Annotated in this window: 419 protein-coding genes, 15 tRNA genes, 2 other RNA genes, 4 pseudogenes and 1 other annotated feature (2 of these 441 only partly in view); of the genes and pseudogenes, 220 read left to right on the plus strand and 220 right to left on the minus strand. The window is 58.6% G+C overall.

The features are described from left to right. A protein-coding gene (bioB, locus tag SP68_RS17870) for a biotin synthase BioB (RefSeq protein WP_016160524.1) crosses the window boundary here: on the minus strand, positions 1 to 524 show its 5' portion. Its footprint begins 517 nt before the window's first position; only the first 524 of its 1041 coding nucleotides appear in the window; the start codon lies at positions 522 to 524; its stop codon lies off the left edge, out of view. Between the two features lie 85 nt (positions 525 to 609). Here bioB and bioA point away from each other — a divergent pair, with 85 nt between their 5' ends. Together bioA and SP68_RS17880 are read left to right on the plus strand one after the other, a co-directional pair. Continuing rightward, complete coding sequence (gene bioA / locus SP68_RS17875) at positions 610 to 1899, plus strand: adenosylmethionine--8-amino-7-oxononanoate transaminase (RefSeq protein WP_040976043.1); 1290 nt, start codon at positions 610 to 612, stop codon at positions 1897 to 1899. Positions 1900 to 1969: 70 nt separating this feature from the next. Continuing rightward, positions 1970 to 2446 carry a kinase inhibitor gene (locus SP68_RS17880; protein WP_040973969.1) on the plus strand — a complete coding sequence of 159 codons (477 nt, stop codon included), beginning with the start codon at positions 1970 to 1972 and terminating at the stop codon, positions 2444 to 2446. Positions 2447 to 2959: 513 nt separating this feature from the next. Here SP68_RS17880 and SP68_RS17885 read toward each other — a convergent pair. The 6 genes from SP68_RS17885 to hutI all read right to left on the minus strand — a co-directional run bounded on the left by SP68_RS17885 (position 2960) and on the right by hutI (position 10854). Further along, the gene (locus tag SP68_RS17885; RefSeq protein ID WP_022065242.1) at positions 2960 to 4342 is read right to left on the minus strand and encodes an amino acid permease; all 1383 of its coding nucleotides are present in this window, start codon (positions 4340 to 4342) and stop codon (positions 2960 to 2962) included. Positions 4343 to 4440: 98 nt separating this feature from the next. Beyond that, on the minus strand, positions 4441 to 5967 hold the full coding sequence (gene hutH / locus SP68_RS17890) for a histidine ammonia-lyase (RefSeq protein WP_008805730.1): 1527 nt from the start codon (positions 5965 to 5967) through the stop codon (positions 4441 to 4443). Beyond that, positions 5964 to 7652: a urocanate hydratase gene (gene hutU, locus SP68_RS28950; protein ID WP_016160521.1), complete on the minus strand. Its 1689-nt coding sequence runs from the start codon at positions 7650 to 7652 to the stop codon at positions 5964 to 5966. Before hutU ends, hutH begins: the two co-directional genes overlap by 4 nt. A gap of 142 nt (positions 7653 to 7794) precedes the next feature. Next, complete coding sequence (locus tag SP68_RS17900; protein WP_008805728.1) at positions 7795 to 8520, minus strand: histidine utilization repressor; 726 nt, start codon at positions 8518 to 8520, stop codon at positions 7795 to 7797. A 61-nt stretch (positions 8521 to 8581) separates the two neighbouring features. Then, positions 8582 to 9538 (minus strand): formimidoylglutamase, encoded by a 957-nt coding sequence (gene hutG, locus SP68_RS17905; protein ID WP_040973968.1) that lies wholly within the window; start codon positions 9536 to 9538, stop codon positions 8582 to 8584. Beyond that, positions 9535 to 10854 carry an imidazolonepropionase gene (hutI, locus tag SP68_RS17910; protein WP_162499991.1) on the minus strand — a complete coding sequence of 440 codons (1320 nt, stop codon included), beginning with the start codon at positions 10852 to 10854 and terminating at the stop codon, positions 9535 to 9537. Before hutI ends, hutG begins: the two co-directional genes overlap by 4 nt. A 154-nt stretch (positions 10855 to 11008) precedes the next feature. Between hutI and SP68_RS17915 the strand changes: the two genes are divergently transcribed. Then, the gene (locus SP68_RS17915; RefSeq protein WP_008805725.1) at positions 11009 to 12292 is read left to right on the plus strand and encodes a putative acyl-CoA thioester hydrolase; all 1284 of its coding nucleotides are present in this window, start codon (positions 11009 to 11011) and stop codon (positions 12290 to 12292) included. A gap of 273 nt (positions 12293 to 12565) precedes the next feature. On the opposite strand, the gene SP68_RS17920 is transcribed toward SP68_RS17915, so the two are convergent. Beyond that, the gene (locus SP68_RS17920; protein ID WP_008805724.1) at positions 12566 to 15253 is read right to left on the minus strand and encodes a cation-transporting P-type ATPase; all 2688 of its coding nucleotides are present in this window, start codon (positions 15251 to 15253) and stop codon (positions 12566 to 12568) included. A gap of 51 nt (positions 15254 to 15304) precedes the next feature. Beyond that, positions 15305 to 15736 (minus strand): universal stress protein, encoded by a 432-nt coding sequence (locus tag SP68_RS17925; protein ID WP_008805723.1) that lies wholly within the window; start codon positions 15734 to 15736, stop codon positions 15305 to 15307. Between the two features lie 533 nt (positions 15737 to 16269). Between SP68_RS17925 and SP68_RS17930 the strand changes: the two genes are divergently transcribed. The 3 genes from SP68_RS17930 to SP68_RS17940 are packed head-to-tail and all read left to right on the plus strand — an operon-like array spanning position 16270 to position 21383. Beyond that, positions 16270 to 17355: an efflux RND transporter periplasmic adaptor subunit gene (locus SP68_RS17930; RefSeq protein ID WP_012542406.1), complete on the plus strand. Its 1086-nt coding sequence runs from the start codon at positions 16270 to 16272 to the stop codon at positions 17353 to 17355. Next, positions 17356 to 20421 (plus strand): efflux RND transporter permease subunit, encoded by a 3066-nt coding sequence (locus tag SP68_RS17935; RefSeq protein WP_012542407.1) that lies wholly within the window; start codon positions 17356 to 17358, stop codon positions 20419 to 20421. 38 nt (positions 20422 to 20459) lie between these two features. Continuing rightward, complete coding sequence (locus SP68_RS17940; protein WP_162493330.1) at positions 20460 to 21383, plus strand: acyltransferase; 924 nt, start codon at positions 20460 to 20462, stop codon at positions 21381 to 21383. 16 nt (positions 21384 to 21399) lie between these two features. Here SP68_RS17940 and SP68_RS17945 read toward each other — a convergent pair whose 3' ends face one another. After that, a complete protein-coding gene (locus SP68_RS17945) occupies positions 21400 to 21906 on the minus strand; it encodes a hypothetical protein (RefSeq protein WP_040973966.1) in 507 nt (168 codons plus the stop codon). 734 nt (positions 21907 to 22640) lie between these two features. Between SP68_RS17945 and SP68_RS17955 the strand changes: the two genes are divergently transcribed. Both SP68_RS17955 and SP68_RS17960 read left to right on the plus strand, forming a co-directional pair. Then, positions 22641 to 22856: a biofilm development regulator YmgB/AriR family protein gene (locus SP68_RS17955; protein WP_012968674.1), complete on the plus strand. Its 216-nt coding sequence runs from the start codon at positions 22641 to 22643 to the stop codon at positions 22854 to 22856. Between the two features lie 82 nt (positions 22857 to 22938). Then, the gene (locus tag SP68_RS17960; protein ID WP_008805716.1) at positions 22939 to 23493 is read left to right on the plus strand and encodes a helix-turn-helix transcriptional regulator; all 555 of its coding nucleotides are present in this window, start codon (positions 22939 to 22941) and stop codon (positions 23491 to 23493) included. A 37-nt stretch (positions 23494 to 23530) separates the two neighbouring features. Here the strand turns inward: SP68_RS17960 and SP68_RS17965 are convergent, their stop codons facing one another. Next, positions 23531 to 24265 (minus strand): MerR family transcriptional regulator, encoded by a 735-nt coding sequence (locus SP68_RS17965; RefSeq protein ID WP_008805715.1) that lies wholly within the window; start codon positions 24263 to 24265, stop codon positions 23531 to 23533. A 154-nt stretch (positions 24266 to 24419) separates the two neighbouring features. Then, complete coding sequence (locus tag SP68_RS17970) at positions 24420 to 25631, minus strand: diguanylate phosphodiesterase (protein ID WP_040973964.1); 1212 nt, start codon at positions 25629 to 25631, stop codon at positions 24420 to 24422. A 329-nt stretch (positions 25632 to 25960) separates the two neighbouring features. Here SP68_RS17970 and ycgZ point away from each other — a divergent pair, with 329 nt between their 5' ends. The 3 genes from ycgZ (at position 25961) to SP68_RS17985 (ending at position 26955) form a co-directional block, all read left to right on the plus strand. After that, positions 25961 to 26206: a regulatory protein YcgZ gene (gene ycgZ / locus SP68_RS17975; RefSeq protein WP_012542413.1), complete on the plus strand. Its 246-nt coding sequence runs from the start codon at positions 25961 to 25963 to the stop codon at positions 26204 to 26206. A 125-nt stretch (positions 26207 to 26331) separates the two neighbouring features. After that, positions 26332 to 26637 carry a hypothetical protein gene (locus SP68_RS28735; RefSeq protein WP_008805712.1) on the plus strand — a complete coding sequence of 102 codons (306 nt, stop codon included), beginning with the start codon at positions 26332 to 26334 and terminating at the stop codon, positions 26635 to 26637. Positions 26638 to 26688: 51 nt separating this feature from the next. After that, entirely contained in the window at positions 26689 to 26955 is a 267-nt protein-coding gene (locus tag SP68_RS17985; RefSeq protein ID WP_012542414.1) for a biofilm development regulator YmgB/AriR family protein, read from the plus strand. Positions 26956 to 27062: 107 nt separating this feature from the next. Here SP68_RS17985 and pgl read toward each other — a convergent pair whose 3' ends face one another. After that, a complete protein-coding gene (gene pgl, locus SP68_RS17990) occupies positions 27063 to 28058 on the minus strand; it encodes a 6-phosphogluconolactonase (RefSeq protein ID WP_016160516.1) in 996 nt (331 codons plus the stop codon). A gap of 228 nt (positions 28059 to 28286) precedes the next feature. Here pgl and SP68_RS17995 point away from each other — a divergent pair, with 228 nt between their 5' ends. After that, positions 28287 to 29105 (plus strand): pyridoxal phosphatase, encoded by an 819-nt coding sequence (locus tag SP68_RS17995; protein ID WP_008805709.1) that lies wholly within the window; start codon positions 28287 to 28289, stop codon positions 29103 to 29105. Here SP68_RS17995 and modC read toward each other — a convergent pair whose 3' ends face one another. From modC to SP68_RS18015, 4 genes are all read right to left on the minus strand, one after another. Then, positions 29106 to 30164, minus strand: a complete 1059-nt coding sequence (gene modC / locus SP68_RS18000; protein ID WP_016160515.1) for a molybdenum ABC transporter ATP-binding protein ModC — start codon at positions 30162 to 30164, stop codon at positions 29106 to 29108. Between the two features lie 2 nt (positions 30165 to 30166). After that, positions 30167 to 30856: a molybdate ABC transporter permease subunit gene (gene modB / locus SP68_RS18005; RefSeq protein WP_008805707.1), complete on the minus strand. Its 690-nt coding sequence runs from the start codon at positions 30854 to 30856 to the stop codon at positions 30167 to 30169. Further along, on the minus strand, positions 30856 to 31629 hold the full coding sequence (gene modA / locus SP68_RS18010) for a molybdate ABC transporter substrate-binding protein (protein WP_012542417.1): 774 nt from the start codon (positions 31627 to 31629) through the stop codon (positions 30856 to 30858). Before modA ends, modB begins: the two co-directional genes overlap by 1 nt. Before the next feature lie 142 nt (positions 31630 to 31771). Then, positions 31772 to 31921, minus strand: a complete 150-nt coding sequence (locus SP68_RS18015; RefSeq protein ID WP_040973961.1) for an AcrZ family multidrug efflux pump-associated protein — start codon at positions 31919 to 31921, stop codon at positions 31772 to 31774. Between the two features lie 153 nt (positions 31922 to 32074). Between SP68_RS18015 and modE the strand changes: the two genes are divergently transcribed. The 7 genes from modE (at position 32075) to gpmA (ending at position 39916) form a co-directional block, all read left to right on the plus strand. Then, positions 32075 to 32863 carry a molybdenum-dependent transcriptional regulator gene (gene modE / locus SP68_RS18020; protein WP_008805705.1) on the plus strand — a complete coding sequence of 263 codons (789 nt, stop codon included), beginning with the start codon at positions 32075 to 32077 and terminating at the stop codon, positions 32861 to 32863. Between the two features lie 67 nt (positions 32864 to 32930). Continuing rightward, a complete protein-coding gene (gene modF / locus SP68_RS28740) occupies positions 32931 to 34403 on the plus strand; it encodes a molybdate ABC transporter ATP-binding protein ModF (protein WP_012542418.1) in 1473 nt (490 codons plus the stop codon). Positions 34404 to 34612: 209 nt separating this feature from the next. Continuing rightward, positions 34613 to 35629, plus strand: a complete 1017-nt coding sequence (gene galE / locus SP68_RS18030) for a UDP-glucose 4-epimerase GalE (RefSeq protein ID WP_012542419.1) — start codon at positions 34613 to 34615, stop codon at positions 35627 to 35629. A gap of 9 nt (positions 35630 to 35638) precedes the next feature. Continuing rightward, positions 35639 to 36685 (plus strand): galactose-1-phosphate uridylyltransferase, encoded by a 1047-nt coding sequence (galT, locus tag SP68_RS18035; protein WP_023322244.1) that lies wholly within the window; start codon positions 35639 to 35641, stop codon positions 36683 to 36685. A gap of 2 nt (positions 36686 to 36687) precedes the next feature. Further along, positions 36688 to 37836, plus strand: coding sequence for a galactokinase (gene galK, locus SP68_RS18040; protein ID WP_012968679.1), 1149 nt, complete (start codon positions 36688 to 36690; stop codon positions 37834 to 37836). Then, positions 37830 to 38873 carry a galactose-1-epimerase gene (gene galM / locus SP68_RS18045; RefSeq protein WP_040973959.1) on the plus strand — a complete coding sequence of 348 codons (1044 nt, stop codon included), beginning with the start codon at positions 37830 to 37832 and terminating at the stop codon, positions 38871 to 38873. Before galK ends, galM begins: the two co-directional genes overlap by 7 nt. Before the next feature lie 290 nt (positions 38874 to 39163). Further along, complete coding sequence (gpmA, locus tag SP68_RS18050; protein ID WP_002895089.1) at positions 39164 to 39916, plus strand: 2,3-diphosphoglycerate-dependent phosphoglycerate mutase; 753 nt, start codon at positions 39164 to 39166, stop codon at positions 39914 to 39916. 73 nt (positions 39917 to 39989) lie between these two features. Here gpmA and aroG read toward each other — a convergent pair whose 3' ends face one another. After that, entirely contained in the window at positions 39990 to 41042 is a 1053-nt protein-coding gene (aroG, locus tag SP68_RS18055; RefSeq protein WP_040973951.1) for a 3-deoxy-7-phosphoheptulonate synthase AroG, read from the minus strand. A 314-nt stretch (positions 41043 to 41356) separates the two neighbouring features. On the opposite strand from aroG, the gene SP68_RS18060 reads away from it, so the two are divergent. Both SP68_RS18060 and zitB read left to right on the plus strand, forming a co-directional pair. Continuing rightward, a complete protein-coding gene (locus tag SP68_RS18060) occupies positions 41357 to 41734 on the plus strand; it encodes a YbgS-like family protein (protein ID WP_012542423.1) in 378 nt (125 codons plus the stop codon). A gap of 118 nt (positions 41735 to 41852) precedes the next feature. Beyond that, positions 41853 to 42797 (plus strand): CDF family zinc transporter ZitB, encoded by a 945-nt coding sequence (gene zitB / locus SP68_RS18065; protein WP_008805697.1) that lies wholly within the window; start codon positions 41853 to 41855, stop codon positions 42795 to 42797. Here zitB and pnuC read toward each other — a convergent pair. Together pnuC and nadA are read right to left on the minus strand one after the other, a co-directional pair. Continuing rightward, complete coding sequence (gene pnuC, locus SP68_RS18070; RefSeq protein WP_008805696.1) at positions 42794 to 43513, minus strand: nicotinamide riboside transporter PnuC; 720 nt, start codon at positions 43511 to 43513, stop codon at positions 42794 to 42796. The genes zitB and pnuC overlap by 4 nt on opposite strands. 35 nt (positions 43514 to 43548) lie before the next feature. Further along, positions 43549 to 44592, minus strand: coding sequence for a quinolinate synthase NadA (gene nadA, locus SP68_RS18075; protein WP_040976041.1), 1044 nt, complete (start codon positions 44590 to 44592; stop codon positions 43549 to 43551). Between the two features lie 69 nt (positions 44593 to 44661). Between nadA and SP68_RS28515 the strand changes: the two are divergent. Beyond that, positions 44662 to 44810: pseudogene (locus SP68_RS28515) on the plus strand (hypothetical protein). Between the two features lie 76 nt (positions 44811 to 44886). Here the strand turns inward: SP68_RS28515 and SP68_RS18080 are convergent. The 27 genes from SP68_RS18080 to sdhC form a co-directional block, all read right to left on the minus strand. After that, a non-coding RNA gene (locus SP68_RS18080) (RtT sRNA) lies at positions 44887 to 45024 on the minus strand. A 95-nt stretch (positions 45025 to 45119) separates the two neighbouring features. Then, a tRNA-Lys gene (locus tag SP68_RS18085) sits at positions 45120 to 45195 on the minus strand. 33 nt (positions 45196 to 45228) lie between these two features. Continuing rightward, a tRNA-Lys gene (locus SP68_RS18090) sits at positions 45229 to 45304 on the minus strand. Positions 45305 to 45450: 146 nt separating this feature from the next. Further along, positions 45451 to 45526 (minus strand) — tRNA-Lys (locus tag SP68_RS18100). A 3-nt stretch (positions 45527 to 45529) separates the two neighbouring features. Continuing rightward, positions 45530 to 45605, minus strand: a tRNA-Val gene (locus SP68_RS18105). A gap of 151 nt (positions 45606 to 45756) precedes the next feature. Beyond that, a tRNA-Lys gene (locus tag SP68_RS18110) sits at positions 45757 to 45832 on the minus strand. Positions 45833 to 45834: 2 nt separating this feature from the next. Beyond that, positions 45835 to 45910: transfer RNA gene (locus SP68_RS18115), tRNA-Val, on the minus strand. A 125-nt stretch (positions 45911 to 46035) separates the two neighbouring features. Then, positions 46036 to 46111 (minus strand) — tRNA-Lys (locus SP68_RS18125). Positions 46112 to 46272: 161 nt separating this feature from the next. Then, positions 46273 to 47070 (minus strand): cell division protein CpoB, encoded by a 798-nt coding sequence (cpoB, locus tag SP68_RS18130; RefSeq protein ID WP_022064879.1) that lies wholly within the window; start codon positions 47068 to 47070, stop codon positions 46273 to 46275. 9 nt (positions 47071 to 47079) lie between these two features. Further along, complete coding sequence (pal, locus tag SP68_RS18135; RefSeq protein WP_002895068.1) at positions 47080 to 47604, minus strand: peptidoglycan-associated lipoprotein Pal; 525 nt, start codon at positions 47602 to 47604, stop codon at positions 47080 to 47082. Between the two features lie 34 nt (positions 47605 to 47638). Next, positions 47639 to 48931: a Tol-Pal system beta propeller repeat protein TolB gene (gene tolB, locus SP68_RS18140; RefSeq protein WP_008805693.1), complete on the minus strand. Its 1293-nt coding sequence runs from the start codon at positions 48929 to 48931 to the stop codon at positions 47639 to 47641. Between the two features lie 129 nt (positions 48932 to 49060). Continuing rightward, the gene (gene tolA / locus SP68_RS18145) at positions 49061 to 50398 is read right to left on the minus strand and encodes a cell envelope integrity protein TolA (RefSeq protein ID WP_023322242.1); all 1338 of its coding nucleotides are present in this window, start codon (positions 50396 to 50398) and stop codon (positions 49061 to 49063) included. 99 nt (positions 50399 to 50497) lie between these two features. Beyond that, positions 50498 to 50926, minus strand: a complete 429-nt coding sequence (gene tolR / locus SP68_RS18150; protein ID WP_002895061.1) for a colicin uptake protein TolR — start codon at positions 50924 to 50926, stop codon at positions 50498 to 50500. 3 nt (positions 50927 to 50929) lie between these two features. Beyond that, positions 50930 to 51622 (minus strand): Tol-Pal system protein TolQ, encoded by a 693-nt coding sequence (tolQ, locus tag SP68_RS18155; protein WP_004152221.1) that lies wholly within the window; start codon positions 51620 to 51622, stop codon positions 50930 to 50932. After that, complete coding sequence (gene ybgC, locus SP68_RS18160; protein ID WP_002895056.1) at positions 51619 to 52023, minus strand: tol-pal system-associated acyl-CoA thioesterase; 405 nt, start codon at positions 52021 to 52023, stop codon at positions 51619 to 51621. The genes tolQ and ybgC overlap by 4 nt, the downstream gene beginning before the upstream one ends. A gap of 149 nt (positions 52024 to 52172) precedes the next feature. Continuing rightward, on the minus strand, positions 52173 to 52457 hold the full coding sequence (gene ybgE / locus SP68_RS18165; protein ID WP_008805691.1) for a cyd operon protein YbgE: 285 nt from the start codon (positions 52455 to 52457) through the stop codon (positions 52173 to 52175). Between the two features lie 130 nt (positions 52458 to 52587). Then, positions 52588 to 52701: a cytochrome bd-I oxidase subunit CydX gene (cydX, locus tag SP68_RS18170; RefSeq protein WP_004100325.1), complete on the minus strand. Its 114-nt coding sequence runs from the start codon at positions 52699 to 52701 to the stop codon at positions 52588 to 52590. Between the two features lie 15 nt (positions 52702 to 52716). Further along, positions 52717 to 53856 carry a cytochrome d ubiquinol oxidase subunit II gene (gene cydB, locus SP68_RS18175; protein WP_008805690.1) on the minus strand — a complete coding sequence of 380 codons (1140 nt, stop codon included), beginning with the start codon at positions 53854 to 53856 and terminating at the stop codon, positions 52717 to 52719. A gap of 15 nt (positions 53857 to 53871) precedes the next feature. Beyond that, entirely contained in the window at positions 53872 to 55440 is a 1569-nt protein-coding gene (cydA, locus tag SP68_RS18180) for a cytochrome ubiquinol oxidase subunit I (RefSeq protein WP_012542427.1), read from the minus strand. An 827-nt stretch (positions 55441 to 56267) separates the two neighbouring features. After that, positions 56268 to 57137 carry a succinate--CoA ligase subunit alpha gene (gene sucD, locus SP68_RS18185; protein WP_004885990.1) on the minus strand — a complete coding sequence of 290 codons (870 nt, stop codon included), beginning with the start codon at positions 57135 to 57137 and terminating at the stop codon, positions 56268 to 56270. Then, positions 57137 to 58303: an ADP-forming succinate--CoA ligase subunit beta gene (gene sucC / locus SP68_RS18190; RefSeq protein WP_002895039.1), complete on the minus strand. Its 1167-nt coding sequence runs from the start codon at positions 58301 to 58303 to the stop codon at positions 57137 to 57139. The genes sucD and sucC overlap by 1 nt, the downstream gene beginning before the upstream one ends. A 145-nt stretch (positions 58304 to 58448) precedes the next feature. After that, on the minus strand, positions 58449 to 59675 hold the full coding sequence (odhB, locus tag SP68_RS18195) for a 2-oxoglutarate dehydrogenase complex dihydrolipoyllysine-residue succinyltransferase (protein WP_012542428.1): 1227 nt from the start codon (positions 59673 to 59675) through the stop codon (positions 58449 to 58451). A gap of 14 nt (positions 59676 to 59689) precedes the next feature. Continuing rightward, positions 59690 to 62497: a 2-oxoglutarate dehydrogenase E1 component gene (gene sucA, locus SP68_RS18200; RefSeq protein WP_008805687.1), complete on the minus strand. Its 2808-nt coding sequence runs from the start codon at positions 62495 to 62497 to the stop codon at positions 59690 to 59692. A gap of 383 nt (positions 62498 to 62880) precedes the next feature. Further along, entirely contained in the window at positions 62881 to 63597 is a 717-nt protein-coding gene (gene sdhB / locus SP68_RS18205; protein ID WP_008805686.1) for a succinate dehydrogenase iron-sulfur subunit SdhB, read from the minus strand. Between the two features lie 15 nt (positions 63598 to 63612). Continuing rightward, entirely contained in the window at positions 63613 to 65379 is a 1767-nt protein-coding gene (gene sdhA, locus SP68_RS18210; protein WP_008805685.1) for a succinate dehydrogenase flavoprotein subunit, read from the minus strand. After that, positions 65379 to 65726: a succinate dehydrogenase membrane anchor subunit gene (sdhD, locus tag SP68_RS18215; protein WP_002894949.1), complete on the minus strand. Its 348-nt coding sequence runs from the start codon at positions 65724 to 65726 to the stop codon at positions 65379 to 65381. The genes sdhA and sdhD overlap by 1 nt, the downstream gene beginning before the upstream one ends. Then, positions 65720 to 66124 (minus strand): succinate dehydrogenase cytochrome b556 subunit, encoded by a 405-nt coding sequence (gene sdhC, locus SP68_RS18220; protein WP_004142216.1) that lies wholly within the window; start codon positions 66122 to 66124, stop codon positions 65720 to 65722. Before sdhC ends, sdhD begins: the two co-directional genes overlap by 7 nt. Before the next feature lie 324 nt (positions 66125 to 66448). On the opposite strand from sdhC, the gene SP68_RS29120 reads away from it, so the two are divergent. Beyond that, complete coding sequence (locus SP68_RS29120) at positions 66449 to 66580, plus strand: hypothetical protein (RefSeq protein ID WP_418268517.1); 132 nt, start codon at positions 66449 to 66451, stop codon at positions 66578 to 66580. A 184-nt stretch (positions 66581 to 66764) separates the two neighbouring features. After that, positions 66765 to 68048, plus strand: a complete 1284-nt coding sequence (gltA, locus tag SP68_RS18225) for a citrate synthase (protein ID WP_008805683.1) — start codon at positions 66765 to 66767, stop codon at positions 68046 to 68048. 66 nt (positions 68049 to 68114) lie between these two features. Here the strand turns inward: gltA and nei are convergent, their stop codons facing one another. Genes nei through SP68_RS18255 form a run of 6 tightly spaced genes read right to left on the minus strand, consistent with a single transcriptional unit; the run spans position 68115 to position 72678 of the window. Then, the gene (nei, locus tag SP68_RS18230; protein ID WP_008805682.1) at positions 68115 to 68906 is read right to left on the minus strand and encodes an endonuclease VIII; all 792 of its coding nucleotides are present in this window, start codon (positions 68904 to 68906) and stop codon (positions 68115 to 68117) included. A 15-nt stretch (positions 68907 to 68921) separates the two neighbouring features. Further along, positions 68922 to 69566 (minus strand): pyroglutamyl-peptidase I, encoded by a 645-nt coding sequence (gene pcp / locus SP68_RS18235; RefSeq protein WP_012542429.1) that lies wholly within the window; start codon positions 69564 to 69566, stop codon positions 68922 to 68924. Between the two features lie 29 nt (positions 69567 to 69595). After that, the gene (gene pxpA / locus SP68_RS18240) at positions 69596 to 70348 is read right to left on the minus strand and encodes a 5-oxoprolinase subunit PxpA (RefSeq protein WP_012542430.1); all 753 of its coding nucleotides are present in this window, start codon (positions 70346 to 70348) and stop codon (positions 69596 to 69598) included. Continuing rightward, positions 70338 to 71270: a 5-oxoprolinase subunit PxpC gene (pxpC, locus tag SP68_RS18245; protein ID WP_012542431.1), complete on the minus strand. Its 933-nt coding sequence runs from the start codon at positions 71268 to 71270 to the stop codon at positions 70338 to 70340. Before pxpC ends, pxpA begins: the two co-directional genes overlap by 11 nt. Beyond that, positions 71264 to 71920, minus strand: coding sequence for a 5-oxoprolinase subunit PxpB (pxpB, locus tag SP68_RS18250; RefSeq protein WP_040973936.1), 657 nt, complete (start codon positions 71918 to 71920; stop codon positions 71264 to 71266). The genes pxpC and pxpB overlap by 7 nt, the downstream gene beginning before the upstream one ends. Positions 71921 to 71934: 14 nt before the next feature. Then, entirely contained in the window at positions 71935 to 72678 is a 744-nt protein-coding gene (locus SP68_RS18255) for a type 2 GTP cyclohydrolase I (RefSeq protein WP_008805677.1), read from the minus strand. A gap of 268 nt (positions 72679 to 72946) precedes the next feature. On the opposite strand from SP68_RS18255, the gene SP68_RS18260 reads away from it, so the two are divergent. Beyond that, positions 72947 to 74425, plus strand: a complete 1479-nt coding sequence (locus tag SP68_RS18260) for an MFS transporter (RefSeq protein ID WP_022065683.1) — start codon at positions 72947 to 72949, stop codon at positions 74423 to 74425. Here SP68_RS18260 and phrB read toward each other — a convergent pair. Beyond that, positions 74397 to 75839 (minus strand): deoxyribodipyrimidine photo-lyase, encoded by a 1443-nt coding sequence (phrB, locus tag SP68_RS18265; RefSeq protein ID WP_040973934.1) that lies wholly within the window; start codon positions 75837 to 75839, stop codon positions 74397 to 74399. The genes SP68_RS18260 and phrB overlap by 29 nt on opposite strands. Positions 75840 to 76024: 185 nt before the next feature. Continuing rightward, a complete protein-coding gene (locus SP68_RS18270; protein ID WP_004142243.1) occupies positions 76025 to 76234 on the minus strand; it encodes a DUF2517 family protein in 210 nt (69 codons plus the stop codon). Between the two features lie 307 nt (positions 76235 to 76541). On the opposite strand from SP68_RS18270, the gene kdpF reads away from it, so the two are divergent. Genes kdpF through kdpE form a run of 6 tightly spaced genes read left to right on the plus strand, consistent with a single transcriptional unit; the run spans position 76542 to position 84327 of the window. Continuing rightward, the gene (gene kdpF / locus SP68_RS27635) at positions 76542 to 76631 is read left to right on the plus strand and encodes a K(+)-transporting ATPase subunit F (RefSeq protein WP_020323459.1); all 90 of its coding nucleotides are present in this window, start codon (positions 76542 to 76544) and stop codon (positions 76629 to 76631) included. Continuing rightward, a complete protein-coding gene (gene kdpA / locus SP68_RS18275) occupies positions 76631 to 78310 on the plus strand; it encodes a potassium-transporting ATPase subunit KdpA (protein ID WP_008805673.1) in 1680 nt (559 codons plus the stop codon). The genes kdpF and kdpA overlap by 1 nt, the downstream gene beginning before the upstream one ends. A gap of 20 nt (positions 78311 to 78330) precedes the next feature. After that, positions 78331 to 80379 (plus strand): potassium-transporting ATPase subunit KdpB, encoded by a 2049-nt coding sequence (kdpB, locus tag SP68_RS18280; protein WP_008805672.1) that lies wholly within the window; start codon positions 78331 to 78333, stop codon positions 80377 to 80379. Between the two features lie 10 nt (positions 80380 to 80389). Continuing rightward, positions 80390 to 80965: a potassium-transporting ATPase subunit KdpC gene (gene kdpC / locus SP68_RS18285; protein ID WP_022065686.1), complete on the plus strand. Its 576-nt coding sequence runs from the start codon at positions 80390 to 80392 to the stop codon at positions 80963 to 80965. Beyond that, complete coding sequence (gene kdpD, locus SP68_RS18290) at positions 80966 to 83653, plus strand: two-component system sensor histidine kinase KdpD (RefSeq protein WP_022065687.1); 2688 nt, start codon at positions 80966 to 80968, stop codon at positions 83651 to 83653. Continuing rightward, positions 83650 to 84327, plus strand: coding sequence for a two-component system response regulator KdpE (gene kdpE / locus SP68_RS18295; protein ID WP_002894776.1), 678 nt, complete (start codon positions 83650 to 83652; stop codon positions 84325 to 84327). The genes kdpD and kdpE overlap by 4 nt, the downstream gene beginning before the upstream one ends. Here kdpE and SP68_RS18300 read toward each other — a convergent pair. From SP68_RS18300 to seqA, 3 genes are read right to left on the minus strand one after another with little or no spacing between them, the layout of a single operon-like run. Continuing rightward, positions 84309 to 84746 carry a hypothetical protein gene (locus SP68_RS18300; protein WP_022065689.1) on the minus strand — a complete coding sequence of 146 codons (438 nt, stop codon included), beginning with the start codon at positions 84744 to 84746 and terminating at the stop codon, positions 84309 to 84311. The genes kdpE and SP68_RS18300 overlap by 19 nt on opposite strands. A 54-nt stretch (positions 84747 to 84800) precedes the next feature. Beyond that, positions 84801 to 86441 (minus strand): phosphoglucomutase (alpha-D-glucose-1,6-bisphosphate-dependent), encoded by a 1641-nt coding sequence (gene pgm / locus SP68_RS18305; protein WP_002894773.1) that lies wholly within the window; start codon positions 86439 to 86441, stop codon positions 84801 to 84803. A 32-nt stretch (positions 86442 to 86473) separates the two neighbouring features. Further along, on the minus strand, positions 86474 to 87022 hold the full coding sequence (seqA, locus tag SP68_RS18310; protein WP_012542439.1) for a replication initiation negative regulator SeqA: 549 nt from the start codon (positions 87020 to 87022) through the stop codon (positions 86474 to 86476). A 183-nt stretch (positions 87023 to 87205) separates the two neighbouring features. Here seqA and ybfF point away from each other — a divergent pair, with 183 nt between their 5' ends. The 8 genes from ybfF to tcuC all read left to right on the plus strand — a co-directional run bounded on the left by ybfF (position 87206) and on the right by tcuC (position 94864). Next, complete coding sequence (gene ybfF / locus SP68_RS18315; protein WP_012542440.1) at positions 87206 to 87979, plus strand: esterase; 774 nt, start codon at positions 87206 to 87208, stop codon at positions 87977 to 87979. Positions 87980 to 88112: 133 nt separating this feature from the next. Beyond that, positions 88113 to 88406, plus strand: a complete 294-nt coding sequence (ybfE, locus tag SP68_RS18320; protein ID WP_012542441.1) for a LexA regulated protein — start codon at positions 88113 to 88115, stop codon at positions 88404 to 88406. Between the two features lie 151 nt (positions 88407 to 88557). Then, on the plus strand, positions 88558 to 89088 hold the full coding sequence (gene fldA, locus SP68_RS18325; RefSeq protein WP_002894765.1) for a flavodoxin FldA: 531 nt from the start codon (positions 88558 to 88560) through the stop codon (positions 89086 to 89088). Positions 89089 to 89379: 291 nt separating this feature from the next. Further along, the gene (gene fur / locus SP68_RS18330; RefSeq protein ID WP_002894761.1) at positions 89380 to 89832 is read left to right on the plus strand and encodes a ferric iron uptake transcriptional regulator; all 453 of its coding nucleotides are present in this window, start codon (positions 89380 to 89382) and stop codon (positions 89830 to 89832) included. 127 nt (positions 89833 to 89959) lie between these two features. After that, entirely contained in the window at positions 89960 to 90886 is a 927-nt protein-coding gene (tcuR, locus tag SP68_RS18335; RefSeq protein ID WP_008805663.1) for a tricarballylate utilization LysR family transcriptional regulator TcuR, read from the plus strand. 97 nt (positions 90887 to 90983) lie between these two features. Next, complete coding sequence (tcuA, locus tag SP68_RS18340; RefSeq protein WP_040973928.1) at positions 90984 to 92387, plus strand: FAD-dependent tricarballylate dehydrogenase TcuA; 1404 nt, start codon at positions 90984 to 90986, stop codon at positions 92385 to 92387. Next, a complete protein-coding gene (tcuB, locus tag SP68_RS18345) occupies positions 92374 to 93513 on the plus strand; it encodes a tricarballylate utilization 4Fe-4S protein TcuB (protein ID WP_022065691.1) in 1140 nt (379 codons plus the stop codon). The genes tcuA and tcuB overlap by 14 nt, the downstream gene beginning before the upstream one ends. 55 nt (positions 93514 to 93568) lie before the next feature. Next, complete coding sequence (gene tcuC / locus SP68_RS18350) at positions 93569 to 94864, plus strand: MFS transporter (RefSeq protein WP_012968692.1); 1296 nt, start codon at positions 93569 to 93571, stop codon at positions 94862 to 94864. 51 nt (positions 94865 to 94915) lie between these two features. Here tcuC and SP68_RS18355 read toward each other — a convergent pair whose 3' ends face one another. From SP68_RS18355 to nagE, 4 genes are all read right to left on the minus strand, one after another. Continuing rightward, complete coding sequence (locus SP68_RS18355; RefSeq protein WP_022065692.1) at positions 94916 to 95248, minus strand: ChiQ/YbfN family lipoprotein; 333 nt, start codon at positions 95246 to 95248, stop codon at positions 94916 to 94918. Positions 95249 to 95295: 47 nt separating this feature from the next. Continuing rightward, a complete protein-coding gene (chiP, locus tag SP68_RS18360) occupies positions 95296 to 96699 on the minus strand; it encodes a chitoporin ChiP (RefSeq protein WP_040973927.1) in 1404 nt (467 codons plus the stop codon). 436 nt (positions 96700 to 97135) lie between these two features. Beyond that, positions 97136 to 98803, minus strand: a complete 1668-nt coding sequence (glnS, locus tag SP68_RS18365) for a glutamine--tRNA ligase (protein ID WP_012542445.1) — start codon at positions 98801 to 98803, stop codon at positions 97136 to 97138. A gap of 178 nt (positions 98804 to 98981) precedes the next feature. Then, positions 98982 to 100937 carry a PTS N-acetyl glucosamine transporter subunit IIABC gene (gene nagE, locus SP68_RS18370; RefSeq protein ID WP_004147599.1) on the minus strand — a complete coding sequence of 652 codons (1956 nt, stop codon included), beginning with the start codon at positions 100935 to 100937 and terminating at the stop codon, positions 98982 to 98984. 315 nt (positions 100938 to 101252) lie between these two features. On the opposite strand from nagE, the gene nagB reads away from it, so the two are divergent. The 12 genes from nagB (at position 101253) to SP68_RS18430 (ending at position 108355) form a co-directional block, all read left to right on the plus strand. Continuing rightward, complete coding sequence (nagB, locus tag SP68_RS18375) at positions 101253 to 102053, plus strand: glucosamine-6-phosphate deaminase (RefSeq protein WP_040973922.1); 801 nt, start codon at positions 101253 to 101255, stop codon at positions 102051 to 102053. 113 nt (positions 102054 to 102166) lie between these two features. Beyond that, on the plus strand, positions 102167 to 103315 hold the full coding sequence (nagA, locus tag SP68_RS18380) for an N-acetylglucosamine-6-phosphate deacetylase (protein WP_012542447.1): 1149 nt from the start codon (positions 102167 to 102169) through the stop codon (positions 103313 to 103315). A gap of 8 nt (positions 103316 to 103323) precedes the next feature. Next, positions 103324 to 104544, plus strand: coding sequence for a DNA-binding transcriptional regulator NagC (gene nagC / locus SP68_RS18385; protein ID WP_040973920.1), 1221 nt, complete (start codon positions 103324 to 103326; stop codon positions 104542 to 104544). Positions 104545 to 104672: 128 nt separating this feature from the next. Continuing rightward, the gene (locus tag SP68_RS18390; protein ID WP_040973918.1) at positions 104673 to 105425 is read left to right on the plus strand and encodes an HAD-IIA family hydrolase; all 753 of its coding nucleotides are present in this window, start codon (positions 104673 to 104675) and stop codon (positions 105423 to 105425) included. Between the two features lie 278 nt (positions 105426 to 105703). Next, the gene (gene asnB, locus SP68_RS18395) at positions 105704 to 107368 is read left to right on the plus strand and encodes an asparagine synthase B (protein WP_008805652.1); all 1665 of its coding nucleotides are present in this window, start codon (positions 105704 to 105706) and stop codon (positions 107366 to 107368) included. Between the two features lie 237 nt (positions 107369 to 107605). Further along, positions 107606 to 107682 (plus strand) — tRNA-Met (locus tag SP68_RS18400). Between the two features lie 8 nt (positions 107683 to 107690). Continuing rightward, positions 107691 to 107775 (plus strand) — tRNA-Leu (locus SP68_RS18405). A 23-nt stretch (positions 107776 to 107798) separates the two neighbouring features. Beyond that, a tRNA-Gln gene (locus tag SP68_RS18410) sits at positions 107799 to 107873 on the plus strand. Between the two features lie 36 nt (positions 107874 to 107909). After that, positions 107910 to 107984 (plus strand) — tRNA-Gln (locus SP68_RS18415). Positions 107985 to 108007: 23 nt separating this feature from the next. Beyond that, positions 108008 to 108084: transfer RNA gene (locus tag SP68_RS18420), tRNA-Met, on the plus strand. Between the two features lie 46 nt (positions 108085 to 108130). Then, positions 108131 to 108205, plus strand: a tRNA-Gln gene (locus SP68_RS18425). Between the two features lie 75 nt (positions 108206 to 108280). Next, positions 108281 to 108355, plus strand: a tRNA-Gln gene (locus SP68_RS18430). Between the two features lie 119 nt (positions 108356 to 108474). On the opposite strand, the gene ubiF is transcribed toward SP68_RS18430, so the two are convergent. Next, the gene (ubiF, locus tag SP68_RS18435) at positions 108475 to 109650 is read right to left on the minus strand and encodes a 3-demethoxyubiquinol 3-hydroxylase (RefSeq protein WP_032739319.1); all 1176 of its coding nucleotides are present in this window, start codon (positions 109648 to 109650) and stop codon (positions 108475 to 108477) included. Between the two features lie 179 nt (positions 109651 to 109829). Between ubiF and miaB the strand changes: the two genes are divergently transcribed. From miaB to SP68_RS18490, 11 genes are all read left to right on the plus strand, one after another. Continuing rightward, entirely contained in the window at positions 109830 to 111254 is a 1425-nt protein-coding gene (gene miaB / locus SP68_RS18440; protein WP_016160495.1) for a tRNA (N6-isopentenyl adenosine(37)-C2)-methylthiotransferase MiaB, read from the plus strand. A 153-nt stretch (positions 111255 to 111407) separates the two neighbouring features. Then, positions 111408 to 112454, plus strand: a complete 1047-nt coding sequence (locus SP68_RS18445; protein ID WP_008805649.1) for a PhoH family protein — start codon at positions 111408 to 111410, stop codon at positions 112452 to 112454. Beyond that, positions 112451 to 112924 carry an rRNA maturation RNase YbeY gene (gene ybeY / locus SP68_RS18450; protein WP_002894722.1) on the plus strand — a complete coding sequence of 158 codons (474 nt, stop codon included), beginning with the start codon at positions 112451 to 112453 and terminating at the stop codon, positions 112922 to 112924. Before SP68_RS18445 ends, ybeY begins: the two co-directional genes overlap by 4 nt. Positions 112925 to 113071: 147 nt before the next feature. Beyond that, positions 113072 to 113950, plus strand: a complete 879-nt coding sequence (gene corC, locus SP68_RS18455; protein ID WP_004197606.1) for a CNNM family magnesium/cobalt transport protein CorC — start codon at positions 113072 to 113074, stop codon at positions 113948 to 113950. A 128-nt stretch (positions 113951 to 114078) separates the two neighbouring features. Beyond that, a complete protein-coding gene (lnt, locus tag SP68_RS18460) occupies positions 114079 to 115617 on the plus strand; it encodes an apolipoprotein N-acyltransferase (protein ID WP_040973908.1) in 1539 nt (512 codons plus the stop codon). Between the two features lie 355 nt (positions 115618 to 115972). Then, positions 115973 to 116884, plus strand: a complete 912-nt coding sequence (locus SP68_RS18465) for an amino acid ABC transporter substrate-binding protein (protein WP_012542450.1) — start codon at positions 115973 to 115975, stop codon at positions 116882 to 116884. A gap of 164 nt (positions 116885 to 117048) precedes the next feature. Further along, entirely contained in the window at positions 117049 to 117789 is a 741-nt protein-coding gene (locus SP68_RS18470) for an amino acid ABC transporter permease (protein WP_002894709.1), read from the plus strand. Then, on the plus strand, positions 117789 to 118463 hold the full coding sequence (gltK, locus tag SP68_RS18475) for a glutamate/aspartate ABC transporter permease GltK (protein WP_012542451.1): 675 nt from the start codon (positions 117789 to 117791) through the stop codon (positions 118461 to 118463). Before SP68_RS18470 ends, gltK begins: the two co-directional genes overlap by 1 nt. Then, a complete protein-coding gene (locus SP68_RS18480) occupies positions 118463 to 119188 on the plus strand; it encodes an amino acid ABC transporter ATP-binding protein (RefSeq protein ID WP_008805645.1) in 726 nt (241 codons plus the stop codon). The genes gltK and SP68_RS18480 overlap by 1 nt, the downstream gene beginning before the upstream one ends. Positions 119189 to 119560: 372 nt before the next feature. After that, positions 119561 to 121231 carry a ShlB/FhaC/HecB family hemolysin secretion/activation protein gene (locus SP68_RS18485; protein ID WP_040973904.1) on the plus strand — a complete coding sequence of 557 codons (1671 nt, stop codon included), beginning with the start codon at positions 119561 to 119563 and terminating at the stop codon, positions 121229 to 121231. Between the two features lie 64 nt (positions 121232 to 121295). Then, positions 121296 to 123089 carry a filamentous hemagglutinin N-terminal domain-containing protein gene (locus SP68_RS18490; RefSeq protein ID WP_040973902.1) on the plus strand — a complete coding sequence of 598 codons (1794 nt, stop codon included), beginning with the start codon at positions 121296 to 121298 and terminating at the stop codon, positions 123087 to 123089. A 45-nt stretch (positions 123090 to 123134) separates the two neighbouring features. On the opposite strand, the gene SP68_RS18495 is transcribed toward SP68_RS18490, so the two are convergent. Then, on the minus strand, positions 123135 to 123617 hold the full coding sequence (locus tag SP68_RS18495) for a zinc ribbon-containing protein (RefSeq protein ID WP_032691348.1): 483 nt from the start codon (positions 123615 to 123617) through the stop codon (positions 123135 to 123137). A gap of 226 nt (positions 123618 to 123843) precedes the next feature. Here SP68_RS18495 and leuS point away from each other — a divergent pair, with 226 nt between their 5' ends. The 15 genes from leuS (at position 123844) to lipA (ending at position 139327) form a co-directional block, all read left to right on the plus strand. Then, positions 123844 to 126426, plus strand: a complete 2583-nt coding sequence (leuS, locus tag SP68_RS18500) for a leucine--tRNA ligase (protein ID WP_012542455.1) — start codon at positions 123844 to 123846, stop codon at positions 126424 to 126426. Positions 126427 to 126440: 14 nt separating this feature from the next. After that, the gene (gene lptE / locus SP68_RS18505; protein ID WP_008805640.1) at positions 126441 to 127031 is read left to right on the plus strand and encodes an LPS assembly lipoprotein LptE; all 591 of its coding nucleotides are present in this window, start codon (positions 126441 to 126443) and stop codon (positions 127029 to 127031) included. Then, complete coding sequence (holA, locus tag SP68_RS18510; protein ID WP_032691138.1) at positions 127031 to 128062, plus strand: DNA polymerase III subunit delta; 1032 nt, start codon at positions 127031 to 127033, stop codon at positions 128060 to 128062. Before lptE ends, holA begins: the two co-directional genes overlap by 1 nt. Continuing rightward, a complete protein-coding gene (gene nadD, locus SP68_RS18515) occupies positions 128055 to 128705 on the plus strand; it encodes a nicotinate-nucleotide adenylyltransferase (protein ID WP_008805638.1) in 651 nt (216 codons plus the stop codon). Before holA ends, nadD begins: the two co-directional genes overlap by 8 nt. Positions 128706 to 128777: 72 nt before the next feature. Continuing rightward, positions 128778 to 129407 (plus strand): adenosylcobalamin/alpha-ribazole phosphatase, encoded by a 630-nt coding sequence (locus SP68_RS18520; RefSeq protein ID WP_022065701.1) that lies wholly within the window; start codon positions 128778 to 128780, stop codon positions 129405 to 129407. A gap of 222 nt (positions 129408 to 129629) precedes the next feature. Continuing rightward, positions 129630 to 129947 (plus strand): ribosome silencing factor, encoded by a 318-nt coding sequence (rsfS, locus tag SP68_RS18525; protein ID WP_002894623.1) that lies wholly within the window; start codon positions 129630 to 129632, stop codon positions 129945 to 129947. A 3-nt stretch (positions 129948 to 129950) separates the two neighbouring features. Then, the gene (gene rlmH, locus SP68_RS18530; RefSeq protein WP_002894620.1) at positions 129951 to 130418 is read left to right on the plus strand and encodes a 23S rRNA (pseudouridine(1915)-N(3))-methyltransferase RlmH; all 468 of its coding nucleotides are present in this window, start codon (positions 129951 to 129953) and stop codon (positions 130416 to 130418) included. A gap of 27 nt (positions 130419 to 130445) precedes the next feature. Further along, on the plus strand, positions 130446 to 132347 hold the full coding sequence (mrdA, locus tag SP68_RS18535) for a peptidoglycan DD-transpeptidase MrdA (protein WP_008805636.1): 1902 nt from the start codon (positions 130446 to 130448) through the stop codon (positions 132345 to 132347). Continuing rightward, positions 132347 to 133459: a peptidoglycan glycosyltransferase MrdB gene (mrdB, locus tag SP68_RS18540; protein ID WP_008805635.1), complete on the plus strand. Its 1113-nt coding sequence runs from the start codon at positions 132347 to 132349 to the stop codon at positions 133457 to 133459. The genes mrdA and mrdB overlap by 1 nt, the downstream gene beginning before the upstream one ends. Before the next feature lie 11 nt (positions 133460 to 133470). Next, positions 133471 to 134628 carry an endolytic peptidoglycan transglycosylase RlpA gene (rlpA, locus tag SP68_RS18545; RefSeq protein WP_040973894.1) on the plus strand — a complete coding sequence of 386 codons (1158 nt, stop codon included), beginning with the start codon at positions 133471 to 133473 and terminating at the stop codon, positions 134626 to 134628. 139 nt (positions 134629 to 134767) lie between these two features. After that, positions 134768 to 135967, plus strand: coding sequence for a D-alanyl-D-alanine carboxypeptidase DacA (dacA, locus tag SP68_RS18550; protein WP_008805633.1), 1200 nt, complete (start codon positions 134768 to 134770; stop codon positions 135965 to 135967). Between the two features lie 112 nt (positions 135968 to 136079). Beyond that, a complete protein-coding gene (gene ybeD / locus SP68_RS18555; RefSeq protein ID WP_002894474.1) occupies positions 136080 to 136343 on the plus strand; it encodes a DUF493 family protein YbeD in 264 nt (87 codons plus the stop codon). 104 nt (positions 136344 to 136447) lie between these two features. Beyond that, positions 136448 to 137092 carry a lipoyl(octanoyl) transferase LipB gene (gene lipB / locus SP68_RS18560; RefSeq protein WP_012542459.1) on the plus strand — a complete coding sequence of 215 codons (645 nt, stop codon included), beginning with the start codon at positions 136448 to 136450 and terminating at the stop codon, positions 137090 to 137092. 192 nt (positions 137093 to 137284) lie between these two features. After that, positions 137285 to 138181, plus strand: coding sequence for a YbeF family transcriptional regulator (locus SP68_RS18565; protein ID WP_008805631.1), 897 nt, complete (start codon positions 137285 to 137287; stop codon positions 138179 to 138181). A 180-nt stretch (positions 138182 to 138361) separates the two neighbouring features. Continuing rightward, a complete protein-coding gene (gene lipA, locus SP68_RS18570) occupies positions 138362 to 139327 on the plus strand; it encodes a lipoyl synthase (RefSeq protein ID WP_002894467.1) in 966 nt (321 codons plus the stop codon). A gap of 200 nt (positions 139328 to 139527) precedes the next feature. On the opposite strand, the gene tatE is transcribed toward lipA, so the two are convergent. Together tatE and SP68_RS18580 are read right to left on the minus strand one after the other, a co-directional pair. Continuing rightward, the gene (gene tatE, locus SP68_RS18575; protein ID WP_008805630.1) at positions 139528 to 139734 is read right to left on the minus strand and encodes a twin-arginine translocase subunit TatE; all 207 of its coding nucleotides are present in this window, start codon (positions 139732 to 139734) and stop codon (positions 139528 to 139530) included. A 244-nt stretch (positions 139735 to 139978) separates the two neighbouring features. After that, entirely contained in the window at positions 139979 to 140767 is a 789-nt protein-coding gene (locus SP68_RS18580) for a deaminated glutathione amidase (RefSeq protein WP_022065703.1), read from the minus strand. Positions 140768 to 140856: 89 nt separating this feature from the next. Between SP68_RS18580 and crcB the strand changes: the two genes are divergently transcribed. Continuing rightward, positions 140857 to 141240 carry a fluoride efflux transporter CrcB gene (gene crcB, locus SP68_RS18585; protein ID WP_008805628.1) on the plus strand — a complete coding sequence of 128 codons (384 nt, stop codon included), beginning with the start codon at positions 140857 to 140859 and terminating at the stop codon, positions 141238 to 141240. A gap of 66 nt (positions 141241 to 141306) precedes the next feature. Here the strand turns inward: crcB and cspE are convergent, their stop codons facing one another. Both cspE and pagP read right to left on the minus strand, forming a co-directional pair. Further along, positions 141307 to 141516 carry a transcription antiterminator/RNA stability regulator CspE gene (cspE, locus tag SP68_RS18590; protein ID WP_012542460.1) on the minus strand — a complete coding sequence of 70 codons (210 nt, stop codon included), beginning with the start codon at positions 141514 to 141516 and terminating at the stop codon, positions 141307 to 141309. 194 nt (positions 141517 to 141710) lie between these two features. Continuing rightward, positions 141711 to 142235, minus strand: a complete 525-nt coding sequence (pagP, locus tag SP68_RS18595; protein ID WP_306034378.1) for a lipid IV(A) palmitoyltransferase PagP — start codon at positions 142233 to 142235, stop codon at positions 141711 to 141713. 332 nt (positions 142236 to 142567) lie between these two features. Between pagP and dcuC the strand changes: the two genes are divergently transcribed. From dcuC to uspG, 4 genes are all read left to right on the plus strand, one after another. Next, on the plus strand, positions 142568 to 143941 hold the full coding sequence (dcuC, locus tag SP68_RS18600) for an anaerobic C4-dicarboxylate transporter DcuC (protein WP_040973889.1): 1374 nt from the start codon (positions 142568 to 142570) through the stop codon (positions 143939 to 143941). A 92-nt stretch (positions 143942 to 144033) separates the two neighbouring features. Beyond that, a complete protein-coding gene (gene rna / locus SP68_RS18605) occupies positions 144034 to 144831 on the plus strand; it encodes a ribonuclease I (protein WP_008805624.1) in 798 nt (265 codons plus the stop codon). Positions 144832 to 145009: 178 nt separating this feature from the next. After that, positions 145010 to 145420 carry a nucleoside diphosphate kinase regulator gene (gene rnk / locus SP68_RS18610; protein WP_008805623.1) on the plus strand — a complete coding sequence of 137 codons (411 nt, stop codon included), beginning with the start codon at positions 145010 to 145012 and terminating at the stop codon, positions 145418 to 145420. Positions 145421 to 145608: 188 nt separating this feature from the next. After that, positions 145609 to 146037: a universal stress protein UspG gene (uspG, locus tag SP68_RS18615; protein WP_002894401.1), complete on the plus strand. Its 429-nt coding sequence runs from the start codon at positions 145609 to 145611 to the stop codon at positions 146035 to 146037. A gap of 72 nt (positions 146038 to 146109) precedes the next feature. On the opposite strand, the gene ahpF is transcribed toward uspG, so the two are convergent. Both ahpF and ahpC read right to left on the minus strand, forming a co-directional pair. Then, positions 146110 to 147675, minus strand: a complete 1566-nt coding sequence (gene ahpF / locus SP68_RS18620; protein WP_008805622.1) for an alkyl hydroperoxide reductase subunit F — start codon at positions 147673 to 147675, stop codon at positions 146110 to 146112. A 188-nt stretch (positions 147676 to 147863) separates the two neighbouring features. Next, positions 147864 to 148427, minus strand: a complete 564-nt coding sequence (ahpC, locus tag SP68_RS18625) for an alkyl hydroperoxide reductase subunit C (RefSeq protein ID WP_002894394.1) — start codon at positions 148425 to 148427, stop codon at positions 147864 to 147866. A 411-nt stretch (positions 148428 to 148838) separates the two neighbouring features. On the opposite strand from ahpC, the gene dsbG reads away from it, so the two are divergent. The 4 genes from dsbG (at position 148839) to SP68_RS18645 (ending at position 152647) form a co-directional block, all read left to right on the plus strand. Further along, on the plus strand, positions 148839 to 149588 hold the full coding sequence (gene dsbG / locus SP68_RS18630) for a thiol:disulfide interchange protein DsbG (protein ID WP_008805621.1): 750 nt from the start codon (positions 148839 to 148841) through the stop codon (positions 149586 to 149588). Positions 149589 to 149768: 180 nt separating this feature from the next. After that, on the plus strand, positions 149769 to 150701 hold the full coding sequence (gene citR / locus SP68_RS18635; RefSeq protein WP_008805620.1) for a DNA-binding transcriptional repressor CitR: 933 nt from the start codon (positions 149769 to 149771) through the stop codon (positions 150699 to 150701). Between the two features lie 111 nt (positions 150702 to 150812). Beyond that, a complete protein-coding gene (locus SP68_RS18640) occupies positions 150813 to 152036 on the plus strand; it encodes a phosphoadenosine phosphosulfate reductase (protein ID WP_040973872.1) in 1224 nt (407 codons plus the stop codon). Continuing rightward, on the plus strand, positions 152021 to 152647 hold the full coding sequence (locus SP68_RS18645) for an IbrB-like domain-containing protein (protein WP_012542464.1): 627 nt from the start codon (positions 152021 to 152023) through the stop codon (positions 152645 to 152647). Before SP68_RS18640 ends, SP68_RS18645 begins: the two co-directional genes overlap by 16 nt. Here SP68_RS18645 and SP68_RS18650 read toward each other — a convergent pair whose 3' ends face one another. Then, positions 152648 to 153793, minus strand: a complete 1146-nt coding sequence (locus SP68_RS18650; RefSeq protein WP_162499994.1) for a pyridoxal phosphate-dependent aminotransferase — start codon at positions 153791 to 153793, stop codon at positions 152648 to 152650. Positions 153794 to 153933: 140 nt separating this feature from the next. On the opposite strand from SP68_RS18650, the gene mtnC reads away from it, so the two are divergent. Next, positions 153934 to 154623, plus strand: a complete 690-nt coding sequence (gene mtnC / locus SP68_RS18655) for an acireductone synthase (RefSeq protein ID WP_008805616.1) — start codon at positions 153934 to 153936, stop codon at positions 154621 to 154623. Beyond that, a complete protein-coding gene (locus SP68_RS18660; RefSeq protein WP_008805615.1) occupies positions 154620 to 155162 on the plus strand; it encodes a 1,2-dihydroxy-3-keto-5-methylthiopentene dioxygenase in 543 nt (180 codons plus the stop codon). Before mtnC ends, SP68_RS18660 begins: the two co-directional genes overlap by 4 nt. 107 nt (positions 155163 to 155269) lie before the next feature. On the opposite strand, the gene SP68_RS18665 is transcribed toward SP68_RS18660, so the two are convergent. Continuing rightward, the gene (locus SP68_RS18665; protein WP_040973870.1) at positions 155270 to 157579 is read right to left on the minus strand and encodes a molybdopterin-dependent oxidoreductase; all 2310 of its coding nucleotides are present in this window, start codon (positions 157577 to 157579) and stop codon (positions 155270 to 155272) included. 411 nt (positions 157580 to 157990) lie between these two features. On the opposite strand from SP68_RS18665, the gene SP68_RS18670 reads away from it, so the two are divergent. The 5 genes from SP68_RS18670 to SP68_RS18690 are packed head-to-tail and all read left to right on the plus strand — an operon-like array spanning position 157991 to position 163458. Next, positions 157991 to 158971 (plus strand): sugar ABC transporter substrate-binding protein, encoded by a 981-nt coding sequence (locus tag SP68_RS18670; protein ID WP_008805613.1) that lies wholly within the window; start codon positions 157991 to 157993, stop codon positions 158969 to 158971. Between the two features lie 44 nt (positions 158972 to 159015). After that, positions 159016 to 160518 (plus strand): sugar ABC transporter ATP-binding protein, encoded by a 1503-nt coding sequence (locus tag SP68_RS18675; RefSeq protein ID WP_072123428.1) that lies wholly within the window; start codon positions 159016 to 159018, stop codon positions 160516 to 160518. Next, entirely contained in the window at positions 160515 to 161504 is a 990-nt protein-coding gene (locus SP68_RS18680) for an ABC transporter permease (RefSeq protein ID WP_008805611.1), read from the plus strand. The genes SP68_RS18675 and SP68_RS18680 overlap by 4 nt, the downstream gene beginning before the upstream one ends. Beyond that, positions 161501 to 162505 (plus strand): ABC transporter permease, encoded by a 1005-nt coding sequence (locus SP68_RS18685; protein WP_022065711.1) that lies wholly within the window; start codon positions 161501 to 161503, stop codon positions 162503 to 162505. The genes SP68_RS18680 and SP68_RS18685 overlap by 4 nt, the downstream gene beginning before the upstream one ends. An 11-nt stretch (positions 162506 to 162516) precedes the next feature. Next, positions 162517 to 163458, plus strand: a complete 942-nt coding sequence (locus SP68_RS18690; protein WP_008805609.1) for a carbohydrate kinase family protein — start codon at positions 162517 to 162519, stop codon at positions 163456 to 163458. Between the two features lie 35 nt (positions 163459 to 163493). On the opposite strand, the gene SP68_RS18695 is transcribed toward SP68_RS18690, so the two are convergent. From SP68_RS18695 to SP68_RS18705, 3 genes are read right to left on the minus strand one after another with little or no spacing between them, the layout of a single operon-like run. After that, positions 163494 to 164522: a 2-hydroxyacid dehydrogenase gene (locus tag SP68_RS18695; RefSeq protein WP_002894255.1), complete on the minus strand. Its 1029-nt coding sequence runs from the start codon at positions 164520 to 164522 to the stop codon at positions 163494 to 163496. Further along, positions 164519 to 166015 (minus strand): FGGY-family carbohydrate kinase, encoded by a 1497-nt coding sequence (locus SP68_RS18700; protein WP_038422257.1) that lies wholly within the window; start codon positions 166013 to 166015, stop codon positions 164519 to 164521. The genes SP68_RS18695 and SP68_RS18700 overlap by 4 nt, the downstream gene beginning before the upstream one ends. A gap of 12 nt (positions 166016 to 166027) precedes the next feature. Next, the gene (locus SP68_RS18705; protein WP_008805607.1) at positions 166028 to 166636 is read right to left on the minus strand and encodes a methylthioribulose 1-phosphate dehydratase; all 609 of its coding nucleotides are present in this window, start codon (positions 166634 to 166636) and stop codon (positions 166028 to 166030) included. Positions 166637 to 167087: 451 nt separating this feature from the next. Between SP68_RS18705 and codB the strand changes: the two genes are divergently transcribed. The 7 genes and pseudogenes from codB (at position 167088) to SP68_RS18740 (ending at position 175608) form a co-directional block, all read left to right on the plus strand. Then, positions 167088 to 168350 (plus strand): cytosine permease, encoded by a 1263-nt coding sequence (codB, locus tag SP68_RS18710; protein WP_022065136.1) that lies wholly within the window; start codon positions 167088 to 167090, stop codon positions 168348 to 168350. Further along, a complete protein-coding gene (locus SP68_RS18715) occupies positions 168347 to 169582 on the plus strand; it encodes a PucR family transcriptional regulator (protein WP_012542475.1) in 1236 nt (411 codons plus the stop codon). Before codB ends, SP68_RS18715 begins: the two co-directional genes overlap by 4 nt. Next, complete coding sequence (gene codA, locus SP68_RS18720; protein WP_040973866.1) at positions 169579 to 170817, plus strand: cytosine deaminase; 1239 nt, start codon at positions 169579 to 169581, stop codon at positions 170815 to 170817. Before SP68_RS18715 ends, codA begins: the two co-directional genes overlap by 4 nt. A gap of 145 nt (positions 170818 to 170962) precedes the next feature. Continuing rightward, complete coding sequence (locus SP68_RS18725) at positions 170963 to 171913, plus strand: LacI family DNA-binding transcriptional regulator (protein ID WP_162499995.1); 951 nt, start codon at positions 170963 to 170965, stop codon at positions 171911 to 171913. A gap of 121 nt (positions 171914 to 172034) precedes the next feature. Continuing rightward, the gene (locus tag SP68_RS18730) at positions 172035 to 172844 is read left to right on the plus strand and encodes an inositol monophosphatase family protein (protein ID WP_040973864.1); all 810 of its coding nucleotides are present in this window, start codon (positions 172035 to 172037) and stop codon (positions 172842 to 172844) included. A gap of 110 nt (positions 172845 to 172954) precedes the next feature. After that, positions 172955 to 174313 carry an MFS transporter gene (locus SP68_RS18735; protein ID WP_040973862.1) on the plus strand — a complete coding sequence of 453 codons (1359 nt, stop codon included), beginning with the start codon at positions 172955 to 172957 and terminating at the stop codon, positions 174311 to 174313. Between the two features lie 26 nt (positions 174314 to 174339). Continuing rightward, positions 174340 to 175608: pseudogene (locus tag SP68_RS18740) on the plus strand (histidine phosphatase family protein). Between the two features lie 60 nt (positions 175609 to 175668). On the opposite strand, the gene mtnA reads toward SP68_RS18740, so the two are convergent. Further along, entirely contained in the window at positions 175669 to 176697 is a 1029-nt protein-coding gene (mtnA, locus tag SP68_RS18745) for an S-methyl-5-thioribose-1-phosphate isomerase (protein ID WP_023322216.1), read from the minus strand. 101 nt (positions 176698 to 176798) lie between these two features. On the opposite strand from mtnA, the gene mtnK reads away from it, so the two are divergent. Then, the gene (gene mtnK / locus SP68_RS18750) at positions 176799 to 177998 is read left to right on the plus strand and encodes an S-methyl-5-thioribose kinase (RefSeq protein WP_016160472.1); all 1200 of its coding nucleotides are present in this window, start codon (positions 176799 to 176801) and stop codon (positions 177996 to 177998) included. Between the two features lie 297 nt (positions 177999 to 178295). Here mtnK and SP68_RS18755 read toward each other — a convergent pair whose 3' ends face one another. The 4 genes from SP68_RS18755 to SP68_RS18770 all read right to left on the minus strand — a co-directional run bounded on the left by SP68_RS18755 (position 178296) and on the right by SP68_RS18770 (position 183222). Then, the gene (locus tag SP68_RS18755) at positions 178296 to 179537 is read right to left on the minus strand and encodes an LVIVD repeat-containing protein (protein WP_022065143.1); all 1242 of its coding nucleotides are present in this window, start codon (positions 179535 to 179537) and stop codon (positions 178296 to 178298) included. 102 nt (positions 179538 to 179639) lie between these two features. Then, entirely contained in the window at positions 179640 to 180704 is a 1065-nt protein-coding gene (locus tag SP68_RS18760; protein WP_008805596.1) for a sugar ABC transporter substrate-binding protein, read from the minus strand. Positions 180705 to 180724: 20 nt separating this feature from the next. Beyond that, positions 180725 to 181723, minus strand: coding sequence for an ABC transporter permease (locus SP68_RS18765; protein ID WP_040973859.1), 999 nt, complete (start codon positions 181721 to 181723; stop codon positions 180725 to 180727). Continuing rightward, the gene (locus tag SP68_RS18770) at positions 181720 to 183222 is read right to left on the minus strand and encodes a sugar ABC transporter ATP-binding protein (protein ID WP_008805595.1); all 1503 of its coding nucleotides are present in this window, start codon (positions 183220 to 183222) and stop codon (positions 181720 to 181722) included. Before SP68_RS18770 ends, SP68_RS18765 begins: the two co-directional genes overlap by 4 nt. A gap of 163 nt (positions 183223 to 183385) precedes the next feature. Between SP68_RS18770 and SP68_RS18775 the strand changes: the two genes are divergently transcribed. The 4 genes from SP68_RS18775 (at position 183386) to SP68_RS18790 (ending at position 186140) form a co-directional block, all read left to right on the plus strand. Beyond that, positions 183386 to 184474, plus strand: a complete 1089-nt coding sequence (locus tag SP68_RS18775; protein WP_023339772.1) for an oxidoreductase — start codon at positions 183386 to 183388, stop codon at positions 184472 to 184474. Positions 184475 to 184531: 57 nt separating this feature from the next. Then, on the plus strand, positions 184532 to 185275 hold the full coding sequence (locus SP68_RS18780; protein WP_012068432.1) for an SDR family NAD(P)-dependent oxidoreductase: 744 nt from the start codon (positions 184532 to 184534) through the stop codon (positions 185273 to 185275). Between the two features lie 183 nt (positions 185276 to 185458). Beyond that, entirely contained in the window at positions 185459 to 185761 is a 303-nt protein-coding gene (locus tag SP68_RS18785) for a type II toxin-antitoxin system RelE family toxin (RefSeq protein ID WP_012068431.1), read from the plus strand. After that, on the plus strand, positions 185736 to 186140 hold the full coding sequence (locus SP68_RS18790) for a helix-turn-helix domain-containing protein (protein WP_008805591.1): 405 nt from the start codon (positions 185736 to 185738) through the stop codon (positions 186138 to 186140). Before SP68_RS18785 ends, SP68_RS18790 begins: the two co-directional genes overlap by 26 nt. On the opposite strand, the gene SP68_RS18795 is transcribed toward SP68_RS18790, so the two are convergent. The 7 genes from SP68_RS18795 to entC all read right to left on the minus strand — a co-directional run bounded on the left by SP68_RS18795 (position 186137) and on the right by entC (position 194261). Then, entirely contained in the window at positions 186137 to 186334 is a 198-nt protein-coding gene (locus tag SP68_RS18795) for a YbdD/YjiX family protein (RefSeq protein ID WP_002893903.1), read from the minus strand. The two genes, SP68_RS18790 and SP68_RS18795, sit on opposite strands and share 4 nt — an antisense overlap. A gap of 92 nt (positions 186335 to 186426) precedes the next feature. Further along, on the minus strand, positions 186427 to 188532 hold the full coding sequence (gene cstA / locus SP68_RS18800) for a pyruvate/proton symporter CstA (protein ID WP_008805590.1): 2106 nt from the start codon (positions 188530 to 188532) through the stop codon (positions 186427 to 186429). Positions 188533 to 189434: 902 nt separating this feature from the next. Beyond that, a complete protein-coding gene (gene entH / locus SP68_RS18805) occupies positions 189435 to 189848 on the minus strand; it encodes a proofreading thioesterase EntH (RefSeq protein WP_008805589.1) in 414 nt (137 codons plus the stop codon). After that, the gene (gene entA / locus SP68_RS18810; RefSeq protein WP_038422253.1) at positions 189849 to 190604 is read right to left on the minus strand and encodes a 2,3-dihydro-2,3-dihydroxybenzoate dehydrogenase EntA; all 756 of its coding nucleotides are present in this window, start codon (positions 190602 to 190604) and stop codon (positions 189849 to 189851) included. Continuing rightward, the gene (gene entB, locus SP68_RS18815) at positions 190604 to 191455 is read right to left on the minus strand and encodes an enterobactin biosynthesis bifunctional isochorismatase/aryl carrier protein EntB (RefSeq protein WP_032732676.1); all 852 of its coding nucleotides are present in this window, start codon (positions 191453 to 191455) and stop codon (positions 190604 to 190606) included. Before entB ends, entA begins: the two co-directional genes overlap by 1 nt. A 13-nt stretch (positions 191456 to 191468) precedes the next feature. Then, positions 191469 to 193076, minus strand: coding sequence for a (2,3-dihydroxybenzoyl)adenylate synthase EntE (gene entE / locus SP68_RS18820; RefSeq protein ID WP_032729602.1), 1608 nt, complete (start codon positions 193074 to 193076; stop codon positions 191469 to 191471). Positions 193077 to 193085: 9 nt separating this feature from the next. Beyond that, the gene (gene entC, locus SP68_RS18825; protein ID WP_040973843.1) at positions 193086 to 194261 is read right to left on the minus strand and encodes an isochorismate synthase EntC; all 1176 of its coding nucleotides are present in this window, start codon (positions 194259 to 194261) and stop codon (positions 193086 to 193088) included. Positions 194262 to 194448: 187 nt separating this feature from the next. Here entC and fepB point away from each other — a divergent pair, with 187 nt between their 5' ends. Beyond that, positions 194449 to 195408, plus strand: coding sequence for a Fe2+-enterobactin ABC transporter substrate-binding protein (fepB, locus tag SP68_RS18830; protein WP_040973841.1), 960 nt, complete (start codon positions 194449 to 194451; stop codon positions 195406 to 195408). Between the two features lie 355 nt (positions 195409 to 195763). On the opposite strand, the gene entS is transcribed toward fepB, so the two are convergent. After that, positions 195764 to 197005 carry an enterobactin transporter EntS gene (gene entS / locus SP68_RS18835; protein WP_008805583.1) on the minus strand — a complete coding sequence of 414 codons (1242 nt, stop codon included), beginning with the start codon at positions 197003 to 197005 and terminating at the stop codon, positions 195764 to 195766. 112 nt (positions 197006 to 197117) lie between these two features. Here entS and fepD point away from each other — a divergent pair, with 112 nt between their 5' ends. The 3 genes from fepD to fepC are packed head-to-tail and all read left to right on the plus strand — an operon-like array spanning position 197118 to position 199905. Beyond that, entirely contained in the window at positions 197118 to 198125 is a 1008-nt protein-coding gene (gene fepD, locus SP68_RS18840; RefSeq protein WP_008805582.1) for a Fe(3+)-siderophore ABC transporter permease, read from the plus strand. Next, positions 198122 to 199114 carry an iron-enterobactin ABC transporter permease gene (gene fepG / locus SP68_RS18845; protein ID WP_040973839.1) on the plus strand — a complete coding sequence of 331 codons (993 nt, stop codon included), beginning with the start codon at positions 198122 to 198124 and terminating at the stop codon, positions 199112 to 199114. The genes fepD and fepG overlap by 4 nt, the downstream gene beginning before the upstream one ends. Then, a complete protein-coding gene (fepC, locus tag SP68_RS18850) occupies positions 199111 to 199905 on the plus strand; it encodes an iron-enterobactin ABC transporter ATP-binding protein (RefSeq protein WP_012542491.1) in 795 nt (264 codons plus the stop codon). The genes fepG and fepC overlap by 4 nt, the downstream gene beginning before the upstream one ends. Before the next feature lie 64 nt (positions 199906 to 199969). Here the strand turns inward: fepC and entF are convergent, their stop codons facing one another. The 3 genes from entF to fes are packed head-to-tail and all read right to left on the minus strand — an operon-like array spanning position 199970 to position 205301. After that, positions 199970 to 203851, minus strand: coding sequence for an enterobactin non-ribosomal peptide synthetase EntF (gene entF / locus SP68_RS18855; protein WP_040973837.1), 3882 nt, complete (start codon positions 203849 to 203851; stop codon positions 199970 to 199972). A 10-nt stretch (positions 203852 to 203861) separates the two neighbouring features. Then, on the minus strand, positions 203862 to 204065 hold the full coding sequence (locus tag SP68_RS18860; protein WP_004178967.1) for an MbtH family protein: 204 nt from the start codon (positions 204063 to 204065) through the stop codon (positions 203862 to 203864). A gap of 27 nt (positions 204066 to 204092) precedes the next feature. Next, complete coding sequence (gene fes / locus SP68_RS18865; protein ID WP_040973835.1) at positions 204093 to 205301, minus strand: enterochelin esterase; 1209 nt, start codon at positions 205299 to 205301, stop codon at positions 204093 to 204095. Between the two features lie 259 nt (positions 205302 to 205560). Between fes and fepA the strand changes: the two genes are divergently transcribed. Further along, complete coding sequence (gene fepA / locus SP68_RS18870; protein WP_022065110.1) at positions 205561 to 207789, plus strand: siderophore enterobactin receptor FepA; 2229 nt, start codon at positions 205561 to 205563, stop codon at positions 207787 to 207789. A 66-nt stretch (positions 207790 to 207855) separates the two neighbouring features. Further along, the gene (entD, locus tag SP68_RS18875) at positions 207856 to 208485 is read left to right on the plus strand and encodes an enterobactin synthase subunit EntD (RefSeq protein WP_040973832.1); all 630 of its coding nucleotides are present in this window, start codon (positions 207856 to 207858) and stop codon (positions 208483 to 208485) included. 34 nt (positions 208486 to 208519) lie between these two features. Here the strand turns inward: entD and SP68_RS18880 are convergent, their stop codons facing one another. Both SP68_RS18880 and SP68_RS18885 read right to left on the minus strand, forming a co-directional pair. Then, a complete protein-coding gene (locus tag SP68_RS18880) occupies positions 208520 to 209455 on the minus strand; it encodes a transketolase family protein (RefSeq protein ID WP_012968733.1) in 936 nt (311 codons plus the stop codon). Next, a complete protein-coding gene (locus tag SP68_RS18885; protein WP_008805574.1) occupies positions 209448 to 210278 on the minus strand; it encodes a transketolase in 831 nt (276 codons plus the stop codon). The genes SP68_RS18880 and SP68_RS18885 overlap by 8 nt, the downstream gene beginning before the upstream one ends. A gap of 374 nt (positions 210279 to 210652) precedes the next feature. Between SP68_RS18885 and SP68_RS18890 the strand changes: the two genes are divergently transcribed. The 8 genes from SP68_RS18890 (at position 210653) to SP68_RS18925 (ending at position 219708) form a co-directional block, all read left to right on the plus strand. After that, positions 210653 to 211603, plus strand: coding sequence for a sugar-binding transcriptional regulator (locus tag SP68_RS18890; protein WP_002893602.1), 951 nt, complete (start codon positions 210653 to 210655; stop codon positions 211601 to 211603). Between the two features lie 349 nt (positions 211604 to 211952). Beyond that, a complete protein-coding gene (locus SP68_RS18895; protein WP_040973828.1) occupies positions 211953 to 213473 on the plus strand; it encodes an FGGY family carbohydrate kinase in 1521 nt (506 codons plus the stop codon). Positions 213474 to 213632: 159 nt separating this feature from the next. Then, positions 213633 to 214568: a D-ribose ABC transporter substrate-binding protein gene (locus SP68_RS18900; RefSeq protein ID WP_004176926.1), complete on the plus strand. Its 936-nt coding sequence runs from the start codon at positions 213633 to 213635 to the stop codon at positions 214566 to 214568. 43 nt (positions 214569 to 214611) lie between these two features. After that, a complete protein-coding gene (locus SP68_RS18905) occupies positions 214612 to 215232 on the plus strand; it encodes a DUF2291 family protein (protein ID WP_004176927.1) in 621 nt (206 codons plus the stop codon). Position 215233: 1 nt separating this feature from the next. Beyond that, the gene (locus tag SP68_RS18910) at positions 215234 to 216778 is read left to right on the plus strand and encodes a sugar ABC transporter ATP-binding protein (protein WP_002893593.1); all 1545 of its coding nucleotides are present in this window, start codon (positions 215234 to 215236) and stop codon (positions 216776 to 216778) included. Positions 216779 to 216795: 17 nt separating this feature from the next. Continuing rightward, on the plus strand, positions 216796 to 217863 hold the full coding sequence (locus SP68_RS18915) for an ABC transporter permease (protein WP_002893591.1): 1068 nt from the start codon (positions 216796 to 216798) through the stop codon (positions 217861 to 217863). Between the two features lie 60 nt (positions 217864 to 217923). Further along, positions 217924 to 218721, plus strand: a complete 798-nt coding sequence (locus SP68_RS18920; protein ID WP_002893589.1) for an SDR family oxidoreductase — start codon at positions 217924 to 217926, stop codon at positions 218719 to 218721. Between the two features lie 201 nt (positions 218722 to 218922). Continuing rightward, a complete protein-coding gene (locus SP68_RS18925) occupies positions 218923 to 219708 on the plus strand; it encodes an SDR family oxidoreductase (protein ID WP_023297198.1) in 786 nt (261 codons plus the stop codon). Between the two features lie 52 nt (positions 219709 to 219760). Here SP68_RS18925 and SP68_RS18930 read toward each other — a convergent pair whose 3' ends face one another. Beyond that, positions 219761 to 220366: a glutathione S-transferase gene (locus SP68_RS18930; RefSeq protein WP_023287352.1), complete on the minus strand. Its 606-nt coding sequence runs from the start codon at positions 220364 to 220366 to the stop codon at positions 219761 to 219763. A gap of 253 nt (positions 220367 to 220619) precedes the next feature. Between SP68_RS18930 and SP68_RS18935 the strand changes: the two genes are divergently transcribed. Beyond that, positions 220620 to 221513 (plus strand): LysR substrate-binding domain-containing protein, encoded by an 894-nt coding sequence (locus tag SP68_RS18935; RefSeq protein WP_023322206.1) that lies wholly within the window; start codon positions 220620 to 220622, stop codon positions 221511 to 221513. Here SP68_RS18935 and SP68_RS18940 read toward each other — a convergent pair. Then, positions 221510 to 222766 carry a mechanosensitive ion channel family protein gene (locus SP68_RS18940; RefSeq protein ID WP_040973819.1) on the minus strand — a complete coding sequence of 419 codons (1257 nt, stop codon included), beginning with the start codon at positions 222764 to 222766 and terminating at the stop codon, positions 221510 to 221512. The genes SP68_RS18935 and SP68_RS18940 overlap by 4 nt on opposite strands. A 224-nt stretch (positions 222767 to 222990) precedes the next feature. On the opposite strand from SP68_RS18940, the gene ivy reads away from it, so the two are divergent. Continuing rightward, complete coding sequence (gene ivy / locus SP68_RS18945; RefSeq protein ID WP_023322205.1) at positions 222991 to 223437, plus strand: Ivy family C-type lysozyme inhibitor; 447 nt, start codon at positions 222991 to 222993, stop codon at positions 223435 to 223437. 46 nt (positions 223438 to 223483) lie between these two features. Here the strand turns inward: ivy and betT are convergent, their stop codons facing one another. Beyond that, the gene (betT, locus tag SP68_RS18950; RefSeq protein ID WP_040973817.1) at positions 223484 to 225517 is read right to left on the minus strand and encodes a choline BCCT transporter BetT; all 2034 of its coding nucleotides are present in this window, start codon (positions 225515 to 225517) and stop codon (positions 223484 to 223486) included. 128 nt (positions 225518 to 225645) lie between these two features. Between betT and betI the strand changes: the two genes are divergently transcribed. From betI to betA, 3 genes are read left to right on the plus strand one after another with little or no spacing between them, the layout of a single operon-like run. Then, a complete protein-coding gene (gene betI, locus SP68_RS18955; protein ID WP_004151671.1) occupies positions 225646 to 226233 on the plus strand; it encodes a transcriptional regulator BetI in 588 nt (195 codons plus the stop codon). Between the two features lie 13 nt (positions 226234 to 226246). Next, positions 226247 to 227719: a betaine-aldehyde dehydrogenase gene (betB, locus tag SP68_RS18960; protein WP_022064796.1), complete on the plus strand. Its 1473-nt coding sequence runs from the start codon at positions 226247 to 226249 to the stop codon at positions 227717 to 227719. Between the two features lie 13 nt (positions 227720 to 227732). After that, a complete protein-coding gene (betA, locus tag SP68_RS18965) occupies positions 227733 to 229397 on the plus strand; it encodes a choline dehydrogenase (RefSeq protein ID WP_022064795.1) in 1665 nt (554 codons plus the stop codon). A 63-nt stretch (positions 229398 to 229460) separates the two neighbouring features. Here the strand turns inward: betA and SP68_RS18970 are convergent, their stop codons facing one another. After that, positions 229461 to 229817 carry a hypothetical protein gene (locus SP68_RS18970; protein WP_040976038.1) on the minus strand — a complete coding sequence of 119 codons (357 nt, stop codon included), beginning with the start codon at positions 229815 to 229817 and terminating at the stop codon, positions 229461 to 229463. Between the two features lie 201 nt (positions 229818 to 230018). Here SP68_RS18970 and SP68_RS18975 point away from each other — a divergent pair, with 201 nt between their 5' ends. After that, entirely contained in the window at positions 230019 to 230687 is a 669-nt protein-coding gene (locus SP68_RS18975; protein ID WP_022064794.1) for a helix-turn-helix transcriptional regulator, read from the plus strand. Further along, positions 230677 to 231477 (plus strand): PhzF family phenazine biosynthesis protein, encoded by an 801-nt coding sequence (locus tag SP68_RS18980; RefSeq protein ID WP_022064793.1) that lies wholly within the window; start codon positions 230677 to 230679, stop codon positions 231475 to 231477. The genes SP68_RS18975 and SP68_RS18980 overlap by 11 nt, the downstream gene beginning before the upstream one ends. Before the next feature lie 144 nt (positions 231478 to 231621). On the opposite strand, the gene SP68_RS27925 is transcribed toward SP68_RS18980, so the two are convergent. After that, entirely contained in the window at positions 231622 to 231990 is a 369-nt protein-coding gene (locus tag SP68_RS27925) for a hypothetical protein (RefSeq protein ID WP_123837055.1), read from the minus strand. A gap of 100 nt (positions 231991 to 232090) precedes the next feature. Between SP68_RS27925 and SP68_RS18985 the strand changes: the two genes are divergently transcribed. After that, the gene (locus SP68_RS18985) at positions 232091 to 232309 is read left to right on the plus strand and encodes a YgdI/YgdR family lipoprotein (RefSeq protein ID WP_022064792.1); all 219 of its coding nucleotides are present in this window, start codon (positions 232091 to 232093) and stop codon (positions 232307 to 232309) included. 53 nt (positions 232310 to 232362) lie between these two features. On the opposite strand, the gene SP68_RS18990 is transcribed toward SP68_RS18985, so the two are convergent. Beyond that, positions 232363 to 233058 (minus strand): GNAT family N-acetyltransferase, encoded by a 696-nt coding sequence (locus SP68_RS18990; RefSeq protein ID WP_023339762.1) that lies wholly within the window; start codon positions 233056 to 233058, stop codon positions 232363 to 232365. 205 nt (positions 233059 to 233263) lie between these two features. Here SP68_RS18990 and SP68_RS18995 point away from each other — a divergent pair, with 205 nt between their 5' ends. From SP68_RS18995 to SP68_RS19015, 5 genes are all read left to right on the plus strand, one after another. Continuing rightward, entirely contained in the window at positions 233264 to 234832 is a 1569-nt protein-coding gene (locus SP68_RS18995) for an ABC transporter substrate-binding protein (RefSeq protein WP_008805560.1), read from the plus strand. Between the two features lie 120 nt (positions 234833 to 234952). Further along, a complete protein-coding gene (locus SP68_RS19000; RefSeq protein WP_008805559.1) occupies positions 234953 to 235975 on the plus strand; it encodes an ABC transporter permease in 1023 nt (340 codons plus the stop codon). Beyond that, entirely contained in the window at positions 235975 to 236808 is an 834-nt protein-coding gene (locus SP68_RS19005) for an ABC transporter permease (protein WP_008805558.1), read from the plus strand. The genes SP68_RS19000 and SP68_RS19005 overlap by 1 nt, the downstream gene beginning before the upstream one ends. Continuing rightward, positions 236801 to 237637 (plus strand): ABC transporter ATP-binding protein, encoded by an 837-nt coding sequence (locus SP68_RS19010; protein WP_023297191.1) that lies wholly within the window; start codon positions 236801 to 236803, stop codon positions 237635 to 237637. The genes SP68_RS19005 and SP68_RS19010 overlap by 8 nt, the downstream gene beginning before the upstream one ends. After that, the gene (locus SP68_RS19015; protein ID WP_008805556.1) at positions 237624 to 238328 is read left to right on the plus strand and encodes an ABC transporter ATP-binding protein; all 705 of its coding nucleotides are present in this window, start codon (positions 237624 to 237626) and stop codon (positions 238326 to 238328) included. The genes SP68_RS19010 and SP68_RS19015 overlap by 14 nt, the downstream gene beginning before the upstream one ends. 609 nt (positions 238329 to 238937) lie before the next feature. On the opposite strand, the gene SP68_RS19020 is transcribed toward SP68_RS19015, so the two are convergent. Then, a complete protein-coding gene (locus tag SP68_RS19020; protein WP_023297189.1) occupies positions 238938 to 240275 on the minus strand; it encodes an aspartate aminotransferase family protein in 1338 nt (445 codons plus the stop codon). A gap of 180 nt (positions 240276 to 240455) precedes the next feature. Here SP68_RS19020 and SP68_RS19025 point away from each other — a divergent pair, with 180 nt between their 5' ends. After that, positions 240456 to 241220: an SDR family NAD(P)-dependent oxidoreductase gene (locus SP68_RS19025; RefSeq protein ID WP_008805554.1), complete on the plus strand. Its 765-nt coding sequence runs from the start codon at positions 240456 to 240458 to the stop codon at positions 241218 to 241220. 53 nt (positions 241221 to 241273) lie between these two features. Here the strand turns inward: SP68_RS19025 and SP68_RS19030 are convergent, their stop codons facing one another. Genes SP68_RS19030 through SP68_RS19045 form a run of 4 tightly spaced genes read right to left on the minus strand, consistent with a single transcriptional unit; the run spans position 241274 to position 244248 of the window. After that, on the minus strand, positions 241274 to 242035 hold the full coding sequence (locus SP68_RS19030) for an amino acid ABC transporter ATP-binding protein (protein WP_008805553.1): 762 nt from the start codon (positions 242033 to 242035) through the stop codon (positions 241274 to 241276). After that, complete coding sequence (locus tag SP68_RS19035; protein ID WP_040973808.1) at positions 242028 to 242693, minus strand: amino acid ABC transporter permease; 666 nt, start codon at positions 242691 to 242693, stop codon at positions 242028 to 242030. The genes SP68_RS19030 and SP68_RS19035 overlap by 8 nt, the downstream gene beginning before the upstream one ends. A 14-nt stretch (positions 242694 to 242707) precedes the next feature. After that, the gene (locus SP68_RS19040) at positions 242708 to 243349 is read right to left on the minus strand and encodes an amino acid ABC transporter permease (protein WP_004142522.1); all 642 of its coding nucleotides are present in this window, start codon (positions 243347 to 243349) and stop codon (positions 242708 to 242710) included. A 47-nt stretch (positions 243350 to 243396) separates the two neighbouring features. Further along, on the minus strand, positions 243397 to 244248 hold the full coding sequence (locus SP68_RS19045; protein ID WP_002893184.1) for a transporter substrate-binding domain-containing protein: 852 nt from the start codon (positions 244246 to 244248) through the stop codon (positions 243397 to 243399). 241 nt (positions 244249 to 244489) lie between these two features. On the opposite strand from SP68_RS19045, the gene pdxR (SP68_RS19050) reads away from it, so the two are divergent. Beyond that, entirely contained in the window at positions 244490 to 245953 is a 1464-nt protein-coding gene (pdxR, locus tag SP68_RS19050) for a MocR-like pyridoxine biosynthesis transcription factor PdxR (protein ID WP_004176948.1), read from the plus strand. Here the strand turns inward: pdxR (SP68_RS19050) and SP68_RS19055 are convergent. Beyond that, entirely contained in the window at positions 245950 to 247284 is a 1335-nt protein-coding gene (locus SP68_RS19055) for an aminotransferase-like domain-containing protein (protein WP_040973796.1), read from the minus strand. The genes pdxR (SP68_RS19050) and SP68_RS19055 overlap by 4 nt on opposite strands. A 123-nt stretch (positions 247285 to 247407) precedes the next feature. Here SP68_RS19055 and SP68_RS19060 point away from each other — a divergent pair, with 123 nt between their 5' ends. Further along, a complete protein-coding gene (locus SP68_RS19060; RefSeq protein ID WP_038422793.1) occupies positions 247408 to 248316 on the plus strand; it encodes a DMT family transporter in 909 nt (302 codons plus the stop codon). A gap of 103 nt (positions 248317 to 248419) precedes the next feature. On the opposite strand, the gene SP68_RS19065 is transcribed toward SP68_RS19060, so the two are convergent. The 6 genes from SP68_RS19065 to SP68_RS19090 form a co-directional block, all read right to left on the minus strand. Continuing rightward, positions 248420 to 249688, minus strand: coding sequence for a Zn-dependent hydrolase (locus SP68_RS19065; RefSeq protein WP_032753837.1), 1269 nt, complete (start codon positions 249686 to 249688; stop codon positions 248420 to 248422). A 97-nt stretch (positions 249689 to 249785) separates the two neighbouring features. Further along, positions 249786 to 250796 carry an ABC transporter ATP-binding protein gene (locus SP68_RS19070; RefSeq protein WP_021441382.1) on the minus strand — a complete coding sequence of 337 codons (1011 nt, stop codon included), beginning with the start codon at positions 250794 to 250796 and terminating at the stop codon, positions 249786 to 249788. After that, a complete protein-coding gene (locus SP68_RS19075) occupies positions 250786 to 251823 on the minus strand; it encodes an ABC transporter ATP-binding protein (RefSeq protein WP_008805547.1) in 1038 nt (345 codons plus the stop codon). Before SP68_RS19075 ends, SP68_RS19070 begins: the two co-directional genes overlap by 11 nt. Positions 251824 to 251826: 3 nt before the next feature. Further along, positions 251827 to 252720, minus strand: a complete 894-nt coding sequence (locus SP68_RS19080; protein ID WP_008805546.1) for an ABC transporter permease — start codon at positions 252718 to 252720, stop codon at positions 251827 to 251829. 2 nt (positions 252721 to 252722) lie between these two features. Continuing rightward, on the minus strand, positions 252723 to 253676 hold the full coding sequence (locus SP68_RS19085; RefSeq protein ID WP_012968749.1) for an ABC transporter permease: 954 nt from the start codon (positions 253674 to 253676) through the stop codon (positions 252723 to 252725). Positions 253677 to 253694: 18 nt separating this feature from the next. Continuing rightward, a complete protein-coding gene (locus SP68_RS19090; RefSeq protein ID WP_023297185.1) occupies positions 253695 to 255362 on the minus strand; it encodes an ABC transporter substrate-binding protein in 1668 nt (555 codons plus the stop codon). 326 nt (positions 255363 to 255688) lie between these two features. Between SP68_RS19090 and SP68_RS19095 the strand changes: the two genes are divergently transcribed. Further along, positions 255689 to 256804 (plus strand): YbdK family carboxylate-amine ligase, encoded by a 1116-nt coding sequence (locus tag SP68_RS19095; protein WP_040973789.1) that lies wholly within the window; start codon positions 255689 to 255691, stop codon positions 256802 to 256804. Positions 256805 to 256851: 47 nt separating this feature from the next. After that, a complete protein-coding gene (locus SP68_RS19100) occupies positions 256852 to 257571 on the plus strand; it encodes a phosphodiester glycosidase family protein (RefSeq protein WP_040973787.1) in 720 nt (239 codons plus the stop codon). Between the two features lie 874 nt (positions 257572 to 258445). Here the strand turns inward: SP68_RS19100 and SP68_RS19105 are convergent. The 3 genes from SP68_RS19105 to SP68_RS19115 are packed head-to-tail and all read right to left on the minus strand — an operon-like array spanning position 258446 to position 265408. After that, positions 258446 to 261538 carry an efflux RND transporter permease subunit gene (locus SP68_RS19105; RefSeq protein ID WP_038422231.1) on the minus strand — a complete coding sequence of 1031 codons (3093 nt, stop codon included), beginning with the start codon at positions 261536 to 261538 and terminating at the stop codon, positions 258446 to 258448. Between the two features lie 13 nt (positions 261539 to 261551). Beyond that, on the minus strand, positions 261552 to 262631 hold the full coding sequence (locus SP68_RS19110; protein WP_023297184.1) for an efflux RND transporter periplasmic adaptor subunit: 1080 nt from the start codon (positions 262629 to 262631) through the stop codon (positions 261552 to 261554). 53 nt (positions 262632 to 262684) lie between these two features. Continuing rightward, positions 262685 to 265408 (minus strand): cation-transporting P-type ATPase, encoded by a 2724-nt coding sequence (locus SP68_RS19115; RefSeq protein WP_040973783.1) that lies wholly within the window; start codon positions 265406 to 265408, stop codon positions 262685 to 262687. Positions 265409 to 265909: 501 nt separating this feature from the next. Here SP68_RS19115 and SP68_RS19120 point away from each other — a divergent pair. Beyond that, complete coding sequence (locus tag SP68_RS19120) at positions 265910 to 266158, plus strand: DUF1158 domain-containing protein (protein WP_008805539.1); 249 nt, start codon at positions 265910 to 265912, stop codon at positions 266156 to 266158. Between the two features lie 16 nt (positions 266159 to 266174). Here SP68_RS19120 and SP68_RS19125 read toward each other — a convergent pair whose 3' ends face one another. Both SP68_RS19125 and SP68_RS19130 read right to left on the minus strand, forming a co-directional pair. Next, positions 266175 to 266516: a RamA family antibiotic efflux transcriptional regulator gene (locus SP68_RS19125; protein WP_002893035.1), complete on the minus strand. Its 342-nt coding sequence runs from the start codon at positions 266514 to 266516 to the stop codon at positions 266175 to 266177. A 30-nt stretch (positions 266517 to 266546) separates the two neighbouring features. After that, positions 266547 to 267662, minus strand: coding sequence for an MBL fold metallo-hydrolase (locus tag SP68_RS19130; protein WP_162499993.1), 1116 nt, complete (start codon positions 267660 to 267662; stop codon positions 266547 to 266549). A 179-nt stretch (positions 267663 to 267841) separates the two neighbouring features. Here SP68_RS19130 and SP68_RS19135 point away from each other — a divergent pair, with 179 nt between their 5' ends. From SP68_RS19135 to nfsB, 3 genes are all read left to right on the plus strand, one after another. Further along, positions 267842 to 268423, plus strand: coding sequence for a TetR/AcrR family transcriptional regulator (locus SP68_RS19135; RefSeq protein ID WP_012968754.1), 582 nt, complete (start codon positions 267842 to 267844; stop codon positions 268421 to 268423). Continuing rightward, positions 268423 to 268791 (plus strand): MmcQ/YjbR family DNA-binding protein, encoded by a 369-nt coding sequence (locus tag SP68_RS19140; RefSeq protein WP_008805536.1) that lies wholly within the window; start codon positions 268423 to 268425, stop codon positions 268789 to 268791. Before SP68_RS19135 ends, SP68_RS19140 begins: the two co-directional genes overlap by 1 nt. A 119-nt stretch (positions 268792 to 268910) precedes the next feature. Further along, positions 268911 to 269564, plus strand: a complete 654-nt coding sequence (gene nfsB, locus SP68_RS19145) for an oxygen-insensitive NAD(P)H nitroreductase (protein WP_032729541.1) — start codon at positions 268911 to 268913, stop codon at positions 269562 to 269564. Positions 269565 to 270271: 707 nt separating this feature from the next. Here the strand turns inward: nfsB and SP68_RS19150 are convergent. From SP68_RS19150 to SP68_RS19170, 4 genes are all read right to left on the minus strand, one after another. After that, positions 270272 to 270559 (minus strand): helix-turn-helix domain-containing protein, encoded by a 288-nt coding sequence (locus tag SP68_RS19150; RefSeq protein ID WP_012542525.1) that lies wholly within the window; start codon positions 270557 to 270559, stop codon positions 270272 to 270274. Continuing rightward, complete coding sequence (locus tag SP68_RS19155) at positions 270552 to 270869, minus strand: type II toxin-antitoxin system RelE/ParE family toxin (RefSeq protein ID WP_012542526.1); 318 nt, start codon at positions 270867 to 270869, stop codon at positions 270552 to 270554. The genes SP68_RS19150 and SP68_RS19155 overlap by 8 nt, the downstream gene beginning before the upstream one ends. Positions 270870 to 271053: 184 nt before the next feature. Further along, positions 271054 to 272097 carry a DUF2157 domain-containing protein gene (locus SP68_RS19160; RefSeq protein WP_016160437.1) on the minus strand — a complete coding sequence of 348 codons (1044 nt, stop codon included), beginning with the start codon at positions 272095 to 272097 and terminating at the stop codon, positions 271054 to 271056. Positions 272098 to 272626: 529 nt separating this feature from the next. Further along, complete coding sequence (locus tag SP68_RS19170; protein WP_008805530.1) at positions 272627 to 273493, minus strand: helix-turn-helix transcriptional regulator; 867 nt, start codon at positions 273491 to 273493, stop codon at positions 272627 to 272629. A gap of 108 nt (positions 273494 to 273601) precedes the next feature. Here SP68_RS19170 and SP68_RS19175 point away from each other — a divergent pair, with 108 nt between their 5' ends. Further along, a complete protein-coding gene (locus SP68_RS19175) occupies positions 273602 to 275029 on the plus strand; it encodes an MFS transporter (RefSeq protein ID WP_040973773.1) in 1428 nt (475 codons plus the stop codon). Positions 275030 to 275099: 70 nt separating this feature from the next. Continuing rightward, a complete protein-coding gene (locus SP68_RS19180; protein ID WP_004202471.1) occupies positions 275100 to 276344 on the plus strand; it encodes a mechanosensitive ion channel family protein in 1245 nt (414 codons plus the stop codon). 2 nt (positions 276345 to 276346) lie between these two features. Here SP68_RS19180 and SP68_RS19185 read toward each other — a convergent pair whose 3' ends face one another. Then, a complete protein-coding gene (locus SP68_RS19185) occupies positions 276347 to 277327 on the minus strand; it encodes a LacI family DNA-binding transcriptional regulator (RefSeq protein WP_040973771.1) in 981 nt (326 codons plus the stop codon). A gap of 233 nt (positions 277328 to 277560) precedes the next feature. Here SP68_RS19185 and SP68_RS19190 point away from each other — a divergent pair, with 233 nt between their 5' ends. Continuing rightward, the gene (locus tag SP68_RS19190; RefSeq protein WP_004183289.1) at positions 277561 to 277977 is read left to right on the plus strand and encodes an Exc2 family lipoprotein; all 417 of its coding nucleotides are present in this window, start codon (positions 277561 to 277563) and stop codon (positions 277975 to 277977) included. A gap of 19 nt (positions 277978 to 277996) precedes the next feature. On the opposite strand, the gene SP68_RS19195 is transcribed toward SP68_RS19190, so the two are convergent. The 7 genes from SP68_RS19195 to SP68_RS19225 form a co-directional block, all read right to left on the minus strand. Further along, positions 277997 to 279148, minus strand: coding sequence for a Gfo/Idh/MocA family protein (locus tag SP68_RS19195; RefSeq protein WP_012542529.1), 1152 nt, complete (start codon positions 279146 to 279148; stop codon positions 277997 to 277999). Position 279149: 1 nt separating this feature from the next. After that, complete coding sequence (locus SP68_RS19200) at positions 279150 to 280172, minus strand: sugar phosphate isomerase/epimerase family protein (protein ID WP_032729529.1); 1023 nt, start codon at positions 280170 to 280172, stop codon at positions 279150 to 279152. Positions 280173 to 280188: 16 nt separating this feature from the next. Beyond that, the gene (locus SP68_RS19205; protein WP_162499996.1) at positions 280189 to 281394 is read right to left on the minus strand and encodes an MFS transporter; all 1206 of its coding nucleotides are present in this window, start codon (positions 281392 to 281394) and stop codon (positions 280189 to 280191) included. 187 nt (positions 281395 to 281581) lie between these two features. After that, positions 281582 to 282958, minus strand: a complete 1377-nt coding sequence (gene pheP, locus SP68_RS19210) for a phenylalanine transporter (RefSeq protein ID WP_012968762.1) — start codon at positions 282956 to 282958, stop codon at positions 281582 to 281584. Positions 282959 to 283064: 106 nt separating this feature from the next. After that, positions 283065 to 285263: a TonB-dependent receptor gene (locus SP68_RS19215; protein ID WP_022065421.1), complete on the minus strand. Its 2199-nt coding sequence runs from the start codon at positions 285261 to 285263 to the stop codon at positions 283065 to 283067. A gap of 59 nt (positions 285264 to 285322) precedes the next feature. After that, positions 285323 to 286405 carry a YncE family protein gene (locus SP68_RS19220; RefSeq protein WP_022065420.1) on the minus strand — a complete coding sequence of 361 codons (1083 nt, stop codon included), beginning with the start codon at positions 286403 to 286405 and terminating at the stop codon, positions 285323 to 285325. 397 nt (positions 286406 to 286802) lie between these two features. Further along, the gene (locus SP68_RS19225; RefSeq protein WP_040973768.1) at positions 286803 to 288287 is read right to left on the minus strand and encodes an aldehyde dehydrogenase family protein; all 1485 of its coding nucleotides are present in this window, start codon (positions 288285 to 288287) and stop codon (positions 286803 to 286805) included. A gap of 159 nt (positions 288288 to 288446) precedes the next feature. Here SP68_RS19225 and SP68_RS19230 point away from each other — a divergent pair, with 159 nt between their 5' ends. The 4 genes from SP68_RS19230 to SP68_RS19245 all read left to right on the plus strand — a co-directional run bounded on the left by SP68_RS19230 (position 288447) and on the right by SP68_RS19245 (position 292586). Further along, positions 288447 to 289748, plus strand: coding sequence for an NAD(P)/FAD-dependent oxidoreductase (locus SP68_RS19230; protein ID WP_012542535.1), 1302 nt, complete (start codon positions 288447 to 288449; stop codon positions 289746 to 289748). Positions 289749 to 289761: 13 nt separating this feature from the next. Further along, positions 289762 to 290127 (plus strand): cupin domain-containing protein, encoded by a 366-nt coding sequence (locus SP68_RS19235; protein WP_002892824.1) that lies wholly within the window; start codon positions 289762 to 289764, stop codon positions 290125 to 290127. A 439-nt stretch (positions 290128 to 290566) separates the two neighbouring features. After that, complete coding sequence (locus tag SP68_RS19240) at positions 290567 to 292066, plus strand: APC family permease (protein ID WP_040973764.1); 1500 nt, start codon at positions 290567 to 290569, stop codon at positions 292064 to 292066. Beyond that, a complete protein-coding gene (locus tag SP68_RS19245; RefSeq protein ID WP_038422217.1) occupies positions 292044 to 292586 on the plus strand; it encodes a DUF3156 family protein in 543 nt (180 codons plus the stop codon). The genes SP68_RS19240 and SP68_RS19245 overlap by 23 nt, the downstream gene beginning before the upstream one ends. A 16-nt stretch (positions 292587 to 292602) precedes the next feature. Here the strand turns inward: SP68_RS19245 and SP68_RS19250 are convergent, their stop codons facing one another. The 5 genes from SP68_RS19250 to SP68_RS19270 form a co-directional block, all read right to left on the minus strand. Continuing rightward, positions 292603 to 292965 carry a helix-turn-helix domain-containing protein gene (locus SP68_RS19250; protein WP_023297173.1) on the minus strand — a complete coding sequence of 121 codons (363 nt, stop codon included), beginning with the start codon at positions 292963 to 292965 and terminating at the stop codon, positions 292603 to 292605. Continuing rightward, positions 292966 to 293268 carry a type II toxin-antitoxin system HigB family toxin gene (locus SP68_RS19255; RefSeq protein WP_004178884.1) on the minus strand — a complete coding sequence of 101 codons (303 nt, stop codon included), beginning with the start codon at positions 293266 to 293268 and terminating at the stop codon, positions 292966 to 292968. It abuts the gene before it with no gap. A gap of 83 nt (positions 293269 to 293351) precedes the next feature. Then, the gene (locus SP68_RS19260) at positions 293352 to 294467 is read right to left on the minus strand and encodes a class II histone deacetylase (RefSeq protein ID WP_040973762.1); all 1116 of its coding nucleotides are present in this window, start codon (positions 294465 to 294467) and stop codon (positions 293352 to 293354) included. 16 nt (positions 294468 to 294483) lie between these two features. After that, entirely contained in the window at positions 294484 to 295656 is a 1173-nt protein-coding gene (locus tag SP68_RS19265) for an MFS transporter (protein WP_012542539.1), read from the minus strand. A 117-nt stretch (positions 295657 to 295773) separates the two neighbouring features. Continuing rightward, entirely contained in the window at positions 295774 to 296457 is a 684-nt protein-coding gene (locus tag SP68_RS19270) for a response regulator transcription factor (RefSeq protein ID WP_012968769.1), read from the minus strand. A gap of 509 nt (positions 296458 to 296966) precedes the next feature. Here SP68_RS19270 and SP68_RS19275 point away from each other — a divergent pair. Both SP68_RS19275 and SP68_RS19280 read left to right on the plus strand, forming a co-directional pair. After that, on the plus strand, positions 296967 to 297743 hold the full coding sequence (locus SP68_RS19275; protein ID WP_040973761.1) for an SDR family NAD(P)-dependent oxidoreductase: 777 nt from the start codon (positions 296967 to 296969) through the stop codon (positions 297741 to 297743). Between the two features lie 25 nt (positions 297744 to 297768). Further along, the gene (locus SP68_RS19280; protein WP_023322181.1) at positions 297769 to 298560 is read left to right on the plus strand and encodes a MoaF C-terminal domain-containing protein; all 792 of its coding nucleotides are present in this window, start codon (positions 297769 to 297771) and stop codon (positions 298558 to 298560) included. A gap of 653 nt (positions 298561 to 299213) precedes the next feature. Here SP68_RS19280 and SP68_RS19285 read toward each other — a convergent pair. The 3 genes from SP68_RS19285 to SP68_RS19295 form a co-directional block, all read right to left on the minus strand. Beyond that, positions 299214 to 300167 carry an aldo/keto reductase gene (locus SP68_RS19285; RefSeq protein ID WP_012968772.1) on the minus strand — a complete coding sequence of 318 codons (954 nt, stop codon included), beginning with the start codon at positions 300165 to 300167 and terminating at the stop codon, positions 299214 to 299216. A 127-nt stretch (positions 300168 to 300294) separates the two neighbouring features. Continuing rightward, positions 300295 to 301071, minus strand: a complete 777-nt coding sequence (locus SP68_RS19290) for an ABC transporter substrate-binding protein (RefSeq protein ID WP_002892707.1) — start codon at positions 301069 to 301071, stop codon at positions 300295 to 300297. Between the two features lie 19 nt (positions 301072 to 301090). Then, positions 301091 to 302269, minus strand: coding sequence for a M20 aminoacylase family protein (locus SP68_RS19295; protein WP_012542544.1), 1179 nt, complete (start codon positions 302267 to 302269; stop codon positions 301091 to 301093). A 540-nt stretch (positions 302270 to 302809) separates the two neighbouring features. Here SP68_RS19295 and SP68_RS28960 point away from each other — a divergent pair. Next, complete coding sequence (locus SP68_RS28960) at positions 302810 to 303091, plus strand: lipid-binding SYLF domain-containing protein (protein ID WP_228961033.1); 282 nt, start codon at positions 302810 to 302812, stop codon at positions 303089 to 303091. A gap of 64 nt (positions 303092 to 303155) precedes the next feature. Here the strand turns inward: SP68_RS28960 and SP68_RS19305 are convergent, their stop codons facing one another. Together SP68_RS19305 and SP68_RS19310 are read right to left on the minus strand one after the other, a co-directional pair. Beyond that, a complete protein-coding gene (locus SP68_RS19305) occupies positions 303156 to 303611 on the minus strand; it encodes an RcnB family protein (protein WP_012542546.1) in 456 nt (151 codons plus the stop codon). 168 nt (positions 303612 to 303779) lie between these two features. Continuing rightward, a complete protein-coding gene (locus tag SP68_RS19310) occupies positions 303780 to 304169 on the minus strand; it encodes a hypothetical protein (protein WP_002892699.1) in 390 nt (129 codons plus the stop codon). 271 nt (positions 304170 to 304440) lie between these two features. Between SP68_RS19310 and SP68_RS19315 the strand changes: the two genes are divergently transcribed. From SP68_RS19315 to SP68_RS19325, 3 genes are read left to right on the plus strand one after another with little or no spacing between them, the layout of a single operon-like run. Continuing rightward, positions 304441 to 305559, plus strand: coding sequence for an ABC transporter substrate-binding protein (locus SP68_RS19315; RefSeq protein WP_032732646.1), 1119 nt, complete (start codon positions 304441 to 304443; stop codon positions 305557 to 305559). Between the two features lie 60 nt (positions 305560 to 305619). Continuing rightward, positions 305620 to 306648: a FecCD family ABC transporter permease gene (locus SP68_RS19320; protein ID WP_162494475.1), complete on the plus strand. Its 1029-nt coding sequence runs from the start codon at positions 305620 to 305622 to the stop codon at positions 306646 to 306648. Next, the gene (locus SP68_RS19325) at positions 306645 to 307442 is read left to right on the plus strand and encodes an ABC transporter ATP-binding protein (RefSeq protein ID WP_032732645.1); all 798 of its coding nucleotides are present in this window, start codon (positions 306645 to 306647) and stop codon (positions 307440 to 307442) included. Before SP68_RS19320 ends, SP68_RS19325 begins: the two co-directional genes overlap by 4 nt. Before the next feature lie 41 nt (positions 307443 to 307483). Here SP68_RS19325 and SP68_RS19330 read toward each other — a convergent pair whose 3' ends face one another. From SP68_RS19330 to SP68_RS19340, 3 genes are all read right to left on the minus strand, one after another. Beyond that, positions 307484 to 308626, minus strand: a complete 1143-nt coding sequence (locus SP68_RS19330; protein ID WP_040973751.1) for an HlyD family secretion protein — start codon at positions 308624 to 308626, stop codon at positions 307484 to 307486. Further along, positions 308626 to 308970 carry a DUF3302 domain-containing protein gene (locus SP68_RS19335; RefSeq protein WP_008805501.1) on the minus strand — a complete coding sequence of 115 codons (345 nt, stop codon included), beginning with the start codon at positions 308968 to 308970 and terminating at the stop codon, positions 308626 to 308628. Before SP68_RS19335 ends, SP68_RS19330 begins: the two co-directional genes overlap by 1 nt. A 134-nt stretch (positions 308971 to 309104) precedes the next feature. Then, complete coding sequence (locus SP68_RS19340) at positions 309105 to 309746, minus strand: helix-turn-helix domain-containing protein (protein WP_072125424.1); 642 nt, start codon at positions 309744 to 309746, stop codon at positions 309105 to 309107. Positions 309747 to 309984: 238 nt separating this feature from the next. On the opposite strand from SP68_RS19340, the gene SP68_RS19345 reads away from it, so the two are divergent. From SP68_RS19345 to SP68_RS19365, 5 genes are all read left to right on the plus strand, one after another. Further along, on the plus strand, positions 309985 to 310908 hold the full coding sequence (locus tag SP68_RS19345; RefSeq protein ID WP_038422210.1) for an aminoimidazole riboside kinase: 924 nt from the start codon (positions 309985 to 309987) through the stop codon (positions 310906 to 310908). Between the two features lie 166 nt (positions 310909 to 311074). Further along, on the plus strand, positions 311075 to 312592 hold the full coding sequence (locus SP68_RS19350) for a carbohydrate porin (RefSeq protein ID WP_008805498.1): 1518 nt from the start codon (positions 311075 to 311077) through the stop codon (positions 312590 to 312592). 104 nt (positions 312593 to 312696) lie between these two features. Then, complete coding sequence (locus SP68_RS19355) at positions 312697 to 314067, plus strand: sucrose-specific PTS transporter subunit IIBC (protein WP_008805497.1); 1371 nt, start codon at positions 312697 to 312699, stop codon at positions 314065 to 314067. Beyond that, entirely contained in the window at positions 314067 to 315467 is a 1401-nt protein-coding gene (locus tag SP68_RS19360; protein ID WP_040973749.1) for a sucrose-6-phosphate hydrolase, read from the plus strand. Before SP68_RS19355 ends, SP68_RS19360 begins: the two co-directional genes overlap by 1 nt. A 23-nt stretch (positions 315468 to 315490) precedes the next feature. After that, on the plus strand, positions 315491 to 316501 hold the full coding sequence (locus SP68_RS19365) for a LacI family DNA-binding transcriptional regulator (RefSeq protein ID WP_162494424.1): 1011 nt from the start codon (positions 315491 to 315493) through the stop codon (positions 316499 to 316501). Positions 316502 to 316548: 47 nt separating this feature from the next. On the opposite strand, the pseudogene SP68_RS19370 reads toward SP68_RS19365, so the two are convergent. The 5 genes and pseudogenes from SP68_RS19370 to SP68_RS19390 form a co-directional block, all read right to left on the minus strand. Continuing rightward, a pseudogene (locus tag SP68_RS19370) lies at positions 316549 to 317158 on the minus strand (hypothetical protein). Positions 317159 to 317342: 184 nt separating this feature from the next. Further along, on the minus strand, positions 317343 to 318365 hold the full coding sequence (locus SP68_RS19375) for an ABC transporter permease (RefSeq protein WP_004152946.1): 1023 nt from the start codon (positions 318363 to 318365) through the stop codon (positions 317343 to 317345). A gap of 19 nt (positions 318366 to 318384) precedes the next feature. Further along, the gene (locus SP68_RS19380) at positions 318385 to 319869 is read right to left on the minus strand and encodes a sugar ABC transporter ATP-binding protein (RefSeq protein ID WP_004202401.1); all 1485 of its coding nucleotides are present in this window, start codon (positions 319867 to 319869) and stop codon (positions 318385 to 318387) included. Between the two features lie 32 nt (positions 319870 to 319901). Further along, entirely contained in the window at positions 319902 to 320825 is a 924-nt protein-coding gene (locus SP68_RS19385; RefSeq protein WP_040973744.1) for a sugar ABC transporter substrate-binding protein, read from the minus strand. 430 nt (positions 320826 to 321255) lie between these two features. After that, positions 321256 to 322275 carry a LacI family DNA-binding transcriptional regulator gene (locus tag SP68_RS19390; RefSeq protein WP_032701031.1) on the minus strand — a complete coding sequence of 340 codons (1020 nt, stop codon included), beginning with the start codon at positions 322273 to 322275 and terminating at the stop codon, positions 321256 to 321258. A 101-nt stretch (positions 322276 to 322376) separates the two neighbouring features. Here SP68_RS19390 and SP68_RS19395 point away from each other — a divergent pair, with 101 nt between their 5' ends. Further along, positions 322377 to 323384: a Gfo/Idh/MocA family oxidoreductase gene (locus tag SP68_RS19395; RefSeq protein WP_040973741.1), complete on the plus strand. Its 1008-nt coding sequence runs from the start codon at positions 322377 to 322379 to the stop codon at positions 323382 to 323384. A 243-nt stretch (positions 323385 to 323627) separates the two neighbouring features. Here SP68_RS19395 and SP68_RS19400 read toward each other — a convergent pair whose 3' ends face one another. From SP68_RS19400 to iolE, 3 genes are read right to left on the minus strand one after another with little or no spacing between them, the layout of a single operon-like run. After that, the gene (locus SP68_RS19400) at positions 323628 to 324659 is read right to left on the minus strand and encodes a Gfo/Idh/MocA family protein (RefSeq protein WP_040973739.1); all 1032 of its coding nucleotides are present in this window, start codon (positions 324657 to 324659) and stop codon (positions 323628 to 323630) included. Positions 324660 to 324668: 9 nt separating this feature from the next. After that, the gene (locus SP68_RS19405) at positions 324669 to 325841 is read right to left on the minus strand and encodes a Gfo/Idh/MocA family protein (protein ID WP_038422205.1); all 1173 of its coding nucleotides are present in this window, start codon (positions 325839 to 325841) and stop codon (positions 324669 to 324671) included. Continuing rightward, positions 325838 to 326758 carry a myo-inosose-2 dehydratase gene (gene iolE, locus SP68_RS19410; protein WP_008805488.1) on the minus strand — a complete coding sequence of 307 codons (921 nt, stop codon included), beginning with the start codon at positions 326756 to 326758 and terminating at the stop codon, positions 325838 to 325840. The genes SP68_RS19405 and iolE overlap by 4 nt, the downstream gene beginning before the upstream one ends. 572 nt (positions 326759 to 327330) lie before the next feature. Between iolE and SP68_RS19415 the strand changes: the two genes are divergently transcribed. Further along, the gene (locus SP68_RS19415; RefSeq protein WP_040973737.1) at positions 327331 to 327756 is read left to right on the plus strand and encodes a hypothetical protein; all 426 of its coding nucleotides are present in this window, start codon (positions 327331 to 327333) and stop codon (positions 327754 to 327756) included. 44 nt (positions 327757 to 327800) lie between these two features. Here SP68_RS19415 and SP68_RS19420 read toward each other — a convergent pair whose 3' ends face one another. The 8 genes from SP68_RS19420 to SP68_RS19455 all read right to left on the minus strand — a co-directional run bounded on the left by SP68_RS19420 (position 327801) and on the right by SP68_RS19455 (position 338872). Further along, entirely contained in the window at positions 327801 to 328232 is a 432-nt protein-coding gene (locus SP68_RS19420; RefSeq protein ID WP_012968783.1) for a cell envelope integrity TolA C-terminal domain-containing protein, read from the minus strand. Positions 328233 to 328389: 157 nt separating this feature from the next. Further along, on the minus strand, positions 328390 to 329907 hold the full coding sequence (gene lysS, locus SP68_RS19425; protein ID WP_004202393.1) for a lysine--tRNA ligase: 1518 nt from the start codon (positions 329905 to 329907) through the stop codon (positions 328390 to 328392). A gap of 331 nt (positions 329908 to 330238) precedes the next feature. Next, entirely contained in the window at positions 330239 to 331714 is a 1476-nt protein-coding gene (gene dtpD / locus SP68_RS19430) for a dipeptide permease DtpD (RefSeq protein ID WP_040973735.1), read from the minus strand. 60 nt (positions 331715 to 331774) lie between these two features. Then, positions 331775 to 333922, minus strand: a complete 2148-nt coding sequence (cadA, locus tag SP68_RS19435; protein WP_022064710.1) for a lysine decarboxylase CadA — start codon at positions 333920 to 333922, stop codon at positions 331775 to 331777. Positions 333923 to 334004: 82 nt separating this feature from the next. After that, complete coding sequence (gene cadB / locus SP68_RS19440; RefSeq protein ID WP_040973733.1) at positions 334005 to 335339, minus strand: cadaverine/lysine antiporter; 1335 nt, start codon at positions 335337 to 335339, stop codon at positions 334005 to 334007. A gap of 365 nt (positions 335340 to 335704) precedes the next feature. Continuing rightward, positions 335705 to 337285, minus strand: a complete 1581-nt coding sequence (gene cadC / locus SP68_RS19445; protein WP_008805483.1) for a lysine decarboxylation/transport transcriptional activator CadC — start codon at positions 337283 to 337285, stop codon at positions 335705 to 335707. A gap of 293 nt (positions 337286 to 337578) precedes the next feature. Further along, positions 337579 to 337851 carry a YdgH/BhsA/McbA family protein gene (locus SP68_RS19450; protein ID WP_002892402.1) on the minus strand — a complete coding sequence of 91 codons (273 nt, stop codon included), beginning with the start codon at positions 337849 to 337851 and terminating at the stop codon, positions 337579 to 337581. A 100-nt stretch (positions 337852 to 337951) separates the two neighbouring features. After that, positions 337952 to 338872, minus strand: coding sequence for a Kdo(2)-lipid IV(A) acyltransferase (locus SP68_RS19455; RefSeq protein ID WP_008805482.1), 921 nt, complete (start codon positions 338870 to 338872; stop codon positions 337952 to 337954). Positions 338873 to 339382: 510 nt separating this feature from the next. Between SP68_RS19455 and SP68_RS19460 the strand changes: the two genes are divergently transcribed. Continuing rightward, complete coding sequence (locus SP68_RS19460; protein ID WP_012542565.1) at positions 339383 to 340249, plus strand: GNAT family N-acetyltransferase; 867 nt, start codon at positions 339383 to 339385, stop codon at positions 340247 to 340249. Between the two features lie 22 nt (positions 340250 to 340271). Here SP68_RS19460 and SP68_RS19465 read toward each other — a convergent pair whose 3' ends face one another. Genes SP68_RS19465 through SP68_RS19480 form a run of 4 tightly spaced genes read right to left on the minus strand, consistent with a single transcriptional unit; the run spans position 340272 to position 345059 of the window. Then, positions 340272 to 341297, minus strand: coding sequence for a fimbrial protein (locus tag SP68_RS19465; RefSeq protein ID WP_040973729.1), 1026 nt, complete (start codon positions 341295 to 341297; stop codon positions 340272 to 340274). A gap of 1 nt (position 341298) precedes the next feature. Next, entirely contained in the window at positions 341299 to 343734 is a 2436-nt protein-coding gene (locus SP68_RS19470) for a fimbria/pilus outer membrane usher protein (protein ID WP_040973727.1), read from the minus strand. 10 nt (positions 343735 to 343744) lie between these two features. Next, a complete protein-coding gene (locus tag SP68_RS19475) occupies positions 343745 to 344440 on the minus strand; it encodes a fimbrial biogenesis chaperone (RefSeq protein WP_040973725.1) in 696 nt (231 codons plus the stop codon). A 58-nt stretch (positions 344441 to 344498) separates the two neighbouring features. Further along, a complete protein-coding gene (locus tag SP68_RS19480; protein WP_012542568.1) occupies positions 344499 to 345059 on the minus strand; it encodes a fimbrial protein in 561 nt (186 codons plus the stop codon). Between the two features lie 471 nt (positions 345060 to 345530). Here SP68_RS19480 and SP68_RS19485 point away from each other — a divergent pair, with 471 nt between their 5' ends. Both SP68_RS19485 and SP68_RS19490 read left to right on the plus strand, forming a co-directional pair. After that, positions 345531 to 346193, plus strand: a complete 663-nt coding sequence (locus SP68_RS19485) for a hypothetical protein (protein ID WP_016160415.1) — start codon at positions 345531 to 345533, stop codon at positions 346191 to 346193. Next, positions 346171 to 346476: a hypothetical protein gene (locus SP68_RS19490; RefSeq protein WP_016160414.1), complete on the plus strand. Its 306-nt coding sequence runs from the start codon at positions 346171 to 346173 to the stop codon at positions 346474 to 346476. The genes SP68_RS19485 and SP68_RS19490 overlap by 23 nt, the downstream gene beginning before the upstream one ends. Positions 346477 to 346527: 51 nt before the next feature. Here the strand turns inward: SP68_RS19490 and SP68_RS19495 are convergent, their stop codons facing one another. After that, complete coding sequence (locus SP68_RS19495) at positions 346528 to 347832, minus strand: citrate synthase (RefSeq protein ID WP_012542569.1); 1305 nt, start codon at positions 347830 to 347832, stop codon at positions 346528 to 346530. Positions 347833 to 347877: 45 nt separating this feature from the next. Further along, positions 347878 to 348018: a hypothetical protein gene (locus SP68_RS28545; protein ID WP_020804400.1), complete on the minus strand. Its 141-nt coding sequence runs from the start codon at positions 348016 to 348018 to the stop codon at positions 347878 to 347880. A 324-nt stretch (positions 348019 to 348342) separates the two neighbouring features. Between SP68_RS28545 and SP68_RS19500 the strand changes: the two genes are divergently transcribed. After that, positions 348343 to 348513 (plus strand): hypothetical protein, encoded by a 171-nt coding sequence (locus SP68_RS19500; protein WP_002892370.1) that lies wholly within the window; start codon positions 348343 to 348345, stop codon positions 348511 to 348513. A 78-nt stretch (positions 348514 to 348591) separates the two neighbouring features. Here the strand turns inward: SP68_RS19500 and uraH are convergent, their stop codons facing one another. Beyond that, complete coding sequence (gene uraH, locus SP68_RS19505; RefSeq protein ID WP_032734904.1) at positions 348592 to 348993, minus strand: hydroxyisourate hydrolase; 402 nt, start codon at positions 348991 to 348993, stop codon at positions 348592 to 348594. A gap of 371 nt (positions 348994 to 349364) precedes the next feature. Between uraH and SP68_RS19510 the strand changes: the two genes are divergently transcribed. Continuing rightward, positions 349365 to 349904 carry a hypothetical protein gene (locus SP68_RS19510; protein ID WP_023322164.1) on the plus strand — a complete coding sequence of 180 codons (540 nt, stop codon included), beginning with the start codon at positions 349365 to 349367 and terminating at the stop codon, positions 349902 to 349904. A gap of 284 nt (positions 349905 to 350188) precedes the next feature. Here the strand turns inward: SP68_RS19510 and SP68_RS19515 are convergent, their stop codons facing one another. The 4 genes from SP68_RS19515 to SP68_RS19525 form a co-directional block, all read right to left on the minus strand. Further along, positions 350189 to 350755, minus strand: coding sequence for a hypothetical protein (locus SP68_RS19515; RefSeq protein WP_040973720.1), 567 nt, complete (start codon positions 350753 to 350755; stop codon positions 350189 to 350191). Between the two features lie 26 nt (positions 350756 to 350781). Further along, positions 350782 to 351027, minus strand: coding sequence for a hypothetical protein (locus SP68_RS27935; protein WP_100040860.1), 246 nt, complete (start codon positions 351025 to 351027; stop codon positions 350782 to 350784). Continuing rightward, positions 351017 to 352129: a ShlB/FhaC/HecB family hemolysin secretion/activation protein gene (locus SP68_RS19520; protein WP_040973718.1), complete on the minus strand. Its 1113-nt coding sequence runs from the start codon at positions 352127 to 352129 to the stop codon at positions 351017 to 351019. Before SP68_RS19520 ends, SP68_RS27935 begins: the two co-directional genes overlap by 11 nt. Before the next feature lie 286 nt (positions 352130 to 352415). Continuing rightward, positions 352416 to 352492, minus strand: a tRNA-Arg gene (locus SP68_RS19525). A 339-nt stretch (positions 352493 to 352831) separates the two neighbouring features. Here SP68_RS19525 and folD point away from each other — a divergent pair. Together folD and ybcJ are read left to right on the plus strand one after the other, a co-directional pair. Further along, a complete protein-coding gene (gene folD, locus SP68_RS19530) occupies positions 352832 to 353698 on the plus strand; it encodes a bifunctional methylenetetrahydrofolate dehydrogenase/methenyltetrahydrofolate cyclohydrolase FolD (protein WP_004143017.1) in 867 nt (288 codons plus the stop codon). A gap of 1 nt (position 353699) precedes the next feature. Continuing rightward, complete coding sequence (gene ybcJ / locus SP68_RS19535) at positions 353700 to 353912, plus strand: ribosome-associated protein YbcJ (RefSeq protein ID WP_004143016.1); 213 nt, start codon at positions 353700 to 353702, stop codon at positions 353910 to 353912. A 45-nt stretch (positions 353913 to 353957) separates the two neighbouring features. Here ybcJ and cysS read toward each other — a convergent pair whose 3' ends face one another. Beyond that, positions 353958 to 355343: a cysteine--tRNA ligase gene (cysS, locus tag SP68_RS19540; protein WP_004143010.1), complete on the minus strand. Its 1386-nt coding sequence runs from the start codon at positions 355341 to 355343 to the stop codon at positions 353958 to 353960. Positions 355344 to 355518: 175 nt separating this feature from the next. Here cysS and ppiB point away from each other — a divergent pair, with 175 nt between their 5' ends. From ppiB to mnmH, 6 genes are all read left to right on the plus strand, one after another. Then, entirely contained in the window at positions 355519 to 356013 is a 495-nt protein-coding gene (ppiB, locus tag SP68_RS19545; protein WP_008805471.1) for a peptidylprolyl isomerase B, read from the plus strand. A 3-nt stretch (positions 356014 to 356016) separates the two neighbouring features. After that, positions 356017 to 356739 carry a UDP-2,3-diacylglucosamine diphosphatase gene (gene lpxH, locus SP68_RS19550; protein ID WP_040973708.1) on the plus strand — a complete coding sequence of 241 codons (723 nt, stop codon included), beginning with the start codon at positions 356017 to 356019 and terminating at the stop codon, positions 356737 to 356739. A gap of 107 nt (positions 356740 to 356846) precedes the next feature. Beyond that, entirely contained in the window at positions 356847 to 357185 is a 339-nt protein-coding gene (locus SP68_RS19555) for a hypothetical protein (protein ID WP_040973706.1), read from the plus strand. Positions 357186 to 357281: 96 nt separating this feature from the next. After that, entirely contained in the window at positions 357282 to 357791 is a 510-nt protein-coding gene (purE, locus tag SP68_RS19560) for a 5-(carboxyamino)imidazole ribonucleotide mutase (protein ID WP_004151322.1), read from the plus strand. Further along, the gene (gene purK / locus SP68_RS19565) at positions 357788 to 358855 is read left to right on the plus strand and encodes a 5-(carboxyamino)imidazole ribonucleotide synthase (protein WP_032729471.1); all 1068 of its coding nucleotides are present in this window, start codon (positions 357788 to 357790) and stop codon (positions 358853 to 358855) included. The genes purE and purK overlap by 4 nt, the downstream gene beginning before the upstream one ends. Positions 358856 to 358966: 111 nt before the next feature. Beyond that, positions 358967 to 360043, plus strand: a complete 1077-nt coding sequence (gene mnmH, locus SP68_RS19570) for a tRNA 2-selenouridine(34) synthase MnmH (protein ID WP_040973705.1) — start codon at positions 358967 to 358969, stop codon at positions 360041 to 360043. A gap of 106 nt (positions 360044 to 360149) precedes the next feature. On the opposite strand, the gene SP68_RS19575 is transcribed toward mnmH, so the two are convergent. Further along, the gene (locus SP68_RS19575) at positions 360150 to 361295 is read right to left on the minus strand and encodes a porin (RefSeq protein WP_016160408.1); all 1146 of its coding nucleotides are present in this window, start codon (positions 361293 to 361295) and stop codon (positions 360150 to 360152) included. A gap of 91 nt (positions 361296 to 361386) precedes the next feature. On the opposite strand from SP68_RS19575, the gene SP68_RS28550 reads away from it, so the two are divergent. Then, positions 361387 to 361515 (plus strand): hypothetical protein, encoded by a 129-nt coding sequence (locus SP68_RS28550; protein ID WP_046620513.1) that lies wholly within the window; start codon positions 361387 to 361389, stop codon positions 361513 to 361515. Here the strand turns inward: SP68_RS28550 and ybbP are convergent. After that, complete coding sequence (gene ybbP / locus SP68_RS19580) at positions 361477 to 363891, minus strand: putative ABC transporter permease subunit YbbP (protein WP_016160407.1); 2415 nt, start codon at positions 363889 to 363891, stop codon at positions 361477 to 361479. The genes SP68_RS28550 and ybbP overlap by 39 nt on opposite strands. Next, positions 363888 to 364574, minus strand: a complete 687-nt coding sequence (gene ybbA, locus SP68_RS19585; RefSeq protein WP_008805463.1) for a putative ABC transporter ATP-binding protein YbbA — start codon at positions 364572 to 364574, stop codon at positions 363888 to 363890. The genes ybbP and ybbA overlap by 4 nt, the downstream gene beginning before the upstream one ends. Here ybbA and tesA point away from each other — a divergent pair. From tesA to SP68_RS19600, 3 genes are read left to right on the plus strand one after another with little or no spacing between them, the layout of a single operon-like run. After that, positions 364545 to 365168 carry a multifunctional acyl-CoA thioesterase I/protease I/lysophospholipase L1 gene (gene tesA / locus SP68_RS19590; RefSeq protein ID WP_012542655.1) on the plus strand — a complete coding sequence of 208 codons (624 nt, stop codon included), beginning with the start codon at positions 364545 to 364547 and terminating at the stop codon, positions 365166 to 365168. The genes ybbA and tesA overlap by 30 nt on opposite strands. Further along, complete coding sequence (locus SP68_RS19595; protein WP_162500001.1) at positions 365158 to 365967, plus strand: SDR family oxidoreductase; 810 nt, start codon at positions 365158 to 365160, stop codon at positions 365965 to 365967. The genes tesA and SP68_RS19595 overlap by 11 nt, the downstream gene beginning before the upstream one ends. 58 nt (positions 365968 to 366025) lie before the next feature. Further along, entirely contained in the window at positions 366026 to 366880 is an 855-nt protein-coding gene (locus SP68_RS19600) for a co-chaperone YbbN (RefSeq protein ID WP_008805461.1), read from the plus strand. 96 nt (positions 366881 to 366976) lie between these two features. Here SP68_RS19600 and fetB read toward each other — a convergent pair whose 3' ends face one another. Both fetB and fetA read right to left on the minus strand, forming a co-directional pair. Further along, complete coding sequence (fetB, locus tag SP68_RS19605) at positions 366977 to 367759, minus strand: iron efflux ABC transporter permease subunit FetB (protein WP_008805460.1); 783 nt, start codon at positions 367757 to 367759, stop codon at positions 366977 to 366979. Then, a complete protein-coding gene (gene fetA / locus SP68_RS19610; protein ID WP_022065246.1) occupies positions 367746 to 368423 on the minus strand; it encodes an iron efflux ABC transporter ATP-binding subunit FetA in 678 nt (225 codons plus the stop codon). Before fetA ends, fetB begins: the two co-directional genes overlap by 14 nt. Before the next feature lie 140 nt (positions 368424 to 368563). Here fetA and SP68_RS19615 point away from each other — a divergent pair, with 140 nt between their 5' ends. Together SP68_RS19615 and SP68_RS19620 are read left to right on the plus strand one after the other, a co-directional pair. Further along, positions 368564 to 369481, plus strand: coding sequence for an SPFH domain-containing protein (locus SP68_RS19615; protein WP_002892258.1), 918 nt, complete (start codon positions 368564 to 368566; stop codon positions 369479 to 369481). Further along, positions 369478 to 369936, plus strand: coding sequence for an NfeD family protein (locus SP68_RS19620; RefSeq protein WP_022065245.1), 459 nt, complete (start codon positions 369478 to 369480; stop codon positions 369934 to 369936). The genes SP68_RS19615 and SP68_RS19620 overlap by 4 nt, the downstream gene beginning before the upstream one ends. Here SP68_RS19620 and cueR read toward each other — a convergent pair. Further along, on the minus strand, positions 369933 to 370343 hold the full coding sequence (cueR, locus tag SP68_RS19625; RefSeq protein ID WP_002892208.1) for a Cu(I)-responsive transcriptional regulator: 411 nt from the start codon (positions 370341 to 370343) through the stop codon (positions 369933 to 369935). The genes SP68_RS19620 and cueR overlap by 4 nt on opposite strands. 106 nt (positions 370344 to 370449) lie before the next feature. Here cueR and copA point away from each other — a divergent pair, with 106 nt between their 5' ends. From copA to ybaK, 3 genes are all read left to right on the plus strand, one after another. Further along, positions 370450 to 372951, plus strand: a complete 2502-nt coding sequence (copA, locus tag SP68_RS19630; RefSeq protein ID WP_022065244.1) for a copper-exporting P-type ATPase CopA — start codon at positions 370450 to 370452, stop codon at positions 372949 to 372951. A 131-nt stretch (positions 372952 to 373082) separates the two neighbouring features. Next, on the plus strand, positions 373083 to 373877 hold the full coding sequence (locus SP68_RS19635; protein ID WP_012542659.1) for a TraB/GumN family protein: 795 nt from the start codon (positions 373083 to 373085) through the stop codon (positions 373875 to 373877). Between the two features lie 201 nt (positions 373878 to 374078). Continuing rightward, on the plus strand, positions 374079 to 374558 hold the full coding sequence (gene ybaK / locus SP68_RS19640; RefSeq protein ID WP_004204728.1) for a Cys-tRNA(Pro)/Cys-tRNA(Cys) deacylase YbaK: 480 nt from the start codon (positions 374079 to 374081) through the stop codon (positions 374556 to 374558). A 105-nt stretch (positions 374559 to 374663) separates the two neighbouring features. Here the strand turns inward: ybaK and ushA are convergent, their stop codons facing one another. Beyond that, positions 374664 to 376316 (minus strand): bifunctional UDP-sugar hydrolase/5'-nucleotidase UshA, encoded by a 1653-nt coding sequence (gene ushA / locus SP68_RS19645; RefSeq protein ID WP_012542660.1) that lies wholly within the window; start codon positions 376314 to 376316, stop codon positions 374664 to 374666. 269 nt (positions 376317 to 376585) lie between these two features. Between ushA and SP68_RS19650 the strand changes: the two genes are divergently transcribed. Next, positions 376586 to 377806 (plus strand): MFS transporter, encoded by a 1221-nt coding sequence (locus SP68_RS19650; RefSeq protein ID WP_008805454.1) that lies wholly within the window; start codon positions 376586 to 376588, stop codon positions 377804 to 377806. Between the two features lie 225 nt (positions 377807 to 378031). Beyond that, positions 378032 to 379708: a YbaL family putative K(+) efflux transporter gene (gene ybaL / locus SP68_RS19655; protein ID WP_008805453.1), complete on the plus strand. Its 1677-nt coding sequence runs from the start codon at positions 378032 to 378034 to the stop codon at positions 379706 to 379708. A gap of 35 nt (positions 379709 to 379743) precedes the next feature. On the opposite strand, the gene SP68_RS19660 is transcribed toward ybaL, so the two are convergent. From SP68_RS19660 to SP68_RS19700, 9 genes are all read right to left on the minus strand, one after another. After that, positions 379744 to 381048 carry an inosine/guanosine kinase gene (locus SP68_RS19660; protein WP_040973700.1) on the minus strand — a complete coding sequence of 435 codons (1305 nt, stop codon included), beginning with the start codon at positions 381046 to 381048 and terminating at the stop codon, positions 379744 to 379746. A gap of 63 nt (positions 381049 to 381111) precedes the next feature. Beyond that, entirely contained in the window at positions 381112 to 382074 is a 963-nt protein-coding gene (hemH, locus tag SP68_RS19665; protein WP_008805451.1) for a ferrochelatase, read from the minus strand. A 128-nt stretch (positions 382075 to 382202) separates the two neighbouring features. Then, on the minus strand, positions 382203 to 382847 hold the full coding sequence (adk, locus tag SP68_RS19670) for an adenylate kinase (protein ID WP_002892184.1): 645 nt from the start codon (positions 382845 to 382847) through the stop codon (positions 382203 to 382205). 222 nt (positions 382848 to 383069) lie between these two features. After that, complete coding sequence (gene htpG / locus SP68_RS19675) at positions 383070 to 384944, minus strand: molecular chaperone HtpG (RefSeq protein WP_012542661.1); 1875 nt, start codon at positions 384942 to 384944, stop codon at positions 383070 to 383072. Positions 384945 to 385056: 112 nt separating this feature from the next. After that, positions 385057 to 385662, minus strand: a complete 606-nt coding sequence (gene recR / locus SP68_RS19680) for a recombination mediator RecR (protein ID WP_008805449.1) — start codon at positions 385660 to 385662, stop codon at positions 385057 to 385059. Then, a complete protein-coding gene (locus SP68_RS19685) occupies positions 385662 to 385994 on the minus strand; it encodes a YbaB/EbfC family nucleoid-associated protein (RefSeq protein WP_008805448.1) in 333 nt (110 codons plus the stop codon). The genes recR and SP68_RS19685 overlap by 1 nt, the downstream gene beginning before the upstream one ends. Before the next feature lie 57 nt (positions 385995 to 386051). Continuing rightward, positions 386052 to 387959 carry a DNA polymerase III subunit gamma/tau gene (dnaX, locus tag SP68_RS19690; RefSeq protein ID WP_012968809.1) on the minus strand — a complete coding sequence of 636 codons (1908 nt, stop codon included), beginning with the start codon at positions 387957 to 387959 and terminating at the stop codon, positions 386052 to 386054. Then, positions 386655 to 386719: a sequence feature (DnaX frameshifting element), on the minus strand. (Overlaps the previous gene by 65 nt.) Positions 387960 to 388051: 92 nt before the next feature. Further along, positions 388052 to 388603 (minus strand): adenine phosphoribosyltransferase, encoded by a 552-nt coding sequence (gene apt / locus SP68_RS19695; protein ID WP_012542663.1) that lies wholly within the window; start codon positions 388601 to 388603, stop codon positions 388052 to 388054. A 150-nt stretch (positions 388604 to 388753) separates the two neighbouring features. Next, entirely contained in the window at positions 388754 to 389131 is a 378-nt protein-coding gene (locus tag SP68_RS19700; RefSeq protein ID WP_008805444.1) for a DUF454 family protein, read from the minus strand. Between the two features lie 69 nt (positions 389132 to 389200). Between SP68_RS19700 and priC the strand changes: the two genes are divergently transcribed. The 3 genes from priC to SP68_RS19715 all read left to right on the plus strand — a co-directional run bounded on the left by priC (position 389201) and on the right by SP68_RS19715 (position 390881). Continuing rightward, positions 389201 to 389728: a primosomal replication protein N'' gene (gene priC / locus SP68_RS19705; RefSeq protein ID WP_016160398.1), complete on the plus strand. Its 528-nt coding sequence runs from the start codon at positions 389201 to 389203 to the stop codon at positions 389726 to 389728. Positions 389729 to 389740: 12 nt separating this feature from the next. Further along, a complete protein-coding gene (gene rsmS / locus SP68_RS19710; RefSeq protein ID WP_008805442.1) occupies positions 389741 to 389914 on the plus strand; it encodes a pleiotropic regulatory protein RsmS in 174 nt (57 codons plus the stop codon). Positions 389915 to 389981: 67 nt separating this feature from the next. After that, positions 389982 to 390881 (plus strand): Rpn family recombination-promoting nuclease/putative transposase, encoded by a 900-nt coding sequence (locus SP68_RS19715; protein WP_016160397.1) that lies wholly within the window; start codon positions 389982 to 389984, stop codon positions 390879 to 390881. A gap of 35 nt (positions 390882 to 390916) precedes the next feature. On the opposite strand, the gene mscK is transcribed toward SP68_RS19715, so the two are convergent. Both mscK and acrR read right to left on the minus strand, forming a co-directional pair. Further along, on the minus strand, positions 390917 to 394264 hold the full coding sequence (gene mscK, locus SP68_RS19720) for a mechanosensitive channel MscK (protein ID WP_022064847.1): 3348 nt from the start codon (positions 394262 to 394264) through the stop codon (positions 390917 to 390919). 129 nt (positions 394265 to 394393) lie between these two features. Then, a complete protein-coding gene (gene acrR, locus SP68_RS19725; RefSeq protein WP_008805439.1) occupies positions 394394 to 395044 on the minus strand; it encodes a multidrug efflux transporter transcriptional repressor AcrR in 651 nt (216 codons plus the stop codon). 142 nt (positions 395045 to 395186) lie between these two features. On the opposite strand from acrR, the gene acrA reads away from it, so the two are divergent. From acrA to maa, 5 genes are all read left to right on the plus strand, one after another. Then, positions 395187 to 396380 (plus strand): multidrug efflux RND transporter periplasmic adaptor subunit AcrA, encoded by a 1194-nt coding sequence (gene acrA / locus SP68_RS19730; RefSeq protein ID WP_040973691.1) that lies wholly within the window; start codon positions 395187 to 395189, stop codon positions 396378 to 396380. A 22-nt stretch (positions 396381 to 396402) separates the two neighbouring features. Then, complete coding sequence (gene acrB / locus SP68_RS19735) at positions 396403 to 399549, plus strand: multidrug efflux RND transporter permease subunit AcrB (protein ID WP_008805437.1); 3147 nt, start codon at positions 396403 to 396405, stop codon at positions 399547 to 399549. A 482-nt stretch (positions 399550 to 400031) separates the two neighbouring features. Beyond that, positions 400032 to 400406, plus strand: coding sequence for an Hha toxicity modulator TomB (gene tomB, locus SP68_RS19740; RefSeq protein WP_008805436.1), 375 nt, complete (start codon positions 400032 to 400034; stop codon positions 400404 to 400406). 26 nt (positions 400407 to 400432) lie between these two features. Beyond that, the gene (locus SP68_RS19745) at positions 400433 to 400651 is read left to right on the plus strand and encodes an HHA domain-containing protein (protein WP_002892050.1); all 219 of its coding nucleotides are present in this window, start codon (positions 400433 to 400435) and stop codon (positions 400649 to 400651) included. A gap of 158 nt (positions 400652 to 400809) precedes the next feature. Continuing rightward, positions 400810 to 401376: a maltose O-acetyltransferase gene (gene maa, locus SP68_RS19750; protein WP_022066286.1), complete on the plus strand. Its 567-nt coding sequence runs from the start codon at positions 400810 to 400812 to the stop codon at positions 401374 to 401376. Here the strand turns inward: maa and SP68_RS28560 are convergent. Beyond that, positions 401348 to 401485: pseudogene (locus SP68_RS28560) on the minus strand (hypothetical protein); the annotation flags it as partial. The gene maa and the pseudogene SP68_RS28560 sit on opposite strands and share 29 nt — an antisense overlap. 27 nt (positions 401486 to 401512) lie before the next feature. Between SP68_RS28560 and SP68_RS19755 the strand changes: the two are divergent. Then, positions 401513 to 401983, plus strand: a complete 471-nt coding sequence (locus tag SP68_RS19755) for a YlaC family protein (RefSeq protein ID WP_008805434.1) — start codon at positions 401513 to 401515, stop codon at positions 401981 to 401983. On the opposite strand, the gene pdxR (SP68_RS19760) is transcribed toward SP68_RS19755, so the two are convergent. Next, entirely contained in the window at positions 401952 to 403409 is a 1458-nt protein-coding gene (gene pdxR, locus SP68_RS19760) for a MocR-like pyridoxine biosynthesis transcription factor PdxR (protein ID WP_022066287.1), read from the minus strand. The two genes, SP68_RS19755 and pdxR (SP68_RS19760), sit on opposite strands and share 32 nt — an antisense overlap. 100 nt (positions 403410 to 403509) lie before the next feature. On the opposite strand from pdxR (SP68_RS19760), the gene SP68_RS19765 reads away from it, so the two are divergent. Continuing rightward, on the plus strand, positions 403510 to 404208 hold the full coding sequence (locus SP68_RS19765; protein ID WP_022066288.1) for a GNAT family N-acetyltransferase: 699 nt from the start codon (positions 403510 to 403512) through the stop codon (positions 404206 to 404208). On the opposite strand, the gene ykgO is transcribed toward SP68_RS19765, so the two are convergent. From ykgO to SP68_RS19780, 3 genes are all read right to left on the minus strand, one after another. Next, the gene (gene ykgO, locus SP68_RS19770) at positions 404205 to 404345 is read right to left on the minus strand and encodes a type B 50S ribosomal protein L36 (RefSeq protein WP_002892018.1); all 141 of its coding nucleotides are present in this window, start codon (positions 404343 to 404345) and stop codon (positions 404205 to 404207) included. The two genes, SP68_RS19765 and ykgO, sit on opposite strands and share 4 nt — an antisense overlap. Further along, positions 404345 to 404608, minus strand: coding sequence for a type B 50S ribosomal protein L31 (locus SP68_RS19775; protein ID WP_008805431.1), 264 nt, complete (start codon positions 404606 to 404608; stop codon positions 404345 to 404347). Before SP68_RS19775 ends, ykgO begins: the two co-directional genes overlap by 1 nt. 116 nt (positions 404609 to 404724) lie before the next feature. After that, the gene (locus SP68_RS19780) at positions 404725 to 405795 is read right to left on the minus strand and encodes a LacI family DNA-binding transcriptional regulator (protein ID WP_008805430.1); all 1071 of its coding nucleotides are present in this window, start codon (positions 405793 to 405795) and stop codon (positions 404725 to 404727) included. Positions 405796 to 406065: 270 nt separating this feature from the next. On the opposite strand from SP68_RS19780, the gene SP68_RS19785 reads away from it, so the two are divergent. After that, positions 406066 to 407337 (plus strand): maltoporin, encoded by a 1272-nt coding sequence (locus SP68_RS19785; RefSeq protein WP_008805429.1) that lies wholly within the window; start codon positions 406066 to 406068, stop codon positions 407335 to 407337. 136 nt (positions 407338 to 407473) lie between these two features. On the opposite strand, the gene SP68_RS19790 is transcribed toward SP68_RS19785, so the two are convergent. The 6 genes from SP68_RS19790 to SP68_RS19815 form a co-directional block, all read right to left on the minus strand. Next, positions 407474 to 407788 (minus strand): PTS sugar transporter subunit IIB, encoded by a 315-nt coding sequence (locus tag SP68_RS19790; RefSeq protein ID WP_008805428.1) that lies wholly within the window; start codon positions 407786 to 407788, stop codon positions 407474 to 407476. Positions 407789 to 407852: 64 nt separating this feature from the next. Beyond that, a complete protein-coding gene (locus SP68_RS19795; protein ID WP_016160390.1) occupies positions 407853 to 409910 on the minus strand; it encodes a beta-galactosidase in 2058 nt (685 codons plus the stop codon). A gap of 30 nt (positions 409911 to 409940) precedes the next feature. Continuing rightward, entirely contained in the window at positions 409941 to 411143 is a 1203-nt protein-coding gene (locus SP68_RS19800) for a glycoside hydrolase family 53 protein (protein ID WP_040973674.1), read from the minus strand. 4 nt (positions 411144 to 411147) lie between these two features. Continuing rightward, the gene (locus SP68_RS19805; RefSeq protein ID WP_004204761.1) at positions 411148 to 411999 is read right to left on the minus strand and encodes a sugar ABC transporter permease; all 852 of its coding nucleotides are present in this window, start codon (positions 411997 to 411999) and stop codon (positions 411148 to 411150) included. A gap of 10 nt (positions 412000 to 412009) precedes the next feature. Then, entirely contained in the window at positions 412010 to 413317 is a 1308-nt protein-coding gene (locus SP68_RS19810) for a carbohydrate ABC transporter permease (protein WP_008805425.1), read from the minus strand. 62 nt (positions 413318 to 413379) lie between these two features. Continuing rightward, on the minus strand, positions 413380 to 414612 hold the full coding sequence (locus SP68_RS19815) for a maltodextrin ABC transporter substrate-binding protein (protein WP_032734889.1): 1233 nt from the start codon (positions 414610 to 414612) through the stop codon (positions 413380 to 413382). Positions 414613 to 414968: 356 nt separating this feature from the next. Between SP68_RS19815 and SP68_RS19820 the strand changes: the two genes are divergently transcribed. Then, entirely contained in the window at positions 414969 to 416078 is a 1110-nt protein-coding gene (locus SP68_RS19820) for an ABC transporter ATP-binding protein (protein ID WP_008805423.1), read from the plus strand. Between the two features lie 233 nt (positions 416079 to 416311). After that, complete coding sequence (locus SP68_RS19825) at positions 416312 to 417871, plus strand: EAL domain-containing protein (RefSeq protein ID WP_008805422.1); 1560 nt, start codon at positions 416312 to 416314, stop codon at positions 417869 to 417871. 62 nt (positions 417872 to 417933) lie between these two features. On the opposite strand, the gene SP68_RS19830 is transcribed toward SP68_RS19825, so the two are convergent. After that, complete coding sequence (locus SP68_RS19830; RefSeq protein WP_012542675.1) at positions 417934 to 418206, minus strand: metal/formaldehyde-sensitive transcriptional repressor; 273 nt, start codon at positions 418204 to 418206, stop codon at positions 417934 to 417936. 164 nt (positions 418207 to 418370) lie between these two features. Here SP68_RS19830 and SP68_RS19835 point away from each other — a divergent pair, with 164 nt between their 5' ends. Next, positions 418371 to 419198, plus strand: coding sequence for a nickel/cobalt efflux protein RcnA (locus SP68_RS19835; protein ID WP_040973673.1), 828 nt, complete (start codon positions 418371 to 418373; stop codon positions 419196 to 419198). 44 nt (positions 419199 to 419242) lie between these two features. Here the strand turns inward: SP68_RS19835 and yczE are convergent, their stop codons facing one another. Further along, positions 419243 to 419857 (minus strand): membrane protein YczE, encoded by a 615-nt coding sequence (gene yczE, locus SP68_RS19840; RefSeq protein WP_008805419.1) that lies wholly within the window; start codon positions 419855 to 419857, stop codon positions 419243 to 419245. A gap of 88 nt (positions 419858 to 419945) precedes the next feature. On the opposite strand from yczE, the gene yczR reads away from it, so the two are divergent. After that, a complete protein-coding gene (yczR, locus tag SP68_RS19845; protein WP_040973672.1) occupies positions 419946 to 421373 on the plus strand; it encodes a MocR-like transcription factor YczR in 1428 nt (475 codons plus the stop codon). A 134-nt stretch (positions 421374 to 421507) separates the two neighbouring features. Here yczR and SP68_RS19850 read toward each other — a convergent pair whose 3' ends face one another. The 3 genes from SP68_RS19850 to ffs form a co-directional block, all read right to left on the minus strand. Continuing rightward, positions 421508 to 421723 carry a hypothetical protein gene (locus SP68_RS19850; RefSeq protein WP_004142688.1) on the minus strand — a complete coding sequence of 72 codons (216 nt, stop codon included), beginning with the start codon at positions 421721 to 421723 and terminating at the stop codon, positions 421508 to 421510. Then, positions 421720 to 421977, minus strand: a complete 258-nt coding sequence (locus tag SP68_RS19855) for a hypothetical protein (RefSeq protein WP_002891977.1) — start codon at positions 421975 to 421977, stop codon at positions 421720 to 421722. Before SP68_RS19855 ends, SP68_RS19850 begins: the two co-directional genes overlap by 4 nt. A gap of 309 nt (positions 421978 to 422286) precedes the next feature. Then, positions 422287 to 422383, minus strand: an RNA gene (gene ffs / locus SP68_RS19860) — signal recognition particle sRNA small type. Between the two features lie 241 nt (positions 422384 to 422624). On the opposite strand from ffs, the gene SP68_RS19865 reads away from it, so the two are divergent. Both SP68_RS19865 and SP68_RS19870 read left to right on the plus strand, forming a co-directional pair. Further along, positions 422625 to 423032 (plus strand): hypothetical protein, encoded by a 408-nt coding sequence (locus SP68_RS19865; protein WP_008805417.1) that lies wholly within the window; start codon positions 422625 to 422627, stop codon positions 423030 to 423032. 68 nt (positions 423033 to 423100) lie between these two features. Then, a complete protein-coding gene (locus tag SP68_RS19870; RefSeq protein ID WP_008805416.1) occupies positions 423101 to 423412 on the plus strand; it encodes an MGMT family protein in 312 nt (103 codons plus the stop codon). A gap of 37 nt (positions 423413 to 423449) precedes the next feature. Here the strand turns inward: SP68_RS19870 and SP68_RS19875 are convergent, their stop codons facing one another. Beyond that, entirely contained in the window at positions 423450 to 423941 is a 492-nt protein-coding gene (locus SP68_RS19875) for a YbaY family lipoprotein (RefSeq protein WP_008805415.1), read from the minus strand. Between the two features lie 221 nt (positions 423942 to 424162). Here SP68_RS19875 and tesB point away from each other — a divergent pair, with 221 nt between their 5' ends. Beyond that, positions 424163 to 425026 (plus strand): acyl-CoA thioesterase II, encoded by an 864-nt coding sequence (gene tesB / locus SP68_RS19880; RefSeq protein WP_008805414.1) that lies wholly within the window; start codon positions 424163 to 424165, stop codon positions 425024 to 425026. Positions 425027 to 425077: 51 nt separating this feature from the next. On the opposite strand, the gene amtB is transcribed toward tesB, so the two are convergent. The 5 genes from amtB to SP68_RS19905 form a co-directional block, all read right to left on the minus strand. Next, positions 425078 to 426364, minus strand: a complete 1287-nt coding sequence (gene amtB / locus SP68_RS19885; protein ID WP_012542680.1) for an ammonium transporter AmtB — start codon at positions 426362 to 426364, stop codon at positions 425078 to 425080. 33 nt (positions 426365 to 426397) lie between these two features. After that, the gene (gene glnK / locus SP68_RS19890; protein ID WP_002891893.1) at positions 426398 to 426736 is read right to left on the minus strand and encodes a P-II family nitrogen regulator; all 339 of its coding nucleotides are present in this window, start codon (positions 426734 to 426736) and stop codon (positions 426398 to 426400) included. 243 nt (positions 426737 to 426979) lie between these two features. Further along, entirely contained in the window at positions 426980 to 428758 is a 1779-nt protein-coding gene (locus SP68_RS19895; protein WP_008805412.1) for a SmdB family multidrug efflux ABC transporter permease/ATP-binding protein, read from the minus strand. Then, the gene (locus tag SP68_RS19900; RefSeq protein ID WP_008805411.1) at positions 428751 to 430523 is read right to left on the minus strand and encodes a SmdA family multidrug ABC transporter permease/ATP-binding protein; all 1773 of its coding nucleotides are present in this window, start codon (positions 430521 to 430523) and stop codon (positions 428751 to 428753) included. Before SP68_RS19900 ends, SP68_RS19895 begins: the two co-directional genes overlap by 8 nt. 42 nt (positions 430524 to 430565) lie before the next feature. Continuing rightward, the gene (locus SP68_RS19905; RefSeq protein WP_008805409.1) at positions 430566 to 431024 is read right to left on the minus strand and encodes an Lrp/AsnC family transcriptional regulator; all 459 of its coding nucleotides are present in this window, start codon (positions 431022 to 431024) and stop codon (positions 430566 to 430568) included. Positions 431025 to 431139: 115 nt separating this feature from the next. Between SP68_RS19905 and SP68_RS19910 the strand changes: the two genes are divergently transcribed. After that, the gene (locus tag SP68_RS19910) at positions 431140 to 432192 is read left to right on the plus strand and encodes a PLP-dependent cysteine synthase family protein (RefSeq protein WP_032729445.1); all 1053 of its coding nucleotides are present in this window, start codon (positions 431140 to 431142) and stop codon (positions 432190 to 432192) included. A gap of 44 nt (positions 432193 to 432236) precedes the next feature. Here SP68_RS19910 and cof read toward each other — a convergent pair whose 3' ends face one another. Further along, a complete protein-coding gene (gene cof / locus SP68_RS19915; RefSeq protein WP_012968825.1) occupies positions 432237 to 433055 on the minus strand; it encodes an HMP-PP phosphatase in 819 nt (272 codons plus the stop codon). A 127-nt stretch (positions 433056 to 433182) separates the two neighbouring features. Between cof and SP68_RS19920 the strand changes: the two genes are divergently transcribed. Then, positions 433183 to 434883: an SgrR family transcriptional regulator gene (locus tag SP68_RS19920; protein WP_008805407.1), complete on the plus strand. Its 1701-nt coding sequence runs from the start codon at positions 433183 to 433185 to the stop codon at positions 434881 to 434883. Positions 434884 to 434949: 66 nt separating this feature from the next. Next, positions 434950 to 435651, plus strand: coding sequence for a 7-cyano-7-deazaguanine synthase QueC (gene queC, locus SP68_RS19925; RefSeq protein WP_008805406.1), 702 nt, complete (start codon positions 434950 to 434952; stop codon positions 435649 to 435651). A 111-nt stretch (positions 435652 to 435762) separates the two neighbouring features. Here queC and SP68_RS19930 read toward each other — a convergent pair whose 3' ends face one another. The 9 genes from SP68_RS19930 to bolA form a co-directional block, all read right to left on the minus strand. Continuing rightward, the gene (locus SP68_RS19930) at positions 435763 to 436164 is read right to left on the minus strand and encodes a YbgC/FadM family acyl-CoA thioesterase (protein ID WP_008805405.1); all 402 of its coding nucleotides are present in this window, start codon (positions 436162 to 436164) and stop codon (positions 435763 to 435765) included. 111 nt (positions 436165 to 436275) lie between these two features. Next, the gene (locus SP68_RS19935; protein WP_016160379.1) at positions 436276 to 436644 is read right to left on the minus strand and encodes a helix-hairpin-helix domain-containing protein; all 369 of its coding nucleotides are present in this window, start codon (positions 436642 to 436644) and stop codon (positions 436276 to 436278) included. 148 nt (positions 436645 to 436792) lie between these two features. Further along, a complete protein-coding gene (gene ppiD / locus SP68_RS19940; protein WP_016160378.1) occupies positions 436793 to 438667 on the minus strand; it encodes a peptidylprolyl isomerase in 1875 nt (624 codons plus the stop codon). A 214-nt stretch (positions 438668 to 438881) separates the two neighbouring features. Beyond that, a complete protein-coding gene (gene hupB / locus SP68_RS19945) occupies positions 438882 to 439154 on the minus strand; it encodes a nucleoid-associated protein HU-beta (RefSeq protein WP_002444653.1) in 273 nt (90 codons plus the stop codon). 209 nt (positions 439155 to 439363) lie between these two features. Next, a complete protein-coding gene (gene lon / locus SP68_RS19950; protein WP_004151336.1) occupies positions 439364 to 441718 on the minus strand; it encodes an endopeptidase La in 2355 nt (784 codons plus the stop codon). 183 nt (positions 441719 to 441901) lie between these two features. Further along, positions 441902 to 443176 carry an ATP-dependent protease ATP-binding subunit ClpX gene (gene clpX / locus SP68_RS19955; RefSeq protein WP_008805402.1) on the minus strand — a complete coding sequence of 425 codons (1275 nt, stop codon included), beginning with the start codon at positions 443174 to 443176 and terminating at the stop codon, positions 441902 to 441904. A 250-nt stretch (positions 443177 to 443426) separates the two neighbouring features. Continuing rightward, the gene (gene clpP, locus SP68_RS19960) at positions 443427 to 444050 is read right to left on the minus strand and encodes an ATP-dependent Clp endopeptidase proteolytic subunit ClpP (protein ID WP_002891804.1); all 624 of its coding nucleotides are present in this window, start codon (positions 444048 to 444050) and stop codon (positions 443427 to 443429) included. Positions 444051 to 444360: 310 nt separating this feature from the next. Next, positions 444361 to 445659 carry a trigger factor gene (gene tig, locus SP68_RS19965; protein ID WP_008805401.1) on the minus strand — a complete coding sequence of 433 codons (1299 nt, stop codon included), beginning with the start codon at positions 445657 to 445659 and terminating at the stop codon, positions 444361 to 444363. A 345-nt stretch (positions 445660 to 446004) separates the two neighbouring features. Beyond that, positions 446005 to 446322 carry a transcriptional regulator BolA gene (bolA, locus tag SP68_RS19970; RefSeq protein WP_002891649.1) on the minus strand — a complete coding sequence of 106 codons (318 nt, stop codon included), beginning with the start codon at positions 446320 to 446322 and terminating at the stop codon, positions 446005 to 446007. Between the two features lie 302 nt (positions 446323 to 446624). On the opposite strand from bolA, the gene SP68_RS19975 reads away from it, so the two are divergent. The 8 genes from SP68_RS19975 to SP68_RS20010 all read left to right on the plus strand — a co-directional run bounded on the left by SP68_RS19975 (position 446625) and on the right by SP68_RS20010 (position 454569). Continuing rightward, the gene (locus SP68_RS19975) at positions 446625 to 447203 is read left to right on the plus strand and encodes a lipoprotein (RefSeq protein ID WP_004204800.1); all 579 of its coding nucleotides are present in this window, start codon (positions 446625 to 446627) and stop codon (positions 447201 to 447203) included. A gap of 43 nt (positions 447204 to 447246) precedes the next feature. Beyond that, complete coding sequence (gene ampG, locus SP68_RS19980) at positions 447247 to 448722, plus strand: muropeptide MFS transporter AmpG (protein WP_012542689.1); 1476 nt, start codon at positions 447247 to 447249, stop codon at positions 448720 to 448722. A gap of 479 nt (positions 448723 to 449201) precedes the next feature. Continuing rightward, positions 449202 to 450146, plus strand: a complete 945-nt coding sequence (cyoA, locus tag SP68_RS19985; RefSeq protein WP_008805398.1) for a cytochrome o ubiquinol oxidase subunit II — start codon at positions 449202 to 449204, stop codon at positions 450144 to 450146. 19 nt (positions 450147 to 450165) lie between these two features. Then, positions 450166 to 452157: a cytochrome o ubiquinol oxidase subunit I gene (gene cyoB, locus SP68_RS19990; RefSeq protein ID WP_012542690.1), complete on the plus strand. Its 1992-nt coding sequence runs from the start codon at positions 450166 to 450168 to the stop codon at positions 452155 to 452157. Continuing rightward, the gene (locus SP68_RS19995) at positions 452147 to 452758 is read left to right on the plus strand and encodes a cytochrome o ubiquinol oxidase subunit III (RefSeq protein ID WP_002891635.1); all 612 of its coding nucleotides are present in this window, start codon (positions 452147 to 452149) and stop codon (positions 452756 to 452758) included. The genes cyoB and SP68_RS19995 overlap by 11 nt, the downstream gene beginning before the upstream one ends. Beyond that, the gene (locus SP68_RS20000) at positions 452758 to 453087 is read left to right on the plus strand and encodes a cytochrome o ubiquinol oxidase subunit IV (protein WP_002891634.1); all 330 of its coding nucleotides are present in this window, start codon (positions 452758 to 452760) and stop codon (positions 453085 to 453087) included. The genes SP68_RS19995 and SP68_RS20000 overlap by 1 nt, the downstream gene beginning before the upstream one ends. 11 nt (positions 453088 to 453098) lie before the next feature. Continuing rightward, positions 453099 to 453986, plus strand: a complete 888-nt coding sequence (gene cyoE / locus SP68_RS20005) for a heme o synthase (protein ID WP_002891629.1) — start codon at positions 453099 to 453101, stop codon at positions 453984 to 453986. A gap of 250 nt (positions 453987 to 454236) precedes the next feature. Beyond that, positions 454237 to 454569, plus strand: coding sequence for a hypothetical protein (locus SP68_RS20010; protein WP_004177255.1), 333 nt, complete (start codon positions 454237 to 454239; stop codon positions 454567 to 454569). Positions 454570 to 454605: 36 nt separating this feature from the next. Here the strand turns inward: SP68_RS20010 and SP68_RS20015 are convergent, their stop codons facing one another. Beyond that, a complete protein-coding gene (locus tag SP68_RS20015) occupies positions 454606 to 455364 on the minus strand; it encodes an IclR family transcriptional regulator domain-containing protein (protein WP_004177256.1) in 759 nt (252 codons plus the stop codon). Between the two features lie 152 nt (positions 455365 to 455516). Between SP68_RS20015 and SP68_RS20020 the strand changes: the two genes are divergently transcribed. The 6 genes in view from SP68_RS20020 to SP68_RS20045 are tightly spaced (at most 59 nt apart) and all read left to right on the plus strand, a layout consistent with a single transcriptional unit that may run on beyond the window. Further along, positions 455517 to 456338, plus strand: a complete 822-nt coding sequence (locus SP68_RS20020; RefSeq protein WP_012542692.1) for a shikimate dehydrogenase family protein — start codon at positions 455517 to 455519, stop codon at positions 456336 to 456338. After that, on the plus strand, positions 456335 to 458011 hold the full coding sequence (locus tag SP68_RS20025) for an FAD-dependent oxidoreductase (protein WP_022066296.1): 1677 nt from the start codon (positions 456335 to 456337) through the stop codon (positions 458009 to 458011). The genes SP68_RS20020 and SP68_RS20025 overlap by 4 nt, the downstream gene beginning before the upstream one ends. A gap of 13 nt (positions 458012 to 458024) precedes the next feature. Beyond that, positions 458025 to 458345, plus strand: coding sequence for an NIPSNAP family protein (locus tag SP68_RS20030; RefSeq protein ID WP_004204812.1), 321 nt, complete (start codon positions 458025 to 458027; stop codon positions 458343 to 458345). Between the two features lie 10 nt (positions 458346 to 458355). Continuing rightward, positions 458356 to 460047 carry an FAD-dependent oxidoreductase gene (locus SP68_RS20035; protein ID WP_040973595.1) on the plus strand — a complete coding sequence of 564 codons (1692 nt, stop codon included), beginning with the start codon at positions 458356 to 458358 and terminating at the stop codon, positions 460045 to 460047. Positions 460048 to 460106: 59 nt separating this feature from the next. Beyond that, positions 460107 to 460925, plus strand: coding sequence for a sugar phosphate isomerase/epimerase family protein (locus tag SP68_RS20040; RefSeq protein WP_008805390.1), 819 nt, complete (start codon positions 460107 to 460109; stop codon positions 460923 to 460925). A 10-nt stretch (positions 460926 to 460935) separates the two neighbouring features. After that, a protein-coding gene (locus SP68_RS20045) for an MFS transporter (protein ID WP_012968830.1) crosses the window boundary here: on the plus strand, positions 460936 to 461373 show its beginning. The gene runs 927 nt beyond the window's last position; 438 of the gene's 1365 nt are visible here — the first part of the coding sequence; its start codon is at positions 460936 to 460938; its stop codon lies off the right edge, out of view.

The raw sequence follows: 461373 nt of genomic DNA on the forward strand, positions 1-461373 counted from the left end.
TCCAGACGCTCCTGATAGGTACGGGTGGTGATGATGTTGCCGTAAAATTCCGGCGAGGTGTCGAGGTTATGGTTGTAGTAATCAAGCCCCGCGCCGGCCAGGCGCTGCGCCTGGCTGGCGGTCAGGGTACCGAGCGTCATACAGGACTCCAGCCCCAGCGCCTTGACGCCTTTCACCATCTGCTCCAGATAGGGCATATCGCGGTCATTGGGGTTCTTCCACGCCGCGCCCATGCAGAAGCGGGTGGAGCCGGCGTTTTTCGCCTGACGTGCCGACTCCAGCACCTGCTCGACCTCCATCAGGCGCTCGGATTCAAGACCGGTTTTGTAGCGTGCGCTTTGCGGGCAATATTTACAGTCTTCCGGACAAGCGCCGGTTTTAATCGACAGCAACGTACTGACCTGCACCTGACGCGGGTCAAAATGCTGGCGGTGGATTTGCTGCGCTTCGAATAACAGATCGATGAGTGATTTATTAAATAACTCAGTAACTTGCGACATTGTCCAGCGTGCGTGGTGAGCCATTAGCCTCTCCAAAAGGTTTTGTTAATTTGCGGTTCGGTTTATACTCGTAAACCTAAATGTTTTCAAAATGGTTTACAAGTCGCTTATGACACTGGACGATCTCGCCTTCGATCGGCGCCACATCTGGCACCCCTACACCTCTATGACTTCCCCCCTGCCGGTCTACCCGGTGGTTTCCGCCCACGGGTGCGAGCTGTCCCTCGCCGGCGGCGAACAGCTGATTGACGGCATGTCCTCCTGGTGGGCGGCGATCCACGGCTACAATCACCCGCGCCTCAATGCGGCGATGAAAGCGCAGATCGATCAGATGTCGCACGTGATGTTCGGCGGGATCACCCATCCGTCGGCGGTGGCGCTGTGCCGCCAACTGGTGGCGATGACCCCGGAATCGCTGGAGTGCGTTTTCCTCGCCGATTCCGGTTCGGTGGCGGTAGAGGTGGCGATGAAAATGGCGCTGCAGTACTGGCAGGCCAAAGGCCAGCCGCGTCGTCGTTTCCTGACCTTCCGCAACGGCTATCATGGCGACACGTTCGGCGCGATGTCGGTCTGCGATCCGCAGAATTCAATGCACAGCCTGTGGCAGGGCTACCTGCCGGATAACCTGTTTGCTCCCGCGCCGCAAAGCCGCTTCGACGGCGAGTGGGATGAGCTGGATATGGTGCCGTTTGCCCGCCTGATGGCCGCGCATCGCCACGACATCGCCGCGGTGATCCTCGAACCGATCGTCCAGGGCGCCGGCGGAATGCGGATGTACCATCCGGAGTGGCTGAGGCGGGTGCGTAAAATGTGCGACCGGGAAGGGATTTTGCTGATCGCCGATGAGATTGCCACCGGCTTTGGCCGTACCGGCAAACTGTTCGCCTGCGAGCATGCCGGTATCTCCGCCGATATTCTTTGTCTGGGTAAGGCGCTGACCGGCGGTACCATGACCCTTTCCGCCGCCATCACCACCCGAACGGTAGCTGAAACCATCAGCAATGGCGAAGCCGGCTGCTTTATGCACGGCCCCACCTTTATGGGCAATCCGCTGGCCTGCGCGGTGGCAAGCGAAAGCCTGCGCCTGCTGGAGAGCGGCGAGTGGCAACAGCAGGTGGCGGCGATTGAAGCCCAACTACAGGCCGAGCTGGCTTCGGCGCGGGGATCTGCGCTGGTCGCCGATGTGCGCGTGCTGGGCGCGATTGGCGTGGTTGAAACCCGGCGTCCGGTAAATATGGCCGCCCTGCAGCGTTTTTTCGTCGAACAAGGGGTGTGGATCCGCCCGTTTGGCCGCCTGATTTATCTGATGCCCCCGTACATCATCACGCCCAAACAGCTGACCCGCCTGACCCGTGCGGTCAACCTGGCCGTGCAGGACGAAACATTTTTTAGCGAATAAACAGCGGATTTGCGCCGCCGGGAAGGCTACACTTCTTTGTTAATCTGCACATTATCAATGAGGATGAAGCATGAAATTGATCAGTCACGATCTCCAGGACGGCGGCAAGCTGCCTAATCGTCACGTCTTCAACGGCATGGGCTATGATGGCGACAATATTTCGCCGCACCTGATGTGGGATGATGTGCCCGCGGGCACCAAAAGCTTTGTCGTCACCTGCTACGACCCGGATGCACCGACCGGCTCCGGCTGGTGGCACTGGGTGGTAGTCAACCTGCCTGCCGATACTCGGGTGCTACCGCAGGGTGCCTCTTCCGGTCAGGCGGAGCTACCGGAAGAGGCCGTTCAGACCCGCACCGATTTTGGTAAGGCAGGCTACGGCGGCGCGGCACCGCCGAAGGGTGAAACCCACCGCTACATTTTTACCGTCCACGCCCTGGATATCGATAAGATTGATGTCGATGCCGAGGCCAGCGGCGCGATGGTCGGCTTTAACGTCCATTTCCATTCCCTCGCCAGCGCTTCCATCACCGCCCTGTTCAGTTAATTATCCCCCCGGATAGCGGCTTGCGCCTTATCCGGGCAACCCACGGTGCCGGTATATTGTCGGGTGGCGCTGCGCTTACCCGACCTGGGATTCGTGCGGCCTGCCTTTAATTTATTCACCATGCTTGCTGAAACTGCCGATGCTGGCGGCCTCAACATCGCTGAGACGTTCCCGGAAGGCAGGGGCAGCCCGCATGGATGCGGGCTGAGGGCCGTGTTTTGCAAGGACGCTGCCTCGGCCCGACCCGAAGCCTGCAGGGATAAGTCGAAGGCACCACGAAGTGGCGATGTTGCTGGCCGGAGCCCGGGGGTACAGGGGGCGGCGGCGACTGGCCGCCCCCTGTGCGCTCCCTGCGCCATGAGGGACATAACGCAGAAGAAATATTGGGAGCGCAATGTGTCGGAATTAACACAAAGCACATGTTTTCCCCGACCAAAACCGTTGCAAACCGATAACAGTATCTACGGTCCAAACGTAGCCCCGGTAAGCGCAGCGCCACCGGGGAGATTGACCTTACTGTTCCGTGGCCACCTGCAGCGCGGTTTTACGCACCCGCGCGTACCACACCACCGTCAGCAGCCCCAACCAGACCAACCCGGCTAACAGCGCCACGCGCGTCTCTTCCACCATTCCCAGCACGGCGATCACCAGCCCCATAAACAGCAGCGTCAACAGCGGACCAACCGGCCAGAAGGGGATCGGGAATTCGATCTTACTGCGCTCTTCGGCCGACAAACCGCGGCGCATCGAGAAATGAGAGAGCAGGATCATCAGCCACACCCAGACGGTGGCGAACGCCGCCAGCGAGGCAATCAGCACAAAGACTTGCTCCGGCATCAGATAGTTAAGCACCACCGCCACCAGCAGCGCCACGCCCATCACCACCACCGTCATCCAGGGTACGCCGTTGCTGGCAATCCGCTGGAAGCACTTCGGCGCAAGCCCCTCTTTCGACATGCCGTACATCATGCGCCCGGCGCCAAAAATATCGCTGTTAATCGCCGAGATACTGGCGCTAATCACGATGATATTCAGCACGGTCGCCGCCGCCGGGATCCCGAGGCCATCGAAGATCAGCACAAACGGACTGCCCTGCTCGCCAAAACTATTCCACGGGAAGATCGCCATCAGCACCGCCAGGGTGCAGACGTAAAACAGAATAATACGCAGCGGAATGGTGTTGATGGCCTGCGGGATGACCTTCTTCGGGTTCTGCGCTTCCGCCGCCGTGACGCCGATAATTTCCACGCCGCCGAAAGCGAACATCACGATGCCAAGCGAGGCGATGATCCCCTGCCAGCCATGTGGCGCAAAGCCGCCGTGGCTCCACAAATTTTCCAGCCCGGTAGCCGGGAAACTATGGCCAAAGCCAAAGAAGATGATCCCCGCGCCCGCCGCCATCATGGCGATAATCGCCACCACTTTAATCAGCGACAGCCAGAACTCCATCTCGCCAAACACCCGCACGTTGCACAGGTTCATCGCGCCAATAAAGAAGATGATGCTGAGGATCCAGATCCAGCGCGGCACATCGGGATACCACAGTCCCATATAGATACCGAACGCGGTGACGTCGGCCAGCGCCACGATCACCATTTCAAAGGTGTAGGTCCAGCCGGTAATAAATCCGGCCAGCGGCCCGAGATACTGGCGAGCATAGCTGCCAAAGGAGCCGGAAACCGGATTGCGCACCGCCATTTCACCCAGCGCGCGCATCACCATAAAGACCGCCGCGCCGCCAATCAGGTAGGCCAGCAGCACCGCCGGACCCGCCGCCTTAATGGCGGAGGCCGAACCATAGAATAGCCCGGTGCCGATAGCGGAACCGAGCGCAATAAAACGAATGTGTCGGGCATTCAGCCCGCGCAGCAGATGCGGTTTGTGTTGTTGTTGCATATACAGGTGTCCTGATTTTTTTATATGACGACAAATATGCGATGTAGGTCGGCCGGGGGAATGACTTCCCCCGACGCGGGTACAGAGAACAACGGTGATTAATGCAGTACGGCAGGCAGCAGACGCGTCAGGTGACGTGCAGCCAAAAGTGCAATGGCATTTTCAATATCAGGGGCGAAGAAGCGATCCTGCGTATAGTGCGGCACGCGTTCGCGCAGCAGATGACGCGCCTCTTCCAGCAGCGGACTGGTAGTCAGCCCTTCGCGCATATCCAGGCCCTGCGCCGCCGCCAGCCACTCAACGGCCAGCACCCCGCGGGTGTTTTCCGCCATCGCCCACAGGCGACGACCGGCAGCCGGCGCCATCGAGACGTGGTCTTCCTGGTTGGCGGACGTCGGCAGGCTGTCAACGCTATGCGGGTGTGACAGCGCTTTGTTTTCACTGGCCAAAGCCGCCGCTGTGACCTGGGCAATCATAAACCCGGAGTTGACGCCGCCATTTTTCACGAGGAACGGCGGCAGCTGCGACATATGGCTGTCCATCATCAGCGCGATACGACGCTCGGAGAGCGAGCCGATTTCGGCGATCGCCAGCGCGATATTATCCGCCGCCATCGCCACCGGTTCGGCGTGGAAGTTACCGCCGGAGATGACGTCATTTTCGGCGGCAAAGACCAGCGGGTTATCGGAGACCGCATTCGCTTCGGCTAACAGTACTTCCGCCGCCTGGCGGATCTGCGTCAGGCAGGCGCCCATCACTTGCGGCTGGCAGCGCAGTGAGTACGGATCCTGAACCTTGGTGCAATTATGATGCGACCGCGAGATCGCGCTGTCATCGGTCAACAGGTGGCGATACAGTGCCGCCGCATCAATCTGCCCGCGCTGGCCGCGCACCTCGTGAATACGCGCATCGAACGGACGACGCGAACCCAGCGCCGCTTCGGTGGTTAACGCCCCGCAGACGACCGCGGAGGCGAACAGATCTTCGGCTTCGAACAGACCGCGCAGCGCAAAAGCCGTCGAGGCCTGGGTGCCGTTCAGCAGCGCCAATCCCTCTTTCGCCGCCAGGGTAATCGGTTCCAGCCCCGCCTGACGCAGCGCGTCGGTGGCCGGCAGCCATTCGCCGCCGCGTACCCGCGCTTTGCCTTCGCCCAGCAGGGTCAGCGACATATGCGCCAGCGGTGCGAGGTCACCGGAGGCGCCGACGGAACCTTTCGCCGGGATCCACGGCGTCACGCCGGCATTCACCAGGCCAATCAGCGCCTGGATCACGCTCAGGCGGATCCCGGAGAAACCGCGAGACAGGCTGTTAATCTTCAGCACCATAATCAGGCGCGCCAGGTCGTCGTCCAGCGGCTCGCCAACGCCCGCCGCATGGGACAGCACCAGCGAACGCTGCAGGTTCTCCAGATCGTCCGTCGAGATACGGGTTTGCGCCAGCAGGCCAAAACCGGTGTTGATACCGTAGGCGGTACGCCCTTCGGCAAGGATGGCGTTGACGCAGGCCACGCTCTCATCAATGGCGGCAAACGCGCTGCTGTCGAGGGTAATGTTCAGCGGGTGGCTGTAAACCTCGCGGAGCTGCGACAGGCTCAGTTTCCCCGGAATGAGCGTTAACGATTTCATTTAGCGTTCCCCTGCGTTGCTGCCACCATCGGAAGATTCAGACCCTGTTCTGCTGCGCATTCAATAGCAATATCGTAACCCGCATCGGCATGACGCATCACGCCGGTCGCCGGGTCGTTGCGCAGGACGCGAGCGATACGCGCCGCCGCTTCATCGGTACCGTCACAGACGATAACCATCCCGGAGTGCTGCGAGAAGCCCATACCTACGCCGCCGCCGTGGTGCAGCGACACCCAGGTCGCGCCGCTGGCGGTGTTAAGCAAGGCGTTCAGCAGCGGCCAGTCGGATACCGCATCTGAGCCGTCGCGCATGGCTTCGGTTTCGCGGTTCGGGCTGGCGACGGAGCCGGAATCAAGGTGATCGCGGCCAATCACGATCGGCGCGGAGACTTCGCCGCTGCGCACCATTTCGTTAAACGCCAGACCGAGCTTCTGACGCCACTCCAGACCTACCCAGCAGATACGCGCCGGCAGTCCCTGGAAGCTGATGCGCTCGCGCGCCATATCCAGCCAGTGGTGCAGGTGCTGATCATCTTTAATGATCTCTTTCACTTTCGCGTCGGTTTTGTAGATATCCTGCGGATCGCCGGACAGCGCTACCCAACGGAACGGGCCGATACCCCGGCAGAACAGCGGGCGGATATACGCCGGCACGAAGCCCGGGAAATCGAAGGCATTGCTGACGCCCACTTCCTGCGCCATCTGACGGATGTTGTTGCCGTAGTCGAAGGTCGGCACCCCCATCTCGTGGAAGGCCAGCATCGCCTGCACGTGGTCGGCCATTGAGCGTTTCGCCGCCAGAATGGTGCCCTGCGGATCGGATTCGGCTTTCTGCTGATACTCCTCCCAGCTCCAGCCTTTCGGCAGATAGCCATGCAGCGGGTCGTGGGCGCTGGTCTGATCGGTAACCATATCCGGGCGCACGCCGCGTTTCACCAGCTCTGGCACGATATCCGCAGCGTTGCCGCACAGCGCGATGGAGATGGCGCGGCCTTCGGCGGTGTATTTTTTGATGCGCGCCAGGGCGTCATCCAGAGAAGTGGCCTGTTCATCCACGTAGCGGGTACGCAGACGGAAATCGATGCGGCTCTGCTGACATTCGATGTTCAGCGAGCAGGCGCCTGCCAGCGTCGCGGCCAGCGGCTGCGCGCCACCCATGCCGCCCAGACCGGCGGTTAATACCCAACGGCCTTTCAGGCTGCCCTGATAGTGCTGGCGACCGGCTTCGACGAAGGTTTCGTAGGTGCCCTGCACGATGCCCTGGCTACCGATGTAGATCCAGCTGCCGGCGGTCATCTGGCCGTACATCGCCAGCCCTTTGGCATCCAGTTCGTTGAAGTGTTCCCAGGTGGCCCAGTGCGGAACCAGGTTGGAGTTAGCGATCAGCACGCGCGGCGAGTTTTCATGCGTTTTAAAGACGCCGACCGGTTTGCCGGACTGCACCAGCAGAGTCTCGTCGCTTTCCAGGTTTTTCAGCGCCTTCACGATAGCGTCATAGCATTCCCAGTTGCGCGCAGCGCGACCAATACCGCCATAGACCACCAGCTCATGCGGGTTTTCAGCGACATCGGGATCGAGGTTGTTCATTAACATACGCAGCGGCGCTTCGGTCAACCAGCTCCTGGCGGTCAGCGTCGTGCCTCTCGGGGCACGGACGTCCAGCTGGCGATATTTGCTTTGCGACATCGGGGTTTCTCCTGACAATTAACGTTGTGTACGTAGATACATATACTTGTCTATACAACTCTGCGCAAGCCAGGATTTAACAGAAATGATACAATTTTGTTATATTGCGTCAGCAATCACGTTTTGCTGACGCCAGGGAAAATTACGAGCTGAAATGGCCCTGCAGACGGTAGCGCGCGCCGGGGAACAGCAGGCGAGCGTGTGAGACGATATGCGTCTTCGACCAGGTGCGACGGCGAATGAGCAGGCAGGGATCGTGCGGCAGAATGCGCAGCAACGCGCACTCCTCTGACGTCGCCTGCACCGCCTCGACAATATGTTCGCCTTCGGTTAATGGCGCGATCAGCGACAGATAATCATGCGGCGTGGTAGTGGTGTAATCCTGTAACAAGTAATCCGGCACCACCGCAGCATTCACGCAGCGATCTTCGATTTGTACCGGAACCTCGTTTTCGAAATGCACCATCCGTGAATGAAAGATACGCGTGCCTTCGGCGACGGTGAGCGCCTCCGCCTGAATGAGATCGGCTTCGGTCTCCTCCAGCAGCAGCACTTCACAGCGGTGCTGATGGCGACGAGAGACAATTTCATCGGCAATGCTGCGCACTTCAAACAGCGCCGACTGCCCTTTCGGCTCGGCGACGAAGGTCCCGACCCCCTGCAGCCTGACCAGCAGGCCTTCATCCGTCAGCTCGCGCAGCGCGCGGTTGATGGTCATCCGGCTGAAGCCGAACTGGGCAACCAGTTCAGCCTCCGAGGGAATTCGGTCGTGCGGACGCCACTCGCCGCGGTAGATTTTTTCGCTAATCGCCTGCTTCACCTTTTCATAGAAAGGCGCGGGCGCGGAACGAGGTTGTTGTGCAAACATGGCCTGGCTTTCCTTATGCATAATAAGCGGAGCGGCGAAGCGAAAATAATAGCGCGGATCGCTAGCGCCACCAATGGGCGATTTGCCATGCCAGACGGGCCGCCGCGCGGGCGCCCTGTCCATCGATGTCAAATTGCGGATTAAACTCGACCAAATCCACCGCCTGCAGCTTTCCGCTGCGGCACAACGGCTCAACGATGCGCAGCAGGATTGCCAGCGGCACGCCCAGCGCCGCCGGCGCGGAAACCGCCGGCATTTCGCGCGCCGGCAGCACGTCGAGATCGATGGTCAGATACAGACGATCGTACTGCGCGATATTGCGCTCCAGCTCCGGCAACACGTGAGTGTCGAAGGCCGCCAGCACCGCCAGATCCTCAACGACAGCCACCTGGCGGCGCGCTGCTTCATCCCATAGCGCCTGGGTGTTCGCCGCCCGGCTGACGCCGATGCAGGTATAGTGAAAACCGCGCTGCTGGGCGTCACACTCCAGCGCCAGCTGGCGGAACGGCGTCCCGGAGCTGGCGCATTCGGCAAAGCGTAAATCCAGATGCGCATCGAGATTAATAATGCCCACTTTTTCGCTCGGGAAGGCATCCAGAACCCCAGCGCCATGGCCGAAGGCCGTCTCATGACCGCCGCCCAGGACCAGCGTGCGTTTGCCGGCACGCTGGCAGGCGGCCACCGCCTCGCGCAGCGCCTGATGCGCGGCTTCTAACTGTTCGCCGTCGACGCTGATGGTGCCCATATCCACGCAGCGGTCGTGGCCCTGATGGCTGGCCATATTGGCCAGCGCCCGGCGCAGCGCTTCCGGACCATGCCCGGCGCCGGTACGCCCTTTGTTACGCCGGACGCCTTCGTCACAGGCGAAGCCGAGCAGCGCGATATCACCGGGCATCTCCTGCGGCGCGAAGCGTTCCGCGCGGGCGATAGTCTGGAACAGGCGCAGCGCATTGGGCGCTTCCGCGCTATCATCGCGTCCCTGCCAGAGACTGGCGGGCGTAGCTTGCCACAGCATCATTGCCGTTCTCCTCGTACCACGCGTCCCCAGAGCGGCGCGCGCCCCGGCTCATACACCATCTCGACCGGATGCTCGGCATCCCAGATGGCAAAGTTAGCCACAAAGCCCGCCGCCAACTGACCGTGGCTGTCCTGCCGCCCCAGCGCCCGCGCGGCATGGCGCGTTACCCCGGCCCAGGCCTCTTCCGGCGTTAAACCAAACTTGACGCAGGCCATGTTCATCGCCAGATGCAGGCTGGCGAAGGGGCTGGTGCCGGGGTTGAAATCGGTCGCCACCGCCATCGGCACCTGGTATTTGCGCAGCAGTTCCACCGGCGGTTTGCGGGTTTCATTAAGGAAGTAGAACGCGCCGGGGAGCAGAGCTGCCACGGTGCCGCTTTCGCGCATCGCCGCCACGCCCTCTTCCGTCAGATACTCGATATGGTCGGCGGACAGTCCGTGATAGCGGCTCACCAGCTGCGCACCGCCCAGCGACGAGAGCTGCTCAACGTGGCCTTTTACCGGAATGCCCAGCGCCTGCGCCGCCTGAAATACGCGCTCGGTTTGCTGCGGGCTGAAGCCAACGTTTTCACAGAAGACGTCAACGCTTTCAAACAGTCCCTCCTGCCACAGCGTCGGCAGTATGGTCTCGCAGACCAGCGAGATATAGCCATCGGCGTCGCCATGATATTCCGGCGGCGTGGCGTGGGCGGAGAGCAACGTCGCCGACAGTTCCACGCCATTGTCGTCGGCCAGCTGGCGGGCGACCCGCAGCATTTTGCGTTCGTTTTGCAGATCGAGACCGTAGCCTGATTTAATCTCCAGGGTGGTCACCCCTTCACGCAGCAGGCGCGCCAGACGCGTCTGCGCCAGCGCCAGTAGTTCAGCTTCGCTGCTGTCGCGCGTGGCGCGCACGGTGGAATTAATCCCACCGCCGTTAGCGCTGATGGTTTGATAGGAGACGCCGTTCAGCCGCTGCTCCCACTCCTGCGCCCGGCTGCCGCCAAAGATCAGGTGGGTATGGCAGTCGATTAAACCCGGCGTAACCAGCCGGCCTTCGAGATCGATACTGCGCCCGCCGGGAGCGTCAGCGTCGGCGACAATTGCCTCAATGCGGCCATTGCGCACCAGCAGCGCATGGCGCTCCAGCAGACCGTAGGGTTGAGAGTAATCAGGGTTCAGGGTGGCGAGACGCGCGTTTCGCCAGATAACGCGTTCAGAGGTGGCTTGAGTCATAGCGCTTAACTTGTCATGGGTTGTATAGACATTTATTTTCATAACGCCGATAAAGTCAACAATAGCGCGGGGAAATGTTATTTTTTTGTGACTAAAGACCATCCAGCAGGACTGCACGTTGCGTAAAGACGGTAAGTTTTTCCGCCCATGTCTTCCCGTTTCGTTCAAGTTAGTATAAAACAGCAGGTTTTAAAGGACTTATACCCTGGCGTCTCAGCCGGGGTATTTCACTACGCTTAATTTTGCCCGGAGCAACATGAACACATATTCCGTTTCCCGTCTGGCGCTGGCGCTGGCCTTCGGCGTGACGCTGTCCGCCTGTAGCTCGACGCCTGCCGATCAACAGCCCTCTACGCAGACTGCACCGGGCACCACCGCGCGTCCCATTCTGAACGCCGATGAAGCGAAAAACTTTACCCCGGCGGCCTATTTCCAGTCGCTGACTCCCAATGCCGCGGCCTGGACGCCATCTGCCATCAGCCTGCCGGCGCAGCCTGACTTTATCGTTGGCCCGGCGGGAACCCAGGGCGTGACCCATACCACCGTCCAGGCGGCGGTCGATGCGGCGATTGCCCGTCATTCAAATCGCCGTCTGTTTATTGCCATCATGCCTGGCGAGTACCCGGGAACGGTTTACGTACCGGCGGCGCCTGGCGCCCTGACCCTGTATGGTACCGGCGATAAACCGATTGACGTGAAAATCAGCGAAGCCATTGATTCTGAAATGGATCGCAACACCTGGCGCCGTCTGGTCAATCCGGGCGGTAAATATATGCCGGGCAAACCGGCATGGTATATGTTCGATAGCTGCCAGAATAAATCCGCGGCCACCGTCGGCGTGATGTGCTCTGCGGTCTTCTGGTCGCAGAATAACGGCCTGCAGCTGCAGAACCTGACCATCGCCAACAACCTTGGCGACAGCGTCGACGCCGGTACTCACCAGGCCGTCGCCCTGCGCACCGATGGCGATCAGGTGCAGATCAACAAGGTCAATATTCTTGGCCGTCAGAACACCTTCTTTGTGACCAACAGCGGCGTGCAGAACCGTCTGCAGGATAACCGCCAGACCCGCACCCTGGTGACCAACAGCTACATTGAAGGCGATGTGGATATCGTGTCCGGTCGCGGCGCGGTGGTATTTGATAACACCGATTTCCGCGTGGTGAACTCGCGTACCCAGAAAGAAGCCTATGTTTTCGCGCCGGCTACCCTGAAGAGCGTGACCTACGGCTTCCTGGCGACCAACAGCCGCTTTACCGCGTCCGGCGATAACGTCGCGCAGCTGGGCCGCGCGCTGGACGTTGACGGCAACAGCAATGGCCAGGTCGTGATCCGCGACAGCGTCATCAATGAAGGCTTTAACATCGCCCAGCCGTGGGCGGCAGCGGTCGGTTCAAACCGTGCCTTTAGCGGTAACGTTGGCGCAGTAGATGCCAAAGGCAATCTGCAGCGCAACCTCAACGACAATAGCGTCAATCGCATGTGGGAATATAACAACCGCGGCGTGGGAAGCACTGTGGTCGCCGAGCCGAAACAGTAACGCGCAACAAGCGTGAACCATAATAAAAGAGAGGGCGATGCCCTCTCTCAGACTGCTGACAACGTGCAATCTTCAGGGATTGCCCGGCGGCGCTGCGCTTGCGCGGGCCTACTGCTAACTGCATAACAGTTTGATATTGAAGTCTTTCGTAGGCCGGGTAAGGCGAATGCCGCCACCCGGCAGAAATGCGAGCACAATGACGAAACGGGTTTGTCGTCAGCCAGAGAGGGGGCGATGCCCCCTCTTCTCTTTTGCGTACTGCACGTCACGCCGTCAGGCGGTTCGCCATTTGCGGGTCAGCGGTTTTTCCAGTTCAACGATCAGGAACATCGCGAAGCCGATGATGAAGGTGATCACCCAGTAGCGGAACGGCAGCCCGGTGGTACCGAACAGCATCTGCATAAACGGCGCATAGATAATCAGCAGCTGCAGCACCAGCAGCACGCCGCTGACAATCCAGATCCCTTTGTTAGCCAGCAGACTTTTCGTCAACGAGAAACCATCCGACACGCGGCAGTTCAGCATATAGAACCATTGGGCGGTGACCAGGGTCTGCAACAGCACGGTACGGATAAACTCCGGCGAATAGCCGCGCGGCTGCAGCCAGGCTTCGAGAATAAATGCGCTGACCGCAATCATCGACCCCACAAACGCCACGCGCCAGATGGCAAAGCCGTCCATGACGTGAATTTTCGGATCACGCGGCGGCCGCCGCATAATATTTTTCTCACCGGCTTCAAACGCCAGACCAAACGACAGCGTGGCGGAAGTGGCCATGTTCATCCACAGGATCAGCACCGGCGTCAGCGGCAGTACGTTGCCCGCCAGCAGCGCGATCACGATCAGTAACCCCTGCGCAAGGTTGGTCGGCATGACGAAGAGAATGGTTTTCTTCAGGTTGTCATACACCCGACGCCCCTCGCGGACCGCGCTGGCGATGGTGGCGAAGTTATCATCGGTCAGCACCATATCGGCGGCTTCCTTGGTCACCTCGGTCCCCTTGATCCCCATCGCCACGCCGACGTCAGCCTGCTTCAGCGCCGGAGCATCGTTCACCCCGTCGCCGGTCATCCCGACAATCTCTTTCTTGCTCTGCAGGGCCTGCACCAGGCGGAACTTATCTTCCGGGCTGGTTCGGGCAAAGATATCATACTGCTGCGCGGCCACGCTCAGCTGCGCGTCGTCCATCACCTCCAGTTCGCGCCCGGTAATGGCATTCCCCGCATTGCCAATCCCCAGCATCTTGCCGATACTCATCGCCGTTTGCGGGTGGTCGCCGGTGATCATCTTCACGCGGATCCCGGCCTGCAGGCAGTCGGCAATCGCCGTGATGGCCTCCGGACGCGGCGGATCCATCATCCCGGCAACCCCTAACAAAATCACCCCCTGCTGCAGATCCTGATGGGTTAGTTCCGTCTGGCCTGCGGAAGCCGGCTTCCAGGCCGCGGCCACCATCCGTAGCCCTTCCCGGGCGTACTCTTCAATTTTGCCTTCCCAGTACGGTAGATCCAGCGGCTGCAATCCGCTGTCGCTCTGTTGATATTGACACAAGCGGAACAGGACATCCGGCGCGCCAGTGACCAGCACCACCTCCTCTTCACCCAGCCGGTAGAGGGTCGACATGTATTTATATTGCGAATCAAAAGGAATTTTACTGCGCAGCTCGCTGGTCAGCGGCGGCAGAGTAACCTTCGCCGCCAGTACCTTCAGCGCCCCCTCGGTCGGGCCACCGGTGATTTTCCACAACCCGCTCTCATCTTTAATAAGCTGACTGTCGTTACACAGATCGATGGTACGCAGATAGCGTTCGAACAGCGTGCCAGGCGCGACCGCGACCGGCGTCGGGTCATCAATGGCGTGGATCTTACCGACCGGCTCATAGCTATCCCCTTCCACCCGATAGACGCTGTCCGCGGTGATCACCGCCTTCACCGTCATTTCGTTCATGGTGAGGGTCCCGGTTTTATCCGAACAGATAACCGTCATCGCGCCGAGGGTTTCCACCGTCGGCAGCTTGCGGATAATCGCTTTCTGGCGCGCCATCGCCTGCACACCGAGCGACAGAATAATCGAGATAATCGCCGGCAAGCCTTCCGGGACTGACGCCACCGCGAGACTAATCAGCGACAGCATCAGTTCGGAGACCGGCATATCGCGGAACAGCAGGCTAAAGACGAACAGCGCCGCCATCATCACCAGAATGAGGATAAAGATGGCTTTGCCCAGCTTGTCCATTTGCACCAGCAGCGGCGTACGGTGTTTTTCAATGCCCGCCATCATCTGGTTGATGTGACCCAGCTCGGTATCGCCGCCGGTCGCCACCACGATCCCTTTGCCCGCCCCTGAGCTGACGGTGGTACCGGAAAACAACAGGTTGCTGCGATCGCCGAGCGGTAAATCGCCGCTCAGCGGCTCGGTGGTTTTTTCCACCACCGTTGACTCCCCGGTGAGGATGGCCTCTTCCACCCGCAGGTTGTGCGCCTCAATCACCCGTAAATCAGCGGGGATACGGTCGCCGGCGCGGATCACCACGATATCGCCGGGTACCAGCGAGGTGGTGGGGATGGTTTCATGGTTACCCTGGCGGATCACTACCGCTTCGCTGGACAGCATATTGCGGATACTCTGCAGCGATTTCTCCGCATTACTTTCCTGGATGAAGCCAATCAGCGCATTGACGACCGCCACCGCGAGGATCACCGCCATGTCGATCCAATGGCCCATCACCGCCTTCAGCAGCGCCGCCGCCAGCAGCACGTAGATTAGTACATCGTTAAAATGCACGATAAAACGCAGCCAGGCTGGCTTACCCGGCTTCTGCGGCAGGGCGTTTTCGCCATACTGCTGCAGGCGTGTGGCCGCTTCTGTCCCGCTAATGCCCTCCGGCGTACTTTGCACGCTGGCGAGCGTCTCCTCGACGGAACGCTGATAGAAGGGCGCCCCCGGTTTATCTGTATTCATACTCTCTCCCTCGATTTCTGAAGCGGAAGTCAGGACGACATCCCGCCGTCATCAGCGCACAACGAAAACCGGTACATGGGCGTAGCGCACGATGTTTGCCGCTTCAGAGCCCAGAAGATGGGTCTGGATCCCCGGATTGCGCGAACCGACAATCACCACGTCCGCTTTCAGCTCATCGGCCAGGTCAATCACTTGATCGCGAATATTGCCACTGCGCACATAAAGATGGCTGGTCTCTTCCGCCAGAGAATTTTTCTTTACCAGATCGCTGAGTTTTTCCTTAGCGGTAGAAATCAAATGCTCTTCCATCTTTCGCGCATCAGAGATAAATCCACGCGTTAATACCGGTGAAAATGCCGGAATAACATGCACAAGATGAATTTGCCCGGCAGAGTGCTGGGCGAGGAATTTCGCATGAGAGAGGGCTTTGTCGGCCAGGCCTGCATCAAACACGTCAACGGGAACAACGATATTTTTATACATGAGATAATCCTTTTATTACCAATACAATGCGTAGTGATGAATAGCCCCATACTTGGGGAGGAAGCAAATCTCAACAACAGAAGCGGCAAGCGGAATCGATGTTATTAAACGTAGCACAGGAAAATTAACATTAGAAAATGAGCCATTAATAGACTGAAAAATATTATAAAAGCCCGCGAAAGCCCGCAGATCTCCTGCCCTTAACCCCTTGACGCCAACAGCGACGCGGTATTCTCTTTTTTAACACTTCATGTTTTCTCCGACTATGCTGATTACAAGCAGGAGTGCCGCACCGAATGTCCGACGGTCACACATTGTGCCGGGCGAAATGACATTCGCGGTTCGGGTGGGAGTTAAGGGAGAAAATCATGTTTGGTTATAGCCTGTTACGTCTGGGATTGTTTGTCGCGCTGGCCATTGTCGCCTGTACACTGGTAGGACTATTCACCTATCTGGTTGTCGGCGCCCTCGCAGAATAAGCGTGCGCCGCCTAATAAAAACGTAAAATAAATCATGAGTCTGAGGGGAATACTGTGAACCGTTATTTTTCTCTCATCCCGGTTGTTATTTTATTAACAACCGCTTGCGATCAGAAAGCGCCGTCCGTCGAAGCCGCTCCCCGGATGGTCAAGGTGGCGCAAGTCACCGCCGTGGGTAACACCCAGCAGCGGACGTTTCCAGCCCGCATCGAGTCTGGCGACTCCACCGAGCTGTCGTTTAAACGGGGTGGTCAGGTGGAGTCACTGGATATTCGCCAGGGTGCAACCCTAACTCAGGGACAAACGCTGGCGCGTCTGAATGCCCGCGAAGCCCAGCAGCGGGTCAATGAGCGACAAACGGCGGCGACCCTCGCCCAGCGTCAGTTTGATCGTTTCCAGACCCTGGCAGGACGTCAGGCGATTTCCCAGGCGGAGATGGACGTGCAGCGCGCCAATCGCGATGCCGCCAACGCGGCCTTGAAAATTGCCCGTGAAGAGCTGGCGCAAATGAGTCTCACCGCCCCCTTCGGCGGGATTGCCGCCGGCGTGCATATCCGTAATCATCAGGTGGTCGCCGCTGGCCAGCCGGTGATTACCCTGACGCGTACCGACCTGCTCGATGTGGTCTTCAGCATTCCGGAAAATCTGTTCACCTCGCTCGATATCCGCAATACCGCCTACCGCCCCGTCGTCAGGATCAATACTCTGCCGGGCCGCGAGTTTACCGCGGAATACAAAGAGCATACCGGCAGCAGCGACAACAGCACCCTCACCTGGCAGATCATTTTAACCATGCCGCGACCAGATGATTTTCCCACCGTCGGCGGGGTTAGCGGCACCGTGACGGTCAATCTCGGCAATTTGCCGGCCAGCGCCGGACGGGAAACCCTCGTAGTGCCCGTGGAAGCAGTGTTTAACCCCGATAACCGACCGAAGAATGAACCGGTCGTCTGGGTGGTAAAAGGCGAAAACGCCCATCTGTATCTTGAGGAGCGCAGAGTCACGGTCGGGGAAGTGACCTCGCAGGGAGTGATGATCACCGAAGGGCTCCGTGCGGGCGAACAGGTGGTTGCAGCGGGGGTAAGCGAACTCCACGACCGGCAGCCGGTGCGGATCTGGACGCGTGAACGAGGATTATAAATGGACATTTCCCGTCAGTTTATTAACAACCCGACCCGCGTCTGGTTAGCCATTTTGCTGTTGGGGGTGGGTGGCCTGTTCGCCCTGCTCAATATTGGCCGCCTGGAAGATCCCGCCTTCACCATCAAAACGGCGGTGATCGTCACCCACTACCCTGGCGCGTCCGCTCAGCAGGTGGAGGAGGAGGTGACCCTGCCGCTGGAAAACGCGATTCAGCAGCTTCCCTCGCTGGATAACGTCAGCTCCATCTCCTCGAATGGCTTATCGCAAATTACAGTGAATATTGCTTCGCAGTACCATTCCAGCGAACTGCCGCAAATCTGGGATGAGCTGCGTCGCCGCGTCGGTGACGCCAGCCGGCTTTTTCCCCCGGGGGTAGTCCCCTCCTTCGTCAATGATGACTTTGGCGATGTGTTTGGCTTTTTCTTCGCCATTTCGGGCGACAGTTTTACCAATCCTGAGCTGGTGCGCTATGCCGAGCAGTTGCGCCGTGAGCTGGTGCTGGTGCCGGGCGTCGGCAAAGTCGCCATTGGCGGCGCGATTCCACAGCAGATCAATGTTGATATCTCGCTGGCGAAAATGGCGGCGCGCGGTATTACGCTTAACCAGCTTGCCGCTATCCTGACCCGGCTCAACGTGGTATCCAGCGCCGGGGAGATCCGCGCCGGCAGCGAATCGATCCGCCTTCACCCCACCGGGGAGTTTCAGAATATCGATGAACTGGGGGATCTTCTGGTCAGCCCTCATGGCGCCAGCGCCACCACCCGACTGCGGGATATTGCCACGTTGTCGCGCGGGCTGACCGACTCTCCCTCCAGTATCTATCATGCCAACGGCCGCCAGGCAGTGACCATGGGGGTCTCCTTTATCCCCGGGGTCAATGTCATTGACGTGGGGCATGCCCTCGAAGCCCGACTTCAGCAGATGGCCGCCGATAAACCAGCGGGTATCGACATCGCCATTTTTTACGATCAGGCGGCAGAGGTCGCCCACTCGGTCAATGGTTTTATTACCAACTTCCTGATGGCCCTGGCGATCGTCGTCGGCGTGCTGCTGGTGTTCATGGGGGTGCGCAGCGGGATCATTATTGCTTTGTCGCTGGCGCTCAACGTCCTCGGCACTCTGCTTATCATGTATATCTGGGGGATCGAGTTACAGCGAATCTCCCTCGGGGCGCTGATCATCGCCCTGAGTATGTTGGTGGACAATGCCATTGTCATTGTCGAAGGGGTGCTGATCGCCCGCCAGCAAGGATCTCCGCTGCTGGGCGCGATTAACTATGTGATCCGCCGCTCCGCCCTGCCGCTGCTCGGCGCCACCGTTATTGCCATCCTCGCCTTCGCGCCAATTGGCCTCTCACAAGACTCCACCGGGGAGTATTGCAAATCCCTGTTCCAGGTGCTGCTGATCTCCCTGATGCTCAGCTGGTTTTCCGCCCTGACCATCACGCCGGTACTCATCAAGTGGTGGTTGTTTAAAAACGCCCCGTCGGCCGAGGCGCCGAAAGAAAAAGCCGATCCCTACCGCGGCCGCTTCTATCGTGGCTATCAGCAGACGCTGCGAATACTGCTGCAGCAAAAGACCCTGACGCTGGTGCTGATGGGCGCGCTGTTAGCCGGGGCGATCTGGGGCTTCACCTTCGTCCGGCAGAATTTCTTTCCGTCATCGAATACGCCCATTTTCTTTGTCGACCTGTGGTTGCCCTACGGTACCGATATTAACGCCACCGAGCAGATGACCCGCGATATTGAGCGGTCGATCGCCAGCCAGCCGGGGGTGGCTACCACCGTCTCCACCATTGGCCAGGGCAGTATGCGATTTATTCTCACCTACAGCGGGCAGCGCCAGTACAGCAACTACGCGCAGATTATGGTGCGGATGGACGACCAGCGCAGTATCGCCCCCGTCACCCGCCACGTCGAGGCCTGGATTGCCAGAAACTACCCGCAGGTGAACGCCAGCACCAAACGCATTATGTTCGGCCCGTCCGGCGATAGCGCGATTGAAGTGCGCATTAAGGGCCCTGATCCGGATACTCTGCGCGCGCTGGCCAGTCAGGTGGGCGACATTCTCGCCGCGGATCCGGCGACCGACAGCGTACGTAACGACTGGCAGAACCGCAGCAAGGTGATCCGCCCGCAATACTCTCTGGCGTTGGGACGTGAGCTGGGGGTGGATAAACAGGATATTGATAGCGCGCTGGAGATGAATTTCTCCGGCAGTCGCGCCGGGTTATATCGCGAGGGCGCCGACCTGCTGCCGGTTATCGTCCGTCCGCCGGAAGCAGAGCGACAGGATGCCAATCACCTGAATAACGTGCTGGTCTGGAGCCAGAGCCGGCAGCAGTATATTCCGTTGAGTAACGTCATCCATGGCTTCTCGCTGGAGTGGGAAGATCCATTGATTCTCCGTCGCGATCGCACCCGCGTGCTTACCGTTCAGACCGACCCCAGCCCGCAAAGTGGCCAAACGTCGGGCGATATCCTTGCCAGAGTGAAACCGCGCATTGACGCGCTGACGCTGCCGCATGGCTACCGCATCGAATGGGGCGGCGATGCGGAAAACTCCAGTGAAGCGCAGCAAGGGCTGTTCACGACCCTACCGCTTGGCTATCTGGTGATGTTTATCATTACGGTGCTGATGTTCAGTTCGCTGAAAAACGCCGTTGCCATCTGGCTGACCGTCCCGCTGGCGCTGATCGGCGTCACGCCCGGTTTTTTGCTGACCGGCATCCCTTTCGGCTTTATGGCCTTAATCGGCCTGCTTAGCCTCAGCGGTATGCTGATCCGCAACGGCATTGTGCTGGTGGAAGAGATAGAGCAACAAAAACAGGAGAAAGATCAAAGACAAGCAATCATTGATGCGGCAACCTCTCGTCTGCGGCCGATCCTGCTGACCGCCTTTACTACTGTGCTTGGCCTTGCCCCGCTGCTGCGCGATGTCTTTTTCCAGAGTATGGCGGTGGTGATCATGTTCGGCCTCGCCTTTGCCACCGTACTGACGCTACTGGTTCTGCCGGTAATTTACGCTTGCTTCCACCATAAGGATATGACGCCTCAACGATGAACAGTACCGGTCTCAGCATTATCAAGACATTAGGCTGTATGACAGCAGTGACCTTTTTCACTATCTATAACACCTGGGATCACTATGATTATGACTATCACTGGATCCTCGGGCTGCTGACCTTTATCTCGACCATCGCGACGCCGTTGTTTTTTGTGGTGGCTGGTTATCTTGATGCACAGACGCGTCACGATGCCAACTGGCAAATCGGCAAAATTAAAAGCGTGGTCATCGTCTTTCTGTTCTGGGTAACGGTCTATTATGTCTGGGAGCCTTATCAGCGCGGCTACCTGATCCAGCCCTGGTTTATTTTCGCCCTGATCGTGATCTATACCTTCCATCCCTTTATCGCCTGGCTCAGCCAGCGGCGGGGCCTGTTTTTCACCGTGGTTCTGACGCTGCTGTGCTGCGCTTATGGTTACGACCTGCTCTCGGTGCTCTACCCGGACAAACATCTCTTCAGCCTGCCGCCGCAGTATCGTCTGTGGACATGGCTACTTTTTTATTTAACCGGGCAGTTGTTTAACGATCCGCGAGTCACGGAGTGGATACGCGACCCGCGGGTGATTAAAGCCTCCATTATCGCCCTGCCCTTTGTCTATTTATTTACCTGGTTTTATGAACGCCATTTTTTCTTCGCGCTGTTTAAAGCCGATCGCAATGCGTTCATTCTGACGGGATCGCAAATTTATATTCTGATCGTCCTGCTGGTGATCGCCGCTAACGCCGTGCAGTTTAAAAAGAACCGCGAACTGAAGGAGGCGGTGCTGGCGACGGTTAGCAAAGCGATGACCGGGGTCTATATTCTGCACTACTCCGTTTTCCACCTGCTGGTGATGCTGATCCCTATTCACTCGTTAGCCACCAAGCTGGGCGTGATTGCGCTAACGTTTATCCTGTCGGTGCTCATTTCTCTCGCTGTGCTCTCCAGCACGCTGCTCAAGAAGGTGATAACCCTGTGACAAACGACGCGGCAACTTAGCGGAAACTCCACTGGATGCTAATCACAAACACGCTGGGAATAATGATGCCGCTCTCAAGGGCGAAATAGTCGGTAAAGTTGTACTGAATGGCATGGTAGATATAGGGGGAAAAGCCGATCCCGGTGGCGTCCTTAAAATCTTTGTAGGAGCCATGATCGCCGCAATGCTCAAAGGCGTCGAAGAAGAATTCGCCGGTGTAGCCGTAGACCCCTTTAAAGGTCCATCCACTGCCGTTGTGGTACCAGTCTCTTCTCATCCCCAGCGCCAGGCAACGATCGTCGAAACTATTGTTCATCGTGCCAATCAGCAGACTATATTTCGAATCTTCCGAGAATTTCCGCTCTACCGAGAAAAAGTGGTTTTCAAAATTCTCAGTATATTGTCCGTGGTTATTGGTCAGATGGTAAACATAGGAACCAGTATTTACCGAATAGAGATTAATTTCTTTCGCCTGCGCGAAAGCGGCTAACCCGGCCAGGAGCATCACGCTTTTACCACGCATCATCCCTCCTCAGTCCTCTATGCCTGTCCATGAACAGAATGCTTTTGCCGTATTTACCGGTCGTTATGCTGGTGCGACACCCGACAGGAAAATGGGGGAAGATAACCGTGCCGAAATGAAAATGGAGTTCCAGAAAAGCGTAGCACACGCCTAATCCGCCAACAAACCGACCATGGCGATAGCGGAGTGGTTGATATTTCTCTCTTTACTATATTGTGCAAAAAACAGACAAAACCTCACCTGTTTTCCGCTATGCTCAGGGTCCGACGCGGAAGTTAGCCACCTGTCGACGACAGAGTTGCTGTGTACCCCTTCCTGCGTCGGCGCTCTTTCTGCTCAAGTGACGTAAACCGACAGAGCCCGTATTCCGATCGGGTCTGCGTCATTATCCCCTGTCTGATTGCCCTGTATCCGCATCCTGCACAGAACCGCTTTTTTGTACAAGTTAATAAAATTAAAAACACCTTTAAAATCAACAAATAAAATTAAAACGAAAAAATAAACCGTCTCGCTGTACATATCGTTATGAAAAAAGTTGTACATCCTAAAATCACCGACTATAGTTTTTGAGTGTTAACTGCTTGTTGCGCAACAAAGCGGGAACGCTAAACGGTTGCGTGGCGAGTCTGGCGGTGGTTCCTGGTTTTGCATTTCCTGTTAGTGACTTTTCGCGTACCACCGGTACGCTGCGACTTTTATGGTCAGTTTGCTTTATACGTGGGAGAGTTCGAGCTATGCATATTAAAAATACCATTCCAGCAGAATTTGTCTTCAATTCAGCCCTGATGAAGAATATTGAAAACACGCTCATGAAGCAGCACAGCACGATCAATAATGAGCGGATGATTACGGAAATCCAGCACCGCCTGCAAACGGAAAGTAATGAAATACTTTCCGACCTCTATCTGCAGGCGTTGGATATGCTGTACAGCAAAAAACATCATCATTAAGTGATCCCACCGCGCCGACAGCAGGGACAGCCCTGCTGTGCCGGCACGCCTGGGTTTTTATCTGCTAACTGGGGCTCAAAAAATGTCACACCATAATACTTGCTATCGTTCTGAGCATTACGATCTGTGGTTTGATAATCGTTTTCTTCTCTACGGGATGTCGCTGATCCTGAATACCTTGCCGGCATCTTATTTTCGTAAAAAACATGTTTTTTTTACCAGCGACAATTATTTCGCGGTGCTTGAGCATAACTATAATCGGCGGGATACGTTATTTATTCTGTTAACTGAGGGAAACGATCTTAATTTTCTCAGTGAACTGCCTATGTTGCGCTTACCGGCAAATTCGACGCCGGAAGAATTAAAAATCTTCCTGCATCAGCCCACCCGCTATTACAAAACGCACCCGGCGCCGGGCGCCTCGGTGCAGTTTACCGAACGGGAAAAGAAAGTTATTCAGCTTATCAGCAATGGCGAAGCGGTTGCCAGCATTGGTCGTTCGCTAAATCTGCACATCAAAACCATTTATCAGATCCGGCTGAATCTGATTAAAAAGCTCGGCTGTAGCGGTAGGACCGATTTTTTTAATATCAGTCGTAGTGAAACCTTTAAATCCTGGAGTCAGATTCACCTGTAGTCAGGTGCAATAGCCCCGGCCTGTCCCCCAGACGGGGCTATTGCGTACCGTGAAAATGAATGCTGAAGCCCTGCTCCTGCCAGTGGCTGAGCAGTTCCTCCTGCAGTGGCGTGGCGGCGCGTCCGGTCCAGACAAAGATATGCTGCCCGGGGAAGAGCTCGGGCCGCGGCGACTCCAGCGGTTCAGCGAGAACGTTGACATGCCAACCGCGCTGCGAAAGACGCCATGCCTCCAGCCACAGACGAGTCCGGTCTTCATTGCTCCAGCCCACCAGCAGTGTCTCTTTACCATTTTTTTTACGCGCTTCGGCGAGAAACAGCGCCACGCAGTCAATGAGCAAGCCATCCAGCAGGCTGCTAATCACCAACGAGGTATTCTGATCGAGCTTGAGACGCTGTCGTACCGGCACTAACAGACTATCGATAAGGGTATCAACGGGGTGTTGATGGCTCAGCGCCATTAATTTGGCGCGGATTCTGGCGGGCTGCATATAACGCAGAATGGACATCATCTCTTCCTGAAGATGCGCGGATTCGTCGCGCGCCGCCGGCAGATTATCCTCCAGCAGCGCTTTGACTTTCCCTACGGATACACCGCGCTCTATCCAGCGCTTGATCTCTTCTATGCGCAGGATATCTTCTTCATCAAACTGTCGATGCCCGCCTTCGCTGCGCTGCGGTTTCAGTAGACCGTAACGCCGCTGCCAGGCGCGCAATGTAACCGGATTGATTCCGCAACGTTCGGCGACTTCACCGATACTGTAAAACGCCATAGCAGCCTCACATCAACCTGATACTTTTTACCTAAACTAACGAATTCAGGCATCCTGTACAACTCTATTTTCTTGTACAGATAAAGATATCAGGTTGTGGCTCACAGCGCGCGGGGAAAAAGATGAAAAAATAGTAAGCTGATTTCGCGGTGGATCATTTCTTCTCCGGCCAGGCAACGGCGGGCAGGCCCCCCAGGCGGGCACCCGCGAATAAATTGCCCTGAAACTGCGAAATCCCGGCTGATTCAAGCCACATCCACTCTTCAGCACGCTCAACGCCGACGGCTGAGACCGCAATCTCCAGAGAAGTACAGCATTTGATAATCGCCTGTACAATCGACTGGCGCGGCCCGTCCTGGTGGATATTGCGGATCAGCTCATGGTCGATTTTAATTCTGTCGGGTTGGTATTGCGCCAGCAGCGACAGCCCGGCAAACCCGGCGCCGAAGTGATCGATGGCAAGATTAATCCCCGCGCCCTTCAGTTTGCGCACCGCCTCGGTAAAATCGGCCATCCGCGAAATCACTTCCCGCTCAGTGAACTCGACAATAATCTGCTCCGGGATCAGGTCATTGCGACTAATTTCGTCGAGCAGGAAAGCCACCGCATTCGGCGCTTTGACCAGGGTCATCGGCAGCAAATTAATGCTTAACGCCTTATTACGTAAACCTAATTTACCCGCCAGAGACAGCGCGACGCGCTTACTGTGCAGGTCGGCGAGATAAATATCATCCCCTGCCAGCCCGGCAAAATAGGCGCCAGGAGACTGACCGTCCGGTGTACGCAGCAGCGCTTCCCACGAGATAATTTCGCAGGCGAAAGGATCGACGATCGGCTGAAAGGCAAAAGACCAGCTTTCCGTATTATCGCTAATGGGGGTGTCCGGATAAAAAGTGTCCTTATCGGGAATAAAAACCCAACTGTCCGCCGAAGGGATCTCAAAATAGTTCGCTTTTTCCGTGGATTCGACAAAAGTACGGAAAAATTGCAGCGCCCGGTCGTCATAGGTGAGCTGATATTTTGTCGTGCCCCGGTCCATCACTGTCTGTAGTACTTCCTCACGATCATGTTCCCGTAAATCAAACAGTTCCATACCGACCTTACCAAATCGACGGGACGGTGCATAATCGCAAAACAACTCCACCAGATTATAATGACGAGGATCGAGGACAATTGTTTGATAAATATCCCTTACCTTTTCTTCCGGTCCTTCAATAAGTTGAAAAAAATGCGTCCCGTTAAACAGTAATATACCGGTGACATCCGCCTGCCCATTTCTCTCGTTTGCCCTGGCAACCATGGCCTCGATCGATTTGAATGAGACATTGTCGCAAATATGGCTGCGATAAATGATGGTGGTAAGCATAGTGATTCCAGATGGGAGGGATAAGCATTCACAGTAGCAGTTATCAGGCTAATCGTCTTGCAAAACTACGTTTTATCTTAACAAAAAAGATACACTAAAAATCCACTCTTTGTGCAAGGTTTTTCTTTTTTTTCTTTTCTTGTACAACATGCAACGCTACCCCCTACCTTTACAAGCCAGGATCTCCGCAAACAAAAACAAATATTACATTAAAAATCATCATGATAGCAACGATCGCTGCAATATTACGCAACTTTCTATGTACAACTTATTAATTATTGTATAAGTTTATTTGCAGTTAACAGATGAATGAAATGAAAGGAGCACATATGCAGCAGAATGGTTACATTCCAGATACAGCGAACGCAATTGCCCAGTATTTCAACAAAGCATCGTTACCTTCCCAGCAGGAAACGCTGGGTCAGATCGTGATGGATATTCTCAACGAAGGGCGCCATCTCAACCGCAAGGCCCTGTGCACCAAACTGTTGAGCCGCCTTGACAGCGCCCGTGCGCCTGAGGAAGAGAGCCACTATCAAACCTTAATTGGTTTGTTGTTTGCCGGTCAGGAATAACGTCATCGATCGTCGCCTGTTGCAACCGCAGTAGCAGATGAGGGGCGATCGCTTCCATAAACCTGCTGCTGACCTGAATGCCCGTTATCAGATTCAGGAAGAGTGTGGCATGCAGAGAGACGGTTATGAATAGCAGTGATACTGAGGAAATAACCGATGAGATCATCGGCGAGGCGGTGCTCGCGCTTCTGAAAACGAATCGCCCGATTACCACCCCGACCCTGCTGGTTCGGCTTCGGTTGATGCAGGCCACAGAGTCAGATCGCCAGCGAAGGAAAATCATCGCTGCCGTTATTGAAGAAATTTGCGCGAAGCTCGCCCTCCAGCGGAAGCACGCGCCTTTGCAGGTTAAGAAAATCAATGGCCGTTGGGAAAGCAGAGGAACGCTGGCGCAGAGCAGCATGGCGCCGGAAGCTAAAAAAATCCACTGATTGTCCCAACCATGGTGAATAAAACAGAGTGAGAATGTGATGAGACAGACTATGCATCAGCAACCCGATATTTACGCAGGACTGCAGGACACCGCGCTCTCAGATTATTTCCGTACCGCCGGTGATAAACTGGTTGATGAGTCCGCCGTCATGTCGCTCGCCATCAACAGTATTCTTCAGTCCGAGGGGCACCTGAACAATAAGGCCATTATATTATGGCTGATTCAGGCGCTGGAAAGCACCGATGACGTGGTCACTGCTGACGTGATCCGTAAAACGCTGGAGATTGTCGTCGGCTACACCATGGACGATATCTAAAGCAGTCACGCTTCAGGCCCGCCAGGGCAACAGCTTCTCTACAGAGCCTGTCCGCTCTGATCAAAAAACCTCGCTGACGCGAGGTTTTTCTTTTACCGCCTGACCCTTCAGTGGGCGTTGACCACCACCCACATCGGCCCCTGCCCAACCGCATAGCGGCCTTTCTCATGCAGCAGCCCCTGCTCACCCTCAATTTCATACACTGCGATATGGTGCGATTTCTGCCCTGCGGCAATCAGATACTTACCGCTGTGATCGAGGTTAAAGCCGCGTGGCTGAGTTTCCGTCGGCTGATAGCCTTCCACTGCCAGCACGCTGCCATCTTCCGAGACGCTGAACACCGTAATGATGCTGGCGGTACGATCGCAGGCGTACAGATGACGACCGTCAGGGGTGATGTGAATATCCGCCGCCCAGCGCACGCCGGTGAAATCCTGCGGCATCATATCCAGGGTTTGTACACATTCGATGTTGCCATTCGGGTCTTTCAGCTCCCAGACGTCAACGGAGCTGTTGAGTTCATTGACGCAATAACCATACTGCTGGTTCGGATGGAACACCATGTGGCGCGGACCGGCGCCCTCGACGGTGGTCACTTCCGCCGGCTCCTGAGCGGAGAGAAAACCATCCTCGCTAAGGGTAAACAGGCAAATACGATCCTGCTTCAGCGCCGGCACCCACAGGGTGCGGTTGTCCGGGGAGATATTGGCCGAGTGGCAACCTTCCAGCCCTTCCACCACGGTGACGGTTTCGCCCGGCAGGCCGTCCTGCAGCGGGGTCACGCTAACGCAGCCCTGATTGTAGGAAGCGCTGAAGACAAAGCGGCCATGATGATCGGTAGAAATGTGGGTCGGGCTGCCTGGCAGCGCCGCTTCCCCCGCGAAGGTCAACGCCCCGTTATCCGGCGTGATGCGATACGCTAACACGCGAAACTCCGGACGAACGCCAACGTACAGATACTCCTTGTTGGGACTGACCACCATCGGCTGTACCTGTCCCGGGGCATCAACCACCTGCACCAGCGTCAGTTTGCCGTCCGCTTCAAGACTCCAGACGTGGATTTGTTGGCTTTCCGGGCTGGCGGTATAAACGGTTTGTTTCATGACTACTCCTTCCCTCACTGCACGTGGAATTTTCATTTTCAGGATAACAGCACCCTGAAAATTATAAGACATCCGCCCATGATACTCGCAAAGTCCGCTGAATTTCCGACGGACGGCGGCACAAAGGGCATACAGGCATTCACGGCAGATGTGGAAAAATTGGTCCTGACGCCACGGCGGTGTACCATCATGGCCAGGTCACTTTTCAACATCAACCGGAAATAACACATGACAACACGCGTGATTGCCCTGGATTTAGACGGCACCCTGCTCACCAGCAAAAAAACCATCCTGCCTGCTTCGCTGGAGGCACTGGCCCGCGCCAGAGAGGCGGGCTACCAGGTTATCGTCGTTACCGGACGTCATCACGTCGCTATCCATCCTTTTTATCAGGCACTGGCTCTCGATACACCTGCAATTTGTTGTAATGGCACTTATTTGTATGATTATCACGCAAAAGAGGTTTTGGCAGCCGATCCTATGCCGGTAGCGCAAGCGGTAAGCCTGACGGCCATGCTCGCCGAACAGCAGATCCATGGCCTGGCGTATGTGGATGATGCGATGCTTTATGAACAGCCCACCGGGCATGTGATCCGCACCCGCAACTGGGCGCAGGCGCTGCCGGAGGATCAGCGCCCGGTCTTCCGCCAGGTCGATTCGCTGGCGCAGGCGGTCCGCGAGGTCAACGCGGTATGGAAATTTGCCCTCACCGATGAAGACATTCCCCGCCTGCAGCGCTTTGCCCGCGAGGTCGGCGAGACGCTGGGCCTGGAATGCGAATGGTCGTGGCACGATCAGGTGGATATCGCGCGCGCCGGCAACAGCAAAGGCAAACGCCTGGCGCAATGGGTGGCCAGCCAGGGGCTGTCGATGCAGGATGTGGTGGCCTTCGGCGATAACTACAACGATCTTAGCATGCTGGAAGCGGCGGGCACTGGGGTGGCGATGGGCAATGCGGTGGACGAGGTGAAAGCCCGCGCCAGGGTGGTCATCGGCGACAATGAGTCCACCAGCATCGCCGAGTTTATCTACCGCCAGCTGCTGTAATCAGGCGGCGATCGACACGCTTTTGATCTGAGCAAACACCTGCTGACCTGGCGCTATCGCCAGGTCGTCCCGCGCCCATGGGCTAATCCTGGCCCATAGCAGACGGCCACTCACTCTGAGCTGCACTTCAATCTGTCCGTTGACCTCCAGACACTGAGCCACCTCGGCGCGCAAGATATTGCGGATGCTGGTCCCGGACGGCTGGGCCAGTGTCAGCGAAACGTCCGACGCCTGAATGCGGATCCGTGCGGTGTCGCCTGCGGGACGTTCGAGCCGGTTGACCCACAGCAGCTGGTCGCCCAGCGTCAGAGCCGTCATCGCGTACTGCGGATGCTGCGCGGCGACGGTGGCGCTGAGGATCGTACTCTGCTGTTCCGCCGGCAGCCAGGGGTGCATCACGCTGCTGCTCCAGACCTCCTCCAGCGGACCAAAAGCCTTCACCTTACCGGCCTCCAGCACCAGCACGCGATCGGCCAGATGCTGGATCTCATCCAGTGAGTGGCTGACGTAGAGCATCGGAATATGGATCTCCTGCGCCAGCCGCTGCAGGTAGGGCAACAGTTCGCGTTTGCGCGGAATATCCAGCGAGGCCAGCGGCTCATCCAGCAGCAGTAGCTCCGGTGCGGTCAGCAGGGCGCGGCCGATGGCCACTCGCTGCTTTTCGCCGCCGGATAACCGGCCCGGCAGGCGATCCAGCAAGGGCGCGATCCCCAGCAATTCCACCAGCTTATCGAACTGGCTGACCATGGATTTCGCCATCCCGTAGCGCAGATTACCGCGCACTTTATAGTGGGGAAACAGGCGCGCGTCCTGAAACACATAGCCGATACGGCGCTGCTCCGGCGCCAGACAGATACGCTGGGCGGTGTCGTTCAGCACCCGGCCGTTGAGCACGATGCGCCCCGTCTGCGGCCGGGTCAGGCCGCTAATGGCGTTAATCAACGAGGTTTTGCCAGCGCCGGAGACGCCAAAGATGGCGGTGATCCCGCTGGCGGGCAGGGTTTCACGGATCTGCAGGCAGTGACTGCCGAGGATCTGGGTAAAGTCCAGCTCCAGCATCATTATCCTCCCATGCGCTGGCGGCTCACGCGGGCCAGCCATTCCGAAATCAGCAGCGAAACCAGCGCCAGTCCGATGGCGATGAGGCAGAGGCGAGCCGCCGCCCCCTCCCCGCCCGGGGTCTGGATCAAGGTGTACATCGCCGAAGGCAGGGTGCGCGTTTCGCCGGGAATATTGGAGACGAACGTGATGGTCGCGCCAAACTCCCCTAACGAGCGGGCGAAGGCCAGCACCGTGCCGACAATAATCCCCGGCAGAGTCAGCGGTAGCGTAATAGTCATAAACACTCGCCAGCGGCTGGCCCCGAGGGTTCTCGCCGCTTGCTCCAGTTTGACATCCACCCCTTCCAGCGCCAGGCGAATGGCGCGCACCATCAGCGGGAAAGACATCACCGCCGCCGCCAGCACCGCCCCGCGCCAACTGAAGGCAAAGCTGATGCCGAACCAGTCATACAGCCAACTGCCAATAAACCCACGCCGCCCCATGGCCACCAGCAGCAGATACCCCACCACCACCGGCGGCAGCACCAGCGGTAAATGGAGAATACTGTCGAGCAGCGCCTTGCCGGGAAAGGTGCGCCGAACCAGCAGCCAGGAAAAAAAGATGCCAAAGGGCAGGCTCAAGGCCACCGCAAGGGAGGAGACTTTCAGGCTCAGCAGCACAGCCTGCCATTCGGGTTCGCTCAGAAACATCAGCGGGTGGTAAATCCGTAACGTTTAAAAATCGCGGACGCTTCCGGCCCTTTCAGGTAGTCATAGAAAGCGCTCACGGCCGCATTGCGGTGACCATCGACAATCGCCAGCGGGTACTCGACTTTCTGATGCGAGGCCTCCGGGAAGGTGCCGACCACTTTAACCCCTTTGCTGGCCACGGCATCGGAGCCATAGACAATCCCCAGCGGCGCTTCGTTGCGCTCCACCAGGGCCAGCGCGCCGCGCACGTCTTCCGCCGGGGCAAGTTTCGGCGACAACGTCTCCCAGGCGCCGAGTTTCTGCAGCGCCTCTTTGGCGTAGATGCCTGCCGGAACGTGCTGCGGATCGCCCACCGCCAGACGGCCTCCTTTCAGCAGGCTGGTCCAGTCGGTTTTCTCATCAATGGTAATCGCCCCCTGCGCGCTGGCTTTCGGCGCGACCACCACCAGGCTGTTGCCAAGCAGGGTGGCTCGGGTTGCCGGGTCGATGGCCTTTTTGTCTGCGGCGTAATCCATCCATTTCTGATCGGCGGAGATAAACAGATCGGCTGGTGCGCCCGCTTCAATTTGCCGCGCCAGCGTCGACGACGAGGCAAACGACGACACGACATCGACGTTTTTCTCTTTCTTATACGCCTGGGCAATATCCTGCATCGCGTTGGTTAACGATGCGGCGGCGAAAACGGTCACTTTCCCCTCTGCCGCCAGCGCCTGACCCGCGACGCACAGCGTGAGTGATACCCCGATAACCCCGCGTAACCAAGAACCTGCCATCTGAATCTCCTGTCAATGCGTTATGTATTCGACAATATAACGATATGCAGAGCATTTTTATAGTGACACAGGACAATAAAACGAAGGGAAATGATACAGGAGGGAAATAGCACAGCGCCCGGTTAAACCGGGCGCCGGGAAATCAATGATTTTGCTGGCTGCGATCTTTGTGGCCTACGCCGGAGAAGAGGTTGAACACTTCGCCAAGAACGTAAATCAGTCCCAGGATGACCGCCATCACCACCGGTACCATGATGACCGCAAAAACCAGACTTTTCAAAAGCTCTAACATGGTTCACTCCAGATAGTATGATTTGCTGATTGTAACGGTTTCAGCCGAAAAAACACGCCCCATTTGTGCGGTGGGTAATGACAAAACCGCGCACAGAGGTTTTGCAAGCGGGTGACTATCGGTCACAATACCCTTTTTTGTCAGGAAACGATTATGCAGGCCGAAATTCTTCTTACCCTTAAGCTACAGCAGCGCCTGTTTGCCGATCCCCGGCGGATCGCCCTGCTCAAACAAATTGACCAGACCGGTTCGATAAGCCAGGGGGCCAAGCACGCGGGTATCAGCTACAAAAGCGCGTGGGATGCCATCAACGAGATGAACCAGCTCAGCGAACAACCGCTGGTGGATCGCGCCACCGGCGGTAAAGGCGGCGGCGGCGCAGTGCTGACCCGCTATGGGCAGCGGCTGATCCAACTGTACGATCTGCTGGCGCAGATCCAGCAGAAAGCGTTTGATGTGCTCAGCGATGACGATGCCCTGCCGCTGGACAGCCTGCTGGCGGCCATCTCACGCTTTTCCCTGCAGACCAGCGCCCGCAACCAGTGGTTCGGCACCATTACCGGCCGCGATCGCCAGCAGGTGCAGCAGCACGTCGAGGTACTGCTGGCCGACGGGCAGACGCGCCTGACCGTCGCCATCACCGCACAAAGCGCTGAGAAACTGGGGCTCGATGAGGGCCAGGAGGTGCTGGTCCTGCTGAAGGCGCCCTGGGTCGGCATCACCCTCGACCCCGCCGTGGCCCGCCAGGCCGATAACCAGTTGTCGGGTCGTATCAGCCATATCGAATGCGGGTCCGGGCAGTGCGAAGTACTGATGACGCTGGCCGACGGTCAGACCCTGTGCGCCACTCTGCCACAGGCGCAGACGTCTGGCCTGGCGGAAGGGACGGAGGCGATAGCTTACTTCAATGCCGATCGCATCATTCTCGCGACGTTATGCTGACCCCATTGACATTACGCGCCCGAAGTCGTATCCCTGATGCACATCGCTGCAAAAAATGGGATACATCATGTCATCATTGCAAATTTCGCAAGGCACGTTTCGCCTGAGCGATACAAAAACCTTAAAAATAGACCAGCTGAACCTGAGAGCGGGTCAAAGCTGGGCGTTTGTCGGTAGCAACGGCAGCGGCAAATCCGCCCTCGCGCGGGCTCTGGCTGGCGACCTGACCCTGCTCAGCGGCCAGCACGAAAGCCACTTCTCCCGCGTAACCCGCCTCTCCTTCGAGCAGTTGCAGAAGCTGGTCAGCGACGAGTGGCAGCGCAATAACACCGACCTGCTCAGCCCCGGCGAAGAAGACACCGGCCGCACCACCGCAGAGATTATCCAGGATGAGGTAAAAGATCCTGCCCGCTGCGCGCGCCTGGCCGAACAGTTTGGCATCAGCGCCCTGCTGGACCGCCGGTTTAAGTACCTGTCGACCGGGGAAACGCGTAAGACCCTGCTGTGTCAGGCCCTGATGACCGATCCGCAACTGCTGATCCTCGACGAACCTTTCGACGGCCTCGACGTCAACTCCCGCCAGCAGCTGGCTGCCCTGCTGGCCGACCTGCACCGCGCCGGCATCACCCTGGTGCTGGTCCTCAACCGCTTCGATGAGATCCCGGAGTTTGTACAATTCGCCGGCGTGCTGGCTGACTGCACCCTCAGCGAGACCGGCGAGAAGTCTTCCCTGCTGCAGCAGGCGCTGGTCGCCCAGCTGGCGCACAGTGAAAAACTGGACGGCATCACCCTGCCGGAGCCGGATGTTCCACCAGCCCGTCATGCGCTGGCAGACTCGGCGCCGCGTATCGTGCTCAATGACGGTGTGGTCTCCTACAACGATCGCCCGGTCATCAATCACCTCTCATGGACCGTGAACCCGGGCGAACACTGGCAGATCGTAGGCCCCAACGGCGCCGGTAAATCCACGCTGCTGAGCCTTATCACCGGCGATCATCCGCAGGGTTACAGCAACGATCTGACGCTCTTTGGCCGCCGTCGCGGCAGCGGTGAGACCATCTGGGATATTAAAAAGCATATCGGCTACGTCAGTAGCAGCCTGCATCTGGACTACCGGGTCAGCACCAACGTCCGCAACGTCATCCTGTCGGGCTATTTTGACTCTATCGGCATTTATCAGGCGGTCTCGGACAAGCAACACAAGCTGGTGCAACAGTGGCTGGATATTCTCGGCATTGATAAACGCACTGCCGACGCGCCGTTTCATAGCCTGTCGTGGGGCCAGCAGCGGCTGGCGCTTATCGTTCGCGCGCTGGTGAAGCATCCGACCCTGCTGATCCTCGATGAACCGCTGCAGGGGCTGGATCCCCTCAATCGCCAGCTGGTGCGTCGCTTTGTCGACGTGTTGATTGGCGAAGGAGCCACACAGCTGCTGTTTGTCTCGCACCATGCGGAAGATGCCCCGGACTGTATTACCCATCGCCTGGCGTTCGTTCCCAGTGGAGACGGTTACACTTATCAGCTCGGTCCTGTGGCCTGATGCCCCCTGCCGGGGGTCGAAAGATCCCTGGTATTTTTCAGAAAAATAGCGGCAAAACCACCTAACCATCTGTATTAAAGATAAAAAATTTTAATTTATGTCGTTTCACCATCAAGTGTAAACGATTCCACTAACTTGCCCTGTGTCACACTTTTCACTTCTTTGATATGCTATCTTCCTCATACACGATAAGCCGAATGGAGCGAATCATGAAAGTTCTGGTTACAGGTGGTAGCGGTTACATTGGAAGTCATACCTGCGTTCAACTGCTGCAGCAGGGACATGAGGTGGTGATCCTCGACAATCTCTGCAACAGCAAGCGCAGCGTACTGCCGGTGATTGAGCGTCTCGGCGGCAAAGAAGCCACCTTTATTGAAGGCGATATTCGTAACGAAGCGCTGATGACGGAGATCCTCCACGATCACGCCATTGAGGCGGTGATCCACTTCGCCGGGCTGAAAGCCGTCGGGGAGTCCGTCGCCAAGCCGCTGGAATATTACGACAATAACGTCACCGGCACACTGAAATTAGTTTCTGCCATGCGCGCCGCGGGCGTGAAGAACTTCATCTTTAGCTCCTCAGCTACCGTCTACGGCGACCAGCCGAAAATCCCATATGTCGAAAGCTTCCCGACCGGCACCCCGCAAAGCCCTTACGGCAAAAGCAAGCTGATGGTGGAGCAGATCCTGACCGACCTGCAGAAAGCCCAGCCGGAGTGGAGCATTGCCCTGCTGCGCTACTTCAACCCGGTCGGTGCCCACCCGTCGGGCGACATGGGGGAAGACCCGCAGGGGATCCCAAACAACCTGATGCCGTACATCGCCCAGGTCGCCGTTGGTCGTCGCGACTCGCTGGCCGTCTTTGGTAACGACTACCCGACCGAGGATGGCACCGGCGTACGCGATTATATCCACGTGATGGACCTCGCCGATGGCCACGTCGCGGCCATGGAAAAGCTGGCTGACAAAGCCGGGGTCCATATCTACAACCTTGGCGCCGGCGTCGGCAGCAGCGTGCTCGACGTGGTCAATGCTTTCAGCAAGGCCTGCGGCAAACCCATTAACTACCATTTCGCGCCGCGCCGCGATGGCGACCTCCCGGCCTACTGGGCGGATGCCGCCAAGGCCGACCGCGAGCTGAACTGGCGCGTGACGCGCAACCTGGACGAAATGGCGCAGGACACCTGGCACTGGCAGTCCCGCCATCCGCAGGGTTATCCAGACTAAGGAACCTTCATGAGCGTATTTAACCCCGTTGACCATCCACATCGTCGTTATAACCCGTTAACCGGGCAGTGGATTCTGGTTTCTCCGCATCGCGCCAAGCGCCCCTGGCAGGGGGCGCAGGAAACGCCGGCAAAACAGACCTTGCCAGCCCACGATCCGGACTGTTTCCTGTGCCCAGGTAATACCCGGGTCACCGGCGACACCAACCCGAATTACACCGGTACCTATGTGTTTACCAACGACTTTGCGGCCCTGATGACCGACACTCCGGACGCACCGGAGAGTGACGATCCGCTGATGCGCTGTCAGAGCGCGCGCGGCACCAGTCGGGTGATCTGCTTCTCGCCAGACCACAGCAAAACGCTGCCGGAACTGAGCCCTGAAGCGCTGGAAGGCGTGGTTAAAGCGTGGCAGGAACAGACCGCGGACCTCGGGAAAAGCTACCCGTGGGTCCAGGTCTTTGAAAACAAAGGGGCAGCGATGGGCTGCTCCAACCCTCACCCGCATGGTCAGGTGTGGGCCAATAGCTTCCTGCCCAATGAAGCGGAACGGGAAGACCGTCTGCAGAAAGAGTATTACGCCGAACAGGGTCAGCCGATGCTGCTGGACTATGTTCAGCGCGAACTGGCCGACGGCAGCCGCACGGTGGTGGACACCGAGCACTGGCTGGCGGTCGTGCCCTACTGGGCCGCCTGGCCATTCGAAACGCTGCTGTTGCCGAAAGCGCACGTGCAGCGTATTACCGATCTCACCGACGCCCAGCGCAGCGATCTGGCGCTGGCGTTGAAAAAGCTGACCAGCCGTTACGACAACCTGTTCCAGTGCTCATTCCCCTACTCCATGGGCTGGCACGGCGCGCCGTTTAACGACGAAGACCATCACCACTGGCAGCTGCATGCCCACTTTTATCCGCCGCTGCTGCGCTCCGCGACGGTCCGCAAGTTTATGGTTGGCTATGAAATGCTGGCCGAAACCCAGCGCGATCTGACCGCCGAGCAAGCTGCCGAACGACTGCGTGCCGTCAGCGACGTCCATTTTCGTGAATCCGGAGTGTAATGATGAGTCTGAAAGAGAAAACCCAAACCCTGTTTGCTGACGCCTTCGGTTATCCGGCCAGCCATGTCATTCAGGCGCCAGGCCGCGTCAACCTGATCGGCGAGCATACCGATTACAACGACGGTTTTGTGCTGCCCTGCGCCATCGACTACCAGACGGTGATCAGCTGTGCGCCGCGCGACGATCGTACGGTGCGGGTGATTGCCGCCGATTACGACAATCAGACCGATGAGTTCTCTCTCGACGCGCCGATTATCAGCCACGATACCCAGCAGTGGTCGAACTATGTCCGCGGCGTGGTAAAGCATCTGCAGCAGCGGAACAACCACTTTGGCGGCGCGGATCTGGTGATCAGCGGCAATGTACCGCAGGGTGCGGGGTTAAGCTCCTCAGCCTCGCTGGAAGTCGCCGTCGGCACCGTGTTCCAGCAGCTCTATCATCTGCCGCTGGATGGCGCGCAAATCGCCCTCAACGGCCAGGAGGCGGAAAACCAGTTTGTCGGCTGCAACTGCGGCATCATGGATCAGCTGATTTCGGCGCTGGGCAAAAAAGACCACGCGCTGCTGATCGACTGCCGTTCGCTGGGCACCAAAGCCGTCTCGATGCCGAAAGGCGTGGCGGTGGTGATCATCAACAGCAACTTTAAGCGCACCCTCGTCGGCAGCGAGTACAACACCCGTCGTGAACAGTGCGAAACCGGCGCGCGCTTCTTCCAGCAGCCCGCCCTGCGCGATGTTACCCTCGAGCAATTTAACGCCGTCGCCCATGAGCTGGATCCGGTCGTCGCGAAGCGCGTACGCCATGTGCTGACTGAGAATGCCCGCACCGTGGAAGCCGCCAGCGCCCTCGAAAAAGGCGACCTGAAGCGGATGGGTGAGCTGATGGCCGAATCCCATGCCTCGATGCGCGATGATTTCGAGATCACCGTCCCGCAGATCGACACTCTGGTGGAGATCGTTAAGGCCACGATCGGTGATAAAGGCGGCGTACGCATGACCGGCGGCGGCTTTGGCGGCTGCGTGGTAGCGCTGGTCCCGGAAGATCTGGTCGATACCGTTCAGCAGGCCGTTGCTAAAACGTATGAAGCGAAAACCGGTATTAAAGAGACATTCTATGTCTGCAAACCGTCACAGGGGGCAGGCCAATGGTAACGCAAACCACCGCGCTGGCGCCGGACGGCCAGCCCTGGCAGCAGGTGACCCTGCGCAATAAGGCGGGGATGACCGTTACCGTGGCGGATTGGGGCGCGACGCTGCTCAGCGCCGAGGTGCCGCTGGCTGATGGCAGCCTGCGTCATCCGCTGCTGGGCTGTGCGAAGCTGGAGGACTATGCCCGCCAGGCCGCGTTTCTTGGCGCCTCGGTAGGCCGCTACGCCAACCGTATCGGCAATAGCCGCTTCCCGCTTGACGGCCAGCTCGTCAACGTCACGCCGTCAAACGACGCGGGCCACCAGCTCCACGGCGGCCCGGAAGGGTTTGATAAGCGCCGCTGGCGCATTGTCCGCGCCGACGAGCAGGAAGTGCTGTTCGCTCTGACCTCGCCCGATGGCGATCAAGGCTTCCCCGGCACTCTGCAGGCCACCGCGCACTATCGTCTGACCGACGATAACCGCATCGCGATTACCTATCGCGCCACCGTGGACCAACCCTGCCCGGTGAACATGACCAATCACGTCTATTTCAACCTCGACGGTGACCAGGGCGACGTGCGCCAGCACCAGTTGCAGATCCTCGCCCAGAGGTATCTGCCGGTGGAAAGCGACGGTATCCCGGGTGGTGAACTCAAAGATGTTGCTAACACCAGCTTTGATTTCCGCCAGCCGAAAACCATCGCCGCCGACTTCCTCGCCGACGCCGATCAGCAAAAGGTGAAGGGATACGATCATGCCTTCCTGCTGGATGCCAAAGGCGACGCCAGCCAGCCTGCGGCGCAGGTCTGGTCGCAGGACGGCAAGCTGCAGATGACGGTCTATACCTCCGCTCCGGCGCTGCAGTTTTACTCCGGCAACTATCTCGGCGGCACCCCGTCGCAGACGACGGAGCCCTACGCCGACTGGCAGGGGCTGGCGCTGGAGAGCGAATTCCTGCCGGATTCGCCGAATCATCCGGAATGGCCGCAGCCGGACTGTGTGTTACGTCCGGGCCAGGAGTACGTCAGCCTGACGGAATATCAGTTTATCGCCTGTTAATCGCCAGCGCCCTCCGCCGGGGGCGCTGTTTTTCGTCCCCGCCCTCCTCTCTGCCGCCTCTTTTTTCAGCAACCTGCTCTATTTTCCGTCACCAAAGGACAAAAAAATAACCTGTGTTTTACAAGCACCTTACACTGAGCCACTATTTTCGCTATGGTTAGGGATAAGCATTGCCGTGAGCCAAATCACGGCAATATAATGAGAATAGTTATCAATCAATAACACATACACCAACATATTCAGCGCACCGTTCGCGGCGCGAGGGATGGCGTGTAGAGAGGAGTAAGAGAATGGCTGTAACTAAGCTGGTACTGGTTCGTCATGGCGAAAGCCAGTGGAACAACGAAAACCGCTTCACCGGTTGGTACGACGTTGATCTGTCCGAGAAAGGCGTTAGCGAAGCGAAAGCGGCAGGTAAACTGCTGAAGGCTGAAGGCTTCAGCTTTGATTTTGCTTATACCTCCGTGCTGAAACGTGCCATCCACACCCTGTGGAACGTGCTGGACGAACTGGATCAGGCCTGGCTGCCGGTTGAGAAATCCTGGAAGCTGAACGAGCGTCATTACGGCGCGCTGCAGGGCCTGAACAAAGCGGAAACCGCTGAGAAATACGGTGACGAGCAGGTTAAACAGTGGCGTCGCGGCTTCGCTGTCACTCCGCCGGAGCTGACCAAAGACGACGAGCGCTACCCGGGCCACGATCCGCGCTATGCAAAACTGACCGACGCCGAACTGCCGACCACTGAAAGCCTGGCGCTGACCATCGACCGCGTCGTGCCTTACTGGAACGAAACCATTCTGCCGCGCCTGAAAAGCGGTGAGCGCGTGATCATCGCCGCTCACGGTAACTCCCTGCGCGCGCTGGTGAAATACCTCGACAACATGGGCGAAGACGAGATCCTCGAACTGAACATCCCGACCGGCGTACCGCTGGTGTATGAGTTCGATGAAAACTTCAAGCCGATCAAACATTACTATCTGGGCAATGCGGAAGAGATCGCGGCGAAAGCGGCTGCCGTCGCCAACCAGGGTAAAGCGAAGTAATTCCTCCCGGTAAAAACAAAAAAGCGTGGAAATCTCCACGCTTTTTTTATTGCCTTCGCCAGCGCAGATTCGCTTAGCCGCGGCGGGTTTTCACCGCTTCCGCCAGCTGACGCAGGATCGTTTCGGTATCCTCCCAGCCGATGCAGGCGTCGGTGACGCTCTTGCCGTAGGTCAGCTGTTCACCGCTCTCGAGGCTCTGGTTGCCTTCCACCAGATGGCTTTCAATCATCACGCCCATGATCGCCCGCTCACCGCCGGCAATCTGCTGGCATACGTCCGCGCCCACTTCCATCTGCTTCTTGAACTGCTTGCTGGAGTTGGCATGGCTGAAGTCGATCATCACCTGAGCCGGCAGGCCCGCTTTCGCCAGGCCGATCTTCACATCCGCCACGTGCTTCGCGCTGTAGTTCGGCTCTTTGCCGCCGCGCAGAATAATATGGCAGTCGCCGTTACCGCTGGTATTCACGATAGCGGAGTGGCCCCACTTAGTGACCGACAGGAAACAGTGCGGTGCGCCAGCGGCGTTAATCGCGTCGATAGCCACCTTGATGGTGCCATCGGTACCATTCTTAAAGCCCACCGGGCAGGAGAGTCCGGAGGCAAGTTCACGGTGAACCTGGGATTCGGTGGTACGCGCCCCAATGGCGCCCCAGCTCATCAGATCGGCGACATACTGCGGGGTGATCATATCGAGGAATTCCCCCGCCGCCGGCAGGCCGCTGTCGTTAATGTCCAGCAGCAGTTTGCGCGCGATGCGCAACCCGTCGTTGATGCGGAAGCTGTTATCCATATGGGGATCGTTGATAAGCCCTTTCCAGCCGACGGTGGTGCGCGGTTTTTCAAAATAGACCCGCATGACGATCTCGAGCTCGCCCTTCAATGCCTCGCGCAGGGGCAGCAGACGGGAAGCGTACTCTTTCGCCGCTGCCGGATCGTGAATCGAACAGGGCCCAATCACTACCAGCAGACGATCATCGTCGCCCTTGAGGATCTGATGGATCGCTTTGCGAGCATGCGCAACGGTATTTGCAGCATTTTCGGTAGCAGGGAATTTTTCCAGGAGCGCAACGGGAGGTAATAATTCGTTGATCTCTTTAATGCGTAAATCGTCGTTCTGATAATTCATCTTCTTTCCAGCGTTGCCATACTTATTCAATGAAATGCAATCCCTCCAATCTATCTCTTCGCCGAAAAAGTGTAAACGTGATTTTACAGTAGTGATGGAATAATCCTGGAAATAGGCAAAAATACGCCATAAAGTAGCGAAACCAGGCTCATGCACTACAATAATTAACTGTTAAAGCTAATTAAGTCTTACGTTTCAGGATTATATAGTGACACTGCGATCGTCTGCGGAGTCTTTAACCATAGCGAGTCAGATCCCTGGCACACTCACCGCGGGAAGCGCATTTCCCCTTCCCGGTTTAACAGGAGTATCCGATGAATATGAAAAAACTGACGACCCTTTTACTCACCGCCACCTTAGGTCTTGCCAGCGGCGCGGCCCTGGCGGCAGACACCGGCGCCCAGTCCAATAATGGCCAGGCCAACTCTTCCGCGGATGCCGGTCAGGTGGCGCCGGATGCCCGTGAGAACGTGGCGCCAAACAATGTGGACAATAACCAGATTAATTCTGGCTCTGGCGGCACCATGCTCCATCCTGATGGCTCGACGATGAGCCAGGACAATATGTCGAGCGATGAAGTGCATAAAAACTCGATGTGTAAAGACGGCCGCTGTCCGGACACCGGTAAGAAACTGGACAATGGCGGCAGCATGAACCACGATAACAGCAAAACCGACGGTACCACCCAGTAAGTGATACGCTGGGAACAAACGAAGAAAAGGCGAGCCAGGCTCGCCTTTTCTTCGTTTGTTATCGCTCTCTGTTTATGATGTCATAGCGTAATAATGATAACTATCAAGGGACGACACGATGGCCCACCCGCATTCGCACTCCCCTGCCCAGGCTCCGGACAGCAGTAACGCTCGCCGGCTGCGATGGGCGTTTATCGTCACCGCCGGTTTTATGTTGATTGAAGCCGTCGGCGGCGCGATCTCCGGCTCACTGGCCCTGCTGGCAGATGCCGGCCATATGCTCACCGACTCTGCCGCCCTGCTGTTTGCGCTGCTGGCGGTTCGCTTCGCCAGTCGCCCACCGAATACCCGCCATACCTTTGGCTGGTTGCGTTTGACCACCCTCGCGGCGTTTCTCAATGCCATTGCCCTGGTGGTGATTACCATTTTGATTGTCTGGGAGGCGATTCAGCGCTTCCAGCATCCGCAGCCGGTGGCCGGCGTGACGATGATGGTGATTGCGGTCGCCGGCCTGCTGGCTAACGTGCTGGCCTTCTGGATCCTGCATCGGGGGAGTGAAGAGCAGAATCTCAACGTGCGCGCTGCGGCGCTACACGTGCTGGGCGACCTGCTGGGCTCGGTCGGCGCAATCGTGGCGGCCGTGGTGATCCTCACCACAGGCTGGACGCCTGTCGACCCGATTCTTTCCGTGCTGGTTTCCTGCCTGGTATTACGTAGCGCCTGGCGATTACTGAAGGAGAGTCTGAATGAACTGCTGGAAGGCGCGCCGCGTTCGCTGGATGTGGCGGCCCTGCAGCGGGATATCCGTCGCTCTATCCCGGAGGTACGCGATGTTCACCACGTCCACGTCTGGCTGGTGGGGGAAAAACCGGTGATGACGCTCCATGTTCAGGTGGTCCCGCCGCACGATCATGATGCGTTACTCAACCGTATCCTGCATTTCCTGGAACATAAATATGAAATTGAGCATGCCACGGTGCAGATGGAGTACCAGCCCTGCAGCGGCCCGGAGTGCCATCTCAACACGATGCACGCCGGGCACGATCATCACCACCACCATTAGCCAGAAAACGCGTGAGAACCTCGCTCACGCGCGCTGTTTATCCACATCCGGCTGCCGTTCAGCGCAATGAACGTCAGCAAGAGGTATTCCAGCGACATGGCATAGACGCCCTGGCGGGCAAAAATCACCACGCTTATCACGTTGACAATCACCCACAGCAGCCAGTTTTCAACATACTTGCGGGTCATTAAGATCATCGCCACCACCGACAGCACCGTCATGCAGGAGTCCCAGAACGGGAAGGCATCCGGCTGCAGCACCGGCATGGAGACCTGCAGACCCAGCGCTTGCATCAGGCTGACCGCGATCCGCGTAAGGAAAGCAAAAAACGGGTTGATAAACAGGGTCAGCAAGCCGATCGCCACCACGCAGGCCGCCAGCCAGCCCAGCGCTTTGCTGCGCGGCAGCCAGCGGATCTGCAGCTCAGCCTCATGGTTGCTGCTTTGTCGCGACCAGGCATACCAGCCGTAAACGTTAGCGGCAAAGAAGAACAGCTGCAGCAGCAGGCTGGCATACAGCTGGATCTGAAAGAAGATGATGGCGAACAGCGTGACGTTGACCAGCCCGAAAGCATAGTTACTGATCTTCTCCAGGCTCGCCAGCCAGATGCACAGCAGCCCGGCGATGGTCCCCACGGCCTCTATCCAGGAGAGATCATACCCCCCGGCGCCGATGGGTATATGTACTAAGATATTCTGCGTGCTAAAAAAATCCATTTCATCCCCTCAGCGTCTTGCGACGCGACAATACGTTATCCCCGTAGTGTAGCCGCAAAATCCAGCATCCGGTTAAGCGGAATCAATGCCCCGGTGCGCAGCGCTTCGTCGACGTGGATTTCGTGTTCAGCGCCGCCCTGTTCGAGTCCCTCGGCAATGGCTTTCAGGCCGTTCATCGCCATCCACGGGCAGTGCGCGCAGCTGCGGCAGGTCGCCCCTTCGCCGGCAGTGGGCGCTTCCAGCAGCATTTTCTCCGGTACCGCCTGCTGCATTTTATAGAAGATACCGCGATCGGTGGCCACGATCAGCTGGCGCTGGGGCAAGCTTTTCGCCGCCGCAATCAGCTGGCTGGTGGATCCCACGGCATCCGCCATCTCGACGATCGCCTGCGGCGATTCAGGATGGACCAGTACAGCAGCTTCAGGATAGAGGGCCTTCATACGCGTCAGTGCCTGGGTTTTAAACTCATCGTGCACGATGCACGCCCCCTGCCAGCACAGCACGTCTGCGCCGGTCTGACGCTGGACATAGCGGCCAAGGTGGCGGTCCGGCGCCCAGAGGATCTTTTGACCCAGGCTGTCCAGATGATCAATGAGTTCCACGGCGATACTGGAGGTAACCACCCAGTCAGCGCGGGCCTTCACCGCGGCGGACGTATTGGCATAAACCACCACGGTGCGATCGGGATGGGCATCGCAGAAGGCGTTGAATTCCTCAATCGGACAGCCCAGATCCAGCGAACACTCCGCGTTCAGGGTCGGCATCAGAATGGTCTTTTCCGGGCTGAGGATTTTGGCGGTTTCCCCCATAAAACGCACCCCGGCGACCAGCAGCGTGGAGGCCGAATGACGGGCGCCAAAACGCGCCATCTCCAGCGAGTCGGCGATACAGCCGCCGGTTTCTTCCGCCAGTTGTTGAATTTCAGGATCGGTGTAGTAATGCGCCACCATCACGGCGTCGCGCTCGCGCAACAGGCGCTTGATTTTTTCGCGATAAAACTGCTTTTCGTCGACGGTCAGCGGTTGTGGTTTCGCTGGAAAAGGATAAATCGCCGTTTCAGGATCAAACATTACGCTCATCATGCAATCTCGTTTTACTGGCTTAACTCTAAGACCGTCACTATGGCCTGTCTGCGCCTTAACACGGTCATGGTGTTTTATATGCTAAACAAGATAGCGGATTACGAGCAAAAAGTCGTGATGAATTTTGTACATCAGCCCGTATGCCGCGGACGATGCTACACATCTGCCCAAACGACCGGTTCGTACCCTGTGTAGCCACGGTAAGCGCAGCGTGACCGTGGAGTCATGCTGAAGTCGAATTTTGGAGTATGGCGGATAGCAAAAAGGCGCCTTTAGGGCGCCTTTTTACATTGGTGGGTCGTGCAGGATGACTCGGCTTCGCCTCGCCCTTCGGGCCGTCGCCGCAAGCGGCTCCGTTGTCTCACTGCGTTCGACCCGAACCTGCGGCAGAGAAACTCGTCTCATCCTGAGACTCGCCCTGCGGGCCAACGCTGCCGCGTTGTTCAAAATTGTTCCCGACAATTTTGTCGAATCGTTGAGTTCTGCGCATAGCAAAAAGGCGCCTTTAGGGCGCCTTTTTACATTGGTGGGTCGTGCAGGATTCGAACCTGCGACCAATTGATTAAAAGTCAACTGCTCTACCAACTGAGCTAACGACCCCTTGCGGGATTTTGCTACTGTAATCATTCAGGATGGTGGGTCGTGCAGGATTCGAACCTGCGACCAATTGATTAAAAGTCAACTGCTCTACCAACTGAGCTAACGACCCGCTCTGGTACTACCTGAATAATTTCACTCGACACCAATATTGAAATTGGTGGGTCGTGCAGGATGACTCGGCTTCGCCTCGCCCTTCGGGCCATTGCTGACGCAACGTTATCCTTCACGTTCAACATTTGAGTTAAATGCTGAAATTGGTGGGTCGTGCAGGATTCGAACCTGCGACCAATTGATTAAAAGTCAACTGCTCTACCAACTGAGCTAACGACCCGAGTGGTGGGTGATGACGGGATCGAACCGCCGACCCCCTCCTTGTAAGGGAGGTGCTCTCCCAGCTGAGCTAATCACCCGAAACTGCGCTGGATACTACCGATACTGCGTCCACCGGTCCCATCATTAAAATGGTGGGTCGTGCAGGATGACTCGCTTCGCTCGCCCTGAGGCGCCGTTGCTGACGCAACGTTATCCTTCACGTTTAACACCGACGTTCGATGTTAAAGATGGTGGGTCGTGCAGGATTCGAACCTGCGACCAATTGATTAAAAGTCAACTGCTCTACCAACTGAGCTAACGACCCGGTGGTGGGTGATGACGGGATCGAACCGCCGACCCCCTCCTTGTAAGGGAGGTGCTCTCCCAGCTGAGCTAATCACCCGATACTGCGCTGGATACTGCTAAGTGGTGGGTCGTGCAGGATGACTCGGCTTCGCCTCGCCCTATGGGCCGTTGCTGTCGCAACGTTATCCTTCACGTTTTACTATCGCGTTCCACCAGAACGATTGGTGGGTCGTGCAGGATTCGAACCTGCGACCAATTGATTAAAAGTCAACTGCTCTACCAACTGAGCTAACGACCCACTCTGGCATCGCTTTGGGCTTGTTTGATATCCCTTGGCAACGGCGGCATATATTACTGATTTCAGAATTCAGCGCAACTAAAATTTCGATAAAGATCACTTAACTGCTGGTGATTCAGGCGACAAGACCAGAAATAACGCGATTTCTGGTCATGCCGTAATCAACCAAGAGCATTAAGACGTTTTTGCGCTTGTTTCGCACCGTCGGTGCCGGGGAATTTACTGATCACCTGCTGGTAAACCGCTTTCGCTTTCGCGGTATCACCCTTGTCCTGCATGATCACGCCGACCTTAAACATGGCGTCAGGCGCTTTTGGCGATTTCGGGTAGTTCTTCACCACCGAGGCGAAGTAAAACGCCGCATCGTCTTTTTTCCCCTTATTGTAATTCAACTGTCCGAGCCAATAGTTGGCGTTCGGCTGATAAGTTGAATCCGGGTACTTTTTAACGAAGTTCTGAAACGCCACCATTGCGTCATCCTGGCGTGAAGCATCCTTCACCAGGGCAATGGCCGCATTGTAATCGGTGTTCGCATCGCCGGTCATCGCCGGGGCGCCTGACGAGGCCGCTGGCGCTGCGCTGGTAGCAGCCGCGCTCTGATCGCCGGAAGACGATGGAGCCTGCGTACCTGATGCTGCCGCTGCGCCGCCGCTGCTCAGACTATCTATCTGCAGCAGAATCTGCTTCTGGCGCTCAACGATCTGATTCAGCTGATATTGGTTCTCCTGGATCTGGCCACGGAGAGAATCAATGTCAGTCTGGTTATCAGAGAGTTGTTGCTGGAGTTGGGTTAAAAGCTGGCTGTGAGCATTGGAAATACGCTCGAGTTGAGTGACGCGGTCTTCGACCGAGCCTGAGCCGACACTACTGATTGGCGCCTGAGCAAAAGCGGCCCAGGGGGCCGCTATGCCAACCAGTAACGACAGACTCAATAAATGATGTCTGAAGTTACTGCTCATGCAATTCTCTTAGTAAACCAGTACGGCGCGACGGTTTTTGGCATATGCCGCTTCGTCATGACCCAGTACTGCTGGTTTTTCTTTACCGTAAGAAACGATGGAGATCTGATCGGCAGAAACACCTTTGCCCTGCAGATACATCTTAACGGCGTTAGCACGACGCTCACCCAGAGCGATGTTGTATTCCGGCGTACCGCGCTCATCCGCGTGACCTTCTACAGTCACTTTGTAGGACGGGTTGCTGCGCAGGAAGTTCGCATGCGCGTCCAGCATGGCAGCGAAGTCAGAACGGATATCGTACTTGTCCAGATCGAAGTAAACGATGTTGTTCTGTTGCAGCTGCTGCATCTGCAGACGAGCTTGCTCTTCAGAAGACATGTTGCCGCCGTTACCGTTAGCGTCCATACCAGTGCCGGCACCCAGCATGCCTTCACCGCTCTGGTCGTTGCTGGCGTTCTTGTTAGAAGAACATGCCGCGATTGCCATAACCGGCAGAGCGATCATCAGCCCTTTCAGCACTTTGTTCAGTTGCATTTCTTTGATTCCTTTAATAATCAATTATTTATTATCACAGATACGGCGACCAGGCAGGCGATTTTACCTGTCCATCAGTTGCCGGAAGACGCGCTTTGAAACGCCCATCTGTAGAAACCAGATTCAGCACGGATCCCATCCCCTGAGAAGAGCTGTAGATTACCATAGTGCCGTTAGGTGCCAGACTTGGCGTTTCGTCTAAAAACGTTGATGACAGAACCTGTACACCACCCGCTTCCAGATCTTGTTTGGCAATGTGCTGCTGACCGCCGGCCGAGCTGACCATTACCATGGTTTTACCATCCGCGCTCACGTCGGCGTCCTGGTTCTGTGAACCTTCCCAGGTGATACGCTGCGGCGTGCCGCCATTGATGTTGACTTTATACACCTGCGGACGACCGGCCTGGTCAGAGGTGAAGGCCAGGTTCTGGCTGTCCGGGAACCAGCTTGGTTCGGTGTTGTTGCTGCGACCGTTAGTCACCTGACGAATCTGACCGGAGCCCAGATCCATCACGTACAGGTTCAGGCTACCGGTTTTCGACAGCGCGAAGGCCAACTTAGAGCCATCCGGAGAGAACGCCGGCGCGCCGTTGTGCTGCGGGAAGGAGGCGATCTGACGCACAGCGCCGTTCGCCAGGGTCTGAACCACCAGCGCAGAACGACCACTTTCAAAGGTCACGTAAGCCAGTTTAGAACCGTCCGGAGACCAGGCCGGGGACATCAGCGGCTGGGAGGAACGGTGAACAAGGAACTGGTTGTAACCATCGTAGTCGGACACGCGCAGTTCGTAAGGGAACTGGCCGCCGTTTTTCTGCACCACGTAGGCGATACGGGTACGGAAGGCGCCCTTGATGCCGGTCAGCTTCTCAAATACCGCGTCGCTGGCAGCGTGCGCTGCGTAGCGCAGGTACTGTTTAGTGACTTTAAAAGAGCCTTGCGCCAGCGTTGTACCCGGCGCACCGCCGGTATCCACCAGCTGATATGCTACCTGATAAGAACCATCCGGGTTTGACGTGACCTGACCGACGACCACGGCGTCGATACCCAGCGCAGACCAGGCAGCAGGCTGCACTTCCTGGGCACTGGTCGGCTGCTGCGGCAGACGCGAGCGATCCAGCGGGTTGAATTTACCACTGTTGCGCAGGTCAGCTGCCACGATACCACCAACATCTTCAGGCGCAGCGCCCTGGCCGGCCCACTGGAACGGTACCACGCCGATAGGGCGTGCCGAGTCCACCCCCTGGGTGATCTCGATACGTACTTCTGCGTGCAGCACCGCCGCCCACAGCATTAAAAAACCAAATGCTACTCGTAATGCCTGCTTCATCATATCTCCCTTATCCGGGCGGAAAGCCCACGATAATTTAGCAGAATGTTAACAAACTCAAATATACAAAACTACCAAAACCCTGTGACTACCATAGATTGTTTTTCCCCGTTTGCACGGGGAAAAATATCACTGAGGTTTGAAGTCCAGTGGCGCATTTTTGAAGACTTCATATACTGCCTGGCTAGGTGGTTTCGGGAACTTAGCCTGCCGGGCTGCGGCAAGAGCGGCCTGGCACAGAGCAGGATCACCACCTTCGGACTGTATATTTAACAACAGGCCGTCAGGAGCAAGTTTGATACGCAAGGTACATGTTTTGCCTGCATAGGACGATGCGTCATAAAACTTACTTTCAATCGCCGACTTTATCTGCCCGGCATAGTTATTGATATCAGCCCCCGAGGCACTGTTTTTAGTATTACCACTCCCGGCAGCAGAGGCATTGTTTCCTTTGGCTCCTCCGCCTGTTTTAGGCGCATTCTTACCCGAACTCAGATCGCCAAGCAGGTCGTCAACGCCGTCCGCTTCTTTCGCGGCAGCCGCTTTCTTCGCTGCCGCCGCTTTTGCTGCTGCCGCTTTGGCCGCTTTATCGGCCGCTGCCTTCTCTGCCGCAGCCGCTTTGGCTGCCGCCGCTTTTTCAGCTGCGGCGGCTTTTTCGGCGGCGGCCTTCTCTGCGGCCGCTTTTTGGGCGGCAGCTTTCTCAGCGGCTTTTTCGGCGGCTTTTTCTGCTGCCGCTTTTTCAGCCGCAGCTTGCTTAGCCGCTTCCTGCTGGGCCTTCTTCTCTGCTTCCTGCTGCGCTTTTTTCGCCGCTGCCGCTTCCGCTTTCTTCTGCGCTTCTGCTGCGGCTTTCGCCGCTTCGGCTTCCGCCTGTTTCTTCGCATCGGCTGCCGCTTTCGCGGCGGCGGCATCGGCCTGTTTCTTCGCGTCAGCGGCGGCTTTAGCCGCTGCCAGCTCAGCCGCTTTTGCCTGGGCATCCGCCTTCGCTTTTGCGTCGGCAGCCGCTTTGGCAGCCGCTTCCTGCGCTTCTTTAGCCTGCGCATCCGCTTTGGCTTTCGCCGCCGCGGCAGCCTTGGCAGCCGCTTCCTCAGCCTGCTTCTGCTGTTCCTTCGCTTCTTTCGCCGCTTCCTGCGCCTGCAGCCGTTCCTGTTCGAGCTGTTTCAGCCGTTCCTGTTCCGCTGCCTGTTTCTCACGTAACTCTTCCGCCTGCTGCTGCGCCTGTTTTTCACGCTGCTCAGCGGCGCGACGTGCGCTGGCCTGCTGCTGTTGCTGACGGTTATAGTTATTTACCACCGCCCCCGGATCGACCATGACGGCATCAATGGACGATCCCCCGCCGCCGCCGGCAGAGGCATCCAGATGCTCGTCAAACGAACTCCAGATCAGCAGCGCGATCAGAATGATGTGCAGCGCGACTGAAATGATGATCGCTCGTTTAAGCTTGTCGTTTTGTTCGGTTGCCTTTGACACTATCGGTTCCCAAAAACTGTTCGCCTGTACCCGCGATGCACGCCGACGGCGAGCGATACCCACCATCGGACGCCACGCGGACGCACATACCTGAAGCGATTAAATAGGTTTGGTCATCAAGCCGACCGATTTAACCCCTGCACTATGCAACAGGTTCAGCGCTTTAATAATTTCATCGTAAGGGACGTCTTTCGCACCGCCGATCAGGAATACCGTTTTCTCATTGGCTTCAAGACGACGCTTCGCTTCGGCAATCACCTGCTCCGGCGGCAGCTGGGACAGCGTCTCCTGCCCCACTTTCACGCTGTACTGCCCTACCCCGGAGACTTCCACAATCACCGGCGGATCGTCATTGCTTTTCACCGCTTGCGATTCCGTGGCGTCCGGCAGATCGACTTCCACGCTCTGCGTAATGATGGGCGCCGTTGCCATAAAGATCAGCAGCAGTACCAGCAGGACATCCAGCAGCGGAACGATGTTGATCTCGGACTTCAGTTCGCGACGTCCGCGTCCACGTGCTCTGGCCATGGCTTACCCCTTATTGCTTTCGCTGGTGGTAAAGGCCTGACGGTGCAGAATAGCGGTGAACTCTTCCATAAAGTTGTCGTAGTTCAGTTCAAGCTTGTTCACGCGCTGGTTCAGGCGGTTGTACGCCATGACCGCCGGGATCGCGGCGAACAGACCGATCGCGGTGGCGATCAGCGCTTCGGCGATACCTGGCGCCACCATCTGCAGGGTGGCCTGCTTCACCGCGCCAAGGGCGATAAAGGCATGCATAATCCCCCAGACAGTACCGAACAGACCGATATACGGGCTGATGGAGCCTACGGTGCCGAGGAACGGGATATGGGTTTCCAGCGTTTCCAGCTCGCGGTTCATCGAAATACGCATCGCGCGCGATGCCCCTTCGACAATCGCTTCCGGCGCATGGCTGTTGGCCCGATGCAGGCGCGCAAATTCTTTGAAACCGCTGTAGAAGATTTGTTCCGAACCGGTCAGGTTATCGCGACGCCCCTGGCTCTCCTGGTACAAACGGGACAGCTCGATCCCGGACCAGAATTTGTCCTCGAACGCTTCAGCTTCACGCGCGGCCGAGTTAAGGATACGCGTTCTCTGAATAATGATAGCCCAGGAAGCGATAGAAAAACCAATCAAAATCAACATGATAAGTTTAACCAGAAGGCTCGCCTTCAGGAACAAATCAAGGATATTCATGTCAGTCACTGCTTAAACTCCGCGACAATAGACTTGGGAAGCGCACGTGGCTTCATTAAGAGTGGATCAACGCACACAATGAGAACCTCAGCTTCGTTTAACACTGTATTCTCGGCGTTGACGATTCGCTGCGTGAAAACCAAAGAGGTGCCGCGCATCGAGGTAATTTCCGTCTGGACTTCGAGCATGTCGTCGAGTCTGGCGGGGGCAAAATACTCCAGCGTCATTTTGCGAACCACGAAGGCAACGCGTTCAGCCAACAGCACCTGTTGACTAAAGTGATGGTGGCGCAGCATCTCTGTGCGTGCTCTTTCATAAAAAGCGACGTAACTGGCGTGGTAAACCACACCACCGGCGTCGGTATCTTCGTAGTAGACCCGAACCGGCCATCGAAACAGCGTTGTATTCACTTTACATCCCGGTAATGCAAAAAAAGGTTAGAGCTTTCAAACTTCGCTACTATACGCGCGGGAAAGGTGGTTTGGAATGGGGGAAAGTAAACGGGGCGTAAATTTTTATGGGCTTATGCAAGCCCATACCATTAACAGAGATCTCTTATTCAAAAGAAGAAAAAGAAGAGACCCAAAGCGAGCACGATATCAGCGATAAGCGGACAAAAAATCCCCTGCCAGTGAACGGCACGCGGACGGAAGCCCACGCCGTGAATAACGCCGCTGCAAACCGCCCACATCAGCAAGAAACCATGCCAGATTTCCAGCTCGCTGGTCTTCGCCGCAAAGCGCGACGGATCCCAGAAGATGCAGCCTGCCAGCAGCAGCGCCATCAATAAGGAAAGCGCCCTTAACGGGCGCTTGTCCATTATCGCATACATATACTTTATCATTCACGTCGCCTCTTTGTTGGCTACGTCTGCTTACCCCAGTCACTTACTGGTGTAAGCTCCTGGGGATTCACAGACTTGCCGCCTCGATGCAATCCGAATGATTTCGTATATCGCATCACGATAATACTCATCAGTGTTCTTCTTTACCTGCTTTGGTGGCTTCCACGTGCTCAAGCGCCAGCGCGGTAATCACCCCAAAGGCACAGGCAAGAAGCGTTCCCAAAATCCATGCGAAGTACCACATATATAGCTCCTTACCTTAGTACAGCGAGTGGGTGTTCTTTTCGATGTCTTCGCGCGTAATGCGGCCGAACATCTTCCAGTAACACCAGCTGGTGTAGGCCAGAATGATCGGCACGAAGACAATCGCCACGTAGGTCATCAGGTTCAGCGTCCGCTGACTGGAGGTCGCGTCCCACATCGTCAGGCTGGCGTTCAGCATGGTGCTGGACGGCATGATGAACGGGAACATCGCAATACCGGCGGTCAGAATGATGCAGGCCAGGGTCAGCGAGGAGAACAGGAATGCCCACGCGCCTTTATCCGCTTTAGTCGAGACGACGGTCAGCAGCGGCAGCACCACGCCCAGGGCAGGAACGGCCCACAGCGCTGGCATGTTATTAAAGTTCACCATCCATGCACCGGCCTCACGCACGACTTCTTTAGTCAGCGGGTTAGACGGGCCGCTATGATCCATTACTGATTTCACCACATAGCCGTCGATGCCGTAGTAGACCCACACGCCCGCCAGCGCGAAGCAGACCAGCGTCACCAGCGCCGCCACCGTGGAAACGGTGCGGGTACGCAGGTGCAGTTCGCCTACGGTACGCATCTGCAGGTAGGTGGCACCCTGAGTCAGGATCATCGCCACGCTGACGATACCGGCCAGCAGACCAAACGGGTTCAGCAGCTGGAAGAAGTTTCCGGTATAGAACAGACGCAGGTATTCATCGACGTGGAACGGCACGCCCTGCAACAGGTTGCCGAAGGCCACACCAATCACCAGCGGCGGTACGAAGCTACCGATGAAGATGCCCCAGTCCCACATGTTGCGCCAGCGGGTGTCCTCGATCTTGGAACGGTAGTCAAAACCGACCGGACGGAAGAACAGCGAAGCCAGCACCAGAATCATCGCCACATAGAAGCCAGAGAACGCTGCGGCGTAAACCATCGGCCAGGCCGCGAACAGCGCGCCGCCGGCGGTGATCAGCCACACCTGGTTACCGTCCCAGTGCGGAGCGATGGCGTTGATCATAATCCGACGCTCGGTGTCGTTACGGCCGAGGAAACGGGTGAGCATGCCCACCCCCATGTCGAACCCGTCGGCGACAGCGAAGCCAATCAGCAGAATGCCAATCAGCAGCCACCAGATAAAACGCAATACTTCATAATCGATCATTTGACGACTCCTGTCTTAGCGTGCCGACTGAATAGCCGCAGAGGACTGTTCAAAGTGATAGCGGCCGGTTTTCAGGCTGCTAGGTCCTTTGCGGGCAAACTTGAACATCAGGAACAGTTCAGCCACCAGGAACAGCGTGTACAGACCGCAGATCAGCAACATTGAGAAGATCAGATCGCCTGCGGTCAACGACGAGTTGGCCACCGCGGTCGGCAGGACCTCACCAATCGCCCACGGCTGACGGCCATACTCGGCAACAAACCAGCCTGACTCCACGGCAATCCACGGCAGCGGCAGGCCAAAGAACGCGGCGCGCAGCAGCCATTTTTTCTCGCCAATGCGGTTACGAATCACGCTCCAGAAGGAGGCGCCGATAATCAACAGCATCAGGATGCCGCACGCCACCATGATACGGAAGGCGAAGTACAGCGGGGCGACGCTTGGAATAGAGTCTTTGGTCGCTTTGGCGATCTGCTCTTCCGTGGCGTCAGCGACGTTCGGGGTATAGCGCTTCAGCAACAGGCCATAGCCGAGGTCTTTCTTCACGCTATTGAACTGGTCACGCACGGCCTGGTCGGTCGAACCGGCGCGCAGCTGCTCCAGTAGCGCGTACGCTTTCATCCCGTTACGGATACGCTCTTCGTGCTGAACCATCAGATCTTTCAGGCCGATAACCGGCTTATCCACCGAGCGGGTGGCGATGATGCCCAGCGCGTAAGGGATCTGGATCGCGAAGTGGTTGGTCTGCGCATTCTGATCGGGAATACCAAACAGAGTAAAGGCAGCCGGCGCCGGCTGGGTTTCCCACTCAGCTTCGATAGCCGCCAGTTTGGTTTTCTGCACGTCACCCATTTCGTAACCGGATTCGTCACCCAGCACAATAACGGAGAGGATCGCCGCCATACCGAAGCTGGCTGCGATGGCAAAGGAGCGCTTAGCAAAGGCAAAGTCGCGGCCTTTCAGCATATACCAGGAGCTGATAGCCAGGATGAACATCGCGCCAGTCACATAGCCGGAGGCCACGGTGTGGACGAATTTAACCTGAGCAACCGGGTTCAGGACTAGTTCGGAGAAGCTGACCATCTCCATACGCATGGTTTCGAAGTTGAAGTCCGATGCGATAGGGTTCTGCATCCAGCCGTTGGCGACGAGGATCCACAGCGCGGAGAGGTTGGAGCCCAGCGCAACCAGCCAGGTGACCGCCATGTGCTGAACTTTACCCAGACGATCCCAACCGAAGAAGAACAGACCTACAAAGGTGGATTCGAGGAAGAAGGCCATCAGACCTTCAATGGCCAGCGGCGCACCGAAGATATCGCCCACGTAGTGTGAGTAATACGACCAGTTAGTCCCGAACTGGAACTCCATGGTCAGACCGGTCGCCACACCCAGCGCGAAGTTGATACCAAACAACTTGCCCCAGAATTTGGTCATATCTTTATAAATCTGTTTGCCGGAAAGGACGTAAACCGTTTCCATGATGGCCAGCAGGAACGCCATACCGAGCGTTAGCGGCACAAAAAGGAAGTGGTACATCGCGGTCAAGGCAAACTGTAAGCGCGACAGTTCGACTATATCTAACATCATGACTCCTTGCTCATCGCATGAAGACTCCGAAAATGAACCGAGAAGCTCTGGCTCATACGCATGCCCCAATACAAAAGTTATTTGTTGGCCCGTCCGCAGCGCGTTTCACCTGAAAGTGAAGCCACGCCACGACAAGGTTACAAATACGTTAACGAAAACCCAATTGATTCCCCAATATATTACGCCGCAATAACCTTACAATAAATATGTTTTTATTGTTCCAGTTTTACATTTTTCGACGGTGATCAATATATAGCGAAGATAGCCTGTTTAGGCCAATTTGACTTGCGACAATTTAACGTTTTTTGAAGAATTTTTCCAAGCATTAAGCATTGATATAAATCAATTTTTACTCTACGTGTTAATTATGTAGCTCAATAAAGAATATTGGTGAACTTAATGTTAATGTTGTGTTTAAAGTATGGCTTGCTTGGTTACTGAAAAGAGAGATATGAGAATCATAGGTAATATTATTTAACGCCGCGGGGAAAAATGAAAAAAAATGCGCCGATCCTAATAATGCTAGACTGCTCACAGTATTTTTCCTGTTTTCTTATGCCCTTCTCTTCTGTTTTTTCACTATCTAAAACCCTTGCCTGTCGCGAATTGCGGAAATATTTCCTTCAGCAACCACGCTGCCGGGATTATATTCATGAAATAATTCATAAAATCAATATGATAGATAAGGTTTTTCACGGAGCAGGCATTCCGCCGGTTCAGCGGATGTTCTGGCGAGATGGATAACGCCCATAAAAAAGGCCACCTGACGGTGGCCAACCATGTCGAAATCGGACAGATTTCTGCTTCGGAGAAGCAGAGAGGGTTTACTTGATGATAGCTTTCAGCGCTTCGCCGATATCGGCCAGGCTGCGAACGGTTTTCACACCAGCGGCTTCCAGGGCGGCGAATTTCTCATCAGCAGTACCTTTACCGCCAGCGATGATGGCGCCCGCGTGGCCCATACGCTTGCCTTTCGGCGCGGTCACGCCCGCGATGTAGCCGACAACCGGCTTGGTCACGTGCTCTTTGATGTAGGCTGCCGCTTCTTCTTCCGCGCTGCCGCCGATCTCACCGATCATCACGATCGCTTCGGTCTGCGGATCTTCCTGGAACAGCTTCAGGATATCGATGAAGTTGGAGCCCGGGATCGGGTCGCCGCCGATACCGACGCAGGTAGACTGGCCGAAGCCGTAGTCGGTGGTCTGCTTAACCGCTTCATAGGTCAGGGTACCGGAACGGGAAACGATGCCCACTTTACCCGGCTTGTGAATGTGACCCGGCATGATGCCGATTTTGCACTCGCCCGGGGTGATAACGCCTGGGCAGTTCGGGCCAATCATGCGTACGCCCGCTTCGTCCAGCTTCACTTTCACAGTCAGCATATCCAGCGTCGGGATACCTTCGGTGATGGTGATAATCAGCTTAATGCCCGCGTCGATTGCTTCCAGAATGGAGTCTTTGCAGAACGGCGCCGGAACGTAGATAACGGTCGCGGTCGCGCCGGTCGCTTCAACGGCTTCGCGCACGGTGTTGAACACCGGCAGACCCAGATGGGTGGTGCCGCCTTTGCCTGGCGTCACGCCGCCAACCATTTGCGTACCGTAAGCGATCGCTTGTTCAGAGTGGAAGGTCCCCTGGCTACCGGTGAAGCCCTGGCAGATAACCTTGGTATCTTTATTAATTAAAACTGACATTATTTCCCCTCCACTGCGGCAACAACCTGCTGTGCTGCGTCCGTCAGACTTTTCGCTGCAATAATATTCAGGCCGCTGTCAGCCAGTTTTTTCGCGCCCAGTTCGGCGTTGTTACCTTCCAGACGAACCACGACCGGAACGTTAACCCCAACTTCCGCTACCGCACCGATGATGCCGTCAGCGATCAGGTCGCAACGCACGATGCCGCCGAAGATGTTAACCAGCACTGCTTTCACATTGTCATCAGAAAGGATGATTTTGAACGCTTCGGTCACGCGCTCTTTAGTCGCGCCGCCGCCAACGTCGAGGAAGTTAGCCGGTTCGCCGCCGTGCAGCTTAACGATGTCCATGGTACCCATCGCCAGGCCTGCGCCGTTAACCATGCAGCCGATGTTGCCGTCGAGCGCCACGTAGTTCAGTTCCCACTGCGCCGCCTGAGCTTCGCGCGGATCTTCCTGAGACTGGTCGCGCATTTCGCGCAGATCCGGCTGACGGAACAGCGCGTTGCCGTCAGCGCCCAGTTTGCCGTCGAGGCAGATCAGGTCGCCCTGCTTAGTGATAACCAGCGGGTTGATTTCGATAAGCGCCAGATCGCGCTCCAGGAAGATGGTCGCCAGACCCATGAAGATCTTGGTGAACTGCTGAACCTGTTTACCTTCCAGACCCAGTTTAAACGCCAGTTCGCGACCCTGGTAAGGCATCGGGCCCGCCAGCGGATCGATGGCGATCTTGTGGATCAGGTGCGGGGTTTCTTCCGCGACTTTTTCGATTTCCACGCCGCCTTCGGTAGACGCCATGAACACCACGCGACGAGAGCTACGGTCAACAACCGCGCCCAGATACAGCTCTTTATCGATATCGGTCGCCGCTTCCACCAGAATCTGGTTGACCGGCTGGCCGTTAGCATCGGTTTGGTAAGTCACCAGGCGTTTGCCCAGCCAATGCTCAGCAAAAGCGCGGATCTCTTCTTTGCTCTTAACTACTTTCACACCGCCCGCTTTACCGCGGCCACCAGCGTGAACCTGACATTTCACTACCCACGGACCCGCGCCGATTTTTGAAGCGGCTTCTTCTGCTTCACGCGGAGTAGTACAGGCATAACCCACCGGCGCCGGTAAGCCATAGCGGGCAAAAAGTTGTTTTGCCTGATATTCATGTAAGTTCATGTGTTCAGTCCATCCTTCAGGGTGTAATTATCTTTAAACCTGTAGGCCTGATAAGACGCGCTAGCGTCGCCATCAGGCATCTCATCAACGCCGGATGGCGGCATAAATGCCTTATCCGGCCTACGGTAAGTCATACTCTTACTGACTACACGTCCAGCAGCAGACGAGTCGGATCTTCCAGCAGCTCTTTAATCGCCACCAGGAAGCCAACCGATTCACGCCCATCGATCAGACGGTGGTCATAGGAGAGCGCCAGGTACATCATCGGCAGGATCTCTACCTTGCCATTCACCGCCATCGGACGGTCTTTAATGGCATGCATACCCAGGATGGCGCTCTGCGGTGGGTTGATGATCGGCGTGGACATCAGGGAACCGAAGACGCCGCCGTTGGTAATGGTGAAGTTACCGCCGGTCAGGTCATCTACGGTCAGCTTGCCGTCACGGCCTTTCACCGCCAGCTCTTTGATATTCTTTTCGATGTCCGCCATGCCCAGCAGGTCAACGTCACGCAGAACCGGGGTTACCAGGCCGCGCGGAGTGGACACTGCCATGCTGACGTCAAAGTAGTTGTGGTAAACCACGTCGTCGCCATCGATGGAAGCGTTCACTTCCGGATAGCGTTTCAGCGCTTCAACCACCGCTTTCACGTAGAAGGACATGAAGCCCAGACGGATACCGTGACGTTTTTCGAAGGCATCGCCGTACTGCTTACGCAGATCCATAATCGGCTTCATGTTGACTTCGTTAAAGGTCGTCAGCATGGCGGTGGAATTTTTCGCTTCCAGCAGACGCTCGGCCACGCGTTTACGCAGACGGGTCATCGGGACGCGTTTTTCTGAACGGTGACCCAGCTGCGGCGCTGGTGTCGCTGCCGCGGTAGCCGCTGGCGCTTTGGCTTCAGCCGCCGCCGGGGCTTTCGCCAGATGTTTCTCGACGTCTTCACGAGTCAGACGGCCACCCACGCCGGTACCTTTGATGGCAGCGGCGTCGAGGTTGTGCTCCGCCAGCAGACGACGGATCGCCGGGCTGAGCGCATCGTTGTTCTGCTCTTCCAGAGAAGCCTGCTGGCGCTGCGCCGGGGTGGACGCTTTCGCATCCGCTTTTTCGCTGGTTTCTTTACCTGCGCTGTTGCCTTCACGCAGGCGGCCAAGGATCTGGCGAGACAGGACGGTAGCGCCCTCGTCTTCCAGCACTGCATCCAGAATGCCGTCCGCTGATGCCGGTACTTCCAGTACCACTTTGTCAGTTTCGATTTCGACCAGAACTTCGTCACGGACGACCGCGTCGCCCGGTTTTTTATGCCAGGTGGCGACGGTTGCGTCAGCTACGGACTCAGGCAGGTCGGGAACCAGAATATCTACGCTACTCATTGTGTATCCTTTAATTAATCGACGTTCAGCGCGTCATTGACCAGATCTTGTTGCTGTTTCTGGTGAACGGACATGTACCCTACCGCCGGAGAGGCGGAGGCCGGGCGGCCTGCATAACGCAGAGAGGCCCCAAATGGAACTACTTCACGAAGGTGGTGCTGGCTGCAGTACCATGCGCCCTGGTTGAGCGGCTCTTCCTGGCACCAGACAAAATCATGTACGTGCGAGTAAGCTTTCAGCGCTTCCTGCACCGCCTGATGCGGGAACGGGTAGAGCTGTTCGATACGCACAATGGCGACATCTTTTTGCTCGTTTTTGCGGCGCTGTTCCAGCAGGTCGTAGTAAACCTTACCAGAGCACAGTACGACGCGTTTCACGGCTTGCGGATCAAGTTCGTCGATTTCGCCGATGGCCGGCATAAAGGTGCCGTTCGCCAGTTCGTCCATGCTGGAGACCGCCAGCGGGTGGCGCAGCAGAGACTTCGGCGACATCACCACCAGCGGACGGCGCATACCGCGCAGCGCCTGACGACGCAGCATATGGTAAACCTGTGCCGGGGTGGACGGTACGCAAACCTGCATGTTCTGCTCAGCGCACAGCTGCAGATAGCGTTCCAGACGCGCGGAGGAGTGCTCCGGGCCCTGCCCTTCGTAGCCGTGCGGCAGCAACATCACCAGACCGCACATCCGGCCCCATTTCTGTTCGCCAGAGGAGATGAACTGATCAATCACCACCTGCGCGCCGTTGGCGAAGTCGCCGAACTGCGCTTCCCAGATGGTCAGCGTACGCGGCTCTGCGGTGGCGTAACCGTATTCGAACGCCAGCACGGCTTCTTCAGACAGCACCGAGTCCCAGACGCGGAACTGGCCCTGGCCGTTGTGCACATGCTGCAGCGGGGTATAGGTAGAACCGTTGCTCTGGTTATGGATAACCGCGTGACGGTGGAAGAAGGTGCCGCGACCGGAGTCTTCACCGGACAGGCGCACCGGAATGCCTTCGTCAACCAGGGTGGCATAAGCCAGGTTTTCAGCGCCGCCCCAATCGAACAGCTTCTCGCCAGCGGCCATCAGTTGGCGATCGCCGTAGATTTTCGCTACACGGGACTGCATTTCGATACCTTCCGGCACCGTACTGATGCGTTTAGCCAGCTCTTGCAGACGTTTCGGATCCACTTTATCCGGATAGCTCTCGTCCCACTCGTGGTTGAGGTAGGGAGACCAGGTAAAGGAGTGCATATTCATCGGACGCCACTCCTCTACCACGCATTCGCCGGCATCCAGCGCATCGCGGTAAAGGTTAACCTGCTCAGTCGCGTCTTCCAGCGTCGCAACTTTCTCCTGCTCCAGCTTGTCAGCATAGATTTTGCGCGGGGTCGGATGCTTTTTGATTTTCTGGTACATCAGCGGCTGGGTTGCGCTCGGCTCGTCGGCTTCGTTATGGCCGTGACGGCGGTAGCACACCAGGTCGATAAAGACATCGCGTTTGAAGGTATTACGGAAATCCAGCGCCAGACGGGTAACGAAAGCAACGGCTTCCGGGTCATCCGCGTTAACGTGGAAAATCGGCGCCTGAACCATCTTACCGATATCGGTACAGTATGGCGTAGAACGCGCATCCAGCGGGTTGGAGGTGGTAAAGCCAACCTGGTTGTTGATAACGATACGCACGGTACCGCCGACTTCGTAACCGCGGGCTTTCGACATGTTCAGGGTTTCCTGAACCACGCCCTGGCCGGTAACGGCGGCGTCGCCGTGGATGGTAATAGGCAGAACTTTGTTGCTGCTTGGCTCGTCCAGACGATCCAGACGGGCGCGTACGGAACCGATAACCACCGGGCTGACGATCTCCAGGTGCGACGGGTTAAACGCCAGCGCCAGGTGGACCAGACCGCCTTCGGTTTCCATATCGGAAGAGAAGCCCATGTGGTACTTCACGTCGCCGGTGCCGAGGTGTTCTTTATGTTTGCCCGCGAACTCGTCGAACAGGTCCTGCGGTTTTTTACCCAGCACGTTGACCAGCACGTTCAGACGGCCACGGTGCGCCATGCCCAGCACCACTTCGCGGGTGCCGCTTTTGCCTGCATGGCGGATCATCTCTTTGAGCATCGGGATCAGGGCATCACCCCCTTCCAGCGAGAAGCGTTTCGCCCCCGGGAATTTGGCGCCGAGGTAGCGTTCCAGCCCTTCTGCAGCGGTCAGTTCACTGAGGAAGCGCTTTTTCTCTGCCGCGGTGAAGCTCGCTTTACCGGCTACCGATTCAATACGCTGCTGGATCCAGCGTTTTTCCTCAGTAGAGGTGATATGCATGTATTCCGCGCCGATGGAGCCGCAGTAGGTTTGCTTGAGGGCGGCAATCAGGTCGCCCAGCTTCATCGTGTCTTTACCGATGGCGAATGAACCTACGTTATAGCTATCCTGGAAATCGGCCTCGGTCAGATCGTGGTAGGCCGGATCAAGATCCGCCACTCTCTCTTGCTTCCACAGTCCCAGCGGATCGAGATTCGCATGCTGGTGGCCACGGAAACGGTATGCGTTGATGAGCTGCAGGACTTTAACCTGCTTCACATTGGTGTCAGGGTCGGAAATCGAAGAAGTGTAACGTGAGGCATCCTTCGCCAGTCGACGGAAATAATCACGTGTTTTGGAATGGAATTGATCCGGTTTAACTCCGGTGCCAGGTAACTGCTGGAACATCGAACGCCAGTTGGCGTCAACAGAGTCAGGATCGGTTAAGAAGTCTTCATAGAGCTGTTCTATCCAGCTCTGGTTCGAACCAGAGAGGAAAGAAGAGTCCAGCCAGGCTTTCATTGCGCCGTTCTGCATCGTGATCCCTTAAGCACTTTTATGCTTATTTCGCCGTAGAAACTACCACGCACACCGAGTGCACGTGCCGGGGTTCACTTGTTGCGGACGAGTTGTGTTTTCTATCCGCTAAGGAACCTTTAAAAACTGCCATTAATCTTCAGCGTTCAGGCTGCGGTTGCGTTGGCTGCCTTCGCTTACCCCGGTCACATAGTTCACTATGCTCCCGGGGATGCGCTCAGTTGCCGCCTTACCTCGCACTGAACGCCTCGATTACTGGTACATCTTGTGGCGGTTTTTAAAGATTTCCTGCTATCTGTCCCCCGGCAGCGCTAACGCTTGCCGGGGCTACTGCTTTGGTAGCCCGGATAAGCGCAAGCGCCATCCGGGACAGACCGTGTTGCTTACGCGCTGCGCTGCAGCAGCATCGACTTAATATGGCCGATGGCGCGCGTCGGGTTAAGCCCTTTAGGACACACACTGACGCAGTTCATAATGCTGTGACAGCGGAATACGCTGAAAGCATCGCTCAGGCCTTCCAGGCGCTCGCTGGTTTCGGTATCGCGACTGTCGATCAGGAAGCGATACGCGGCCAGCAGGCCAGCCGGGCCGATGAACTTGTCCGGGTTCCACCAGAACGACGGGCACGAGGTTGAACAACATGCGCACAGAATACACTCGTACAGACCATCGAGTTTCTCACGCTGCTCAGGCATCTGCAGATGCTCGCGAGCCGGAGGATTTTGCCCATTATTCAACAAGTAAGGCTTAATCTTCTCATATTGTGCATAGAATTGCCCCATGTCCACCACCAAATCACGGATAACCGGTAATCCTGGCAGCGGACGGATAACAATCTTCTTGCCCGGCTGATTCAGCGCGGAGATTGGCGTGATGCACGCCAGACCGTTTTTCCCGTTCATGTTCAGACCATCGGAACCGCAAACCCCTTCACGGCAGGAGCGGCGGAACGACAGCGACGGATCTTTTTCTTTCAGCTGGATCAGCGCATCCAGCAGCATCATGTCACGACCTTCTTCCGCTTCGAGGGTGTAATCCTGCATATGCGGAGCGTCGTCAACATCCGGGTTATAGCGATAAATTGAAAACTCGAGTTTCATTTTCCTGTCTCCGCATTAGTAAGTACGAATCTTCGGCGGGAATGCCGGACGCAGTTTCGGTTCCATGTTGACGCTACGACGCGTCATGGATTCCGACTCTGGCAGATACAGGGAATGGCACAGCCAGTTTTCATCATCACGATCCGGGAAGTCGAAGCGGCTATGGGCGCCACGGCTTTCAGTACGGAAGTTAGCGGACACGGCGGTCGCAAACGCGGTCTCCATCAGGTTGTCCAACTCCAGGCACTCGACGCGCTGGGTGTTGAACTCGCTGGAAGTATCGTCGAGACGCGCGTTTTTCAGGCGCTCGCGGATCACTTTCAGTTGCTCCAGACCTTTGTGCATCGCATCGCCTTCGCGGAACACCGAGAAGTTGTGCTGCATACATTCCTGCAGTGCTTTGCGGATTTCCACCGGGTCTTCGCCGGAGCGGGTATTGTTCCAGCGATTGAGGCGGTCCAGCGAGCCTTCGACATCCGATTCGCTGGCGTCGCGCAGCGTGCCCTGCTCGGCGATGGACTCCTGCAGATGCAGGCCCGCCGCGCGGCCGAAGACCACCAGGTCGAGCAGCGAGTTGCCGCCCAGACGGTTGGCGCCGTGGACCGATACGCAGGCAATTTCGCCTACCGCGAACAGGCCCGGGATCACCACGTCTTCGCCCTTCTCATTCACGGTCAGCGCCTGACCGGTGACTTTGGTCGGGATACCGCCCATCATGTAGTGGCAGGTTGGGATAACCGGGATTGGCTCTTTCACCGGATCGACGTGAGCAAAGGTACGGGACAGCTCAAGGATACCTGGCAGACGAGATTCCAGAACCTCTTTACCCAGGTGATCCAGTTTCAGTTTCGCATGCGGGCCCCACGGACCATCGCAGCCGCGGCCTTCGCGAATTTCGATCATGATGGAACGCGCCACCACGTCACGACCCGCCAGGTCTTTGGCGTTCGGGGCATAACGCTCCATAAAGCGCTCGCCGTGTTTGTTCAGCAGGTAACCGCCTTCGCCGCGGCAACCTTCGGTGACCAGCACCCCTGCCCCGGCGATGCCGGTCGGGTGGAACTGCCACATTTCCATATCCTGCACCGGAACGCCGGCGCGGATGGCCATCCCGACGCCGTCACCGGTGTTGATGTGGGCGTTGGTGGTGGACTGATAAATACGGCCTGCGCCGCCGGTCGCCAGCACGGTGGCGCGGGCTTTAAAGTAGACCACTTCGCCGGTCTCGATGCACAGGGCGGTACAACCGACCACCGCGCCGTCCTGGTTTTTCACCAGATCGAGGGCATACCATTCGGAGAAGATAGTGGTGTGGTTTTTCAGGTTCTGTTGATACAGGGTGTGCAACAGCGCGTGGCCGGTACGGTCAGCCGCCGCTGCGGTGCGTGCCGCTTGCTCGCCGCCGAAGTTTTTCGACTGGCCGCCGAACGGGCGCTGATAAATACGGCCGTCGTCAAGACGGGAGAACGGCAGGCCCATATGTTCCAGCTCAAGAATCGCTTCCGGGCCGGTCTTACACATATATTCGATGGCGTCCTGGTCGCCAATATAGTCCGACCCTTTTACGGTGTCGTACATATGCCATTCCCAGTTATCTTCATGGGAGTTACCGAGCGCGACGGTGATACCACCCTGCGCGGATACGGTATGGGAACGGGTAGGGAACACTTTGGAGAGCAGTGCACAGGTCTGTCCGCTCTGGGAAATTTGCAGCGCCGCGCGCATACCTGCGCCGCCGGCACCGATAACAACAGCATCAAACTCTCTGACTGGCAATTTCATTACACACCCCACACCACAACAAATCCATAAAGAACGTAAGCCACCAGCGCCACAACGATAGCCAGTTGCAGAACCAGGCGCAGAGCCAGTGGTTTAACGTAGTCCGTTAACACCTGCCACATCCCGATCCAGGCATGGATGAGAATGGAGACGAGAGCCAGCAGAGTGAAGACTTTAGTGAAGCCGGAGGCAAAGAATCCGGTCCACACTTCCCATGAGATTTCACCGGTGGTGGCGAAGAAGCCAACCATGTAGATGATGTAGAGGGTCAGAACGATGGCGGTAGCACGGACCAGAATAAAGTCATGTACGCCGTTGCGTCCCAGTGCTGAGGCGTTGCTTACCATACGAGGACTCCTGCGAGAAGTGAAAGCACGACAGTAATAACAAAAGAGATTTTGGCGGAACGTTTCCCTGCTTCGAGGGTTTCGTCCAGGTAGCCAAAGTCCATCATCAGATGGCGGATACCGACAACGACATGATAGGCCAGTGCGGTGAGAATGCCCCACATGATGAACTTCACAAAGAAGCTATCCATGATCGAGGCCGCCGTCAGAAAACCTTCAGGGGAGGAAAGGCTGGTGCCCAGCAACCAAAGCAGAATTCCGACCGCCACGAAGGTGATGACACCGGAAACGCGATGGAGAATGGACGCTATCGCCGTGATTGGGAACCGTATCGTTTGTAGATCCAGATTGACAGGTCTTTGTTTTTTCACATTTCTTACCATGAATAACGCCCACATGCTGTTCTTATTGTTTCCTTCCTCCGGTCTGCTTGCGGGTCAGACAGCGTCCTTTCTATAACCAGAAGTCATGTTAAAACGTCTTTTCAGGCATTAAAACATCACTAAACAACGCTGGGTGGCTCGGGATTGCAGGGTGTTCCGGAGACCTGGCCGCAGTATAGGCCGTTCACAAAATCATTACAATTAACCTACATATAGTTTGTTGGGTTTTCTCCGGAACAGTGATCAAGGTCACGATAACAACATTTTTTTAATTTTTAATCACCTGATTTGACAAATATTAAACATTCTTGTTACAACCATTACCAGTTAAATGCAATAATGCTCAAAAGTTATGGGGTCACTCTTTCACCTGAGAATAAGTTATGTAACAGTGTGTCAGTATTGACCGATGTAATCAGGACAGTTATTAGTGGTATACAGGTTTTAATATTCGGACTGCTAAAACGCTGATTTGCTGTTGTTTCACCGCAGCCCTGAAGGACGTACCATCAAGCGCCGTTGCTCTGTACCCTGCCCTTTTCGCTGACGCAGAGCTGTGTGCAACATAACAAACTGGTAACGTATGCAGGCGCGGGCCGAAAGCAAATCCACCACCCGGCAGTCTTAAGCAATAAAGGCGCTAAGGAGACCATAAATGTCTGATGCTAAAGCAAAAATCACCCTGGGTGGTGACACTGCTATTGAACTGGATGTGCTAAAAGGCACGCTCGGTCAGGATGTTATTGATATTCGTAGTCTTGGTTCAAAAGGCGTATTTACTTTTGACCCAGGTTTCACATCCACCGCTTCTTGTGAATCTAAAATTACGTTTATCGATGGTGACGAGGGGATCCTGCTGCACCGCGGCTTCCCGATCGACCAGTTAGCGACCGAATCTAACTATCTCGAAGTATGTTATATTCTGCTGTACGGTGAAAAACCGACTCAGGCCGAATATGACGAATTCAAAACCACCGTCACCCGCCACACCATGATTCATGAGCAGATCACGCGTCTGTTCCATGCATTCCGTCGCGATTCCCACCCGATGGCCGTGATGTGCGGGATCACCGGCGCCCTGGCGGCGTTCTATCATGACTCCCTCGACGTGAATAACCCACGTCACCGCGAGATTGCTGCCTACCGTCTGCTGTCCAAAATGCCAACCATGGCAGCCATGTGTTACAAGTATTCTATCGGCCAGCCGTTTGTTTATCCGCGCAACGACCTCTCCTACGCCGGCAACTTCCTGCGCATGATGTTCGCGACACCGTGCGAAGAGTATGAAGTCAATCCGGTGCTTGAACGCGCGATGGATCGTATTCTGATCCTGCACGCCGATCACGAGCAGAACGCGTCGACCTCGACGGTACGTACCGCCGGCTCCTCCGGCGCTAACCCGTTCGCCTGTATCGCTGCTGGCATCGCCTCCCTGTGGGGACCGGCGCACGGCGGCGCCAACGAAGCGGCGCTGAAGATGCTGGAAGAGATCAGCTCCGTTGAGCACATTCCGGAATTTGTTCGTCGTGCGAAAGACAAGAATGACTCTTTCCGCCTGATGGGCTTCGGCCATCGTGTTTACAAAAACTACGACCCGCGCGCCACCGTGATGCGTGAAACCTGCCATGAAGTGCTGAAAGAGCTGGGCACCAAAGACGATCTGCTGCAGGTAGCCATGGAGCTGGAGCATATCGCGCTGAACGACCCGTACTTCATCGAGAAGAAACTCTACCCGAACGTCGACTTCTACTCCGGTATCATCCTGAAAGCGATGGGTATTCCGTCCTCCATGTTTACCGTTATCTTCGCCATGGCGCGTACCGTGGGCTGGATTGCGCACTGGAACGAAATGCACAGCGATGGCATGAAGATCGCCCGTCCGCGTCAGCTGTACACTGGCTACACCAAACGCGATTACCAGTCCGACATTAAGCGCTAATCTTGCCGTCCGGATGAAAAAAAACGCGCCACCTGGCGCGTTTTTTTATCTGCCTGACTGCCGGGCTTAATGCTGGCATCCGGGACACCAGTAAAACGGCCGCGAGGAGAGTGTCGTCTTCTCAATCACGCCCCCACAGCGCTCGCACCTTTCCCCGTCGCGATGGAAGACCTTAAAGCGAAACAGCGCGCCGTGATGCTTGTTGTCATCGGCCTGGCCGCGGGTGTGATACGACAACCGCGGAATAGCCAGCAGCGCGTGCGCCAGCGCATCCAGCTGACTATCGCTCAGTTCAGCGGCTTTACGCTTTCCGCTTAATCCCACCTGCCAGAGGATCTCCACCCGCAGATAGTTACCGAGCCCGGCCAGAAAAGCCTGATCCAGCAGCAGGCCGGAAAACTGACGATGGCGGAATTTGGCCGACAGCAGCCGCGCTTTCACCTCCTCCACGGTTAACGTCATATCCAGCACATCTGGCCCCACGCGCAGTAAAAACGGGTGATGGGCAACCTGCTCCGCCGTGAGCATCTCGATGTCCGAGGCGCTGTAAAGCAGAATCGCCTTGCGGGCGGTCTGCAGCCTGACGCGCAGCACCCGGTTAGAGGCGGGCTGTTCCCCGGCATCGACCACGCGCCAGACACCGTACAGCTGATTATGGCTGTACAGGGTCAGCCCGCCGGAGAAGTGTGTTAACAGGGCCTTGCCGCGGGTGGCGATATGGGTCACCCGCTGGCCAATCAACAGGCTTTGATAGGGTTGCAACTGCGGAAAGGCGAACCAGGCATCGGTTAAGGGTTCGCCTTTGATTGCCGCCTCCAGTTTATCCGCCGCGCGGCGGATCTCCGGACCTTCCGGCATACTGTCATCCTTCTGTTAATGGGTGGCGCCGCCGCCCAGTTTACTATCCACCGACTGGCGCAGCGCCACGGCAATGGCCGTTTCCAGCGCTTCCCGCACGGTGGCGGTCGCCATACTCGGCTCGCCGGGATGGGCCGCCGCCTGCGCCGGTAGCCATGGAATATGGATAAAGCCGCCCCTGACGCCAGCCTGCTCCTGCAGCTTATGTAGCAAACCATACATCACGTGATTGCAGACGAAGGTGCCGGCGGTTTGGGAGACCGAAGCCGGGATCCCGCGATCGCGCAACGCGCTGACGATCGCTTTGATCGGTAAGGTACTGAACCACGCCGCCGGCCCCCCGTCGACGATCGGCGTGTCGACAGGCTGCTGGCCTTTGTTATCGGGAATGCGCGCATCATCGACGTTGATAGCCACACGTTCAACGCTGATATCGACGCGACCGCCGGCCTGCCCCACGGCAATGACCAGCCTCGGCTGCAGGTCTTCTATCGCCGCGTAAAGCACCGACAGCGCCTCGCCAAACACACAGGGGAGCTGGCGGGCGATCACCGGCTGCCCGGCAATCATCGTCCCGTCCAGCTGCTTCACCACTTCCCATGAAGGGTTAACCGTTTCGCCATCAAAGGGTTCAAAACCGGTGAGCAATACTCCCGCCATCATCCTCTCCTTCGCGGTCATTCAGGTTGTCACGCTTCAGCGTCCAGTTGCGCGCTGACCAGAATATGGCGCCCGGCAAAGGCCGCCCGCAGACGGCGGGCAAAATCCAGCGCGTGCGGGCCATCGCCGTGCAGACACACCGTCTGCGCCACCACGTTCGCCCACTCACCGCTGATGCTGCGCACCCGGTGGTGCTGCACCATCTCGAGGGTTTGCGCCAGAGCCTGCTCTTCGCTGTCGATCAGCGCGCCGGGCTGGCTGCGCGGCACCAGGCTACCGTCGGCCAGGTAGCCGCGGTCGGCAAACACCTCCTGGCGCGTCGTCAGACCATAGTGCTGCCCGGCGCGGATCAGTTCGCTGCCCGCCAGCCCCACCAGCACCAGCTTCGGGTTAACATCACGGATAGCGCGGGCGATCGCGTCCGCCAGCGGCGGCGACTTGGCCGCCTGGTTATAAAGCATGCCGTGCGGCTTCACATGCTGTAGCTCGCCGCCCTGCGCCTGAACGATCGCCGCCAGGGCGCCAATCTGATACAGCATCTGGGCATAGACCGTTTCCGGCGGCAGATCCATCGCCGTACGGCCAAAATTTTCCCGGTCGGGATATCCCGGATGGGCGCCCACCGCCACGCCGTACTTCAGCGCCTCGCGTACGCTCTGCACCATCAGTCCGGCGTCGCCGGCATGAAAGCCGCAGGCGATATTCGCCGACGAGACCAGCTGGAGCAGCGCGCTATCGTTCGCGCCCCCTTCCCCGAGATCGGCATTGAGATCAATCATCATCGTGGAGTCTCCAGGCCAGTTGTTCAAGATAACGCTGGCGATCGGCCCGTGCTTTTAAGGCCTCCTCCAGCGAGCAGGCGACAAAGTGGATCGGCTGCCCCAGCGGGATCTGCGCCAGCTGGTACATATCAGCCTCAATAATGCAGGCGATGCGCGGATAGCCGCCGGTGGTTTGCGCATCGTTCATCAGGACGATGGGCTGGCCGTTATGCGGCACCTGCACTACGCCCGGCAGCAGACCGTGCGACAGCATCTCGCGATCGGTGATCCGTTTCAACGGCTGCCCCTGCAGGCGGTAGCCCATGCGATTGCTCTGCGGACTGAGCTGCCAGGGGGAGCGCCAGAACGACGCCTGCGAGGCCGCATCAAACTCATGATACTCCGGGCCCGGCAGCGCGCGAATGCGGTTGCCCAGCGGCAGCTGCTTGACACCGCGCGAGGTGGTAAAGCGCCGAGCGGCTTTCCCGAGCTTCAGCTGATCGCCATCCTGCAGGCGGCGTCCTTCCAGACCGCCAATCCCCGCCTTAAGATCCGTGCTGCGCGAGCCAAGTACCACCGGGACCGCGACCCCGCCCGCCACCGCCAGATAGCTACGAATGCCATGCTGCGGCGTTTTCAGCACCAACCGTTGCCCGGCCCGGTAGGCGGTGCGCCAGCCCACCCAGACCGCTTTGCCGTCCAGCGTCGCTTCGCAGGCGGCGCCGGTCAGCGCGAACCAGCCGCTGCGGGCAAATTCGATCTCCACCTGACCGAGGGTAATCTCCAGCCCGGCGGCGTTCGCCTCGTTGCCAACCAGCAGATTGGCAATCACCAGCGAGGGATAATCCAGAGCGCCGCAGCGGCTGATGCCAGACTGGCGCAGGCCTTCTCGTCCACCGTCCTGTACCGAGGTGTACAGACCGGCGCGGATCAGGGTTAACATACCCCCTCCTTTTGCGGCACAAAGCGAATTTTATCGCCCACGCGCAACAGCGCAGGCTCCTTACGCGCCGGGTCAAACAGCGTCAACCCGGTCCGCCCCAGCAGCTGCCAACCGCCAGGCGTCGCCAGCGGATAGATGCCGGTTTGCGCGCCGCCAATGCCCACCGATCCGGCCGGGACCCGCACGCGCGGTTCGGCGCGACGCGGGGTCGCCAGCGCCGGCGGCAGCCCGCCCAGGTAGGGGAATCCCGGCTGAAAACCAATAAACCAGACCAGGTATTCCACCGAGGCATGCAGCTCCACAACCTGTTTTTCACTCAGGCCGCTGTGTTGCGCCACCACCCCGAGATCCGGCCCGGCCTCGCCGCCGTACACGACCGGGATGGTTAATGACCTCGACTCCGGCTCCAGCGCAAGACTCTCCTCCCACCAGCGCTGCAGACGGTCTATCGCCTCCCACGCCATCTCCTGCGGGCGGCGGAGCACCACGGTGATATTGTTCATGCCGGGAATGGCGTCAACCACCTCTTCATGGTGAGACAGACGCTGGGCCAATCCCCAGATCCGTTGCTGGCTCTCGAGCGTGACCGGCGGCTCCAGCTCCAGCACGACGGCCGTTTCTCCTAACAGATAACAACGCGCTCGCTGCACTTTTCTCTCTCCCGTCAGGCAGGGTTAGGAATATCAATAAAGGTGACATCCAGGTCGGTCGTTTCCGTCAGCCATTCACTGAGGGCGCGAATGCCGCCCCGCTCGGTGGCGTGGTGGCCGGCGGCATAAAAATGCAGCCCCTGTTCGCGGGCAGAGTGAATAGTTTGTTCCGACACCTCGCCGGTAATAAACGCATCCACCCCAAAGCGCGCCGCGGCGTCGATAAAGCTCTGGCCGCCGCCGGTACACCAGGCGACGCGGCTGACGGTGTCCGGCCCGGTATCGCCACACCATAACGGCTTGCGCCCCAGCCGCGCTTCGATCCACGAGGCCAGTTCGAGGCCGGAAACCGGCATCGACAGTTCGCCCCACGGCACCAGCGGTTCGATTTCACCCAGCACGTTAATCCCCAGCAGATGCGCCAGTTGCGCGTTGTTGCCCAGCTCCGGGTGGGCATCCAGCGGCAGGTGCCAGCCGTAGAGATTGATATCGTTGGCCAGCAGAGTCTTCAGGCGGCGGCGCTTCATGCCGCGGATCACTGGCGACTCGTTTTTCCAGAAATAGCCATGATGGACGATCACCGCATCCGCCTGCAGCCGAACGGCTTCATCCAGCAGCGCCTGGCTGGCCGTCACCCCGGTGACGATCGTTTGCACCGTATCACGTCCTTCCACCTGCAGACCGTTAGGGGCGAAATCACTGATGGCCGCACTATTGAGCTTGTCGTTTATCAGTTGTTCCAGTTCGCTATTTTTCATCGCCACTCCAGCAGATAATCAGGGTATACAAAGGCATAACATAACCAGATCCATTCGGGCCGTCGATAGTCCACAACCGGCACCGACCATGACTTTTTTGTTAATCCCGCATTTTGTCTACCCACCCCATCGCGCATTCGTGTATATTTATGCATTAATAAAGCATATTAAATAAACAGAAAGCCCCTCAAGCCATGAATATGACTAATAAAGCGCTATTCATGCAGAACGATCGACTTTCGCTTTACGCCAGGAAACCACACTTCTCATGAAGACAACATCATCGCAACCGCGGGCGATTTACTACGTCGTGGCGCTGCAAATCTGGGAATATTTTAGCTTCTACGGCATGCGCGCCCTGCTGATCCTCTATCTCACCAATCAGCTCAAATATGACGATAACCACGCCTATGCCCTGTTCAGCGCCTACTGTTCGCTGGTCTATGTCACGCCGATCCTCGGCGGCTATCTGGCCGATAAGCTGTTAGGCAACCGGATGGCGGTCATGCTCGGCGCGCTGCTGATGGCCATTGGCCATCTGGTGCTCGGAGCCAGCGAAACCGCCCCAGTCTTCCTCTACCTGTCGCTGGCGATCATCGTCTGCGGCTACGGGTTGTTTAAATCCAACGTCAGCTGTCTGCTGGGCGAACTCTACGAACCTGCCGATCCGCGTCGCGACGGCGGCTTCTCGCTGATGTATGCCGCGGGCAATATCGGCTCGATTATCGCGCCGATCGCCTGCGGCTACGTACAGGAGGAGTATAGCTGGGCGATGGGCTTTGCCCTGGCGGCCATCGGCATGGTGGCGGGACTGGTGATTTTTCTCTGCGGCAACCGTCACTTCCAGCATACTGCCGGCGTCAACCGCCAGGCGCTGTGCGCGCGCCGCTTCCTGCTGCCGAACTGGGGCTGGCTGCTGGTGCTGCTGATTACCGCCCCGCTGCTGATCGCCGTGCTGTTCTGGCAGGAGTGGTCGGTGTATGCCCTGATCGTGGCCACCGTTATCGGCCTGGCGGTGCTGGCGCGGATCTATCTGCGCGCTGAAACCGATAAACAGCGTAAGGATCTGCGCCTGATCGTCGTCCTCACCGCGTTTAGCCTGCTGTTCTGGGCCTTCGCCCAGCAGGGCGGGAGCTCCATCAGCCTGTATATTGACCGCTTCGTTAATCGCCATATCATGAGCTACGAAGTCCCTACCGCCATGTTCCAGTCGGTCAACGCCTTCGCGGTGATGCTCTGCGGGATGGTGCTGGCGTGGCTGGTGAAAGAGAGCGTCGGTGGCAATCGCACCGTGCGCATCTGGGGGAAATTTGCCCTCGGTCTGGGCCTGATGAGCGCCGGGTTCTGCATCCTGACCCTCAGCGCACGCTGGTCCGCGGCCTATGGCCAGTCGTCCATGCCGCTGATGGTGCTGGGGCTGGCGGTGATGGGTTTTGCCGAACTGTTTATCGACCCGGTCGCCATGTCGCAAATCACCCGCATTGAGATCCCGGGGGTCACCGGTGTGCTGACCGGTATCTATATGCTGCTCTCCGGGGCCATCGCCAACTATCTGGCCGGCGTCATCGCCGACCAGACCTCGCAGGCGTCCTTCGACGCCGCCGGGGCAGTGAACTACTCCATTGACGCCTACATCAAGGTCTTCAGCCAGATCACCTGGGGCGCGCTGGCCTGTGTCGGCGTGGTGCTGGTCATCTGGCTGTATCACTCGCTGAAGGTCAGGACCGGCCGTCTGGCGGTGGAGTAATTCCTTTTCTGGCGGCCTCCCAGGCCGCCAGCGTCTCCTGCCGCGCCTGTTTGTGATCGACTATCGGGCGCGGATAATCCAGTTTGATCCCCTGTTTATCCGCCCACGCCCACGGCTGATGCAGCGCCTTCTCCGGCACCTTTGCCAGCTCAGGCAGCCAGCGACGCATAAACACCCCCTGCTTATCAAACTTCTCGCCCTGGGTGGTGGGGTTAAATATGCGGAAATAGGGCGCGGCGTCGGTGCCTGTCGAGGCCGCCCACTGCCAGCCGCCGTTGTTCGCCGCCAGGTCGCCATCAATCAGTTGACTCATGAAGTAGCGCTCCCCTGCCCGCCAGTCGAGGCGCAGATCTTTCGTCAGGAAGCTGGCGACAATCATGCGCAACCGGTTATGCATCCAGCCGGTGGCGTTAAGCTGGCGCATCGCGGCATCGACTATCGGAAAGCCGGTCTCCCCGCGCTGCCAGGCCTGCAGGGCGGCGTCATCTTCACGCCAGGCGACCTTATCAGTCCATGCGATAAACGGGCGTCCTTTACAGAGTTTCGGATAGTAGACCATCAGATGGCGGTAAAACTCGCGCCAGATCAGCTCATTAAGCCAGGTGGCACCTGCCCCACCGTCCAGCGCGGCGGGGTGTTCCGTCAGCAGACGATGCAGGCACTGGCGCGGTGACAGCACCCCGGTGGCCAGGCAGGGCGACAGGCGACTGGTCCCTTCCACGGCGGGGAAGTCACGCTGCCCCGCATACTCCGCCGCCGGTTGCTGACAAAACGCGCGCAGCCGCGCCAGCGCCGTTTTTTCATCCGCGGCAAACAGCAGCCCATCGAACGGCGTTTGCGGGTAGTTGAGCTCAGGCAGCGGCGGCGCCTGGCGGGCAGGCGCCTGGCGCGGCTTCGGCGCCGCCACGCACGCCGGGATCCCGTCCCGCAGACGGCGAATAAACGCATTCTTAAACGGCGTGAAAACTTTATACATTTCGCCGCTGCCGGTCATGACGCTGCCGGGCGGCAACAGGACGCTGTCGTCAAAGCCCTGGCAAATGACATCGCGCAAGGTGTTCTCAACGGCGGCATCGCGCTGACGTTCATTGAATTCGTACTGATAGTTGTAGAACAGGTGACTGACCTGGTGCTGCTGGCAGAAATGGGCCAGCCGTTCGACGCTGGCGGTAAAATCATCCGCCTCTTCGACCCACAGCGGTATGCCCCGTTCCGCCAGCGCGGTGTGCAGACTGTGCAAATGGCTGACGATAAACGCGGCCTGCCGCGGCGCCAGGTGATGCTCACGCCACTGCCCCGGGGTGGCGATATACAGCGCCAGCACCTGCGCCTGCGGATCCCGGCAGGCGGCGGCCAGCGCCAGGTTATCGTGAATGCGTAAATCCGTGCGTAACCAGACCAGATGGGTGGCCATATCACTCCTCAATTATCCGTCAGCAAAACTCATCTCATGATATAAGCCGGAAAAAATAGCGCGCTCCGGCAAAATAAGCACCTGCCAATTCCACTGCGGCGCATGAAAACGAGTGTAGACAAGCGACGAAAAAAAACCGCCGGGGGCAACCGGCGGTTTGCTTGTCTTCGTCGCAGCAGGACGGATTAATAGAAATCGTGAGCGGCTTTTTCCGCCTGCGCCATCCACACCGGCTGCTCGCTGGTTTTCGACCACACCCGGTGCAGCCAGCTGTAATAGCGGGCGCGATCTTTCCAGAACAGCATCACCGGCAGCGCCGCGACGCCAGCCACGACGGCGAAAGCACGACGCAGTAAAATAATATGAGCAGGATAAGCTTTGTACAACGCCATCATTTCTCTCCCCTTTGTCAGGCCGGCAAGCAGCGCCGGTAAAATTAATCATGTTTGTCTGAGCAAAATAATACCGCTCTGGTTGTAATTTTACTACTCATCCGACCACTAAAAAGCACGTATTTATACTTAATTTACATTCACCACGTAAATTAGTTACAAAAAAGTTAAATTAATACTAACCATCAGTTAAATTGTGCCTTTGCCATTTTTATACTTTTTTTACACCGCGCCCGCCGATTTTTGCAAAATCTTTGCGCCGTAATTCCTATTCTCCTGGTAAATCAAAAAAGACACCCGGAGGTGGATTGTGACTGCAGGCGTACTCACTGGCGTTGGGCTGGTGTTCCTGTTACTGGCTTATCTGGTTTATGCCTTGATACACGCGGAGGCATTCTGATGGCTGCCCAGGGATTTTTATTATTAGCCAGCTACCTGCTGGTGCTGCTGGTGCTGGCGCGCCCGCTGGGGACGTGTCTGGCGAGGATGGTGAACGATATCCCGCTTCCCGGCCTGGCCGGCGTCGAGCGCGTCCTGTGGCGCGTGGCCGGGATCCGCGCCGAGGAGATGGGCTGGCTGCAGTATTTGCTGGCGATCCTGCTGTTTAACGCCCTCGGCGGCCTGGCCCTGTTTGCCCTGCTGATGCTCCAGGGCGTGTTGCCGTTTAACCCGCAGCATCTGCCGGGATTGTCATGGGATCTGGCGCTCAACACGGCGGTCAGCTTTGTCAGCAATACCAACTGGCAGGCTTACGCCGGCGAAAGCACCATGAGCTATCTCAGCCAGATGGTCGGCCTGACGGTGCAGAATTTCCTCTCTGCCGCCACCGGGATCGCCGTGGTATTCGCCCTGACCCGCGCCTTCGCCCGGCAGAAAATGTCCGCCCTTGGCAATGCCTGGGTCGACCTGACGCGCATTACCCTGTGGCTGCTGCTGCCGCTCTCCCTGCTGGTGGCCCTGTTCTTTATTCAGCAGGGTGTGCCGCAGAATCTGCTGGCCTACCAGCCCTTTACCACCCTCGAAGGGGCGCACCAGCTGTTGCCGATGGGGCCTGTCGCCTCGCAGGAAGCGATTAAGCTGCTGGGCACCAACGGCGGCGGTTTCTTTAACGCCAACTCCGCTCACCCGTTTGAAAACCCGACCGCGCTGACCAATCTCGTGCAGATGCTGGCAATCTTCCTGATCCCGGCAGCACTGTGCTTCGCCTTCGGCGAGGTAGTGAGCGATCGCCGCCAGGGGCGCGCCATCCTGTGGGCAATGACGCTGATCTTTATCCTCTGCGTCGCCGTGGTGATGTGGGCGGAAACTCGCGGCAACCCCCACCTGCTGACGCTGGGCGCTGACAGTAGCCTGAATATGGAAGGTAAAGAGAGTCGCTTCGGTATTCTCGCCAGCAGTCTGTTCGCAGTGATCACCACTGCCGCCTCCTGCGGCGCGGTCAATGCCATGCATGACTCCTTCACCGCGCTGGGCGGCATGGTGCCGATGTGGCTGATGCAGATTGGCGAAGTGGTGTTCGGCGGCGTCGGTTCGGGCCTGTACGGCATGCTGCTGTTCGTCATGCTGGCGGTGTTTATCGCCGGGCTGATGGTCGGCCGCACTCCGGAGTATCTCGGGAAGAAAATCGATGTCCGGGAAATGAAAATGATCGCCCTCGCCATTCTGGTCACCCCGACGCTGGTGCTGCTTGGCACGGCGCTGGCGATGATGACCGACGCCGGCCGCGCCGGGATGTTCAACCCTGGACCGCACGGCTTTAGCGAAGTGCTGTACGCCGTCACCTCGGCGGCCAATAACAACGGCAGCGCCTTCGCTGGCCTGGGTGCGGCGACGCCGTTCTGGAACCTGCTGCTGGCGTTCTGCATGCTGGTCGGCCGCTTCGCCGTCATCATTCCGGTGATGGCCATCGCCGGCTCGCTGGTGGCGAAGAAAATTCAACCGGCCAGCCCCGGTACCCTCGCCACCCACGACGCCCTGTTTATCGGTTTGCTGATCGGCACCGTGCTGCTGGTGGGCGCCCTGACCTTTATTCCTGCGCTGGCGCTTGGCCCGCTGGCTGAACACTTTTCCTTACTTTGAGCGATGCGGAGCACCCTGTTATGAGTCGCAAACAATTAGCCCTGCTGGAGCCGACGCTGGTGCGCCAGGCGCTGCTGGATGCCGTGAAAAAACTCAGCCCGATGGTGCAATGGCGCAATCCGGTGATGTTTATCGTCTGGGTGGGCAGTCTGTTAACTACCCTGCTGGCGATCGCCATGGCTGGCGGCGCCCTGACCGGTAGCGCCACCTTTACCGCCGCCGTCAGCATCTGGCTGTGGTTTACCGTGCTGTTCGCTAACTTTGCCGAAGCGATGGCGGAAGGCCGCAGCAAAGCCCAGGCCAACAGCCTGAAAGGGGTGAAAAAAACGGCCTTCGCCCGCAAACTGCGCGCCCCGCAGCATGACGCGACGGTCGACCACGTGCCAGCGGAAGACCTGCGCAAAGGCGACGTGGTGCTGGTGGAAGCCGGGGATATTATCCCCTGCGATGGCGAAGTCATCGAAGGCGGCGCCTCGGTGGACGAAAGCGCCATTACCGGCGAGTCTGCCCCGGTGATCCGTGAATCCGGTGGCGATTTTGCCTCGGTGACCGGCGGGACACGCATTCTCTCCGACTGGCTGGTGATCCGCTGCAGCGTGAACCCGGGAGAAACCTTCCTCGACCGGATGATCGCCATGGTGGAAGGCGCCCAGCGCCGTAAAACGCCGAACGAGATCGCCCTGACGATCCTGCTGATCGCCCTGACGCTGGTGTTCCTGCTGGCCACCGCCACCATCTGGCCGTTTTCGGCGTGGAGCGGCAATGCGGTCAGCGTTACCGTGCTGGTCGCCCTGCTGGTGTGTCTGATCCCGACCACCATCGGCGGGCTGCTGTCGGCCATCGGCGTCGCCGGGATGAGTCGTATGCTCGGCGCCAACGTCATCGCCACCAGTGGCCGCGCGGTGGAGGCCGCTGGCGACGTCGATGTCCTGCTGCTGGATAAAACCGGGACCATTACCCTCGGCAACCGTCAGGCTTCCGCCTTCCTGCCGGCGCGCGGCGTGGAAGAGCGAACCCTCGCCGACGCCGCCCAGCTCTCCTCGCTGGCGGATGAAACCCCTGAGGGGCGCAGCATCGTGGTGCTGGCGAAACAGCGCTTTAACCTGCGCGAACGCGATCTGCAGTCGCTGCACGCCACCTTTGTCCCCTTTACCGCGCAAACGCGGATGAGCGGCATCAATATCGATCAACGCATGATCCGCAAAGGGTCGGTGGACGCCATTCGCCGCCACGTGGAGGCCAACGGCGGCCACTTCCCTGCCGATGTCGATAAGCAGGTGGAAGAGGTCGCCCGCCAGGGAGCCACGCCGCTGGTGGTCGCCGAAGGGGAAAAGGTGCTGGGGATTATTTCGCTCAAAGATATCGTTAAAGGCGGTATCAAGGAACGTTTCGCCCAGCTGCGCAAAATGGGCATTAAAACGGTGATGATCACCGGCGATAACCGCCTGACCGCCGCGGCGATCGCCGCCGAGGCCGGGGTCGATGATTTCCTCGCCGAAGCGACGCCGGAAGCCAAGCTGGCGTTGATCCGCCAGTATCAGTCGGAAGGTCGGCTGGTGGCGATGACCGGCGACGGCACCAACGACGCGCCCGCGCTGGCTCAGGCCGACGTGGCGGTGGCCATGAACTCCGGCACCCAGGCGGCGAAGGAAGCGGGCAACATGGTCGACCTGGATTCCAACCCCACCAAGCTGATTGAGGTGGTCCATATCGGTAAACAGATGTTAATGACGCGCGGCTCGCTGACTACCTTCAGTATTGCCAACGACGTGGCGAAATATTTCGCCATTATTCCGGCGGCATTTGCCGCGGTCTATCCCCAGCTGGCCATGCTGAACGTAATGGGCCTGCATTCGCCGTCATCAGCGATCCTTAGCGCCGTTATCTTTAACGCGCTGATCATCGTCTTCCTGATCCCGCTGGCCCTGAAAGGCGTGAGCTATCGCCCACTCTCCGCCTCGGCGATGCTGCGCCGCAACCTGTGGATCTACGGCCTCGGCGGTCTGCTGGTGCCCTTTATCGGTATTAAAGCCATCGACCTGCTGCTGACCCTGAGCGGTCTGGTGTGAGGAAAAAACTATGTCATTGATTCGTCCAGCACTTGTGCTATTTATTCTGTTAACGCTGCTCACCGGCGGCGTCTATCCTCTGCTGACCACCAGCCTGGGACAATGGTGGTTTCACTCACAGGCCAACGGCTCGCTGATCCGCCTGAACGGTGAGGTGCGCGGCTCCGGACTGATTGGCCAGAACTTTACTGCCGCAGGCTATTTCCAGGGCCGCCCGTCGGCCACCGCTGAGACGGCGGATAATCCCATGGCGTCAGGCGGCAGCAACCTTGCCGCCAGCAACCCGGCGCTGGATAAAGCGGTGAGCGAGCGCGTACAGGCCCTGCGCGCCGCGAACCCGGACGCCGACCCGCGGGTACCGGTCGAGCTGGTCACCACCTCGGCGAGCGGTCTCGATAACAACCTGACCCCGGCCGCCGCGCTGTGGCAGGTCCCCCGGGTGGCTAAAGCGCGCCAGCTGAGCGTTGAGCAGGTAACCCAGCTGGTGAACCAGGCCACACAAACCCCGCTGCTGAGCTTCCTTGGTCAGCCGGTGGTCAATATACTGCAACTCAATATGGCGCTGGATGCCCTGAAGGATAAGTAAATGAGTGACGAGCCGCTGCGCCCGGACCCTGACCGCCTGCTGCAGCACACCGCCGCCCCGCATCGCGGCAAACTGAAAGTGTTCTTCGGCGCCTGCGCCGGGGTGGGGAAAACCTGGGCGATGCTGGCGGAAGCGCAGCGGCTGCGCGCCCAGGGGCTGGATATTCTGATTGGCGTGGCGGAGACCCACGGCCGAAAAGAGACCGCTGCGATGCTGGAGGGCCTGAGCACCCTGCCGCCGCGGCGGCTCGCTCATCGCGGGCGGTACGTGTATGAGTTCGATCTCGACGCCGCCCTCGCCCGCCGTCCGGCGCTGATTCTGGTGGATGAGCTGGCGCACAGCAATGCGCCCGGCTCCCGCCATCCGAAGCGCTGGCAGGATGTGGATGAACTGCTGGAGGCCGGGATTGATGTCTTTACCACCGTCAACGTCCAGCATCTGGAAAGCCTGAACGACGTCGTCAGCGGGATCACCGGCGTGCAGGTGCGGGAGACCGTTCCCGACCCCTTCTTTGACGCCGCGGACGACGTGGTGCTGGTGGACCTCCCCCCTGACGATCTGCGCCAGCGGCTCAATGAGGGCAAAGTCTATATCGGCGGCCAGGCCGAGCGCGCCATCGAAAACTTTTTCCGCAAGGGCAATCTGATTGCGCTGCGCGAGCTGGCTCTGCGCCGCACCGCCGACCGCGTCGATGAGCAGATGCGTGCCTGGCGCGACCGCCAGGGCCAGGAGAAAGTCTGGCACACCCGCGATGCGATCCTGCTCTGTATCGGGCACAACACCGGCAGCGAAAAGCTGGTACGCGCCGCCGCCCGGCTCGCCGCCCGCCTGGGCAGCGTCTGGCATGCGGTGTATGTCGAGACCCCTTCCCTGCACCGCCTGCCGGAAGCCCGGCGGCGGGCTATTCTCGCCGCGCTGCGTCTGGCCCAGGAGCTGGGCGCCGAAACCGCGACCCTCTCCGACCCGTCGGAAGAGAAAGCGGTCCTTCATTACGCCCGCGAGCATAACCTCGGCAAAATCGTCATCGGCCGCCAGCGCAAACGCCGCTGGTGGGATCGCAGCGGCTTCGCCGACCGTCTGGCTCGCCATGCGCCGGACCTCGATCTGGTGGTGATCGCCCTCGATGAAAAACCGTCCCCTCTCCCTGCCCGGGCCAACGACAGCCGTACGGCGCTGGAAAAGTGGCGCCTGCAGCTGCAGGGCTGCGCGGTGGCGGTGGCGCTATGCGCCATCATTACCCTGGTGGCCATGCAGTGGTTGATGGCCTTCGAAGCCGCCAACCTGGTGATGCTCTATCTGCTGGGGGTGGTGATCATCGCCCTGGTCTATGGCCGCTGGCCGTCGGTGCTGGCGACGGTGATCAACGTTATCAGCTTCGATCTGTTTTTTGTCGCCCCGCGCGGGACGCTGGCGGTGTCAGATGTCCAGTATCTGCTCACCTTCGGCGTGATGCTCACTGTGGGCCTGCTTATCGGTAACCTCACCGCTGGCGTACGCTACCAGGCGCGGGTGGCGCGCTACCGTGAACGCCGTACCCGCCACCTGTATGAGATGTCTAAAGCACTGGCGGTAGGTCGTAGCCAGCAGGATATCGCCACCACCAGCGAGCGCTTCATCGCCTCCACCTTTCAGGCCCGCAGCCAGTTGCTGCTGCCGGACGCCCAGGGAAAACTGCTGCCCTTAACCCACCAGCCAGGGCTGACCCCATGGGATGACGCCATCGCCCGCTGGAGCTTTGATAAGGGGCAGCCTGCCGGCGCCGGCACCGATACCCTGCCCGGCGTGCCGTACCAAATTTTACCGCTGAAGAGCGCCGCCCGCACCTGGGGGCTATTGGTGGTGGAGCCGGAGAATCTGCGCCAGCTGATGATCCCGGAGCAGCAGCGGTTGCTGGAGACCTTTACCCTGCTGGTGGCCAGCGCCCTGGAGCGCCTCACCCTGACCGCCAGCGAAGAGCAGGCCCGGCTGACCAGCGAGCGGGAAAGCCTGCGTAACTCGCTGCTCGCCGCCCTGTCGCACGATCTGCGTACTCCGCTGACCGTGCTGTTTGGCCAGGCGGAAATTCTGACCCTCGATCTGGCCAGCGAAGGTTCAAAGCATGCTCCGCAGGCCAATGAAATTCGCCAGCATGTGCTCAACACCACCCGTCTGGTGAACAATCTGCTGGATATGGCGCGGATCCAGTCCGGCGGCTTTAATCTGCATAAGGAGTGGCTGACGCTGGAGGAAGTGGTCGGCAGCGCGCTGCGCATGCTCGAACCGAGCCTCGGCGGCCAGCACATTCAGTTGGATCTCCCCGATCCCCTCCAGCTGGTGCATGTCGACGGGCCGCTGTTCGAGCGGGTGCTGATCAACCTGCTGGAAAATGCCCATAAGTATGCCGGCGCCCGGGCGAACATCGGCATCCGCGCCGAAGCGGACGCCCGGCAGCTGTCGCTGGAGGTATGGGATAACGGTCCGGGGATCCCGGCAGGCCAGGAACAGACTATCTTTGATAAATTCGCCCGCGGCAACAAAGAGTCGGCGATCCCTGGCGTCGGGCTGGGCCTTGCCATCTGTCAGGCCATCGTCGACGTTCACGGCGGGACCATCTCCGCCAGCAACCGGCCCGAGGGCGGTGCCTCATTCCGTGTTACACTGCCGGGAGAAACGCCCCCTGAACTGGAAGAGCTACCTGAGGAATTGTGATTAACGTTCTGATTATCGAAGACGAACACGCTATCCGACGCTTTCTGCGCACCGCGCTGGAAGCCGACGGCATGCGCGTATTTGAAGCGGAAACCCTGCAGCGTGGGCTGATTGAAGCCGCTACCCGTAAGCCCGACCTCGCGATCCTCGATCTGGGCCTGCCGGATGGTGACGGCATTGATTTTATTCGCGACCTGCGTCAGTGGAGCCAGATGCCGATTATCGTCCTGTCAGCGCGTAGCGAAGAGCATGACAAAATTGCCGCCCTGGATGCCGGCGCCGATGACTACTTAAGTAAACCCTTTGGCATCGGCGAGCTACAGGCCCGCCTGCGCGTCGCGCTGCGTCGCCACGGCGCGGCGCAGGCCGATGAGCCGGTGGTGCGCTTCGCTGACCTTGAGGTCAATATCCCCGCCCGCCGCATCCTGCGCGGCAGCGAAGAGATCCACCTGACGCCTATCGAGTTTCGCCTGCTGGCGGCGCTGTTGAATAATCCCGGCAAAGTGCTTACCCAGCGCCAGTTGCTGAATCAGGTGTGGGGGCCTAACGCCGTAGAGCACAGCCACTATCTGCGGATCTACATGGGTCATCTGCGACAAAAGCTGGAGGCCGATCCGGCACGGCCGCAGCATTTGCTGACTGAAACCGGCATTGGCTATCGCTTTATGCCCTGAGCCCCGCCTCTGCAGTACCAGAGGCTGGCGATTTTCAGCCCTTCAGAGAGCAGCAGAAAACCGGCCAGGATCGCTACATGCCTGATGCCGGCAGCCTGAATCAGCCACAGACCCAGCGACAGCGAAGGCTGCATAAACACCAGTCTGAGCGGCGCCTGCCCCCAGGCCAGCCACAGCGCATAGCGGCTCTGACGGAAAAAGAGGATCATCGATAGCGGGATGCTGATAATCAGCAGAACATTCAGCGGATACAGCCAGACCGCCCCAGAGCCGTAAGTATGCAGCAGCTGGAGATAAGCCAGCAGGTCGTCGTAAAAAGGGAGGCGGCGGTGGGCAATATTCCACCATAAGAATTGCAGCACGAAAAAGAGATCCATCCACGCCCAGAATAAAAACAGGGACTTCCGTTGTATTTTCATCGCTATCCTTGCGAAAAAAATCAGGCCCACAAGGGGCCTGATGTTTGGCTGCGGTTACGCGTTCTTCAGCACTTCGCTGACAATCTCTACCGCTTCTTTTTCAATCAGCTTGCGATGCTCTTCGCCGAGGAAGCTTTCGCAGTAGATCTTGTAGGCGTCTTCGGTGCCTGACGGACGCGCCGCGAACCAGCCGTTGTCGGTCATCACCTTCAGGCCGCCAATCGCCGCCCCGTTGCCCGGCGCCGCGGTCAGACGAGCAGTGATCGGATCGCCCGCCAGGGTGTCAGCGCTGACCATTTCCGGAGAGAGCTTGGACAGCGCCGCTTTCTGCGCGGAAGTTGCGGAAGCCTGCAGGCGGTTGTAGCTCGGCGCACCGAAGCGTTCAGCCAGTTCGTTATAATGCTCCTGCGGGTTTTTCCCGGTCACTGCGGTGATTTCCGCCGCCAGCAGGCACATGATGATGCCGTCTTTATCGGTGGACCATGGCGTGCCGTCAAAGCGCAGGAAGGAGGCCCCGGCGCTCTCTTCGCCGCCGAAGCCGAAGCTGCCGTCGAACAGGCCGTCTACAAACCATTTAAAGCCCACCGGCACTTCCACCAGCTTGCGGCCCAGATCGTTCACCACCCGGTCAATCATCGCGGAGGAGACCAGCGTTTTACCCACCGCCACCTCTTTGCCCCACTGCGGACGATGCTGGAACAGGTAGTTGATCGCTACCGCCAGGTAGTGGTTCGGGTTCATCAACCCGGCTGGGGTGACAATCCCGTGGCGGTCGTAATCCGGATCGTTAGCAAACGCCAGATCGAACTTATCGCGCAGCGCCAGCAGGCCCGCCATCGCACACTCTGAGGAGCAGTCCATACGGATGGCGCCGTCTTTATCGAGGTGCATAAAGCGGAAGGTCTGGTCAACCTGATCGTTCACAATGGTCAGATTGAGCTTGTAGTGTTCGCCAATGCGTTTCCAGTATTCGATACCGGACCCGCCCAGCGGATCGACGCCCAGCGTCAGGCCCGCTTTCTGGATCGCCGCCATGTCGACGATGTCCGCCAGCCCTTCAATGAACGGCTGCACCAGATCCTGTTCTTTAACGTGACCAGAAGCCAGCGCCGCGTCCAGAGAAATGCGTTTCACGCCCTGCAGGCCGGCGGCCAGCAGTTCGTTGGCGCGGTTTTCCACCACTTTGGTGACGTTGGTATCAGCCGGGCCGCCGTTTGGCGGGTTGTACTTGATACCACCATCTTCCGGCGGGTTGTGTGACGGGGTGATCACAATGCCGTCTGCCAGCGGACCGCCTTTTTTGTTATGCACCAGAATCGCATTGGAGACCGCCGGCGTCGGAGTGAAGCCGTTGTTTTCCTGCACGATCACGTCAACGCCGTTGGCGGTTAACACTTCCAGCACCGAAATAAACGCCGGCTCGGAAAGGGCGTGGGTATCTTTGCCGACATAGCACGGACCGGTGATCCCGTTCTTCGCACGATCTTCCGCAATGGCCTGGGCGATGGCCAGGATATGCGGTTCGTTGAAGTTGTGGCGCGCCGCGCTACCGCGATGGCCAGAGGTGCCGAATTTTACCGCATGCTCCGCATTACCGACTTCAGGCTTCAGCACGTAGTACTGAGCAGTCAGTTGGGCGACGTTAATCAAATCACTCTGTTGCGCAGGCTGCCCCGCACGTTTATCGATTGCCATTGCCTGATCCTTCTGGTGCAAATGTTAAAAAGCTAGATCGTGCCGCAAACCTTTTCAATCAGCTCCGCAGGGAACTGCATCGACTGCATGATGTGCTCAATCATGCTGCATTTACGGCCGGTATTGGTATTAGTGATAACCCACCACGGTGTACCAGGAACCTGTTTTGGTTTGGTCTGATTACCGCTTTTCAGCAGCGTACGCGCATCTTCTGCAAAGTAGACGCGCGTGCGGCCATGCAGAGACTCGGTCGCCTCGGCAAATGCTTTATTGTCCAGAGAATAGAGGGTCGTCAACACCAGCATGAAACGGTTCACCGCACGCTTCTGCTCGGCGTATTCATCAGATAACAACAGCTCGCGCATGGCGCGGACTTTATCTTTCGCCGGGTTAGCGGGTTTCACCTCCACGGCAGGCGCTGGCGCCAGTGCCGGCGCGGCTTTGCTGACCGGTGTAGCCGGTTGGGAAACGGCGGAAAATTTCAGCATGCGCCGTAAAATGTCGGATGCGCTCTCGCCGATATGCAGAGTGTGGCTGGCAATATAGCGATAGAGTTCATCATCAACTTCAATTGTTTTCATCTTAATCCAGTGCGATATCTTTTCTGAATACAAATCGTTGGGATTATAAGTACAAATCCCAACCGCGGATAGCGTCAAACCAGGATGGCGGTAAAACTCAGAAAACTTCTGGGTCTTGCAGCCGGATGGCAGAATGTCCAACATAATACCCTAACCCGACGGAGCGAAAAAAAGAACTTTGCCATGAAATTAAATAGCCGAGCGCAATCTGCACAGAATCCGCACAACCACTCCCCGATCGTGCTGGTCCACGGTCTGTTTGGCAGCCTGGACAACCTGGGCATCCTCGCCCGCGACCTGATCGCCGACCACGATATTGTGCAGGTCGATATGCGCAACCACGGTTTGTCGCCGCGATCGCCAGAGATGACCTACCCCGCCATGGCGCAGGATCTGCTTGATACGCTCGACGCGCACCAGATCGAGCGCGCCACCTTTATCGGCCATTCGATGGGCGGGAAAGCGGTGATGGCGTTGACCGCCCTGGCGCCGGAACGCATCAGCGGACTGGTGGCGATCGATATCGCGCCGGTGGATTATCATGTGCGCCGCCATGATGAGATCTTCGCCGCTATCCGCGCCGTCAGCGAATCCTCCGCCAGCAGCCGCCAGCAGGCGGCGCAGGTGATGCGTGAGCATCTGCGGGAAGAGGGCGTGATTCAGTTCCTGCTGAAATCTTTTGTCGACGGCGAATGGCGCTTTAACGTGCCGGTGCTGTGGGACCAGTACCCGCATATCGTCGGCTGGGAAACCATTCCGGCCTGGCCGCACCCGACGCAGTTTATTCCCGGCGGCAACTCGCCCTATGTGACCGACGCCTACCGCGACGCGCTGCTGGCGCAGTTCCCGCAGGCCCGGGCGCACGTCATCGCTGGCGCCGGACACTGGGTGCATGCCGAGAAACCCGAGGCGGTGTTACGCGCCATCCGCCGCTATCTGACGAGCATCGCCGCCTGATTGGCTAAAATATGCCCGACCGCGCCGCAGAATGCCCGCGGTCGTTGGCGCAGCCGTTCGCCTGATGTATGATGGCGCGCTATCTGCGCCGGCTAGAGCCCGGCAGCTTGTTTCCCCGAAGTCACTCAGAATCATGGCAAAAGAACAAACGGACCGTACGACATTAGATTTGTTCGCAAACGAGCGTCGCCCGGGAAGACCGAAAACCAATCCGCTGTCGCGCGATGAACAACTGCGCATCAACAAACGTAACCAGCTGAAACGCGATAAGGTTCGCGGGCTGAAGCGCGTCGAGTTAAAACTCAACGCCGACGCGGTCGATGCGCTCAATGAACTGGCGGAAGCGCGTAATATGAGCCGTAGCGATCTCATTGAAGAGATGCTGATGACCCAATTGCGCGCCCTGCACAGCCAGGGAAAAGTCTAACTTTCCGCGAAAAATCCGCATTCGTGTAGCAGAGTGTGCAGTCGGGCGTGATTGCTGTTTCCGCGCCCTTGCCTGTTCTGCTATGATTGCCGTTATCTATGGGCATCGCGTCCCTACCACATCATTTAAGTTTCAAGAGGTTATTTTACTCATGGCAATCATCGGCATCTTTTTTGGCAGCGACACCGGCAACACCGAAAATATTGCAAAAATGATTCAAAAGCAGCTTGGTAAAGATGTTGCTGATGTTCACGACATTGCCAAAAGCAGCAAAGAAGACCTGGAAGCCCACGACATTCTGCTGCTCGGTATCCCGACCTGGTACTACGGCGAAGCGCAGTGTGACTGGGACGACTTCTTCCCGACGCTGGAAGAGATCGACTTCAATGGTAAACTGGTGGCGCTGTTCGGCTGTGGCGACCAGGAAGACTACGCAGAATACTTCTGTGACGCGCTGGGCACCATCCGCGACATCATTGAGCCGCGCGGCGCGACCATCGTCGGTCACTGGCCGACAGCCGGGTATCATTTTGAGGCCTCCAAAGGCCTGGCGGATGACGACCACTTCGTCGGCCTCGCCATTGATGAAGACCGCCAGCCGGAGCTGACCAACGAGCGCGTTGAGAAATGGGTGAAGCAGGTTGCCGAAGAGCTGCACCTCGAAGAAATCAAAAACGCCTGATGATTAAGCGGCGCAATCATTGAGTTGCGTCGCATTAATAGACAAAAGCAATCAAACTAATAGCTACAAGTTTTTAACTTTTAATCACATATCTGTACAATGTCCACTGATTCTACGAGGCACGTGACGCAGTTTGTAGCTGGTGCCTCGTTTTTGACAGCAAACCAGGCCTGATGCTTGCAGTTTTCATTTACCAGTGGCAGTTCTATAATGAGACGCATTACGTCGGGTTAATTTCTGTATGACTTCCGTTGAAGGAAGTAGATCGTTTAGCAACAGGACAGATTCCGCATGACTGACAACAATACCGCATTAAAGAAGGCTGGCCTGAAAGTCACACTTCCTCGACTGAAAATCCTTGAAGTGCTGCAGGAACCGGATAACCATCATGTCAGTGCGGAAGACTTATATAAACGCCTGATCGACATGGGCGAAGAGATCGGTCTGGCGACCGTTTACCGCGTACTCAACCAGTTTGATGATGCCGGTATCGTGACTCGTCATAATTTTGAAGGCGGTAAATCCGTTTTCGAACTGACCCAGCAGCATCACCACGATCACCTGATTTGCCTCGACTGCGGCAAAGTGATCGAATTCAGCGATGACTCGATCGAATTACGCCAGCGTGAAATTGCCTCCCGCCACGGCATCCGCCTGACCAACCACAGTCTGTATCTGTACGGTCATTGTGCGGAAGGTGATTGCCGCGAGGACGAACACGCCCACGACGCGGTGGAAAAATAATTCCCCGCTTCGCTGAGACTGAAAAGCCAACCTGCCGGTTGGCTTTTTTATGGGCGCCTCTGCTGCCCTTACCGCTCTCGTCCCACAGGTGACCTTCCCGCGTCCTCGTTTTGTCCGGAGAGTTGATATGGAACTTCGCCAGCTACGCTATTTTGTGCGCATTGTTGAAACCGGCAGCATGGGGCGCGCCGCGCTTGATCTTAATATCGGCGTCTCGGCGCTCAGCCAGCAGATCGCACGCCTGGAAAACGAACTGGCCATTCGCCTGCTGCAGCGGACCTCCCGCGGGGTCACGCCCACCAGCGCGGGTCTCGCTTTCTACTCGCAGGCACAGCTGGCGCTGCGCCATGCCGATGATGCCATCCTCGCCGCCCGCGAGGCGCGCCTGTCAGGCCACGTTAGCGTCGGCATGGCCCCCAGCACCGCCTCCGTTCTCGGCGTCCCGTTCATCAATGCGATGCGCGAAAGCTATCCCGACGTGCGCCTGCATTTGGTGGAAAGCCTCTCCGGTAATCTGGAGCGGATGATCAACACCCGCCAGCTCGATTTAGCTATCGTTTTCCAGCAGGAAAAGATCCTGCGCTGGAGCGCCAGACCGGTGCTGGAAGAACGCCTGTTCCTGATTGGCACCCATGCGCTGTTGGCCCCCCTGCAGGAGGACCACATCTCCCCTGACCAGCTCACCTCCCTGCCGTTGATTATGCCAAGCCAGGGCCATGGCCTGCGCGGCAGGCTGGAGGCAGTTTGCCAGCAGCATCATCTCAGCGTTGAGGTGGTGGCGGACATTGACGGTCTGGCCCTGCTGATGCAGGCCGTGCGCAGCGGACTGGGGGCCACCCTGCAGCCCGGGGCCGCCATCTCCCACCTCGACCATCAGGCGCTGAGGGTGATCGACGTCGTCAACCCGATACTCAGTCGCCCCAACTTTCTGGTCAGTCTGTCTGATGATGAACTCACTCCGGCAGGCCTTGCGGCTCGAGTGATACTCAGCAAAGTCATGCGCCAGCTGGTGGAGTCTGACCGCTGGCCGGGTGCTACCCTTTACGCTCACTAAACCCCTCTTTAGCATTACACCATAGCGCCTCACCGCTGTTACCACCTACATTCCCATTACAAATTTAACAATTAATTAAATTGTAAGGGAGCCGATAATGGTGGATGTACTGGTGATTGGCGGCGGCAATGCCGCGCTATGCGCCGCCTTAACCGCCCGGGAAGCTGGCGCCTCGGTGCTGCTGCTGGAGGCGGCGCCGCGGGAGTGGCGCGGCGGCAACTCGCAGCACACGCGTAACCTGCGCTGTATGCACGATGCGCCGCAGGACGTGCTGGTCGACAGCTACCCGGAAGAAGAGTACTGGCAGGATCTGCTGCGCGTCACCGAGGGGAATACCAACGAAGCGCTGGCCCGAATGGTGATCCGCACCTCGTCACAATGCCGGGACTGGATGCGCCAGCACGGCGTGAACTTTCAGCCACCGCTCTCCGGCGCCCTGCACGTGGCCCGCACCAACGCCTTTTTTATGGGCGGCGGCAAAGCGCTGGTCAATGCCTATTACCGCAGCGCGGAGCAAATGGGGGTGCAGATCCGCTACAACACACCGGTGCAGGCTCTCGAGCTGCGCAACGGCGAATTTGTCGCCGCGCTGGCGGGCGAGGAACGGATTGTTGCAAAAAGCTGCGTCCTCGCCGCCGGCGGATTTGAATCCAACCGCGAATGGCTGCGCGAGGCCTGGGGGCAAAATGACAGCGGTGAATGGCCCGCCGATAACTTTCTCATCCGCGGCACCCGCTTCAACCAGGGAGTGCTGCTCAAGTTTATGATCGACGCCGGGGCCGATATTATCGGCGATCCCTCGCAGTCCCACTGCGTCGCCATTGACGCCCGGGCGCCGCTCTACGATGGCGGGATCTGTACCCGCGTCGACTGCGTGTCGCTGGGGGTAGTGGTCAACCGCGATGCCGACCGTTTTTACGATGAAGGAGAAGATTTCTGGCCCAAACGCTATGCCATCTGGGGCCGGCTGGTCGCCCACCAGCCCGGGCAAATCGGCTACTCGATCATCGACAGCAAAGCCATCGGCCACTTTATGCCGCCCGTCTTTCCCGGCGCTCAGGCCAACACCCTTCCCGAGCTGGCCCGCCAGCTCGGCCTGGACAGCGAACGCTTTACGCAAACCATCGCCGACTATAATGCCGCCTGCGCGCCAGGCCAGTTCGATCATACCCGCCTGGATAACTGCGCCACCGCCGGCCTGACGCCGCCAAAGACCCACTGGGCGCGGCCTATCGATACGCCGCCTTACTACGGCTATGCCTTACGTCCGGGGATCACCTTCACCTACCTCGGGCTCTACGTCGACGACACCGCCGCCGTCCACTTCGCCGGCAAACCCAGCCGTAATCTGTTTGTCGCCGGGGAAATGATGGCCGGCAACGTGCTGGGCAAAGGCTATACCGCCGGCGTCGGGATGTCGATCGGCACCACCTTCGGCCGCATTGCCGGCCAGCAAGCCGCCCGGGCGGCACAGCAGGAGAAACACCATGAAGTCGCTTGAGAAGCTGATCATTGAGGCGCAGATCATCACCGAGCCGGAGGCGGAAGTGGAAAGGGTGATGCAGGTATGTAACGCCTGCCGCTACTGCGAAGGGTTTTGCGCCGTATTCCCGGCGATGACCCAGCGCCTGGCCTTTGGCAAAGCAGATATTAACTATCTGGCTAACCTGTGTCATAACTGCGGCGCCTGCCTGCACGCCTGTCAGTACGCGCCGCCGCACGAATTCGCGATTAACGTGCCGAAGGCGATGGCCGAAGTTCGGCTGGAAACTTATCAGCATTACGCCCAGCCCGCCGCCTTTGGCAGCCTGTACCGCCGGGCTGGTGTGACCACCGTACTGGCGCTGGTCGGCGGACTGATTTTCTTTCTGCTGCTGGCGATGGGGCTCAAAGGCTCGCTGCTTCATCCGCCGCTGGCGGGCGATTTCTATCAGATATTCCCGCATAACCTGCTGGCGTGGATGTTTGGCTCGGTCTTCGTGCTGGCCTTTGGCTTGCTGATGACCGGGGTGATCCGCTTCTGGCGCGAGATCTCCCCGGGCCAGCCGCACGCGGTTGATATCGCCAAGGCCTCACAGGATGCGTTGACGCTGAAATATCTCGATGGCGGGCATGGCAAAGGCTGCAACGAAGCCGATGACGCCTTCACCCTGCTGCGCCGCCGTTTCCACCACTTCACCTTCTACGGCTTTATGCTCTGCTTCGCCGCCACCGTGGTGGCCACGGGCTATCACTATTTCGCCGACCGGGAAGCTCCCTACCCGTTCTTCAGCGTCCCGGTGCTGCTGGGGACCCTTGGCGGCATCGGCCTGCTGGTGGGGCCAGCTGGCCTGCTGTGGCTAAACCTGCGCCGGTCGCCGTTGCACGGCGATGCACGACAAAAACCGATGGACCGCGGCTTTATCCTGCTACTGCTGCTGACCAGCTTCACCGGCCTGGCGCTGCTGGCGGGACGGGATACCTCATGGATGGGTATTTTGCTCGCTGTTCACCTCGGGGTGGTAATGGCCCTGTTCTTAACCCTTCCCTACGGAAAATTTGCCCACGGATTTTATCGCTGTGCGGCGCTACTCAAGTGGGCAATTGAGAAGCGGCGCGGAAAACAGGCGGCAGTCGCAGGCGACTAACCCGCTCCCTCTTACCTCTATAAAAACAAGATAAAGACAATGGAGAGCACACCCTATGACGCAACAATCCACGCGCGCCGGCACCGTCGGCGCTATCCTCCGCGTGACCAGCGGTAATTTTCTCGAACAGTTCGACTTTTTCCTGTTTGGCTTTTATGCGACCTATATCGCCCGCACCTTCTTTCCGGCGGAGAGCGAGTTCGCAGCGCTGATGCTGACCTTTGCGGTGTTTGGTTCGGGCTTCCTGATGCGCCCCATCGGCGCGGTGGTCCTCGGCGCCTATATCGACAGAATCGGGCGCCGCAAAGGGCTGATGGTCACCCTGGCGATCATGGGCTGCGGGACGCTACTCATCGCCCTGGTACCTGGCTATCAGACCATCGGCGTGCTGGCGCCGATCCTCGTGTTAGTGGGCCGCTTGCTGCAGGGGTTTTCCGCGGGCGTCGAGCTTGGCGGGGTGTCGGTCTATCTGTCGGAAATCGCCACGCCGGGCAATAAAGGCTTCTATACCAGCTGGCAGTCCGCCAGCCAGCAGGTGGCTATCGTCATGGCGGCGTTGATTGGCTATGCGCTGAACGCCACGCTTGAGCATGAGGAGATCGCCGACTGGGGCTGGCGCATCCCTTTCTTCATTGGCTGCCTGATTATTCCGCTGATTTTCGTGCTGCGCCGCTCGCTGCAGGAGACTGAGGAGTTCCTGCAGCGTAAACATCGCCCGGATACTAAAGAGATCCTGACCACTATCGCCAGGAACTGGCGCATTATTACCGCCGGGACGTTGCTGGTGGCGATGACCACCACCACCTTTTATTTTATCACCGTCTATACGCCGACCTACGGCAGAGCGGTGCTGCACCTCAGCGCTCGCGACAGCCTGCTGGTGACCATGCTGGTGGGCATCTCCAACTTTATCTGGTTACCGATTGGCGGGGCGATCTCTGATCGGATCGGTCGTCGTCCGGTGCTGATGGGCATTACCCTGCTGGCGCTGCTCACCACCTGGCCGGTGATGCACTGGCTCACCGCCGCGCCCGATTTCACCCGTATGACACTGGTCCTGCTGTGGTTCTCGTTCTTCTTTGGCATGTATAACGGCGCGATGGTGGCGGCGCTCACCGAAGTGATGCCGGTGTACGTCCGCACTGTGGGATTCTCTCTGGCCTTTAGTCTCGCTACTGCCATTTTCGGCGGCCTGACGCCGGCTATCTCTACCGCCCTGGTCGAGCTCACCGGCGATAAAAGCGCGCCGGGCTGGTGGCTAATGTGCGCCGCGCTGTGCGGGTTCATTGCCACCGCGCTGCTGTTCGTGCGGCTGAGCCGAGGCTATCAGCCGGCGGAGAGTCAGCGCTAAAAAAACAAACGGGCGGAGGTATGCTCCGCCCGTTTGCCGCTAACGTCTGATTTAATGGGTCGTATTATTGCTGCGGATCTCCTTCCAGATCTGGTCGCAGCGCGCTTTCACCGCCTGATCGTTGCCGGTGCGGGTGGCCTGAATACACTGTTGGTAATCCAGGACGCGAACGCTCTCCTGATTGGCAAATTGCTGGTGCCGTTTATCCTCTTTCAGTACATTCAGTACGCTCTGACAGGCTTCAATCTTGTCCGGATTCCCCTCCGCCGTATTAATACAGGCGCTATAGGCATCTTTCAGTTTGGTGTCTTCTTTCGGTGCCGGCGACGTGGCGCAGGCCACCAGACCCGAGGCCATCATGGCAATAAGCAGCATTTTTTTCATTGTCGTTCTCCCAGAGGTGCGGCAGGCTCACGCCCGCCGCGCAGGCATCAGAAAATAGTGAACGGGGCGATAACCATGAACTTCACGTCGCGCTCATCCTGGAAGATGTTGCCGTAGCCGCCGCTCCAGCTCGGAATATCGGAATGGTTGTCGTACTGGGTAAAGTGCAGTTTGAACAGGGTGCCCTTCGCCCGACCTTCCTGCACGGTATACAACGCATCCAGGCTGTAAGCCGATTCTTTCAGGCGATAGTCAGGGTCATAGTACGCATCCGGAGAGGACATTCTTCCCGGCTTCGCATCCCAGGCGTAGACATAAGACGCGCCAAACGCCCAGCCAGGCATATCCCAGTTTTTCATGTCATACATCGCGCCGAAGAAGACCGCTTTTTCGCCGTTGGCGTTAAAGTCGGAGCGGTTATCCCACCAGATATCGAGACGACCGTTGGAAGAGGCATAGGTCGGCGTCATACGCTGCAGGAAGTAGCCCTGCTGGCCATCGGCCTTCACCCAGGTGCCTTCCAGACGCAGGTCCAGCACATCCGCCACTTTATAGCCGAAGGTTAACGCCTGCAGCCATGCGGTGCCGTCATAGATGTCATTGACCCCGCCGTTGCTGACCTTATCGCGGGTGCCGTAGAACTGGTAGCTGGTGCTCAGCGGCGCGCCGGCGACGTCAAACTTGTAGCTGGCTTTAGCAAAGTACTGATCGATATAGCCCTGAGCCTGACCAAATGCCGCCTCCAGCACCAGGTCGTTTTTGAAATCATATTTGGCGCCGACGGAGTGGAGATAATCAACTTTGGTTTTCTTGTCGTTCTGATAGAAATCGTCCATCTCGATATGCCATGGCGCTTTATACTCGTTCGTCCACATATAGGAGAAACTTAACGCGCCCGCCGTGCCATAGTCGAAGTTAGCCCCGGCCTCCGCCCCCTGATAGGTACCTGGCATAAAGCTCCAGTGCGGGGCCAGCAGAGTCTGGCCGGTTGGCTGGATATAGCCCGCACGTGCCCACGCCGGACCGTATTTGAATTTCGCGGCGGCTTTATACAGGCTGATACCGCTCTTATCGCCGGAGTAGTCTTCGTCATAGGCTTTGTTGCGCGATGAGAAGGCAATTTCGTTCGGGTGGCCGCTATCGCCGTTCTCGGCCATTTCAATCGCGGTAAATGCAGCAATATCAAGGCCAAACAGATCGGCAGCATAGCCGGACTGGAAGTCCAGGTTAGCGTTCCAGGTGGAGTGGGAAAGGTTGGTTTTATATTTGTCGCCGTCGGTGACATCTTTACGGTCACGCTCACGCTGCCAGTAATAGATACCGCCGGTTAAGGTTGAATCATCGATAAAGCCTGCTGCGCTGGCCTGCGGAACCACAACCCAGCCCGACATCGCGGTGACGGCGGCAATAGCCAGCGCCAGCGTACTACGTTTGCCACTAAACGTACGCATGTGCATATCCTCTTTGACGTTTTAAAAGGCGAAGACCAACGGTCATTCGCTAAAAAAATAAATAAAACTGCAAAATGTGGGGCGGTGAAAAAGGCCGCGAAACCACTGTAGATAGACTATTTTTCGTGACGCGAATTATCAATGTTTTTCGTGAGGCAAAGCTTAAGATTATGACAAAGCGCACATAATTTATGTCTTTTTGTTACAGTCTTATCCCTGATAATTTTGTCATGGAAGTCATTGCAAAATCAGGGAAAAATAGAAGAACTGAAAGCGATTACATTGGTTTTTTGTATATGACAGGAAACATCAGAAGCGCTATTTATTAACGCGCAGTAACAGGATTAATTCGCATCGCGAAAATGAAAAGTTTAATTGGCTGATTCTGAAACAAAAAAAAGCGCCGCAAGGTGCGACGCTTTTACGAGAGGGAAATTTATTCGCCGACTTTCGCCCAGGTATCACGCAGCCCGACAGTGCGGTTGAACACCAGACTGGAGGCGTTTGCATAGCGACTGTCGAGGCAGAAGTAACCTTCACGCTCAAACTGGTAAGCTTTGCCTGCTTCGGCCTGCGCCAGGCTCGGCTCCGCATATCCCTGCTTAATCACCAGCGAATCCGGGTTGATTACCGCGAGGAAATCTTCCTCCGCCCCCGGGTTTGGTACGCTGAACAGGCGATCGTAGAGACGGATCTCCACCGGCAGCGCATGCGCCGCACTCACCCAGTGGATCACGCCTTTGACCTTGCGACCGTCGGCCGGATCTTTACTCAGGGTATCGGCATCGTAGGTGCAGAAAATAGTGGTGATATTGCCTTCGGCATCTTTCTCCACGCGTTCCGCTTTGATCACGTAGGCATTGCGCAGACGCACTTCTTTACCCAGCACCAGACGCTTGTACTGTTTGTTGGCTTCTTCACGGAAGTCAGCGCGATCGATCCAGATTTCGGCGCTGAACGGCACTTCACGACTGCCCATTTCCGGCTTGTTCGGATGGTTCGGCATCGCCACCATTTCGCTTTCGCCCTGCGGATAGTTCTCGATAACCAGTTTCACCGGATCGATCACCGCCATCGCGCGCGGGGCGTTTTCGTTGAGATCTTCACGAATGCAGGACTCCAGCGATGCCATCTCGATGGTGTTGTCCTGCTTGGTCACGCCGATGCGCTTGCAGAACTCGCGGATGGATTCAGCGGTGTAGCCACGGCGACGCAGACCAGAGATGGTCGGCATACGCGGGTCATCCCAGCCTTCCACGTGCTTCTCGGTCACCAGCTGGTTCAGCTTACGCTTGGACATCACGGTGTATTCGAGATTCAGGCGCGAGAATTCATACTGACGCGGGTGAACCGGAATGCTGATGTTGTCGAGCACCCAGTCGTACAGGCGGCGGTTGTCCTGGAACTCCAGGGTACACAGCGAGTGGGTGATGCCTTCCAGCGCATCGCTGATGCAGTGGGTGAAGTCATACATCGGGTAGATGCACCACTTGTTGCCGGTCTGATGATGCTCAGCGAACTTAATGCGGTACAGCACCGGATCGCGCATCACGATGAACGGCGATGCCATATCGATCTTCGCGCGCAGGCAGGCTTTACCCTCTTCGAAGCCGCCGCTGCGCATTTTTTCAAACAGCGCCAGGTTTTCTTCCACGCTGCGGTCGCGATACGGGCTGTTTTTACCCGGCGCTTTCAGGGTGCCGCGGTATTCGCGAATTTCATCTGGAGAGAGTTCATCAACATAGGCCAGACCTTTGTTGATCAGCTCAACCGCATACTGATGCAGCTGATCAAAGTAATCAGACGAGTAGCAAACGTCCCCGGACCAGTGGAAACCTAACCACTGCACGTCGTTTTTAATCGACTCCACGTATTCGATATCTTCTTTCACCGGGTTGGTGTCATCGAAACGCAGGTTGCATTGACCCTGATAATCCTGCGCGATGCCGAAGTTCAGGCAGATGGATTTCGCATGGCCAATGTGCAGATAACCGTTCGGCTCCGGCGGGAAGCGTGTGTGAACGGTGGTATGTTTACCGGTAGCCAGATCTTCATCAATGATCTGACGGATAAAGTTAGTCGGGCGGGCTTCTGCCTCACTCATCACGGGTTCCTCAAAGCGTAAACAACGTATAACGGCACATGATCTTACAAGCAGGACGTAGTGACAACTATTAGTTACGTAAAATAGGTATCAGAAGAGGATTATGGGGCCGATTGCTGGAAAAAAAAGCGGCGAAGGTTTCCCTTCGCCGCTGAGGCATAAACTCGACTCAGGAGCCTTACTTGCCTTTAATCTCATACAGCGGCGTCTGGCCGGCAACGACCTTACCGCTCGCCAGTATCACCAGCGCGCTGTAGTCATCGCTATTGCTGCAGACGACCGGGCTAATCATTGAGCGCGCGTTGGCGTTGAGGAAGTCCAGATCCATTTCCAGGATCGGCTCACCGGCCTTCACGTCCGTGCCCTCTTCAACCAAACGTTTGAAGCCCTTGCCTTCCAGCGCCACGGTGTCGATCCCCATGTGGACGACGATTTCCGCGCCGTTGTTGGTTTCGAGGCAGAACGCGTGGTTAGTGTTGAAAATTTTCACCACAGTACCCGCCGCTGGCGCGACAACGATGTTGCTGGTCGGTTTCACCGCGATACCGTCGCCGACGGCTTTGCTGGCGAAGGCTTCGTCCGGCACCTGTTCGAGCGCCACCACGTCACCGGTAATCGGCGAAACCAGCGACTCAACGGTCTTCGCATTCGCTACCGCCTGCGGTTTAGCCGCTGGCGCTGCGGTGGCGACATTGCCAGCCGGTGCGGCTGCCGCTGCCGCTACCGGGCCGCGGGTAACCACTTTTTTCATCTCATCGCCGATAGATTCTGCTTTCGCACCGACGATAACCTGGATGGTTTGCTTATTCAGTTTCACCACCCCGGACGCGCCGAGACGTTTACAGGCCGCGTCGTTCACTTTCGCCGAATCGCCCACGGTCAGACGCAGACGGGTGATACAGGCGTCAATGGCTTTCAGGTTGTCGGTTCCGCCCACCGCGGCGATATAGCTGGTCGCCAGCTGGGTCAGGCCCTCTTCAGTGTTGCTGTTGGCTTCTTCCGTTACCACGTCAGCGGCTTTGTCTTCACGACCCGGCGTTTTCAGGTTGAACATGCGGATCACCGCGCTGAACAGCAGGAAGTAGACGAAGAAGAACACCACGCCCATCACCAGCAGCATCCAGACGTTTTTGCTGGCCGCAGGCAGGCTGTACATCAGCACATAGTCAATTGCACCTGCGGAGAAGGAGAAGCCCGCGTGGATCCCCAGCGCTGTTGCGATGAACAGGCTGATACCGGTCAGCACCGCGTGCAGGAGGTACAGCAGCGGAGCCAGGAACATGAACAGGAATTCCAGCGGCTCGGTTACCCCGGTCAGGAACGCGGTGATGGCTACGGACAGCAGCATACCGCCGACCATCGGACGACGCGCTTTCGGCGCCGCCAGATACATCGCCAGCGCCGCACCCGGCAGACCAAACATCATGATCGGGAAGAAGCCGGACATGAACATCCCCGCGGTGCCGTCGCCGGCGTAGAAGCGGTTGATGTCGCCGTGGAACACAGCGCCAGCGGCGTTAGTGAACTCACCAATCTGGAACCAGGCGATGGTGTTCAGCACCTGATGCAGACCGGTTGGGATCAGCAGACGGTTGATGAAACCAAAGATACCGGAACCGAGCGCCCCTGCGGAGACGATCCATTCGCCACCAGAGTGGATAGCGTGTTGCACCGGCGGCCAGACGTAGCCGAAGATCGCGGCGAGGATCAGACAGAAGAAGCCGGTGGCGATCGGCACGAAGCGTTTGCCGCCGAAGAAACTCAGGAAGTCCGGCAGCTTGATGCCGGCCCAGCGGTTGTACACCGCCCCTGCCACCAGACCGGTAATGATACCGGCCAGCACGCCCATGTTAATTTCCGGGTTGATGGTGACCATCGCTTTGGTCATCACGAAATACCCTACTGCGCCGGCCAGCGCCGCAGAACCCGCGTTATCCTTGGACCAGCTTGATGCCACACCAATTGCGAAGATCAGCGCCAGATTATCGAAGATCGCCCCACCCGCTTGCGCGATGAAGGGTACATTCAACAGGTCTGGTTGCCCGAAACGCAGCAGCAATGCCGCGACCGGCAGCACTGCGATAGGGAGCTGCAACGCCCTACCCAGTCGCTGAAAGAAACCTAAAATATTCATCTTATTCCCCCTATGAGACCCCGATGAGGCTCATTTTCAAAGCCACTTTTTTATTGTGTAACAAGGTCGGTTTTATCACTTACCGGCAAAGTGTGTGAAAAATTAATTCGTATCGCAAATTAAACGGGTATTTTTTGTGATAATTATCACCAAATATCGTATTCCCCCCTCCCTTTCACTGGCTAACATCGAAAACTTATTTTATCATTCAAAAAATCAACACGGATTGACCCCGGTCGGCGCAGTTGCTGCAATACTCTCCTCAGAGTGCTGGCGCCAATCCGCCAGAATCTACTTTAACTATAGAGGTGAAGAATGAGACTGATCCCCCTGGTAACCGCTGAGCAGGTCGGTAAATGGGCTGCCCGCCACATCGTTAACCGTATTAATGCATTCAAACCGACCGCGGACCGCCCGTTCGTGCTGGGTCTGCCTACCGGTGGCACTCCGCTGACCGCCTACAAAGCGCTGGTTGAAATGCATAAAGCAGGCCAGGTTAGCTTCAAACACGTCGTCACCTTTAATATGGATGAATATGTCGGCCTGCCAAAAGAGCATCCGGAAAGCTATCATAGCTTCATGCACCGTAATTTCTTTGACCACGTTGATATTCCGGCAGAAAATATCAACCTGCTGAATGGTAACGCGCCGGACATCGATGCGGAATGCCGTCGCTATGAAGGAAAAATTCGTTCCTACGGTAAAATCCACCTGTTCATGGGCGGCGTAGGCAACGATGGTCACATCGCGTTCAACGAACCGGCCTCTTCTCTGGCGTCCCGTACCCGTATTAAGACCCTGACCCATGACACCCGTGTGGCGAACTCCCGCTTCTTCGATGGTGATGTGGATCTGGTGCCGAAATACGCGTTGACCGTGGGCGTAGGCACCCTGCTGGATGCAGAAGAAGTGATGATTCTGGTGCTGGGTCATCAGAAAGCGCTGGCGCTGCAGGCGGCGGTAGAAGGTAACGTCAACCATATGTGGACCATTACCTGCCTGCAGCTGCATCCGAAGGCGGTGATTGTCTGCGACGAGCCGTCCACCATGGAGCTGAAAGTGAAAACCCTGAAATATTTCAACGAATTAGAAGCTGAAAATATTAAAGGTCTGTAATGTAGTCGTGTCCCGCCACTTGCGCGGGACCCTCTTTTTCTTTGTATGCATCATCATGCCGGCGGCAAATGAACGATCGCTGACCTGATGGGGCGTATATACCGGGGGTCGTAATGTATGCATTAACCCAGGGCCGGGTTTATACCGGTCATGAAATTCTCGATGACCATGCGGTTGTTATCGCCGATGGCCTAATCGAACGTCTCTGTCCGCTGGCGGATTTGCCGTCTGACATGGAGCAGCGCTCGGTCAACGGCGCAATAATTGCCCCCGGTTTTATCGACGTTCAGCTCAATGGCTGCGGCGGCGTGCAGTTTAACGACAGCCCAGAAGCGGTCACCGTTGAAACGCTGGAGATCATGCAGAAGGCGAACGAACGTTCAGGCTGCACCAGCTTCCTGCCGACGCTGATTACCTCCAGTGACGATCTGATGAAGCAAGGTATCCGCGTCATGCGCGAATACCTGCAAAAACACCCGAATCAGGCGCTGGGTCTGCATCTTGAAGGACCGTGGCTGAATATCGTCAAGAAAGGCACCCACAACCCGGACTACGTGCGTAAACCGGACGCCGCGCTGGTCGATTTCCTCTGCGATAACGCCGATGTGATCACCAAGGTGACCCTCGCCCCTGAGCGCGTTGAGCCGGAAGTGATCCGCAAGCTGGTTGCCGCCGGGATCGTCGTCTCCGCCGGCCACTCCAACGCCACGCTGAAAGAGGCGAAAGTCGGCTTCCGCGCCGGCATTACCTTCGCCACTCACCTGTATAACGCGATGCCGTATATTACCGGACGCGAACCGGGTCTGGCCGGGGCGATTTTTGACGAGCCGGATGTCTACTGCGGTATTATTGTCGACGGGATGCATGTCGATTATGCCAACGTACGTAACGCCAAGCGCCTGAAAGGCGACAAACTGTGCCTGGTCACCGACGCCACCGCGCCGGCGGGGGCGAATATTGACCAGTTCATTTTTGCCGGGAAAACAATATACTACCGCAATGGACTGTGCGTAGATGAAAACGGCACGCTCAGCGGCTCCTCCCTGACCATGATTGAAGGGGTGCGTAATCTGGTGGAGCATTGCGGCGTGGCACTGGACGAAGTATTGCGGATGGCGACGCTCTATCCCGCGCGCGCTATCGGTGTGGACAAGCAGCTCGGCAGCATTGCGCCGGGCATGGTCGCTAACCTGACCGCCTTTACACGCGATTATAAAATCACCAAGACCATCGTTAATGGTAACGAGGTCGTCACTGAGTAAGTAAAAGTATGACAGCAGGCGGACAAGCTCAAATTGGTAACGTTGACCTCGTAAAACAACTGAACAGCGCGGCCGTGTACCGCCTGATTGACCTGCATGGGCCTATCTCGCGCATTCAGATAGCCGAACAAAGCCAGCTTGCCCCTGCCAGCGTGACCAAAATCACGCGTCAGCTTATTGAGCGCGGCCTGATCAAAGAAGTCGATCAGCAGGCCTCCACCGGAGGCCGCCGCGCTATCTCTATCATCGCTGAAACCCGCAACTTCAACGCCATCGGCGTGCGGCTTGGCCGCTATGACGCCACTCTGACCCTGTATGATTTAAGCAGCAAGACCATGGAAGAGGAACATTTTCCCCTGCCCGAGCGCACCCAGGAAACGCTGGAACACGCCCTGCTGAATATCATCGCCACCTTTATCGAAAACTGTCAGCGCAAAATTCGCGAGCTGATCGCCATCTCGGTGATCCTGCCAGGCCTCGTCGACCCGGAAAGCGGCGTGATCCGCTATATGCCGCATATTGCGGTGGAAAACTGGGGCCTGGTCGGGGCGCTGGAAAAACGCTTCAACGTCACCTGCTATGTCGGGCACGACATCCGCAGCCTGGCGCTGGCCGAGCACTATTTCGGTGCAAGTCAGGACTGCGAAGACTCCATCCTGGTGCGCGTGCACCGGGGTACCGGCGCGGGCATCATCTCTAACGGGCGCATTTTTATTGGCCGGAACGGCAACGTCGGCGAAATTGGCCACATTCAGGTCGATCCGCTGGGCGAGCGCTGCCACTGCGGCAACTTCGGCTGTCTGGAGACCGTCGCGGCCAATGCCGCCATCGAACAGCGGGTTCGCCACCTGCTTGAGCAGGGCTACCAGAGCCGTCTGACGCCGGATGACTGCACGATCAAAACTATCTGCAAAGCGGCCAACAAGGGCGATGCCCTGGCCTGCGAGGTGATTGAGTACGTGGGGCGTCACCTCGGAAAAACGATCGCCATCGCGATTAACCTGTTCAACCCACAAAAAATCGTTGTCGCCGGCGAAATTGTGGAAGCTGAAAAGGTCCTTCTTCCGGCCATCGAAGGCTGCATTAACGCCCAGGCGCTGAAAGCGTTTCGCAAGAACCTGCCGGTGGTGCGTTCTACCCTCGACCATCGCTCAGCGATTGGCGCCTTCGCGCTGGTCAAACGCGCTATGCTCAATGGCACGCTGCTGCAGCGCTTGCTTGAGAGCTAATCGCCTCTTTATTGATAGCGCGAAACGATCCGCATCACCCTGTCGCTGGTGGATATGGTCCACCAGCGATGTGAAACCTCATCGATGACGAGTATAGTTTCGTCTTTGTTAATGATTCTGGACCCACCATGACCATTCAAAACATAATTTGTGATATTGACGGCGTGCTGATGCACGATAACGTCGCCGTTCCCGGCGCTGCCGAGTTTATCAAACGCATCCTCGATAAAGGCATGCCGCTGGTAATGCTGACCAACTACCCGTCGCAAACCGGCCAGGATTTGGCCAACCGTTTCGCCACCGCCGGCATCGACGTGCCGGATACCGCGTTTTACACCTCGGCGATGGCCACCGCCGATTTCCTGCGCCGCCAGGAAGGCAAGAAAGCCTATGTGGTGGGTGAAGGGGCGCTGATCCACGAACTGTACAAAGCCGGCTTTACCATCACCGATGTGAACCCGGATTTTGTCATCGTCGGGGAAACCCGTTCATTCAACTGGGAGATGATGCATAAGGCCGCCTTCTTCATTGCCAACGGCGCCCGCTTCATTGCTACCAACCCGGATACGCACGGTCGCGGCTTCTACCCGGCCTGTGGCGCGCTGTGCGCCGGGATCGAGAAGATCTCCGGCCGTAAGCCGTTTTACGTCGGTAAACCCAGCCCGTGGATCATCCGTTCAGCGCTGAACAAAATGCAGGCTCACTCCGAGCAGACAGTGATCGTCGGCGATAACCTGCGCACTGACATTCTGGCCGGCTTCCAGGCGGGGCTGGAGACTATTCTGGTGCTCTCCGGCGTCTCCACCCTCGATGACATCGACAGCATGCCGTTTCGCCCGTCATGGATTTACCCTTCCGTCGCGGAAATCGATATTTTCTGATGCCAACCACGTCGCAGGACGTGGTTTTTCATTTATAGCGCCTGCCAAAAGTCATCCATCTAATAAAAACGGCCTATAAATGCGTATTCCTCAATAAAGTCGCTCAAAAGATACTCTTTTTTTACTGTTCAATAATCACAGTTGCGTTTTTTCTTTTTCAGGCCGCAAAACCCTTGCGCCAGCGCCCCCTTTACGGCATTTTCTTAAGCACGCACTCAGGCTTCGCCACGAGACGAAGCCAGCACAACATCAAACACGACAGGGTAATGGAGAAGGCTATGTGTTCTATTTTTGGCGTACTGGATATTAAAACTGACGCAGGCGAGCTGCGTAAAAAGGCGCTGGAGCTTTCCCGCCTGATGCGCCATCGCGGTCCGGACTGGTCTGGCGTGTATGCCAGCGACAAAGCGATTCTGGCGCACGAGCGCCTGTCTATTGTCGACGTCAACGCCGGTGCCCAGCCGCTGTACAACGCCGAAAAAACCCATGCGCTGGCCGTTAACGGCGAGATCTACAACCATCAGGCGCTGCGCGCGGAGTATGGCGATCGCTATCAGTTCCAGACCGGCTCTGACTGCGAAGTGATCCTCGCGCTGTATCAGGAAAAAGGCCCTGAGTTCCTCGACGACCTGCAGGGGATGTTCGCCTTCGCCCTGTACGACAGCGAGAAAGACGCGTACTTAATTGGTCGCGACCATATCGGTATTATTCCGCTGTATATGGGCCATGACGAACACGGCAACTTCTATGTCGCCTCCGAAATGAAAGCGCTGGTGCCGGTATGCCGCACCATTAAAGAGTTCCCGGCGGGCAGCTACCTGTGGAGCAAAGACGGCGAAATTCGCCAGTACTATCAGCGTGACTGGTTCGATTACGACGCGGTGAAAGACAACGTTACCGATAAGAACGAGCTGCGCCAGGCGCTGGAAGAGTCGGTGAAAAGCCACCTGATGTCCGACGTGCCTTACGGCGTGCTGCTCTCCGGCGGTCTTGATTCATCGGTCATCTCGGCTATCACCAAGAAATTCGCCGCCCGTCGCGTCGAAGATCAGGAGCGTAGCGAAGCCTGGTGGCCGCAGTTGCACTCTTTCGCGGTCGGTCTGGAAGGCTCTCCTGACCTGAAAGCGGCGCAGGAAGTGGCCAACCACCTCGGCACCGTACACCACGAAATTCACTTTACGGTCCAGGAAGGACTGGATGCGATCCGCGACGTTATCTATCACATCGAAACGTATGACGTGACCACCATTCGCGCCTCGACGCCGATGTACCTGATGTCGCGTAAAATTAAAGCCATGGGCATCAAAATGGTGCTTTCCGGCGAAGGTTCGGACGAAGTGTTCGGCGGCTACCTCTATTTCCATAAGGCGCCGAACGCCAAAGAACTGCACGAAGAGACGGTGCGCAAGCTGCAGGCGCTGCATATGTTTGACTGCGCCCGCGCCAACAAAGCGATGTCCGCCTGGGGCGTGGAAGCCCGCGTGCCGTTCCTCGACAAGAAGTTCCTCGACGTGGCGATGCGCATCAACCCGCAGGATAAGATGTGCGGCAACGGCAAAATGGAAAAACACGTGCTGCGTGAATGCTTTGAATCCTACCTGCCGGCCAGCGTTGCCTGGCGGCAGAAAGAGCAGTTCTCTGACGGCGTCGGCTACAGCTGGATCGATACGCTGAAAGAAGTGGCCGCGAAGCAGATCAGCGATCAGCAGCTGGAAACGGCGAGCTTCCGTTTCCCGTACAACACGCCGACCTCCAAAGAAGGCTATCTGTACCGCGAGATCTTCGAAGAGCTGTTCCCGCTGCCGAGCGCGGCGGAGTGTGTCCCTGGCGGTCCGTCGGTGGCCTGCTCTTCAGCGAAAGCCATTGAGTGGGATGAAGCGTTCAAGACCATGAACGATCCATCAGGCCGTGCGGTGGGCGTCCACCAGTCTGCCTACAAATAAGCCCTGACGGGCGGTGAAACGCGAAACGGACCCTCCGGGGTCCGTTTTCTTTTTGCAGGATTTATGCCGCTGAAAAACGATAAATAACCAATAATTGCCGAATATTGCAGCGAGCTGTTCGCAACCTAACCAAACAGTCACATTACAACGATTTTCCTTGAAAAAGAGGTTGACGCTCGCAGGCCCAATACGCATAATGCGCCCCGCAACGCCGATAAGGTTACGCGAAAAAAAGATGGCTACGTAGCTCAGCTGGTTAGAGCACATCACTCATAATGATGGGGTCACAGGTTCGAATCCCGTCGTAGCCACCATCTTTTTTGCGGGAGTGGCGAAATTGGTAGACGCACCAGATTTAGGTTCTGGCGCCGCAAGGTGTGCGAGTTCAAGTCTCGCCTCCCGCACCATTCACCAGTTAGCGTTGTACGGATGGGGTATCGCCAAGCGGTAAGGCACCGGTTTTTGATACCGGCATTCCCTGGTTCGAATCCAGGTACCCCAGCCATATTTCTTCGATATTTGCGGTTCACCGCGACGGTATTGGGGTATCGCCAAGCGGTAAGGCACCGGTTTTTGATACCGGCATTCCCTGGTTCGAATCCAGGTACCCCAGCCATCGAAGAAACAGTAAGACAATTTGGCTACGTAGCTCAGCTGGTTAGAGCACATCACTCATAATGATGGGGTCACAGGTTCGAATCCCGTCGTAGCCACCATATTCAGGACGTATCGATACGCATCGATAATTCCGAAACAATTTGTTGGGGTATCGCCAAGCGGTAAGGCACCGGATTCTGATTCCGGCATTCCGAGGTTCGAATCCTCGTACCCCAGCCAAATTAAAAAGTCGTTCAGCAGTGAACGCACTGTTGCCCTCAACCGGGGTAGTTACGGTAAAGCGCAACAGACAATTGGGGTATCGCCAAGCGGTAAGGCACCGGATTCTGATTCCGGCATTCCGAGGTTCGAATCCTCGTACCCCAGCCACTTAAATGCAAAAAAGCTCACTTCGGTGAGCTTTTTTGCTATTGGCGTCCTGACACGCTTACGCAGTACTGACTGCCGGGCAGGCGCTCTCCACTACGCCCCTGCCCGGGAAGCCGGTTTTACAAGCCTAAGGCATACTTCAGCGCCTGACGCTTCAACACCCCGGCGCGTTCAGCCGCCATCAGGCCAATATTACGCAGCATCCGCACCGGCGCCAGGTCATTGCTGAAACCGGCATAAAACAAATCCATCCCCGACTGCATGATAAAATTATCCGCTCGCCGCCGCGCCTGGTAGCGCTTCAGCACCAGCAGGCTGGCCCAGTCTTCGCCTCGACCGCGCGCTTCCGCCAGGATCTCCAGCAGGGCATCCACATCGCGGTAGCCAAGGTTAACCCCCTGCCCCGCCAGCGGATGAATGGTATGCGCCGCATCGCCCACCAGCGCCAGGCCGGGCTGGACATACTGCAGCGCATGACGCCGGGTGAGCGGAAAAGCGCCGGCCGCCTGCGGCGTCACACGACCCAGCCGCGCCGGAAAGTGACTGGCGATCTCCTGCTGGAGTTGCGCCATGGTCATGCCCTGCAGCTGACGGATCCGCGCAGGCGTGTCGTACCAGACCAGCGAGGCCCAGTGGTCGAACAGCGGCAGGAAGGCGCGCGGCCCGCTGGGGGTAAACTGCTGCCAGGTGCTGTCGCCGGGATCGTCGGCGCATTCGACGCTGATCAGCATACAAGACTGCTGATACTGCCAGGCGTGTACGCCGATGCCGGCCATCTCCCGCACCTGAGAATTGGCGCCGTCGGCGCCGATCACCAGCCGGGCGTGGATCGCCTCTCCCTCGCGTAAATGCAGCACGGTATGCGCCTCGCCGCGCTGCATCGCCTCCAGTTCGCTACCAACGCGCAGGGTGACCCCTTCATGCGCCGCCAGCGCTTGCCAGAGGCCCCATTGCAGGACCTTGTTCTCGACCATGTAGCCCAGCTCCGGCAGTTTGAGCTCAGCGGCGTCAAAGGCGACGTGCGCGCTCTCCCACTCCCAGGTCTCCAGACGACGATAAGCGTGGACGCGCATCGCCCGTACGGCATCCCAGACGCCGAGGCTCTTCAGCAGGCCGACCGAAGCTGCGCTGATAGCCGAGATCCGCACATCCGGGGCGGATGCCGGATCGAAAGCCGGAGGCGCCGTTTTCTCAAGCACCGTCACGGTAAATCCCTGTTGCGCCAGCCCCAACGCCAGGGCGCCGCCGACCATGCCGCCGCCCACGATGGCGACATCTGTTGCGTGAATTGTCATGGCTATTATCCTTAAAGCAGAATCCGTTAAGTTTACCGGATTTTTTGTTCCCTTGCGGTGATAACGCTCGCACTGGTCAGGGGGCGACCAAAGCATTACAATACGCGCCCTGGAAAGCGAAATTCACCCTGTATATATCCCCGCGTTTTGGATATCTATTACTGAGCATGAGCAAGTCAATGACAAAAAAACTCCATATTAAAACCTGGGGCTGTCAGATGAACGAGTATGATTCATCAAAGATGGCCGATCTGCTGGATGCGACACATGGGTATCAACTGACCGAAGTGGCGGAAGAAGCAGATGTGCTGTTGCTCAATACCTGCTCAATTCGTGAGAAGGCCCAGGAAAAAGTTTTCCATCAGCTCGGACGCTGGAAGCTGCTGAAAGAGAAAAACCCGGACCTGATTATTGGCGTTGGCGGCTGCGTGGCCTCCCAGGAAGGCGACCATATTCGTCAGCGCGCACACTATGTCGATATTATTTTCGGGCCGCAAACCCTGCACCGCCTGCCGGAGATGATTAACGCCGTGCGCGGCAACCGCAGCCCGGTGGTGGATATCAGCTTCCCGGAAATTGAAAAATTCGATCGCCTGCCAGAGCCGCGCGCCGACGGCCCGACCGCCTTTGTTTCGATTATGGAAGGCTGCAACAAATACTGTACCTACTGCGTGGTGCCGTACACCCGCGGAGAAGAGGTCAGCCGTCCGTGCGACGATATCCTGTTTGAAATCGCCCAGCTGGCGGCGCAGGGCGTGCGTGAGGTTAATCTGCTGGGCCAGAACGTTAACGCCTGGCGCGGTGAGAATTACGACGGCACCACCGGCAGCTTTGCCGATCTGCTGCGTCTGGTCGCCGCCATCGACGGCATCGACCGTATTCGCTTCACCACCAGCCACCCGATCGAATTTACCGACGATATCATCGAGGTCTATCGCGATACGCCGGAACTGGTGAGCTTCCTGCACCTGCCGGTGCAGAGTGGTTCTGACCGGGTTCTGAATCTGATGGGACGCACCCATACCGCACTGGAGTACAAAGCGATTATTCGCAAGCTGCGTGAGGCGCGCCCGGATATTCAGATAAGCTCCGACTTTATTGTCGGCTTCCCCGGCGAAACTACAGACGATTTCGAAAAGACGATGAAGCTAATCGCCGACGTCAATTTCGATATGAGCTACAGCTTTATCTTCTCCGCTCGCCCGGGCACTCCAGCGGCCGATATGGTCGATGACGTGCCGGAGGAGGATAAAAAGCAACGTCTGTATATTCTGCAGGAGCGAATCAACCAGCAGGCGATGGCCTGGAGCCGTCGCATGCTCGGCACGGTACAGCGCATTCTGGTGGAAGGCACGTCGCGTAAGAACCTGATGGAGCTTTCCGGGCGCACCGAGAACAACCGCGTGGTCAACTTCGAAGGTACGCCGGATATGGTCGGTAAATTCGTCGATGTTGAAATCGTCGATGTTTACACCAACTCGCTGCGCGGCAAAATCGTGCGTACCGAAGCGGAGATGGGTCTGCGTATCGCTGAATCACCTGAATCAGTGATTGCCCGCACCCGTAAAGAGAACGATCTTGGCGTGGGTATCTATCAGCCGTGATCCCTTCAGGCCTGTCGGTTCCGGCAGGCCTTGTAATTCCTCTCTCCGTCCCTATATCTACAGCAATGCTTGCGCCATTTTCCTGTGACGTAAATAATTTCCTGATTAGCCGGCCACGCGCCGCGTCCGGCCACCTGCGTAAAGAGGAACAGTTTGAACATAGACACTCGTGAAATTACCCTGGAGCCAGCGGATAACGCACGCCTGTTAGCCTTGTGCGGCCCGTTTGACGACAACATCAAACAGCTGGAGCGTCGGTTAGGCATTGAGATCAACCGCCGTGACAATCACTTTAAACTGACCGGACGCGCTATTTGCGTACACGCCGCCGCCGATATTCTGCGCAGCCTGTATGTCGATACGGCGCCGATGCGCGGTCAGATTCAGGATATTGAGCCGGAGCAGATCCATCTGGCGATCAAAGAGGCGCGCGTGCTGGAGCAGAGCGCCGAGAGCGTGCCGGAGTACGGGAAAGCCGTCAATATCAAGACCAAGCGCGGGGTGATCAAACCGCGTACGCCGAACCAGGCGCAGTACATCGCCAATATCCTCGATCATGACATCACTTTCGGCGTGGGTCCGGCGGGGACGGGTAAAACCTATCTGGCGGTGGCGGCGGCGGTCGATGCGCTGGAGCGTCAGGAGATCCGCCGTATTCTGCTGACCCGTCCGGCCGTCGAGGCTGGCGAAAAGCTCGGCTTCCTGCCCGGCGATCTGAGCCAGAAAGTCGACCCATATCTGCGCCCACTGTATGACGCGCTGTTTGAGATGCTCGGCTTTGAGAAAGTGGAGAAGCTGATTGAGCGTAACGTCATCGAAGTGGCCCCGCTGGCCTATATGCGCGGACGAACGCTGAATGACGCCTTTATCATTCTTGATGAAAGCCAGAACACCACCATCGAACAGATGAAGATGTTCCTGACCCGCATCGGCTTTAACTCCAAGGCGGTGATCACCGGCGACATCACGCAGATTGACCTGCCGCGCAGCACCAAATCCGGTCTGCGCCACGCCATCGAAGTGCTGGCCGAAGTCGATGAGATCAGCTTTAACTTCTTCCATAGCGAAGACGTGGTGCGCCATCCGGTGGTTGCCCGTATCGTTAACGCCTATGAGGCGTGGGAAGCCGCAGACCAGAAACGTAAAGCAGAACTGGCCGCCGAGCGCAAACGCGAAGCCCAGGAACAGGAGCAAAAATGAGTCAGGTGATCCTCGATTTACAGCTGGCCTGCGAAGAGACCAGCGGCCTGCCGGACGAAGCCCTTTTTCAGCGCTGGGTCGATGCCGTCATTCCGCCATTTCAGGAGGAGTCAGAGTTAACGATTCGTCTGGTCGATGTTGCAGAAAGCCACGAGCTGAACCTGACCTACCGCGGCAAGGATAAGCCGACCAACGTCCTCTCCTTCCCGTTTGAAGCGCCGCCGGGGATTGAAATGCCGCTGCTCGGCGATCTGATCATCTGCCGTCAGGTGGTGGAGCAGGAAGCCAGCGAGCAAGGTAAGCCCCTGGAGGCGCACTGGGCGCATATGGTGGTGCACGGCAGCCTGCATCTGCTGGGCTACGATCATATCGAAGACGACGAAGCGGAAGAGATGGAAGGCCTTGAAACAGAGATAATGCTTGCTCTGGGCTATGAGGACCCGTACATTTCCGAGAAGATTGCTGAATAGCCCCCTGCCGGATGGCGGCGCTTGCGCCGCATCCGGCCGCTGTTCCTGCATTTTGCCAGCCTGAACGTCAGGCACCCCATGCCGTCCGGCGCTGAGTTTACGCGCGACGAGCGACAGTTAAATCAACATGAGAACCCAAACGACGCCATGAGCGACGACAATTCACACAGTAGTGACACAGTAAACAGCAAAAAGGGATTTTTCTCCCTGTTACTCAGCCAGCTTTTTCACGGGGAACCGAAAAACCGTGATGAACTGCTGGCGCTGATCCGTGATTCCGGGCAGAACGATCTTATCGATGAAGATACGCGTGACATGCTCGAAGGGGTAATGGATATCGCCGACCAGCGGGTCCGCGACATTATGATCCCCCGTTCACAAATGATAACCCTGAAACGCAACCAGACGCTGGACGAGTGCCTGGATGTCATTATCGAATCCGCTCACTCGCGCTTCCCGGTCATCAGTGAAGATAAAGATCACATCGAAGGGATTCTGATGGCCAAGGATCTGCTGCCGTTTATGCGCAGCGACGCCGAAGCCTTCAGCATGGAAAAAGTGTTACGGCCGGCGGTTGTCGTCCCGGAAAGCAAGCGGGTCGACCGCATGCTGAAAGAGTTTCGCTCACAGCGCTACCATATGGCGATCGTTATTGACGAATTCGGCGGCGTCTCCGGCCTGGTGACCATCGAGGATATCCTTGAGCTCATCGTCGGGGAAATTGAAGACGAATACGACGAAGAAGAAGATATCGATTTCCGCCAGCTGAGCCGCCACACCTGGACGGTGCGCGCTCTGGCCTCCATCGAAGACTTCAACGACGCCTTCGACACGCACTTCAGCGATGAAGAAGTGGATACCATTGGTGGGCTGGTGATGCAGGCCTTCGGCCATCTGCCGGCCCGCGGCGAATCTATCGACATTGATGGTTACCAATTCAAGGTGGCAATGGCAGATAGCCGTCGTATCATTCAGGTGCATGTAAAGCTGCCCGATGACGCTCCCCAGCCGAAGCTGGAAGAGTAATCCGCGGCGCTGAAGGTCACGGCCAGCCGGGAGACAGACCGTGGGCGATCCCCGGCTGTCCCCTCCCCCTGCTGGCAAACAGCATAGCCTGTGGCAACAGGCGTTAATTTACGGGACGATTAGCCTAAATGGTATTTGCCTCTCTTCTTGAACGCCAGCGCGTACGTCTGTTGCTGGCGCTATTGTTTGGAGCCAGCGGAACGCTGGCTTTTTCACCTTATGACTTCTGGCCGGCGGCTATCGTTTCGCTGGCCGGTCTGCAGGCATTGACCCTCAACCGACGCCCGCTGCAAAGCGCCGGGATCGGCTATTTCTGGGGGCTCGGGCTCTTTGGCACGGGTATCAACTGGGTCTATGTCAGCATCGCGCAGTTCGGCGGCATGCCTGGCCCGGTTAACGTCTTCCTCGTCGTTCTGCTGGCGGCCTATCTCTCGCTCTATACCGGCCTGTTTGCCGGCCTGCTCGCCCGGCTGTGGCCCAAAACCAGCTGGCTGCGGGTGGCTATCGCCGCTCCCGTCGTCTGGCAAATCACCGAGTTCCTGCGCGGCTGGGTGCTGACCGGCTTCCCATGGCTGCAGTTCGGCTACAGCCAGATTGACGGCCCGCTGAAAGGTCTCGCGCCGGTGATGGGCGTCGAGGCGATCAACTTCCTGCTGATGATGGTTAGCGGCCTGCTGGCCCTGGCCCTCGTCCAGCGTAACTGGAAGCCGCTGGCTATTGCCGCGCTGCTGTTCGCCCTGCCGTTCCCGCTGCGCTATATCCAGTGGTATCAGCTGCTGCCGGAGCGCGCGACCCAGGTCTCGCTGGTGCAAGGCGATATCCCACAGGCCATGAAGTGGGACGAGAAGCAGCTGGTCAACACCCTGAAAACCTACCTGGCGCTGACCCAGCCGCATATCGGCCACTCGCAGCTGATTATCTGGCCCGAGTCGGCGATCCCGGATCTGGAGATCAACCAGCAGCAGTTCCTCAGCATGATGGACGATCTGCTGCGCGCAAAAGACAGTTCGCTGATCACCGGCATTGTCGATGCGCGTCTCAATAAGCAGAACCGCTACGATACCTACAACACCATCATTACCCTCGGTAAAGATAACCCGTACCGCTACGACTCGACCAACCGTTACAACAAGAACCATCTGGTGCCGTTCGGTGAGTTTGTGCCGCTGGAATCGATTCTGCGTCCGCTGGCGCCGTTCTTTGACCTGCCGATGTCCTCCTTCAGCCGCGGCCCCTACGTGCAGCCGCAGCTGATGGCGCATAACCTGAAGCTGACCGCCGCCATCTGCTACGAGATCATCCTCGGGGAACAGGTACGCGATAACTTCCGGCCGGATACCGACTTCCTGCTGACCATCTCCAATGACGCCTGGTTCGGTAAGTCCATCGGTCCGTGGCAACACTTCCAGATGGCGCGGATGCGCGCCCTGGAGCTAGCCCGCCCACTCCTGCGCAGCACCAACAACGGCATTACTGCGGTGATCGGCCCGCGCGGCGAGATCCAGAAGATGATCCCGCAGTTTACCCGCGAGGTGTTGACCACCACCGTGACGCCCACCAGCGGCTTAACCCCTTACGCCCGCACCGGCAACTGGCCGCTATGGGCGCTGACGGCGCTGTTAGGCTTCGCTGCGCTACTGATGAGCCTGCGTCAGCGTCGCCGATAAGTTTCTCCGCCGGCGACGCCCGTCGCCGGCATTTTTTCTCCCCGCGCCAGCCATCCTGGCACAGTCATTGCTTTATTCTCCCTGGTAGCGCCATCGTCCGACCCAGTGCAACCGGGTTGCACCATAAACGTTCGGCGGTCGCGCTATTTTGGTGCAATGGAAGATCTTTGCCTCCCATTGGTGCGGTGCACTTCGCAAAAATAAACAATAAAACAGCAAAATCTTTACATTAAGCCAAACTAAATGCTAACAAACACATACAAATGCGGCACGTGGACGCGTGCCTCGAATAACAACACACACAATCACAATGGGTATCAATAGCGCCGCTGACGCTACGGATAAGGAGTTGGATATGCAATTACGTAAACTGGCCGCCGCAATGCTGGTCATGGGTGTGACCGCCGGTCTGGCACACGCAGAAGATGCCGCCCCGGCGGCAGGCCAGAGCACCCTGGATAAGATCGCCAAAAATGGGGTTATCGTTGTCGGCCATCGTGAATCTTCAGTCCCGTTCTCTTACTACGATAACCAGCAGAAGGTTGTGGGCTACTCTCAGGACTACTCCAACGCCATCGTTGATGCCATCAAGAAAAAGCTGAACAAGCCGGACCTGCAGGTCAAACTGATCCCTGTCACCTCGCAGAACCGTATCCCGCTGCTGCAGAATGGCACCTTTGATTTCGAGTGCGGCTCAACCACCAACAACCTTGAGCGCCAGAAACAGGCGGCCTTCTCCGATACCATCTTCGTGGTCGGCACCCGTCTGCTGGTGAAGAAAGGCGGTCCGATCAAAGATTTCCCGGACCTGAAGGATAAAGCGGTCGTTGTCACCTCCGGAACCACCTCAGAGATCCTGCTGCATAAGCTGAACGATGAGAAAAAAATGAATATGCGCATTATCAGCGCCAAAGATCATGGCGACTCTTTCCGCACCCTGGAAAGCGGACGCGCCGTGGCCTTTATGATGGATGACGCTCTGCTGGCCGGCGAACGCGCCAAGGCGAAGAAACCGGATAACTGGGAAATCGTCGGCACCGCACAGTCGAAAGAAGCCTATGGCTGCATGCTGCGTAAAGACGATCCGTCGTTCAAAGCGCTGGTCGATGAAACCGTTGCTCAGGCCCAGACCTCTGGCGAAGCGGCGAAATGGTTTGATAAATGGTTCAAAAATCCAATTCCGCCGAAAAACCTTAACCTGAACTTCGAACTGTCTGACGACATGAAAGCGCTGTTCAAATCACCTAATGACAAAGCACTGAACTAATTATAACAACCAGGGGCGGGATATCCTGCCCTCCCGATGATTGTCACAGCACGGACAGACTATACGGTGGCTGGTCGTTCCCCAGCCGCCGCGAATACCGAAACAAGCTGGACAACCGTCTTCGAGGGTAGCAATGGCTACCCTTTTTTTTCCAGGAGTCATGTATGTCAATAGACTGGAACTGGGGGATATTCCTGCAACAGGCCCCCTTCGGCAACACTACCTACCTGGGCTGGCTGTGGAGCGGTTTTCAGATAACCGTCGCCCTCTCCATCTCGGCCTGGATCATCGCTTTTCTCGTCGGCTCACTGTTCGGCATTTTACGCACGGTCCCCAATCGCTTCCTCTCGGGCATTGGCACCTGCTATGTCGAACTGTTTCGCAACGTGCCGCTGATCGTGCAGTTCTTTACCTGGTACCTGGTGGTGCCGGAATTCCTGCCGGAAAATATCGGCATGTGGTTTAAATCGGAGCTGGACCCAAACATTCAGTTCTTTGTCTCCTCCATGCTGTGCCTGGGGCTGTTTACCGCCGCCCGCGTCTGCGAGCAGGTACGCGCCGCCATTCAGTCGCTGCCGCGCGGGCAGAAGAACGCCGGTCTGGCGATGGGCCTGACCCTGCCGCAAACCTACCGCTACGTGCTGCTGCCGAACGCCTACCGCGTTATCGTGCCGCCGATGACCTCGGAAATGATGAACCTGGTGAAAAACTCGGCCATCGCCTCCACCATCGGTCTTGCCGATATGGCCGCGCAGGCGGGCAAACTGCTGGACTACTCCGCTCATGCCTGGGAGTCTTTTACGGCCATCACCCTGGCCTACGTCTTCATCAACGCGGTGATTATGCTGATTATGTATGTGGTCGAGCGTAAGGTTCGCCTGCCTGGCAATATGGGAGGCAAATAATGTACGATTTTGACTGGAGTTCGATCGTTCCGTCTATGCCCTATCTGCTGGCAGGGCTGGTGATCACCCTGAAGATTACGGTGATCGCCATCGTGGTCGGTATCGTCTGGGGCACCCTGCTGGCGGTGATGCGCCTGTCCAGCTTTCTGCCGCTGGCCTGGTTTGCTAAAACCTACGTTAACGTATTCCGTTCTATTCCGCTGGTGATGGTCCTGCTGTGGTTCTACCTGATTGTCCCGGGCTTCCTGCAGAACGTGCTGGGGCTGTCGCCGAAAACGGATATTCGCCTGATCTCGGCGATGGTGGCCTTTTCGATGTTCGAAGCCGCCTACTACTCAGAGATTATCCGCGCCGGCATTCAGAGCATCTCCCGCGGCCAGTCCGGCGCCGCGTTGGCGCTGGGGATGACCCACTGGCAGTCAATGCGGCTGGTGATCCTGCCGCAGGCCTTCCGCGCCATGGTACCGCTGCTGCTTACCCAGGGGATCGTTCTGTTCCAGGATACCTCGCTGGTGTATGTATTGAGCCTCGCCGACTTCTTCCGTACCGCCTCCACCATTGGCGAGCGTGACGGAACCCAGGTCGAAATGATCCTGTTCGCGGGCGGCGTCTATTTTGTGATTAGCCTCAGCGCCTCGCTGTTGGTCAGCTGGTTGAAGAAAAGGACTGTGTAATGATTACCCTGAAAAACGTTTCAAAATGGTATGGTCACTTTCAGGTGCTGACCGATTGCTCCACGGAAGTGAAAAAAGGCGAAGTCGTGGTGGTCTGCGGGCCATCAGGCTCCGGTAAATCCACGCTGATTAAAACCGTAAACGGCCTTGAGCCCGTGCAACAGGGGCAGATTATCGTCGACGGCACCGTGGTTAACGATAAAAAGACCAACCTGGCTAAACTGCGCTCGCACGTCGGAATGGTCTTTCAGCATTTTGAACTGTTTCCGCACCTGTCGATTATCGACAACCTGACGCTGGCGCAGGTCAAAGTGCTTAACCGCGATAAAGCATCAGCGCGCAAGAAAGGCCTCAAATTGCTGGAGCGCGTTGGCCTGGCGGCGCATGCGGAAAAATATCCGGCGCAGCTCTCCGGTGGTCAGCAGCAGCGCGTGGCCATTGCCCGTGCCCTGTGTATGGACCCGATCGCTATGCTGTTTGATGAGCCCACCTCAGCGCTTGACCCGGAGATGATTAACGAGGTGCTGGACGTCATGGTCGAACTGGCCAACGAGGGGATGACCATGATGGTCGTGACCCATGAAATGGGTTTTGCCCGCAAGGTGGCGAACCGGGTGATCTTTATGGATGAAGGGAAGATTGTCGAAGATGCCGATAAAGAAGCCTTCTTTGCCAATCCGCAATCCGATCGCGCCAAAGATTTCCTCGCCAAAATTCTGCATTAATCGTTATTCGCTGCGCATACCGCCCGGTATGCGCAGCTTATCTTTCCCGCCATATTATTCTTCTATATTATTTATGCGGCCGGTTATCGCTACTATCATTTACGTACCAAATAAACCTCAGTGATAAAAGCTGAACTTATTTATTAAATTGATCAATTCATAAAGAATTCACTAATGAATTCGTGGATCTGCTTCACTACCGCCGCTAGCATATAACGCCTCGTAACAGGTTCGTCGCACGATTATTTTATTAATTGAATATAATATTCTTGCCTGACCTCGCCTGCGCGAAATAAAGGCCATCAATATTCTCTGCCGCACGCAGAATAACGGATGCGCCACCGAACCAATGAAACAAATGGATATTGCTTCATGTTAATTCGATCTCGCACGCTCACCGGGCTACTGTTTATCACGCTGGCGGGCACCTCAGCCGCCGGAGCCGCGCAGTTGACCACCTCAGCTCACCAGACGGAGCAGGATAAAGCCCGCCAGGAGGCGCTGGCGCCGCAGCAACAGGACTTTCAGTCTTCACAACAGCGCGTGGCGCCGCAGGGTATCCCTTTCCCTGAGGAAACGCATTGTAAATTGATCAACCGGGTCGATATCGACTCCGATAACCAGGCGCTCACCCGGAAATTACTGGCGAAAACCGCGCAGCAGGCGCAGGGCCGCTGCCTCGGCAGCGAAGGTATTCGCCTGCTGGCCTATACCTTGCAAAACGAGCTGATTGCGCAAGGCTACATCACCTCCCTGATTGATGTGCCCTCCCAGTCGCTGGAGCAGGGCATGCTCAGGCTGACGCTGCACTATGGCAAAGTGGGCGCTATCGACTATGCCGACGGCTCAGACACCGCCCGCCTGTGGAATTCACTGCCAACCTCTTCCGGCACGATCCTGCGCTTAAGCGACCTCGAGCAGGGGATGGTCAATATGCAGCGTCTGCCCGGCGCTACGGCGCACATGAAACTGCTGCCAGGCCAGCACGAGGGAGAAAGCGATATCCAGATTGCCCGCAGCCTGGCGAAAAAATGGCAGCTTGGCGCCTGGCTTGACGACGCCGGCAGCAAAGCCAGCGGCCGCTACCAGGCCGGCGGCGCCCTCTATCTCTATGACCTGACCACCCTCAACGATATCCTGTACCTTTCCGGCGGGGGCGATATTGAATTCAATCAGCATAACGACGGCAACCACAACGGCAGCCTGTATTACTCCATCCCCTTCGGCTACTGGACACTCAGCGCCTACGGGGCATACAGCCAGTATCGCCAGCAGTTTAACGGCAACTGGTCGACGATGGATTATAAGAGTAAAAATCGCTACTACAGCGCCACGCTGAGTCGTCTGCTCTCCCACACCCGGCAGCAAAAAACCACCGCCGACCTGCGGATCGCCAAGAGTACCTCGCATTATTACTTTGGCGGCAGTGAGCTACAGGTGATGCGCAAGCAGACACCCGCCTGGGAGTTCACCCTCAACCACCAGCACTACTTTAACAAAAAGATTGTTGATGCCAGCATCGGCATCCAGCGCAGCCTGCCGTGGCTCAGCTCAACGCCAACTCCGGAGGAAAAGGCCGGGTTATACAGCCCGCTGTCGCGGATCGTGCATGGTAATCTGCAGGCGCTAATGAAATTTGACGCCACCGGCGACAAATTTACCTGGGCTCCCCGCTTGAGCGCCCAGTTCAGCCCGGACAAACTCGCTTCCGATAATAAATTCAATATTGGCAGTCGCTGGAGCGTGCGCGGTTTTGACGGTGAAAACAGCCTGTCCGGCAATCAGGGATGGTACTGGCGCAACGATTTTATCTGGGATCTCCCTACCTCTGAGCGGCAATTCTATCTGGGCGCGGATGTGGGTCGCCTTATTGGTGCCGATCTGTATCAAAAAGGCAAAGTCCTTTCCGGCGCCGTCAGCGGCCTGCGCGGCGAGCTATGGTCAACGCAATACGATCTGTTTATTAGCACCCCGCTCAGTAAACCGGATACGTTTCATAGCGACGCCCTGAATATGGGCTTTTCATTACAGTGGAGGTATTAATTCAATCATTATTGACCCTTTCAGCTACGTTGTTTATTAATCTTAATTTAAAGGAATAAATGAAATGTTTAAGTTTAAAGCTTCTTATGTCGCGCTGGCGGCAGTATTAACCTCGTCGGTGGTTTATGCCGACCCGACCAGCTATACGCATTCGTCCGGCGCCACGGTTATTGATATTGAAAAGCCGAACGCCGCCGGCGTCTCCCATAACCTGTACCGCGACTTCAACGTTGGCACCAATGGCACCATCCTCAATAACAGCGGCGATGATGTCAGCCACAGCACCTTTGGCAATATCGCCCGTAACAATAATCTGACCGCCGGCAGCGCCTCGGTGATTTTGAACGAGGTGACCTCCAAAAACGCCAGTAGCCTGAAGGGCTTTATCGAAGTTAACGGTCAGAAAGCGGACGTGGTGATCGCCAACCCGAACGGCATCACCTGCTCCGGCTGTAGCTTTGTCAATACCAACAAGGCCATCCTGACCACCGGTAAAGTCAACATGACCAGTGACGGCGCCATCGGCAGCTATACCGTAACGGGCGGCACCCTCACCATCGGCGAAAATGGCATGAACGCCGCTAACGGCTACGCGGTTCTGCTCGCCGACGCGATTAAGATTAACGGTAAAGTACAGGCCAATAATGCCCTGGTCAGCGCAGGTCGCTTCACCATGGATAACAGCTCTGGCGCGATAACCTCTGCAGGTAAACAAGCGACGCTTATCGAAATGACGGTCAACCCGCAGTACAGCATCGACGTCAGCAGCCTTGGCGGCATCACCGCCAACAGCATCAGCATGGTCGGCAACAACATCGGCTTTGGCGTACGTAACCAGGGCTCCATTGTCGCTAACAGCACGCTGCAGCTCACCAGCAACGGTAACCTGCTGAACAAAGGGACAATAACGGGCAAAGGTTTGCTGAGCCAGGTTTCCACCGCCACGGGGATCACCAATGACGGCAGCATCGCCGGCGCTTATTACTTAATGCTTTCCAGTGGGAGCTCTATCGTCAATACTGGATCGCTCACCGGCGGCCAGCTGATTGCCTCCGCCAACAGTAACATCACGAGCTTTAAATCCGGTTCGATCACCGGCACCAACGGTTTAACGCTGACCAGCGGCGGGAAAATCAGCAACGAGGAAAAATCCTCATTGCTGTCAAATAACCAGATTTCCATCACGGCGATGGGCGATTTCTTCAATGAAGGCAAAATCAGCGCCAAAAATACCAGCCTGACGTTTGTTGGCGACAGCTTTAAAAACACCGGCAACATTAACTCTACCGGCCAAACCACCATTCAGTCGCTTAAGCAGGATGGCAGCGCAAACAGCGGGGAAATCTATAACCTCGGTAATATCACAGGCGAAAATATCAACCTGCAGACCAACGGTACGCTGGCGCAAAGCACCAGCGGTCGCATGGAAGCCACCAATGCCATTACCGCCCACAGCTACTGGCTGAATCAAAATGGTTATATGAAGGCGGCCGATATCACCACCGATCATGGCGTGGTAAGCAACAATGGCACTATCAATGCAAAGAATATTTCAATCACGACCTACTCAGATATCACCAACGAAGGGCAGATCAGCAGCACCGGCGACCTGACCTTAAATACCAAAAATAAAGGCGCGATCTACAACTATTCCACCCTCAGCGCGGGCGGCAATATGACGTTAACCGCCACCAAAGTGGTCAATGGTGGTAAAAGTTGCGGCATACTGGGCCTGGCGAAATGCGGCGTCGGGACCTTAACCGCCGATAAACTGGTACTCAACTCATCGCAGAAATATGTTAGCGACATGGGTGGGAAACAGTATTTCAAGAGCACCGAAGTCAACACCGTGAAATAAGACAAACCACGATGCGCGAAGCCTCGCGCATCGTTTTCGCACCGCTTAGGGTTCGAAGGGCCGACGCTGGAACTGATCGTGGCCACACTTCGGACAGCGCGGCAGCACGTCCGGGGTATACACTGCCAGGTGATAGTGACACTTCTCGCAGACCAGATTGCCCAGGCCGACCACCTCACCGCTGTGGTACACGCCGTGGTGATTCAGATCCTGAAAGACTTCGCGCCACTCGAGCTGCGTTTTGTCGGTGATATCAGCCAGTTCCTGCCACAGGCTCTCTTTGATCACCCGCATAAACACGCTGTCGCTCTCGTCTTCATGACTCTCTTCGTAGCTGCGGGCAAACTCCTCGAGATCGCGTTTTACTGCCGCAATCACCGACTCGATCTCGCTCTGCGTGAGATCGCCGGCGCGGGCGATTTTTTCCCGCGCCTGTGTCACCAGCGCGTCGATATCGCGCTCTCCATGGCGGAGCCGTTCGCTGAGCGAGGAGACCAGTTCACGGTAATATTGAGCAACCTTGTTCATCATTTCGCCTCCGGTGTGGTTAACGTCTTCTGATAATAGACCTTATTCCTCTCCCGCTGTGTCTGACAAGCCACAGAGTCGCGAAATAATCAGCGCGGCTTTTGCCGATGTTAATGTGCGAAAGGCTGTTTTGACGGGGGCGTTTGGGCTATGCTATGCCGATCTGAAATAACACATCCATTGGCTACATTTTGTAGCTGTATTGAAAACAGGACCACTGGCTGCCATGCAAGAGCAATACCGCCCGGAAGAGATAGAATCGAAAGTCCAGCTTCACTGGGACGAAAATCGTACATTTGAAGTAACTGAAGACGAGAGCAAAGAGAAGTATTACTGCCTGTCGATGCTTCCTTATCCTTCTGGTCGACTACACATGGGTCACGTGCGTAACTACACCATCGGCGACGTGATTGCCCGCTACCAGCGTATGCTGGGCAAAAACGTCCTGCAGCCGATTGGCTGGGATGCGTTTGGTCTGCCGGCGGAAGGCGCGGCAGTGAAAAACAACACCGCGCCAGCACCGTGGACCTACGACAACATCGCCTACATGAAAAACCAGCTCAAAATGCTGGGTTTTGGCTATGACTGGAGCCGCGAGCTGGCGACCTGCACCCCGGAATACTACCGCTGGGAGCAGAAGTTCTTCACCGAGCTGTACAAAAAAGGGCTGGTATACAAGAAAACCTCCGCGGTGAACTGGTGCCCGAACGACCAGACCGTACTGGCCAACGAACAGGTTATCGACGGCTGCTGCTGGCGCTGCGATACCAAAGTCGAGCGTAAAGAGATCCCGCAGTGGTTTATTAAAATCACCGCCTACGCCGATGAACTGCTGAACGATCTGGATAAACTGGATCACTGGCCAGACACCGTAAAGACCATGCAGCGCAACTGGATCGGCCGTTCCGAAGGGGTGGAAATCTCCTTTGACGTCAACAACTACGCCGATAAGCTGACCGTCTACACCACCCGTCCGGACACCTTTATGGGCTGCACCTACCTGGCCGTCGCGGCGGGTCACCCGCTGGCGCAGCAGGCTGCAGCGAACAATCCGGCGCTGGCTGCCTTTATCGACGAATGCCGTAATACCAAAGTAGCCGAAGCCGACATGGCGACGATGGAGAAAAAAGGCGTCGATACCGGGTTTAAAGCCATTCACCCGCTGACCGGCGAAGAAATTCCTGTCTGGGCGGCAAACTTCGTGCTGATGGAATATGGCACCGGCGCGGTCATGGCCGTTCCGGGTCACGACCAGCGTGACTATGAGTTCGCCAGCAAGTACGGTCTGAACATCAAGCCGGTTATCCTCGCCGCTGACGGCAGCGAGCCGGATCTCTCCGCGCAGGCGCTGACCGAGAAAGGCGTCCTGTTTAACTCCGGCGAGTTCAGCGGCCTCGATTATGAAGCCGGCTTCAACGCCATTGCCGACAAACTGGCAGCCATGGGCGTAGGCGAGCGTAAAATTAACTACCGTCTGCGTGACTGGGGTGTGTCCCGTCAACGCTACTGGGGTGCGCCGATCCCGATGGTGACCCTGGAAGATGGCACCGTGCTGCCGACCCCGGAAGATCAACTGCCGGTGATCCTGCCGGAAGATGTGGTCATGGACGGCATCACCAGCCCGATCAAAGCCGATCCTGAATGGGCGAAAACCACCGTTAACGGTCAGCCGGCGCTGCGTGAAACCGACACCTTTGACACCTTTATGGAATCCTCCTGGTACTATGCGCGCTACACCTGCCCGCAGTATCAGGAAGGGATGCTGGATTCGAAAGCGGCCAACTACTGGCTGCCGGTAGATATCTACATCGGCGGTATCGAACACGCCATCATGCACCTGCTCTACTTCCGCTTCTTCCACAAGCTGATGCGCGACGCGGGCATGGTCAACTCCGATGAGCCGGCGAAGCAGCTGCTGTGCCAGGGCATGGTGCTGGCTGACGCCTTCTACTATGTAGGCGAAAACGGCGAACGTAACTGGGTTTCCCCGGTTGACGCCATCGTTGAGCGCGACGAAAAAGGCCGCATCGTGAAAGCGAAAGACGCGGCAGGCCATGAGCTGGTGTACACCGGCATGAGCAAGATGTCCAAGTCGAAAAACAACGGCATCGACCCGCAGGTGATGGTTGAGCGTTATGGCGCGGATACCGTGCGTCTGTTCATGATGTTTGCGTCCCCGGCGGATATGACCCTCGAGTGGCAGGAATCTGGCGTTGAAGGGGCTAACCGCTTCCTGAAACGCGTCTGGAAACTGGTCTACGAGCACACCACCAAAGGGGACGTTGCGGCACTGAACGTGGCGGCGTTGAGTGAAGATCAGAAAGCGCTGCGTCGCGATATTCACAAAACGATCGCCAAAGTGACCGATGACATCGGCCGTCGTCAGACCTTCAACACCGCCATCGCGGCGATCATGGAGCTGATGAACAAGCTGGCGAAAGCGCCGCAGGAAGACGAACAGGATCGTGCCCTGATGCAGGAAGCGCTGCTGGCGGTGGTGCGTATGCTGAACCCGTTCACCCCGCACGCCAGCTTCACACTGTGGCGCGAGCTGAACGGCGAAGGCGATATCGACAACGCGCCGTGGCCGGTGGCGGATGAAAGCGCGATGGTGGAAGACAGCACCCTCGTCGTCGTCCAGGTCAATGGCAAAGTTCGTGGTAAAATTACCGTTGCGGTAGATGCAACTGAAGAGCAGGTCCGCGAGCGTGCCGGCCAGGAGCATCTGGTCGCGAAATATCTCGACGGTAAAACCGTGCGTAAAGTGATTTACGTTCCGGGTAAACTGCTCAATCTGGTCGTTGGCTAAGCGCGGGAGGAAGCGTGCGATATCTGGTAACAATGTTGTTATCCCTGGCGGTGCTTGTCACCGCCGGCTGTGGCTGGCATCTGCGTAGCACTACGAAGGTGCCCACCACCATGAAAACCATGATTCTTCAGTCGAGCGATCCGAACGGACCGTTAAGTCGCGCGGTACGTAATCAGCTGCGTCTTAATGGCGTGGACCTGATCGACGCCAGCACGCTGCGTAAAGATGTTCCTTCTCTGCGCCTCGATGGTTCGTCGATTCAGAAAGATACCGCCTCGGTGTTCCAGGATGGTCGTACCGCGGAATATCAGATGGTCATGACCGTTCATGCCAGCGTCCTGATCCCGGGTCACGATATCTATCCGATTACCACCAAGGTCTATCGTTCGTTCTTCGATAACCCGCAGGCGGCGTTAGCGAAAGACGCCGAGCAGGATATGATTATCCAGGAAATGTACGACAAAGCGGCGGAACAGCTGATTCGTAAGCTGCCGAGCGTGCAGGTTGCAGATGTTGAAGCAACCCAGCAGGAAGAGAAACCGGTCGCCGGCAGCACGGCACCGGCTTCCTCGGGTAACCGCGTCTCCACCACTCTGGGTCAATGATGATTCGGTTGTACCCGGAACAACTCCGCGCGCAGCTCACTGAAGGGCTGCGCGCGGCCTATCTGCTGCTTGGCAACGATCCCCTGCTGTTGCAGGAAAGCCAGGACGCCATTCGCGAAGCCGCTGCCGCCCAGGGCTTTACCGAGCACCACACCTTCACCATCGATAACAGTACCGACTGGCAGGCGATTTTCGCGTTAAGCCAGGCGTTGAGTCTGTTCTCCAGCCGGCAAACGCTGCTGCTAATCCTGCCGGAAAACGGCCCTAACGCGGCGATCAACGAACAGCTGGCGACCCTGATCGGCCTGCTGCACGACGACCTGCTGCTGATAGTTCGCGGGAATAAGCTGACCAAAGCCCAGGAGAATGCCGCGTGGCTTACCGCCCTGGCGCAGCGGGCCGTCCAGGTCAGTTGCCAGACGCCGGAATACGCGCAGCTGCCGCGCTGGCTGGCCGCCCGGGCCAAACAGCATCAGCTGCAGCTCGACGACGCGGCCAGTCAGCTGCTGTGCTACTGTTACGAAGGTAATCTGCTGGCGCTGGCGCAGGCGCTGGAGCGTCTGGCGCTGCTCTGGCCGGACGGTAAGCTGACCCTGCCCCGGGTTGAGCAGGCGGTAAACGATGCCGCCCACTTTACCCCTTACCATTGGGTCGATGCGCTACTGGCAGGCAAAAGCAAGCGCGTGCTACATGTTCTGCAACAGCTCCGCCTTGAAGGCTGCGAGCCGGCGATCCTGCTGCGTACGCTACAGCGGGAGCTGCTGCTGCTGGTCACGCTCAAACGCCAGTCGACGCACACGCCGCTGCGCTCGCTGTTTGATAAACATCGGGTCTGGCAAAACCGCCGTCAGCTGCTCAGCGATGCCCTCGCCCGACTGAGCGGGGAACAGCTGCGCCAGGCGGTGACCCTCCTGACCCGCGCGGAACTGACCTTTAAACAGGATTACGGGCACGACGTCTGGCCCGAACTGGAAAGTCTTTCGTTGTTGCTCTGCCACAAAGCCCTGGCGGACGTTTTTATTGATGGTTGATATGACTCAGTTACAGGCAATCTATGGCGGCACCTTCGATCCGGTGCATTATGGTCACCTCAAGCCGGTCGAGATCCTGGCGAATCAGATTGGCCTGAGCAAGGTCATCATCATGCCTAACAACGTCCCGCCGCACCGTCCCCAGCCGGAAGCCACCAGCGCCCAGCGCGTGCATATGCTTAAGCTGGCGATTGCCGATAAACCGCTGTTCACGCTCGACGAACGCGAGTTGCAGCGTGACACCCCCTCCTGGACAGCAGACACGCTGCAGGCATGGCGCCAGGAGCAGGGGTCAGAAAAACCGCTGGCGTTTATCATCGGCCAGGATTCGTTGCTCACCTTCCCCACCTGGCACCGCTATGAAACCATCCTTGATAACGTTCATCTGATCGTCTGCCGCCGTCCGGGTTACCCGCTGACCATGGCGCACGACGCGGATCAGCAGTGGCTGGACCGTCACTTAACCCACGACGTAGAGCGCCTGCATAACCGCCCCGCCGGGGCCATCTACCTGGCGGAGACGCCGTGGTTCGATATCTCGGCGACGATTATCCGCCAGCGCCTCGAGCGCGGGGAATCCTGCGCCGAGATGCTGCCGGCCACCGTGCTGGACTACATCCGCGAGCAGGGACTCTATTGCTGACCCCGGACTGGGCCCGACGCTAAAAAAGCGCTATCGTAGCGCCACGTCTCCACCGCCTGTCTGAGCATCATCATGAAATTATGGTTAGTTCGCCACGGCGAAACCGAAGCCAACGTTGCCGGGTTATACAGCGGCCACGCCCCCACTCCTCTGACACCGTGCGGCGTCGCCCAGGCGCGAGCGCTCGGCGAACGGCTGCGGGCAGTACCTTTCGACAAAGTCATCTGTAGCGAGCTGGCGCGTACCGCGAGGACGGCCGATCTGCTGCTTGGCGATCGCCATATCCCGCGTGAGTGCCATGCCGCGCTCAATGAAATGTTTTTCGGCGACTGGGAGATGCGTCATCATCGCGACCTTCAGCGAGAGGATGCACAAAACTATGCCGCGTGGTGTGCTGACTGGCAGCACGCGGCCCCCACCAATGGCGAAAGCTTTCAGAATTTTGCCCGCCGCGTCAGCGAATTCACCACAACGCTGGCCGACTGCCGCCATCTTGACCACCTGCTTATTGTCGGCCATCAGGGCGTCCTGAGCCTGCTGACGGCCCTGCTGTTGCAGATGCCCGCGGCGGCGATGTGGCATTTCCCGATTGCCCATGGCGCCTGGAGCCTCCTCGATATGCGCGACGATTTCACCACCCTGCGCGTATTAAATAGCCAGGCCGTCTGGCAGCCGCAAGAAGAATTCCCGCCAGACCATTGACAGGCCACAGCAGGCTGCTATTCTCCGCTGCCGGGCAGCATCCGCCACAGCATGTTTGCAGAAATTGTTTTACAAAAATGGCGATGCAATCCGCGGCGAGGGATGGGATGATACCCCGCCACGAACGCCTGCCGACAGACATTTCACCCGACTTTTTCATCAGTTCAGGTATACTGTCAGGCTCTTTATCATTATCAATCTTCATGCACCCAGGGGGAACACTTGCAGGGTAAAGCACTCCAGGATTTTGTTATCGACAAAATTGATGACCTGAAAGGTCAGGACATCGTCGCCATTGATGTACATGGCAAATCCAGCATCACCGATTGCATGATTATCTGCACCGGCACCTCTACCCGTCACGTGATGTCCATCGCCGACCACGTGGTTCAGGAATCCCGCGCCGCCGGCATGCTGCCGCTGGGCGTTGAAGGGGAAGCCGCCGCCGACTGGATCGTCGTCGACCTCGGCGACGTGATGGTTCACGTCATGCAGGAAGAGAGCCGTCGTCTGTACGAGCTGGAAAAACTCTGGAGTTAATGCGTGAAGTTGCAGCTGGTGGCCGTTGGCACCAAAATGCCGGACTGGGTACAGACCGGCTTTAGCGAGTATCTGCGCCGTTTTCCCAAAGATATGCCGTTTGAACTGGTGGAGATCCCCGCCGGTAAACGCGGCAAGAACGCCGATATCAAGCGCATCCTCGAAAAAGAGGGCGAGATGATGTTGGCCGCTGCCGGTAAGAACCGTATCGTGACCCTGGATATTCCGGGAAAACCATGGGATACGCCGCAGCTGGCACGCGAACTGGAACGCTGGAAACAGGACGGGCGCGACGTCAGTTTGCTGGTAGGCGGCCCGGAAGGCCTCTCTCCAGCCTGTAAAGCAGCGGCGGAACAGAGTTGGTCGCTCTCCACCCTCACCTTACCTCACCCGCTGGTGCGCGTACTGGTGGCCGAGAGTCTGTATCGGGCGTGGAGCATTACCACCAACCACCCGTACCACCGTGAGTAATGATGATCAGGGTAGACTAAGCAGCGAATGAAATTACAGAATTCTTTCCGCGACTATACGGCTGAATCCTCGCTGTTCGTGCGCCGGGCGCTGGTCGCTTTTTTGGGGATTTTGCTGCTTACCGGCGTTCTGGTCGCCAACCTGTACAATGTGCAAATCGTTCGCTTCAATGATTATCAGACGCGTTCGAACGAAAACCGCATCAAGCTGGTACCGATCCCGCCGAGCCGCGGCATTATTTACGATCGCAACGGCACCCCGCTGGCGCTTAACCGCACCATTTATCAGCTGGAGATGATGCCGGAGAAAGTCGATAACGTGCAGCAGACGCTGGATGCGCTGCGTGACGTCGTCGATTTAACCGACGATGATATCGCCGGCTTCAAAAAGGAGCGCGCACGCTCCCATCGCTTTACCTCGATTCCGGTAAAGGTCAACCTCAGTGAAGTGCAGGTTGCCCGCTTTGCCGTCAACCAGTACCGCTTTCCCGGCGTGGAAGTCAAAGGCTACAAGCGTCGTTATTATCCCTATAACTCGGCGCTGACGCACGTCATTGGCTACGTCTCAAAAATTAACGATAAAGACGTCGACCGCCTCGACAAAGAAGGCAAGCTGGCTAACTACGCCTCGACCCACGACATCGGTAAGCTGGGTATTGAGCGTTATTATGAGGATGTCCTGCACGGTCAGACCGGCTACGAAGAGGTTGAAGTGAACAACCGCGGCCGCGTCATTCGACAACTGAAAGAGGTGCCGCCGCAGGCCGGACGCGATATCTACCTCACTCTCGATCTCAAGCTGCAGCAGTATATCGAAACCCTGCTGGCCGGTAGCCGTGCCGCCGTGGTGGTCACCGATCCGCGTACCGGCGCCGTTCTGGCGCTGGTATCTACGCCAAGCTATGACCCGAACCTGTTCGTCGACGGCATCTCCAGTAAAGATTACTCCGGCCTGCTCAACGATCCGAACACGCCGCTGGTCAACCGCGCGACGCAGGGGGTCTACCCGCCGGCGTCAACGGTAAAACCGTACGTCGCCGTCTCGGCGCTGAGCGCCGGGGTGATCACCCGCAATACCAGCCTGTTCGACCCAGGCTGGTGGCAGCTGCCTGGCTCCGATAAACGCTATCGTGACTGGAAAAAATGGGGCCACGGCCACCTGAACGTCACCAAAGCGCTGGAGGAGTCTGCGGATACCTATTTCTATCAGGTCGCCTATGACATGGGCATCGATCGCCTCTCTGAGTGGATGAGCAAGTTTGGCTACGGCCACTACACCGGTATCGACCTTTCTGAAGAGCGCTCGGGCAACATGCCAACCCGCGAATGGAAGCTCAAGCGCTTCAAGAAACCCTGGTACCAGGGGGACACCATTCCGGTGGGCATCGGTCAGGGGTACTGGACTGCCACCCCCATCCAGATGAACAAGGCGCTGATGATCCTGATTAACGACGGGGTGGTGAAAGTGCCGCACCTGCTGCAAAGCACCGTGGAAGACGGCAAGCCCGTTCCGTGGGTTCAGCCGCATGAGCCGCCGGTGGGCGACATCCATTCCGGCTACTGGGAAATCGCCAAAGACGGCATGTTCGGCGTGGCCAACCGCGGCAACGGCACCGCGCACAAATATTTCGCCAGCGCGCCGTATAAGATCGCGGCCAAGTCCGGTACCGCCCAGGTGTTCGGCCTGAAGGCCAACGAAACCTATAACGCGCACCGCATCTCTGAACGTCTGCGCGACCATAAACTGATGACGGCGTTTGCGCCTTATAACAACCCTCAGGTTGCCGTGGCGATGATCCTGGAAAACGGCGGCGCCGGCCCGGCGGTCGGCACCATTATGCGACAAATCCTTGATCACATTATGCTGGGCGATAACAACACCACGCTGCCAAGCGAAAACCCGGCGGTCACCGCAGGGGAGGATCAATAATGACGGATAATCCGAACAAAAAATCGCTGTGGGATAAAATCCATCTTGACCCCACCATGCTGCTGATCCTGCTGGCGCTACTGACCTACAGCGCGCTGGTTATCTGGAGCGCCAGCGGTCAGGACGTCGGCATGATGGAACGTAAAATCGGCCAGATCGCCATGGGCGTGGTGATCATGATCGTCATGGCGCAGATCCCACCGCGGGTCTATGAAGGCTGGGCGCCCTATCTTTATATTTTCTGTATTATTCTGCTGGTGGCCGTTGATGCTTTCGGCGCTATCTCCAAAGGGGCGCAGCGCTGGCTGGATCTCGGTATCGTCCGCTTTCAGCCGTCGGAGATAGCGAAAATCGCCGTGCCGCTGATGGTCGCGCGCTTTATTAACCGCGACGTCTGTCCGCCGTCGCTGAAGAACACCGCGATTGCGCTGGTGCTGATCTTCCTGCCGACCCTGCTGGTGGCAGCGCAGCCCGACCTCGGCACCTCGATTCTGATCGCCCTCTCCGGGCTGTTTGTGCTGTTCCTTTCCGGTCTAAGCTGGCGTCTTATCGGGATCGCCGTGGTGCTGGTCGCCGCCTTTATACCGATCCTGTGGTTCTTCCTGATGCATGACTATCAGCGCCAGCGCGTGATGATGCTCCTCGACCCGGAAACCGACCCGCTGGGCGCCGGCTATCACATTATTCAGTCTAAAATTGCCATTGGCTCCGGCGGTCTGCGCGGCAAAGGCTGGCTGCACGGCACGCAGTCGCAGCTGGAGTTCCTGCCGGAACGCCACACCGACTTTATCTTCGCCGTGCTGGCCGAAGAGCTGGGGCTGATTGGTGTGCTGATCCTGCTGGCGCTCTATATTCTGCTGATCATGCGCGGGCTGTGGATCGCCGCCCAGGCGCAAACCACCTTTGGCCGGGTCATGGCCGGTGGTTTAATGTTGATTTTATTCGTTTATGTCTTCGTAAATATTGGTATGGTGAGTGGTATTTTACCGGTGGTGGGCGTACCGTTGCCGCTGGTGAGCTACGGGGGCTCCGCCCTGATCGTATTGATGGCCGGGTTTGGTATCGTGATGTCGATCCATACCCACAGAAAAATGTTGTCGAAAAGCGTTTAAAGGGGTTTGCAATGCGTAAGCAATGGCTGGGGATCTGCATAGCAGCGGGGCTGCTGGCGGCATGTTCGAGTGATGACGTGCAACAAAAAACGGTCAGTACTCCACAGCCGGCCGTCTGTAATGGCCCGACGGTTGAGATCAGCGGCGCCGATCCGCAGTATGAAACGCCGAACGCCACGGCGAATCAGGATTATGAGCGCGACGGTAAAAGCTATAAAATCGTTCAGGATCCGGCCAACTTTACGCAGGCTGGTTTTGCGGCGATCTATGACGCGGAACCTAACAGTAACCTGACCGCCAGCGGCGAAACCTTCGATCCGACCCAGTTGACCGCGGCGCACCCCACGCTGCCAATCCCGAGCTATGCGCGGATCACCAACCTCGCTAACGGCCGCATGATCGTCGTGCGGATTAACGATCGCGGCCCGTATGGTAACGATCGCGTTATCTCGCTCTCCCGTGCGTCTGCTGACCGTCTGAACACCTCGAACAACACCAAGGTGCGTATCGACCCCATCATCGTTGCGCCTGACGGTTCGCTTTCCGGTCCGGGAATGGCCTGCACCACCGTCGCCAAACAGACGTACGCCCTGCCCGCCCGACCGAATCTGGACGGCGGTGACACCACAGGTATGAACCAGCCTGCGCCTGCCGACGTTCGCCCGATCAGCAACAGCACGCTGAAGCCGGAAGACAGCGTCGGCGCGCCGGTGAACAGCGGCGGTTTCCTCGGCGCCCCGACGCCGCTGAACAGCGGCGTGCTGGAGAGTAGCGAGCCGGCAGCCACGACCGCCGCCACTGCGGCCCCTGCTGCTGCCGTCGCGACGCAAACGGCTCCCGTCACCGCGCCAGGCTCCATCCAGGGTAGCGTAGCGGCGACAGCGGCCACTGCCGCGACCGCCAGCGCCGTTGCCGCCTCCTCTACCGCCACCTCCAGCGCCAGCGGTAATTTTGTCGTCCAGGTTGGCGCAGTGAGCGACCAGGCGCGGGCGCAGCAGTATCAGCAGCGCCTGAGCCAGCAGTTCTCGGTGCCAGGCCGGGTCACGCAAAACGGCGCGGTATGGCGTATTCAGCTGGGCCCGTTTGCTGATAAGGCGCAGGCCAGCGCCGTTCAGCAGCGCCTGCAAAGCGAAGCGCAGCTGCAGTCCTTTATTACTCGCGCCAACTAAACGCCGCGGGCAGCCCGTTCACCTTGCGCATGTAAAAGTCATTAACAAACTCATGCGCAATGTCGGATGCTGGCCCGCAGAGCATTTGCTATAGTAAGGCACTTTTTTTAACTCCATCACGGATGCCGTTGTTCTGACCATGAAGACCTCTTTCACCGCTCGTTTACTCATCACGGCGCTCTCCGTTGCAGCGCTCTCCTCCGCTGCCCGCGCCGATGACCTGAATATCAAAACGATGATCCCAGGCGCCCCGCAGATTGACGCCGAATCCTGGGTGCTTATTGATTACAACTCCGGCAAAGTGCTGGCGGAAAATAACGCCGACTCCCGTCGCGACCCGGCCAGTCTGACCAAAATGATGACCAGCTATGTCATCGGTCAGGCGATGAAAGCGGGTAAATTCAAAGAGTCCGATCTGGTCACTGTCGGCAACGATGCCTGGGCCACCGGCAACCCGGTTTTCAAAGGCTCTTCTCTGATGTTCCTCAAGCCGGGGATGCAGGTTCCGGTTTCGCAGCTGATCCGGGGTATCAACCTGCAGTCGGGTAACGATGCCTGCGTGGCCATGGCCGACTATGTTGCCGGTAGCCAGGACGCCTTCGTCAGCCTGATGAACAACTATGTTAACGCCCTGGGCCTGAAAAACACCCATTTCCAGACCGTTCACGGCCTCGATGCTGACGGACAGTACAGTTCCGCGCGCGACATGGCGCTGATTGGCCAGGCGCTGATCCGCGATGTGCCGAACGAGTACTCTATCTATCGTGAGAAAGAGTTCACTTTCAACGGCATCCGCCAGCTGAACCGTAACGGCCTGCTGTGGGATAACAGCCTGAACGTCGACGGCATCAAAACGGGTCATACCGACAAAGCGGGCTACAACCTCGTCGCCTCTGCCACCGAAGGCCAGATGCGTCTTATCTCGGCGGTGATGGGCGGACGTACTTTCAAAGGTCGTGAGTCGGAAAGCAAAAAACTGCTGACCTGGGGCTTCCGCTTCTTTGAAACCGTCAACCCGATCAAAGCCGGCAAAGAGTTTGCTTCCGAACCGGCCTGGTTCGGTGACAGCGATCGCGCCTCGCTGGGGGTGGATAAAGATGTCTACCTGACCATCCCGCGTGGCCGGATGAAAGATCTGAAAGCCAGCTATGTGCTGAATAACACTGAACTGCACGCCCCGCTGCAGAAAAACCAGGTGGTCGGCACCATCAACTTCCAGTTGGATGGTAAAACTATCGATCAGCGCCCGCTGGTGGTGCTGCAGGAAATCCCGGAAGGGAATTTCTTTGGCAAAATTATTGATTACATTAAGTTAATGTTCCACCACTGGTTTGGTTAAAAATCGAACACTTGAAAGTGTGATTTCCATCCCCATATACTATTTATCCAAGTAACCTGATAACTCCCGCCCTTGGTGGGAGTTATTATTTTGTCGTAACACCGGAGCTGACATGAAAACCAAACTTAACGAACTGCTGGAATTCCCTACCCCCTTTACTTACAAAGTAATGGGACAGGCGTTGCCGGAGCTGGTTGATCAGGTGGTGGAAGTGGTACAGCGCCATGCGCCTGGTGATTACTCGCCGTCAGTAAAACCGAGCAGCAAAGGTAACTACCACTCGGTCTCCATCACCATCAACGCCACCCACATTGAGCAGGTGGAAACGCTGTACGAAGAGTTAGGCAATATCGATATCGTACGGATGGTGCTGTAACCTTTTCCCCGACCCGGCCGCCGTGCCGGGTCCTTTCATCCCCTTCCGCCCTGCTGTGATATACTCCCCGCCCTGAGTCCTCTCTTCCCGGCGGAGATGTTGTTTTGCAGCACAATAAAATTCTTATCCGGCAGCTTGGCCTGCAACCATACGAACCCATCTCGCAGGCGATGCATGAATTCACCGACGCCCGCGATGAAGACACCCTCGACGAGATCTGGCTGGTGGAACATCACCCGGTCTTCACTCAGGGCCAGGCAGGCAAAGCGGAACACGTGCTGGTGCCCGGCGATATTCCGGTGATCCAGAGCGATCGCGGCGGCCAGGTGACCTATCACGGTCCAGGACAGCAGGTAATGTATGTTCTGTTGAACCTTAAACGCCGCAAGCTGGGTGTGCGCGAGCTGGTGACGCTGCTGGAGCAAACGGTCGTTAATACCCTGGCCGAGTATGGCATCGAATCGCATCCCCGCGCCGATGCCCCAGGGGTCTACGTCGGCGATCGCAAAATCTGCTCACTGGGACTGCGGATCCGCAAAGGGTGCTCTTTCCACGGTCTGGCGCTCAATATCGCGATGGATCTCGCGCCATTTCTGCGCATCAATCCCTGCGGCTATGCCGGCATGGAGATGACGCAAATGCGCCAGTGGCAGCCAGAGGTGACTCCAGAGACGGTCGCCCCGCGGCTGGTCGCCAATCTGCTGGCGCTGCTGAACCATCCCCCGCACGAATATCTCCCCCAGCAGTAAACGGTAGATCAGCGCCCCGCAGGCAGCGGGGCGCTAAATGATTAACACATTATTTTTGCAATCAATTGTCACGTACGGGAGGCGGTGGGCCGCTATACTTGCCCTATCATTCCCAACCGGACTCATCGCGTGCCAGAGAATACGTCTCCGTCAGAATCCCCTGAACGACAGGATGAACGTTATGACCGCCAGATGTTTCGCATCCTGCGCAATATTGACCTCAACCTGTTAACCATCTTCGAAGCCGTTTACGTCCATAAAGGCATCGTCAACGCCGCTAAGATACTGAATATCACGCCATCGGCTATTAGCCAGTCGATTAACAAACTGCGGGCGCTTTTTCCTGACCCGCTGTTTATCCGCAAGGGGCAAGGTGTGATGCCCACCGCGTATGCTACCCATCTTCATCAGTACATCAGCCGGGGTATGGAGGCTTTCCTCAGTGCGCTGGATATCGCTGGTAGCCCCCACCAGCAGCGGGTGATCACTATCGCCACCACGCCAGGCATGGGGGCGCTACTGATACCCATCGTGGCCAGTGCGCTAAAACCGGCCTTTCCGCAGATCCTGTTGCACAACATCGCCATCACCGACGCCGCGCGGCAGCTCGACCAGCGCCAGGTGGATCTGTTAATTGACACTCATCTGCACAGCGGCCAGGCGATAAGCCATCATGTGCTGTACCAGGATCGGGTACGGATGTACTGCCGTGCTGAGCACCCCGCGCTGCACGGCCCACAGGATGAAGCCCATCTCGCTCAGTATGAATTTGCGCTGCTGCTTCCGGAAGGCCAGCGCTACCCCACCCTTCACCGCCGCCTGCAGGAAGAGATGGGCGAACGACGCTGCGGATTCAGCACCTTTAACCTGCTGACCCAGGCAGCCATGATCGCCGAGAGCGACATGCTGGGGCTGACCACCGAGCGCCTGTTCGCCATGGTATCCCGGCTCTGGCCACTGCAAACCCTGGATTTTCACTCCCTGCAGGACGAAAAAATTAATGTTGCGCTGCACTACAATAAGCAAAGCGGGAAGGAGCCATTGCTGAAAGAAATTATCGAGACGGTAATCCAGGCGTTTAAGGCGTAGCGCACGGAAAGGAAAAGGATAAAACAACAACTATTTTACAATTTGCGAGGCAGGCAGGCTGCTTTCTGCCCCTTTTCAATGGTATACTGCCTGCTCTTGATTCAAAAATAGTTGATAATTGCAACATTTCATTGAATTAATTCGCTTTCCTTCGTGACTCGCAACTGGAACACGCACGCTATGAGTAAACCCATTGTGATGGAACGCGGTGTTAAGTACCGCGACGCCGATAAAATGGCCCTTATCCCGGTGAAAAACGTGGCAACTGAGCGTGAAGCTCTGCTCAGAAAACCGGAATGGATGAAAATCAAACTTCCGGCAGATTCGTCCCGTATCCAGGGTATCAAAGCAGCGATGCGTAAGAACGGCCTGCACTCCGTGTGTGAAGAAGCCTCCTGCCCGAACCTTGCAGAATGCTTCAACCACGGTACCGCGACCTTTATGATCCTTGGCGCGATCTGTACCCGTCGCTGCCCGTTCTGCGATGTCGCGCACGGGCGCCCGGTTGCACCAGATGCGAACGAACCACAGAAGCTGGCGCAAACCATCGCTGATATGGGTCTGCGCTACGTCGTGGTCACTTCAGTGGACCGTGACGACCTGCGTGATGGCGGCGCACAGCATTTTGCCGACTGCATCAGCGCCATTCGCGAGAAAAACCCGTCGATTAAGATCGAAACGCTGGTTCCGGATTTCCGCGGCCGCATGGATCGCGCGCTTGATATTCTGACGGTAACCCCGCCGGATGTCTTCAACCATAACCTCGAAAACGTACCTCGTCTCTATCGTCAGGTGCGTCCGGGCGCGGATTACAACTGGTCGCTGAAGCTGCTGGAGCGTTTTAAAGAAGCGCATCCGGAGATCCCGACGAAATCTGGCCTGATGGTCGGTCTGGGCGAAACCAACGACGAGATCATTGAAGTGATGCGCGACCTGCGTCGCCATGGCGTCACCATGCTGACGTTAGGCCAGTATCTGCAGCCGAGCCGTCACCACCTGCCAGTACAGCGCTACGTCAGCCCGGAAGAGTTCGAAGAGATGAAAGCGGAAGCGATGGCGATGGGCTTCACCCACGCCGCCTGCGGTCCCTTCGTTCGCTCTTCCTATCATGCCGACCTGCAGGCTAAAGGAATGGAAGTGAAGTAACTGCCGCTTCTGCCGCTGCGCGCCTTTTCGCCGCAGCGGCCCCTCTCCGCTTCCTCTGCTTCCTCTGCTTCGCGTTTTCGTAACAGTTCGTTGCATCTTTTCTGCGCGGCATCGCCAAAAACGACAAAGGCCGCAACGATATTCGTCGCGGCCTCTTCGCCGTTCCGCCAGCATCCCTCCGGGGGGACGCATCGGATCAATTACTCTTTATGAGAGATCTTCTGCGCCGGCGCTTCTTCTTCCACGGTGGCTTTCTTCGCGCTATCGTCATCCTCGTTCATGGCCTTTTTAAAGCCCTTGATAGCCGAACCCAGGTCGCCGCCCAGCGTACGTAATTTCTTGGTACCAAACACTAAGATAATCAGTGCTGCGACTACCAGCAGTTTGGTAATACTAATCTCACCCATAGCTAACCTTCTTCTCTATACAAGCTGCGAATACGCCATCATACACGCATTTATCCGTCATATTGTAATCCACCTGTGCGTGGGCTGCGTGATTCGGCCCAGAGCCTTCCCCCTGAAGGAGTTAGCGCAGGGGTGTCCGTCCTGACGTGCACAGCGAATTATTAGGATAAACAATACGGGTATTTGACGCGCGGACACAATAGCAATCTGTAACAAGGTGAATCAAGCCCTGTTTAAAAAAACATCACAATAATTGCGGTGGCGCAAATCGTCGGTTCTGCAGTACCGGCAAACGCTCGCGAACCCGCGCAAGGTGCTCTGCGGAGACATCGGCAAAGATCAGTTGCGGTTCGCTCCCGGCCCCCGCCAGCGTCGTTCCCAGCGGGTCAACAATGCGGCTCTGACCAATATTCCGCGTCCCGCATTCGCCTGCCGCCACGATATAGCAGGTCGTATCGAGCGCGCGCGCCGCCAACAGCGTCGCCCAGTGGTGCTCTTTCTGTGGCCCTCTCACCCATGCGGTGGGCAGTACCAGCAGCTCAGCTCCGTTCAGCGCCAGCGATAGGGCCAGTTCCGGGAAGCGAAGATCGTAGCAGGTCATCAGGCCAACGCGTAACCCCGCCACTTCAATTACCGGCGGGATCTGCTGGCCAGGATCCACCCGCCGCGACTCCTGCATTGCGAAGGCGTCGTATAAATGCAGTTTGTGATAATGGGCTATTACTTCGCCATCCCGCAAGACCACCAGCGTATTGGTCGCACGGCCTTCTGCCGACGGCACATGCAGCGTCAGGACGGTGGTCAAACGGTTACGCCCGCTCTCAGCCAGCAGCAACTGCAAAAACTCCCCATCCAGCGGCTGAGCCGATTTCACTGACATATCCGGGTCGTTGTCATCTCGCGCCAGTAACGCCTCTGGCAGCACCAGCAGCGCCGCCCCTTCACGCGCAGCCTGTTGCATCATCGCCACACAGGTCTGCGCATTCGTCCGCCATACTGGCGTGACGGCAAATTGTCCTGCCGCTACCCGCATGTTTTTCTCCGGTCAGGTTATGAATAGCCAATCGCGCCCGTCGCGCGCTACACTTGAGGTTCTCTTATATCAAATAGCAGGAAACAACCGTGTTTCAACTTCTTTGCGCCGTTTTTATTGGCGGTGGCACCGGCAGCGTATTGCGCTGGTGGCTCGGCATGAAGCTCAACCCTGTGCATCATGCTATCCCGATTGGGACATTGACGGCCAACCTGGTAGGCGCCTTTGTGATTGGTGCCGGGCTGGCGTGGTTTAACCGTCTGACGGATATTGACCCGATGTGGAAGCTCCTGATCACCACCGGGTTCTGCGGCGGGTTGACCACCTTCTCCACCTTCTCGGCGGAAGTGGTCTTTCTCCTGCAGCAGGGGCGGGTGAGCTGGGCACTCCTCAACGTGATGGTGAATTTGCTGGGTTCGTTTGCCATGACGGCCGTCGCCTTCTGGCTTTTCTCGCAGGCCGCCAGCCGTTAACGATCTGAAAAACAGGCAAAAAAAAACCCGCGTTAAGCGGGTTTTTATATTCTACTGACGTGTTGGTTAGATAGCCATTACGTTTGCAGCAGAAGGGCCTTTGGCACCGTTAGTGATTTCGAACTCTACACGCTGACCTTCAGCCAGAGTTTTGAAACCGTTGGACTGGATTGCAGAGAAGTGTACGAATACATCTTTGCTGCCATCTTCCGGAGTAATGAAACCGAATCCTTTGGACTCATTAAACCACTTAACGTTACCTTTAATCTTAGACATCAAAATTACCTTTATATGAAAAATCGACACTAATGCTGTGTCGAGTATCAGTACACCAATTGTGGTACCTTTTGTCCAGTGCAACTTTGCTAAAAAGTGATAAAAGTCGCTATCTTTTTTAGTGGGTAACGCTTTAGTCCTTGTTTTTCCACAAGACACACCGCTTATCTCATTTATTGCTAAGACTTAGCGAATTAAAACTGTATACGAGCCCAGGCGAAGTAAACGTTACCGTTATTGTAGGTGCCGGGAATATAGGTCATCTGGAAAGTCGCCGGACCGTAACCTATTGACGCCAATGGTAAGATCACCGGAATGGGGATGTAGTCCCAGTTATCGCGCGCCGTCACGCCAAGGGTATAGCCGAGTCCAAGGTGGAAGTTCTGGTCGGTCAGCGGGCGCCAGGTTTTCTCCCAGCCGTAGCCGCCGATAGGCTCCCATTTATTGAAAGAATCTTTAAACGCCATCAGGTACAGACCGTGCCAGTTTCCCTTCTCATCCCAGCGCGAGACGCCAAAACCCGCGCCCCAGGGGCGTTCGTTATACTTATCCGTCTTTTCCTTATCATAGGCAAACCGCGCGTGCCAGGTAATGGCTGGAACGTACAAGTCATAGTGCTCCGGCTCATTCCAGGTCTGCGCGACGTTATTACTTAAGGTCTGGTAACCTTCGCTGAGGGTCGATGAAAACGACGCGCTGGCGTTTACGGATACCAACAACCATCCAAAAAAACCAAGAGAAAACAGAGAAAAACGACGTAACATCAACACTTTTCCATTACCACTTTCATTTAAAAGCCGCCTAAAATAGCAAAGATAGTCTCAATACAGGTTGAACGAAATAAGGCAAACTCCTGATTTTTGCCCGGTGACCATCAGAACCTTTTAACTATCCATCTGGTGATTATATCCAGGCGAGACGGGTGACGCGTAGTTCTTATCGCTTTATTGATTTGCATCAGCGAGTTTTGTCCGTTTTTTCGGCACATTCGCACATTAAAATTTGGCATGACGCTTTTTATCTACATATTCTTTGGGCTTAGGGGTAATAAATGCTGACGTTTGTTGAGATCCTGATCGGGATTGTGGTCATTGTGGGCGTCGCCCGCTATATCATTAAGGGCTACTCGGCCACCGGGGTGCTGTTCGTCGGGGGCTTAATCTTATTGATCGTCAGCGCCCTGCTGGGGCATAAAGTCTTGCCGGGCAATACCGACAGCACCGGTTATTCTGCCACCGATATTATTGAATACATTAAGATTCTACTCATGAGCCGCGGTGGCGATCTGGGTATGATGATTATGATGCTGTGCGGCTTCGCCACCTACATGACCCATATTGGCGCCAATGATATGGTGGTGAAATTAGCATCAAAGCCGCTGCGCTATATTAATTCGCCCTATCTGCTGATGATTGCCGCCTACTTTGTCGCCTGCCTGATGTCGCTGGCGGTCTCCTCTGCGACCGGCCTTGGCGTGCTGCTGATGGCGACGCTGTTCCCGGTGATGGTGAACGTCGGTATCAGTCGCGGGGCAGCGGCAGCCATCTGCGCTTCACCGGCGGCCATTATCCTCTCGCCTACCTCTGGCGATGTTGTACTGGCGGCTAAAGCCGCAGAAATGCCGCTGATCGACTTCGCCTTCAAGACCACGCTGCCCATCTCCATCGCGGCCATTATCTGCATGGCGATCGCCCATTTCTTCTGGCAGCGTTACCTGGATAAAAAAGAGAACATTTCCCACGAAATGCTGGATGTCAACGACATCACCACCACCGCCCCGGCGCTGTACGCCATTCTGCCGTTTACCCCGATCATCGGCGTGCTGATCTTTGATGGTAAATGGGGACCGGAACTGCACATTATCACCATCCTCGTCGGCTGCATGCTGCTGGCGGCGATCCTTGAGTTCCTGCGCGGGTTTAACACCAAAAACGTCTTCAGCGGGCTGGAAGTCGCCTACCGCGGGATGGCTGACGCCTTCGCCGGCGTAGTGATGCTGCTGGTCGCCGCCGGCGTCTTCGCCCAGGGGCTAAGCACCATCGGCTTTATCAATGGGCTGATCTCCATCGCCACCTCCTTCGGCTCGGCCAGTATTATTCTGATGCTGGTGCTGGTGATCCTGACCATGCTGGCGGCAATGACCACCGGTTCCGGTAATGCCCCGTTCTACGCCTTCGTTGAGATGATCCCCAAGCTGGCGTACTCTTCCGGCATCAATCCGGCTTATCTGTCGATTCCGATGCTGCAGGCCTCTAACCTCGGCCGCACGATATCGCCGGTCTCCGGGGTGGTGGTCGCCGTTGCCGGGATGGCAAAAATTTCGCCGTTCGAAGTGGTCAAACGTACCTCCGTGCCGGTGATGGTTGGCCTGCTGGTGGTGATTATCGCCACTGAGATTCTGGTGCCCGGCAGCGCAGTCCACTAATGGTCTAACCACGCGAAAAGGCGCCAGCGGGCGCCTTTTTTATGCTTTAATAACTCCCCGTTATCTTTTGCCATCCACAATCAGGAATAAACATGTTCAGGAAGGATTTCGCCGCGCTTGCCCTTGTGCTCACCGCCACTCAGGCCGGCGCTGAACCGCTCACCGCGACGCGATACGCTGATTTTGACCGCTACGTTCTTGCCCTCTCCTGGCAAACCGGATTCTGTCAGAGCATGCTTGACCGCAACCGTAGCGAACCGGAAGAGTGTCGCCTGCAGCAGGACACGGCGAACAAAGCCGACTTTCTGACCGTGCACGGCCTGTGGCCCGGGCTGCCAAAGTCGATTGCCGCGCGCGGGGTGGATGAACGACGCTGGATGCGCTACGGCTGCGCCACGCGCCCGGTGCCCAACATGCCGGAAGTGAAAGCGAACCGCAAATGCCAGGCGGCGGAAACCGGGCTGTCGCTGGAGATGGCCAATAAGCTCAATAACGTGATGCCGGGTTCGGGCGGCACCTCCTGCCTGGAGCGCTACGAATACGCCAAACATGGCGTCTGCTTCGGCTTTGATCCCGATAGCTATTTTGGCACCATGGTGCGCCTGAATGGGGAAATTAAGCATAGCCCGGTAGGCGATTTCCTCGCGAAGCATTATGGTCAAACCGTCAGCCGCGCCGACTTCGATGCCGCGGTGGCCCGCGCCTGGGGTCCGCAAAGCGTGAAGGCGTTTAAATTAACCTGTAACGGTAATCCGGCCTATCTGACCGAGATGCAAATCTCCCTCAACGCCGCCACCATCAACGCCCCGCTGGCCACGTCCGCCTTTCTGCCGCAACCCCATCCGGGCAACTGTGGAACCCAGTTTATCCTGGACAAGGTCGGTCAGTAGCGCAAAGCGACGTGCTGAGCAGAAAACGCCGCCCGCCGGGGGGCGTTGCACGCTGAATGTGCGTTTCATCACTTCAAACTACCGGCAACTCTCAGTATGATGGTAGGACCTTAACCCTTGCCCTTTTCGGCGAGGGTTTTCTTTTACGGACAGGTTCCTGGATAACATGGAGTATGCAATGACCAGACCCGCAATCATCATTAACGAACTGGATGCCGAACGTATCGACAGGCTGCTGGAGCAGCCGGCTTTCGCCAACTTACCGGTTGCCGATGCCCTGAATGACGAGCTCGACCGCGCGCAAATGCTGGCGCCGGAAGCGATGCCGCATGACGTCGTCACCATGAACAGTAAGGTAAAATTCCGCGATTTAACCAGCGGCGAAGAGCGCGTGCGGACGCTGGTGTTTCCGTCTCAGGTGACTGACAGCGCCAGCCAGCTCTCCGTCCTCGCGCCGGTGGGCGCCGCGCTGCTGGGGCTGAAAGTCGGCAGCACCATTCACTGGGAGCTGCCGGGCGGTGCATCGACACACCTGGAAGTGCTGGAGCTCTTGTACCAGCCGGAAGCCGCTGGCGAATTCCACCGCTAATCCCTGCTGCCTGAGGCGTTTCGCGCTTTATTCAGAGGATGTCCATACATCCTCTTTCTGCTGTTTCTTCCCCCGCTAACCTTTTTTTACGCTTTGCACCTGCCTGACTGACAGTTTTGCGACCTGAATGACACTATATCCGCATATAATATGTTGATATAGACGCAAATGAACAAGGAGGATTGCATATGTATAAGACTATCATTATGCCCGTTGATGTCTTTGAGATGGCGCTGAGCGATAAAGCCGTCCGGCATGCGGAGTTTCTGGCCCAGCAGGACGGGGTGATCCATCTGCTCCACGTATTACCCGGCTCTGCGAGCTTCACCATGAGCCGCTTTACCGCCGATCTGCGGCGGTTTGAAGAACACCTACAGCATGAGGCGGAAACTCGTCTGCAGACGATGGTCAGCCATTTCAGCATTGACCCCTCACGTATCAAGCTGCATGTCCGTTTCGGCAGCGTGCGCGATATGGTCAACGAGCTGGCCAGCGAAATTAACGCCGATGTCGTGGTGATTGGCTCGCGCAACCCGTCCATCAGTACCCACCTGCTCGGATCCAATGCCTCAAGCGTGATCCGCCATGCCCATATCCCGGTGATGGTCGTCAGGTAAATATGACGAAATAGAAAAAAAGAGGCTACCCCAGGGTAGCCTCTTTGTTATGCAGGTTTATTGTCTGACTTGTTATGCGGTTTTCGTACGGATCAGGTAGTCGAAGGCGCTCAGCGACGCTTTTGCCCCTTCCCCTGCCGCGATAATAATCTGCTTGTACGGCACGGTGGTGCAGTCGCCAGCGGCGAATACGCCTTTGACATTGGTTTCGCACTTCGCATCGATGATGATCTCACCCATGCGGTTGCGCTCAACGGCGCCTTCCAGCCAGGTGGTGTTAGGCAGCAGGCCAATCTGGACGAAGATCCCCGCCAGCGCGACATGATGCTCATCACCGCTCACCCGGTCACGATATTGCAGGCCGGTGACTTTGCTGCCATCGCCTTTCACTTCCGTGGTCTGCGCATTAAGAATGATGTCGACATTCTTCAGGCTGCGGACTTTATCCTGCAACACCTGGTCGGCTTTCATCTCTGGAGCAAACTCCAGCAGGGTCACATGCTCTACGACGCCCGCCAGGTCGATAGCGGCTTCTACCCCGGAGTTCCCGCCGCCAATTACCGCTACGCGTTTGCCCTTAAACAGCGGACCGTCGCAGTGCGGGCAGTAGGTCACGCCTTTGGTGCGATACTGATCTTCGCCCGGTACGTTCATATTGCGCCATTTCGCCCCGGTGGCAATGATGACGCTACGCGCCTTCAGCACCGCGCCAGAGGCGGTTTCAATCTGATGCAGGCCGCCCTCTGTCGCCGCTGGCGTCAGTTTGGTCGCGCTCTGGGAGTCGATCACATCGACGTTATAGTCGCTGACGTGCGCTTTCAGCGCGCCGGCCAGTTTCTGGCCTTCGGTTTTCGGCACCGAAATATAGTTTTCGATATCCACGGTATCCAGCACCTGACCGCCGAAGCGCTCGCCCATCAGGCCGGTACGAATACCTTTACGCGCAGAGTAGACCGCCGCGGCCGCACCGGACGGGCCGGAGCCGACAATCAGCACATCGTAAGCGTCACGTTGGTTCAGCTCTTCCGCTGCGCGTTTTTCCGCACCGGTATCCACTTTGGCGACAATTTCCGTCAGCGTCATTCGCCCCTGACCAAACTCCTGACCATTCAGATACACCGCAGGAACGCCCATGACGTTGCGATCGGTAATTTCATTCTGGAAGGTCCCACCGTCAATCGCCGTGTGCTTGATGCGCGGGTTGAGCACCGACATCAGGTTCAGGGCCTGCACCACATCCGGGCAGTTATGACAGGAGAGTGAATAATAAGTCTCGAACTCGAAATCGCCATCAATATCGCGGATCTGCTCCAGCAGCGACTGGGCCTCTTTCGACGGATGACCGCCGGTCCACAGCAGCGCCAGCACCAGCGAGGTAAACTCGTGGCCCAGCGGAGAGCCTGCAAAGCGTGGGCCCTGGTCGGAACCTGGGTTAGTAATCAGGAATGATGGCTTACGTACCGCGAGCGTGTTGTCTTCTTTAAAGGTGACTTTGTCTGACAGTTCAGCGATTTCAGCCAACAGTTCCTTGATTTCTGCCGATTTAGCGCTGTCATCCAGCGTGGCAATCAGCTCAACAGGCTTGGTCAGCTTCTCAAGGTAGGCCTTGAGCTGGGTTTTCATGTTGGTGTCGAGCATTGTTATCTCCTGGGCTTAAAACATCATCATGCAAGCGGCCTCGTCCAGGCGGCCTGAATGCGCTTGCATCATGGTGTTGGAATAAAATGGGCGCGAAAGCGCCCATTGATTGCCGGGTGGCACGCCGTTTACCCGGCCTACAATCTTGTAGGCCCGTGCAAGCGTAGCGCCGCCGGGCACAAACAGACTTAAATCTTACCGACCAGGTCCAGAGACGGAGCCAGTGTCGCTTCGCCTTCTTTCCATTTAGCCGGGCAGACTTCGCCTGGGTGAGAAGCAACGTACTGCGCCGCTTTGATTTTACGCAGCAGGTCAGACGCATCACGGCCGATACCTTCAGCGGTAACTTCGATCGCCTGGATGATACCCTGCGGGTCAACCACGAAGGTGGCACGGTCAGCCAAACCTTCATCTTCACGCATGTTGTCGAAGTTACGGGTCAGGGCGCCAGTCGGGTCGCCGATCATCGCGTATTTGATTTTCGCGATGGTTTCAGAGCTGCTGTGCCACGCTTTGTGGGTGAAGTGGGTATCGGTAGACACAGAGTAAACGTCTACGCCCAGCTTCTGCAGTTCTTCGTAATGGTCAGCCACGTCGCCCAGTTCGGTCGGGCAGACGAAAGTGAAGTCAGCCGGATAGAAGAAGAAGACGCTCCAGCGGCCTTCGGTGTCTTTCTCGGTGACTTCGATGAATTCACCATTTTTGAATGCCTGGTTTTTGAACGGTTTGATTTTGGTGTTAATTAAGGACATCTATACTTCCTCCGTGTTTTCGTTGAGGTCTAAGTTAACGAATTTTTCCTGACCCGACCAATGCGTTTACATTATCGAATCAATAAGCGTTATCTAACAACCGGAACAAGACAACTCTGTGAACCTGTCGACGCGTTCAGCGCTGATCGCTGTTTTTCGCATCATTTGCCGCGACAAAAGTAAAAAGGCCACCCTTTCAGGCGGCCCCGTTACCTGAAATACCCGAAGGTAGGTTCAGCGCCAGTCAGACTGGCTATGTGTTGCGCTCTACATTACCTTAATGTAACAGCATCCAGGATTACATCACCCACGCCAGCAAAGGGCAATCCGTCATTCTGCTGATCTTGCCTATGACTGTGATAGGTTCGACAATCGTTTTGCCCTTTCCTGCTGATTTTACAAGGAATATTCATGTTAAAGCGTCTTCTCTTGCTCAGCCTTTTTCCGTTATGCAGCCAGGCGGAGGAGCTCCCCGCTCCGGTAAAAGCGATTGAAAAACAGGGCATTACTATTATAAAACCCTTTGAGGCGCCAGGGGGAATGAAAGGCTGGCTGGGCAAATACCAGGACATGGGGGTCGCCATCTACCTCACGCCGGACGGCAAACATGCCATTTCCGGTTATATGTATGACGAGAACGGCAACAACCTCAGCGAGCAGTTGTTTCAAAAAGAGCTCTACACGCCGGCAGGACAGGAGATGTGGAAGAAGATGGCCAGCGCCCACTGGCTGCAGGATGGCAATAAGGACGCCCCCATCGTGCTGTATGTCTTTGCCGATCCCTTCTGCCCCTACTGTAAACAGTTCTGGCAGCAGTCCCGCCCCTGGGTGGAAGCCGGTAAAGTGCAGATCCGCACCCTGCTGGTGGGGGTGATCAAGCCCGAAAGCCCGGCCACCGCCGCCGCGATTCTGGCCACCAAGGATCCGGCGAAGACCTGGCATGATTATGAGCAATCGAATGGAAAAATGGCCCTGACGATCCCGCAGGCTATTCCGCCGGAGAAAATGAAAGTGCTCAACGTTAATCAGCAACTGATGGACGAACTGGGGGCCAACGTCACGCCAGCCATTTACTATATGAATAAGGATAATATGCTGCAGCAGGTGGTCGGCCTGCCGGATAAAGAAAAACTGCAGATCATGATGGGCGAACAAGAATAATCCCATTGCATAATGGCGCCAGATAACAACGACCGCTGGCGCCCCTGTCGACGATAAGATATATTAAGCAGAACTTAACGTTATAGTCCGGTAATTAAATTCACACCGCAAATATTAAGCCAATCAACATTCTCACTAAGAATATTTCCACCCGCGCTGATAATACACAGGACTGCATTAATGGCAAATCTTTACGATCTGAAAAAGTTCGATTTGAATTTATTGGTTATTTTTGAATGTATCTATCAACATTTGAGCATTAGCAAAGCAGCCGCCATGTTATTTATCACCCCGTCAGCGGTGAGCCAGTCGTTGCAGCGTTTGCGCCAGCAGTTAAACGATCCGTTATTTGTTCGCGTTGGGAAAGGGATGACGCCCACCACCGCCTGTGTCAATCTTCATTATCATTTGCAACAAAATCTCGAACAGCTGGAAAAAACCATCAATCTCAATAATCGCTCCGAACTGCGTAAACGTATCGTGATATATGGCCCTCCGCTGTTCTGTTCAGTGAATAGCCATTTTATGATTAATGAGCTCTGTCATCAGGCCAATTTGCAGATTGAGCACCATAACCTGACCACCACGGAATCGGCTGAGGAGCTGCTGGCGTATCGCCAGGCGGACCTGGTGTTCACCCGAATGCCTATTACCAACCGCGCCACGATCTGTCAGCCCTATCAGACGGTGCAGACGCTGGCGGTTTGCCGGGCGGACCATCCGCGGCGAGATCAACTCACGTCGATTGAAGCGCTGGCGCAGGAATTTTTCACCCACTATATCACCAACGATCCTGTCATTCAGCGCGTCCAGCAAAGCAGCACGCCATGGTTAAATCCGGGTAATATTGCCTTTCGCAGCGACTCTTTTATGACCATTCTTAACATGATCAATAAAACCGACTTAATTGGCTTCATCCCCTCCTATTTATATGATTTTATTTCCCCGGCCATGCCACTTCACGCTCTCGATATAGAGGCACTTTTTCCAGAGATCACGATATACATTAACTACCATCAATCATCTACACAAAATCATTTTCTATCTGAATTAATCTCCATTCTAATGAATGACAGAGATATATCACGCCCACAACTTAATAATAGTGAGTAACTGCCCACCTGTTTTCACACTCTGTTTGAATGCAGATCGACCATTAATTTCGCAGCGCTCATCGTTTATACTGAACAAACGGGAAGCTCTACTATTAAAGGATTAATGGTCATGTCGTTTATTAAATATCCCTTACCGGAATCGGTGCTGCAGGCAACTGAGCAGCGCATCCAGTGGGTGCTGGATAATTTTTCACGCGTTTGCGTCTCTTTCTCGGGTGGAAAAGACTCCACCGTCATGCTGCATTTAACCGCCCAGGCGGCGCGGTTACAGGGTAAAAAAATCAGTGTGTTGTTTATTGACTGGGAAGCGCAGTTCTCCTGCACCATCGCCCACTGCGAAAAACTGCGTGCGCTGTATGCGGATGTTGTCGAAACCTTTTACTGGGTCGCCCTGCCGCTCACCACCCAAAACGCGCTGACGCAGTATAAACCGCAATGGCAATGCTGGGAGCCCGGGGCCGACTGGGTCCGTCAGCCGCCGCCCTGGGCGATTACCCACCCGGGCTATTTTTCATTTTATCAACCGGGGATGAGCTTTGAGTCCTTTGTCAGCCACTTCGCCGAGTGGTTTTCACAGCGGCGCCCCGCCGCCGTGCTGGTGGGCATTCGCGCCGACGAGTCACTGAATCGCTTTATGGCCATCTCTTCGCAGCGTAAACAACGCTTCGCCGATGATAAACCCTGGACCACCTCGGCGCCGGGCGGCCACGCCTGGTACATCTACCCGCTCTATGACTGGAAAACGGCCGACATCTGGACCTGGTTTGCCAAAAGCCGGCAGTCTTATAACCCTCTGTACGATCTGATGTATCAGGCCGGGGTGCCGCTGCGCTATATGCGCATCTGCGAACCGTTCGGTCCGGAGCAGCGCCAGGGGCTGTGGCTCTACCATGTGCTGGAGCCTGAGCGCTGGGCCGCAATGTGTCAGCGGGTGAGCGGCGCGCACAGCGGCGGGGTCTATGCCGGGCATGATAATCAATTTTACGGCCACCGAAAAATCGACAAGCCCGACCACCTGACATGGAAAAGCTATGCGCTGTTCCTGCTCGACAGCATGCCGGAAACCACTGCCGAGCACTACCGCAACAAAATCGCCGTCTACCTGCGTTGGTATCAGAAAAAAGGCATGGAAGATATTCCGGACACCCAGCCTGTGGACATTGGCACCAAAGATATCCCGTCCTGGCGGCGGGTCTGCAAAGTGCTGCTCAATAACGACTACTGGTGCCGTCAGCTTTCGTTTAGCCCGACCAAAAGCAGCCACTATCAGCGCTACCGTAAACGCATGGAAAAACATCGCCAACAATGGGGGATATTATGCAACAACAACTGACGCAGGCGCTGGACGCTTATCTGCAAACGCTGGATGACGAGGCGCGCATCGAGGCAATCAATGCGTTTCGTCAGGTGCTCCACCAGCGCAGTCCCTTCCGCTCCCAGCCCGTTGACTGCGTGCTGTGGGTAAAACAGGAGCAGGTCATCCCCAACGACTACAATCCGAATAACGTGGCGCCACCGGAAAAACGCCTGCTGCAAACGTCGCTGGAAGCCGACGGCTTTACCCAGCCGGTCGTCGTCATCCAGCAAAGCCCGCAGGCGTATACGATTGTCGACGGTTTTCACCGTCATGAGCTGGCCTGCAGCAAAGCGGTGCTGAAAAAAACGCTGAAAGGTTATCTGCCAGTGACCTGCCTGACGAGTGAAGCCGCCTCGCGTGACGGGCTGATGGCAGCGACCATACGCCATAACCGGGCGCGCGGGCGCCACCAAATCCACGCCATGTCAGAGATTGTCCGCGAACTGACCCAGCTTGGCTGGACACCACAGAAAATCGGCAAAGAGCTGGGGATGGATGCCGATGAGGTATTGCGCCTGAAGCAAATTAGCGGCCTCACGGAGATGTTCGCTGGCCGCCAGTTCTCCCAGGCGTGGACGATTAAGTGACTACAGCTGGCACAAACGCGTCGCCGCAGCCAACAGAGTCGCCGGCTGTTTGGCAAAGCATAAGCGGATCAGCTTGTGCGGGAACGGATCGGCGCAGAAGACGGAGAGCGGGATCGCCGCCACCCCGACTTCGGTCGTCAGCCAGCGGCAGAAGCTGACGTCGTCAAGATCGGAAATGGCGCTGTAGTCCGCCAGCAGGAAATAGGTCCCTTCACAGGGCAGAAGTTCCAGCCGGCTTGGGCGCAGCGCTTCAATAAACAGATCGCGGCGTTCCCGATAAAACGCCGGCAGCTCACGATAGTGCTCAGGCGCTTCGCGCAGCATGTCGGCGATCGCCAACTGCGCCGGAGTATTCACCGAGAAGGTCAGATACTGATGCACCTTGCGCAGTTCGGCGCTGATGGCCGCCGGGGCTACGCAGTAGCCGACCTTCCAGCCGGTCATATGAAACGTTTTGCCAAACGAGGAGACCGCCACCGCCCGCTCGCGAAGCTGGGGATGCGCCAGCACGCTGGCGTGGCCGCCCTCGGCAAAGCAGATGTGCTCATAGACCTCATCGCTGAGGACATAGATCTCGCGTTCGGCAATCGCCTGCCACAGGGCAGCGAAATCTTCGCGCTGCCAGACGGTGGCTGATGGATTGTGCGGGGTATTGAGGATCACCAGACGGGTTTTATCGCTCAGCGCCGCAGCAAACTGCTGCCAGTCGACGCGAAAATGCGGCGGCTGCAGCGCAATACGGCGTAATTCGCCGCCGGCCAGCGCCACCGCGGGGGCATAGCTGTCATAGCTGGGATCGAAACAGACCACCTCGTCGCCGCGGCGCACCAGAGCGGTGATCGCCGCGTACAGGGCCTCCGTCGCGCCGGCGGTGACCGTAATATCGCTATTGACGTCGGGCAGGTAACCATACAGCTCCGCTGTCTTCCCGGCGATCGCCTCGCGCAGCGCCGGCACGCCGGTCATCGGGGCGTACTGATTCGCCCCCTGCGCCACATGGTACGCCAGACGCTCCTGAAGATAGCGCGGGCCGTCGAAATCGGGAAAGCCCTGTGACAGGTTGATGGCCTGATGCTGCTGGGCCAGGGCACTCATCTGGGTAAAAATCGTGGTGCCGAGCGCAGGAAGTTTACTCTCTGGAATCAAAGGGTTATTGCTCATTCTTTTTATACCGATTGTAATGCTGTTGTTGAAGCCACTATAACACGATGTTAATATTTGGCAATCAAGACGCTTAGACGTCTAAATGCTAATGTTATTCCGCGCCACGCCACTCTGGAGAAACCATGATCCGCGCCATCGTGACCGACATAGAAGGCACCACCAGCGATATCCGCTTCGTGCATAACGTGCTGTTCCCCTACGCCCGCGAACGACTGGCCGGCTTTGTGACCGCTCAGCAGTACGCTGAGCCCGTCAAAACCATTCTCGACAACCTGCGCCGCGAGACAGACGCCCCGGCCGCCAGCACCGCCGACCTTATCACTACCCTCTTCGCCTTTATGGACGAAGACCGTAAATCCACGGCGCTAAAGGCGCTGCAGGGGATCATCTGGCGTGACGGCTATCTCAACGGCGACTTTACCGGCCATCTCTATCCGGACGTACTGCCGGCGCTGGAGAAATGGAAAGCGCAGGGCATTGATCTGTATGTATATTCCTCAGGCTCCGTCGCCGCGCAGAAATTGTTATTTGGCTACAGCGATGAAGGTGATATTACTCATCTGTTCACGGGCTATTTCGATACCCTGGTAGGCGCCAAACGCGAGGTGCAGTCCTACCGTAACATTGCTGAACACCTGGGCCATGCCCCTGGCACCATCCTGTTCCTGTCGGATATCCATCAGGAGCTCGACGCCGCCGAGGCTGCAGGTTTGCGAACGATCCAGCTGGTACGCGGCGACCGCGACCCGGCGAGCCACCATCCTCAGGTTCAGCGTTTTGACGACATTCATCCGGAGCAGATCCCAGCATGAGCGCATTAACTCTTTTTTCCGTGACCGATCCGCAAACACCGCTCTGGCACAGCACCGACGCCAAAGCGATTCAGGATCAACTGAACGCCAAAGGCGTCCGCTTCGAGCGCTGGCAGGCCGACCGCGACCTCGGCGCAAATCCCAGCCCGGAAACGGTCATTGCCGCCTATCAGCATGCGATTGATAAACTGGTCGCCGAAAAGGGCTACCAGAGCTGGGACGTCATCAGCCTGCGCGCCGATAACCCGCAAAAAGAGGCGCTGCGGGAAAAATTCCTCAACGAGCACACCCATGGCGAAGACGAGGTGCGGTTTTTTGTCGAGGGCGCCGGCCTGTTCTGCCTGCATATTGGCGACGAGGTGTTCCAGGTACTGTGCGAAAAGAACGATCTGATTTCGGTTCCCGCCCACACCCCGCACTGGTTTGATATGGGTTCAGAACCGAACTTCACCGCCATTCGCATTTTTGATAACCCGGAAGGCTGGATCGCCCAGTTTACCGGTGACGATATCGCCAGCGCCTACCCGCGGCTGGCGTAACGTCAAACTGTCGTCAGTCTTAAACCGCCAGGCGCGGGCTTTGCCGGAGGCGGCGCATACCGCGCCTCCTCCGGACTACCCGCCCCGCCGCCGGCGAGCGCCAACGCCTAAACCTCAATAAACCTCGGCGGATCAAAGGCGGTGATCGGCGGCAGTTCCTCACGCCACGGGGCGATCTCCACCCAACAGCTCTGGGCGCTACAGCCCTGCCCCAGGCGCGAACTGCCGCGATCCTCGGTTAACACGTTGGGATTACCGTGCTTATCGAGCGTTCCTTTTTCATTGGGATCCAGCGGGTCATACCAGGCGCCGGTGGACATCTGTACCACGCCGGGCAAAATCTGCTCGCTCAGGTGCACGCCCGCCAGAATCGCCCCGCGGTCGTTATAGACCTTCACCACGCTGCCTTCGCGGATGTCTCTTGCCTGCGCATCGCTCGGATGCATCCACAGCGGCTCGCGTCCCTGAATTTTCGTCGCCCGGCTGACGCTGCCGTGGTCGTACTGACTGTGCAGGCGGGCGCGCGGCTGACTGGAGAGCAGATGAAGCGGCCACCGCGCCGCCTCCTGTCGCTGCCGGGCGGCCTCTTCCTCATCCCACCATGGATGGCCCGGGCATTCACGATAGCCAAACCCGGCGACGGTAGCGGAAAAGAGTTCAATCTTGCCGGAGGGCGTGGAGAGCGGATAGCGCTGCGGATCGGCGCGAAAATCGGCGAGAAAGATCTGCGGCCGCTCCGGCGCACTGTACTCCAGTACCCCTTGCTGCCAGAAGTCCTCGAACGAGGGCAGCGCAATACCCTCCTCCTGCGCCCGCGGTCTTGACTCCTCATAGAGATGACGCAGCCACTGCCCGGCGTCCCGCCCCTCGCTGAACTGTTCTCCGAAGCCCAGCCGATCGGCCAGATCGTGGAAAATGGCGTAATCGTCACGCGCTTCGCCCACCGGCGGGATCTGCGCGCTCATGGCGATCATAAACCCGTCGTGACCGCCGCTGCCGATATCCTCTCGCTCCAGCGAGGTGGTGGCTGGCAGGACGATATCGGAGAATTTAGCCTGCGCGGTCCAGTACTGCTCATGCACCACCACCGTCTCCGGACGGCGCCAGGCCTCGCACAGTCGGTTGATATCCTGATGATGATGAAACGCATTGCCTCCCGCCCAGTAAACCAGACGGATGTCGGGATAGCGCAGCTGCTGACCGTCGAACTCATAGGCTTCTCCCGGGTGCAGCAGCATATCGGACAGCCGCGCCACCGGGATAACGCTATCCACCGCATTCTCCCCGGCGGGTAAGCGTGGGCCGGAAAACGCTTTTCGCACCGCGCCCGCCAGGTTAGTGCAGGCGTAGCCAAACCCGAGGCCGCCGCCCGGCGTGCCGATCTGTCCCAGCAGCGCGGTCAGGGCCACCGTCGCCCAGTAGGCTTGCTCTCCCTGACGGGCGCGCTGGATAGACCAGGAGATATTCACCATCGTCCGGTGGCGGGCCATCTCCCGCGCCAGGTCGGCGATGCGCTGGGCATCCAGGCCGGTAATCGCCGCCGCCCACGCCGGGGTTTTCGCTACGCCGTCGTGCTCGCCCAACAGATAAGCGCGATAGGGGGCAAACCCGACGGTATGGCTGGCAACAAACGCCTGGTCGTAGAGAGACTCAGCGATCAGTACATAGCTCAGCGCCAGCAGCAGTGCGGTATCGGTGCCCGGACGAATGGCCAGCCACTCGGCGTCGGGCACCGCGCTGAGGTCATTGCGTACCGGGCTGATATTGATAAATCGGGTGCCGTTGGCCTGCATCTTATCCAGCCAGTACGGCAGCATATGGTCATTGGCGCCGCCGCCGTTGACCTGGGCATTGCGCAGCGGCAGACCGCCAATCGCGACAAACAGCTGGCACTCCCGCGCCAGCTCGGAAAAATGGGTATGCTGACGGTGCAGCGGGCTCAACGGCCCGAGAATATGCGGCAGAATGCGCTCGCCCGCGGCGCTGCTATAGGTATTGGTGCTGGCGGTGTACCCGCCAAATCCCTTGAGAAACCGGTGCAGCTGGCTCTGCGCATGGTGAAAGCGTCCAGCGCTGGCCCAGCCGTAGGAGCCGCCGTAGATCGCCTCATTGCCGCAGCGCGCCTTGACCGAGCGCAGCTCGCGAGCCAGCAGGTCCAGCGCCACCTCCCAACTGACTTCGACAAAGGGCTCCTTGCCTCGCCCTTCTCGTGACGCTGGGCCCTGCTGAAGATAGCCGGCGCGCACCGCCGGACGGCGAATGCGCGTTTGGCTGGTCACCGCGTCGGGGAGCGACTGACCAATGCGTGACGGATTTTTATCCCAGGGCACCGGATTAACCGCCACGATATCGCCCTCGCGGCTCTCCACCTGCCACGTTCCCCAGTGCATCACCGTATAATTATGCTGTTTCTTCATAGCACTCGCGTTCTTCTCAGCCAAAAAACTCGTTAAAATAAATCGAGGAAATGACGGAAATATCCCCGTCCCAGCCAGACATTACGCTGCTAAAAAAAGTATTAGCCCGCGCAATCACCTGCATTTCCCTGCAAGGGCCTTATTTCTCCACGCCATCACAATAAACAGAAAGCCGTCTTTATCCGTTAAATAAACACGGAATAAGTCAAAAATAAAACCACAAAATAAAAAGGTATATTTTGCATCATGAAATATTTTCAGGTTCCCGATGGCAAAATAACATTTTTCTCTGGCGTTTCTGCGATATAACATTCCCGGCATAACTTAGACTTATTTTGTATTTGAGGTGGCGAGGTGCTTCTTGTCATGCTACCGGTCCGCAACCACCTTCATCACAGGATCATAATAACAATGTCGCAGAAGAGAAAATTATTGCCTGCCGCGCTGGGACTGCTTTCCCTTGCCTCGCTGAGCGTCACTGCCGCAGACGCCCTCTCCTTACAGGGAAAAACCATTGGCGTTGCCGTTGTCGGCACTCAGCATTTCTGGGATCGCGAGGCCTTTAAAGGTGCGACAGAGGAAGTGGAGAAACTGGGGGGCAAAGTCATTGGCGTCGATGGCGGCCGCGATAATCAGGTTCATGCCAATAATCACGATATTTTACTGTCACGCAAGGTGGACGCGGTAATTAGTATTCTCGGCGACAGCGCCGTCGAACCAAAATTTAAAGCATTGCGTGATGCTGGTATCCCGGTATTTACCGTGGATCACGTTTCTCAATATTCGGTCAACAATACCACCTCCGATAACTACACCTTAGGCTCGACCATCGGCCGCTACATGGCGGATGAATTAGGCGGCAAAGGCAACGTCGCCGTATTTAACGCGTTCTCCAGCGCGCTGCGTATTTGCGGAATTCGCTACGATCAGTGGAAATATGTCCTTAAGGATTATCCGGATATTCATATTATCCAGCCTGAGCTCGCGGAACAGTTCGCCAACTCGCCGGAAGACGCGCGGAAGAAAACCCTCGAATTACTCAGCCAGTATCCGAAAGGCAAACTGGACGCCATCCATGTCGCCTGCTGGGATCAACCGGCCATCGGTATCGTCCAGGCACTGGAAGAGACCGGCCGTGATAAGGATGTGAAAGTGACGGCCATCGACGCCGGTCCGGAGACGCTGGAGATCATGGCAGAGCCCGGCAGTCCGTTTGTGGCTAACGTCGCGCAGCAGCCGCATCTGATTGGCCAGACCTCCGCCGACAACGTGGCCCGCTACTTTGCCGGTCAGAAACTGCCGGTGCAAACCTTTATCCCGGTGATACCAGTGAAAGGTCCGCAGGAGGCGAAAGCGGTGTATAAACAGTTGGGATACGGCGAACTGCAGTGATAAATCAACACCCTGGCGGGGAGCGCCCCGCCGCGGGTCTGGTCATGGACCAGATCGGCAAACGTTTTGCCAGCGTTACGGCGCTTAATTCAGTCACCCTGCGCCTCAATCCGGGGGAAATTCATGGCCTGATTGGCGAGAACGGCGCCGGTAAATCGACGCTGATTAAAATCCTCGCCGGCGTCTATCAGGCTGACAGCGGCAGCGCGACCCTCGACGGTCACCCGCTGCCCCTCGGCAATCCGGCAGCCATTGAAGCCGCCGGCATTCGCGTCATTCACCAGGAGCTTAACCTGATCCCGCACTTTACCGTCGCGGAATCGGTTTTTCTCGGCCAGGAGTATCGCACCCGCTGGGGGGCGCTGGATCGCCGACGGATGAAGGCCGCCACGGCGCAATTTTTCCAGCAAAACTGGCAACTGGCGATCGACCCCGAACGGCTGGTGCGCGACCTGAGCCTGGCCGAGCGCAAGCTGGTGCAGATTGCCCGCGCGCTGATCGACGGCGCGGCGCGGCTGGTGGTGTTCGACGAGCCCACCGCCCCCCTGGAGGCGCAGGAGGCCAGTCTGGTCTCCTCCGCCATCCTTCGCCTGCGCGACCAGGGCATTGCCATTCTGTATATTTCCCACTACCTCAATGAGATAGCTACCCTCTGCGACCGCGGCACCGTGCTGCGTAACGGGGAAGTGGTCGGTTACCCGGACCGCGACCTGCTGCAGAATACCGAGGCGCTGATCGCCATGATGGTCGGCCGGGAAATCGACCAGCTGTATACCCCGCGCCATCACCCGGCGGCAGACAACGGGGCGGCCCCGCTGCTCTCGGTGCGCCAGTTGAGCGACGGGCGGCAGCTGCAGGATCTCTCTTTTGATATTCAGCCGGGCGAAATCGTCGGCGTCGCCGGCCTGCTGGGCGCCGGACGCGATGTGCTGGTCGACTTACTCTACGGCTTACGCCCGGCAGAACGCGGTACGATCCACCTCGACGGCCAGCCGCGGCGCATTCGTACGCCGAAGCAGGCGATCCGCGCCGGCATGGCGCTGGTGCCACGCGACCGCCGCCATCAGGGGCTGATCCTGCCCTTCACCACCGCCGACAATATTAATCTCGCCTCACTGCCGGAGACCGCTACCTTTGGCTGGGAGCGGCGGGGTATCGCCGAGCAGAAAGCGCGCGACTGGATAGAACAGCTGGCGATCCGCCCGGGACGCCCGGCGCTGCCGGTACGCTACATGAGCGGCGGCAACCAGCAAAAAGCGATCCTCGCCCGCTGGCTCGGCACCGATGCCCGGCTGTTTATTCTCGATGAACCCACCCTTGGGGTCGATATCGGCGCCCGTCGCGATATTTATCAACGGACGCGCCAGCTGGCCGATAAAGGACGGGCGGTGCTGGTCTCCTCCAGCGACGCCCCCGAACTGCTCGGACTATGCGACCGGATCCTGGTCCTCTGGCGCGGCACGCTGGCGGCCAATCTGCCCACCCGCGGGCTAACGCTGGACGCCCTGCTGGTGGCGATCAACGGCGGACAGGAGCCTTCACTATGAGTACCGCTATCCAGCGTCGCGGCCGTCCGGGCCTGGCGACGCTGATTGAAAAATTTCCCCTGATCCTGTTTCTGGCGCTGCTGGTATGGCTGAGCGTACAGTCTCCCTACTTTCTCAGCTGGCAAAATATCAGCCTGATGCTGGTCCAGAGCGTTCCGCTGGCGATCCTCTGTTTCGGCCTGGTCTGCGTTATCGCCGTGGGCGGGGATGACGTGGTCTCCGGCGGCATCGACCTCTCCCTGCCGGCGACGGCGGTGCTCGGCGTCGCGCTGCTCAGCCTCGGTCTGGCCGAATGGCACACGCCGTACCTCCTGCTGCTGGCGCTGCTGGCGGCGGTTTGCCTGCTCTGCGGGGCGATCAACGGCTTCCTGGTGCTGGCGGCCGGCCTGCCGCCGCTGCTGGCCACCCTCTCGACCTCCGTGGCGTTTACCGGCCTGACAGATCTGTTGACCGGCCAGCGGCGCATCGCGGTCAGCGATCCGCTGATGGTCGCCTTTCGCGATAACAGTGTGCTGGGCCTGCCCTGGCCGCTGATCTATCTGCTGGGGGTGTTTATCCTGTTCCAGTTCCTGCTCCACCACTCCCGCTTCGGCCAGCATGTGCAGGCGGTGGGCGGCAATCGCGATATGGCGCAGATGAGCGGCCTGAACGTGCGCCGCTTGACCCTGCTGGTCTGGCTGTTAGCGGGCATTGCCGCCGGGCTGGCTATTCTGCCGCTGCTCAGCCAGGGCTCCGGCAGTTCCAGCGGGACGGCCACGCCGCTGCTGCTGGAAACCGTGCTCGCGACCTTTATCGGCGCCGCCTTCTCGCGCCGTCGGGTGGTCACCATCTGGGGGGCGCTGCTGGGGGCGATCCTGGTTAACGCCCTCTCTAACGGGCTCGGCCTGCTGGGGGTCAATATCTTCTGGATGGGCGCCATTAAAGGCGGCCTGATCCTGGTGGTGCTGGCGGCATCGGCGGTCAGACACAAAGGAGGCGAGGCATGAGCCAAATCACCCTGAAAACCCCTGCCCCGGCAGAACCGACGGCCAGCAGCCCGCTGGCCTGGCTGTCGCGAGCCGGATTTGGCGTCATCACCCTGCTGGCCATCGCCCTGTTTGGCTGGGCGAATCCGGTATTTTTAACCGTGGATAACTGGGCCAACCTGCTGCAGGGCAGCGCGATCCTGCTGATTGTGGCGATGGCGATGACCTTGATTGTCAGCGCCGGGGCGATTGATCTGTCGGTGGGCGTTGCGCTCGATTTCGGCGCCGCCTTCGCCCTCGTCGCCCTGAAAACCTGGCATCTGCCGTGGCAGGCCGCGGTAGGCTGCGCCCTGCTTGGCGGCGTGCTGATTGGCCTGCTCAATGCCTTTCTGATCCTCATCTGCCGGATCCGCCCCTTCCTCGCCACGCTCGGCACCTGGTTTATCGCCAGCAGCGCCGAGCGCATCTATACCGACGGCGGCGGCGCGATAGCTTATCGGCGGATGGCGCCGGAATATCACGATCTGGCAGTGGGCAACCTTGGTGGGATCCCCACGCCGGTGGTGATTGTGCTGGCGCTGTGGCTGGTGGCATGGCTGGTCACCGAGCGCACGCTGTGGGGCAAATATGTCCGCGCCATCGGCCAGAACAGCGAAGCGGCGCGTATCGCCGGGATCCGCGATCGCCTGACCATGCTCGGCGTGCTGGTGGCCGCCTCGGCGCTCTGCGCCATCGGCGGGGTGATCCTCTCCGCCAACCTGCGGCAGTTTACTCCCCTGGCCGGGCAGTCTTACCTGATGGACGCCATTGCGGCGGTATTTATCGGCACCGCCTTTAACCGTCTGGGCCGGGTCAGCATCCTCGGCACCCTCGGCGGCGTGCTGTTCCTTGCCATTATTGATAATGGCCTGAACCTGATGGGGCTCAATTATCTGGTGAAGGACGCGCTGGTCGGCGTGATTCTGGTGGTGGCCCTCGCCCTTTCTTTCTGGCAGGCGCGCCTGCGCCAAACGCATCGCTAAACGGGAGAACGATGGCAACCTTTGACGCCGTGTTTGTCGGCCTGACTATTCTGGATATCGCCGGGCGCCCGGTGGTGGCGATACCGCCGCGCGGCGGCGTCGCCTTTATTGAGCAAATTCGCCTCAACCCCGCCGGCACCGCCGCCGGGGCCAATATTAACGCCGCGAAGCTGGGGATCCGCACCGCAGCGGTGGCCTGCCTGGGTGAAGATGAAAAGGCCGACTTTATCCTCGCCAGCTATGCCCGGCTGGGCATCGACTGCTCGCTTATCCAGCGCACCGCGCTGAAAGAGACCTCGGCGACGATCCTGCCGATTCGCCCCAACGGCGAGCGTCCGGCCCTGCATTGCCGGGGCGCATCCGACGCCCTGTTCGTCAGTGAAACGGAATTTGACGCCGTCCTCGACTGTCGTTTCCTGCATCACGGCGGGACCGGACTGCTGGCGGCAATGGACCAGGGACAGAGCGCGCGGCTGTTGCAGGCGGCTAAAGCGCGCGGAGTCACCACCAGCTTTGACCTTATCGCCCCGAATGAAGACACCCTCGAACTACTGCGGCCCCTGTTGCCGTCGGTGGATTATTTCATGCCTTCGCTGGAGGAAGCCGCCTTTCTCTCCGGCGAGACGCAGCCGGAGGCCATCGGCCGCTTCTTCCTGGCACTCGGTGTGGGCACCTGCATTCTGAAAGACGGCGAGAACGGTTCCTGGCTTATCCGTCGCGATGGCGCGCTGGAGCATATTGCGCCGTGGCCGGTCGAGGCAGTGGATACCACCGGCTGCGGCGACAGCTACTGCGGCGGGTTTATTGCCGCGCTGGCGCGCGGACTCAGCGTGAAAGCAGCGTGTGACGTCGCCTCGGCGGTGGCCGCGCTGGTGGCGACCGGGATGGGATCGGATGCCGGGGTAGTGGACTGGGAACAGACCCAGGCTTTTATGGCGGCCCATCGCCCCTGACGATGGACCCGCGCCGCCGCAGCGGCGCAAGCGGCTTAACGCCACTGGTACAGCAGCGGCTCCCCGGCGACATAGCGCTGAAGATCGGCGGCAATCATCGCCGTGTGTTTGGCGATACTCTCCCGGGTGGCTCCGGCGATATGCGGCGTGATAATCACGTTATCGAACTCGATAACAAAAGGATGATCTCGCCACAGCGGTTCGCGGTGATAGACATCCAGCGCCGCGCCGCCCAGCGGGCCGTGGCGCAGGGCATCAATTAGTGCCGCCTCGTCGACCACCGCCGCGCGAGAGGTATTGATCAGCAGCGCGCCGGGCTTCATGCTGTTTAACAGCGCCGCATTCACCAGCCCGTCACTGTGCGGCCCGCTGCTCAGGTGCAGGCTGACGATATCCGCCTCGCGGAACAGCGCCTCCAGGGTCGTTTTCTGTAGCCCTGGCTCATTGATATCCTCTGCGGCGACGAACGGATCCACCACCAACACCGCCATGCCGAACGCCCGGGCGATACGCGCCACCCGGCGGCCAATGTTGCCATACCCCACCAGCCCCAGCGTTTTATTGCGCAGTTCACTGCCTTTAAACACTTCATAGGGGCTTTCCGGGCTCACGTCCCAGACCACATCCCGCCGCAGACCCTGCTGGGTGGCGGCGGCGGCATTATCAGCCTGCGTGAATTCCCCCCGCTTCAGCGCCGCATGGGATTGCGGAATATGGCGCGCCAGGCTGAGCATCAGGCCAAGCGTCAGCTCCGCGGCGGCATCGGCATTGCGCCCCGGGGTGTAGAGCACCCGGATGCCGCGCGCCTGGGCGGCCTGGGTATCAATATTCACCGGATTCGCGCGAGTACAGGCGATCACCTGCAGGCGCGGACAGGCGGCCATTACCGCGTCTGTCACCTCATCATAGCTGGTCACCAGCACCTCGGCGTCATGGGCCAGCTCAATCAGCTGACCGGCGCTAAGTTTCGGTTTGCCCAGCGCCCATCCCTCCACCAGCAGCTCGCCCAGCTGGTGGAAGGCGCTAAGGTCGCCAGCATGCTCGGCGGTAAAAACGATTTTCATGGTTGTACGTCCTGAGAAAGAGGTTGAAGGGCGGCCTGTCTGGCCTGCCATACCGGCAGCATCTGCTCACGCAGCAGGCGGTAAACGGGATACAGCGCCGCGTAGCGGGCATGCGCCTGAGGGCGCGGCTGATAGCGGGTCTGCGCCAGCGGAGGCGTCTCGGCCAGCGCCGCGACGCTGCGGGCCGCCAGAATCGCCGCGCCGCGCGCGCTCAGTTCGTTAAAGGCGCTGGAGACCACCGTACGCCCGGTACAGTCGGCGATAATCTGCAGCCAGGTCGCAGAGGCTGCGCCGCCGCCGGTCAGATACAGCTCGCCGCCCTGCGGATAACCCTGTAGCGCATCGACAATGGCGAAGGCCAGGCCTTCAAACACCGCGCGCTGCAGTTCGGCGCGGGTGGTGTGCGGGCTAATGCCGAAAAAGCCGGCCCGCGCGTCCGGGCTGTAAAACGGCGCGCGTTCGCCATTGAGGTACGGCTGCCAGAAGACGCCGCCGCTGCCTGGCTCCACCTCCGCGATCGCCTGCTCCAGCCGATCCAGATCGGCGTCCAGCGAAATATGCTGCTGCAGCCAGTCAATGTTTGGCGTACCGGCCTGCATCGGAAACAGCGAGATCACCTGCCCGGCTTCGGTATGGGTGACAAAGCGCGTCGCCTCGTTCACCGTCTGCGGGCCGCGGCAGACGATCCCGGTGCAGCAGGTAGTGCCGAGGATCGTGTAGATATCCCCTTCGTTGACCGCGCCGCAGCCCAGCGCGGCGCTACAGACATCCAGCGCCCCGGCGGCCACCGGCGTCGCGGCGGGCAGCCCGGTCAGCGCCGCCACCGCATCGCTCAGCGTGCCAGCCGGAGCATCCGGGGCCAGCAGCGGGGGAAACAGCGGCAGCAGTTCGTTCAGCCCCATCTCATTCATCACCACCGAGGACCAGCTGCCGGTCTGCTGATTGAGTAACGAGCTGCTGGCGTCCGTCAACTCCAGCGCCGCCACGCCGGTCAGGCGAAAGCGGATCCAGTCCTTGGCGAAAAACAGATAGCGCGCGGCCGCCAGCCGCGCCGGCTGATACTGTTTCAGCCAGTACAGCTGCAGGCTGGTATTGCAGGGCTGCAGGTGGGTGCCGGTATCGGCGAAATAGCGGCGGTCGAAGCCGGGTCGGCGCAGCAGGTCGCTCATCAGCTCGTGGCTGCGGGTATCGCTCCACAGGATCCCCGGGCCCACCGGTTCGCCCTGCTCATCGCTGAGCCAGACCCCCTCCCCTTGCCCGGCGAGGCCGATGGCCCGCAGCCGCCCCGCCTGCAGCGCCGGGTGGCGGGCAATCTGGCGCAGAATAGCCAGCACCGAATGCCACAGTTGGGTCATATCCTGTTCCGCGTAGCCATTGGCCGACAGGCGGGGTGAGGTATTTTCCGCGGCGCTGGCGCAGGCGGTGAAATGCTGATCAAACAGCACCGCTTTCACCCGCGAGGTGCCGATATCGATCCCAAGATAAAAATCCATACCTGCTCCGGCTCAGGGCTCGTAGCGGCGGCGCATCAGCTCGCACTCGAACAGGAACTCCAGCCCCTCCAGTTGACGGCGGGCCTCCTGAATATCTTTCCCCCAGCAGGTCAGGCCGTGGCCGCGCAGCAGAAAGCCGTAGCGCAGCGGGCGCGTTTGCGCATAATCGGCAATCCGCGCCGCCAGGGCGTCAATATCCTGGTCATTATCAAAGATGGCGACCGGAACAGTATCGAGATGGCTGTGCTGCCCGCTAAGGGTTTTCTGCATTTCATACCCCTGCAGCGCCAGCGTGTCGCTTTTTTCGATGCGCGACAGCACGGTGGCGTTGACGGTATGCACATGCAGCACCACGTTGGCTTCCGGGAACAGGCGATACACCAGGGTGTGCAGGCCGGTCTCGGCCGACGGCTTCCGTCCGGAAGGCGCCTGGTTGGTGGCGATCTCAACCTGCAGAAAATCCTCGGTCGTCAGGCTGCCTTTGTCGCGGCCCGACTCGCTTAGCCAGCACCAGGTGTCATCCTGACGCACCGACATATTGCCGCCGGTCGCCGGCGCCCAGCCTTTCGCCCCGATCCAATGACAGGTGGTGACCAGTTGCGCGAGTCTTTCTTGCCACATAGCAGTTCCTTAGGTTAGCGATGATTAATTTAGCCGTCTAAATGGCTATTTATCCGATACTAACACCGCTAACCGGAGGGGACAATATTTCAGGAAACACACACAAGACAAATGGTTATATCATAAATGCATATTAAATAACCCTTATTCACAGTGATTTAACCAACCGTTTTCAGTACACCGCTATTCTCCACTACTCGCTGGCCAAAAACTGGCGGATCGCCCTGGCTGAAATTCTCCTCCTGCGCCAGGGATGCGCTCGCCGCCCTCCTCTGCCCTGGACTGGTGCAAAACATGGCAGGATGCCCACTAAAATGGCATCTCATCGTCTTTACCCCATCATTACTGTGCACTGTGCACATCCTGTGATATTCCCCGTGCCCGGTTTTTCCTGGCACATCTCTTGCTACTTCCGGCTATCACCGCCCATCTACCAGCCAGAGGTTCCAGGATGTCAAACAGCAATGATTTTCCCCTCGTCGAAGCGCCCGCCGCCGGACGCAAAGGCGTATTTTCCATCGCCATGGTGTTGTTCAGCTTTACCTTTTTCACCGGCACGATGTTTGCCGGCGGCAAACTCGGCGTCTCCTTTTCCATCGTCAATCTGCTGTGGATAGCCGTCATCGGCAACGCCTTGCTGGCCCTCTATGCCGCGTCGCTGGGCTGGATCGCCGCGCGCAGCGGCCTGAATACGGTGCTGATGGGCCGGTTCTGCTTCGGGGAGATCGGCAGCAAGCTGGCCGATTTTATTCTTGGTTTTGCCGAGCTGGGCTGGTACGCCTGGGGGACCGCCACGGTCGCTATCTCGCTGGTGAAGATCCTCGCCCTGCCCGAGGCGCTGACCCAGCCGCTGATGGTGCTGTTTGGCATTTTGTTCTGCGTCACCGCGCTGGTGGGCTACAAGGGACTGGACGCGCTGTCGCGCCTGTCGGTGCCATTGATGTTTGTACTGCTGATGGTCTCCATGTATCTGGCGCTGCACCACGCCGGCGGCTGGCAGGCGATGACCCGCATTGCGCCGAGCGACACCATGACCTGGTCGGCGGCCATCACCATGGTCTTCGGGACCTTCGCCAGCGGCGCCACCCAGGCGACGAACTGGACCCGGCTGGCTAACTCCAGCCGGACCGCCATTCTCGCCAGCATGGGCAGCTTCCTCATCGGCAACGGGCTGATGATCGTCGCCGGCGCCTGGTGCGCCATCGTTTATCAACAGGCCGATATTGTGGAAGTCCTGATCCTGCAGGGGCTGTCGGTCGCCGCGGTGATCATGCTGTGTCTCAACCTGCTGACCATCCAGGGGCCCACCATCTATAACGTCTCCGCCGCCGCCTGCCATCTGCTGCGCAGCGAACGTCGCCGGACGCTAACCCTCGCCGCCGCCGGGGTGGGCATTGTGCTCGCTATTGGCGGTATGTATGAAATGCTGATCCCCTTCCTTGTGCTGCTGGGCAGTATTATTCCGCCCATTGGCGGGGTGATCCTCGCCGACTACTGGTTCGCCCGCGGCGGGCGCTATCCCCTGCTGCAGAACGCCCGCCTGCCGCGTTTTAACTGGCTGGGACTCGGCGCCTACGCCGCCGGCGCGGTGGTGGCCTATCTGTCACCGTGGATCGCGCCGCTGGTGGGGATCACCGTCTCCGCGCTGGTCTATATCGTCCTGAGCCTGCTAAGCAAACGCCAGCCTGCCGCCGTCGCGGAGCAGGAGCCATGAGCCTGACGGTCAGCGAACTGCTGGCCCTTGAGGGACTCTCCGCCCTGCGTCTGCGGGCGGGAAAGCAAGGGCTGCAGCGGGCCGTACGCTGGTACTACGTGGCGGAAAATGAACATATCGCCGAGTGGATCATGGGCGGCGAGCTGGTCTTTATTACCGGCATCAACCATCCCCGTGATGAAGCCAACCTGATCCAGTTGCTGATGGAGGGAAAACAGCGCGGCATCGCCGGGATGGTGATCCTCACCGGCGAGGCCTATATCCACGCCATTCCCGCCACGCTGATCGCCCTTGCCGACGAGCTGGGCATTCCGCTGATTGAGCAGCCCTACCTGCTGAAGATGGTAATTGTCACCGAGCGCATCGGCACCGCGCTGGTCCGCAGTGAAAACGCCCTGCAGTCACAGCGCGACATTCTGATGCAGCTGGTCACCGGCGACTATCCGGATCTGCAGATGCTCCATCAGCGCGCCCTCCATCAGCAGCTCGATTTTACCCGTCCGCTGCGGCTGGCGGCGCTGCGTCTGGAGGGGCTGTCCCGCCTGTTTCGCCAGTTCCCGCCCGAGCAGGCCGAAGCCTGGCTGCTGCAGGCCCACCGCAGCGTGCGTCAGCAGCTGCAGCAGCAGCTCAACCAGCAGGGCAACCCCTTCCCGCTGCTGGAGCGCAGCAATATGTTTCTTTTCCTGCTGCCGGATGAGGAGGGGGAAGGCTTTCAGCAGAAAAAATGGCTGCAGCAGTGGCTGCAGGCGCTGGCGGACGGAGAGGAGGGTTTGTCGCTGCTCTGCGGCCTCTCCGCACCGGTCAGGCAGCTGCAGGGTTATCCGCGGGCGCTGTCGCAGGCGCGCCAGGCGCTGGATCTGTGCGATACCCTGCGGCCGACCCAGCGTATCAGCGACTATCAGCAGTTGGGGTTTATCAAATTGCTGTCCGCGGTCAGCGACCCGGCGCTGCTCAACGATTTTATGCACGACACCCTGGGCTGCCTGATCGAACCGGGCCGCAAAGCGCCATGGCTGCTGCTGGAGACCCTCGAGACGCTGCTACAGGAGAACGGCAACGTGGTGCGGGCCGCCGACCGGCTGGGCCTGCATCGCAACACATTGCATCAGCGCATCCAGCGTATTGAAAAACTGACCGGCTACCCGGTCAGCCACCCCCAGTTTCATCTCAACGCCTCGGTCGCGCTGGTGATCTGGCGTTTATCGCAAAACCATTTACAGGACCCACCATGAAAATTATTAACGCTCGCCTGCGCCGCCAGGAGGCGCTGTTTACCCTTGACCTGCAGGACGGGATGATTCACCGCATCTCCGCCCAGGCCGCGATGCAGAGTGCCGACGCCGGGGATATCGACGCCCAGGGCCGGCTGGCGATCCCGCCCTTCGTCGAGCCGCATATCCATCTTGACGCCACCCTCACCGCGGGCGAGCCGGAGTGGAACCGCAGCGGCACCCTGTTTGAAGGCATCACCCGCTGGAGCCAGCGCAAAGCGAGTATTACCCCGGAGGACACCCGCCAGCGGGCGCTGAAAACCATCGGCATGCTGCGCGACTTCGGCGTCCAGCACGTCCGGACCCATGTGGATGTCACCGATCCGTCGCTGGCGGCCCTGAAGGCGCTGCTGGCGGTGAAACAAGAGGCCGCCGATCTTATCGATCTGCAGATTGTCGCCTTCCCGCAGGAGGGAATCGAATCGTACCCCGACGGCCGCGGACTCATGACCCGCGCCATCGAGATGGGCGCCGACGTGGTGGGCGGCATTCCGCACTATGAGAACACCCGCGACAAAGGGGTCAGCTCGGTGATGTTTTTGATGGACCTCGCCCAGCGTTACGGCCGCCTGGTGGATGTCCACTGCGATGAAATCGACGATCCGCAATCGCGTTTCCTTGAAGTACTGGCGGAGGAGGCGCGGATGCGCGGCATGGGGGCGCAGGTCACCGCCAGCCACACCTGCGCGATGGGCTCTTATGATAACGCCTACTGCTCAAAGCTGTTTCGCCTGCTGAAAGCCTCGGGCATCAACTTCATCTCCTGCCCGACCGAAAGCATTCATCTGCAGGGCCGGTTTGACAGCTGGCCGAAACGGCGCGGCGTCACCCGGGTGGCGGAGCTGGATCGCGCCGGCATCAACGTCTGCTTTGCCCAGGACTCGATTCAGGATCCGTGGTACCCGCTGGGGAACGGCAATATCCTGCGCATTCTGGATGCCGGGCTGCACATCTGCCATATGCTCGGCTATGACGATCTGCAGCGCTGCCTCGACTTCGTCACCGACAACAGCGCCCGGGCGCTGTGTCTGGGCGATAACTACGGCCTCGCCGAAGGCCGCCCGGCGAACCTGCTGATCCTCGATGCGGAAAACGACTACGAGGCCGTCCGTCGTCAGGCACGGGTGCTGACCTCCATTCGCCACGGCAAGGTGATTTTGCAGCGTGAGGTGGAGCACATCCGCTACCCGGCATAAGGCGCAAGGCGCTGCGCGTCGGCGCCTTTCTGTGATACCTTTTCAGGCAGTGTGCGTGACCGACGCCCGCCCGGGCGTCGGCTTCCTGGAAAACAGACGGCGCGAAACGACGATGAGCGATAAAAAATGGATTAAGGCCGAGGACGTGGCCAGACTGGCCGGCGTCTCGCGCTCGGCGGTCTCCCGCACCTTCACCCCCGGCGCCTCGGTGTCGGAGAAGACCCGGCAGAAGGTGCTGAGCGCCGCGGAAGCCCTGGGCTATCAGGTGAATATCATCGCCCGGACGATGATCACTGGCAGCAGTAATTTTATCGGCATCGTCACCGCCGGTTTCGACAACCCGTTTCGCAGCAAACTGCTGGCGCCGCTGGTCCATCAGCTGGCGCTCAATGGCTTTATGCCGCTGCTGATGAACGCTGACGATCCGCAGCAGCTCGCCCCCTCGCTTAAACAACTGCTGAGCTATCACGTCGCCGGGGTGATCATCACCTCCGGCGCGCCGCCGCTGTCGCTGGCGGAAGAGTATCTGGCGCGCAAGATCCCCGTCACCCTGATCAACCGCCATGCGGACCTCGCCGGCTGCGATCGGGTGTGCAGCGATAATGCCCAGGGGGCGAAGCTGGTGGCGGATCTGTTTAGTCGTCGAGGCTGGCAGCAGGTTGGCTTTATTGGCGAAAATCGCGAGAACTTCAGCACCCGCCAGCGCTATGAGGCTTTCATCGCCCGGACGTCGGGTATGGCGGTGATCAGCCGCTTCTGCGACGGCGGCGGCTATCAGGCCGGCTACCAGGCCGCCAGAGAATTGGTTGCTGAAAACCCCGGAGTGCAGGCGCTGTTCTGCGCCACCGATATGCTGGCGCTGGGCGCCCTGGATGGCCTGCGGGACGCCCCCGCCCCGCTGCCGGCCATCGTCGGCTTTGACGATATCCCGCAGGCGGACTGGCAGCCCTATCAGCTCACCACCGTCCAGCAGAATACCGCCCTGCTGGCGCACCACGCGGTGGATCTGTTGATGACGCGGATCGCCCGCTTCAGCCTGCCCTCACGCCATCGCGAAGTGCCGGTGAAACTAATTATTCGTCATAGTGCGAAATGAAAAAATCATTTTATGCTGGAGCGATCACAGAATCTTCTGCGAAACCCGGCCACACTCATTCGGCCCTTCGGGGCTGTTTTTTTTACGCAAAATGCACACGTGTGCAAAATAGGGAGTCACTATGCAATCTCAGGAATCAGAAGCGCTACAGGCCCGCTACCGTCTGGCCTGCGAGCTGGCGAAAGCGGGGGCTGAGCTGGCGTTTGAATACTATCAACAGCGCGAGGCGCTGACCGTCGACCATAAAGGCAATGACCTGCAGGATGTGGTCAGCGTGGCCGACAAACGGGTGGAGGCCTTTGTGAAACAGCGCATTCAGAGCGCGTTTCCGCAAGATGGCTTTCTCGGCGAAGAGAGCGGCACCCGCCTGCCCGACGCGCGAGTGCTGTGGGTGGTCGACCCCATCGATGGCACCAGCTGTTTCCTCAACGGCCTGCACACCTGGTGCCTGTCGCTGGCGATCGTCGCCGACGGCGAACCGGTCATCGGCGTGGTCTACGACCCCAACCATCGCGAGCTGTTTCACGCCCTGCGGGGCCATGGCGCCTGGCTCAACGACGCCCCGATCCGTCCACACCCCGCGACGACGGTCAAAGAGGGCGTGATGGGCGTCGGCACCTCGCATCGCGTCACCCCGGCGGACTTTCTGCCGTTTCTGCAGGCGCTGCTCAGCGACGGCGGCATGTTTATCCGCAACGGTTCCGGGGCGTTGATGAGCGCCTGGGCGGCGGCGGGCCGGTTGATTGGCTACTACGAGCCGCACATGAACCCGTGGGACGCTCTGCCGGGGCTGGTGCTGATGCGCGAAGCGGGCGGCGCCAGCAACGATTTTCTGGCGCAGGAGGGGATCCAGCGCGGCAACCCGCTACTGCTGGCCAGCCAGACGCTCTACCCGCAGCTGAAAAAGATGATCCCACAACCCTTACATTAACCCTTACGGGTCAGGCTATTTCTGATTATGTACTCTACACAGTAACGATAACTTCATTCACGGACGAACCACATCAATCAGTCAGGCCTCCGACCTGCGGAGAACCACCTATGTCTGGAATTATCGCTTTTTTCCGGGCGTCGCCGCCGAAAGCGGGCGCCGCGTTTGATGAACACCGTTTTCGCCGGGTGCGCTGGCAAACCTTTATCGCCATGACCCTGGCCTACGTCACCTTTTACGTCTGCCGGTTATCCTTCACCGTCGCCAAAAGCGCGCTGGTGGATCTGGGGATCACCCCGACGGAGCTGGGCATGATCGGCTCAACCCTGTTCTTCAGCTACGCCATCGGCAAGCTGGTCAACGGCTTTATCGCCGATCACGCCAACGTGGTGCGCTATATGAGCCTCGGTTTATTGCTCAGCGCCGGGATGAACCTGATGATGGGGATGACCACCAACGCCCTGCTGCTGGCCATCTTCTGGGGGATCAACGGCTGGGCCCAGTCGATGGGCGTCGGCCCCTGCGCGGTCTCGCTGGCGCGCTGGTACGGCGTTAAGGAGCGCGGCACCTTCTATGGCATCTGGTCGACGGCGCATAATATCGGCGAGGCGGTGACCTATATGGTGATCGCCGCAGTGATCGCCGGATTTGGCTGGCAGATGGGCTACCTGTCCACCGCCGCGCTCGGCGCCGCCGGGGTGGTGCTGCTGGTGCTGTTCATGCACGATTCGCCGCAGAGCAGTGGCTTCCCGTCCATCAACGTCATCCGCGATGAACCGCAGGAGGAGGCCGAAGCCCGCGGCTCAGTGTTTAAAAACCAGCTGCTGGCGCTGCGCAACCCGGCGCTGTGGACCCTCGCCCTCGCCTCCGCCTTTATGTACATCGACCGCTACGCCGTCAACTCGTGGGGGATCTTCTTTCTCGAGCAGGATAAAGCTTATTCCACGCTGGAGGCGTCCGGGATTATCGGCGTCAACGCCATCGCCGGCATCGCCGGGACCATCATCGCCGGCATGCTCTCCGACCGCTTTTTCCCACGCAACCGCAGCGTGATGGCCGGGTTTATCAGCCTGTTGAACACCGCCGGCTTCGCCCTGATGCTCTGGTCGCCGCACAATTATTACACTGATATTCTGGCGATGATTATCTTCGGGGCCACCATTGGCGCCCTGACCTGCTTCCTCGGCGGGCTGATCGCCGTCGATATCTCCTCGCGCAAAGCCGCCGGGGCCGCGCTCGGCACCATCGGCATCGCCAGCTACGCCGGCGCCGGCCTGGGCGAGTTTCTCACCGGGATCATTATTGATAAAACGGCTATCCTTGAGAACGGCAAAACGCTGTATGATTTCAGCACGTTGGCGCTGTTCTGGGTGGGTACCGGTCTGGGTTCCGCGCTACTCTGTTTTACCACTGCCGCCATCGTCGCCCGGCGCCATGCCGTCGAACGGCAGACATCGTTCTCCTCATAACCGATTAACGAATTAAGGAAGAAGATATGATGCCTGCAAGACATCAGGGGCTGTTACGCCTGTTTATCGCCTGCGCGCTGCCGCTGCTGGCGCTGCAATCTGCTGCCGCCGCGGACTGGCAGCTGGAGAAAGTGGTCGAGCTCAGCCGCCACGGTATCCGCCCGCCGACGGCCGGCAACCGGGAAGCCATCGAGGCCGCCACCGGCCGACCGTGGACCGAGTGGACCACCCATGACGGCGAGCTCACCGGCCATGGCTATGCCGCCGTGGTTAACAAAGGACGTGAGGAAGGCCAGCACTATCGCCAGCTCGGCCTGCTGCAGGCGGGATGCCCGACGGCGGAGTCGATTTAAGTGCGCGCCAGCCCGCTGCAGCGGACGCGGGCGACCGCCCAGGCGCTGGTGGATGGCGCCTTCCCCGGCTGCGGCGTCGCTATCCATTATGTCAGCGGGGATGCCGATCCCCTGTTTCAGACCGACAAGTTCGCCGCCACGCAAACCGACCCCGCCCGCCAGCTGGCGGCGGTGAAAGAGAAGGCCGGGGATCTGGCGCAGCGTCGGCAGGCGCTGGCGCCGGCCATCCAGCTATTGCAACAGGCGGTTTGTCAGGCCGATAAACCCTGCCCGATCTTCGACACCCCCTGGCAGGTGGAGCAGAGCAAAAGCGGGAAAACCACTATTAGCGGACTGAGCGTGATGGCCAATATGGTGGAGACGCTGCGTCTCGGCTGGAGTGAAAACCTGCCTCTCAGCCAGCTGGCGTGGGGCAAGATCACCCAGGCCAGGCAGATCACCGCCCTGCTGCCGCTGTTAACGGAAAACTACGATCTCAGTAACGACGTGCTGTATACCGCGCAAAAACGCGGGTCGGTGCTGCTCAACGCCATGCTCGACGGCGTCAAACCGGAGGCGAATCCGAACGTACGCTGGCTGCTGCTGGTGGCCCATGACACCAATATCGCCATGGTGCGCACGCTGATGAACTTTAGCTGGCAGCTGCCGGGCTACAGCCGGGGAAATATCCCGCCGGGCAGTAGCCTGGTGCTGGAGCGCTGGCGCAACGCGAAGAGCGGGGAACGCTATCTGCGGGTCTATTTCCAGGCGCAAGGCCTCGACGACCTGCGTCGTCTGCAGACGCCGGACGCGCAGCACCCGATGCTGCGTCAGGAGTGGCGTCAGCCGGGCTGCCGTCAGACCGACGTCGGTACGCTGTGTCCCTTCCAGGCGGCTATTACCGCCCTCGGTCAGCGTATCGACCGGTCATCCGCCCCGGCGGTAGCCATGGTCCTGCCGTAGCAATGCAGCGCTTGCCCGGGCCCGGGAAAGCCATTTTTTCCAGGCCCGGCACGGTGTCGGCTATCCATTGTCCGGCGCAAACGCCCCGGCGGCGACCTGCGCCGGGGTGACCACCCCGCTGTCCAGCACCCAGCCGCTCACCAGCCCAGCAGGCGTGACGTCGAACGCCGGATTGTAAACGGCAGCCCCCGTCGGCGCCCACTGTACCGCGCCGAAGCTGCCCGCCACCCCGGTCACTTCCGCCGCCGCGCGCTGCTCAATGGGGATCGCCGCGCCGTTCGGGCAATGGCGGTCGAGGGTGGTCTGCGGGGCAGCGACGTAAAACGGGATCTGGTGATAATGGGCCAAAACCGCCAGGGAATAGGTGCCGATTTTATTCGCCACGTCGCCGTTGGCAGCGATACGGTCGGCGCCGACCCACACCGCATCCACCTGCCCCTGCGCCATCAGGCTGGCGGCCATTGAATCGGTGATCAACTGATACGGCACGCCCAGCTCGCCCAGCTCCCAGGCGGTTAAACGTCCGCCCTGCAGCAGCGGCCGGGTTTCATCGACCCACACGCTGGCCACCTTTCCCTGCCGGTGCGCCAGCGCGATAACCCCCAGGGCGGTCCCTACCCCGGCGGTCGCCAGGCCACCGGTGTTGCAGTGGGTCAGCAGTCGACTGCCGGGCTTCACCAGCGCACTGCCCGCCTCAGCGATGCGGTCGCACAGCTGTTTATCTTCTTCGACCAGACGCAAAGCTTCCGCTTCCAGCGCCTGCGGGTAATCTTCCCGGGCCAGCGCCTGCTTCATGCGATCCAGATTATTCATCAGGTTGACCGCCGTCGGCCGCGCCGCGCGCAGCGTCTCCAGCGCCTGCTGGAGTGCATCCCGGTTCAGGCCGCGCTGGGCCAGCAGAGCCAGCAGCAGGCTGGCGGACAGGCCAATCAGCGGCGCGCCGCGCACCCGCAGGGCATGAATATGGTCCACCAGCAGCGCAACGTTATCCGCCGCCAGCCAGCGTTTTTCCTGCGGCAAGGCCTGCTGGTCGAGAATAAAAAGCTGATTTTCACTCACCCGCAGGCTGGTGGTCTGTAATGTCTGCATGTCGTTAAATCCCTGTTGCGTTGTTGTATCACATTGTGTCAGGATGGAATCCAGAAGTATAGACGTCTGAACGGCTTAATCAGAATTCGAGGATCGAGGCAATGTCGCAATACCATACCTTCACCGCCCACGATGCCGTGGCTTACGCGCAGCAGTTCGCCGGCATCGACAACCCATCGGAGCTGGTCAGCGCGCAGGAAGTGGGCGATGGCAACCTCAATCTGGTGTTTAAAGTGTTCGATCGCCAGGGCGTCAGCCGGGCGATCGTCAAACAGGCCCTGCCCTACGTGCGCTGTGTCGGCGAATCCTGGCCCCTGACCCTCGACCGCGCCCGTCTGGAAGCGCAGACCCTGGTCGCCCACTATCAGCACAGTCCGCAGCACACGGTAAAAATCCATCACTTTGATCCCGAGCTGGCGGTGATGGTGATGGAAGATCTTTCCGACCACCGCATCTGGCGCGGGGAGCTTATCGCTAACGTCTACTACCCGCAGGCGGCCCGCCAGCTTGGCGACTATCTGGCGCAGGTGCTGTTCCACACCAGCGATTTCTATCTCCATCCCCACGAGAAAAAAGCGCAGGTGGCGCAGTTTAGTAACCCGGCGATGTGCGAGATCACCGAGGATCTGTTCTTTAACGACCCGTATCAGATCCACGAGCGTAATAACTACCCGGCGGAGCTGGAGGCCGATGTTGCCGTCCTGCGCGACGACGCCCAGCTAAAGCTGGCGGTGGCGGCGCTGAAGCATCGTTTCTTTGCCCATGCGGAAGCGCTGCTGCACGGCGATATCCACAGCGGGTCGATCTTCGTTGCCGAAGGCAGCCTGAAGGCCATCGACGCCGAGTTCGGCTATTTCGGCCCCATTGGCTTCGATATCGGCACCGCCATCGGCAACTTGCTGCTTAACTACTGCGGCCTGCCGGGCCAGCTCGGCATTCGCGACGCCGCCGCCGCACGCGAGCAGCGACTGAACGATATCCACCAGCTGTGGACCACCTTCGCCGAACGCTTCCAGGCGCTGGCGGCGGAGAAAACCCGCGACGCGGCGCTGGCTTACCCCGGCTACGCTTCCGCCTTTCTGAAGAAAGTCTGGGCCGACGCGGTTGGCTTCTGCGGCAGCGAACTGATCCGCCGCAGCGTCGGACTGTCGCACGTCGCGGATATCGACACTATCCAGGACGACGCCATGCGCCATGAATGCCTGCGCCACGCCATTACCCTCGGCAAAGCGCTGATTGTGCTGGCCGAGCGTATCGACAGCGTCGACGAGCTGCTGGCGCGGGTACGCCAGTACAGCTGAGTGAGGCCTGTTTTCCCTCACCCCGGCCCTCTCCCATAGGGAGAGGGAGCACACCCTAAAAAAGGCCATTGTCATTGCCTTTTTGCGTTTACCTTGCCCTCACCCCAACCCTCTCCCACAGGGAGAGGGAGCAAGCCCTAAAAAGTGCAATCATCAGGGATTGCCCGGCGGCGCTGTGCTTGCGCGGGCCTACAGATAACCGCATAACGGTTTGATCTTGCAGTCTTTTGTAGGCCGGGTAAGGCGAAAGCCGCCACCCGGCAGACATGCGAGCACCATTTTGCGTTTACCTTGTCCTCATCCCAGATACTCAATCACCGACAGCCCGCCGTTGTAATCGGTGCTGTAGATAATGCCCTGCGCATCGACAAACACATCGCAGGACTGGATCACCTGCGGGCGGCCGGGACGGGTATCCATCATCGTCTTCGGCGCCGCCGGCACCAGCGCCCCGGTCTCCAGCGGACGATACGGGTTGGAAATGTCGTAAGCCCGCACGCCGGCATTCTGATAAGTGGCAAAAATCAGCGTTGAGCTGACAAAGCTGCCGGGACGATTCTCATGCAGGTTGTGCGGACCGAAATGCGCCCCTTTCGCCACATAGTCGATTTCATCCGGCTGTGGGAAAGTCGAGATGCTCACCGGGTTCGCCGGCTCGCGGATATCAAACAGCCAGATCAGCTTCTCACCGTCCTCCTGATTGTCGAGCACCGCTTCATCCAGCACCACCAGCAGGTCACGATCCGGTAGCGGCAGCGCGGTATGCGTCCCGCCGCCGAACGGCGGGCTCCAGTTGCGATGGCTAATCAGCGTCGGCTGGGTACGGTCTTTGACATCCAGCAGCGTCAGGCCGCCGTCGCGCCAGCTGCCGTAGGCGGTATCCCCGGCAATAATGGCGTGATGCAGCGCATAGCGTTTGCCCTGCGGCCAGTCCGGTGTTTCACCGCCCGCCTGGTGCATCCCCGGCAGCCACCAGCGCCCGGCCACTTCGGGCTTACGCGGATCGGCCAGATCGATGGTCAGGAAGATGTAGTCAGTAAAACCGTCGATCAACGCGGACACATACGCCCAGCGGCCGCCGACGTACCAGATGCGGTGAATACCGATGCCGTTAAGCGACAGGAAACTGATTTCCCGCGGCTGCGCGGGAGTGGAAATATCAAAGATGCGCAGCCCGGCGCTCCAGCCCTTGTCCTGCACATCGCTGACCGTGTCGCCCACCGAGCGGGTGTAGTAGACCTTCTCATCAGCAAAACGGGCGTCGGCAAACAGATCCCGGGCGTTGATCACCAGCAGCAGATCGTCATGCGCCTGCAGATGCACGTTCCAGGTGCCCGGCGGCGCGGCAATATAGTTGACGGTGGTGGGCCGGGTCGGATCGCGAACATCGACCACGGAAAAGCCCTGCGACACCATATGGCCGATATAGGCGAATCCGCGGTGCACCATCAGCTGCACGCCGTCCGGACGACCGCCCTGATCGCTATGGCCAATCAGCCGCATATTGCGGCTGTATTCGGGGGAAGGTAATGCTGACATAGGGGATCCCTCTCGCCCGGTGGCATGGTTTTCCCCCTCTCCCTGCGGAAGAGGGCCGGGGTGAGGGCACCAGGCCGCCGCCCACCGCCACCCGGCTTGATTTTATTTGTTTTTCGCTTCCAGCGTCGCGAACCACGGCGCGATAAAGTCTTCGGTCTGGCCCCAGCCAGGGATAATTTTCCCCAGCGACGCCACGTTCACCGCCCCCGGCTGGGCCGCCAGCAGCGCCTGCGGGATCGCCGCCGCCTTGAAGTCGTAGGTGGCTGGCGTCGGCTCGCCGGCGATCTTATTGGCGATCAGCCGCACGTTGGTCGCGCCGATAAGCTTCGGATCCACCGCCACGCTCACCTTCCATGGGCTGCCGGCTTCGCGCATCAGCTGCAGATCCTGGTTGGAAATATCAATGCTGTAGAGTTTGATCTCGGTGCGGCCATTCTCTTTCAGCGCTTTATAGGCCCCCTGGCTAAAGGCATCCCAGGTGCCCCAGATCGCGTCGATTTTCCCTTTCGGATACTTGGCGAGGATCGCCCCCACCTTGTTAGCGGTGTCGCCCTGCACATCGGATGAAACGGCGCCGATCGACTCCAGCTCTTTAATCCCCGGATTTTGCTTCAACAGCGTCTGGTAAGCCGCCTGACGGCGCTCCATCGGCGGGAAGCCCGCCACCCACAGCTTGACGATGTTGGCCTTGCCATTGAAATCTTTCACCAGCTGGCCAAAAGAGAGCTCGGTCAGCGACGCGTCATCCTGCTGGCTGACCGTCACCCCGGGGATCTCACCGCTCACCGCGGTATCGAACACCGCCACTTTGATCCCGGCATCCACCGCCTTCTTCACCAGGGCGGTGGAATACGGGTCACGCCCCTGGGAGAGAATAATGCCATCGTATTTCTGGCTGATGGCCTGGTTGACGAAGTCCTGGAATTTGGCGTCATCGCCGTTGCTCAGGAAGGTGCTGATTTTGAAACCGAGCTTTTTGCCTTCCTGCAGCGCCCCGGAGACAAACTGGGTGGTGTTATCGTCAGACCCCAGGTTGCGGATCACCGCAATACGGATCGGGCCGCTGTGCTCGGCAATCGCCGCCGGCACCGGCGTCGGGGCAGTGGCCAGCGCCGCCGTCGACTGCAGCAGACCCAGCGTCATCAGAGAGAGTGCGATCTTTTTCATGCTGTTTACCCTGTAAAATGTTAAGTACGGCGCTGAAAATAGGTCAGTGCCAGCGCGCCAGCCAGGACCAACCCTTTAATAATGTCCATCGCGTAATACGGCACCGAGAGCATCACCAGCCCGTTGGAGAGCACGCCGAGGATCACCGCCCCCACCAGCGTCCCCAGGGCGTTCGGTTTACCGGAGCCCGCCAGCGAAAAGCCGATCCATGCCGCCGCCACCGCGTCCATCAGATAGCCGCCGCCGGCGTTGACCTGCGAGGATCCGATACGCGAGGCCAGCAGAATGCCGCCCAGCCCGGCCAGCAGCGAGGCAATCACGTATGCTGCGACTTTGTAACGAGTGATCCGCAGGCCGGAGAGCCGCGCGGCCTCCGGGTTGCCGCCGATGGCGTACATCCGCCGTCCGTGGGTGGTGAACGACAGCGCCAGCTGGGCGACCATCGTCACCACCAGCATGATGATGACGATGGTCGGCACCTGCCCCAGCGCGCCAAAGCCCGCCGGGATAATGCCTTCCGCCATCTCGCCGCTCGGCAGCACCATGTTTTCAGTAATCGAACCGCCGTAGCTGTAGGTCATCGCCACGCCCTGAATCACAAACAGGCTGGCCAGGGTGGCGAGCATGTCAGGAATGCGCAGCACCACGATCAGAAAGGCGTTAAACAGCCCCACCAAGGTGCAGAGCGCGAGGGTGATCAGAATCGCTTCGGTGGTCCCCAGGCCATGCCAGACAAACAGGGAAATCACCAGCGCGTTAGCCAGCGATGCCGTCGATCCCACCGACAGATCAAAGCCGCCAATGGTGAGAGAAATCGACACCCCGATGGCAATCACCGTGACAATCGCGATCGAGCGCAGAATGTTGATGATGTTGAACGGATCAAGGAAGTTGTCCGAGGCGAGGCCAAAGACCGCCACCAGCAGCACCACGGTCAGCAACATGCCCCACTTATAGAGAAAATCAAAAAATCGCTGACGGCCCGATACCGTCGCGTTTACTGCCAGGGCCTTGCTCACGCTGCCGCTCCTCCGGTTGAATAATAAAGCAACGTCTCTTCCCGGGCTTCCGCGCCGGGGATCTCCGCCACAATCCGTCCGTCCCATAGCACGCAGATGCGGTCGCATAAACCGACCAGCTCGGCGAATTCACCCGAGGCATAAATCACCCCTTTGCCTTCCCGCGCCAGACCATCGATCAGCATGAACAGATCGGTTTTCGCTTTCACATCGACCCCTTTGGTCGGTTCGTCAAAAATCAAAACATTGGCATGACTGCGCAGCCATTTGCCAATGGCCACCTTCTGCTGGTTGCCGCCGGAAAGACGGCGCAGCATCTGCCCCGGGCCAGTGGCGCGCACGCCGAGGCGGGCAATCACCTCCTCCGCCCAGCGCCAGGCCTGCCGATGGCCAAACAGGCTCCAGCGCGAAAAGCTGTTATCGGCGCTGACCGCCAGGTTCATCGCGATCGGCTCTTCGATGAAAATGCCCTCTTTGCGCCGCTCCTCCGGGACCAGCGCCAGGCCGCGCCCCACCGAGTCGGCTGGATCGCGCGGTCGCCACGGCTGGCCGTTCAGCTCGCCACGCTGCACCCGGCTTTTGCTGGCGCCGAACAGCGCTTTGCACAGCTCGGTTTTGCCCGCGCCGGCCAGCCCGGCGATACCCAGAATTTCCCCCTTCCGCAGGCGCAGCGAAATATCCTGCAGCAACGCCTCATCATGCAGACCGTCAATCTGCAGCAGCACCTCTTCGCCGTGCGGCGGGCGCGGCGGCGGGAAGATATCGCTCAGCTCGTGGCCCAGCATCTTTTCGACGATCTGTTCGCCGCTCAGCGGCGCCATCGGGCCGCTCTCAATTAGCCGCCCGTCGCGCAGCACCGTCAGGGTGTCGCAGATCGCCTTCAGTTCATGGATACGATGCGAAATAAACACCACCCCGATCCCCTGCTGCTGCAGACGGCGTACTACCGCAAACAGGCGCTCACTTTCATGCTGATCCAGCGGCGCGGTGGGCTCATCGAGGATCAAAAAGCGGCAATGGTGCGACAGAGCGCGAGCCAGCAGGATTTGCTGTTTTTCGGCGAGCGTGCAGCTGTCAATGGAGCGCCTGACGTCCAGCGCCACGTCCAGCTGCGCCAGCGCCTCGCGCGCCAGCTGCCGAACCCGCGACCAGCGAAACGCCATGCCCGGCTCTGCCAGCCTGTCCAGCATGATGTTTTCCGCAATGCTCAGGCCCGGTACCAGCGCCACATCCACCTCCTGCTGCACCAGGTGGATCCCCAACTGTTTAGCATCCCGCGGCGAACGAATGGTGACCGGCTGGTTGTTGATCGTCACCTCGCCTTCATAATGAGCGTGGGTGCCGCACAGCACCGCCATCAGCGTCGACTTACCCGCGCCGTTGGCCCCGGTCAGGGCATGCACCGACCCGCCATGAAGGGTAAAGTCCACCTTGTTCAGTGCCTGAAAGCCGGAGAAGGCCAGGCTAATGTTATGCATCTCAAGGCGGTTCGCGCTCATCACTGTTCCCGTGCGGTAATTAATCTTCTGATTTAACGAATTTTTCATAGCCGCCGCTGGCTGACAACTGCGTAAAAAGCATAAGATACAACGAAATAATATTAGCCATCTGGATGTCCAGACATAACATCAGTTTAGCCCAACACCTATAAGGACAGCTTCCATGAGCAACAGCGATATCCGCGTCGTACCCGGCCCGGCCAACTATTTCTCCCACCCTGGCAGCCTTGAGCGGCTGAGCGATTTTTTCAGCGCCGACCAGCTCTCGCGGGCGGTGTGGGTCTATGGCGAGCGCGCCCTGGCCGGCGCCGAACCTTTTCTGCCGGCGGCCTTCCACCTGCCGGATGCAAAAAAGATCCGCTTTACCGGCCACTGCAGCGAACGCGACGTGGCGGCGCTGGTGCAGGCCTCCGGTGACGATCGGGCGGTAGTGATTGGCGTCGGCGGCGGCGCGCTGCTCGACAGCGCGAAAGTGCTGGCCCGTCGCCTGGGGGTACCGCTGGTGGCCATCCCGACCATCGCCGCCACCTGCGCGGCGTGGACGCCGCTGTCGGTGTGGTACAGCGACGCCGGACAGGCCCTGAATTTTGAGATCTTCGATGACGCCAACTTCCTGGTGCTGGTCGAGCCGCGCATCATTCTCAACGCCCCGGCGGAGTACCTGCTGGCGGGCATTGGCGACACCTTAGCCAAATGGTATGAGGCAGTGGTGCTGGCGCCGCAACCGGAGGCGCTGCCGCTCACCGTGCGGCTGGGGATTAACGGCGCGCTGGCGATCCGCGACGTGCTGCTGGCCAGCAGCGAAACGGCGCTGGCGGACCAGCGCCGCGGCGATCTGACCCAGGCGTTTCGCGATGTGGTAGAGGCGATTATCGCCGGCGGCGGGATGGTTGGCGGGCTGGGGGAACGTTACACCCGGGTCGCCGCCGCCCATGCGGTGCACAACGGACTGACGGTGCTGCCGCAGACGGATAAATTCCTCCACGGTACCAAAGTCGCCTACGGCATTCTGGTACAGAGCGCCCTGCTTGCTCAGGACGATGTGCTGGCGCAGTTAGTGCAGGCGTATCAGCGCTTTAACCTGCCGACCACCCTGGCGGCACTGGAGGTCGATATCAATAACCGCACAGAGCTGGACCGGGTCATTGCCCATACCCTGCGCCCGGGCGAGTCGATTCACTATTTACCAGTGACGTTAACCCCTGAGGTTCTGCGCGCGGCGTTTGAGAAGGTGGAATACTTCAGCCGTTAATCGCCCCGACCGTCTATACCTAATGATGATGCTCACCACTCTCGCAACGAGGTCATCATGCAGATCGATTTAACAGGTAAAAAGGCGCTGGTTACCGGCGCCAGCCGTGGGTTGGGTCGCGCAATCGCGCTGTCGCTGGCACGCGCCGGTGCCGATGTGGTTATTACGTATGAAAAATCGGCCGATAAAGCCCAGGCGGTCGCCGATGAAATAAAGGCCCTGGGTCGGCACGGCGAGGCGGTGCAGGCCGACAGCGCCAGCGCGCAGGCTATTCAGGAGGCGGTAACCCATGCGGCCCGGTCCCTCGGCGGGCTGGACATTCTGGTCAACAACGCCGGGATCGCCCGCGGCGGTCCACTGGAATCCATGACGCTGGCGGACATTGACGCGCTTATCAACGTCAATATTCGTGGGGTGGTCATCGCCACCCAGGAAGCGCTGGTGCATATGGCCGATGGCGGACGGATCATCAACATCGGCAGCTGTCTGGCTAATCGCGTGGCCATGCCGGGCATCGCGGTTTACGCCATGACCAAGTCCGCCCTCAACGCCCTGACCCGTGGCCTGGCGCGTGATTTAGGCCCTCGCGGGATCACCGTTAACCTTGTCCATCCAGGGCCGACCAACAGCGATATGAACCCGGAAGACGGAGAACAGGCGGAAGCCCAGCGCCAGATGATTGCGGTCGGTCACTACGGCCAGCCGGAAGACATCGCCGCGGCGGTCACCTTCCTCGCCAGCCCGGCAGCCGGGCAGATCTCCGGTACGGGGCTGGACGTGGATGGCGGATTGAACGCCTGATCGCACATTTTCTGCAAGCCTCTGTCGCCCGACAGAGGCCTTCCCGCGCCGCCTCGACGGGTTGCGTTTTGCCTCTTACCTGCGTTTTTTCTCCGCTCTACAGTACCCCATAAGAAATTCGGAATTTATCTAATAGTCTTATTATTTCCTTATATTTTGTGTGGGCGTACAGTGGAGGTACGGATGAAGATTGTCTGGTCAAAAACGGCAGATAAGCCATTTTCTAAAATCGATAATCGGTATAAGAGCCGCATTAAATCCAGGCTGGAAAAGATGGATGATAAAGCTTCATCTATCTCGGATATCAAAAAATTGTCCTCTCCCGAAAACCACTACCGGCTGCGATTAGGTGATTACAGAGTCATCTACACCTTTGGGGATCCGCCGGGCGATACCTGCTACGTCGTGGCGGTTAAACGCCGAACCACCACCACCTACCTTCATGAGGAAGATACCGAATATGACTATTCAGTACATCAAGGATGAAGAAGGAAAAGACCAGTATGTCGTCATTCCTTACAGCGATTACTTTCGTATGCGCCTGGCTCTGCTGGAGTACGACGACGAGGATGAAAGCGACTGGGAAGATATTCCTTATGAATCAGACATCTATGATAATGTCATGCTACCAGGCGAAGTATGCGACGTGATGCATAAAGAAAACGTCAGTCTGCAGGCCGCGTGGCGCATCCTGCGCGGGCTATCCCAGCAGGAGGTCGCGGCTAAACTCGGCATCAGCCAGTCCGCCGTGTCGCAGCTGGAAGCGCTGGACTCCCGTCCGCAGAAGCGCACCCGCGAGAAGCTGGCGGCGATTTACGGCTGTACCCAGGAGCAGATCAGCCTCTATCTGCCGAAAGAGGGTTAACAGCACTTCGCCCCGCCCTTGCCGCCGTAGCGCGCGTCCTGGCGCTCGCGAAAGAATTCTTCATAGGTCATCGGCGTCTGATCCGGGTGGGTTATTCGCATGTGCTCGACGTAGTTATCGTAATCCGGCACGCCGATCATCATCTTCGCCGCCTGGCCTAAATATTTTCCCGCTTTGGAGAGGGTGTCGAACATAAGTCATTTCTCTTTTGTTTCCCTCTCCCAAAGGGAGAAGGAGGATCAGAAATGTAGGCCGGGTAAGGCGAAGCCGCCACCCGGCACACCGGTTAATGCGCGCGCTTCGCCTGCGCGGTTATAGTTTGCGCATCGGCGGGCATCGCCTGGTACGGCGTCTCTTTCGCCGTCGGTTTATCCTCTTTCAGCGCCGCCAGCGCGGTTTTAATCGAGAACAGCGCCAGCACCACCACCACAATCATAAAGAAGATGGTCAGCCCGGCATCGAGACGGTTGTTAAACACCAGCTGCGCCAGCTGTGATTCGGTATATTGCGGCGGAATGTTGCCGCTGTCGATCATCGCCTGGAATTTATTGGCGATGGCCAGGAAACCGACTTTGGTATCCGGGCTAAACGACTTCTGCCAGCCGGCGGTCAGGGTACAAATCAGCAGCCAGCTTGTCGGCAGCAGCGCCACCCACGCGTAGCGCTGGCGTTTCATCTTGAACAGGACCACCGCGCAGAGCATCAGCGCCATCCCCGCCAGCATCTGGTTGGCGATACCGAACAGCGGCCACAGGGTGTTAATCCCGCCCAGCGGATCCACTACCCCCTGATGCAGGAAGTAGCCCCACGCCAGGACGCACAGCGCGGTCGCCAGCAGGTTGGCCGGCAGCGAACTGGTTTTTTTCAGCCCCGGGCTAATCACACCCAGCAGATCCTGCAGCATGAATCGCGCCGCACGGGTGCCGGCATCAACCGCCGTCAGGATAAACAGCGCCTCAAACAGAATGGCGAAGTGGTACCAGAACGAGACATCCATCAGCCCGCCCAGCGAGCCGTGCAGGATGTAGGCCATCCCCACCGCCAGGGTTGGCGCGCCGCCGGCGCGGGAGATAATCGACTGTTCGCCGACCTCACTGGCGATTTGATGCAGCGTATCAGGCGTAATGCTAAAGCCCCAGCCGCTCACCACCTGCGCCGCCGAGGCGACCACATCGGTGGTTCCCGCCGGCGCCAGCACCGCCATCGGGCTGTTCATCGCGAAGTAGACGCCCGGGTCGATAATACAGGCCGCCACCAGCGCCATAATGGCGACGAAGGATTCCATCAACATGCCGCCGTAGCCGATAAAGCAGGCCTGCCCTTCGTTGGCCAACATTTTCGGCGTGGTGCCGGAGGAGATCAGCGCGTGGAAGCCGGAGACCGCGCCGCAGGCGATGGTGATAAACAGGAACGGGAACAGGTTGCCGCTCCACACCGGGCCGGTACCGTCGACGAACTTGGTCAGCGCCGGCATGGTCAGGGTCGGGCGCATAATCAGAATGCCAATCGCCAGCCCCACGATGGTGCCGATTTTCAGGAAGGTGGAGAGGTAGTCGCGCGGGGCCAGCAGCAGCCAGACCGGCAGTACCGCGGCGACAAAGCCGTAGCCCACCAGGATCCAGGTCAGCTGTACGCCGGTGTAATCAAACCACGGCGCCCAGGTCGGGCTTTCCGCCACCCAACCGCCGGAGATGATGGCGAACACCAGCATCACCAGGCCGATCACCGACACCTCGCCGATGCGCCCCGGGCGCAGGTAGCGAATATAGATACCCATAAAGATCGCCAGCGGGATGGTAAAGGCGACGGTGTATGTCCCCCACGGACTGTGGGTCAACGCTTTCACCACGATCATCGCCAGGACCGCGAGGATGATGACCATGATCATAAAGCAGGCCACCAGCGCCAGGACGCCAGCGGTTGGCCCCATCTCCTCTTTAACCAGTTCGCCAAGCGAGCGGCCATCGCGACGGGTCGAAACAAACAGCACCATAAAGTCCTGTACCGCCCCCGCCAGCACCACGCCGGCGAGGATCCAGATCATCCCCGGCAGGTAGCCCATCTGCGCGGCAAGCACCGGGCCCACCAGCGGCCCCGCGCCGGCAATGGCGGCAAAATGGTGACCGAACAGCACTTTTTTGTCGGTCGGAACATAATCGAGGCCGTCATTATGTCGTACCGCCGGCGTCATCCGCGTCGGGTCAACGCCGAGAACGGTTTTGGCGATATACAGACCGTAGAAACGATATGCGATCAGATAAACGCAGACCGCCGCGACGACAATCCACAGCGCATTTATCTGCTCACCCCGGTTTAAGGCGATATAGCCGAGGGCAAAGGCTCCGATCACGGAGAGCAGTGTCCAGATAAGGTATTTCCCTGAATTATTCATTGTTGTGGTCCACCGGTAGGGTAATCAGGATGTTACATTTTGTTTCTAGATCACAACGCAGAATTTAACAACATCGAAACAGCGCAGATGCCGTACACCCACAGAGATTTGTCTCACATTGCTAGCGAGATCACTTAAGGCAGGAAAATGAATGAAAGGATTACCGTGAACGGTGCCGTTTGTTTGTCGGGTGGCGGCTAACGCCTTACCCGACCTACAGATCCGTAGCCCGGCTAAGCGTAGCGCAAGCCGGGGAAATAGCAGCTTCCTGGTCCATAAACCGTAGCCCTGCTAAGCGCAGCGCGAGCAGGGAAATTCCCGGATGGCGGCGCGCTGCGCCTTATCCGGGCTACTCATTGCGCCGATACGTAGCCCGGCTAAGCGTAGCGCAAGCCGGGGAAATAGCAGCTTCCTGGTCCATAAACCGTAGCCCTGCTAAGCGCAGCGCGAGCAGGGAAATTCCCGGATGGCGGCGCGCTGCGCCTTATCCCGGCTACCCATTGCGCCGATACGTAGCCCGGCTAAGCGTCGCGCAAGCCGGGGAAACAGCGGCTTCCTGGTCCAGAAACCGTAGCCCTGCTAAGCGCAGCGCGAGCAGGGAAATTCCCGGATGGCGGCGCGCTGCGCCTTATCCGGGCTACCCATTGCGCCGATACGTAGCCCGGCTAAGCGTAGCGCAAGCCGGGGAAACAGCGGCTTCCTGGTCCAGAAACCGTAGCCCTGCTAAGCGCAGCGCGAGCAGGGAAATTCCCGGATGGCGGCGCGCTGCGCCTTATCCCGGCTACCCATTGCGCCGATACGTAGCCCGGCTAAGCGTAGCGCAAGCCGGGGAAATAGCAGCTTCCTGGTCCATAAACCGTAGCCCTGCTAAGCGTAGCGCAAGCCGGGGAAATAGCGGCTTCTTAGCCCAGCACCGCGGTGCCCAGACGACAGGTGCAGCAGCGCCGCCCCTTCTCGTCATACACCACTATCTCCCAGCTCTGGCTCTGGCGGCCAAGATGCAGCGGTCGGCATTCGCCGCGCACTTTCCCGCTGGAGACCGGACGATGGTGGGTAGCGTTAAGCTCGGTGCCCACCACGCACTGCCCTTCTTCGGTCATCAGCCAACCGGCCATCGAGCCCAGCGTCTCCGCCAGCGCCGCGGAGGCGCCGCCGTGCAGCAGACCAAACGGCTGATGGGTGCGCGCATCCACCGGCATCTCCGCCTCCAGCAGCCCCGCTTCCAGTCGGGTGTAGATGATGCCAAGATGCGCCACCATGGTGTTTTCGCTGCTGGCGTTCAGCGCCGCCAGCGTGAGCTCTCGCTTCCAGGCCATTTACGCCCCCAGCGTCGAGCCGCCATCGACCACAATATCCTGCAGCGTAATATGGCTGGCGTGAGAAGAGGCGAGGAACAGAATGGTATTGGCGATCTCCTGCGGGCGGGCGATTTTGCCCAGCGGGATGCCCAGCTTAAACTGCTCGCCGAAGCCGCGGATCCGCTGCTGCTCGGCATCGTCGCTGACCCACAGGGTGCGCTGCATATCGGTGTCGGTGGAGCCCGGCGACACGAGGTTGCAGCGCACGCCGCTGCCTGCCAGCTCAAGGCCAACGGTTAACGCCAGGCTTTTCAGCGCCGCTTTCGAGGCGCCATAGGCGCTCATGCCGATACGCGGCGTATGCGCGGCATCGGAGGCGACGGTGACGATCGCCCCGCCCCGCTGACGGCGGAACTGGGCCATCGTCTGCTGAAACAGATTAAACGCGCCGCCAACGTTGACCGCGAAGGTTTGCTGCCAGTCTTCCGCGCTCAGCTGGTCGGTGGCGCCCATGCGCAGGATCCCGGCGGCGTTCACCAGCACGTCCAGTCGTTCGATGTTGTTGAGCAGCCGCGCGCACACGTCGCGTACCTGGTCGGCATCGGCGACATCGAGCATTTCGGTGGCAAACGGATAACCTGCGCCGTCAAAGGCAAGGTCGAAACCGGTGACGTTAGCCCCGGCCTCGACGAAAGCCAGCGCGGTGGCATAGCCAATCCCTTTACCTGCGCCGGTCACCCACACGGTCTGACCGTTGAAATCCAGCGCCGCCATTATTTCACCTCACGGGAGAGCAGCGCCCACCAGGCGTCGATGGTCGGGTTCTTCGCCAGCATCACGAAGTCGATATCGCCGTGCACTTTGCGCCAGCGGGCGGCCAGGGCCATCATCCGCACCGAATCCAGACCGTAGTCGATCAGATTTTCATCATCCAGCGGTTCGTCGGATTCGTCGAGCAGCGGCAGGATCAGCGCGCGCAGCGCCGCTTTGGAGGCCGGCAGCGGCAGCAGCTCTTCGGTCATCACCACGCGGCCGGAGCGGCCGGCGACGTATTTCAGCGCCATCAGGTGCTCTTCACGGCTGAAGTCCGCCAGCGCGTCGGCGACAAAGAACGGTTTGATATCGCGCATGAAAGCATCGGTGGCGGTGGTCATGCAGCCGATATGAGCATAAACGCCAGTGATGATTAGCTGGTCGCGGCCGGTCTCTTTCAACATCTCCTCCAGCGACGAGCGATGAAACGCGCTGTAGCGCCATTTCACCAGCACCGTATCCTGCTCATCCGGCGCCAGCGCGGCAATCACCTGCTGCTGCTCCGGCGAGCGGGTCAGGCCCGGCCCCCACATATCATTCAGCAACGCGCGATCTTCATCACTCTGCTCTTTCGGCTGGGCGGTGTAGTACACCGGAATGCCGTTCTGTTTGCAGAAGTCGCGCAGGGCGGCGATATTGGCCACCACTTTCTCCATCATCGCGCTGTTTTCGCCCCAGAAGTTGAGGAAATACTCCTGCATATCGTGGATCAGCAGCGCGGCGCGCGACGGCTCAAAGGCCCAGTTGACTTTGTTCGCCGGGATATCGCTGGCTTCCGGCAGCGCATATGCCTGTAATTTAGGGATTGCCATTCTCTGTTCTCCTTCAGCCCAGCTTGCCTTCGGCCAGCCACTGACGTAATTGTTTTTTATCGACTTTGCCCACCGGCGTCAGCGGCAGCGCGGCAACGCACTCCACGCGATCCGGCAGTTTAAATTCAGCCACCCCCTGCTCGCGCAGGAAGCGGCGCACCGCGACGGCGCGCAGCGGCGAGGTCACCACCAGATAAGCGCAGCTTTTCTCGCCCAGCAGGTTGTCTTCGATGCTGACCAGCGCGGCGTGGATCACCGCCTCATGGCGCAGCAGCAGGTTTTCGATCTCTTCAGCGGCGATCTTCTCGCCGCCGCGGTTGATCTGATCTTTTTCCCGGCCCTGGACGGTGATATACCCGTCTTCATCGATCGAAATCAGATCGCCGGAGCAGTAAAACCCGTCAGCGTCAAAGGCTTCCGCGTTATGCTGCGGGCTGTTGTAGTAGCCGCGGAAGGTGTACGGCCCGCGGGTCATCAGGCGACCCACTTCGCCGCGCGGCAGCGGGTTGCCGTCGGCATCCGCTACCCACACTTCATCGTCCGGGCACATCGGGCAGCCCTGGGTATGGATGATCCGCTCCGGGCTGTCGTTAAGGCGGGTGTAATTCACCAGCCCCTCCGCCATGCCGAACACCTGCTGCAGCTGGCAGCCGATTTCCTCCGGAATGCGCGCGGCGAGGGTCGCCGACAGGCGCGCGCCGCCGACCTGCAGCAGCTCCAGCGATTGCAGTTGCGCATTGCTGCCCCATTCATGGATCGCCTGCAGCCACAGGCTGACCGCCGGCGGCACCAGCGAGGCAACGTTGATCTGATGTTGTTCAATCAGCGGGAAACAGAGGGTGGCGCTCGGGTCGGCGGCGAGGATCACCCGCCCGCCGGCGAGGAAGACGCCGAGCGAACCCGGGGAACTCATCGCATAGTTATGCGCCGCCGGCAGCGCGTTGAGGTAGCGCGTCTCAGCGTTGATCCCGCAGATCTCATTGCTGCGGCGGATGCTGTAGTCGTAATCGTTATGGGTGCGCGGGATCAGCTTCGGCGTCCCGGTGCTGCCGCCGGAGAGCTGGAAAAAGGCCACTTCGTCGGCAGGGGTTGGATTGGCGACAAAGTTATCCGCCGGGCGATTAATCTCCGTCGCCAGATCGCGCTCGCCGCCGTCGTTACGCAACAGTGCGACGCGCAGGGAAGGATGCTCAGCGATAAACGCATGGAGGAAGCTATCGTCAGCAAACAGCGCGTGCTCGCGATCGGCAATCAGCAGCGCCGGTTTAATCTGCGCGGCGTAGGCGTTAAGCTCGCTGCGCTGATGGCTGAACAGCGCGTTCACTGGCGCGACGCCGATGCGCAGCAGCGCAAAGAAGGTGATGTAAAACTCGGCGACGTTGCCCAACTGCACCAGCGCGGTTTCCCCGCGCTTCAGTCCCTGGCGCTGCAGCGAGCAGGCAAGGTTGTCCACCAGCTGATTAAACTGGCGGTAGCTAATCTGCCGTTCGCCATCGATAATCGCCACGGCGTCGTTTTCCGCGTGACGGGTGATCAGATTGGTTAACGGCAGATCCTGCCAGTAGCCTTTTTGACGATAGCGGGCCGCAAACTCTTCCGGCCAACGGGTAAATGCAATCATCCTTGCCTCTTAATTCAAGCCAAATACGTTAAGCATGGTGGTCAGTTTGACGCCGGTTTCGCGCCATTCGCCCAGCGGCGAGGAGGCCGGAACGATGCCCGCGCCGGCAAACAGGCGCAGCGTACGCTGCTGCAGACGCGCGCAGCGGATGGTCACCACCCATTCGCCGTTGCCTTCATCGTCACACCAGCCGACGATGCCGCCGAACAGCTGACGGTCGAAGGGTTCCAGTTCGGCAATCAGGCGCTTCGCCACCTGGTGTGGGAAGCCGCTCAGCGCCGGGGTCGGGTGCAGCAGACAGGCCAGCGACATGGCGTTTTCTTGCGCCAGCGCGGTGCCTTCGATTGGTGTTGCCAGGTGCCAGAGCGTTGGGGTGGTAATCAACTGCGGCGATGCCGGCAGCGACAGCTGGCTGCTGCGCGGGCCCAGCACGCTCTTCATCGCCTGGGTCACCAGCTCGTGCTCGTGGCGATCTTTGCCGGATGCCAGCAGCCTGTTGCCCGCTTCCCGGTCCAGCACATCGTCCGGTTGACGACGGGCGGAGCCAGCCAGCGGCAATGAGCTGAAGCGCGGCCCGTCTTTACGCAGCAGCAGCTCCGGGCTGGCGCCCAGCAGCACGCCGCCGTCGGAGAGCGGCACATGGAAGTTAAAGCTCGCCGGGTTCTGGGCGATCAGTCGCTCCATCAGCGCGCCGCTATCGACGCGGTCGCGGGTGGTAATATCGATAAGCCTTGAGAGCACCACCTTGTCCACTTCCGGGGTGGCGGTCAGCGCGGCAGCGCGTTCCACCATGGCTAAAAACGCGTCCTGCTCCGGGATCTCCCGGCGCTCCACCACTTCCATTGCCTCCAGCGGCGCGGCGTAGCGGGCGGAACGCTGTTTTTCCGGGCGAGAGAACGCTTCCCAGCGCTCGGGGATATAGAGCTCGGAAGGCTGACAGGTGTCGAACGGGATAGCCCCCACCATCACCGGCTTGCGGATCCCCGCCGCGCGGGCCTCGGCAAAAGCGGCGGCCATCTGCTGCTGGAACTCGCCGTTCAGCGCATCGCCGCCGACAGCGGGCTGTGAGAAGCGGCGGAAGCAGCCGGAGGTGCTAAAACTGCGGTACGGCGACATAAAGAAGAAGCTGTCCGGAGACAGGGTCTGGGTGTGTTTCTGTACATCCTCAGCCAGTGACGTTTCCATATCATCCTCCAAAAACGATAAATATATTACGAATAATTATCATTTGTATTTTGGTTGGCTAACCTAAAAGGTATTGCCCGCCATGTCAACCGCGTTACGTCATTGCGCGCCACTTTGGCTTGCATCCTGCTGACGCAAAGTTGAAAATGAGACGCATTTATTACCTTTCGAATCAGGATGCGATGACGTGAACTTCTTTTCTTTCTGCCGCCGCGGTGCGCTGACCGGCATGCTGTTGCTTTTAGGAATTACCTCAGCCCAGGCGGCGGACTGGCCGCGCCAGGTCACCGACAACTACGGGACACACACCCTGCCAAGCCAGCCGCTGCGCATTGTCTCCACCAGCGTGACCCTCACCGGCTCGCTGTTGGCGATTGACGCCCCGGTGGTCGCCAGCGGCGCCACCACGCCGAACAACCGCGTCGCCGATAGTCAGGGCTTTCTGCGCCAGTGGAGCGAGGTCGCCAAAGCCCGCAAGCTGGCGCGGCTGTACATCGGCGAACCAAGCGCGGAAGCGGTGGCCGCCCAGATGCCGGATCTGATCCTGGTGAGCGCCACCGGCGGCGACTCTGCCCTGCCGCTGTACGATCAGCTCAAAACGATCGCTCCGACGCTGGTCATCAACTATGACGATAAAAGCTGGCAAACCTTGCTCACCCAACTGGGGCAGATCACCGGCCATGAGCAGCAGGCCAGCGCGCGCATAGCCGACTTCAATAAACAGCTCGTTTCGTTAAAAGAAAAAATGAAACTGCCGCCGCAGCCGGTGACCGCCCTGGTCTATACCGCCGCCGCGCACAGCGCCAATATCTGGACGCCGGCATCGGCCCAGGGGCAGATGCTCGAACAGCTGGGCTTTAGCCTGGCGACGCTGCCGGGCGGCCTGCCCGCCAGCCATAGCCAGGGTAAACGCCACGATATCGTGCAGCTGGGCGGGGAGAACCTCGCGGCCGGTCTGAACGGCCAGAGCCTGTTCCTGTTCGCCGGCGACCAGAAAGATGCGGATGCCATCTACGCCAACCCGCTGCTGGCGCATCTCCCGGCGGTCGCAGGCAAACGCGTCTACCCGCTGGGCACCGAGACCTTCCGTCTTGACTACTACAGCGCCCTGCTGGTGCTCCAGCGTCTCTCCAGCCTGTTCGGCTAACGCGGGCCGTGCCATCAGGACGGGTACGTAACCTGAACTCTTTGCCGGGCGGCGCTCCGCTTGCCCGGCCTACAATACCCGAGACCGTAGGCCCGGTAAGGCGCAGCCGCCACCGGGCATCAGGACGGGAACGCGGCCTGAACTCTTTGCCGGGCGGCGCTGCGCTTGCCCGGCCTACAATGCCAGAGTCCCCCAGGCCAGACCGTAGGCCCGGTAAGGCGCAGCCGCCACCGGGCATCAGGACGGGTACGCAACCTGAACTCTTTGCCGGGCGACGCGGCGCTTGCGCCGGCCTACAATGCCCGAGACTGTAGGCCCGGTAAGGCGTAGCCGCCACCGGGCAATCGCACCCTACTTAACTTTCGTTGACGATTTCCGGGCGCTGGAAACGGCGCAGCTCGCGTAGCAGCCCCACCAACAGCACGCCGACGAGGGCCAGCGCCCAGCCGCTGGCGCTGGCGGATGCCGCCGGGGTCATCACCGCCCCTAATCCGCCGAGCAGCGCCGCGCCGATGGCGTCGCCGGTGACGTTTTGCGCGGTCCACAGACCATTAATCCGCCCGAGCATATTTTCCGGCGTCTGGGTCTGGATCAGGGTGTACTGCAGCAGCGAGCTAATAGCGCTCAGCCAGCCAAACAGCGCCAGGCACAGCGCGCCCAACGCCCAGTGCGGCATCAGGCTGAACAGCGCAATGGCGACAAACGATCCCACCGTGGTCGCCAGCATCAGCGCACCCGGCCGCACCGTCTGGGCCAGTTGGCCGCTGGTCAACGCCCCCAGCGCCGCACCGAGCGGAATAGCGGCATACAGCAGGCCAATCTGTCCGGCCGACATCTGCCAGCTCCCGGCCAGCGCCGGATAGAGCACCCGCACCGCGCTGGCCATGGTCAGCAGACCGCCAAGCAGCGCAATCCCGCCGATAAGCGGGCTCTGACAGAGGAAGGTCAGCCCCGCCAGCAGAGATCGCAGCGGATGCTCGCGCGGCTGCGGAGGCGGCGGCAGCTGCGGCAGACGCAGCAGGGTTAAGGTGGTGATAAAGGTCCCCGCCGCCGCCAGGCCGAAGTTCCAGGCCACGCCGCCGGTGGCCAGCAGCAGGCCACCGATCATCGGCGAAATCACCGAGCCAAGGCGCACCGTCAACATAGTGATGGCCCCGGCCTGCATCAGGTTTTCCCGCCCCACCAGCGCCGGGGTCGCCGCCAGCAGCGCGGTCACCCCCAACGAGGCGAAGAACCCGTCCCAGATCCCCAGCAGGTAGATCGCCGCCAGCGACGGCTCCGGCAGCAGGGCGTTCAGACACAGACCGACAAAGCCCACGCCGCAGGTGCCGCGCGCCAGCAGGATCAGGCGTTTACGTTCATAGCGGTCAGCCAGCACGCCCCCCACCATCAAGCCAACAAACATCGACGCGCCGGTCAGCGTCACCGACAGCCCGACCTGCCAGGTCGAATGGGTCATCATCTGGATCTGGACCGGAATGGCCACGCCCAGCAGGCCAAGCGACAGAATAGAGATAAAGCGAGCGATAAAAACGGCGCGAAACGCCGGGTGAGTTTTCAGCAGGCTGAGATTGAGCAGCCAGGATTGTCGGTTCATTACAGCGCCTTGTCGTTATTTTTAATACCCTTTTTACTGTGGGTCATGCTACCATAGCTGAATAAAATCGATAACGATAATTACTATCATTATCATATCAGGGATGTCAGTTATGTCGTTTTCTACGACCGCGGTACGCTCTGTCGCCGTGCCCGGATTGTTGCTGTTACTCGCCTTAGCCGCCGCGCTTAGCCTGACCATCGGCGCCAAATCGTTGCCGATCGGCACGGTATTCACCGCCTTCAGCGGAACCTGTCAAAGCGCCGACTGCACCATCGTGCTGGACGCGCGCCTGCCGCGTACCCTGGCCGGTCTGCTGGCCGGCGTCGCCCTCGGTCTCGCCGGCGCGCTGATGCAAACGCTCACCCGCAACCCGCTGGCCGACCCCGGCCTGCTGGGGGTCAACTCCGGCGCCAGCTTCGCCATCGTCCTCGGCGCGGCGCTGTTCGGGATCACCTCCCCGCAGGAGCAACTGCTGCTGGCGTTTTGCGGCGCGCTCTGCGCCTCGCTGCTGGTGGCCTTTACCGGCAGTCAGGGCGGCGGCCAGCTGAGCCCGGTGCGCCTCACCCTCGCCGGGGTCGCCCTTGCGGCGGTGCTGGAGGGGCTGTCCAACGGCATCGCCCTGCTCAACCCGGACGTCTACGATCAGCTGCGCTTCTGGCAGGCCGGTTCGCTGGATATCCGCACCCTGCAGACGCTGAAAATTGTCCTGCTGCCGGTGGTGATGGCGGGGATCGCCGCCCTGCTGCTGAGCCGGGCGCTTAACAGCCTGAGCCTCGGCAACGATACCGCCACCGCCCTCGGCAGCCGCGTCGCCCGCACCCAGCTGATCGGCCTGATCGTCATCACCGTCCTGTGCGGCAGCGCCACCGCCGTCGTCGGCCCCATCGCCTTTATCGGCCTGATGATGCCGCATATGGCGCGCTGGCTGGTGGGGGCCGATCATCGCTGGTCGCTGCCGGTCACCCTGCTCGCCACCCCGGCCCTGCTGCTGTTTGCCGACGTGATTGGCCGCCTGCTGGTGCCCGGCGAACTGCGGGTATCGGTGGTGAGCGCCTTTCTCGGCGCGCCGGTGCTGATCTGGCTGGTGCGCCGCCAGCCGCGGGGAGGTGGCCTGTGATTGCCCCGTCCCGCCGCCTGATAGCCAGTTGCCTGGTGCTGATGGCCGCCAGCCTGCTGATTTCCCTGCTCGGGCTGGCGCAAGGCCCGGTGCCCCTGACGATTGACCAGGTGTTCTCGGCGCTGTTCGGCGATGCGCCGCGCAACGTCGCGATGGTGGTGAACGAATGGCGGCTGCCGCGGGTGTTAATGGCGCTGCTCATCGGCGCCGCGCTCGGCGTCAGCGGCGCCATTTTCCAGTCGCTGACCCGCAACCCGCTCGGCAGCCCGGACGTGATGGGCTTTAACACCGGCGCCTGGAGCGGCGTGCTGGTGGCGATGGTCCTCTTCGGCCAGAACCTGACGGCGATTGCTCTGGCGGCGATGGCCGGCGGGGTGTTGACCTCGCTGGTGGTCTGGCTGCTGGCCTGGCGCAACGGGATCGAGACCTTCCGCCTGATCATTATCGGCATCGGCGTGCGCGCCATGCTGGTGGCATTCAACACCTGGCTGCTGCTGCGCGCCTCGCTGGAGACCGCCCTTTCTGCGGGCCTGTGGAACGCCGGATCGCTTAACGGCCTGACCTGGGGTAAAACCTGGCCGTCGGCGCCGCTGATCCTGCTGATGCTGGTGAGCAGCGCCCTGCTGGTTCGCCGGATGCGACTGCTGGAGATGGGCGACGATACCGCCTGCGCGCTGGGGGTACAGGTCGAGCGTTCGCGCCTGCTGCTGATGCTGGTGGCGGTGGTGCTCACCGCCGCCTCGACGGCGCTGGCCGGGCCGATCTCATTTATTGCGCTGGTGGCGCCGCATATCGCCCGCCGCCTGAGCGGCACGGCCCGCTGGGGACTGACCCAGTCGGCCCTGTGCGGCGCGCTGCTGCTGGCGCTGGCCGATTACGGCGCCCAGCGGCTGTTTATGCCGTGGCAGCTGCCGGTTGGCGTGTTAACCGTCAGCCTCGGCGGTATTTACCTTATTGCATTGTTGATTCAGGAGTCCCGCAAAAAATGAGTGCTGTCCCCTCCCGTTTGCGCGGCGAGCAGTTAACCCTGGCCTACGGTAACAAGACCATCGCCGAGTCGCTGAACGTGACCATCCCTGACGGCCACTTCACCGCCATTATCGGCCCCAACGGCTGCGGCAAGTCAACGCTGTTGCGCACCCTCAGTCGCCTGATGACGCCGGCCAGCGGCCACGTCTGGCTCGACGGCGCGCAGATCCAGCAGTACGCCAGTAAAGAGGTTGCCCGCCGCATCGGGCTGCTGGCGCAGAATGCCACCACTCCTGGCGATATCACGGTGCAGGAGCTGGTGGCCCGTGGGCGCTATCCGCACCAGCCGCTGTTTACCCGCTGGCGCAAAGAAGATGAAGAAGCGGTGAACAAGGCGATGCGGGCGACCGGGATCAGCGATCTGGCGCTGCAGAGCGTCGATACGCTTTCCGGCGGCCAGCGGCAGCGGGCGTGGATTGCGATGGTGCTGGCCCAGGAAACGGCGATTATGCTGCTGGATGAGCCAACCACCTGGCTGGACATCAGCCATCAGATCGACCTGCTGGAGCTATTGAGTGAGCTGAATCGCGAGAAGGGCTATACCCTGGCGGCGGTGCTGCACGATCTTAACCAGGCCTGCCGCTACGCCACCCACCTGATCGCCCTGCGCGACGGCAAGATCGTCGCCGAGGGGGCGCCGAAGGAGATCGTCACCGCCGATCTGATTGAACGGATTTACGGTCTGCGCTGCACGATCATTGAAGATCCGGTGGCGCATACGCCGCTGGTGGTACCGCTGGGCCGCCGGTAATCTCCTCTTTCGCCGGCTTGCGCTACGCTGAGCCGGGCTACCTGCTGTAGCCCGAACTCAACCGTTACCCCAGAATCTCCCTGACCACCGGGCCGATGGCTTCAAAGGCCTGCGGGGAGATAATGTCGACGTGGGCGCAGTTCTGGCTGAACACCTCCAGTTCCGCCACCCACGGGCCCCATACGACCTGCGGATCCATCCCCGCCTGCCGCGTCTTCTCCGCCACGAAAAGCGTCGCCTTGCCGTCAAACTTCGCGCTGTGGGCGGTGGTTAACAGCCGCACCGCATCGGCATAGTTACCTTCGATAGCGCTGAACAGCTCGCCGGAGGCTTGCCCTTGCTGGGCGGCGAGGAACGCTTCGCGCTCGCGGTCGATCTCCGCCAGTACCTCGGGATCCAGCCCGTTGGCCTCTTTCTCTGCCCAGTTTTGCGTCTCCGGCGGCCAGGTATCCAGCAGGCCGAGGAAGGCCACCGCTTCGCCGCGCTGGCGCAAGCGGGCGGCAATCCCCTGGGCTAAGGTGCCGCCCAGCGAATACCCAAACAGGTAATAAGGGCCGTGCGGCTGCTGCGCCAGCAGCGTGCGCAGATGGTGCTCGCACACCTCGTCGAGGCTGGCGGCGCTGGCCATCGGCCCCTGCGGGCGCGGCGACTGAATACCGGTTATTGACCAGCGCGGGCTGAGATAGCGCGCCAGCACGCTGAACTGCCAGGCGAAGCCGGAGGCCGGATGGAAGCAGAACAGCGTCGGGCCGTCGCTCTCGCGCAGCGGCAGAAGCGTATCCAGCCCCAGGCGCCGGGCCTGCTCATCGCTGAGATCGGCAGCCAGCAGCGCGCTCAGTTTGCCCACCGTCGAGGCCACCATCACCTGCCCCGGGGTCACCTGCCGCGCCAGCTGGCGGCTGAGCTGTGCCGCCAGACGCATCGCCAGCAGAGAATGACCGCCGAGGGCGAAGAAATCGGCGTCGATATCGTTCACCTCGCAGCCCAGCAGCTGGCTGAAGGCCGTGGCGACAAGGGTTTCCATCCCGGGCTCCGGCGGCCGGCCGCTGCGCTCCCCGCCGAGGGTCGGCAGCGGCAGCGCTTTGCGGTCCAGTTTGCCGTTGGCGCTAAGCGGCAGCTCAGCGAGCTGCATCAGCACCACCGGCACCATATGCGGCGGCAGCTGTTCCGCCAGCCGCGCTTTCAGCGCCGCGGTATCCAGCGGCAGGCCGGAGTCAGAGACCAGATAGCCCACCAGCTGTCGGGCATCGCCGCCGGTCGCCGCCGCCTGATTGAAGACGCAGGCGTGACTCACCGCCTGCGCCACGTCCGGCAGGCCCGACATCACCCGGTCAATCTCGCCAAGCTCGATGCGCTGCCCGCGGATCTTCAGCTGGTCGTCGCTGCGGCCAAGATACTCCACCGCGCCGTTCGTCAGCCAGCGCGCCACGTCGCCGGTGCGATACATCCGCTCACCGGGGGCAAACGGGTCGGCGATAAAGCGGCTGGCGGTGAGGTCCGGACGTCCCAGATAGCCCTGCGCCAGCTGGATGCCGGTGAGATAAAGATCCCCCGCCACCCCCGGCGGCACCGGGCGCATCGCGGCATCGAGAATGCGCAGCCCGGTGTTCCACACCGGCCAGCCAATCGGCACGCTGCTGCCGGTCACCGCCGCCAGCTCAGATCCGCAGGCCGGGTACCAGCTGACGTCCACCGCCGCTTCCGTCGGGCCGTACAGGTTATGCAGCGGCGCGCCGGTTAAGCGCTCCCATTCACGACACAATTCCGTCGGCAGCGCTTCGCCGCTGCAGAATACCCGCCGCAGCGTGCGGCAGGCAGCGACGCTGTCGGCATCCAGCGAGGCGACAAACGCCGCCAGCATCGACGGCACAAAGTGGGTGGTGGTCACGCCGTAGCGGGCGAAGAACTGCTGCATCGCCTGCGGGTCGCGGTGCGCCTCCGGCTCGGCCATCACCAGCTGCGCGCCGGCGATAAACGGCCACCAGAACTCCCACACCGACACGTCGAAACTGCACGGCGTTTTCTGCGCCACCACGTCGTCGGCAGATAACGGATAGCGATCCTGCATCCACAGCAGGCGGTTGACGATGGCGGTCTGGCCGACCATCACCCCTTTCGGCCGTCCGGTGGAGCCGGAGGTAAAGATGATGTAGGCGGTATGCTCCGGTTTTGACAGCGCCAGCGGCGCGTCATCCCCGGCGGCCAGCGGCTGCTGATAGCAGAGGCTTTCCAGCCCCGGAATATCGCTGAAGCGGGCCAGTTGATCCGCCGAGGTGATCAGCAGCGACGGCCGGGCGTCTTCCAGCATCATCCGCAGGCGGTCGTCCGGGTAGCCGGTGTCCAGCGGCAGCCAGGCGGCCCCCGCTTCGACAATGCCATGCAGCGCCAGGGTCAGGAACACCGAGCGCGGCAGGGCCACCGCCACGCTGTCGCCCGGCTTCACGCCGCGCTGACGCAGCAGCTGCGCGAGCGCCACCACCTGCTGACGCATCTCGCGATAGCTGAACTGCCAGTGGGCGTCCGCCAGCGCCGGGGCATCCGGGGTCTTCCGCGCCTGGTCGGCCACCAGCGCGCTGAGGGTGGTGGCAGGCAGCGGCACAGCGGTATCGTTGACCGCCGCCAGCCGGGCCAGCTCATCGGCGGAGAGCATTTCTGCTTCGCCGCAGCGCAGCGCCGGATCGGCGGCGAACTGCGCCAGCAGCGCGGTCAGTCTCGCCACATGGCGACGGAGCTCGGCTTCATCGTACCGGGCCTTGTTGGCGAGGATCTCCAGCGACAGCCCGCCGGTTTCATCCGGGAACAGCGCCAGCTCGAGATCGTTGACCGGGCCGGTGGCGAGGGTGTGGGTCAGTGCCTGCACACCATCGATATCCAGCTGGTAATCAAAGACTTTGACGTTCAGCACCGGGCCGAACAGCGGTTCGTCCCCTGCCGCTTTACCGCTGTCGCGAACGATCTGTTCGGCGTCATAGCGCTGATGGCGGCGCATCTTTTTCAACTGAGCGGCGAGGCGCATCGCCAGGTCTGCCAGCGTCTCCTGGGCGTCAATATGCACCGCCAGAGGCAGGACATTGAGCACCGGCCCCGTCGAGGTCAGCGCGGCTGAACCCATCCGGCGCATAAAGATAAAGCCCGCCGCGTAGTCCATCCGGTTGCACAGGCGGCCCAGCCACAGCGTGGTGAGCGCCAGCGCCAGGTCAGCGGGCTGACACTGCGGCGCATGGCCAGCCAGACGGCGGAAGGCGTCGGCGTTCATCTCCAGCTTCATCCGCCAGATATCGCTCCCGGCGGCGCGTCCGCCCAGCGGCGCGGCAGAGAGTGAGGCTGGCGCCGGTAACGCCTGGCGCTGAGCCTGCCAGAAGGCTTTATCCCGCTGCCAGGCCTCGCTGCCGGCGTAGCGCTGGTACTCGTCCACCACCTCGGCGAAGGGGGTGAAAGGCGACTCAGGAGTGGCTTCCCCACGCTGCCAGGCGCGGTAAATGGCGGCGATCTGCCGGGTTATCGCCGGGAAGCTGAAGCCATCCACCAGCAAGTGGTGATATCGCTGATACCAGTACCAGCGGTCGTCGCCGACGCGCAGCAGCTGATGGCACACCAGCGGGTTGCCGCCGTCGACACGCAGATCCTGCGCCAGGTCCGCCTGCATCCGCTCCGTGGCGGCGCGATGCGGATCCGGCGCCGTACGCAGGTCAATGATCGACGGTTCGCCAAAGGTGCGGTCGGCCGCCACCCACTGCCAGACTTCCCCCTCCTCTTCCTCAAAGCGCAGGCTGAGGGTGTCCGCCTGCTGCAGACCGGCGACAATCGCCTTACCCAGCAGCGCCGGGTCGAGCGCGCCGCGCAGTTCAACATAGTGGGCCACGCTCCAGGCGCCTGGCAGAGTGGAGAGGCGCTCGGCCATCCAGATCCCCGGCTGCGCGGCAACCAGCGGTAAACGAGTGGTCATTGTCAGCTCCTTATGACGCATGATGGGCGGGGGTCAGGGTTGACCAGTTGGCCGCCAGCCAGGCGTTGCAGGCCTCGGCCGACTGCGGGGGGCACACCACCGCCCAGCCGGCAGGCAGGTCGCAGTGCGCCGGCCACAGGCTGTACTGCTGCTGATCATTGCGCAGAATGTAAAACTGCCCTTGCGGATTGTCGAAGGGGTTACTGAATTGCATATCAAACTCCTGTCGTAAAGCGCGGTGCTAAGGGTGCGACAGCAGAGGCTGCCAGAGCTGGATAAGCCCTGCCGTCAGCCCGCCGCGCCAGCAAAGCGCATCATGCCCGCCGTCAACCTGACGCCAGAAAATCGTCTGCTGTGTCGTAGTGAGTTGCGCCAACAGCGCCTGGTTGGCGCGAAAAATAATCGGTTCACGCTGGCCCGCTTCCAGCCAGATGCGCAGCCCGGCCGCGGACACCTCACCCTGGCGAAGCTGTTCGCCGATAAAGCCCGTCCCGCAGCCATCGCGATGCGGCCACCAGTAGGAGCCTGACTGGCTGAGTACGCAGCCAAAGCGCTGCGGCCAGTTGAGGGCGGCGAACATCGCCGCCAGGCCGCCGAAGCTTTGCCCGGCCACCACTGTCCGCTCCGGGCGGTCGCTGAACGGGGCATGGCCGCGGATCAGCGGCAGGAGCTCCTCCTGCACCGCCAGCCAGAAATCGCGGTGACAGGGCAGCTCAACCCCGCGGCGCTGGTTGTCGATCGCATCGATCAGCAGGTAGACCGCCGGCGGCAGACTCCCCTCGTTGGTCAGCGCGGCCAGCGGCGACCACACCGGCATGCTCTCGGCCCAGAACTGGCCGTCGAGCAGGATCGCCAGGGGCCGCGTTTGCGGGTCGACGGCCTCGCCGGTGGTGTAGATCCAGACCCGGCGATGGTTGCCCAGACGCGCGCTGCGCCACTCAAGGCATCGGGCGGGAGGATGCGCCTCATTAAACTGGTCCCAGCCGGGCTGCGCGGGCGCCTGCGGCATCTCCAGGGCCGACACGCCATGGCCGCGTCCGCCCTGCCAGCTGTGCGGGTTTAGCGGATCGGCTATCGCCCGCGGCAGCAGTTTGCGCCAGCCTTCGCGCAGCAGCGCGCGGTCGGGCGCGTCAGCGCTGAACACCTCAGGGGAAAAATCATCGTCACGGTCGGAGGGAATAAAACAGTAGCTACCGCGCCAGGTCGGCGACAGGGTGGTTCGCCAGGACCAGGCGTCGGTCCCGGGCAGACGCGTCAGCGATTGCGGCCGCGCATTCTGATGGTGGTCGGTCACGCCGGTGATATAGAGCCATACCCGACGGCGCGGAGAGTGCGTTTCATCCCCCGCCGGATCCCGCCACCAGAACGTCACCTCGATGACGCCATCCACTGCGCGGCACTGCGGCCCCTGCAGGGTTTGCCACCACTCCTCGCTTCCTGTCCTTAACATTCTGTCATTAACCCTATGTATAGCGTGACTTTTTTAATTAATTGTAATTCTTTATTGATAATATTATTGATAACTATTTGCATTTGCAATAGCGTATTAGCGCGCCGTGGGAAGCGCGTCTTTCACAAAACATGTCGAAGAGAGCTTATTCAGCTAGCGACGGAGTGCCTTTGCCCTCTTCCGGCAACATTTATGCCGCCTCCCCTCCCGGTGGGAAGGGGCGTTTGGGGAACGTGGCGACTAAAGAGCAGGAATAACAATGAATAACAGGATCAAATCCCTGGCCTTGCTGGTCAATCTGGGAATTTACGGGGTTGCTTTTCCGTTAAGCGCAGCGGAAACCGCCACCGACGATAAAAACAGCGCTGCTGAAGAGACCATGGTGGTCACCGCCGCCGAGCAGAATCTGCAGGCGCCGGGCGTCTCCACCATCACCGCCGATGAGATCCGCAAACGCCCGCCAGCGCGCGACGTCTCGGAGATCATTCGCACCATGCCGGGGGTCAACCTGACCGGCAACTCCACCAGCGGCCAGCGCGGCAATAACCGCCAGATTGATATCCGCGGCATGGGTCCGGAAAACACCCTGATCCTGATCGATGGCAAGCCGGTCACCAGCCGCAATTCCGTGCGCCTTGGCTGGCGCGGCGAGCGCGACACCCGCGGCGACACCAGCTGGGTGCCGCCGGAGATGATCGAACGCATCGAAGTGATCCGCGGCCCGGCCGCCGCCCGCTACGGCAACGGCGCCGCCGGCGGGGTGGTGAATATCATCACCAAAAAAACCGGCGATGAGTGGCACGGCTCATGGAACACCTATATGAACGCCCCGGAGCACAAGGATGAAGGCTCCACCAAACGCACTAACTTCAGCCTCAGCGGCCCGCTGGGCGGCGATTTCAGCTTCCGTCTGTTCGGTAACCTCGACAAAACGCAGGCCGACGCCTGGGATATCAACCAGGGCCATCAGTCCGAACGTACCGGGATCTATGCCGACACCCTGCCTGCCGGGCGCGAAGGGGTACAAAATAAAAACATCGATGGTCTGGTGCGCTGGGAATTCGCCCCGATGCAGTCGCTGGAGTTTGAAGCCGGCTACAGCCGCCAGGGCAACCTCTACGCCGGCGACACCCAGAACACCAACTCCAACGACCTGGTGAAAGAGAACTACGGTAAAGAGACCAACCGTCTGTACCGCAACACCTACTCGGTCACCTGGAACGGCGCCTGGGACAACGGGGTGACCACCAGCAACTGGGCGCAGTACGAGCGCACCCGCAACTCGCGCAAAGGCGAAGGCCTGGCCGGGGGCACCGAGGGGATCTTTAACAGCAACCAGTTCACGGATATCGATCTGGCGGATGTGATGCTGCACAGCGAAGTCAGCATCCCGTTCGACTATCTGGTTAATCAGAACCTGACGCTGGGCAGCGAGTGGAACCAGCAGCGGATGAAGGATAACGCCTCCAACACCCAGGCGCTGTCGGGCGGCACCATCCCGGGCTACGACAGCACTGGCCGCAGCCCGTACTCGCAGGCGGAAATCTTCTCGCTGTTCGCTGAGAACAACATGGAGCTGACCGACACCACCATGCTGACCCCGGCGCTGCGTTTCGATCACCACAGCATCGTCGGCAATAACTGGAGCCCGTCCCTCAACCTGTCGCAGGGCCTGTGGGACGACTTTACGCTGAAGATGGGCATCGCCCGCGCCTATAAAGCGCCGAGCCTGTATCAGACCAACCCGAACTACATTCTCTACAGTAAAGGCCAGGGCTGCTACGCCAGTAAAGACGGCTGCTATCTGCAGGGGAATGAAGATTTAAAAGCCGAGACCAGCATCAACAAAGAGATTGGCCTCGAGTTTAAACGCGACGGCTGGCTGGCGGGCGTCACCTGGTTCCGCAACGACTACCGCAACAAAATTGAAGCGGGCTATGCCCCGGTCTATCAAAACAATAAAGGTACCGATCTCTATCAGTGGGAAAACGTGCCGAAAGCGGTGGTGGAAGGTCTGGAGGGGACGTTGAACGTCCCGGTGAGCGAGACCGTGAACTGGACCAACAACATCACCTATATGCTGCAGAGTAAGAACAAAGAGACCGGCGATCGTCTGTCGATTATCCCGGAATACACGCTGAACTCCACCCTGAGCTGGCAGGTTCGCGATGACGTTTCGCTGCAGTCGACCTTCACCTGGTACGGCAAGCAGGAGCCGAAGAAGTACAACTACAAGGGTCAACCGGTTACCGGCAGCGAGAAGAACGAGGTCAGCCCTTACAGCATCCTCGGCCTGAGCGCGACCTGGGACGTCACCAAATACGTCAGTCTGACCGGCGGCGTGGATAACGTCTTCGACAAGCGCCACTGGCGCGCGGGCAACGCCCAGACCACCGGGGGCGCCACCGGTACGATGTACGGTGCCGGCGCCGAGACCTATAACGAATCGGGCCGCACCTGGTATATGAGCGTCAACACCCACTTCTGATAGCGGCTTCTCCCTCCCCCGCCCTTGCTGGACAAAGGGCGGGGCCAACCGCGGTAACCTTACCCTATGCGCCACCATCACACCGCTTTGCCGCTGGCCGGCTATACCATCCAGCAGGTCGAATTCGACCCGGCGACTTTCCAGCCTGAAGATCTGTTCTGGCTGCCCTATCACGCCAGTCTGAGCGGCTGGGGCCGCAAGCGGCAGGCGGAGCACCTGGCCGGACGCATCGCCGCGGTATACGCCCTGCGCGAGGTGGGGGAGAAACAGCCTCCCGCCATCAGCGACCAGCGCCAGCCGCTGTGGCCCACGCCCTGGTTCGGTAGCATCAGCCACTGCGCCCAGCGCGCGCTGGCGGTGATCGCCGATCGGCCGGTGGGCGTCGATATTGAGCGCCGGTTTACCCCCCAGATGGCGGCGGAGCTGGAGGACAGCATTATCAGTCCGACGGAAAAAACAGCGCTGCTGCGCAGCGGCCTGCCCTTCCCGCTGGCGCTGACGCTGGCGTTTTCGGCAAAAGAGAGTGGGTTTAAGGCGACGCCTGCGGCAAATCAGCGCGCGCTGGGGTTCGCCGATTTTCAGATCGTGGACATAACGGCAAGCACCTTAGCGCTTGAGTTTGCGGAGCAACGCTATCCCTTGCACTGGATAGCGTCGGAGGAGCAGGTCATCACGCTTTGCGCATTGCAGCAGTAAACGCCCGCGCTTCACGCGACGGGCGTTCAGTCCATCAGCCCCGTTTTTGCACCAGGGCAACGATGGCGGCGGCATCAAACCCGTGGTACTGGCGCATCCAGCCGCGATCGGCGGCGGCGGCGTACTCCCCGTCCGGGATCCCCAACCGCTGCAGGGCAATGCCCACCCCCGCTTCCGCCAGCACCTCCGCCACCAGGCTACCCAACCCACCGTTGACGTTATGCTCTTCGACGGTGATCACTGAGCCACACGGCCGGAGCGCCGCCAGCAGCGCCGCGGTATCGCAGGGGCGGATCGACGGCACGCTGACCACTTTCGCCTGGATACCGAGGTCGGCAAGCTGCTGCGCCGCCTCCACCACTTCATGCACCGTCGAACCGGTGGCCACCAGCGCGACGTCCTCGCCTTCGCGCAGGGTCAACACGGCGCCGGGAACAAAGCGATACGACTCGTCAAGCAGCTCCGGCAGCGCCTTGCCATCGAGACGAATATAGACCGGGCCCTGATAAGCAAGAGCATAGTCGATGATCTGCCGACATTCGCGCGGCGTGGAGGGGGCGAAGATCTGGATATTGCCAAAGCCGCGCATCACCGCCAGATCGTCAATGGCATGGTGGGTGCTGGCCAGCGGGCCGTAGCTGGCTCCGGCGTTAAGGCCGAACAGCTTGACGTTGGTGTTGTTGTAGCAGACATCCACTTTGATTTGCTCATTGGCCCGCGAGATAAGAAACGGCGCGGCGTTACAGGTCACCGCCACTTTGCCGCCCAGCGCCAGACCGGCGGCGGTGCCGACCATGCTCTGCTCAGCGATGCCGACGTTCACCAGCCGACCGGGAAACTGCTTAATAAAGGGGGCGATTTTAGCCGTCGACGTGGAGTCGGCCACCACCGGCACCAGATCGACACCACTTTCCACGGCGGCGATAAAGGCCTCGACCATGACGTTAGCCAGGTGTTCTGTATTACTCATCTTTCAGTTCCTCCAGCGCCAGAGCGATCTCTTCGCCTTTCGGCACCCGGTGGTGCCACTCCGGGCGCCCCTGGATAAAGGAGATCCCCGCGCCTTTCGTGGTGTTGGCAATAATAACGTTCGGTTTACCGTTCTGCTGTAGCCCCTCGATGGCCGCGACCACCGAGGCCATGTCGTTACCCTGGCACTCGCTGACTTCCATACCGAAGGCGCGCCATTTATCGGCCAGCGGATCGGTATTCATGATTTCGCGCGTCGGCCCGGCCAGCTGGAGGTTGTTCTTATCATTAATAATGACCAGGTTATCCAGACCGTAGTGCGCCGCCGCCAGGGCGGCTTCCCAGTTACTGCCTTCCGCCAGTTCGCCGTCGCCGGTGATCAAAAAAATGCGGCGGGTGCTGTTGCTTTTCTTCGCGGCCAGCGCCAGCCCCACCGCAACAGGCAAACCGTGACCCAGCGCGCCGGTGTTCAGCTCGATGCCCGGCGTTTTCTGCCGCACCGGGTGGCCGGGGAGATGGGAGTTGGCATGCTGGTAGGTCTCCAGCCACTCGACCGGGAAGAATCCCGCTTCCGCCAGGACGCAGTAGTAGCAGCCCACCGCGTGGCCTTTCGACTGGATGTAGATATCGCGCTGCGGGTCGTCGAGCCGGTCCGGCGCGACGTTAAGGACGCGGAAATAGAGCGCGGTTAACAGTTCGACCTGCGAAAGGTCTGCCCCGGTGTGGCCGCCGGCCGGACTATTGGCGTTTAAGCGCACAATATGGCGCCGCACCGCGCGGGCTTTACGCTCCAGCGTCTGAATATCATATCTGTAGGGATTCATTTCACACCTCTGAATTTATTTTCAGCATGGAATATTTATTCCAGCAAGGACTAAAAAAACCAGATATCCCCATGCCGGGTGGTAAGCCTTCTGCCACAGCGCCCTACTCAGGAACATTCTGCCTCCCGCTCCAGGCGAAGCCCGGATAAACACATTGACTCGAAATCGCCTTGAATATATATTCAATAATGATTCTTTATTCGATTATGGCCTGGCTGTTTTGTTTTTGTCCATAGTCGATTTTGAGGATTGGCAAAAGTTAGACGCCTGTCACACTTAAGTCTGATTTTTTTTCGCGTATGATAAAAGTCACTACGATAATGGCTGCAGCTAACCGCCTGAAGAAAGGCGATAAATGATTTTCGAGGATTAATATGGCTAAGCAGGATGAACAACGGCTATTGGTTAAGATTGCCACGCTTTACTATCTGGAAGGACGAAAGCAGTCTGATATCGCCCAACTTCTCTCGCTGTCTCAGTCATTTGTCTCCCGCGCCATTACCCGCTGCCAGAAAGAAGGCGTCGTCAAGATCAGCGTCGTTCAGCCGTCCAACATCTTTCTGAAGCTCGAAAAAGGGCTTGAGGATCGCTACGGCCTTAAGCAGGCGGTGGTGGTGGATACCGAGGAAGAGGCCAGCGATCATACCATCAAGCGGGCGATTGGCTCCGCTGCCGCCCACTATCTGGAAACCCGGCTGCGGCCAAAAGATCTGATTGGCGTCTCCTCGTGGAGCTCAACCATTCGCGCGATGGTCGATGAAGTTCATGCGCAAAACCTGAAAGCCAGCGGCGTGATCCAGCTGCTGGGCGGCGTCGGGCCAAACGGTAACGTGCAGGCGACGATTCTTACCCAGACCCTCGCCCAGCGCCTGAATTGCGACGCCTGGCTGCTGCCGTCACAGAGCATCGAGGGATCCATGGAGGAGCGCAACCGGCTGCTGGCCAGCAAAGATGTCGCTGACGTGGTGTCGCGCTTTGATGAAGTGGATATCGCCATCGTCGGCATCGGCATTCTCGAACCCTCCCAACTGCTGAAAACCTCCGGTAACTACTATCACGAAGATATGCTGCAGGTGCTGGCGGCGCGCGGCGCGGTGGGTGATATCTGCCTGCACTACTACGACAAAAACGGCCATCCGGTGTTACGCGATGATGAAGATCCGGTGATCGGTATGGCGCTGGAGAAGGTCAAAAAATGCCCGAACGTGGTCGCGCTGGCCGGCGGTACCGATAAAGTCGCGGCCATCAAAGGCGCCCTCACCGGCGGCTACATTGATGTTTTAATCACCGATTATCCTACCGCTCGCATGCTGGTTAGCGACTAACCTGCCGCGCTGCTTTTCCTCACTGCCGCCCTGACGTGCTTTTTTAGCTTCAGGGCTGGCTCTGTTAATGCATTTAAATTCAATCAGTTAATCAACCACTCCAGCCGCCAACTGCCGCTTTCGCCGATCGGCGAAATGTGATTGCCAGCACAATTGATGATTTTTCCGGTAGCCCGTCACCGGGTTTGTGGCTTAAGGTATCAAATAAATAATCACTATCGAATATATATTCAGTGATTAAAAAGATGATAACGAAATGTCACAACATGGCCTGCACAGACGCAGGAGACGGTGGGAGATATTCCTCGTCTTCGCGGTTCCAGGACACCGAGTGACCGAGGAGAGCACGATGCAGGCGACAGCAAAAGAGTTCATCATTGCCCTGGATGAAGGCACCACCAACGCCAAAGCGGTGGTGCTGGATAGCCGGGGCAAAGTTATCGTCAAATTCTCGCAGCCGCTGGCGATCCAAACGCCGCGCGACGGCTGGGTGGAGCAATCGGGCGAAGCGCTGGTGACCGCCTCACTGACGGTGATCGCCAGCGCGGTGGCCCACGTTGGCGCGGAAAACGTCGCCGCGCTGGCCATCAGCAACCAGCGGGAAACCGCCATCGGCTGGTATCGCGACAGCGGTGAACCGATTAACGCGGCGATCACCTGGCAATGCACCCGCAGCGCCGCGTTCTGCGACACACTGCGTCACGATCGCCAGGAACAGCACATTAAGCGTGCCACCGGCCTGCCAATCGCCCCGCTGTTCTCGGCCTCCAAAATGCGCTGGCTGCTGGATGCGACTGTCGATGGCCACCTGCGTGCCGAACGCGGTGAGATTTGCCTCGGCACCATCGACAGCTGGCTGCTGTGGAATCTGACCGCTGGAGAAGCCTTCTGCTGCGACTACTCCAATGCCGCCCGCACCCAGCTGCTGAACCTGCACCGCGGCGAGTGGGACGACGAGATGCTGACGCTGTTCGGCATTCCGCGCGCGGCGTTGCCGGACATTAAACCGTCGAGCGGCCTCTTCGGCCATACCAAAGGACTGGCCGCCATTCCGGACGGTATTCCGATCATGGCGATGATCGGCGACTCCCACGCGGCACTGTTCGGCCACGCGCTCGGCGAGGCAGGCTGCGTCAAAGCCACCTACGGCACCGGCTCTTCGGTCATGGCCCCGGTCAAATCGGCGAAGTGCGATATCGACGCGCTGGCGACCACTGTCGCCTGGCACGATGGCGACCAGCTGGTGTGGGGCCTGGAAGGGAATATTCCTCACACCGGCGATGCCGTCGCCTGGATGGCGGACAGCACCGGCCTGAGCGAACTCTCTGCCGCCGAGCTGGCCCATGAGCTGAATACCCTCCCCGCCTCCGTCGACTCAACCCTCGGGGTCTACTTCGTGCCGGCGCTGACCGGTCTTGGCGCCCCCTGGTGGGACGACAGCGCCCGCGGCGTGATTTGCGGCCTGAGTCGCGGGGTGAAACGCGCGCATCTGATCCGTGCGGCGCTGGAGTCCATCACCTATCAGATAGCCGACGTGGTGGTGGCGATGCGTCAGCATGAGGAGTTCACCCTGACGGCGTTGATGGTGGACGGCGGGCCGACCAACAATGACTGGCTGATGCAATACCAGGCCGATCTGCTCGGCTGCCCGGTGATGCGCAGCGACGTGCCGGAGCTGTCCGCCATCGGCGCGGCGTTGCTGGCGCGCAAAGCGCTCCATCCGGGGTCGACCGCCGATCTGCAGGCCTTCTTAACCGAACACAGCACCTTTCAGCCCGACATGGCCCGCCACCAGCGCTTACAAACGCGCTGGCAGGAGTGGCGCCATGCGGTCGACCGAACATTATGGAAACCGGACTCGCCAGCCTGACCGCCAGACTGCGCGACGACACGCATTCACTTATCACAGGAGAAACCCGGCCCATAACGATATCGCTATCCCCGAATACATCAGGGGAAATTTCAGACCGTAAAAGCCTGCCCGCTCAGGGGCTCATTTGTTCGAATATAAAAATACAGGAACAGAGTCATGAAATTACGTATAACCCTTTTAACCGCTGCTACCCTGACCGCCTTCTCCTTTGCCGCGCACGCCGCGGAGAAAGGCACCATTATGATCATGGTCAACTCGCTGGATAACCCGTATTACGCCTCGGAAGCCAAAGGCGCCAGCGAAAAAGCCCAGGCGCTCGGCTATAAAACCACCGTGCTGTCCCATGGCGAAGATGTCAAAAAGCAGAATGAGCTTATCGACACCGCGATTGGTAAAAAAGTGCAGGGCATTATTCTCGATAACGCTGATTCCACCGCCAGCGTCGCCGCCATTGAAAAAGCCAAAAAAGCCGGCATTCCGGTGGTCTTAATTAACCGTGAAATTCCGGTTGATGATGTGGCGCTGGAACAAATTACCCACAATAACTTCCAGGCCGGCTCTGAGGTCGCCAACGTCTTCGTGGAAAAAATGGCGGAGAAAGGCAAATACGCCGAGCTGACCTGCAACCTCGCCGATAATAACTGCGTCACCCGTTCTAAATCTTTCCATCAGGTCATTGACCAGTATCCGGATATGGTCAGCGTGGCGAAACAGGATGCCAAAGGCACCCTGATCGACGGCAAACGCATCATGGACAGCATCCTGCAGGCTCACCCCGACGTGAAAGGCGTCATCTGTGGCAACGGGCCGGTAGCCCTCGGCGCGATTGCGGCGCTGAAAGCAGCCAACCGTAGCGATGTGATCGTCGTCGGCATCGACGGCAGCAACGATGAGCGCGACGCCGTGAAAGCCGGCACCCTGCAGGCAACCGTGATGCTGCAGGCGCAGGCCATCGCCGCTCAGGGCGTCACCGATCTGGATAACTACCTGCAAAAAGGCGAGAAGCCAGCGAAGCAGCGCGTGATGTTCCGCGGCATTCTGATTACCCAGGATAACGCCGATAAAGTCCAGGATTTCAACATTAAGTCCTGAGTTCGGGTGGTTGCGCCCCCGCGGGGGCGCAGAGGAGAGCATTATGTTTAAGAAAACCTGTCTGACGCTGGCCGTACTGGCGCTAGGGGGCTGTCGCATCGTCTCGCAGCAGGAGCTGGCAGACCTGAAATCCCCGCCCAACCCGCATATGGCGAATATGGATAAAACCTGGCAGCAGAGCATCGTACCGCAGGTGGTGACGAAAGCGCGTCCGGCGGCGGAACTGATGAGCGCGCTCAAGGCGGCAAAAGACATTGATAGCGCCTGTAAAACCCTCGGCTACCGTGCGCAGGATGAAAACCCCTGCATCTTCTACGTCAAGGTTTCAGGCACCGTCAGCAAACTCGATACCGCCTCGCGCAGCGGCAAAATGACCCTGTCCGACGCCAGCGTCGGCAAGGTGACGGTGCAGATTGGCCCTACCCTGCGCGGCACCCAGCTGCGCGACGGCTACAGCGGCGCCAGCTATCAGGACTTTAATGACCAGGTGCTGTTCGGCGAGTACAGCAAGAATATCAACAGTCAGGCGGTCAAAATGATTCAGACAGCCAACGTCAAAACCGGCGACAGCGTGGAGGTGTACGGCGTCTTCTCGGCCTGGGATATTCCGCAAACCCTCCCGGAAATTACCCCGGCGAAAATCATTCATGCGGGGGGACAATAATATGGCGCCGCACGATCTCGTCGCTCCCCAGCCCGTTGAGTCCGAAGTGATTATCGAAACCCGCGGCCTGTCGCGCGTCTATCCCGGCGTGACCGCCCTGGATAATGTCAATTACCGGGTCTATCGAAATAAGGTCAACGTGCTGATCGGAGAAAATGGTGCGGGTAAATCCACCATGATGAAAATGCTTGCCGGTGTGGAAACGCCCTCTTCCGGGCAAATTATTCTCGATGGCGAAGCGGTTTCATTACAGTCGACGCATCAGGCAGAAAAACTGGGCATCAGTATTATTTTTCAGGAACTGAATTTATTCCCCAATATGAATGTGATGGACAACATCTTCATGGCGAATGAATTCTTTCAGAAAGGACGCATTAACGAAAAATACCAGTACGCGCTGGCCAAATCGCTGCTGGAACGGCTGGAGCTGGATGTCGATCCTTATGCTCCGCTGGGTGAACTCGGTATCGGCCACCAGCAGTTAGTCGAGATTGCCCGCGCCCTGTCGAAAGACACCCGGGTGCTGATCATGGACGAACCCACCTCGGCGCTGAGCCAGTCTGAGGTCAAAGTGCTGTTCAAGGTGATCGCGCAGCTTAAACGCCGCGGCGTGACCATCATCTATATCTCGCATCGCCTCGAAGAGCTGATGGAGATTGGCGACAACATCACCATTTTCCGCGACGGTCGTTTTATCAGCGAGCGTCACGTCAGCGACGCCAGCGTTCCGTGGATCATCGAGCAGATGGTCGGTGATAAGAAAAAACACTTTGATTATCAACCGGCGCCGAAAGGCGACGCAGTGCTTGACGTCAAAGGGCTGACCGCGCTGCATCCGAGCGGCGGCTACAAACTTAATGACGTCACCTTCACCCTCAGCAAAGGCGAAGTGATCGGTATTTACGGCCTGCTGGGCGCCGGACGCACCGAGCTGTTTAAAGGTCTGGTCGGCTTGATGCCCTGCCAGCGCGGCGAGGTGCATCTTAACGGCGAAAGCATCGGCAAATCTCGCTTTCAACAGCGCCTGAAAAAGGGGCTGGCGCTGGTGCCGGAGGACCGTCAGGGCGAAGGCGTGGTGCAGATGATGTCGATTCAGGCCAACATGACGCTCTCTGATTTCAGCCTGCAGGGGTTCCGCCGCGCCTGGCGCTGGTTGAATCCGCAGAAAGAAGAGTCCTGCGTGAAAGAGATGATCCAGCAGCTGGCGATCAAGGTCAGCGACGCCACATTGCCCATCACCTCGCTGAGCGGCGGCAATCAACAAAAAGTGGTGCTGGGTAAAGCGCTGATGACCCAGCCGCAGGTGGTGTTCCTCGACGAACCGACGCGCGGCATCGACGTCGGCGCGAAAACCGACGTCTATCACCTGATCGGCAAAATGGCTCAGCAGGGGCTGGCGGTGATGTTCTCATCTTCGGAACTGGATGAGGTGATGGCCCTTGCCGACCGCATTCTGGTGATGGCCGATGGCCGCATTACCGCCGATCTACCGCGTCACGCGGTGACCCGCGAACAGTTAATCGCGGCTTCAACACCTCAAGATTAATCAGGCTGGAATCCATCATGAACCAGAAATATATGATTTATATGTACCTGCTGAAGGCCCGCACCTTTATCGCCCTCCTGCTGGTGATCGCGTTCTTCAGCGTGATGGTACCCAACTTCCTGACCGCCTCTAACCTGCTGATCATGACCCAGCACGTGGCGATCACCGGCCTGCTGGCCATCGGCATGACGCTGGTCATTCTCACCGGCGGCATTGATTTGTCCGTCGGCGCGGTGGCGGGGATCTGCGGCATGGTGGCGGGCGCGCTGCTGACCAACGGCCTGCCGCTGTGGAACGGCGATATCCTCTTCTTTAATGTCCCGGAGGTGATCCTCTGCGTGGCGATCTTCGGCGTGCTGGTCGGTCTGGTCAACGGCGCGGTGATCACCCGCTTCGGCGTGGCGCCGTTTATCTGCACCTTAGGCATGATGTACGTCGCCCGCGGCTCCGCGCTGCTGTTTAACGACGGGAGCACCTACCCGAATCTCAATGGCATGGAAGCGCTGGGCAACACCGGTTTCGCCACCCTCGGCTCCGGCACCCTGCTCGGCGTCTATCTGCCGATCTGGCTGATGATCGGCTTCCTCGTGCTGGGCTACTGGCTGACCACCAAAACGCCGCTTGGCCGCTACATCTACGCCATCGGCGGCAATGAGTCTGCCGCCCGCCTCGCCGGCGTGCCGATCGTGAAAGCGAAAATATTCGTCTATGCCTTCTCCGGCCTGTGCGCGGCGTTTGTCGGCCTGATCGTCGCATCGCAGCTGCAAACCGCGCACCCGATGACCGGCAACATGTTTGAGATGGACGCCATCGGCGCCACCGTGCTCGGCGGCACTGCGCTGGCCGGCGGCCGCGGCCGGGTAACCGGGTCAATTATCGGCGCCTTCGTCATCGTCTTCCTTGCCGACGGCATGGTGATGATGGGCGTTAGCGACTTCTGGCAGATGGTGATTAAAGGCGTGGTGATCGTCACCGCTGTGGTCGTCGACCAGTTCCAGCAGAAGCTGCAGAGCAAGGTCATCCTGATGCGCCGCCACGAGGAGAAACTGGCCGCCATCCCCCCCAACGGCGCCACCTCCAGCTAACCGGCAACGATTCACATCTTCCGCCGGGCCTGGTGCCCGGCTCAGCGAAAGGGAAAAAATATGCAACGAGATTTCCAGAACAAAACGGTGGTGATCACCGGCGCCTGCCGCGGCATCGGCGCAGGTATTGCGGAGCGCTTTGCCCGCGACGGCGCGAATCTGGTGATGGTCTCCAACGCCGAGCGCGTTCACGAGACCGCCGAAACCCTGCGTCAGCGCTATCAGGCGGATATTTTATCGCTGCAGGTCGATGTCACCGATGAAGCCCAGGTTCAGGGGCTATATGAGCAGGCCGCCGCGCGCTTCGGCACCATTGACGTCTCCATTCAGAACGCCGGGGTGATCACCATCGATTACTACGACCGGATGCCAAAAGCCGATTTCGAAAAAGTGCTGGCGGTCAACACCACCGGCGTGTGGCTGTGCTGCCGCGAGGCGGCCAAATATATGGTGAAACAGAATCACGGCAGCCTGATCAATACCTCTTCCGGCCAGGGGCGACAGGGCTTTATCTACACGCCGCATTATGCCGCCAGCAAAATGGGCGTGATCGGCATTACCCAAAGCCTGGCTCACGAGCTGGCGCCGTGGAATATCACCGTCAACGCCTTCTGCCCGGGCATTATTGAAAGCGAAATGTGGGATTACAACGATCGCGTGTGGGGCGAAATTCTCAGCACCGAGCAGAAGCGCTACGGCAAGGGCGAACTGATGGCCGAGTGGGTCGAGGGCATTCCGATGAAACGCGCCGGTAAACCGGAAGACGTGGCCGGGCTGGTGGCCTTCCTCGCCTCCGACGACGCGCGCTATCTCACCGGGCAGACCATCAATATCGATGGCGGTTTGATTATGTCGTAATCCCCCGCGGGTTAGCGGGCCCCATCGCCCGAATAAGGCGTCCCGCATTGGCGCCACCACGCCGGGACGGCCCCCCGGTGGCGCTTCGCTTACCGGGGCTACGTAACACCGCCGAAAGGTTGCCCGGATAAGGCGCTACGCGCCGCCATTCGGGAAACAGGGCTCCCGACGTTCGACACTATATTGAAGAGAGTAAACATTATGATCGGTAAAGATTTTGCACAGCAGCTGTTTAACCTGCAGGGGCGCGTCGCCTTCGTCACCGGCGCCGGCAGCGGTATCGGCCAGACCATCGCCTGCAGCCTCGCCAGCGCGGGTGCGCGGGTAGTCTGTTTTGATCTTCGCGACGACGGCGGGCTGGCAGAAACGGTCAGCCATATTGAATCCATCGGCGGTCAGGCTTGTTCTTATACCGGCGATGTCCGCCAGATTGCCGACCTGCGCGCCGCCGTCGCGCTGGCCAAAAACCGCTTTGGCCGCCTCGACATCGCCGTCAACGCCGCCGGGATCGCCAACGCCAATCCGGCGCTGGAGATGGAGAGCGAGCAATGGCAGCGGGTGATCGATATCAATCTCACCGGCGTATGGAACTCCTGCAAAGCGGAAGCGGAACTGATGCTGGAGTCCGGCGGCGGGTCGATTATCAATATCGCCTCGATGTCGGGGATTATCGTTAACCGCGGCCTCGACCAGGCACATTACAACTGCTCTAAAGCCGGCGTGATCCATCTGTCGAAAAGCCTGGCGATGGAGTGGGTGGGCAAAGGGATCCGCGTCAATTCCATCAGCCCGGGATATACCGCCACGCCGATGAATACCCGTCCGGAGATGGTGCACCAGACCCGCGAGTTTGAAAGCCAGACGCCGATGCAGCGAATGGCGAAGGTGGAAGAGATGGCCGGCCCGGCGCTGTTCCTCGCCAGCGACGCCGCCTCGTTCTGCACCGGCGTAGACCTGGTGGTCGACGGCGGGTTTGTCTGCTGGTGATCCTCTCCTGCTTCAGGGCGCCACGCTGCGGCGCCCCTCTCCATCCCTGCCGTTAAACCAGCGGATACTGTTGAAATACCGGCAGCGCCTCCCCCTTCTCCGCCAGCGCGCGGATATGAGGAAACGCCGCTGCCGACACCACCGCCGGGATCATCAACTGGATAAAGGACCAGACCACCGTGCTGGTGACCAGCACCTGATCCGGCTGCGCGGCGGCGGCGCGGTCTGCCAGCCGGGCGTCCCATTCCCGACAGGCGGCGAGCAGTTGGCCGGTCACCCGGGCTATCCACGGCTGATGCTGCTTCTCTTCCGGCCGCAGACGGTGCTCATAAACATGCTGGACCGCTTTTTCACTGGCGGCGAGGATCACCCCCAGCAGGTGCAGATCGCGGGCCAGCGCCTCGGGATGCGCGGGAAGCAGCCGGCGCCCGGTGGGATTGGTCGTTTCGAAATAGTGGAGGATCAGGGTGGAGTCCATCAGTTGCGTCCCGTTATCGAGCACCACCGTCGGCGCCTTGACCACCGGATTAATACGGGAAAATTCGTCAAAGCCGCTAAAGACCGAGAGCGGCAGGCTCTCGAATTCCACGCCATAGAGCGCCAGAGAAACCGCCACGCGTCTTACATAAGGTGAATCCATCATACCAATGAGTTTCATCGTCACTCCTGCCTGCGATAAAGGGGTTGCGGCTTTACCTTACTGGAAAACCGAGGCCGCGAATATCACGGGATACTTACCGCAATGGTTAGTCAAACTAACAGATTGGCGATTCGCGGTAGCCCTCCAGTTCCCCTTGTGCTATACCGACTGAGGCAGCATTTGGCTCCTTTTCAGCCTGTTTGCAGCGGCTTTAAAAGCCGCTAACCCGGTAGTAACGTTAACGTATCGACTCACTGACAGAGAAACCACCATGGCAGATTTTCCCCCTGTCGCCAGCCTGCGCAGCTTTGAGGCGGTGGCGCGCCTCGGCAGCGTGACGCAGGCCGCCCACGAGTTGAGCGTGACCCATTCGGCGGTCAGCCAGCACATCAAACAGCTGGAAGCGCTGGTCGGCGTCACGCTCTTTATCCGCCACGGCCGCGGGGTGCGCATCACAGAAGAAGGACGGCTCTATGCCCTGCAAATCCGCGAGGCGTTACAGCACATCGCCGACGCCACGCGCATGGTGCAGATCAAACCCCGCACCCTGGAAGTGACCCTGGCGACGCTCCCCTCCTTTGGCTGCCACTGGCTGCTGCCGCGGCTGGCGCGCTTTCAGGCGCGGCATCCGCAGATCGCGGTGCGCCTGCTGACCAGCCTGGCGGTGGTTAACCTGCAACAGGAGGGTATTGATCTGGCCATTCGCATGGGGCAAGGCGACTGGGAGGGGATGGAAAGCCGGCATCTGTTTGCCGATGAACAACTGGTGGTGGCCGCGCCGCATTATCGCAGCGGCGACCTGCCGACCACCCCGCAGGCGATCGCCGCCAGCGATATTATTTTTTCCATGGAGTCCTGGCATGCCTGGTGCAGCCAGGCGGGACTGGAAAAGCCGATCGTCCCCGCGGGCCTGCGTCTGAACGACTCCAATCTGGTGCTGGAGGCGGTCCGCCTGGGGGCCGGCGTAGCGCTGGAGCGGCGCTCGCTGGTGGCGGGGGCGATAGCCCGCGGCGAGCTGGTGCAGCTCACCGCCGTCACCGTCCCCTACCCCTGGCACTACTGGCTAACCGTCTCCCCGCAGGCGGAGAACCGGCCGGAAGTCGCCCGGTTCATCGCCTGGCTGGGGGAGGAGATCGCCCTCTGGCGCCAGCAAATCAGCGCTTAGCCTTCGGCCGACGGCGGCAGGCCCGTCCGGGCGGCGTGCTCCTGGGAGAGACGCCAGAAATCGTGCCCGGCGGGATACTGATAAAGTCGCAGGGAAAACTGTCCGGCCACCGCGGTAATGTACTCAAATATCGCCGACTGGGTGTTTTCGTAGTCTTTCCACAGCGTCGAGGAGGTGAAGCAGTAAATCTCCAGCGGGATGCCCGACGGCGACGGTTTCAGCGTTCTCGCCACAATGTACATCTCCTTAATAATATCCGGTCGCTCGGCGAGATAGTGCATCAGATAGTGGCGAAACAGGGTCAGGTTGGTCAGCCCGTTATCGACAAACCAGCGGTCGGCCACGCCGCCGGGATCCCGGCCGTCAAGCAGCGTGCCCAAAGGCTCACTCACCCCGCGGATGGTTAGCATCGAGGAGAGCATCTCCTGGTCGAGAAAACGCACCGAGTGCTGATCGATGGCGATACTGCGCATGATCCGCCGCGCCCCGGAGGAGAACATCGCCTGCCAGTTGGTATAGGTCTCGGTGAGGAAATTCTTCGTCGGGATGCGGGAGATGGTATTGTCCCAGTTGCGGATGGTAATGGTGTGCAGCGCGATATCCGTCACTTCACCGCTGAGGTTCTTGTCAGGCATTTCAATCCAGTCCCCCAGCTGGATAACGTCGTTAGACGACAACTGAACGTTCGCCACCAGCGACAGCAGGGTATGCTGGAACACGATCATCAGCACCGCCGCCACGGCCCCCAGACTGGAGATAATAATGATCGGCGATTTGTTCGACATCACGGCGAGGATCATAATCGCCGCCAGGATGTGAACTAAGATTTTGCCTATCTGGATATAGCCCTTAATGGAATGATTTTTACGTTTGGTCTTTCGCAGATAAGAGCTGTTGACAATATCCAGCATCTCGTTGAAAAACACCGACATAAAAATAAAAAACAAGATCCCGCAGATGGTATTAATCGCCGTCACCAGCGATGCCGGCATCGCCGGCATAAACTGCAGGACGTAATAGACGATAATAACCGGAATGAAATTGGACAGTTTTTCGGCGATGCGTCGATCCTTCTCCAGCGGCACATCCTGTTTGTGGCTACTAAAGAAGACCTTACGCACCACTTTAATCAGCAAGAACTTGCATAAAAGATGGGCAAATATGCCGGAGACCAGCAGCAGAATAAGATTAAACCCCACCGCCAGCGCCGGATTACTCTCAATAAACGTCAGTAGATGATTCACATACGCCATGCTTTATCGCCTGAATAACTATGCCATTTCGCTGACTGCTTTATCACAAGGGCATATATTTGGAAAATAAATCTATCCGCATCATGGCATATCGCTTAGCGTAACGTCCATGCGCGCACCGCTTCTAATCATTCACAGAAAATATGTCAGAGTTTGCATTAATCATTCCCTACGCTCACTATAAAGAGGCTTGTTATGAGGACGGAATAAGTCCAGGAGGAAACATGTTTAAAGCGCTTACCGCTATCATCACCTTAGCCGCCTCCGCCAGCGTCATGGCGCAAGGCGATGTCACGTTGAACAGTCTGGCCCACGATGCCGCCACCCGGGCGTCGTTTAACCAGATGGTCAAAGGCCATCAGCTACCCGCCTGGGTAACCACCGGCGGCACCGGTTCACCGGCGCAGACGGTGAAGCTGGGTAGCGAATCCTGGCAGGTGTTAAGCGCCTGCAAACCCCACGACTGCGGTCATGAACGTATCGCGGTGATCTGGTCCGAGAAAAGCAAACAGATGTCCGGCGTGTACTCGGTGGTCGATGAAAAAACCGACCAGGAGAAGCTGACCTGGCTTAACGTCAGCGATGCCCTGTCCATCGATGGCAAAACCGTGCTGTTTGCCGCCCTCAGCGGCAGCCTCGACAACCATCCGGACGCCTTTAACTACCCGTAACCGCCCGTCGCCCCCGTCAGCCTTTCCCCGACGGGGGCTCCCCTGATTAGCCATCCGGGAACATCACGCTGTTCCCCGGCGCTTCCCGATGCAGATGGATAAAGTTCAGGTGCCGCTCGTACTGGTCGAGAATATCGGTGATCACCTGCTCTTTGCTGTAGTCCATCAGGTCGTTACCCTGACTGCCCTCCAGCAGGAAGGTCTCCAGCCGGTAATAGGTGGATTTCCCGCTGCGCGCCCGATAGGTAAAGCCCGGCACCGAGTACTGCTGCGGCCAGATCTTGTAGATAAAGTTCTGCTCGTCGCCCATGTGCACCAGCAGATCGAGGTGGCCCAGGTTCTCGCCCTCTTCCGGCGGCATGCTCTTCAGTTCCACCGCGGCGCCGCGCAGCCGCAGCTCCTGGGCTACCTCCTCCATCGCCGGGTAGCACACCGTCTCCATCATCTGTTTGGTATAACGCGTGCCCGGGTAATTCATCAGCCGCGACAGGCGCTTCTTCCTGCTCAGACGATCCTGGAGGCCCATCGGACGCGGGGCGGTGTCGCGACTGGCGCTGACCCGGCGGTAATCTTCCACTTTCAGGGATTTATACAGTCCGGCCATCACGAAGAAAATCACAAAGCTGAACGGCAGACCCATGATCACCGTGGTGTTCTGCAGCGCCGAGATGCCGTTGGTCATCAGCATCCCGAGGGTCAACAGACCGATGGCCACCGACCAGAAGATGCGCAGCCAGTTCGGGGCGTCGCTGTTGATGTCCTTCAGCTTCGAGGTGAAGTTCCCCAGCACCAGCGCGCCGGAGTCGGCGGAGGTGACGTAGAACAGCAGACCGGTAATGGTCGCCACCGACGCGCTAAAGGTAAACGCCGGGTACTGCGCCAGCAGGCTGTAGAATCCGCGTTCCGGGTGGACCATCGCCTCCTCGGCAAAGGCCGCGTCGCCGTGAATAATCTCATACAGCGCGCTGTTGCCGAACACCGATAGCCACAGCAGGGTAAAGGTGAAGGGAATAATCAGGGTGCCCATCACAAACTGGCGGATGGTGCGCCCGCGCGAAATGCGCGCCAGGAACAGGCCCACAAACGGCGACCAGGCCACCCACCACGCCCAGAAAAAGAGCGTCCAGTTATTCATCCATTCCACCGGCCGGTCGAAGGCGAAGCTGTTCAGCGTCATCCCCATAAAGCGATTGACGTAGTCGCCGACGTTCAGCACTAACGCATTGAGCAGGAAGGAGGTATCGCCCATGAACAGCACGAACAGGATCAGCCCCAGCGCGAGGGCGACGTTCAGCTCGGAGAGCACGCGGATGCCCTTGTCCACCCCGGAGGTGACCGAGATGGTGGCGATGATCACCGACAGCGCAATCAGGGCCGCTTTCGCCGCCAGCGAGTCCGGAATATCGAACAGCACGCTCAGACCGTAGTTGAGCTGCACGACGCCGATACCGAGGGTGGTGGCGATGCCGAAGATGGTGCCGATCACCGCCGCAATATCGACGCTGTGGCCGATGGGCCCATTGATCCGTTTGCCAAAAATCGGGTACAGCGCCGAGCGGATGGTGAGCGGCAAATTATAACGATAGCTAAAGTATCCCAGCGCCATGCCCATCAGGGCATACATTGACCAACCGGTTAAGCCATAGTGAAACAGCGTCCAGACCATCGCCTGGCGCGCCGCCTCGATGGTCTGCCCCGCCCCTTCCGGCGGCTGCATATATTGCGTCACCGGCTCGGCGACCGAGAAGAACATCAGGTCGATACCGATCCCGGCGGCAAACAGCATCGCCGCCCAGCTCAGCAAGCTGAACTCGGGCTTGGACTGCTCCGGGCCGAGCTTCACCGAGCCGAAGCGCGAGCAGGCAATGCAGACGACAAAGACGATATACAGCGTCGCCGCCAGCAGATAGTACCAGCCGAAGGTTTTCGACACCCAGTTGAGGGTGCGCCCAATCCACTCGGCAGAAAAATCGCGAAAAAAGATCGTCATCAGGGAAAACAACAAAATCAGTCCGGCCGAGGTATAAAAAACCACCGGATTGATTTTGTCCTTTTCTCTGTTTTGCGAAAGATCTGTCATCCAGTATCCCCACTGTTTTTGTAACTATTAAAATTCAATAACGTAACAATTAAGACACATTTTATATTGAACGTCCAATCAAAAACCGCTTTAATAGTTAACCAACGCTGATGAATGGAGTGGCAAAAATGCCCAAACTGGGGATGCAGCCAATCCGGCGCAGGCAACTGATCGACGCCACGCTGGACGCTATAAATGAAGTCGGAATGCATGATGCGACCATCGCGCAGATCGCCCGACGGGCGGGCGTATCGACGGGGATCATCAGTCACTATTTCAAAGATAAAAATGGTCTGCTGGAGGCGACCATGCGCGACATCACCAGCCAGCTGCGCGACGCGGTGCTCAACCGTCTGCACGCCCTGCCGGACGGCAGCGCCAGCCAGCGCCTGCAGGCGATTGTCGGCGGCAACTTTGATGAGACGCAGATCAGCAGCGCGGCGATGAAGGCCTGGCTGGCCTTCTGGGCCAGCAGCATGCACCAGCCGATGCTTTATCGGTTACAGCAGGTCAGCAGCCGTCGGCTGCTGTCGAACCTGGTGTACGAATTCCGCCGCGAGCTGCCGCGCGAGCAGGCGCAGGAGGCCGGCTACGGGCTGGCGGCGCTGATAGACGGCCTGTGGCTGCGGGCGGCGCTCAGCGGCAAACCGCTGGATAAGACGCTGGCGCAGTCGCTGACCAGCCACTTTATTCGTCAGCATTTACCGAACCCATAACCGAGGAGGCGTTATGTCCCGAATGGCAGAACAGCAGCTTTATATTAATGGTGGTTATACATCGGCCACCAGCGGTCGCACCTTCGAGACCATCAACCCTGCCACTGGCGAGGTGCTGGCGACCGTTCAGGCTGCCGGACGCGAGGATGTCGACCGCGCCGTTGAAAGCGCGCAGCGTGGGCAAAAAATCTGGGCGGCGATGACCGCCATGGAACGCTCGCGCATCCTGCGTCGCGCCGTCGACCTTCTGCGCCAGCGCAACGATGAGCTGGCGCGGCTGGAGACGCTGGATACCGGGAAACCCCTCAGCGAAACCGCCGCCGTCGATATCGTCACCGGCGCCGACGTGCTGGAGTATTACGCTGGCTTGATCCCGGCGCTGGAAGGTAGCCAGATCCCGCTGCGCGACAGTTCCTTCGTCTATACCCGTCGCGAACCGCTGGGGGTGGTAGCCGGGATCGGCGCGTGGAACTACCCGATCCAGATCGCCCTGTGGAAATCGGCGCCAGCGCTGGCCGCCGGCAATGCGATGATTTTCAAACCGAGCGAGGTCACCCCGCTCACCGCCCTCAAGCTGGCGGAAATTTACAGCGAAGCGGGCCTGCCGGACGGGGTGTTTAACGTCCTGCCGGGGATCGGCGCGGAGACCGGCCAGTATCTGACCGAACATCCGGGTATCGCCAAAATCTCCTTCACCGGCGGCGTCGCCAGCGGCAAAAAAGTGATGGCCAACTCCGCGGCCTCGTCGCTGAAAGAGGTCACCATGGAGCTGGGCGGTAAATCGCCGCTGATTATCGCCGACGATGCCGACCTCGACCTCGCCGCCGATATCGCCATGATGGCCAACTTCTACAGCTCCGGTCAGGTGTGCACCAACGGCACCCGGGTGTTTGTCCCGGCGAAACAGAAGGCGGAATTCGAGCACAAGATCCTCGAACGCGTGGGCCGCATCCGCCCCGGCGATCTGTTTGCCGATGACACCAACTTCGGCCCGCTGGTCAGCTTCCCCCATCGCGACAACGTTCTGCGCTATATCGAGAGCGGCAAACACGAAGGCGCGCGCCTGCTGTGCGGCGGCGAGGCGCTGAAAGGCGACGGTTTCGATAACGGCGCGTGGGTCGCCCCGACGGTGTTTACCGACTGTAGCGACGAGATGACTATCGTGCGCGAAGAGATCTTCGGCCCGGTGATGTCGATCCTCAGCTATACCGACGAAGCGGAGGTCATTCGCCGCGCCAACGCCACCGAATACGGCCTCGCCGCCGGCGTGGTGACGCCCAACCTCAACCGTGCCCACCGTCTTATCCACCAGCTGGAAGCCGGCATCTGCTGGATCAACAGCTGGGGTGAATCCCCGGCGGAGATGCCGGTTGGCGGCTATAAGCACTCCGGCATTGGCCGCGAGAATGGCGTCATGACGCTGCAGAGTTACACCCAGGTGAAGTCCATCCAGGTTGAGATGGGTAAATTCCAGTCCATATTTTAACCGGGAGGTTTTTTTGCAATTTGACTACATCATTATTGGTGCCGGCTCCGCCGGCAACGTTCTGGCAACACGACTGACTGAAGATCCAAACACCACCGTCCTGCTGCTGGAAGCCGGCGGCCCGGACTACCGGTTCGATTTCCGCACCCAGATGCCCGCCGCGCTGGCTTACCCGCTGCAGGGCAAGCGCTACAACTGGGCGTACGAAACCGAACCTGAGCCGTACATGAACCATCGCCGCATGGAGTGCGGACGCGGCAAAGGGCTCGGCGGCTCCTCGCTGATCAACGGCATGTGCTACATTCGCGGTAACGCGATGGATCTGGATAACTGGGCCAAAGAGCCGGGTCTGGAACACTGGAGCTATCTCGACTGCCTGCCCTACTACCGGAAAGCGGAAACCCGCGATATCGGGCCTAACGACTACCACGGCGGCGATGGCCCGGTGAGCGTGACGACACCGAAGCCGGGCAATAATCCGCTCTTCGAGGCGATGGTTGAAGCCGGGGTGCAGGCGGGCTATCCGCGTACCGACGATCTCAACGGCTACCAGCAGGAAGGCTTTGGCCCGATGGACCGCACCGTGACGCCGCAGGGCCGTCGCGCCAGTACCGCCCGCGGCTATCTCGACCAGGCGCGAGGGCGCCCGAACCTGACCATCCGCACCCATGCGCTGACCGATCACATTATTTTTGCCGGCAAGCGCGCGGTGGGCGTCGAGTGGCTGGAGGGAGAAAGCACGATCCCGTCAAAAGCGACGGCCAACAAAGAGGTGCTGCTGTGCGCCGGGGCGATTGCCTCGCCGCAGATCCTGCAGCGCTCCGGCGTGGGTAACCCGGAGCTGCTCAGGCAGTTCGATATCCCGGTGGTGCACGATCTCCCCGGCGTGGGTGAGAACCTGCAGGACCATCTGGAGATGTATCTGCAATATGAATGCAAAGAGCCGGTGTCGCTCTACCCGGCGCTACAGTGGTGGAACCAGCCGAAGATCGGCGCCGAGTGGCTGTTCGGCGGCACCGGCATCGGCGCCAGCAACCAGTTCGAAGCAGGCGGTTTTATCCGCAGCCGCGCAGAGTTCGCCTGGCCGAACATTCAGTACCACTTCCTGCCGGTGGCGATTAACTACAATGGCTCCAACGCGGTGAAAGAGCACGGCTTCCAGTGCCACGTCGGTTCAATGCGTTCGCCCAGCCGCGGCCACGTGCGCCTGAAGTCGCGCGACCCGCACGCCCATCCGGCGATCCTGTTTAACTATATGTCCCATGAGCAGGACTGGCAGGAGTTCCGCGACGCCATCCGCATTACCCGCGAAATCATGAACCAGCCGGCGCTGGATAAGTATCGCGGCCGCGAAATCAGTCCGGGAACAGAATGCCAGAGCGATGCCGAGCTGGATGAGTTTGTGCGCAACCACGCCGAGACCGCGTTCCACCCGTGCGGGACCTGTAAGATGGGTTACGACGAGATGGCGGTGGTCGATGGCGAGGGCCGCGTCCACGGTCTGGAAGGCGTGCGGGTGGTCGATGCCTCGATTATGCCGCAGATCATCACCGGCAACCTCAACGCCACCACCATTATGATCGGCGAGAAGATGGCCGACGCCATTCGCGGCCGCCAGCCGCTGCCGCGCAGCACCGCGGCGTATTATGTCGCTGGCGACGCGCCGGTTCGCCGCTAATCGTCTATGCCGCACTTGTCCTTTCCCATGCGGAAAGGACACTCCTCACCTTTCCAGCATCCCTTAGCGCTCAAGGCACGGCTGAATAATGCTATCAACAGCAGCATTCACCTGTTTTGCACCGGATATCAGGGTGATACTTATCGTCCTCGCCCCAGCCACCTGGTACATATCGATCTGGGCGACTCGTGTGCCGTACTGCGAAATATCAAAGAAGTTTGGCGCATTCTGCTCAGGGAAGATGCGCTCAACCTCATAGCCTTGCGGCTTCAGGGCGCTGCGTATGCAGTCATAGCGCCACTGCAGCCCCGGCCGATCGGATACTGAATAGGACTGATAGACGGTTTTGTCGCCGAAGGGGTGAATGACTCCGCAGGCCAACAGCAGAACGGCAATGGCCATCACGCCGTAAATTCTCATTATATTTCCATAACATAAAGACGCACCCGACATGAGCGCTGACGCTTTCTGCAGCAAAAGGTACGCTGTCCAAACTATAAATTCAACTTTTTGTTGATAATTAAACATTATGCGTATAATTTAATCCTGTCAGCGTATCTCCCATGGTAAAATGGCGCTCCGGGATCGCTTCCTGATCACGATGCAAGCAAAGGATCATCCATGACATCAGAGTACACACAGCAGGTTGCACAGATTGCCGGGCCGCTTGAAGCAGCCATGGACGCTATGGCGGGGACATTATCAGCGAATCAGGAGGTGGTGTTGCATAATCTCACTACCCCTGAACATTCCATTATCAAAATCATTAACGGACATGTTAGCGGCAGGGGTAATGGCGATCATTTGTTAGCCGGTCCGGAAAAAGATACCGGTTTTGCGCTGCTGCTGCAGAAGACGAATAACAACAAGCCGAGAACCATAAGCGATTATAAAACCGTCACCGCTTCAGGGAAAACGCTCAATAGCGCATCGACAATTTATTACAGCGAAGAGGGATATCCGCTTATCGCCTTCTGTATTAATGTCGATCCCTCACCTTATGAGCAAATACGCAAAAGCCTTGACGCGCTGCAGCCATCGCCATCGGAGGCCGCTGAGGCGGTCGATCTTAATTTGGGTGGGCTGATCGATCAGTCAATTCAGGAAATCATTGATAAATATTCAGTGCCGGGTAAAAAAATACAAAAAGCGCAGCGTTTAAAAATTGTCGCTGAAATGCATACGAAAGGTATTTTCAAGATGCGCGGGGGCGTGCAGCAGGCGGCTCAGGCCCTGGGGGTAACACGATATACGGTTTATAATGACCTTGAGGTGATGAATGAAAAATAATTCACAGCAGCGCATTCGCTTTTATCAGGTCGATGCTTTCTCAAAAGGCCCCTTTACCGGCAATCCCGCCGCGGTTTGTTTGCTGGAGGCGTGGCCTGAAGATAGCGTGCTGCAGCGCATTGCGACGGAAAACAACCTGTCGGAAACGGCCTTTGTTGTCAGGCAGCCTGACGGTTTCGGGTTACGCTGGTTTACCCCGGCCGTCGAGGTGGATCTCTGCGGTCATGCCACGCTGGCTGCGGCCAGCGTGCTGCTCAATCAACAAGCGCGCGAGCGGGTGCGTTTTTTCACTCGCAGCGGCGCGCTGGACGTCACGCTGCATGACGGAAAATATACCCTGGATTTTCCGCTGGTTGTTCCGTCCCCCATCGCCGCGCCGCAAGGGTTGTTCAAGGCCCTGGGGCTGGCTGAAGACGCAGGTGAAACCTGGCAAGCCTCCGATATTATTGTCGTCATTGATGACGAAGCGCTGCTGGACGCGCTCAAACCCGACTTTAACGCCTTGAATGCCTTCAACACTCGTGGCGTGGTGGTCACGGCCGCATCCCGGACCTTCGATTTTCGTTCTCGCTGGTTCGGTCCGCAGGTGGGAGTCAACGAAGATCCGGTCACCGGTTCGGCACATACTTTTCTGGCGCCGCTGTGGAGTGAAAAACTGGCGAAAAAAACCCTTCATGCCCAGCAAGGTGGCAACCGTAAGGGAGAACTCTTCTGCCACATAAAAGATAACGGACGTGTTGAACTATCAGGCGAAGCCTGTCTGGTTATTGAAGGTACCTTTATTCTGTAAATCGACGAACCTATAGCATCATATTAACTTAGCGGCGAACGCCTGTTCCCATCATATTAAATACGTCTGTTTAATATTGTGGTGAGGATCATGCAATAACGTCATCCGGGGTTTGCCGTTTCCAGCCCCGGAGCATTGATAATATCAGGTATTTTTATCCGTTACGGGCGCAAAAAATAATAAGCGTACTGCCTGCGCAACAGGGTCTGCGGCAGGCATAGTCAGCTTCAGCCATAAAAATGATATTTTTAATGTTGTGTTAGCCAAAAATGCCTGAACGGGTCTTTGAATGGTTATCACTGGAATCGTTACTTTAACTCTGGGTATTAAATAACAACTAGCAAGTCGTTCATCCCGACAATATTGCCGAGAACTCACCTCTGCCGGTGTCGGAATCGGGAGCACTGACAGGGCTAACAGAGAGAATATCATGTTAACAAAACCAGATGATGAATCTAAGAAAAAGGCCACGCCCCTTGAACGTTGTATTGTGGTTATTACGTTAGTCGCCATGTTAATACTTTATTCGGTGTTAATTATGACCCACTTTCGATAACTGGTTAGTCTGTCATATTCTGCGGCCCACCGTGGCTTTCTTACAACAGGTAGCACAATGAAAAAGTTCGTTGCAGTATTCGGTTTGGCATTATTAACGTTCACCGTTGCGGGGTGTTCCAGCAATTATGTATTAGAGAAAAAAAATGGTGAGATGATTATCACCCACGGAAAACCCGAGGTCGATGACGATAATGGATTAATCACCTATGAGGACATCGCAGGAAATGAGCATGCTATTAACCGGGATCAAATTATTCAGATGATCGAGAAATAGCCTTTTTATGGGCAGAGCTGGCGTAATGCACTCTGCCCATTCACCATACAGGCCTAACGAAATGCCTCAAGGCGTTTGATCTGCTGCCCGTCGGCAGTAAAGTTCTCCGCCGCCAGCCATGCCCGCAGCGCCGCATCGCGCGCAGGCCACTCGCCGTCGATGATGGACAGCATATCGCTGTCGCGCGTCCGCCCTTTACGCACCAGCCTCTGCCGCAGACGTCCTTCCCAGCTAAAGCCCAGCCGCTCGGCGGCCCGGCGCGAGGCGACATTCATCGAATCGCATTTCCACTCCAGCCGACGGTAGCCATGGTCAAAGCCGTTCTTCAGCAACAGCCAGACCGCTTCGGTACCCAGCGGGGTGTTTTTCATCCGTCGCGACCAGGTGACATGGCCGATCTCAACCGTGCCCATTTCCCGCTCGATCGCCAGATAGCTGACGATGCCCACCGCCTGCTCGCTACGCAGGTCAACCACCGCATACGGCACCAGAGCATCATCATTCACCTTGCCCGCGATCCAGTGGGCGGTCGCCGCCACGCTCTCCGGCCGCGTAGACGCCAGCCACGTCCAGTCGCTGTTGTCGCCGAGCGCATAGGCGGCAAACAGATCCGCCGCATGACGGTCAACGTCCAGCGGCTCCAGTCGGCAAAAACGGCCATTTAACGCCGTCCGCCGCAGGACTTGCGCCCCCTGCCAGCCAGGGACAAGATCGTTTACCTGCTGGCCAAACTCATTGATTTCCGGCACACCCACCTCCTTGCAATAGACAATTTGTTATAGCAAGAAGCCAGAAGCGGAGAAAGGCGCTTCTGCGCGACCGGCAATAACCTGTCGATCTTGAATATGCGTTTTTAGCATAAGGATATCCTTATTTTGACTTTACGCCTTTTGGCAAGCGGCCTAACGTAGCGAGGCATAAAAAATTAAAACAACCATTTTTCAGGGATTGCACATGACCAAAAAACTGTTGCCTTTACTGGTATTGACGGCGCTCACCGCCGCCGCGCATGCCGCTACGCCGCCCAACACGCTGGTGGTCGCCCAGGGTCTCGACGATATCGTCAGCCTCGACCCGGCGGAAGCGAACGAACTCTCCAGCATTCAGACGGTCCCCAGCCTCTATCAGCGTCTGGTGCAGCCGGACCGCAACAACCCTGAAAAAATCGTACCGATCCTCGCCGAAAGCTGGCAGGCCGATCCGGCGGCGAAAACCCTGACCATCAAACTGAAGCCGGATGCCAAATTCGCCTCCGGTAATCCGCTGCGCCCGGAAGATGTTATTTTCTCTTACACCCGTGCGGTGACGCTGAATAAATCGCCGGCGTTTATTCTCAACGTGCTCGGCTGGCAGCCGGACAACATCGCCAGCCAGCTGAAAAAGATTGATGACCATACCCTGACGCTGCACTGGACCGCCGACGTCAGCCCGGCGGTGGCGCTGAATATTCTCTCCACCCCTATCGCCTCCATCGTTGATGAAAAACAGGTAGCGCCGAACGCGAAAAATAATGACTTCGGCAACGACTGGCTGAAGATGCACTCGGCGGGCAGCGGGGCCTATAAAATGCGCGTCTACCAGCCGCATCAGGCCATCGTGCTGGAAGCCAACGCCAGCTCCCCCACCGGCGCGCCGAAGATCAAGAGCATCATTATTAAAAACGTCCCCGACCCGGCTTCCCGCCGCCTGCTGATCCAGCAGGGGGATGCCGACGTGGCCCGCGATCTCGGCGCTGACCAGATTGCCGCCCTGCAGGATAAACCCGGCGTGAAGGTGCTGAGCATCCCGTCCGCCGAGCAGAACTATCTGGTGTTTAATACCGCCAACAGCGCCAACCCGCTGCTGAATAATCCGGCCTTCTGGGAGGCGGCGCGCTGGCTGGTCGATTATGAGGGCATCACCAAAAACCTGCTGAAAGGCCAGTACTTTATTCACCAAAGCTTCCTGCCGGCCGGCCTGCCGGGGGCGCTGGAAACCAATCCGTTCACCTTCGACCCGCAAAAAGCTAAGGCTATCCTCGATAAAGCGGGCATTAAGGATGCCCACTTCACCCTCGACGTGGAGAACAAACCGCCGTTTATCACCATCGCCCAGTCGCTGCAGGCCAGCTTTGCCCAGGGCGGGGTGAAAGTGGATCTGCTGCCGGCCGCCGGCAGCCAGGTTTATGCCCGGGTACGCGCGAAGCAGCATCAGGCGGCGATCCGCCTGTGGATCCCGGACTACTTTGATGCGCATTCCAACGCCAGCGCCTTTGCCTGGAACGATGGTAAGTCCAGCACCGTGGCCGGGCTCAACGGCTGGCAGATCCCTGAGCTGAATAAAGCCACCCTCGCCGCGGTGGCGGAGCCGGACCCGGCGAAACGCCTCGATCTGTACAAAACGATGCAGGAATCCCTGCTGCAGCATTCGCCATACGTCTTTATTGACCAGGGGAAAACCCAGATCGTGGTGCGCGATAACGTGAAGGGCTATCAGCAGGGGCTGAACGCCGATATGGTCTGGTACGATAACGTCACCAAGTAAGCGGGTTTTGGTCACCGGGTCCGGCGGCCTCGCCTGCCCGGATGACCGTTTCGCCACCCGGGCCCGGCGGGCGTCGCGCCGCCGGGAATCATGTTGATATACCAGGAATTTCCATTTTCCATGCCATCGTTTTCCACTCACCTTACCCGCCTGCTGCAGGGGCTGTTGACGCTGCTGCTCACGCTGTTCGGGCTGTTGCTGGTCACCTTCTCGCTCTCCGCGCTGTCGCCCGTCGACCGCGTACTGCAGATCGTCGGCGACCATGCCAGCCAGTCGACCTATGACCAGGTTCGCCATCAGCTGGGTCTCGACCAGCCGCTGCCGGTGCAGTTCTGGCACTACCTGGTCAACCTGGCTCATGGCGATCTTGGCATCGCCAGCGCCACCGGCCAGCCGGTGCTCCACGATCTGCTGGCCGTCTTCCCGGCGACCCTTGAGCTGGCGACCCTGGCGCTGATCGTCGGCGCGGTACTGGGCATCGTCGCCGGGGTGCTGTGCGCCCGTTACGCCGGTTCGCCGTGGGATCTGGCGGTGCGCACCTTTACCCTGTTGGGCAACTCGGTGCCCATTTTCTGGCTCGGCCTGCTGATGCTGGCCCTGTTTTACGCCCGGCTGCAGTGGGCGCCGGGCCCGGGTCGACTCGACGATATTTATCAGTATACCGTCGAGCCGCGCAGCGGTTTTGCGCTGATCGACACCTGGCTCTCCGGCGATACCGCGGCGTTTAAAAATGCCATCGGCCATCTGGCGCTGCCGGTGCTGGTGCTGGCCTATTACTCGCTGGCGAGCATCACCCGCCTGACCCGCTCCGCCTGCCTGAGCGAGATGAACAAAGAGTACATTCTGCTGGCGCGGGCCAAAGGGGCCGGAGAGATGACGATTTTGCTGCGCCACGTCCTGCCCAATATCCGCGGCACTCTGCTGACGGTGACCGCTCTCGCCTGGACCTCCATGCTCGAAGGGGCGGTGCTCACCGAAACCGTCTTCTCGTGGCCGGGGATCGGCCGCTACCTCACCACCGCGCTGTTCGCCGGGGATACCACGGCGATCATGGGCGGCACGCTGCTGATTGGCGTGAGTTTTGTGCTGATCAATAACCTGACCGACCTGCTGGTGCGGTTAACCGATCCGAGGGTGCGCTGATGCCGACTTATCTGTTTTTACGCCGTCTGCGCCGCTCACCCGCCGCCTTCAGCGGCCTGACCCTGGTGATCCTGCTGGTACTGACCGCGCTGTTCGCCCCGTGGCTGGCGCCGCACGATCCCAACTGGCAGGATGCCGCCGCTCGTCTGCAGGGGCCCGGGGCGGGACACTGGCTCGGCACCGACAGCTACGGCCGCGACCTGCTGTCGCGCCTGCTCTACGGCACCCGCCCGGCGCTGGGTCTGGTGGCGCTGGTGACCGCCATTACCCTGCCCGTCGGGCTGCTGGTAGGTATCCTCTCCGGTTACTATGGCGGGTGGCTGGAGCGGATACTGATGCGGTTTACCGACGTGGTGATGTCGATGCCGCGCCTGATCCTCGCCTTCGCGTTCGTGGCGATGCTCGGCCCGGGGCTGGTCAACGGCGCGCTGGCGTTAGCCCTGACCACCTGGCCGGCCTACGCCCGTCAGGCGCGCAGCGAAATTCAGCGCCTGCGCCATAGCGACTACCTCGCCGCGGCGGAGATGCTGGGCATCCGCGGCTGGCGGCTACTGATTGGGCATATTCTGCCGCTGTGTCTGCCGTCGGCGATTGTCCGGCTGGCGCTCGATCTGGCGGGCATTATCCTCGCCGCCGCCGGTCTCGGCTTTCTCGGCCTGGGCGCCCGCCCGCCGATGGCGGAGTGGGGAGCGATGATTGCCGACGGGATGCAGGTGATTTTCGACCAGTGGTGGATCGCTGCCATCCCCGGCGCGGCGATCCTGCTCGCCAGCCTGGCGTTTAACCTGCTGGGCGATGGCCTGCGCGATATTCTGGAGCCGCAACATGACTGACATCCGACTGACCGTCCAGGGACTCGCCGTCGACTACCCCACCGCCCGGGTGGTGGACAACGTCAGCTTCACCCTCGGCAACGAGCGGCTGGCGCTGGTGGGCGAATCTGGCTCCGGCAAATCGATGACCGCCCGGGCGTTGATGGGCCTGGTGCGCAAGCCCGGGGTGGTGAGCGCCGAACGGCTGGAGGTGCTGGGGCGCGATGTGCTAACCCTCAGCGCCCGCGGCTGGCGCGCGCTGCGCGGCAACGATATCGCTATGGTGCTGCAGGATCCGCGCTATGCGCTAAATCCTGTGCAGTCCATTCAGACGCAGCTGGAAGAGGCGTTAACCCTGCATCAGCGTCTCAGCCGCCGTGGGCGCGCCGAGGCGGTTAAAGACGCCATCGCCGCCGTCGGTCTGGATCTGCCGGTCCTCAGCCGCTATCCCGGCGAGCTCTCCGGCGGGATGGGGCAGCGGGTGATGATCGCCCTCGCGCTGCTTAATAACCCGAAGGTGCTGATAGCCGACGAGCCAACTTCGGCCCTCGACGCCCGCCTGCGCAACCAGATCCTCGAGCTGCTGGTGGAGCAGTGCGCGCAGCGGCAGATGGCCATGCTACTGATCAGCCACGATCTGCCGCTGGTGGCCGCGCATTGCGATCGCGTGCTGGTGATGTACCGGGGGAGACAGGTCGATGAGATGCCGGCGCGGGCGCTACCGAGCGCGACGCACCCTTATACCCGCACCCTGTGGACCTGCCGGCCAAATGCGCACACCTACGGCCAGATGCTGCCGACCCTCGACAGAACCCAGGACTTTACGGAGACGGCCCATGGCGATCGTTAATCTTCAGGATTTGCAGGTAACATTCGGCGCGAAGACGGCGGTCTCTGCCGCCAGTTTCTGTGTCGACGCCGGGGAAACCTTCAGTCTGATCGGCGCCTCGGGCTGCGGTAAATCGACGATTTTGCGCGTGCTCGCCGGATTACAGCGCGAATGGCGCGGCAGCGTGGAACTGCTGGGCCAGGGCATCGCGCCGGGCGCCCGCTTTCAGGGCGCGCTGCGGCGCAACGTGCAGATGGTGTTTCAGGATCCGTACGCCTCGCTGCATCCCAACCATACTCTGTGGCGCACCCTGGCGGAGCCGCTGCAGATCCACGGCATCCGCGACGTTGCCCCGCGGGTGACCACCGCCCTTGAGCAGGTGGGTCTGGCCGCCGACGCCGTCCGCCGCTATCCACACCAGCTCTCCGGCGGGCAACGGCAGCGCGTAGCCATTGCCCGCGCCCTGCTGCTGCGCCCGCAGATCCTGCTGCTGGATGAGCCGACCTCGGCGCTGGATATGTCAGTGCAGGCGGAAATTCTCAATCTGCTTAACCGCCTGAAACAGGAGCACGGCATGACCTATCTGCTGGTGAGCCACGATGCCGACGTCATCGCCCATATGTCCGATCGGGCGGCGTTTATGGCGGAGGGTGTGATCCAGCGCTTTTTCGATCGCGAAGCGCTGGTCAACGGAGAACACCGGATGAGGTGAGGTCAGCGGATGCGCCGCTGTTTTGTCGGGTGGCGCTTCGCTTACCCGACCTGGGGTCCGTGCGACCTGTCGTTAATTTACCCACTTGCGGCGACTGAAACTGCCGGTTTCCCCCCTCTCCCTGTGTATGAAGAGCCGGAGTGAGGCTCGGTTTTCCCCCTCTCCCTGTGGGAGAGGGCCGGGGTGAGGGCAACAGAGCGCCCCCTGTCCCCGCTGCCCGGCGCCTTAGCCCGATGCGCCGTTGTTTTGTCGGGTGGCGCTCCGCTTACCCGACCTGGGATTCGTGCGACCTGTCGTTAATTTATTCACCATTGTTGCTGAAACTGCCGGTGCTGGCGGCCTCAACATCGCTGAGACGTTCCCGGAAGGCCGGGGATACAGGGGGCGGCGGCGACTGGCCGCCCCCTGTGCGCTCCCTGCGCCATGAGTGACATAACGCAGACAATTAACCGGGAGCGCAATGTGCGCTGAAGCCACCGATAATATAAACAACCACACTGCAGTGCTTCCCCTCACCCTGGCCCTCTCCCGGAGGGAGAGGGAATCGTCCGGCTGGCGTTTAGGCCCGTGCAAGCACACTGCCAGGTAACGTTATCCGATGCCACTCCCCTACTTCGCCAGGCTGGCAAAGCGAGCAAAGACCGCATCAAAAATCGCCAGCCCTTGCGCCACCTGCTCAGCAGTAATGGTGCACGGCGGAACCACGTGAATGCGGTTCTCCACCACAAAGGCCAACAGCCCGGCCTCGGTTAAGGCCCCTTTGATCGCGGCCATGTCGGCGGCAGTCAGCGGCGTTTTTTGTTCACGGCTGCTCACCAGCTCCAGCGCCTGGAACAGGCCGCGACCACGCACCTCGCCGATAATGGCGTGCTTCTCCGCCAGCGCCTCGAGACCGGGGCGCAGCACCTCGTTGCCGATATAGGCCGCGTTCTCAACCACCTTCTCCTCTTTCATCGCGTCGATGGTGGCGACAATCGCCGCCATCGCCAGCGGATGGCCGGAGTAGGTCAGCCCGCCGGCAAAAAAGTGGTCGTCAAAATAGCGGGCAATCGGCTCGCTAATCAGCACCCCGCCCGCCGGCACGTAGCCCGCGTTAACCCCTTTGGCAAAGGTCACCAGATCCGGCACCACGCCATCCTGTTCGAAGGCGAACCAGCTGCCGGTACGGCCAAAGCCGGCCATCACCTCATCGAGGATCAGCACGATGCCAAACTCGTCGGCCAGGGCGCGCACACCCTGCATATAGCCTGCCGGCGGCACGAGGATCCCGGCGGTGCCGGGGATGGACTCCAGCAGGATCGCCGCGATGGCCGTCGGCCCCTCGCATTCAATGATCCGCCGCAGATGCGCCAGCGCGCGCTGGCACTCCTCTTCCTCAGTCACGGCGTTGAACTCGCTGCGGTAAAGGTAGGGGTTGAAGAAGTGAACATGGCCGCGGGAGAACTCATTCGGCACCCGGCGCCAGTCGCCGGTGGCGGCGATCGCGCTGCCGGTGTTGCCATGGTAGGAACGATAGGCCGACAGCACCTTGTCGCGCCCGGTATAGAGCCGCGCCATGCGAATCGCGTTCTCATTGGCATCCGCCCCGGCGTTGGTGAAGAACACCTTGCTGAAGCCCGCCGGCGCCAGGTCGACGATGCGCTTCGCCGCTTCGCCGCGGGCAAGGTTGGCGGTGGCGGGCGCGATGGTGACCAGGGTCTCCAGCTGCGCCTTCATGGCCGCCAGTACCCGGGGGTGCTGATAGCCAATGTTGACGTTCACCAGCTGGCTGCTGAAATCGAGCCAGGTATTCCCCTCGTAATCCCATAGCTCGCAGCCTTGCGCCCCGGCAATCACCAGCGGATGGAGATTGCCCTGCATCGACCATGAATGAAACACATAAGCGCGATCCAGCTGCCGAACTTCATCATTGCTTACCGCGACCTCGTTCTGTAGTGCCAGCTTCATACCCTGCCCTCTCTCATGTCGTTGTGGTTGGCTTCATCATTGGCCGCGGCAACGCAAAACGGATAGAGCCAGTGCGCGAAAAACGATGTGACACGGTGTCACATCCGCGTCCGCCGTCTGGCCCTGTGCCTTGCCGTCCGGCGTTTTTATAGTGGAGGGACAACCGCACAGGAGAATGACATGGCAACGAGCAACGTAGTGTTTATCACCGGGGCGACCTCGGGTTTTGGCGAAGCGGCAGCACAGGTGTTTGCCGACGCGGGCTGGTCGCTGGTGCTGAGCGGGCGCCGCTATCCGCGACTGAAGGCCTTGCAGGACAGACTCGCCGCCCAGGTGCCGGTGCATATTATTGAGCTTGACGTTCGTGACAGCGAGGCGGTGGCTGCCGCCGTGGCGTCGCTCCCCGCCCCCTTCGCCGATGTCACCACCCTGATCAACAACGCCGGGCTGGCGCTGTCGCCACTGCCGGCGCAGGAGGTGGCGCTGGAGGACTGGAAAACGATGATCGACACCAACGTCACCGGTCTGGTGACGATGACCCACGCCCTGCTGCCGACGCTGATACGCCATGGCGCCGGGGCGAGTATTATCAATATCGGCTCGATCGCCGGGCAGTGGCCCTATCCCGGCAGCCATGTGTATGGCGCCAGCAAGGCGTTTGTGAAGCAGTTCAGCTATAACCTGCGCTGCGATCTGCTTGGCACCGGCGTGCGGGTCACCGATCTGGCGCCGGGGATTGCCGAGACCGAATTTACCCTGGTGCGTACCAAAGGCGACCAGGCGGCATCGGATAAGCTCTATCGCGGCACCACGCCACTGAGCGCGCGCGATATCGCCGAGCAGATGTTTTATATCGCCACGTTGCCGGCGCATATGAACATTAACCGGGTGGAGGTGATGCCGGTGCGCCAGGCGTGGCAGCCGTTCGCCATCGATCGGGATTAAGCGAAACCCGACGCATCCCTTGCCGGCGCTGCCGGCAAGGGATGCAAGCCGGACTAACGGCTGCTTTGCAGAAACTGCCTGACGCGTTCAGAGTCAGGCTGAGTGAAGAACTTCTCCGGCGGCGCCTTCTCAATCAGCAGCCCCTTCTCCAGAAACACCACCTCGTTGGATACCTGGCGGGCAAAATCCATTTCGTGCGTCACCACTACCATGGTGTAACCCTCGGCGGCGAGGGCTTTCATTACCCCCAACACCTCATTAACCAGCTCCGGATCCAGCGCCGACGTCGGTTCATCGAAGAGAATAACTTCGGGCGACATCGCCAGCGAACGGGCGATCGCCACCCGCTGCTTCTGCCCGCCGGAGAGAGTGATCGGGTAAACATCGGCTTTGTGCGCCATGCCCACTTTCTCCAGCTGCTGCATGGCAATGGCCTTCGCCTCGTCTCGTTTCATGCCCTTAACGTGCAGCAGCGCCTCGCTGACGTTTTGCTGAACGGTCAGATGCGGCCACAGGTTAAAACTCTGAAAGACCATCCCCACCCGCTCGCGAATTTTGGCCAGCTGGCGGTGCGACATCGCCCGGCCGCGCTGTTCATCAATCCCCAGTCGCTGACCGCCGATATGAATTTCACCGCGGTCCGGCTGTTCCAGCCAGTTCATACAGCGCAGCAGTGTGGATTTTCCCGACCCGGACGAGCCGAGAATACTCACCACGGTCCCCTTCTCCACCGTCAGGTTAATATCCCGCAGGACTTCCACATTATCGAACTGTTTGGAGACGTTTTTGACGCTTACGGCAATAGACTCAGGCATGGCTCATTCCTCTTTTGGCTCCCCAGGCGGTCAGGCGCTTAATCAGCAGCTCCAGCAGAATGCTGATCGCCCAGTAAAGCCCAATGGCGACGATAAAGGCGTTAAACGGAATAAAATAGGTCGCCTGGACGCTGTTGGCGGCGGCGGTGATCTCCTGAACGGTAATAATGCTCAGGAAAGCGGTGTCCTTCAGGCAAATAATCAGCTGATTGCCGATCAGCGGTAAGGCGGAAGAGACGATATTGGGTAAAATAATCCGCCGGAAAATGGCATAGCGCGAAAAGCCCTGAGCAATCGCCGCTTCAATATATCCGCCGGAAAATACCCGCCGCTGGCTGCGCAATATTTCAAAGAAATAGGCGCCATGATAAATAATCAGGGCCAGTAAACCGGCGGTCCACGGCTCCATGCTAATACCGAGCTGCGGCAGCCCGTAATACAGAAGATAAGCGAGGATCAAAAAAGGGATTGCACGCATCAGGCTGACGAAACCAATAATAATCCGGTTAATCACTTTCTTTTGATATTCGCTAAAATAACACAGCGTAATACCGATAATCAGCGCCGCCAGGGCGGCGGTAATAAACAGTTCGAGGGTCGCGAATAACCCGGCAATAAAGCTATCGCGAACCGACCAGATAACGCCCCACTGATTCATAATGCCTCCCGTTCCTAGCGCGCCAGACGCCTGGCTTTACGTTCCGCGATACCCTGCAGCTTCAACAAACAGCCGATGATCACCACATACAGCAGGCCGGCGGCGAGGATCGGCGACAGCGGCTCGTAGGTGACCGAGGAGATACGGTTGGTGACCCGGGTGAGATCCACCACGCCAATCACGGCGATGGCCGGGCTACCTTTGATCAAAAAGGACATCTCATTGACCAGCGCCGGCAGGCTCTCGATCCACATCTGCGGCAGCATGATGTAGCGGAAGTAGGTCCAGCGGCGCATTCCCACCGACTCCGCCGCCTCCCGCTGTTCGCGCGGAAAGGTGCGGAAGGCGTTGCGCCAGATCTCAGCGTTAAACGCCGACGTGTTAAGCGTCAGCGCCACGATGGCGGCCACGTTCTTGTCGAGGTTAATGCCCATCGTCGGCAGGGAAAGGAACAGAAACAGCACCAGCGTCACCAGCGGCGTTGCGCGGGCCAGACTGATATAGACCACCAGCAGCTGGTCGATCACCGGCAGGCGCAGCATCCGCACCAGGGCGATCAGCAGGCCCGCCACCACCCCGAAGGCGATAGCGATGGCCGAAATCCAGAGGGTCGTCCATGCGCCTTCGATTAATAACTGCCAGGAAATTGCATCCATGAGGCCCTCCTTCTCAGCAACAGGCGGCGGTCGCCCGCCGCGGAATATTACAGTCCGGCGAGTTTGTGAAACTGTTCCGGGCTGGTGATCGCCTCGGTCGGCAGGTTGTCATAGGTTTCGCCAAACCATTTTTTCTGCAGCTCGGCGAGCTTGCCGGTCTCCTTCATGTGGTTCATAAACTTGGTCATATAGGCCAGCAGCTGCGGCGAGTTTTTCGGGATCGGCCACGCCATATACCCCGGTCCGGAGACAGCCAGCCCTTTGGCGAAGACCTTCGGTTTGGCTTTCGCCAGGTCGTTTACCGAGATCACCACGTTAATCACGTAATCCAGTCGCTTATTCGCCAGGTCGGCGTAGGCTTCCGGATAGGAGGGATACTCCACCACCGGTCCCAGCTTGCCGCCGGTCTTCTCCAGCATCGCCTTCAGCTCCGGCAAACGCGCCAGCAGCGCGCTCCCGGCCTGTAACCCCACTTTTTTGCCGCTGAGATCGGCAATCGTATTTAACGAAGTATCGCCAGCGCGTTTGACGAAATAGTGCTGCGCGGAGGCCCACGGTGGGGTGAAATCAAAAACCTTCAGCCGCTCATCGGTAATAACCGCCCCGGTTAAGGCCATATCGTATTGCCCGGTGGAGACGGCCGCTAATAATCCGGTCCACGGTAATATGCTCTGGTCGACATGGAATTTGGCATATTTACGTAATTCCTCAAGCATATCTTTGTTAAAGCCATCGGCCTGGCCATTATTCATAAAGTTAAACGGCGCATAATCATCTTCCGTCGCCACTTTCAAGGTGCCGGATTTTTCTATTTCCGGAAGATCGGCCGCGACGGCGTGATAAGAAAAAGCGACCGTTAATACAGCGCTCAGACACATTGATGCCAATGATTTTTTCATTATTTCACCCCTGATGGATTGGCCAGACGGGTTCATTCCAGAACGCGAAAAGGTTTCTGCAAAATAGTGGCCGGGGACGTTCCGGTCCACGGCGGCTGAATACGTTTTTAATGTGGGAGCGTTTTTCAATTCCGTATAGAGCCAGATGGGCCGCATCGCTGTGTCAGATGGCGGCAGGGTGGTATGGAATTTGCTGAGTGTAACGGGTGGTCGCAATGCGTTATTGCCAGAGGAGCCCCGTATGATCCGTCACCTGTTACACGTTGATTTTCAGCCTGGCCGCGGTTTGCAGGAACAGGTGCGAGAGACGCTGGTGAATGCCATTCTCAGCGGGATCTTCGCCGCCGACACCCCGCTGCCCTCCTGTCGCCAGTTGGCCAGCCAGCTTCGCGTCTCGCGCAACACCACCGCGCTGGTGTTTGAAAGTCTGGTCAACGAGGGCTACCTGATTAGCCGCCCACGAAGCGGTTACTACCTGCATCCCGACTATCATGAAGCTTCGCCTGCCGCCGTCGAGAGTGCACCGCAGCGCGAAGCCGCTGCACCACGCTGGGGCGACCGGCTGCAGATGACCCCCAGCCAGCAGGAGTCGATCCTCAAACCGGCGGGCTGGATGCACTACCGCTACCCGTTTATCTACGGCCAGCCCGATACCCGGCAGTTCCCGCTGGCCACCTGGCGCTCGGCGGCGAACTGGCTGCACGGCGGGGTGCGCGACCCGGCGTGGGTCATCGACCATATTGACCAGGATGTGCCGATGCTGATCGAGCAGATCCGCACCCGGGTGCTGCCCAAGCGCGGCATTGTCGCCGCGCCGGATGAAATTCTCATCACCCTTGGCTCGCAAAATGCGCTCTACCTGCTGACCCGACTGCTGCTCTCTTCCACCACCCGCATTGGCGTCGAAAACCCCTGCTTTCGCGAAGCCATCAACACCTTTCTGCTCGCCGACGCCGAGGTGGTGCCGCACCCGGTGGATGAAGAGGGGATCGTGCTTAATGAGCGTCCCTGCGATTACTACTATGTCACCCCCGGCCATCAGGTGCCCACCGGGGTGACCATGAGCAGTGCGCGGCGTCGCCAGCTGCTGGAGCATGCCGCCCGCCATGACGCAGTCATTATTGAAGATGATTATGACTCGGAGAGTAACTTTACCCTCAACCCACTGCCGGCGCTGAAGGCCAGCGATCGCAGCGGCCGGGTGGTGTATGTCAGCAGCCTGTCAAAAGCGCTGTCACCGGGGCTGCGGTTGGGGTTTATGGTCGCCGACCCGGACCTGATCGACGAGGCGCGCGCCCTGCGCCGGCTGGTCTATCGCCATCCGCCGACCAACATTCAGTACCAGATGGCCCACTTCCTTGCCCAGGGCCATTATGAAACCCATCTGCGGCGCTACCACTACGACTCCGCCCAGCGCTGGGAGCGCCTGCACGCCGCCCTGCAGCGCTATCTGCCGTCGTGTCGCGCGCTGGCGGGGAGCGAACATGCTAACGCCTTCTGGCTGCAGACCCCGGCGCAGATCAACACCCAGCAGCTCACCTGGCGCGCCGCCCACGCCGGCGTGCTGATTGAGCCCGGGGCGCGCCATTTTCTCAGCGCCGCGCCGCCGGATAACTACTTTCGCATGGGATTCCACGCCATTAACCCTGACGCCATCGCCCAGGGGGTGGAGGTCCTGCGCGGCCAGCTGGAGCAGATGGGTTAGCGGTATTGTTCATACTCAACGGCGTCGCGCACGCTGAGCAGCGCCTGGCGCAGACTGTCGAAAGGCACCGATCCGAGCGCAATGCGCAGCGCCTGCGGGATCGTGGCGGAGACGCAGAACGGCTCGGCGGTCGACACCGAAATACGGCGTTCCATCAGCGCATTCGCCAGTCGATCGGCCCGGCTCTCTTCACCCAGAGGCAGCCAGACAAAGTACGAATCGGGATGACTGACGACGGGAAGCCCACAAAGCACCTCGCGGGCCACCTGCTGCCGCTGTCGCGCATCCTGTCGTTTCTGCATTTCAAAGCGGGCCACCGTGCCATCTTCAATCCAGGCGCAGATCAGCGAACTTATCAGCGTCGGCGTATTCCACGTCGTGGCGCGGATGGCGCGCTCAATCTCCGGGCGATAGCGCGGCGGAGAGATCACCACCCCCACGCGCAGTCCGGTGGCGATATTTTTTGAAAAACCGGTGACATACACCGTTCTTTCCGGCGCATAGCTGATCACCGCCGGCGGCGGACGGCTCACCAGCCGGGCGTAGGCGGCATCTTCAATAATCAGCAGATCGTGTTGGCGCGCAAGATCGGCCAGCGCCTGCCGCTGCCCGGTGTTGAGCACCCAGCCCAGCGGATTGTGCAGCGTCGGCATGGTATACACCGCCCGCACCCGCCGCTGCTGGCACAGCGTATGAAGCGCCTGCAGGTCCGGCCCCTCCGGTCGACAGGGGATCGCCGCCAGCTCCAGATGATACAGCGCCGCCAGAACCTTGAAGCCCGAATAGGTCAGCGCATCCACCGCCACCACATCCCCCGGACGTAACAGCCCCATGACGGTCACTGCCAGCCCGTGCTGTGCGCCGTTGACGATCAGGACATTTTCCGCATCCGGCGTAAAGTGCTGGCAGGTCAAATGGCGGGCGATAATTTCGCGCTCGGCGAGCCGCCCGGCATGAGGCTGATAGCGCAGATGCGAGTCAATATCGCCCGCCATCGCCAGCTGCCTGAGCGCCTCGCGCAGCGCATCGCCCTGCTCCGGCAGCGAAGGGTAGTTGAAATTGAGATCCACGACATCGGCGGCCACCACCTGCTGATCGACCCCGTGCCCCGGCGGCAGCGAGAGGTCGCGCACGAAGGTGCCGCGGCCGGTTTCGCCGCTGACCAACCCCATCTCTTCCAGTTCACGGTAGACGCGCGTGGCGGTGGCCAGCGAGATGCGCTCCCCGGCGGCAAGGGTACGGTGCGTCGGCAGACGGGTGCCTGCGGGCAGTTGCCCGCTGCGGATCGCCTGGGCATATCGGTCGACAACGGCTTTATATCGGGCTTTCATCGTGAAATGTATCTATGACAATAATTTGATTGTATTAGATTGGGCACATTACCATCGCCGCAGACGATGCTCAAGCGGGCACAGCACATCTGATAACGCGAGGTTAACGTGGTAGATTCAACAATGGATAAATCGGTGCCCGGTCCCTGGTCCGGATGGCTTCATGGTTTACTGGGGGTGATTATTTTTAGCGGGTCGCTGCCCGCGACGCGGCTGGCGGTGCAGGATATGGATCCGTTCTTATTGACCTTTCTGCGCGCCTCCATCGCCGGGCTGCTTGCCGTCGCGCTGCTGGTCGGCTTTCGCCAGAAACGCCCGCGCCTGGCGCAGCTTGTGCCCTTGATCATCGTCTCATCAGGGGTGGTGATCGGCTTTCCCCTGCTCACGGCGCTGGCCCTGCAGCACATCACCTCGGCGCATTCGATTGTGTTTATTGGCCTGCTGCCGCTGATGACCGCCCTCTTCGGCGTACTGCGCGGCGGCGAACGCCCGCGGCGGGCTTTCTGGATCTTTTCGCTGCTGGGCAGCCTGCTGGTGGTGGGATTCGCCCTGACGCAAAGTGCGGCGGCCTCACTCAGCGGCGATCTGCTGATGCTGGCGGCGGTTATCGCCTGCGGCCTCGGCTATGCGGAAGGGGCAAAGCTGACGCGGGAGCTCGGCGGCTGGCAGGTGATCTGCTGGGCGCTGGTGATAGCCCTGCCGTTGATGCTCCCCGCCTCGCTGATGGTTCAGCCCGCGTCCTGGCATGCCATATCGGCCTCCTCCTGGGCGGCGCTCGGCTATGTGTCGCTGTTCAGCATGCTGATCGGTTTCATCTTCTGGTACAAAGGGCTGGCCGCGGGCGGGATCGCCGCCGTCGGCCAGCTCCAGCTATTGCAGCCGTTCTTCGGGCTTGGCCTGTCGGCGGCGCTGTTGCACGAAACCGTCAGCCCCTTGATGCTGGCGGTTACGCTGGGCGTGGTACTGTGCGTGGTGGGCTCGCGCAAATTTGGCCGCCAGCGGGTTGTCGCAGGGAGCGGGAGCCGTGATTGACCGCCCCGTCATCCGCCGTCCCGGGTCGCGGCGGCGTAACCGCCTTACCCGGGCGACAGCATGATAAACGGCTGGAAGACGCGTCGCCGGGGAGGACGACCGTCTACACCGGCCGCGCGTACTGAAGCATCACCTGCAGCAGCACGTTGGCCCCGGCGGCGACGTGCTCCGGCGAGGCATACTCAATTTCGTTATGGCTGATCCCGTCCTTGCAGGGGATAAAAATCATCCCGGTGGGCGCCAGGTAGCTCATATACACTGCGTCATGCCCGGCGCCGGAGACGATCGGCCGCGCCGGATAGCCCAGCCGCTGCGCGGTATCGGCAATGGCCTGCCGGCATTCAGCATCGAACGGCGCCGCCGGATAGTGGCTTACCTGCTTCAGGGCCACCTGCAGACCGCTCTCCCGCTCAACCTCCGCGATAAACGCCCGCAGCTGGCGATCCATCTCGTCCACCAGCGCATCGCTGAGATTGCGCATATCAATGGAGAAGGTGACCTCCCCGGGCACCACGTTGCGGCTGTTGGGCCACACCTGCACGCTGCCGACGGTGCCGCGTCCCTCTTCGCTGCGCCCGGCAATGGCCACCACTTCCTGCATAATGCGAGTCGCCACCTGCAGGGCATCCTGACGCAGGCGCATCGGCGTGGGTCCGGCGTGCGAGGCCTGGCCGGTGACCACGCAGTCGTACCAGCGGATCCCCAGCACGCCCTGCACGATACCGATGGTTTTCGCTTCATCTTCGAGAATCGGCCCCTGCTCAATGTGCGCCTCAAAATAGGCGCCGATGGGATGCTCCCCCGGGGTCTGCTCGCCGATATAGCCGATCTGCGCCAGCGCCTCGCCGACGCTGACACCCTCTTTATCCGTGACGGCCCAGGTCTCTTCCAGCGGGAAGACGCCGGCAAAGACCCCGGAGCCCATCATCACCGGTACAAAGCGTGACCCCTCTTCGTTGGTCCAGAACACCACCTCAATCGGCGCGTCGGTATCAATCTGCAGATCGTTGAGCGTGCGCACCACCTCCAGCGCCGCCAGCACGCCGTAGTTGCCGTCAAATTTGCCGCCGGTGGGCTGGGTGTCAATATGGCTGCCGGAGACGATGGGCGGCAGGCCGGGGTTGCGGCCTTCCCGGCGCATAAACACATTGCCGATTTTATCGATGGTGACGCTCATCCCGGCCTCCCGCGCCCAGCCTATTACCTTGTCCCGCCCCTGGCGGTCGAGGTCGGTGAGGGTCAGACGGCGGCAGCCGCCCTTCGGCGTGGCGCCGATCTGCGCGAGATCCATTAACGACGCCCACAGGCGGTCGCCATTGATGCGCCAGCCGGTGGTGTCGGTCGCGGGGGTAAAAAGTACATCACTGCTCATGGTAGTCTCCTGACATCAAGGTCGCCGCCAGCGTAACCGGCGGTGGGAATGCGCTATCAACGCCTGGTCTTCATCCTGTATGGTTTTTTGCCGCCGATCAGACGGCCAGGGCCTGGGCGTTAGCGTCAATCGCCAGCTCGCGCCAGCGGTGGCAACTCACCGCGTGGCGCTCCGCGACGGATTCCGTCGGCGGCAGACTCTGTTCACAGACCGGGCGACGGTGCGGGCAGCGCTCGGCAAAGGCGCAGCCGGGCGGCAAACGCGCCAGATCCGGCGGCGCGCCGGGAATGCAGTGCAGGGCATCGCCTTTCTTAAGCCCCTCTTTCGGCCGACTGCCCAGCAGCACCTGGGTATAAGGATGGCGCGGGTGGCGCAGGATCTCGCTCATCGACGCTTCCTCGACGATCCGCCCGGCGTACATCACCGCCACCCGGTCGGCGATCTCCACCGCGGCGCCGATATCGTGGGTCACAAACACGATCGACAGCCCGCGCTGCTTTTGCTGCTCACGCAGCAGGATCAGGATCTGGATTTGCACCGTGGCGTCGAGGGCGGTGGTCGGCTCATCCGCCAGCAGCAGCTGCGGGTTACAGGAGAGCGCAAGGGCGATCATCGCCCGCTGGCGCATCCCGCCGGACATCTCGTGCGGGTAAGCATCCAGCCGCCGCTCGGGGCTGGGAATGCGCACCTGGCTCAGGGCCTCCAGCGCCCTGTCCCGGGCCGCCTGGCGCGACAGCCCTTCGTGGCGGCGCAGCCCTTCAATAATCTGCTGCCCGACGGTGTAGACCGGATCGAAGGCCAGCAGCGGCTCCTGAAAAATCATCGCGCAGCGTCCGCCGCGATAGCGCCGCAGCTGGCTGGCGCTCATCGTCAGCACCTCGTCGTCCCCCACCTGCAGGGTGCCGGAGAGCTCACTGCTCCCTGGCGGGTGCAGGCGCATCAGCGCCCGCAGGGTCACGCTCTTGCCGGAACCCGACTCGCCAATCAGCGCCATCACCTCCCCCTTTTGTACCTCAAAGGAGACCCCGTTGACCGCGTTGATGGTCTGTCCGTCGCGGCGAAAGACGACCCGCAGGTCGCGCACATGGACAAAGGCGTTATCCGACATGGCTGACCTCCTTAAGGGGGATGCTTTGATGCCAGGGCGAGGCCGGCTGCGCCATCAGGCAGGCGCTCTGGTGCCCCTCCCCGACCGCCTCCAGCCGCGGTTTCACCTCGGCGCAGACCGCCTTCGCATGCGGGCAGCGGGTGTGAAAACGGCAGCCGCTCGGCGGCGCGATGGGGCTGGGGGGATCGCCGCTCAGCGGCGAGGTCAGGGTGCGGTTTTCCGGGTCCATGGAGGGCATCGAGCTTAACAGCGCCCGGGTATAGGGGTGGGCGGAGGCGGTAAACAGCTGCTCCGCCGGGCCAATCTCCACCACTTCGCCAAGGTACATGACGAGGATCCGATCCGACAGCCAGCGTACCACGTGCAGATCGTGGCTGATGAACACGTAGGTCAGCTCGAGAGTCCGTTTCAGCTCCTGCAGCAGCTGCAGCACCTGGGCTTCCACCGATTTATCCAGCGCCGACACTGCCTCATCGAGGATCACCAGCCGCGGCTTCATCGCCAGCGCGCGGGCGATATTCACCCGCTGCCGCTGGCCGCCGGAGAGCGCATGCGGGTAGCGGTCGGCAAAGCGTGCCGGCTCAAGGCCAACGTGCGCCAGCAGATAGCGGGCATATTCGCTGGCCTCTCTGGCGCTGACGCCATGGACGCGCTGGCCGAAGGCGATGCTCTCCTCCATGGTCATGCGCGGATTGAGCGAAGCATAGCTATCCTGAAAGACCATCTGCACCTGGCGACGGTAGGCTTTCAGCGGCAGACGCGACGAGCCGACCCCCTGTCCGTCGAAGATCAGTTCGCCGCTGTCCTGGGTGAGCAACTGCATCAGCAGCCGGGCGGTGGTCGATTTGCCGCAGCCCGACTCGCCGACCACCCCCAGGGTTTCGCCTTTCATCACCGTGAAGCTGATATCGTCCACCGCCTGCACCACCTCCCGGCCTTTGCCGCCGCGAAAGTACTTCAGCAGGTGATTGACCTTCAGCAGCGGCTGCGCCGGCCCGCCAAGGTCGATATTGATAAAGGGTTGCATCGCTTACTCCTTAATCGCCATTGCCGCACGCAGGCGGTCCGCGAGGATATTGAACGAAATGGAGGTGATAAAAATCATCAGGCCCGGCAGGGCGGCCACCCACGGCTGGGTATAGATTGCCGTGCGCAGCGTATTGAGCATCAGCCCCCACTCGGGCTCCGGCGGCCGCACGCCGAGGCCGAGAAACGACAGGCCGGAGGCGAGGATCATGCACACCGAAATCAGCCCGGTGGAGAAGACGAAGATCGGCCCGAGCACGTTGCCCAACACCTGGACGCGGATAATGGTCAACGCGCTGGCGCCAGTGGCCCGGGCGGCGTCGATATAGTCCATATGTCGCACCTGGGCGGTCACGCTCTCGGCAATCCGCGCCACCTGCGGGACAAACACGAGGGTCAGCGACAGCAGCGCATTGCCGATGCCCGCCCCCAGCGCTCCCGACAGCGCAATCGCCAGCAGGACGGAGGGAAAGGCATAGAACACATCCACGGTGCGCATAATCACGGTATTGGTTTTGCCGCCCGTATAGCCGGCGATAATCCCGATGGCCCCGCCGATAAAAAAGGCGAACACCACCGGGACAATTCCCATAAACAGCGACAGTCGGGTGCCAAGGATCAGCCGCGACAGCATGTCGCGTCCCAGCTCATCCGAGCCCAGCGGGAAGCCGTCGCTGCCGATGGGTTTCAGGCGCAGGAACATCGACGTTTGATAAGGATCTTTGACGATAAGCCACGGACCGAACAGCGCCAGGGCCAGCAGCAGGAGGATCACCACGCCCACCACCACCCCGCCGGGGTCGCGCAGTAGGCGGCGCAATACCCCGCGCCAGTAACCTTGCCGGGAAGCGTGGGCCGCTGCGGCCGGAACCGCTTTCGTCGTTGCCGTATCCACCATGGTCAGCTCCTCTTAATACGCGGGTCGAGGGTGGTCTGCAGAATATCCACCAGCAGGTTGAGCAGCACGAAAAACAGCGCCAGCACCCAGATGGTGCCCTGCAGCAGGGGCAGGTCGCGCTGAAAAATGGCGGTATTGAGCAGCAATCCGGTTCCCGGCCAGGAGAAAACGGTCTCCACAAGGATCGAGCCGCCCATCAGATAGCCCACCTGCAGCCCCATCACCGCCAGCGCGGTGGGCGCGGCATTTTTCATGACGTGGACAAAGATGCGCGACTCGTTGAGCCCGCGAGCGCGCAGGCCAACGATAAACTCCTGGCTGAGGATATCGGCCACCTGCGAGCGCACGGTGCGGGCGATAATCCCGGTGGGGATCACCGACAAGGTGAGGGCTGGCAGCAGCATGAACTGCAGGTGCGCCCAGTCCCATTGCCAGCCCACCTCGCCTATCGGCCCGCCGCCGGTGGCCGGCAGCAGCGCGAACTTAACGCTGCAGAGGATCACCAGCAGCATCCCCAGCCAGTAGTGCGGCACGCTAACGCCAAATACCGACAACACCGAGGCCAGACGGTCAATGACGCTGTTGCGAAAATAGCCGGCGACAAAGCCGAACAGGCTGCCGAGGACGAAGCCGATCGCCGTCGCCAGCAGCGCCAGGCGCAGGGAGTACGCCACCGCGGTCATCACTTCGTCTATCACCGGGCGGCCGGTGGCGACCGACATACCAAGGTCGCCGTGCAGCGCCCGCCACAGCCAGTGGATAAACTGCATGGGCAGCGGCTTATCAAAGCCGTAAGCCTGCATTAACGTCTGACGCAGCGCCTCCGAGGCGTCCGGCGGCATCACCGACACCAGCGGGTCGCCCGGGGCGATCTGCACCAGCATGAAACAGATCACCGCCACCCCAAGCATGGTGGGGATAGCCAGCAGAATGCGGTATAGCAGCGTATTGATCATCGGTCGCCCCTTTCGCGATTACTCTTTTTTGCTCACCAGGCTGAGGTCGATAAACCAGCTCTGCGGTTGCACCACCCCGGTCACCGCAGGGGAAATCGCACGCGGCCCGACGTCGTGGGCGACAAACAGGAATGGCACCTGATCCACCAGCGCGGCGTGCAGCTCACCGGCCGCTTGGTTCATCTCCGCCGGGGTAAAGGCGTGCTTGACGGCGGCGGCCAGCTTCTCCGTCTCCGGAGTGGAGAAGTAACCCCAGTTGGTCGCCACCGGCGGAAACGCTTTGGCGGTCGAGAAGCGGATCAGGCCAAAGTAAGGATCGTTAACCGCGGCGCTGACGTTGATCGCATCGATCCCTTTCGCCGAGGGGTCCCGGGCACCCAGGCGCCAGTTGGTAAACAGGGTGTTCCATTCCACCACTTTGATATCCACATTGAAGAAGCAGCTCTTCAGGCTCTGCTGGATATACTCGTTCATCGGCAAGGGCTGCATCTGCCCGGAGCCGGAGGCCGAGGTGGCCACCGTGACGTGCAGCGGTTTGCTGGCGCTGTATCCGGCCTCGGTCATTAGCTGGCGGGCGGTATCCGGGTCATATTTGATCTGGAAGGTGGGTTTGCCATGCCACGGGCTGTCAGCCTCATAAACCCCGGTGGCCTCGGTCATGTAGCCGCCAAGGTAGCTCTTCAGCTCGGCGCGGTTCAGACACAGGTTGGCCGCTTTGCGCACGCGGATGTCCTGCCACGGCGATCCTTTTTCAAAGGAGAACTGCCAGGGCCACAGGTGCGGCTGGGTATTGGCGTAGAGGTGAAAACCCTGAGACTTGATCTGATCGATGGCGTCCGGCGCCGGGGCTTCAATCCAGTCCACCTGCTTCGACAGCAGCGCCGCGGTACGGGCGTTGGCCTCCGGCAAGGGGATCAGCACCACTTTATCCACCCGGGGAATGCGATCTTTGTTCCAGTAGTCGGGGTTTTTATCGAGGATCAGCTGCTGACGCGGCACCAGCTTCTCCAGTTTGAACGGGCCGCTACCCACCGCGTGGGCGGCGAAGGCGGTCCACGCCTGTTTGCTGCGCGCGGCGCTATCTCCCGCGCTGGCCGGCACCGCGTCATACTGTTTCTGCCACGCCGTCGGCGAGACGATAAACAGGTTGGTGATGTTGTACGGCAGCAGCGCGTCTGGTTCCGAGGTGGTCAGCGCCACAGTGTGGTCGTCAATTTTCTCTGCGCCGGTGAGGGTCGGCATGCGCGACAGGGTGTTGCCGATCTGCCCCGGGGCGTACTGCGGCGCCGCTTTATTCAGCACCTTATCCACGTTCCAGACGATGGCGTCGGCGTTCACCTCCGTCCCGTCATGGAACCTGACGCCCGGACGCAAGGTGAAAATCCAGCGGCTGGTGTTCTGCGGATCGATGTGCCACTCGGTCGCCAGCCCCGGCACCAGACCGCTGGGCTTTTCACCTTGCGACAGATCCCACTCCACCAGCGCGTCGTACAGCGGGATGCCGGTAAAGCGGTTGCCCTCATAGCCTTGATCCGGCTGGCCAAGGGTTAACGGAATATCCGCGGCGGTCATGGCGATCCGCAGCGTGGAGGCGTTGGCAGGTAAGGCGGCGCCCGCCAGGGCCAGTGCGCCGCTCACCGCCACGGCGAGACGACCGGCACGCGAAAATAACGTCTTTTTGTGCATCACATGATCCCTGTTAAATAAAGTGTCACGGATTAACAGGCAAAATGCGTACCAGCTCTTACGCGGACGAAAATAGGCCAAAACCGACCGGTAAAATAAGAAGGGCTTATATTATCACCATGATAATTATGGGAAAATAATTGCGCCTTATTCCGCCGCACCGCCAGCGGGAAATATGTTGCAGAATTGCACCAGCCGCTATATGGCAAATTTCAAATAATCACTCTGCGTCACTTTTTATTCATCCCCCGTCCGCCGCCGCCGCGTATTCTCCGTCGGGATCAATCCCTTCTATACTTCAGGGAACACATCGACCGGGAGAGACTATGCCTTTAGCCGATTTTCACCGCTCCGATCCTTTTACCCTCGGTATCGAACTGGAGCTGCAGGTGGTGAACCCGCCGGGTTACGACCTCAGCCAGGATGCCTCGACGCTGATTGCCGACGTCCAGCATCAGTTGACCGTGGGAGAAGCCAAACATGACATCACCGAGAGCATGCTGGAGATCGCCACCGGGGTGTGCCGCGACATCAGCCATGCCCAAACCCAGCTCAGCGCCATCCAGCAGGCGGTTCAGCGCGCGGCGCTGCGCCATCATCTGCAGATCTGCGGCGGCGGTTCGCACCCCTTTCATGCCTGGCAGCGTCAGCAAATCAGCGACAATCCGCGCTATGTTAAAACCGTCGAGCATTTTGGCTATCTGGCGCAGCAGGCCACGGTCTTTGGCCAGCATGTGCACGTCGGCTGCCAGAGCGGCGACGACGCCCTCTATCTGCTGCACGGCCTGTCGCGCTTTGTACCGCACTTCATCGCCCTTAACGCCGCCTCGCCGTGGTTTGACAGTACCGACAGCCGCTTCGCCTGTTCACGCCTGAACCGCTTCTCCTCCTATCCAGACAACGGTCCGATGCCGTGGGTGGCAGACTGGCAGGGGTTTCGTCGCCTGTTCCGTCAGCTGAGCTACACCAGCATGATCGACAGCATGAAGGATCTGCACTGGGATATTCGCCCCAGCCCGCAGTTTGGTACCGTCGAGGTGCGGGTGATGGACACTCCCCTGACCCTCGCCCAGGCGATCCATATCGCCGGCTTTATACAGACCCTGGCCTGCTGGCTGTTGACGGAGCGCCCTTTTAAGCACCAGCCTGATGATTATCTGCTGTACCCCTTTAATCGCTATCAGGCGTGCCGCTATGGGCTGGACGGGACCCTCACCGACGTGCGCAGCGGAGAGCAGCGCAGCATCCGCCAGGAACTCCTGCAGCTCGCCGACCGGCTGGCCCCCTTCGCCCATCAGTTGAAGGCGACGGCGGCGCTGGAAGCGGTGGTCCGCCAGGCGAAATCGCCGCACAGCGAAGCGCAGCAGATGCGCGACTTTATCGCCAACGGCGGTTCGCTTTCCGGCCTGGTGCAAAAACACTGTGAGATTTGGGCGGCATAAGGCAGCGAGGCGGGTATACTCGGCGCAGACCATAGAAAGGACTGCCCATGTTATTACGTTGCCTGCTCCCCCTGGCGCTGCTGCCCCTGGCCGCCGTCGCCAGCGCCGCCTGTACCCTCACCGACCCGACGCTGACCCTGCAGAGCTATCGGGTGGATGCGCAGAAAGAGCGCATTGCGATGTACTGGCAGGATCGGCACGGCAAAGCGTGGGGTTCCCTGCGTTCGCTGCTGGCGGGTATCGATGGCGACGGCCGGGTGCAGATGGCGATGAACGGCGGCATTTACGATAAAGCCTACGCGCCGCTGGGGCTGTATATCGAAGACGGTAAACGGCTGACGCCGGTAAACCGTTCCGCCGGCGGCGGGAACTTCTTTATCCGCCCCGGCGGCGTGTTCCTGGTGGCGAACGGCCGGGCGAAAATCGTGCCGCTGCCGGCGTACAAACCCTCTCCCGCCATCCGCTATGCGGTGCAGTCCGGCCCGATGCTGATTGAGAATGGCGTCATCAACTGGCGGCTGAAGCCCTCCGCCAGTTCGCGCAAGCTGCGTAACGGGGTGGGTATCGATAAGCAGGGCCGGGTGGTGTTTATGCTCAGCGATCGCGAGACCAACTTCTATGATTTTGCCTGCTATGCGCAGTCAAAGCTCGGGGTGCAGCAGATGCTCTATCTCGACGGCACGCTGTCGAAGATGTACCGCAAAGGCGGCAGCGTGCCGTGGCAGTATCATCCGTTCGTGACCATGATAACGGTGGAGAGGAAGTAGCGGGCGCCCGGCACAAAAGCGGCGCCGTGCCCGCCGTCCTTACCCGTTCACCAGCGAAGGACTACCCTTTTCTGCCAAACGCAACGTGAACGGAAAATTCCCCCACCCTAACCCTCTCCCACAGGGAGAGGGGACCGCCCGGCAGACGCTGTTGCTCCGGTATACACAGCGGGGCCACGGAGAAAGGCACATACAATTTTTAACGGATATATTCTGATCGCTATGGTTTGGCCTCTGAAAACTACGGGCGTGCAGCGGGGCCGATTCCCGCTGAAATCGGCGAACCGGAGGTCGGCAGACAAGGGCTGGCCGCCACGGAGGGCGGCCAGAGGCGATTCGAGACACGACGTCGAGTTGAGCCGACCGCAGGCGGACGACCGGGAGGTGAGCGTAGTGCGCAGCACCGATTTCTCTGCGGGACCGGGGGGATTGTAAAGGGGGAGACGGTTTTCTCCCCCTTTACCCGTTCACCAGCGAAGGACTACCCTTTTCTGCCAAACGCAACGTGAACGGAAAATTCCCCCTCACCCTAACCCTCTCCCACAGGGAGAGAGGACCGCCCGGCAGACGCTGTTGCTCCGGCAGATAAGGCCAAACGCAACGTGAACGCAAAACCCACCCTCACCCTAACCCTCTCCCACAGGGAGAGGGGAGCGCCCGGCAGACGCTGTTGCTCCGGCAGATAAGGCCAAACGCAACGTGAACGGAAAATTCCCCCTCACCCTAACCCTCTCCCACAGGGAGAGGGGACCGCCCGGCAGACGCTGTTGCTCCGGCAGATAAGGCCAAACGCGACGTGAACGGAAAATCCCCCTCACCCTAACCCTCTCCCACAGGGAGAGGGGATCGACAGGCAGACGCTGTGGCGCAACGCTTACCCCCGCCGATGCGCCCACTCACGCATACGCTGAAACAGCACATACAGCGACGGGATAAACAGGATGCCAATCATCGTCGCCACCAGCATACCGCTGAATACCGTGGTGCCGATGATCCGCCGGCTCTGCGCCCCGGCGCCGGTGGCGAGCATCATCGGCATAATGCCGATAATAAACGACACCGCGGTCATCATCACCGCGCGGAAGCGGCGGGTGGCCCCCTCGCGCGCAGCGTCAACTATCGACAGCCCCTCCTCGCGCCGGCTGCGGGCGAATTCAACAATCAGAATCGCGTTCTTCGCTGCCAGAGCAATCAGCAGCACCAGCCCTATCTGAACATACACATCGTTGGCATAGCCCGCGGTCCACAGCCAGAGCAGCGCTCCGCCGATGGCGAACAGCACCGAGAGCATGACGCTCGCCGGCAGCGTCCAGCTCTCATACTGCGCCACCAGGAACAGCCACGCCATCGCTACCGCCGCCAGCACGATCCACACCGCCTGATTGCCGGTCTGCTGCTCCTGCCAGGAGATCCCGCTCCAGGCATAGTCATATCCCGGCGGCAGATGGGCCTGCAAAATCTGCTCCATGGCCGCCATCGCCGTGCGGCTGCTGACCCCCTCGGCCGCTGAACCGCTCACTGAAACGGACGGGAACTGATTGTACTGCTGAATAAACGGCGCCCCCACCGTCGGCGTAATGGTGACCAGATTGCTCAGCCGCACCCGCTCGCCGTCGCGGCTGCGGACGTACAGCTCGCTAATCTGCTCTGCCCGCTCGCGCCACTGCATCTCATTTTGCATCACCACATGATAGACACGATTGTTACGGCTGAAATCGCCGGCGCGCGTGCCGCCGAACGCCGTCTGCAGGCTGCTGAAAATCTGCGCCACCGGCACATCCAGCAGCGCCGCCCGATCGCGGTCGACCGTCAGGGTCAGCTGCGGCACGTTGCTGCTCCAGGTGGTAAACACCCGGCTCAGTTGAGGATGCTGGTTCGCCAGCTGGAGGATCTGCCGCGTCACCTGCTCCAGCTCCGCCGACGACTGACCGGCCTGCGCCAGGATGCGCAGATCAAACCCCGAGGCATTGCCCAGGCCCGGCAGGGTCGGCGGCGCGAAGGTCATGATCGTCGCCTCCGGTAGCGACAGCAGTTGGCGCTGAATATCTGCCATCACCGCATCCAGCGGCGGCCGCTGGTGCCAGTCCTTGAGCATTACCGAGATAAACCCGCCGTTAGAGGCGCTGGTGCCGTTGAGAATGTTGAAGCCGGACACCTGAATCACATCCTCCACCGCCGGGTTAGCCATCAGCAGATTGCGCGCCTGGGCCATCACCGCTTCGGTACGCTCCAGCGACGCCGCCTCCGGCAGTTGCACGCTGGCAAACAGGTAACCCTGATCTTCCTGCGGCAGGAAGCCTTTCGGCATTGAGGTGAAGCTGAACGCCACCAGCGCGCCTGCCGCCACCGTCGCCGCCAGCGCCAGCCAGGGACGGCGGTTCATCCAGCCCACCAGCCGGCCATAGCCGTCGCGGGTACCGTCGAGAAGACGGTTAAACGCCCGCCACACCGCCGCTGGCCGGGCGGGACGCGGGCGCAGCAGCAGTGCGCAGAGGGCCGGCGTCAGGGTTAGCGCCACCAGGCTCGACAGGGCCACCGCGGTGGAGAGCGTCACGGCAAACTGCCGGTACAGCTCGCCGACGATCCCCGGGAGCAGCGCCACCGGCACAAATACCGCCAGCAGCACCAGGGTCGTGGCGATCACCGGCCCGGCGATCTGCTGCAGCGCCTGGGCGGTGGCCTGCAGGCGATCCAGCCCTTCCGCCATTTTGGTTTCCACATTCTCCACCACCACAATGGCGTCATCCACCACCATCGTCAGGGCGAGAATGATCGCGAACAGGCTGAGGGTGTTGGCGCTGTAGCCCAGCAGATAGAGCACCGCAAAGGTGCCGATCAGTGACACCGGGATCGCCAGCACTACGATCAGCGTCGCTCGCCAGCTCTGCAGGAACAGCGACACCACCACGACCACTGCCAGCAGGGTCAGCGCCAGCGAGACGCCGATCTCTTTGATCGTCGCCGCCACAAAGCGGGTGGTATCGAACTTCACCTCCCAGGTGAGATCCGCCGGAAAGCGAGTGTGCAGGCGGTTAAGCTCCGCACGCACTGCGCTGGCGACCTGCAGGGCATTGGCGGTGGGCGTCGGGTAGATCCCCAGATAGGCCGACGCTTTACCGTTCAGCTGCGCGCCGGAGCTGTAGCTGCGGGCGCCCAGCTCAATGGTCGCCACGTCGGCGAGGCGAACCAGCTGCCCCTGCGCGCCGCGGCGGAGGATAATCTCGCCAAAGCTGGCCGCCTCGTTCAGACGCCCCAGCCCGTTGATGGTCAGCGTCTGCTGCTGGCCGTTGAATACTGGCGGGGTGCCCACCTGCCCCGCCGCGCCCTGCACATTCTGCTCGCGCAGCGCCTGGGCAACGTCATCCGTGGTGATGTTGAGCGCATTCATGCGGTCCGGACGCAGCCAGATGCGCATACTGTAATCCCGGGCGCCAAACATCTGCACCTCGCCGACGCCGGGCAGGCGGGCCAGCGCCTCGCGCACCTGGGTGCTGGCGTAGTTACTGACAAACAGCGGCGACAGCGTGCCCAGCGGCGAGTAGAGGCTCACCCCCATCAGCAGGTTGCTGGCGCGCTTGCGGACCTGGACGCCATTCTGCTGCACCTCCGCCGGGAGCTGCGCCAGCGCCTGCGCCACCCGGTTTTGCACGTCGATCGCCGCCAGGTCGGCATCGGTGCCCGCCGCGAAGGTAATGCTCAGGCGGTACGTTCCCTCATCCGAGCTGGTGGACTCCATATACAGCATATGATCGACGCCGTTGAGCTGGGTCTCCAGCGGGGCGGCGATGGCTTCCGCCACATCTGACGCGCTGGCGCCCGGCCAACTGGCGCTGACGTTCACCACTGGCGGGGTGATCGCCGGGTACTGCTCCACCGGGATCAGCTTCAGCGACACCGCGCCGACAAAGGTCAGCAGCAGCGCGATCACCATGGCAAATCGCGGACGACGGATAAAAAAAGTCAGCATCCCTTCTCCTTACTTAGTTCAGCACCTGTACCGCGGCGCCTTCGCGTAAACGCTGCGCGCCGTCGGTGATCACCTGCTCGCCCGCCTGCAGCCCTTTCTCAACCGCAAACTGCTGCCCCTGCTGCCCCGCGAGGGTCAGACGACGCTGCCCGGCGGTGTGGTCCGGCTTCAGCACCCAGCTGAAAAAGCCCTGCGGATCCTGCTGCACGGCGGCGGCCGGGATCATCACCCGTGACTGCAGCTCCTGCGGACGGAACAGGATTGTTACGCTGCCGCCCGGCAGCAGACGGTGCTGCGGATTGGCGAACTCCGCCCGCACCGCCACGCTGCCGGTGCGGGCGTCAATCCGGTTATCGATGGAGGTCAACACCCCATCGCGCCGTTTGCCATCCACGTCAATCTGCGCCAGCCACGCCTGCTTCAGGGCGTGGATGTCGGCATGCTGGCCGGATTTGCTGAAAAATGCGGCTTCGTCGAGAGCGAACGACACCCGCACCGGATCCAGCTGCACGATGTCCACCAGCACGCCGCTGGATGGGTTAATCAGCGTCCCGACGTGAAAGGCGCTGTGGCCCACGCGACCGGTCACCGGCGCCGCAATCCGGGTGTAGCTGAGCACAATCTGCTGGGCCTCGACGCGGGCTTTCGCCTGCTGCACGGCGGCGGCGGCGACGTCGCGCTGCATCCGGGCCGTGTCGACGTCGTTGCGGCTGATGGAGTGGTTGTTAATGAGCCGCTCGTAGCGAGTGAGCAGTTGCTGCGACTGACGTAATGAGGCTTCGGCGCTTTTCAGCTCGGCCTGCGCCAGGGCCAGGGCCGCGCGGGGCTGCGCGTCGTCGAGGGTAAACAGCAGGTCGCCCTCGGTAACATACTGGCCATCCTGGAAGTGGCGCTGAACTATCACCCCTTCGGTGCGCGCGCGAATGTCGACGGCGCGGATCGCCTCGACCCGCCCGGGGATCGCGCGTTCTTCAGCATGAGGCGCCAGTTCGACCGTGGCGACGCGGACCGGCACCGCCGGCGCGGCGGTCGCCGTCAGGGCGCCGCCGGCCAGACCGCAGGCCAGCAGAGCAAAGCGGAAGGTTTTAATCATAGGGGGATCCTTGCGAAAGTAACGCGCGCCTGCAGCGAGGCGCGCGAGATCAATCAAGCCGTTTTGCGGAACCGGCGCGTCAGGCGCTTCTCAACTTCCACCACCAGGAACATGGCGACGCCGATGACCAGGGTGATAAACCAGTAGCGCAGCGGCAGCGCTTCCGTACCAAACATGCTCTGCATCAGCGGGACATAGATAATGACCAGTTGCATCAGCAGCAGGACACCGGTCACCAGCCAGATGCCTTTGTTGCGCAGCAGACCCATGCTCAGGGAGAAGCTGTCGCTGCTGCGGCAGTTGATCATGTAGACCCACTGCGCCGTCACCAGCATCTGCAGCAGCACGGTGCGGATAAACTCCGGACTGTGGCCGCGCGGCGCCAGCCAGGCCTCAAGGATAAAGGCGGCAATAGCAATCATAGACCCGACAAAAGCCACTCGCCACACGGCGAAGCCATCCATCACGTGCTGGCCGGTTTTACGCGGCGGGCGGTTCATCACGTTGCGCTCTGCGGCTTCAAAGGCCAGGCCGAAGGAGAGCGTCGCCGACGTCGCCATGTTCATCCACAGGATCAGCACCGGGGTCAGCGGAATAATGTTCCCCGCCAGCAGGGCGATGATGATCAGCAGCCCCTGCGCCAGGTTGGTCGGCATGATGAAGAGGATGGTCTTCTTCAGGTTGTCATAGACCCGACGGCCCTCTTTTACCGAGCTGGCGATGGTCGCGAAGTTATCATCGGTCAACACCATGTCAGCCGCCTCTTTGGTGACTTCGGTACCTTTGATACCCATGGCGATACCCACGTCGGCCTGGCGCAGCGCCGGCGCGTCGTTGACGCCGTCTCCGGTCATGCCGACCACTTCGCCGTTATCCTGCAGGGCTTTCACCAGGCGCAGCTTATGCTCCGGGCTGGTACGGGCAAAGATGTCGTACTCCACCGCCGCCTTCGCCAGCGCCGCATCGTCCATGTGCTCCAGCTGGTAGCCGGTCATGGCCTGGCTGCTGTTGGTGATCCCCAGCATCTGGCCGATGCTCATCGCCGTCTGCGGGTGGTCGCCAGTGATCATCTTCACGCGGATCCCGGCGGTCTGGCAGGCGTGGATGGCGTCAATGGCTTCCGGACGCGGGGGATCCATCATCCCGGCGATGCCGAGGAAAATCAGCCCCTCCTGCAGGTCCTCATGGTTGAGGGTGGTGGCATCAAGGCTGGCAGGCTTACAGGCCGCCGCCACCATGCGCAGTCCCTGACGGGCGAAGCGCGCCATCTCCTCTTCCCAGTACTGCGCCTCGAACGGCACCGCGCCGTGGCGGCTCATCTGCTCGCGGCACATGGCGAAGATAACGTCCGGCGCACCGGTGATCAGCACCCGGGCCTCGCCATCGATGTGCTGCAGGGTCGACATATATTTGTACTGTGAGTCAAAGGGGATCTTGGCCACCAGACGGGCCTCCACCGCCGGGAGCTGCGCTTTCGCCGCCAGCACCTTCAGCGCCCCTTCGGTCGGCCCGCCGGTGATCCCCCACAGACCGCGCTCATCCTGGGTAAGCTGGCTGTCGTTACACAGGTCGATGGTGCGCAGCCAGGTCTCCAGCACGGTGCCGGGCTGAACCTGCACGGGCTCGTCGCTCCCCTCAAGGAAGATCCGTCCCTGCGGCTCATAGCTGTCGCCTTCCACCCGGTAGCAGCAGTCTGCCGTGATGATCGCTTTGACGGTCATTTCGTTCATCGTCAGAGTGCCGGTTTTATCCGAACAGACCACGGTCATGGCGCCGAGAGTTTCCACGGTCGGCAGCTTACGAATAATCGCCCGCTTGCGCGCCATCGTCTGCACGCCCAGCGACAGAATAATCGAGATGATCGCCGGCAGCCCCTCCGGTACCGCGGCCACCGCCAGGCTAATCAGCGACAGCAGCAGCTCGCCCATCGGGATATCCCGCAGCGCGAGGCTAAAGATAAACAGCGCCACCATCATGGCGAGGATAATGACAAAAATCGCTTTGCCGAGCTTATCCATCTGCACCAGCAGCGGGGTACGGTGCTTCTCAATGCCCGCCATCATCTGGTTGATATGGCCGAGTTCGGTCTCCGCGCCGGTGGCGGTCACCACGCCGATGCCGCCGCCAGCGCTGACGGTGGTGCCGGAGAAGACCATGTTCACACGGTCGCCCAGCGGCAGGTCGCCCTCCAGCGCGTCGGTGATTTTATCCACCACCGTCGACTCGCCGGTGAGGATCGCCTCTTCCACCCGCAGGTTGTGGGTTTCAATCAGGCGCATATCCGCTGGTACGCGGTCGCCGGCGCGCAGGATAACGATGTCCCCCGGAACCAGGTCGCGCGTCGGGATAGTCTCATGTTTGCCGTTACGCTGGACGCGGGCATCGCTGGAGAGCATGTTGCGGATCCCCTGCAGGGATTTTTCGGCGTTGCTCTCCTGGATATGACCGATCAGGGCGTTAATCACCGTCACGCCGAGGATCACCAGGGTATCGACCCAGTGCCCCATAAGGGCGGTCAGCGCCGCAGCCGCCAGCAGCACGTAAATCAGTACGTCGTTAAAGTGGGCGAGAAAGCGCAGCCAGCCCGGTTTACCCTTCTTTTCCGGCAGGGCATTCGGACCAAAGGTATTCAGGCGCTCGGCGGCGTCTGCGGAATTTAACCCAGCGGCCTGGCTTTTTGTCTGCGCCAGCACTGCGTCAACGGTCTGCTGCCAGACCTGCCGTGGCGCGGTGTCGCCCGAGGGCGTCGTAAACTTTGGGTTATTCATCTTGGTCAAATTACATTTTCCTTATAAATTCCGTGAATCGGAAAGCCTGAAATCATTCCTGGCCAATGAAGTAAAACGTGGCTAAAAAGCCGGTAAAAATGTGATCCAATATGCGCCTAAATTTTTCGCAAAATACAAAATGTGTGATAAGTTAATTCACAAGATAAATATTACAGAATATTAATAAACCAAAACTAAACGAGGTTAAATATGTTTGGAATCTACCGAGGACGCCGTCTGGTGCTGTACATCCTGCTGGCCATCATTGTTGCCACGCTGGTGGGATATAGCACTTATAGTTTTGTAAAAGCGCTGGCATAATAATGACGTTAATTTACATCCGGCTGCAATTAACTTAATTACAAATTATTTCAGATTAATTAACATGAGAGCGAATGGCAGGCAATAATATTTAAAATAGCCGTGTTATAGAGAGTAAAAAAACAAAGCATATTGCGTTAAGCATTATTTTACCGGACAATATGTTTTTTAACTGATGATTAACATGACATGAAACATCCGCTGGAAACGCTTCTCTCCGCCGCCGGGATCTTACTGCTGGCCCTGCTCTCCTGTCTGCTGTTGCCCGCGCCTTCGCTGGGCCTGACGCTGGCGCAAAAGCTGGTTGAGACATTCCATATGATGGATCTCAACCAGCTCTATACGGTGTTGTTTTGTCTGTGGTTCTTAGCGCTGGGCACCCTTGAATTTCTGGTGCTGCGCTGGGTGTGGCGTCGCTGGTTCTCCCTCGAACGGTAAACCAGGAGAGCGCGCCTCAGTGGGCGCGGCTGTGGTTTTCTTTGCGGTAGGCGCCCGGCGGCTGGTTGAAGGTCCGGGTGAAGACGCGGGTAAAGGTCTGTTGCGAATCGAAGCCATACTTCAGGCAGATATCGTAGACCCGCTGATCGGTGTCGCGCAGATCGCGGGCGGCCAGCAGCAGCTTCCTTTCACGAATATAGCGCCCAAGGCTCTCTCCCTTGTACTGTAAAAACAGCCGTTGCAGATGCCATTTCGAATACCCGGCATGGCGAGCGATATCATCAATACGCAGCGGTTGATGCAGGTTGTCATCAATCCACTCGACGATAGTGTCAATCACCTGAGCGGAAATCGTCATATGCTCTCTCCTCTGAAACTGCACTGGCGCTTAGCGCCACCAGGCGTTAAATGATTGCGTCTTATCGGCGACCCACAGCGGCTCGCCCTGCATAGGCGTCAGCAGACGCCAGGCCCTTCCTTCGCTGGCAGCCGCCAGCCGTTGATACGGTTCATCCCAGCTGTGTTTCGCCAGAACAAACCGTCCTGCATGCCCAGGCAGCACCGCGCGGGCGCGCAGGTCGTCGGCAGCCTGAGCCGTTTCATCCGGCATCATGTGAATATATTTCCAGTCCTGGTCATACTGCCCGTTCTCCATGATCGCCAGATCAACCGGACCAAATTCATCACCAATCGCTTTGAAATGCGGCCCATAGCCGCTGTCGCCGCTGTAATAAATTTTTTGCTGCGGGGTGACGAACAGAAAACTGGCCCACAGCGTCTGGTTACGCTTCAGTCCACGGCCGGAAAAGTGCCGCGCCGGCAGAACGTGAACGGTGAATTCATCGCTGACCGGGATCGCCTGCTGCCAGTCCGCTTCGCTAATCAGCGCCCCGTCCATCCCCCAGTAGCGCAGATGCGACCCGACGCCCAGCGGCGTAATGACCCGCTTAATTTTCGGCAGCAAGGCGCGGATGGTGGCGTAATCCAGATGGTCGTAGTGATCGTGGGAGATGATCAGCAGATCGATATCCGGCATCCCTTCCGCCCGCCACGGATAGTCGCCGGGAAAGGCTTTATTGATAAAGGAGAACGGCGCCGCGTAATCGCTGAACACCGGATCGATCAGGATACGTTTTCCTGCCAGCTGCAGGTACCAGGAGGAGTGGCCGAGCCAGACCATCACATCCTGCCCCAGGGGCAGCGTCGCCAGGTCGGTCTTCACCAGCGGCAGCGGCTGAGCGGGACGGGCGTTTTCCCGTTTGGTCATCAGGAAATCCCACCACGCCGCCAGCATATTTTTCTGCCCGGTGAACCCTGGCGTGGGCAATTGGTTATGGAACTGGCCGTCCCGGTAGTGGGGAGACGCTTCCACCTGGCTAAGCTGTGCCCCCTGCGGCGCCTTACCAAAACCGGCATTGAGGACAAACGGCAATGTCGTTGCTGCTGCGAGTAACATGATGGCGACCACGCTAAAAGTGACACGGTTCATATCCTGACCAGACAAAAGCCCCCATCCCGGAGGCTTTGTGATATAACTTGATTATGAGTGAGTACGCACTCATTATTAGGAAAGTGATGAAAGTCGTCAAGACGATTTTCAATTTTTGCGTTCCGCCGTTGCAGCGACCTGGTCAGACGTGCAAAGATCGGCGGTTTGTTTAAACCTGCGTGAGGAAAAAAGTAGTGGCTCGTCCAAAGAGTGAAGATAAAAAGCAAGCGTTACTGGAAGCTGCCACCGCGGCTTTCGCCCAGTCCGGCATCGCCGCCTCGACGTCGGCCATCGCCCGCAGCGCTGGGGTGGCCGAGGGGACGCTGTTTCGCTATTTCGCCACCAAGGATGAGTTGCTCAACGAGCTGTACCTCGCGATTAAGCTGCGCCTGGTGCGCACAATGATCGCCGGGCTGGATCCGCACGAGAAGCGCCCGAAAGAGAACGCGCGCAATATCTGGAACAGCTATATCGACTGGGGCGTGCGCAACCCGATGGAGCACAAGGCGATCCGCCGGATGGCGCTCAGCGAGCGCATCACCGACGAAACCCGTCGCCAGGTAAAAGAGAGCTTCCCGGAGCTCAACGAAATGTGCCAGCTGTCGGTGAAAGAGATTTTTCTCAGCGAGGCGTACCGCGCCTTTGGCGATGCCCTGTTTCTGTCGCTGGCGGAGACCACCATCGAATTCGCCAGCCACGATCCGCAGCGCGCCCGGGAGATTATCGCCCTCGGCTTTGAAGCCATGTGGAACGCCCTGCATGAGGCGGACGCCTAATGACCCCCGAGATGCTGCATCCCTGCGCTCATCGTATCGCCCTGACCTACCCGTTTACCGAGCACTGCTGGCCTTTTGGGCCAGAGTACGACGTGTTTAAGGTCGATGGCCGTATCTTTATGATCACCATGACCATTCGCGGCCGGGCGCTGGTCAACCTGAAGGCTGAGCCGCAGAAGTCGCTGCTCAATCAGGAAATTTATCGCAGTATCGAACCGGGCTACCATATGAACAAGAAACACTGGATCACGGTGGTGCCGGGAGAGGATATCAGCGAGGATCTGCTGGCCGAGCTGATTGACGATTCGTGGCATCAGGTGGTGAACAAGCTGAGTAAAAAGGCCCAGCAGCGCCTGCGTCCGCGCTGATTTTCAGCCAAATGCGATAAGTGTTATCGCATTTTTCACCCTTATCATTTGGCGATCTTCGCTGTACTCTTCCTCTCCTTAACGCACCGGTAAGGTGCTGTAAACTGTGAGGAAGAGTTATGGATATCGTATCGGTCGCTTTAACGCGCTATTCCACCAAGGCCTTTGACGCCACGAAAAAGCTGACTGCCAGCGAAGCCGAACAGCTGAAAACGCTGCTGCAGTACAGCCCGTCTAGCACCAACTCCCAGCCGTGGCACTTTATCGTCGCCAGCACCGATGAAGGGAAAGCTCGCGTAGCCAAAGCCGCCAGCGGCACCTACGTGTTCAACGAACGCAAAATTCTCGACGCCTCGCACGTGGTGGTGTTCTGCGCGAAAACCGCGATGGACGACGCCTGGCTGCAGCGTGTGGTGGATCAGGAAGAGGCCGATGGCCGTTTCGCCACCCCGGACGCAAAAGCCGCTAACCACAAGGGTCGTACCTTCTTTGCCGATATGCACCGCAAAGAGCTGAAAGATGACGATCAGTGGATGGCGAAGCAGGTGTATCTCAACGTCGGCAATTTCCTGCTGGGCGTGGCGGCGATGGGCCTCGACGCCGTGCCGATCGAAGGGATTGATTTTGCGATCCTCGATGAGGAATTTGACCTGAAAGCCCAGGGCTACACCAGCCTGGTGGTGGTCCCGGTTGGCCACCATAGCGTGGAAGATTTCAACGCCACCCTGCCGAAGTCGCGTCTGCCGCAGTCGACGACCATTACCGAGATTTAATCTCTCCACCAGGCGCCTTTCACCGGGCGCCTCTGGTGCTGCTTGTTATTGCCGGGTGGCGGCTACGCCTGACCCGGCCTACATAACAATGTATATCATATAGTTACCTCTCACCGTAGGCCCGCGCAAGCGCAGCGCCGCCGGGCAGGAGCAGCGGGCTCGGAGCGGCTTTTATGCCGGGCGGCGGCTCACGCCTTGCCCGGCCTGGGGTTCGTGCGACCTGTTGGTGATTTACCCACTTGCGCGACTGAAACTGCCGGTTTCTCCCTCTCCCTGTGTATGAAGGGCCGGAGTGAGGCTCGGTTTTCCCCCTCTCCCTGTGGGAGAGGGCCGGGGTGAGGGCGGCAGAGCGCACCCATTCATTGTTCCCCGGAGCCGTAGCCCGATGCGCCGTTGTTTTGTCGGGTGGCGCTTCGCTTACCCGACCTACGGCCCGTGCGACCTGTTGGTGATTTACCCACTTGCGCGACTGAAACTGCCGGTTTCTCCCTCTCCCTGTGTATGAAGGGCCGGAGTGAGGCTCGGTTTTCCCCCTCTCCCTGTGGGAGAGGGCCGGGGTGAGGGCGGCAGAGCGCACCCATTCATTGTTCCCCGGAGCCGTAGCCCGATGCGCCGTTGTTTTGTCGGGTGGCGCTTCGCTTACCCGACCTACGGTCCGTGCGGCCTGTCGTTAATTTGAGCCGGTAAGTGAATCGCCACCGAGGGCGTTAGTAAAGTAAAATTTGTGGGTGCTTTATTCCACAGGCTAACGCGTATCGCGTTAAGGTATCCAGACTGGCGCGGGTGATATTGGCTTCCATTCTGGAGACCGTCGGCGCACTCACCCCCATCCTCTGCGCCACCTGGGCTCGGGTCAGCCCCGCCTGCTCGCGCCATTGCGCCAGCATAGTACGTAATCGCTGTTGACGTTCTTGCGCATCGAACGCAGCCTGAACCTCAGGCTGGCTAAGCAGTTCTGTTTTTAACGTATCCCAGTCAATGATCTTTTTACTCATTGCGCATCTCCTCTAATCGCTTCAGAGCCAGGCGAATTTCCGATGACGGGGTTTTTTGCGTTTTCTTGACAAAAACCCGTAGCAGAAAGAGCGTCTTGCCTTGCTGAAAAACGTAGATCCCTCGCCCCTGTACCGAACCTAACGCACGAATTTCAAATAACCCCTGCCCCAGCGGTTTACTGTCAGGTTCTCTCAGCGCGGTGGGATTTTGGCGTAACTTGTCTATTTGCCGGATCATCTTCGCCTGGACAATGGGCGGAAGCGCCTGCAATTCCTTTTTAACGTCCACATGCACAACCAATCTGAACATCAGACTCCCTTCTTCTGGAGGTTAGCATAGAAGACAAATTGCCTTAAAGGCTAATCTTTGAGATACCCGGCAAGCCTATGCTCATTTGCAGCCAATCGCAGAAAAATGTGCTGAAACTGGAATCAGGGACGAAAAAAGGCCGCGACTGAGCGCGGCCTGAGGGGTTAGCGTTCTCAACGCGAGCTTATTTTTTCTCCACCTGCCCTTCGCCGGCGTGCCAGATGCGCTCGGCATAGCGGCCAATCACCGCCAGCGAGACGGCAAGGATCAGGAAAAACAGCACTTTGTGCATCCCGTTCCAGAAAAACTCAAAGAAACGGGTATAGAGATTGATCGCCAGGAAGGTTAGTCCGAAGCCGCGCAGCATTCCGTCATCGGTTTTCAGGCTGATAAAAATGCAGACGCCGGCCGCTACGGCAAACAGCAGCCCCCACGGCAAGAGTCGCGCCTGGCTCACCTGGTACCAGCTGTCTGCGTCGTAATTGCCGAAAATCGACAGGATCCACAGCGCAATAAACAGGTACGTGAGGCCCATCGCCTTGCTGACGGTAAACAGCTGCCGCTGGCGAAGCAGGGATTGCGCGCCGTAGCAGAGCGCCAGCAGCGCGCCGCCGAACAGGACGAAGCGAATCGGGTAGTTCATGCCCAGCCAGTAGGCGCCCCACCCCGAGACGTAGCCGGTTTCCGCGCCGAACCAGTTGCCCAGCGCCAGCAGAAAAAAGAGCCACACCAGCCCGGAGCGGGCAATATAGCCGATGGCGCCGTAAATCACGCATCCGGCCAGAAACAGCGGTGCGATATGGCCGCTGCCGTTATCCAGCCGTTCGCCAAGCTGCCATAGCGACACGGCGGTAAAGACGACGCCCAGAAACAAAATCGCCTCGGTGCTGTAGTGCCACTGCCTCTCCCGCCGCTGGCGGCGAAAACCCCAGCCGTAGCAGGCGACCGCCAGCAGCGCAGGCAGCAGGATCCGCGTCAGCGCCGAGTGGCTGAACAGGCTCAGCAGCCACGCCACCAGCTCGCTGTCGGCAAACAGGCTGCCCAGAGCAATCAGCACGCAGGCCAGCGCGGTCCAGAAGGCGTAGCGGCTCAGGCGCCGCCAGTCGAAGGGGGAGACGCGCAGCGTGTGCGCCAGCCGCTGACTGTCCGACGGGGTTAACTCCCCGCTGGCCTGCCAGGCGTTCAGCGCGCGCTGAATAATGCGCTGCTCTTTTCGGGTTACGTTCATAGGCATTCCTTGAGACTGATGACAAACCTGTTTTCGCTAATGTGCTCGCCTTTCTGCCGGGTGGCGGCGTACGCCTTACCCGGCCTACAAACCCAAATCACCGCGGGTCCTGGGGCTGCTGAAACTGCCGATGCTGGCGGCCTCAACATCGCTGAGACGTTCCCGGCAGGCCGGGGCAGCCCGCATGGATGCGGGCTGAGGGCCGTGTTTTGCACGGACGCTGCCTCGGCCCGACCCGAAGCCTGCAGGGATAAGTCGAAGGCACCACGCAGTGGCGATGTTGCTGGCCGGAGCCCGGGGGTACAGGGGGCGGCGGCGACTGGCCGCCCCCTGTGCGCTCCCTGCGCCATGAGTGACATAACGCAGAAGGCGTATCGGGAGCGCAATGTGTGCTGAAGTCGTAGATCACATACAGGACTTCCCGACAGTGCTTTCCCTACCCCTCTCCCGGAGGGTAAGGGAACCGTCCAGCAGCGCCGGCCGGGAATACCCGAAGATGGCACATTGCCAGCCATCTGATTCCTTGTGATTAATGTTGGTCCAGCCACGCCAGCGCCTGCTCGCCCGCCTCGTCCATCGGCAGATAGACCAGCAGGCGCGAACCGTTGCGCGGCGCCGAATACCAGTACATCTGCTGCAGACTGAATCGCCCGAGCTGCGGGTGGTTAAAATGTTTAATCTGGTTTTCCACACCGCGCACCTCGTAACGCTGATGCCACAGCGCTTCAAACTCCGACGAGGCGGCGAAAAAGCGCGCCAGCTTGTTTTCCCACGCCGGATCGCCACGGTGCTCGGCCATCGCGGCGCGGAAATAGGAGACGAAGGTCGGCAGCACATCGCGATTTTCGATCCGGCTGCGCCAGGTCTCATGGGTCAGATAGAGATAAATACAGTTGCGATCTTCTTCCGGGAGGGTGGCGAAATCGATGCCCATCAGGCGGCAGAAGCTGTCGTTCCAGGCCACAATATCAAAGTTCGGTTTCTGAATGCTGGCCGGCTGCGGCATCAGGCTGTCCAGCATCCGGCGGGTGCCGGGGCTGATGCCTTCGCACACCGTCACCTGGGTGGCTTCCGGCGGGGTCAGCCCCGCCAGTACGAACAGGTGCCGGGTCTCCAGCGGACTGCACTGCAGGGCATTCGCGACCCCCACCAGCACCGCCTCCGACGGATTCACCTCCCGCCCCTGCTCCAGCCAGGTGTACCAGGTGACGCCGACGTCGGCGAGCATCGCCACCTCTTCCCGACGCAGGCCCGGCGTGCGCCGGCGGCCCACGCGGGGCAACCCCAGGCGCTGCGGATCGAGGCTTTCACGGCGGGCGCGCAAAAATGCCCCCAGCTGTTTGCGTCGATCGTCCGGCACGGCGATCGTCAACTCCCGTTGCGGCATCGTGGTCATCACCCCTCCAGCATAGTAGTGCCAGTACCAGTATAGGCAGGAACTGGTACCCGTTTAATTTATCGGTAATGCTACGTCGGTCTGCTGAATGACGCAATGGAGAATCCCATGAATACGTCTGCTGTTTCACCCGGCCGCGCCGGTCTGTTGCTGCTGCTGGGCGGCCAGATGCTGCCGCTTATTGATACCTCGATCACCAATGTGGCGCTGGACGCCATCACCCACACCCTGGCGGCCAGCGCCACGCAGCTGGAACTCATCGTCGCGCTCTACGGCGTCGCCTTTGCCGTCTGCCTGGCGATGGGCAGTAAGCTTGGCGATAACTATGGCCGCCGGCGCCTGTTTATGTGGGGCGTCGCCCTCTTTGGCATCGCTTCCCTGCTGTGCGGGATGGCGAACAGCATCAGCGCCCTGCTGGCGGCCCGCACCCTGCAGGGCGCCGGGGCGGCGCTGATTGTGCCGCAGATCCTCGCCACTCTGCACGTGACCCTCAAAGGCCCCGCCCACGCCCGGGCTATCAGCCTGTATGGCGGCATCGGCGGGATCGCCTTTATTGTCGGACAGATGGGCGGCGGCTGGCTGGTATCGGCGGACATCGCCGGACTGGGCTGGCGCAACGCCTTTTTTATCAATGTGCCGATCTGCCTGCTGGTGTTGGCTCTGAGCCGCCGCTATGTGCCGGAAACCCGTCGCGAGACGCCGTCGCGTATTGACTGGCTGGGCACGCTGTACCTCGCGCTGATCCTCTGCTGCCTGCTGTTCCCGATGGCCCTCGGTCCGGAGCTGCACTGGCCGCTGTGGCTGCAGCTGATGCTGGTGGCGGTCCTGCCGCTCATGTTCGCCATGCGTCAGAGCGCCCTGCGCCAGCAGCAGCGCGGCGACCATCCCCTGCTGCCGCCGCGTCTGCTGCAGTTGACCAGCATCCGCTTCGGGATGGCCATCGCCCTGCTGTTTTTCAGCGCCTGGTCCGGCTTTATGTTCTGCATGGCGCTGACCATGCAGGAGGGGCTGGGGATGGCGCCGTGGCAGTCCGGCAATAGCTTTATCGCCCTCGGCGTGGCCTATTTTATTTCGGCGCTGTATGCCCCGCGGCTTATCGCCCGCCACAGCATGGGGCGGATCCTGTTGACTGGTCTGGCGGTGCAGATCGCCGGGCTACTGCTGCTGTGCGCCACCTTCTCCCGCTTCGGCATCGCCACCACCGCCCTGACGCTGGTCCCCGCCACGGCGCTGATCGGCTACGGTCAGGCGCTGATCGTCAACAGCTTTTACCGGATTGGCATGCGCGATATCAGCGCCAGCGACGCCGGGGCCGGGAGCGCCATCCTCAGCACCCTGCAGCAGGCGACCCTCGGTCTCGGACCGGCTATCCTTGGTTCGCTGTTCCTGGCGCTGGCCCGTCGCGGCGGCGGAAACTATCCGCAGGCGCTGATTGATTTTCTGCTGGTCGAGGTGGCCATGATGCTGTTGCTGGGGGCGATCGCGCTGTGGCTGCGCCATCATCTCAACCGACAGCCGGCGACGGTAGCGTCGTAATACCGGCGGCGGTGATTTGCATAATAGCTATCCAGCGGTCATCATACCCGCTGGATATTCAGGAGACGTTATGCAGGAATTAATATCGCAAATTGCCGCCTTAGGTATCGAAATAACCCCCACCCGCTCGCTGATGATTATCTTCGGCATTATCTTATTCACCGCCGTCGTCGTGCATCTGATATTGCACAAAGTGGTCCTGCGCGCGTTCGAAAAACGGGCGTTGGCCAGCAGCCATCTGTGGCTGCAAATCATCACGCAGAATAAACTCTTTCACCGACTGGCCTTTACCCTGCAGGGGATCATCGTCAACGTGCAGGCGGTGCTGTGGCTGCAAAAAGGCAGCGAGGCCGCGGAAATATTAACCACCGTGGCTCAGCTATGGGTGATGATATATGCCATGCTGTCCTTCTTCTCGCTGCTGGATGTGATCTTAAAGCTGGCGCAGAAATTTCCTGCCGCCTCTCAGCTGCCGCTGAAGGGGATATTCCAGGGGATTAAGCTGGTGACGGCGATTATTATCGGCATCCTGATTATTTCGCTGCTGATAGGCCAGTCACCGGCAATCCTGATTAGCGGGCTCGGCGCGATGGCCGCGGTGCTGATGCTGGTGTTTAAAGATCCGATCCTCGGTCTGGTGGCCGGTATCCAGCTCTCTGCTAACGATATGCTCAAGCTTGGCGACTGGCTGGAGATGCCGAAGTACGGCGCCGACGGCGCGGTGATCGATATCGGCCTCACCACGGTCAAGGTACGCAACTGGGACAACACCATCACCACCATTCCAACCTGGTCGCTGGTCTCCGACTCGTTTAAAAACTGGAGCGGCATGTCGGCCTCCGGCGGCCGCCGCATCAAACGCAGCCTTAACATCGACACCACCAGCATTCATTTTCTTGATGAACAGGAGCAGCAGCGCCTGATCCGGGCGAAGTTGCTTAAGCCCTATATGGATTCGCGCCACGAGGAGATTAGCGCCTGGAACCAGCAGTACGCCGGGGAACAGTCGGTTCTCAATGAGCGGCGAATGACCAATGTCGGCACCTTCCGCGCCTATCTGCAGGAGTATTTACGCCATCATCCACGCATCCGCCAGGATATGACCCTGATGGTGCGCCAGCTGGCGCCGGATGCCAACGGGTTGCCCATCGAGATCTACTGCTTCACCAACACCGTGGTATGGGCGGAATATGAGGGGATCCAGGCGGATATTTTCGACCATGTCTTCGCCGTGGTGGAGGAGTTTGGCTTACGCATTCATCAAACGCCCACCGGCAACGACATTCGCGCGCTGGCGGGCGCCTTCTCTCGCTGACCTCAGGCGCTGGCGCGGGCTATCACGCGCCAGTCCATCATCACCCGCTCGACGGCAGCGTCGGGATCGTCGATGCGTTTCATTAACAGGGCCACCGCCGTGCGGCCGATCGCCCGGGAGGGCTGTTCGACGGTGGTCAGCTGCGGGGAGACCACTTCCGCCAGCTCGGTGCCGTCGAAGCCGATCACCGCGATATCCTCCGGCACCCGCAGTCCGGCCTGGTCAATCGCCCGCAGCGCCCCGGCAGCAAGTGAGTCCGAAACGGCAAACACCGCGTCGGGCTGCTCGTCTTGCGACAGCAGCTGCTCCATCGCCCGTTTACCGGCCGCCGCGCTAAGATCCTGCGCGTAAGTCACCTGCTGATACACCAGACCGTGCACGTGCAGCACGCTTTTATAGCCGCGCTCGCGCAGACGGGCATAGCGATAGCTCAGGTCGTGATTAATGAGCGCAATGCGGCGGCGGCCGCTATCGGCCAGTCGGGACACCGCCCCCTGAGCCGCCTCGACGTCGTTAATCCCGACGCAGGAGATGCTGCCGGTGTCGGCATACTCCGCGCACTGCACCCAGGGCGCATCGCCAATCATGGTGGTCAGTTCCGGCAGGCTGGAGAGCGCGTTCATGGTAATAATGCCGTCGACCATTTTGCCGGAGAGCAGCTGCAGGCCCGAGGTCGAGCGGGCCAGATCCGACCCGGAGTTACACAGCAGAATGCGGTAGCCATTCTTCTCCGCCTCTTCTTCTATCCCTTTCACCACCTCGGCGCAAAAGGGGTTAGCGATATTGGAGACCATCACCAGGATCATATTGCTGCGAGCGGTTCGCAGCTGACGCGCCAGCAGGTTCGGCTGATAGTTGCTCTCTTTGATCGCCTGCAGCACGCGCTCACGGTTTTTGGCTTTTACCGTATCGCTGTTGTTCAGCACCCGCGACACCGTGGCCACCGAGACGCCGGCCAGACGAGCAATTTTCTGAATAGACATAAACCCTGCACTTCCTGCGATAGAGGTGGATCCTGCAGGCTATCATAAATGACCTCTGGTCAGCCTGCCAGCCTGGCGCGAAAGCGCGGGAACGCACGAGAAAACTATTAAAAATCAGGGCTTCTCTCCCACGCCGTTAACGCGCATCCTTTTGCCGTTCCACCCGGTTCGCGCTCTGGCGACAGCCCCCCTGGCGCCCTATTTCTTCGTTTATGATTAAGGATGATATCTCCATGAGGCTCTCCACCGCGGTTCTCGCCCTCAGCTGTGCCCTGGCAACGATCACCGGCTGCACCTCGTCAAAATCGTCACCGGAACGCCACGCTTACGCGTTTGTCGCCCACCGCTCCGATTTTGTCGGCGGCAATTTCACCGTCAACCGCCAGGAAAATTACCGTTTAAACCTGCCGACCTTCACGGCAATGTACGCCCGCGGCCAGCAGGATAAAGCCGCTGGCATGAGTGAAAGCGACGCCCGCCGCACCGCTGAGGCCATCAAACAACAGGCGGCGCAGGGCACCCGCACCGAGCACGCCTTTACCGGCAACGCCAGCGACAAATGGGATAATGCGATGGAAAATAAAGATGCCGTCCTGTTCGGCAACGAGCTCTCCGGTGCCTATCTCGACGGCTATCTTGGGGTGAAATAATCCTGCGCCCCGCCTGCGCTCAGCGTTCGACGCTGACCCAGCGCTGCTGCTGATGGCTTTTGACGATCGCCTCGATGATGTACATCACATCGGCGCCGTCGTCGAAAGCGGCGAAGCGCCGGGCCCCGGCCTCCGGCATCTTCCCGGCGCGCACCGCCTGATAAAAATGCCCCATCATATTCTTGAAGGCATCCGGCCAGCCCTCAATATGGCCGCCGGGATAATGGGCGCTGGCGGCGGCCTCCGGCCGCAGCAGGCTCGGGTCGTCGCTGAGCAGGCGATCCGGCTGCTCGCGGTGGCCGATCCACAGTCGCTGGGGCACTTCCTGATCCCAGGCCAGAGAACAGAGGCTGCCGTTAATCTCCACCGCCAGACGGTTTTTCCGCCCGGCGCTCACCTGGGAGACCATCAAGCTGCCTTTGCTGCCATCGTCAAAACGCAACAGCACCGAGCCAAAGTCCTCAGTATCGACAGGCCGGGTTTCATATGCCTGCGCCTCGTGAACGGCGCTGAAGGTCGCTTTACCATTGACCGGCGCTTTACGCGTTGGCCAGACAATCGACAGATCCGCCATCACCTCGACAATCCGCCGACCGGTCATAAACTGTACGGTATCGCACCAGTGGGAGCCGATGTCGGCCACCGTCCGCGACGCGCCCCCCTGCGCCGAATCGACCCGCCAGTTGTAGTCGGTCTCCAGCAGCATCCAGTCCTGTAAATAGCTGCCGTGCGCCGCGAAGATCCTGCCGACCTCGCCATGGCGGATCATCGCCGCCGCCTGCTGGACCATGGCGAACTGGCGATAGACGAAGCTGACGCCATGCACCACGCCGGCCCGGGCGGCAAGCGCCACCAGCTCCCGCGCCTCCTCCGCCGTCATACACAGCGGCTTTTCCGAGAAGACGTGCAGCCCGGCGGCGAGGATCTGCCGGTTAATCTGGGCATGCAGATGGTTCGGCGTACAGTTATGCACCACCTGCAGCCCCGGATGGGCCAGCAGCGCCTCCACGCTGTCGTAGGCATGGGCAATGTTCAGCGCCTGCGCCTTGCGCTGCGCCGCCTCAAGGCGGCTGTCGCACAGCGCCACGACCTCGACATCTCCCAGCCGCCGCAGCGCCTCCAGATGCGCCGGGCCAATAAACCCTGCCCCGATTATCGCAACCTGAATCATGTTATTCCCTCCCGCCGGCGGCAAAGTCATCGAAGGCCCGTCCGGCAACGGGAATGATATGGCGGCGGATAAACTCGCTGCCCTCGCGCGCGCCGGTCTCGGCGTCCTTCAGGCAGCACTCCCACTCCAGCACCGCCCAGCCGTCAAAATCATATTCGGTCAGCTTACTGAACACCCCTTTGAAGTCGATCTGCCCGTCGCCAGGAGAGCGGAAACGCCCGGCCCGCTGCTGCCAGGGCTGGTATCCGCCATAGACGCCATTGCGCCCGTTGCGACGAAATTCGGCGTCCTTGACGTGAAACGCTTTAATACGCGAGTGATAGATATCGATATAGGTCAGATAGTCCATCTGCTGCAGATGCAGGTGGCTCGGGTCATAGAGCATATTGCAGCGCGGATGGTTATCCACCAGCGCGAGAAAACGCTCAAAGGTCACGCCATCGTGCAGATCTTCGCCGGGGTGGATCTCATAGCAGACATCGACGCCCTGTTCGTCGAAGTGGTCCAGCAGCGGCCGCCAGCGCCGGGCCAGCTCGGCAAAGGCCTCATCCAGAAGCGGCTGATTGTGCGGCGGCCACGGATAAAAAAAGGGCCATGCCAGCGCCCCGGAAAAGGTCGCATGGGCCTTCAGCCCCAGACGGCCGGAGGCCACTGCCGCCTGGCGCACTTTCTCCACCGCCCAGCGCTGGCGCGCCTGCGGATCGCCATGTAACGCGGCTGGGGCAAAGGCGTCAAACGCCGCGTCATACGCCGGATGCACCGCCACCAGTTGCCCTTCAAGATGAGTGGACAGCTCGCTGATGACCAGCCCATGCTCCGCCAGGGTGCCGCGGACCTCGTCGCAGTAGGTCTGGCTCGCCGCCGCCCGCTCGACATCGAAAATCGCCGGGTGGTTGCAGGGGATCTGCAATGCCTTGTACCTCAGGCCGGCGGCCCACTGCGCCATCCCCGCCAGGGTGTTGAACGGCGCCTGCGGGCCGATAAACTGCGCCAGAAAAATGCCCGGTCCCTTAATCGTTTTCATACCCCCTCCTGAAAAATTAGTGCGGCTCTTTCTCGTTGTACTGGAAAGAGAAAAGGAAAATCAGCGCGATAACCGCGGCGGCCACCGCCGGGATCCACCAAAAGGTCACCCAGGCCTGCGGCACGCTCTGGCCGGCCACCAGATGGTTATACAGCGCGCCGGAGATCTGCGAGCCCAGCAGCATGCCGATCCCGTAGGTGAACATCACAATCATGCTCTGCGCCTGGCCTTTGACCTTCTCGCCCGCCACGCGGTCGGTGTAGATAAAACCGACGACAAAGAAAAAGTCATAGCACACGCCGTGCAGCAAAATGCCCAGATAGAGCAGGAAGCGCCCCTCTTCGCTGACCCCGAGGGCAAAAAAGGCGTAGCGGACAAACCACGCCACCATGCCGATGAGCAGCATATATTTCACCCCGAGGCGACGGAACAGCAGCGGGATCACCAGCATAAAGACGATCTCTGACATCTGGCCGAACGACATCGCGGTGCTGACATCCTTGACGCCGGCATCCGCCAGATACGACGCGGTATAGGCGTAATAGGTGCCTAACGGTACGGAAATTAAGGTGGCGCAGAGGGAAAAAATCAGGAAGTGACGGGTTTTCAGCAGCGCGAAGGCGTCCGCACACAGCAGATCGCGAAACTGCACCGGCATACCTTTGGCCGGCGCCGGGGTGTGGGGCAGCGTCAGGCTGTAAATCGCCAGCGCCACCGAACAGAGCGCCGCAAGCGTGAAGATGCCGGTGGTATCAGAGATACCGGTCACCCCGATGCAGATCCCGGCGATAATCCAGCCGATGGTGCCGAACACGCGGACCACCGGGAAGGTTTTATCGATGTTCGCCAGGCTGTGAAAGGCGATATTGTTGGTCAGCGCCAGAGTCGGCATATAGCACAGCGTATAGCCGAACAGCAGGCCAATCAGCAGCGCGCCGTTCTGCGCCACCAGCGCCTGCGGGACAAACCACAGGATCGCCGCCCCGGCCAGGTGCATCACCGCCATCACCTTCTGCGAGGCGAAAAAGCGGTCCACCAGCATCCCCAGCACAAAGGGGGACAGGATGGAGGCGATCGGCCCGGCGGAGAACGCATCGCCGATCAGCAGTGACATCTCATAGCGGGTCATCACCAGCCCCAGGGTCACCGACCAGCTGCCCCAGATAAAGAACTGCATAAACATCATTAACGACAACCGCGGCACCAGAAAACGGTGGCTCACGCGGACACTTTCCCGACCTTCTGTTGTTGTGACCATGTTGCTCGCCCTCAGAAAAGTAATCGATTACAAAATCGCTCAAAACAAAAGTAATCGATTACAAAAAGAAGATCGTCAGGCAAATTCCCCACCTGCGAAGAGGATCACAATAAAAAGGCAGGCAGCCCCGCCGGACGGCGGGACGTCTCGCTTACGCCGGGCGGCGCAGCAGTTTGAAGGCGATAAACAGGAACAGGATCCACACCGGCAGCAGGATTGCCGACAGGCGCATGCCGTCGATAGTGCACATCAGCACCAGAATCAACCCAAGGAAAGCAATGCAGAAGTAGTTGCTGGCGGGCGCCAGCAGCGCTTTGAACTTCGATTCACGCCCTTTGCGGCGCTGGGCGGCACGGAACTTCAGGTGCGCCATACAGATCATGATCCAGTTCAGGAGCAGCGTCGCCACCACCAGGGCCATCAGCAGCCCCAGCGCTTCATGCGGCAGCAGGTAGTTCAGCACCACCACCAGCGAGGTAATGACGCCTGACAGCAGCAGCGAATTCACCGGCACGCCGCGTTTGCTGACGCGGGCGAGGAACGTCGGCGCATTGCCCTGCACCGACAGGCCGAACAGCATCCGGCTGTTGGAGTACACACCGCTGTTATAGACCGACAGCGAGGCCACCAGAATGACGAAGTTCAGCGCGGAGGCCACCATGTTGCTGTCGAGATGATGGAAAATCATCACAAACGGGCTGCTGTCGGATTTGATCTCCACCCACGGGTAGAGCGCCAGCAGCACCACCAGCGAACCGATATAGAACAGCAGGATACGATAAACCACCTGGTTCACCGCTTTCGGGATGCTCTTTTCCGGGTTTTGCGCTTCGGCGGCGGTGATGCCGATAAGTTCCAGCCCGCCGAAGGAGAACATAATCACCGCCAGCGACAGAATAAGACCGTGCCAGCCGGTGGCGAGGAAGCCGCCGTGTTTCCACAGGTTGTCGAACCCGGCTTTGCTGCCGCCGTGGCCGCCAAACAGCATCCACAGGCCAAAGGCAATCATGCCGATAATCGCCAGCACCTTAATCAGTGCGAACCAGAACTCCGCTTCGCCATACAGACGGACGTTGACCAGGTTGACGGCGTTAATAATGAGGAAGAAGGCCGCCGCCCAAACCCAGGTGGGCACGTCGGGGAGCCAGTACTGCATGTAGATCCCGGCGGCGGTCAGTTCCGCCATCCCTACCAGCACGAACATCACCCAGTAGTTCCAGCCGGACAGGAAACCAGCGAACGGGCCCCAGTATTTGTAGGCAAAGTGGGCAAAGGAGCCGGATACTGGCTCTTCCACCACCATCTCGCCCAGCTGGCGCATGATCAGAAAAGCGACAATCCCGGCCACGGCGTAGCCCAATAAGACCGCCGGGCCAGCCATTTGAATCGCAGGACCAATGCCAAGAAACAGGCCGGTACCAATCGCGCCGCCAAGGGCGATAAGTTGAATGTGTCGGTTCTGTAAACCGCGATGAAGCGTCGGGCCGCTCTCTTCTACGGCATCCGACGACGTTGACGCGTCTTTCACGTCGTTCCCCTGTGTGTTTTTGTGAAGGGGCACCTTTTATCACTTAGGGGGAATTGTCGCAAGTTGCGCGGGGCGAGCGTCAGCCGCCCGCCCCGCTTTTTTAGCGTCAGAAGTCGTAGCTCATTGAGACGCGCACGGTACGCGGATCGCCTTCGAACAGATAGGTACCGGTATCGTCAATGCCAGACCAGTACTTCTCGTTGGTCACGTTGGTCACCCCGACGCGCCAGGTCATTTCGTTCTGGTCGGCGTTCAGGCGCATACGATAGCGCAGGCCTAAATCCAGGGTGGTGTAGCTATCCAGCTTCTTGGTATTGGCCGCATCGGCATACTGCGACCCGCTATGATTGACGCGCGCAGTGGCGGTCAGGCCTTCCACCGGCTTGATATCATACTCGGCGCCGAGCACCGCGTAGAAGTTAGCCACCCCGATGGCATCTTTACCGTCGGTGGCGCCTTTAGCGGTTTTAGTCTGTTTGGCATCCAGCCACACCGTACTGGCGTTAAGACGCAGCCCCAGCATCGGCTCGCCGAAGACGTTCATCTCTACGCCGCGGTTACGCTGCTCGCCGTCGAGGCCGTAATTGCCAGCGGTATCGGAAATAGCGTTCGGTTTTTTGATTTCAAACAGCGCCAGCGATCCGCCGATCGTTCCGTAGTCGATCTTGACGCCCACTTCGTCCTGCTTCGAGTGCGCGATCCCGGTACTCTGCCCGGCATTGGCCGCCGTCGTCGGCGCCACAGAGCCCGGCTGCAGCGCTTCGGTATGGTTAGCATACAGCGACAGCTGCTCCCACGGCTTGTACACCAGGCCAAACGTCGGCATCCAGCGGCTTTGGGTATAACGCGAAGAAGTATCTTCCAGCCCGGTGGCGTTGCTGTAGTTGCGCACAACCACTTTCTGATGACGAGCGGCGGCGGTAAACAGCACTTTATCGTTAAAGAAGCCGAGGGTATCACTCAGCAGCCAGCCCTGCGTACGGCTGCGCGAGGTGACCAGCGGATCGTGGTAGTTGCCGCCAAAATAGGCGTTATCCGGCATCGCCACATCACGGTTGTCATAGATATTGGTGGTCGGATTCTTCGCCGACATCCGCCAGGCGGTAGCATCGGTATGCACCTGCGCCGCATAGCCGAGGTTCACCTTATGCGAAATCGCGCCGGTATTGAAATCGCCGCGTACCCCGCCCATGCCGCTGATCGCGTCAATAATGCGGTTAGTATCCAGGCGGCCCACCGTCGCATCGCCGTTTTTATTCAGAAGCTTCGGCGCGCTGTAGGTGCCAATTTCATGCGAATGCTGGCCGCCGAGGGCGCTGTATACCGTCCAGCTATCGGTCAGGTCATATTCTGCCTTCGCCATGCCGAATTCGCTTTCGATATCGCTATAGCCCCACTTCTGGCTGTAGTTTTTGCTGTTGTCCGGCAGCGCCGGAACGAAATCCACGCCGCTGATATTGACGCCCATCGTACCGCCGTGGAACGTTTTCTTCTGGTAGCCGAAATCGAGCGAGGAGCGGAAACGGTCGCCGCGGTAATCAAGCCCCAGCGAAGCCAGCGTAGTACGACGTTTATCATTATCGATAGCGCCTTCACCCTCGCGATGCACCAGGTTGACCCGGGCGCCGAACTGGTTGTTGTCGCCGAAACGGCGTCCCAGGTCGAGGGTGCCGCCCACCTGAGAATCAGAGGTATAGTCGACGCCAACGCGCGCGGTCGGCAGATCTTCCGCCCGTTTCGGCTCAAGGTTAATCATCCCGCCGACGCCGCTGCTGGCCGCACCGTTAAGCAGGCTGTTAGCTCCTTTGAAAATTTCAACGCGCTCCAGCATCTGGGTGTCCATCACCTGACGCGGCACCACGCCCGCCAGGCCGCCCATGGTCATGTCATCGCCATCGAGCTTAAACCCGCGGATTCGATAGGTCTCGGCGAAGTTGCCGTAGCCCTGTACGGCCTGCACGCCAGCGTCGTTACTGACGACATCGGCGATGGTTTTCGCCTGCTGATCCTGAATCAGCTTCGAGGTATAGCCGATAACGTTAAAAGGAACGTCCATCGCCTTTTGTTCGCCAAGCATCCCCAGACGGCCGCCGTGAGCGATCTGCCCGTCGAGGAATGCCGGAACCACCAGGTCGCCGCCGGATTTAAAATCGCTGGTTTCGTTAGCCTCGACGATGAGGGTCTCTTCGCCAGGTTGCTTCGCGGCGGCAGCGTCCGCGGCCATCGCCGTTTGACTGGCAGCGCCGATGGCTAAGGCCAGCAGCGTTTTACGCAGCGGGAAGGATGAATAGTGCGTGGTGTGCATAATTTGCCCCATGGATGAGGATAAATGAATCAAAGGGCCCGTCGCCGGACCCGTTATTTTTATTGCGCGTTCAGGTCAATGCGTACGACGCTGTCCGGGCCTTTTGTGGAGTGGTCTTTATTGAAGGGCTGTTTGACGGTGACAAATAGCGTCTGACCATCGGCGGAAAGCAGCAGGCTGTTGGGATTGGCCGGCAGCGCCCAGCTTTTCTTCAGCGTGTAGCGGCTGGCGTCAAGGCTGATAACCTTGCCGGATTCACGCTGCGAAATATAAATTTCGTGGCGTTTCTTATTGAACTGCACTGCCAGCGAATCGCCGACGTCGAGCTGTTTAAGCAGCTTGCCGCTGTGGATATCCAGCACCAGAGTGGTTTTCGCTTTCGAGTTATCAGTCACAAACAGGCGGCCGGTGTCGCTATCTTCGGCCATATTAAGCAGCAGCGCTGGCTTGTCGCCCAGCGGCTTCCAGCGCTGTTCAATGCGCTGGTTATGTGGGTTGATCACCAGAATTTCACCGCTGCCGTTAGCGGCGTACACGCGACCGGTTTGTGCGGAGTAGTGCAGGCCGGTCATCCATTTACCGGTATTTTTAATCCGTGTTTTCAGCTTCAGAGTGGTGGCGTCAACCACCCAGATTTGCGCCGGGTCGGCGACCGCACCAACGTAGAGAGTATTGTTCAGCAACAGCAGCTGACGGGCCCCATAAGGGCGACCTTTTTCATTGCGCTCGCTGAACAGCAGGCGGTTTTTTACCTTGCCGGTGGCGGTGTCGATAGCGCTGATGCCGCCGTCCAGCGAATTGCTGACATACAGCGTTTTACCCTCCGCAGAGAGCTGTAAAGCGAAGTTTTTCAGATCGGTGTGCGTCAGGCCGATGGTATTGAGGGTGTGCGGATCCAGTGTGTAGACCGCCCCGCCCTGCACATTTTTAAAGCCTTCGGCGCTGGCGACGTACAGCGCATCACCCTGCGGGCTTAACGCCATCTCGTACAGCCCTTCCGCTAGCTGGCGCTGCAGCGGTTGCGCCACGTTAGGGGCTGGCGAGTCGACAACCGGTTGGGAAACGGCAGAGGAATGAGGCGTCGCGCAGCCGCTTAACGCCGCGCTGATGGCCAGCGTCAACGTCGGAAGTGTGTATTTCATTGGATCAACCCTATAAAAAATCAATGACCCGATGGACGCGCAGCGACCGATATTGTCTGTTTCCAGCCTGCTGTCTTTACGTCACCCTACGCCTTCGCGACTCTTAGTGAACGACTCACTGGCGCAGCTCGAACCTTGCCAAAATTACGAATGAAAAAGAGAATGAGAACTATACTCATTATCTAATATCAAACAAGTCCTGGCGGGCAAAAAAGATAATCTGCTGATTTTTTTTACGGCAATGGCGGATAACGAGGGGAAGAAAGGATCCGCGAAGGGAAAAAGAGTCCCGGAAGCGAGGCAGTGCCCCCTCCCGGTTTCAGGGCCAGAAGGCGCAGGATGTGTCGCCCATCTGGCGCAAAACGACAAATGCCTGCGCTATGTCGCTGAGCGGCGGTTAATAGCGCACCATCACCGACTTCAGCTCCGTATAATCATCGATAAACGCGCTGCCGAATTCGCGCCCGATGCCCGAGCCCTTCATGCCGCCGAACGGTACCGCCGGGTCGAGGAAGGTATGCATATTGACCCACACGATGCCGGCCTCAATCGCCTCCGAGTAGCGCAGCGCCTGGCGAATATTATCGGACCAGACGCTGGCCGCCAGGCCATATGGCGACGCATTGATCCGCGCCAGCGCCTCTTCTTCACTGCGATAGCCGATAAAGCTGCATACCGGACCGAAGGTCTCCTCGCGCATCAGGGTGCTCTCTTCGCTGCGGACTTTGACCGCAGTCGGCTGCAGGAAATACCCCTCTCCCGGCAGCGCTTCGCCGCCGCAGACGATGGTATCCCCCTCGTCGCGCGCGGTCTGGATCAGTTTGAGCACTTTCTCGTACTGCTGGCGGTTGGCCAGCGGCCCCATCAGCGTCTGTTCATCCAGCGGCGATCCCGGCGCGAAGGCGCTGAGCTTGTCTTTCAGCAGCGCCAGCACTGCATCCAGTTTGCCCTGCGGCAGATAAAAACGCTCCGCAGCGGCGCAAATCTGCCCCTGGTTCAGGTAGCCGGCTTCAATAATGCCGTTGACCATCGCCTCCGGCGTCAGGTCATCGAGGAACAGCGCGGCGTTTTTGCCCCCCAGTTCAAGGGTCACCCGTTTACCTGACGCGCAGGCCGACTGCTGGACTTTTTCACCGGTGGCCACCGAGCCGGTGAAGCTCACCTTGGCGCAGGCCGGATGCGTCATCAGCCGCTGGGCAATCTCGCCGCCGGTGCCGTTGACCACGTTAATCACCCCATCCGGGATACCCACCGCTTTCGCCAGCTCCGCCACGCGCAGCAGCGTCAGCGGCGTATACTCGCTCGGTTTGAGGACGATGGTGCAGCCGCAGACCAGGGCCGCCGCCAGCTTCCAGATGGCAATCATGATGGAGAAGTTCCACGGCACGATGCCGACCACCACCCCCAGCGGCTGGCGGCGGGTGAAGGCGGTATATTTCTCACCGTTCATGGAGGGGAGCGAGACATCCAGCGTTTCGCCGGTGACTTTCCCCGCCCAGCCGGCGAAGTAGCGCAAAAACGCCACCGATTGATCCAGCTCCAACATCCGCGCCAGCATGATGGTCTTGCCGGAGCAGAGACTTTCCAGCTGCGCCAGCGCTTCGCGATGCTCAGCCAGGGCATCCGCCAGCTTCAACAGCAGCGTACCGCGCGCCAGCGTCGGCATCTCACGCCACTGACTGAACGCCTGGCGGGCGCTCTCCATGACGCGATCCGCCTGATCCACATCCGCTGCCGTCACCTCAGCAATTGCCTGACCGGTGGCCGGGTTAACCACCGCGAACGGCGCGCCGTGGCCCGCCTCACGTTGACCGGCAATAAACTGCCCGTGTGGCTGGCGTAAAAAGGCGGTCACTTCCGCCAGTAAGGTTATCTCGCTCATCGTCAGCACCCGTTTTTTTAGCAAAGTTGGCCTATCACAGCACGGTTGCTCTGCGCCGCCCATCGTTCTAAAGAACGTCATTCTTCCGGACGATATTCAACGCCCGCATGGCGTGCTGTGATGAGGACCTTGAGCCAGGCAAGACCACAGGGTAACGCGATGAACATTAAAATCGATGCGCTGAACTACTACGGCGCGACGAAGAAATACCACCTCCATTTCCCGGCGCTGCGGGAAGATATTGAAGCCGACGTGGTGATTATCGGCGGCGGCTTCTCGGGGATTAACACCGCCCTTGAGCTGGCGGAACAGGGTATCACCAACGTGGTGGTGCTGGAGGCGCGCCATCTTGGCTACGGCGGTACCGGGCGCAACGGCGGCCAGGTGATGGCCGGTATCGGTCACGACATCGAAGCGGTGAAAAAGCACGTCGGCAAAGAGGGGCTGGAGACGCTGTTTAAAATCGCCAACCTCGGCGCGGGCATCATTCGCGAACGCATCCGCAAATACCATATCGACGCCGATTTCGTCCCCGGCTACGGCTATCTCGCCTATAACCAGCGGCAGCTCAAAACGCTGCGCCAGTGGGAGAAGGAGTTTAAAGCCGCTACCCCGGATGAAGAAATCGAACTGTATACCGGCAAAGAGGTGCAGCAGGTGGTTGGCTCCGAGGTCTACTGCGGCGCGCTGAAACATATGGGCGGCGGGCAGATCCATTCGCTCAATATGCTGCTCGGTTCGGCGCAGGCCGCCCATTCGCTGGGGGTAAAGATCTTCGAATCCTCGCCAGTGGTGGAGGTGAATTACGGCAAACAGGTGCGGGTACGCACCGCGATGGGCAGCGTCAAAGCCGCCAAACTACTGTGGGCCTGCGACAGCTTCCTCAACAATATGGAGCCGGAGATCTACAACAAGACGCTGGTGACCTACTCCTATCAGGTGTCGACCGAGCCCCTTTCCGATGAACTGATCGAGCGCATCAGCCCACTGCGCGGCGCCTTCAGCGATATTCGCCCGGTGATTAACTACTACCGCGTCACCCGGGAAAATCGCCTGCTGTTCGGCAGCGCGACTCGCTTTGTGGAATATACGCCGAACGATTTCGCCGCCTGGAATCGCACCCTGCTGGCGGAGGTCTTCCCCTATCTGAAGGATGTGAAGATCGATTTCGCCTGGGGCGGGCCGATGGCCTGTAGCGCCAACCTGTTCCCGCAGATCGGCACCCTACGCGATCACAACAACGTCTTTTACGTCCAGGGGTACTCCGGCTTCGGCGTCACCCCGTCGCACATCGTGTGCAAAATCCTCGCCGAAGGGATCAACGGCGGTTCCGACCGCTATCGCCTGCTGAGCAGCATCCCCCACGCGACCATCCACGGCCGTGACAGCCTGCGCTTGCTATTAGTCACAGCCGGAAAATTGATGCATCAAACCGCCGGTTTCTGGAAAGGCCGGAGTTAACCAGGAGAACGCTATGCACGCTTTTAAACTTAAACACCCGGTACCTGACCTGCAGCCGATCGGCAGCGTCAGCCTGCTCGGCGCGACGCCGACCGCGGGAGACCCGCAGGTGGCCGGGGCGATGATCTACGGCGAGCCGCAGGACGCCTTTACCTGCGGACTGTTTTCGTCCACTGAGGGGAGCTTTACCATGACCTATCCGTTTACCGAGCATGCCACCGTGCTGGAAGGCGAAGTGGAGCTGACCGTCGCTGGTGGCGAGCCGCAGCGCTTTGCGCCGGGCGACAGCTGGTTTGTTAAACAGGGCACCGAAGTGGAGTGGAAAATCCTGACGCCGCGCTTTGTGAAGCACTACCTGGCGAACGTCGAGACGCGCTAACACGCTGATAATGCCCGGCGGCGCAGGGAGCGCACAGGGGGACCCGGAGGCGGCGCATTGCGCCTTCTCCGGGCTACCAAATCGCACAGCGCTGTAGCCCCGGTAAGCAGCAGCGCCACCGGGGGTTTTGAGGCCGCCAACACCGGCGTTTCAGTCAGCATGGTGAATAAATTAAAGGCAGGCCGCACGGACCGTAGGCCGGATAAGGCGCAGCCGCCATCCGGCAGAAATACGCGCAACGTGGCAAGACGGATGGCCCCGGTTTTCGGGGTCATGTTGTTTATCCACCGCGACATTCATCGACTGCGTCACAGAATCATGCGCCGCCCTCCACCTTCCGGACGATATTCATTGAGCAGGATGCCCGCCTAAATTATGACTATCCGGGAGTGGCGCTTGCTATTCCCTGCCCTACCCCATTATTGTGCAGAGGTTGACTATGTTTAGTAACAGACTCGCCAGCCATCTTGAGCGCGGCGTCGTCGGCTTCCCGACCACCCTCGCCAGCTCCGTCGGGCTGATCATGGCCAGCCCGGTGATCCTGACGGTCACCAGCGGCTTCGGCATGGGCGGCGATACCTTCGCGCTGGCGGTGCTGCTGGCCTTTATTATGATGCAGGCGCAGGTCACCACCTTTGCCGAGGCGGCGACGCTCATTCCTACCACCGGTTCGGTGTACGACTATATCTCCTGCGGCATGGGCCGCTTCTTCGCTATCACCGGCGCGCTGTGCGCCTATCTGATCGTCCATATTTTCGCCGGGACGGCGGAGACGATCCTGGCGGGCATTATGGCGCTGGTAAACTTCGAATCGATCAACGCTCAGATGGCCGCCCACCAGAACACCTGGATGGTGGGTGTCGGCATGGTGGTGATTTTCGGCTTGCTCAACGCCATCGGCGTGGAAATCTTCGGCAAGGTCGAAGTGGTGCTGACCTTCGGCATGTGGACCACACTGACTATTTTCGGCCTGTGTGGCATTTTTATGGCGCCGGTGACTCATCTTTCCGGCTGGTTCGGCACGCCGCTGAACATCAGCGATATCAACGGTCTGTTCGGCTATATCGGCATGGCGATGTTTATGTTCGTCGGCTGCGAACTGGTGACGCCGATGGCGCCGGAGATTAGACAGGCCCACCGCACTATTCCGCGGGCGATGGCGCTGGGCCTGCTGGGAGTCGCCAGCTGCATGTTTATCTACGGCGCGGCGATCAACCGCCAGGTGGAGAATACCGTGCTCGACGCGGCCAACAACGTCCATCTGCTGGATACACCGATGGCGATCCCGGCCTTCGCCGAACGGGTGATGGGCCACGCCGGCCAGTACTGGTTGGGGGTCGGGCTGCTGCTGGCCGGCTGCGCCACCATCAATACGCTGATGGCCGCCGTGCCGCGTATTATCTACGGCATGGCACTGGACGGCGCGCTGCCCCGCTTCCTGACCTGGCTGCACCCGCGCTTTAAGACGCCGGTGATCGCCATCGCCATCGGGGTGGCGATCCCCTGCCTGCACGCCTGGTATCTGAACGGCGATCTGGACCGCATCGTGCCGCTGATCCTCGCCGCGGTCTGCGCCTGGGGCGTCGCCTATCTGCTGGTGACGCTGTCGGTGGTGATGCTGCGTATCCGCCGCCCGGACCTGCCGCGCGCCTACCGCTCGCCGTGGTTCCCGCTGCCGCAGATTATCTCCAGCGTCGGGATCATCATCGCTATCGTCAATATCACGCCACCGGGGATGGACAGCCGCCAGGTGCTGGTGCCGTTCGGCATTATGCTCGGCCTGACCGCCGCCTACGCCCTGTTCTGGACGGTGTGCGTGCAGCGCGTCAATCCGTTCAAGCCGCTGGTAGTGGAAGAGGTGGTGGAGCGCGCCATCAACAATTATGAAAAACAGACCCGCGGGGAGATGACGCCAGATGTCCTCCGTCCCCTGGTTTGAGACGCCGTTAATGAACGCGGTGCAGCGCGATCTGGCGGGCTGGCCCTGCGAAAAGCTGAGCGAACGCAGCGCGCTGCTGCGCTTGAACGACGCCACCGCCGTGACCTTCAGCGTGCGTCAGAAGCGGCTGTTTATGGCCAGCATTCACAGCTGCGAGTTTGTCGTCGAGGGGCCGGTGACCCGGCCCGTGCGCGGTATCATTCGCGCCCATCAATCCGGCTGGTGGAAACGCCAGCCGATCCGCTTTATCGGCGGCAAAGGCAGCGAGGAACTCGCCGGCTATCTCAACGGTTTTCCTAATCTCCAGCAGACCTTAAGCGAGCTGGATTACCGCCGCTTTTCGCTGACCTTTGATAGTAGCGGCTGGCGCTGCAGCATTGAACCCTGGGCCGCCAGCGAAGTGGTCTGTAAAATGCCGCCGCTGCGCCGTTATCTGCGGCTGGAAGCGCAGCAGCGGATGCTGCTGCTCAGCGTGCTGGCGATGATTAATCAGGCGGTAAGTCAGTGGATGGATGAGTGAGCGGATGCCCGCGCCATCACGCGCCGATCAGGCTCTCAAGGGGGATGCCGAACTGCGCATGAAGCCGGCGAATCATCGGGAGCGTCAGGTTGCGCGTACCATTGAGAATTTCATAGACACGATTCGATTTACCAATCGCCGGCTCCAGATCTTTGACGGTCAGCCCCTGCTGCTCCATGCGAAACTTGATCGCCTCTATCGGCGTCGGCGGCTCGATGGGATAGTGCTTTTTTTCATACTCAGCAATCAGCAGGCACATCACCTCAAAAAAATCGCCCTCTGGCGTATCAAGCGCTGGTTCATTATCAAAAAAAGGTTCAACCGCGCTTAGCGCGGCTTCGTAATCTCGTTCAGTGCGGATAGGTTTTATTTTCATCATTTACTTCCTCTCAATCGTCTCAGCGTTTATCTCGTCATATTCCTTATGCGAACCGATAAACTTAACGAACACCCACCCCCGCAGATAAGCAACGGCTACGATTAACCGGTAATCATTTCCTTTAATGTTGAATACCACCCGCTTATTTTTCAATATGCTTGCGCTGCGGTATTGGTCCTTTATCTCCGCCGGGGTTTTCCAGTCTGCTTTTGTCGCTTCGTCTACCCAGGCCTTTAGCGGTTGTTCAGCGTCGGGATTCTCCGCCCAGAAGTCCCTTAAGGTTTTCACTGAGATTATCTTCATGTGCAGAGACTAGTCCCATTTCGGGACTAAGTAAAGAAAAAGTCCCGTACCGGGACTTTAGCGATCACCGTGAGCGTGAGCGATTACTGCAGGCCAAACCGTTGCGCCAGCCGATCGAGAGCCTGCCTCTGGAACTGCGCAAACTCCGCCCGCGGCTGCTGCTGCTGAATAAATTCCAGCAGCGGATCCTGGACCTCGGTACGGATACCGCTCAGCGTTTCCATCACCGCCAGGCCGCAGAACGGCACGTAGGATTCGGCGTAGCCGCCCTCGTGCACCATCACCAGTTTCCCGCCGCACAGGCGATCCGCCGCCTGCTGGACCTGTTCGGTCATCGCCCGGAAGCTGTCGCTATGTAGCTGCATCCGCGCTAATGGATCCATGGCGTTGGCGTCATAGCCGCAGGCGATAATAATCAGCTCCGGCTCAAAACGCGCCAGCGCAGGAATGACGATAGTTTCCAGCGCATAGCGCCAGCTGTCATCCCCCGCCCCGGCCAGCAGCGGAATATTAATGTTGTAACCTTCGCCCGCGCCCACGCCGCGATCGTCCTCGCCGGCGTAGCCCGGCGGGAAGCAGCCGTCCTGATGCAAGGAAATAGTCAGTACGTCGTCGCGCTGCAGGTAGATATGCTGGGTGCCGTTGCCGTGGTGAACATCCCAGTCAATGATCGCCACCTTGCCCAGCCCCAGCTGCGCTTTCGCCCGCTCGACGGCAATGGGAATATTGGCGAGGAAACAAAATCCCATCGACTGGTCCGGCAGACAGTGGTGTCCGGGCGGGCGCGACAGCGAATAGGCATTATCCAGCTCCCCCTCCAGCACCGCTTCCACCGCCGCACAGGCCAGCCCGGCGGAAAGACAGGCGATTTCATAACTGCCCGGCCCCAGCGGCGCCTCTTTGCCGAGCATGCCGCCGCCGTTATCGCTGATCGCCTTGAAGCGCTCCAGATAGCTGTCGGGGTGGATCCGCCGCAGGTCCTCAAGGCTCGCCGGCGCCGCGCTGCGCAGCGCCAGCTGCGGCGTCAGCCCGGAGACGTCCATCAGGTTTTTCATCCGCCGTTTGGTCTCCGGCGATTCAGCATGACCGCCACCGGCGGGCGGCTGCACCCACCCGCCCACCGGCAGCGTCACCGCGTGCAGACCGGTACTGTGCCAGAAACAACGTTCATCAAAGAAGAAACCGGTTTTTCTTTTCACTCTATCCTCCCGTGGGCTAACTCTTCCCGGCGGCGGACGCCGCCGCAATCAAAATCAATGACAGCAGCGCGCAGACGCCTGCCGCCGCCAGCAGCGGGTCGGCGCTGGCAAAACGCTGCAGTAAGGCCCCGGCTAAGGCCGGACCGGCCGCCATGCCGCCGCCGATCACCAGATTGATGCTGTTCATCAGCCGGCCGTTGCTATCGAGCCCGGCCACACGGGCAAGAATAAAGGGCAGCACGAAGGTCCAGGTGAACTTAAACAGCAGCGCCGCGATGGCGTAGCGCACCAGCAGCGGCTGGCCGATCAGCAGCCCAACGCTGACGATCAGCAGGCCGTAGCCCAGCCACACCGGTAAACGATCGGCCCGCTGGGTACCCCGCAGCGCCGCGCCGCCGGCGCCGATAATGCCGCAAACCGTCGCCGCCGCCAGCACCAGACCGACCTGCGTCGGGGTTAGCCCCGCCGCGCTGCCGATGGTGCCGATAAAGGTCCACACTGCGCTGAGGCTGATATAGAAAGTGAGTACCGCCAGCACCGCCAGCGCCTGACGCCACAGCGCCGTCGACGGCTGCTGGTGGGAGGCAGAGAGCGGTTGAAAGCGCGGAGGGAAAGCGGACACCAGCGGCAAACAGCAGAGCATAATGGCGGCGAGGATCAGATAAACCACCTTCAGGCCAAAGGTCGCGAACAGGCCGGGCAGCACCAGCAGGCCAAGCATGCCTAACAGCAGTTGCCCGAGCACCCAAAAGGCGTAGACCCGCGACGGGTTCGGCGTCCCCGCCGCGCAGCTGATACACAAAATCATCAGCGTGCCGCCCGCCAGCGAGGCGAGAAAGCGCGCCGCCAGCAGCGTCTCGTACTGGGTGACCACCGCCGAAGCGAGGTTGGCGGTCAGAAACACCACCCCGGCCATCAGGGCGACCCGCCGCCAGTCGAGGCGGCTCATCCACCACCACGCCGGGAGCGTCGCCAGACTCATCGCCCCCAGCTCCGCCGAAAATAGCCAGCCGATCTGTCCTGGTTTAAGCTGCCATTCGCTGGCCAGCTGCGCCGCCACCGCCGGCGCGGTCATTAATATCCCCGGCGCAATGGCGGCAAAAATCACGATCGCCGCCAGCAAACGCAGGGAGACCACCAGCCCGGCGGGCCGGGAAAGCGCATTATCAGTGAGAGGGGTACTCGACATCGTAGGGCGTGCTCCGGTCAAAAAAGCCTCCCCCCGGAGGATCCTCCAGGGAGTGATACCCACAGGCATCAGGAAAACGCCGTGCTGCCACGGCGCGCGCGGGATGCGAAAGTCAGATCACAGATGCAGCGTACGCTGAGCGGCCGGCATCCAGGTTCGGGAAACCAGTTCGGTACGATTGACCACTTCGGTCTTGGCGAAAATGTTGCGCAGGTGCGTTTTTACCGTCGAGAGCGAGATATCCAGCTGGCGGGCAATCAGCTTATTGCTGGCGCCTTCGCGCACCATGCCGACGATTTCCCGCTCTTTCGCCGTCAGGATGGCGGGCAGGTCATCGTCTTCCTGCAGACAGTCGCGAATGGCCAGCTCCACCAGCGGCAGCACCGCCTGAGCCCGCTGGCGCTCTTCGCTGGAGAAAGGCACGTCGCGCATCAGCGAGATACCGGCGATGATCCGCCGCTCGCGGCGAATAAAGATCTCGGTCATGTCGCGTACGTTATTCGGCAACATGAATTCATGATAGTAATGGCGGTTGCGGTCGCAGAGCCGCGGCGTCATCGCCGCCACGGTGGTGTTCTGGTGGCTAAAATGCGAGGGCAGAAGCGGATCCAGCGGCTGGAAGTTTTCCAGATATTGTTGGTGCGTATTATCGGAAATATTATGCAATATATAGCTTTCGGGTTTTAAACGATTATTTACTCGATAAAAGACCGCTGAAGTCAGTGGAATTAGCTGGGAAATAGTCTGTAAACAACGGGCTATTATCGCATCATTACGGCTGGCTTTTAACAAAGCAGACATGATAGGGCCTCCCCGTCGAGATGATGGTACATGACACATGGATGACTACTGATAATTGAAGCATACATTTCACATTTAAGTAACACAATCATTAACATATTAACAATGTGATAGCCGTTACATAATTTTCAACAAACCATTGTTATATAAAGAATTTAAAAAACACACCTGCCATGCTTTACGATAGCCGCGTTAAAATATAAACAAAAAAGATTAACACCCGGCGTACCTGCCCCTGGTGATAAAAAAAACCTATCCCCGACGCGTCATTCTCATCCTAAAGAACGATGGATTTCTGTTTTTTTTCACTTATACCCTTAACAGGATGCAATTAATTTTCGCCGCGGCGTAATCATGTGATGACGCCTGACCCGCTGTTGCCGAAATAATGAGAACGGCGCCCTGTGAGAGAGATCCATTAACCGCCACGGCTATCGTTCTTCCGGACGATAGCCGGGACCTGACGCGCTTTTTAAGGTAATCGAAGACCCCATAACAGGAGAGAGCGAATGGCGAGAGTCGTGGTGATCACCGGCGGTGGAACCGGAATTGGCGCCGCCTGCGCGCGGCTGATGTGCGCCGCGGGCGACCGGGTGTTTATTACCGGACGGCGCAAAGCGCCATTGCAGGCTGTCGCCGATGAGACCGGCGCCACGGCGCTGGTGGGCGATGCCGCCGACGGCGAGGTCTGGGGTCAGCGGCTGCTGCCGGCGATCCTCGACCAGGCTGGCGGTATTGATGTCCTCATCTGCAGCGCCGGCGGGATGGGCAACAGCCCCGCCGCCGAGACCAGCGACAGCCAGTGGCGCGAGGCGCTGGACGGCAATCTCACCAGCGCGTTCGCCAGCGTTCGCGCCTGTCTGCCCTCGCTCATTGCCCGCCGAGGCAATGTCCTGTTTGTCGCCTCCATCGCCTCACTCGCCGCCGGGCCGCAGGCCTGCGGCTACGTCACCGCCAAACACGCCTTAATCGGTCTGATGCGTTCCGTCGCCCGCGATTACGGCCCACAGGGGGTACGCGCCAACGCCATCTGTCCCGGCTGGGTCACGACGCCGATGGCGGATGAAGAGATGTGCCCGCTGATGGAGGCAGAAGGGCTATCACTGACGGAGGCTTATCAGCGGGTCTGTCGCGATGTTCCGCTGCGCCGCCCCGCCAGCCCCGAGGAGATAGCCGAGGCCTGTCAGTTTCTCTGTTCGCCGCAGGCCGCCATCATCAGCGGCGCCACGCTGGTCGCCGACGGCGGCGCCAGTATCGTCGATGTTCCCACTCTGGCGTTTGCCTAACGCCCTACTCTGTTCAGGAGCCCCTATGACTTCAGAAGCCGTATTTATCCAGGTCGGCGCGCTGGCCGATGGTTTTGCGCCACACGGTAATTTACTCGCCACCACCAGCCTGCCCGCCGGCGAAACCTTTACTTTTTATGTCGCGGGCAGTAAGCCGCAGCAGTTGGTTATCGAAGATGACCAGACGCTCAGCTGGAACGGCAAGCGCGCGCCCTGGCGGGCAACCGCCCTGCGCCCGGACATTCTGTTTATCGACTTCCTTGACCCGGAGCGGGATAACGCCAGCATTAGCGCGGTATGCAACCTGACACAGCGCAACGCCACCCTGGTCTACGGCCAGCTGCCGGACGAAGCCGCCGCGCGGCTGGACGCCTTCAGCCGGGTGGAGCAAGGCCTGCCGCTGACCGCGGTAGAGGCACGGTTTGTTTTTGCCCGCCTGGATGAGCAGTCGGGGCCGCTGCCGGACTTTACCGATGCGCTTATTGGCATGCGCAATCAGTACACCTACAGCCCGACCGAGCGCTATGAGCACATCTATCTCAACGACAATTTTTACACCTGGCAGTGTCTGGACGGTGTGGAAAAGGGGCTGGCGGATGTCGATCGCTGCCACTATGTGCAGGTGGCTGAGGATCTCTATCTGTTCGTCTGGCGGGAGAAAATCATTCCCACGCTGGGGGTGATCCTGATCGATCTGCAGCAGATGCGCACCGACGGCAAGATCATGGGCTATCAGGGCAGCGATTTCGGCGCCCTCAGCAATTTCCCGGTCGGCGCCAGCGCGAAGATCCTCAACGTCACCCGCCATCAGGAATAAAGGGGCGCCGCCGGGCACGCTTTCAGGCACCACATCCGTCATTTCGCCGGGTGGCGGCTGCGCCTGACCCGGCCTACGGTCCGAGCAGCCAGTCATTAATTTACCCACTTGTGCGACTGAAACTGCCGGTGCTGACGGCCTCAAAATCGCTGAGACGTTCCCGGAAGGCCGCATGGATGCGGGCTGAGGGCCGTGTTTTGCACGGACGCTGCCTCGGCCCGACCCGAAGCCTGCAGGGATAAGTCGAAGGCACCACGCAGTGGCGATTTTGCTGGCCGGAGCCCGGGGGTACAGGGGGCGGCGGCGACTGGCCGCCCCCTGTGCGCTCCCTGTGCCATGAGTGACATAACGCAGAAAAAATATCGGGAGCGCAATCAGCCCGGAAATAGCACAGGAGTGGTAGCCCTGCTAAGCGCAGCGCGAGCAGGGGCATTTCCGGTTGCGCCGTCATTTCGCCGGGTGGCGGCTGGCGCCTTAACCGGCCTACGGGTCCCTTTCACAGACTGACACCGCGTAGGCCCGGTAAGCGCAGCGCCACCGGGCGATGGCATCAGGCACGGACCCGCTTTAGTGCCGGGTGGCGGCTGGCGCCTGACCCGGCCTGCGGTCCGCGCCATTTGTCCATTCTCTCCCCGCCGGGGAGAGGGAGTGACTCAGGCGCTGGCGCTGTCCAGTCGCGCCACCTGCTCCGCGCTCAGGCTCAGCGCCGCCGCGCGGGCAAAACTCTCCACCTGAGCCACGCTGGTGGCGCTGGCGATCGGCGCGGTCACGCCTTCGCGGCCGATCAGCCACGCCAGGGCCACCTCAGCCGGCTTCGCCCCCTGCTCGTCCGCGACCGCCACCAGGGTATCGATAATCCGCATCCCGCGCGGATTCAGGTACTTACCAATCCCCCCTCCGCGCTGGCTTTGGGCCAGATCCGACGGCTGGCGGTACTTACCGGTTAAGAACCCGGAGGCCAGGCTGTAGTAGGTCACCACCCCGATATCGCGGCTGACGCAGAGATCGCACAGCGCGCCTTCAAACGCGGAGCGGTGGTAGAGGTTATATTCCGGCTGCAGCACCTGCCAGGCAGGCAAGCCGCCTTTACGCGCTACCTCCAGCGCCCCCGCCAGCTGCATCGCATCCAGGTTAGAGGCCCCCATGGCGCGGATTTTTCCAGCCTGCTGCAGGCTGTGGAAAGCCTCCAGCGTTTCCTCCACCGGGGTTTGCGGATCCGGCCAGTGGGAGAAGTAGAGATCAATGTAGTCGGTATTCAGGCGGCGTAAGGAGTCATCTACCGCCTGTTGGATCCAGGCTTTGCTGAGCCCTTTATGGCCGGGTAGGCCTAAATCGGAGCCGACTTTGGTGAAGATTTTGACCTTATCGCGCATGCCGGGGCGCGCCTGCAGCCAACGACCGATGATGGTTTCGGATTCGCCGCCCTGGTTGCCTTCCGCCCAGCGGGAATAAACATCCGCCGTATCGATAGCGTCAAAACCGTGGTCAACAAAAGCATCAAGAAGAGCAAAACTGGTTTTTTCATCGATGGTCCAGCCAAAGACGTTGCCGCCAAAGACTAATGGGGCGATGGAAAATCCGGTTTTACCCAATGGACGTGTCATCATGCCGAGTACTCCTTAGCTTATATTCTGCTTCCCTCAGGTAACCGCAGGGGTCAGGAGAGGAGGTGATTGGATAATCAGAAAAGGAATCTTACGGCGGGCGCTCCACGCCCGCAGGTACACTCAGACATTATGTCCCGGAATAAACATCAAAGCTAAAATATTTGCCGGCTAATTTTTTATAGGTGCCGTCGGCCAGAATCTTCGCAATGGCACCGTTAATTTCCTGACGCAGTGCCTCATCGTCTTTACGCAAGCCGATCGCCGCCCCGGCGCCAAACAGCGTATCGTCCTGCAGATGGCCGCCGACAAAGGCGAATTCCTTACCCTGCGGCTGCTGCAGGAAGCTGTAGTCGGCCATCATCCCGGAGAGCACTGCGCCGTCGATGCGCCCGGACTCCAGGTCACGCACCACGCTATCGGCCCCCTGGTAGGCCACAATGTTAATCCCCTGCGGCCGCCAGTGCTGGTTAACATAAGTCTCCTGCGCCGAGCCCTGCTCCACGCCGATGGTTTTGCCCTTCAGCTGTTCCGGCGTATTGCCCTGCAGGGTATTTTTACGCGCCACGAGGAACACCGGCCCGTTATATAGCTTGTCGCTAAAGGCAATCTGCGCTTTGCGCTTCTCGGTCATGTACATCCCGGAAAGGATCGCGTCGAATTTACGCGCCTTCAGCGCCGGGATAATGCCGTCGAAATTGCTTTCCACCCACACGCATTTCGCCTGCAGCTGCTGGCAAATGGCGTTGCCTAAATCGATATCAAACCCCGCCAGCTTGCCCTGCGGATCTTTCCATTCAAACGGCGCGAAAGTCGGGTCGACGCCGAAGCGGATCTCCTTTCCCCCTTCGGCCAGCGCCGACGTCGACGCCATTAATGCCAGCCATAGCAACAGTGATTTTTTCATTCGCGTTCTTCTCCAGAGATTAGCGACAGTGCTTTTCCACCAGGCGGGCGAACAGCGTCGCGCCGGTGGTGATAATGTCATCGTTAAAGTCGTAGCCGGGGTTGTGCACCATGCAACCGCCCTTCTCCCCTTTCTCACCGTTGCCGAGCAGGAAGTAGCTCCCTGGGCGTTCGCGTAGCATAAAAGCGAAATCCTCGCTGGCGTTCATCGGCGAGACCGACTCCAGTACCCCTTCGCGGCCAAACACTTCCAGCGCCAGCGCCCGGGCGAAATCGGTCTCTTCAGGGCTGTTGGTTAATACCGGGTAGGAGTCGTACACCTCCACTACGCTGCTGGCGCCATAGCTTTTGGCGGTAAAATCAGCGAGCTCGTGAATACGCTTGATCAGCAGATCGCGAATGTCCGGCTTCATCGCCCGCACGCTCAGCTCCATCACCACGCTCTCCGGAATGACGTTGGAGGCGATACCGGCCTGGAAGGTGCCGACGCTGACCACTGCCGTTTCCCCCGGCGGCACGTTGCGCGCCACGATGCTCTGCAGGGCCATCACCAGCGCTGCGCCGGCGACGATCGGGTCGACGGTACGCTCCGGATGGGCGCCGTGGCCGCCGTAGCCGGTAATCGTAATTTTGACGGTGTCCGCCGAGGCCATAAAGTTGCCGGCGTAGAAGCCCAGCTTGCCCACCGGTAGCCCTGGCATGTTGTGCAAGCCAAAGATGCGTTCGCAGGGGAACTGCTCGAACAGCCCGTCTTTAATCATTAAATCGGCGCCGCCGATAGCCTCTTCCGCCGGCTGAAAAATCAGATGCACCGTGCCGTTAAACTGGCAGGCCGGCGAGGCGATGTATTTCGCCGCCGCCAGCAGAATGGTGGTATGGCCGTCATGGCCGCAGGCGTGCATTTTTCCGGGTACCGTACTGGCCCAGGGCAAATCAGTAGTTTCATGGATCGGCAGCGCGTCCATATCGGCGCGCAGGCCAATAGTACGCGGCGAGTCGCCCTTGCTCAGGCTGCCGACGACGCCGGTTTTACCGAGGCCGCGGGTGACCTGATAGCCCCACTCCGCCAGTTTGCCAGCCACCAGCTCACTGGTATTAAACTCTTCCAGACTTAATTCCGGATTGGCATGTAAATAATGACGGATAGAAATCATTTCATCTTCCGTCGCTTTAATTTCGGGGATTACATAATCACTCATGCCGTTCTCCGGGAAATAAATTAAGGACTTAACACGGTAACGTGGTGGAAACTTTATGCAAGCAGCATTTCTAATACCTGGAATGAACTCATCTTATTTAATAATCCGCACATTACAGAGTAATAAATAATCAAAATAGTGAAATTTAAAAATAAACGTTTATTTTATGGAGGATTTACCGTTATTTAACCTACCATTCCCGACCATATTCAGATTTAAATAAAATAAACGTGTATGAAATTACAGACGCTTTCCCTCGCCGCCATCGTCATGCTAGCGGGCTGCAGCGCGCAGGGCGATACCGCCAGCCAGCAGCGGGCCAGCATTCAGAAGATGCGCAGCGAAACCCTCAACAAGCTTTACGCCCTGCAGCCTGAGGCCCGCAGTGATATTCAGCATGCGAAGGGGTATGCGGTGTTTGCCAATAACAGCAGCAAGATCCTGCTGTTCGGGTTTGGCAGCGGCTACGGCGTGGTACGGAATAAGGCCACCGGGAAGGATACCTATATGAAAATGGCCCAGGGCGGCGCCGGCCTGGGGATGGGGATTAAGCAGCAGCGCACGGTGCTGGTTTTCCATGATAAAGCAGCCCTGGAGACCTTTATCCGCCAGGGATACATGGTTGGCGCCGATGCGAATGCCGCCGCAAAATATGATGACAAAGGCATCGCGCCGATCGCCGCCTCCACCAGCGGCGTGGCGTCAGATACCGCCTCCCTGCCCTCGAAGGTCAACGTCTACGACCTGACCGAAAAAGGGCTGGCCGCCCAGGCAATGATCAATGGTTATAAATACTGGCCGGATGCTGCGCTGAACCCGTAGCTTTCCGCGAGTGCGCCATCGCCGGATCAGGCTTTCCCTGACCCAGCGTCGCGGAGCAGCGCATTTAGTGGCCGAGGGCGCCGCTCACCAGAATCGAGGTGATGATCCCGGTCGCCGCAGCGATCAGCACATAGTTACCGTCGATATAGGACCAGTGATGGCCTTCCGGCGGGGGCGGCAGGCCGCGGTCGCTCCAGTCGCGGACGCGATATTCATCGCCACGGAACGGCGCCGGAGCCGGGTGGCCTTTGCGGAAATCGTTCCCGCGCCAGGCGAAATGGTCCTGCTCATGACGTGCCTGATCGCGTTTGTCATGACCGTCGCGATCCGGGCCACGCTGGTCATGGTCACCCTGATGATGCGCGTCAGGTCCGCCCTGCGGCGCATGCCCATCATGGTCCGGACCGTTCTGCCACACCGTTGGCTGCCCCGGGCGATGGCCGTCGTTCGGGCCATCGGCAAAGGCCGGGACGCTCAGCACACACGATAAAATTACTGCCAGAGAAATCATCTTTTTCATGGTACACCTCCTGATTCAGCTCCTTTGTACCGGGCAAATGTGAAGAAAGAGTGAGTAACTGGTTAACCAGGACGATTCCTGGCATCGGCTGTCGGGAAGAGGTTGTGCTGATGGCGGGGCAATAAAAAAGGCCGCTTTCGCGACCTTGATTCAGACAGGTAAAAGGACTTATTCAGTCACTTTATTTTTTAACTCTTCGGCGCCGGTTTTGGTTTTATCCCAGCCCTTTTCCGCACCGGATTTGGTGGCATTCCAGCCTTTTTCACTGACCTCTTTGGTCTTATCCCACCCCTTCTCGGTGCCTTCTTTGGTCTTGTTCCAGGTTTTCTGCGCGCCTTCGCTCACCTGGCTGCCAACGCTGTCCTGCTTGCCTTCGGCAGCATGTTTCGCCTTCAGCTGCTGCTCTTCGCCCTCATGCTGGGCCTGGTGCAGCTTCTCTTTGGCGGTGTTGGCATTGGCATTCGCCGCCGCGACGGTATCATCTGTTGCATGTGTTGTCGCAGCAAAAACCGGAGCTGCAACCAGAATAGCCGATAACGCAATCATTGCTTTTTTCATAATATCCTCTCTCACGTGTCGTGTTATGAGTCGCATTCAGGATGGCACAACGAACCGGGGATGACATTAGGAATTAGCCTGAAAAACGTCTTCGACCTCCAGCCATGGCAGAAAATGCTGCCGCCGTGCGCGCCCTGTCGGCGTTGGCATAATTTCCAACATGTTTGTTACATTTTATGAAATTTGTCCTTGATATACTTGCCGTTGATGTTTGTTCGAGAATAATTCTCAGAATCATTATATTTATAAATTGGCAAACGGAACTCCTTTTATGGCAAGAAAATCAGTAAGATCGCTGTTACTTACTGCGCTGATCGCGACGCCCCTCTTCAGCTATGCAACCCAATATCCCCTGACGGTCACTGACCTCGACGGCCGGCAGGTCACCCTGACCAAAGAGCCGCAGCGTATTATTTTGCAGGATGGCCGCGACATTATGACCCTCGCCCTGCTGGACCGGGACAATCCGTTTAAACGGCTGGTGGCATGGAATAATCTGGCGAAAAAGCAGGATGTTGCCACCTGGCAGATGCTGAAAACGACGTGGCCGCAGTCGGCCACGATCCTTGACATGGGCTTCAGCGACAAAGGGAACGTCGATCTTGAAAGCGTCATCGCCCGTCAGCCGGATCTGATGATCGCCCAGCTGCGCGCCAGGCCAGCGCTGATGGAGAGCGGCGTCATCGACAAGCTCAGCGCCCTGCACGTTCCGGTGCTGTTTGTCGACTATGAGATAGACCCGGCGAAAGATACCGCCCCCAGCATCAACCTGCTGGGCAAAGTCCTTAACCGCGAGAGCCAGGCCAAAGCCTTTACCGATTACTATCGTCAACAGCTGCAGACGATTCGCCAGAAAACCGCGGCCATCACGCCGAAGGCCAACGTCTTCGTGGAAGCGCTGGCCGGCAACAGCGACGCCTGCTGCTTTACCCACGGCCACAGCGGCTGGGGCGGGCTGGTGGAGGCGGTCGGGGCGAACAATATCGGTTCGCAGCTGCTGCCGGGCGCCTCCGGGTTCGTCTCGCTGGAGAAAATCATCAGCATGAAGCCCGACGCCTGGATCATGACCGGCTCGAAGCGCGGCAACAGCCAGGTGCTGCCCCTGGGTTATGAGGTTAAGCCGGAGGCGGTGAAGGCCCAGGCGCAGATCCTGCTGGCGCGACCTGGGGTCAGCCAGATCCCGGCGGTACAGGAAAAGCGGGCCTATGGCGTCTATCACCACTTCTATAACCACCCGTGGAATATTGTCGGCATGGAATACCTGGCGAAAGATATCTACCCGCAGGCCTTCGGCGATCTCAACCCGGATGAGACTTACCATTATATCGTGCGCCATTTCACCGACCTGCCGGACCAGCCGTTCGTCTTCTCCTGGCAGCAGAGCGAGTAATCCGGCATGCGTTTAACCTCCGACTCCGTGTTCGACGGGCTGCCCGCCGGGACCTCTGGCGTGATAGATGACTATCGCCGTATCGTGCGTCGCCGTCTGCTGCTGATGCTCCTGCTGGCGCTGTTGATTGTCGCGTCGCTGCTGCTCGATTTTATGCTCGGCCCCTCCGGTCTGCCGCTGCAGAGCCTGTGGCAGACGTTAACCGATCCGGCCAGCGCCGATCCGGGCACGCGCGCCATCGTCTGGGATATCCGTCTGCCCTATGCGGTGATGGCGATTATCGTCGGCCTGGCGCTGGGACTGGCCGGCGCCGAAATGCAGACCATCCTCAATAACCCTCTGGCCAGTCCGTTTACCCTTGGCGTCTCCTCGGCTGCGGCCTTTGGCGCCGCGCTGGCGATTGTGCTGGGTATTGGCCTGCCCGGTATTCCCGGCCAGTGGTTTATCTCGGCCAACGCCTTTATCTTCGCCCTGCTGGCGGCCCTGCTGCTGGACGGCATCACCCGCTGGACCCAGGTGGCCACCTCCGGGGTCATCCTGTTCGGCATCGCGCTGGTCTTTACCTTTAACGCCCTGGTCTCGATGCTGCAGTTCATCGCCAACGAAGACACGCTGCAGGGGCTGGTGTTCTGGACCATGGGCAGCATCGACCGCGCCTCCTGGAGCAAAGTCGCCATCCTGCTGGTCGCCCTGGCGCTGGTGATGCCCCTGTCGCTGCGCAGCGCGTGGAAGCTGACCGCCCTGCGGCTGGGTGAGGACCGGGCCATCAGTTTTGGTATTAACGTTCGCCGCCTGCGCCTGACCACGCTGCTGCGGATCAGCATACTGTCGGCGCTTTCGGTGGCCTTTGTCGGGCCAATCGGCTTTATCGGCCTGGTGGCGCCGCATATTGCGCGGATGCTCTTCGGCGAAGACCATCGCTTTTATCTGCCCGCCAGCGCGCTGATCGGCGCTCTGGTGCTCTCCCTGGCCTCCATCGCCTCGAAGAACCTGATCCCGGGGGCCATTATTCCGGTGGGGATCGTCACTTCCCTGGTCGGGGTCCCGTTCTTTTTGAGCATTATTTTACGTCATCGGGGGCAGGCATGAGCGACCAGACGTTATCCGGGCTGTCGCTGTCTCACTTCAGCGCCGGCTACCCCAGACGCAAGGTGATCGAGAACCTGACGGTTCCCCATCTGCCGCGAGGGAAAATCACCGCGCTGCTGGGGCCAAACGGCAGCGGTAAATCAACGTTAATGCGGGCGATGGCGGGTCTGGGACCCTGCCGCGGCGAGCTGCTGCTGGAGGGGGAAAATCTGCTGACGCAGCCGTTCTCACGTCGCGCAGAGCAGGTGGTCTATCTTCCGCAGACGCTGCCCGCCGGCGTGCATCTGCATGTGCTGGAGTCGATTATCGTTGCCCAGCGCGCCGCCGGAGGACGCCACAGTCCGCAGCACCAGGAGGAGGTGATGGCGCTGCTGCGGCAGCTGGGGATTGCCCATCTGGCGATGAGCTACCTCGATCAGCTCTCCGGCGGGCAAAAGCAGCTGGTGGGTCTCGCCCAGTCGCTGATCCGCCAGCCGCGCCTGCTGCTGCTCGACGAACCGCTCAGCGCCCTTGACCTCAACTACCAGTTTCACGTGATGGATCTGGTACGCCGGGAGACCCGACGGCGCAACATCGTGACCCTGGTGGTGGTGCACGATATCAATATTGCCCTGCGTCACGCCGACCACGTGCTGATGCTCAAGGCGGGCCAGTTGCTCGGCGACGGCACCCCGGCCGCGGTCATCACCCCCGAGACCCTGGCGGCCGTCTATGGGGTGCGCGGGCGTATTGAACCCTGTTCGCAGGGGGTGCGGCAGGTCATTATTGACGGCCTGGTGGACAGCGAGACCTGACTGCGGCGCGGGAATGGCGCGTGCGCCCCGCGCCCGCCGGCCTAGTGATCGAGATAGAGGTAGTTTTCCCAGCTTTTCATGCGGATCAGGATTTTGCGGATCAGCGACAGCTCTTTCAGGTGATCCGAGTAGACCGCCGCCTCGAGGGTCGCCCCCTGCGGCAGAGCGTATTCGGCAAAACGCGGATCGGTGACCTTCAGCACCACCAGCGCCCGGCCGTGGGTATTGAGCGCGTCTGTGGTCAGCAGTTTGCCCTGCCCCTGGAACTGACTCTCGCCAATCGCCGGCAGCACGTCGGCCACTTCTCCGCGAAAGACGGTGCCCGGGATGGCCGGAAACATCAGCTCCGCGGGCTCGCCTTTGTGCAGGCGCTGCAGGGCGTTCTGGCGAAATGCCGCGACGTACTCCCGCGAGGCGGCGCCCTCCACCGGCACAAAGGTCATCAGCGGGATCATCCCCAGCGCAGTGGACATGGTACCCGGCCGTAAGCCGACGGTGCTGACATAGCCATCCTCCGGGGCGCGGACGACGGTGTTATCCAGCTGAAACTGGGCCTTCTGCAACTGCGCCAGCAGGGAGGCGACAGTGGTATTTTTGCCTTTCACCACCGACTCCAGCGCGTTGCGCGCCTGCACCACCTTCGCCTGAGCCGCGCTGACGCTGGCTTCATCGGCTTTCCACGTCTGCAGACGGGTATCAACCATTTGATCGGAGAAGGCACCCTGGGCGTGGCCCGCCCGATAGCGGGCATATTCCCGCCGCGACTGATCGCGCTGGGCCACCGCTCTGCTCAGCTCGGCCTGCGCCTGGCTTAACGCCGCGTTTAAGGAGAGCGCATCCTGACTGGCCGCTTTTATCTGCGCCTGCAGATCGTCCACTTTCGCCTGGAACGGCGTCGGGTCGAGGGTAAACAGCACATCGCCCTTATGCAGCATCTGGTTAGGCTTCACCGGTACGCTCTGCACCCGGCCGCGCACCTGCGACACAATCGGCACGGTGCGAAACACCTGGTTACCGACGTCGGTATAGGGGAAGTTGTAGTTCATCCCGAAGATCACCGCGCCAATCAGGGCGATACCGCCGAGCACCGCCGTCGGTACGGTCCACTTATTGAGCGGGATGCGGAAGACTTTAAACACCACGATGCACAGCGCGGCGTAGGTCAGTAACATTAACGTTTCCATTAGTTTGCCTCCTCCGCTTTCAGCGCAGCCACCTCGCGCTGGACCTGTTCCAGTTGCTGGACCACCGTTTCCAGACGCTGATGCAGCGCCTGCTGATCGTCGGCAATGTGGCGCATTCCCCACCCGCGATCTTCGCGCCACAGCGTTGCCCAGATCCATAACAAAGGCCACAGGGCGTGCAAGGTAAATAAGCTGACCCAGCCGGCATAATGAATCGCATCCTGATGAGGATGGCGCCGCTCTTTGGCAATTTCATAAGGAATATCGTGAATAACAATCACGCCATAAAACAGTATTAAGGCCACGGCGATCAGAATGGCCAGCGCAACATAATCCAGGGTCATAAAATAACTCCAGAGTGAAAGGTTAACTTAATAAAACAGCCAGATTCAGACGTAACGGGGCCGGGGAAAAAGCGCGCTTAGCGCTTTCCCTGGCGGTGATAGCAACGTGATGGCGTGAATCTGCCGAATCGGGTTCAGAATTTCTCAGGAATATGACGGTCGATGGAGATCAGCTTGCCTTTTTTCACCGTGATATATCCCCCCTCGCGCAGCGCGGCCAGCACCTGGTACACATAGCTGCGCGAGAGATTGGTTCGTTTAATAATAAATGCCGACAGGCTCTCATGCTGACCACCATCGATTTCGCTGCGATATAGATAGCGCGACAGCATCGATTTAATGGTCTGAAAACTGGTCTGGCTGCCACGTTCATAGTGGGCATCAAGGGCAAATATGCCCATATAGGCCAGGATCGTGGTCAGCTCTTGCATATAGCCCGGCGACGAATGAAAGAATATTCGCTCAAAATCGCTGGCGGTTATTTTCGCCAGCTGGCATTCGCCCAGACACCGATAATAGAGCGCGACCGACGGACAATAATGTTCCAGTAATCCTAACGGCATATGCGCGATAACAATCCCGACCAGGTTCTGCTCATCACCAAAGGCCAACGTCATTTGCCCCTGCAGCAGAAAGTAGAGATAGCCCGGCTGCGGAATAAAGCCCTGGTCTTTGCCCAAACTCAGCGTTTCACTGCAGGCGATCACCGCCGGCAGATGCGTGGTCAGCGTCAGCTTCTGGTACCGATCGTAAATATCGCCAAAACTGAGGTTCATCGCGCTGCGCACTCCTTTACCTTTGGCCACCGCGGCGGGGCTAACCGCGACCTGTTGAACTATACCTAAGCGGGTGGGGAAGGAAAAGTCCAGATCTGGAGTGGCGAAATATTTCGCCTGGCTCACATTTTTTACCCTCACCTCCCTGTTTCGTGACCCGATCGTTCCGCTTACCGGTGGGCTATGCTTTAATTAGCTAAACCGGTTTAACATAGTTTAGCTAAGAGGAATTTGTCGAATGAATGGAAAAATCTGGGTACTCGGCGATGCGGTCGTTGATCTCCTGCCCGATGGCGAGGGCCGCCTGCTGCAATGCCCCGGCGGCGCACCGGCCAACGTCGCGGTCGGCGTGGCGCGGCTCGGCGGCGACAGCGGGTTTATTGGCCGCGTCGGCGACGATCCCTTCGGCCGCTTTATGCGTCACACCCTGGCGCAGGAGAAGGTCGATGTGAATTATATGCGCCTCGACGCCGCGCAGCGCACCTCCACCGTGGTGGTCGATCTCGATCAGCACGGGGAGCGCACCTTTACCTTTATGGTCCGTCCGAGCGCCGACCTGTTCCTTCAGCCCGAGGATCTCCCGCCGTTTGCCGCCGGCCAGTGGCTGCACGTCTGCTCCATCGCTCTCAGCGCCGAGCCGAGCCGCAGCACGGCATTCGCGGCAATGGAGGCGATAAAACGCGCCGGGGGCTATGTCAGCTTCGACCCCAATATCCGCAGCGACCTGTGGCAGGATCCGCAGGACCTGCGTGACTGTCTCGACCGGGCGCTGGCCCTCGCCGACGCCATAAAACTCTCGGAAGAGGAGCTGGCCTTTGTCAGCGGCAGCGACGACATCGTCAGCGGCATCGCCCGGCTGAACGCCCGCTTCCAGCCGACGCTGCTGCTGGTGACCCAGGGCAAAGCGGGGGTCCAGGCCGCCCTGCGCGGGCAGGTTAGCCACTTCCCCGCTCGCCCGGTGGTGGCCGTTGATACCACTGGCGCCGGCGATGCCTTTGTCGCCGGGCTGCTCGCCGGCCTCGCCGCTCACGGTATCCCTGACAACCTCGCCGCGCTGGCTCCCGACCTTACGCTGGCGCAAACCTGCGGCGCGCTGGCCACCACCGCCAAAGGCGCCATGACCGCCCTGCCCTACAGGGACGATCTTCAGCGCTCGCTGTGATCCCGTTGGGCCGGCTAACGGCCCACTTTGCTGGCGACATCACAATTCTTAAACCGGTTTAGCAATTTTTATTTTCACCGCGTTACTGACATGTTTACCATATTAATTAAACCGGTTTAGCAAAAGTTAGCACACTCACTGATTTTCACCTTTGGATGTCAACAGCATGTATAAAAAACGGAAGTTAGCCATTCTTATTGCTTTGCTAACCGGCACCGCCGCCGCCCATGGGCAGACAGACCTGAACAGCATTGAAGCGCGTCTCGCCGCCCTGGAAAAACGCCTGCAGGACGCCGAAACCCGCGCCAGCACTGCCGAAAGCCGTGCCGCCTCGGCGGAGCAGAAAGTTCAGCAGTTAACCCAGCAGCAGCAGCAAACCCAGGTCACCACCCAGCAGGTGGCCAAGCGCACCACTCAGCTGGAAGAAAAAGCCGAACGGCCTGGCGGCTTTGAGTTCCACGGCTATGCCCGTTCCGGCGTGATCATGAACGACTCGGCCGCCAGCACCAAATCCGGCGCTTATATGACCCCCGCCGGGGAGACCGGTGGCGCCATTGGTCGTCTGGGCAACCAGGCCGACACCTATGTGGAAATGAACCTCGAACATAAACAGACGCTGGACAACGGGGCGACCACCCGTTTCAAAGTGATGGTGGCCGACGGGCAAACCACCTATAACGACTGGACGGCAAGCAGCAGCGACCTGAACGTGCGCCAGGCGTTTGTCGAGCTGGGCAACCTGCCCACCTTCGAAGGCCCGTTCAAAGGCTCGACCCTGTGGGCCGGGAAACGCTTTGACCGTGACAACTTCGACATCCACTGGATTGACTCGGATGTGGTTTTCCTCGCCGGGACCGGCGGCGGGATCTACGACGTGAAATGGAACGACAGCCTGCGCAGCAACTTCTCGTTATACGGCCGCAACTTTGGCGATATCGCTGACAGCAGTAACAGCGTGCAGAACTATATCGTCAGCATGAATAACTTTGCCGGCCCGGTGCAGATGATGGTCAGCGGGATGCGGGCGAAAGATAATGACGAACGCCAGGACACGAACGGCAATCTGGTGAAAGGCGATGCCGCTAACACCGGGGTCCATGCTCTGCTGGGCCTGCACAATGAGAGCTTCTATGGCCTGCGCGACGGGACCAGCAAAACGGCCCTGCTGTACGGCCACGGGCTGGGCGCCGAGGTTAAAGGCATCGGCTCCGACGGTGCGCTGCGCCCGGGGGCCAATACCTGGCGCTTCGCCAGCTACGGCACGACGCCGCTGAGCGATCGCTGGTTTATTGCCCCGGCCGTGCTGGCGCAGAGCAGTAAAGATCGTTATGTCGATGGCGACAGCTATCAGTGGGCCACTCTCAACCTGCGTCTGATTCAGGAAGTGACGCAGAATTTCGCCCTGGCCTGGGAGGGCAGCTATCAGTACATGGATCTGCAGCCTGAAGGCTACAACGATCGCCACGCGGTGAACGGCAGCTTCTACAAGCTGACCTTCGCCCCAACCTTCAAGGTGGGCAGCATCGGCGACTTCTTCTCGCGTCCGGAGATCCGCTTCTATACATCGTGGATGGACTGGAGCAAAAAACTGGATAACTACGCCAACGATGATGCATTAGGCAGCAACGGGTTCAAATCGGGCGGCGAATGGTCGTTCGGTATGCAAATGGAGACCTGGTTCTGACGGTAACCCGGACGACAGGGTAAATAACACATAAATATAAGGTTCGCGGCGCCTGCCACGGCTGGCGCCGCCCACGCCATATCATCATGCATTTAGAGGGTACTATGGATTTTGATCAGATTTCCCGCTCACTGCTTCCCCTGTTGGGCGGCAAGGAAAATATCGCCAGCGCCGCGCACTGCGCCACCCGCCTGCGGCTGGTGCTGGTCGACGACGCGCTCGCCGACCAACAGGCCATTGGCAAAATCGACGGGGTGAAAGGCTGCTTTCGCAATGCCGGACAGATGCAGATCATCTTCGGCACCGGGGTGGTCAATAAAGTCTATGCCGCCTTTATCCAGGCCGCAGGCATCAGCGAATCAAGCAAATCCGAAGCCGCCGACCTGGCCGCGAAAAAGCTGAACCCGTTCCAGCGCATCGCCCGCCTGCTGTCCAACATTTTCGTACCGATTATTCCCGCCATCGTCGCCTCCGGCCTGCTGATGGGCCTGTTGGGGATGGTGAAAACCTACGGTTGGGTCGACCCGAGCAATGCTATCTATATCATGCTGGATATGTGCAGCTCGGCAGCGTTTATCATTCTGCCGATCCTGATCGGCTTTACCGCCGCCCGCGAATTTGGCGGTAACCCTTATCTGGGCGCGACCCTTGGCGGGATCCTCACCCACCCGGCGCTGACCAACGCCTGGGGCGTCGCCGCCGGCTTCCACACCATGAATTTCTTCGGCATCGAAGTGGCGATGATCGGCTACCAGGGCACCGTCTTCCCGGTGCTGCTGGCGGTGTGGTTTATGAGCATGGTCGAGAAACGGCTGCGCCGCGTTATCCCTGACGCGCTGGACCTGATCCTCACCCCGTTCCTGACGGTGATTATCTCCGGCTTTATCGCCCTGCTGCTGATCGGCCCGGCCGGTCGCGCGCTCGGCGACGGTATTTCGTTTATCCTCAGCACGCTTATCAGCCACGCCGGCTGGCTGGCGGGCCTGCTGTTCGGCGGCCTCTACTCGGTGATCGTCATTACCGGTATCCATCACAGCTTCCATGCCATCGAGGCGGGTCTGCTGGGCAACCCATCGATTGGCGTCAACTTCCTGTTGCCGATCTGGGCGATGGCCAACGTCGCTCAGGGCGGCGCCTGCTTTGCGGTGTGGTTTAAAACCAAAGATGCCAAAATCAAAGCCATCACCCTGCCGTCGGCGTTTTCGGCGATGCTGGGGATCACGGAAGCGGCAATCTTCGGGATTAACCTGCGCTTTGTGAAGCCGTTCATCGCCGCGCTGGTCGGTGGTGCCGCCGGCGGCGCCTGGGTGGTGTCAATGCACGTCTATATGACCGCGGTGGGCCTGACGGCGATCCCGGGGATGGCCATCGTGCAGGCCAGCTCGCTGCTGAACTACATTATCGGAATGGCGATCGCCTTCGCCGTGGCCTTCATGCTCTCTCTGACGCTGAAATACAAAACGGACGCTGAATAATGTCATTACCGTCACGCCTGCCTGCGATCCTGCAGGCCGTTATGCAGGGCCAGCCGCAGGCGCTGGCCGACAGCCATTATCCGCAATGGCATCTGGCGCCGGTCAGCGGACTGCTGAACGATCCCAACGGCTTTTGCCAGGTCGCCGGGCGTTACCACCTGTTTTATCAGTGGAACCCGCTCGCCTGTGACCATACCTATAAGTGCTGGGGACACTGGAGTTCAGCCGATCTGCTGCACTGGCGGCATGAACCTATCGCCCTGATGCCGGACGAAGAGTATGACCGCAACGGCTGCTACTCCGGCAGCGCGGTCGAGTTCGAGGGCGCCCTGACCCTGTGCTACACCGGCAACGTGAAATTCCCCGACGGCGGGCGTACCGCCTGGCAGTGCCTGGCGACAGAGAATGCCGATGGCACCTTCCGCAAGCTGGGGCCGGTGCTGCCGCTCCCTGACGGTTACACCGGCCATGTACGCGACCCCAAGGTGTGGCAGCAGGACGGGCGCTGGTACATGGTCCTCGGCGCGCAGGATTTGCAACAGCACGGTAAAGTGCTGCTGTTCACCGCCAGCGATCTGCGGGAGTGGCGCCTGGTGGGCGAGATCGCCGGACATGGCGTTAACGGTCTGGCGAACGGCGGCTATATGTGGGAGTGCCCGGATCTCTTTCCGCTGGCGGATACCCACCTGCTGATCTGCTGCCCGCAGGGGCTGGCCCGTGAAGCGCAGCGCTTTCTCAATACCTATCCTGCGGTGTGGATGGCAGGCCGCTTCGACGCCGAGCGCGGCACCTTCGACCACGGCCCGCTGCACGAGCTGGACAGCGGGTTTGAGTTCTACGCGCCGCAGACCATGCTGGCCGAGGATGGCCGCCGTCTGCTGGTCGGCTGGATGGGCGTCCCGGACGGGGAAGAGATGCATCAACCCACCCGCGCACAGGGATGGATCCACCAGATGACCTGCGTGCGCGAGCTGGAGTGGCAGGCGGGCACCCTGTATCAGCGCCCGCTGCGCGAGCTGGCTGCTCTGCGCGAGGAAGCCCAGGGCTGGCGCGGGCAGACCCTGCCCCTCGCCCCGATGGAGCTGGCCTTTGACATCGCCCCCAACAGTACGCTGGGGCTGGACTTTGCCGGCGCCCTGCAGCTCACCGCCAACCGCGACGGCCTGCGTCTGTCGCGCCGCGGGCTGCAGACCGCCGAGATGCATCACCGCTACTGGCGCGGCGAAGCGCGGCGCCTGCGGATCTTTATCGACCGCTCCAGCGTGGAAATTTTCATCAACGATGGCGAAGGGGTGATGAGCAGCCGCTTCTTCCCGGGCTATCCGGGGCAGTTAATCTTCAGCGGTGCGACGCCGGTGGCATTCTGCCGCTGGCTGCTGCGGCCATGCATGGTAGTATAAGCGTTTTGCTTTCAGGCTCCTGAGTGGTGATGAAAACCAAACGCGTAACTATCAAAGATATCGCCGAACTGGCGGGCGTCTCCAAAGCGACCGCCAGTCTGGTGCTCAACGGCCGTGGCAAAGAGCTGCGCGTGGCGCAGGAGACGCGCGAGCGCGTGCTGGCGATCGCCCGCGAGCAGCACTATCAGCCCAGCATTCATGCGCGCTCGCTGCGCGATAACCGCAGCCATACCATTGGCCTGGTGGTACCGGAGATCACCAACTACGGGTTTGCCGTTTTCTCCCATGAGCTTGAGACGCTCTGCCGGGAAGCTGGCGTGCAGCTGCTTATCTCCTGCACCGACGAAAACCCCGGCCAGGAGAGCGTGGTGGTCAATAATATGATTGCCCGCCAGGTCGACGGGCTGATCGTCGCCTCGTGCATGCACAGCGATGCCGACTACCTGAAGCTCAGCGAACAGCTGCCGGTGGTGCTTTTTGACCGCTCCCCCAGCGACAGCGCCCTGCCGCTGGTGATGACCGACTCGGTGACGCCAACCGCCGAGCTGATCTCCCGCATTGCGCCTCAGCATGCGGACGAGTTCTGGTTTCTCGGCGGCCAGCCGCGGCTGTCGCCGTCGCGCGACCGGCTGGCGGGATTCACGCAAGGCCTGGCTCAGGCGGGGGTCACGCTGCGACCTGAGTGGGTGATCAACGGCAACTACCACCCCAGCTCCGGGTATGAGATGTTCGCGGCGCTCTGCGCGCGGCTGGGACGTCCGCCGAAGGCCTTGTTTACCGCGGCCTGCGGCCTGCTCGAAGGGGTACTGCGCTACATGAGCCAGCATCATCTGCTGGACTCCAATATTCATCTCGCCAGCTTCGACGATCACTACCTGTATGATTCGCTTTCCCTGCGCATTGATACCGTGCAGCAGGATAATCGCCAGCTGGCCTGGCACTGCTACGATCTGCTCAGCCAGCTGATCGACGGCCAGGCGCCGGAGCCGCTCCAGCGCTACCTCCCCGCCACCCTGCAGTTTCGCCATCCCTGACGGCGCCGTCGGCAATTAGCGTTTTCGCCGGGCGCGCGCTGCCTGCCTCACCGCCAGCAGCGCACCGGCAAACAGCATGCCCAGGCCGATCGTCACCGGCCAGCGGTAAGCCATCAGTAACGAGGGCAATCCGCCGTCCGGCGCCAGCACCACCAGATTCCAGCCCGTTAGCCCCGCCTCGCCGTTCAGCGCGCGGGTTAACATCCGCTGGTGCGGGGCGAAAGGCTGGATAGTCTGGTAGTGGCTGCCGAACAGCGGCGGCTGCATCTCCCTGGGGAACTGCGCCTGCACCTGGGCCAGTACGCTGGCCGGCAGCGCATGCGACGCCGCCAGCAGATGCCCGTCGCCATTCACCAGCAGCAGTTGATAATGCCGCTGCCGGGCGAGGGTATGGAGTTCGGCGCGCATCGCCGCCAACGGCCAGGCGGCTTCCCGCTGCGGCGCCGGCGTGTTCATTCGCCGCTCAAGGCGTTGCGCCACCCACTGCGCATCCTCCTCCAGCTGGCGGGTCTGCATCTCACGGTAAACCTCTCTGGCCGGCAAATTCACGCCCCGACCGAGCGCCAGGATCGCCAGTCCGGCGATCAGCGTGACGATAATGCCCCTGCTTGCCGGTCGCCAGAGCGGCGAGGATTTGACGACGGATGGTGTATTCATACGACTCCAGAAACCGGAGGCCACGCATGGGCCCCCTGACGAATAGACAACGGAAGTGGCAAAACTGTACAGGATGAGCCGCGTGGGCAAAACAGACAGCCGCGCCTGGCGGGGCGTATTTTGTTTATTTCTGGACAGGACGGGCGGCAACGACATCCTTCGCCGCTGCCGCCCGTTGATAAGATTAGTGTTTTTTCCGGTTGCGACGCATGTCGATGGTCACCGCGGCGACAATAATGATGCCCTTAATAATATCCTGCACGTAGGCATCGACGCCGACAAAGGTAAAACCGCTTTTGATCAGACCAAGGATCATCGCGCCAATCAGGGTGCCGGTAATGCGCCCCACCCCGCCCATTAAGCTGCTGCCGCCGATCACCGCGGCGGCAATCGCGTCCAGCTCGTAGGACATCCCCATGCTCGACTGGCCGCTGCTGACGCGCGCCGCCAGCACCACCCCCGCCAGCCCGGAGAGCGCCCCGGCGATGGTGTAGACAATCACCAGGTACTTATTCACGTTGATGCCGGACACTTTGGCCGAGGTCATGTTGCCGCCGATGGCATACACATATTTGCCATAACGGGTATGCTTCAGCGCAATGTGAAACACGGCGGCGATCACGAAGAAGATAATCACCGGCATCGCCCCCTGACCTATCGCCGTAAAGCTGTCGGAGAGGAAGCTGATCGGGTTGCCCTGGGTGTAATACTGCGCCAGACCGCGCGCCGAAACCATCATCCCGAGGGTGGCAATAAACGGCGGAATACCGGTCCGCGTCACCAGAAAACCGTTGGTCAGGCCGCACAGCAGGCCGACGCCGATCCCCGCGCAAATGGGGATCACCGCCGGCAGGTTGACCAGCGCCGGGAACATCGGCGACAGGCTGTCGGAAGTTTGCGCCAGGCTCGCCGCCACCACCGCCGCAAGGGCGATAACCGAGCCGGAGGAGAGGTCAATCCCGGTGGTGATGATCACCTGGGTGACGCCGACGGCGATGATGCCGATGATCGCCACCTGCAGCACAATCAGCACCAGGCGGTTGGTATTGAGCAGGAACGACTGGTCGCGAACATACCAGCCGGCAATTTCAAAAGTCAGGGCAATCACCAGCATCACCACAAAGATGCCGGTATCTTTCGGCATTTTATGCCGCAAATTAGCGAAGAAGGAGGAACCCTCGCTGGCCGGAGCCGCCGTTAATTTCATATTACTCATTCTCTGTGCCTCAATGGGATGCCAACGACAAAATGGTTTCCTGGTCGGCTTCGTCTTTTTCCAGGATGCCGGTGATACGGCCTTCATGCATCACCATAACCCGATCACTCATGCCAAGGATTTCCGGCAGCTCAGAGGAGACCATAATGACCGCCACCCCCCGATTCGCCAGTTCACTGATCAGATGATAAATCTCCGCCTTCGCCCCGACGTCGATACCGCGGGTCGGCTCATCGAGAATTAAGATTTTCGGTTGCGCTAACAGCCAGCGCGCAATCAGGACTTTTTGCTGATTCCCCCCGCTGAGGTTATTAATAATTTGATCCATCGTCGGCGTTTTAATATTGAGCCGGCGAATTTGCTCCATGCAGTCTTCGGCCATTTTCACGTGCTGGACAAAACCGCTCTTGCCGATATATTCCGGCATTTTGACGATACTCATATTTTCCAGCACCGACAGCACCAGAAACAGGCCCGACTTTTTGCGGTCTTCGGTTAATAACGCCATCCCCTTTTCAATCGCCACGGAGGGGGAATCAATGGTCACCGGCGCCCCGTCGATCAGCACTTCGCCGCTGTCGAAGCGCTCCATACCGAACAGGCTTTCCATCACCTCGCTGCGCCCGGCGCCCACCAGCCCGGCCACGCCAAGGATTTCACCGCGGCGTACAGTAAAGCTGACGTCATGGAACACGCCCTGGCGCGTCAGGTTGCGCACCGTCAGCACCTCTTCGCCGATGGTGTTATTAAATTTCGGAAACAGCTGAGTTAATTCGCGGCCCACCATCTGGGTGATCAGCGACTGCCGGGTAAATTCGGTGGTGTTTTTGCTCCCCACCCAGGTGCCGTCGCGAAACACGCTGATCTCATCGGTAATGGCAAAGATCTCATCCATTTTGTGACTGATATAGATGATCGCTTTACCCTGGGCGCGCAGGTCGCGGATGATGGTGAACAGGTGAGCCACCTCGCCTTCGGTCAGCGCCGAGGTGGGCTCATCCATGATCACGATATCCGCGTTCCACGAGACTGCTTTGGCAATCTCCACCATCTGCTGGGCGGCGATGCTCAGGTCGCCCACCAGCCGGTCGGCGGTTAAGCGGATATTAAGCTTGTCCAGCAGCGCCTGGGTCTGGCGGGTCAGCTGGCCGTGATCGACAAAGCCGTACTTCATCGGCTCGCGCCCCAGCCAGATATTCTCCGCCACCGTCATATGCGGCACCAGATTGAGCTCCTGGTGGATCATCGAGATCCCCGAGCGCAACGCATCCATGGTGTCGGTAAACTCCACCGGCTCCCCTTTCACGCGAATCGACCCTTTATCGGGGCGATAGATACCGATCAGGCACTTCATCAGCGTGGATTTACCGGCGCCGTTCTCGCCCATCAGGGCATGCACCGTTCCCGGACGCACGCGCAATGAGACATTATCGAGCGCCTTCACGCCGGGGAAGAACTTACTGATACCTTCGGCTTCAAGTGCAAAAGCGTTCATACATCCACCTCCGTACCACGGGTTGGCCAGGACTATTTCTGATTACGGTTGGTAAATTCAGCCATGTTCTCTTTGGTGATCAGCTGATACGGCACGTCGATGATTTTTTCCACTTTCTCGCCGTTCGCCAGCTTGATGGCCGCGTCGACTGCGCCTTCACCCTGGCCTTTCGCATCCTGGAAGATGGTGGCGATCATTTTGCCGCTCTTCAGCATCTGCAGGGCATCCGGAGTGCCATCCACGCCAGCGATGAGAATATGGTTCGGGTTTTTGCCCAGTGCCTGCAGGGCGCCGATCGCCATTTCATCGTTGTTGGAGGCGATGGCCTGGATATCCTCACCGCTGGTCATCCAGTTGCTGACCACGTCCACGGCGTCATTGCGGGTAAATTTCGCGGTCTGCTTCTGGACGATTTTGATGTTCGGGTATTTCGCCACCACCTCTTCCACCCCTTTGGTACGATCGCGGGTGGACTCATTCGCCAGGTCGCCGAGCAGGATCGCCACATTGCCCTTACCGTTCATCGCTTTCGCCAGCGCTTCCATCTGCAGACGGCCGGCGAGAATGGAATCCGACCCCACATAGGCCATCTTGTCGGTCAGCTCCGCCTGCGGACGGCGGTTCACAAACACCAGCGGGATCCCGGCTTTGGTGGCCTGATCCATAATCGGTTTCACCGCATTGGTATCCACCGGGTTGACGATAATGGCGTCCACCCCCTGACCGATAAAGTTTTGCACCTGCTGCAGCTGCTGGGAGACATCCCCTTTTGCGTCCTCGATCTGCGATTTAACGCCGTCTTTTTTCATCTCTTTTTGCATCGAGGTCCGCAGGATCGTCAGGAAGTTATCGTCAAACAGCGCCATGGAGACGCCAATAGAGACGTCTTTTGCCATAACCACCGTAGGCAGCATGCAGGCTAACAAAGAGGCAACAATCGTTTTCTTAATATTCATAGTTGATCCTTGATTTTGTAGGTACGCCGGTGAATGAAACAAAATGAAAAATTAATTTCAGTTACGTTGCGGCAAATGTCTGCTGTGATATCGACGACGCTGCGGCACCTCTCGCACTCCATCGTGATCTAAATCACAAATTACGGCTGTTTTTTCATCACTTTTTTGAAACGTTAGTCCATTTACGCCGCAACCTGGGTTTCAGACCATTTATTTCATTAACAAGACATTTGAAACTTTTATAAGTAAATAACTGAAATGAAAATTTTAAAACTATGCAGTAACAGAATTTTGACAGACATCTAACATTGCCGCATAAATGAGCGAAAAATGAGAGGCAGACAACGCTTTGACGCGATCGCTTCCCCGCCAGGCGGGTATTTACCCGCCAGGGATAGTCATGCGGTCAGGAGGGGATACGCCGACCGACTCAGTCGACGTTTTCGGCGCTGTAGAGGATAAAGTCGACTTTACCGTCGGCATAGGTTTGCGGCTGGTAGCCGGACTCCAGATGGCGCAGCATCAGGTCGATCGCCAGCTGGGCGTGTTGGCGGGTGTTCTGATCGAGCGTTAACGCCAGACTCCCCTTCGCCAGCTGCTGCCGGGTGGTGTTGTAACGCTCATGGGTGATCCAGCAGACGTCGCCTTCGCGGCGGTGGCGGGCCAGCGCCTCGGCAATCTGGGTATTGCCAAGCCCGGTGTTATAGATCCCAACAATATTCCGGCTGCGGCACAGGGCCTGTTCCAGCAGGCGGGTGATCTGCTCCCGCCGCTCCTCACCCGCCAGCACGTCGCTGAGCTGCAGGTGGGGAAAGCGCTGGCTCAGCACCTCGCGAAACCCCTGAATGCGCAGGCGATGCGCGCTGTAATCTTGCCGGCCGCTGACCATCAGCACCTCGCCGGGCCGCGGCGTCATCCTCCCCAGCATTAACCCCGCCGTGCGGCCAGCCTGCAGCTGATTGATCCCCACGTGGCAGAGTCGGTCGGCGCCGGGCAGGTCCGTCGCCAGGGTGATCGCCGGGACGCCCGCCTCCCGGCAGCGGCGCAGCGCGTCGTGCACTGCGGGATGGTCATTGCCGAAGACGATGATCCCCTGACGCTGCTGGCAGCTGCGCACAATGCGCCGGGCCAGGGTCGTCGGCTGCGACTCCGGGACAAAGGTGCGGTGCAGGGTCAGACGGCGATAGCCGAGGCTATCCGCCACGGCGGCAAAATCCTGCGCCAGCTGGGGAAAGAAGAACGAGTCATTGCTGCTGAGAAAGACCTCAACCTGCCAGGGAAAGCGGTGCTCCTCCGGCAGGATCCGCTTCAGCCCCGCCTCGCGCGCCGCCTGCAGCACTTTGCGGGTGGTCTGCGGCGATACGCCGCCGCGTTCGTTCAGCACCCGGTCAACGGTGGCCACGCCGACGCCAATCTGTCTGGCCAGCATCGCCAGTGAAATGTTTTTCATCGCCCCTCTCTTCATGATGGAAATCCATCAAAACGGCAGTGTCAGTGAGTTTAGCAAACCGATTATGGTGGCAACGTCCCCTCGCCATTCTGGAGAAAAAAATGATCTGCAAACGTTTTGCCCTGGTAGGCAGTGGTTTTATCGGTCAGGTTCATGCCGCCAGTCTTGCCCGTCATGAAGGAAGTGCGCTGACGATGGTGGCCGATGCCGCCCCGGAGCGCGCCCAGGCGCTGGCCGCCCGCTATGGCGCCCGGGCGGTGACAGTGAGCGAGGCGATCCATAGCGACGCCATCGACGCGGTGCTGATCGCCAGTTCAACCCCGTCGCATGCCGAACTGCTGGAAGCCGCCGCCCGGGCGGGCAAGGCGGTCTATTGCGAAAAACCGATCGACCTCTCCCTGGCGCGCGCCCGTGAGGTGGTGGAGCGGGTGCTCCCCCTGAACGTGCCGGTGACTGTCGGCTTTAACCGGCGCTTCGACAGCAGCCATCAGCAGCTCCGCCGCCAGCTGGAGCAAGGGCTGATCGGCCGGGTCGAGCTGGTGCAGATGGTCTGCCGCGCCTCCACCATGCCGCCGCTCGACTATCTGCGCAGCTCCGGCGGCCAGATGCGCGATCAGGCGATCCACTTCTTCGATCTCCTGCGCTTTCTCACTGGCGATGAAGTGCGTACCGTGGCGGCGATGGGCGCGGCGCTGGCCCTGCCGGACATTGCCGAATTTGGCGATGTCGACACCTCCATCCTGATGATGCAGATGCGCGGCGGCGCGCTGGCGCAGCTGGACAACACCCGCCGCACCGGCCACGGGTATGATGAACGGATCACGCTGCTGGGCGCCGAAGGCGCGCTGGAGTCCGGTAGCCAGTCGCCGGCGGGCCCTACCCTGTGGCGCGGCAATCAGCGCATTGAGCCGGGCCTGTGGCCGGACTGGTTCAGCCGGGTACAGGGATCTTATTACCAGCATCTTGACGCCTTTATTCGCGCCCTGAATGGTGAAACCGTGGCCGATCTGCCCGGCCTGCTGGACGGCCTGCAGGCGCAGGCCATTGCCGAAGCGGCGGTTCAGTCCCTGCAGCATGGTCAGTTTATCGCCGTCGACGACTGTCGCTGAGTGGTTGCGTGGCAACCGCCATCAGGCGCTGTACCAGCCTTTATGCCGGGCGGCGGCGATGCCTTGCCCGGCCTACATAACACAGGCATTAATCCACTTTAATATCAAACGGTTGCAGTAAAATCGTAGGCCCGCGCAAGCGCAGCGCCGCCGGGCAACAGACATCCGGCATCGTACGCGTCCTGGTGCCGGGCAATGGCAGACACGCTCGCGCTATCTGCAAACCAAAGCCCGGCCGGCTCCTTAGCGTTCTTCGTTAAACACCGCGCCCACCTGGCGCCGCACCTCATCCATCACCTGCAGATTCTGCAGCACCCGACTGAGCGGCCGCAGCGGCGAGTCCCGCAGCCCCTGCCCGATGCACCAGGCAAAATGCTCCGCCTGCCAGAACAGCTGGTCGTAGCGATTGCGCGGCTCTTCCCAGCGCAGCACCTGCCCGCCCTGGCTGGCGGCGAGCGTAAAGCCGCCGGGGGCGTAAAACTGACCGTCGATCGTCAGGGTCGCCTGGCGTCCGGCCACCACCGCCCCGCCCGGCGTGTTGCTGAACAACGTCGTGTTTAACAACCCCTGCATCCCGTTCTGCCAGCTAAACAGCATCGACGTCTGACCGTTAAGCCCCTCCGCCGTGGCGCTGCCGCGGGCGACAATCTCCTGCGGCATGCCGCCCACCATCAGCGCAAACGAGGTCAAATAGCTGCCGAGGTCCATCATCGGCCCGCCGGCAAGGTCGGCATTGAAGATGCGGTGGTCGGGGGTGAAATACTCGCCGTGATCGGCCAGCAGGGTATGCAGGTCGCCGAGCGCCCCATCCTCCAGCAGCTGGCGGATCACATCATATTTCGGCGCGTAATCGCACCACATTGCCTCCAGCGCCAGCTTCCCCTGGCGGGCGGCTTCGGCCTGCAGCTCACGCCCTTCGCCGAGGTTGAGCGCGAAGGGCTTCTCAATCAGCACGTGTTTACCCGCCTTCAGCGCCTGCATGCCGTCGGGAAAGTGATGGTTGTGCGGCGTCGCAATGTACACCGCATCAATATCCGGGCGTGCCAGCATCTCCTCCACCTGGCCGTAAGCCTGGGGGATCCCCCATTCCGCGGCCACCCGCTCGGCCTTCGCCTGGCTGCGGGAGGCCACCGCCACCACCTGCTGCCGGCTGTAGGTTTTCAATGCATGAACAAAGCGCTCGGCGATCCAGCCGGGACCGATAATGCCCCAGCGCAGGGAGGGAATGCTCTGCGCCGCCGGGCGGCGCGGGGTCGGTAAGTGTGAGGGAAACATAGCGGCTCCTTAGTCTTTAACCACGTTCACCCAGCGACGGCTGGCCATCGAGGCTTCAATCGCCGACAGCACGCGCTGATTCTGCAAACCAAATTCGAAGTTGGGATAGCAGTCGCCCTCCCCGCAAATCCCCTGCACCAGGTCATGCACTTCGATCACCTTGACGTCAAAATAGCCCAGCCCACCGCCGCCAAAATCGAAGCCGAAGAAGCCGGCATAGGCCGGGATCTGGCTCCCGGCATACAGCGTCTTAAAGCCGCGGTCGTGTTTATCATCGTTGAAGCGATATACCTGCAGTTCGTTAAAGCGCTCCCCGTCCATATACAGCGTGCCTTCGGTGCCGGAGACCTCCCAGAACACGCCGAAGATCCGCCCGGCGGCGATGCGCGAGGCCTCAATCACTCCCGCCGCGCCGCTGTCGAAATTGACCAGGCACTGAACCTGATCGTCATTTTCTACTTCCCGCCACTCGGCATCGGCCGCGACCCGGCTGGCATACCCGGCATCGCGCTGCGGCACCGGACGCTGGCGCAGGCAGGTTTGCGCGCTGGCGGTCACTTCGCGGATCCCGCCCAGCAAAAACTGGGCGACCGACAGGGTATGGGCGCCAAGGTCGCCAAGCGCCCCGCTGCCGCCGAGGGTTTTCGAGCAGCGCCAGGACCAGGGCAGGTTAGGGTCGTTATAAAACCCCTGATCAAAGGTGCCGCGAAAGCGCACCGGTTCGCCAATATCGCCCCGGGCGATAATCTGCTTTGCCAGCAGTGCCGCCGGCGTTTTGATGTTGTTAAAGGCCACCATGGTCTTCACCCCCGCGCGCCGTGCCGCCTGCGCCATCTCCTGCGCCTGCTGCTCGTTGACCGCCAGCGGCTTCTCGCAATAGACATGTTTACCCGCCGCGATCGCCGCCATCGCCATTGTGTAGTGCAGATGGTTCGGCGAGGTGATATCCACCACATCAACCTGCGGATCGTTTACCAGCTCGCGCCAGTCGCCGTAGGCCTTTTCCGCCCCCAGTTTCGCCGCATGGCGTTCAGCCAGCGCCTGATCCTGATCCGCCAGCGCGTAGAGATGCGGGCGCTTCGGCAGATCGGGATAGAACATGGCCGCGCGACGGTACGCGTCAGCGTGTGCCTGACCCATAAAACCCGAGCCGATAAGACCGATATTTAACCGCGCGCTCATGCTGCGTGCTCCTCTGACGGTGAAGGGGAAGATAAATGGTGCGCCAGCCAGGCATAGGCGCGGCGGGCGGTGGCCAGCGGCGGCGCCATCGCCGGGTCCTGCTCGGCTTCGATAATCAGCCAGCCGCGGTAGTCACTGCGCCGGACGAAGTCGAGGATCGGCGCATAGTCGATGCAGCCGTCGCCGGGGATGGTAAACAGCCCGGCGCGCACCGCCTCGTTAAAGCTCAGGTTTTCACGATACAGACGCCCCAGCACCTGCGGACGGACGTCTTTCAGATGCAGATGGCGGATACGGTGGCCATATTTTTGCAGCACGCGCGGGATCTCGACCCCGGCGACAAAGGCGTGTCCGGTATCAAACGCCAGCCCGACGTTGTCATGGGTATGGGACAGAAACCGCTCCAGCTCGTCATCGTGCTCCACCAGCATCATCAGATGATGGTGATAGGCCAGCTGGAGGCCATAGTCGCGCAGCAGCAGGTCGGCAAAGGTATTTAGCTTGTGGCAATACGCCGCCAGGCTGACACGGCTTAACGGCGGCGAGAGTGAAATAGGCTCATCAAGCGGGGTTTCACCCGGCAGTTGCCCGCACTCGCCGTAAACCATCACCCTCGCGCCGAGCTGCCGGAGGAGTTGCGCGTGCTCCCGCACCGCCTCCAGCTCCGCTTCCACGCTGCGCTCGGCCAGCAAGCCGCTGTACCAGCCGGACGCCAGGCGCAGGTCAGCCGCCGCCAGCAGCGGGCCCAGCGTCTCTGCCTGGCGGGGAAATTTCCGTCCTAACTCAATGCCCTGATAGCCCGCCTCCCGCGCCTCGCGCAGGCAGGTATCCAGGGGGATATCGCCGCCTAAATCCTCCAGCACATCGTTGGTCCAGCACAGGGGGCTCACGCCCCACTGCAGATGCTCTGTCGCCATCTTGTTCTCCTTTTCACCCTGTGGTCTTGTCTGGCGTCACTATAAGCAGGCGACGACCGACGATGAAAACGGAGAAATGATGGAAATCCATCATTGCGCTGGCGATATATCCGCTATTTCAGGTAACCCTGAAAAATAAATGGAAATAATGCTTGCCGCCGGCTTATTTTGCGGCTAAAAATTACTGGCTTAATAACCCGCTTCAGAGGTTATCCCTTTCATTCGAAATATGATGATAGCAATATGAAAAAAACTCAACACCGCACCGGCGCGGGCTTTAGCCGCGCGCCCAGGCCTGGCCTGCTGTTATTTGCGTAAGTGACAAATAGTCACTTTTAAAACATCAATTACTTAACATTCTCTCTGCAATAATATGACATGCAGCGGGAAGGTACAGTGATAAATAAAATCAGGGTAATGATGTTTTACCAATAAATAACCCATCTCCTTCCTGCTAGTTATTTATCAGGAATGGCTGCGGTTATATTTATTCTGACGCCACCGGGAGAATGCACCAATGTGTATCAACCTTTATGACAATGCACGCCGCTATCGCGATGAGAAACAATAAGATGAATAAGACCTGGCTTTTCACCACCCTCACCCTGGCGCTGGTCGCCGCCGCGCCGGCCCACGCCATTAGCGCGAAATACCGGGAACAGCTTGAACGTTCCGGCTGCACGCAGATGACCGACGGGACCACCTGCGATATTCATAAAACCAAAGCCGAGAATGCCGCCGCCGCGCAGCAGGCCAGCAGCGGCTTCGACCCCTGGGTGGGCACCTGGTATGTTTATACGGAGTATGGCGATAAAATTGATGAGATTACCGTCACCGCTAAAACGGTGAAAACCCATGGTCATCTGGTCGAGGCGGCGAAAGCCAGCCAGGGCAAACTGACTTTCCGGGTGAAAAGCTCAGCCTTTACCCTCAACAACGCCTTTAACGGCAGCTGGACAAACGGCAGCCAGCGCGGCTCCCTGCAAAAAGTGCAGTAATCTCCCCGCCCCTGCCATCCGGCGGGGGCGGAAAGCCGGGTGCGCTAAGGCTTAAAATCCAGTAGCGGATGGTTAAAGATCTGGTAGACCCCTTCGCTGGCAAAGGGCGGGAAGGTCGTGCGCAGTACCGCATCGGTCACTACCGCGCAGAACGCCGGATCGCCCCCCTCCTGCTGCAGTCCGGTCAGTTTTGCACTGCGGTTAAGCGACAGCCGCACGGAGCATATTTTCCCCTGGTAGCGTGCGCTGTTGGGCAATTGAACCATAACCGCCTCTCTGAGCGTGAAGGCGTAGCGCATCAGTTGATCCTGCGTGGCTTTGCCCGGCGGCAGTGTGTGCGTATCCGGGGCCGCGGCCCGCTGCTGCATCTGGCGGATCAGTTCCTCCTGCGTCGGATGCTTCTCCTTCGCCGCCTGGCAGCCGCTCAGCAGGCTAATAGCCGCCGCGGTCATGAGGGCAATACCAAATTTGCTCATAGCGTCTCCTTGCGAAATGGTCACTATTGTCGCGCGTCTGGCCACGGCAAAACATCCCGATAAATAGCGGTTAGCGGTTCATAAAGCAGGGCAAAAGACAGGATGGGGATAATGCAGGGAGGACCTCCCGGCGCAGGCCGGGAGGGAGTGCAACGGATTACTTCTGCGGACGCATGGCCGGGAAGAGGATCACGTCGCGGATGGTATGGCTGTTGGTAAACAGCATCACCATGCGGTCGATACCGATACCCAGACCCGCGGTCGGCGGTAAACCATACTCCAGGGCGGTGACGTAGTCTTCGTCATAGAACATCGCTTCGTCATCGCCCGCCGCTTTGGCGTTCACCTGATCCTGGAAGCGCTGCGCCTGATCTTCGGCATCGTTCAGCTCACTGAAACCGTTACCGATTTCGCGGCCGCCAATGAAGAATTCAAAGCGGTCAGTGATTTCCGGGTTGACGTCGTTACGGCGCGCCAGCGGGGAAACTTCCGCCGGGTATTCGGTGATGAAGGTTGGCTGAATCAGATGCGCTTCCGCCACTTCGTCAAAGATTTCGGTGACGATACGTCCCAGACCCCAGCTTTTCTCTACCTGAATACCGAGAGATTCCGCCAGCGCTTTCGCCGCGTCGAAGTTATCCAGATCCGCCATGTTGGTTTCCGGACGGTGTTTCTTGATTGCTTCGCGCATGGTCAGTTTTTCAAACGGCTTACCGAAATCAAACACCTGGTCGCCATATGGCACTTCGGTTTTGCCCAGCACCGTCTGCGCCAGGGTGCGGAACAACGACTCGGTCAGTTCGATCAGGTCTTTGTAGTCCGCATACGCCATATACAGTTCCATCATGGTGAACTCTGGGTTATGGCGTACCGAGATCCCTTCATTACGGAAGTTGCGGTTGATTTCAAACACGCGTTCAAAACCGCCGACCACCAGACGTTTCAGATACAGTTCCGGCGCGATGCGCAGGTACATATCCAGATCCAGCGCGTTGTGATGGGTGATGAACGGACGGGCGGACGCCCCGCCAGGGATCACCTGCATCATCGGGGTTTCGACTTCCATAAAGCCGCGAGCCACCATGAACTGGCGCATGGTCGCGAGGATCTGCGAGCGGATACGGAACGTATGACGTGACTCTTCGTTGGCGATCAGATCCAGATAGCGCTGGCGATAGCGGACTTCCTGATCCTGCAGGCCGTGGAATTTATCCGGCAGCGGGCGCAGGGCTTTGGTCAGCAGACGCAGCTCGGTGCAGTGAATAGAGAGTTCGCCGGTTTGCGTTTTGAACAGCTTGCCGCGGGCGGCGATGATATCGCCGAGGTCCCATTTTTTAAACTGTTCGTTGTAGACGCCTTCCGGCAGGTCATCGCGCGCCACGTACAGCTGAATGCGGCCGCCGACGTCCTGAAGAGTGACGAAAGAGGCTTTGCCCATCACGCGGCGGGTCATCATCCGGCCAGCCACCGCAACTTCAACGTTCAGGGAAGCGAGTTCATCGTTATCCTTCGCATCGAATTCAGCATGCAATTGGTCAGAGGTATGATCACGACGGAAGTCGTTGGGGAAGGCTACGCCCTGCTCACGCAGTGCAGCCAGTTTTTCGCGACGAGTTTTCAGTTCATTATTAAGGTCAATGGCCTCATCGGCACCTTGTGCTTGTTGTTCAGACATATGGATTCCTCATAACCTTGCTTTCAAACTAGCTTCGATAAATTGAACCAGGTCACCCTTCCGCGCGGCCTGTCTCTGGGAAGACACCAGAGCACAATCTTAACGATCCTGGATTCACTCCAAGCTGATCTCACTCAGCTATGGCTTCAGTAACGGTATTTTTTATCGTTGGCCTCCGCGCATGCCAGAATATCCCCCTCCTGTTCACTAAGCTGTGCAAGGAGCGACTTCGCGCTCCGCTGTTGATGTCATGCCCCCGGTCGCGCCGCGCTTACCGGGGCTACGAATCGCGGCCCGGATAAGGCGTTTACGCCACCAGCCGGGACGAGCGTCAGGCGCCGCCGCCGGTAACTTCACCGGCAGCCGCACGGCGTTTGCCCACACTACAGGCCGCGGCAAAGGCGATAACGACCATCACCGCCACGCAGCCGAGGGTCCATTCGCCCATCTGCGAGAAGAAATGTTGATAGGCAGCAATCGCCGTGTCGCTAATTTGCGATTCGGTGGTTTGCTGCGCCACCACGCCCGCCAGCCAGTTGGCCACCGCGCCAGTGGCCAGCATATAGATCCCGGTCAACACCCCGGTGACGCCGGGCATGTTCAGACGGGTGATTTGCGCCATCGCCACCGGGTCGATAAACAGTTCGGCAAAGCCCATCATCGCCAGCCCGGCGACCATCATGCCCATCGAGGCCTGGCCGTCAGCCGCGCCGTGGCGGGCATTGAGCGCCAGCAGCATAAAGCCGCCGCCCATCAGCAGCAGGCCGAAAGCGAATTTCAGCCAGACGCGCAGCACCGAACGCACGCTGCCTTCCGGGCGCATCAGCCACGCCAGCACCACGCCGGCCGCCATCACCGCCACCGCGTTGACCGACTGGAACAGCGCGGTTGGCACGTCCCAGTTCAGCAGGCGACGATTGACGAAGTGGTCGATAAACAGGCTAATCGAGCTCCCGCCCTGCTGCGCCAGCACCCAGAACAGCGTTCCGGCGAGCATCAGCAGGACGATCTGCCACAGCGCGCGACGATGCTCCGGGGCTTTGATCATGATCCGCGCCACCATCTGGGCGGCGAACAGGCAGACGAGCGCCAGCAGATAGCCGGACCAGTTGTTTTGCAGCAGCAGCGTGAAGAACACCGGCGCCAGGCACAGCATCACCAGCAGCCAGCCCCAGGTCGGCAGCACAAATTTCACTGCCCGCAGCGCCGGTTTATCGACGCCGCGGGTATGCCGGAAATGGCGGCTGCCGCTTAAGAAAATCATCAGGCCGATAAACATGCCGATCCCCGCCAGCGCAAAGCCGATATGCCAGCCGTACCACTGCGCCGCCAGTCCGCAGGCGATGGGCGCGGCGATCGACCCGACGTTGCCGGCGGCGTACAGCAGCGAGAAACCGCCGTCGCGACGCGGGTCGTCGTGAGCGTACAGTTCGCCGAGCAGGCAGCTGATATTGGATTTGAACAGGCCGTAGCCGCAGATGATGATCGCCAGCGCGACATACAGACTCCATGCGGAGGTCGACTCGACGCCCAGCACCACGTGGCCGAGGGTCATTAACAGCGCCCCGGCAATCACCGCCGTGCGGTTGCCGAGCAGGCGGTCGGCAAGCCAGCCGCCGAGAATAGGGGTAACGTAAACTAAAGATGCGTAGGCGCTGAACAGACTGATGGCATGGCTGTCGTCAAAGCCAAGCTGGTGGGTGAGATAAAGGATGAGTAAGGCACGCATGCCGTAAAAGCTGAAGTACTCCCAGATCTGGATCGCAACGATGTAGTAAATCGCGCGCGGCTGTGAGGGTGTTTTCATAGGTTCTCCTTGCAGCGTGAAAAAAGGGAAGTGGCAAGCCACTTCCCTGGTGTGCGTCTATTACTTGTTGTTTTCTTCTTTCAGCACTTTAACGGTGTAACGACCATCCGCCTGACGATAGGCGCCGTGGATATCGGTTTCGAAGCCCGGGTAGTGGGCGCCGATTTCGCACAGCATCTGCAGGAACTCCAGCACCGGGCGGCTTTCTTCGGTGATCATTTCACCCGGCATCACCAGCGGCACTCCCGGAGGATACGGCAGGATCATGTTGGCGTTGACGCGGCCGACCATCTCTTCGAGATAAACCTCTTCAGTCTGACCGTGCAGCTCTTTCTGGAACGCGGCATACGGGGTCATCACCATCGATGGCAGCACTTCAAACGCGCGGAACATCAGGTCCGGCAGGTTGTGATGCTCAATCAGTTTGTGAATGTTCTGCGCCAGGTCCTGAATACGCATGTTTTCATAGAATTCAGGATCTTCACGGTACAGCGACGGCAGCATGTTTTTCACCCGCAGGTTCAGGTCGAACGCGCGTTTGAAGTCGGTCAGCGCACGCAGCAGGCTCAGCGCTTTGGTTTTGTCGATACCGATGCTGAACAGGAACAGCAGGTTGTACGGACCGGTTTTCTCCACCACGATGCCGTGTTCGTCGAGATATTTCGCCACGATGCTCGCCGGAATACCGAAGTCATCCATGGTGCCGTCTTTCTTCATCCCCGGCGTCAGCAGCGTGACTTTGATCGGGTCGAGGTACATGTGCTCGTTATCGATGTTTTTGAAACCGTGCCATGCACTGTCGGAACGCAGCGGCCAGCATTCAGCGCCATCGATATGCTCCGGCTGCCAAACGTCGAAGAACCAGCCGTCAGACTCGCCTTTCAGACGTTTGATCTCTTTACGGAACTTGATGGAACGTTCAATAGAGCCGTCGATCAGACGCTTACCGGCGTTACCCTTCATCATCGCCGCCGCGGTTTCGGTGGACGCCACGATCCCGTAGTGCGGGGAAGTGGTGGTGTGCATCATGTAGGCTTCGTTGAAGGTCTCTTCGTTTACGTCGCCTTTCACGTGGATCATCGACGCCTGGGAGAATGCCGCCAGCAGTTTGTGCGTGGACTGGGTTTCGTAGATCACTTTCCCTTCGACGCGGCCGCCGCTCATCCCGCATTTGCCTTCATAGATCGGCGAGAAGTTGGTGTAAGGGACCCATGCGGAGTCAAAGTGGATGGATTTCACATCCAGGGTTTTCTTGATGAAGTCGGTGTTATACAGCAGACCATCATAGGTTGAGTTGGTGATCACCGCGTGCACCGGCCAGGTCGCATTCGGCGTCTCTTTCACACGCTTGGCGATAGTCGCGTGCTGGAATTCGCTCTGCGGGATACCGCCGAGGATACCGTAGGCGTTACGGGTCGGACGGAAGTAGATCGGCGTAATGTCGCTCATCATCATCAGGTGAGTCAGCGATTTGTGGCAGTTACGGTCAATCAGCACGGTGCTGCCGGCCGGCGCGGAGTACATGCCGACGATTTTGTTAGCAGTAGAGGTACCGTTGGTCACCATGTAGCTGCGTTCAGCGTTAAAGACGCGAGCGATATACTCTTCCGCTTCTTTGTGCGGGCCGCTGTGGTCCAGCAGAGAACCCAGTTCAGAAACCGAAATGGAGATATCGGATTTCATGGTATTCGGGCCAAAGAAATCATAGAAGATGCTGCCTACCGGGCTTTTCTGGAACGCGGTACCGCCCATGTGGCCTGGGGTGCAGAAGGTGTATTTACCTTCACGTACATATTTGAACAGCGCTTTGGTCAGCGGCGGCAGAATGGTATCGATGTATTCATCAGTGTTCTGTTTGATTTTGTTCGCGATATCTTCCGCAGCGCCCAGCGCATATTCGAAGAAGCGAACCTGCATGCGCAGATCGTTCAGGCTAACGTCCAGAGTCGAGTAGGTGTTAGCGAACGCGTACAGCGGCATGTACTCGTTCATTTTGCTGATTTCTTCGCACAGTTCGAGATTGTATTTATCCCAGTCGAAGATCACGCCGCACAGACGAGAGTTGTTTTCGATAAGTTTTAATAAGTCGTCACGGTCGTTCGGGTAGACAATACGGAAGTCCAGGCGTTCGAGAGCACGATGCAGTTCACGGATGGGTTCTTCTTTGAAGTAAACACCCATGTGATTCATGATTGCAATAACGTTCATAGTCAAATCTCCAGATGTAGAAAGCCCCTCCCGTCGCGTGATGACAGGTGATGGAAGGAGCCTCAGGAAAAAGGGTTACTGATTAGTGCGCGTTAGCGGGGCTGTTGTTATCCGTTGCGTTGTTCTGGCGCTGGTGCATTTTGCGACCGTAGAACATCAGGATAATCAGGCTAACGATAAAGGTGCCGGCCAGTTCGAAGGAGCTTGCGCCCATCAGCGCGATGAAGCAGAACACGCAACCCAGTACCGAACAAATCAGGCTAACGAAGTTACGAATGTTGATGCCTTCGAAACGAATCAGGTCAACACAGGAGTAGAAGTAAGGCAGCATGGTCAGCAGTACCGCGATACCGGTCAGTTCGCCGAACAGGTCGGAGGCTTTACCACCGGCGGAGTTCATCAGGGTAATCAGCACCATCAGCGCGGTCATTTTCACCGCCGCCAGCAGCAGGCCTTTTTTCGGGATACCGTTGCTATCGACTTCGCCATACACTTTCGGGAAGTTACCGTCGTTGGCGGCACGTACACCGGCCTGGCCAACCAGCATCATCCACGAGCCCAGAGAAGTCAGGCAAGCGAAGGCAGTGAAAGCGGAAACCATCGGAGCAGCCCAGCCGCCGAGAATGGTAGAGGCGCTAATCGCGAACGGCGCACCGGACGCGGCCATCTGAGAAGCAGGATACATACCGGCGATAACCTGAGTCGCGGCGATATAGACGATACCGGCCATCGCAGTACCCAGCATGGTAGCCAGCGGGACGGTACGTTTCGGGTTTTTTACCATCCCGGTACTCACGGCGGCGGATTCGACGCCAACGAAGGCCCACAGGCAGAGCAGGATACTTTTAATGACCGCGTGGCTATCGGTGGTGCTGGAGGTGTTCCAGTTCGCCTGATAGGTGGCGACATCAAACCAGTGCCAGCCGACAACCGCGGTCATGACCACTGGAATAAGCACCAGTACCAGACCAATAGTGGTCAGACGGCTGACCCAGGTCCCGCCGAGCATATTAACGAAAGTAAAGATCCACACGATGGCAATACAGGCAATACCTGCTGGCACCGGGTTATTTAAAATTGGGAAGAACGTAGAGAGATAAGAAACTGCGGTAATCCCGATGGCCAGGTTACCAATCCAGTTTGCATGATAATAAAGCACACCGGTCTGGAAACCGAATGCGGGAGATATTTCCCCGGCGTAGGCAATTGGACCACCCTGTTGCGGGTTCTTAGTGGCCAGTCGGGCATAAACATAAGCCAGAGACATCGCACCAATAATTGAAATTACCCAGCCCCAAATGGCAATACCACCGATGCTGGCCAGGTTCGCAGGTAATAATGCAATACCGCTCCCCATCATATTACCGGCGACGACACCGGTACAGGCAAATAGCCCGATCTTCTTGGCATAACTCATGGTTGTTTTTCTCCTAAGTTTATTTGGGAGGTACAGATCATGATACAGAACCATTAATTGACCCGACCAACTGCCAACAAGATTACTGATTTGTACGAGATAAGTCCTAAAGATAAAGTGAAATAACAACAAACATCAGACAAATGATATTTTGACCTTTTTCGCTTAACATATAAACATGACAACAGGGTGTCAGAAAAAGATAAACATCGTTTAGTTACATGGAGTTAGAGTGGGAGGTGAGTGTTACTGAAGTGTTATTCAAAGCCTCCTGAATGCTAAATACAAATAACAACCAGAGGCTTCATGAGAAACATAAATTTAACCTCATCATGCCCAAAACCTTGCGCATGATGAGGGTTTACTTATTCTGAAGAGAGGAAATTGTCGAGATACGGTACCACCCGATTAACTGATGTCTGGAAAACACCGTTTTCAATCCAGTACAGGGTATCCCCGCCGGGCCGTAAATTAAACGCGGTGATGTAAGAATCGGCAGCCAGTCGGTTCTCTCCTTTCATCTCATAGACTTTGCCTAACAGCACATAATTCAGCCACGACATCTCTAAATCAATCGCACTGTTAATCGCGGTATTCGCTTCGTCGACTTTACCCTTACCCAACGAATCTACCGCTTTTATTTGATAATAAATCGCCATGTCTTTAATACCCGGCATCTCCCCTACCCGCTCAACCTCACTGTAGAGGGCAGCTAGCTGTTTATCGTCCAGCGGCTGCTGCGAATGGCGTAATACATCCACCAGCGTTTTTTCGGCATAGGCGTAAATAAAATCCGGCGCCCGCTTAATCACATCATCCAGCAGGCTACTGGCTTTACTTAATGAATCAACATCGCCCTTCATTAACAGCTGATGCGACTGGTAGAAATAGGTTAACGCCACGCTCTGCGAGGGCTGATATTGCCTGAGCATCGCCTGCATCCGCGCCGGCCACGGTTGCGTCAGGGCATCCGACAGGCTGTTCATCAGATCGTTCTGAATGGTCAGCTGGTTGTCGTTGGTCACAAAGTAGCGTTTATCCAGCATCGTCGAGCTGTCGGCGTTATCCACCAGCTGGACCGACATAAAGCACTGCTGCGCCCGATAGTGGCGCTGATTGACGAACTCAATGGTCAGCGTTTTCCCGGAGCTGCTCGGCTCATTGATGTTGTAGTCCGTTTTGTCATGCACCATAAAGGTCGAGAAGGTGTTCAGCGAGGTGGTGATCAGGCTGGCCAGGCCGACCGCGTAGGAGTGCTGCGACGACCAGTTGGCGCAGGAGTTACCATTGACCAGGTGGATATCGATATCGCGCGGATTGAGCAGCAGGCGCGCCTTGTTGACCGGCGGCCGCGACTCCATGCTCGACAGCGCCACCAGCGCCACACAGGTGCCCAGCGCCAACAGGAACAGCCCCCACACCAGGGCGGTGGTGAGGCGTTTGCGGGCCGATGGCGCGCTGGCGACAGCGGGAGCCGCCGCTGGCGCTGTCACCGGCGCGGTAAGATCGGCGGAGGAGTCGGGGGCTTCTGGCGGCCCACCGGCAGCCGGTGGCACGGGAATAGCGGTCGACGACGAAGGCGTCAGCGCCTCCACCTGCGGGGCGAGTTCCTCCCCCTCCTCGGTGCACCAGATCACCGGCACCGTGAGCTTATACCCCCGTTTGGGTACCGTCGCGATGTACTCAAGGCTAACGTCGTCGCCGTCTTTGAGCGACTTGCGCAGTTCGGAAATACTCTGCGTGACGACGTGGCTGGTCACAACGTTCCGGGTCCAGACGTTTTCGATAAGCTCGTCCCGGCTAAGCACTTCCCCCGGATGGCGGGCAAAAAAGACCAGAAGATCGATTAAACGCGGTTCAAGGGTAAGCTGGCGCCCCTTCCTGCTGATTTGGTTTACAGAGGGGGTTACCAGCCATTCACCGACGCGAACAACAGGTTGTAGCATACAAGAAAGCCCCAGACAAAAAGGGAAAGGCGCGATGATAACACATTTGTCCTACCTATTTTTGCCAGGGGTCACTCCCTCAGGCATTAGGTCAGAATTGGCTTTTTATTAACAATAAAAAGCAATAATTCATTAACATCGTGATCATGAAATTTATATATAGCGATAAAAACGCATTTCCGCTGCCGCAATTGCCTAAGGCAATTCCGATGGCAGAAAAAAAATGAGCCCGGAGGCTTAACGCGCTCCAGGCTCAATGCGTCGCGCGCCGCTACGGCACGCTTTTAAAAAGGTTATTTATACACTTCCGCTGTGGCTTCGAAGTTTGGACCATGCTCGCGCGCGGCGGTAATCACGTAATATTTTCCGCCTTTCTCATCGGCCAGCTTAGAGAGCTGATCGTGCAGATCGGAAGGTGAAGAGAACTCGCCACCGGACGGCCCTACCGAGATCGGTCCGACCTTGGTCAGTTTGAAGTGTTTCACTTCTTCTTTGGTGATCAACTGTGCGGCGGACGCGCCAAATGCAACGGCGGAAAGGGCTAACGCGACTATCACTTTTTTCATCCTGCAATCTCCTTGGAATTAGCCTTCAGTCAGGCTCTTTCAGTATAGACGGCGATTTACTGAGCGTGCTACCGATGCGCTTATTTTTCGGCCGAAGCGTTCAGTAACGCGGCGGTACCCCTTCCGGGCGAGTCTTAAAACGCCGGTGCAGCCACATATATTGCTCGGGCGCCATCAGGATGCACTGTTCGATAATCTGATTCATCCAGGCCGCCGTGACCTCGGCGCTCGCCAGCGGCGGCGTGCGCTCTGGCGTCAGAGAGATCAATTCATACCCCATGCCGTTGGGCTTGCGCCGCGGAACAAACGGCACAATCGTCGCCCCGGACATTTTCGCCAGCATCCAGGTGCCGGTGGTGGTCGCCGCCTGCTCGACGGCAAACAGCGGGGCAAAAACGCTGCTGGCCGGGCCGTAATCGTGATCTGGCGCGTACCAGAGGATCTCCCCCTCTTTCAGCGCCCTGACCATCCCTTTCAGATTTTTTCGATCCAGCATGGTCTTGTTCGAACGCAAGCGTCCCCAGGTCTGCAGCCAGTCAATCAGCGGGTTATCATTGGGCCGGTAGACGCCAATGCCCGGGGTAAACATGCCATACATTCGCGCCCCCATTTCGAGGGTCAGAAAATGAATACCGATCAGTAAGATGCCCTGCTTTTGTTCCAGAAGCTCCACCACCTCGTTAACGCCGCTGGTCTCGGTCCAGCGCGCCACCCGGTGCGTCGGCCAGAACCAGGCCATGCCGGTCTCCATCAGCCCCATGCCCAGCGATTCAAAGTTTTTCACCAGCAGCGCCTCGCGGTCGGCGGCGCTCATCTCGGGAAAGCAGAGTTCGAGATTACGTCTGGCAATCCGCGCGCGGCTTTTCATCACCCGCATTGCCAGCCGCCCAAGCGCCGTTCCCAGACGGTAGATCACCGGATACGGTAATTGCACCAGCAGCCACAAAAAGCCAATTCCCAGCCACAACAGCCAGTAACGCGGGTGCAAAAGCGCGCGGGAAAATTTGGGTAAATTTGACATAGTAATCCTGTTAATTCACTCAATAATAGCTGAGCAAAAACCGCGAAATAAAGTAGCGGATCCTGCATGTTATATTTTTCCAATTCGTGCGGTAATACTCAGACACAAAGGGCGTTATTATACGTCGCTCCTTGAGTAATTTCAGCCCTTGCGATGACGGCTACTCTATTATTAGGCAGATCGCGTAAAATTTCCTGTTTAATGCATAAATAAATAAACCTAACCTCTACGGCGCGGCCGATTGTCGATAAAATCGCCAGTACATTTGCCTCAGCCTCTCGACCAGTGCCTCGTTTACTCACGCTCTATTATGGCGATAGCAAACGCAAACAGGCCGTTCAGCCCGGTCTGATATGGCCAGCATGCGGTTATTTGTGACTGGGGCAAAGGTTAAGCATCGACATTGCGGATCCTTTTCCCAGATATGCTACGTTTACAGCGCTCATTCGACGCAAGTGCCTTTGCCGACGTCGCCGCTTTCAGAAGCCATAGTGAGAAGGAACTATGACAATGAATTATCAATTAGTGAAGCAAGTCAGAGAAAATAGCCCATTAAGAAAAAGCTTCATTGACCTTGCCGTTAAGACTTTTGATCTGTCTTTTGAAGAGTGGTATCAGCAAGGTTACTGGACCGACGCCTATATCCCCTACGCCTTTGTCGAACGCAATAAAGTTATCGCTAACGCCTCGGCCAATATCATCGACCTGCGCTGGCAGGGCGAGCCCCGGCGTTATATTCAGATTGGCACCGTGATGACCGAACCGGACCACCGTAATAAGGGATTAGCCGGCCAGCTTATCCATCACATCCTGCAGGACTGGCAGCAGGAGGCGGACGCCTTCTTTTTATTCGCCAATCCCACCACGGTGGATTTTTACCCCAAATTTGGCTTCACCCGCAGCGAAGAGCATCAATATATTATGCCGGTTTCCCCGCGAGCCGGTGATTTTCGTAAACTGGATATGGACAGCGCTGACGATGTCGCCCTGCTCCGCCATTACTATGAAAAATCCAACCCGTTCTCACCGCTGCGGGTGGAGCATAACTTTGGCCTGCTGATGTTTTACTGCTCAGCCTTTATGAAGCATTTTGTTTATTACTCGGCAAAAAATGAGGCAGTGGTCATCGCCATGCAAAACGGTCCGGTGCTGATCTGCTTTGACCTCTTCTGCGAGGAGGGTAAGAGCCTGTCGACGCTGGTCAACGAACTGGCCGATGACCATGTTTACCAGGCCATCCTCGGTTTTACCCCTAATGAAGACCGGCTCGGCGAGTATGAGAAAATAGAGGGAGAAGATATCCTCTTCGTCTATGACCAGAAGGAAAACCTGTTTAAAGACAGGAAGTTGATGTTTCCTTTACTGGCGCATGCCTGACGACGCCACGCCGTCAGGCCGATCAGTTATAAGTCGCCACGAAGGTCGCGCTGGCGTTCGCCTCGCCCGCAGTCACTGCGGGCTGCGTCTGGATATAGCGGGCCTGATAGGATAAACGATAGTTCGTCTGACTGCCTTTATTCCCGGACCAGACCTGGCTCACCTGGTTTAGCGGCACCAGCGCGCCGCCGGCGCTGAGGATTTGCACGCCAAGTCCGGATGCGCCTTCAGGTTGGTCATCGATTTTAATCACCTCGTTGGCGGCGACAGCGCTGTCCACCGTCGCGTTAAACTGCATAAACACGCTGCCGACATTTTCACAGTTCGTCAGGTTGATGTTAAAAGGAACCGGGGCGGTGGTGCTGTTGAGCCCGGTAAACGCGGTTTTGTTATGCCGCCCGAGGAAGACGTTAATGTTTTTACTGTCGTCAGTAATCTTGCAGGTGGGTGATTTGACCTGAATACAGAGCCCACTGACGCTAAAGCGCATCGCCTGTACTCCGCCAAGATAAATATCGCCAAGGTAATCGTTAAAGCAATACTCGCCCGGCGGCGGTAGACCGCCGTTATCGGCAATCCGCCAGAAATAGATGGTCGGTTTTTTATTTTCCGCCTGAAATGCGCGCTGGCCGGAAAATACCGGCGCTGAGGGCCAGGCCGTGAACAGGGGATCGAAATTAATGCCATCCTGTTCCCCCATCTGGAAGCTGTAACCAATGCCCGGCAGGCGGTCGATGCTGTAGATATCCCCGGGCTTGCCGTCTCCCGCCGGGCCGACCCGTGAGCCGCCGATGCTCTGAAACCCGCCGGGCTCGCTGCCGCTGCAGGCGATCTCCCAGCGTTCGTTATTAGTGATAATCATCCCTCCGTAGCTGTATAGCAGGGAGCCGATGGGGCGATTGCTGACGTCAAGGTTGATACTGGCCAGGCTGACGTTCACTGAATACTCGATAGTTTTGCCACTGACCATCTGGCACGCTGCCGACAGCGAGGCGCAGTATCCGCCGGCCAGCAGAAGCGGTACCCCTGATGCGATGATTTTTTTCATATTACTTCTCCTTTATTCCCGGCCGGCAGACCTGATGCGGCGTACCGCGGCTAACCTGTTGCGCCGCGTCGCCGCGGATGGCATAGGCCAACCGGCAGCGTTGCCCGCTGCGTTCGCCCCATACTACCGAGACGCTGCCGTCGGCCTGCGGCACCCGGGCATACAGCAGCCCGCCCTGACCGACGGCGCCAACCGCCCGACCGCTGTCGTCAAACACCTCCGCGCCCAGCGGGGGCGCCGCGCCATCCGGCAGCGTGACATGGGCAAACCAGGGATAGCCGGTACGCGTGACAAATTTGACCTTCACCGCCGCGCCCGAATCGGGCACCACCGTCGTGCTGCTGGAGACAATCTCCACATGGTCGTTCAGACCCTGCGGATCGAGATCCAGCCAGTTATCGGTAAAGGGATCGAGGTAAGGGATGATCGTAAAACCCTGGCGGTTTATTGGCTGTCCGAGGCGGTTTGCCACCCGAGCGCCCGCCGCGCCGGGCGCTTCCACAATGGCGAAAGTTTCCCCCAGTTCGGGGGTGGCGGTCATTCCGCCCTGATGCGCCACCAGGGCGCCCGATGCCCCCAGCGAGTACTGCTGCTGGTGGCGACCGGCGCTGGCACTGGCATTCAGGTACGCATAATCCGTACGCAGGCTACCGTTGCCCCCAACGCTGGCCTCGTGCGGGTTCTCCCGCGGCATGTCGTAGCTGGCGGTCAGGCCATAGCTAAAGGCATTTTTCTCGCCAGCGCTGCCGGTATAGCTGGACTGCAGCTGGCTGCCGTAGCTCTTATCATGGTTAAAGCGGGTAGTCAGGCTGCCCGCCTGCCCGAACGGCAGCGAAAAGGAGATGCCCACCACCTGATTATTGCGGTGATGAATATCCTGACTCTGCTGGGCGTACAGGTAGTAATTGAGCTGACCATAGCGGTTGGCGTACCCCAGCTGATAGGAGCGCCAGCGGTGGTGGCGGACATCCTCACTCCAGATTCCGTTAAACGACAGGCTGCCGCTGCCGGCCTGCTGAGACAACGTCGCGCTGTAGCGGGTCATCTCCCGCCAGTCGTTGGGGTGACGGTCGTGCTCCCGGACGGCGTCGCGAATGGAACGATAGTTGCCGTCGTTGCTGTGGCTCATCGAGACCAGCATCCGCGTATCGGACGCGAAGGATTTTGATGCGGATACCCGCCAGCGATACCCCTCCTGCCAGCCGCGTTCCCTGCCCTTCGCCGCAGAACGGGAAAGATCGACCGCCAGCGCCCCCCAGTAGGTATTGAAGGCGCTGCCGACCAGCGTCGAGTAATAATCCGTCGTCGCGTTGGCGCCGGAATAGCCGCTGACATAGTCATTGAAGCCGTACTGCACCGTGGCTTCGCCAAATCCCGGCCGCCCGGCGATCCCGTCCTCATCCAGATAGCCCAGCGACAGGTCATAGTAGACCGCGCCTGCCCGCACCAGGCCAGGCAGCGCGGCGTACGGCACGGTAAAGGTCTCCTGACTGCCGTCCGCCTCATGGATCGTTACCTGTAAATCGCCGCCGGCGTTGGTGGGATAGAGATCGTCAAAGGTGAATTTGCCCGGCGGAACCGTGGCCTCGTACAGCAGGGCGCCGTTCTGGGTGACCGTCACGCGGGCATTGGTGCGCGCCACGCCGCTAACCGACGGCGCAAAGCCGCGGCGGGAGCCCGGCAGCATGCGCACATCGGTAGCCAGCCTGCCGCCGATAAAACTGACGCTGTCAAAGAAGGTTCCGTCGGTCCATCCCTGACCCAGCCGTAACGTGGACGCCCAGTTCACTACACTTCTCTCAGCCCAGGTGGCAATGCTATCCCAGTGTGTATTCCCCTCCTGCGCCTGGTAGCTGGACTGGTGATGTAAACGCCAGCCAAAGGCGCGCAGGCTGGCATCCAGCCCGAGATAATGATGGCTGCTGCTATCCCCGTCGACGATGCTCTGATAGCTGTTGGCCTGATAGCGCAGCACTGCGGCGGGCACGCCGCTATCCACCTTCTTCAGGTTCACCGCCCCCCGATAATGGGGTTGCAGTAGCGCCTGGGGCATATTCACCCGCAGGACGTTTTCCCCGCTGTCATACTCCCAGCCGATCGCCTTATTGATCTGCGAAAAGCGCAGGCAGGTGGCCGCCGCCGGCCACTGGGCGTCCTTCAGCTGCAGGGCGTCGAACAGCGAGGGCGAGATGCAGGGCTCAAGCTGGCCATCGTGTTCCTGGATAACAAACGTTTCTTCCGCCAGGTCCCGGCCATTCACCGAGAGCGTGCTGCGATACTGTCCGGCGTGCAGCGGATTACCGTATTGATATTTCTGGAGATCAACCTGCGCGGCGCCGTGCAAATGGGCGCGGTTAAAACTAAACGCCTCTGCCGCCCATGCCTCCTGCCAGGGAAGGAGCAGCATCAACCCAAACTTGATCTCCCTGAGTTTCATAATAATGTCCTTACTGAGGATAATTATGATTCACTACCGCGCCGTAATCATTGATGGTGGTGAAGCTGAATTTCTCCGGCAGCGTACGCAGCGCGACCCCTTTAAGCGCGATCTCCAGCGAGGAAAAAGGGGCGACCATGCCAGCGGACTGTTTTTGTCCGTTAAGGGTGATGCTGTCGATGGTGATATAGCGCGATGAGGCATTGCTCACCCGCAGCCCATTGCCCGTGGGAGCCAGCGCCCAGCGCAGGGCATTCACCGGCGCCATTTTTTCCGCCGCCACGCCTGCCGGACGGTAAAACAGCTTGATACGCGACCGTATCGCGAGCTGGAGGTAATTGATTGCCGTGCCGTTTTTCGGCTCAGGCGGGATGTCCAGCAGATTAAACCAGAACAGCGACTCCCGATCCTGCGGCAGACGGCTGCCGTTGAACACCAGGCGCCAGCTTTGGCCCTTTCCCGGCTCGATACGCACAATCGGCGGCAGCACAATAAACGGCGCCGAATCTTTTTCCGGTTGATTTTGCACGCGGCCATCGTCGACCCAGACCTGCGTCAGAGAGGGGGTCTCCCCCATATTGGTGGCCCGGACGGCGATCTCTTTTTTGTCGCCGGGAAAAATAATCCGTGTGCCGTCAATAACCATGCTGGCGTCCGCCGAGGGTAAAATGCAGGACAGCAGCCATGCCAGAACCATACGCCGCATATTCACCTCCTCCTTGCCGGGTGGATAAACGGCCCCTGAGCGGGGCCGTGGACAGGGTTTACGGATAGACCACCGTAAAGTTGACGTAGGTAGCGACTTTTCCAGCCGTAGCGGCGTCGGTCGCATAGTAGCGGGCATAGAAAGGCAGCGAGGCGGAACCATCCTGCTCAGCCACCGCCACCGGGATCACGTCCGGGCGAGCAATGGTGCCGTCTGCAGCGACCGCCGGGCTCTCCGCGAGGTTAATCGGCGTAAACCGGGTGTTCAGCAGTTCCACATCGACGTTTTCTGCTTCCGTGCCGTCAGACAGGGTATTTTTTAGTCGGCCCTCCGTGGAAACGTATTGATCTTTCTCGAAGTACACCGAGACATCAGCCCCTGGGGTGCAGCTCGTCAGATCGATGGTGAAGGGAACCACGCCCGCCGTCTCACCCGCGCTGCTGAGCGCTGAACGCTGGACCGTCGGCAGGGTCACCGTCTTATCTTTATTCACTACCGTACAAGTATTTTCGATGACTTCACCATTAAAGGTGACTTTGCCATCAGCAGCCTGTGCCGCTACCGGAGAAAGCATCATCATCACCACGAAAGATGCCATTCCTCTGCTGTATTTTTTCATATTCACTCCTCATCACCACGCTTATGGAGAATCGTTCAGGAAATACCCCTGGCGTACTTTATACGTACAATTTATTAATACTCATTCCATTGGATTAACCAGTTATCTTTTAACCCCTTCCCTGCACTGACATCCTACTCACTTCATTGTTTATTATTCAAATTCGCCACCAGGACCATTTCTACTTTTTATAGAAAAGTCTTAACTCCATTCTGAAAAAGAAATAAAAGAAACCCACATTAAAAACATAACTCATTGTAAATAAATGATAATTTTTATTTTTTGCTTTCCATACAACATTCGCAAAATGCGATCTAAATATCTCATCCTCATTATTAACCACCTCCTCCCACGTTCTCCCCCCTCGATTGAAAGCGCAGGGAGTATGTTATTTCAGACGGGTATTCTCTACAGTAAATTGTCGAATCAGGCAGGACAGCATGCACAGCGTATTTATGCCAGGAGGTCATTATGTTGATCTGCATTGCGGATTCAGAATATTTTAATATTGCGCTGAAGGCGTATATTAATGAACCAAACAGCAAGCCTCTGGATATTAAAGAAATGCTCTGTTACCCGTTTAGCGGACAGAGTGAGATGTTCTATACTTTTTTTGCGACCGATGCCGGAGCCCGGTTAAGCACCATCCTTATTGATTACAGCAGCGTCAGCATCGAAGTACTGCAGGTCGCGCTCAGTTTAAAATCGTTTAATCCCCTGATCCGGATCTTTATTTTTGCCAAATCAGGCTACCCGTTGAGCGAGCTCGAAAGCAGCCTCGCCATTGTGCTTGGCGCAGAGTTCATCACCAGTTTTGCCGGGCTCAGTACGGCCCTTGCCCGCGCTCCGCGCTGGACGTCGCCCCCCGCCGACAAGCTCTATATCGCCATACCTGACAGCTATAACCTGACCCGTAAGGAAACTTTTTTAATCAGCCTGTTGATGGGGGGAATGCCGTTGTGTCACATGGCCAGCACCATGCAGCTCACGATCAAACGGGTCTACTACTACCGTTCACGCGTCCTTAGCAAGCTGGCGGTGAAAAATAACGTGGAACTGATGAACAAAGTTCAGGGGATGGTGTTGCGCCACTACCGACAGGAGACAGGCCATGAAATCGTATCTCTACGCTAAAAATCGCCTCATGTTGATTATCCTGAGCTGGCTAAGCGCAGACGAGGCGTTGCCATCTCGTCACGATTTCCAGCAGACTGAAGCCATCCTCAGCACCCTGCATATACCGTATGTGCTGAAGTCTGACCTTGATCAACTGAAAGCTACGCTACAGCCATTACTCGCCACGCCCGGGCCGCAAACCTGTGAGGTAGGCGCTTTTCTCAGCGCCCTGTTGGCGCTGTATACCCGGTTAACCGAATATACCGCCGTCGAGCACTATCTGCTCTCCCGGCATCTCTAAGTAGCACCCCGCCTGGGCAGGAAGACGCCGCGCGCCTCCTGCCCGTACGCATTACCTTGGGTCAACAGACTGCTCGCCGCGTCGGGAGACGTAATCCCGATAGCCCTCGCCAACGTAAATCTGCCGTGGCCGGTAGATGGTCAGCGGCGCCTGGTGCATCTCGTTCCAGTGCGCCACCCAACCGACCGTCCGACCGACCGCGGTGACCACCGCAAACATCGACGAAGGCAGATTCATCGCCTTGAGGATCACCGCGGTATAGAAATCCACGCTCGGCGACAGGCCATTGTCCACAAAATAGGGGTCGGTCAGCGCCACGTCCTCAAGGGCCATCGCCACCTGCAGCAAACGGTCGGACATGCCTACCTCCGCCAGTACCCGATGGCTGGTTTCACGCAGGATCCCGGCGCGCGGATCGCGGTGACGGTAGCGCGAGTTGCCAAAACCCAGCCGGCGAAATGCCTGCGGATCGCGCTTCGCCTGGCGCAGAAACGCCGGAACCTGATCGACGCTTTCAATCTCCTCCAGCATTCGCATGCTCGATTCATTGGCGCCACCGTGCATTGGCCCCCACAGCGACGCCAGCCCGGCGGCGACGCAGGCGAATAAATTCGCCCCGGAGGAGCCCGCCGCACGCACCGTGGTGGTCGAGGCGCACTGCCCGTGATCGGCATGGAGCACCAGGATCTGGTTCATCGCCTGCTCGATGACCGGATTCAGAACATATTTCTCCGCCGGGATAGCAAACAGCATCTGCAGGAAATTTCCGGCATAGGAGAGATCGTTGCGCGGATACGCGGCGGGTTGTTCAATGGTGTACTTGTAGCTCATGGCGGCGATAGTGGGCATTTTCGACAGCAGCCGGGTGGCGGCCAGCGCCCGGTGCTGCGGATTTTCCACATCCAGGACATCATGATAGAACGCCGCCAGCGCCCCCACCAGGGCGCACATCAGCGCCATCGGGTGCGAATCGCGACGAAAGCCGCTGCACATGCGGGCTATCTGCTCGTGGACCAGAGTATGGCGGGTGATGGTCTCGCGAAAGGTTTGATAGCTGGCCTCATCCGGCGCGTCACCGTTCAGCATGATGTAGGCCACTTCGAGAAAATCGCACTGGCGAGCCAGCTGATCTACCGGATAGCCGCGGTGCAGCAGCACGCTGTTTTCCGTATCGATCCACGAGATCGCCGACTGGCATCCGGCGGTATTGGCGAAGCCGGGGTCATAGCTGCAGAATCCGGACTGATTTAGCCCGCGCATGTCGACTCCCACCGGCCCCCGCGTTCCCGGCACCTGCGGCAGGGCGATGGGTGGTTGTTGCCCGGCAAAAGAAAGCGTTAACGGTGTAGTGCTCATCCTGTTAGTCCCCCAGCAAGCTTATCAGCGACCTGAAGTCATTCTTCAGGCGGAAAGACCAACATAACCAATGTGATGCCGCTTATTCATTGATGTCATCACTATAACCCTGACAAAGAGAATATTTTGCTGGCCTTCACGGGGAAACAGGCCGTCTTTCCCCAGCCCACCGCCGGATAGCGGCACAAATCGCCAAGGATAAAGGCGATCATCGCTGTCAAAATTTACGCTGAGTAAAGAAAGGATGAAGAAGAGCTACCATGAATTTTGTGCTGTCGATGACCCTCATCTGCATTACCATCGCCTGGCTGATGATGAGCCTGCTGCCGGTGTAGATGCACCGCTAACCGCCACGCCAGTGGTCTGGATAACCCCTCCTTCAATTGATTTCCGCCGTGGTCTTCGCCTCTGAGGTTTCACAAGAGCCCTACAAGAAGTACTGGTTGCATATCAGGCTGTTGCGTTTTCCCGCCGAGGGGTAGGCTAAAGGCCCACTGTTAAGGAGGTGATATGTCTGGACTGATCAATCCACATGCGGCCCCGGAAGAAGCAGCCTATGCGCTGCTGATTGAGCTCGTTCGCGCCCAGCGCGTGCCGCAATATGAAGGCGAAATTTCCGGCCTGCTGGCGATGTACGACGAAGCTGTTAAACACTTTAAAGAGAAAGAGACCGAGCGTTAGGCGTGGACATCGTGGTGCGAGGAAAGCGTGACGCCTGCGGGAGAGACGCAGGCGTTGGCTGGATAGCAGCTTGCGACATCAGCTGCCGCGGTAGGTAGAGTATCCGTACTGACTGAGCAGCAGCGGGATATGCAGTTTTTGATTTTGCTTTGTAACATTGAAAATAACCGGAACCACCGGGAAGAACGTATTCATGTTTTGGCTTTTAAAATAGTCACCGGTTTTAAACGTCACTTTATAAACCCCCGGCTCCATATTCTCCGCCTGCGGATAGAGCGATTTAATCCGCCCATCGGCATCCGTTTTACCGGTGGCGATATGCTGCCAGCTCTCCCCCTGCTGTTTATCCAGCTCAATCTGCACCCCCGGTGAAGGGAGCCCGGTTTGCTGATTAAGAATGTGTACGCTGAGCGTCCCCTCTGGCGCCGCCAGCGCGCTGAAGCTGAGCAGGGAAATTACGGAGGCGATAATTAATTTCATAATCGTGACCTTATTGGGCAAGTGAAAGTGCCCTAACTATAGTCAGCGCGGCGGGGAAAAAAATTAAACTTTTTGTTATCAGATTGCGGTTATTCGGCGGGGAAAGGCGCAACTGGATGTGCGCTGAAACAGGCCATAAACGGCCTTCTGCACAGGGAAAGTCGGCTAACAGATATGATCTTTTCATCTTGAAAAGCAGACCTTTTCCGGACGGCGGGTAACGAACGTCCGGGACCTGTCGCTGATGCTTATACCGTGAGCCGATCGTTGTCAGAAGAGGGATTGATTGTATATAGACTTTGGATAAATGTTTGACCAGGATGGGCTCATAGCTTGTCACTAATACGCTCAATTTTACAAGGACTAACCCGATGCCATTACCCGATCGTCTGCAACCAGCCAAAGTAAACCGCCAGAAACTGCAACAGCTAGCGGACATGGCCGAAGAGATACTGTCGCAAATTGATAATGGGGCCAAGGAAGAAGATGCCGGATTGAAAATGTTGATAGATAGCTGGAATAGTCAGGTCATTAACCCATATGCATTCTCTGATTTCCGGGACTTCTCTTCATGGACCAGTGCAAAAGACTTCACCCGGATGGCATTTAATCAAGAAAAATATGTGGCGGATTTAACCTGGGATGAGCTGATTCAGATCATCCAGTTTGTGTGTCAGGCCGAAGGTAAGGAATCTGAACAAAGCTACTCGCTGGGAGTGCTGGAGAAAAACTTTGATGCCAATCCATCCGACCTTATCTACTGGCCAGATGAATGGTTTCAGGATAAAGACATGCTTCATGTCGATTTGACGCCTGAAGAAATCGCCGGATACCTGATGGCAAAATCTGGCCGGCGGCTAAGCGATGCGCCGCAAATCGAGCTGAAGTATCCGATACCTTCAAATACGTAAGGTATATCAGCGCTCAGTTTGTAGATGTTGAAAGAATGGGATAGCGGCAAAATCACCGATCACCTGGATTTATATCAGGCGCCGCTACGCTTTCTCCTTGTCGGAGACTGGGCTTAAACTGCCGCTGGTGTGTTCCGCATCACGGCTTAGGCCAGCTACGTCCTGCTTCTGGTTATCACTGGTCATTTTGTCGCGGCTGACAATCAGGCTCCCCTGACCACGACCCGGCGACGAAGGTGTAGCCCAGGCCACCACTGAGGCTGTTCTGCGTGTTGTCGTAGTGGTCATTGCACCGCAGGCTGGTTATCACCAGGCAGATAATGCGTCGCCTCCATTTTCTGGAATCCAGCAGGAGCAGGAAATCTGGGATCATTATTCATATCCCGCAACTTATTGCCTTGTGAAGGATTTGATTCAACCTGTTTCCAGAACGTTTGCTCATTCAAATCCCTCGGCGCTGTAAATTGTTTACCCGGCTTAGCCGTCGAGATCTTCTCCGCTGCTCTAATCAGTATTGTGTTATCAATAATACCGGCTGCTTTACCCACTAACGATAACGCTTTTTCTGCCGGGATTGACGTCAGCAGAGCCAGCGCGTAATCCTTCGCCTCTTCCGCTGTCAGCAACGCCATTACCGTATCCGAGCCCGGGTTATTACTCAGGATGGTTTTGATAATATCCGCGCTTTCCGGCAAGTCGCCGCGTACGATATCCTTTAACCCGGCCTGTACCTGCTCCGGCGAAAGATTGTTGTCCTGCGCATACTTCACCCAGGATGTGGCTGCCTGTCCGGTTTCCGTCATCCCTTTTGGCAGACTCAGCGAGTTAGTCTCAACAACAATCCCAACCACAAAGGCTGGGATCTTTTCGACATAGATTAAAATCCCTTTACTTTAAAAAGGCGGAATAATGCGAGTCCAATGCCTCCAATGCTTCCACCATAAAGTCCTAATTTTGCTCCGTGCAAAACATCTTGCCAAGTTGTATTAAAACCATCGCCAAGCAGCCACAGTAACAACGAAAAAAAAATCTTTCCGCATACAGATAATGCGATCATGAATAAAATCGTAGCAGCTAAGAGAAATAGAGACTGAACACATCTAACTCGGAGATCATTTTTCATTTTTATCTCCTATTTTTTTTATTACCTGTTCAGCTCCTTTACCGCCTCCCTCTGATATTACTGAAGCTCCAATATTACCCATATTGCCTGGAAGCTTACCAGGCAACATCTCCTTAGAGATCCCCAGTTGACCTTTAATTTCGGTATATTTCAGCAGGTCAGGATTAAACTTAGGATCCCAGCCGCCGGTTAGCCATTTACCAGCCGCATTTGTGCCTGAAGAGATTAGTTTGCCTCCCCAGTAACCGCCAGCAGAACCCAGACCATTAGTAATTGCTCCTGTTAAAGGATTGTCACCGTTGATCTGATTGGTTAGCGCGCCACCGGCTGCATTCCAGCCCACTGTTCCCCATAAGCCATTCCCTATGCTTGCAACGTTTATCCAGCCAGCAACAACAGAGTTACCTGTACTCTTCTGGCCGCTGTTGTCGACGCTCATCGACAACAAAAGTGGGCGCTCCGCTGTCGCCGTCAGGTTAACGATGGAGCCGCCAGGTTTTTCGCCCGGCTGGATTTCAATTTGCACAGGCGTCGCGCGCGTGCGGTTAATCTGCTCCATCCCCTGTTCGATATCACGCAGGTTAAGAATATGGCCTTCCAGCCCTGGAAACGCCATTGTTAACTCACGTTTAGCCGCCCCTTCCATGGTGATTTTTTCGAGCTTTCCTTCAAGAATAGTCAGATGTAATACCCCGGAACGTAAATCCTGCTCGGTCAGAAAAGCGCGGCTGGTAATATATCCCCGACTGATATACCAGTCGGAAATAATATTTACGAGTTTAGTAATACGCGCAATATCCATGCACTGCCCAAGCCAGGGCCGGACTATTTTTTGCTGCTGACGCGAATCAATAAGCGTCGCGCCATCTAACGCGATGCGATGGATAGAAAAACAGGGACCATCAGAGGCTTCAGCCTGCGCAGGCATCGCCGCGTGAAGGCTGGGCGTGGCGCGCTCCAGCGATTCACGTTGCTGCTGGTTCTGACGCAGTAATTGTTGCTGCTGTTGCTCAACGCTGTCGCGATCGGCTGGCGATAAAAAAGCGGCGTGGGTGGTCAGACTCAGCGTCATTAGTCCCAGAGCCAAATACAGAGATTTCATCCGTGTTCTCGTTATTACTTAACGTGCAGTGCAAAAACATATTCCATTATATGTTGCGCGGATTTAAGCATGAAACTTACGGTATGTGAACATGAAATAATGAATGAGGATCGTTTTTAGGATAATGACTTTTGCGCAGCAAAATAGACGGCAGGGGAAAATAACGAATGTATTAAAACGTATTTGAAATATGTTTTTCAACCGCAATAGCACAGCCAGGTTACAGGATAGGGAAAATGGTGTCCGGTACGAAAAAGCAGCAAGAGGATAAGAAGCTGATATTGAATGGCACGCCCTACAGGATTCGAACCTGTGACCTACGGCTTAGAAGGCCGTTGCTCTATCCAGCTGAGCTAAGGGCGCCCTGAGAAGCGAGTGCTTCGCGGAGTGAAACGCCTGGAATTATACGGTCCACGTCCGTTGAGTCAATCCATTTTGCCAGGAAACTGCGGGGCTTATACGATGCTGGCGAAATATCCCTCAGCAACTGTACAAGAAGCATACCACCGGGGCTCATGCGCGCGAAAATTCACTTAGTGGCCAGGCGCAACACACCAATGACCCTGGACTTAACAGGGTCAAAACAGGCTAAATTCACCGCAGACAGGATAAAACAGCAAACGAGGACTGACAGCGAGGCCCGCTTCTGACAAAATATCCTCATCCCCCTTTCGTAAAGATACAGATGGAATCCTCTCTCTGATGGCAGCAAAAATTATTGACGGTAAAACGATTGCGCAGCAGGTACGCTCTGAGGTTGCGGAAAAAGTGAAGGCTCGCGTTGCGGCCGGAAAACGCGCCCCTGGGCTGGCCGTCGTGCTGGTCGGTAGCAACCCGGCCTCGCAGATTTATGTCGGCAGCAAGCGCAAAGCATGTGAAGAAGTGGGCTTCGTCTCCCGCTCTTACGATCTCCCGGAAACCACCAGCGAAGCCGAGCTGCTGGAGCTTATCGACACCCTGAATGCCGATAAGACCATCGACGGTATTCTGGTTCAGCTGCCCCTGCCGGCAGGGATCGACAACGTCAAAGTGCTCGAGCGCATCGCGCCGGATAAAGACGTCGACGGCTTCCATCCCTATAACGTTGGCCGCCTGTGCCAGCGCGCGCCGCGCCTGCGTCCGTGCACTCCGCGCGGTATCGTGACCTTGCTGGAACGCTACAATATCGACACCTACGGCCTCAATGCGGTGGTCATTGGCGCGTCCAATATCGTCGGTCGCCCGATGAGCATGGAGCTGCTGCTGGCCGGCTGCACCACCACCGTGACCCACCGCTTTACCAAAAACCTGCGCCATCACGTCGAAAACGCCGACCTGCTGATCGTCGCGGTAGGTAAACCGGGCTTTATTCCTGGCGAGTGGATTAAAGAAGGGGCGATTGTGGTCGATGTCGGCATTAACCGTCTGGAAAGCGGCAAAGTGGTCGGCGACGTGGTGTATGAAGATGCCGCCGAACGCGCGTCCTACATCACCCCGGTTCCCGGCGGCGTTGGCCCGATGACCGTCGCCACCCTGATTCAGAACACGCTGCAGGCGTGCGAAGAGTATCACGACGTTGAGGAGGCCTGAGATGGCGACATTTTCCTTGGGTAAACACCCGCACGTTGAGCTGTGCGATCTGCTGAAGCTGGAAGGCTGGAGCGAAAGCGGCGCCCAGGCGAAAATCGCTATCGCTGACGGGCTGGTGAAAGTTGACGGCGCGGTGGAAACCCGCAAACGCTGCAAGATCGTCGCCGGTCAGACGGTGAGCTTTGAAGGCCAGAGCGTCACCGTCACGGCCTGACAACGAAAAGAAAAACGCCCGCTTTTGCGGGCGTTTTTTTATGGCTTACTTCCGGCGCCAGGTGGTGCCCTGCGGGCCATCTTCCAGCACAATGCCCATCTCGTTAAGACGGTCGCGCGCCGCATCCGCCGCCGCCCAGTCTTTCGCTTTACGCGCGTCCAGACGCTGCTGGATCAGCGATTCGATCTCCGCCACTTCCGCGTCGTCAACCTGCGCGCCGCTCTGCAGGAACGCCTCCGGCTCCTGCTCCAGCAGACCCAGCACCGCAGCAAGCTTACGCAGGTGGGCCGCCATGGCATTTGCCGCTGCGGCGTCCTCGGTTTTCAGGCGGTTTACTTCACGCGCCATATCGAACAGCACCGAATAGGCTTCCGGGGTGTTGAAGTCGTCGTCCATTGCCTCGATAAAGCGTGCTTCGAAGGCTTCGCCACCCGCCGCGTCGACGGATTTGTCCGTCCCGCGCAGCGCGGTGTACAGACGCTCCAGCGCCGAACGCGCCTGCTTGAGGTTCTCTTCGCTGTAGTTCAGCTGGCTGCGATAGTGGCCGGACATCAGGAAGTAGCGAATCGTCTCCGCATCGTAATACTTCAGCACGTCGCGGACGGTAAAGAAGTTACCCAGCGATTTCGACATCTTCTCGCGGTCAACCATCACCATGCCGGAGTGCATCCAGTAGTTAACGTACTCGCCGTCATGGGCGCAGGTGGACTGGGCGATTTCGTTTTCATGATGCGGGAACATCAGATCCGAACCGCCGCCGTGAATATCGAAGTGGTTGCCGAGCTGCTTGCAGTTCATCGCCGAGCACTCGATATGCCAGCCCGGACGACCCGCGCCCCACGGCGACGGCCAGCTTGGCTCGCCCTCTTTCGACATCTTCCACAGGACGAAGTCCATTGGGTTACGCTTGACGTCAACCACGTCGACGCGCGCCCCCGCCTGCAGTTGATCGAGATCCTGGCGTGACAGCAGACCGTAATTCGGGTCCGTCGGCACGTCAAACATCACGTCGCCGTTATCTGCGACGTAAGCATGGCCTTTAGCGATCAGCTGCTCGGTGATCTCAATGATCTCCGCGATATGGTGCGTTGCGCGCGGTTCGCTGTCGGGACGCAGAATATTCAGCGCGTCAAAATCTTTGTGCATTTCGGCAATCATGCGATCGACCAGCGCGACAAAGCTTTCGCCGTTTTCATTAGCGCGCTTAATGATTTTGTCGTCGATATCGGTGATATTGCGCACGTACTTTAGCTTATAGCCAAGAAAACGCAGATAGCGCGCCACGACGTCAAAGGAGACGAAGGTACGGCCATGGCCGATATGACAGAGATCGTAAACGGTAATACCACACACGTACATGCCGACTTCCCCGGCATGGATAGGTTTAAATTCCTCTTTCTGGCGCGTCAGTGTATTAAAAATTTTTAACATCGAAGATTCCGTGTAGACGTGTGTGGGTAATGAAGTCTCTATAATACCCATAATTCAGACCGGACGCAGCACACATTGCAAGGTGCATCGACCCCCGCGGTTATGCTATAACACCCCCCTATATCTCACCCGACATCGGGTGCTGGCACCACACTCATCGGAACAGGATGCAAAAATGGTTACTTTCCACACCAATCATGGCGATATCGTAATCAAAACGTTTGACGACAAAGCGCCGGAAACAGTTAAAAACTTCCTGGACTACTGCCGCGAAGGTTTCTACGACAACACCATTTTCCACCGTGTTATCAACGGCTTTATGATTCAGGGCGGCGGTTTCGAACCGGGCATGAAACAAAAAGAGACCAAATCTCCGATTCAGAACGAAGCGAACAACGGCCTGAAAAACACCCGTGGTACGCTGGCAATGGCCCGTACTCAGGCGCCGCACTCTGCCACCGCCCAGTTCTTCATCAACGTGGCCGATAACGACTTCCTGAACTTCTCTGGCGAAAGCCTGCAGGGTTGGGGCTACTGCGTTTTCGCCGAAGTGGTTGAAGGCATGGACGTGGTAGACAAAATCAAAGCGGTTGCCACCGGCCGCAGCGGCATGCACCAGGATGTGCCGAAAGATGATGTGATCATCAAAAGCGTCACCGTCAGCGAGTAATTCGTGGCGACACTTTTTATTGCAGATTTGCACCTGCAAACAGAAGAACCGGCGATCACCGCCGGTTTTCTGCGTTTTTTACAGGGAGAAGCCCGCCAGGCGGACGCCCTGTATATCCTTGGCGATCTGTTTGAGGCGTGGATCGGCGATGACGATCCGAACCCGCTGCACCAACAAATTGTCTCGGCAATCAAAGCCGTCGTCGACGCCGGCGTGCCCTGCTACTTCATCCACGGCAACCGCGATTTTCTCGTCGGCCAGCGCTTTGCCCGCCAGAGCGGGATGCTCCTGCTCGCCGAAGAAGAGCGACTGGACCTCTATGGCCGTGAAGTGTTGATTATGCATGGCGACACGCTGTGCACCGATGACCCAGGCTATCTGGCGTTTCGCGCCAAAGTCCACACCCCGTGGATCCAGCGTCTGTTCCTGGCCCTGCCGCTGTTTATCCGCCGCCGCATCGCCGCCCGCATGCGCGCCGACAGCAAAGCCGCCAACAGCAGTAAATCAATGGACATTATGGATGTGAATCCACAGGCGGTAGTTGACGTCATGGAAAGACATCATGTGCAGTGGCTGATCCACGGCCATACCCATCGCCCGGCGGTCCATGAACTGCAGGCCAACGGCCAACCCGCATGGCGCGTGGTACTCGGCGCCTGGCACAGCGAAGGTTCGATGGTCAAGGTGACGCCGGACGACGTCGAACTGATCCACTTTCCGTTCTAGTTCCTGCGCGAGCACAATTCCGAAACCGTCTTTTGCCTGGGCGAAGGTGCGCGCTTCCCCGCATCCTGCATGCTAGTCTCCCACGACATCACTCTCAAGGAATGAGCATGAACAGGAAAAAGTGGAATCAGCCGCTGATGTGGGGAATGATCATCGCGATCCTCAATCCGTTAGGGGTAAGTTATATCGCCTTAATCGGCGTCGCTATCGGCAACACGCTGACGTTTGTCTGGTGTGCAATGCTGGCGTGGGCCATCTATTTCTATGCCATTTATTTGCTCTGTACCCGCCCCCACGATAGCCGGCTGGTACAAATCTATTTACTGGTGATGGGCACCCTGATGCTCCCGTGGGGGGTAGTGCTGCTCATCACCTGCATCATGAATGAGATAAAGGCCAATAAGCCGCGATCGACGTCATCACTGAACGAGACAAAAGACGGCTAACCATGCGCACGCAACCGTTTTCCTTGCTGGCAGTTCATGCTATTCTCTGTGGCCTCTAAAGCAGTGTGAAACACACCCACAGGAGTTTTAAGACGCATGTCTTCCCGCAATAATTCGGCGCGTATCGCCATCGTGATGGGGTCCAAAAGCGACTGGGCTACCATGCAATTTACCGCAGAAATCCTTGATGCCCTGAACGTTCCGTACCATGTCGAAGTGGTCTCCGCCCACCGCACGCCCGATAAGCTGTTCAGCTTTGCTGAAAGCGCCGAGAGCCACGGTTATCAGGTGATTATTGCAGGGGCAGGCGGCGCGGCGCATCTGCCGGGCATGATTGCGGCGAAAACCCTGGTGCCGGTGCTCGGCGTACCGGTTCAGAGCGCGGCCTTAAGCGGTGTCGACAGCCTCTACTCCATTGTGCAAATGCCGCGCGGCATTCCGGTCGGTACGCTGGCTATCGGCAAAGCTGGCGCAGCGAACGCCGGCCTGCTCGCCGCACAGATCCTTGCCCAACATGATGCCGAACTGCACCAGCGCCTGAGCGCCTGGCGTCAGGCACAAACCGATGAAGTGCTGGATAACCCGGATCCGCGGGGTGCGGCATGAAACAGGTATGCGTGCTCGGTAACGGTCAGTTAGGCCGCATGCTGCGCCAGGCCGGTGAGCCGCTGGGCATCGCCGTCTGGCCGGTCGGCCTGGAAGCCGACCCGGAAGCGGTGCCGTTCCAGCAGAGCGTCATCACGGCCGAAATTGAACGCTGGCCGGAAACCGCCCTCACCCGCGAGCTGGCCCGCCATCCGGCGTTCGTCAACCGCGATGTCTTCCCAATTATCGCCGACCGCCTGACGCAAAAGCAGCTATTCGACAAGCTTGGCCTCGCCACTGCCCCGTGGCAGCTGCTGGCGGATAAAAGCGAATGGCCGACGGTGTTTGCTCGTCTCGGCGAGCTGGCGATCGTTAAGCGTCGCGTCGGCGGCTACGACGGCCGCGGCCAGTGGCGCCTGCGCGCTGACGAAACCGCGCAACTCCCGGAGGATAACTACGGCGAGTGCATCGTCGAGCAGGGGATTAACTTCTCCGGCGAAGTGTCGCTGGTGGGCGCCCGCGCTCATGACGGTAGCACCGTCTTCTACCCGCTGACCCGCAACCTGCATCAGGACGGTATTCTGCGCGCCAGCGTGGCCTTCCCGCAGGCCAATGCCCGCCAGCAGGAACAAGCGGAAAGCATGCTGACGGCGATCATGAACGAGCTGAACTACGTCGGCGTGATGGCGATGGAGTGCTTCGTCACCGCCGAGGGGCTGCTGATCAACGAGCTGGCGCCGCGCGTGCACAACAGCGGCCACTGGACGCAAAATGGCGCCTCCATCAGCCAGTTTGAACTGCATCTGCGAGCGATTACCGACCTGCCGCTGCCGCCGCCGGTGGTCAACAGCCCGTCGGTAATGATCAACCTGATCGGCACCGATCTCAACTACGACTGGCTGAAGCTGCCGCTGGTGCACCTGCACTGGTACGATAAAGAGGTGCGTCCGGGTCGCAAAGTCGGCCACCTGAACCTCACCGACAGCGATACCGATCGCCTGAGCGCGACGCTGGAAGCGATCAAGCCGCTGCTGCCGCCGGAGTACACCAGCGGCCTGTTCTGGGCGCAATCGCAGCTCAGCTAAGCCCTGCGTGCCGGGGATTTGATCTATCCCCTTCCCCGGCACACCTTGAGGCGCGTACAATCCCCCCCTTGCTGTAAAGCCCATTTCTGTTTTGACTTCAGAGGATACCCCATGACCAATGGGACGGATTATCGCGCCATTCTCGCCAGCGATACGCCACTGATTGACGTACGCGCCCCGGTGGAGTTTAGCCAAAGCGCGATGCCGGCGGTGATCAACCTGCCGCTGATGAATGATGAAGAACGCGCCGCGGTCGGCACCTGCTACAAGCGTCAGGGACCAGAGGCGGCGCTGGCGCTCGGCCATAAGCTGGTTGATGGCGACCTGCGCGCCAGCCGGATCCAGGCGTGGCTGGAAGCGTGCGCCCGTTACCCGCACGGTTACCTGTGCTGCGCCCGCGGCGGCCAGCGATCGCATATCGTCCAGCAGTGGCTGAAAGACGCTGGCGTGGAGTACCCCCTGATCGTCGGCGGCTATAAAGCGCTACGCCAGGCGGCGATCCAGGCCACCGACGAACTGGTGCAGCGCCCGATTGTGCTGATTGGCGGCTGCACCGGCAATGGCAAAACTCAGCTGGTCTGCTCGCGACCGGACGGTATCGATCTGGAAGGGCTTGCCCATCACCGCGGTTCTTCATTCGGTCGAACCCTGCAGGATCAGCACCCGCAGGCCACCTTTGAAAACCATCTGGCGGTCAGCCTGCTTAAAAAAGCCGAACAGCAGACCCGCTGGGTGCTGGAAGATGAAGGCCATATGATCGGTGCCAACCATCTGCCGGAGTGCCTGCGCCTCCGCATGGCGCAATCGCCGCTGGCGGTGGTGGAAGATCCATTTGACGTTCGCCTCGAACGGCTGCGCGAAGAGTACTTCGATCGCATGTATCGCGACTTCATCGCCGCGTATGGCGAAGAGAAAGGCTGGCTGGCATACGGCGAGTACCTCCATCATGGTCTGTTTGCCATCCGCCGTCGCCTGGGGCTGCAGCGTTTTGCTCAGCTGACTGAACGGCTCGACGCGGCGCTGGCGCAGCAGCAGCGCACCGCCAGCACCGAGGCGCACTTCGCCTGGCTGGTGCCGCTGCTGGAAGAATACTACGACCCGATGTATCGCTATCAGTTGGGGAAAAAAGCCGGGAAGATCCTGTTTCGCGGCAACTGGCAGGAGGTCGCCGCCTGGCTGGCGAAGTAATCGCATGCGCTATTGTCCCGGCTTGCGGCGTAAACGCCTTAGCCGGGCTACCGCTCGGCGCGATTTGTAGCCCCGGTAGCGCAGCGCGACCGGGGGTTGTGACCGCTTAGAAGTCGTAGCGCAGACGCACCAGGTTCATATCCCCCAGGTTGTCGGTGCTGGAGGTAAACACGTGTTCGTAGTCAACGCGGAAACCGTAATCCAGCTGGAAGCTGATCCCCAGACCGTTATCGATACGCTGGTAGTTGCGGCCATTCACGTACTGCAGGCGGTCGCCCATAAAGTACGGCTGAATAGATTTAACAGCGTATTGATTGATCGGGAATTTATAGCCCGCAAAATATTCAATCCCCCAGGCGTCGCCGGCGAAGTAGTTATGCACATCGGTTTTTTTGGTGGTGAGGAAGTTCTGATACCAGCCGCCGCCGAAGGAGAAGGTCCAGTTATCCGGGGTCCAGCTCAGCGCGGTACCGACGATGTTCTGGTCATAGGTTTTGCTGTCGGCGCTTGACGGGTCGCGCATTTCGGCGCGGGTATAGTTCCATGCGGTACCCCAGGTCAGGTCCTTCATGATGTGGTAGTCCGCACCAACAGAACCGCCGCCTTTACGCTTGTAGCGCAGGCCGTTGCCAGGCAGATACTCACTATCTTCGAACAGATAAGAGCCGTATAGATCGACATCACCCACGGTTTTCTTATATTTCAGCATATTACGTGAACGATAGGAGCCATCGTAATCGCCGTTAATACCGTTTCCCGGGGCCTGGCCGATCATGTCGTAGTCCCAGATATCGGTTTTCACCCCCACCACATCATAGTAAATGCTGTTCTGCTGCCCGTAGGTTAACGTGCCCCAGGTATCGCTTTTCAGGCCGGTATACAGCATGCGGCGGGTGGTATTGTTTGCGCCTTCCGCGTAGTGGTTATCCCAGTCAAACAGTGCCGGAATGTTCACCCCCAGTTCGTAGTAGCTGATCCAGCTAATATCATCGAACAGGTAGTAATCCGCCGCGAAGCGGAAACGGGTGCCACCGTCGAAACCGTTACGCTTATAGGATCCTTTATCACCATCACCGCTCATCATGTTGAACTGCGGACGAATACTCCCGCCGACGGTAAAGTTAAGCCGGCTTAACGGATCGCCCGCCTGCGGATCTTGTTTCAGCAGCGTGATCTCCGCGTGGGAAGCAAATGAAGCGAACACCAGTGTTGCGCCGATCGAGACCGCCAGCGCTTTTATTTTATGTGCCATAGTTTTTCCTTGATTAATAAGCAACCTTATATTTACCAGATGAATATTAACCGCGAATCAGTACAGCGTGTTGTCGGTTTTTTAATGTTTTGTGCGCTTAAAAATCAACGAGTTATCAATTTGTGCGCTTAAAATAAAAGCGCCGCCAAAAACGGCGGCGCATCATCAAAATGCAATAATCTTACTGGCTAAACTGACGGAACAACGCTTTCCCCTTTAACAAACGCAGCCCCAGCCCGCCGCCGCACAGAGATAACAACACCGCTCCCGTCAGCGGCAGCATCACCCACAAGCGCCAGTCCGGCGTCCAGGGGAAATCAAATACTTTCGTCTGCAGCATCGCCAGCGCCACTTCCGCGCCTATCGCCGCCACCAGTCCGGAAACCAGCCCCAGCAGGGCAAACTCCGCCCACAGCGTGGCGCGCAGCAGCGATTTCCCGGCCCCCAGCGTGCGCCAGACCACCAGCTCCTGATGCCGCTGGCGCATACCGACCTGGACCTGCGCCAGCAACAGCAGCACGCCGCAGGCCGTGACCAGGCCCACCATCACCTCCAGCGCCCGGCTGACCTGGGAGAGCACCTGGCCGACCTGACGCAGGATGGCGCCGATATCCAACAAGCTAACGGTGGGAAACTCGCGGTTCAACTGGGTCAACATCGCGGGACCGTTATCCCAGCGGAAGCTGGTGAGCCAGCTCTGCGGCTGCCCGTCCAGCGCCCCGGAGGGGAAAATAAAGAAGAAGTTGGGCCGCAGGCTCTCCCAGTCAACTTTGCGCACGCTGCTGACCTTCGCGCTGAAGTCCTGAGTATCGCCGGTAAAGGTCACCGTATCGCCGATCTTCACCCCCAGCCGCTGCGCCAGTCCCTCTTCAATCGATACCTCGCCCGGCTTCGGCGGCCAGTTGCCGGCCACCAGCGGATTATGATCCGGACGATCGGCGCTCCAGGTCAGATTGAGTTCCCGGTTAAGCGCTTCATCTTTGTTACCGTCCGTGGAGTGACCGTTGATCTGCGTCAGACGAGCCCGGACGATCGGATAAAATTCCGCCGCCCGGGTCTGGTGTTCGGCGAGGAAAGTCTTCACCGGCATTATCTGCTCAGGGGCAATATTGATCAGAAAGTAGTTCGGGCTTTCCCGGGGCAACTGCTGCTGCCAGCGGTCAAGCAGATCGCCGCGCAGCACCAGCAGCAGCGCCAGTAGCATAAACGACAGGGAAAACGCCGCCAGCTGGCTGAGGGTCGACCACGGCTGGCGCAGCAGGCGGTTCACCGCCAGACGCAGCGGCAAGGCTTTGAGCGTCAGGCGTTTGAGCAGCCACAGCAATCCCCAGCCCACCAGGCCGCACAGCAGCGCCAGCACCACCGCCCCGGCCAGCACCGACCACAGCAGCGGGCTGCCGCCCATCAGCCAGGCCAGCCCGCCGACCACCACCGCGCAGACCACAGGAATATAGTGTTTCAGCGGCCAGACGTTAGCCACCACATCCTGACGCAGCACTCGCAGCGGCAGGGTCGCCAGCAGCAGTCGATACGGCCGCAGGCCCACCAGCAGGGAAATGACGCCTGTCGCCCCGATAGCCCACAGCCACGGCCAACCGCTGGCAGCGGGTAGTGCGGCGGGCAGCACCGGTTTGAGCATCAACAGCAGCAGGCGCTCCAGCGCCAGGCCCACGACCCCGCCGCTTATTACCGACAGCGTCAGCAGCAGCAGCCACTGGCCGACGATGAGCTTGCGCAGCTGCGCCCGCCCGGCGCCCAGCGTCTTCAAAATTGCGACCAGATCGTAGCGACTGCGGCAGTAGTGGCTCATCGCCACGGCGATCGCGGCAACGGCCAGCAGCAGCGTCAACAGCGCGGATAACAGCAGGAATTGCTGCGAGCGCTCAAGGGATTTGCCCAGCGCGCTGTCGTCCTGTTCAAGGCCAGTCCAGCGATGTTCCGCGCCGAGCTTCGGCAGCAGCCATTGTTCATAATCCGCCAGCTGTTGCACGTTACCGGCGAACTTATAGCGCCATGCGACGCGACTGCCGGGCTGCACGGCCCCGGTTTTTGCCACGTCAGCCATATTCATCATCAGTCGCGGCGCCATCTGGAAGGGGTTAAACCCTGCATCCGGCTCCTGAATCACTTCCCCGGCAATGCGCAGCGTGGCATCGCCAACGTCAATCGTATCGCCGGTTTTCAGGTTCAGGAGCGCCATCAGCCTTGGCGCCAGCAGCACGCTCCCCGCCTGCGGCTTCAGCCCCGGCGGCTGCGTCTCGAGGGTGCCATACAGCGGATAACGGTCGTCCACCGCCTTAACGTCCGCCAGCTGCGGCGTATCACCGGCGAACGTCATGGTGGCGAAGCTCAGCTGCTCGCCGACGGTCAGCCCTGACTTCCGCGCTTGCGCGATCCACTCGGCGGGTACCTCGCGCGAACTGCGCAGCGTACGGTCGCCGGCCATAAACTCACGGCTTTGCTGGCTAAGGCCTTTCTCCATCCGATCGCTTATCGACCCCAGGGCCAGCACGCAGGCCACGGCGAGGCTTAACGCCAGCCAAACGATCAGCAGCGACGGCGAGCGCCATTCGCGCCAGAACCAGCGGGCGATCATGCTTCCTCCCGCAGCTGACCATCCACCAGGCGCAGACGGCGGTCGCAGCGCGCCGCCAGCAGCGGATCGTGAGTGACGAGGATCAGGGTGGTGCCGTGTTCGCGATTAAGCGAGAACAGCAGATCGGCAATTTTGTCCCCGGTCTGGCGATCGAGGTTGCCGGTGGGCTCATCGGCGAACAGGAGGGCCGGGCGCCCGTTGAAGGCCCGGGCCAGCGCCACCCGCTGCTGTTCGCCGCCGGAGAGCTGCGCCGGCAGGTGGTGCAGGCGTTTGCCAAGCCCCAGCTGCTCAAGCAGCGCGCGGGCATCGCCCTGGCTCTCACTGTCGCTGGCGCCGCGCAGCAGCGCCGGCAGCTCGACGTTCTCCAGGGCGTTGAGCGTCGGGATCAGCATAAACGACTGAAAAACAAAGCCAACGTGCTGCGCCCGCAGCGCCGCCCGCGCCTCCTCATCCATCCGATGCAGCGGTTTGCCCAGCATCGAGACTTCCCCGCTGCTGCCATCGTCCAGGCCAGCGAGGATCGCCAGCAGGGTCGATTTACCGGAACCTGACTCGCCGATCAGGGCGATGGTCTGCCGCGGTTTGACAACCAGCTCAACTCCGGTAAGGATGGAGAGCTGATGCTCTCCCTGACCGACGGACTTCTTAAGATGATGAACTTCAAGTATGTTTTCCGCTGGCATGTGCCTTTCCTGTTTTTGTTCCTGTTTACCTGCCGCGCAATGGCGGCGGACACGCTGCTGATCCTCGGCGACAGCCTGAGCGCTGGCTATCGAATGGCGGCCAACGCCGCCTGGCCTGCGCTGCTCAATGAGAAGTGGCAGGCGAAAACACCGGTGGTGAACGCCAGCATCAGCGGCGATACCTCGCAGCAGGGGCTGGCCCGCCTGCCAGCGCTGCTTAAGCAGCATCAGCCGCGCTGGGTGCTGGTTGAGCTCGGCGGCAATGACGGGCTGCGCGGTTTTCCGCCACAGCAGACCGAGCAAACACTGCGCACCATTATTAAAGATATCAAAGCGGCCAACGCCGAGCCGCTGCTGATGCAAATTCACCTGCCGGCGAACTATGGCCGCCGCTATAATGAAGCCTTCGGCGCGATTTACCCGGCCCTGGCCAAAGAGTTCGATATTCCTCTCCTGCCTTTTTTTATGGAGGAGGTCTATCTCAAACCGCAATGGATGCAGGACGACGGCATTCACCCAAATCGCGACGCGCAGCCGTTTATCGCCGACTGGATGGCGAACCGGCTGGCTCCCTTAGTTAATCATGACTCCTGAACGCCAGGGGTCGCTGACAGGTAAAGTTATGCAAAAAACGGTTTTAGTGACAGGCTGTTCCAGCGGAATTGGTCTGGAAAGCGCGCTGGATTTAACCCGCCAGGGCTTTCGCGTACTGGCGGCCTGCCGTAAAGCGGAGGATGTCGCGCGGATGCAGGAGCTGGGGCTAACCGGTATTTTGCTCGATCTGAATGACCCACAGAGCGTGGAGCGCGCGGCGGCGGAGGTGATTGCGCTGACCGATAATCGTCTCTATGGCCTGTTCAATAACGCCGGTTATGGCGTCTATGGCCCGCTGAACACCATCAGCCGCCAGCAGATGGAACAGCAGTTTTCCGCCAACTTTTTCGGCGCGCATCAACTGACCATGCTGCTGCTGCCGGCGATGACGCCGCACGGCGAAGGGCGCATCGTGATGACCTCCTCGGTGATGGGGCTTATCGCCAGTCCCGGTCGCGGGGCCTATGCCGCCAGTAAATACGCCCTCGAGGCGTGGTCCGATGCGCTACGCATGGAATTGCGCCACAGTGGTATTCAGGTCAGCCTGATTGAACCGGGCCCGATCCGCACCCGCTTTACCGATAACGTCAACCAGACGCAAAGCGATAAACCCGTAGAAAATCCGGGCATCGCCGCCCGCTTTACCCTCGGGCCGGAGGCGGTGGTGGAAAAAGTGCGCCACGCTTTTACCAGCGATAAGCCAAAGCTGCGCTACCCGGTCACTCTGGTGACTCACGCGGTGGCGCTGCTCAAACGCCTGCTGCCTGCCCGCGCGATGGACAAAATTATCCACGGCTGAGTTGAAGCGCGGCATGCCGCCCCCATGTAAAACAGAAATCGACTAACGAGAAATGCCCATGTCCGAACAGAATATTGTCAATATTAGCGAAGCGAACCTGCAGCAGACGCTACAGCAGTCCATGAACGTCCCGGTGCTGTTTTATTTCTGGTCTGCCCGCAGCCAGCACTGCGAACAGCTGACCCCAGTACTCGAGCGCCTGGCCGCCCAGTATAACGGCCAGTTCACGCTGGCGAAGGTCGATTGCGACGCCGAGCAAATGCTCGCTTCACAGTTTGGTCTGCGCGCCATCCCTACAGTTTATCTGTTCCAGAACGGCCAGCCGGTGGACGGTTTTGAAGGCCCGCAGCCGGAGGAAGCGATTCGCGCCCTGCTGGATAAAGTCCTGCCGCGCGAAGAGGAGCTGAAAGCCCAGCAGGCGCTGGCCCTGATGCAGGAAGAAAAATACGCCGAGGCATTACCGCTGCTGAAGGAAGCCTGGCAGCTGTCGAATCAGGACAGCCAGATTGGTCTGCTGCTGGCGGAAACGCTGATTGCCCTGCACCGTTCCGATGAAGCGGAAAGCGTGCTGAAAACCATCCCGCTGCAGGATCAGGATACCCACTATCAGGGGCTGGTAGCGCAGATCGAGCTGCTCAAACAGGCCGCCGACACCCCGGAAATCCAGCAGCTGCAGCAGCAGGTGGAACAGAATCCGGACGATGCGCAGCTGGCCTCCCAGCTGGCGCTGCAGCTGCATCAGGTCGGGCGTAATGAAGAAGCGCTGGCGCTGCTGTTCAGCCATCTGCAGAAGGATTTAGGCGCCGGCGATGGCCAGGCGCGCAAGATGCTGCAGGAGATCCTCGCCGCCCTCGGTACCGGCGATGCGCTGGCCGCCAAATACCGCCGCCAGCTGTATTCGCTGCTGTACTAATCAGAGGCGCTGGACCGGATAGCGCTACGCTTATCCGGGCTACAGATTACGCCGTGGTAGCCCGGGTAAGGCGTGAACGCCGCAACCCGGGATCGTTCATGGGTGCTTTTTCAGCTGCGTTACCACCAGCTGATGACGGGCATTGAAGAACTTCCGGTAGGTCAGATAGCCGGCGATAATCGTCGACAGGCTGGCGGTCGACAGCAGCATAAAGGTCACCATGATCTGGTACTTAATCGCCTTCACCGGGTCAATACCGGCAAAAATTAGCCCCGACATCATCCCAGGCAAGCTCACCAGCCCGACCGTTTTCGCTGAATCGACGGTGGGAATCAATGACGCGCGAATGCTCTCGCGAATCAGCCGCGCCGCAGCCATCTTCGGCGTCGCGCCGAGGCTCAGCTTCTCCTGAATCTGCTGCTGCTCGCTGCTGAAGCGCTGGCCCATATTGTTGTAGCACAGCCCCACCGCCACCATGGCGTTCCCGGCCACCATCCCGGCAATCGGGATCACCTGCATCGGCACGAAGGCGATCGACCCCGAAAAGACCAGTACCGCCAACGTTAGTCCGGCGCCAGTGGTAATAGCGATAAACGACGAGACAAAAGCTTTATCGATATATTTACTGCGCTTCTTCGCATTCCACGCCGCGTTAAAGCAGATAAACAGCACCATCAACAGCGTCAGAACCGCATGATTGACGTTAAAGATATATTTCAGCACATAGCCGACGATAATCAGCTGCACGATCGCCCGGCAAATACTCCAGATAATATCTTTTTCCAGTGCCAGTTTTTCCCGATAGCTGACCAGAATAGCGATCAGCACCAGCACCATCGACAGCGCCAGCGATTCGTTCGTAATGTTATGCCCGTTCATGCTGTACCTCCTGCATGTTTCCGCCGGCAGGTTGCAGCGTAATCACTTCATCGGCATGCGAAATTTCGTTGCGATCGTGGGTGACCCACAGAACAGCGACCTGTTTTTCCGTCGCGTAGCCATGAATAATGTCATTCACATTCTGTTTATTACTTTCATCCAGCGCGCTGGTAATTTCGTCCAGCAGCAGCACGCGCGGTAGAAATTGTAAATTGCGGATCAGCGATACGCGCTGCTTTTCCCCGCCGGACAGTTCGTTAATAGACTTTTCCAGCATATTTTCGCCAAGGCCAAAGCGCTGCAGGTCAGCCACCAGCGCCTGCGGATCGGGTTGTTTGTTGCGGATCTGCCACGGAAAAACCAGGTTATCGTAGACTGAATCACCGAACAGCGCCGGCGTCTGCGCGCAGTAAGACACCTGCTGACGATAGGTTTCCGGCGACAGCGTCGCGATATCCACATCGTCAAAAAACAGGCGTCCGGAGGTTGGGCTGAGCAGCGAGGCGATAATCTTCAGCAAGGTGCTTTTCCCGCAGCCGGAAGGCCCGGTAATCAGCTTAAATTCTCCGGGTCTGAGCTGAAGAGTGATATTGTGTAAAATAACTGCGTCGTCGGTCTTAAACCCCACACCCTCGAGACGCAAAAGCGCGTTATTTTCCTTCATGAGTATTCCTGATTATTTTCTGAAACACCGCTAGTTTACCCCACTTTCCTTTCTCCAGGATGAGGAGAAAGATATACTCAGTTTAAACATGCGCTATTTCCTTGTAGCGCCCCACCAGGCAACAAGACAGGAGGTTTTTGATGCTGATTTTTATTCCTATCCTTATTTTCGTCGCGCTGGTCATTGTGGCCGCGGCGGTGAAAATTGTCCCGCAAGGCTATCAGTGGACGGTAGAACGTTTTGGGCGCTTTACCCAGACGCTGCAGCCGGGATTAAGCTTAGTCGTGCCGTTTATGGACCGAATCGGCCGCAAAGTGAACATGATGGAGCAGGTGCTCGACATCCCCTCGCAGGAGGTTATCTCCCGGGATAACGCCAACGTCACCATCGACGCGGTCTGCTTTATTCAGGTGATTGACGCGCCAAAGGCCGCCTACGAGGTCAGCAATCTTGAGCAGGCGATCGTCAACCTGACGATGACCAATATCCGTACCGTGCTCGGCTCGATGGAGCTGGACGAAATGCTCTCCCAGCGCGACAGCATTAACACCCGTCTGCTGCATATCGTTGACGACGCCACTAATCCGTGGGGAGTAAAAATCACCCGCGTCGAAATTCGCGACGTTCGCCCGCCGGCGGAGCTTATTGCCTCAATGAACGCCCAGATGAAAGCCGAACGTACCAAACGCGCCTATATCCTTGAGGCCGAAGGGGTGCGACAGGCGGAAATTCTGAAAGCGGAAGGGGAAAAGCAGTCGCAGATCCTCAAAGCCGAGGGGGAACGGCAGTCCGCTTTCCTGCAGGCCGAAGCTCGCGAACGTTCCGCCGAAGCGGAAGCCCGCGCCACTCAGATGGTCTCCTCGGCAATCGCCTCGGGCGATATTCAGGCGATCAACTACTTCGTGGCGCAGAAGTACACCGATGCGCTGCAGCAGATTGGCGCCGCTAACAACAGCAAAGTGGTGCTGATGCCGCTGGATGCCAGCAGCCTGATGGGATCGATCGCCGGGATCAGCGAGCTGATCAAAGAAGGCGCTGGCGATCGGAAAAAATCATGATCGACATGATCTTCGCCCATCCGCATCTGTTCTGGTTAAGCCTGGGCGGGCTGCTGCTGGCGGCCGAGATGCTTGGCGGCAGCGGCTATCTGCTGTGGAGCGGCGTCGCTGGCGTGGTGACCGGCGCCCTGACCTGGCTCCTGCCGCTGAGCTGGGAATGGCAAGGGACGCTGTTTGCCGTTCTCACCCTGCTGGCGGCGTGGCTGTGGTCGAAATGGCTGCGCAAGCGGGCCAAAACGCAGCGCCCGGCCGATGCTCAGCTCAACCAGCGCGGTCAGCAACTGGTGGGCCGCCGCCTGACGCTGGATGCCCCGCTGGTAAACGGCCGCGGCCACGTACGCGTGGGCGACAGCTCCTGGCCAGTGATTGCCGATGAAGACCTCGCGGCGGGCAGCAAGGTTGAAGTGATTGCCGTAGAAGGGATTACGCTACGGATCAGACCCGCCGTCCGTTAAGCCTGCGCCTTGCGATGGCAGCAGCCGGAAAGATTATCGATAATCGGGCACTCCGCGCTGTCGTCGCCGGGGCAGGATTCGGCCAGCGCCAGCAGGTGCGCGCGCATATTTTGCAGCTCGCGGATATGGTTCTCGATATCCGCCACTTTCTCCAGCGTGCGTTTTTTCACATCGGCGCTGTGCCGCGACGGGTCGTTGAACAAGGCCACCAGCTCGCGGCACTCTTCCAGGTTAAACCCCACCTGCCGCGCCTGGCGTAGCAGCGTCAGCTCATCGAGATGCTGCTGACTGTAAGTGCGGTAGCCGTTTTCGCTCCGCAACGGCGGCGTCACCAGCCCCTTCTCTTCGTAAAAACGAATCGCTTTGCTGGTTAAACCGGTTTTTTTCGCCACATCGCTGATATTCATTTTTTCTCCTTGACCTTCCCCTTGCTGGAAGGTTTAACCTTCTTAATACTCGATGAAAGAGTGGGTCTGGTCAATCGTTGACCGGAAAATTATTCAGGAGTTATTTATGTCTAACACTATCGACCTGACGCTGGATGGCCTCTCCTGCGGCCACTGCGTCAAACGCGTGAAAGAGAGTCTGGAACAGCGTCCTGACGTTGAGCAAGCCGAGGTGACCCTCACTGAAGCCCATGTCACGGGCAGCGCCAGCGCGCAAGCGCTGATTGATACCGTGAAACAAGCCGGATACGGCGCGGAGCTCAGCCACCCAAAGGCTAAACCGCTGGCAGAATCATCAATCCCGTCGGAAGCACTGACAGCGGCCACTCCTGAGCTTCCGGCAGCCCATGACGAAGATGACAGTCAACAGCTGCTGATCAACGGCATGAGCTGCGCCAGCTGCGTCTCCCGGGTACAAAACGCGCTTGCCGCGGTGCCGGGCGTCTCACAGGCGCGGGTTAACCTGGCGGAACGCACGGCGCTGGTGATGGGCAGTGCGTCCGCCGCAGAATTAGTGCAGGCGGTGGAGAAAGCCGGCTATGGCGCGGAGGCGATCGAAGACGATCTGCAACGCCGCGAACGCCAGCAGGAAACCGCTATTGCTACGATGAAGCGTTTTCGCTGGCAGGCGATTGTCGCCCTGCTGGTCGGCGTGCCGGTGATGGTCTGGGGGATGATCGGCGATAACATGATGGTCAGCGATGACAACCGTTCGCTGTGGCTGGTTATCGGCCTTGTCACCCTCGCTGTCATGGTCTTTGCCGGCGGCCACTTCTACCGCAGCGCGTGGAAAAGCCTGAAAAACGGCACCGCCACCATGGATACGCTCGTGGCGCTCGGCACCGGCGTCGCCTGGCTGTACTCGATGAGCGTCAACCTGTGGCCGCAGTGGTTTCCGATGGAAGCCCGGCATCTGTATTACGAAGCCAGCGCGATGATTATCGGCCTGATTAACCTCGGCCATATGCTGGAGGCCCGCGCCCGCCAGCGCTCCTCGAAAGCGCTGGAGAAACTGCTCGATCTGACGCCGCCTTCAGCCCGCGTGGTGACCCCTGAGGGGGAAAAGGATCTGCCGCTCGCGGAAGTTCAGGCGGGTATGACGCTGCGCCTGACCACCGGCGACCGCGTTCCGGTTGACGGCGTGATAAGCCAGGGCGAAGCCTGGTTTGATGAAGCGATGCTCACCGGCGAACCGGTGCCGCAGCAAAAAGGCGATGGCGATGCCATTCACGCCGGCACCGTGGTGCAGGACGGCAGCGTGCTGTTCACCGCCAGCGCCGTCGGCAGCCAGACCACGCTGGCAAGAATTATCCGTATGGTGCGCCAGGCGCAGAGCAGCAAGCCGGAGATCGGCCAGCTGGCGGATAAAATCTCCGCCGTATTTGTTCCGGCGGTAGTCGCCATTGCGCTGATCAGCGCCGCGATCTGGTACTTCTTCGGCCCGGCGCCGCAGATCGTCTATACCCTGGTCATTGCCACCACGGTACTGATTATCGCCTGTCCATGTGCCTTAGGCCTGGCGACGCCGATGTCGATTATTTCCGGTGTTGGCCGGGCGGCAGAGTATGGTGTGCTGGTACGCGACGCCGATGCCCTGCAGCGCGCCAGCGAGCTCGACACCCTGGTGTTCGATAAAACCGGCACCCTGACCGAAGGCAAGCCGCAGGTGGTGACTGTAAAAACCTTCTCTGGCATTGATGAAGCGACTGCGGTGCGTCTTGCCGCCGCGCTGGAACAGGGCTCAAGCCATCCGCTGGCGCGAGCGATCCTCGATAAAGCCGCCGACAGTTCGTTGCCGGAAGTGAGCTGCTTCCGCACCCTGCGCGGCCTTGGCGTCAGCGGCGAAGCGGAAGGTCATCGCCTGCTGCTCGGCAACCAGGCGCTGCTCAACGAGCAGCATATCGCCACCGGCGATATAGAAAGCGAGATGACGGCGCAGGCCTCGCGCGGCGCCACGCCGGTGCTGCTGGCGGTGGATGGTCAGGCGGCCGCGCTGTTCGCCATCCGTGACCCGCTGCGCGAAGACAGCGTCGACGCCCTGGCCCGCCTGCATCGGCAGGGCTACCGGCTGGTGATGCTTACCGGGGATAATCCCACCACCGCGAAGGCCATCGCCAAAGAAGCCGGCATTGATGAAGTGATCGCTGGCGTGCTGCCGGACGGTAAAGCCGATGCCATTAAACGACTGCAGAGCCAGGGGCACAAAGTGGCGATGGTTGGCGACGGCATTAACGACGCTCCGGCGCTGGCCCAGGCGGATGTCGGGATCGCCATGGGCGGCGGCAGCGATGTCGCTATTGAAACCGCGGCGATCACCCTGATGCGCCATAGTCTTCACGGCGTGGCCGATGCGCTGGCGATTTCGAAGGCGACCTTACGCAATATGAAGCAGAACCTGCTGGGCGCGTTTGTCTACAACTCGCTGGGTATCCCGATTGCCGCCGGGATCCTCTGGCCGCTGACCGGCACCCTGCTCAACCCGGTGGTCGCCGGCGCGGCGATGGCGCTGTCGTCGATCACCGTGGTGAGTAACGCCAACCGCCTGCTGCGCTTTAAACCAAAAGAGTAAACGCCGTCAGATGAAACGGGCGCCGACGTTGTTCGGCGCCTGTATTTTTGCTGACACAAGAAAAGCCCGCCGGAAGGGTGACGTGTATCACCATATGCGCTAGCATGAAGTCCTCACACTTCGGAGCGCGTATGGGCCTGTTAAACCGGATAAAAATGCTGTGGCGAGCCGCCGTCGGCTCGTCTTATTCCTGGCCTGCGATGGATATCGTCCTGCCCGGCGAACGCTATTTGCACCTCGTCGGCAGCATCCATATGGGCACCCGCGACATGGCGCCGCCGCCGGCGAAGCTTCTGAAAAAAATACGCCAGGCCGATGCGTTAATCGTCGAGGCCGATATCAGCGGCAATGAAACCCCGTTTAGCAACCTTCCCTCTTACCCGCCGCTGGCAGAACGTCTGAGCGATGCGCAGTTGAGTGAGCTAGAGGCGCGAGCCGGCGAGCTGGGCCTGTCGGTCGGGCTGTTCGACAGCCAGCCGCTGTGGCAGGTGGCGATGGTGCTACAAGCCACCCAGGCGCAGAAGCTGGGACTGCGACCGGATTACGGCATCGATTATCAGTTGCTGATGGCCGCCCGCGAGAGCAACATAACGGTGATGGAGCTGGAAGGCGCCGACAGCCAAATCGCGCTGCTGCGCGATCTGCCCGACGGGGGGATGGCGCTGCTGGAGGATACGCTGAGCCACTGGCGGACCAATGCCCGCCTGCTACAGGTGATGATCGGCTGGTGGCTGGAGCAACCGCCATCGCGCGGCGCGGTATCGCTGCCGACGACCTTTAGCCAGTCTTTGTATGATGTGCTGATGCACCAGCGCAATCTCGCCTGGCGCGAGACGCTGCTGGCCTTGCCGCCGGGGCGCTACGTGGTTGCCGTCGGCGCGCTGCACCTGTATGGCGAAGGGAATCTGCCGGATATGCTGACCTAAAAAAATGGCCAATATTGCTATTGGCCCGTCAAAGAGGAATTTCATCATTATTATTATCCCGGGATTTGCATCCCGGATCGTCTGATTGTCGCTCAAAGTGACCATCACTGCCAACACTATTGCGCAAGATGGTACTATTTTTTAGACAACCTGCGGGCGTATTCTGACGTCACGCAAAACCGGTTGGTAAGAAGGATAGCTATGACTCCCGCCGTTAAATTACTCGAAAAAAACAAAATCCCCTTTCAGATCCACAGTTACGATCACGATCCCAATGAGACCAACTTCGGAGATGAAGTGGTGCGCAAGCTCGGCCTCAATGCCGACCAGGTTTACAAGACCCTGCTGGTCGCCGTTAACGGCGATATGAAGCATCTGGCGGTCGCCGTCACCCCGGTCGCCGGGCAGCTGGATTTGAAGAAAGTGGCGAAAGCGCTGGGGGCCAAGAAAGTCGACATGGCCGACCCGATGGTGGCGCAGCGTATCACCGGCTATCTGGTGGGCGGCATCAGTCCGCTGGGGCAGAAGAAGCGCCTGCCGACGGTGATTGACGCCCCGGCGCAGGAATTTGCCACCATCTATATTTCCGGCGGCAAACGCGGTCTGGATATTGAGCTGGCGGCCAGCGATCTGGCGCAGCTTCTGGACGCGAAGTTCGCCGATATCGCCCGCCGCGATTGAGCACACCATCCCGGATAGCGGCGCACGCGCCTTATCCGGGCTACCCAACTCGTAGCCCCGGTAAGCGCAGCGCCACCGGGGAAATAGCCAACCTGAAACCCAGGCTTACTGCCAGCTCACCTCGCCTTTCGGCTCGTAGGCTGCCGCATCCAGCGGCGAGTTCTTCTCGATATACTCTTTCAGCACTTCGGCATCGATAAAGCCGGTATTCACATACCCGGGTTTATCGGCAATGTTCGGATATCCATCGCCGCCGGTAGCGTTAAAGCTCAGCGTCGCCATCCGGTAGGTCTTCGCCGGATCCACCGGTTCGCCTTTGATTTTCAGATCGTTCAGTTTGCCATCTTTGGCTACAAAGCTGACGTTGGCAAACTGCGGATAGGCGCCGGAATCCGGCTTCATCTGCGCGACGGCGGTCAGGTAATCCACCACCTCCTTGCCGCTCATATCGACATAGGTCAGCACATTGCCGAACGGCTGGACCTTCATCACATCCTTATAGGTGATATCCCCCGCCTCGATCGAGTCGCGGATCCCACCTCCGCTCATCACCGCGAAATCCGCATTGCTGCGCGCCATCTGCGCCGCCAGCAGCAGGTGCCCCATATTGGTCTGCACAAAGCGCACTTTACTGCGGTCGCCCTCCAGATGACCATTCACGCTACCGATTTTGACCTGCAGTTGCGCTTTGCCTTTGTTCTGGAATGGCGTCAGCAGCGACATCATCTGCGGGTTCTCTGCGATCTGCGGCGTATACAGCACCCGCTCGCTTTGGCCGTTATCGTAAGTCACTTTTTTCTTCAGGTTCACCGGGATCAACTGATAATGCACCAGCTTCATCTCGCCGTTGCGGAACTCAAAATCGGCGCGGCCGACGTATTTGCCCCACTCATGCGCCTGGACGATCCAGATGCCGTTCTGACGATCCGGCGCGCACGGGGTGCCTGGCACATAATCGACCTGCTTTTTATTTTCCGACGCCATGCATACCGGATCCTGCGAGTGACCGCCGACGATCATCGCCAGCGATCCCGCAGGTAAACTCCGCGCCATTTCAACGTCGCCCGGCGCGTTAGAGCCGTGGTTGCCATTGTCGTAATGGCCCATATGGGTGGTGGCCAGGATCACGTCCGGCTTTTCATTCTGCTGCAGCTCCTGGATCACCAGCTTCGCCTCTTCCGCCGGTTTGCGGAATTCGATATCGGTGAAATATTCCGGATTGCCAATCTTGGCCGTATCGTCGGTGGTTAAGCCAATCACCGCGATTTTCAGCCCGCCGCGCTTAAACAGCGCCCAGGGTTTGAACAGCCGTTCGCCGGTGCTTTTCTGATAAATATTGGCCGACAGGAACGGGAACTTCGCCCACTTTTCCTGCTGGCGCAGCACGCTCAGCGGATTATCAAATTCATGGTTACCCACCGCCATTGCGTCGTAGCCGATCAGGTTCATGCCGCGAAAATCGGGCTCTGCATCCTGTAAATCAGACTCCGGCACGCCGGTATTAATATCGCCGCCGGATAACAGCAGGACGCTCCCCCCTTCCGCCGCCACCTCTTTTCGGATGCCATCGACCAGCGTTTTCTGCGCCGCCAGACCATATTCGCCGTAGTCATTGCGCCAGAAATGGCCGTGATGATCGTTGGTGTGCAGGATGGTAATTTTATAGGTTTTATCCTGCTCATAGGCCTGTGCGGACAGGCTGCCCAGCGATAAGGCGGCAAATAACGCCAGCGCTACGCGATGTTTAAAATACTGCATGCTTCACTCCCTGACTTAATCCCAAGTGCCGAAAGTATAGCGAGTTAGTCGCGTTGACAAATATGTTTTCAGAATTGCGACTTCCTTCAAACCTTATCAACAGGTATGTTAGTTGGATAATAATTCCACCTGCATCCTCTATACGCCTTCGCGTTGTATGGCATTGCGTCAGCCCGTTGGTCATATTTCCTATGTAGTAGCCGGGAAAATCAGGGCCGTCGCCATCGCGTACAAATGACGAAAGCTATATAAAAAAGTGACGTGAACCTATGGCAATCAATCAGACCGCTCAACCCCTGTCCGGCCCTGCTGCGCCGCCGCAAAAAGCACGCACCTCGTTTGGCATCTTAGGCGCGATCAGCCTGTCCCATTTGCTTAACGATATGATCCAGTCGCTCATCCTGGCGATTTACCCGCTGCTGCAGGCGGAGTTCTCCCTTACCTTCGTGCAGATCGGGATGATCACCCTCACCTTCCAGCTCACCTCATCGCTATTCCAGCCGGTGATTGGCTACATCACCGATAAACGCTCGATGCCGTGGTCGCTGCCGGTGGGCATGTGCTTCACCCTCTGCGGTTTGATTCTGCTGGCGCTGGCCGGGAGTTTCGGCATGGTGCTGCTGGCTGCCGCGCTGGTGGGTACCGGCTCCTCGGTTTTCCATCCGGAATCGTCCCGCGTGGCGCGGATGGCCTCTGGCGGCCGTCACGGCCTGGCCCAGTCGCTGTTCCAGGTCGGCGGCAACTTCGGCAGCTCGCTTGGTCCATTGCTGGCGGCGGTGATTATCGCCCCCTATGGCAAAGGCAACGTCGCCTGGTTCGTGCTGGCCGCCCTGCTGGCTATTGTGGTGCTGTCGCAAATCAGCCGCTGGTATGCCGCACAGCACCGTATGAATAAAGGCAAACCGAAGCCGCTGATCGTTAATCCGCTGCCGCGCAATAAGGTGATTCTGGCGGTAGGTATTCTGCTGATGCTGATTTTCTCGAAATATTTCTATATGGCGAGCATTAGCAGCTATTACACCTTTTATCTGATGCATAAGTTCGGATTATCGGTGCAAAATGCCCAGCTTCATCTGTTTGCCTTCCTGTTCGCGGTTGCCGCCGGGACGGTAATCGGCGGGCCAGTTGGCGATAAAATTGGACGTAAATATGTGATTTGGGGCTCTATCCTCGGTGTGGCGCCGTTTACCCTCGTTTTACCCTACGCCAGCCTTGAATGGACGGGGATTTTAACGGTGATTATTGGTTTTATCCTCGCCTCGGCCTTTTCCGCTATCCTGGTCTATGCGCAGGAGCTGCTGCCGGGTCGAATCGGCATGGTTTCTGGCCTGTTCTTCGGCTTCGCCTTTGGCATGGGTGGCCTTGGCGCCGCGGTGCTGGGCCTGCTGGCGGACCATACCAGTATCGATCTGGTGTATAAAATCTGTGCCTTCCTGCCGCTGCTGGGTTTCCTGACGATATTTCTTCCTGATAACCGGCAAAAAGCCTGATTATCCGGCGGCCAAAGTGCAACGCTGGCCGCCGTTATCCCTTGCGCCATCAGCCTGATGCGCGCATTCCCTCCGCGATTTTCCCTTCTGTGCCTTTTGGCCGGTTAATTCCATTTTTTTGCACAATTCAAGAATTATTCATAAACAAAGTGAACGTTTTTGTCATAAACTATTACCCGGATAGGGTAGCAAAATGGACCGATACACCACTGGAAAGGAGACGGAATGCACCACGCAACACCGCTTATCACCACCATTGTCGGCGGCCTCGTGCTCGCCTTTATTCTCGGCATGATTGCCAATAAGCTACGTATTTCTCCTCTGGTGGGATATCTCTTAGCGGGCGTGCTGGCCGGACCTTTCACCCCAGGCTTTGTTGCTGATACCAAACTGGCTCCTGAACTGGCAGAACTCGGCGTGATCCTGCTGATGTTCGGCGTCGGGCTGCATTTTTCCCTGAAAGATCTGATGGCGGTAAAGTCGATCGCCATTCCCGGGGCCATCGCCCAGATAGCCGTGGCGACGCTGCTGGGTATGGCACTTTCCGCCGCCCTTGGCTGGTCGCTGATGACCGGCATCGTCTTTGGCCTGTGTCTCTCCACCGCCAGTACCGTGGTGCTACTGCGTGCCCTCGAGGAGCGACAGCTTATTGACAGTCAGCGCGGGCAGATTGCCATTGGCTGGCTGATTGTAGAAGACCTGGTGATGGTCCTGACGCTGGTCCTGCTGCCAGCGATTGCCGGGATGACGGAGAAAGGTGACGTTGGCTTCGCCTCTCTGGCCCTCGACCTCGGGATCACCATTGGTAAAGTGGTGGCCTTTATCGCCATCATGATGCTGGTCGGTCGCCGGTTGGTGCCGTGGATCATGTCGCGCAGCGCCGCCACCGGATCACGCGAGCTGTTCACCCTGTCGGTGCTGGCCCTGGCGCTGGGCATCGCCTTCGGCGCAGTGGAGCTGTTTGATGTCTCCTTCGCCCTTGGCGCCTTCTTCGCCGGCATGGTGCTTAACGAATCTGAGCTGAGCCACCGCGCCGCCCATGACACCCTGCCGCTGCGCGACGCCTTCGCGGTGCTGTTCTTTGTCTCCGTCGGCATGCTGTTTGACCCGATGGTGCTGGTGCAGCAGCCGCTGGCGGTGCTGGCGACACTGGCGATTATTATCTTTGGTAAATCCGCCGCCGCCTTTTTCCTCGTGCGTATGTTTGGTCATTCGCCGCGTACCGCATTGACCATTGCCGCCAGCCTGGCGCAGATTGGTGAGTTTGCCTTTATTCTCGCCGGCCTGGGGATGGCGCTTAACCTGCTGCCGCAGGCTGGACAAAACCTGGTGCTGGCCGGGGCGATCATCTCGATTATGCTCAACCCGGTGCTGTTTACCCTGCTGGAAAAATATCTCGATAAAACCGAAACCCTCGACGAGCAGACGCTGGAAGAGGTGCTGGAAGATGAGAAACAGGTGCCAGTCGATATCTGTAACCACGCGCTGCTGGTTGGCTTCGGCCGCGTCGGCAGTCTGCTGGGCGAGAAGCTGATGGCCCAGGGGATCCCGCTGGTGGTGGTTGAAACCTCGCGTACCCGCGTGGATGAGTTACGCGAGCGCGGGATCAGCGCGGTGCTAGGTAATGCCGCCAATGAAGAGATCATGGAACTGGCGCATCTCGACTGCGCCCGCTGGCTGCTGCTGACTATCCCCAACGGCTACGAGGCCGGAGAGATTGTCGCTTCCGCACGGGAAAAATGCCCGAATATCGAGATCATCGCCCGCGCCCATTACGATGATGAAGTGGACTACATTATCGATCGCGGGGCTAATCAGGTGGTGATGGGCGAGCGGGAAATTGCCCGCGCCATGCTGCAGCTTCTGGAAACGCCACCGGCCGGTGAAGTGGTCACCGGCTGATGTACTGCCCTCTCCCCGTCGGGAGAGGGGCGCGCTTACCGATCCCAGTACGCCTCTTCCAGGCTGTCCTCACGCTCCGGCAGGCCGCGGGTTAAACGCGGCGAGTGCTGGTTCAGCACCTGATAGCTCACGCGGTTGGCATATTTACACACCTGCGCCAGTGAGGAGTAGGTCAGCCATTTGCATTTGTGCTTGCTGGAGTTGGGCACGTTATTGCGGTGGTAGTTATTGGCGGTGATGTCATGCAGCAGCGCCGCCAGGGCGCCGTCGCCAGCGCCGTTGGTATTCATGATTTTTTCAGGCCCGCCCATATACGGGGCGATATGTGAATAGATACGCAGCGGATTAACGCAATCCTGGTGGCGCATCGCACGGCTGAATTCAAACTGGTTAAACTCCGGGATCGCCCCCGGCAGCAGCGGATGCTGGGTTTTCCGCTTCGCCTCTTCTTCGGTAAAGCCCGCCATATACAGGCCCGCCGGGCCGGCAGTGCACAGCACCAGGTCGACCCAGTCCAGCGCTTTATCCGCCGCCGACAGCGGATCGGCAAAACCGGTCAGGGCTTCCCCTTCCTCTTCATTCATCGCCAGAATCGAGACATGCTCCTGCAGGAACTGCTGCCACCACGCCGGGTTATCGGCAATCACGTATTTAGTTCCGAGAGTTAACACCACCGGCACATCATGCTTTTTGGCGTACTCGATGGCTTTCATCGTGGCGTCTGGCATCGGCTCGCCCGGCTTGCAGCGTACCAGGTAGGAGGTGAGCACCAGCGCCGAGGCGCCGGCGATGACCGCTTCCGGAATGCTTTCCGGGCGCAGCTTGTTCATGTGACCCGGGCTGATGGCGAAGGTGCGCTCGCCGCTGTCGCTGATCAGGGTAAAACAGCGGCCTATGGCGCCGTCGACGCCCTGCAGATAGTTCAGATCGGTGCGGCTGGAGGTATTGCACAGGTAGCGATAGGCATAGCCGCCGATGTCGATATTGCTGCACATCACGCCAAGCAGCACCGAGCGATCGTCCGCCAGCACCGAGTAGTTATGCATGGTATTGCCGATGGTGCCGCCGGCAAACTGATGGGTAATGAGATTATTGCGTACCAGCTCCTGGTACAGCGCCTCGGCGACGTCATCTTCAATCACCAGCGAGTGGCCCGCGCTCAGACCATAGTGTACGATAAACGCTTCATCCACTTTCGCTTCGATATCCACCAGCGTCTGGTCGATACCGACCACCCAGGAGACGCTGGATTCATTCTCCGGCTGAATTTGCTGCAGCAGCGGGTCGCGGGCGTTGACGGGAAAATAGTGTTTGGATTTGCGTTTACCGGGAAATTTCATAGTGGCGCTTAAATAACAGGGAACAAGCGGGAAATAGTAGCATATTCCCCGCCCTGCGCGCGATCAGCGATAAGGCGCCGTCAGGTTGACCATCATCTCAATATGCGCCACATCCGCATTTAGCGCCGGAATATATTCATACTGCTCGCCACCCGCTTCGAGGAAAACTTCCCGGTTCTGAACGGCAATCTCTTCCAGCGTTTCGAGACAGTCAGCGGCAAACCCCGGGCACAGCACCTGAATATGCTTCGTCCCCTGCTCGCCAAGCATCTTCAGCGTCTCATCGGTGTACGGCGTCAGCCAGGGTTCCCGGCCAAAGCGCGACTGGAAGGTCATCATCACCCGCTCCGGCGGCAGCCCCAGCGCGGAAACCAGTTCCCGCGTGGTATCGCGACAGCGCTGGGGATAATCATCGCCCTGGTTGGCATAGCGCTGCGGGATCCCATGGTAGGAGAGCAGCAGCAGATCGGGTTCCCCGTGCACCGCGAAGGAGGCGCGCACGCTGGCCGCCAGCGCATGGATATAGTCCGGGTGATCGGCATAGTCGCGAATAAACGAGATACCCGGAATAGCGCGCTTTTTCGCAAGGATCCGCGCCAGCTCATCCCAGACGGCGGCCACCGTCGAACAGGAATATTGTGGGTACAGCGGCAGCACCACGATGTGTCCCACCCCCTGCGCCAGTAAATCATCCACCGCGCTGGCCAGCGACGGCGAACCATAGCTCATGCCCAGCGCCACCGGCGTATCCGGCAGCCTGGCGGCCAGCGCCTGCTGCTGGCGACGGCTGTATACCATTAGCGGCGATCCCTCCTCCATCCACACGGACTGATAGAGCTTCGCCACGCGCGGGGAGCGAATCGGCAGTATGACGCCACGCAGCAGCGGCCACCATAGCAGACGAGATGTATCCACCACCCGTTTGTCGCTGAGGAATTGTCGCAGATAGCGCTTCACCGCACCGGGGGTGGGCGCATCGGGAGTGCCTAAATTGGCCAGCAAGATACCTGTTTTCGTCTGATGCATTACCGCCTCTTAACCATTTGAATCGCAGCCAATTGTAGCTGAAATGGCGCTAAACGGAACCAATCATAGCAAAAGGTAGAAATGAGAGGAGTTCTCATCCTGCCGCAGCAGGATGAGAAAAGGCTTTATCAGCCGAGGATTTTTTCCAGTTCAGCGCGCACGTCAGCTACCGCTTTGGTGCCGTCGACTTTGGCATATTTGGTGTTGCCCGCCTGCGCTTCTTTGGTGTAGTAGCCGATCAGCGGCGCTGTCATCTGATGGTATTCCACCAGGCGCTTACGCACGGTCTCTTCCTGGTCGTCTTTACGGGTGGTCAGCTCTTCGCCGGTCACGTCGTCTTTGCCTTCCACCTTCGGCGGATTGAATTTGATGTGGTATACGCGACCGGATGCCGCATGAACGCGACGGCCAACGATGCGGTCGACGATCAGTTCGTCCGGCACGTCGAATTCCAGCACGTAATCAACGGTAATACCCGCTTCTTTCATGGCGTCAGCCTGCGGAATGGTGCGCGGGAAGCCGTCCAGCAGGAAGCCGTTACGGCAATCTTCCTGGGCGATACGCTCTTTCACCAGCGCGATGACCAGCTCATCGGTTACCAGCTTGCCGGCGTCCATAATGTCTTTCGCTTGCTTACCGAGCTCAGAGCCGGATTTTACCGCCGCGCGCAGCATATCGCCGGTGGAGATTTGCGGAATACCGTATTTCTCCATGATGAACTGAGCCTGAGTTCCTTTACCCGCGCCCGGAGCGCCAAGCAGAATAATACGCATTACGAAAATCCCCTCAAAAGTCGATTCAATTTTTCAAAAACGCTAAACCATACCACCAGAACGGCGATGGCTCAAGGAAGGCGGTGCGGCTGAAACGGTTAATGGTGAGATATTTTATGCAATCCAATGTGAAATGCCCCGCCGGAGCAAATTGCTCAGGCGGGGCATTTATCCCGTTCCCGGCGTCGCGTCGCTCGGCCGGGCTACTCGTTCAGGTTCGCGTCAGGAAGCCAGCAGCTGGTTCATACGACGGATAAACTGGTTCGGATCTTCCAGCGTGCCGCGCTCAGCCAGCAGCGCCTGATCCAGCAGCAGCTCCACCCATTCGCCGAACTGGGCGTCATCCTGGGTATCGGCGGCGCGTTTCACCAGCTGATGAGCCGGGTTCAGTTCGAAGATGTATTTCACTTCCGGTGCCGCCTGGCCCGCTGCCGCGAACAGCTTCGCCATCTGAGTGCTCATCTCATCGGCATCGGTAGTGACAATCGCCGGGGTGTCGGTCAGACGATGGGTCAGACGCACCTCTTTCACCCGGTCGCCAAGCAGGTTTTTCACCCGCTCAACGAACGGCTCCAGCGCTTTTTCAGCTTCTTTGGTGGACTCGTCCACTTCATCCGCCAGCTTATCCAGCGACTCGTCGGCTTTCGCCACCGACTGGAACGCTTTGCCGTCGAACTCGGTCAGGTAGCTCATCATCCACTCGTCGATGCGATCGGAGAGCAGCAGAACTTCAATCCCTTTCTTACGCAGCAGTTCGAGGTGCGGGCTGCTCTTCGCCGCCGCATAGCTGTCGGCAGTGATGTAGTAGATCTTCTCCTGGCCTTCTTTCATGCGCGAGACATACTCTTCCAGCGACACGGTCTGTGCGGAGGAGTCGGTATGCGTCGTCGCGAAACGCAGCAGTTTGGCGATCGCTTCCTGGTTGCTCGGATCTTCCGCCGGGCCCTCTTTCAGCACCAGGCCGAACTGTTTCCAGAAGGTTTGATATTTTTCAGCGTCATCTTTCGCCAGCTTATCCAGCATCTGCAGCGCGCGTTTGGTCAGCGCGGTGCGCAGGTTGCGGGTCACGCTGCTGTCCTGCAGGATTTCACGGGAGACGTTCAGCGGCAAATCGTTGGAATCTATCAGGCCGCGCACGAAGCGCAGGTAGTTCGGCATAAACTGCTCGGCGTCGTCCATAATGAACACACGCTGCACGTACAGCTTCAGGCCGTGTTTATGATCGCGGTTCCACATATCCCACGGCGCCTGCGACGGGATATACAGCAGGCTGGTGTACTCCTGCTTACCTTCCACGCGGTTGTGGCTCCAGGTCAGCGGGTCGCTGTAGTCGTGAGCGATATGCTTGTAAAACTCTTTGTATTCGTCGTCGTTCACTTCGGACTTGCTGCGGGTCCACAGGGCCTGCGCCTTGTTGATTTTTTCCCACGAAATCACGGTTTCGCCGTCTTTCTCTTCCTGCTTTTCAATCTCAACCGGCAGCGCGATATGGTCGGAATACTTGCTGATGATGGAGCGCACGCGCCAGTCATTGAGGAAATCGTCTTCGCCCTCACGCAGATGCAGGGTGATTTCGGTGCCGCGATCGGCTTTGGTGATGTCGGCAACAGTGTATTCCCCTTCGCCGGCGGATTCCCAGAACACACCGTTCTCAGGTTTATCGCCCGCCGCACGGGTACGCACGGTCACTTTATCCGCCACGATGAAGGCAGAGTAGAAGCCGACGCCGAACTGGCCGATCAGCTGGCTGTCTTTCGCCTGGTCGGAACCCATCGATTCCAGAAACGCTTTGGTGCCGGATTTGGCGATAGTGCCGAGATGATCGATAACCTCTTCCCGGTTCATGCCGATACCGTTATCGGCGATGGTCAGGGTGCGGTTGTCTTTATCAAACGAAACCCGTACGCGCAGCTCGCCATCGCCCTCATACAAATCCGGCTGCGACAGCGCGCGGAAACGCAGCTTATCGGCCGCATCAGAGGCGTTGGAAATCAGCTCACGCAGAAAGATTTCTTTGTTGGAATAGAGGGAATGGATCATCAGGTGCAGAAGTTGCTTTACCTCTGACTGAAAACCACGAGTTTCTTGTCCTTTCATCTGATTCAACCTCAACAATGCCATTTTAAATGGGGTAAAAAACCGTTGAGTGGGAGATGGGGACTGCGGGGAAATTTTTCAAGCGGAGGCGGCGCTGGCCGCCTCCATTTGTTCAGAAAGTAATCTTGTGACGACCGGCCAGCGAGTGGGACAGCGTGGTGCCGTCGACCATTTCCAGCTCGCCGCCCACCGGCACGCCGTGGGCGATGCGGCTGGCATCAACGCCATACTGCGCGCACAGCTCCGCGATGTAGTTGGCCGTCGCCTCACCCTCAACGGTCGGGTTAGTGGCAAGGATCACCTCGGTGATCGACTCTGCTTCCAGCCGTTGTTCAAGGCGATCGAGCCCGATGTCATCTGGCCCGATGCCGTCGAGCGGCGACAGGTGCCCCATCAGCACGAAGTAGCGGCCGGAATACTGCCCGGTCTGCTCGATGGCGTGGATGTCCGCCGGACTCTCCACCACGCAGATCTGGCCGTTTTCCTGGCGACGCGGGTTGCTGCAGATATTGCACACCTCCTGCTCGGTGAAGGTGCGGCAATCGGCGCAGTGGCCGATCTCCGACATCGCGCGCGTCAGCGCCTGCGCCAGGCGCATACCGCCGCTGCGATCGCGCTGCAGCAGGGTAAACGCCATGCGCTGCGCCGACTTCGGGCCAACGCCCGGCAGACAGCGCAGCGCTTCCATAAGCTGAGTTAACAGCGGGCTGGTTTGCATCAGAACGGCATCTTGAAGCCTGGCGGCAGCTGCATACCGGCAGAAACGGAAGCCATCTTCTCTTTCTGGGTCTCTTCAATGCGGCGCGCGGCGTCGTTAAACGCGGCAGCCACCAGATCTTCCAGCATTTCTTTGTCGTCTTCCAGCAGGCTTGGGTCGATTTCCACACGGCGGCAGTTGTGCGCGCCGTTAATGGTCACTTTCACCAGACCCGCGCCGGATTCGCCGGTCACTTCCAGCTGAGCGATCTCTTCCTGCATCTTCTGCATTTTGTCTTGCATCTGCTGGGCCTGCTTCATCAGGTTACCCAGGCCGCCTTTTCCACCAAACATAGGCTTCTCTCTCAGTCAGTCATCGTTAAAGGTACTGAATGCCAGTCAGACTGGCGTTCAAATGGGGCGGATACTCTCTTCATCCAGATCGGCGTCGAAGAAACGACGCAGGGTCTGAATGTTATTATCCGCGATAATGGCTTCGCGCGCCTGCGCGAGCTTTTCTTCATAAATAGCCTGCCGCCACTCCAGCGGCGTACGCATCGCGGGATTATCATCTTCCACGATGGTCAATTCAACCGGCGTACCGTACAACACCCCCAGCGCTTCAGCCAGCTTTTGCTGCGCTCCGGTGGAATTGAGGTGACGCTGGCTGGGGCGCAGATGCAGACAGACGCGGCTGCCCTCCTGCTCTTTCCACGCGTTGAGCGCCACCTGCTCGACCAGCTTAGGTACCGCCAGCCGGCTCACTTCCGCCGCCCAGCTGTCGCGCTCGACCGCTTCTTCGGCGAGCTTGGCCGCCAGCTCCGGCGTCTTCTCATGCTCCAGCGCTTTTTTCAGCGCTTTTGGCGTCGCGACTTCGACTTTGGCCTCTTCAACCACTGTCGTCGCCTTCCAGCGATAGGCCTCTTTCTTCGCCGGGGCCTGCTCAAGGGCAGCCGCCGCCGGACGAGCCTGGACGCGCTCGGTAATCGAACTCAGTCGCTCCAGCGCAGCGTTATTCACCGGCCGCGCGCGGGAAGCGGCTGCCGGTTCACTCTTTTTTGGAGTGGTTGCTCCCTGGCTGCGCTGCAGGTGGCTGCGGGCCGCCAGCACCTGGCTGGTGGTCGGCGGCAAACTCTGCGACGGCTGCTGCGGCGGCGCAGCGGGGGCAACCGGCTGACGCGGCGCGGGCGCGGCGGTCTGTGCTGGCTGCACTTCCGGCTCTGGCAGCGGCTTACGCGGATGAAACGCCAGCGCGCGGAGCAGCGTCATTTCGACGCCCATTCGCCGGTCCGGCGCATAAGGCAGCTCTTTGCGGCCCATCAGCAGCGTTTGGTAGTAAAGCTGAACGTCACCCGGCGGTACGGTTCGCGCCAGTTCGCGCATCCGCACTTCGACCGTGGCCATATCGGCGCCCAGCGCCGAAGGCGACAGCTGTACCATGGCGATGCGGTGCAGCAGGCTCTGCATCTCCACCAACAGCGCCTCCCACTCGACGCCGCGTGCGGCGGCGTCATTGACGCCCGCCATCACCCGCTCGCCGTCGGCAGCGACCAGCGCTTCAATCAGCGACAGCGCCTGATCGTCATCAAGGGTGCCGAGCATGGTGCTCACCGATGCGGCCGTCAGCTGTCCTTCTCCACTGGCAATCGCCTGATCGGTCAGGCTTAAGGCATCGCGCAGGCTGCCGTCGGCTGCCCGCGACAAGAGCTGCAGCGCGCGGGGCTCAAAGGCAATCTGCTCTTCGCCAAGAATATGCTCCAGCTGATGGCGGATCTGTTCAACATCCAGGGCTTTGAGATGGAACTGCAGGCAGCGGGATAAGATCGTCACCGGCAGCTTCTGCGGATCCGTCGTCGCCAGCAGGAATTTGACGTGTGCTGGCGGCTCCTCCAGCGTTTTTAATAACGCGTTGAAGCTGTGGCGCGACAACATATGGACTTCGTCGATGAGATAGACCTTAAAGCGGCCGCGGGCCGGCGCGTACTGGACGTTATCCAGCAGGTCGCGGGTATCTTCGACTTTGGTGCGCGAGGCGGCGTCAATCTCAATCAGATCGACAAAACGCCCCTGTTCAATTTCCCGGCAGTTATCGCACACGCCGCAGGGGGTGGCGGTGATGCCGGTTTCACAGTTTAACCCTTTCGCCAGCAGACGGGCGATGGAGGTCTTACCGACCCCGCGGGTACCGGAAAAGAGATAAGCGTGATGAATGCGCCCTAACGACAAGCCGTTCGCCAGTGCGGTCAGCACATGTTCCTGGCCGACGACGTCAGCAAAGGTTTGTGGGCGCCATTTACGGGCTAAGACCTGATAACTCATGGGCTGGCTCTGAAACGCTGGAAGGTGAAATCACGAAGGGGTCATGCTATCACAGCCCCGCCCGATCGGCGAGGCTATGTGGAGGGATTTGCTTAGTGGCCCGGGAACGGCACCAGGCTGTAGCAGTGGATCCCCAGCTTCTCCAGGCGCTGTTCGCCGCCCAGATCGAAGAGGTTGATAATGAAAGCGGCATCGTGCACTTCGCCGCCGAGACGGCGGATCAGTTTGACCGTCGCGTCGATGGTGCCGCCGGTCGCCAGCAGATCGTCCACCACCAGCACCTTGTCGCCCGGTTTGATCGCATCAACGTGGATCTCCAGCTGATCGGTGCCATACTCCAGCTCATAGCTCTCGGCAATGGTTTCACGCGGCAACTTACGCGGCTTGCGAACCGGAACAAAGCCCACGCCCAGCGCCAGCGCAACCGGGGCGCCGAACAGGAAGCCACGCGCCTCAGTCCCTACCACTTTGGTAATACCCGCGTCTTTGTAGCGCTCGGTCAGCAGTTCAATGCTAAGCGCGTAGGCCTTCGGGTCTTCCAGTAAGCTGGTGACATCGCGGAAAAGAATGCCAGGTTTTGGATAATCCTCGATACTCTGGATGCTGTTCTTCAGATATTCAAGCTGCTGTGCAGTTGCGGTCATAAGTGTATGCCTGATTGAAACGGTGTTACCCACGGGCGTGCAAAAGGGGCCAAAGAAACATTTGTTTAACCTTTGACCAGGCTTGCCCGCGCTCGAAAACGCCAGAATTTACTGGCTGTCAGCAACAATTGCAACAGGCATTATTGCGCATCAGTGCTTTTGTTGCTTTGCGTCAACCACCGGAATGCGCCACATAAAGATCAGCAGGCAGGCCAGAATGACCAACAGCATGATGCGCACCCACGTAAGCTTAACCAGCCACAGCGAAATAGCAAAAGTCACTACGATCATCGCAATGGCGCGCGGTTTGGCGCCGCGAGGCATCGCGCGGTACTGCTGCCAATGGCGAAGATAGCCGCCAAACCAGGAGCGATACAGCAGCCACTGGTGAAAGCGCGGCGATGAGCGGGCAAAGCACCAGGCGGCGAGCAGAATAAACGGCGTCGTCGGCAGCAACGGTAAGAAGATGCCCAGCGTACCCAGCGCTACCGCCAGCCAGCCGATAATGGTTAGAATAACAGGTGGCATAATGCGAATCGTTATCAAACAGATGAGGCTACTGTAGCACAGTTGGCTGGAAGGGAATGGAGAGGTGTGGTGAAAACAGCTCAACTTTTACAAACGCTGAACGATCAGCTCAGCGAGCTGGCCGCGCTGGTGGCGCCGCTGGCGGAGCACGCGACCCTGAGCCCACGCTTTGACCGTCAGCTCTTTCATACCCGCAGCACGCTGATGCAGGACTATCTGGCGGAAGCCCGGCAAAACTTTTCCCAACTGAGCCAGGCCGTCGAGCGCCAGCAGCTGCCGCAGGTGGTCTGGATTGCCGAGCGTCTGGCGGCGCAAATCGCCGCGCTGCGTCGTGAAACCGCCACCTGGTCCTTGCGCAGTTGGGACCACGCGTCGCCAACGCTGAGCCGCTGGCAGCGCCGTCGCCTGCAGCATCAGGAGTATGAGCGCCGCCTGCTGGCGATGCGCGACCAACGTCAGCGTCAGCTGGCGCAGGCGACCAGCCTTGACGAGCAGCAGCGGCTGGGGAAAGAAGTTGAAGCCTACAGCGGCCGGTTGGCGCGCTGCCGACAGGCACTGGACAAGATTGAAAACGTACTGGCGCGGCTGACGCGCTAACAGGAGAGCCCGATGTCGCTGGAAAATGCATCCGATGAGGTCAAACTGGCCGTCGATTTAATCATGTTGCTGGAATCACATCAGATCCCGGCGCAAACCGTGCTGGGCGCGCTGGAAATTGTCAGGCGGGATTATGCAAACAAGTTAAAAAACGCGGAAAGCGGGTCGCAAAACCCAGAGAAGTAGGATGTTGTCTCCGGCAGTGTGCTGGCAGTCTGGTCCTCTGCGCATGACGCCACTGGAGACAATATTGATGGAAAAAGTCAGTCAAACCCCACACGACGCGGTGTTTCGCCAGATGCTCATGCATCAGGCGGTCGCGAAGGATTTTTTGCAGTTGTATCTCCCCGCGCCGTTTCTGGCGATCTGCGAACTGGATTCGCTGCAGCTGGTCTCCGGCAGCTTTGTTGAAGAGGACCTGCGCGCCAGCTATTCCGATATCCTTTACTCACTGCGCACGCGTCATGGACCGGGCTATGTGTACGCGCTGATTGAGCACCAGAGTACCCCGGACAAGCTGATGGCATTTCGCCTGCTGCGCTATGCGCTGGCCGCCATGCAGCGTCATCTGGACGCCGGCCACGACACGCTGCCGCTGGTGGTGCCCATTCTGTTTTATCACGGCAAAGTGAGCCCCTGGCCCTGGGCCCGCAACTGGCAACAGCTATTCGCCGATCCGGCGCTGGCGAAGACGCTCTATAGCAATGATTTTCCGCTGGTGGACCTCACCGTAATGCCAGATAATCAGATCGCCCGTCATCGGCGGATGGCCATGCTGGAGCTGCTGCAAAAGCATATCCGCCATCGCGATCTGGCCGAGCTGCAGGTGCCGCTGATTGCGCTGATGACGCAAGGCTATCTGACCGAAGCGCAGCTGAATACGCTGCTGCGCTATATGTTGCAGGCGGGAACTACGGAACATCCGGGGGCGCTGATCCGCACGCTGGCGGCGCAGTCGCCCAGGCATAAGGAGCTGATGATGACCATTGCCGAATGGCTGGAAGAAAAAGGCCGTAAACAGGGACAGCAAGAGGGTGAGCAGGAAGCCACCCGCAGCATCGCCGCCAGAATGTTGGCGCGCGGCCTCGAACGTCAAACCGTGCAGGAGCTCACCGGGCTCAGCGATGAAGAACTCGCCGCGCTGGCACCCTGAAGCAGCAGGGGCGGCTTTGCGCCGCCCCTCTTCGATCAGGACGCGGTGGTGGGCACCAGATCGTCCCCCTTCCCGTCCCGCTTCACTTCGGTGACTTCATCGCCTTTTTCATTGCGCAGATGAACTTCCAGCTGGTTAAAGGCAATGTTAATGTCATTCTCCCGGCACAGGCGGTCGATGGCGCGGTTGAGCTCATCCACCGTGTAGCTGCGATCGCGCAGTTCACGAACATACAGACGCAGTTCATGATCCAGCGTACTGGCCCCGAAGGTGGTGAAGAAAACCGCTGGCGCCGGCTCCTGCATCACTTTCGGATGATCGTGCGCGGCCTTCAGCAGCACCTCTTTCACTTTATCCAGATCGGAGCCATAGGCGACGCCGAGGCGGATCACCACCCGGGTCACGGTGTCGGAGAGCGACCAGTTGATCAAGCGCTCGGTAACGAACGCCTTGTTCGGGATAATTACCTCTTTGCGATCGAAGTCGGTGATGGTGGTCGCGCGGATACGGATTTTGCTTACCGTACCGGAGAAGGTGCCGATGGTTACCGTATCCCCAATGCGCACTGGACGCTCGAACAGAATAATCAGACCGGAAACGAAGTTACCGAAGATCTCCTGCAGGCCAAAACCTAAACCAACCGACAGCGCGGCCGCCAGCCATTGTAGTTTATCCCAGGAGACGCCCAGCGACCCGAACACCGTCATCGCACCGATGGCGATAATCGCATAGTTAAGAATGGTGGTGATGGCGTAGGAGGTGCCCTGACGCATATTGAGACGCGAGAGAACCAGCACCTCCAGCAGACCCGGCAGGTTGCGTATTAGCGCCCAGGCGACCATCGACGCCACAATGGCAAACAGCAGACTGCCCATCGTGACGCTGCGCACCACGCTGGCCCCCGCTTCGGTACCGTTGTAGTGCCAGAGGGTAATGCTGTCGAGATAGGCGAAAACGGTGATCAGATCAGACCAAATCGCCCAGAACATGACCGCGAACAGCGCGATCATCACCAGCATGGTGATGCGCAGCGTCTGCTGGTTGACCTGCTCGAGAGCGATAGTCGGCTCCTCCTGCGGCTCGGCGCCTTCCGCACCCTCCTTCACCAGATGCTGACGGCGCGCCAGCGCCCGGCGCCAGGCGATACGTCGCGCCGCCACGCTCAGACCGCGCAGCACGGTCTGGTACAGCAGGTTCCAGATCATCACCAGATACACGGTCTCGATCCAGCGTCCCGCCAGGCGCAGCGTGGTGTAGAAGTAACCGGTCGCCGTCAGCACCATCAGGGCTACCGGGACAATAGACAGCACGGTGATCGTCAGCAGGCGCAGGCTGTGTGATTCTTTATCACGCCAGCTTTCCCGACACATCGGCCAGACCAGCACGGCAATCAGCAGCAGATTGAAGAAAATCACAAACTGCCCCAGCACGTCGTCCATCAGGTTCAGTGGCGACAGCTCGGAAATCACCGACCAGAAATTCAGCGGCAGCAACGCGAGGCTGACGCGAACAATTTGTCGCCGCCAGTGGCTGGTCAACTGCGCAGGCATATTGAAGTGGCTGACCGCCACGCCGTTCTTTTCCAGCACTTTCCAGCACAGACCAAAGACCAGCCAGAACATGGCCAGCTTTTTACTGTACGCCCACAGCAGTCCGCTGATATTAAGCTGCATGGTGAGTAAGATCAGGCCAATCGCCAAAATTACCAGCACCACCGGCAAGGCCCGAATCAGGTCGATCAGGATCGCCTTTGGCGTATGCAGCTGGGTATCGTTGCGCAGCTGCCCCACCTGGGAAGCAAGCTTAGCCTGATAATCCTTCAGCCACTGCAGACGCCAGCGGATCAGGCCGGCAATCAGCAGCAATGGTAAACCGGCCAGGAAAGCGATAAACACCGCGGGCCACGCTTTTTCCCAGTTCACGGTGATTTTCATCGCCTTAAACTGACCTTTCAGCGCTTCCGGGAAGGCCTTAATCCACTCCCAGTCCATCGGTTTATTGCTGTTCACCCAGAAAATTTGTTGGGTCAGAATTTCCTTCAGACTGCTCGAGACGCTCATCAACTGCTGCTGGTTGATCTGCAGGTTGATGGCCATCATCAGCTGGTTCCCCAGCTGTTTGTTGAACTGGTCAAGCAGTTCGCGGCGCATGTCGATCACTTCCAGTAGCGCGGCGTGGACTTCATCGTTCACTTCGCTGCTGTGCCCCTCCTCCAGTTTGGCGACAAAGGCGTCGCTCTGGAACAGCGCGTCGCGCTGCTGGTTCACCTCAAACTGCTCGAGCCGCAGGTCGGCGATGCGGTTGGTCATATCCTGCAGTTCGTCCGCCGACGGCAGCGTCTGCTGTTGCTGATAAAGAATGCGCGACAGCAGCAGGCTCCCCCGCAGAACTGAAATTTGCTCTTTAATATCCCGTTCAGACTGCAGCGCGCGGTCGAGCCAGTTCTTCACCTGGATATTGCGCTGCACCAGCTGGTTACCGTTCTCCGTCGCCTGGATCAGCTTCTCGCTGAGCTGATGGTTAATATCCAGCTCCTGCTTGACCAGCGGATTGGCCTGAATTCGCGTGGTTTCATCCGGGGTGACCGCCTCCTGGGCGGTTTTCTCCGTCAGCGTAAGCCGCTTGCTGTTCACCGCCTCCTGCAGCAGCTGCAGCTGATGCTCCAGCCGGTTGCTCCAGGCGGTGACGTAGTCACGCTGCTTCTGCAGGGTATCCTGCAGGACGGTGTTGCCTTCGAGGCTCTTGCGCTGCTGCTCAATCTGCGCGTTGAGCAGCGCCTGTTGAGCCTGCAACAGCACCTGCTGGGTCGGGCGCAGCGTCTCGTCGCCCACCGAGGTGCCATTCAGCCGATTGCGGATCTGCTGCAACTGTTGGGAGGCGTTATACATCGCGTTCTGCACACGTTCCGGCTGCGTTTGCAGGGAAACCAGCTGGCTGTTATAGGTCGCCAGATCGTTTTGCGCATTCTGCAGATCGTCCAGCGTCTGGGTGACGCGTGACTCCAGTTGACGCAGAGAGAGCGTACTGAGCGTTTTGCGCGTGGCGGCGTCGTCAGGGACCTCGCTCAGGTTGTTGAGACTATCCACCGCCTGGCGCAGCTTCGCCGGGGCTTGCTCGACCTGCTGACGCAGCTGTGCCGTCTCGCTTTTGATGCGCTCGATTTTATCCAGCGTTTCCAGCGTCTGGGTCAAATCCTGCTGGACCAGTTTGTCCTGGGGAGTCAGTTCTTTTTGCTTGTTTAACGTATTGAGCTGGCTCTGCACCTCTGCCCGGTCAGGGAGGTCCGCGGCGCGGCCCTGGACTGGGCTGAAAAGGCCAATAAAGCAGAGCAGCGTAATGAAAAAGATAAACGTGGCGCGTTGCCTGGAGATCGTGTGCAGCATAGTTAATATGAATGAATGCAAATGCCGGAGAATACCGGGGGTCGTCGCAAGCGCGCAGAATAGCACTTCTCTTCGCTGGCGAATAGCGGCGGACGGCGCTAAAAATTCACGTTCATCCGCGCGCTAACGTTAAGCTGTCAGGCTCTCCGGGCCGCGTAGCGTGGGACAGAACTGATACATCTCCAGCAGGATGGCGACGTAGTCGCGCGCTTCCGCATGCAGGTCGAACGAGTCAGGGGCAAACAGCCAGTTTTCCATCAGGCCGGAAAGGTAGCTGCGCATTAACACGGCCGCCCGCCGGGTGAGTAAATTGGCGGGCAACAGCTTCGCGGCGATGCACTCTTTTAAGGTCTGCTCGATACGCTCGTAGCTCGCCAGGGAGAGCTGCCGCTGGGCCTGCTGCACCACGGTCATCTCACCGACAAACTCACACTTATGATAGATAATCTCCATCATTAATCGTCGACGTTCCTCTGTCACTGTCGCTTCAAGAACATAGACTAATATCTCCCTGATAACTGAGAGTGGATCGTTGGGGAATTTTGCCCGATACTCAATTTCGAGATCGCTAATACTGGCGTCTGACAGCTCCCAAATTTCGTTGAATAAATCTGATTTATTCTTGAAATGCCAGTAGATAGCCCCCCTCGTTACACCCGCAGCTTTTGCAATTGTTGCCAACGAGGTAGATGATACGCCTTGCTGCGAAAACAGACGCAGAGCAACATCCAGAATCAGTTGCCGGGTTTCACGTGCCTGTTGTTTGGTTTTTCGTGCCATAGGTTAATGACTTTACAGAGGTTACGTTTACATACATTTGTGAATGTATGTACCATAGCATGACCATAATAGAAAGACTGTAGTGGGTTTGTGGTTGTTTGAGCCACTGAACATTTTGAAATTGGACACTCGAGGTTTACATATGAACAAAAACAGAGGGTTAACGCCTCTGGCGGTCGTTCTGATGCTCTCAGGCAGCTTAGCGCTAACAGGATGTGACGATAAACCGGCTCAACAAGGAGCCCAGCACATGCCGGAAGTCGGTATTGTGACGCTCAAATCCGCACCTCTACAAATAACCACCGAACTGCCAGGCCGCACCAGCGCCTATCGCATTGCGGAAGTCCGTCCTCAGGTCAGTGGCATTATTTTAAAACGTAACTTCGTGGAAGGTAGCGACATCCAGGCCGGCGTTTCCCTGTATCAGATCGATCCCGCCACCTATCAGGCCAGCTATGACAGCGCCAAAGGCGACCTGGCAAAAGCCCAGGCGGCAGCGAACATGGATCAACTGACGGTCAAGCGTTATCAGAAACTGTTAGGCACTAAATATATTAGTCAACAAGACTACGATACCGCCGTCGCGACGGCACAGCAGAGCAATGCGGCCGTGGTCGCAGCGAAAGCGGCCGTGGAAACCGCGCGCATCAATCTGGCCTACACCAAAGTCACCTCGCCGATCAGCGGCCGGATTGGTAAATCCGCGGTGACCGAAGGGGCGCTGGTGCAGAATGGTCAAACGACTGCCCTGGCAACTGTTCAGCAGCTGGATCCGATCTATGTTGACGTCACCCAGTCGAGCAATGATTTCCTGCGCCTGAAACAGGAGCTGGCCGATGGCCGCCTGAAACAGGAAAACGGCAAAGCGAAAGTGGAGCTGGTGACGAATGACGGTCTTAAGTATCCGCAGGCCGGCACGCTGGAATTTTCGGATGTCACCGTCGATCAGACCACCGGCTCTATCACGCTGCGCGCGATTTTCCCGAACCCGGACCACACCCTGCTACCGGGGATGTTTGTGCGTGCCCGTCTGGAAGAAGGGGTTAACCCTGACGCCCTGCTGGTACCGCAACAGGGTGTTACCCGTACGCCGCGCGGCGACGCCAGCGTCATGGTGGTCGGGGAAGGCGATAAAGTCGAAGTCCGCCAGGTCACTGCTTCTCAGGCGATTGGCGATAAATGGCTGGTCACTGGCGGTCTGAAAACTGGCGATCGCGTTATCGTCACCGGCCTGCAAAAAATCAAACCAGGCGTGCAGGTAAAAGCGCAGGAAGTAGCTTCTGATGATAAACAGCAAGCCGCAGGCAACGCGCCATCAGAACAAACCAAGTCTTAACTTAAACAGGAGCCGTTAAGACATGCCTAATTTCTTTATCGATCGCCCCATATTTGCATGGGTGATCGCCATCATCATCATGCTGGCTGGGGGATTATCGATCCTCAAATTGCCGGTAGCGCAATATCCGACGATTGCGCCGCCAGCAATTTCCATTACCGCCATGTACCCCGGTGCTGACGCCGAAACTGTGCAGAACACCGTGACTCAGGTTATCGAACAGAATATGAACGGTATCGACCACCTGATGTACATGTCCTCCAATGGCGACTCCACCGGTACGGCGACCATCACCCTGACCTTCGAATCAGGTACCGATCCGGATATTGCCCAGGTTCAGGTTCAGAACAAGCTGGCGCTGGCGACACCTCTGCTGCCGCAAGAAGTACAGCAGCAAGGGATTAGCGTTGAGAAAGCGTCCAGCAGCTTCCTGATGGTTGTCGGCGTTATTAACACCAACGGCACCATGAACCAGGACGATATTTCGGACTACGTGGCGGCCAACATGAAGGACCCGATCAGCCGTACCAGCGGTGTCGGCGACGTTCAGCTGTTCGGTTCCCAGTACGCGATGCGTATCTGGATGGATCCGAACAAACTGAACAACTTCCAGCTGACGCCGGTGGACGTGATCAGCGCCCTGAAAGCGCAGAACGCCCAGGTGGCCGCGGGTCAGTTAGGCGGTACGCCGCCGGTGAAAGGCCAGCAGCTTAACGCCTCGATCATCGCGCAAACCCGTCTGACCAATACCGAAGAGTTTGGCAACATTCTGCTGAAGGTGAACCAGGACGGTTCCCAGGTTCGTCTGCGCGATGTCGCCAAAATTGAGCTGGGCGGCGAAAGCTATGACGTAGTGGCGAAGTTTAACGGCCAGCCAGCATCGGGTCTGGGTATTAAACTGGCTACCGGCGCGAACGCGCTGGATACCGCCAACGCTATCCGTGCAGAACTGGCGAAGATGGAGCCGTTTTTCCCGTCGGGGATGAAGATCGTTTACCCGTATGACACCACCCCGTTCGTGAAAATCTCTATTCACGAAGTGGTTAAAACGCTGGTGGAAGCGATCATCCTGGTGTTCCTGGTCATGTATCTGTTCCTGCAGAACTTCCGCGCCACGCTGATCCCGACCATCGCCGTACCGGTAGTCCTGTTAGGCACCTTCGCGGTGTTGGCGGCGTTTGGCTTCTCGATAAACACCCTGACGATGTTCGGGATGGTGCTCGCCATCGGCCTGTTGGTGGATGACGCCATCGTGGTAGTTGAGAACGTCGAACGCGTGATGGCGGAAGAGGGTCTGCCGCCGAAAGAAGCGACGCGTAAATCGATGGGACAGATCCAGGGCGCGCTGGTCGGTATCGCCATGGTGCTGTCGGCGGTATTTATCCCGATGGCGTTCTTCGGCGGTTCAACCGGGGCCATCTATCGCCAGTTCTCCATCACCATCGTTTCTGCGATGGCGCTGTCGGTACTGGTGGCGTTGATCCTGACGCCAGCGCTGTGCGCCACCATGCTGAAGCCTATTCAGAAAGGCAGCCATGGCGCGACCACCGGTTTCTTCGGTTGGTTTAACCGCATGTTCGATAAGAGCACGCACCACTACACCGACAGCGTAGGCAACATTCTGCGCAGCACCGGTCGTTATCTGGTCCTGTATCTGATCATCGTGGTGGGCATGGCGTGGCTGTTCGTCCGTCTGCCGAGCTCGTTCCTGCCGGACGAGGACCAGGGGGTATTCCTGAGCATGGCGCAGCTGCCTGCCGGCGCCACCCAGGAGCGTACGCAGAAAGTGCTGGATGAGATGACGAATTACTATCTCACCAAAGAGAAGGACAACGTGGAATCCGTGTTTGCGGTTAACGGCTTCGGCTTCGCCGGCCGCGGCCAGAACACCGGCATCGCGTTCGTCTCGCTGAAAGACTGGAGCCAGCGTCCAGGTGAGGAAAACAAAGTTGAAGCGATCACCGGCCGGGCGATGGGCTACTTCTCGCAGATTAAAGATGCGATGGTGTTCGCCTTTAACCTGCCAGCTATCGTTGAACTGGGTACCGCGACCGGCTTTGACTTCCAGCTCATTGACCAGGGCGGTCTGGGCCACGAAAAACTGACCCAGGCGCGTAACCAGCTGTTTGGCATGGTGGCGCAGCACCCTGACGTGCTGACCGGCGTGCGCCCTAACGGCCTGGAAGATACACCGCAGTTTAAAATCGATATCGATCAGGAAAAAGCCCAGGCGCTGGGCGTCTCCATCAGCGACATTAACACCACGCTGGGCGCGGCCTGGGGCGGGAGCTATGTCAACGACTTTATCGACCGCGGCCGCGTGAAGAAAGTGTACATCATGTCTGAAGCGAAATACCGTATGCTGCCGGAAGACATCGGCAAGTGGTATGTTCGCGGCAGCGATGGTCAGATGGTGCCGTTCTCCGCCTTCTCTACTTCGCGTTGGGAATACGGTTCACCGCGTCTGGAACGCTACAACGGCCTGCCGTCGCTGGAAATTCTCGGCCAGGCAGCGCCAGGCAAGAGTACCGGTGAGGCGATGAGCCTGATGGAAGAGCTGGCGGGTAAACTGCCTTCCGGTATCGGCTACGACTGGACCGGGATGTCTTATCAGGAACGACTGTCCGGCAACCAGGCCCCTGCCCTGTATGCCATTTCGCTGATTGTCGTCTTCCTGTGTCTGGCAGCGCTGTATGAGAGCTGGTCAATTCCGTTCTCGGTCATGCTGGTCGTTCCGCTGGGTGTGGTCGGTGCGCTGTTAGCCGCTACCTTCCGCGGTTTAACCAACGACGTTTACTTCCAGGTGGGCCTGTTGACCACCATCGGCCTGTCGGCGAAGAACGCGATATTGATCGTTGAATTCGCCAAAGACCTGATGGAGAAAGAGGGTAAAGGGCTAATTGAGGCAACGCTTGAAGCAGTGCGTATGCGTCTGCGTCCGATCCTGATGACCTCCCTGGCGTTTATCCTCGGCGTTATGCCGCTGGTGATCAGCTCGGGTGCCGGCTCCGGCGCGCAGAACGCCGTCGGTACTGGCGTAATGGGCGGGATGGTGACCGCGACGATTCTGGCCATCTTCTTCGTGCCAGTGTTCTTCGTGGTGGTTCGTCGCCGCTTTAGCAAGAAATCGGAAGATATTGAGCACAGCCATCAGGTTGAGCATCATTAATCGTCACACTTGAACAAAGGGCCGCCTTCGCGGCCCTTTTTTTGTCCGTCGCAACAGGGCACATATTGCCATTGTTTATTTTTCACACTGCATTTAATATATATTGATATGGTCCTGGCTATTTTTTCACATTGCCTGGTACTTATGATCTTTACACACTCATTTACCAGGAATAATCCTAATACCAACGCCCGCGGCCGGCGGTTTCTGAACGCGACAGCTGCCTGCCTTAAGCCGATGATTGATAAGACTTCTCTATTTCTCGGGCTGTGTGCCAGGGCCTGCGAAATTAATTCGTCTATTTTTAAGATAATTTCTCTCTGATAATTGTAATTTTTCGTAATAGCACGATGAAATCTGTTGGAGAGTGGATTATAGTTAAATCAGCAGGATTACTCAGTTAGTGTCAGGTCGGTTAGTCGTGTTCATCCCACAACGGTGTTTGTTAGTCGTCGTTTAAACCACTCAAAAGGGGATGCGTTATGGACGAATACTCGCCAAAAAGACATGATATTGCACAGCTACGCTTTCTCTGCGAAACGCTGTATCATGACTGCCTTGCAAACCTGGAAGAGAGCAACCATGGCTGGGTCAACGACCCGACTTCGGCTGTCAATCTTCAGTTAAATGAATTGATCGAGCACATTGCCACATTCGCGCTTAATTATAAAATTAAGTACACTGAGGATAATAAACTGGTCGCTCAGGTTGACGAATATCTGGACGATACTTTTACCTTGTTCAGTAACTACGGCATTAACTCAACGGATTTGCAAAAGTGGAAAAAATCCGGTAATCGACTATTTCGTTGCTTTGTCAACGCCAGCCGGGAAAACCCGGCCAGTCTCTCGTGTTAGAATTATTACAATCAAAAGGTGGAATTATGTCTGATAAGCCATTAACTAAAACAGACTATTTGATGCGCTTACGTCGTTGCCAGACAATTGACACGCTGGAGCGCGTCATTGAAAAAAATAAATATGAACTGTCTGATAATGAACTGGCGGTATTTTACTCAGCCGCCGATCATCGTCTGGCTGAACTGACCATGAATAAGCTGTACGATAAGATCCCGACCTCAGTCTGGAAGTTTATCCGCTAATCGACGCGCACAATGTGGTCTGCTGACCGGACGATACGCGTCAGCCGCCGCAGGGTATCTTTGTGATAGTCATCACATCATTCAGCTAACAGCAACCCTGTAACCGGTTTCTTTTTTATACTGCTACGGCCATCTAAAGTCAGGTATAAGGAAGACCCATGAGTGAAGAAAAACGTAAAATGATCGCCGGTGAGCTCTATTTATCTGGCGACCCAACGCTTCGCGCCGATCGCCTGCGCGCCAGACAGTTGTTACACCGTTATAATCATTCCTCCCCGGATGCGCAGGAAGAACGTCAGCATATTCTGGCCGAGCTGTTCGGTCGCGCCGGCGATGCGTATATCGAGCCAAGCTTTCGCTGCGACTACGGCTACAATATCTTTCTCGGCAACGCGTTTTACGCCAATTTTGACTGCGTGATGCTGGACGTCTGCCCTATTCATATTGGCGATAACTGCATGCTGGCGCCGGGCGTCCATATTTATACCGCCACCCATCCGCTGGATGCCGAAGCGCGTAACAGCGGCCAGGAATATGGCAAACCAGTGACCATCGGCCACAATGTGTGGATTGGTGGGCGGGCGGTAATCAATCCCGGGGTGATCATTGGTGATAATGCGGTCATTGCGTCCGGTGCAGTCGTCACCAAAGATGTACCGGCCGGGGCCGTTGTCGGCGGCAACCCGGCGCAGATCATTAAGCGCCTTCCGCTACCAAATCCGTAACTGTTATGGTTTTCTGTAACTGATCTGTTACTTTCGCCGTGGAATATTGCAACATAAAATAGCCTTCAGGCTAAGCCTGCCACGCCTGGTCCGCCGGGTGCGCACGGCTGGCTCATTGCAGAATTCGGGGACCAAGATGACAGAAATACAACGCCTGCTAACTCATACCATTGACGAACTCAACGTTCAGGAAAAACGCGATAATCGCCCGCGTTTTAGCATCAGTTTTATCCGCAACCATCCGGGGCTGTTTGTTGCCATGTATGCCGCGTTTCTGGCGACGCTGGTGGTCATGCTGCGCTCTGAAACGCTGGTAGACTCGGTCTGGTTGCTGGTGGTGCTGTTCATCCTGTTCAACGCCTTTTTCTTCTTTGATGTCTATCCGCGCTATCGTTATGAAGATATCGATGTCCTCGACTTTCGCGTGTGCTACAACGGGGAATGGTATAACACCCGCTTTGTTCCCCGGCAGCTGATCGAGCGTATTCTTCAGTCGCCGGATGTCGATAGCGAGCAGAAGGCGCAGCTCAAAAAGATGGTCGCCACCAAAGGCGAGCTCTCCTTCTACGACGTTTTTACGCTGACCCGCGCCGGTGCTGCACAATAAGACGATTTAGCGTCCGCAGCGCCAGCGGATAGCGGGAAGCAGAAGTATTACCATATCCCAGCACCAGCCCGCTCCGCCCCCGCTGCGGGTCGAGATAGAAATGACTTAACGCGGCAGGCGCCAGTTGAAACTGACGCGCCTGCTGCGCAATCGTCTGGTCATCGAACCCTTCCATTGCGACTGTCAAATGGAGCCCCCCTTCCCCGCCAAGGACCTCGCATGGCACGGTTATCTCTTGCGCCAGTGCCTCACGCAGCTGTTGTTGGCGCTTGCGGTACAGGCGACGCATGGCCGCCAGATGGCGAGCATAGTGCCCCTTCTCAATAAACCTGGCCAGCGCCCGCTGTTCCGTGCGGTGTCCTCCACGCAGCAACGTGCCAATCACATCCTGAACGGCATCCGCCAGCGCAGGCGGCATCACCATGAAGCCAATACGCAGCGCCGGAAAGAGCGTTTTGCTGAAGGTACCGAGATACACCACCGGGGCATCCGGCACCATCCCCAGCATCGCCGGGATCGGCTCTCCGCTATGGCGAAACTCGCTGTCGTAGTCATCCTCCACAATCCACGCCCCGTGCAGGCGGGCGTACTCCACCAGCGCCAGACGTCGCGCGGCGCTCATGACGCTCCCGAGGGGATACTGATGAGAGGGAGAGGTGAAGATCAGCCGGGGCGGCTCCGCGACGCCGTTGGCAATCCCCATCCCTTCGTCATCGACCGCCATTCCGCTGACCCGCAGCCCTGCGCGCTGGAAACTGCTCCTGGCCCCCAGGTACCCCGGCTCTTCCACCCACACGCTGTCGCCTGGATCCGTCAACAGCGAAGCGCATAAGTTCACCCCTTCCAGCGCCCCTTCGGTAATGACAATCTGCCGAATATCGCAACGGATCCCCCGGGAGAGCGCCAGATGACGAGCGATAGCCTCCCGCAGCAAGGGGTCGCCTGCCGCCTCGCCATAGCCCAGCAGTGCGCTGCCCTCGTCGCGTAAGACGTTATCCATCAGCCGCCGCCACAGCGGCAACGGGAAATAGTTCACCGCCGGCATGCCAGGGGTAAACAGCAGCGCCGGAGAGTCGCGGCGCATTGCGGCTGGCAGCCCTTGCAGCCGTTCAGGCAGCACGACGGGCGGCACCTTCACGGGCTCTTCGCGGCAGGCGGCGAGCGGTACCACCTGCGTTCCCTGACGGCTCCGCATCAGGTATCCCTCCAGCGCCAGCTGCTCCAGGGCAGCATTGACCGTATTTCGCGACAGCTGCAGCCGTCCGGCCATCACCCGCGATCCGGGCAAACGGCAGTTGGCCGCCAGAGTTCCCTGCAGGATGGCATGGCGCAATGTGTGGTAAAGGGCCCGCTGCAGGGTTTCATCCGATCGGTGCTGTATCCCCTGCGTCACCAGCGTAAAAAAACCATCGTCCGGTATGTTCATCTCATCTCCTCGTGGCCCTATAAAAACATACGCCTGTGGCACTTTTTATGGAACCAGTGAGCGCGTACGCTGCCTGAAAAACCCCGCTAAGGAAACCGCAATGCGTGAATACAATCAGTTTGGACAGGAACTCGGCGCCGCGCTGCCTGACTGGCAACCGCGTCCATGGCCAGCACGGCAGATTTTACAGGGCAGCCGCTGTCGGCTCGAACCACTGACTCTCGCGCATGCCAGCGATCTGTTTGCTGCTCACCAGCTGGCGCCAGACGTCCGCAGCTGGACGTGGCTGCTGCGTGAACCTGAGAGCAACCTTGCAGAATTCAGTGCCTGGGTGGAGCAGGTCGCCACGCTGGCAGACCCGATCCATTTTGCCGTCGTTGACCAGCGGCAAGGGAAAGCGGTTGGCTCGCTGGCGTTAATGCGCATCGACGCCACCCACGGCGTGGTAGAGGTGGGACATGTGCATTTTTCACCGTTGCTGAGCCGAACGGCTATGGCCACCGAAGCGCACTGGCTGTTGATGCAGTATGTGTTTGATACGCTCGGTTATCGTCGCTATGAATGGAAATGTAATAGTCTCAATATGCCGTCGAGCCGGGCGGCAAGGCGGCTGGGTTTTCAGTACGAAGGACGTTTTCGCCAGGCACTGGTGAGCAAAGGACATAACCGGGATACGGACTGGTTTTCGGTGATAGACGGCGAATGGCCGCAGCTGGATAACGCCATGCGGCAATGGCTGGCCGCCGACAATTTTACCGCCGACGGCCAGCAGCGCCGCACTCTGGAGAGTTTCCGTTAACGACGTTTTTTGCGCCCCTGCACCGCTTTAAAGCGGGGGTTGCTCTTACAGATAACGTACAGCCGCCCTTTGCGCTTGACCAGCTGACAATCCGGGTGGCGCTGTTTGGCGCTGCGTAATGAGTTAACGACCTGCATCATGCCTTCCTTTTCGCATCAATAAAGCCGCCGAAGCGCTGACGGAACCGGGCCGCGCTGCCCTCGCTGGCGAAGGTTTTTTGTTTGCCGGTGTAGTACGGATGCGATTTCGAGGAGACGTCGATCGTTACATACGGAAAAGTTTCGCCGTCGAGTTCAATCACGCGATCGGTGCGGATGGTGGAACCGACTTTAAAATACTCATTAACGCTGGTGTCGTGAAACACCACCGTGCGATAGGGGGGATGGATATGGGCTTTCATGATGACCTCGTCATTATGTTATAACATAACATTTAAGTTACGCCGTTCCACGACAAAGATCAACCATGTTCAAATTAAGGGTAATGGGCCTAAGGCGAGTTTCCCCGCCTTAGGTTTCAGGGCGCCAGACGGTGGGCGATGGCGCGTAGCTGTTCCGCGATGGCCTGCAGATCTTTGCCTTGCTCAGTTCTGGCGCCGCTGGAATGACGTATCACCAGGCGCGCCGGCAGGATGGATGAAGTATGTGGCGCACCGCTGGTGCTGGCGAGGATCCGCCGCACCGCTTCTTTCCCCTGCAGATCGAGGTCCAGCGACACCGTACTCAGCGCCGGATAGAAAAAGGAGCTTTCGTAGGTATCGTCATAGCCAATGACGGACTTCTCCCCCGGCACCGCCACCTGGTGCTGATGGAAGGCGCTGAGCACCCCCAGCGCCATCTGGTCATTACCCACCAGCACGGCGCTGAAATTGGGCGTTTCGCGCAGCATCTGCAGCGCGCCGGCATAGCCGCTTTGCGCATCCCAGTTGCCGTGCAGAACGGTCACCGGCTTCAGGCCGTAGCCCTCCAGAGTCTCCAGCCAGCTTTTCAGCCGGAGTTTGGCCGAGACGGAGCTGTCCGGCCCCGCCAGCAGCGCGATCTCCCGATGCCCCATCTCATAAAGATATTTGACGCTGGCCCGGGTGCCATCTGCCGGATTAAACGAAACGTTAAACACGGAACTGTAGGGGTCGACATCGAGAAAAAGGCAGACGATATCATCGTTGTCAGCGGCGATTTTCTGCGCCTGCTCGGTCTCCAGCGGCACGTTGATAATGACTTTATCCACCCGCTGAGATTTCAGTTCATTGATGGAATCCTGGATACTTTGGTTGACGCTCTCATCGATCATCGAAATCAGGACCTGGTAACCTTCCAGATTGGCATAGCGTTTTACCGCCGCCGCCACCTGGGAAGGCGCATGCCAGGCCAGCGAAATCGTCACCAGCCCGACCGTCTGGCTCTCCTTCCCCACCAGCTGCTGCGCCAGCCGGTTTGGCACATAGCGTAAGGCCTCTATTGATTTCTCCACCTTGCGGCGCGTCGCTTCGGATACATTGGCAGATTTATTGAGTACCCTGGACACGGTCTGGTAAGAGACGCCCGCATGGCGTGCGACGTCTTCCAGAGTAGCGCTTTTAGACTTCATGGTCCGGTTCCTTATGTTGTTATCCCATGATTGTAACAGGGGCCATTTGAAAAAACGCTCACCGCCACCTTTCATCGCAAAATTACACCACAAAAAGTATTACGTTCACAACATAGTTAATTGTGAATCACCTCACCCATCACAACAAAAACCAGCATGATTATTTGCACTTAGTCACACAATAATCATATCTCGTTTGCCTGAAGTTACATTTAGGCATTTTATGACATCAGTTATGTGAACGTAATACAAAACAATAAGAGGATAGAGATGAATACGACACTGCGCGCCCTTTCCGCCGCGTTAGCCGCTGCGCTAATCGCCCCTTCCGCGTTTGCGGCGACCGCCGCAATCCCGAGTATCGATTTCCATGGCTATATGCGCGCCGGGGTTGGGGTCTCCGGCGATGGTAGTGAAGCGGAATGGCAAAAGAACAAGCTGGGCCGTTTGGGTAATGAATCGGATACCTATGGTGAGCTGGAGCTGGGCTCCGAGGTCTACAAGAAAGATGACGTCAGCTTCTATCTCGACAGCATGGTCAGCATGGTCTCCGACGGCTCTAACGATAATGAAACCACGCTGAATGATGATGCACAGTTCGGTTTACGTCAGCTGAACCTGCAGATCAAAGGGCTGATCCCCGGCGATCCGAATGCGGTGATCTGGGGGGGTAAACGTTACTACCAGCGCCACGATCTGCACATCATCGATACCAAATACTGGAACATATCCGGCTCCGGGGCCGGGGTGGAAAACTACACCCTCGGCCCGGGCGCCGTCTCGCTGGCCTGGATCCGCGGCGATGCCAACGACGTTGACTATCGCGTCGATGGCGACAGCAACGTCAATATTAACTATATCGATTTACGCTATGCAGGCTGGAAGCCGTGGTCGGGTTCGTGGACCGAATTCGGCATCGACTACGCCATGCCGAACACCACCAAAAAACAGGACAGCTACGGCGGGCTGTACGATGCCGATAATGGCGTGATGCTGACCGGTGAAATCAGTCAGGATATGCTGGGCGGCTATAACAAAACCGTGCTGCAGTATGCCAACAAAGGGCTGGCGCAGAACATGGTCTCCCAGGGCGGCGGCTGGTACGATATGTGGAACTACGTGAACGACGCCACCGGCTATCGCGTGATTAACACCGGCCTGATCCCGATTACCGAAAAGTTCTCCATCAACCACGTCCTGACCTGGGGCTCGGCGGATGATATTACCGACTACACCGACAAAACGCGGATGCTGTCGCTGGTTGCCCGTGGGCAGTATCAGTTCACCGACTACGTCCGCCTGATTGGCGAAGTCGGCGGTTTCTATCAGAAAGACAGCTATAACAATGGCACCAGCTACAAACAGGCCGGTGAGAAATATACCATTGCGCTGGGCCTCGCGGACGGGCCGGACTTTATGTCACGCCCGGAATTACGCATTTTTGCTTCATACCTGAATGATTCCGAAGATGGTAAACCGTTTGAAGACCAGACGGCGAATAATACCTGGAATTTCGGCGTGCAGGTTGAGGCCTGGTGGTAATATCGCGCTGGTAAGACAAATACGTTATTTATATCTCCAACTGTAAGGTCATTAATTACCCTCCGGTAATCATTATTGCCACTGCTGTCTTTGTCTTATTTTCGGGATAACCTGTTTTCAGGTTATCCCGTTTTATTTATTTCCGGGTAGCAAAATGCTCATCCAGCAATTGACGCAACGCATCGGACTGCTTACCGAAAATAGCATGCACCTGCTGACCGAGAATAATGACGCCCAGCGCGCCCTGCTGCTGTAATGCGTCAGTATCCACGGCAGCAAGATGACGAACCGTCACCCGCAGACGAGTAATACAGGCATCCACTTGCGTAATATTCGCTTCGCCACCAAAGGCCTGAATCAGCGCCTCGATTTGCTGTTTTTCCACCTCGCTTAACGGCTGTGCCGGACGTGCAGGAGAGAAATAGTGCAGAAAGGATTTTAAACTCACCATCATAAACTCCAGGTTTAAGATAAAAAAAAGCCTGCTCAGCAGAGCAGGCGTGGAGAAAAAAGGATTAGGCGTGACGACGAAGAATACGGCAATCCCATGCTGAGAGTGTCAGCGGGTCCGGCGCCGCCGCGTCGGTCAGGCAATCCCAATACCCCGGCGGCAGAGTCAGAGTATGACTTTGCGCGCTGTAGTTCTGCAGGAAGACAAACGTGCTCTCACCGTCGGTGCGCGCGGTAGCCACTACGCCGGGCGGTAAATCCGCCGCTATCGCTCGTGGCAGATCCAGCTCCCTGCTCAGGGCAGCAAAGAAATCGCGCTGGAAGGCTAAATCGTTGCGGGAGGCGACATGCCAGGCTTTACCTTTCCCGAAACCGTTCACCGTCACCGCCGGCCGTCCGGCATAGAAATCATCCCGGTAGGTGGCCAGCGTCTGAGCGCTCTCGGTATGGATTAGTTCACAGAGATGGCGCACCTGATAGGGCCCCTGCAGACCGCACTGATTCCCGGCAAGCCCCTGCACAAGATTAAACTCGCCGTCATTCAGACAGTCGATCTCTTCCGCCCAGATCCCCAGCAGATTGCGCAGCGGGCCCGGGAAGCCGCCGAGATAGCAGAGATCGGACTCATTGACGATGCCGGTCCAGTAGGTGGTCACCAGGTGGCCGCCGCTGGCGACAAACGCCTCTGCCCGCGCGGCAAAGCCGTCGCGCACCATATATAACATCGGGGCAATCACTAACCGGTATGGCGTTAAATCGACATCAGCGTCAATCACATCGACGGCAATACCCTGTTCCCAGAACGGACGGTAGTGTTCGTTGACCGTCTTCTCATACTCCATACCCAGATTGCGCGGCCCCTGGGCGTCATCAAGCGCCCAGCGGTTTTGCTGGTCGAAGATAATCGCTACTTTCGCCTCGGTGCGACAACCCCGGACCTCCGGTAGCTTGCTCAGTATCTCGCCGAGCTGGCTGACTTCACGACCAATACGGGTATCAATGTGCCCGACGTGGTCAACCACCGCGCCGTGAAATTTCTCAACCGAACCGCGGCTTTTCCGCCACTGGAAATACTGCACCGAGTCGGCGCCATGCGCCACCGCCTGCAGCGAGGAGAGAATATGCATTCCCGGCTTCTTCAGTTTGCTGGTCGGCTGCCAGTTGGTGGCGCCTGGTGTGGATTCCATCAGCACAAACGGTTTGCCGCCCTTCAGGCTGCGCATCATGTCGTGATACATCGCGGTATAGCAGGCCAGTGCGGTTTCGTCTTTATCGCGGTGCCACATCGGATAGCTGTCCCACGAGATAAAGTCCAGTGCCTTTGCCAGTTGCCAGTAGTCGTAATCGTAGAAATACTCCATAAAGTTAGTGGTCACCGGCAGGGAGGCGTTAGCCGCCTTCAGCGGGGCAATTTCATGGCGGCAGAAATCGGTCACCTGAGCGGTGTTAAAGCGATGCCAGTCAAGATTGAGACCGTGAATTGACACCTCGCCCTGTGGCGCAGGTGATTCAATTTGCGACCAGTCGGTATAGGTATGACTCCAGAAGGTGCTCCACCAGGCCTGGTTGAGGTTCTCCAGGGTCTGGTAACGCGCCTTCAGCCAGTCGCGAAAACGGTTCTGGCAGAGATCGCAATGGCATTCACCGCCATATTCATTGGAAATATGCCAGCCCAGTACCGCCGGGTGTGAAGAATAACGCTCTGCAAGCAGGGTATTGATTTTCAGGGTTTTCTCGCGATAGACCGGTGACGACATACAGTGGTTGTGACGGCCGCCGTGCAGGGCCGGCACCCGATCGCGTCCCACCCGCAGAACCTGCGGATAGCGCTGAGACATCCACGCCGGACGCGCGCCGCTCGGCGTGGCCAGAAAAACATGAATGCCGGCGGCATACAGTTTATCGAGGATAGTATCCAGCCAGGCGAAATTAAATACCCCTTCGCGTGGCTCCAGTTTCGCCCAGCTAAATATTCCCACCGACATCACATTGCATTTTGCCTGCTGCATCATGGCAATGTCTTTATCAATAATATCGGGGTCATTCTCCCATTGCTCCGGATTATAATCCGCGCCATGCAGCAGCGTACTAACCTTCGGATGTAAAGGTGCAAATTTATTCATAATAAACTTCCTGAAAAAAACGACAAAAAATTAATTAAAAACTTTTACCGACGGCAATACTTTTCCCTGGCAATCAAATAGCGCCTGATTTTCACGTGCATTCCCTTCTTTCCACTCGTCGTGGATATATTTCATCCCCGCCGGGGTGGCCCAGGTATTTCCCGGCACGGCAATCCACGTGGGCTCCCAGTAAAAAATACCTTTGCCGCGCTGGTCGGGAACATCTATGACGGCCTGCATCAGATCGTGAATATAGTGATATTGCCCCTGCACGGTGGCGGGATAACCCCCGTCCTTTTCCTCTTTCGCCTGGAAACTATTTTCCGCGTTGTCGCAGTTGGCCAGGGTATAGGCATAGGCCGCCTCGACGACGATAACGTCTTTGTTATAGCGTTTGCTGATGTCATCCATATTGGCCTTCAGGGCGCTGATCGGCCCGTTCCAGTAGGTGTACATCGACAGACCGATCACGTCATACGGTACATGGCGCTTGTCAATCTCATCAAACCACCAGCGGAAGGTATCGTTCTTGGTCCCTTCGGCCAGATGCAGCATGATTTTCACTTGCTCGCCGTGATGCAGGTTCTCCTTCAGGCCAGCGATAGCCGCGTTCAGCAGCCCGGCCAGCCGGTCGAACTCGCCGCCCCCCTGCCCCCAGCTTTTCCCTTCCGGCCACAGGATGCCGCCGTTGATCTCATTGCCGATCTGCACCATGTCCGGCAGGACGCCTGCCTGCTTAAAGCGGGCGATGGTATCGCGGGTATAGTCATGAATCGCCGTTTTCAGCTGCGGATAATCCATCTTTTCCCAGGCTTTCGGCTTGAACTGCTTGCCGGGATCGGTCCAGAAATCGCTGTAATGAAAATCGAGCAGCAGCTTCATCCCCTGGGCTTTCGCCCGTTTCGCGAGGGTCAGGGTGGTGGCCAGGTCGTTATTTCCGCCGCCATAGCCCTCACCGCTCGCCGATTGCGGATCCACCCACAGACGGAGGCGAACATAGTTGACGCCGTTCTCTTTCAGAATCGCGATCGGATCCTTGCGCTGATTATTCTGGTCGTAGAACGTCGCCCCGTGCTTTTCGGCATCCAGCAGCGTGGAGATATCCGCGCCTTTGATAAAGTCCGCCGGCATGCCCTGAAACGCGCGGGTTTCAAGCGCGTCCGCGGCCAGAGTAGGGGTGGAGAAACTGCATGCCAGACAAACCGCAAGCCATGCGGGGGTGAATCTTTTCATGTGCTTATCCTTTAGTACTGCCCGAGGTCAGGCCGGAGACAAAGTATTTTTGTAACGCCAGGTAGAGAATCGCCACCGGTACGGCAATCAGCACCGCCCCCGCCGCGTAGGTGGTGTAACTGGCACCCATTTTTTGCGCCACCAGGTTATACAGACCGATAGGCAGCGTGTATTTATCCGGGGTACGCAGGATGGTGCTGGAGAGGATGAAATCGCCCAGCGGACCGGTGAAGGAGAACAGCGCCACCACCGCGAGGATCGGCCTCGACAACGGCATGATGATCTCGATAAAGATGCGAAAGCTGCTGGCGCCGTCCATGCGAGCGGACTCATCCAGATCTTTGGGGATCGCGTCGAGATACCCCTTCATCAGCCAGGTATTCATCGGGATCATCCCCCCGACGTAGATCAGCACCAGCGCCAGATGGCTGTTAATCAGGCCAAGCAGTTGCGATAGCACAAAGATCGCAATCAGCGCGGAAAACTGCGGGATCATCTGCAGCAGCAGGAACAGCATCAGCCCGTTCTGCCGCCCTTTAAAGCGGAAGCGGGAGAAGGCGTAAGCGGTAAAGCTGACGCTAATCAGGGTCAGCACCATGGTCAGAAAGCTGATTTTCATCGAGTTCCAGTACCAGGTAAGGTAATTCACATTGCCATTGAACAGATCGGCATAGTGCTGGAACGACAGGTTTTCCGGAATGATCGAGGTACTGAGCAGGCTATTGCCGGCGTTCAGCGACGCCCCGACCGTCCAGACCAGCGGATAGATGATCACCACCGAGACCAGAATAACCACCAGCCAGGTGAGAGAGAGTCGGATCCACTTTTCGCGTTTAATACTGGGTGATTGAGCCATGTTGCTTCCCTTACGCCATGTCGTCATTTTTGAAGGATTTGGTGGCGCGGAACTGCCACAGCGCCAGGCCGACGACAAAGATCGACAGCAGGATCGTGATGGTCGCCGCGATGGCGTACTGCGACGAGGACATCGTCAGCTTATAGATCCACGACACCAGAATATCCGTCCCACCGGCGTTGGAGCCTGCCACCGCAGGACCGCCGTTGTTAAACAGATAAATGATGTTGAAGTTATTAAAGTTGAAGGTGTACTGAGTGATGATGATCGGCGCGATCGCGTACAGCACCAGCGGCAGAGTGATGGTGCGCAGACGGGTAAAGGCGCTGGCGCCGTCCATCGTCGCCGCTTCATACAGATCGTCCGGGATCGCCTGCAGCACGCCGGTGGTCATGGCAAAGACAAACGGGAAGCCAAGCCAGGTCTGCATCATGATCAGCGCCGTTTTGGTCCAGAACGGGTCGGTCAGCCATGCCTTCGGGCTGATACCGAAGAACGACAGGATCGCGTTGTTGATGACCCCGAATGAATCGTTGAACATACCGGCAAAGACGAGGATGGTGACAAACCCCGGTACCGCCCACGGCAAAATAAAGATGGTGCGGATCAGCGGCTTAAAACGCAGATCTTTTTGATTCACCAGAATCGCCAGCAGCACGCCCACCGTACACTGCAGGGTGGTCGCCAGCAGCGTCCACACCACGGTCCACTGCAGCACATCCAGGAAGGTGGAGCGCCAGATAGAGAGGGTGAAAATATTGACGAAGTTTTTCAGCCCCACCCAGTCCACCAGCTTCGCCGGCGGCGTGTGGTACAGGTTGTAGTTGGTGAAGGCGATGGCAAAACCAAACAGAATGGGAAAGATCACCACAAAGACCAGCAGAATAAAGCCTGGGGTGATCATCAGGTACGGGAAGCCGTCGCTCAGCAGCATCTGGTACTGCTTACGCACGCTGTTCAGGGCGATCCCCTCATCGCGTTTTTTGCCGTTCAGCCACGCATCCCGCAGCGAGAGAAAATAGATCAGCACGCCAAAGGCGACGATCAGCACACTGATAATCCCCTCCGCTAACAGGAAGATAGAGTTATCCCGCGGTACCTCTTCACCCAGGGTATATAACCCCCACAACCCCTCACGCAGGAAATCATAAAAAATCCCCAGAAAGCTGCTGAGCAGCACCAGGAAGACCAGCCCTTTCAGCCACTGGCGATGATAAAACTGACCGAAACCCGGCACGATTGCCAGCAGCAGGCCGCACCATGCATGGCGCCCGGGCCCGCGTGCGTCGCTAAAATTTTCGCTGGAATGGATGCTCACACTCGACTCCTTCTACAAACGGGAGGTCCCCCTCCCGCTCGGTGACTTCACGTGACGGTGAATTACTGATTGCTGGCCTGCATTGCTTCGATCTGCATCGTGATCTGTTTCACCGCGTTATCGAGCGCGGCCTGCGGCGCCTGCTTACCGGTGAGGCTCAGTTCAAGCGCGGCGTTGGCCGGCCCCCACACTTCCCCCATCTCCGGAATGCCCGGCATCGCCACCGCTCGCGCCGACTGGATGGCGACGGCACTGGCCTTTTGGTCGTTTTTAATCACCGGATCGTCAATCATCGCCTTCAGCGGCGGAATTTCGCCGGTGGCGACATAGCGGGCTTTCACATACTGCGGCTGGTTGATGAACTCGATAAACTGTTGCGCCAGCGCTTTGTCTTTACTCCAGGTCGATACCACATAGCCTTTGACGCCCAGGAAGGAGCTCATCGGCTTGCCGTCCGGCAGGGTCGGCAGGGGCGCCACGCCATAGTTAATGCCAGCGGCTTCATACGGCTGGAAGGCCCAGGGGCCGTTGATCACCGCCGCCGCTTTTTTCTCGGTAAACAGGGAATCGATGGCATTCAGCCCGTTATCGCCGAGGATCCCCGCTGGAAAGACCTTCTCGGCATAGAATTTTTTCAGGAAGGTGACGGCTTCGACGGCGCCGGGGGTATTGAGGCCCACTTGCTGCGGGTTAAAGCCACCGCTGTCGTTTTTAGCAAAGATATAGCCGCCCATCGGGCCAATCGCCCCCCAGCTGTAATAGATCTGGTCAAACTTGGCGAGCAGGCCGTATTTGTTCTGCTCGCGCTGGGTTTTCGAGTAGTCCAGCCAGGCCTGCAGGCTGTCCAGCGGCTTGTCGATCAGGTCCTTGTTGTAGATAAGCACCAGGGTTTCCACTGCTTTCGGGATCCCGTACAGCGCGTTGTCCATGCGGAAGGCATTGATGGAGGCTGGCGTAAAGGCATCCTGTTTCGCCTGATCGACGCTGAGAGGCGAGAGTAGTCCCTGAACCACGGCGCCGCCGAGCTGGTCATTCGGGATCACCAGCACGTCCGGCCCAATGCCCGCCGGGCCGTCGAGGCGCAGCTTTTCCAGCTGCTGGGCATAAGGCATCTCCTGGAGATTGACCTTCACGTTGTACTGCTTCTCAAAATCGCTGACCGCGGTTTTAATACCCGCGGATTTTTTAATGTCCTCCCAGACGTTGAGCTGCCCGGCGGCGTGCGCCTGCAGGCTGGTGAGTTGCCCCGCCGCCAGGGTGGTAAGGATCAGTGCAGCAAGCATGTTCTTTTTCATTATCAACCTCATGTGAAGGTATAACAATTTAATGGTTTTTATTGGGCTTATCTCTGCCAGTCAGAAAAATAAATCACTTCAAACTGGCGAGTTATATGAGAAAAAGGCTCCAGCTCTCTTTTGTTATACGCTACCCGTAGATCGCAGACAAAACTACCATAAGCTGCCAGTTGTGTGATCATCATTACAGAAATGAAACGCCGCTGTATGGCGCTAAAACTGCGGAAGTTATAGTCAGGGCATGATTTTACTGCTGTTGAACATCGCCACGCTGATTTGTTACACGTAATACAATTCATGCTACACACAGCGACAAAGCAACGGCAAACAACAGCTACTCACTTCGGGGAATGTGGATGTCCAATATACGACTGAGGAATGTCACCAAAAGGTTCGGCAGCACGGTGACGCTGCACCAGGTCAATCTCGATATTGAAGATGGCGAGTTTGCCGTTTTCGTCGGTCCTTCCGGCTGTGGAAAATCGACGCTGCTGCGCATGATTGCCGGTCTGGAAGAGGTCAGCGAGGGTGAAGTGCTGATCGGCGATGAGGTGATGAATGATGTCGTGCCGGCCCGCCGCGGCGTGGCGATGGTCTTCCAGTCCTATGCGCTCTACCCGCACATGACGGTGGCAGAGAACATGGGCTACGGGTTGAAGGTGAATAAAGTGCCGAAAACGGAGATCCGTCGCCAGGTGGAAATGGTGGCTAAAACGCTGCAGCTCTCGCACCTGCTGGATCGTAAACCGAAGCAGCTCTCTGGCGGCCAGCGGCAGCGCGTGGCCATTGGCCGGGCGATCGTGCGTAATCCCCGGGTGTTTATGTTCGATGAGCCGCTCTCTAACCTCGATGCGGAGCTGCGCGTCGATATGCGCCTGCATATTGCCCGTCTGCACCAGGAGCTGAAGACCACCATGGTGTATGTCACCCACGATCAGGTAGAGGCGATGACGCTGGCCGATAAAATCGTGGTCATGAACTATGGGAAAGTCGAACAAATGGGTTCGCCGATGGCGCTGTATTACAATCCGGTCAACAAATTCGTCGCCGGCTTTATCGGCTCGCCGAAGATGAATTTTTTGCCAGCCATCGTCAGCGACTGGCAGCCGGAACGCTTAACGGTCACCCTCGCGCAGGACCATCAGTTGGTCCTCAATATCGCTACCCAGCCGCTGAAGCCCGGCGCCGCGGTGACGCTGGGGATCCGGCCAGAGCATCTCACGCCCGACGTCACTACCGGTACCGTGGTGGAGTTTCAATGTGAAGTAGTGGAGCGTCTGGGTAACAATACCTATCTGTTCGGCCAGTGCTACGGCCACGATAACGTCAAGGTCCTGCTGCCCGGCGACGTCCATTTCCGCCCGTGGCAGAAAATAAATCTGGCCTTCGATGAGCGCTTTTGCATGGTATTTGATGAGAATGACCTGCGTATCAGCGCTGATATCCCGGCGCCGGATGCGCACTAGCTAACATATTGCTGTCATCTGCGCCGTGTATGCTGCGACTGAATGCCGGAATACACCCTGCCCGGCATTCACACCCTCATTTTTATTCTGCTGCATCGGAATCATCCTTCTCTCCCGGCATCGCAGCCTCTCGCGATGCCGGTTTTTTCGCGACCTCAGCTCACTTCTCTCGCTGCGCCTGATTTATCTTTCGCATATACTGATGACACCCGGCGAACGATAAGGACACAGGTATGAGGACCCGGCATCTGGTGGCGCTGTTTACAGGGGTGCTGATACTGGCCATCATCCTGCCCATCTCACTCAGCATCTGGCAGGCAGCGCGGCAGGCCAAGCTGCAGTTCTATCGTGAACTGGATGACTATTCCAACCGTATCGTCGTCCGCACGCTGCAGGTTGCCGATCAGGCCAGGGAAGCGCTACGTGAGGCCGACTCACACACCGCCGCCTCCTGTAGCCCTGAGCACCTGCTCACGCTCCGCCGCATCGCCTACACCCATCGCTACATTCAGGAAGTGCTCTGGCTGCGTGATTCCGTGCCGCAATGTTCCTCCCTGGAAGACCATAGCGTCGCGGTCACCTTTCCCCCGCCGGACCACATTGCCCCTGACGGCTATCGCACCTGGCTGACCTCAATTAACGATCTCGGCCTTAATCACCAGATGACGGCCATGGGCAGTCAACAGCATATGGTGATGATCGATCCCATCTCTTTTATCGATGTGGTTCCTGCCAGCGAGGAGAAGATCCATACCATGCTGTTTGGTTTGGATCACCTGAAAATGGTGATCAGCAGCCAACCGCTGCCGGATACGGTCTGGCAGCGTATTAAAGATCCACATGTTAATATGCTGACGCTGGATAACACGGTCTATCGGATCCAGCGCATTCCCGAGCTGGGCTCCGGCATCGTGACCTGGTCGTCGACGCTGCCGCTGCAGCAGCGTATTCGCCAGCAGCTAATCTTCTGGCTCCCTGTCGGCATCTTCACCAGCCTGCTTGCTACCTGGCTGCTGCTGCGCCTGCTGAGACACCTGCGATCACCACGCAACAGTATGCTGGACGCCCTCAACTCCGAAGCGATTCAGGTTTACTATCAGCCGATAATCTCGTTGCAGGATGGGAAAATCGCCGGGGCCGAGGCCCTGGCCCGCTGGCAGCAACCCGACGGCACCTTTTTATCGCCGGATATTTTTATTCCTCTGGCCGAGCAGACCGGGCTGATTACGCAGTTGACGGAAGATATCGTCAGGAAAATTTTTACCGATCTCGGTCCCTGGCTGCGGCAGCGGCCGGAAGTGCACATCTCCATCAACCTGTCGGTAGATGATCTACGCTCGCCCACCCTACCGACGTTGTTACACGATCAGCTGCAGCACTGGGGGATCGCCGCCGAACAGATCATCCTTGAAATCACCGAGCGCGGATTTGTCGATCCGGAGACCACCATGCCGGTGATCGCTCACTACCGTCAGGCCGGGCATCGTATCTCGATTGATGACTTTGGCACCGGCTACTCCAGCCTGAGCTATCTGCAGAAACTGGACGTCGATACGCTGAAAATCGATAAATCTTTTGTCGATACCCTCGAGTACCGGCCGCTGACGCCGCACATTATTGAAATGGCCAAGGCGCTCAATCTGGCCACCGTCGCCGAAGGGGTGGAAACCGAAAGCCAGCGCGACTGGCTACGACAGCATGGCGTCCAGTACGCCCAGGGATGGCTGTACAGCAAAGCGCTGCCAAAAGAGCAGTTTATTCTGTGGGCGGAAAATAACCTCCATGTGCATTAAGCAACAGGAGCAATAAGCAGAATGCCAGCGGGTGTGGCCACTTCGCCGCCCGCGCCTGGGCGCTACTTCAGATAAGATTTGATCACCTGCATCACCGTCTCCAGATCCGCTTCACGCTGTGTCTCTTCAGGCTCTTTCACCACATGGTCGGTCAGATGCCCCTGAATAACCTGCAGCATCATACCGTTGACCGCGCCGCGAATCGCCGCCAGCTGCTGTAGCACCTCAGCGCACTCATGCTCGCGATTGAGCATTTTCTCTAACGCGGAACTCTGCCCCTGAATTTTTTTCAGTCGGGTCAGTAACATTTTTTTGTGTCGAACTGTATGTGACATTGCACGATCCACCGTTTCATTCTGTCCGTGATTACCGACCTTCATCATCAGTAACGCCTGCCAGCATAGCATGATCCCTTTTGTCAGCCGCTTTTTCTACTGGGGGGTAGTATTTTACTACTGGGGGGGAGTAGGATAAACGCACTTTTGGCAAGGATCCCGATATGAACGATTTCACTTCCCTTCTGCAGCAAGGTAATGCCTGGCTGTTTATTCCCAGCGCGATACTGCTCGGTGCCCTGCACGGCCTTGAACCGGGCCATTCAAAAACCATGATGGCCGCCTTTATCGTGGCGGTACGAGGAACGTTAAAACAGGCGGTGCTACTGGGGCTGGCGGCGACGGTTTCCCATACGGCAGTGGTCTGGCTGATCGCCATGGCCGGCCTGTGGTTTGGCCGCGGCTGGAATGCGCAGACCTCTGAACCCTGGTTTCAGCTGATCTCGGGGATAGCGATTGTACTGATTGCCTGCTGGATGCTCTGGCGCACCTGGCGCGAATCGCAGCCCCACACGCACCATGATCACCACCATGAACATGATCACCACCATGAACATGATCACCACCATGACCATCACCATGCGTCCTCATCCGCCGCGCCGCTGGTGGCGGAGGAGTGGCAGGACGCGCATCAGCGGGCTCATGCTCAGGAAATCAACCGGCGCTTTGATGGCCGCCAGGTGACGACCGGGCAGATCGTACTGTTTGGCCTGACCGGCGGGCTGATCCCCTGTCCGGCGTCCATTACCGTGCTGCTTATCTGTTTACAGCTGAAGAAATTTTCGCTTGGCGCCACGCTGGTACTGGGCTTTAGCGTTGGTCTGGCGCTGACGCTGGTGGCTTCCGGGGCTATCGCCGCGCTAAGTCTTAAACAGGCCACCCGCCGCTGGCCCTGGTTTAATGATGTCTCGCGCAAGGCGCCCTGGTTCTCAGGTTTACTGATTATCGTGGTGGGGATCTACATGATGGTTCACGGCCTGAGCGGCCTGTAAGCGTCGGCTCGCCCTCTTGCGGATAGAGAGGGCGAGTCGTTAATTCAGGAGACTATCTCCTGCGGAGTGCTGACCGCTTTGCGGCTGACGGGCTGGCGAAACCACGGCAGGCACAGCTGGATCAGCGGCCCAATCGACAGCGCGTAAATCACGGTGCCGACGCCAAACTTACCGCCCAGCAGCCAGCCAATCACCAGCACAGTCAACTCGATAGCCGTCCGGATGCCACGCAAAGACCAGCCGGTACGAGCGTGCAGGCCAGTCATCAGGCCATCGCGCGGCCCGGGGCCAAAGCCCGCGCCGATATACATCCCGGTGGCGATAGCATTCAGCACAATCGCCCCCACCAGCAGCACACTGCGAGCCACCAGCGACTCCAGCGGCGGCAGGACGGCCAGCGTGGCATCCGCCGCCAGCCCCAGCACGATAACGTTGCTCACCGTGCCGAGCCCCGGCATTTGCCGGATCGGGATCCACAGCAGCAGCACCGCCGCGCCGGTCAGGATAATCACCGTACCGAAACTGATACCCAGCTGTTTAGCCACCCCGAGATGGAAAACATCCCACGGATCGGCGCCAAGATTGGCATGCACGAAGAGCGCCGTGGACACGCCATAAAGTACCAGGCCGATATATAACTGCAGCAGGCGACGAAGCATATTTTTTCCTCTACATCATTGCGAATGCCCTTATCATCAGCAAAAATGGACTGATAATTAATGGCCAGTTTTGGAAAAGTGGATCGCTATGTCAACCCGACGCTTTGGAACACAATCGCTGGTACGCCTGCTCGGCAACTGGCAGGAGTCCACTTCACGCACGCCGCTATGGCGTCAGCTAGCGGAAGCGCTCCGCCTGCTGATCCTCGACGGTCGCCTGACGCTGCAAACGCGCCTGCCAGGCGAGCGCGAGCTGGCGGCGGCGCTGAACGTCAGCCGGACCACCATCGCCAGCGCGCTCGGCCAGTTACGGGAGGAGGGTTTTCTCTACAGCCGTCAGGGAAGCGGTTCGCGCATTGTCTTGCCAGAGCGTCCCGCCGACCTGCCGCCGCCCTCAGGCATCCCCTCCTCGCTGAATCTCTCTACCGCCGCCCTCAGCGCCGGACCGGAAGTCCATCAAGCCTTCCAGCATGCCATGACGCTGCTGCCGCCCTACCTGGGCCAGACCGGCTACGATCAACAAGGGCTGCCGGTACTGCGGGAGGCGATTGCCCGTCGCTACAGCGAACGCGGTCTGCCGACGCGGCCCGATGAAGTGATGGTGGTCAACGGCGCCCTCAGCGCCTTCGCATTGATCCTCCGCCTGTTTACCGGCCCGGGTGACCGGGTGGTCATCGACGCCCCCACCTATCCGATGGCGATTAGCGCCATTCAGGGCGCCTCCTGCCGCCCGGTCGGCGTCGCGCTTCCACAGCAGGGATGGGACTGTGATGGACTCGCGGCGACTATTGCGCAGACCGCGCCGCGTCTGGCGTGGCTGATGCCGGATTTTCACAATCCCACCGGGCGCTGTATGGATGCTCCCACCCGCCAGCGGGTCGCGGATATCGCCGCCAGGACGCGGACGACGCTGGTGATCGACGAGACCATGGTTGATCTGTGGTATAACGCGCCACCGCCTCCGCCGCTGGCCTGCTTTAATCCCGATGCTGCGGTGATCACTATTGGTTCGGCCGGGAAAAGTTTCTGGGGGGGACTGCGCATCGGCTGGATCCGCGCCAGTACGCGAACCATCGCCTCCCTTATTCAGGCTCGCGATTCCCTGGATTTGGGTACGCCTCTGCTGGAGCAACTGGCCTGCAGCTGGCTGCTGGCCAATGCCGCCACGCTGCTACCGCCGCGGCGGGAAATGCTGAAGGCGCGCCGGGACATGTGCGAAACGTTAATGGCGGAATATTTTCCCCGCTGGCGCTTTACGCCGCCGGAAGGTGGGCTCTCTTTTTGGGTGGAACTCCCTGACATGCTGGCCACGCTGTTCTCTGCGCGCGCGGAAAGTCAGGGGATCCATATCGGCACCGGCACGCGCTTTGGTCTTGAGGGAGCCTTTGATCGCTATTTGCGTCTGCCATTTACACTGCCAGACGAAGCATTGCGCCAGGCCTTCTCCACGCTACAACCGCTGTGGCAAAGCTTTGCAGAACAGAAGGAAAATACGCGTTTGCGGAAAATAATATAAGAAAATATCGACGGGCTGGCATCAGCCCGTCAAATGACCATCATCCATGAGGTATATGAGATGTTTTTATAAAATTGCCTGAGTATCCTGCCCTCTGGTTATGGCATCCCGGTGACAGAAATAAGGCAATTTCATTAATGCTGGCGCGGAATAGGAAACCCTTTCAGGGAAATAATAAAGCCATCTTCATCTTTTTTAATTTTAGCGCCGGTGTCACACCAGTCGGAGGCAATGCGAAAGAACTCATCACTACCGATATTCCAGTTCAGGCGCACGTGTTTTACGTATCCTGAGCGCAACATATCGCAGGCTTCGCTATAGTTGCTGGCTGTAGAGAATTGTTGTTTCATTTTTTCTTCTTCAGAAGTTTTCTTAATGCTTTGATTTCTTTAGGGGTTAATGGGGTCGCTTCCTCTTCGGTATGCTGGCTGTCAATGTCCTCTTCCGTCACCCCCGCCTCACCTGCTGACTCCTCCAGCTGAAAAGCCAGCTGCAGCAGCTTTTCCGTTGCCGTTCCCAGGTTCTCGTTATTCACTTCCGCATAATGACGCAGCTTCTCTTTTAACTCGGCGTCAATTTTTACATTCAAAACCACTGTGGTCATAGCTACGCTTCCCGTGCAATAAAATCATCATAATTAATACACGAAGTTAACATGCTGATCCAGAGATATATTTTATAGCATGGCTCTGGCAACAAATTCCCATCAATAAGATGCCTTTTATTTATGACATGCAAATGACATTAATATTTCAGTAGCATTTCAGATTTATGACAAGTAAATATTATGGAATAAAAACGGGTTGTTTTAGCAACAAAAAATAATATGTGATCCGTATCAGATATTAATTATAGCAGGGATAAAGACCGGACAAATACAAGGGAGATATCAGGAGGGCGAAATGGGTGGGGGCCCTGCCAGCTACATCCCGGCACACACGTCGTCTGCTCTGGCTGCTTCCTTCCGGACCTGACCTGGTAAACAGAGTAGCGTTGCGGGAGAACCAACAGAGCCCCCATTGAGAGCGTTAGTTACCCAACGCGCTGGCGCATTATCCCTGCTGACCTGGTGAATTGCAAGCTCACCCCGATCGCCTGCTGGTTTATTGCACAATACGCCAATAAAACCAACAACTCACGGCCAGGCTGTGAGATTGGGAGCGCGCGCTCAGCACATTGCCGGGTTATCCACCATACTTAGCCCTCTTGCGTCACCTTTAATCATCAGCACCTTGTCTCGACGGTAATCGAATGACTGACTCATCACCACAGACCATCACTCTGCCTTTACCCGCTATTGAAGGGATGACCATCGCCTTTCATGGCGTGAACTATCTGCGCCCGGAAAAAATGCTCGACTTCGCGACCATCAGCCAGACCCCCGTGCGGGCGGTCACGCCGCTGGCGCTGCTCTATTCCACCGTCGGCGTGCTGCGCCAGGTGGAACTGCGCAAACTGCCCGTCTACATCAGCGGCCGGGTGGTGTACCCCATTTCGTCGCTGACCATGCCAGGCCTGCGCGCGAAACTGATCATTAACGCCACTTCGCAGCGGTTGAAATTTCTCGAGAGCCTCATCGCCAGTTCACCGTCTGACAATGTCCATGGCATGCAGATCCTCGGCCTGGCCCTAACCTTCACTGTCGAACAACCCGCCTGAACCGAGGCAGGCTGTACAGCCTGCGCCTCAGCGCTTATGCTGGCGTTTTCCGGTTAACAGGGCTGAACATGGATCCGCACGACACATTCCCCCAACGCGTCTGGCATATCGTGGCGTCGATACCGGAAGGCTATGTCGCCACCTACGGCGATGTCGCCCGCCTGGCCGGTTCACCGCGCGCCGCGCGCCAGGTAGGTGGCGTACTGAAGCGCCTGCCGGAAGGGTCAACCCTGCCCTGGCATCGGGTGGTCAATCGCCATGGCGATATCTCCCTCACCGGGCCCGATCTTCAGCGACAGCGCCAGGCGTTGCTGGCCGAAGGGGTTCAGGTCTCCGGCAGCGGCCATATCGATCTCCAGCATTATCGCTGGGTTTACTGAAGACAAAAAAAAGCCCCCGTCAGGGGGCTCGGCGAGCTTATTGCGCAACGGGGACGGCGGTCTGCGTGACCGGAACCAGCGTCAGGTCGGCATGCGTCCCACCCTGGTTTATCACCGTCTGCACGGTATCGGTAATGAACATTAGCTGGCCGTTCACCGCGATCGCGGCACTCAGCAGAATACGGGCGTTCGGCTGAATGTCTGCCGGATTGTAAGGCAGGGCAAAGTTAAATGGCGCCTGTTTGCCTTCGGTACGCACCGCTTTTTGCGACAACACGCGGGCTGGCGCATCTGCCAGAGAAGCATCCGACAGGGTCACCGTCAGTACCGCATCCGGCGGTAAAGCGATTCTCTGGCGGATATTAATCGTCCCCGTAACGCTCGGCTGCTGCTGTGCCACGCTCAGCGTCGCGATGCCATAAGGGTCGGGCGCGGCTGCCTGAGTCGAAGAACTGGTAGAGTGGTGATTAGCACAGGCGGTTAGCGTCGCGGCGACGGCTAAGGCACTAAACATATAGGCAAATTTCATGATGTTCTCCTTATCATCCCTTAATACCCAGGAGGATGTTCCGCCGCTTCGCCGGCAGGAACTTTCGTGTCGTCAATAAGTGTGGCACAGATCTCAGATTTGTTCCTGTTGCCCCCTCGTTATTCAGATTATTACACCCATCGGACCACTTGCGATTCCAGGTTATACTTTGCCACATCACGCGCACCGCGCTGCGCCGCTATCATTAATTGAGGATAAGTATGAGTCAGGCACTCTCTAACCTGCTGGCATTATTAGATCTGGAAAAAATTGAGGAAGGGTTATTCCGCGGACAGAGCGAAGACCTGGGATTGCGCCAGGTTTTTGGCGGCCAGGTGGTGGGCCAGGCGCTGTATGCGGCAAAAGAGACCGTGCCCGTTGAACGTCTGGTACATTCGTTTCACAGCTACTTTCTGCGCCCCGGCGACAGCCAGAAACCGATCGTCTACGATGTGGAAGTACTGCGCGACGGCAACAGCTTTAGCGCCCGGCGAGTGGCCGCCATTCAGAACGGGAAGCCAATCTTCTATATGACCGCCTCATTCCAGGCGCCAGAGCACGGCTATGAGCATCAGAAAGCGATGCCGCCGGCCCCCTCTCCTGACGGCCTGCACTCGGAAACCGATATCGCCCGCAAGCTGGCACACCTTCTGCCGCCGCAGGTAAAAGATAAATTCCTCTGTGATAAACCGCTGGAGATCCGCCCGGTCGAATTTCATAACCCGATGAAAGGCCATATTGCTGAACCGGTGCGCCAGGTGTGGCTGCGCGCCAATGGCGCTGTTCCCGACGATCTGCGCATTCATCAATATCTGCTGGGCTATGCCTCGGACTTTAATTTCCTGCCGGTGGCGCTGCAGCCGCACGGCGTCGGCTTCCTTGAGCCTGGCATGCAGGTCGCCACTATCGACCACTCAATGTGGTTCCACCGGCCGTTTAATATCAATGAATGGCTGTTATACAGCGTTGAAAGCACCTCGGCCTCCAGCGCCCGTGGCTTCGTCCGCGGCGAGTTCTACACTCAGGATGGAACGCTGGTGGCTTCAACGGTCCAGGAAGGGGTGATGCGTAACCGCAACGCATAAAAAAAGCCTCCCTGACGGGAGGCTTTTTGCTACAGGGAGAAGGGTTTTCTATCAGGCGTTGTAGGCGTTTTCGCCATGGCTGTTGACGTCCAGTCCTTCGCGCTCCTGCTCTTCTGGTACGCGCAGCCCCACGGTCATGTCCGCCACTTTGTAGCCAATGAAAGCGACAACGCCCGACCAGACGATGGTAATCGCGATACTCTCGAGTTGCACCAGCAGCTGATGGCCCATGGTGACGCCTTCTGCATAACCCACGCCGCCCAGAGAGGTGGCCGCGAAGATACCGGTCAGGATACAGCCGACGATGCCGCAGACGCCGTGGACGCCGAAGACGTCGCAAGGGTCATCAACCCGCAGCCAGCGTTTCAGCGCCGTTACGCCCCAGATGCCCGCCAGACCAGATGCGATACCCACAATCAACGCCCCACCGACACCGATATACCCACAGGCTGGTGTGACGCCAACCAGACCGGCAATCGCCCCGGAGCAGGCGCCCAGCAGTGAAGGTTTGCCGCGCAGAGCCCATTCACCAAAGGTCCACGCCAGGATGGCAGCCGCTGTGGCGACGACGGTGTTGACGAAAGCCAGTGCGGCAATTTCGTTCGCTGCGCTGGCGGAGCCGGCGTTGAAGCCGAACCAGCCCACGTAGAGGATGGCGGTTCCGGTGAACACCATCGGCAGATTGTGCGGTTTGAACGCTTCTTTGCCGAAGCCCACACGTTTGCCCATCATGTACGCCCCCACCAGCCCGGCAACCGCGGCGTTGATGTGTACAACGGTGCCGCCCGCGAAGTCCAGCGCGCCGTGGGTCGCCAGCAGACCGCCGCCCCAGACCATGTGCGCAATCGGAACATAAGAGAGCGTCATCCACACCACCACGAAAATCAGCACGGCGGAGAAACGAATACGCTCAGCCAGCGCCCCCACGATCAGCCCGACGGTGATACAGGCGAACGAGCCCTGGAAGGCCACGTGGATGTACTGATAGAAGGTGCCCATCAGCGCTTTCAGTTCAATATTTTTCAGCATCACCCAGTCAAAGCTACCGAAGAAGCTGCCGCCGGTGCCGAAGGCCAGGGTATAGCCATAAATCACCCACAGTACGCAGACCAGGCCAAAGGTCACAATCACCTGAGTCAGCATGGAAAGGACGTTTTTGCCGCGGATCAGGCCGCCGTAAAACAGCGCGATCCCCGGGATGGTCATAAACAGAACCAGCGCGGTGCAAATCATCATAAACGCGTTATCGGCTTTGTCCGCCACTGCGGGCGCGGCCATTGCCAGTCCCGGAAGAAGGGCTAATGCCCCCAGACCCGATTTCATTGTTGCCATTTTCATTGTTTCGTTCCCCATCACTGTGTGGTCTGGAAATTACAGTGCCGCTTCGTCAGCTTCGCCGGTACGGATGCGAATGACGCGCTGCAATTCAGCGACAAAAATTTTGCCGTCGCCAATTTTTCCGGTGTAAGCCGCTTTGCTGATCACATCGATGACTTCATCCAGCTGATCGTCGGCAATCGCCACATCAATCTTCACTTTTGGCAGAAAGTTGACGCTATACTCGGCGCCGCGGTAGAGCTCCGCATGACCTTTCTGACGGCCAAAGCCCTTGACTTCAGTGACCGTCAGGCCCTGAATGCCGATGGAAGACAAGGCTTCACGCACGTCTTCCAGTTTGAATGGTTTGATTACCACGGTAACCAGCTTCATAAGTCCCCTCCAGGCAGTATTCGGTAATGGCCGCAGCTAACACGATGGATATAAAGCAAGGGCTATGCCAGAAATGAAAAAAGGCCGCAGAGCGGCCCTTTGATGGTAAAAAACAGGGGACAGGTCAGACAATTGCCTGCTGAAACGCGTTTGCAGCGCAAAAATGCACCACAACAGTGCATTTAATGTAACGTTTTTGCACCACGGCAGGCCACGCTTTGTTCGCTGCCTGCTGGTGGTGCATCAGGCGCTGAGCGACTCTTCCCGGGCGCTGGCCGCCAGCTCTTCGCCAGCCAGCTGCAGCTGATACATCTGCCAGTAACGCCCCTTCGCCGCCAGCAGCTGCTGATGGGTGCCCCGCTCGACAGCCTGACCGCGATGCAGCACCAGGATGGTATCGGCCTCAACGATGGTTGACAGTCGATGGGCGATAACCACGAGGGTGGTATGCTGGCGGACTTTCGCCAGCGCCTGCTGGATCGCCTGCTCGGTGCCGGAGTCGATGTTTGCCGTCGCCTCATCCAGAATCAATACCTGCGGGGTCTCCACCAGCACGCGCGCCAGCGCCAACAGCTGTTTCTGCCCAACGGAGAGGTTATTGCCCTGCTCGCCCAGCTGAGTGTACAGGCCATCGCTCATGCTGCGCGCCACCTCCGCCAGTTGCACCGCCTCCAGCGCTTCCCAGACCTGCGTCTCACTGATATCCCGACCCAGCGCGACGTTGGCGTAGAAGGTATCCGCCAGCACCACCGGATCCTGTTGCACCATCGCGATGCCCCGACGCAACGCGCTGTGGCTGAGGGAAGCAAGCGGCCGGCCATCGATGCGGATCTCCCCGTGGGTTAACGGGTAATAGCCCATCATCAGACTCGCGAGAGTACTCTTCCCGCTGCCGGTATGCCCGACCAGCGCCACGAAGCTGCGGGAGGGAATATCCAGACTGATATCCTGCAGGACCAGTCGATCCCCCCGGTAGGCAAAGGAGAGATGGTCAATTTCCACCCGGCCGCTGCTCAGCGGCGCGTCATCCGAGCCCCACGCCTGGCGCGGGCGATCCATCAGCTCAAAAACGCGTTCGCCGGCGACCACCGCCTGCTGCAGCATCGACTGCTGGGTGGTCAGCTCAATAAGCGGCTCGTTAAGGCGTCCGAGATAGCTGATAAACGCGTACAGGACCCCGACCTCGATCGTGCCCACCGCGCTAAAGCCAAACAGCATCAGCAGCCCGCACAGCACCAGCGAGGAAAAAAGGCTCAGCAGCGGGCGCAGCAGAAAACCGTCGAGGCGCAACGTCTGCATCCGCGCCAGATAGTGGGCATAGCTGGCCTCGCGCATCCGTTCGCCAAAGCGCGCCTGCTGGCGGAACTGCTGGATCACCCCCATGCCGTTGATCACTTCGTTGAAACCATCGTTGATATCAGCAAGCCAGGCGCGCACCCGGCGCACGATCGGCGTGCTATAGCGCTGATAGATGATCATCACGATCAGCACCGCCGGGAAGATCGCGATCGCCACCAGCGCCATCCGCCAGTCGAGGCTAAACATCGCCACCAGCATCGCGCCGATCAGCGCCGCGCTGCGCAGCACCGTCGCCACCACCGTCACGTACAGATCGCGAATGACTTCCGTATCGTTGGTCACCCGCGAGATAAGCTGCCCAACCGGCTGGGTATCAAACTCGCTGAGCGGCTGATGCAGGGCGGCATCCATTACATCGCTACGCAACTGCTGGACGACGCCGACCGCGGCGCGGTTAAACAGCAGCGACTGGTTATAGTGCAGTAATGCCGCCAGCAGCTGCAGGCCGATATAGGCTACCGCCAGGCCTGCCACCAGCTTCAGCGGGAGCGTATGCTTCGCCACCATATTATCGATGAAATAGCTGATGAGCAGCGGGCCGCTCACTTCCGCCGCCGCCGCGATCCACATCATCCCCACCGCAATGGCCAGCGGCTTACGCCAGGGAGAACCATAGGCCAGCAGGCGTTTAAGCGTCGGCCAGAGTTCGGTAAAGCTACGCATCCAGGGCCTCCTCTTGCGCCTGCGGAACCTCGTCAAGCGCGGCTTCCAGCTGCTGGTAACGATACATGTCGCGGTACCAGCCTGGCTGCACGGCCAGCGCCTCATGGCGGCCACGCTGGGCAATATGCCCATGCTGTAACACCAGAATTTCACTGGCCTCGGTCAGCGCCGACAGCCGGTGGGCGCTGATAATCACCGTCCGCCCCTCCCCCCACTGGCGCAGGTTGTGCAGGATCTGGTGCTCCGTACGGCCATCTACCGCCGACAAAGCATCATCAAGGATCAAAATTTCAGCCTCCAGCAGCAGAGCGCGGGCAATCGAGATGCGTTGTTTCTGGCCGCCGGAGAGCATCACGCCGCGCTCGCCCACCTCGGTATCGTACCCCTGGGGCAGGCGCAGAATGTCGTCATGCACGCTGGCCAGCCGTGCCACGCGTTCAATCTGCGCTGGTGTCGCATCCGGTTTGCCCAGCGCGATATTATTGGCGACGGTGTCAGAGAATAAAAATGGCGTCTGATTGACCACCGCCAGCCGGGCGCGCCAGCTGTCGAGCTGCAGACGCGGCAGCGGCAGATCGTGAAAGCGGATCTCGCCGCTGGTGACGTCAAAATGACGTTGCAGCAGCGCCAGAATGGTACTTTTACCGGCGCCCGTCGGCCCGCAGATACCCAGCATTTGCCCCGGCTGGAGGGTAAAATTAACCTGCTCCAGCGAAGGTTTACTCGCCTGCGGATAGATGAAGTTGCGGATGGCAACCTGCAGGACACCGCGGCCTGCAGGCACTGCTTCAGTACCGTCGTCCACCGCTGGCGCCTCTTCGAGCATCGTGCGGATACGGCCATAGGCCGCGCTACCGCGCTCAACAATGTTAAACATCCACGCCAGCGCCAGCATCGGCCAGATCATCAGGCCAAGATACATCACAAAGCTGGTCAGCTGGCCCAGCGTCAGGCTGCCGTGGATCACCATCCAGCTGCCGCCGCCGATAGCCAGCAGGTTAGCGGCCCCAATGGCGATATAGATGGTGGGGTCGAAACGCGCGTCAATGCGTGCCACGCGCATATTTTTCGCGCCGGTATCGGCGGCATCGGCGGCAAACTGCGCCGACTGGCGATCCTCCAGCCCAAAAGCCTTAATCATGCGGATGCTGGTCAGGCTCTCCTGTGTGCGATCGTTAAGGCTGGAAAAGGCCGCCTGGGCCACGCGAAAACGTTCGTGAAGCGCATCGCCGTTGCGTTTGATCGCCAGCGCCATCAGCGGCATCGGCAACAGCGCCAGCAGGGTGAGCTGCCAGCTAATCTGCGTCGACATCACAATCAATACCGCACAGCCCATCACCATCGAATCCACCAGGGTTAACACCCCTTCACCGGCGGCAAATACCACCCGGTCAACATCGTTGGTGGCGCGGGCGATCAGATCGCCAGTGCGATGGCGCAAATAGAATGCCGGATGCTGACGGCTCAGTTGCCGGTAAAAATCTTCCCGCAGTTCGACCGCCAGCTGGTAAGAGGCGCCGAACAGCAGCACGCGCCAGACATAGCGCAGCAGGTAAACCATTACCGCGACCAGCACCAGCGCGCCGATCCACATCCACACCTTCTCTGCGGTGTAATGTTGTTGCGTCACGCCGTCCACCACAATGCCCACCACCTTCGGCGGAATAAGCTGCAGGACGGCAATAATGGCCAGCAGGGCAATCGCGCCAAGATAGCGGCGCCACTCCCGGCGGAAGTACCAGCTGAGTTGAGCAAATAATCGCAAGCAGTAAAATCCTGATTTGTAATGGGTTACGGCGCAATACCGTTATTCGACAGGCAAGGCGGTGGTATATTTTATCTGTTCCATGGCAAAACTCGAAGTGACATCCGACAGCCCCGGCACGCTGTTCACTAAACGTTTATAAAAATCGTCATAGCGTTTCATATCGGCCACCTGCACCCGCAGCAGGTAATCATACTCTCCTGCCATCCGCCAGAAGCCGAGCACCTCCGCCATCTGCGTCACTTCGCTCACAAAATGGCCATACCAGTCGCTGCTGTGATGCTGAGTCTTGATCAGGACAAACGCCGTCAGGCCCAGCCCCACCTTTTCGGCATCCAGTAAGGCGACGCGCCCGCGCAAAATACCTTCATCTTCGAGCCTTTTCAGGCGCTTCCAGCAGGGCGTGGTGGTCAGATTAACGGCATCGGCCAGCGCCTGCAAAGAGAGGGTGCAATCTTCCTGCAGCAGCGCCAGCAGCTTACGGTCAATTTTATCTAGCATAGGGCATCCGAAGAGAAAATTTTGCTCTCATAATGGTAATCCAAAGGCTAAATGGCAACAATTTTTCCTGCGCTTTCCGCTAAGCTAGGCACAAAATGACAAACAGGAAATCACGATGAATAGCGCCTGGGTTAAACATGCCATTAGCGAAATCAACGCCGACTATCAGCGCTCCGCCGACACGCACCTGATCCGTCTGGCGCTGCCCGCGTTTCCGGGCATCCACCTGTATCTGAAAGATGAAAGCACCCACCCTACCGGCAGCCTTAAACATCGCCTGGCGAGGTCGCTGTTTCTCTATGGCCTGTGCAACGGCTGGATCAAAGAAGGTACGCCGATTATTGAATCCTCCTCGGGTTCAACCGCCGTTTCGGAGGCCTACTTCGCCCGCCTGCTGGGGCTGCCGTTTATCGCCGTGATGCCTTCCTGCACCGCCAAACGTAAGATCGAACAGATCGAGTTTTACGGCGGACGCTGCCATTTTGTGCAGAGCGCCTGCGAAATCTACGATGCTTCCGAAACGCTGGCCCGCGAGCTGAACGGCCATTATATGGATCAATTCACCTTTGCCGAGCGGGCCACCGACTGGCGCGGCAATAACAATATCGCCGACAGTATTTTCCGTCAGATGAGCCATGAACCGCACCCGCAGCCGTCATGGATCGTCATGAGCGCCGGCACCGGCGGCACCTCGGCAACCATTGGCCGCTATATTCGCAGCCAGGGCCATGAGACGCAGCTGATGGTCGTTGATCCGCAGAATTCGGTCTTCCTCGAATACTGGCAGACCCGCGACGCCACCCTGCGCAGCCCGGTCGGCAGCAAAATTGAAGGCATCGGCCGCCCACGCGTCGAACCGTCATTTATTCCCGACGTCGTCGACGAGATGCTGCGCGTACCGGATGCGGCGAGCGTGGCCACCGCCCTGTGGCTGGAAACACAGCTTGGGCGCAAGGTCGGCGCTTCTACCGGCACCAATATGTGGGGCGTATTGCAGCTGGCCGCGCGGATGCGCGAGGAAGGGCGAACGGGTTCCATCGTCACGCTGTTGTGCGACAGCGGTGAGCGCTACCTGGAAACCTATTACAACCCGCAGTGGGTGGCCGCCAATATCGGCGATATCGCGCCCAGGCAGGCGGAGATCGCCGCGCTGGTCGGCAGGCGATAAAAAAAGCCAGATAGAAAACTATCTGGCTTGCCGGAAGGGTCTCTCTATTCGGGGGAATAAGGAAGATCAGGATTATCCAGCCAATGCGTTAAAAAGTGGGAGACCGCCTGATGCCGGCAGTCTCCGATAACCTGAAGATGCGGCAGCTCGGCTTTCAGCTGCGGCATCGCGTTGCCCATGATAAAACCCCGCCCAACGCTGCCCAGCATCTCGCGGTCATTCATCGCATCGCCAAACGCCATGCACTCCTGCAGGGTGAAGCCTAAGTGCTGGCTGAGCACCGCCAGCGCCGCACCTTTATTACACCCGACCGGCAGCACTTCCAGACAGTCCATCGCCGAGAAGCAGAGAAACGCGCGATCGCCCAGCGTCTCATTCAGTTGGATCCGCAGGCGGCGGAGATCGTCATGATCGCCGCAAAAACAGATCTTGGTGACATGCTGCGCCGACATGCGTTTCGGATCGCACAGTTGATAGTGAAAGCCGCTGAAGACATGCGCTTGCAACAATTCAGGCCTTGCCTGACCGGTGAACCAGCCGCCATCGTTAAACACATGCATGCTGGCCTGAGTATCCCATTTGCTGTGCAGCACCGCTTCCGCCGCCTCGGGAGCGAGATCCTGGCGATAAAGCTCCTCCCCTTCCAGCGAATGGATGCGCGTCCCGTTGCCGGTGATCAGAAATGCGTCCAGGGAAAATTCGCCAATCACATGGTGCATCTCCAGCACATGGCGACCGGTAGCGAACGTCAGGGTGATATTACGTTCCCGCAGCCGTTTCAGCGCGGTGAGCGTTTGCTCGCCGAGACGATGGTCCGGCATCAGCAGGGTGCCGTCCATATCAAATGCGGCCAGTTTTGCCATGGTGTATTCCCCGATGTGTGATGGGCTTCGCTTGTGTTGCAGTATCACCTGGGATATACGGAAGTAATAGTGAATAGATATTATTAATTGTTCCGGGTTTACAGCGGCCCGGTGGATGACGGCCCCCATGCGACTCTTACACCGTTTAAATCAATACCAGCGATTGTGGCAACCCTCAGCCGGGGCGCCGCAGCAGGTGACCGTCGGCGAACTGGCGGAGCGCTGTTTTTGTAGCGAACGCCACGTCCGCACTCTGCTGCGTCAGGCGCAGGAGGCGGGGTGGCTAAGCTGGCAGGCCAGCTCCGGGCGCGGCAAACGCGGACAGCTCTCATTTCACAAAACCCCGGAAAGTCTGCGCAACGAGATGATGGAGCAGGCGCTGAACAACGGTCAGCAGCAAAACGCGCTGGAGCTGGCGCAGCTGGCCCCGGTGGAGCTGAAAGCCCTGCTCCATCCCTTCCTCGGCGGTCAGTGGCAAAACAATACTCCGACGCTGCGTATTCCTTACTATCGCCCACTGGAGCCGCTGCGTCCTGGCTTTCTCCCCGGACGCGCCGAGCAGCATCTGGCCGGGCAGATCTATGCCGGGCTGACGCGCTTCGATGAAGGCGACAATATGCCGATCGGCGATCTGGCGCATCACTGGCAGGTCTCACCGGACGGCCTGCGCTGGCATTTTTACATTCGCTCCACGCTGTACTGGCACAATGGCGATGCGGTGCAAACCGCACAGCTACGGCAGCGGTTACGGTTGCTGCTTGAGCTGCCCGCCTTACGGACCCTCTTCGCCAGCATCAGCCGTATCGATGTCACTCACGCCCAGTGTCTCACCATCACGCTGCATCGTCCTGACTACTGGCTGCCGTTCCGCCTGGCCAGCTACTGCAGCGTGCTGGCGCATCCCGACGATCCGGCCATCGGCTGCGGGCCATTCCGCCTGAAGCGGTTTAGTCCGGAACTCGTCCGCCTGGAGAACCATCCCCGGTACCACCTGCAGCATCCGCTGATCCAGGCGGTGGAATACTGGATCACTCCTCAGCTCTTTGACCGCGATCTCGGCACCAGTTGCCGCCACCCGGTGCAGATCACCATCGGCGATCGCGAAGAGCTCCACAATCTGCGCCAGGTCAGCAACCGTATCAGCCTTGGCTTCTGCTATCTGACCCTGCGCCACAGCCCGCGTCTTAGTAAAACGCAGGCCCAGCGGCTGGTGTCGATAATCCATCACTCGTCGCTGCTGGAAACGCTGCCGCTGGAGGAGGATCTGATTACGCCAAGCCATGAGGTGCTGCCGGGATGGTCCATCCCGCAGGGACCGGAAAACAACGCGGTGCCGCTGCCGGCCAGGCTCACTCTGCTCTATCATCTGCCGGTCGAGCTTCATGCGATGGCCGAGCAACTGAGGCAACGGCTGGCTCTGCTGGGCTGCGAACTGACGATCATTTTTCATGACGCCAAAAACTGGGAAGGCTGTCAGCATCTGGGGCAGGCCGACCTGATGATGGGCGACCGACTGATCGGCGAAGCGCCGGAGTACGCCCTGGAGCAGTGGCTGCGCTGCGATATGCTGTGGCCTAATTTGCTGACCGGGGCGCAATATGCCCATCTGCAGGCGACATTAGACGCCGTGCAGTCTCAGCCCGACGCCCGCAGCCGCAACGATGCGCTGCGCAACGTCTTCAACAGTCTGATGGAAGACGCCATCATGACGCCGTTGTTTAAGTATAACTATCGGATCAGCGCGCCGCCGGGGGTCAATGGCCTGCGCCTCAACGCCCGGGGCTGGTTTGACTTCGCCAGCGCCTGGCTGCCGGCCTCGTTGACGTGAGAGAGCTGGTCGCCGCGCGCGTCTGGCGCTACCATAGCGCCTTTACTCATTTAGTCAGGAATTGCCATGAAACGCGCCGTAGTTGTCTTCAGCGGAGGACAAGATTCAACCACCTGTCTGGTGCAGGCTCTGCAACAGTATGATGAAGTGCATTGCGTCACTTTTGATTATGGCCAACGCCACCGCGCGGAAATCGACGTTGCGCGCGAACTCGCCCTGAAACTGGGCGCCGTCGCGCATAAAGTGCTGGACGTCACTCTGCTCAACGAACTGGCAGTCAGCAGCCTGACCCGCGATAACATTCCGGTACCGGACTATCAGCCTGATGCCGAAGGCATTCCCAACACCTTTGTCCCCGGGCGCAATATTCTGTTTTTAACCCTGACGGCAATCTACGCCTATCAGGTGAAAGCCGAAGCCATCATCACCGGCGTGTGCGAGACCGACTTCTCCGGCTACCCGGACTGTCGCGATGAGTTTGTCAAAGCGCTGCACCACGCCGTCAGCCTTGGGATGGCGAAAGATATTCGCTTTGAGACGCCGCTGATGTGGCTGAATAAAGCCGAGACCTGGGCGCTTGCCGACTTCTGGGGTCAGCTGGATCTGGTGCGCCAGGAAACCCTCACCTGCTACAACGGCATTAAGGGCGATGGCTGCGGCCAGTGCGCCGCCTGTAACCTGCGCGCAAACGGACTCAACCAGTATCTGGGGGACAAGGTTGGCGTAATGGCGGTGATGAAGCAAAAAACCGGGCTGGCACAGGCATAGCCTCCGGGGCGCGATTTACCGGAGCTTTGACTCAAATTCCCCGGTAGCGCGACGCTTACCGGGGCTACGGGTTCATCACCTGCCGTGGGCCCGTCACTCGCACGTCGGTTGTTAGCGCAAGTTCATCTGGTCAAGTTTCTCACGCAACTCCCCTTCCAGTGGCAGCGCCTTCTGGGTCTTCAAATCGATACAGACGAAGGTAATCAGCGCATCGGCCACCACTTCGCCATTGGGGTTGAGGGTGACCACCTGACTAAGGGTGCCGCTTTTGCCGTTGAGTTGCTCCAGTTTGCTGCTCACTGTCAGCACATCGCCCAGCACCGCCGGACGACGGTAGTTAATATTGATATTCACCACCACGAAGGCGATGTTTTTCTCCATCATCCACTGAAACGCGGGGCTGTTTTCCAGGCCGTCCCAGCGGGCTTCCTCAAGGAACTCCAGGTAACGTGCGTTGTTCACATGCTGGTAGACGTCCAGATGATAGCCGCGAACTTTAATTTGTGTCTGCATAGCACTAATGCCTTTCTGTTATTGTTGTTTATGAGGTAAGAGGTCACACCACTTGATGCAACCTCTTTATCCTGGCAAAAAATCACCGCTGTGCAAGGTCTGGCATAAAATTTACAGCGTCAGATGGGCTAAATTGCGCTCCACCAGCGCGCTCCCCATTCCCGGGACCTGCTTCAGATCATCGAGGGTTTTGAACGGCCCGTACTCTTCGCGGTAGCTGACAATGGCCTGGGCTTTTTTCAACCCTACGCCATTCAACGCCTGCGCCAGCTGTTCGGCGCTGGCGTGGTTAATGCTGACTTTTGTCGCCCCGTTGTCGGTGTCGCCGGGCACCGCTTCCGCCTTCGCCGAAGCGGTCGCCTGCACATTTTCTTTATTCACTACCGCTTTACCGCTGGCGGGTGCCGCCTGCGCCCCCTGTACCCCTACCGCGAAAACCAGAACGCCCGCGGCCATCAGTGTTTTTATTCCATATTTCATGCTGATATCTCCTTGTGTGTAGACAGCAAGGTTACGATAGCGTCAGTGCGGATGGCCGACAAAAGGCAAATCACAGAAATGGAAAGGGCCGCGAAAGCGGCCCTTGAGGATTACATCATGTTGCTCATTTTTGCGAAACGACGCGAAATTACTGCTGCTGGTCGATGCTGTCACCCAGCTTAATTTTCGCCGCCTTGCGCAGGTTGCTCATCAGCGCTTCGAAAGCGATTTGGGCATTGTTCTGGGTAATCCCCTGAACCATGGCCTTCTTCTGCTCTTCCGGCATGTTGCCTGCTTTCACTTCATCCAGCGCCACCAGCACCACATCGCCTTGCATATTGCTGCCAACGCCGTAGACCGGTTTGCCCTGCTGCGGCAGCGGCAGAGTGAATGCCAGCTGGCTCAGCGGATCCTGGCCGGTACGAGAAAGCGTCTGCGGCGCGCCAAAGCTCAGGCCAGCCGCCTTCATCGCTTCATCGCCTTTGCCGTCTTTCAGCGCCGCCAGCAGCTTGTCGGCGTCCAGTTTCGCCTGCTGTTCCGCTTTATTGTGCTTAACGATATCGCTAACCTGCGCCTTCACTTCAGCCAGCGGCTTCACCGCCTCGGCTTTGTGCTCGCTGATGCGCAGAACAAATGCGCGATCGCCGTCAACGGTAATGATGTCGGAGTTGCTGCCCGGCGCGCCGTTCTCACCCACCAGACCGCCGTTGAAGATAGCGTCAGCGACCGGTTTAAAGTTCAGCTCTTCCGGCAGGTTATCGCGGCCAAACCAGCCGGTTTCCACCACTTTCAGTCCGGCGACCTGCGCCGCGCCCGCCAACGACTCATTATCGTTGCTGGCCGCATCGCTCACCTTCTGCTGCAGCGCGTAGTAAGCATCCAGCGCTTTTTCCTGCTTCACTTTCGCCGCAATGTCATTACGCACGTCAGCCAGCGGCTTCACCTGCGCCGGCTGGACGTCGTCCAGACGGGCCACCAGGAAGCCAACCGAGGATTTGATCACGCCAGACAGCTGGCCTTTCTCTTTCAGCCCGGCATCTTTCAGCTCTGGCACCGTAGAGGCCTCTTCCATCCACCCCATATCGCCGCCGTTGCGGGCAGAGATAATATCGGTCGATTTTTCTTTCGCCAGCGTGGCGAAATCTGCCCCTTTTTGCAGCTCGGCCAGCACCGCTTTCGCATCGGCTTCCGTTTTGGTCTGAATCACGCTGTAGCGGTTGCGCTGCGGCTGAGTGAACTGATCCTTATGCTGGTCGTACCATGACTGAATCTCTTCGTCAGAGGCGCTCTCCTGCATGCTGGCGGCATCCATTTTGATATAGCTGACGCGGAACTGCTCCGGCGCCATAAAACGGGCCTGATTCTGCTGCCAGAAAGCGTTGATTTCCTCATCGCTGGCCGTCTGTTTTGCCGCCAGGGCATTCACGTTGATGGTCGCTTCGCGGACGACACGCTGCTGAGACACCAGCGCCGCCAGCTGATCGGACTCACCCGGCAGCATGAAGTCGGTACCCGCAATGGCGTTAATCAGTTGCTGTGTGGTCAGCTGGTTACGCAGCGCCTGAGCGTACTGATCGGTGGTCATCCCCATCTGGGCGACAATACCACTGAAACGCTGGTTGTCGAACTTACCGTTCGTCTGGAAAGCCTGGGTCTGGAAGATCGCCTGCTTCACCTGCTCATCGCTGATGCTGAGGCCCAGCTCGCGGGCATACTGATCCAGAAGCGATTCATCGATCAGGCGGTTCAGCACCTGCTGGCGCATGGTTTTCATGTAGTTTTCGTTCGCCGCCAGCTCGGAGAACTGCTCGCCAAGCTGCTGCTGCATACGGTTACGTTCGCTGGCGACGGCATTTTCAAACTGCCCACGGCCAATCTCCTGGCCATTCACTTTTGCGGCATAGTTTTTGCCACCGCCAATCAGGTAACCACTCACCCCGGTCAAAATGAACGAGACGATAATGATACCGAAAATAATCTTGAGCACGACGCTGTTGGCGGCCGTGCGTAGGTTGTCCATCATGGTGTAACAACGCTCCGCTGTAGATGACTTTAGCTCGCGCAGCATAGCACGTGATGGCCGCCGCGCGTGAGGACGTATTTTGACAAGAAAACAGGGTGATTGTCAGCCCACAAGTGGCGATAAACACACATAAAGTGGTCTGAAAAGGCAATAAAAAAGGCACATCTCACGATGCGCCCTTGTACTTCGTCACATTCCCTGACGGGAAAGCCGATCAGTTCACCGCGTCTTTCAGCGCTTTACCAGCACGGAAGCCCGGCACTTTTGCGGCAGCGATAGTAATTTCTTTACCTGTTTGTGGGTTGCGACCAGTACGGGCGGCACGTTCTTTAACAGCAAAGGTACCAAAACCTACCAGCGCAACGTCATCCCCAGCCTGCAGAGATTCAGTAACAGAAGCGATTAAAGCATCTAACGCACGTCCAGCTGCAGCTTTAGAAATGTCCGCACCCGCAGCAATTTTGTCAATCAGTTGAGATTTATTCACTGTTCTCTTCCTCTCTTTATAATTTATATCGCACCTGAGTCCTTCATAGTGCGACCGCGCAGCAGTTATATCAGGACTGTCATGCCCTTACAACAGCAGTTGTCGATGACCCCCCTGCCAGCGATCTAAGTTAGCTACACAAAAAAAGGCTGGCAAGTCCGAAATGACTTACCAGCCCTATTTTTATTAGCGCAATTTGCGCAGAATCACTATTTCGCGGTCACAACCTGCATGCCGAACGGTTCGTTCTGCAGCGCAAGTGTCAGAACTTCCTCGATTCGTTTCACCGGATGGATATCCAAATCGGCGATAACGTTATCTGGAATTTCTTCAAGGTCGCGTTTGTTCTCATCAGGAATCAGAACAGTCTTAATGCCGCCGCGATGCGCCGCCAGCAGTTTTTCCTTCAGACCGCCGATCGGCAGCACCTGACCACGCAGAGTGATTTCACCGGTCATCGCCACATCAGCGCGTACCGGGTTACCGGTCAGGCAGGAGACCAGCGCCGTGCACATGGCGATACCCGCGCTAGGACCATCCTTCGGCGTCGCCCCTTCCGGAACGTGGACGTGAATATCACGCTTCTCGTAGAAGTCGGCGTTAATGCCCAGTTTGTCCGCCCGCGAACGCACCACGGTCAGCGCAGCCTGAATCGATTCCTGCATGACCTCACCCAGCGAACCGGTGTAGGTCAGCTTGCCTTTGCCTGGTACGCAGGCGGTTTCGATGGTCAGCAGATCGCCCCCCACCTCCGTCCACGCCAGACCGGTCACCTGACCGACGCGGTTCTCGCTATCGGCACGGCCATAGTCAAAGCGCTGTACGCCGAGATAATCATGCAGATTCTCACCGTTAATCTCGATGTGTTTCAGCGACTTATCCAGCAGCAGCTGTTTAACGGCTTTACGGCACAGCTTGGAGATTTCACGCTCCAGGCTACGAACCCCCGCTTCACGCGTGTAGTAACGAATAATGCCGATAATGGCGCTATCGTCGACGGTCAGCTCGCCTTTCTTCAGCGCGTTACGTTCGATCTGCTTCGGCAGCAGGTGACGCTTGGCGATGTTCAGCTTTTCATCTTCGGTGTAACCGGAGAGGCGAATCACTTCCATACGATCCAGCAGCGGCGCCGGAATGTTCATGGAGTTAGACGTCGCCACGAACATCACATCGCTGAGATCGTAATCCACTTCCAGATAGTGGTCGTTAAAGGCCACGTTCTGTTCCGGATCCAGCACCTCAAGCAACGCAGAAGCCGGGTCGCCGCGCATGTCGGAAGACATTTTGTCGATCTCATCCAGCAGGAACAGCGGGTTTTTCACCCCCACTTTCGCCATTTTCTGGATCAGTTTGCCCGGCATCGAGCCAATATAGGTCCGACGATGACCGCGAATTTCCGCTTCATCGCGCACGCCACCTAACGCCATACGTACGTATTTACGTCCGGTCGCTTTGGCGATGGATTGACCTAACGAGGTTTTACCTACCCCCGGCGGTCCCACCAGACAGAGGATTGGCCCCTTGATTTTGTTCACCCGGCTCTGCACCGCGAGATATTCAAGGATGCGATCCTTCACGCGCTCCAGGCCATAGTGATCGGTATCAAGGATCTCCTGGGCCTGGCGCAGGTCTTTTTTGACCTTACTGCGCGCGTTCCACGGCACCTGCACCATCCAGTCGATGTAGCCACGCACGACGGTCGCTTCCGCCGACATCGGCGACATCATCTTCAGTTTCTGCAGTTCCGCTTCGGTTTTTTCTTTCGCCTCTTTCGGCATTTTCGCCGCGTCGATCTTACGCTTCAGCGCTTCGTTTTCGTCCGGGGCGTCGTCCATCTCGCCGAGTTCTTTCTGAATCGCTTTCATTTGCTCGTTCAGATAGTACTCGCGCTGGGATTTCTCCATCTGCTTTTTGACGCGGTTGCGAATACGCTTCTCAACCTGCAGCAGATCGATTTCCGATTCCATCATCGCCATCAGATATTCCAGACGTTCGTTGACGTCGGACATCTCAAGCACAGACTGCTTGTCAGCCAGCTTCAGCGGCATGTGCGCCGCGATGGTATCCGCCAGGCGCGCCGGATCGTCGATGCTGTTCAGCGACGTCAGCACTTCCGGTGGGATCTTTTTGTTCAGCTTGATATAGCCTTCAAACTGGCTGATAGCGGTGCGAACCAGCACTTCCTGCTCGCGTTCGTCAATCGCCGGCGAGTCGAGATACTCCGCTTTCGCCGAGAAATGTTCGCCATTATCAGACAGCGCAGAAATACGTGCACGCTGCAGCCCTTCGACCAGCACCTTCACGGTGCCGTCCGGCAGCTTCAGCATCTGCAAAATAGACGCCACGGTTCCAACGGTGAAAAGATCGTTTACACCCGGCTCATCCGTCGACGCTTCTTTCTGCGCAACCAGCATGATTTTTTTATCATGGTCCATGGCCGCTTCGAGGCAACGAATAGATTTTTCCCGCCCTACGAACAGGGGTATGACCATGTGCGGATAAACCACCACATCGCGCAATGGCAATACGGGGATTTCAATGCGTTCAGAACGCTCAGGATTCATAGAGCTCTCTCTTAGTTTAAAGTCCGCCAGGTAGCCGACGACGCCATACTCCACTGCATCGTCGTTAATATGTAATCCAGTATATGGGGATGTATTCCACACATTCAACGGCGGGAATGCAGGAAAAATAAAAGGGGAGATAAAATCCCCCCTTTTTGTTAACTGCTTGAGTGAAATGGTTAATTATTCACCAGATGCCTGTTGGGCTTCCGGTTTGCCGTAGATCAGCAGCGGTTTGCTCTGACCTTCGATAACCGACTCATCAATGACCACTTTCTCGACATCATCCATCGAAGGCAGGTCATACATGGTATCCAGCAGCGCCGCTTCCACAATCGAGCGCAGACCGCGGGCGCCGGTTTTACGCGCCATCGCTTTCTTGGCGATGGCGTCCAGCGCTTCGTCGCGGAATTCAAGCTCTGCGCCCTCAAGGCTAAACAGCGCCTGATACTGCTTGGTCAGGGCATTTTTCGGCTCTTTCAGGATCTGGATCAGGGCTTCTTCGCTCAGCTCATTCAGGGTCGCCACCACCGGCAGACGGCCAATGAATTCCGGGATCAGACCAAACTTGATCAGATCTTCCGGCTCGACCTGGGCCAGCAGCTCGCCCTCGCTCGCTTTGTCGGACTTCGCTTTTACCGTCGCGCCAAAACCAATGCCGGAGCCGGTTTCAACACGGTGGGAAATCACTTTGTCCAGGCCGGCGAACGCGCCGCCGCAGATAAACAGGATCTTGGAGGTATCAACCTGCAGGAACTCTTGCTGCGGATGTTTACGCCCGCCCTGCGGTGGAACGGCGGCGACGGTGCCTTCGATAAGCTTCAGCAACGCCTGCTGTACGCCTTCGCCGGAGACGTCGCGGGTAATCGACGGGTTATCGGATTTACGCGAAATTTTGTCGATTTCGTCGATATAAACGATGCCGCGCTGCGCTTTCTGCACATCGTAGTCGCACTTCTGCAGCAGTTTCTGAATGATATTTTCGACGTCCTCACCCACATAACCCGCTTCGGTCAGGGTGGTGGCGTCTGCCATGGTAAACGGCACATCCAGCAGGCGCGCCAGCGTTTCCGCCAACAGCGTTTTACCGGAACCGGTCGGCCCGATCAGCAGAATGTTACTTTTACCCAGCTCTACGCCATTGCTGGTATCGCCATTGCGCAGACGTTTGTAGTGGTTGTATACCGCGACCGCCAACACTTTCTTCGCCTGTTCCTGACCGATGACATAGTCATCAAGGTGGTGGCGAATCTCGTGCGGCGTCGGCAATGCGCTGCGCTCGCGGTGCGGCGCAACTTCTTTAATCTCTTCGCGAATGATGTCGTTACATAAATCAACGCATTCGTCGCAGATATACACGGATGGCCCGGCGATCAGCTTACGCACTTCATGCTGGCTTTTGCCGCAAAAAGAGCAATACAACAATTTGCCCGATCCATCTTTGCGTTTATCTGTCATGAGTCCAAACCTCTTTTTAAGTTCTTTGTGCCGCACACGACGACGCAAATGCCATTCTCAGGCGCAAGCCGCCATATAGCGTTGTGCCGCCCTTCATTAGTATATACACAAAATCCTTCGCGCTACATCGAGGCGGTGGCAAAGCCTCCGGCCGCAAGCCTGCCCGGCAAGCGTCCGAAAAAATGCCAACCACCCGAAAAATCGCGGCGAGAAGGATGAAGCGTAAAGCGGCACCCTTGCGCCTCGGGCATCAATTACGATGGGTCAAAATAGAGTCGACCAGCCCGTACTCCACGGCTTCCGCAGCGGAGAGGAAGCGGTCACGCTCGGTGTCACGCTCAATCTGCTCAAGAGACTGGCCGGTATGATGCGCCATCAGCTCATTCATGCGTCCTTTCACCTTCAGGATTTCACGGGCGTGGATCTCAATATCCGTCGCCTGTCCCTGATAGCCGCCCAGCGGCTGGTGGATCATCACGCGGGAGTTCGGCAGGCAGAAGCGCTTGCCTTTCGCCCCGGCGGTCAGCAGAAACGCGCCCATAGAAGCGGCCTGCCCCATACAAATGGTGCTGACATCCGGCTTGATGAACTGCATGGTGTCATAAATCGACATCCCGGCGGTGATCACCCCGCCCGGAGAGTTAATGTACAGGTAAATGTCTTTTTCCGGGTTTTCCGCTTCCAGAAACAGCATCTGCGCCACGATCAGGTTTGCCATGTGGTCTTCGACCTGGCCGGTCAGAAAAATGACGCGTTCCTTAAGCAGACGGGAGTAGATATCAAAAGAACGTTCACCGCGTGAGGTCTGTTCAATGACCATCGGCACCAGGGCCATATGGGGTGCAAAGTTGTCTCGTTCGCCACTGTATGACATTTCCGTCTCCTGGAGTAATTTTAAAATACCTGCTGCACTGATTGTAACCTTACGGACGGATTATCAGCCACAGTTTCTATCCGCTGAACGCGTCACCGCCTCTTCAACACGCGTGCGATAGCGGATGCAGTTGCCTCCCCCGGTAATGGGGATGGTGTTGCCATATTTCAAGCATAACAAGCTTTTGCTGTAACGCTATCATGGTAAATGCGTTTTAGCACCGTGCCTGAGGCTATCATTATCTTAAAAAAAAAACCCGCCGCCTTTCGGCAACGGGTTTTTGCTCGAACCTTAAACAATCGCGGCGAAATTACGCCTGCTGGTTCATCAGTTCGTTGAAGGAAGTGGCTTTTTCAGACACTTTGGCTTTCGCCAGCACAGCTTCAACAGCCTGCTCTTCCAGCGCCACGTTGCGCATGTTGTCCATCAGCTCTTTGTTCTTGCTGTAGAACTCAACCACTTCTGACGGATCTTCGTACGCAGAAGCCATCTCTTCGATCAGGCCTTTCACGCGCTCTTCGTCAGCTTTCAGCTCATTGGTGCGAATCACTTCGCCCAGCAGCAGACCGACAACAACGCGGCGTTTAGCCTGCTCTTCGAACAGCTCGCGCGGCAGTTCCAGAGCCTGTTTCTCGTTGCCACCGAAACGCTGAGCAGCCTGACGACGCAGCACGTCGATTTCGCTGTCAATCAGGGCAGCCGGAACGTCGATCTCGTTGGCTTTAACCAGACCTTCGATAGCCTGAGACTTCACGCGGTTACGCACAGCGCCTTTCAGCTCGCGCTCCATGTTTTTACGCACTTCAGCGCGCAGGCCAGCGACGGAACCATCTTCCACGCCGAAACGTTTGATGAATTCTTCAGTCAGCTCCGGCAGTTCACGCTCTTCAACTTTTTTCAGGTTGATAACGAACTTAGCCGCTTTACCTTTCAGGTTTTCTGCGTGGTATTCTTCCGGGAAGGTCACGTCGATGGTGAACTCTTCGCCCGCTTTGTGGCCTTTGATACCATCTTCGAAGCCCGGGATCATGCGACCCTGGCCCATCGCCAGTACGAAGTCAGAGGCTTTGCCGCCTTCGAACTCTTCGCCGTCTACGGAACCGGTGAAGTCGATAGTGACGCGATCTTCAGCGTCAACGGCGCCGTCTTTGTCTTTCCAGGTCGCCTGCTGTTTGCGCAGGGTTTCCAGCATGGTGTCAACGTCAGCGTCGGTCACTTCAACAACCGGTTTTTCAACTTCGATTGCGTCCAGACCCTGCAGTTCAACTTCCGGATACACTTCGAACTCTACCGCGTAGGTGAAGTCTTCGCCCAGTTTGTATTCGCCCGGAACGTAGTTCGGCGCACCGGCCGGATTGATTTTCTCTTTGATGATCGCGTCAACGAAATGACGGCTCATCAGGTCGCCCAGCACGTCCTGGCGAACGGATGCGCCATAACGCTGAGCAACAACATTCATCGGCACTTTGCCTTTACGGAAGCCGTCAATGCGAACTTTTTTCGCTACGTTGACCAGCTCGCTTTTGACAGCATTCTCGATGCTGTCAGCGGCGATAGTAATCGTTACACGGCGCCCAAGGCCCTGAGTGGTTTCAACTGAAACTTGCATCTTGTTACCTCAAAAAAATCACAGTGCTCGGTCAACTCTGGAAGCGCGTGTAGGTGGCTTCGCAGAACCGGGATGCCCTCTTCAAATCAGAAACACATTCCCTGTCGTCAGAATCATCCCGAAGACATTCATATATAAGACGCGGCATTATAGCGGCATCACTTTTGTGAGTCGAGAACGGTTGTCGCCCACTGCTGCGGCATTTTTCACATTTCCCGCTCAAATTTGTCCGCAAAAGCGCTCACTTTGCGCATTTTCCAGGCAAAACAAAACGGCCCGTAGGCCGTTTTTGCTAAATCTGCAAGCAACATACTGGAAAAGCGCCAGCGGTTGCAAATGGGATTTCTAGGCGATACTCCCCGCACCGCGGCAAGGCGGCGAGGCGAAAACCGTATCCTGTAATGCTTCCCACTCTTTTATCGTGTAGGTGTGCAGCGCCAGGGCATGCACCGTATTCGACAGCTCCTCGGTTAGCGTGCCGTAGATCATACGGTGGCGATTGAGGAAACGCTCGCCAGTGAAGCGATCGCTCACTAACACCACTTTAAAATGACTTTCAGAGCCCGCTGGGACGTTGTGACGATAACTTTCATCCACGACTTCGAGATACATCGGGTCGAACGCTGCTCTAAGTTTTGCTTCGATCTGTTCACGTATCATCATGAATTTTCTCCTCCGACAACGCTGAGATGCCGCCACTCCATTTAAATGTTAGCCGCTTTTACCGCTTCCATTAGGAGAAAACAACAAAAAATTAGCATTGTTCTGATATTTTCATTCAAAAGTATCACGTTTACTGGCTCTGGTCGCCAGATCCGCCGGGGAAAGAGCGATTAACCATGGCGGGACGCTCAGAAAACCGCCAGGGCGATGGATTTACACGCGTTGCCACTTCCCCTTGCCGTTGGCAATGCTATGATGGCGGTAATTTTCCTTATAACAACACCATGCGTTGAGACCTGAACATGCTTAAGAAGATCCTTTTCCCGTTGGTCGCCATGTTTATGCTGGCAGGATGCGCCACGCCGCCGACCACCATTGAAGTATCGCCGAAAATCACGCTGCCGCAGCAGGATCCGAGCCTGATGGGCGTGACCGTCAGCATCAACGGCGCCGATCAGCGTCCGGACCAGGCGCTGGCGAAAGTCACGCGCGACAATCAGCAGGTCACCCTCACCGCCTCGCGCGATCTGCGCTTCCTGCTGCAGGAAGTGCTGGAGAAACAGATGACCGCTCGCGGCTACATGATTGGCCCGAACGGTGCGGTCGATCTGCAGATTATTGTCAATAAACTCTACGCTGACGTCTCCCAGGGCAACGTGCGCTACAACATCGCCACGAAAGCCGATATCGCCATCATCGCCACCGCGGCAAACGGCACGAAGATGACCAAAAACTACCGCGCCAGCTATTCCGTTGAAGGCGCCTTCCAGGCCTCGAACAAGAACATCGCTGATGCCGTCAACAGCGTCCTGACCGATACCATCGCCGATATGGCGCAGGACACCAGCATCCACGATTTCATCAAGCAAAACGCGCGTTAATGCCACCACGAACCCGGCCGCGGCCGGGTTCGTGCTTTATGCTATGTCCAGTCACTACTTACGCATTTTTCAACAGCCGAAATCAGCGATTTTGCTGATCCTCGGTTTCGCCTCAGGCCTGCCGCTGGCCCTCACCTCCGGTACCCTGCAGGCCTGGATGACAGTGGAAAATATCGATCTGAAAACGATCGGTTTTTTCTCACTCGTCGGCCAGGCCTATGTCTTTAAATTTCTCTGGTCCCCGCTAATGGACCGCTATACGCCGCCGTTTCTTGGACGTCGTCGCGGTTGGCTGCTGACTACCCAGGTCCTGCTCCTGCTGGCTATCGCGGCGATGGGCTTTCTTGAGCCTGTCTCCCAGCTCCGCTGGATGGCGGCGCTGGCGGTAGTGATCGCCTTCTGCTCGGCGTCACAGGATATTGTGTTCGACGCCTGGAAAACCGACGTTCTGCCAGCGGAAGAGCGCGGCGCTGGCGCCGCGATCAGCGTGCTGGGTTATCGCCTCGGGATGCTGGTATCCGGGGGGCTGGCACTGTGGCTTGCCGACCGCTATCTCGGCTGGCAGGGGATGTACTGGCTGATGGCGGCGCTGCTGGTGCCGTGCATCATCGCCACACTGCTGGCGCCCGAGCCGAGCGACGTTATCCCGGTTCCCAGATCGCTGGAGCAGGCGGTCGCCGAACCGCTGCGCGATTTTTTCGGTCGCAATAACGCCTGGCTGATTCTGCTGCTCATCGTCCTTTATAAGCTGGGCGATGCGTTTGCCATGAGCCTGACCACCACCTTCCTGATCCGCGGCGTCGGTTTTGACGCCGGCGAAGTGGGGATGGTGAACAAAACCTTAGGCCTGTTTGCCACCATTCTCGGCGCCCTGTACGGCGGGGTCCTGATGCAGCGGCTGACGCTGTTTCGGGCGCTGCTGATCTTCGGTGTGCTGCAGGGGGTCTCCAACGCTGGCTACTGGCTGCTGTCGATTACCGATAAGCACCTCTATTCCATGGCAACCGCCGTGTTCTTTGAAAACCTGTGCGGGGGAATGGGGACGGCGGCGTTTGTCGCGCTGCTGATGACGCTGTGCAATAAATCATTCTCCGCTACCCAGTTCGCGCTGCTCTCTGCGCTGTCCGCGGTCGGCCGCGTGTACGTTGGGCCAATCGCCGGCTGGTTTGTCGAGGCCCACGGCTGGTCGACGTTCTATCTCTTCTCGGTCGTCGCGGCGGTGCCGGGGATTGCCCTGCTGCTGCTGTGCCGGCAAACGCTTGAGCATACCCAACGCACAGCAAGCTTTATGCCGCGAAGCGAATACCCGCAAGCCTATGCGCTGGCGTTAAGGATCCTGGCGCTGGGCTGCCTGCTGCTGGCGGTATGGCTGGTACTGCTGATCATGAACGCCCTGGATTACACCGCCTTCTCTTTCCTGTCCGGTCTGCTGGAGGTTGCGGCGCTGACTGCGGTGGGCGGTATTTTGTTCGGCGGTCTGCTCGACTACCTGGCGCTGCGTAAAACTCGCCTGATTTAAGGAAGCTGCATCATTATTAGCCGTTGTAATTACGAAACGTAATTATAACGGCTTATTAACGCTTTTATATTGCCCGCCGCGCTATTTGTTGTTTTGTGCGTTTTTGATTTCTGGAAATTATTGACAGTTTTCATTCGATTCTTTAAATAATTTAACCGATTCAGCTACGGCGATTTTATTTTAGGTTTTCACAATGTCTTTTATTTGATAATTAAATGTTAAACAATTGTTCTAATTTTTGGGTGGTTATGCCCATTCACCGCTAAGCACTCCTTTTCTTATCCCTTTCGTTATCAATCCCACGAAAATCAGGCTTTGCAAGCGATTACGTAACACTACGTAACATATGTGACAAACCAAGCAGAAGCCGCTAACACAGAACTGACAGAGATCCAATCATGTTTACAGTAATGCAACCTTACCGTAAAATGCCCGTACACTTTAAACGCCACCAGATCCCGTGGAATTGAGGTCGTTCAATGAGACTCAGGAAATACAATAAAAGTTTGGGATGGATGTCATTAATCGCAAGTACTGTATTACTCAGTGGTTGTGATTCTGCACTCCTTGACCCAAAAGGACAGATTGGACTGGAGCAACGCTCTTTGATTCTGACGGCCTTCGGCCTGATGATGATTGTCGTTATTCCCGCCGTCTTGATGGCAGTAGGATTTGCCTGGAAGTATCGCGCGAGCAATAAAGATGCGAAGTATAGCCCGAACTGGTCACACTCCAACAAAGTGGAAGCTGTGGTCTGGACGGTACCTATTCTGATCATCCTGTTCCTGGCCGTTCTGACCTGGAAAACCACTCACGCACTGGAGCCAAGCAAACCGCTTGCCCACGACGAGAAACCAATCACCATCGAAGTCGTTTCGATGGACTGGAAATGGTTCTTTATCTATCCGGAACAGGGTATTGCTACCGTTAACGAAATCGCCTTCCCGGCGAACGTACCGGTACACTTCAAAGTGACCTCTAACTCGGTGATGAACTCGTTCTTCATTCCGCGCTTAGGTAGCCAGATTTACGCAATGGCCGGGATGCAGACTCAACTGCACCTCATTGCTGACGAAGCTGGTACTTATGACGGTATCTCCGCTAGCTACAGTGGCCCGGGCTTCTCAGGTATGAAGTTCAAAGCGATTGCTACTCCGGATCGTGCAACCTTCGATCAGTGGGTTGAAAAAGCCAAACAGTCGCCGAACTCCATGGACTCCATGGCCGCGTTCGATAAAGTGGCTGTGCCTAGCGAATACAACAAAGTGGAATACTTCTCTAACGTGAAGCCGGATCTGTTCAAAGATGTTGTGAACAAATTCATGTCTCACGAGAGCATGAACATGTCCAAACCTGAAGGCGAGCACGCTGCTCACGACGGGATGGAAGGCATGGACATGAGCCACGCGGAAACCGCTCACTAAGGGGCCGAGGAAGAAAACGATGTTCGGAAAACTTACACTGGATGCAGTGCCCTACCACGAACCCATTATCGTGGTTACGGTGGCTGCGATTATCATTGGGGGACTGGCGCTTCTGGCTGCCATCACTTACTTCGGTAAGTGGTCCTACCTGTGGAACGAGTGGCTGACTTCTGTCGACCACAAACGTCTCGGTATCATGTACGTTATCGTGGCAATCGTCATGCTGCTGCGTGGCTTTGCTGATGCCGTTATGATGCGTAGCCAGCAGGTGCTGGCCTCGGCCGGGGAAGCAGGCTTCCTGCCGCCTCATCACTACGATCAGATCTTTACCGCCCACGGCGTTATCATGATCTTCTTCGTGGCGATGCCGTTCGTTATCGGTCTGATGAACCTGGTGGTTCCGCTTCAGCTCGGCGCGCGCGACGTGGCCTTCCCGTTCCTCAACAACCTGAGCTTCTGGTTCACCGTTGTGGGCGTGATTCTGGTTAACCTGTCTCTGGGCGTCGGTGAGTTCGCGCAGACCGGTTGGCTGGCCTATCCGCCGCTGTCGGGAATTGAATACAGTCCTGGCGTAGGGGTCGATTACTGGATTTGGGCGCTGCAGCTCTCCGGTATCGGTACTACCCTGACCGGTATTAACTTCTTCGTGACCATTATCAAGATGCGCGCCCCGGGCATGACCATGTTCAAGATGCCGGTATTCTCCTGGGCATCTCTGTGCGCTAACATCCTGATTATCGCCTCTTTCCCAATTCTGACCGTCACCATCGCGCTGCTGACCCTGGATCGTTACCTGGGCACCCATTTCTTTACCAACGATATGGGTGGCAACATGATGATGTACATCAACCTGATTTGGGCCTGGGGTCACCCGGAAGTGTACATCCTGGTTCTGCCGGTGTTCGGGGTCTTCTCCGAAATCGCCGCGACCTTCTCGCGTAAGCGTCTGTTCGGTTACACCTCTCTGGTGTGGGCAACCGTCTGTATTACCGTTCTGTCGTTCATCGTTTGGCTGCACCACTTCTTCACCATGGGTGCTGGCGCGAACGTAAACGCCTTCTTCGGTATTACTACCATGATTATCGCGATCCCGACCGGGGTTAAGATCTTCAACTGGCTGTTCACCATGTATCAGGGTCGCATCGTCTTCAACTCAGCGATGATGTGGACTATCGGCTTTATCGTGACCTTCTCCGTCGGTGGGATGACTGGCGTGCTGCTGGCGGTACCGGGCGCGGACTTCGTTCTGCATAACAGCCTGTTCCTGATCGCGCACTTCCATAACGTTATCATCGGCGGCGTAGTATTCGGTTGCTTCGCAGGTCTGACCTACTGGTGGCCGAAAGCCTTTGGCTTCACCCTGAACGAAACTTGGGGCAAACGCGCTTTCTGGTTCTGGATCATCGGCTTCTTCGTGGCGTTTATGCCGCTGTACGTGCTGGGCTTCATGGGTATGACCCGTCGTCTGAGCCAGCAGATCGATCCGCAGTTCCACCCGATGCTGGTTGTTGCAGCTTGCGGTGCAGCGCTGATCGCCTGCGGTATCCTGTGCCAGCTGATTCAGTTCTACGTGTCTATTCGCGACCGCGATCAGAACCGTGACCTGACCGGTGACCCATGGGGTGGTCGTACGCTGGAGTGGGCAACCTCTTCTCCACCGCCGTTCTATAACTTCGCTATCGTTCCTCAGGTTCACGAGCGTGATGCCTTCTGGGAAATGAAAGAGAAAGGTGAAGCGTACAAACAGCCTGCTCACTATGAAGAAATTCATATGCCGAAAAACAGCGGCGCCGGCATCGTCATTGCCGCCTTCGCTACGGTATTTGGTTTCGCCATGATCTGGCATATCTGGTGGATGGCGATTGCCAGCTTCATCGGCATCGTAGCGACCTGGATTATTAAGAGCTTTGACGAGGACGTGGATTACTACGTACCGGTTGCAGAAGTCGAAAAACTGGAAAAACAGCATTTCGATGAGATTAACAAAGCAGGGCTGAAAAATGGCAACTGATACTCTTGCGCATACTGCCCACGCGCATGAACACGGGCACCATGATACAGGACCGATGAAGGTATTCGGTTTCTGGATCTACCTGATGAGCGACTGCATCATCTTCGCTACGCTGTTTGCTACCTATGCCGTTCTGGTGAACGGCACAGCCGGCGGACCGACGGGCAAAGATATTTTCGAACTGCCGTTCGTTCTGGTTGAAACCGCACTGCTGCTGTTCAGCTCCATCACCTACGGCATGGCGGCTATCGCCATGTACAAAAACAACAAGAGCCAGGTGGTTTCCTGGCTGGCGTTGACCTGGTTGTTTGGCGCTGGCTTTATCGGGATGGAAATCTATGAATTCCATCACCTGATCATGGAAGGCTTCGGTCCGGATCGTAGCGGTTTCCTGTCGGCGTTCTTCGCGCTGGTCGGCACCCACGGTCTGCACGTGACCTCTGGCCTTATCTGGATGGCGGTGCTGATGTTCCAGGTTTCACGTCGTGGCCTGACTAGCACTAACCGCACGCGTATCCTGTGCCTGAGCCTGTTCTGGCACTTCCTGGACGTCGTGTGGATCTGCGTGTTCTCGGTTGTCTATCTGATGGGGGCGATGTAATGAGTCATTCTACCGATCATAGCGGCGCTTCTCACGGCAGCGTGAAGAGCTACATGACAGGATTTATCCTGTCCATCATCCTGACGGTCATTCCGTTCGCCATGGTGATGAGTGGCTCCGCCTCGCATGCGGTTATCCTTGGCACCATTCTGGTGACCGCTGTGGTGCAGATCGTGGTACACCTCGTGTACTTCCTGCATATGAACAGCAAGTCCGATGAAGGCTGGAACCTGACCGCATTTATCTTCACCGTAATCATCATTGCGATCGTGGTTGTCGGCTCCATCTGGATTATGTGGAACCTGAACTACAACATGATGATGCACTAAGAGCGGCGAGTATGTTTAAGCAATACCTGCAAGTAACGAAACCAGGCATTATTTTTGGCAACCTGATCTCCGTGATCGGCGGTTTCCTGTTGGCCTCCAAAGGCCACATCGACTATCCGCTGTTCGTCTGGACGCTCCTTGGAGTATCCCTGGTGGTCGCCTCGGGTTGTGTATTCAACAACTACATCGACCGGGACATCGATCGTAAGATGGAACGGACGAAAAACCGGGTGCTGGTCAAAGGGCTGATCTCGCCAGAAGCTTCGCTGGTGTACGCCACCTTGCTGGGTATTGCTGGCTTCATGCTGCTGTGGTTCGGCGCAAATCCGCTGGCCTGCTGGCTGGGGGTGATGGGGTTCGTGGTTTATGTCGGCGTCTACAGCCTGTACATGAAACGCCACTCCGTCTATGGCACGCTGATTGGCTCACTCTCCGGCGCCGCGCCGCCGGTGATTGGCTACTGCGCGGTCACCGGTGATTTCGACAGCGGTGCGGCGATCCTGCTGGCTATCTTTAGCCTGTGGCAAATGCCTCACTCCTACGCCATCGCGATTTTCCGCTTTAAGGATTATCAGGCGGCGAACATTCCGGTGCTGCCGGTGGTGAAAGGCATTTCGGTCGCCAAAAACCATATTACGCTGTACATCGTTGCCTTTGCCGTGGCGACCCTGATGCTCTCGCTGGGCGGCTACGCCGGGTATAAATACCTGGTCGTGGCGGCAGCGGTCAGCGTCTGGTGGCTGGGCATGGCGCTGCGTGGCTATAAAGTGGCCGATGACAAAGTCTGGGCGCGTAAGCTGTTCGTCTTTTCCATCGTCGCCATCACCGCGCTGTCCGTGATGATGTCCGTTGACTTTATGGTGCCGGATTCACATAGCCTGCTGGCTTACGTGAGATAATCTCCCACTCCAGTGCGATATAAAGCCCCGTTTTTACGGGGCTTTTTCTTTTCTGCTTCCTCACCGCTTTCTTTCTCATTTCATACTCCCCTCCCCTCTTCCGGCCGTTTACGCTGCTCTCCTGCCAAAAAATGAGGAAAAAATGAGCTAATACACAGCGGACCTGACTCGCGCTGTGCACGACAGCAGTGCTACCTTTTGCACCGGGTTTACCCACCCATTTGGAAAATCATTACTACAAGGAATTGCAATGAAAGAGTTAACACTAAACGAAATGGAGTACATCTCCGGTGGCTTTAACCTGTTCGGCGCGGCCAGCGGCTTCGCCAGCTTTGTTGCCAACTCGGGCGTCGGCTTCACCTCTTTTGTTCTCACCTCCGGCAGCGCGTTTGCCTCCTTCGTCGGCGACAGCGCGATGGCGTTTGGTTCCTTCCTGACCGGGCAGTCAAACTGGGAAACCTTTGTGACCACTGGTAGCGAAAACTGGGGAAACTTTGTCCTCACCGCTGGCAAAAACTGGAACATCTTCGTAGATAACGCCGCCAGCAACTGGAACAGCTTCCTGAACAACGCGTCGGCGTAAGCAACATCTTTGAGGGCAGCGCATCGGCTGCCCTGTTTAGCTCACCAGCATCGCCTGCGCGCTGTAGAGCAGATCGAGATGGTCGTGACATAACGCTTCCAGCGATGTGCGCGATTGATGGCTGGTCAGACTCAGCGCGCCCCACCAGGTTCCTTCCCTGTCAGTTAACGGCACCGCCAGCACCAGCATGCCAATCTCAAACTCCTGTTCAATGGTGGCATAACCCTGGCGCCGCACCTGGGCGATTTTCTCCATCAGCAACGCGACGTCGGTCACCGTATAGGGCGTGCGTTGTTCCCGGGTAATACGCTGCAGAACCGCCTCGCACTCAGCTTCCGGCAGCGAAGCCAGCCATAACCGTCCCCCGGCGGTACAGAAGATGGGTACCCGCTCCCCAAGCCGAACCGACGTGGAGTTAAATGGCGTATGCCGGCTGCGGGCGATATAGACCAGCTCATCTTCATCCACCACCCCTACCGAGGCGTGCTCCTCGGTCCGGCTGGCGATGTATTCGACAATTGGCCGCACCATGCGGGGAAACTGCGCCGAATCGACGTAGGCCTGACCAAGCCGCAGCGTCTTCGGGGTAAGCCAGTAATAACGCCCATCGGTTTGCAGATAGCGCTCATGCAGCAACGTCAACAGAAAACGCCGCGCGGCGCTTTGCGTCAGGCCGCTCATTTTCGCCGCCTGGGCGACGGTGAGTTTTGGGCAGGTTTTGGAAAAAAGCTGGATTAACGCCAGCCCTTTTTGTAAACCGACGATCAGATCGCGTGGATGAATGGTGTTTTGCATATTCGCTCACATTTTTGCAACATCATTATCGATTTCCTGCGATTATCGCAGCGATCGTGCGATTAACAACCGACATGTCCGAATTCTGCGTTGTCGCTCCCAGCTTCCACTGAAATACTTTCACAACATTCATTTAACAAATGAGGTTTGAAATGGTCAGTGGAACTACCCAGGTTGTTGCCGTGATTGGTCATCCGATCGCCCAGGTCAAATCACCGGATAACTTCAACCGCTACTTTGCTGAACAGCACATGGACAGCGTCATGATCCCGGTGGATATCGCCCCGGACGCGGTAGTCGACTACCTCAACGCTCTGCGTGGCTGGCAGAACATGACCGGCGTGCTGGTGACGGTGCCGCATAAGCAGCGCGCCGCCGCGCTGGTCGACGAGCTCACCCCCCGCGCCCGCCGACTCAACGCCATCAATGTGATCCGCAAATTGGCGGATGGCCGTTTGCAGGGCGATATGCTGGACGGCGTCGGCTTTCAGCTCGCCGCCGAGGCGCAGGGTTTTCAGCCGGCAGGTAAGCAGGCGCTGCTCTCCGGCTGCGGCGGCGTCGGCAGCGCCATCGCCTGGGGACTGTGCGAGGCGGGGATCCGTCAGCTGGCCCTGCACGATCAAAACCCGACCACCCGGCAACGCCTGCATGACCTTCTGGCTGAGGCCTTCCCGGCGGTACAACTGAGCGCGCTGCCGGACACCCTTCACGGCGTCGATCTATTGGTTAATGGCTCGCCGGCCGGCATGGCCGGATTTGATGAGCTGCCCCTGCCGCAGGCGCTGCTGGATACGCTCGACAGCGCCACCCACGTGGCTGATGTTGTCACCGCCCCGGTGATGACGCCGTTGCTCACTTTCGCCGCCGCCCGCGGCTGCCGGGTGCAGACCGGGCCGGAAATGGCGCTGGCGCAGATGACGCTGATGGGCCAGTTTATCGGCGCCATCCCGCCGGCGCAGGGAGCGGCAGCATGAAGAGCTGGGATGTGATCGTCATCGGCAGCGGCGCCGCTGGCTTTGCCGCCGCGGTCACCGCCAGCTGCAAAGGGCTGTCGGTGCTGATGCTGGAGAAAGCCGGCCAGTTCGGCGGCACCTCGGCTATCTCCGGTGGCGCCGTGTGGCTGCACGATACCGATCAGGCGCGTGCGGCGGGTAAAAGCGGCAGCGCCGAGGCGATGAAAACCTACCTGCGGACCATTATCGGCGAGAGCCAGTACCGTGAAGATCTCGCCGAAGCGTTTGTTAGCGCCGGGCGTGAGGCGCTGGCCTTTCTCGAGCGCGAGGGGGCGGTGAAATATAGCCTGCGCCCGCTCTCCCCTGATTACTATCCGGATGAATCCGGCGCGGTCGACGTCGGTCGTGCGCTGGAGGTGGTGGAGTATGACGGTCGTGAACTGGGGGACGCGTTTCGCGACCTGCGTTCACCGCCGCCGGGGATGTTGCTGTTTGGCGGGATGATGGTCAACCGCGTCGACATTCAACATTTTCTCGACATGCGGCGCTCGCTACGCTCCCTGGCCCATTGCACCCGGCTACTGCTGCGCTACGCCCGCGACCGGGTGAAGTACCCTCGCGGCACCCGCCTGGCGATGGGCAATGCGCTGATAGCCCGCATGGCGACAACGGCGCTGCGTAAAGGCATGAACCTGCGGCTGAATGTCAATGTTCTGGCGCTGTGCGAAGCGCAAGGCGCGGTCCGCGGGGTGGAGATTGAGTATCAGGGGCAAAGAGAGACGCTGCACGCCCGCCGCGGGGTGGTGCTGGCCGCAGGCGGCTTTGCCGCGGGCGCGCTGGCGGCGCGCTATCGGCCACATACCCGCGAACACTTCACCATGTCGCCGCCGGCCAACGATGGCGCCGCGCTGCATCTCGCGGCGGCGCTTAACGCTCGCGAGGGAGCCGATCAGGCCTCCAACTTTTTCTGGGCGCCAGTATCGGTGCTGACCCGGGCCGACGGCAGCGAGGAGCGCTTCCCCCATCTGGTAACCGACCGGGCCAAACCGGGCGTGATTGCCGTCAATCAGCGGGCGGTACGCTTCGTCAACGAGTCTAACTCCTATCACCATTTCGCCAGCGCGATGCAGCGCGCTACGGAAAATGCCCCCTGTTTTTTACTCTGCGACGCCCAGGCGATGAAGCGTTATGGCCTCGGGCTGGCACGCCCGGCGCCGGTCAATAATGACGCCCTGGTCGCCGCTGGCTATCTGTACAAAGCCGACACCCTGGAGACGCTGGCGCAACAGCTTGGTCTGGATGCCCAAACCCTGAGCGAGACGGTAGCCCGCTACAACCGCGACGCTGCGCAGGGCGTGGATCGGGAATTTGCTAAAGGCGGCAACAGCTATAACCGGGCGATGGGCGATCCGGGTCATCAGCCTGACGCCTGTAACGCCCCCCTGCTCAGCGCGCCGTTCTATGCCATCAAACTCTATACCGGCGATCTGGGAACGTCGCGGGGCCTGGTCACCACCGCCGATGCACAGGTCGTCAACGTGGAAGGAAAACCCATCGCGGGGCTGTACGCGGTGGGAAATGACATGGATTCGCTGATGGCCGGCACCTACCCGGGTCCCGGCATCACCCTCGGCCCGGGGCTGACGTTTGGCTACCTCGCCGCCTGCCATCTGGCACAACACTCCCCCCACTAATCAGGAAAACATCATGATCTACGAAAAACGCACGTACACCATCAATCCGTTGAAAATGGCCGACTGGCTGGCGCTGTACCAAAGCGATGCCCTGGCGGTGCAGACCGACCATCTCGGCAAACTGATCGGTTTCTTTTTTACCGAGATCGGCGTGGTCAATCAGGTGGTGCACATCTGGGCTTATGAAAGCCTGGACGATCGCCTGGTGCGCCGCGCGCGAATGGCCCAGGACGAACGCTGGCAGACCTTTTCGCGGAAAAATCGCGAACTGGCCGCCGTTGAACGCCTGGAGTCGGTGCTGATGCGCCCCACCGCTTTTTCACCATTGCAGTAAGGAGTCCATCATGAGCAGGCCTGTGAAGGTGGATGTGCTGGTGGTCGGCTCCGGCGCGGCGGGACTCTCTGCCGCGGTCACCGCGGCCATGCACGGCGCCAGCGTCATGGTGGCGGAGAAAGCGTCAGTACTCGGCGGGACCAGCGCCTGGTCCGGCGGCTGGCTGTGGATCCCCCGCAACCCGCTGGCGCGGGCGGAGGGCATCGACGAAGCGGCTGACGCCCCGCTGACCTATCTGCAGCATGAGATGGGGGGCGAAGCCGCCGACGTTCGCCTGCAGACCTTCCTGCGCCACGGGCCGGAGATGGTGGATTTTTTTCATCACAGGACGGCAGTGCAGTTTCTCTCAGGCAGTGCCATGCCGGACTTTCACGCGTCGCCGGGTGCGGCGAGCGGTGGGCGGTCGGTCACCGCTCAGCCCTACGATGGCCGTCAGCTCGGCGACTGGCTCCACCGACTGCGTCCGCCGCTGGAGACCATCAGCCTTGCCGGGATGGGCATCGCCGGCGGCGCGGATATGGCGCATTTTTTCAATGCCACCCGCTCGCCGCGCTCCGCGCTGTATGCCGTCCGCCGCCTGCTGCGCCACGGCTGGCAGCGGCTGCGCGCCGGACGAGGGCAGCATCTGGTCAATGGCAATGCGCTGGTCGCCCGTCTGCTGCGATCCGCCCTCGACGCCGGAGTGCGCTTTCAGCTCAATGCCCCGGTGGTCCGGCTGCTGCAGGGTCCGCAGGGTGTGTCCGGCGCGGTGCTGCGCAGCGACAGCGGGGAAATTCACGTCGAAGCAGGGGCCGTGGTGCTGGCCTGCGGCGGTTTTCCCCACGATCGGCAGCGGCTGGCGCAGGTGGTGCCCCACGCGGCGGAGGGTTACGGCCATTTTTCCGCCGCACCGCCGGACAATCAGGGCGAGGGGATCAGGCTTGGCGAATCCGTCGGCGGCCAGTTCGACACCCGCCTGCGCCACCCGCTGGCCTGGGCGCCGGTGTCCCGCGTCACCCTGGCCAGCGGTCAGCAGCTGATGTTTCCCCACCTGGTGGAACGCGCCAAGCCTGGGGTGATCGCTGTCCTGCCCAGCGGCAAACGCTTTGTTAACGAGGCCGACTCTTATCATGATTTTATCGCCGCCCTGCTGGCGGCCACCCCCGCGGGCGACACACCGCAGGCCTGGCTGCTGGCCGATCGTCGCGCGCTGCGTCGCTACGGTCTGGGTCATGCCAGACCGTTCCCGTTCACCCCCACCGCCTGGCTGCGTACCGGTTACCTGCTGCGGGGAAACACGCTGGGGGAGCTGGCGAAGCAGTGCGCCATCGACGCCAATGCGCTGGCGGAAACCGTTGAACGCTTTAACCACTTCGCCAGCACTGGCGAAGACGTCGATTTTCACCGCGGGGCATCAGCCTATAACCGCGCTCAGGGTGACCATCAGGTGACGCTCGGACCGCTGCGCGAAGGGCCGTTCTACGCGGTGCGCATTCTGCCCGGCTCGCTGGGCACCTTCAGCGGACTGCAAACCGACGAACACGCCCAGGTGCTGGATGGACAGCAGCAGCCGATACCGGGCCTGTTCGCCATCGGCAACGACATGTCGAGCGTGATGCGCGGCTATTACCCCAGCGGAGGGATAACCCTCGGACCCGCCATGACCTTCGGCTATCTGGTGGGCAAAAATCTGGCGGCAAACGTAATAAAAACAAAGCAATAAACGACCAGGGACGGCAATACCCATAACTATCTTCACCTGCAACTGTACCGGAGCCCTTTATGAACATGCGTACCCTATCGCTCGCCGCGCTGACCCTGCTCGATGTCCCTCCCCCCGAACAGGTGCGGATAGCGGCCAGAACCGGTTTTACCCACGTTGGTCTGCGGCTGCTCCCCGCCACACCGGCCGACCCGGACTACGACATGCTGGGCGATACCCCCGCCGTCCGCGCGACGCTGTCTGCGCTGATGGAAACCGGCATCCGCGTCTCAGACGTGGAGATCGTCCGCCTGACCCCCGGGTTTACCCTCGACGATCGGCTGCAGCGGTTTATGGAGACTGCGGCGCGTCTTGGCGCCGGACAGGTGTTAGTCGCCGGCAATGATGACAACCTTCAGCGCAGCGCCGACAACCTGGCTATCCTCGCCGCGGCCGGTCGCCCCTATGGGCTGACCATGAACCTTGAGCCGATGCCCTGGACCCAACTGCGCACTATCGCCGATGCGCAGGCGATGATCGCCGCCAGCGGGCGGGAGGATATCGGCATCCTGGTGGACGCCCTTCATTTCTGGCGCGCGGGAGAATCGCTCGCCGCCCTCTCCAGCCTGCCCGCGCATCATCTCAACTATATGCAGCTCTGCGATGGCGCGGCGCAGAGGCCGGAGAGCGAACAGGAACTCATCCGCCAGGCCCGCTCGGCGCGCAACGTGCCAGGGGAAGGCGGTCTGGATCTGCACGGTCTAATGTCGGCCCTGCCGGCAACGCTGCCGGTCTCCCTCGAAGTGCCGCTCGACGGCGAGCAGGGCGCCTTGCCGCCGCTCCAGCGGGCGCAATTACTGTTCAATGCCGCGCAGCCCTACCTGCGCTCCTGCGCATAAGGAATACGCTATGACACAGACTCAACGCCTGGATGTCAGAGAGTTAATAAACCGTAACCCGCTGAGCCGCTTTCAAAAGCAGATCATTTTTCTCGGTTTTTGCGTTATCGCTCTCGATGGTTTTGATATCGCGATCATGGGGTTTATCGCCCCGACGCTAAAGCTGGAATGGGGGGTAAGCAACCACCAGCTAGGCCTGGTGATCAGCGCCGCGCTGATCGGCCTCGCGCTGGGCGCGATTTTCTCTGGCCCGCTCGCCGACTGGCTGGGGCGCAAGAAAATCATTATCAATAGCGTCTTTTTCTTCGGCTTCTGGACCATCGCCACCGCCTTCTCGCACAACATTGAACAGATGATGTTTTTCCGCTTTATGACCGGCCTGGGGTTGGGCGCCGCGATGCCGAACATCGGGACGCTGGTGTCGGAGTACGCCCCGGAACGCCAGCGT

The sequence above is a fragment of the Klebsiella variicola genome, from assembly GCF_000828055.2.
In the GTDB taxonomy this organism is placed as follows: Bacteria; Pseudomonadota; Gammaproteobacteria; order Enterobacterales; family Enterobacteriaceae; genus Klebsiella; species Klebsiella variicola.

Excerpts from the sequence above, each read along its gene's own strand:
- bioA (WP_040976043.1), top strand. The coding sequence starts at position 610 with ATGACACTGGACGATCTCGCCTTCGATCGGCGCCACATCTGGCACCCC.
- SP68_RS17880 (WP_040973969.1), top strand. The coding sequence starts at position 1,970 with ATGAAATTGATCAGTCACGATCTCCAGGACGGCGGCAAGCTGCCTAAT.
- SP68_RS17885 (WP_022065242.1), bottom strand. The coding sequence starts at position 4,342 with ATGCAACAACAACACAAACCGCATCTGCTGCGCGGGCTGAATGCCCGA.
- hutH (WP_008805730.1), bottom strand. The coding sequence starts at position 5,967 with ATGAAATCGTTAACGCTCATTCCGGGGAAACTGAGCCTGTCGCAGCTC.
- hutU (WP_016160521.1), bottom strand. The coding sequence starts at position 7,652 with ATGTCGCAAAGCAAATATCGCCAGCTGGACGTCCGTGCCCCGAGAGGC.
- SP68_RS17900 (WP_008805728.1), bottom strand. The coding sequence starts at position 8,520 with ATGTTTGCACAACAACCTCGTTCCGCGCCCGCGCCTTTCTATGAAAAG.
- hutG (WP_040973968.1), bottom strand. The coding sequence starts at position 9,538 with ATGATGCTGTGGCAAGCTACGCCCGCCAGTCTCTGGCAGGGACGCGAT.
- hutI (WP_162499991.1), bottom strand. The coding sequence starts at position 10,854 with ATGGTCTTTAGTCACAAAAAAATAACATTTCCCCGCGCTATTGTTGAC.
- SP68_RS17915 (WP_008805725.1), top strand. The coding sequence starts at position 11,009 with ATGAACACATATTCCGTTTCCCGTCTGGCGCTGGCGCTGGCCTTCGGC.
- SP68_RS17920 (WP_008805724.1), bottom strand. The coding sequence starts at position 15,253 with ATGAATACAGATAAACCGGGGGCGCCCTTCTATCAGCGTTCCGTCGAG.
- SP68_RS17925 (WP_008805723.1), bottom strand. The coding sequence starts at position 15,736 with ATGTATAAAAATATCGTTGTTCCCGTTGACGTGTTTGATGCAGGCCTG.
- SP68_RS17935 (WP_012542407.1), top strand. The coding sequence starts at position 17,356 with ATGGACATTTCCCGTCAGTTTATTAACAACCCGACCCGCGTCTGGTTA.
- SP68_RS17940 (WP_162493330.1), top strand. The coding sequence starts at position 20,460 with ATGACAGCAGTGACCTTTTTCACTATCTATAACACCTGGGATCACTAT.
- SP68_RS17945 (WP_040973966.1), bottom strand. The coding sequence starts at position 21,906 with ATGCGTGGTAAAAGCGTGATGCTCCTGGCCGGGTTAGCCGCTTTCGCG.
- SP68_RS17955 (WP_012968674.1), top strand. The coding sequence starts at position 22,641 with ATGCATATTAAAAATACCATTCCAGCAGAATTTGTCTTCAATTCAGCC.
- SP68_RS17960 (WP_008805716.1), top strand. The coding sequence starts at position 22,939 with ATGTCACACCATAATACTTGCTATCGTTCTGAGCATTACGATCTGTGG.
- SP68_RS17965 (WP_008805715.1), bottom strand. The coding sequence starts at position 24,265 with ATGGCGTTTTACAGTATCGGTGAAGTCGCCGAACGTTGCGGAATCAAT.
- SP68_RS17970 (WP_040973964.1), bottom strand. The coding sequence starts at position 25,631 with ATGCTTACCACCATCATTTATCGCAGCCATATTTGCGACAATGTCTCA.
- ycgZ (WP_012542413.1), top strand. The coding sequence starts at position 25,961 with ATGCAGCAGAATGGTTACATTCCAGATACAGCGAACGCAATTGCCCAG.
- SP68_RS28735 (WP_008805712.1), top strand. The coding sequence starts at position 26,332 with ATGAATAGCAGTGATACTGAGGAAATAACCGATGAGATCATCGGCGAG.
- SP68_RS17985 (WP_012542414.1), top strand. The coding sequence starts at position 26,689 with ATGCATCAGCAACCCGATATTTACGCAGGACTGCAGGACACCGCGCTC.
- pgl (WP_016160516.1), bottom strand. The coding sequence starts at position 28,058 with ATGAAACAAACCGTTTATACCGCCAGCCCGGAAAGCCAACAAATCCAC.
- SP68_RS17995 (WP_008805709.1), top strand. The coding sequence starts at position 28,287 with ATGACAACACGCGTGATTGCCCTGGATTTAGACGGCACCCTGCTCACC.
- modC (WP_016160515.1), bottom strand. The coding sequence starts at position 30,164 with ATGCTGGAGCTGGACTTTACCCAGATCCTCGGCAGTCACTGCCTGCAG.
- modB (WP_008805707.1), bottom strand. The coding sequence starts at position 30,856 with ATGTTTCTGAGCGAACCCGAATGGCAGGCTGTGCTGCTGAGCCTGAAA.
- modA (WP_012542417.1), bottom strand. The coding sequence starts at position 31,629 with ATGGCAGGTTCTTGGTTACGCGGGGTTATCGGGGTATCACTCACGCTG.
- SP68_RS18015 (WP_040973961.1), bottom strand. The coding sequence starts at position 31,921 with ATGTTAGAGCTTTTGAAAAGTCTGGTTTTTGCGGTCATCATGGTACCG.
- modE (WP_008805705.1), top strand. The coding sequence starts at position 32,075 with ATGCAGGCCGAAATTCTTCTTACCCTTAAGCTACAGCAGCGCCTGTTT.
- modF (WP_012542418.1), top strand. The coding sequence starts at position 32,931 with ATGTCATCATTGCAAATTTCGCAAGGCACGTTTCGCCTGAGCGATACA.
- galE (WP_012542419.1), top strand. The coding sequence starts at position 34,613 with ATGAAAGTTCTGGTTACAGGTGGTAGCGGTTACATTGGAAGTCATACC.
- galT (WP_023322244.1), top strand. The coding sequence starts at position 35,639 with ATGAGCGTATTTAACCCCGTTGACCATCCACATCGTCGTTATAACCCG.
- galK (WP_012968679.1), top strand. The coding sequence starts at position 36,688 with ATGAGTCTGAAAGAGAAAACCCAAACCCTGTTTGCTGACGCCTTCGGT.
- galM (WP_040973959.1), top strand. The coding sequence starts at position 37,830 with ATGGTAACGCAAACCACCGCGCTGGCGCCGGACGGCCAGCCCTGGCAG.
- gpmA (WP_002895089.1), top strand. The coding sequence starts at position 39,164 with ATGGCTGTAACTAAGCTGGTACTGGTTCGTCATGGCGAAAGCCAGTGG.
- aroG (WP_040973951.1), bottom strand. The coding sequence starts at position 41,042 with ATGAATTATCAGAACGACGATTTACGCATTAAAGAGATCAACGAATTA.
- SP68_RS18060 (WP_012542423.1), top strand. The coding sequence starts at position 41,357 with ATGAATATGAAAAAACTGACGACCCTTTTACTCACCGCCACCTTAGGT.
- zitB (WP_008805697.1), top strand. The coding sequence starts at position 41,853 with ATGGCCCACCCGCATTCGCACTCCCCTGCCCAGGCTCCGGACAGCAGT.
- pnuC (WP_008805696.1), bottom strand. The coding sequence starts at position 43,513 with ATGGATTTTTTTAGCACGCAGAATATCTTAGTACATATACCCATCGGC.
- nadA (WP_040976041.1), bottom strand. The coding sequence starts at position 44,592 with ATGAGCGTAATGTTTGATCCTGAAACGGCGATTTATCCTTTTCCAGCG.
- cpoB (WP_022064879.1), bottom strand. The coding sequence starts at position 47,070 with ATGAGCAGTAACTTCAGACATCATTTATTGAGTCTGTCGTTACTGGTT.
- pal (WP_002895068.1), bottom strand. The coding sequence starts at position 47,604 with ATGCAACTGAACAAAGTGCTGAAAGGGCTGATGATCGCTCTGCCGGTT.
- tolB (WP_008805693.1), bottom strand. The coding sequence starts at position 48,931 with ATGAAGCAGGCATTACGAGTAGCATTTGGTTTTTTAATGCTGTGGGCG.
- tolR (WP_002895061.1), bottom strand. The coding sequence starts at position 50,926 with ATGGCCAGAGCACGTGGACGCGGACGTCGCGAACTGAAGTCCGAGATC.
- ybgE (WP_008805691.1), bottom strand. The coding sequence starts at position 52,457 with ATGATAAAGTATATGTATGCGATAATGGACAAGCGCCCGTTAAGGGCG.
- cydX (WP_004100325.1), bottom strand. The coding sequence starts at position 52,701 with ATGTGGTACTTCGCATGGATTTTGGGAACGCTTCTTGCCTGTGCCTTT.
- cydB (WP_008805690.1), bottom strand. The coding sequence starts at position 53,856 with ATGATCGATTATGAAGTATTGCGTTTTATCTGGTGGCTGCTGATTGGC.
- cydA (WP_012542427.1), bottom strand. The coding sequence starts at position 55,440 with ATGTTAGATATAGTCGAACTGTCGCGCTTACAGTTTGCCTTGACCGCG.
- sucD (WP_004885990.1), bottom strand. The coding sequence starts at position 57,137 with ATGTCAGTTTTAATTAATAAAGATACCAAGGTTATCTGCCAGGGCTTC.
- sucC (WP_002895039.1), bottom strand. The coding sequence starts at position 58,303 with ATGAACTTACATGAATATCAGGCAAAACAACTTTTTGCCCGCTATGGC.
- odhB (WP_012542428.1), bottom strand. The coding sequence starts at position 59,675 with ATGAGTAGCGTAGATATTCTGGTTCCCGACCTGCCTGAGTCCGTAGCT.
- sucA (WP_008805687.1), bottom strand. The coding sequence starts at position 62,497 with ATGCAGAACGGCGCAATGAAAGCCTGGCTGGACTCTTCTTTCCTCTCT.
- sdhB (WP_008805686.1), bottom strand. The coding sequence starts at position 63,597 with ATGAAACTCGAGTTTTCAATTTATCGCTATAACCCGGATGTTGACGAC.
- sdhA (WP_008805685.1), bottom strand. The coding sequence starts at position 65,379 with ATGAAATTGCCAGTCAGAGAGTTTGATGCTGTTGTTATCGGTGCCGGC.
- sdhD (WP_002894949.1), bottom strand. The coding sequence starts at position 65,726 with ATGGTAAGCAACGCCTCAGCACTGGGACGCAACGGCGTACATGACTTT.
- sdhC (WP_004142216.1), bottom strand. The coding sequence starts at position 66,124 with ATGTGGGCGTTATTCATGGTAAGAAATGTGAAAAAACAAAGACCTGTC.
- SP68_RS29120 (WP_418268517.1), top strand. The coding sequence starts at position 66,449 with ATGCTCAAAAGTTATGGGGTCACTCTTTCACCTGAGAATAAGTTATGT.
- gltA (WP_008805683.1), top strand. The coding sequence starts at position 66,765 with ATGTCTGATGCTAAAGCAAAAATCACCCTGGGTGGTGACACTGCTATT.
- nei (WP_008805682.1), bottom strand. The coding sequence starts at position 68,906 with ATGCCGGAAGGTCCGGAGATCCGCCGCGCGGCGGATAAACTGGAGGCG.
- pcp (WP_012542429.1), bottom strand. The coding sequence starts at position 69,566 with ATGGCGGGAGTATTGCTCACCGGTTTTGAACCCTTTGATGGCGAAACG.
- pxpA (WP_012542430.1), bottom strand. The coding sequence starts at position 70,348 with ATGATGATTGATCTCAATGCCGATCTCGGGGAAGGGGGCGCGAACGAT.
- pxpC (WP_012542431.1), bottom strand. The coding sequence starts at position 71,270 with ATGTTAACCCTGATCCGCGCCGGTCTGTACACCTCGGTACAGGACGGT.
- SP68_RS18255 (WP_008805677.1), bottom strand. The coding sequence starts at position 72,678 with ATGAAAAATAGCGAACTGGAACAACTGATAAACGACAAGCTCAATAGT.
- SP68_RS18260 (WP_022065683.1), top strand. The coding sequence starts at position 72,947 with ATGAAGACAACATCATCGCAACCGCGGGCGATTTACTACGTCGTGGCG.
- phrB (WP_040973934.1), bottom strand. The coding sequence starts at position 75,839 with ATGGCCACCCATCTGGTCTGGTTACGCACGGATTTACGCATTCACGAT.
- SP68_RS18270 (WP_004142243.1), bottom strand. The coding sequence starts at position 76,234 with ATGATGGCGTTGTACAAAGCTTATCCTGCTCATATTATTTTACTGCGT.
- kdpA (WP_008805673.1), top strand. The coding sequence starts at position 76,631 with ATGGCTGCCCAGGGATTTTTATTATTAGCCAGCTACCTGCTGGTGCTG.
- kdpB (WP_008805672.1), top strand. The coding sequence starts at position 78,331 with ATGAGTCGCAAACAATTAGCCCTGCTGGAGCCGACGCTGGTGCGCCAG.
- kdpC (WP_022065686.1), top strand. The coding sequence starts at position 80,390 with ATGTCATTGATTCGTCCAGCACTTGTGCTATTTATTCTGTTAACGCTG.
- kdpD (WP_022065687.1), top strand. The coding sequence starts at position 80,966 with ATGAGTGACGAGCCGCTGCGCCCGGACCCTGACCGCCTGCTGCAGCAC.
- SP68_RS18300 (WP_022065689.1), bottom strand. The coding sequence starts at position 84,746 with ATGAAAATACAACGGAAGTCCCTGTTTTTATTCTGGGCGTGGATGGAT.
- pgm (WP_002894773.1), bottom strand. The coding sequence starts at position 86,441 with ATGGCAATCGATAAACGTGCGGGGCAGCCTGCGCAACAGAGTGATTTG.
- seqA (WP_012542439.1), bottom strand. The coding sequence starts at position 87,022 with ATGAAAACAATTGAAGTTGATGATGAACTCTATCGCTATATTGCCAGC.
- ybfF (WP_012542440.1), top strand. The coding sequence starts at position 87,206 with ATGAAATTAAATAGCCGAGCGCAATCTGCACAGAATCCGCACAACCAC.
- ybfE (WP_012542441.1), top strand. The coding sequence starts at position 88,113 with ATGGCAAAAGAACAAACGGACCGTACGACATTAGATTTGTTCGCAAAC.
- fldA (WP_002894765.1), top strand. The coding sequence starts at position 88,558 with ATGGCAATCATCGGCATCTTTTTTGGCAGCGACACCGGCAACACCGAA.
- fur (WP_002894761.1), top strand. The coding sequence starts at position 89,380 with ATGACTGACAACAATACCGCATTAAAGAAGGCTGGCCTGAAAGTCACA.
- tcuR (WP_008805663.1), top strand. The coding sequence starts at position 89,960 with ATGGAACTTCGCCAGCTACGCTATTTTGTGCGCATTGTTGAAACCGGC.
- tcuA (WP_040973928.1), top strand. The coding sequence starts at position 90,984 with ATGGTGGATGTACTGGTGATTGGCGGCGGCAATGCCGCGCTATGCGCC.
- tcuB (WP_022065691.1), top strand. The coding sequence starts at position 92,374 with ATGAAGTCGCTTGAGAAGCTGATCATTGAGGCGCAGATCATCACCGAG.
- tcuC (WP_012968692.1), top strand. The coding sequence starts at position 93,569 with ATGACGCAACAATCCACGCGCGCCGGCACCGTCGGCGCTATCCTCCGC.
- SP68_RS18355 (WP_022065692.1), bottom strand. The coding sequence starts at position 95,248 with ATGAAAAAAATGCTGCTTATTGCCATGATGGCCTCGGGTCTGGTGGCC.
- chiP (WP_040973927.1), bottom strand. The coding sequence starts at position 96,699 with ATGCGTACGTTTAGTGGCAAACGTAGTACGCTGGCGCTGGCTATTGCC.
- glnS (WP_012542445.1), bottom strand. The coding sequence starts at position 98,803 with ATGAGTGAGGCAGAAGCCCGCCCGACTAACTTTATCCGTCAGATCATT.
- nagE (WP_004147599.1), bottom strand. The coding sequence starts at position 100,937 with ATGAATATTTTAGGTTTCTTTCAGCGACTGGGTAGGGCGTTGCAGCTC.
- nagB (WP_040973922.1), top strand. The coding sequence starts at position 101,253 with ATGAGACTGATCCCCCTGGTAACCGCTGAGCAGGTCGGTAAATGGGCT.
- nagA (WP_012542447.1), top strand. The coding sequence starts at position 102,167 with ATGTATGCATTAACCCAGGGCCGGGTTTATACCGGTCATGAAATTCTC.
- nagC (WP_040973920.1), top strand. The coding sequence starts at position 103,324 with ATGACAGCAGGCGGACAAGCTCAAATTGGTAACGTTGACCTCGTAAAA.
- SP68_RS18390 (WP_040973918.1), top strand. The coding sequence starts at position 104,673 with ATGACCATTCAAAACATAATTTGTGATATTGACGGCGTGCTGATGCAC.
- asnB (WP_008805652.1), top strand. The coding sequence starts at position 105,704 with ATGTGTTCTATTTTTGGCGTACTGGATATTAAAACTGACGCAGGCGAG.
- ubiF (WP_032739319.1), bottom strand. The coding sequence starts at position 109,650 with ATGACAATTCACGCAACAGATGTCGCCATCGTGGGCGGCGGCATGGTC.
- miaB (WP_016160495.1), top strand. The coding sequence starts at position 109,830 with ATGACAAAAAAACTCCATATTAAAACCTGGGGCTGTCAGATGAACGAG.
- ybeY (WP_002894722.1), top strand. The coding sequence starts at position 112,451 with ATGAGTCAGGTGATCCTCGATTTACAGCTGGCCTGCGAAGAGACCAGC.
- corC (WP_004197606.1), top strand. The coding sequence starts at position 113,072 with ATGAGCGACGACAATTCACACAGTAGTGACACAGTAAACAGCAAAAAG.
- lnt (WP_040973908.1), top strand. The coding sequence starts at position 114,079 with ATGGTATTTGCCTCTCTTCTTGAACGCCAGCGCGTACGTCTGTTGCTG.
- SP68_RS18465 (WP_012542450.1), top strand. The coding sequence starts at position 115,973 with ATGCAATTACGTAAACTGGCCGCCGCAATGCTGGTCATGGGTGTGACC.
- SP68_RS18470 (WP_002894709.1), top strand. The coding sequence starts at position 117,049 with ATGTCAATAGACTGGAACTGGGGGATATTCCTGCAACAGGCCCCCTTC.
- gltK (WP_012542451.1), top strand. The coding sequence starts at position 117,789 with ATGTACGATTTTGACTGGAGTTCGATCGTTCCGTCTATGCCCTATCTG.
- SP68_RS18480 (WP_008805645.1), top strand. The coding sequence starts at position 118,463 with ATGATTACCCTGAAAAACGTTTCAAAATGGTATGGTCACTTTCAGGTG.
- SP68_RS18485 (WP_040973904.1), top strand. The coding sequence starts at position 119,561 with ATGTTAATTCGATCTCGCACGCTCACCGGGCTACTGTTTATCACGCTG.
- SP68_RS18490 (WP_040973902.1), top strand. The coding sequence starts at position 121,296 with ATGTTTAAGTTTAAAGCTTCTTATGTCGCGCTGGCGGCAGTATTAACC.
- SP68_RS18495 (WP_032691348.1), bottom strand. The coding sequence starts at position 123,617 with ATGAACAAGGTTGCTCAATATTACCGTGAACTGGTCTCCTCGCTCAGC.
- leuS (WP_012542455.1), top strand. The coding sequence starts at position 123,844 with ATGCAAGAGCAATACCGCCCGGAAGAGATAGAATCGAAAGTCCAGCTT.
- holA (WP_032691138.1), top strand. The coding sequence starts at position 127,031 with ATGATTCGGTTGTACCCGGAACAACTCCGCGCGCAGCTCACTGAAGGG.
- nadD (WP_008805638.1), top strand. The coding sequence starts at position 128,055 with ATGGTTGATATGACTCAGTTACAGGCAATCTATGGCGGCACCTTCGAT.
- SP68_RS18520 (WP_022065701.1), top strand. The coding sequence starts at position 128,778 with ATGAAATTATGGTTAGTTCGCCACGGCGAAACCGAAGCCAACGTTGCC.
- mrdA (WP_008805636.1), top strand. The coding sequence starts at position 130,446 with ATGAAATTACAGAATTCTTTCCGCGACTATACGGCTGAATCCTCGCTG.
- mrdB (WP_008805635.1), top strand. The coding sequence starts at position 132,347 with ATGACGGATAATCCGAACAAAAAATCGCTGTGGGATAAAATCCATCTT.
- rlpA (WP_040973894.1), top strand. The coding sequence starts at position 133,471 with ATGCGTAAGCAATGGCTGGGGATCTGCATAGCAGCGGGGCTGCTGGCG.
- dacA (WP_008805633.1), top strand. The coding sequence starts at position 134,768 with ATGAAGACCTCTTTCACCGCTCGTTTACTCATCACGGCGCTCTCCGTT.
- ybeD (WP_002894474.1), top strand. The coding sequence starts at position 136,080 with ATGAAAACCAAACTTAACGAACTGCTGGAATTCCCTACCCCCTTTACT.
- SP68_RS18565 (WP_008805631.1), top strand. The coding sequence starts at position 137,285 with ATGTTTCGCATCCTGCGCAATATTGACCTCAACCTGTTAACCATCTTC.
- lipA (WP_002894467.1), top strand. The coding sequence starts at position 138,362 with ATGAGTAAACCCATTGTGATGGAACGCGGTGTTAAGTACCGCGACGCC.
- tatE (WP_008805630.1), bottom strand. The coding sequence starts at position 139,734 with ATGGGTGAGATTAGTATTACCAAACTGCTGGTAGTCGCAGCACTGATT.
- SP68_RS18580 (WP_022065703.1), bottom strand. The coding sequence starts at position 140,767 with ATGCGGGTAGCGGCAGGACAATTTGCCGTCACGCCAGTATGGCGGACG.
- cspE (WP_012542460.1), bottom strand. The coding sequence starts at position 141,516 with ATGTCTAAGATTAAAGGTAACGTTAAGTGGTTTAATGAGTCCAAAGGA.
- dcuC (WP_040973889.1), top strand. The coding sequence starts at position 142,568 with ATGCTGACGTTTGTTGAGATCCTGATCGGGATTGTGGTCATTGTGGGC.
- rna (WP_008805624.1), top strand. The coding sequence starts at position 144,034 with ATGTTCAGGAAGGATTTCGCCGCGCTTGCCCTTGTGCTCACCGCCACT.
- rnk (WP_008805623.1), top strand. The coding sequence starts at position 145,010 with ATGACCAGACCCGCAATCATCATTAACGAACTGGATGCCGAACGTATC.
- uspG (WP_002894401.1), top strand. The coding sequence starts at position 145,609 with ATGTATAAGACTATCATTATGCCCGTTGATGTCTTTGAGATGGCGCTG.
- ahpF (WP_008805622.1), bottom strand. The coding sequence starts at position 147,675 with ATGCTCGACACCAACATGAAAACCCAGCTCAAGGCCTACCTTGAGAAG.
- ahpC (WP_002894394.1), bottom strand. The coding sequence starts at position 148,427 with ATGTCCTTAATTAACACCAAAATCAAACCGTTCAAAAACCAGGCATTC.
- dsbG (WP_008805621.1), top strand. The coding sequence starts at position 148,839 with ATGTTAAAGCGTCTTCTCTTGCTCAGCCTTTTTCCGTTATGCAGCCAG.
- citR (WP_008805620.1), top strand. The coding sequence starts at position 149,769 with ATGGCAAATCTTTACGATCTGAAAAAGTTCGATTTGAATTTATTGGTT.
- SP68_RS18640 (WP_040973872.1), top strand. The coding sequence starts at position 150,813 with ATGTCGTTTATTAAATATCCCTTACCGGAATCGGTGCTGCAGGCAACT.
- SP68_RS18645 (WP_012542464.1), top strand. The coding sequence starts at position 152,021 with ATGCAACAACAACTGACGCAGGCGCTGGACGCTTATCTGCAAACGCTG.
- mtnC (WP_008805616.1), top strand. The coding sequence starts at position 153,934 with ATGATCCGCGCCATCGTGACCGACATAGAAGGCACCACCAGCGATATC.
- SP68_RS18660 (WP_008805615.1), top strand. The coding sequence starts at position 154,620 with ATGAGCGCATTAACTCTTTTTTCCGTGACCGATCCGCAAACACCGCTC.
- SP68_RS18665 (WP_040973870.1), bottom strand. The coding sequence starts at position 157,579 with ATGAAGAAACAGCATAATTATACGGTGATGCACTGGGGAACGTGGCAG.
- SP68_RS18670 (WP_008805613.1), top strand. The coding sequence starts at position 157,991 with ATGTCGCAGAAGAGAAAATTATTGCCTGCCGCGCTGGGACTGCTTTCC.
- SP68_RS18675 (WP_072123428.1), top strand. The coding sequence starts at position 159,016 with ATGGACCAGATCGGCAAACGTTTTGCCAGCGTTACGGCGCTTAATTCA.
- SP68_RS18680 (WP_008805611.1), top strand. The coding sequence starts at position 160,515 with ATGAGTACCGCTATCCAGCGTCGCGGCCGTCCGGGCCTGGCGACGCTG.
- SP68_RS18685 (WP_022065711.1), top strand. The coding sequence starts at position 161,501 with ATGAGCCAAATCACCCTGAAAACCCCTGCCCCGGCAGAACCGACGGCC.
- SP68_RS18690 (WP_008805609.1), top strand. The coding sequence starts at position 162,517 with ATGGCAACCTTTGACGCCGTGTTTGTCGGCCTGACTATTCTGGATATC.
- SP68_RS18695 (WP_002894255.1), bottom strand. The coding sequence starts at position 164,522 with ATGAAAATCGTTTTTACCGCCGAGCATGCTGGCGACCTTAGCGCCTTC.
- SP68_RS18700 (WP_038422257.1), bottom strand. The coding sequence starts at position 166,015 with ATGGATTTTTATCTTGGGATCGATATCGGCACCTCGCGGGTGAAAGCG.
- SP68_RS18705 (WP_008805607.1), bottom strand. The coding sequence starts at position 166,636 with ATGTGGCAAGAAAGACTCGCGCAACTGGTCACCACCTGTCATTGGATC.
- codB (WP_022065136.1), top strand. The coding sequence starts at position 167,088 with ATGTCAAACAGCAATGATTTTCCCCTCGTCGAAGCGCCCGCCGCCGGA.
- SP68_RS18715 (WP_012542475.1), top strand. The coding sequence starts at position 168,347 with ATGAGCCTGACGGTCAGCGAACTGCTGGCCCTTGAGGGACTCTCCGCC.
- codA (WP_040973866.1), top strand. The coding sequence starts at position 169,579 with ATGAAAATTATTAACGCTCGCCTGCGCCGCCAGGAGGCGCTGTTTACC.
- SP68_RS18730 (WP_040973864.1), top strand. The coding sequence starts at position 172,035 with ATGCAATCTCAGGAATCAGAAGCGCTACAGGCCCGCTACCGTCTGGCC.
- SP68_RS18735 (WP_040973862.1), top strand. The coding sequence starts at position 172,955 with ATGTCTGGAATTATCGCTTTTTTCCGGGCGTCGCCGCCGAAAGCGGGC.
- mtnA (WP_023322216.1), bottom strand. The coding sequence starts at position 176,697 with ATGCAGACATTACAGACCACCAGCCTGCGGGTGAGTGAAAATCAGCTT.
- mtnK (WP_016160472.1), top strand. The coding sequence starts at position 176,799 with ATGTCGCAATACCATACCTTCACCGCCCACGATGCCGTGGCTTACGCG.
- SP68_RS18755 (WP_022065143.1), bottom strand. The coding sequence starts at position 179,537 with ATGTCAGCATTACCTTCCCCCGAATACAGCCGCAATATGCGGCTGATT.
- SP68_RS18760 (WP_008805596.1), bottom strand. The coding sequence starts at position 180,704 with ATGAAAAAGATCGCACTCTCTCTGATGACGCTGGGTCTGCTGCAGTCG.
- SP68_RS18770 (WP_008805595.1), bottom strand. The coding sequence starts at position 183,222 with ATGAGCGCGAACCGCCTTGAGATGCATAACATTAGCCTGGCCTTCTCC.
- SP68_RS18775 (WP_023339772.1), top strand. The coding sequence starts at position 183,386 with ATGAGCAACAGCGATATCCGCGTCGTACCCGGCCCGGCCAACTATTTC.
- SP68_RS18780 (WP_012068432.1), top strand. The coding sequence starts at position 184,532 with ATGCAGATCGATTTAACAGGTAAAAAGGCGCTGGTTACCGGCGCCAGC.
- SP68_RS18785 (WP_012068431.1), top strand. The coding sequence starts at position 185,459 with ATGAAGATTGTCTGGTCAAAAACGGCAGATAAGCCATTTTCTAAAATC.
- SP68_RS18790 (WP_008805591.1), top strand. The coding sequence starts at position 185,736 with ATGACTATTCAGTACATCAAGGATGAAGAAGGAAAAGACCAGTATGTC.
- SP68_RS18795 (WP_002893903.1), bottom strand. The coding sequence starts at position 186,334 with ATGTTCGACACCCTCTCCAAAGCGGGAAAATATTTAGGCCAGGCGGCG.
- cstA (WP_008805590.1), bottom strand. The coding sequence starts at position 188,532 with ATGAATAATTCAGGGAAATACCTTATCTGGACACTGCTCTCCGTGATC.
- entH (WP_008805589.1), bottom strand. The coding sequence starts at position 189,848 with ATGGCCTGGAAGCGAGAGCTCACGCTGGCGGCGCTGAACGCCAGCAGC.
- entA (WP_038422253.1), bottom strand. The coding sequence starts at position 190,604 with ATGGCGGCGCTGGATTTCAACGGTCAGACCGTGTGGGTGACCGGCGCA.
- entB (WP_032732676.1), bottom strand. The coding sequence starts at position 191,455 with ATGGCAATCCCTAAATTACAGGCATATGCGCTGCCGGAAGCCAGCGAT.
- entE (WP_032729602.1), bottom strand. The coding sequence starts at position 193,076 with ATGATTGCATTTACCCGTTGGCCGGAAGAGTTTGCGGCCCGCTATCGT.
- entC (WP_040973843.1), bottom strand. The coding sequence starts at position 194,261 with ATGGAAACGTCACTGGCTGAGGATGTACAGAAACACACCCAGACCCTG.
- entS (WP_008805583.1), bottom strand. The coding sequence starts at position 197,005 with ATGAACCGACAATCCTGGCTGCTCAATCTCAGCCTGCTGAAAACTCAC.
- fepD (WP_008805582.1), top strand. The coding sequence starts at position 197,118 with ATGTCGTTTTCTACGACCGCGGTACGCTCTGTCGCCGTGCCCGGATTG.
- fepC (WP_012542491.1), top strand. The coding sequence starts at position 199,111 with ATGAGTGCTGTCCCCTCCCGTTTGCGCGGCGAGCAGTTAACCCTGGCC.
- entF (WP_040973837.1), bottom strand. The coding sequence starts at position 203,851 with ATGACCACTCGTTTACCGCTGGTTGCCGCGCAGCCGGGGATCTGGATG.
- SP68_RS18860 (WP_004178967.1), bottom strand. The coding sequence starts at position 204,065 with ATGCAATTCAGTAACCCCTTCGACAATCCGCAAGGGCAGTTTTACATT.
- fes (WP_040973835.1), bottom strand. The coding sequence starts at position 205,301 with ATGTTAAGGACAGGAAGCGAGGAGTGGTGGCAAACCCTGCAGGGGCCG.
- fepA (WP_022065110.1), top strand. The coding sequence starts at position 205,561 with ATGAATAACAGGATCAAATCCCTGGCCTTGCTGGTCAATCTGGGAATT.
- entD (WP_040973832.1), top strand. The coding sequence starts at position 207,856 with ATGCGCCACCATCACACCGCTTTGCCGCTGGCCGGCTATACCATCCAG.
- SP68_RS18880 (WP_012968733.1), bottom strand. The coding sequence starts at position 209,455 with ATGAGTAATACAGAACACCTGGCTAACGTCATGGTCGAGGCCTTTATC.
- SP68_RS18885 (WP_008805574.1), bottom strand. The coding sequence starts at position 210,278 with ATGAATCCCTACAGATATGATATTCAGACGCTGGAGCGTAAAGCCCGC.
- SP68_RS18890 (WP_002893602.1), top strand. The coding sequence starts at position 210,653 with ATGGCTAAGCAGGATGAACAACGGCTATTGGTTAAGATTGCCACGCTT.
- SP68_RS18895 (WP_040973828.1), top strand. The coding sequence starts at position 211,953 with ATGCAGGCGACAGCAAAAGAGTTCATCATTGCCCTGGATGAAGGCACC.
- SP68_RS18900 (WP_004176926.1), top strand. The coding sequence starts at position 213,633 with ATGAAATTACGTATAACCCTTTTAACCGCTGCTACCCTGACCGCCTTC.
- SP68_RS18905 (WP_004176927.1), top strand. The coding sequence starts at position 214,612 with ATGTTTAAGAAAACCTGTCTGACGCTGGCCGTACTGGCGCTAGGGGGC.
- SP68_RS18910 (WP_002893593.1), top strand. The coding sequence starts at position 215,234 with ATGGCGCCGCACGATCTCGTCGCTCCCCAGCCCGTTGAGTCCGAAGTG.
- SP68_RS18915 (WP_002893591.1), top strand. The coding sequence starts at position 216,796 with ATGAACCAGAAATATATGATTTATATGTACCTGCTGAAGGCCCGCACC.
- SP68_RS18920 (WP_002893589.1), top strand. The coding sequence starts at position 217,924 with ATGCAACGAGATTTCCAGAACAAAACGGTGGTGATCACCGGCGCCTGC.
- SP68_RS18925 (WP_023297198.1), top strand. The coding sequence starts at position 218,923 with ATGATCGGTAAAGATTTTGCACAGCAGCTGTTTAACCTGCAGGGGCGC.
- SP68_RS18930 (WP_023287352.1), bottom strand. The coding sequence starts at position 220,366 with ATGAAACTCATTGGTATGATGGATTCACCTTATGTAAGACGCGTGGCG.
- SP68_RS18935 (WP_023322206.1), top strand. The coding sequence starts at position 220,620 with ATGGCAGATTTTCCCCCTGTCGCCAGCCTGCGCAGCTTTGAGGCGGTG.
- SP68_RS18940 (WP_040973819.1), bottom strand. The coding sequence starts at position 222,766 with ATGGCGTATGTGAATCATCTACTGACGTTTATTGAGAGTAATCCGGCG.
- ivy (WP_023322205.1), top strand. The coding sequence starts at position 222,991 with ATGTTTAAAGCGCTTACCGCTATCATCACCTTAGCCGCCTCCGCCAGC.
- betT (WP_040973817.1), bottom strand. The coding sequence starts at position 225,517 with ATGACAGATCTTTCGCAAAACAGAGAAAAGGACAAAATCAATCCGGTG.
- betI (WP_004151671.1), top strand. The coding sequence starts at position 225,646 with ATGCCCAAACTGGGGATGCAGCCAATCCGGCGCAGGCAACTGATCGAC.
- betB (WP_022064796.1), top strand. The coding sequence starts at position 226,247 with ATGTCCCGAATGGCAGAACAGCAGCTTTATATTAATGGTGGTTATACA.
- SP68_RS18970 (WP_040976038.1), bottom strand. The coding sequence starts at position 229,817 with ATGAGAATTTACGGCGTGATGGCCATTGCCGTTCTGCTGTTGGCCTGC.
- SP68_RS18975 (WP_022064794.1), top strand. The coding sequence starts at position 230,019 with ATGACATCAGAGTACACACAGCAGGTTGCACAGATTGCCGGGCCGCTT.
- SP68_RS18980 (WP_022064793.1), top strand. The coding sequence starts at position 230,677 with ATGAAAAATAATTCACAGCAGCGCATTCGCTTTTATCAGGTCGATGCT.
- SP68_RS27925 (WP_123837055.1), bottom strand. The coding sequence starts at position 231,990 with ATGGCGACTAACGTAATAACCACAATACAACGTTCAAGGGGCGTGGCC.
- SP68_RS18985 (WP_022064792.1), top strand. The coding sequence starts at position 232,091 with ATGAAAAAGTTCGTTGCAGTATTCGGTTTGGCATTATTAACGTTCACC.
- SP68_RS18995 (WP_008805560.1), top strand. The coding sequence starts at position 233,264 with ATGACCAAAAAACTGTTGCCTTTACTGGTATTGACGGCGCTCACCGCC.
- SP68_RS19000 (WP_008805559.1), top strand. The coding sequence starts at position 234,953 with ATGCCATCGTTTTCCACTCACCTTACCCGCCTGCTGCAGGGGCTGTTG.
- SP68_RS19005 (WP_008805558.1), top strand. The coding sequence starts at position 235,975 with ATGCCGACTTATCTGTTTTTACGCCGTCTGCGCCGCTCACCCGCCGCC.
- SP68_RS19010 (WP_023297191.1), top strand. The coding sequence starts at position 236,801 with ATGACTGACATCCGACTGACCGTCCAGGGACTCGCCGTCGACTACCCC.
- SP68_RS19015 (WP_008805556.1), top strand. The coding sequence starts at position 237,624 with ATGGCGATCGTTAATCTTCAGGATTTGCAGGTAACATTCGGCGCGAAG.
- SP68_RS19020 (WP_023297189.1), bottom strand. The coding sequence starts at position 240,275 with ATGAAGCTGGCACTACAGAACGAGGTCGCGGTAAGCAATGATGAAGTT.
- SP68_RS19025 (WP_008805554.1), top strand. The coding sequence starts at position 240,456 with ATGGCAACGAGCAACGTAGTGTTTATCACCGGGGCGACCTCGGGTTTT.
- SP68_RS19030 (WP_008805553.1), bottom strand. The coding sequence starts at position 242,035 with ATGCCTGAGTCTATTGCCGTAAGCGTCAAAAACGTCTCCAAACAGTTC.
- SP68_RS19035 (WP_040973808.1), bottom strand. The coding sequence starts at position 242,693 with ATGAATCAGTGGGGCGTTATCTGGTCGGTTCGCGATAGCTTTATTGCC.
- SP68_RS19040 (WP_004142522.1), bottom strand. The coding sequence starts at position 243,349 with ATGGATGCAATTTCCTGGCAGTTATTAATCGAAGGCGCATGGACGACC.
- SP68_RS19045 (WP_002893184.1), bottom strand. The coding sequence starts at position 244,248 with ATGAAAAAATCATTGGCATCAATGTGTCTGAGCGCTGTATTAACGGTC.
- pdxR (WP_004176948.1), top strand. The coding sequence starts at position 244,490 with ATGATCCGTCACCTGTTACACGTTGATTTTCAGCCTGGCCGCGGTTTG.
- SP68_RS19055 (WP_040973796.1), bottom strand. The coding sequence starts at position 247,284 with ATGAAAGCCCGATATAAAGCCGTTGTCGACCGATATGCCCAGGCGATC.
- SP68_RS19060 (WP_038422793.1), top strand. The coding sequence starts at position 247,408 with ATGGATAAATCGGTGCCCGGTCCCTGGTCCGGATGGCTTCATGGTTTA.
- SP68_RS19065 (WP_032753837.1), bottom strand. The coding sequence starts at position 249,688 with ATGAGCAGTGATGTACTTTTTACCCCCGCGACCGACACCACCGGCTGG.
- SP68_RS19070 (WP_021441382.1), bottom strand. The coding sequence starts at position 250,796 with ATGTCGGATAACGCCTTTGTCCATGTGCGCGACCTGCGGGTCGTCTTT.
- SP68_RS19075 (WP_008805547.1), bottom strand. The coding sequence starts at position 251,823 with ATGCAACCCTTTATCAATATCGACCTTGGCGGGCCGGCGCAGCCGCTG.
- SP68_RS19080 (WP_008805546.1), bottom strand. The coding sequence starts at position 252,720 with ATGGTGGATACGGCAACGACGAAAGCGGTTCCGGCCGCAGCGGCCCAC.
- SP68_RS19085 (WP_012968749.1), bottom strand. The coding sequence starts at position 253,676 with ATGATCAATACGCTGCTATACCGCATTCTGCTGGCTATCCCCACCATG.
- SP68_RS19090 (WP_023297185.1), bottom strand. The coding sequence starts at position 255,362 with ATGCACAAAAAGACGTTATTTTCGCGTGCCGGTCGTCTCGCCGTGGCG.
- SP68_RS19095 (WP_040973789.1), top strand. The coding sequence starts at position 255,689 with ATGCCTTTAGCCGATTTTCACCGCTCCGATCCTTTTACCCTCGGTATC.
- SP68_RS19100 (WP_040973787.1), top strand. The coding sequence starts at position 256,852 with ATGTTATTACGTTGCCTGCTCCCCCTGGCGCTGCTGCCCCTGGCCGCC.
- SP68_RS19105 (WP_038422231.1), bottom strand. The coding sequence starts at position 261,538 with ATGCTGACTTTTTTTATCCGTCGTCCGCGATTTGCCATGGTGATCGCG.
- SP68_RS19110 (WP_023297184.1), bottom strand. The coding sequence starts at position 262,631 with ATGATTAAAACCTTCCGCTTTGCTCTGCTGGCCTGCGGTCTGGCCGGC.
- SP68_RS19120 (WP_008805539.1), top strand. The coding sequence starts at position 265,910 with ATGAAACATCCGCTGGAAACGCTTCTCTCCGCCGCCGGGATCTTACTG.
- SP68_RS19125 (WP_002893035.1), bottom strand. The coding sequence starts at position 266,516 with ATGACGATTTCCGCTCAGGTGATTGACACTATCGTCGAGTGGATTGAT.
- SP68_RS19140 (WP_008805536.1), top strand. The coding sequence starts at position 268,423 with ATGACCCCCGAGATGCTGCATCCCTGCGCTCATCGTATCGCCCTGACC.
- nfsB (WP_032729541.1), top strand. The coding sequence starts at position 268,911 with ATGGATATCGTATCGGTCGCTTTAACGCGCTATTCCACCAAGGCCTTT.
- SP68_RS19150 (WP_012542525.1), bottom strand. The coding sequence starts at position 270,559 with ATGAGTAAAAAGATCATTGACTGGGATACGTTAAAAACAGAACTGCTT.
- SP68_RS19155 (WP_012542526.1), bottom strand. The coding sequence starts at position 270,869 with ATGTTCAGATTGGTTGTGCATGTGGACGTTAAAAAGGAATTGCAGGCG.
- SP68_RS19160 (WP_016160437.1), bottom strand. The coding sequence starts at position 272,097 with ATGAACGTAACCCGAAAAGAGCAGCGCATTATTCAGCGCGCGCTGAAC.
- SP68_RS19170 (WP_008805530.1), bottom strand. The coding sequence starts at position 273,493 with ATGACCACGATGCCGCAACGGGAGTTGACGATCGCCGTGCCGGACGAT.
- SP68_RS19175 (WP_040973773.1), top strand. The coding sequence starts at position 273,602 with ATGAATACGTCTGCTGTTTCACCCGGCCGCGCCGGTCTGTTGCTGCTG.
- SP68_RS19180 (WP_004202471.1), top strand. The coding sequence starts at position 275,100 with ATGCAGGAATTAATATCGCAAATTGCCGCCTTAGGTATCGAAATAACC.
- SP68_RS19185 (WP_040973771.1), bottom strand. The coding sequence starts at position 277,327 with ATGTCTATTCAGAAAATTGCTCGTCTGGCCGGCGTCTCGGTGGCCACG.
- SP68_RS19190 (WP_004183289.1), top strand. The coding sequence starts at position 277,561 with ATGAGGCTCTCCACCGCGGTTCTCGCCCTCAGCTGTGCCCTGGCAACG.
- SP68_RS19195 (WP_012542529.1), bottom strand. The coding sequence starts at position 279,148 with ATGATTCAGGTTGCGATAATCGGGGCAGGGTTTATTGGCCCGGCGCAT.
- SP68_RS19200 (WP_032729529.1), bottom strand. The coding sequence starts at position 280,172 with ATGAAAACGATTAAGGGACCGGGCATTTTTCTGGCGCAGTTTATCGGC.
- SP68_RS19215 (WP_022065421.1), bottom strand. The coding sequence starts at position 285,263 with ATGCACACCACGCACTATTCATCCTTCCCGCTGCGTAAAACGCTGCTG.
- SP68_RS19220 (WP_022065420.1), bottom strand. The coding sequence starts at position 286,405 with ATGAAATACACACTTCCGACGTTGACGCTGGCCATCAGCGCGGCGTTA.
- SP68_RS19225 (WP_040973768.1), bottom strand. The coding sequence starts at position 288,287 with ATGAGCGAGATAACCTTACTGGCGGAAGTGACCGCCTTTTTACGCCAG.
- SP68_RS19230 (WP_012542535.1), top strand. The coding sequence starts at position 288,447 with ATGAACATTAAAATCGATGCGCTGAACTACTACGGCGCGACGAAGAAA.
- SP68_RS19235 (WP_002892824.1), top strand. The coding sequence starts at position 289,762 with ATGCACGCTTTTAAACTTAAACACCCGGTACCTGACCTGCAGCCGATC.
- SP68_RS19240 (WP_040973764.1), top strand. The coding sequence starts at position 290,567 with ATGTTTAGTAACAGACTCGCCAGCCATCTTGAGCGCGGCGTCGTCGGC.
- SP68_RS19245 (WP_038422217.1), top strand. The coding sequence starts at position 292,044 with ATGTCCTCCGTCCCCTGGTTTGAGACGCCGTTAATGAACGCGGTGCAG.
- SP68_RS19250 (WP_023297173.1), bottom strand. The coding sequence starts at position 292,965 with ATGATGAAAATAAAACCTATCCGCACTGAACGAGATTACGAAGCCGCG.
- SP68_RS19255 (WP_004178884.1), bottom strand. The coding sequence starts at position 293,268 with ATGAAGATAATCTCAGTGAAAACCTTAAGGGACTTCTGGGCGGAGAAT.
- SP68_RS19265 (WP_012542539.1), bottom strand. The coding sequence starts at position 295,656 with ATGTCGAGTACCCCTCTCACTGATAATGCGCTTTCCCGGCCCGCCGGG.
- SP68_RS19270 (WP_012968769.1), bottom strand. The coding sequence starts at position 296,457 with ATGTCTGCTTTGTTAAAAGCCAGCCGTAATGATGCGATAATAGCCCGT.
- SP68_RS19275 (WP_040973761.1), top strand. The coding sequence starts at position 296,967 with ATGGCGAGAGTCGTGGTGATCACCGGCGGTGGAACCGGAATTGGCGCC.
- SP68_RS19280 (WP_023322181.1), top strand. The coding sequence starts at position 297,769 with ATGACTTCAGAAGCCGTATTTATCCAGGTCGGCGCGCTGGCCGATGGT.
- SP68_RS19285 (WP_012968772.1), bottom strand. The coding sequence starts at position 300,167 with ATGATGACACGTCCATTGGGTAAAACCGGATTTTCCATCGCCCCATTA.
- SP68_RS19290 (WP_002892707.1), bottom strand. The coding sequence starts at position 301,071 with ATGAAAAAATCACTGTTGCTATGGCTGGCATTAATGGCGTCGACGTCG.
- SP68_RS19295 (WP_012542544.1), bottom strand. The coding sequence starts at position 302,269 with ATGAGTGATTATGTAATCCCCGAAATTAAAGCGACGGAAGATGAAATG.
- SP68_RS28960 (WP_228961033.1), top strand. The coding sequence starts at position 302,810 with ATGGGGATTAAGCAGCAGCGCACGGTGCTGGTTTTCCATGATAAAGCA.
- SP68_RS19305 (WP_012542546.1), bottom strand. The coding sequence starts at position 303,611 with ATGAAAAAGATGATTTCTCTGGCAGTAATTTTATCGTGTGTGCTGAGC.
- SP68_RS19310 (WP_002892699.1), bottom strand. The coding sequence starts at position 304,169 with ATGAAAAAAGCAATGATTGCGTTATCGGCTATTCTGGTTGCAGCTCCG.
- SP68_RS19315 (WP_032732646.1), top strand. The coding sequence starts at position 304,441 with ATGGCAAGAAAATCAGTAAGATCGCTGTTACTTACTGCGCTGATCGCG.
- SP68_RS19325 (WP_032732645.1), top strand. The coding sequence starts at position 306,645 with ATGAGCGACCAGACGTTATCCGGGCTGTCGCTGTCTCACTTCAGCGCC.
- SP68_RS19330 (WP_040973751.1), bottom strand. The coding sequence starts at position 308,626 with ATGGAAACGTTAATGTTACTGACCTACGCCGCGCTGTGCATCGTGGTG.
- SP68_RS19335 (WP_008805501.1), bottom strand. The coding sequence starts at position 308,970 with ATGACCCTGGATTATGTTGCGCTGGCCATTCTGATCGCCGTGGCCTTA.
- SP68_RS19340 (WP_072125424.1), bottom strand. The coding sequence starts at position 309,746 with ATGAACCTCAGTTTTGGCGATATTTACGATCGGTACCAGAAGCTGACG.
- SP68_RS19345 (WP_038422210.1), top strand. The coding sequence starts at position 309,985 with ATGAATGGAAAAATCTGGGTACTCGGCGATGCGGTCGTTGATCTCCTG.
- SP68_RS19350 (WP_008805498.1), top strand. The coding sequence starts at position 311,075 with ATGTATAAAAAACGGAAGTTAGCCATTCTTATTGCTTTGCTAACCGGC.
- SP68_RS19355 (WP_008805497.1), top strand. The coding sequence starts at position 312,697 with ATGGATTTTGATCAGATTTCCCGCTCACTGCTTCCCCTGTTGGGCGGC.
- SP68_RS19360 (WP_040973749.1), top strand. The coding sequence starts at position 314,067 with ATGTCATTACCGTCACGCCTGCCTGCGATCCTGCAGGCCGTTATGCAG.
- SP68_RS19375 (WP_004152946.1), bottom strand. The coding sequence starts at position 318,365 with ATGAAATTAACGGCGGCTCCGGCCAGCGAGGGTTCCTCCTTCTTCGCT.
- SP68_RS19380 (WP_004202401.1), bottom strand. The coding sequence starts at position 319,869 with ATGAACGCTTTTGCACTTGAAGCCGAAGGTATCAGTAAGTTCTTCCCC.
- SP68_RS19385 (WP_040973744.1), bottom strand. The coding sequence starts at position 320,825 with ATGAATATTAAGAAAACGATTGTTGCCTCTTTGTTAGCCTGCATGCTG.
- SP68_RS19390 (WP_032701031.1), bottom strand. The coding sequence starts at position 322,275 with ATGAAAAACATTTCACTGGCGATGCTGGCCAGACAGATTGGCGTCGGC.
- SP68_RS19395 (WP_040973741.1), top strand. The coding sequence starts at position 322,377 with ATGATCTGCAAACGTTTTGCCCTGGTAGGCAGTGGTTTTATCGGTCAG.
- SP68_RS19400 (WP_040973739.1), bottom strand. The coding sequence starts at position 324,659 with ATGTTTCCCTCACACTTACCGACCCCGCGCCGCCCGGCGGCGCAGAGC.
- SP68_RS19405 (WP_038422205.1), bottom strand. The coding sequence starts at position 325,841 with ATGAGCGCGCGGTTAAATATCGGTCTTATCGGCTCGGGTTTTATGGGT.
- iolE (WP_008805488.1), bottom strand. The coding sequence starts at position 326,758 with ATGGCGACAGAGCATCTGCAGTGGGGCGTGAGCCCCCTGTGCTGGACC.
- SP68_RS19415 (WP_040973737.1), top strand. The coding sequence starts at position 327,331 with ATGAATAAGACCTGGCTTTTCACCACCCTCACCCTGGCGCTGGTCGCC.
- SP68_RS19420 (WP_012968783.1), bottom strand. The coding sequence starts at position 328,232 with ATGAGCAAATTTGGTATTGCCCTCATGACCGCGGCGGCTATTAGCCTG.
- lysS (WP_004202393.1), bottom strand. The coding sequence starts at position 329,907 with ATGTCTGAACAACAAGCACAAGGTGCCGATGAGGCCATTGACCTTAAT.
- dtpD (WP_040973735.1), bottom strand. The coding sequence starts at position 331,714 with ATGAAAACACCCTCACAGCCGCGCGCGATTTACTACATCGTTGCGATC.
- cadA (WP_022064710.1), bottom strand. The coding sequence starts at position 333,922 with ATGAACGTTATTGCAATCATGAATCACATGGGTGTTTACTTCAAAGAA.
- cadB (WP_040973733.1), bottom strand. The coding sequence starts at position 335,339 with ATGAGTTATGCCAAGAAGATCGGGCTATTTGCCTGTACCGGTGTCGTC.
- cadC (WP_008805483.1), bottom strand. The coding sequence starts at position 337,285 with ATGCTACAACCTGTTGTTCGCGTCGGTGAATGGCTGGTAACCCCCTCT.
- SP68_RS19450 (WP_002892402.1), bottom strand. The coding sequence starts at position 337,851 with ATGAAAAAAGTGATAGTCGCGTTAGCCCTTTCCGCCGTTGCATTTGGC.
- SP68_RS19455 (WP_008805482.1), bottom strand. The coding sequence starts at position 338,872 with ATGTCAAATTTACCCAAATTTTCCCGCGCGCTTTTGCACCCGCGTTAC.
- SP68_RS19460 (WP_012542565.1), top strand. The coding sequence starts at position 339,383 with ATGAATTATCAATTAGTGAAGCAAGTCAGAGAAAATAGCCCATTAAGA.
- SP68_RS19465 (WP_040973729.1), bottom strand. The coding sequence starts at position 341,297 with ATGAAAAAAATCATCGCATCAGGGGTACCGCTTCTGCTGGCCGGCGGA.
- SP68_RS19470 (WP_040973727.1), bottom strand. The coding sequence starts at position 343,734 with ATGAAACTCAGGGAGATCAAGTTTGGGTTGATGCTGCTCCTTCCCTGG.
- SP68_RS19475 (WP_040973725.1), bottom strand. The coding sequence starts at position 344,440 with ATGCGGCGTATGGTTCTGGCATGGCTGCTGTCCTGCATTTTACCCTCG.
- SP68_RS19480 (WP_012542568.1), bottom strand. The coding sequence starts at position 345,059 with ATGAAAAAATACAGCAGAGGAATGGCATCTTTCGTGGTGATGATGATG.
- SP68_RS19485 (WP_016160415.1), top strand. The coding sequence starts at position 345,531 with ATGTTGATCTGCATTGCGGATTCAGAATATTTTAATATTGCGCTGAAG.
- SP68_RS19490 (WP_016160414.1), top strand. The coding sequence starts at position 346,171 with ATGAAATCGTATCTCTACGCTAAAAATCGCCTCATGTTGATTATCCTG.
- SP68_RS19495 (WP_012542569.1), bottom strand. The coding sequence starts at position 347,832 with ATGAGCACTACACCGTTAACGCTTTCTTTTGCCGGGCAACAACCACCC.
- SP68_RS19500 (WP_002892370.1), top strand. The coding sequence starts at position 348,343 with ATGTCTGGACTGATCAATCCACATGCGGCCCCGGAAGAAGCAGCCTAT.
- uraH (WP_032734904.1), bottom strand. The coding sequence starts at position 348,993 with ATGAAATTAATTATCGCCTCCGTAATTTCCCTGCTCAGCTTCAGCGCG.
- SP68_RS19510 (WP_023322164.1), top strand. The coding sequence starts at position 349,365 with ATGCCATTACCCGATCGTCTGCAACCAGCCAAAGTAAACCGCCAGAAA.
- SP68_RS27935 (WP_100040860.1), bottom strand. The coding sequence starts at position 351,027 with ATGAAAAATGATCTCCGAGTTAGATGTGTTCAGTCTCTATTTCTCTTA.
- SP68_RS19520 (WP_040973718.1), bottom strand. The coding sequence starts at position 352,129 with ATGAAATCTCTGTATTTGGCTCTGGGACTAATGACGCTGAGTCTGACC.
- folD (WP_004143017.1), top strand. The coding sequence starts at position 352,832 with ATGGCAGCAAAAATTATTGACGGTAAAACGATTGCGCAGCAGGTACGC.
- ybcJ (WP_004143016.1), top strand. The coding sequence starts at position 353,700 with ATGGCGACATTTTCCTTGGGTAAACACCCGCACGTTGAGCTGTGCGAT.
- cysS (WP_004143010.1), bottom strand. The coding sequence starts at position 355,343 with ATGTTAAAAATTTTTAATACACTGACGCGCCAGAAAGAGGAATTTAAA.
- ppiB (WP_008805471.1), top strand. The coding sequence starts at position 355,519 with ATGGTTACTTTCCACACCAATCATGGCGATATCGTAATCAAAACGTTT.
- SP68_RS19555 (WP_040973706.1), top strand. The coding sequence starts at position 356,847 with ATGAACAGGAAAAAGTGGAATCAGCCGCTGATGTGGGGAATGATCATC.
- purE (WP_004151322.1), top strand. The coding sequence starts at position 357,282 with ATGTCTTCCCGCAATAATTCGGCGCGTATCGCCATCGTGATGGGGTCC.
- purK (WP_032729471.1), top strand. The coding sequence starts at position 357,788 with ATGAAACAGGTATGCGTGCTCGGTAACGGTCAGTTAGGCCGCATGCTG.
- mnmH (WP_040973705.1), top strand. The coding sequence starts at position 358,967 with ATGACCAATGGGACGGATTATCGCGCCATTCTCGCCAGCGATACGCCA.
- SP68_RS19575 (WP_016160408.1), bottom strand. The coding sequence starts at position 361,295 with ATGGCACATAAAATAAAAGCGCTGGCGGTCTCGATCGGCGCAACACTG.
- ybbP (WP_016160407.1), bottom strand. The coding sequence starts at position 363,891 with ATGATCGCCCGCTGGTTCTGGCGCGAATGGCGCTCGCCGTCGCTGCTG.
- tesA (WP_012542655.1), top strand. The coding sequence starts at position 364,545 with ATGAACTTCAAGTATGTTTTCCGCTGGCATGTGCCTTTCCTGTTTTTG.
- ybbA (WP_008805463.1), bottom strand. The coding sequence starts at position 364,574 with ATGCCAGCGGAAAACATACTTGAAGTTCATCATCTTAAGAAGTCCGTC.
- SP68_RS19595 (WP_162500001.1), top strand. The coding sequence starts at position 365,158 with ATGACTCCTGAACGCCAGGGGTCGCTGACAGGTAAAGTTATGCAAAAA.
- SP68_RS19600 (WP_008805461.1), top strand. The coding sequence starts at position 366,026 with ATGTCCGAACAGAATATTGTCAATATTAGCGAAGCGAACCTGCAGCAG.
- fetB (WP_008805460.1), bottom strand. The coding sequence starts at position 367,759 with ATGAACGGGCATAACATTACGAACGAATCGCTGGCGCTGTCGATGGTG.
- fetA (WP_022065246.1), bottom strand. The coding sequence starts at position 368,423 with ATGAAGGAAAATAACGCGCTTTTGCGTCTCGAGGGTGTGGGGTTTAAG.
- SP68_RS19615 (WP_002892258.1), top strand. The coding sequence starts at position 368,564 with ATGCTGATTTTTATTCCTATCCTTATTTTCGTCGCGCTGGTCATTGTG.
- SP68_RS19620 (WP_022065245.1), top strand. The coding sequence starts at position 369,478 with ATGATCGACATGATCTTCGCCCATCCGCATCTGTTCTGGTTAAGCCTG.
- cueR (WP_002892208.1), bottom strand. The coding sequence starts at position 370,343 with ATGAATATCAGCGATGTGGCGAAAAAAACCGGTTTAACCAGCAAAGCG.
- copA (WP_022065244.1), top strand. The coding sequence starts at position 370,450 with ATGTCTAACACTATCGACCTGACGCTGGATGGCCTCTCCTGCGGCCAC.
- SP68_RS19635 (WP_012542659.1), top strand. The coding sequence starts at position 373,083 with ATGGGCCTGTTAAACCGGATAAAAATGCTGTGGCGAGCCGCCGTCGGC.
- ybaK (WP_004204728.1), top strand. The coding sequence starts at position 374,079 with ATGACTCCCGCCGTTAAATTACTCGAAAAAAACAAAATCCCCTTTCAG.
- ushA (WP_012542660.1), bottom strand. The coding sequence starts at position 376,316 with ATGCAGTATTTTAAACATCGCGTAGCGCTGGCGTTATTTGCCGCCTTA.
- SP68_RS19650 (WP_008805454.1), top strand. The coding sequence starts at position 376,586 with ATGGCAATCAATCAGACCGCTCAACCCCTGTCCGGCCCTGCTGCGCCG.
- ybaL (WP_008805453.1), top strand. The coding sequence starts at position 378,032 with ATGCACCACGCAACACCGCTTATCACCACCATTGTCGGCGGCCTCGTG.
- SP68_RS19660 (WP_040973700.1), bottom strand. The coding sequence starts at position 381,048 with ATGAAATTTCCCGGTAAACGCAAATCCAAACACTATTTTCCCGTCAAC.
- hemH (WP_008805451.1), bottom strand. The coding sequence starts at position 382,074 with ATGCATCAGACGAAAACAGGTATCTTGCTGGCCAATTTAGGCACTCCC.
- adk (WP_002892184.1), bottom strand. The coding sequence starts at position 382,847 with ATGCGTATTATTCTGCTTGGCGCTCCGGGCGCGGGTAAAGGAACTCAG.
- htpG (WP_012542661.1), bottom strand. The coding sequence starts at position 384,944 with ATGAAAGGACAAGAAACTCGTGGTTTTCAGTCAGAGGTAAAGCAACTT.
- recR (WP_008805449.1), bottom strand. The coding sequence starts at position 385,662 with ATGCAAACCAGCCCGCTGTTAACTCAGCTTATGGAAGCGCTGCGCTGT.
- SP68_RS19685 (WP_008805448.1), bottom strand. The coding sequence starts at position 385,994 with ATGTTTGGTGGAAAAGGCGGCCTGGGTAACCTGATGAAGCAGGCCCAG.
- dnaX (WP_012968809.1), bottom strand. The coding sequence starts at position 387,959 with ATGAGTTATCAGGTCTTAGCCCGTAAATGGCGCCCACAAACCTTTGCT.
- apt (WP_012542663.1), bottom strand. The coding sequence starts at position 388,603 with ATGACCGCAACTGCACAGCAGCTTGAATATCTGAAGAACAGCATCCAG.
- SP68_RS19700 (WP_008805444.1), bottom strand. The coding sequence starts at position 389,131 with ATGCCACCTGTTATTCTAACCATTATCGGCTGGCTGGCGGTAGCGCTG.
- rsmS (WP_008805442.1), top strand. The coding sequence starts at position 389,741 with ATGTCGCTGGAAAATGCATCCGATGAGGTCAAACTGGCCGTCGATTTA.
- SP68_RS19715 (WP_016160397.1), top strand. The coding sequence starts at position 389,982 with ATGGAAAAAGTCAGTCAAACCCCACACGACGCGGTGTTTCGCCAGATG.
- mscK (WP_022064847.1), bottom strand. The coding sequence starts at position 394,264 with ATGCTGCACACGATCTCCAGGCAACGCGCCACGTTTATCTTTTTCATT.
- acrR (WP_008805439.1), bottom strand. The coding sequence starts at position 395,044 with ATGGCACGAAAAACCAAACAACAGGCACGTGAAACCCGGCAACTGATT.
- acrA (WP_040973691.1), top strand. The coding sequence starts at position 395,187 with ATGAACAAAAACAGAGGGTTAACGCCTCTGGCGGTCGTTCTGATGCTC.
- acrB (WP_008805437.1), top strand. The coding sequence starts at position 396,403 with ATGCCTAATTTCTTTATCGATCGCCCCATATTTGCATGGGTGATCGCC.
- tomB (WP_008805436.1), top strand. The coding sequence starts at position 400,032 with ATGGACGAATACTCGCCAAAAAGACATGATATTGCACAGCTACGCTTT.
- SP68_RS19745 (WP_002892050.1), top strand. The coding sequence starts at position 400,433 with ATGTCTGATAAGCCATTAACTAAAACAGACTATTTGATGCGCTTACGT.
- maa (WP_022066286.1), top strand. The coding sequence starts at position 400,810 with ATGAGTGAAGAAAAACGTAAAATGATCGCCGGTGAGCTCTATTTATCT.
- SP68_RS19755 (WP_008805434.1), top strand. The coding sequence starts at position 401,513 with ATGACAGAAATACAACGCCTGCTAACTCATACCATTGACGAACTCAAC.
- pdxR (WP_022066287.1), bottom strand. The coding sequence starts at position 403,409 with ATGAACATACCGGACGATGGTTTTTTTACGCTGGTGACGCAGGGGATA.
- SP68_RS19765 (WP_022066288.1), top strand. The coding sequence starts at position 403,510 with ATGCGTGAATACAATCAGTTTGGACAGGAACTCGGCGCCGCGCTGCCT.
- ykgO (WP_002892018.1), bottom strand. The coding sequence starts at position 404,345 with ATGCAGGTCGTTAACTCATTACGCAGCGCCAAACAGCGCCACCCGGAT.
- SP68_RS19775 (WP_008805431.1), bottom strand. The coding sequence starts at position 404,608 with ATGAAAGCCCATATCCATCCCCCCTATCGCACGGTGGTGTTTCACGAC.
- SP68_RS19780 (WP_008805430.1), bottom strand. The coding sequence starts at position 405,795 with ATGAAGTCTAAAAGCGCTACTCTGGAAGACGTCGCACGCCATGCGGGC.
- SP68_RS19785 (WP_008805429.1), top strand. The coding sequence starts at position 406,066 with ATGAATACGACACTGCGCGCCCTTTCCGCCGCGTTAGCCGCTGCGCTA.
- SP68_RS19790 (WP_008805428.1), bottom strand. The coding sequence starts at position 407,788 with ATGGTGAGTTTAAAATCCTTTCTGCACTATTTCTCTCCTGCACGTCCG.
- SP68_RS19795 (WP_016160390.1), bottom strand. The coding sequence starts at position 409,910 with ATGAATAAATTTGCACCTTTACATCCGAAGGTTAGTACGCTGCTGCAT.
- SP68_RS19800 (WP_040973674.1), bottom strand. The coding sequence starts at position 411,143 with ATGAAAAGATTCACCCCCGCATGGCTTGCGGTTTGTCTGGCATGCAGT.
- SP68_RS19805 (WP_004204761.1), bottom strand. The coding sequence starts at position 411,999 with ATGGCTCAATCACCCAGTATTAAACGCGAAAAGTGGATCCGACTCTCT.
- SP68_RS19815 (WP_032734889.1), bottom strand. The coding sequence starts at position 414,612 with ATGAAAAAGAACATGCTTGCTGCACTGATCCTTACCACCCTGGCGGCG.
- SP68_RS19820 (WP_008805423.1), top strand. The coding sequence starts at position 414,969 with ATGTCCAATATACGACTGAGGAATGTCACCAAAAGGTTCGGCAGCACG.
- SP68_RS19825 (WP_008805422.1), top strand. The coding sequence starts at position 416,312 with ATGAGGACCCGGCATCTGGTGGCGCTGTTTACAGGGGTGCTGATACTG.
- SP68_RS19830 (WP_012542675.1), bottom strand. The coding sequence starts at position 418,206 with ATGTCACATACAGTTCGACACAAAAAAATGTTACTGACCCGACTGAAA.
- SP68_RS19835 (WP_040973673.1), top strand. The coding sequence starts at position 418,371 with ATGAACGATTTCACTTCCCTTCTGCAGCAAGGTAATGCCTGGCTGTTT.
- yczE (WP_008805419.1), bottom strand. The coding sequence starts at position 419,857 with ATGCTTCGTCGCCTGCTGCAGTTATATATCGGCCTGGTACTTTATGGC.
- yczR (WP_040973672.1), top strand. The coding sequence starts at position 419,946 with ATGTCAACCCGACGCTTTGGAACACAATCGCTGGTACGCCTGCTCGGC.
- SP68_RS19850 (WP_004142688.1), bottom strand. The coding sequence starts at position 421,723 with ATGAAACAACAATTCTCTACAGCCAGCAACTATAGCGAAGCCTGCGAT.
- SP68_RS19855 (WP_002891977.1), bottom strand. The coding sequence starts at position 421,977 with ATGACCACAGTGGTTTTGAATGTAAAAATTGACGCCGAGTTAAAAGAG.
- SP68_RS19865 (WP_008805417.1), top strand. The coding sequence starts at position 422,625 with ATGACTGACTCATCACCACAGACCATCACTCTGCCTTTACCCGCTATT.
- SP68_RS19870 (WP_008805416.1), top strand. The coding sequence starts at position 423,101 with ATGGATCCGCACGACACATTCCCCCAACGCGTCTGGCATATCGTGGCG.
- SP68_RS19875 (WP_008805415.1), bottom strand. The coding sequence starts at position 423,941 with ATGAAATTTGCCTATATGTTTAGTGCCTTAGCCGTCGCCGCGACGCTA.
- tesB (WP_008805414.1), top strand. The coding sequence starts at position 424,163 with ATGAGTCAGGCACTCTCTAACCTGCTGGCATTATTAGATCTGGAAAAA.
- amtB (WP_012542680.1), bottom strand. The coding sequence starts at position 426,364 with ATGAAAATGGCAACAATGAAATCGGGTCTGGGGGCATTAGCCCTTCTT.
- glnK (WP_002891893.1), bottom strand. The coding sequence starts at position 426,736 with ATGAAGCTGGTTACCGTGGTAATCAAACCATTCAAACTGGAAGACGTG.
- SP68_RS19895 (WP_008805412.1), bottom strand. The coding sequence starts at position 428,758 with ATGCGTAGCTTTACCGAACTCTGGCCGACGCTTAAACGCCTGCTGGCC.
- SP68_RS19905 (WP_008805409.1), bottom strand. The coding sequence starts at position 431,024 with ATGCTAGATAAAATTGACCGTAAGCTGCTGGCGCTGCTGCAGGAAGAT.
- SP68_RS19910 (WP_032729445.1), top strand. The coding sequence starts at position 431,140 with ATGAATAGCGCCTGGGTTAAACATGCCATTAGCGAAATCAACGCCGAC.
- cof (WP_012968825.1), bottom strand. The coding sequence starts at position 433,055 with ATGGCAAAACTGGCCGCATTTGATATGGACGGCACCCTGCTGATGCCG.
- SP68_RS19920 (WP_008805407.1), top strand. The coding sequence starts at position 433,183 with ATGCGACTCTTACACCGTTTAAATCAATACCAGCGATTGTGGCAACCC.
- queC (WP_008805406.1), top strand. The coding sequence starts at position 434,950 with ATGAAACGCGCCGTAGTTGTCTTCAGCGGAGGACAAGATTCAACCACC.
- SP68_RS19930 (WP_008805405.1), bottom strand. The coding sequence starts at position 436,164 with ATGCAGACACAAATTAAAGTTCGCGGCTATCATCTGGACGTCTACCAG.
- SP68_RS19935 (WP_016160379.1), bottom strand. The coding sequence starts at position 436,644 with ATGAAATATGGAATAAAAACACTGATGGCCGCGGGCGTTCTGGTTTTC.
- ppiD (WP_016160378.1), bottom strand. The coding sequence starts at position 438,667 with ATGATGGACAACCTACGCACGGCCGCCAACAGCGTCGTGCTCAAGATT.
- lon (WP_004151336.1), bottom strand. The coding sequence starts at position 441,718 with ATGAATCCTGAGCGTTCTGAACGCATTGAAATCCCCGTATTGCCATTG.
- clpX (WP_008805402.1), bottom strand. The coding sequence starts at position 443,176 with ATGACAGATAAACGCAAAGATGGATCGGGCAAATTGTTGTATTGCTCT.
- clpP (WP_002891804.1), bottom strand. The coding sequence starts at position 444,050 with ATGTCATACAGTGGCGAACGAGACAACTTTGCACCCCATATGGCCCTG.
- tig (WP_008805401.1), bottom strand. The coding sequence starts at position 445,659 with ATGCAAGTTTCAGTTGAAACCACTCAGGGCCTTGGGCGCCGTGTAACG.
- bolA (WP_002891649.1), bottom strand. The coding sequence starts at position 446,322 with ATGATGATACGTGAACAGATCGAAGCAAAACTTAGAGCAGCGTTCGAC.
- SP68_RS19975 (WP_004204800.1), top strand. The coding sequence starts at position 446,625 with ATGCTTAAGAAGATCCTTTTCCCGTTGGTCGCCATGTTTATGCTGGCA.
- ampG (WP_012542689.1), top strand. The coding sequence starts at position 447,247 with ATGTCCAGTCACTACTTACGCATTTTTCAACAGCCGAAATCAGCGATT.
- cyoA (WP_008805398.1), top strand. The coding sequence starts at position 449,202 with ATGAGACTCAGGAAATACAATAAAAGTTTGGGATGGATGTCATTAATC.
- cyoB (WP_012542690.1), top strand. The coding sequence starts at position 450,166 with ATGTTCGGAAAACTTACACTGGATGCAGTGCCCTACCACGAACCCATT.
- SP68_RS19995 (WP_002891635.1), top strand. The coding sequence starts at position 452,147 with ATGGCAACTGATACTCTTGCGCATACTGCCCACGCGCATGAACACGGG.
- SP68_RS20000 (WP_002891634.1), top strand. The coding sequence starts at position 452,758 with ATGAGTCATTCTACCGATCATAGCGGCGCTTCTCACGGCAGCGTGAAG.
- cyoE (WP_002891629.1), top strand. The coding sequence starts at position 453,099 with ATGTTTAAGCAATACCTGCAAGTAACGAAACCAGGCATTATTTTTGGC.
- SP68_RS20010 (WP_004177255.1), top strand. The coding sequence starts at position 454,237 with ATGAAAGAGTTAACACTAAACGAAATGGAGTACATCTCCGGTGGCTTT.
- SP68_RS20015 (WP_004177256.1), bottom strand. The coding sequence starts at position 455,364 with ATGCAAAACACCATTCATCCACGCGATCTGATCGTCGGTTTACAAAAA.
- SP68_RS20020 (WP_012542692.1), top strand. The coding sequence starts at position 455,517 with ATGGTCAGTGGAACTACCCAGGTTGTTGCCGTGATTGGTCATCCGATC.
- SP68_RS20025 (WP_022066296.1), top strand. The coding sequence starts at position 456,335 with ATGAAGAGCTGGGATGTGATCGTCATCGGCAGCGGCGCCGCTGGCTTT.
- SP68_RS20030 (WP_004204812.1), top strand. The coding sequence starts at position 458,025 with ATGATCTACGAAAAACGCACGTACACCATCAATCCGTTGAAAATGGCC.
- SP68_RS20035 (WP_040973595.1), top strand. The coding sequence starts at position 458,356 with ATGAGCAGGCCTGTGAAGGTGGATGTGCTGGTGGTCGGCTCCGGCGCG.
- SP68_RS20040 (WP_008805390.1), top strand. The coding sequence starts at position 460,107 with ATGAACATGCGTACCCTATCGCTCGCCGCGCTGACCCTGCTCGATGTC.